273 protein-coding genes, 1 tRNA gene, 5 pseudogenes, 1 riboswitch and 1 other annotated feature are annotated in these 326,653 nt (G+C 47.4%); of the genes and pseudogenes, 93 read left to right on the top strand and 186 right to left on the bottom strand.

What is annotated here, in order from left to right; all coding sequences use genetic code 11:
* The 6 genes from OXH00_12315 to OXH00_12290 form a co-directional block, all read left to right on the top strand.
* Nucleotides 1-259, top strand: a 259-nt coding sequence (locus OXH00_12315) for a hypothetical protein (GenBank protein MCY3741796.1), incomplete at its 5' end; no start/stop codon positions are given.
* A gap of 646 nt (nt 260-905) precedes the next feature.
* Nucleotides 906-4,064, top strand: a complete 3,159-nt coding sequence (locus OXH00_12310; protein ID MCY3741795.1) for a T9SS type A sorting domain-containing protein — start codon at nt 906-908, stop codon at nt 4,062-4,064.
* 456 nt (nt 4,065-4,520) lie between these two features.
* Nucleotides 4,521-4,934: a (2Fe-2S) ferredoxin domain-containing protein gene (locus OXH00_12305; protein MCY3741794.1), complete on the top strand. Its 414-nt coding sequence runs from the start codon at nt 4,521-4,523 to the stop codon at nt 4,932-4,934.
* Between the two features lie 123 nt (nt 4,935-5,057).
* On the top strand, nt 5,058-5,315 hold the full coding sequence (locus OXH00_12300) for a hypothetical protein (protein MCY3741793.1): 258 nt from the start codon (nt 5,058-5,060) through the stop codon (nt 5,313-5,315).
* Nucleotides 5,316-5,346: 31 nt separating this feature from the next.
* Nucleotides 5,347-6,687 carry a GTP-binding protein gene (locus OXH00_12295; GenBank protein ID MCY3741792.1) on the top strand — a complete coding sequence of 447 codons (1,341 nt, stop codon included), beginning with the start codon at nt 5,347-5,349 and terminating at the stop codon, nt 6,685-6,687.
* Nucleotides 6,675-7,730 carry a WD40 repeat domain-containing protein gene (locus OXH00_12290; protein MCY3741791.1) on the top strand — a complete coding sequence of 352 codons (1,056 nt, stop codon included), beginning with the start codon at nt 6,675-6,677 and terminating at the stop codon, nt 7,728-7,730. Before OXH00_12295 ends, OXH00_12290 begins: the two co-directional genes overlap by 13 nt.
* 516 nt (nt 7,731-8,246) lie before the next feature.
* On the opposite strand, the gene OXH00_12285 is transcribed toward OXH00_12290, so the two are convergent.
* From OXH00_12285 to OXH00_12220, 14 genes are all read right to left on the bottom strand, one after another.
* Complete coding sequence (locus OXH00_12285) at nt 8,247-9,041, bottom strand: LamG domain-containing protein (GenBank protein ID MCY3741790.1); 795 nt, start codon at nt 9,039-9,041, stop codon at nt 8,247-8,249.
* A gap of 133 nt (nt 9,042-9,174) precedes the next feature.
* Nucleotides 9,175-10,632 carry an ABC transporter permease subunit gene (locus OXH00_12280; protein ID MCY3741789.1) on the bottom strand — a complete coding sequence of 486 codons (1,458 nt, stop codon included), beginning with the start codon at nt 10,630-10,632 and terminating at the stop codon, nt 9,175-9,177.
* Nucleotides 10,633-10,774: 142 nt separating this feature from the next.
* A complete protein-coding gene (locus tag OXH00_12275) occupies nt 10,775-12,280 on the bottom strand; it encodes an ABC transporter permease subunit (protein ID MCY3741788.1) in 1,506 nt (501 codons plus the stop codon).
* 107 nt (nt 12,281-12,387) lie between these two features.
* Entirely contained in the window at nt 12,388-12,657 is a 270-nt protein-coding gene (locus OXH00_12270) for a hypothetical protein (protein MCY3741787.1), read from the bottom strand.
* Between the two features lie 392 nt (nt 12,658-13,049).
* Nucleotides 13,050-14,504: an ABC transporter permease subunit gene (locus OXH00_12265; GenBank protein ID MCY3741786.1), complete on the bottom strand. Its 1,455-nt coding sequence runs from the start codon at nt 14,502-14,504 to the stop codon at nt 13,050-13,052.
* A gap of 151 nt (nt 14,505-14,655) precedes the next feature.
* Entirely contained in the window at nt 14,656-16,155 is a 1,500-nt protein-coding gene (locus OXH00_12260; GenBank protein MCY3741785.1) for an ABC transporter permease, read from the bottom strand.
* 32 nt (nt 16,156-16,187) lie between these two features.
* Nucleotides 16,188-17,009: a LamG domain-containing protein gene (locus tag OXH00_12255; protein MCY3741784.1), complete on the bottom strand. Its 822-nt coding sequence runs from the start codon at nt 17,007-17,009 to the stop codon at nt 16,188-16,190.
* 155 nt (nt 17,010-17,164) lie between these two features.
* Nucleotides 17,165-19,900, bottom strand: a complete 2,736-nt coding sequence (locus tag OXH00_12250) for a sigma-70 family RNA polymerase sigma factor (protein ID MCY3741783.1) — start codon at nt 19,898-19,900, stop codon at nt 17,165-17,167.
* Nucleotides 19,901-20,357: 457 nt separating this feature from the next.
* Nucleotides 20,358-21,767 carry an ABC transporter permease subunit gene (locus tag OXH00_12245; GenBank protein ID MCY3741782.1) on the bottom strand — a complete coding sequence of 470 codons (1,410 nt, stop codon included), beginning with the start codon at nt 21,765-21,767 and terminating at the stop codon, nt 20,358-20,360.
* Nucleotides 21,768-21,769: 2 nt separating this feature from the next.
* The gene (locus OXH00_12240; protein ID MCY3741781.1) at nt 21,770-23,269 is read right to left on the bottom strand and encodes an ABC transporter permease subunit; all 1,500 of its coding nucleotides are present in this window, start codon (nt 23,267-23,269) and stop codon (nt 21,770-21,772) included.
* Nucleotides 23,270-23,364: 95 nt separating this feature from the next.
* A complete protein-coding gene (locus tag OXH00_12235; GenBank protein ID MCY3741780.1) occupies nt 23,365-26,172 on the bottom strand; it encodes a sigma-70 family RNA polymerase sigma factor in 2,808 nt (935 codons plus the stop codon).
* 278 nt (nt 26,173-26,450) lie between these two features.
* Nucleotides 26,451-27,110 (bottom strand): molybdenum cofactor guanylyltransferase, encoded by a 660-nt coding sequence (locus OXH00_12230; GenBank protein MCY3741779.1) that lies wholly within the window; start codon nt 27,108-27,110, stop codon nt 26,451-26,453.
* Nucleotides 27,091-28,254, bottom strand: a complete 1,164-nt coding sequence (locus OXH00_12225) for a M28 family peptidase (GenBank protein ID MCY3741778.1) — start codon at nt 28,252-28,254, stop codon at nt 27,091-27,093. Before OXH00_12225 ends, OXH00_12230 begins: the two co-directional genes overlap by 20 nt.
* Before the next feature lie 243 nt (nt 28,255-28,497).
* Nucleotides 28,498-29,874 (bottom strand): sulfatase-like hydrolase/transferase, encoded by a 1,377-nt coding sequence (locus tag OXH00_12220; protein ID MCY3741777.1) that lies wholly within the window; start codon nt 29,872-29,874, stop codon nt 28,498-28,500.
* Nucleotides 29,875-30,068: 194 nt separating this feature from the next.
* On the opposite strand from OXH00_12220, the gene OXH00_12215 reads away from it, so the two are divergent.
* Entirely contained in the window at nt 30,069-30,491 is a 423-nt protein-coding gene (locus tag OXH00_12215) for a VOC family protein (GenBank protein MCY3741776.1), read from the top strand.
* Between the two features lie 49 nt (nt 30,492-30,540).
* On the opposite strand, the gene OXH00_12210 is transcribed toward OXH00_12215, so the two are convergent.
* Nucleotides 30,541-31,356, bottom strand: coding sequence for a M55 family metallopeptidase (locus tag OXH00_12210; protein MCY3741775.1), 816 nt, complete (start codon nt 31,354-31,356; stop codon nt 30,541-30,543).
* A 233-nt stretch (nt 31,357-31,589) separates the two neighbouring features.
* Here OXH00_12210 and argS point away from each other — a divergent pair, with 233 nt between their 5' ends.
* Nucleotides 31,590-33,299 carry an arginine--tRNA ligase gene (gene argS / locus OXH00_12205; protein MCY3741774.1) on the top strand — a complete coding sequence of 570 codons (1,710 nt, stop codon included), beginning with the start codon at nt 31,590-31,592 and terminating at the stop codon, nt 33,297-33,299.
* A gap of 190 nt (nt 33,300-33,489) precedes the next feature.
* Nucleotides 33,490-34,842: an aminotransferase gene (locus OXH00_12200; protein MCY3741773.1), complete on the top strand. Its 1,353-nt coding sequence runs from the start codon at nt 33,490-33,492 to the stop codon at nt 34,840-34,842.
* Here OXH00_12200 and mtnP read toward each other — a convergent pair.
* Entirely contained in the window at nt 34,810-35,667 is an 858-nt protein-coding gene (gene mtnP / locus OXH00_12195) for an S-methyl-5'-thioadenosine phosphorylase (GenBank protein MCY3741772.1), read from the bottom strand. The two genes, OXH00_12200 and mtnP, sit on opposite strands and share 33 nt — an antisense overlap.
* Before the next feature lie 187 nt (nt 35,668-35,854).
* Here mtnP and OXH00_12190 point away from each other — a divergent pair, with 187 nt between their 5' ends.
* Entirely contained in the window at nt 35,855-36,676 is an 822-nt protein-coding gene (locus OXH00_12190) for an MBL fold metallo-hydrolase (protein MCY3741771.1), read from the top strand.
* A 14-nt stretch (nt 36,677-36,690) separates the two neighbouring features.
* Here OXH00_12190 and OXH00_12185 read toward each other — a convergent pair whose 3' ends face one another.
* The 3 genes from OXH00_12185 to OXH00_12175 all read right to left on the bottom strand — a co-directional run bounded on the left by OXH00_12185 (nt 36,691) and on the right by OXH00_12175 (nt 41,101).
* Complete coding sequence (locus OXH00_12185; protein MCY3741770.1) at nt 36,691-37,716, bottom strand: hypothetical protein; 1,026 nt, start codon at nt 37,714-37,716, stop codon at nt 36,691-36,693.
* A 403-nt stretch (nt 37,717-38,119) separates the two neighbouring features.
* Nucleotides 38,120-39,520 carry a tetratricopeptide repeat protein gene (locus tag OXH00_12180; GenBank protein MCY3741769.1) on the bottom strand — a complete coding sequence of 467 codons (1,401 nt, stop codon included), beginning with the start codon at nt 39,518-39,520 and terminating at the stop codon, nt 38,120-38,122.
* Nucleotides 39,521-39,799: 279 nt separating this feature from the next.
* The gene (locus tag OXH00_12175) at nt 39,800-41,101 is read right to left on the bottom strand and encodes a tetratricopeptide repeat protein (GenBank protein MCY3741768.1); all 1,302 of its coding nucleotides are present in this window, start codon (nt 41,099-41,101) and stop codon (nt 39,800-39,802) included.
* Between the two features lie 325 nt (nt 41,102-41,426).
* Between OXH00_12175 and OXH00_12170 the strand changes: the two genes are divergently transcribed.
* The 8 genes from OXH00_12170 (at nt 41,427) to OXH00_12135 (ending at nt 49,087) form a co-directional block, all read left to right on the top strand.
* Complete coding sequence (locus OXH00_12170) at nt 41,427-42,329, top strand: NAD(P)-dependent oxidoreductase (protein MCY3741767.1); 903 nt, start codon at nt 41,427-41,429, stop codon at nt 42,327-42,329.
* 93 nt (nt 42,330-42,422) lie between these two features.
* The gene (locus OXH00_12165; protein MCY3741766.1) at nt 42,423-43,148 is read left to right on the top strand and encodes a sugar phosphate nucleotidyltransferase; all 726 of its coding nucleotides are present in this window, start codon (nt 42,423-42,425) and stop codon (nt 43,146-43,148) included.
* Nucleotides 43,149-43,273: 125 nt separating this feature from the next.
* Complete coding sequence (locus OXH00_12160; protein ID MCY3741765.1) at nt 43,274-44,554, top strand: glycosyltransferase family 2 protein; 1,281 nt, start codon at nt 43,274-43,276, stop codon at nt 44,552-44,554.
* Nucleotides 44,547-45,698 carry an aminotransferase class V-fold PLP-dependent enzyme gene (locus OXH00_12155; protein ID MCY3741764.1) on the top strand — a complete coding sequence of 384 codons (1,152 nt, stop codon included), beginning with the start codon at nt 44,547-44,549 and terminating at the stop codon, nt 45,696-45,698. Before OXH00_12160 ends, OXH00_12155 begins: the two co-directional genes overlap by 8 nt.
* Nucleotides 45,699-45,740: 42 nt before the next feature.
* Nucleotides 45,741-47,243, top strand: coding sequence for a DUF4861 family protein (locus OXH00_12150; GenBank protein MCY3741763.1), 1,503 nt, complete (start codon nt 45,741-45,743; stop codon nt 47,241-47,243).
* A gap of 22 nt (nt 47,244-47,265) precedes the next feature.
* Complete coding sequence (locus tag OXH00_12145; protein ID MCY3741762.1) at nt 47,266-47,865, top strand: thiamine pyrophosphate-dependent enzyme; 600 nt, start codon at nt 47,266-47,268, stop codon at nt 47,863-47,865.
* Between the two features lie 78 nt (nt 47,866-47,943).
* Nucleotides 47,944-48,846 (top strand): aldo/keto reductase, encoded by a 903-nt coding sequence (locus OXH00_12140; GenBank protein ID MCY3741761.1) that lies wholly within the window; start codon nt 47,944-47,946, stop codon nt 48,844-48,846.
* A 25-nt stretch (nt 48,847-48,871) separates the two neighbouring features.
* On the top strand, nt 48,872-49,087 hold the full coding sequence (locus OXH00_12135; GenBank protein MCY3741760.1) for a hypothetical protein: 216 nt from the start codon (nt 48,872-48,874) through the stop codon (nt 49,085-49,087).
* 15 nt (nt 49,088-49,102) lie between these two features.
* Here the strand turns inward: OXH00_12135 and trpA are convergent, their stop codons facing one another.
* Entirely contained in the window at nt 49,103-49,903 is an 801-nt protein-coding gene (gene trpA / locus OXH00_12130; GenBank protein ID MCY3741759.1) for a tryptophan synthase subunit alpha, read from the bottom strand.
* A 283-nt stretch (nt 49,904-50,186) separates the two neighbouring features.
* Here trpA and OXH00_12125 point away from each other — a divergent pair, with 283 nt between their 5' ends.
* Nucleotides 50,187-50,765, top strand: a complete 579-nt coding sequence (locus OXH00_12125; GenBank protein ID MCY3741758.1) for a Uma2 family endonuclease — start codon at nt 50,187-50,189, stop codon at nt 50,763-50,765.
* 4 nt (nt 50,766-50,769) lie between these two features.
* Here the strand turns inward: OXH00_12125 and OXH00_12120 are convergent.
* The 19 genes and pseudogenes from OXH00_12120 to OXH00_12030 all read right to left on the bottom strand — a co-directional run bounded on the left by OXH00_12120 (nt 50,770) and on the right by OXH00_12030 (nt 67,700).
* Nucleotides 50,770-51,144: pseudogene (locus tag OXH00_12120) on the bottom strand (type II toxin-antitoxin system PemK/MazF family toxin).
* Between the two features lie 9 nt (nt 51,145-51,153).
* On the bottom strand, nt 51,154-51,405 hold the full coding sequence (locus tag OXH00_12115) for a hypothetical protein (GenBank protein MCY3741757.1): 252 nt from the start codon (nt 51,403-51,405) through the stop codon (nt 51,154-51,156).
* 166 nt (nt 51,406-51,571) lie between these two features.
* Nucleotides 51,572-54,154 (bottom strand): ATP-dependent chaperone ClpB, encoded by a 2,583-nt coding sequence (clpB, locus tag OXH00_12110; GenBank protein ID MCY3741756.1) that lies wholly within the window; start codon nt 54,152-54,154, stop codon nt 51,572-51,574.
* A 276-nt stretch (nt 54,155-54,430) separates the two neighbouring features.
* Nucleotides 54,431-56,170 (bottom strand): CRTAC1 family protein, encoded by a 1,740-nt coding sequence (locus OXH00_12105; GenBank protein ID MCY3741755.1) that lies wholly within the window; start codon nt 56,168-56,170, stop codon nt 54,431-54,433.
* Between the two features lie 12 nt (nt 56,171-56,182).
* The gene (locus OXH00_12100; protein ID MCY3741754.1) at nt 56,183-56,983 is read right to left on the bottom strand and encodes an ADP-ribosylglycohydrolase family protein; all 801 of its coding nucleotides are present in this window, start codon (nt 56,981-56,983) and stop codon (nt 56,183-56,185) included.
* Between the two features lie 78 nt (nt 56,984-57,061).
* A complete protein-coding gene (locus OXH00_12095; GenBank protein MCY3741753.1) occupies nt 57,062-57,898 on the bottom strand; it encodes a hypothetical protein in 837 nt (278 codons plus the stop codon).
* 57 nt (nt 57,899-57,955) lie between these two features.
* Nucleotides 57,956-58,792, bottom strand: a complete 837-nt coding sequence (locus tag OXH00_12090; protein MCY3741752.1) for a hypothetical protein — start codon at nt 58,790-58,792, stop codon at nt 57,956-57,958.
* Nucleotides 58,793-58,962: 170 nt separating this feature from the next.
* Complete coding sequence (locus OXH00_12085; GenBank protein ID MCY3741751.1) at nt 58,963-59,328, bottom strand: hypothetical protein; 366 nt, start codon at nt 59,326-59,328, stop codon at nt 58,963-58,965.
* Nucleotides 59,321-60,244, bottom strand: coding sequence for a TIM barrel protein (locus OXH00_12080; protein ID MCY3741750.1), 924 nt, complete (start codon nt 60,242-60,244; stop codon nt 59,321-59,323). The genes OXH00_12085 and OXH00_12080 overlap by 8 nt, the downstream gene beginning before the upstream one ends.
* A gap of 147 nt (nt 60,245-60,391) precedes the next feature.
* Nucleotides 60,392-60,994 (bottom strand): phosphoribosylglycinamide formyltransferase, encoded by a 603-nt coding sequence (gene purN / locus OXH00_12075; protein ID MCY3741749.1) that lies wholly within the window; start codon nt 60,992-60,994, stop codon nt 60,392-60,394.
* 110 nt (nt 60,995-61,104) lie between these two features.
* A complete protein-coding gene (locus OXH00_12070) occupies nt 61,105-62,916 on the bottom strand; it encodes a VWA domain-containing protein (GenBank protein ID MCY3741748.1) in 1,812 nt (603 codons plus the stop codon).
* 75 nt (nt 62,917-62,991) lie between these two features.
* The gene (locus OXH00_12065; GenBank protein MCY3741747.1) at nt 62,992-63,582 is read right to left on the bottom strand and encodes a zf-HC2 domain-containing protein; all 591 of its coding nucleotides are present in this window, start codon (nt 63,580-63,582) and stop codon (nt 62,992-62,994) included.
* The gene (locus OXH00_12060) at nt 63,569-64,171 is read right to left on the bottom strand and encodes a sigma-70 family RNA polymerase sigma factor (protein MCY3741746.1); all 603 of its coding nucleotides are present in this window, start codon (nt 64,169-64,171) and stop codon (nt 63,569-63,571) included. Before OXH00_12060 ends, OXH00_12065 begins: the two co-directional genes overlap by 14 nt.
* Nucleotides 64,172-64,219: 48 nt before the next feature.
* Nucleotides 64,220-64,768 (bottom strand): tetratricopeptide repeat protein, encoded by a 549-nt coding sequence (locus OXH00_12055; GenBank protein MCY3741745.1) that lies wholly within the window; start codon nt 64,766-64,768, stop codon nt 64,220-64,222.
* 16 nt (nt 64,769-64,784) lie between these two features.
* Nucleotides 64,785-65,687 carry an SUMF1/EgtB/PvdO family nonheme iron enzyme gene (locus tag OXH00_12050; protein ID MCY3741744.1) on the bottom strand — a complete coding sequence of 301 codons (903 nt, stop codon included), beginning with the start codon at nt 65,685-65,687 and terminating at the stop codon, nt 64,785-64,787.
* Nucleotides 65,688-65,737: 50 nt separating this feature from the next.
* Complete coding sequence (locus tag OXH00_12045; GenBank protein ID MCY3741743.1) at nt 65,738-66,472, bottom strand: HAD family hydrolase; 735 nt, start codon at nt 66,470-66,472, stop codon at nt 65,738-65,740.
* Nucleotides 66,450-66,731: a hypothetical protein gene (locus OXH00_12040; protein MCY3741742.1), complete on the bottom strand. Its 282-nt coding sequence runs from the start codon at nt 66,729-66,731 to the stop codon at nt 66,450-66,452. The genes OXH00_12045 and OXH00_12040 overlap by 23 nt, the downstream gene beginning before the upstream one ends.
* Nucleotides 66,728-67,147: a nuclear transport factor 2 family protein gene (locus tag OXH00_12035; protein ID MCY3741741.1), complete on the bottom strand. Its 420-nt coding sequence runs from the start codon at nt 67,145-67,147 to the stop codon at nt 66,728-66,730. Before OXH00_12035 ends, OXH00_12040 begins: the two co-directional genes overlap by 4 nt.
* Nucleotides 67,110-67,700, bottom strand: a complete 591-nt coding sequence (locus tag OXH00_12030) for an iron-containing redox enzyme family protein (protein ID MCY3741740.1) — start codon at nt 67,698-67,700, stop codon at nt 67,110-67,112. The genes OXH00_12035 and OXH00_12030 overlap by 38 nt, the downstream gene beginning before the upstream one ends.
* Nucleotides 67,701-67,959: 259 nt before the next feature.
* On the opposite strand from OXH00_12030, the gene OXH00_12025 reads away from it, so the two are divergent.
* From OXH00_12025 to OXH00_11990, 8 genes are all read left to right on the top strand, one after another.
* Entirely contained in the window at nt 67,960-68,703 is a 744-nt protein-coding gene (locus OXH00_12025; GenBank protein MCY3741739.1) for a phytanoyl-CoA dioxygenase family protein, read from the top strand.
* Between the two features lie 64 nt (nt 68,704-68,767).
* Nucleotides 68,768-69,097, top strand: a complete 330-nt coding sequence (locus OXH00_12020) for a hypothetical protein (GenBank protein ID MCY3741738.1) — start codon at nt 68,768-68,770, stop codon at nt 69,095-69,097.
* Between the two features lie 18 nt (nt 69,098-69,115).
* Complete coding sequence (locus OXH00_12015) at nt 69,116-69,466, top strand: DUF202 domain-containing protein (protein MCY3741737.1); 351 nt, start codon at nt 69,116-69,118, stop codon at nt 69,464-69,466.
* A complete protein-coding gene (locus OXH00_12010; GenBank protein ID MCY3741736.1) occupies nt 69,463-70,488 on the top strand; it encodes a zinc-binding alcohol dehydrogenase in 1,026 nt (341 codons plus the stop codon). The genes OXH00_12015 and OXH00_12010 overlap by 4 nt, the downstream gene beginning before the upstream one ends.
* A gap of 18 nt (nt 70,489-70,506) precedes the next feature.
* The gene (locus tag OXH00_12005; GenBank protein MCY3741735.1) at nt 70,507-71,397 is read left to right on the top strand and encodes a WD40 repeat domain-containing protein; all 891 of its coding nucleotides are present in this window, start codon (nt 70,507-70,509) and stop codon (nt 71,395-71,397) included.
* Nucleotides 71,398-71,736: 339 nt separating this feature from the next.
* On the top strand, nt 71,737-72,765 hold the full coding sequence (locus tag OXH00_12000) for an RRXRR domain-containing protein (protein MCY3741734.1): 1,029 nt from the start codon (nt 71,737-71,739) through the stop codon (nt 72,763-72,765).
* Nucleotides 72,766-72,794: 29 nt separating this feature from the next.
* Nucleotides 72,795-74,084, top strand: a complete 1,290-nt coding sequence (locus OXH00_11995; GenBank protein MCY3741733.1) for a WD40 repeat domain-containing protein — start codon at nt 72,795-72,797, stop codon at nt 74,082-74,084.
* A gap of 21 nt (nt 74,085-74,105) precedes the next feature.
* The gene (locus tag OXH00_11990; GenBank protein MCY3741732.1) at nt 74,106-74,927 is read left to right on the top strand and encodes a sugar phosphate isomerase/epimerase; all 822 of its coding nucleotides are present in this window, start codon (nt 74,106-74,108) and stop codon (nt 74,925-74,927) included.
* A gap of 203 nt (nt 74,928-75,130) precedes the next feature.
* On the opposite strand, the gene OXH00_11985 is transcribed toward OXH00_11990, so the two are convergent.
* The 5 genes from OXH00_11985 to OXH00_11965 all read right to left on the bottom strand — a co-directional run bounded on the left by OXH00_11985 (nt 75,131) and on the right by OXH00_11965 (nt 81,287).
* A complete protein-coding gene (locus tag OXH00_11985) occupies nt 75,131-75,928 on the bottom strand; it encodes a phytanoyl-CoA dioxygenase family protein (protein MCY3741731.1) in 798 nt (265 codons plus the stop codon).
* Between the two features lie 307 nt (nt 75,929-76,235).
* Nucleotides 76,236-77,921: a putative glycoside hydrolase gene (locus OXH00_11980; GenBank protein MCY3741730.1), complete on the bottom strand. Its 1,686-nt coding sequence runs from the start codon at nt 77,919-77,921 to the stop codon at nt 76,236-76,238.
* A 16-nt stretch (nt 77,922-77,937) separates the two neighbouring features.
* Complete coding sequence (locus tag OXH00_11975) at nt 77,938-78,981, bottom strand: hypothetical protein (GenBank protein ID MCY3741729.1); 1,044 nt, start codon at nt 78,979-78,981, stop codon at nt 77,938-77,940.
* Between the two features lie 112 nt (nt 78,982-79,093).
* Nucleotides 79,094-80,590 carry a dockerin type I domain-containing protein gene (locus tag OXH00_11970; protein MCY3741728.1) on the bottom strand — a complete coding sequence of 499 codons (1,497 nt, stop codon included), beginning with the start codon at nt 80,588-80,590 and terminating at the stop codon, nt 79,094-79,096.
* The gene (locus OXH00_11965) at nt 80,583-81,287 is read right to left on the bottom strand and encodes a hypothetical protein (GenBank protein MCY3741727.1); all 705 of its coding nucleotides are present in this window, start codon (nt 81,285-81,287) and stop codon (nt 80,583-80,585) included. The genes OXH00_11970 and OXH00_11965 overlap by 8 nt, the downstream gene beginning before the upstream one ends.
* 803 nt (nt 81,288-82,090) lie before the next feature.
* Between OXH00_11965 and OXH00_11960 the strand changes: the two genes are divergently transcribed.
* The 4 genes from OXH00_11960 to OXH00_11945 all read left to right on the top strand — a co-directional run bounded on the left by OXH00_11960 (nt 82,091) and on the right by OXH00_11945 (nt 87,019).
* Complete coding sequence (locus OXH00_11960; protein MCY3741726.1) at nt 82,091-84,325, top strand: DUF5916 domain-containing protein; 2,235 nt, start codon at nt 82,091-82,093, stop codon at nt 84,323-84,325.
* Nucleotides 84,326-84,982: 657 nt separating this feature from the next.
* Nucleotides 84,983-85,525, top strand: a complete 543-nt coding sequence (locus OXH00_11955) for a hypothetical protein (GenBank protein ID MCY3741725.1) — start codon at nt 84,983-84,985, stop codon at nt 85,523-85,525.
* A gap of 58 nt (nt 85,526-85,583) precedes the next feature.
* Nucleotides 85,584-86,444 carry a hypothetical protein gene (locus OXH00_11950; protein ID MCY3741724.1) on the top strand — a complete coding sequence of 287 codons (861 nt, stop codon included), beginning with the start codon at nt 85,584-85,586 and terminating at the stop codon, nt 86,442-86,444.
* Nucleotides 86,441-87,019, top strand: a complete 579-nt coding sequence (locus tag OXH00_11945) for a hypothetical protein (GenBank protein ID MCY3741723.1) — start codon at nt 86,441-86,443, stop codon at nt 87,017-87,019. Before OXH00_11950 ends, OXH00_11945 begins: the two co-directional genes overlap by 4 nt.
* 190 nt (nt 87,020-87,209) lie before the next feature.
* Here the strand turns inward: OXH00_11945 and OXH00_11940 are convergent, their stop codons facing one another.
* The gene (locus OXH00_11940; protein MCY3741722.1) at nt 87,210-87,473 is read right to left on the bottom strand and encodes a hypothetical protein; all 264 of its coding nucleotides are present in this window, start codon (nt 87,471-87,473) and stop codon (nt 87,210-87,212) included.
* A 205-nt stretch (nt 87,474-87,678) separates the two neighbouring features.
* On the opposite strand from OXH00_11940, the gene OXH00_11935 reads away from it, so the two are divergent.
* The 9 genes from OXH00_11935 to OXH00_11895 all read left to right on the top strand — a co-directional run bounded on the left by OXH00_11935 (nt 87,679) and on the right by OXH00_11895 (nt 99,855).
* A complete protein-coding gene (locus OXH00_11935) occupies nt 87,679-88,047 on the top strand; it encodes an EamA family transporter (GenBank protein MCY3741721.1) in 369 nt (122 codons plus the stop codon).
* 3 nt (nt 88,048-88,050) lie between these two features.
* Nucleotides 88,051-88,509, top strand: coding sequence for a DUF5683 domain-containing protein (locus tag OXH00_11930; protein ID MCY3741720.1), 459 nt, complete (start codon nt 88,051-88,053; stop codon nt 88,507-88,509).
* Between the two features lie 12 nt (nt 88,510-88,521).
* Nucleotides 88,522-89,886 (top strand): hypothetical protein, encoded by a 1,365-nt coding sequence (locus tag OXH00_11925; protein ID MCY3741719.1) that lies wholly within the window; start codon nt 88,522-88,524, stop codon nt 89,884-89,886.
* Nucleotides 89,887-89,928: 42 nt separating this feature from the next.
* Nucleotides 89,929-90,891 carry a zinc-binding dehydrogenase gene (locus OXH00_11920; protein ID MCY3741718.1) on the top strand — a complete coding sequence of 321 codons (963 nt, stop codon included), beginning with the start codon at nt 89,929-89,931 and terminating at the stop codon, nt 90,889-90,891.
* Nucleotides 90,882-91,457 (top strand): methyltransferase, encoded by a 576-nt coding sequence (locus OXH00_11915; protein MCY3741717.1) that lies wholly within the window; start codon nt 90,882-90,884, stop codon nt 91,455-91,457. Before OXH00_11920 ends, OXH00_11915 begins: the two co-directional genes overlap by 10 nt.
* A 176-nt stretch (nt 91,458-91,633) precedes the next feature.
* Complete coding sequence (locus OXH00_11910; GenBank protein MCY3741716.1) at nt 91,634-93,424, top strand: carboxypeptidase regulatory-like domain-containing protein; 1,791 nt, start codon at nt 91,634-91,636, stop codon at nt 93,422-93,424.
* A gap of 185 nt (nt 93,425-93,609) precedes the next feature.
* Entirely contained in the window at nt 93,610-95,910 is a 2,301-nt protein-coding gene (locus OXH00_11905; GenBank protein MCY3741715.1) for a BatA domain-containing protein, read from the top strand.
* On the top strand, nt 95,910-97,901 hold the full coding sequence (locus OXH00_11900; protein ID MCY3741714.1) for a hypothetical protein: 1,992 nt from the start codon (nt 95,910-95,912) through the stop codon (nt 97,899-97,901). Before OXH00_11905 ends, OXH00_11900 begins: the two co-directional genes overlap by 1 nt.
* A 46-nt stretch (nt 97,902-97,947) precedes the next feature.
* A complete protein-coding gene (locus OXH00_11895) occupies nt 97,948-99,855 on the top strand; it encodes a hypothetical protein (GenBank protein ID MCY3741713.1) in 1,908 nt (635 codons plus the stop codon).
* Between the two features lie 51 nt (nt 99,856-99,906).
* Here OXH00_11895 and OXH00_11890 read toward each other — a convergent pair whose 3' ends face one another.
* From OXH00_11890 to OXH00_11835, 12 genes are all read right to left on the bottom strand, one after another.
* Nucleotides 99,907-100,833: a DUF4097 family beta strand repeat-containing protein gene (locus tag OXH00_11890; protein MCY3741712.1), complete on the bottom strand. Its 927-nt coding sequence runs from the start codon at nt 100,831-100,833 to the stop codon at nt 99,907-99,909.
* Nucleotides 100,834-100,887: 54 nt separating this feature from the next.
* Nucleotides 100,888-102,012, bottom strand: coding sequence for a DUF4097 family beta strand repeat-containing protein (locus OXH00_11885; GenBank protein ID MCY3741711.1), 1,125 nt, complete (start codon nt 102,010-102,012; stop codon nt 100,888-100,890).
* A 101-nt stretch (nt 102,013-102,113) separates the two neighbouring features.
* Nucleotides 102,114-102,671, bottom strand: coding sequence for a hypothetical protein (locus OXH00_11880; GenBank protein ID MCY3741710.1), 558 nt, complete (start codon nt 102,669-102,671; stop codon nt 102,114-102,116).
* A gap of 222 nt (nt 102,672-102,893) precedes the next feature.
* Nucleotides 102,894-104,108 (bottom strand): DegT/DnrJ/EryC1/StrS family aminotransferase, encoded by a 1,215-nt coding sequence (locus OXH00_11875; GenBank protein ID MCY3741709.1) that lies wholly within the window; start codon nt 104,106-104,108, stop codon nt 102,894-102,896.
* Nucleotides 104,109-104,129: 21 nt separating this feature from the next.
* Nucleotides 104,130-104,684: a DUF402 domain-containing protein gene (locus tag OXH00_11870; GenBank protein ID MCY3741708.1), complete on the bottom strand. Its 555-nt coding sequence runs from the start codon at nt 104,682-104,684 to the stop codon at nt 104,130-104,132.
* A gap of 101 nt (nt 104,685-104,785) precedes the next feature.
* Nucleotides 104,786-105,805 carry a homocysteine S-methyltransferase family protein gene (locus tag OXH00_11865; protein ID MCY3741707.1) on the bottom strand — a complete coding sequence of 340 codons (1,020 nt, stop codon included), beginning with the start codon at nt 105,803-105,805 and terminating at the stop codon, nt 104,786-104,788.
* 185 nt (nt 105,806-105,990) lie between these two features.
* Entirely contained in the window at nt 105,991-107,871 is a 1,881-nt protein-coding gene (locus OXH00_11860) for an ASKHA domain-containing protein (protein ID MCY3741706.1), read from the bottom strand.
* Between the two features lie 106 nt (nt 107,872-107,977).
* Entirely contained in the window at nt 107,978-108,736 is a 759-nt protein-coding gene (locus OXH00_11855; GenBank protein ID MCY3741705.1) for a corrinoid protein, read from the bottom strand.
* 196 nt (nt 108,737-108,932) lie between these two features.
* Nucleotides 108,933-109,979 carry a TRAP transporter substrate-binding protein DctP gene (gene dctP, locus OXH00_11850; GenBank protein ID MCY3741704.1) on the bottom strand — a complete coding sequence of 349 codons (1,047 nt, stop codon included), beginning with the start codon at nt 109,977-109,979 and terminating at the stop codon, nt 108,933-108,935.
* Nucleotides 109,976-110,884 (bottom strand): TRAP transporter TatT component family protein, encoded by a 909-nt coding sequence (locus OXH00_11845; GenBank protein ID MCY3741703.1) that lies wholly within the window; start codon nt 110,882-110,884, stop codon nt 109,976-109,978. The genes dctP and OXH00_11845 overlap by 4 nt, the downstream gene beginning before the upstream one ends.
* 211 nt (nt 110,885-111,095) lie before the next feature.
* A complete protein-coding gene (locus OXH00_11840) occupies nt 111,096-112,208 on the bottom strand; it encodes an aminomethyltransferase family protein (protein MCY3741702.1) in 1,113 nt (370 codons plus the stop codon).
* A 146-nt stretch (nt 112,209-112,354) separates the two neighbouring features.
* A complete protein-coding gene (locus OXH00_11835; GenBank protein MCY3741701.1) occupies nt 112,355-116,032 on the bottom strand; it encodes a BamA/TamA family outer membrane protein in 3,678 nt (1,225 codons plus the stop codon).
* A 231-nt stretch (nt 116,033-116,263) separates the two neighbouring features.
* Between OXH00_11835 and OXH00_11830 the strand changes: the two genes are divergently transcribed.
* Complete coding sequence (locus OXH00_11830; protein MCY3741700.1) at nt 116,264-117,316, top strand: TIM barrel protein; 1,053 nt, start codon at nt 116,264-116,266, stop codon at nt 117,314-117,316.
* A gap of 86 nt (nt 117,317-117,402) precedes the next feature.
* The gene (locus OXH00_11825; protein ID MCY3741699.1) at nt 117,403-118,053 is read left to right on the top strand and encodes a nucleoside monophosphate kinase; all 651 of its coding nucleotides are present in this window, start codon (nt 117,403-117,405) and stop codon (nt 118,051-118,053) included.
* A gap of 47 nt (nt 118,054-118,100) precedes the next feature.
* Here the strand turns inward: OXH00_11825 and OXH00_11820 are convergent, their stop codons facing one another.
* The 3 genes from OXH00_11820 to OXH00_11810 are packed head-to-tail and all read right to left on the bottom strand — an operon-like array spanning nt 118,101 to nt 120,914.
* Nucleotides 118,101-119,780: a glycosyltransferase family 39 protein gene (locus OXH00_11820; protein MCY3741698.1), complete on the bottom strand. Its 1,680-nt coding sequence runs from the start codon at nt 119,778-119,780 to the stop codon at nt 118,101-118,103.
* Nucleotides 119,777-120,310 (bottom strand): GNAT family N-acetyltransferase, encoded by a 534-nt coding sequence (locus tag OXH00_11815; GenBank protein MCY3741697.1) that lies wholly within the window; start codon nt 120,308-120,310, stop codon nt 119,777-119,779. The genes OXH00_11820 and OXH00_11815 overlap by 4 nt, the downstream gene beginning before the upstream one ends.
* A gap of 7 nt (nt 120,311-120,317) precedes the next feature.
* Nucleotides 120,318-120,914 (bottom strand): GNAT family N-acetyltransferase, encoded by a 597-nt coding sequence (locus OXH00_11810; GenBank protein ID MCY3741696.1) that lies wholly within the window; start codon nt 120,912-120,914, stop codon nt 120,318-120,320.
* Between the two features lie 210 nt (nt 120,915-121,124).
* Here OXH00_11810 and OXH00_11805 point away from each other — a divergent pair, with 210 nt between their 5' ends.
* The 8 genes from OXH00_11805 (at nt 121,125) to OXH00_11770 (ending at nt 128,761) form a co-directional block, all read left to right on the top strand.
* Entirely contained in the window at nt 121,125-121,667 is a 543-nt protein-coding gene (locus tag OXH00_11805) for a shikimate kinase (protein MCY3741695.1), read from the top strand.
* A complete protein-coding gene (aroB, locus tag OXH00_11800; GenBank protein ID MCY3741694.1) occupies nt 121,664-122,752 on the top strand; it encodes a 3-dehydroquinate synthase in 1,089 nt (362 codons plus the stop codon). Before OXH00_11805 ends, aroB begins: the two co-directional genes overlap by 4 nt.
* 150 nt (nt 122,753-122,902) lie before the next feature.
* Complete coding sequence (locus OXH00_11795; GenBank protein MCY3741693.1) at nt 122,903-124,051, top strand: hypothetical protein; 1,149 nt, start codon at nt 122,903-122,905, stop codon at nt 124,049-124,051.
* A 67-nt stretch (nt 124,052-124,118) separates the two neighbouring features.
* Nucleotides 124,119-124,769, top strand: a complete 651-nt coding sequence (locus OXH00_11790; protein ID MCY3741692.1) for a hypothetical protein — start codon at nt 124,119-124,121, stop codon at nt 124,767-124,769.
* Between the two features lie 4 nt (nt 124,770-124,773).
* Complete coding sequence (locus OXH00_11785; protein ID MCY3741691.1) at nt 124,774-125,589, top strand: hypothetical protein; 816 nt, start codon at nt 124,774-124,776, stop codon at nt 125,587-125,589.
* A gap of 4 nt (nt 125,590-125,593) precedes the next feature.
* Entirely contained in the window at nt 125,594-126,268 is a 675-nt protein-coding gene (locus OXH00_11780; protein ID MCY3741690.1) for a hypothetical protein, read from the top strand.
* 265 nt (nt 126,269-126,533) lie between these two features.
* On the top strand, nt 126,534-127,376 hold the full coding sequence (locus tag OXH00_11775) for a sugar phosphate isomerase/epimerase (protein ID MCY3741689.1): 843 nt from the start codon (nt 126,534-126,536) through the stop codon (nt 127,374-127,376).
* A 2-nt stretch (nt 127,377-127,378) separates the two neighbouring features.
* Nucleotides 127,379-128,761, top strand: a complete 1,383-nt coding sequence (locus OXH00_11770) for a sulfatase-like hydrolase/transferase (protein ID MCY3741688.1) — start codon at nt 127,379-127,381, stop codon at nt 128,759-128,761.
* A 21-nt stretch (nt 128,762-128,782) separates the two neighbouring features.
* On the opposite strand, the gene OXH00_11765 is transcribed toward OXH00_11770, so the two are convergent.
* From OXH00_11765 to OXH00_11690, 16 genes and pseudogenes are all read right to left on the bottom strand, one after another.
* The gene (locus OXH00_11765; protein ID MCY3741687.1) at nt 128,783-129,274 is read right to left on the bottom strand and encodes a DUF3520 domain-containing protein; all 492 of its coding nucleotides are present in this window, start codon (nt 129,272-129,274) and stop codon (nt 128,783-128,785) included.
* Nucleotides 129,256-131,028 (bottom strand): von Willebrand factor type A domain-containing protein, encoded by a 1,773-nt coding sequence (locus tag OXH00_11760; GenBank protein ID MCY3741686.1) that lies wholly within the window; start codon nt 131,026-131,028, stop codon nt 129,256-129,258. The genes OXH00_11765 and OXH00_11760 overlap by 19 nt, the downstream gene beginning before the upstream one ends.
* Nucleotides 131,029-131,348: 320 nt before the next feature.
* Complete coding sequence (locus OXH00_11755) at nt 131,349-132,062, bottom strand: SDR family NAD(P)-dependent oxidoreductase (GenBank protein MCY3741685.1); 714 nt, start codon at nt 132,060-132,062, stop codon at nt 131,349-131,351.
* A gap of 425 nt (nt 132,063-132,487) precedes the next feature.
* The gene (locus OXH00_11750; GenBank protein MCY3741684.1) at nt 132,488-133,483 is read right to left on the bottom strand and encodes a dipeptide epimerase; all 996 of its coding nucleotides are present in this window, start codon (nt 133,481-133,483) and stop codon (nt 132,488-132,490) included.
* Nucleotides 133,484-133,543: 60 nt separating this feature from the next.
* The gene (locus OXH00_11745; protein ID MCY3741683.1) at nt 133,544-135,685 is read right to left on the bottom strand and encodes an N-acetylmuramoyl-L-alanine amidase; all 2,142 of its coding nucleotides are present in this window, start codon (nt 135,683-135,685) and stop codon (nt 133,544-133,546) included.
* A 109-nt stretch (nt 135,686-135,794) separates the two neighbouring features.
* Nucleotides 135,795-136,259 (bottom strand): hypothetical protein, encoded by a 465-nt coding sequence (locus OXH00_11740; protein ID MCY3741682.1) that lies wholly within the window; start codon nt 136,257-136,259, stop codon nt 135,795-135,797.
* 47 nt (nt 136,260-136,306) lie between these two features.
* Entirely contained in the window at nt 136,307-137,341 is a 1,035-nt protein-coding gene (gene floA, locus OXH00_11735; protein ID MCY3741681.1) for a flotillin-like protein FloA, read from the bottom strand.
* A gap of 127 nt (nt 137,342-137,468) precedes the next feature.
* A pseudogene (gene floA / locus OXH00_11730) lies at nt 137,469-138,347 on the bottom strand (flotillin-like protein FloA).
* Nucleotides 138,348-138,480: 133 nt separating this feature from the next.
* Entirely contained in the window at nt 138,481-138,963 is a 483-nt protein-coding gene (locus tag OXH00_11725) for a hypothetical protein (GenBank protein ID MCY3741680.1), read from the bottom strand.
* A gap of 38 nt (nt 138,964-139,001) precedes the next feature.
* Complete coding sequence (locus OXH00_11720; GenBank protein MCY3741679.1) at nt 139,002-140,513, bottom strand: hypothetical protein; 1,512 nt, start codon at nt 140,511-140,513, stop codon at nt 139,002-139,004.
* 231 nt (nt 140,514-140,744) lie between these two features.
* A complete protein-coding gene (locus OXH00_11715; protein MCY3741678.1) occupies nt 140,745-141,308 on the bottom strand; it encodes an SIS domain-containing protein in 564 nt (187 codons plus the stop codon).
* 324 nt (nt 141,309-141,632) lie between these two features.
* Nucleotides 141,633-142,604 carry an ROK family protein gene (locus OXH00_11710; protein ID MCY3741677.1) on the bottom strand — a complete coding sequence of 324 codons (972 nt, stop codon included), beginning with the start codon at nt 142,602-142,604 and terminating at the stop codon, nt 141,633-141,635.
* A 38-nt stretch (nt 142,605-142,642) separates the two neighbouring features.
* A complete protein-coding gene (locus OXH00_11705; protein MCY3741676.1) occupies nt 142,643-144,148 on the bottom strand; it encodes an FGGY family carbohydrate kinase in 1,506 nt (501 codons plus the stop codon).
* A gap of 1,073 nt (nt 144,149-145,221) precedes the next feature.
* The gene (locus tag OXH00_11700; protein ID MCY3741675.1) at nt 145,222-145,674 is read right to left on the bottom strand and encodes a hypothetical protein; all 453 of its coding nucleotides are present in this window, start codon (nt 145,672-145,674) and stop codon (nt 145,222-145,224) included.
* Nucleotides 145,675-145,972: 298 nt separating this feature from the next.
* Complete coding sequence (locus tag OXH00_11695) at nt 145,973-146,383, bottom strand: transposase (protein MCY3741674.1); 411 nt, start codon at nt 146,381-146,383, stop codon at nt 145,973-145,975.
* Nucleotides 146,380-146,520 (bottom strand): hypothetical protein, encoded by a 141-nt coding sequence (locus tag OXH00_11690; protein MCY3741673.1) that lies wholly within the window; start codon nt 146,518-146,520, stop codon nt 146,380-146,382. The genes OXH00_11695 and OXH00_11690 overlap by 4 nt, the downstream gene beginning before the upstream one ends.
* Nucleotides 146,521-146,641: 121 nt before the next feature.
* Here OXH00_11690 and OXH00_11685 point away from each other — a divergent pair, with 121 nt between their 5' ends.
* The 4 genes from OXH00_11685 to OXH00_11670 all read left to right on the top strand — a co-directional run bounded on the left by OXH00_11685 (nt 146,642) and on the right by OXH00_11670 (nt 150,605).
* Nucleotides 146,642-147,469 carry a hypothetical protein gene (locus OXH00_11685; GenBank protein ID MCY3741672.1) on the top strand — a complete coding sequence of 276 codons (828 nt, stop codon included), beginning with the start codon at nt 146,642-146,644 and terminating at the stop codon, nt 147,467-147,469.
* Nucleotides 147,470-147,706: 237 nt separating this feature from the next.
* Complete coding sequence (locus tag OXH00_11680) at nt 147,707-148,156, top strand: RNA polymerase sigma factor (protein MCY3741671.1); 450 nt, start codon at nt 147,707-147,709, stop codon at nt 148,154-148,156.
* A 268-nt stretch (nt 148,157-148,424) separates the two neighbouring features.
* On the top strand, nt 148,425-149,207 hold the full coding sequence (locus tag OXH00_11675; GenBank protein ID MCY3741670.1) for a phytanoyl-CoA dioxygenase family protein: 783 nt from the start codon (nt 148,425-148,427) through the stop codon (nt 149,205-149,207).
* 156 nt (nt 149,208-149,363) lie between these two features.
* On the top strand, nt 149,364-150,605 hold the full coding sequence (locus OXH00_11670; GenBank protein MCY3741669.1) for a cohesin domain-containing protein: 1,242 nt from the start codon (nt 149,364-149,366) through the stop codon (nt 150,603-150,605).
* Between the two features lie 142 nt (nt 150,606-150,747).
* On the opposite strand, the gene OXH00_11665 is transcribed toward OXH00_11670, so the two are convergent.
* The 4 genes from OXH00_11665 to OXH00_11650 all read right to left on the bottom strand — a co-directional run bounded on the left by OXH00_11665 (nt 150,748) and on the right by OXH00_11650 (nt 155,259).
* The gene (locus OXH00_11665) at nt 150,748-151,575 is read right to left on the bottom strand and encodes a hypothetical protein (protein MCY3741668.1); all 828 of its coding nucleotides are present in this window, start codon (nt 151,573-151,575) and stop codon (nt 150,748-150,750) included.
* A 26-nt stretch (nt 151,576-151,601) separates the two neighbouring features.
* Complete coding sequence (locus OXH00_11660; GenBank protein MCY3741667.1) at nt 151,602-152,432, bottom strand: hypothetical protein; 831 nt, start codon at nt 152,430-152,432, stop codon at nt 151,602-151,604.
* Between the two features lie 362 nt (nt 152,433-152,794).
* Complete coding sequence (locus OXH00_11655) at nt 152,795-153,598, bottom strand: tetratricopeptide repeat protein (protein ID MCY3741666.1); 804 nt, start codon at nt 153,596-153,598, stop codon at nt 152,795-152,797.
* Nucleotides 153,595-155,259, bottom strand: coding sequence for a CRTAC1 family protein (locus OXH00_11650; GenBank protein ID MCY3741665.1), 1,665 nt, complete (start codon nt 155,257-155,259; stop codon nt 153,595-153,597). Before OXH00_11650 ends, OXH00_11655 begins: the two co-directional genes overlap by 4 nt.
* Before the next feature lie 609 nt (nt 155,260-155,868).
* Here OXH00_11650 and OXH00_11645 point away from each other — a divergent pair.
* A complete protein-coding gene (locus OXH00_11645) occupies nt 155,869-156,669 on the top strand; it encodes a LamG domain-containing protein (protein MCY3741664.1) in 801 nt (266 codons plus the stop codon).
* Nucleotides 156,670-156,869: 200 nt separating this feature from the next.
* On the opposite strand, the gene OXH00_11640 is transcribed toward OXH00_11645, so the two are convergent.
* Complete coding sequence (locus tag OXH00_11640) at nt 156,870-157,862, bottom strand: aldo/keto reductase (protein ID MCY3741663.1); 993 nt, start codon at nt 157,860-157,862, stop codon at nt 156,870-156,872.
* Between the two features lie 399 nt (nt 157,863-158,261).
* Here OXH00_11640 and OXH00_11635 point away from each other — a divergent pair, with 399 nt between their 5' ends.
* Together OXH00_11635 and OXH00_11630 are read left to right on the top strand one after the other, a co-directional pair.
* Nucleotides 158,262-158,999 carry a polysaccharide deacetylase family protein gene (locus OXH00_11635; protein ID MCY3741662.1) on the top strand — a complete coding sequence of 246 codons (738 nt, stop codon included), beginning with the start codon at nt 158,262-158,264 and terminating at the stop codon, nt 158,997-158,999.
* A 261-nt stretch (nt 159,000-159,260) separates the two neighbouring features.
* Entirely contained in the window at nt 159,261-159,797 is a 537-nt protein-coding gene (locus OXH00_11630) for a phosphatase PAP2 family protein (protein MCY3741661.1), read from the top strand.
* Between the two features lie 26 nt (nt 159,798-159,823).
* On the opposite strand, the gene OXH00_11625 is transcribed toward OXH00_11630, so the two are convergent.
* Nucleotides 159,824-160,123, bottom strand: a complete 300-nt coding sequence (locus OXH00_11625) for a hypothetical protein (protein MCY3741660.1) — start codon at nt 160,121-160,123, stop codon at nt 159,824-159,826.
* A gap of 449 nt (nt 160,124-160,572) precedes the next feature.
* Between OXH00_11625 and OXH00_11620 the strand changes: the two genes are divergently transcribed.
* Complete coding sequence (locus OXH00_11620; GenBank protein MCY3741659.1) at nt 160,573-162,483, top strand: ATP-binding protein; 1,911 nt, start codon at nt 160,573-160,575, stop codon at nt 162,481-162,483.
* A gap of 142 nt (nt 162,484-162,625) precedes the next feature.
* Here OXH00_11620 and OXH00_11615 read toward each other — a convergent pair whose 3' ends face one another.
* The 13 genes and pseudogenes from OXH00_11615 to OXH00_11555 form a co-directional block, all read right to left on the bottom strand.
* Nucleotides 162,626-164,032, bottom strand: a complete 1,407-nt coding sequence (locus tag OXH00_11615; protein ID MCY3741658.1) for a HEAT repeat domain-containing protein — start codon at nt 164,030-164,032, stop codon at nt 162,626-162,628.
* A 68-nt stretch (nt 164,033-164,100) separates the two neighbouring features.
* A complete protein-coding gene (locus tag OXH00_11610; GenBank protein MCY3741657.1) occupies nt 164,101-165,498 on the bottom strand; it encodes a HEAT repeat domain-containing protein in 1,398 nt (465 codons plus the stop codon).
* Nucleotides 165,499-165,672: 174 nt separating this feature from the next.
* Nucleotides 165,673-166,302, bottom strand: a pseudogene (locus OXH00_11605) (carbohydrate ABC transporter permease).
* 578 nt (nt 166,303-166,880) lie between these two features.
* Nucleotides 166,881-167,792, bottom strand: a complete 912-nt coding sequence (locus OXH00_11600; protein ID MCY3741656.1) for a sugar ABC transporter permease — start codon at nt 167,790-167,792, stop codon at nt 166,881-166,883.
* 91 nt (nt 167,793-167,883) lie between these two features.
* Entirely contained in the window at nt 167,884-168,618 is a 735-nt protein-coding gene (locus OXH00_11595) for a Uma2 family endonuclease (protein MCY3741655.1), read from the bottom strand.
* A gap of 151 nt (nt 168,619-168,769) precedes the next feature.
* Nucleotides 168,770-170,095, bottom strand: a complete 1,326-nt coding sequence (locus tag OXH00_11590) for a sugar ABC transporter substrate-binding protein (protein MCY3741654.1) — start codon at nt 170,093-170,095, stop codon at nt 168,770-168,772.
* 184 nt (nt 170,096-170,279) lie between these two features.
* Nucleotides 170,280-171,002 (bottom strand): hypothetical protein, encoded by a 723-nt coding sequence (locus tag OXH00_11585; GenBank protein ID MCY3741653.1) that lies wholly within the window; start codon nt 171,000-171,002, stop codon nt 170,280-170,282.
* A 48-nt stretch (nt 171,003-171,050) separates the two neighbouring features.
* Nucleotides 171,051-171,785 (bottom strand): SprT family zinc-dependent metalloprotease, encoded by a 735-nt coding sequence (locus tag OXH00_11580; GenBank protein MCY3741652.1) that lies wholly within the window; start codon nt 171,783-171,785, stop codon nt 171,051-171,053.
* Nucleotides 171,775-174,900, bottom strand: coding sequence for a type I restriction endonuclease subunit R (locus tag OXH00_11575; GenBank protein MCY3741651.1), 3,126 nt, complete (start codon nt 174,898-174,900; stop codon nt 171,775-171,777). Before OXH00_11575 ends, OXH00_11580 begins: the two co-directional genes overlap by 11 nt.
* Nucleotides 174,901-175,033: 133 nt before the next feature.
* Nucleotides 175,034-175,843, bottom strand: a complete 810-nt coding sequence (locus OXH00_11570; GenBank protein MCY3741650.1) for a TIR domain-containing protein — start codon at nt 175,841-175,843, stop codon at nt 175,034-175,036.
* A gap of 65 nt (nt 175,844-175,908) precedes the next feature.
* Entirely contained in the window at nt 175,909-176,556 is a 648-nt protein-coding gene (locus tag OXH00_11565; protein ID MCY3741649.1) for a hypothetical protein, read from the bottom strand.
* Between the two features lie 150 nt (nt 176,557-176,706).
* Complete coding sequence (locus OXH00_11560) at nt 176,707-177,975, bottom strand: restriction endonuclease subunit S (protein MCY3741648.1); 1,269 nt, start codon at nt 177,973-177,975, stop codon at nt 176,707-176,709.
* Nucleotides 177,972-180,424: pseudogene (locus OXH00_11555) on the bottom strand (class I SAM-dependent DNA methyltransferase). The gene OXH00_11560 and the pseudogene OXH00_11555 overlap by 4 nt, the downstream one beginning before the upstream one ends.
* 251 nt (nt 180,425-180,675) lie before the next feature.
* Between OXH00_11555 and OXH00_11550 the strand changes: the two are divergent.
* Complete coding sequence (locus OXH00_11550; GenBank protein MCY3741647.1) at nt 180,676-181,455, top strand: LamG domain-containing protein; 780 nt, start codon at nt 180,676-180,678, stop codon at nt 181,453-181,455.
* 89 nt (nt 181,456-181,544) lie between these two features.
* Here the strand turns inward: OXH00_11550 and OXH00_11545 are convergent, their stop codons facing one another.
* The 6 genes from OXH00_11545 to OXH00_11520 form a co-directional block, all read right to left on the bottom strand.
* Complete coding sequence (locus OXH00_11545) at nt 181,545-181,796, bottom strand: hypothetical protein (GenBank protein ID MCY3741646.1); 252 nt, start codon at nt 181,794-181,796, stop codon at nt 181,545-181,547.
* A 14-nt stretch (nt 181,797-181,810) separates the two neighbouring features.
* Nucleotides 181,811-182,179 (bottom strand): DUF2752 domain-containing protein, encoded by a 369-nt coding sequence (locus tag OXH00_11540; protein ID MCY3741645.1) that lies wholly within the window; start codon nt 182,177-182,179, stop codon nt 181,811-181,813.
* A gap of 2 nt (nt 182,180-182,181) precedes the next feature.
* Entirely contained in the window at nt 182,182-183,600 is a 1,419-nt protein-coding gene (locus OXH00_11535; GenBank protein ID MCY3741644.1) for a DUF4097 family beta strand repeat-containing protein, read from the bottom strand.
* A gap of 44 nt (nt 183,601-183,644) precedes the next feature.
* Nucleotides 183,645-184,229: an RNA polymerase sigma factor gene (locus OXH00_11530; GenBank protein MCY3741643.1), complete on the bottom strand. Its 585-nt coding sequence runs from the start codon at nt 184,227-184,229 to the stop codon at nt 183,645-183,647.
* A gap of 194 nt (nt 184,230-184,423) precedes the next feature.
* Nucleotides 184,424-184,900: a hypothetical protein gene (locus OXH00_11525; protein ID MCY3741642.1), complete on the bottom strand. Its 477-nt coding sequence runs from the start codon at nt 184,898-184,900 to the stop codon at nt 184,424-184,426.
* Nucleotides 184,901-185,210: 310 nt separating this feature from the next.
* Nucleotides 185,211-186,539 (bottom strand): glycosyltransferase family 4 protein, encoded by a 1,329-nt coding sequence (locus OXH00_11520; protein MCY3741641.1) that lies wholly within the window; start codon nt 186,537-186,539, stop codon nt 185,211-185,213.
* A 568-nt stretch (nt 186,540-187,107) separates the two neighbouring features.
* Here OXH00_11520 and rpmB point away from each other — a divergent pair.
* Nucleotides 187,108-187,320 carry a 50S ribosomal protein L28 gene (gene rpmB / locus OXH00_11515; protein ID MCY3741640.1) on the top strand — a complete coding sequence of 71 codons (213 nt, stop codon included), beginning with the start codon at nt 187,108-187,110 and terminating at the stop codon, nt 187,318-187,320.
* 61 nt (nt 187,321-187,381) lie between these two features.
* On the opposite strand, the gene OXH00_11510 is transcribed toward rpmB, so the two are convergent.
* A complete protein-coding gene (locus OXH00_11510) occupies nt 187,382-189,589 on the bottom strand; it encodes a bifunctional (p)ppGpp synthetase/guanosine-3',5'-bis(diphosphate) 3'-pyrophosphohydrolase (GenBank protein MCY3741639.1) in 2,208 nt (735 codons plus the stop codon).
* Nucleotides 189,549-192,128 carry a single-stranded-DNA-specific exonuclease RecJ gene (recJ, locus tag OXH00_11505; GenBank protein MCY3741638.1) on the bottom strand — a complete coding sequence of 860 codons (2,580 nt, stop codon included), beginning with the start codon at nt 192,126-192,128 and terminating at the stop codon, nt 189,549-189,551. Before recJ ends, OXH00_11510 begins: the two co-directional genes overlap by 41 nt.
* 440 nt (nt 192,129-192,568) lie before the next feature.
* Between recJ and OXH00_11500 the strand changes: the two genes are divergently transcribed.
* Nucleotides 192,569-192,826 (top strand): ferredoxin family protein, encoded by a 258-nt coding sequence (locus OXH00_11500; protein MCY3741637.1) that lies wholly within the window; start codon nt 192,569-192,571, stop codon nt 192,824-192,826.
* Between the two features lie 107 nt (nt 192,827-192,933).
* The gene (locus OXH00_11495) at nt 192,934-193,245 is read left to right on the top strand and encodes a DUF971 domain-containing protein (protein MCY3741636.1); all 312 of its coding nucleotides are present in this window, start codon (nt 192,934-192,936) and stop codon (nt 193,243-193,245) included.
* Nucleotides 193,246-193,320: 75 nt separating this feature from the next.
* Here the strand turns inward: OXH00_11495 and OXH00_11490 are convergent, their stop codons facing one another.
* The 4 genes and pseudogenes from OXH00_11490 to OXH00_11475 form a co-directional block, all read right to left on the bottom strand.
* Nucleotides 193,321-194,916, bottom strand: a complete 1,596-nt coding sequence (locus OXH00_11490) for an AAA-like domain-containing protein (protein ID MCY3741635.1) — start codon at nt 194,914-194,916, stop codon at nt 193,321-193,323.
* Nucleotides 194,917-195,909, bottom strand: coding sequence for a hypothetical protein (locus OXH00_11485; protein ID MCY3741634.1), 993 nt, complete (start codon nt 195,907-195,909; stop codon nt 194,917-194,919). It lies immediately after the preceding gene.
* Nucleotides 195,910-195,938: 29 nt separating this feature from the next.
* Nucleotides 195,939-196,517, bottom strand: coding sequence for a YkgJ family cysteine cluster protein (locus tag OXH00_11480; GenBank protein MCY3741633.1), 579 nt, complete (start codon nt 196,515-196,517; stop codon nt 195,939-195,941).
* Between the two features lie 764 nt (nt 196,518-197,281).
* Nucleotides 197,282-197,482: pseudogene (locus tag OXH00_11475) on the bottom strand (cold-shock protein).
* 431 nt (nt 197,483-197,913) lie between these two features.
* On the opposite strand from OXH00_11475, the gene OXH00_11470 reads away from it, so the two are divergent.
* Entirely contained in the window at nt 197,914-199,203 is a 1,290-nt protein-coding gene (locus OXH00_11470) for an amidohydrolase family protein (protein ID MCY3741632.1), read from the top strand.
* 1 nt (nt 199,204) lies between these two features.
* On the opposite strand, the gene mtnA is transcribed toward OXH00_11470, so the two are convergent.
* Together mtnA and OXH00_11460 are read right to left on the bottom strand one after the other, a co-directional pair.
* Nucleotides 199,205-200,245: an S-methyl-5-thioribose-1-phosphate isomerase gene (mtnA, locus tag OXH00_11465; protein ID MCY3741631.1), complete on the bottom strand. Its 1,041-nt coding sequence runs from the start codon at nt 200,243-200,245 to the stop codon at nt 199,205-199,207.
* Nucleotides 200,246-200,322: 77 nt separating this feature from the next.
* Nucleotides 200,323-201,960, bottom strand: coding sequence for an acetolactate synthase large subunit (locus OXH00_11460; GenBank protein ID MCY3741630.1), 1,638 nt, complete (start codon nt 201,958-201,960; stop codon nt 200,323-200,325).
* A gap of 182 nt (nt 201,961-202,142) precedes the next feature.
* Here OXH00_11460 and OXH00_11455 point away from each other — a divergent pair, with 182 nt between their 5' ends.
* Nucleotides 202,143-205,772: a S8 family serine peptidase gene (locus OXH00_11455; protein ID MCY3741629.1), complete on the top strand. Its 3,630-nt coding sequence runs from the start codon at nt 202,143-202,145 to the stop codon at nt 205,770-205,772.
* A 15-nt stretch (nt 205,773-205,787) separates the two neighbouring features.
* Here OXH00_11455 and OXH00_11450 read toward each other — a convergent pair whose 3' ends face one another.
* Entirely contained in the window at nt 205,788-207,899 is a 2,112-nt protein-coding gene (locus tag OXH00_11450; protein MCY3741628.1) for a tetratricopeptide repeat protein, read from the bottom strand.
* Nucleotides 207,900-208,276: 377 nt separating this feature from the next.
* Between OXH00_11450 and OXH00_11445 the strand changes: the two genes are divergently transcribed.
* From OXH00_11445 to OXH00_11410, 8 genes are all read left to right on the top strand, one after another.
* The gene (locus OXH00_11445; GenBank protein MCY3741627.1) at nt 208,277-209,869 is read left to right on the top strand and encodes an ABC transporter substrate-binding protein; all 1,593 of its coding nucleotides are present in this window, start codon (nt 208,277-208,279) and stop codon (nt 209,867-209,869) included.
* A 1-nt stretch (nt 209,870) separates the two neighbouring features.
* The gene (locus OXH00_11440; protein MCY3741626.1) at nt 209,871-209,996 is read left to right on the top strand and encodes a hypothetical protein; all 126 of its coding nucleotides are present in this window, start codon (nt 209,871-209,873) and stop codon (nt 209,994-209,996) included.
* 29 nt (nt 209,997-210,025) lie between these two features.
* Nucleotides 210,026-211,063, top strand: coding sequence for a dehydrogenase (locus OXH00_11435; GenBank protein ID MCY3741625.1), 1,038 nt, complete (start codon nt 210,026-210,028; stop codon nt 211,061-211,063).
* A gap of 37 nt (nt 211,064-211,100) precedes the next feature.
* Nucleotides 211,101-211,895, top strand: a complete 795-nt coding sequence (locus OXH00_11430; protein MCY3741624.1) for a phytanoyl-CoA dioxygenase family protein — start codon at nt 211,101-211,103, stop codon at nt 211,893-211,895.
* A 263-nt stretch (nt 211,896-212,158) separates the two neighbouring features.
* Nucleotides 212,159-213,418 carry an RNA polymerase sigma factor gene (locus OXH00_11425; protein MCY3741623.1) on the top strand — a complete coding sequence of 420 codons (1,260 nt, stop codon included), beginning with the start codon at nt 212,159-212,161 and terminating at the stop codon, nt 213,416-213,418.
* 78 nt (nt 213,419-213,496) lie between these two features.
* Nucleotides 213,497-214,984 (top strand): ABC transporter permease subunit, encoded by a 1,488-nt coding sequence (locus tag OXH00_11420; GenBank protein MCY3741622.1) that lies wholly within the window; start codon nt 213,497-213,499, stop codon nt 214,982-214,984.
* 147 nt (nt 214,985-215,131) lie between these two features.
* Nucleotides 215,132-216,601, top strand: coding sequence for an ABC transporter permease subunit (locus OXH00_11415; GenBank protein ID MCY3741621.1), 1,470 nt, complete (start codon nt 215,132-215,134; stop codon nt 216,599-216,601).
* A gap of 442 nt (nt 216,602-217,043) precedes the next feature.
* Nucleotides 217,044-217,820 (top strand): LamG domain-containing protein, encoded by a 777-nt coding sequence (locus OXH00_11410; GenBank protein MCY3741620.1) that lies wholly within the window; start codon nt 217,044-217,046, stop codon nt 217,818-217,820.
* 190 nt (nt 217,821-218,010) lie between these two features.
* Here OXH00_11410 and OXH00_11405 read toward each other — a convergent pair whose 3' ends face one another.
* Nucleotides 218,011-218,859 carry a phytanoyl-CoA dioxygenase family protein gene (locus tag OXH00_11405; protein ID MCY3741619.1) on the bottom strand — a complete coding sequence of 283 codons (849 nt, stop codon included), beginning with the start codon at nt 218,857-218,859 and terminating at the stop codon, nt 218,011-218,013.
* Nucleotides 218,860-219,244: 385 nt separating this feature from the next.
* Between OXH00_11405 and OXH00_11400 the strand changes: the two genes are divergently transcribed.
* The 3 genes from OXH00_11400 (at nt 219,245) to OXH00_11390 (ending at nt 221,042) form a co-directional block, all read left to right on the top strand.
* Nucleotides 219,245-220,381 (top strand): hypothetical protein, encoded by a 1,137-nt coding sequence (locus tag OXH00_11400; protein ID MCY3741618.1) that lies wholly within the window; start codon nt 219,245-219,247, stop codon nt 220,379-220,381.
* Between the two features lie 65 nt (nt 220,382-220,446).
* A complete protein-coding gene (locus tag OXH00_11395; GenBank protein MCY3741617.1) occupies nt 220,447-220,701 on the top strand; it encodes a type II toxin-antitoxin system HicA family toxin in 255 nt (84 codons plus the stop codon).
* The gene (locus tag OXH00_11390) at nt 220,698-221,042 is read left to right on the top strand and encodes a type II toxin-antitoxin system HicB family antitoxin (GenBank protein ID MCY3741616.1); all 345 of its coding nucleotides are present in this window, start codon (nt 220,698-220,700) and stop codon (nt 221,040-221,042) included. Before OXH00_11395 ends, OXH00_11390 begins: the two co-directional genes overlap by 4 nt.
* Before the next feature lie 40 nt (nt 221,043-221,082).
* Here OXH00_11390 and OXH00_11385 read toward each other — a convergent pair whose 3' ends face one another.
* The 20 genes from OXH00_11385 to OXH00_11290 form a co-directional block, all read right to left on the bottom strand.
* Nucleotides 221,083-222,201, bottom strand: a complete 1,119-nt coding sequence (locus OXH00_11385; GenBank protein ID MCY3741615.1) for a VCBS repeat-containing protein — start codon at nt 222,199-222,201, stop codon at nt 221,083-221,085.
* 29 nt (nt 222,202-222,230) lie between these two features.
* Nucleotides 222,231-222,677, bottom strand: coding sequence for a GNAT family N-acetyltransferase (locus tag OXH00_11380; GenBank protein ID MCY3741614.1), 447 nt, complete (start codon nt 222,675-222,677; stop codon nt 222,231-222,233).
* Between the two features lie 75 nt (nt 222,678-222,752).
* A complete protein-coding gene (locus OXH00_11375; protein ID MCY3741613.1) occupies nt 222,753-223,040 on the bottom strand; it encodes a hypothetical protein in 288 nt (95 codons plus the stop codon).
* A gap of 127 nt (nt 223,041-223,167) precedes the next feature.
* Nucleotides 223,168-224,160, bottom strand: a complete 993-nt coding sequence (ilvC, locus tag OXH00_11370; GenBank protein MCY3741612.1) for a ketol-acid reductoisomerase — start codon at nt 224,158-224,160, stop codon at nt 223,168-223,170.
* Between the two features lie 149 nt (nt 224,161-224,309).
* Nucleotides 224,310-224,810 carry an acetolactate synthase small subunit gene (ilvN, locus tag OXH00_11365; GenBank protein ID MCY3741611.1) on the bottom strand — a complete coding sequence of 167 codons (501 nt, stop codon included), beginning with the start codon at nt 224,808-224,810 and terminating at the stop codon, nt 224,310-224,312.
* A gap of 176 nt (nt 224,811-224,986) precedes the next feature.
* A complete protein-coding gene (gene ilvB / locus OXH00_11360) occupies nt 224,987-226,663 on the bottom strand; it encodes a biosynthetic-type acetolactate synthase large subunit (protein MCY3741610.1) in 1,677 nt (558 codons plus the stop codon).
* Nucleotides 226,664-226,737: 74 nt separating this feature from the next.
* Nucleotides 226,738-226,984: a binding site (T-box leader), on the bottom strand.
* Nucleotides 226,985-227,210: 226 nt separating this feature from the next.
* Nucleotides 227,211-227,816, bottom strand: coding sequence for a superoxide dismutase (locus tag OXH00_11355; GenBank protein MCY3741609.1), 606 nt, complete (start codon nt 227,814-227,816; stop codon nt 227,211-227,213).
* 177 nt (nt 227,817-227,993) lie between these two features.
* Nucleotides 227,994-231,032 carry a PD-(D/E)XK nuclease family protein gene (locus OXH00_11350; protein ID MCY3741608.1) on the bottom strand — a complete coding sequence of 1,013 codons (3,039 nt, stop codon included), beginning with the start codon at nt 231,030-231,032 and terminating at the stop codon, nt 227,994-227,996.
* Nucleotides 231,033-231,206: 174 nt separating this feature from the next.
* Nucleotides 231,207-233,144, bottom strand: a complete 1,938-nt coding sequence (gene metG, locus OXH00_11345; protein MCY3741607.1) for a methionine--tRNA ligase — start codon at nt 233,142-233,144, stop codon at nt 231,207-231,209.
* Nucleotides 233,145-233,254: 110 nt separating this feature from the next.
* Nucleotides 233,255-234,211, bottom strand: coding sequence for a DNA polymerase III subunit delta' (gene holB / locus OXH00_11340; protein ID MCY3741606.1), 957 nt, complete (start codon nt 234,209-234,211; stop codon nt 233,255-233,257).
* Between the two features lie 19 nt (nt 234,212-234,230).
* Nucleotides 234,231-234,848 carry a dTMP kinase gene (gene tmk / locus OXH00_11335; protein ID MCY3741605.1) on the bottom strand — a complete coding sequence of 206 codons (618 nt, stop codon included), beginning with the start codon at nt 234,846-234,848 and terminating at the stop codon, nt 234,231-234,233.
* Nucleotides 234,849-234,857: 9 nt separating this feature from the next.
* The gene (locus tag OXH00_11330; GenBank protein MCY3741604.1) at nt 234,858-235,874 is read right to left on the bottom strand and encodes a lactonase family protein; all 1,017 of its coding nucleotides are present in this window, start codon (nt 235,872-235,874) and stop codon (nt 234,858-234,860) included.
* A 177-nt stretch (nt 235,875-236,051) separates the two neighbouring features.
* Nucleotides 236,052-237,239 carry a thiolase family protein gene (locus OXH00_11325; GenBank protein ID MCY3741603.1) on the bottom strand — a complete coding sequence of 396 codons (1,188 nt, stop codon included), beginning with the start codon at nt 237,237-237,239 and terminating at the stop codon, nt 236,052-236,054.
* Nucleotides 237,239-238,228: an enoyl-CoA hydratase/isomerase family protein gene (locus OXH00_11320; protein MCY3741602.1), complete on the bottom strand. Its 990-nt coding sequence runs from the start codon at nt 238,226-238,228 to the stop codon at nt 237,239-237,241. Before OXH00_11320 ends, OXH00_11325 begins: the two co-directional genes overlap by 1 nt.
* 48 nt (nt 238,229-238,276) lie before the next feature.
* On the bottom strand, nt 238,277-238,675 hold the full coding sequence (locus OXH00_11315; GenBank protein ID MCY3741601.1) for a dimethylsulfonioproprionate lyase family protein: 399 nt from the start codon (nt 238,673-238,675) through the stop codon (nt 238,277-238,279).
* 161 nt (nt 238,676-238,836) lie between these two features.
* Entirely contained in the window at nt 238,837-240,516 is a 1,680-nt protein-coding gene (gene ilvD / locus OXH00_11310; GenBank protein ID MCY3741600.1) for a dihydroxy-acid dehydratase, read from the bottom strand.
* Nucleotides 240,517-240,604: 88 nt separating this feature from the next.
* Nucleotides 240,605-241,120, bottom strand: coding sequence for a hypothetical protein (locus OXH00_11305; GenBank protein ID MCY3741599.1), 516 nt, complete (start codon nt 241,118-241,120; stop codon nt 240,605-240,607).
* 44 nt (nt 241,121-241,164) lie between these two features.
* A complete protein-coding gene (locus OXH00_11300; GenBank protein ID MCY3741598.1) occupies nt 241,165-243,522 on the bottom strand; it encodes a sodium-translocating pyrophosphatase in 2,358 nt (785 codons plus the stop codon).
* 168 nt (nt 243,523-243,690) lie between these two features.
* A complete protein-coding gene (locus tag OXH00_11295) occupies nt 243,691-245,061 on the bottom strand; it encodes a bifunctional folylpolyglutamate synthase/dihydrofolate synthase (GenBank protein MCY3741597.1) in 1,371 nt (456 codons plus the stop codon).
* Nucleotides 245,062-245,221: 160 nt separating this feature from the next.
* Nucleotides 245,222-246,475: a serine hydroxymethyltransferase gene (locus OXH00_11290; GenBank protein ID MCY3741596.1), complete on the bottom strand. Its 1,254-nt coding sequence runs from the start codon at nt 246,473-246,475 to the stop codon at nt 245,222-245,224.
* A 394-nt stretch (nt 246,476-246,869) separates the two neighbouring features.
* On the opposite strand from OXH00_11290, the gene OXH00_11285 reads away from it, so the two are divergent.
* The gene (locus tag OXH00_11285; protein ID MCY3741595.1) at nt 246,870-249,062 is read left to right on the top strand and encodes a PQQ-binding-like beta-propeller repeat protein; all 2,193 of its coding nucleotides are present in this window, start codon (nt 246,870-246,872) and stop codon (nt 249,060-249,062) included.
* Here the strand turns inward: OXH00_11285 and OXH00_11280 are convergent.
* From OXH00_11280 to OXH00_11195, 18 genes are all read right to left on the bottom strand, one after another.
* Nucleotides 249,059-250,228 (bottom strand): iron-containing alcohol dehydrogenase, encoded by a 1,170-nt coding sequence (locus OXH00_11280; GenBank protein ID MCY3741594.1) that lies wholly within the window; start codon nt 250,226-250,228, stop codon nt 249,059-249,061. The two genes, OXH00_11285 and OXH00_11280, sit on opposite strands and share 4 nt — an antisense overlap.
* 73 nt (nt 250,229-250,301) lie before the next feature.
* Nucleotides 250,302-251,021 carry a DUF1080 domain-containing protein gene (locus tag OXH00_11275; GenBank protein MCY3741593.1) on the bottom strand — a complete coding sequence of 240 codons (720 nt, stop codon included), beginning with the start codon at nt 251,019-251,021 and terminating at the stop codon, nt 250,302-250,304.
* Between the two features lie 17 nt (nt 251,022-251,038).
* Nucleotides 251,039-251,761, bottom strand: coding sequence for a hypothetical protein (locus OXH00_11270; GenBank protein ID MCY3741592.1), 723 nt, complete (start codon nt 251,759-251,761; stop codon nt 251,039-251,041).
* 103 nt (nt 251,762-251,864) lie between these two features.
* Entirely contained in the window at nt 251,865-253,517 is a 1,653-nt protein-coding gene (locus OXH00_11265; protein MCY3741591.1) for a DUF1549 and DUF1553 domain-containing protein, read from the bottom strand.
* A gap of 101 nt (nt 253,518-253,618) precedes the next feature.
* On the bottom strand, nt 253,619-254,671 hold the full coding sequence (locus OXH00_11260) for an NAD(P)-dependent oxidoreductase (protein MCY3741590.1): 1,053 nt from the start codon (nt 254,669-254,671) through the stop codon (nt 253,619-253,621).
* Nucleotides 254,672-254,806: 135 nt separating this feature from the next.
* The gene (locus tag OXH00_11255; protein ID MCY3741589.1) at nt 254,807-255,655 is read right to left on the bottom strand and encodes a hypothetical protein; all 849 of its coding nucleotides are present in this window, start codon (nt 255,653-255,655) and stop codon (nt 254,807-254,809) included.
* A 229-nt stretch (nt 255,656-255,884) separates the two neighbouring features.
* A complete protein-coding gene (ggt, locus tag OXH00_11250) occupies nt 255,885-257,513 on the bottom strand; it encodes a gamma-glutamyltransferase (GenBank protein MCY3741588.1) in 1,629 nt (542 codons plus the stop codon).
* 118 nt (nt 257,514-257,631) lie between these two features.
* A complete protein-coding gene (locus OXH00_11245) occupies nt 257,632-258,699 on the bottom strand; it encodes a Gfo/Idh/MocA family oxidoreductase (GenBank protein ID MCY3741587.1) in 1,068 nt (355 codons plus the stop codon).
* Nucleotides 258,700-258,799: 100 nt separating this feature from the next.
* A complete protein-coding gene (locus tag OXH00_11240; protein ID MCY3741586.1) occupies nt 258,800-259,966 on the bottom strand; it encodes a PmoA family protein in 1,167 nt (388 codons plus the stop codon).
* Nucleotides 259,967-260,100: 134 nt separating this feature from the next.
* Complete coding sequence (locus OXH00_11235) at nt 260,101-260,454, bottom strand: STAS domain-containing protein (GenBank protein ID MCY3741585.1); 354 nt, start codon at nt 260,452-260,454, stop codon at nt 260,101-260,103.
* 128 nt (nt 260,455-260,582) lie between these two features.
* A complete protein-coding gene (locus OXH00_11230; GenBank protein MCY3741584.1) occupies nt 260,583-262,040 on the bottom strand; it encodes a sulfatase-like hydrolase/transferase in 1,458 nt (485 codons plus the stop codon).
* 11 nt (nt 262,041-262,051) lie between these two features.
* Nucleotides 262,052-262,780, bottom strand: coding sequence for a cupin domain-containing protein (locus OXH00_11225; GenBank protein MCY3741583.1), 729 nt, complete (start codon nt 262,778-262,780; stop codon nt 262,052-262,054).
* Nucleotides 262,781-262,943: 163 nt separating this feature from the next.
* Nucleotides 262,944-264,074, bottom strand: coding sequence for a DUF711 family protein (locus OXH00_11220; protein ID MCY3741582.1), 1,131 nt, complete (start codon nt 264,072-264,074; stop codon nt 262,944-262,946).
* A 15-nt stretch (nt 264,075-264,089) separates the two neighbouring features.
* Nucleotides 264,090-265,064 (bottom strand): acetyl-CoA carboxylase carboxyltransferase subunit alpha, encoded by a 975-nt coding sequence (locus tag OXH00_11215; protein ID MCY3741581.1) that lies wholly within the window; start codon nt 265,062-265,064, stop codon nt 264,090-264,092.
* A gap of 127 nt (nt 265,065-265,191) precedes the next feature.
* Nucleotides 265,192-266,814, bottom strand: a complete 1,623-nt coding sequence (locus tag OXH00_11210; GenBank protein ID MCY3741580.1) for a BCCT family transporter — start codon at nt 266,812-266,814, stop codon at nt 265,192-265,194.
* A 117-nt stretch (nt 266,815-266,931) separates the two neighbouring features.
* Complete coding sequence (locus OXH00_11205; protein ID MCY3741579.1) at nt 266,932-268,239, bottom strand: hypothetical protein; 1,308 nt, start codon at nt 268,237-268,239, stop codon at nt 266,932-266,934.
* A gap of 588 nt (nt 268,240-268,827) precedes the next feature.
* Complete coding sequence (locus OXH00_11200; GenBank protein MCY3741578.1) at nt 268,828-270,921, bottom strand: DUF3352 domain-containing protein; 2,094 nt, start codon at nt 270,919-270,921, stop codon at nt 268,828-268,830.
* A 59-nt stretch (nt 270,922-270,980) separates the two neighbouring features.
* Nucleotides 270,981-272,066 (bottom strand): aldose 1-epimerase family protein, encoded by a 1,086-nt coding sequence (locus OXH00_11195; GenBank protein MCY3741577.1) that lies wholly within the window; start codon nt 272,064-272,066, stop codon nt 270,981-270,983.
* 312 nt (nt 272,067-272,378) lie between these two features.
* Here OXH00_11195 and OXH00_11190 point away from each other — a divergent pair, with 312 nt between their 5' ends.
* From OXH00_11190 to OXH00_11170, 5 genes are read left to right on the top strand one after another with little or no spacing between them, the layout of a single operon-like run.
* A complete protein-coding gene (locus OXH00_11190; protein ID MCY3741576.1) occupies nt 272,379-272,942 on the top strand; it encodes an HD domain-containing protein in 564 nt (187 codons plus the stop codon).
* Between the two features lie 47 nt (nt 272,943-272,989).
* The gene (locus OXH00_11185; protein MCY3741575.1) at nt 272,990-273,466 is read left to right on the top strand and encodes a GIY-YIG nuclease family protein; all 477 of its coding nucleotides are present in this window, start codon (nt 272,990-272,992) and stop codon (nt 273,464-273,466) included.
* Nucleotides 273,467-273,483: 17 nt separating this feature from the next.
* Nucleotides 273,484-274,038 carry a hypothetical protein gene (locus OXH00_11180; protein ID MCY3741574.1) on the top strand — a complete coding sequence of 185 codons (555 nt, stop codon included), beginning with the start codon at nt 273,484-273,486 and terminating at the stop codon, nt 274,036-274,038.
* The gene (locus tag OXH00_11175; GenBank protein ID MCY3741573.1) at nt 274,035-274,421 is read left to right on the top strand and encodes a tautomerase family protein; all 387 of its coding nucleotides are present in this window, start codon (nt 274,035-274,037) and stop codon (nt 274,419-274,421) included. Before OXH00_11180 ends, OXH00_11175 begins: the two co-directional genes overlap by 4 nt.
* A gap of 29 nt (nt 274,422-274,450) precedes the next feature.
* Nucleotides 274,451-275,026 (top strand): hypothetical protein, encoded by a 576-nt coding sequence (locus OXH00_11170; GenBank protein ID MCY3741572.1) that lies wholly within the window; start codon nt 274,451-274,453, stop codon nt 275,024-275,026.
* A gap of 287 nt (nt 275,027-275,313) precedes the next feature.
* On the opposite strand, the gene OXH00_11165 is transcribed toward OXH00_11170, so the two are convergent.
* The 6 genes from OXH00_11165 to OXH00_11140 all read right to left on the bottom strand — a co-directional run bounded on the left by OXH00_11165 (nt 275,314) and on the right by OXH00_11140 (nt 281,419).
* The gene (locus OXH00_11165; protein MCY3741571.1) at nt 275,314-275,955 is read right to left on the bottom strand and encodes a hypothetical protein; all 642 of its coding nucleotides are present in this window, start codon (nt 275,953-275,955) and stop codon (nt 275,314-275,316) included.
* Nucleotides 275,956-276,077: 122 nt separating this feature from the next.
* Nucleotides 276,078-277,466 carry a selenium-binding protein gene (locus OXH00_11160; GenBank protein ID MCY3741570.1) on the bottom strand — a complete coding sequence of 463 codons (1,389 nt, stop codon included), beginning with the start codon at nt 277,464-277,466 and terminating at the stop codon, nt 276,078-276,080.
* 173 nt (nt 277,467-277,639) lie between these two features.
* Entirely contained in the window at nt 277,640-278,521 is an 882-nt protein-coding gene (locus OXH00_11155; protein MCY3741569.1) for a hypothetical protein, read from the bottom strand.
* A 13-nt stretch (nt 278,522-278,534) separates the two neighbouring features.
* Nucleotides 278,535-279,485, bottom strand: coding sequence for a DUF362 domain-containing protein (locus OXH00_11150; protein MCY3741568.1), 951 nt, complete (start codon nt 279,483-279,485; stop codon nt 278,535-278,537).
* Between the two features lie 115 nt (nt 279,486-279,600).
* A complete protein-coding gene (gene murQ, locus OXH00_11145) occupies nt 279,601-280,485 on the bottom strand; it encodes an N-acetylmuramic acid 6-phosphate etherase (GenBank protein MCY3741567.1) in 885 nt (294 codons plus the stop codon).
* Nucleotides 280,486-280,513: 28 nt separating this feature from the next.
* Nucleotides 280,514-281,419, bottom strand: a complete 906-nt coding sequence (locus OXH00_11140; protein ID MCY3741566.1) for a hypothetical protein — start codon at nt 281,417-281,419, stop codon at nt 280,514-280,516.
* 415 nt (nt 281,420-281,834) lie between these two features.
* Here OXH00_11140 and OXH00_11135 point away from each other — a divergent pair, with 415 nt between their 5' ends.
* On the top strand, nt 281,835-282,776 hold the full coding sequence (locus tag OXH00_11135) for a YCF48-related protein (protein MCY3741565.1): 942 nt from the start codon (nt 281,835-281,837) through the stop codon (nt 282,774-282,776).
* Nucleotides 282,777-282,791: 15 nt separating this feature from the next.
* On the opposite strand, the gene OXH00_11130 is transcribed toward OXH00_11135, so the two are convergent.
* From OXH00_11130 to OXH00_11110, 5 genes are all read right to left on the bottom strand, one after another.
* Nucleotides 282,792-284,720: a WD40 repeat domain-containing protein gene (locus tag OXH00_11130; protein ID MCY3741564.1), complete on the bottom strand. Its 1,929-nt coding sequence runs from the start codon at nt 284,718-284,720 to the stop codon at nt 282,792-282,794.
* Nucleotides 284,721-285,092: 372 nt separating this feature from the next.
* A complete protein-coding gene (locus tag OXH00_11125) occupies nt 285,093-286,142 on the bottom strand; it encodes a BMP family ABC transporter substrate-binding protein (protein MCY3741563.1) in 1,050 nt (349 codons plus the stop codon).
* Nucleotides 286,143-286,395: 253 nt separating this feature from the next.
* Nucleotides 286,396-286,845 carry an NUDIX hydrolase gene (locus OXH00_11120; protein ID MCY3741562.1) on the bottom strand — a complete coding sequence of 150 codons (450 nt, stop codon included), beginning with the start codon at nt 286,843-286,845 and terminating at the stop codon, nt 286,396-286,398.
* An 82-nt stretch (nt 286,846-286,927) separates the two neighbouring features.
* Entirely contained in the window at nt 286,928-288,547 is a 1,620-nt protein-coding gene (ggt, locus tag OXH00_11115; protein ID MCY3741561.1) for a gamma-glutamyltransferase, read from the bottom strand.
* Between the two features lie 33 nt (nt 288,548-288,580).
* On the bottom strand, nt 288,581-288,871 hold the full coding sequence (locus OXH00_11110) for a glutaredoxin family protein (GenBank protein ID MCY3741560.1): 291 nt from the start codon (nt 288,869-288,871) through the stop codon (nt 288,581-288,583).
* Between the two features lie 257 nt (nt 288,872-289,128).
* Between OXH00_11110 and OXH00_11105 the strand changes: the two genes are divergently transcribed.
* Both OXH00_11105 and OXH00_11100 read left to right on the top strand, forming a co-directional pair.
* On the top strand, nt 289,129-289,395 hold the full coding sequence (locus OXH00_11105) for a hypothetical protein (protein MCY3741559.1): 267 nt from the start codon (nt 289,129-289,131) through the stop codon (nt 289,393-289,395).
* 20 nt (nt 289,396-289,415) lie between these two features.
* Nucleotides 289,416-289,622 carry a hypothetical protein gene (locus OXH00_11100; GenBank protein ID MCY3741558.1) on the top strand — a complete coding sequence of 69 codons (207 nt, stop codon included), beginning with the start codon at nt 289,416-289,418 and terminating at the stop codon, nt 289,620-289,622.
* Nucleotides 289,623-289,727: 105 nt separating this feature from the next.
* Here OXH00_11100 and OXH00_11095 read toward each other — a convergent pair whose 3' ends face one another.
* From OXH00_11095 to OXH00_11080, 4 genes are all read right to left on the bottom strand, one after another.
* Nucleotides 289,728-290,933: a putative DNA binding domain-containing protein gene (locus OXH00_11095; GenBank protein MCY3741557.1), complete on the bottom strand. Its 1,206-nt coding sequence runs from the start codon at nt 290,931-290,933 to the stop codon at nt 289,728-289,730.
* A 105-nt stretch (nt 290,934-291,038) separates the two neighbouring features.
* A complete protein-coding gene (locus OXH00_11090) occupies nt 291,039-292,739 on the bottom strand; it encodes a PQQ-binding-like beta-propeller repeat protein (protein MCY3741556.1) in 1,701 nt (566 codons plus the stop codon).
* A 96-nt stretch (nt 292,740-292,835) separates the two neighbouring features.
* Nucleotides 292,836-294,725: a hypothetical protein gene (locus tag OXH00_11085; protein MCY3741555.1), complete on the bottom strand. Its 1,890-nt coding sequence runs from the start codon at nt 294,723-294,725 to the stop codon at nt 292,836-292,838.
* 242 nt (nt 294,726-294,967) lie between these two features.
* Nucleotides 294,968-296,311, bottom strand: a complete 1,344-nt coding sequence (locus tag OXH00_11080) for a dockerin type I domain-containing protein (protein ID MCY3741554.1) — start codon at nt 296,309-296,311, stop codon at nt 294,968-294,970.
* Nucleotides 296,312-296,494: 183 nt separating this feature from the next.
* Nucleotides 296,495-296,719: riboswitch (cobalamin riboswitch) on the bottom strand.
* 371 nt (nt 296,720-297,090) lie between these two features.
* On the opposite strand from OXH00_11080, the gene hisI reads away from it, so the two are divergent.
* The 5 genes from hisI (at nt 297,091) to OXH00_11055 (ending at nt 301,384) form a co-directional block, all read left to right on the top strand.
* Nucleotides 297,091-297,471, top strand: coding sequence for a phosphoribosyl-AMP cyclohydrolase (hisI, locus tag OXH00_11075; GenBank protein MCY3741553.1), 381 nt, complete (start codon nt 297,091-297,093; stop codon nt 297,469-297,471).
* 232 nt (nt 297,472-297,703) lie between these two features.
* Nucleotides 297,704-299,206 carry an anthranilate synthase component I gene (gene trpE / locus OXH00_11070; protein ID MCY3741552.1) on the top strand — a complete coding sequence of 501 codons (1,503 nt, stop codon included), beginning with the start codon at nt 297,704-297,706 and terminating at the stop codon, nt 299,204-299,206.
* Between the two features lie 32 nt (nt 299,207-299,238).
* Complete coding sequence (locus OXH00_11065) at nt 299,239-299,802, top strand: aminodeoxychorismate/anthranilate synthase component II (GenBank protein ID MCY3741551.1); 564 nt, start codon at nt 299,239-299,241, stop codon at nt 299,800-299,802.
* Between the two features lie 171 nt (nt 299,803-299,973).
* Nucleotides 299,974-300,741, top strand: a complete 768-nt coding sequence (locus OXH00_11060) for an adenine nucleotide alpha hydrolase (GenBank protein ID MCY3741550.1) — start codon at nt 299,974-299,976, stop codon at nt 300,739-300,741.
* A gap of 4 nt (nt 300,742-300,745) precedes the next feature.
* Nucleotides 300,746-301,384: a hypothetical protein gene (locus OXH00_11055; GenBank protein ID MCY3741549.1), complete on the top strand. Its 639-nt coding sequence runs from the start codon at nt 300,746-300,748 to the stop codon at nt 301,382-301,384.
* Here the strand turns inward: OXH00_11055 and panB are convergent.
* The 19 genes from panB to OXH00_10960 form a co-directional block, all read right to left on the bottom strand.
* Entirely contained in the window at nt 301,381-302,211 is an 831-nt protein-coding gene (gene panB / locus OXH00_11050; GenBank protein MCY3741548.1) for a 3-methyl-2-oxobutanoate hydroxymethyltransferase, read from the bottom strand. The genes OXH00_11055 and panB overlap by 4 nt on opposite strands.
* 200 nt (nt 302,212-302,411) lie before the next feature.
* A complete protein-coding gene (gene sucD / locus OXH00_11045) occupies nt 302,412-303,320 on the bottom strand; it encodes a succinate--CoA ligase subunit alpha (GenBank protein MCY3741547.1) in 909 nt (302 codons plus the stop codon).
* Nucleotides 303,321-303,443: 123 nt separating this feature from the next.
* A complete protein-coding gene (proS, locus tag OXH00_11040; GenBank protein ID MCY3741546.1) occupies nt 303,444-304,880 on the bottom strand; it encodes a proline--tRNA ligase in 1,437 nt (478 codons plus the stop codon).
* 22 nt (nt 304,881-304,902) lie between these two features.
* Entirely contained in the window at nt 304,903-306,093 is a 1,191-nt protein-coding gene (locus OXH00_11035; GenBank protein MCY3741545.1) for a phosphoglycerate kinase, read from the bottom strand.
* Between the two features lie 233 nt (nt 306,094-306,326).
* On the bottom strand, nt 306,327-307,511 hold the full coding sequence (sucC, locus tag OXH00_11030; protein MCY3741544.1) for an ADP-forming succinate--CoA ligase subunit beta: 1,185 nt from the start codon (nt 307,509-307,511) through the stop codon (nt 306,327-306,329).
* A gap of 126 nt (nt 307,512-307,637) precedes the next feature.
* Nucleotides 307,638-309,227: an AAA-like domain-containing protein gene (locus OXH00_11025; GenBank protein MCY3741543.1), complete on the bottom strand. Its 1,590-nt coding sequence runs from the start codon at nt 309,225-309,227 to the stop codon at nt 307,638-307,640.
* A 56-nt stretch (nt 309,228-309,283) separates the two neighbouring features.
* Nucleotides 309,284-309,868 (bottom strand): 2-amino-4-hydroxy-6-hydroxymethyldihydropteridine diphosphokinase, encoded by a 585-nt coding sequence (folK, locus tag OXH00_11020; protein MCY3741542.1) that lies wholly within the window; start codon nt 309,866-309,868, stop codon nt 309,284-309,286.
* Between the two features lie 50 nt (nt 309,869-309,918).
* Nucleotides 309,919-310,095: a pilus assembly protein HicB gene (locus OXH00_11015; GenBank protein MCY3741541.1), complete on the bottom strand. Its 177-nt coding sequence runs from the start codon at nt 310,093-310,095 to the stop codon at nt 309,919-309,921.
* Between the two features lie 4 nt (nt 310,096-310,099).
* Entirely contained in the window at nt 310,100-311,338 is a 1,239-nt protein-coding gene (gene fabF, locus OXH00_11010; protein MCY3741540.1) for a beta-ketoacyl-ACP synthase II, read from the bottom strand.
* 134 nt (nt 311,339-311,472) lie between these two features.
* Nucleotides 311,473-311,706, bottom strand: coding sequence for an acyl carrier protein (gene acpP / locus OXH00_11005; protein ID MCY3741539.1), 234 nt, complete (start codon nt 311,704-311,706; stop codon nt 311,473-311,475).
* A gap of 110 nt (nt 311,707-311,816) precedes the next feature.
* Nucleotides 311,817-312,050, bottom strand: a complete 234-nt coding sequence (acpP, locus tag OXH00_11000) for an acyl carrier protein (GenBank protein MCY3741538.1) — start codon at nt 312,048-312,050, stop codon at nt 311,817-311,819.
* A 290-nt stretch (nt 312,051-312,340) separates the two neighbouring features.
* The gene (gene fabG / locus OXH00_10995) at nt 312,341-313,117 is read right to left on the bottom strand and encodes a 3-oxoacyl-ACP reductase FabG (protein MCY3741537.1); all 777 of its coding nucleotides are present in this window, start codon (nt 313,115-313,117) and stop codon (nt 312,341-312,343) included.
* Between the two features lies 1 nt (nt 313,118).
* Nucleotides 313,119-314,057 carry an ACP S-malonyltransferase gene (fabD, locus tag OXH00_10990; protein MCY3741536.1) on the bottom strand — a complete coding sequence of 313 codons (939 nt, stop codon included), beginning with the start codon at nt 314,055-314,057 and terminating at the stop codon, nt 313,119-313,121.
* 134 nt (nt 314,058-314,191) lie between these two features.
* Nucleotides 314,192-315,187, bottom strand: a complete 996-nt coding sequence (locus tag OXH00_10985) for a ketoacyl-ACP synthase III (protein ID MCY3741535.1) — start codon at nt 315,185-315,187, stop codon at nt 314,192-314,194.
* A gap of 98 nt (nt 315,188-315,285) precedes the next feature.
* On the bottom strand, nt 315,286-315,471 hold the full coding sequence (gene rpmF / locus OXH00_10980; GenBank protein ID MCY3741534.1) for a 50S ribosomal protein L32: 186 nt from the start codon (nt 315,469-315,471) through the stop codon (nt 315,286-315,288).
* Between the two features lie 190 nt (nt 315,472-315,661).
* Nucleotides 315,662-316,207 carry a DUF177 domain-containing protein gene (locus OXH00_10975; protein ID MCY3741533.1) on the bottom strand — a complete coding sequence of 182 codons (546 nt, stop codon included), beginning with the start codon at nt 316,205-316,207 and terminating at the stop codon, nt 315,662-315,664.
* A gap of 90 nt (nt 316,208-316,297) precedes the next feature.
* On the bottom strand, nt 316,298-317,620 hold the full coding sequence (locus OXH00_10970; GenBank protein MCY3741532.1) for a homoserine dehydrogenase: 1,323 nt from the start codon (nt 317,618-317,620) through the stop codon (nt 316,298-316,300).
* Nucleotides 317,621-317,700: 80 nt separating this feature from the next.
* Nucleotides 317,701-317,774, bottom strand: a tRNA-Pro gene (locus tag OXH00_10965).
* Between the two features lie 105 nt (nt 317,775-317,879).
* Nucleotides 317,880-318,665, bottom strand: a complete 786-nt coding sequence (locus OXH00_10960) for a sugar phosphate isomerase/epimerase (GenBank protein ID MCY3741531.1) — start codon at nt 318,663-318,665, stop codon at nt 317,880-317,882.
* Between the two features lie 545 nt (nt 318,666-319,210).
* Between OXH00_10960 and OXH00_10955 the strand changes: the two genes are divergently transcribed.
* The 4 genes from OXH00_10955 to fusA all read left to right on the top strand — a co-directional run bounded on the left by OXH00_10955 (nt 319,211) and on the right by fusA (nt 324,627).
* Nucleotides 319,211-319,561: a DUF1232 domain-containing protein gene (locus tag OXH00_10955; GenBank protein MCY3741530.1), complete on the top strand. Its 351-nt coding sequence runs from the start codon at nt 319,211-319,213 to the stop codon at nt 319,559-319,561.
* Between the two features lie 140 nt (nt 319,562-319,701).
* Nucleotides 319,702-321,315, top strand: a complete 1,614-nt coding sequence (locus OXH00_10950) for a Do family serine endopeptidase (GenBank protein MCY3741529.1) — start codon at nt 319,702-319,704, stop codon at nt 321,313-321,315.
* 123 nt (nt 321,316-321,438) lie between these two features.
* Nucleotides 321,439-322,440 carry a zinc-binding dehydrogenase gene (locus OXH00_10945; protein MCY3741528.1) on the top strand — a complete coding sequence of 334 codons (1,002 nt, stop codon included), beginning with the start codon at nt 321,439-321,441 and terminating at the stop codon, nt 322,438-322,440.
* Nucleotides 322,441-322,461: 21 nt separating this feature from the next.
* Nucleotides 322,462-324,627, top strand: coding sequence for an elongation factor G (gene fusA, locus OXH00_10940; GenBank protein MCY3741527.1), 2,166 nt, complete (start codon nt 322,462-322,464; stop codon nt 324,625-324,627).
* A gap of 7 nt (nt 324,628-324,634) precedes the next feature.
* Here the strand turns inward: fusA and OXH00_10935 are convergent, their stop codons facing one another.
* From OXH00_10935 to OXH00_10925, 3 genes are all read right to left on the bottom strand, one after another.
* A complete protein-coding gene (locus tag OXH00_10935; GenBank protein ID MCY3741526.1) occupies nt 324,635-325,816 on the bottom strand; it encodes a P1 family peptidase in 1,182 nt (393 codons plus the stop codon).
* Entirely contained in the window at nt 325,782-326,348 is a 567-nt protein-coding gene (locus tag OXH00_10930; protein ID MCY3741525.1) for a DUF4416 family protein, read from the bottom strand. Before OXH00_10930 ends, OXH00_10935 begins: the two co-directional genes overlap by 35 nt.
* Nucleotides 326,349-326,452: 104 nt before the next feature.
* The coding region (locus tag OXH00_10925; protein MCY3741524.1) for a hypothetical protein at nt 326,453-326,653 on the bottom strand (201 nt) is incomplete at its 5' end.

Below are 326,653 nucleotides of genomic sequence, written 5' to 3'. Positions count from 1 at the left end.
ACATGATCATGACGAACATTCGCATTGCCATAATTGCCATACCGAACATTCGCAGCGCGAGCATACCTGCGCAGCCTGTTTCTTTTGCAGCCAGCACGTCAGTTTCGAGGTTGAATCCTTTAGCCTCGACTCACCGCTCTTTTTCCATACCGGACTCCGACTTTACGAAGAAACTTTTCTCTCTCTAAAGCTGGTCATCCACACGCGAAGTCGTGCCCCACCTGTATTCTCCACTGAACTCGCAAATTATGCCTTTTAAATTAAAGGCAGATTTTGTTTTTCCCTTATATCTCTTATTGTAACCCAAGTTGCTACTAACAAATTTTGGATATTTTATGGGGATTTTCGGACATTTTTCCACCCCGTAGGGGTGATATGTCTATAGAAAACAGTATATTCAGGGCCACCGCACTCCGTATGAAGATTAAGAATTTAATCGGGTAATGCTAAGACGTGTGATAACAAGTGAGCCGGTTCGTAGTAGTGCGATTCATCGCACGTCGCGTAGATACAATTACCCAATTTATTTGTTAAACCTCATTAGGAGTGCTATGTCAAATAGGTGGCAGCTTGCGTTATTGTACAAAGATCGCGGGGTTACCGATGACGCTCCCCGCGCTTAGTACACCGCTGCTTTGCAACGTGTCGTAGCGTTTCTGTAGTAGACGCTATCTGATTGTGGACCAATGCGTGGTCGGTTTTCAGGATGTCTGTATGCATATCTATTACGCGAACAAAGCATGCGTTCCTCGCGACATGTCAACACGCGTTTTATACGTTTCGCGTGGCATGTTCGCCGTTAAGTGTAATTCTATATTAGATAAAAAAAATTGGAGAATACATTGTTTACGTATTTTTTTCAGCGCGACTTTTCTGTCGCTATTTCACGATTTATGGTTACTTGCATGAGAGCCACACTAGCTCTGCTTATGTTTTTGATGTCTTGTTCGATCATCTCAATGCAAGCCATTGCACAAGAGTATGATGAGCATGATGAGCCGCTGGGTCGGTTACTTGTCGCAGATGGCGAAACCGGTTTACTCCAACTTATTGAACTTGACAATGGAGAAGTGATAGAAACCTTCATGGTAGAAGGGTCTGCGCGTGTTTACACGACCGAAAGCGGTCGCATCGCAGTCGCTATTCAAACTGGTGCCAATAGCGTTAATTTCATCGACTCCGGTCTGTACCTCGAAGAACACGGTGATCATTTCGATAAGGAGAAAGGCGTACCGAGCTTGCTGCCGTTCAACCTTACCGGCGAACTCGTAAACTCGCAAAGACCCATTCACTTTGTTTCACACGAAGGGCGCATTAACATCCACTTTGATGGCAACTTTGGTGAGGGTGTGGATTCAAAAAACGTCACCGTGCGCGAGGAAGACCTGTTCTTACCCAACCCGGACACACTCATATTGACCTCGGCGCAGCAGCACGGTGCCGGAGCCCCGGTGCACGGTGGAAAGACAATTTTCTCGCTCCCCGATCCGGACCGTGAGTTCGGCTCACTTCCGAGCGGCTTTGCGGTCGTTGATGAACAGGGAAATATCCTTCAAACGTTCAACGACAAGGAAGATTTCCAAGCATCCTGCCTCGGTATGCACGGTGAAACGATAGTCGGCGAACATTTCATTGCCGGCTGTAATGAGAAACGTGAGGACGGCACAGGGGATGGTGGCGTTTTAGTGATGACCCACGACCCAGTGACCGGCCTGTTCTCCGCACACAAGATCGCTTATCCTGACGGCTTGCGAACGAGCATCATCAGTTCTCATCACGCCCAGCCGTTTGTCATCGGTAATTACGGTAGCCGCCCGGACCCGGGCTACAGAGCCCTCGTCCGTATCTATCCTGCTTCGACCGAAATTGATCCGAACGACATTCAGCAACTGCCAGCAGCCTATAGAGGTTTCGGTTTTGAGAAGGAACATGGCGATAAGTTAGCAGTGCTGACCGTTGACGGTCTGTTGCAGGTGTTCAACCCAAGCGATTGGACGTTGCTCGGATCGACACAAGTGGTTGCAGATTTCAGTGATGCGGAAGGTCTCCGTCCCGCGCTGACTGTCGGTAGTGGGTTCGCCTATGTCAGCGATCCCAATACCGGTGAGATTCTTGAGGTTGACCTTGACACAGTATCCGTCAGCAGGACATTTTCTGTCGAGGGGCAGCCAGTGAATATGGCAGCCTTAAATTGGGTTGCACCACTGGGACCCGCGCCAGCACATGACGCGGACCACAGCCATGAGCATGTCGCCGACCTCCCCACAGATGGCATACACTTGACAATAGGTGTACCGTATCATATTGAGGTCGTCGATGTACCGTTCGCAGGTGCGTCGGAGACAGAGCTTTTCGGTATCAACAACGCCGGAGACATCGTCGGGAGCTATGTGGATGCAAACGCTGTTCGGAAAGGATTCTGGCTCAAAAACGGTGTCTTTGAGACGATTGCCCCAGAAGGTGCAACAGACACACGGGCATTCGGGATCAATGCATCCGGCCAAATCACGGGTCGGTATAAAGACGCGGATGGCGTGCAGCACGGATTTCTGAGAGAACCGGACGGTATGTTTATCACAGTCAATCCGGGTGCAGCCGATAACTTCGCGTGGGGCATCAACGACCTCGGTCAGCTCACTTCGTATCATTTCGATTTCCCAACAGAAAACGACATCGTCATCACCAGTCTTCTTCGCGAACCGGACGGGACTTTCGTGCAAGTTCCCTCTTCGAGCGGTGTTGGCGGCAATGTTTTTCGGGGTATCAATAACGCCGGTGTGATGGCAGGTTGGAATCTACCTGAATCAGGATTTACACCAACAGAGTTTATTGATGGGCTAATTTACGAGGATGGCGAGTTCACAACTTTGTCCATTGACGCAGAGCGGCATACGCTCCCCGATGACATCGACAACCATGGCAGGATTGTTGGTCACACTGCGCCGCTTGATTTCTCTGAAATACAGGGATTTCTACGTACTCCAGAGGGCGAGTTTCACCTATTCGGGATTCCCGGCGCAGAATGGACCATTGCACAAGCCATTAACGATGATGGTGTCATTGTCGGCTGGTTTGAAATTCACTCCGAAAACGGCGAAGAGCAGACTCACGGCTTCATTGCCACTCCAATGCCTACAGACGGAGAGGACTTCAGCCAGGTCTACTACGCTTCTCTCTCCAAAGGCTTGAACATGATCTCCTCACCGCTGAAACCTCGCACGCCGATGGACGCTCGGTCACTGGCGGAGATGGTTGGCGCAACGGCGGTAATTAAGCTTGATGATGTCAACCAAAAGTTCGTTGGCTGGACACCGGATGCACCACACAACGGGTTCCTGATTGAAGGGGCAAAGGGATACATCGTCAACGTGCCGCACGCCCGACAGGTTGCCTTTGTCGGGGCACCGTGGACCAATCAACCGCAAGTTTCTGCAGCACCGATCGCAAGATCAATTGACACGCCAAGTAGCACTTGGGCATTCGTTGTCAGTGGGCAATTGGAAGGTGTGCAGGACCTTGAAGGCTATCTGGTCACTGTACGAAACCTGCGGACGAACGCTATTATGACGAATCGTGTGCGAGACGGCTACTTTGCCGCAGCGACCGCTGATCTCTCCCGCCAGAGCGTCGTCCAAGTTGGCGACACTCTGGAAGTCACTGTTGCGGATGCAACCGGAGAGATTGCTTCGGAGAAGCTAAGTTTCGTCGTGACGCCAGAGGCACTTGCAAACGCTGTTCTCCCTATTACACTTGAGGGGATTGGTATACCCAACCAGAGCCTACTGTTGCAGAATTATCCCAACCCGTTCAATCCCGAAACGTGGATACCTTATCACCTTTCGGAGTCAGCCCCTGTGACGCTATCAATTTACGATACGACAGGGCGATTGGTGCGAACGCTTTCGCTTGGCTTCAAGTCAGCGGGTTTCTATCAAGGCCGGGCACGTGCTGCCTATTGGGATGGTCGAAATGATGTGGGTGAACCGGTTTCAAGTGGTGTTTATTTCTACCGGTTGTCCACGCCGTCTTTCTATCAAATGAAGCGGATGGTTATTTTGAAATAAGTGCCGAGAAAATTCATCACTACCCTTGAATGTCATTGGGTAGTGATGAATCTGTATATTCGCAGGAGTGTAACACACTGGAAAAAGGGGTCAGTGACCCCGCCCTAAAGGGCGAGGCTTGTCCCATACGCCGGTTTCCAAGGCTATAGGTAGGGTGAGGGAGACCCCTCATTGACTACCGTAATATATCGCAGTATCTTGGTGTGGCAACCAGCACGATGTTTCGGATGCTCCCCAAGTCTGATTCCTCTCGGATACTGTGATCCGGATGGGGAAACATATACCCTCGAAAGAGGCGTTTGGCAGGGTAACCTGCTTTTATCATACGTTGTGTGTATAGGAAACTCAATCATATCCTTTACTATTCATACGAGTTTCCATACACACATTCATAATATAAAAGGAGCGGTGTTCCTCCCCAACCTGAAGGTAGGGGTTTCCACACCGAAGATTTAAATGAGAGCAGATGGAATCGAATCGCCGCCCAAACTGGCATCAAGGCGGCGTGTCTTAGTGCATATACTCGTCTGTAAGGGTTGTTGTTGTGGCGTGACAGAGAAACGGAAACCATCTGTACCGGTCGAGTGGCTCAAACAGGAGTGGCGGAACAGGCGGCTGTCGGCTTCAATAACATTGACAATCAGCGAAGGCTGTCTCGGTCCGTGCGATCTCGCAAATGTCATCTGTATCACATCACCGCACGGTGTTGTGTGGTTAGGACAGATAAAACTCCATCGACACTATGCGCGACTCGTGGATTGGGCGGAAGCCATGGCGCGAACAGATGCACTACTTCCGTTGCCTGCAGCCTTTGATAGTCACCGTTTTGATCGGTTTCGATCTCCCTCGTTCGGGGTTGAAAAAAAATAAGCGAACCGTGAGTTACAAGGCTTCACAGTGGCAAGTGTTCGTTGGGCAGGCTCCTGTCGTACAGCGTTGCTACATTGATACGAGCTTGATGACAGACGGTTTAAAGGAGGCTATACAACAGTGCTGAATTTTTTAAATTCGCAAAAAGAGAGTGACCCACAGCAACTCGTCCAAGTCAAATCGTGGGTCTCCGAAGTCTTTGACCTATCAGAAGACATCTCCGTGATGATTACTCAGTTGCAATGCACCGAAGAGGGCTGCCCGCCTATTGAAACGGTCATTGCAATCCTGGAGACGCCGGGAAAGCCCCGGCAATACAAGATTCACAAACCGCTGGCGGATGTGGATCAGACGGACATCGTTAGCTTGACCGCTGACTAAATTCTACAAGGAGAGAAAGATGAACACAGCCATGCTAAACAATCAAGTCCCCGTCACCGTGTTGACGGGCTTTTTGGGGTCTGGTAAAACCACGCTTCTCAACCGCATTCTCACCGAAAACCATGGCAAACGTATCGCCGTCATCGAAAACGAGTTCGGCGAGATCGGTGTCGATAATGATTTGGTCATCGGTGCCGAAGAAGAGATCTTTGAGATGAACAACGGTTGCATCTGCTGCACGGTGCGCGGTGATCTCATCCGTATTTTGGGGAATCTGATGAAGCGTCGCGATAAGTTCGACTACATCATGGTCGAAACCACAGGGCTTGCGGACCCCGGGCCCGTTGCTCAGACGTTCTTTATGGACACCGAAATGCAGGAGAAACTGCAACTGGATTCCGTCACGACGCTGGTTGATGCCAAACACATCTGGCAGCACATCGATGACAGCGATGAGGCGCGTGAACAGATTGCCTTTGCCGATGTCATTTTGTTGAACAAGATTGACCTTGTAACCGAGGAAGAGTTAGAGCAACTGGAAGCCAGAATTCGCAGCATGAACGCTGCAGCGAAGATTTATCGAACGAAAGACGCCGTGGTTGAAATGGACAAGATTCTCAATGTTGGTGGATTCGATCTTGACCGGGCGATGGAGGTTGACCCACAGTTTATGGAACCGGAGTATCCGTTTGAATGGGCTGGTGTTTATGACCTTTCGGCAGGCACGCATGAACTGGTTCTCCAAGAAGGTCCTGACCCGGCGATGAAAGTCGCGTTGGTGCCCGTAAATGCGTCAACCGATGAAGCTTTGGAGGACGCTGTTGAGCCAGTCGTTATGGTTTTCTCCGATGATGAGTATGAACTTTCGGCGGGTGGCACCCTTCAACCGAGTGGGCAACTCATTGCGTTAAATCTCACAGCGGACGAATTACGTTTCGACGTGCAGATCGAACGCCCGGGGGCTTACGCGCTGTTTACCGAGCATCACCCCGATGAATTTCAAGCACAACTCTTTGGCAGCGGCACCCTTGTCAAGCCAGCTGTCGAACGCGAATTTAAGCCAGACCATGAACATGATGACGAAGTCACATCGGTCGGCATCACAACCCCCGGTGACCTCGACCCCGACCGGCTGAACGATTGGATTAGCGATCTGCTTCGGACAAAAGGTATCGACATTTTCCGCATGAAAGGTATTCTGAGCATCAAGGGGCAGCCAAACCGATTCGTCTTCCAAGGTGTTCATATGCTCTTCGATGGCCGCCCCGACCGCCCGTGGGGTGGTGAACCGCGCTACAATAGCCTCATCTTCATCGGGCGCAACCTCGACCGGGCCGAATTGACTGAGGGGTTTGAAGCATGTCTCGCTTGAGCAACCTGAGCAACCGCTTGTTTCAGCCCTCTCAACTGCGCGAAAATTGGAACGCAACCCTCAGCGACCACGTCATTGATCTGGCGTGGTCCCCTGATGGGAGATACATCGCTGCCGCGTCGGTTCTCGGTCCGGTGACAATTTTTGAAGGGCATCGTCAAGCAGTTATCCATGCCTTCAAAGGGCATGAATTCGGCACAATGTCAATCGCATGGCGGCCAGACAGCAAGGTGCTTGCCAGCGCAGGACAGGATGGGAAAATTCGGTTGTGGGATATGACAAGTGGCGAAGTGACCCATTCGCTTGACGGGGGTGCCGCCTGGGTTGAGTGCCTATCTTGGAGTGGCGGCAAAGAACCGATACTCGCCTCTGCCGCCGGGCGTAAGCTGAAACTCTGGAACGCTATCGGCGATCTTGTTCGCGAATATCCCGACCATCAGAGCACGATTTCTGATCTCCAGTGGAAACCGCGTGTAAGACAACTTGCCTCGATTGCCTACGGGGGTGTCACGCTGTGGGACCCGCAACAGTCGGAAGCCGTCCGTCGATTGGAATGGATAGGCTCATCACTCGTGATTGCGTGGAGCCCTGACGGTAAACACATCGCCACCGGAGATCAAGATTCGACTGTACATTTCTGGATTATGTCTACCGGTGAAGACTTGCAAATGTCTGGCTATCCGACGAAAGTGCGAGAACTCTCGTGGGATGCCACGAGTCGATACTTGGCTACCGGAGGCGGCCAGGAAGTTATCGTGTGGGATTGTTCCGGTCGCGGCCCGGCCGATACCAAACCCATTACGCTTTCCGGGCATCAGGATTTTCTCAGCGTTCTGCGTTTTCAACATCGCGGAAAACTGCTGGCATCAGGCGGTGCCGACGGTCTGGTCTATGTCTGGCAATTGCGAGGCAGAATCAGTTCTGTGGTGGTTTATGAAGCCGCTCTGGCAGCGGGGGTCACAAGCCTCGTTTGGTCACCAAGTGACCAGCATATTGCTGTTGGTGACGAGTCGGGTGGGGTGAGCGTTTTTTCGATAACTTGAAGTTCAACATCCAAACGGAGTCAGCTGCCTGAGCTCTTACTTTGCTTATTTAACGTGAGTTTGAAAATAAAGATTGAAACTCCCGTAGGTTGGGTTGAGCGGTAAAAGACCAAGAACCCATCCGTTGATACAGAAGTAGCCGATTTTCAACGACCCGTTTTTGTAGATACAAATAGCGAAACCCAACACCCGAAACGCTGTGGATGTGAGAATACGTTGGGTTTCACTCGGTTTTTGGTGATTTCAGGTTTCTTGATGAACTCAAAAGTCATCTGCTCTATGTAATTTTTAGTAGATCTCCATTCAACCCAACCTACAAAATTCAAAATCTTTTATCAAACTCAGGTTATTTAAGCAAGTTAAGAGCTTAGGCAACAGTTATAGTAAAGTCAATTGTGCGATAAATCACGCAACAACACGGGACCCCGTTCGTAGTAGGGTGATTTATCACCCGTCCCAGTTCAAGGACGGGCAATGAATGGTTTCCCTACTACAAACGGAATCCCTGACAAAGCACTACCGGTGCGCTGTTTTGAGCGCGCCCCATAGCGTTGCCAACTTCCGTGAAGCATCAACATCAGACGGTTGCAGTTCTGACTGTTTCAGTTCCTCGGCGGTCAACGGACGATTCCACACCTTCACTTCATCAATCAATCCCTTGTAAAACCGATTCAGATGCTCTCCTACCCAAATTGACTGTCCACTGTTGATGTCCTTTGTGTTGTCGTCAACTTCATCAATCAACTTGCCATCCACATAGAATCGGATCTTTTTTGCTTTCTGGTCTCGGACCCCCGCCAGGACATGCCATTTGTCATCGTTCAGGAAATCCGGAGACCTTATCCCAGCACTATTCGCACGTCCCTTATCCCGGACGCTAAACCCCATCTTACCACGTGCCGCTGGGTCGTCACCGCTGACGGAGAGTATCCAAACCGCATCAGTACCCGGACGATAGTTCCCAACAATTCCGTCGTTCTTGGGTGGCTCATCATCTGTTTTTACCCACACTTGGACTGTGAGTGAATCGCCAGTGGAAAAGGTAATCGAATCTTCCAATGGCACTTCAACAAAGGCACTCTTGCCATCAAACTCCAACGCGCCGCCGTGCTTTCCGGCGACCATCTTTGCATCACCGTTAATCGTTCCATCGTTGCCTTCTTCAGACAAATCCTTTGCCGTATCACCTTGAATGGCACTTTCATCAAAACTCAGATGCAGCACTAATCCTTCCGGCGGATTGGCTTTACTACACGGCACAAAACTGATGAGTATACCCATCACTGCGAAAACTACAAAAACGCTTTTCATGATAAACTCCTTTTGAGAGGTTGGCCAAATATAAAAAGGTTTCGGAACCAGTGAAAATACTCTTAACCGCGTGCGATCACATCAATTGCGAAGATAATAACAGATTTAACAAAAACTGTCAAAAAAAGAGGTCTTATTTCAGATCGCATTTGAGAAAGGACAGTTGTGCTGCAGTAAAAAACAGGATATTAAAAAGGATCAGCAGTCCGAGTGGAAAAATCGCGTTTTGATGCAAGATGCGTTCTTTAAATACGGGTACGGTCTCTGGATCCACAGGTTTCTGAGATAAGCCCTCTCTCACGGGGTAGATATGGAGACTATGGGGATCACTCTTATCCTCCGTTTTGATGAAATCTATGAATGTATTTCTATAGCGGCGTACTTGCTTAACAAAACTGATATAACTGACTATTCCGGTATTCGCGAGTCTTTCCATCGCGTATTGGAAACACGCCGTCGGAGAGATTTGGGCGAGTTCGCGGGTGAGTTGCACCTGTCTCAATTGCTGATCTACACGCGCATCTGCTATGCGGGTTTGCACTTCAGACCTTTCCCTGAAGTAGGTTGCCCATAGGCGCGTTGCTGATGGATTGTCAACCGAAGGGGCTTCACTGAGTTTTGCTGCTTTCACCAATTCTGCTGGGCGAAATTCATCATCTATGTTCGCTAATTGCAAGCGTTTTTTCGCGGATATTCTTTCTATTGATGGGATTGGATCGAGGGTGCCGACGAATAGTCCGAGTAGACTCGGGAAAATAAATGCTAAACAGACCCAAGTTAGCAATAACCACACTAAACTGGTGATAGCATTTGAGACGCGACTTGAGAAAAACAGCCCCAAAAAAATGAAAATAGAAATATGCAACGCGAAGAGTCCTACCATTCCTAAAATCCGAAGCCAACTGCCTGAATCAAAGGGGATGTTCCCTGACAGGTAGATGATGAGAAGGTTCATGAGGACTCCAATCAGGAGAGGGATGGTGAGCGTGAAAAATGTTCCTAAGTATTTCGCGAATAATACCTGTCCACGAGGGATTGAGTTGGACATCATGAGACTGAGTGTTCCGCGAACGCGTTCCCCGGCGATGGCGTCGAAAGTAAATAAAATAACAAAAAAACTCATGAAGACACCGATGAATACCCAGTCAATTTTGATGAGTGTAGTTGCGTCCCCGCCATGATTTGAAGGTAGATATTCTAAGGACCACAACTCCCGCCAACTGTAGCTTTCAACCAAGTCCTCGTATTCAGGCCGTTCCCAATTTACGCGATATGCGATCGTGATAGAATGGGGTATGCGGGCATCAGCACCATCGGCACAGAATTTCAACTGTGGCGGACGCTTGGGTATCTCTGCTGGACCAACCATCGCCAACTCTCCTAAACCCTGGGCAGCATATTTTTCAATATGAGAGCGTCCTTGGTCTACTTTACGGTTATACTCTCGTATTTCCGCTGTGTACCCATTATCCCCAAAGCCATATATGAGAGCATTGGCGATCATCAAGATGGGCAGAAGGATTATCATCAAGACGAACCGCAGCGTTGTGAGATTGTGATATATCTCTTTTTTCGCAATATGCCAGATCATTTTTTTTAATGGTTGTCAGTAGTCAGTTAACAGTTATCAGTCACAAGAGGTTTCTGGTAACAATTCACCTCGCCCTAAAATATTGCAAAGTGGAAGGATTGTTACAAAACGCCTCTTAACTGACAACTGATAACCCTCCTTCTCAACTCATATCATATCGAAGGAACGACACATACACCCCTATAAACAGGACGACATTCCACGCCAACAGGATCAGGATATCGCTTGATGCACGAAAAAAACTCTGAAATAGAGAAGTGTGTGGGTTCTGAAAAACAGGGAGATCTTTAAACGCTGCTGCCCCTTGATCGCTGGAAAACCACGCTCTCGCGGAAAAAGCGTTTTTACCAGTGAGATAGTCGACAACTTGACGTTTATAGCTCCTTGCCTGTCTAATAAAATCTTGGTAACTTTCTGTGTCTGTATCGGTTATCGCGCCAACGGCAAATCGGTATGCGTCTGCGAAAGAAAATCGGGAAATATCTTTCGCGAACTGTTTGTTTCTTTCTTCAATCTGTTCTCTCTGTCTGAGGAGTGCCTCTGCTTGATTTGCGTAGTCGATACGTAGGGGTTCTTGGTAGCCCAATACTTCCTGAAATTTGGAGACATCCACGATGTGGATCTGTTGGATATAATAGAACTCACTATACCCGATTTCCTCTGGTGAACTCGTGTACATCGCTACTAAAAAATTCCCATCGCTTATCGGAGAAACCGCGCTAGCTGGATGTTCGTATCCCCACTTCTTGAGGATGTAAGCATCCCGTTCTTCCCTGAAATCTTCCCATCTCTGCTGAATATGCTGCAGCATCTCCTTTTCAGCTTGTGGTTGATAGGGCGGGAATTTCATGACTGCGAAGGTTGATATATTGGAATGTAGGATTGTTAGGATTCCCCAAATGAACATTGAAAGGATGAGCGTGGTGGTTGCTTCCTTTGTCCATACGGATAGAAGCATTCCTAAAAGGTAACACGTTGACACGTACAATAGGGAAAGGATGAGCACGGCAACGAGCCGAAACAGATCAGCACTATCGAAATTAGTCGCAGGAGAAGCGTAAGCGATAAGGATTCCGATGATAAAGCTGATAACCACCATTGGAAACAGAGATAACATGCCGCCGAGGTATTTTCCAACCACGAGTGTATCTCTGGGAATCGGATTGGATAACACTAACTTTAGGGTGCCATCCTCGTGTTCCCCTGAAATCGTATTGTAAGCGAAAAGGATCGCCAAGGCACTGAGGATGATTTTGAAGACAAAGATAGCATCAATTGCAAGGAGAATGGAGAGAAACGGGTTATCAGATCCCTGTTTCTGTGCCTCTTTCTCCCAGATAGGTGTTGCGAGTTGAATACTCACCATATCGGCACCCGATTTTTCCATGCCGACGTTGAAGATACTCAGCGGATTGGGTTTTCTGTGTGCCTTGGGATTAATTTGGCTGTAGAGGTCCCATGTCTGGGCTGTTTCTTGATGTTCCTGAACGGCGGTGTGATATGCTGCTAAGCGTTTCTCATAATCTTCAACCTGAACGAAAACTGCGGCAGCGGTTGATATGAGGCAGATGAGAAAACCGATTATGAATCGGGAAGTCAATACATTTGAAATGAATTCTCGTTGAATAACAAGCCAAAGTGTTGTCATAAGTATATACCGAGTATTCAAGATGAAGTGCTTTTCGCCGTTCTGTTTGAAAGCTGATTTTCACTCAATCCTTTATTATTAAACAGATTTTTCTCTAATTTATTCAATTAAACTTCGGAATTAGTCGTTTTGGACTTGAAAAAAAATAAATTTGACAAAAAACACGAAAAATTATATAATACTTGGAATGCCATTTGGTAGCGAATTTCATCTGTCTCGTTTGAGACAGTCGCTATATCTGCCGAGTGGAATCGGAATGGCATTTTCAAGAGCGCCATTTGGTAGCGAATTCCACCTGTCTCATTGAGGCAGTCGCTATATCTGCCGAGTGGAATCGGAATGGCGTTTTCAGCACGCCATTTGGTAGCGAATTCCATCTGTCTCGTTTGAGGCAGCCGCTATATCTGCCGAGTGGAATCGGAATGGCGTTTTCATTCCAAACCTGAAGGATTGGGCTTTCACACCGAAGATAGCGACCACAAGAGTAACCCAACGAATAACCTCGCTCTTATACATCATAAAAGAAAGCCGTTGACTACACCAGTTGACGGCTTTTTTCTTCTCTCTGGACGAAAAGCAGCATCGGATATTTCCATCATGGCATGGCTGTGGGGAGCGCGAGTGGAGGTTTTTGAGATGTTTCTGTGCGAAAGATAAGAGGATTTTGGTCAAATCATGTTTTGGAACTAACGAAAATATCCTTAACCACGTACCACTACATCAGTTGCAAAATGATAACGGATTTGACGGAAACAGTGAAAAAAAGTTCTCACTTGAGATCACATTTCAGGAAGGACAGCTGCGCTGCAGTAAAGAACAAGATATTAAAAAGGATTAACAGGCCGACAGGAAAAATCACGTTTTGATACGAGATCCGCTCTTCAAACCTTGGTACAGCATTCGAGTCTACCGGTTTCTGAGACAAACCTTCCCGCACAGGATAGATATGGAGACTGTCCGGATCACTTTCATCCTCTGTTTTGATGAAATCTATAAAGGTTTGTCTGTAACGGCGAACCTGTTTAACAAAATCCATATAACTAACAATCCCAGTGTTTGCAAGCCCTTCCATTGCATATTGGAAGCAGACTATTGGAGAGATTTGGGTGAGTTCGCGGGCAAGTTTTACCTGCCTCAATTGCTGGTCTACATGTTCATCGGTGATGTGTGTTTTTGTTTCGTACCTTCTCCTGAAATACGTTGCCCATCGGCGCGTCGCTGATGGATTGTCAGGTGAGGGTGCTTCGCTTAACTTCGTTGTCTCCAATAATTCCATTGGGCGAAATTCGTCCTCAATGTTCACCAATTGCGCACGTTTTCGTGAGGAGACTATTTCTATTGATGGAATCGGGTCAAGCGTACCAACGAAGAGTCCAATCAGGCTCGGAAAGATGAACGCTAAGCATACCCAAGTTAATAGCAACCACACTAAACTGGTGATGGCGTTTGATACTCGACTTGAGAAGAACAGTCCCAAAAAAAGAAAAATAGAGATGTGCAACGCGAAAAGCCCGACCATCCCCAAAATTCTAAACCAATCATCTAAGTCGAATGGGATATTCCCCGAAAGATAGATAATCGATAGGTTCATCAGGATACCGATTGCAAGCGGCAGCATGAGGGTAAAAAACGCGCCCAGATATTTCGCCAATAACATCTGTCCTCGGGAGATTTGGTTTGACATCATGAGACTCAGTGTTCCATGCAAGCGTTCCCCAGCAATGGCATCAAAAGTGAACAGAATCACAAAAAAACTCATAAATATACCGATGAATACCCAGTCAATTTTGATGAGCGCGGTTGCATCACTACCATGATTTGAAGGGAGATATTCAAGGGTCCACACTTCTCTCCACCTGTAGGCTTCTACTATATCATTTCCTCCACGACTGCCTCCTGAGCGTTCTGCTAACGGAATAGCGTTCGGGATGAGTTCATCAGCCCCATCAGCACAGAATTTGAAACGACTCGGACGCTTGTAAATCTCACCGGGACCGCGCATTGCGAGTTGCCCTAAACTCTTTTCGGTATCGTCCTTGACACGAGATAATCTTCTTTCCATGGCATTGTTATACGCATCGACTTCTTCTCTATAGCCGCTATCACCGAAGCCGTATATGAGCGCGTTCGCTACCATCAGTACAGGTAGAAGGATTATCATCAAGACGAACCGCAGCGTCATGAGGTTGTGATGTATCTCTTTCTTCGCAATATGCCAAATCATTTTAATAGTTATCGGTTAATAGTTGTCAGTTTTCAGTTAAGATGCGTTTCTAACAATCTTTCCACCTTGGAATATTTCAGAAGGAGGGGAATTGTTACCAGAAACCTCTTGTGACTGATAACTGTTAACTGGCCACTGACAACTCTCCTTTTCAACTCATATCGTATCGTAGGAAAGACAGGTATCCGCCCATGAATAAGATGATATTCCACGCTAACAAGATAAAAATATCCGCTAACGCACGCGAGAGACACTCCGAAAGCGCGTTATGTTGGTGCTGAAAAACGGGTAGATCGGTGAATTCTGCTGTTCCCTTATCGCTCGAAAACCAGGCGCGTGCAGAAAATACGTCTTTACCGATGAGGTAGTCAACAACTTGACGTTTATAACGCCTTGTTTGATTTATAAAGTCGTTATAGTTCTCCCTATCCGTGCCACTTATTGCACCGACAGCAAAACGGTACGCATCCGCGAAAGATACCCGAGAAACATCTCTGGCAAATTGCCTATTTCTTTCGCCAACCTCTTCTCGCCGTTTGAGGATCTCTTCGGCTTTATTGGCATAGCGCACGCGAAGCGGCTCTTGATAACCTAATACCTCCTGAAATTTGGTGGTGTCCATCTTGTGAATCGGTTTAAGCGCGTAGAACTCTTCAAATCCGAGTTCCCCCGGAGAACTTGAGTTTAACCCGACTGAGATTTCTCCTTCATAGGAAATCGCACTAATTGGGTGGGCATGTCCGATCATTTTGAGGACATGGGCAGCCCGTTCTTTCTTGAAATCTTCCCATATTTTTTCAATTTGTTGCCGAGCCTCTTTTTCAGGTTGAGATTTATACAGCGGGAACTTCGCGACCGCAAACGCTGCCACGTTTGAATGAACGATTGTCAAAATGCCCCAGATAAACATTGAAAGTATCAACGTAGTTGCTGCCTCCTTTGTCCATACGGATAAGAGCATGCCTAAAAGATAACAGATTGACACATACAACAGCGAAACAATAAGGACCATAACAAGGCGTAGCAGATCCCCAACATCAAAATCAGTAGCGGGAGAGGCATAAGCAATAATGATGCCGACAGTGAAACTTATCACCACAATGGGAAATAGAGACAACATGCCGCCAAGGTATTTCCCAAGCACAAGCGCATCCCGCGGAACCGGATTGGATAACACCAGTTTTAGCGTGCCGTCCTCCCGCTCCCCCGAAATCGTATTGTAGGCGAACAAGATCGCCAAAGCACTCAGCACAATTTTGAAGACGAAGATAACATCAACAGAAAGGAAAATTGAGAGAAAAGGATTATCTGACCCCTGTTTTTGTGCTTCTCTTTCCCAAATAGGTGTTGCGAGTTCAATACTTACCATATCCGCACCGGACTTTTCCGTTCCGACGTTAAAGATGCTAAGCGGATTCGGCTTTCTGTGTGCTTTAGGATTAATTTGGCTGTAGAGATCCCATGTTCGCGTCTCGTCCTGATATTCCTGAACGGCAGTGTAGTATGCCGATAACCGCTTTTCGTAATCCGCAACCTGAACAAAAACGGCAGCAGTGGTCGAGATCAAGCAGACAATAAAACCGATCATGAATCGGGAGGTCAATACATTTGAGACAAATTCTCGCTGGATAATTAGCCAAAGTGTTGTCATAAATTTATACCAAGTCCCCGCGATTCAGACATCTAAAACCCCTTTCGCTTAATATCGCCCCACGTCGTAGTGACTTTACCTTTCGGTGAGACTGCAAGCAAGGGACCCCGCATTACGGTTCTGACTTCATCTTCACTGAGCGCACGACTCCATATCGCGACTTCATCGATGGAACCGCCTTCAAATGCGTACTGCGGTTTATTTTTCGCACAGCCAATCCGCAAATCCTCCTCGTTGGTGCTGGAGAAGTCATCAGCTGCTGAAGGTAAATTAGCAATCATTTCTCCATCAAGATAGATATTCAAAGTTTTATCACCATAGATTCCAACCACATGATGCCATGTCCTATGCTTCATTTCGTTCAGAGTCGTAATGCTTTGCTGCAAGTCTGCACCCCCAACAAGCATCGAAATCACTGAGCCCCTCTCAAAGGCTTCGAGTTCCGGAAAATCCTTTTTACCCCAGGCTACCATACCGTAAGATTCATTGGGTTTAGAATAGCACCCCTTATCAAACCATTGGAAAGAACGCCGCGTCCAATCTTCGTGATACACCCATGCCATCATCGTAATTTCATCACTGATTTCTAAGGCATCCGAGGACGGGATATTCACGCAATCTTCAGTTTCACCAGTAATACGAATTGCTTTTCCGTATTTGCCCTTGACAAATTGAGTGTTTTTGATAACTTCGGCATCCAGACCGTTGCCGGACTCGTCAAGAATTCGCTTGCCTTTGACGGAATCGAACGTAAAGTGAACCACAAGGCCATCAGCGATATCTGCCGCAGCGTAATCTGCTGCGATAAGCATCAACGCACTAAATAGCACAGTGTAATCAAATAGTTTTTCCATTCTATTTTCCTTTCGTTAGGGCATTTAGTTTCAAGTTTTTTCGATCAGTTATGTTTTTATGTATGCATGTATGACGTCAGTTTTCACCCCATACATGCTATGCTTTACTATTTTGTGTCTCAAATATCTGGAAAAGCTCCTTCGGAAGGATATGCTTATCTGCTGGTCCGTTCAAAACGCAGCACGCCGCGTTGTTCTGTCCCAACGTAGAAGGTGTTTTCATCAACAACGAGAGATGTCACAATCCCCGAAAGCTCTGGCGCGACCTGTTCCCACGTGTTGGTCTCGCTTTGCAGGTGATAGATACCATTATCGTTAGCCCCATAGATGGAGTTACCCACTGTAGCCGACGATTTGATGATAATAGGTTCCCCCGTTTTATCAATAAGCACACGCCAGTCAATACCGTTTTTTGAATTGAAAACCCCTTTGTCAGTTGCGACGTAAACCGTTGAACCTGCAAAGACTATCTCTTCAAAGTACTCAACAGACAGCAGTAGGTTCGATGTGACATCGTTCCAACTGTCTCCACCATTAACGGATTGCCAGAGATGTCCATCCCGTTTACCGACATATACAGTCTCACCCGACGCAGCGATTTTAAAACCTCTCCGGACGTTGTCACGCGAGAGTTCAATCGTCTCTTCCACACCTGTGTAGCACCATTCAGTTTCACCCGGTTTCCATCGGTAGAGTTTATAGTTGTATTCCATGTAGAAGGTTTTACCGCTCACGGCGAAGTTCCCCCACATCCCTTCCCATATCAGTTCATACGCCAATGGGGAGTCTGCTTGGACTTGTATCAACTGTTTTAAGAATCGTTCTGCCCCAAAATCCGGGTTTTCTTGTATCAACTCGCTTGATAAAGGATCAGTTGTAGAGGAAATGGTGACTATGAGGCCTTGCCCCACTTGTCGTTCGTCTTTGAAATCGAAGCTCCTGCCGCCTAACACGTGGCCCATCAGTTTCGCTGAATTAAAAGAGGGAGGTATCTCAGTAGGAAGGCTTAAGACATTGCCATCGTTAGATAATCGGAAAATAGCAGTGGAATTGCCCCGAATGCCTTTTGCATAAAGCACACTGTCGGCTTCTACGACTTGAACAATCAATGGCGGATTTTCCTTGTACGAAGGTCTATGCGTCTCTAATGCTACATTGACAGCATCCCATGAGCGTCCCTCATCAATTGATTTGACAAGGTTTGGACCTACCCTCGCGTAAAGTGCAGGTGACTTGTTTGATGAGGACCTCGCTGTGAAACTGACTAAACCGTCTACACGGCTTTCAAACCTTGTATTAAACCGGTGCCATGTTTGACCGTCATCCGTTGAGCGATGGATGCCAGTGCTCCCAGCGGTATAAAAGGTATTTTCGTCCAACGCCAAGGTGCTGCCCACACTGAACTGCATAGGCGTGATACCCGAGGACTCGATATATGTCCAAGTGTCGCCGCCATCCGTTGAGCGGACCACCATGCCATTATCTTTTCCAATTACCAATAGCACTTTTTCTGAAGTAAGCAGTGTTATCTGCGGGAGGACACGCATGAGGTCTCGCGCTTCCACAGGTGTTATATCTGTCCAAGAATCGCCACCATCGGCGGATCTGAATACCCACCACGAAAACTTCTCACCTCTCCATAGTGGCATGAAATTTTCTTGAGGCGTTCCATCGCCTTCCAGAATATTCACCGATGCTGCCACATAGATATGGTCCTCAGATACGACGACAGGATCAACACTAACAATATCATCCACCGGCAATGGTAGATGTTCCCAAGTTCCGGCGTTAAGTCGATATATCCCGCGATTCGTACCAGCAAACAGTGTGCTTTGATGCATCCGTAACGAACGAATTCCAGCGTGTTCTATCAAGCGACTGTGGAACCCATCAGTCATTGCCGTCCATGAATTGCCGGCATTGTCGGACCGGAAAATACCGTTATCAAGACAAAGGTAAAAGGTCTCTTCCGTTATTATCAGTTCTCGTGTATAGCCTTTTGGACAAGGACCGATTGAATGCCATGTGGCACCAGCGTCAGTTGAGGCGAATAATTCATGCGATGGAATAATATAGAGCGTGCCATCGTGTTCCGCTATAGGTATACTGCCGTGCGTGTCTTGACGCAGGAAATCGCTATTAACCAATCGCCATGTTTCTTCACCAGCGGGTAATTGGTAGATACTTTCATCGCCTATAACGGCATAGAGGGTCTTATCCGAAGTTAAAGATAGTGTGTTTACGACGTGTCGTGTGCCCGGTTCATTCATTTGAATCCAATTCATAATATTCTCCATGAGATCACCTAAGTGCTGATTACCGCCCAAAATTTCATGAACAATAGGTGCTTCCTTCTTTAACCGCTTTCGGGCGCGGTGAAGTTGACTCTTGACCGTATTCGGGGGCACTCCCAAAAAATCTCCAATTTCTTCACACGTCATCTCACTCAGGTAGTGAAGGACGACTGCTGTCCGCTCACGCGCCGGTAATTTTTCAAGGAGATACGCAACGACTTCGCGTTGCTTATCTGTCGCCAATTTTTCAATCTGTTCCGCCATGTATTGGACATAGAACAGTGCCTCTACTTCTGCTTTACTCATTGCGTCTAAGGACTGCATCGGAACTGTTTTCTCATCAAACCATGTGAGAAAGCGGCGGGTAGCAATCATATAAAGCCACCCCGAAAACCTGTTTGGGTCTCTCAACGTACCGAGTTTTTCGTAAGCCCTGAGAAAAGTATCTTGCGTAATTTCTTCAGCGACGTGATAATCCCTCACCCTCCCCCATACGAAGGTGTGTATCTGTTTTTCGTACTTTTTCACGAGAGTCGTGAAGGCATCTGCGTCGCCTCCTAAGATCCGTTCAACATATTTAGCATCGTCGTTTTTCATGCGTATTCTCCAATCAACAATATTGGCTTGTGACGTGTGACAGGTATTATAGACGAGAGGGTTGCAAATTCGTACTTTTTTGTTTCAAATGTTTTGAAAAGTTCGTTCAGTTCAATAATATAGTGAATCCGAAAAATAAAGAGACACTTTTCTCCCCCCGGTAGGTTCGGAATGTAATACAAGGAATGGATTTATTCTATTCCCAGACTAAATCCCCTAACCGAACCGGTCTGGAGTGTCCTATTATAGTGAAGCCCATAAGTAAGTGGTCATCTTTGTAGCATAAACTGTTAGTTTGTGCCAGTCTGAATGCCTGTTATAGGTATTCAGACTGTTTGAAAGTGCCCAATTAATATAGGTTTTACTATAGAACGAAGTAGAGGTAGGGAATTAACGCCGAATGCGCGTGTTGCCTTGCAGTGAGAGTCGTCGGCGGTGAGTGGCAATATCGCGTCAGCTAAATCTCAACACGGACAAATGCGAGATAAGCACCTGATAAGAGGACTATGACGAACAGTGTTAACAACAGCATCTCCATTGCTGAGTCGTTAAAATCCTTGCTGAGGCTCAGTGTATCTTCAAATCTTGGTACTGCCGCTGGCGAGACCTTTTTCTTCGTCATACCTTCACGAACACCAATAATATGGAGACTCTCCGAATCCGATCTATCAATATCAACGGCAAATTCACGGTATTGTCGAGCGTAACGTTCCACATTATCCACAAATTGCAAATGCCGTTCAAAACCCGTTCCAGCAAAAGATTCAAGGAGATATTGAAGGAGGGTAGCAGGCGAAGTGCGAGTGATAGACCGCGCATGTTGAACCTGCGCGATTTTGCTGGTGAGGAATTCTCGGTTTAAATTTTCTCTCATTTCTACATCTTTGGTATAGAACTCGCTCTTCGCTGTCAGCGTTTTTTTGTCCACTTCATCTGAATAAAGGTGATAGCTGTACTTATCCCGGAGTTCATTATGCCTTTGGTAATAACGCATCCATTCTTCCTCAGAGGGCATTGACGGTGAAAATTCGCTTGCGATGGAAGCAAGCGTACTCGGCATAAAAACAACAAAGGTAACCCAAATCAATAGGAGTATCACCAGACTCACTGCGCTCCGTTGTACACGCGCAGATACTAACAGTCCGAATGCAAGAAAGAAACACGTGTATAGGAGCGCAATAAAGAAGATAATACCTAAACGTCCCCACGCTTCTGTGTTGAGGTGAACTACACTTGATGTGGAAATTATCAAAAGGTTCATCAACGCCGCAAGCGTAAATGGGATGCTAACGCTTATCAACGCGCCTAAAAACTTACCGATCAATACAGTGTGGCGTGGCACTGCATTCGATAACATTAACCGAAGGGTGCCGTGCTCACGTTCACCGGAGATGCTATCAAAAGTGAATAAGAGCGCAATTAAACTCAAGACATAAGCGATGATAAATGCCCAATCCACTTTAGTAACATCTGGTCCAACGCGCTTTCGGTTTATGCTGGCATCCGGATAACTCAGTTGCCAGACTCCTATTATACCGGTGGAGTATACATAAGGACTGTCGCCTTTAATGATGTTTGGCAATAAGCGTTCTCCACCCTCTGCACAAAAATGCAGTGGTGATGGCTTTTTGTAGAGTTTTCCGGGTCCCTGTTGTGTGAGTTTATACAAACTGTCGTCGGCATGAGACGACAAAAGATCCAGTGATTCGGTGACAGCAGCGTTATACGTCCGTATCCGCTTTGGATGCTCGTGGAGATGTCCGATGGCATTGGTTAACATCAGTGCTAACAGCAAGATAGTAGTCAGTGCGAATCGGAGGCTATTGAGATTGTCGTAGAGTTCACGTTTTGTGATATGTAATATCATTCCTACACCTCACTCCGAACGAAAATCAGGAATATTATTGCGAACAGGACCAGATTAATCATCAACAGCAGGCATAAGTCCGGTAATGCTCGCTTAGCGTTGATGCCAATATCACTTCTTTTAAATGAAAACTGCGGCATCAGGTTCCAGTCGATGTCCCCCTCGGCACCAACAAACCATAGGCGGGACTCAAATATCTTATTGTCGAGATAATAGTCAATGACCGCCTGATGATACCGTTGAACTGCTCTGAAAAAGTCTTGTAGGGCATTTAAGTCGGTGCCTGTCCACGCTTCGGTTGCTGCGTCATACAGACCGACAGGTGAGAACTTCAATAACATCTGCTCGATTTTTGCGGGGCGCGTGTAAAACGCATCCAGTGCAGGTTTTCGGACAAGCCATATCCGTTCTGCGGTGTTGGTAACTTGTGTGCCAAAAAAGCGAAAATAATCCTGAACGTGTGGTACCAGTGGTTCAGATTCCGCTTTAAGTGCTTTATAATTGAATCCAGTAAGGTGGTAATAGAGTAAACTTGATGGATAGTCCCGGAGCCCCCGAAAAGGGTAACCTTCACCCCGCAAACCAAAATCGTATTTTTCGCCTGGCACAGGGTCATTAGCAAGATACTGCAACCGATCTCTATCAAATTCTTCCCATATCTGTTTGATTCGGTTGTAAGCAGAGAGTGTCGTATCGGGGTGCGGCTCAGTTTTAATCGCTGTCAGAATCATATTTGGATACACCAACACCAAAAAACCCCAGACAAACATCGCAAGCATGAGGGCAGTGCCTGTTCGGCGAGTCGCTGCAGAAATCAGCATGCCGATCAGATAGAACAGCGATAGATAGATAAACGACGTAAAAACGACCCCACCGATGCGTAGAAAATCATCGGTACTCAGAAAAACAGATGCGGATGTTGTTAGCATAATTAGCACGAGGAGAACGCACATTAGTAAGGGGATCAGCAGACATATCATACCGCTAATGTATTTGGCAAATAGGATTTGACCGTGCCGAATCGGGTGTGTCAGCACAAGTCGTAAGGTACCGCGCTCGCGCTCCCCCGCAAGCGTATCGTAGGCAAAGACGAGTGCTAATAGGCTCAAAATTCCTTGAAAGATAAAGACAAGATCTATCGAAGAGAAGAGATTGAGAAACGGGTTATCCGCTCCATGTTTGTCAGCATCCCACAGTGTTGGCACGAAGAAGTAATTAACGCCAAGTACGTTCCCTAATCGTTTGTCTAAACCGACATTAAAAATGCTCAACGGGTTGGGTGGACGATCAATCGTCAGGCGTGCTGCGGAATAGGTTGTCCTGTCCAACATCTCCTGCCGATGCTTTTTGACAGCGGTATTGTAACTTGTCAACCGTTTTTCGTAATCTCTGATAAGCACAGCAGTCGTAGCAACAACAAGCAACAGCATAATGAAGACCGCTGCCGCAAATCGGAACGTCATAAGGTTGTCGAGGAGTTCTCGACGGATGAGTGTGATCATAATCTCTCCGTTATGAATCAACGAATTTGTAATAACATGAGTTTGATAACAGTATGGCAGACTGGAAAATAGGATTGTTAATTTCGGCTTAGACGCTATGGCTCAGAACGTTCAAAACGGAGTACACCACGATGTTCCGTGCCAACGTAAAAGGCATCTCCATCAACAACCAGAGACGTTATAACATCAGGAATTTCAGGCACAATTTGTTCCCACGTCCCTGCTTCCTTTTCTAAATGATAGATGCCGTCATCATTCGCGCCATAAACAGCACCCTCTGCTGTTGCTAACGACTTAATGATGGTGCTTTCTCCCGCTTTATCGGTGATTGCATGCCAAACGACGCCATCTATTGAATTGAAAACGCCTTTGTCGGTTGCGACGTGAACCGTTGAATCGGCAAAAACAATTTGATTGAAGTGCACAACAGGTAGCGGCAGATGTGATGTAAGGTCGTTCCAACTATCACCACCATCAAGCGATTGTACGAGCTGCCCATCCCGTTTACCGACATAGACGGTCTCCCCTGAAGTAGCAATTTTAAAACCTTGCGCCATGTTTTCTCGTGTGAGTTCACACGTTTCTTCTACGCCTGTATCCGACCACCTTGTATCACCCGGTTTCCATCGGAAAAGTTTGTAGTTGTACTCCATGTAGTACGTTTCTCCACTCACCACGAAGCTGCCGAACAGACCTTCCCACATTAAATCATAAGTGAGTTGACGATCGCCTTGTTTTTGACCCAACAGTTTCAGAAAGCATTCTGCACCAAATTTCGGATCCTCGCGTATGATCTGCGTTGATAAAGGCTCAACATCAGCGTCTGGGTCTGTAGAGCGGGTAAAAGTAATTTGTCCCTCCTGTTTCGGTAACCGATAAGAATCAAAGGGAAGTGTTATGTCATTGAACACGTGCCACATGAGCCTTCCTGAATCTCGCGAGGGCGGTGTCTTTCCCTCTTCAAAAATATAACCCTCTACAGGAAATAAGCAATTAATGTCCGGATCTAAACGATAGTAAGCCGTCTCGCTATTACGTCGAATTCCTTTTGCACACAGAACACTGTTGACTTCGGAAATCTTCACAATGAGCGGCGTGTCTTCCCTATCTTTGAGTTTCGCATTGAACTTTGGTACCTCAAGGGTATACCTTGGTCGTAAGATGTCAACAGCAGTCCATGAACTACCTGCGTCTGTTGATGTGACCACACCGCCAGCAACCGTCGCGTACAGCACCTTAGATGCTTCTGAATTTGGACTTGCCTCTAAACTAATTAAGTTATCCACACGGCACGCAAACCTTGTATTGAACCGGTGCCAAGTTTTACCACCATCCCGTGATCGATGGATGCCAGTGATGCCACCGGTATAAAAGGCGTTTTGGTCTAAAGCGACAGCAGAACTCACACTAAACTGCATGGGTGTAATACCGGAAGATTCTGTGGAACGCCAAGTGTTTCCACAGTCCGTTGAGCGCGCCACAACGCCTTCCTCTCCACCTATCAGTAAGACGGTGTTTCCAGATGCGACCAGTTTAATCCGTGGCAATGTTTTCATCATCAGATCCCGGGCAGCCGTAGGCGTTATATCTGTCCAAGAGTCGCCACCATCGGTTGATCGGAATACCCACCATGAATCCTTACTGAGGTCACAGAAATTATGGTAATTTTCTTCTGGTGTTCCGGCACCTTCCATTATATTTACTTCTACGGCGACATAGATATTGTCTTCAGACACCGCCAAAGAACACACGACCACAGTATTATCCACCGGCAACTGTAGGTGTTCCCAAGTTCCTGTCTTGAAGCGGTAGATTCCGAGAGAGGTTCCGGCAAACAGCGTGTCCTCGCTCAACTGTAATGTATAAATTCCCGATTTCTGTGTGAAGCGGCTGTCTAAACCCTCATTCATATTTTTCCATGAATTTCCACCGTCATCAGATCGGAAAATACCGTTATTAAGGACAACGTAAAAAGCATCTTCCGTAATCAGCAATTCCCTCACGTCTCCATTTGGACAAGTCCCGATAGCATTCCAAGTTTTGCCTCCATCCGTTGAAGCAAACAACGTTCCAGATGGAATGATATAAAGCGTGCCATTGTGTTCCGCAATCGGAATATCGCTTGTGGTCTCTTGACGCAAAAAATCCGAGTTAACAAGTTGCCATTCGCTTTTACCCGCAGGTAATTTGTAAATGCTCTCATAACCCGTCACTGCATAGAGCGACCCATCCGAGGTTTTCGTTAATGTCCCTACTGGTGCCGCCACCCCGGGTTCATTCATCTGAATCCACTCTATGATATTCTCCGTCAGATTTTCTGGAAGTTCAAAACCACCTAATGTTTCGCGAACCATCAATTCTTCCTCCCTTAACCGTTTTCTTGCCCGATGCAATCTGCTCTTAATCGTATTCAAGGGTACATCCAAAAACTTACCAATCTCTTCACAACGCATATCACCAAGATAGTGAAGGGTTATCACAGTCTGTTCATTCTCAGACAGTTTGTTGAGCAGGTGTTTTACAACTTTATCCCGTGTTTCATTCGCAATACCCTCGCGCTGTTCCTCAAGATATTGGTTATAAGAAACCCTTTCCATCTCCGCTTCAGGCATAGTATCAAGAGATTCAATCGGTTGCTGCGTTTTTCGTAAATACGCTAAACAGCAATTTCTGACAATCGCATGTAGCCATGCACCGAAGCGATTTGGGTCTCTGAGCGTCCAAAGTTGTTGATAAACCTTAAGAAAGGTGTCCTGCGTAATCTCTTCGGCGAGATGGAAGTCACCCAACTTCCGCCATGCAAAGGCGTGTATCTGCTTTTGATACCTTTTTACCAACACTGTAAACGCGTTTTGATCGCCATTGAGAATCTGTTGAATTAATGTAACATCGTTACTTTGCATAAGTGCCTCCTAATGGTATTCCCTTATGATATAAGGATACATGCAAGGCGCAAAAGGTTGCATAACGGCAAATTTTTTTCCAAAAAAGCAGTTGGCATAGAGAATTTTCTTTGAAATAGGTCTTACACGGGAGGTGATTTTGATTTATATAGGACTTAGGCATGCTGCTCTTTTGTAGCATAGGAAACCGTTAGTCTCCTGTGCCAAGAGACCGTCTGCGTTTTTTCCAAGCACCCTACTTAACAGTGTGTGCTAAAATCAAAATTGCGTAAGTCCTATTATAGTAGAGTTTGTGCTTTTTCAAAATCTTCTGGTGTGTTAACGTTGAAAAATGAATGACCTCTGGAATCGTAGGTTTTCCAAATTTCTGGTGCAACGGTCAGGATATTCGCGCGTTCCTGCAGCGCATAGACGCGCAAGTCGGGTTCATTCAGCATCTGTTCAATAACAGGCAAGCAACGTTTAGAATATACCGCACACAATGTTTGAAGGATCATCTGATCAGTGCTGTGGGAGCGGTTTGTAACCCCGATGTCTTTGTTACGACTGTACGTATAAGGCATCACAGCATCATATTCACCTAAAATAGAGATGAGATAGGAGAGCAATTTCGGTTGTAAAAACGGGCTATCACATGCGACACAGACCCCTACATCATGCGAAGCGTACGTCAAACCGGTATAGATACCTCCCAACGCGCCAGTGTCTGGAATTATATCACTGTGCATCGGTAAACCGAGGTGCGTATATTCAGCAGGTGTATTGGTAATAAGCAGAAGTTCGTCAACAATGAGGCGCATGCGGTGGATAACATGTTCGATGAGCGGACTGTCGCCGAGTTGTATCAACGCTTTATTCTGTCCCATCCGCCGACTCTTACCACCAGCGAGAATAACACCTGTGACTGGAAGTCTTTTTTTAAGTACGTTCAATGACATCGACAATTAACTCACCTACCTGTTGCAGACTTTCCGTATTGAGCAGTTCGCTCCGATCCCGTTTTGAGTGTACCTTTAAAGCGACACTGCCCACACCTCTTGCCGTTAATGTAACCGTTTCAAATCCACGGCTCGCAATCGGAATGCTATCCAATCCGACACCAATAGGTAAATAACGATCCGAAACCTGTATACCGAGTGCTTCACCTGATGTACGAAACAGGTCTGATAGTGACCGCGTCGTGCGAGTTGGTGGAATTCCGTAGCGCGTAACGAGATTAACACCGTCTCCAACGCCGAGTCCGTCTAAATTGATAACGTAAGTATTTTCTCGGTCATATTCATCGGCATGCGTTTGGATATAGCGCAGTGCGCCGCACATGCCGTACTCTTCTGCGCCAGTAGCGAGGAACGTTATGGGTATTTTTGTTGCGCGCGCCATCACTACGCGTGCCACCTCAAGCATAACACCAACACCCGAAGCGTTATCAAACCCGCCAGGAGAGCGGTTCTGTGTCACATTAATTTGCAAAAGCAACAGGCAAAAACTCGTAATTCCCGCAACCCCCCAGACGATGTAATTAGGCAACCAAACGGCGGCAAAGAGCTTAATGAGCATTAAAGTTGTCAATACGAGAAGCCCGGTAATCGCGATACCATAAGATATTGCGCGCATAGCAATCGGCAATACCTGTGATTTGGAGTCGTAGTGCGCGACGAACAAAAAAGCAGGGGTATTAGCGTCTTGTTCCACTCCATTTTTTGCGATGATGTTCTCCGTACGACACCTCTTACCGACATTATACAACCCCTCAAGCCGCTTTTGCCATTGGGTAAAAAACAACGCGATAGCAAGGCTCAGTAAGCAAGCGAGGCATAGAAGTACTGGAAATCGTTCACCGAACCACGGTACAAATAAAACGACCGGCACGAAGAGAATCGAGAGAATACGCGGCAATACCTCGGCGGGGAATTTTGTAAACGAGAACGGTTCCCATGAAACATCGAGTCCTAACGCCGTGAATTGCTCGACGATATAGTCTTGTGCCTCTGCCTCACCGACGCTGTCCACCAATCTCGGAAAAGCGAGTTGTGTGATGTGGTAATATGCAAGTTTTGCATCATAAGTGTGGCTTGTATGCATAGGGGAACTTCTTCTATTTTTAGGTTGCCGCGAAAACTTAGCCCGTAATGAAATAGAGGGGTGTTTTTGCTTGGGTGTTTCTTCAGATTTATAGTAAATCCCATAATTATTTGCACACACGGTAACTCGTAGGGGCTGGGTCACCCAGCCCCTACGAAGGGGAAAAGTGTAAACATATTTTCCGATTTTACTATAAGACAGGCACTTGATTAATAATCCTGCTGAGTTACTCCGCAAGGTAAATTAAAAAACTAACTCAGACCGGAACCGTCTGCCCAAACGTCCTTTGAGTGTTCCAGCAATTTTGCGTTCTGATTGTGCGATGTTGTGTAACTCTACGGGATCGTTTTCCAGATCGTATAATTCGGTCACATCGTTATAGTTTTCGATAAGTTTATGGGTCGCCGTTCGGATACATCGAAAGTTTCGGAGCGCACTCACCATTTCGGAGCGGTGCGTTTCCGTTTCACCCCGAAGCAGAGGGGCAATAGAGCGTGCGTCAATCCGAGGCAGCACCGGTACACCCGCGAAGTCGCATATCGTAGGGTTCAGATCAATCAACTCAACCAAACTGTCTGAAATCTGATTTTTTGGAATACCAGGTCCAGCAACAAGAAGTGGTACGCGCAACGACGCTTCATAAGCGACACTTTTGGTGTAAAGCCCGTGGTCACCGAGCATTTCACCGTGGTCGCTTGAATAAATGATATAGGTATTGTCAAGCATCCCGCGCTGTTCAAGCGCGCGCAGCATTTCGCCGATCTGGTCATCAATGAGTTCCGTCGCGGCGCAGTACTGTTGGCGTGTCACAGTAATATCTTCTGGACTGACATTAACGACGCGTTGTTTCACCCATTCAGGCTTTCCGTCCATATTATCAACGATAGCAGGCGGCATCTCCTCATTCCGATACTTATCACCGTATTCTGTAGGCGGGTCGAATGGATCATGCGGTCCAACGAAGCTGACGAACATGTGCCACGGGAAATCGTCGGGAATGGTCTCAATAAATTCGGTTGCGCGTCTGCCGATGTAGGTATCAGCAAAATCTTCCGTAGAGAGGACAGAATCGTGGGAACCGTTTTTGATCCAACCGCCGCTACTGCGTTTCCGATAGTCTTCGTGGAATGCCTTAAGCATCCCTTTCTCTTCAAGGTAATGGGTATAGGGACCGATAGGTGTTGGCGAACTACCAGCGTGCATCTTGCCTTCACATTCCTCTGGATGTGTGAATCCCCAACTGTAGGTGCGCGGACGGTCACCGTAGCGTCCGTTATAGCCGTCGGGTTTGGCAAGATCAAGTTTGCCGACACATCCGACACGATAGCCGTGGTCGCGGAGCTGTTGGTAATAGGTCGGCACGGTGGCGGGCAGAAAACTTCCATTGTCCACCGCTCCGAGTCGAGACGGTTGCAGTCCGGAGGCGAGCGCAATGCGTGATGGCGCACAGACGGGGGCGTTCACTGTGCAATTCGGAAAACTCACTCCCGCTTCCGCTAACCTTCGCAAGTTCGGGGTATTGAGGGCAGCAGGGGCATCTTCAGCAGTTTCGAGATAATCATATCGGTGTTGGTCCGACATGATAAAGAGAACATTAGGTCTATCGGTTTTTCGAGTCATTTATGAGTACCTTACTTATAGGAACGCTTTGTTGGCATGTTGTATGAGATTTCTTGCCTTTTAATTTAGCATCATTATAGACGGTAATCCTCTCATTTTCAACTAAAAAATCGCACGGACACACGCGCAAATTTCTTGCCAAAACCTACCGAGTATGTTATTATGTGTCCATAATTCTCAAAAAGGAGCCTGACATGGCAATTTTTTTACATACACGGGTTCGCGTCAGCGATCTTGACGGTTCTATCGACTGGTACTGTGATCACTTAGGATTTAAAGTCCTCAGTCGGAGCGATAAATCTCCGGCAGGCAACCAGATCGTACATCTTGAACTTCCGGGAAATGCACACACATTGGAACTAACCTATTCACCGGATTTTGAACTTCAGGTCCAAGAAGACTTGATGCACTTTGCTATCGGTGTCCCTGATATTGTCGAATTTTGTGACGGGTTAGAGAAAGCGGGATTGGAAATTTGGCCCGATGAATGGCGCGAGCAATTCACATCCGGCGGCATGAAAATGGCGTTCATCACCGATCCGGATGGCTACGAAGTCGAAATTCTGGAACGGGCAGACGCTTCCGGCGATCCGCTTGATGTCCTTGACGAATCTTAAATTGTAACTTGTAGGTTGGGTTGAACGAAGATAAACCCAACAAAACCGGTTAGACGTAGGGCCAGAATTGGTTCCACGCCGTCAACCAATCTTTTGCTCGGCTTTCAACGCTGACAGGTCCCGTTATTTCAACGCCTGACCGTCCCTTGAATTCTGCGAGTTTATCTACGCTTCCGAGTTCGATTTTGATTGTCGTTGGGGCATCAGGGACGTAAGGCTTAACCCGCGTTAAATCTGTGAGGGCATCTCTCGCTGCGTTCTCAATCAATTGACGGGCACGGACGGGTGGAAGTTGTCGTGCGCTAAATCGACTTAACCCTTGTTTAACAGCGACCGTGGGCAGATCATCGCCGAGGAGTTCTTTCGCTTCTCGGCAGACTGCCGCATCGCCTGTAACAAGCGCGATCGGAACACCATAGGCACCGTTGAGCGCAGCGTTCACCCCCGTTTCACCCACCAAATCGTCGTTGAACCAGAGGTTCCGGTATTGCACACTGGAGATGGTATGGCAGAGCACACCATCAGGCGTGCCGTTACGGGCATGCATACCGATGAGTAAGCACGCATCACAACCGTCTTTCCACATATCCTCGTAGCGTCCCCATCCATGATGTGCCACCCATTCACAATCTGGATGAATCTTGTCAGGGATAAGCGAATTAAAGGTCCAACCTTTCCCCGCCCCGTGGCAATCCACAACGACAACTTCCGTCGCGCCAGCGGCTTTCGCGCCCCGCACTGCTGCGTTGATCTCTTCCGTGTAAAGGTGCCGACCTTCTTCAAACATCGCCGCGCCACCGCTCACCTGATCCCACACGACGATACCGCTGACACCTTCCATATCCGACATGATGAGTACTCGCACTGTTTTATTCCTTTCTGTTCGCTTTTCCATCAGTATAGAGGTGTAGTCCTTAAAATACAAGTGGAAAATTAGGCTTGCCCTTACACATAGCATACGCGTCTTTAAGTATACCGAAAACCTCTCCTCCGAAAAATGAATTTTGACATGTTCTCCTTATTGTGATATAATTTTGATTGTTAAAAATGTTGAACCTCATACGAAACACTATCTGATATACATCTTAATTTGCTGATATGGATACAATTAAAACAGAAGTCTACAATATTATAGAAGGGGCAATCCACGCCGCAGTCGATGCTGGCGAACTCGCTATATCCGAAGCACCCACTATTCCGTTTTCACCCACCAAAACGCCTGAACACGGCGATATCGCCACCCCGATTGCATTAGGACTCGCAAAACAGGCGCGGATGGCACCGCGCAACATAGCCGAGATAATTGTTTCACACATAGATCCTGATGCACATCCGATCATCCGCCAAATCGACATCGCTGGTGCAGGCTTCATCAATATCCACCTCTCCGACAATTGGCTCTACGACACACTTCACACAATCGCAGCAAGGCAGTCGGCATACGGCACTTGCGAGAAAGGTGCCGGAAAGCAAGTCCAAATAGAGTTCGTTAGTGCCAACCCGACGGGTCCCCTTAACATTGTCAGCGGACGCGCCGCAGCGGTTGGCGACACGCTTGTTAATCTCCTGAATGCAATAGGTTATAACGCAATCCGTGAATTTTATGTCAACGATGCGGGGGGTCAGGTCCAACGACTCGGTGAATCCATTGATGTCCGCTACCGGCAGGCACTCGGTGAAGAAGGGTTAGAAATTCCAGAAGGTGGGTATCAAGGGGAATACCTACAAGCGTTCGCGCAAACTATTGTTGAAACCGAGGGGAATGCGTGCCTTCAACTTGAAACAGACGAACGCGTGGCACTCTTTCGAGATAAAGGGATTGCACACATCTTAGGACAACAAAGGACTTCTTTAGAACGTTTCGGGGTCAATTTTGATGTCTGGTCAAGCGAGAAAGCGATCCGAGACAGCAGGAAGCCAGAAGAAATTATTCAAGTGTTTCGCGAAAACGGATACCTTTACGAAGCAGAAGGGGCAACATGGTTTCGGATGACAGATTTTGGGGACGACAAGGATTGCGTTGTTATTAAGAGCGACGGTGAATACACTTATTTTGTACCCGACGCTGCCTATCACCGCGATAAATTTGACAGGGGATTTACGACAGTTATTGATCTGCTTGGACCCGACCATCAAGGACATATTACACACCTCAAAAATTTCGTCAAGGGACTCGGTATGCCCGATGACTGGCTCGAAATCTTCATCATTCAGCAAGTCAATCTCGTCAATGCAGAAGGCAACCGGTTAGATATGTCAAAACGGCGCGGACAGTTTTATACACTTGATACACTCATTGACGAACTGGCAGAGACGGTCGGTGAGCAATTCGCAGTGGATGTCGCCCGCTACTTTTTTCTCATGCGCGCCAACAGCAGCCACCTCGATTTCAATATGGAATTGGCAATCACACACGCCAGCGAAAACCCTGTTTTCTATATCCAATACGCCCATGCCCGATGCTGTAGCATTTTTGAACAAGGAGTTGAACACGGAATTACATCGAAACCTATTGAAGAAGTCTCCCTAAAACGGCTGAGTGAACCGATGGAACATGAACTGATCCGTAAATTAGCAGAATTCCCATCAATTGTGCTGCTGAGTGCGGAGGCGCGCGAGGCACATCGCATCCCGCATTATCTACATGAACTGTCGGGAATTTTTCATCCCTACTACAATCAACATCGGGTCCTGGATTCAGCAGACATGGAAAAAACGCACGCACGGCTTATCTTGATACAGAGCGTACAAACGGTGTTGAAAAATGGACTGACGCTTTTAGGCATTTCCGCACCTACCTCTATGTAACTCTCACAGCGAGGCAAACCGATAACGGGTAAAGTCGTCGTCAGCAGTCAGTTCGGATTTTTTCCTTAGAAAAAATCCTTTCAGTTGTCAGTCCTAAGAGATATTGGTTTTCTCAGAGTCCTCTTTAAACTGACAACTGATAACCGATAACTGACAACTAATTACACTGATAACTACTACAGGAAAAAATATGGCAAAAGATTATAGACAAGTCGATAAGGCACACGTATGGCATCCGTTGTTTCAACATCAACGCCTTGAAGAAACAGCGTTAGCCGTTCTTGAATCAGCACATGGGACAACGGTTGTGGACGTAGAAGGACGTGAGTACTTAGACGCTTACTCAGCACTCTGGAATGTCAATGTCGGTTATGGCAGGCAGGAGATCGCAGATGCAGTCTATGAACAGATACAGAAGTTACCTTACTATCCACACTCACAGATTAATGTCCCCGCAACGATTTTAGCGGAGCAGCTTGCTGCTTGCCTTCCGGGTGATTTGAATCACGTCTACTTTTGTAACAGTGGTTCGGAGGCGAACGAAACCGCGATTAAAATTGCGCGGCAATATGGCAGACAGACCTATCCGGGTGAGAATCGCTACAAAATTATCAGTCGGTATCGTGGATACCATGGGTTTACGTATGGAGCGATGTCGGCAACAGGACAAGCCCGAAGACGAAAAGCTTTTGAACCGCTTGTTCCGGGGTTTCCGCACGCGCATCCGCCCTACTGCTACCGATGTCCAATCGGTTTAGACGCTTCCACCTGTGGTATTGCCTGCGCCGATGACATTGAACGGATCATTCAAGGGGAAGGTCCCGAAACGGTGATTGCAATCATCGCCGAGCCAATCATCGGTGGCGGCGGTGCGATTGTGCCCCCTGACGAGTACCTCCCAAAACTCCGACAAATCTGTGACGATTACGGTTTACTCCTCATACTTGATGAAGTGATCACCGGATTCGGACGAACTGGCAAGATGTTCGCGTGCGAGCATTGGGACGTACAACCCGATCTCATCACGTTAGCAAAAGGGTTGACAAGTGGGTATTTACCACTCGGAGCCTGTGTGGCTTCAACAAAAGTTTTCAACGCGTTCCTCGGAGATACCGATGAGAATCGGGAATTTGCGCAAGTCTGTACTTATGGCGGACATCCGGTCGCGTGTGCTGCAGGGATCGCGAACCTGAAGATTCTCCAAGAAGAACGCCTCTGGGAAAATGCGGAAAAAGTCGGTACCCATCTGCTCTCAAAGTTAGAGACATTGTGCGAATTGCCTATTGTTGGTCATGTGCGGGGTAAAGGATTGATGATCGGTGTGGAACTCATCGAAACCGACGGTTCACATCTCGCAACAGCGAAGACAAACCTGATTGTCGGACAACTCCGTGAAAAAGGCGTTATCGTTGGAAAAATCGGTCACGCTGTCGAAGAACCGGAAAATATTATTTATATTGCACCGCCGCTTATTCTAACTGAGGTCGAGGCAGATAGGATCTTCAAGACACTACGCCAAGTACTTATCCAAGAGGAATTTTAACTGGTGTCGCTTCGCAGCCGATATTTTATCTGGATGCGTCGCGAGCGCGTATTGGAGTGCGTTTGAATAGGCACAGGTCCCTTCTTCCTCTGGGATTTTGGCGACAGCGGCTCGGACGATTTTTTTGGAAGTTTCAACGTTGAAACGGACATTATCAAGGATCATCTCGGTTGTCACGTTATCGTGCTCGGGGTGCCAACAATCGTAATCGGTAGAACATGCGAGGACAGCGTAACAGATTTCAGCCTCGCGAGCGAGTTTGGCTTCAGGCGCGGCGGTCATACCAATGATGTCAAATCCGAAGTGCCGATAAAGTTCAGACTCCGCCTGTGTTGAAAACGCTGGTCCTTCCATACAAATGTAAGTGCCACCGTTATGAACAATGGTACCGACTTCTGTAGCTGCTGTAGACAGAAGGGCACTCAGTTGTGGGCAAAAAGGATGGGCAAGACTGACATGTGCAGCGATACCGTCACCGAAAAAGGTAGACTTTCGGTCCTTGGTGTGGTCGTAGAGTTGATCGGGTACAACAAAATGGCGAGGTTCAATATCTTGTCGTAGACTCCCGACTGCACTGACGGAAATAAGCCACTCAACACCTAACGTTTTTAGAGCATAGATATTGGCACGGACATTAATATCAGAGGGCAGTAATCGGTGCCCAACACCGTGCCGCGGTAGGAAAACAACGGGCTTACCATCAAGGTTGCCCAGAATCAGAGCATCGCTGGGTTTACCGAACGGGGTTTCGACCTCGATTTCTTCGATATCCGTTAAGCCTTCCATCTGATAAAAACCGCTGCCGCCAATAATTCCGATACGCATTTTTTGTCCTTTCACAAGACATGAACAGTTAGTTATCGGTTATCAGTCGTCAGTTGCCAGTGCTTGGCAAGAACAGAGGAACTGATGAATCGATATCTGTTCTTCGCTAAGTCACTGAAAATCGATAACTAATGACTAATGTCTATTCTTCTGACAACTGATAACTGACGACTGACAACTATTCAATATGGCATTGTTGCACTGTGGTAATTTAACACTTGAAGGAAAATCGAGTTCCGCCGTTGCTACTTACGTTCGCGTAAAGGAGCTAGACCTCGTCTTCGATTTAGGCAGATGCCCGATGAATTTCATCGGGATCGGCAACGTCTTCATTTCGCACTTCCATCTGGATCACTATTTTGGATTGCCTATCTATATAAGTCAACGTTGGCTTTCTGGTATACCGCCGGGGAATATCTATGTTCCGTGGAAAGGTTCTAAACAACTGATGCACATCCTCGATAGGATCTCCGCTTTGGATACAGGCAGAGGTTGGGCGTATCAAATCACGCCGGTTCGGATAGGTGAAGCAATCCCATTTCGGCAGAATTTAGTGGCACACATCTTGCCCGGCAACCATAGTGTCCCCGCTGTCTCTTATCTGATTTGTGAGGTTCGGAAAAAGTTGAAGCCGGAATTTCAACATTTGTCAGGACCGGACATCGTGGAATTGAAACGATCCGGTGTCGAGGTCACGACGGAGGTGCAATTGCCGTTAGTCGCGTATCTTGGAGATACACGGAGTATCCCGATTGATGCGCATCCGTTGCTGAAGCAGTGCAAAGTGCTAATTTGTGAATGCACGTTCATCCTACCGGAACATCGGACCCGTGCCAAGAAGACGATGCATTTACACCTTGAGATGTTACCTTCGATGTTAGCCGATATTGAGAGCGAACATATCGTTCTAACTCATTTCTCCCGTCGCTATACGCCAGAACTGATCCGTCAAAGAATTTATAACTATTTACCACCAGAAGAGCGTTCCCGCGTTCAGTTGTTTCTCTAATCCCAAGCATCAGACTATGCTGAGACTTGCTGCGCATGTTCGTCTGCTCGTTCCATATAAAGCTGCGTTGTCAGACTTGCCCAAACAGGCGCGAGTGCAGCGCATATCAGCGTGTACACACCAAAGATCACCCCAACTGTCCAGAAAGGAGGAGCATTCTCTAAAGTTATTTTTGCATAGCCAAAGAAAAGGAGACTGATAAACCTTCCGGGCAGCAAGGCTTCACGCATCGGGATAAATTCGGGAGCAGCAAAAGAGAGAAGTGCCATCGTTAAACCGAGCAGTAAGGATGTCAACGCCGTAAATGCCAAAGTCAACAGCAGATATATTCCGAGAAACTTCCACCAAGTGCTACGGCGTACCAATTCACTGCTTCGCCGAAGCGCAGCAATTGCCGACAGGTTCTCAATCATAATCCCTTGGTTGTAAAGACTCCATTTCACAATGAAATATGCAGAGAGAACGAACCAAGCAGCAAAAATACACGCAAACACAAAAACTAAGGTGGGCGCATTAGACTGAACGAGCTCTTGAAAAAAGAATTCAAAAATAAGGAAACCGAAGATTATCGGAACGCCAAAGAAAAGCATCCCGATGAAAAAAGCGGCACCTAAAATCGGAACTGTCTTACGGAATGTCTGTTGCCAAACTCCTTTGAAAGTTGTATCTATGCCGTTACGGCGTTGCACTATGACAAAGATAAGAGGACACATCGCTAACCAAAGGAAACTGATGTGGGTAGATGAAACGCCAAGATGCGTTCCCCATACGACACCTACGGGTTGTACGGATTCAGAAGAGGATGTGTAAGCAGTAAGTCCGCTATCTGTACTTATCGTCCATTGTCCTTCCGGAGACATTAACTTCGCAAATGGAAATGTCCCCAGATAGAACAAGAAGTTGATGATAATTACGGGTACCATCACTTTCCAAAACAGACCGCGGTTATTTCGATAATCTCTGAATATCTTTGACACAAGCCTGGGGGGCCGTTGCGGCATAGTAACAGCGTCACCCGTGCCTTCCAATATGTTTTGCATGCTTCTACCTATTACGTTGTTTAACGAGAACGCTTGATTTTGCCCCAGGTCGTTGTTAGTTTATTTACAGCATCAACGGTGAGTCCTTGCGTCTAACGAGACAAATCGACAAGAATATACAAAGAAGACTCCATCCCATACAACAATCGGATGGAGTCTTGGGCTCAAACATTTCAGTAAACATAGTTACCTTCTCACCTTTAAGGTAGGTTTCAAACAAGTCCTTAAAGAAAAGACGCGATATAGGATAAGGTTGTGTTTGTAGGGACGAGTCCGTATACCGCTCATCTATGAACGACAGCAAAGTCCGGAGACCTCGCCCTACAGTACACGACCACCGTTGTTCTGCTAAAACGACGCAGAGAAACCGAGAGATAGAGATGTGGTTTCCCTGAATTTCAAATTAGCTGCCCATACCCGGATGGGAATTTGCGTCTTGGTCGGAGGTTCCAGCTTCCTGTTCTTCGTAGAACTTGTATCCATCCTGATCTTGGTCAAGTTCATACTGGCGGACAATTTGTTCGGCTTCGCGAAGGTACGGTGTATCTCCCTTCGTAATGCTCATATAGGCTTTGAAACCTTGGTAAGCAGCTCCGAATTCACGGATGGAACGATAGCAGACCGCCTGCTGGTAGACAGCTTCGTTTCGCCATACAGACTCAGGGGCGTTTTCAAACAGTGCTTCATACGCCTCAATTGCGCGTTCGTAGTCACCATTCTGCTGAAAGAGCTCTCCGGTCCGGAACAGGGCGTCCGCGGCGGCAAATTTCTTATGTGAAAGGTCACGTGCCAACGTTTTATAGGCATTAATAGCACGCGGGTAGTTGCGAAGTTTCTGCCAGTTGCTCGCAATCTGTTGAAAATTCTGAACGACTTGGTCGCTATATCCCATTACCCACATATCAGCAGGTGTAATTTTCCGTCCAGTTTTTCGGTATTCAACGGCTTTTTTATTCCGAAACTTATCAATCTCATCCTTCAAGAAGTTAATTTCTGTCAGAATCTCTGCTGTCTGCTTTAGGAGCGTCCCGGCTTGCGATGCTTCGTAAGAATCAGGGAATTTCTCAGTAACACCAACGTACGCGGGCCAACCGCCTTGATAGTCGTAAAGCGTATAAAAATAGACGTTACCAACCTGGAATTGCGCCTGCGCTGCTTTCGAGTGTTCAGGGAATTCTTCGACCAGACGCTCGTAATTGCGGATGGATTCGGTGTAATTCTCTAAACTTTCATAGGCACGTGCGACCTCGTAGAGTGCTTCTGCAGCGATATTAAAGGTCTCGTCCGTTGGTTCATTATCGTAAATAGCCTTATAGTTTTGGTATTCAGCACGCTTCGTCTTGATGACTTCGCGATTTTTGCGAATATTCGCCGTGCCAGCTTTTGCTTCATTAGCGTAGTAGCCGGTGGGATCCAGGGCGACAATTTCTTGGTAATGCTCAGTCGCTTTATCCCAATCGTAGCGGCGCTTATAGATTCTGGCGATCTGGTAATGTGCGCGTTGTGCGTACTTCCCCTTCGTATCGCGTTCAATAACCTCTAAATAGAGTGCCATCGCTTTATCGTAATGTTCCTGCTGCTTCTGGCGATTCTTCTCCATCTTTTCCGGGTCATCGTCGCGCACTTCGGTCGTTTCTGCCGCGTCAAACGCAGTATCAGCATTCTGAAGTTTGGCACCGAGCGGAATAATACTAATACCACCTGGTGTGCACCCAACAATCGTCACTGCAAGAAAAGCGAAAGCAACGACGAGAAGATAGGCTCGGTCTATTCGGAGACCGAAGGCGTATGTAAAACGGTTCATGGTGAGTCCTCCTTAGGTAAATAGAAATATGCCGGTGTATTTTTAGCCAGAGAAACCTAACCGGCCGGCATTCCGTTCATCGTTCCCAACATTATACTAAATTCACAAAAAATGTCAACGCTTTATTATTTTTTTATAAATAGGACTTACGCATTTCTTTTTTAAAGTCCCCCTGATAAGGGGGATTTAGGGGGTTAAATACATCGAAATTACTGCTTTTTACGTCCAAATGTCCTACATTTACTCAATTTGCGTATGTCCTAATAAAAATAGAAACACTCAGTTTTCAGGGAGCATCTCCTCCATTTTTTGATACGCCCAGGGGGCATCGCCTTTTGTAATGCTCGTATAGAGTTTAAATCCTTCAGAAGCGGCTTCCAATTCACCGATAGCGCGATAGCAGACCGCCTGTTGGTAAATGGCTTCGTTTCGCCATACAGACTCAGGTGCGAATTCAAACAGATTGTCATACGCCTCAATTGCACGTTCGTAGTCACCATTCTGCTGAAAGAGTTCTCCAGTTCGGTACAATGCGTCCGCGGCGGCGAATTTCTTATGTGATAGGTCTCTTGCCAACGTTTTGTAGGCATTAATAGCACGCGGGTAGTTGCGAAGTTTCTGCCAGTTGCTCGCAATCTGTTGAAAATTCTGAACGACTTGGTCGCTATACTCCTCTACCCACATATCAGCAGGCGCAATCTTCCGACCTTTTTTTTTCTCTTCGACCGCTTTCTTATTCCGAAACTTATCAATTTCATCCTTCAAGAAGTTAATTTCTGTCAGAGTGTCTGCTGTCTGCTTCAGGAGTGTTCCAACTTGGGATGCTTCATAAGAATCAGGAAACTTCTCAGTGACACCAACATATGCGGACCAACCGCCTTGATAGTCGTAAAGCGTGTAAAAATAGACGTTGCCAACTTGGAATTGTGCCTGCGCTGCTTTCGAGTGTTCAGGGAATTCTTCGACCAGTCGCTCGTAATTACGGATAGCTTCGGTGTAATTCTCTAAACTTTCACAAGCACGCGCGACTTCATAGAGTGCTTTAGCAGCCATATTAAAGGTCTCATCTGTCGGGGTACTATCATAAATAGTTTTATAGTTTTGGTATTCAACCCGCTTCGTTTTAATAACTTCGCGGTTCTTCCGAATATTCGCGGTACCCGCTTTTGCTTCTTTCGCGTAATATCCGGTAGGATCTAAAGCGACAATTGCTTGGTAATGCTCGATTGCCTTATCCCAGTTATACTGGCGTTTATAGATTTTGGCGACCTGATAATGCGCACGCTGTGTATATTTCCCTTCTGTATCGCGTTCAATAACCTCCAAATAGAATGCTATCGCTTTATCGTAAAGTTCCTGCTGCTTCTGGCGATTCTTCTCCATTTCTTTAGCGTTATCGGCACGCACTTCGGTAGTTTCTGCTTTGTCAAACGCGGTATCAGCATTCTGAAGTTTCGCATCGAGCAGAATAATACTACCCGGTGTGCACCCAATAATCCCCACTGCAAGAAACGCGAGCACAAGGACGAGAAAATGGGCTTGATCTATTCGGAGACCGAAGGCGTATATGAAACGGTTCATGGTGAGTCCTCCTCAGGGAAATAGAAGCATGCCGATATATTTCAGTCAGAGAAACCTAACTGGCAGGTGTTCCGTTCATTGTCCGTGACATTATACTAAATTCAGAAAAAATGTTAACATTTTTTTATTTTTACAGAGGTATTCAGTTTTCAACAGAGCAGTTATCAGTCGCCAGTTGTCAAGAGAAAAGGAAACGAAAAACTTGACAAACATCTATAAATATGTAAAAATTGAATCTATCTAAAGCGATTGGCATCATAATCGCAGGATGATTTATTTAATATAGATTTGCAGCGTGAAGGTTGATAATAGCACGGAGGTAAACATGCCGAATTCTGATTACAAAATTGGTGTTGTAGGAGTAGGTAGAATGGGGGCGAATATCGCCCGACATCTCAATGACGAAGGGTTTGAAGTGACTGTTGTGTACGATGTCGCAAGCGAACGCGCGCAAGAACTTGCAACAGAAATTGGGGCAACAGCGGCGGAAGAACTCTCAAAGGTCACAGCACTCGCTGATTATATCATTACCGTAGTTACAGACGACGCGGCGATGCGACAAATCTTCGCCGAAGATGCAGATGATAGCCTGATTCAAGGCGCATCAGGCAAAGTTTTTATTAATTGTGCAACGATTAGTCCACAAGTCCATGTAGACATTGAACAACTCGCGGCAAAGCACGGCGCGGGTAGCCTCGAAGGGTGCATGGCGAGTAGTATTACACAAGCGAGAGAAGGCACGTTATACCTCATGTGCGGCGGCAAAAAAGCGACATTCGATAAAGCACTTCCAATCCTGGAATCAATGAGTGTCTCACTCCGTTACATCGGCGAAGCTGGACAAGCAGCACAAGTCAAAGCACTCGTCAACATGGTGATGAACATCAATACTGCAGGACTTGCCGAAGGACTCGGCTTGGGTGCCGCACTCGGATTAGACCTTGCGATGTTGCAAGAGGTCTTTGCACAAACTGGAGCGAATTCGCGAGTCTTGGAAACCGATGGAGAGGACATGGAAGCGCGGGACCATGAGTGCTATTTTTCGTCAGCACATGCGTCTAAAGATTCAGGTATTGCGCTCGACTTGGCGGATGCCGAGGGTATTTCTCTACCACTCGCCCAAGCAACGAAGGCGCAGTATGATCGTATGATTGAACTCGGATTGGGTGATTTGGATAAGTCCGGTGTTGCTGAACTTACTTTCCCCGGACGAGGTACAAAAAATTAAAAAGGGACAAGTCCTGAATTAGAGTCCCGAATTAATCAGAAACCTGCTTGAAATGCAATGGAGAGCAGAGCGGAGGTTCATAGCTAAAAAACCATGTTCAGAGGTGTAATCCTTGCAGGCGGACTCGGAACCCGTTTGCATCCACTCACCAAAGTTACCAGTAAGCATCTCCTGCCAGTCGGCAACGAACCGATGATTTTTCATAGTGTTAAACAACTCGCGATGGCAGGAATTACAGATATTCTTATCGTAACGAATCCACAATATGTTGGAGATTTCGCGAACACACTTGGGAGCGGTAAAGACTTCGGGTGTGAATTCACATATCGCGTTCAGCAAGAAGCAAAAGGGATCGCGCATGCGCTTGCGTTGGCGGAAGGGTTTGCCGCCGGTGGTAAAATCGTCGTCTTGCTCGGCGATAATATCTTTGAAGCACCTATCCATCACGCCGTTTCCGATTTCCATGCGCAACAAGCCGGTGCGCGCGTGATGCTCAAGGAGGTGGAGAACCCAGAGCATTACGGTGTCGCGACTCTGGACGGAAATCGTATTGTCGCGATCGAGGAAAAGCCGAGGCACCCGAAAAGTAATTACGCGGTAGTAGGGGTCTATTTTTACGACGCGTCTGTATTTGACATCATTCGCACCGTTGAACCTTCAGCCCGCGGGGAATATGAGATAACTGATGTCAACAACGCCTATATGTATCGTGGAGATCTCGAGTATAGTTTCGTGCGCGGAAAGTGGGTTGATGCGGGAACTACCTTTGACTCGCTCACTGAAGCACACCAGATTTTGTTGAATTCCCCAGATTGGTAGTAAGAGGGGTTATCAGTTTGCAGTAACTCCTTTTCAGGGACTTCTCTTGATTCCCTTATCACGGGATAGAGGTTTTCTTTTAACAAAACCCTCTTTAACTGACAACCGATAACCGAAAGATTTTTTTGAAAAAAATCGTACCGACAACTATTAAAATGGACGAAAAACCGATTCTATCCATCGTGGTCCCGGTTTACAACGAAGAAGACAACGTCCGTCCACTGTTTGAAAAGATTAAAACGGTATGCAAGGCAATCGGCGATACTTACGAAGTGTTATTCGTGGACGACGGCAGCAAGGACAAAACTTTCACCGTACTTTCAGAACTAAGTAAACAAGAACCCCAATTGGCAGTCATCCGATTCCAAAAGAATGCCGGACAGACAGCAGCGATGGCGGCTGGCTTTGAATTCGCCCAAGGACAACGGATTATCAGTATGGACGGGGATCTGCAAAATGATCCGAGCGATATTCCCCAGCTGCTTGAAAAGCTCGACGCAGGCTACGACTTGGTATGCGGGTGGCGAAAAGAGCGGCAGGATAAATTTTTGACACGCCGCGTCCCTTCTATCGTTGCCAATTGGATCATCGCTCAAGTGACAGGTGTCCCGATCCATGACAACGGATGCTCGCTTAAAGCGTATCGGGCGTCGGTTATTAAACAGGTGCCGCTCTATGGCGAGATGCACCGATTTATTCCTGCAATGGCTACAGTGGTGGGCGCGCGTATCGCCGAGATTGTTGTGTCACATCACCCGCGACGTTTTGGAAAAAGCAAGTACGGACTCGGAAGAGTCTGGCGCGTTATGTTAGATATTATTGCTTTCAAGTTCATAATTTCCGTCTTCACATCGCGCCCGAAATCGCAAAAACTGAAAAGACTGTGGCAACGACTATCCGATGTCCTTTTTAACCCGAAGCAGAGAGCATTTCGTGTTGCTGCGATTCTAAGTCTCCCTTTTTTCATTTCAGGACGCATTTTGTTTGGTAGTGCCAACATAGTAGTGATCAGCTGCTTCAGTTTAGCAGTCGCCTTACTCGGACTTGGGTGGCTGACGGAGCACCAAATTCAACAGGCTAAACAGAAATTACCTGAGTTGGGGAAACTCGCTCGCTTTTTCATTTTTACATGTAAGCGGAGACCCGTTCGGCTTTTTGGTCCAACCAGTGTGATGTTGCTGATACTCGGTGGAATTCTACTAATTCCGCAGGCGGGTTCACTGTCGTCGAAAGTGTTGAAGATTGCCGCACTAAACCTGAGTTCTATTTCTATCACAACCGGAATTTTGGTGTTCTGCTTTGGACTCTTCGGTGAACTCATCGCGTTTGCGAATGCGAAACGGGTAAAAGACTACACCGTCGAAACATTTTTGAATGCTAACAACGAAGGGATCTGTAGTGAATAGCCTTCCTAAGCGCGAAATCTGGCAAAATTGGCGCAATGAATTCCCGGTAACCGAAACTTACATTTATATGAACCACGCCGGTGTTGCGCCGCTATCGCGTCGGGTACAAGACGCAATGGCAGGGTTCATAGAAGATGCCACGCTTTATGGTGCAGTGCATGCTGACGGTTGGGCAGAAGCAGCAGAGGCATGCCGTGTGACAGCGGCACGACTCATCAACGCCGATGCTACCGAAATCGCATTTATGAAGAACACAACGCAAGGAATTCTCATCGCTGCGAACGGTATCAATTGGCAGACGGGCGACAATGTCGTCACAACAGCAGTAGAGTTCCCAGCGAATGTCTATCCGTGGTGGTGTTTGAAGGAACGTTACGGTGTTAGCACACGCATGGTACCGGAACGAGATGGTCGTATCTATATTGAAGATATTGCTGCTGCGATTGATGAACGGACGCGTGTTTTAACGATCAGCCATGTGGAATTCGCCTCCGGTTTCCGAAACGACATTAAAGCACTCGGCGACCTGTGCCGAGAACGCGATATTTGGTTGGTCGTGGACGCTATTCAGAGTCTCGGGGTCGTTGAAGTGGATGTGAAATCCTGTAACATTGATATCCTCGCCGCTGATGGACATAAGTGGTTATTAGCACCGGAGGGCGCAGCGATATTTTATTGTGCCGATGAAAAACGGGAACAATTGATTAACACCAATGTCGGTTGGGCGAGTGTCGTAAATCCGCGCGATTTTCTCAACTACGACTTAACCCAGAAACCGGACGCAACTCGCTTTGAAGAAGGCTCTTACAACAGCGTCGGATTATACGGACTCAAAGCCGCAATCGACTTACTGCATGATATTGGTATCCCGGCAATTAAAGCACGGGTTTTGGAACTCACGGCACGCTTAATAGCAGGATTGGGGGCGAAAGGCTATCGTGTCATCACTCCAAAAACAGACACAGATCGAGCAGGGATTGTCATCTTTGAAAGTGAAAGGCACACGCCTGCTGAAATCTACGAAATGCTTTACACTGAAAACATAATTGCAGCAGAGCGTGGGAGCGGTGTCAGAATTTCACCCCATTTTTATAACACAGCATCCGAAATTGAATATCTGCTTGAAGTGCTGCCGGAGGTTTAACGCATAGAAAAGTACTCAAGCATCTAAAATAAGGGAAAAAAATTGGAAACCATACATTCACAAGATAACATTCAGACGTATATAGCAAGGCATGTCTTAACGATCTGCCTATCACTTATTCTCGGATCCCTGCTGATGCTCAGTGCTTGTACAATGCCGGGTGGCAATCAGAAGATTAGCAAGATCCGTCTCTCCATTCAAAATACGTTACCCATCCCCCGAAAAAACGTTCCGATTGTGTTAACTGGGGCTCAACTCCGAAAGGTGAACTCTGACTTCTCTTTTAAAGCCTATTCGGTCGTTACTGGAAAAGCCCCACGGGAAGTGATGGTCCCAGCACAAGCAGATGACTTGGATTACGATGGAGAACGCGATCAACTCTGCTTCCTGCTAAACTTAGGAGCCGAAGAGACAAAAGAAGTCTCAATCCTTTACGATCCGACTGTCAAAGCGACATTAACACTCGATATCAATAAACAGACGCGAGCAGCGATCTTTCCTGAACTGAACGTAGTGGCAGCAATGGAATCAAATTTAATCGCGTATCTACTGAAACCGAATGGGGCATTTATCGCCTACGGCAAAAAACGGGTGGCACGCTTCAGTATGGATGCGATGTTCCAAACTGAATTAGACCAAGCTGAATTAGACAGAAGACCGCTTTCACCCGAACTCATACAGCACTTTGAGACGAATGGTATAACCCTCTCCCAACAAGTTCAGATAGAGACGCAGAAACCGGAACAACAATGGCTGTTACGAGACCTTGAGAACCAAGAGACCTACTTTATCCGCAAATCCTACGACAGCGATATTTCTGATCTCGGTCAGGAAACTCCAACAGCAGGACAGTTGAATGTTGTTGAATCAATCGGTTTATCGCTGAACGCGCTTCTCGATCTTGAAACCACTGAAATGATAGCACTAACCCCGCGTGAAGGTTTAATAGGCTGCGGCGGGATCACACTATGGGATAAAGAAAAAGCGGAGATGGTTCCACTACCTGCTGAAGGCGACTACGTCCGGATTCTCGCCGATGGTTCGATTCGCTCTGTTGTTCAAAGGATTATCCCCGAGTGGAATGTTAAGGGTGAGATCCGTCGATTCACATCAACTACCTTCATCTATGGAGAAAACCCGTGGATTGAGCATCACATCCATATTGATGGAGGCTTACCAGCAGATTACGCTATCGCCACAGGTATTCCGGATCTGAAAGGTGGTTATAAAGAGGACAGAGAACAAGGTTGGATATGGAGTTGGGGAACAGATCTAAGTGGCATAGACACGCTCGGCATAGCCCTCATTACCTCCGCCCGTCGCGACACGTATAGCACAAACATATCTGAGAAAGCCGACCTTTTGCCAGTTGTTTTAACACCTGATGCGGATGGTAGACTCAACTATCGGACGTTCGCCATCTGGGGTGGTGGTATCGACGGTATTGAGACGGAAACGGAATTCGCGCAGCATGTTCAAGATACGGCAACAGCACTGAAAATTCCGCCACGCATTACGTTCTTACCACCAGAAGAAGAGAAATAATCTCAAGTTGTTGGAGAAAATCATGCTCATCAAGGAAGAATGTCTACAATTAATCGCAAATCAACGGACGGATGAAATCGTTGTCACGACGATGGGAACTACAGTGCCGTGGGGCAAAATATCGACACATCCGTTAGACTACGCCTCCGTCGGAAGCGCGATGGGACATGCCGCCGATTTCGCCCTTGGCATCGCACTCGCAAAACCGGACAAAAAGGTAGTTGTGCTCAACGGCGATGGTAGCATGTTGATGTGTTTAGGTACATTAGCAACAATTACCGCCTTGAACACGCCACCACCGAACTATCTACTTTTTGTCTGTGACAACGGCACCTATGAGGTAACGGGTAATCAACCTGTGCCTGATGGTAATGCTGGGTTCAGTTGGTCTATGATTGCAAAAGGTACCGGTTTTGAACGGGTTTATGAATTTGATGATTCGGACACGCTTGCAGCCGACCTGCCGAAAATCTGGAATGAAACCGGACCCACTTTCGTGAGTCTGAAGATCGCGCAAGCATACGAACCACCCCCGGATCGGTGGGGCGGTTTTCCTTATCCATATCTACAAGAGTCGCTCGCGGAATCTACACATAAACTCAGACAAGCACTCGCAAGGTAGTAGGCACGCGCCGTCGTGCCGTAATCCACTCGCAAGGTAGTAGGCACGCGCCGTCGTGCCGTAACCTATAGGACAATTATGGAAACCACCACAAAATTAGAGACACGACGGATGGGGCGTACGGAGATGCACCCGAGATCTCTGGCACTCGGTGCAGCGTGGATCTGGCAGAAACCGGATGCTGAAGTCATCGGCGCGATCCGGCGCGGTATCGAACTCGGTATTAATTACATCGACACTTATCCCGGGCACGCGGAACACCTCTGGGGAGAAGCCCTCTCCGATGGATTGCGAGAAAAGGTCTACCTACAAGCCAAAGTAGGCACGCACCCAGAACGGCGGAAAGATTTCTCCGCAGATGGCACTCGTTGGAGTGTCACCAACAGTCTCAAAGACCTCCGCACAGATTACCTCGATGCCGTACTTATTCACGATCCGATTGATATGGAGAGCGTATTGGCACCGGGTTGCGCGTTAGATACGTTGTTAGAGATGAAGGTGGAGGGTGCTATTCGACACATCGGTGCTGGCGTGCGTTCTCATGAATTCCACAAGGAACTGATCGAAACGGGGCATATTGACATTATCCTGACCTTCTTAGACTATACGCTGTTATCGCAATCTGTGGCAGAGACAACCTTGCCGTTGGCACGCGAACACGATGTCGGCATTATCCTCGCGAGTCCATTGGGCATGGGGAGTTTGACAGGGGCGGAACCCAAGGTTGAAGACGAACGTCGCCGGAATCCTGATGCGGAACCGAAGGCTTATGCGATGTGGAGGTGGTGTCAGGAACGTGATGTCAATATCCGACACTTGGCGATGCAGTTTTGTCTCGCTGCCCCGATAGAAGGTGTTGTTATGTTTGGTCCGGCTGACACAGCGCAAGTGGAAGACGGATATGAAGCGGCAACGGCTGAGATCTCAGAAGATATTTGGGAGGCATTTGAAGCGGAATTCGGCATCAAGCGCGGGATGTAAGTGCAAAATTTAAGGAGAGTCAATTGTGAATGCGCCAAATCTTTCCGACAAGAAAATCTGTAAACTCCATTCCAAACAAAAGAAGGCAGCGGCTTGGAATGAACTCCGACGCGTCATGGAAAGTGTTCAGAGAAAAAATAGAGGAACAAGTGAAGCGGAGGTATGTGCAGACATCCAACGTGCGGTTACCGAACTTTGCAAGGAAGAATATACCAGGCAAACCGCGCGTTGTTCTGAATAATGTTTACGGTCAACTCTACGGCTTTACCCCTGCTGCTAAATCCGACGCGAATTGCTTCACTGCGGTGAGTAATTTCGCTTCGTCGTTGATATGCTTTTCGTAAACATTGATAATAGCACTTGCCACAATCGCCCCATCAGCGAGTTCAGTGACTTGTTTTGCCTGCTCGGGCGTTGATATACCAAAGCCGACACTAATCGGTTTATCTGTGTGTTTACGGAGTTCTGTGATCATCGGCGCGACTTCGTCTGATAACTTTGTCCGCGCACCTGTTACACCCGTTACTGAAACACAATAGATAAATCCTGTGCTGACGGATGCAATTAATTTCATCCGTTCTGGTGGGCTTGTCGGCGCGACCAGGAAAATCGTGGCGAGGTTATATTGTGGGGCAACTTCAAGCAGTGGCTGTCCCTGTTCTGGTGGCAGGTCTGGCACGATAAGACCGTCAACGCCTGCTTCTTGTGCTGCTTCGCAAAATGCCTTCTCTCCCATCCGAAAGATCGGGTTATAGTAACTCATGAGAGCAATCGGGAGGTCTGTCTCTTTACGGAGGGATGCCACGATCTCCAGAATCTCTTGGAGTGAGATGTTATGTGCGAGTGCACGCTCGCTTGCGCGCTGGATGGTCGGTCCGTCTGCGATTGGATCGGAAAAAGGGACACCGAGTTCAATAAGGTCTGCACCCGCTTCCTCAAGCGTGAGAAAGAGTTTGGGGGTAAGTTCGGGGTTCGGATCTCCCGCGCAGACGTAGGGCATAAATGCGCTCGCCCCTCGGTCTCGGAGTTCTTGAAATTTTGCGTCAATTCGATTCATGGGTATACGTGAGTCTCAGCTTCCTGTTGCGTTTTTTTAATTATACCCTGCACACATCGAATTGTCAAGGAGGGTTTGTTAGAGAAATATAATCATGCAGTTTTTAGGTTTCCATCTGTTTTAGGTAAACATCGCGACTGGAAGTAGGTACTAAAGCCAAGAGTACTTGAAAGGCAGATTCAAAATACGGAAAAACTAATTGAAGACCGTTGCAATCCTTCTCATGATATGCTATAATTCAACTACAGAATGCTTAAGATTCATCATATTCATGGAAACGGACATGTCATCTCTCGCAGCAGAAACCTACATCACGCCAGAGGAGTATCTCGCTTTGGAACGTAAGGCTACGGTCAAAAGTGAATATCTCAACGGAGAAATACGCGTAATGCCCAGGGCGAATTTCGCTCATAATCTTATCACGGTGGATATAGGAACTGAACTTAACATCCAATTGCGTGGGCAGGATTGGGATGTCTGTATAAGCAATATGCGTGTGAGAACGGGACCAAAAGGTGCCTATTTTTATCCTGATGTCGTCATTTTCTGCGGCGAACCCGAATTTGAGGATAATGTGTTTGACACACTCCTCAACCCTACTCTTGTGATAGAAGTACTTTCACCTTCAACTGAAGTGTATGACAAAGGCGAAAAATTTAGGCACTATCAAGAACTCGCCTCTTTGCAGGAATACATCCTCGTTTCACAAGACAGGGTTCGCGTTGAACACTATCGCCTTGCTAAGACACAGTGGGTTCAGACCGAGCTGCACGCCCTTGAAGGTGTGTTAAGCCTCGCTTCTATTGGATGCGAACTACCATTGCAGGATATCTACAGACGCGTCCCAGAAGTCATCTCATAATTCCTTACCAGATTTTCACGAGCTTCCCAAGTATTTGCAAAACTTGAATGACCGTTGCATCTGGCATATCACCTGCGTATCTGGCACGTCTTTCCCACCAGTCCAGGCTCTTAATGTGATCGGCCTGTATAACTCCGGTGAGTTCAAAAACCTCAGTATTATTCCTATTGCGGATCGTTACCCCAACAGAAATAGGCACATCAAGGTCTACGCGATAAGGTTTTCGACTTGTCGTAATTGGACACATAATTGCTAATCACAGTCTGCGATTGTAGAGTTCTTCGGATAGAACAAGGGCTGGACGTTCTTTTGCCTGTTCGTGACCTATTTGTGGATTGAAGTCGATCCACACTATATCACCGTGTCTTGGAACATACATAAGCTAATCTCACCATACTTCTTTGCCCACTGGTGGCCCCGTGTCAACTTCACCCGAAAAATTGGGTTCTGGTCCTCTGGTTGTGGGTTCTGGCACTTTAGCTAAGAGTTCCTCCAGGGTATAGTTCGGGGGCGGTACGGGTTCCTGTCGCTCTTTCTTAGGTGGAATGTCCGTGTTCACAATTTCAACATCACCTTTCCGCAAGCCGGATTTTGGCACTTTGGCTGGAATTTTCGCTGGTGCACAATTTGGTTTTTTCACGAGATAACTCCTTGTATTTTCGCGGATCTATGCGTTGTAATATAACATAGAATCACACGGATGTCAAATTTTCACGCATTTTACCAAGAAAGCGTTTGTGTCAAGACTGTCTTTGACAAAAGGGTGGACGAGGTGCCAAGACCTCGCCCTACAGTCATTCATTAAATTACGCCCGCTTAAAAACAAATGCCTCATTCTCAAAATCAACAGCAATTGCGTCACCGTTGTGGAAAGTGCCTTCCAGAATTTGGATTGCCAAGGGATTAAGAATATCCCGTTGGATCGTTCGGCGAAGCGGACGCGCACCGTACACCATATCAAATCCGCGTTCCACCAATGCCTCGTTTGCGGGTTCAGAGAGGGTCAAGGTCATCTCCTTCTCAGCGAAGCGATGGCTCAACTGCGTAAGTTCCAGTGCGACAATCTGTTTCAGTTCTTCAATACCGAGCCGGTCAAAGATAATCAAGTCGTCAATACGGTTCAGGAATTCGGGTGGGAAATGCGCTTGTACCGCTTCCATCACCTTTCGTCGAATTTCTTTTCCATCCAAAAGTGCATCGCTAATCCACTGGCTACCAATATTGGAGGTCATGATGACAACCGTATTCTTGAAATCAACCGTACGTCCTTGCCCGTCCGTCATTCGACCATCGTCAAGCATCTGGAGCAAAACGTTGAACACCTCTGGATGTGCCTTCTCTACTTCGTCGAGCAGGATGACGCAATACGGGTGCCGTCTGACAGCTTCGGTTAGCTGCCCACCTTCATCGTAGCCGACGTATCCGGGTGGTGCGCCGATTAAGCGGGAGACGGTGTGCTTTTCCATGTACTCGCTCATATCAATACGCGCCATAGCGTTCGCATCGTCAAACAAGAACTCAGCGAGCGATTTGGCGAGATGCGTTTTACCGACACCCGTGGGCCCCATAAAGAGGAAAGAACCGAGGGGGCGATCCGGATCACCGAGACCGACGCGGGCACGACGAATTGCATTCGAGACAGCACTTACTGCTTCATCCTGTCCGATCACCTGTTCACGCAAACGCGCTTCCATGTGGATCAGTTTCTGGGTCTCGCCCTCCATGAGCCGATAAACAGGGATACCGGTCCACTTCGCAACAATTTCGGCAATGTCCTCTGCACCGACCTGCTCTTTGAGCATCTGTGTACCTTGTGTGTTCGTTTCTATAGCCTCTTGAACATTTTTGAGTTGCGATTCTAATTCCGGTATCCTACCGTATTCCAGTTCCGAGGCTCTGGCGAGGTTTCCAGAACGTTTGGCTTGCTCGGATTCAATGCGGAGTGCCTCAATCTGCTCCATCAACTCGCCAATCTGCGTCAAACTTGCTTTTTCGTTCTGCCATGCGGCTTTGAGTGCGTCCGCTTGCGCTTTGAGTTCCGCAAGTTCTGCGATCAGTTTTTCAAGCCGTTGTTGTGATGCGCTGTCCTCCTCTTTCTCCAATGCCTGCTGCTCTATCTGGAGTTGGATGATGCGACGTTCCACCTCGTCAATCTCCTCAGGCACACTGTCAATCTCAATCCGTAGGCGCGACGCGGCTTCGTCCACCAAATCCACGGCTTTATCGGGTAGGAACCGTTCCGAGATATAACGTTTTGAGAGTGTAGCAGCAGCGACAATAGCGTTGTCCTGAATTTGCACGCCGTGATGCGTTTCATAACGCTCCTTCAAGCCACGTAGAATCGCGATCGTGTCTTCAACCGAAGGCTCTTCAACTTGGACGGGTTGGAACCGGCGTTCCAAGGCAGCGTCCTTCTCAATGTGTTTGCGATACTCGTCAAGCGTCGTCGCACCGATACACCGCAATTCGCCGCGTGCCAATGCCGGTTTGAGCATGTTGGATGCATCGACAGCACCTTCAGCAGCCCCTGCGCCGACGATGGTATGGAGTTCGTCAATAAAGAGAACGACTTGTCCCTCTGCTTGCTCCACATCGGCAAGGACGGCTTTCAACCGATCTTCAAATTCACCGCGGTATTTACTGCCTGCGATGAGCGCGCCTAAATCGAGAGCGATGAGCCGCTTCTCACGAAGACTCTCTGGCACATCACCGTCAGCGATCCGTTGTGCCAACCCTTCCACAATCGCTGTTTTTCCGACACCGGGTTCACCGATTAGCACCGGATTATTTTTCCGTCTTCGGGAGAGTACCTGCATCACGCGTCGGATTTCATCATCACGCCCGATAACCGGGTCGAGTTTGCCTGAAATTGCTTCCTGTGTGAGTTCCCGACCGAATCGGGTCAGTGCTTGGTATTTGTCCTCTGGATTTTGATCAGTGATGCGTTGGTTGCCACGGATATCAACGAGTGCCTTGAGGATTTTGTCTTTCGTTACACCGGCTTCCCGAAGGATTTTACCCACTTCCGTCTGCTTCGCTTCGGTGCACGCTATCAAAAGATGTTCTGTACTGACGTACGCGTCCTTAAGTGCTGTCGCCTCTTTGAATCCGGTATCCAGAACGGATTGTAGGGCCTGGCTGATGCGCATTTCAGAAGCTGCGCCCTGCACTTTAGGTGCTTTTTCAACGGCAGCCTCGATTGCTGACGTAACGCCGGCAATATCGACACCTAATTTCTGAAAAATCGGTGTGACAATCCCGTCACTTTGTTTGATAAGTGCCAACATTAAATGTTCAACGCTAAGTTCAGGGTTTTGCGCATCTGTTGCTAAATTTTGTGCTGTTTCGAGTGCTTCTTGTGTTTTAATTGTTAATCTATCAAATCTCATGATGAACCTCCTCGTCGTTCGTATTTCATATAAATTACAACGATATTTATATTGGAGCAAGATTCATGCCATTTTCTTTTTCTCCTTGGCGGTCGAAAACGGGTCATTGCACACCAAAGCCTGTGCCACTTTGGCATCCAACTTGCTAATCTGGCAGGAAAAACAGATCAATCAGGACAATTTATCACTTTTTTATTTATCGTCCTTGGTCTTCCCTCCACTTCGTTTCGGTCAGGTTTCTGGTTAATTCTTGACCAGGTTTGAGGATTTACACGGTTATCTTACTTGTACTTCTGAAAGAGGTTCGGTTACAACGAGTTCTTGATTGACTGTGAGGTTCTCCAATATCTGTACAGCACCGCTTTGCCAGCGGATTTTAAGTTTATCAACAACATCGCCCGCCTCTATTCCAAAAAGCACCCTCGGATCGTTGCTACTGAGATAACTTGACCCCATACGTACTTCGCGCGTCTGAGATTCAGAACCGATGGTCAATGTTACGCGTGTCCCGATGCCGTCGCGATTGCTGCGGGTGCCGATGAGTTTGAGTCGGAGCCAGTTGTTGGCGGTTTGACTCTCATTTCGGAGAAGGGTCACCGCGCCGTTCAACTGTGTGACAAGTAAGTCTGTGTCACCGTCGTTATCGTAATCTCCGAAGAAGGTGCTGCGGCTGACAGCAGGACGATCCTCAAACCCGACCTCAGCAAAAGTGCCATCGCCTTGATTCCAGAAGAGTTGATTCGATTGCTTATACGAAAGTACATCTGTGGTTCGCTCAACGGTCGGAAAGATATGTCCATTAGCGACGAAAATATCGAGATGCCCATCGTTATCGGCATCGAAAAATCCGGTGCCGAACCCCAAAGAGAGATAACTCTCCTCACCGAGTTGTGCTTTATAACTCACATCAGTGAAAGTGCCGTCCCCGTTATTCCGATAGAGGGTATTCGTCTCATAAGAAAAATTGGTGACAAAGAGATCAAGAAAGCCGTCGCCGTTGTAATCACCGGCATCAACCCCCATACCGGCTTGAGCGATGCCATCAGCACTGTATGCACAACCTGTGAGGATGGCTATCTCGGCAAAAGTGCCATCGCCGTTGTTATAGAAGAGATAGTTTGGTGTGTCGTCGTTGGCAACGTAGAGATCAGGATTACCATCGGCATCAAAGTCCGCGGCAACAACGCCTAATCCTTTGCCGAGAAACATGCCACCCGGATCTCGAATGTTGGCAGCCTCCGTTACATCGGTAAAGGTGCCGTCACCGTTGTTTCGATAGAGCCTGTCAGGCGCGCCTTCAAAGTGTTTCGGATGGCAGTAACCGCGTACCCTCTCGGTTGCGCCGAACGCGGGAGTCTCGAAACACGGAGGATAGGAGGCATCTAACTTATAATTCAGGTAGTTAACAACATAGAGATCCAGGTAGCCATCCGAGTTGTAATCAAAAAAGGTCGCGCTACTGCTCCAGCGCGTGTCGCCTGTACCTGATTTCGTTGTGACATCGGTGAACGTACCGTCGCCGTTGTTATGATAGAGTCGGTTCGCACCGAAATTAGTTACGTAAATATCCACGTAACTGTCATTGTCGTAATCTCCGCAGGCAACCCCGTGTCCATAACTTCCTTGATTGCTGACACCAGCAGACGGTGTGATATCGGTGAAAGTGCCATTGCCGTTATTTCGGTAAAGCATACTTGGTGCAGCACTATTGACGAGATAGAGATCAAGGTCGCCATCGTTGTCATAATCAAGGAATGCACCGCCTGCGCCGAGCGTCTCAGGAAGATGAAATTCGCCAGCTGCACCGTCTGTGTGTTTAAAGTGGATACCAGCAACATCGGTAACATCTGTGAAATGGATAGGAGATTCTATTGATAGTGCGGGAAGTGGTATCAGCGTAAGAAGTAGGGCAGAAATTGCGGTAATTAAAACCAGCCAATCGGATTTAAAAGTACAATAAAAGCAACTATAAGAACTGTCTCGCTTTGAAAGGGTGTTAGACGCGAGTGCATCCATAATGTCTGCGTTTCACTGAATTTGATCGCTGACCCTGTTATACATCTTCGTGATCATTTCAAGGATGTCGGGTGCTTTAGCGAGGTAACGGACCTTTGCTTGTTCTTTAATATCTGGCGGGATTTCGTGTAGTGCTTCAGCGATAGCACCGGCAATTGCACCGAGCGTGTCAGAATCACCTCCGAGAGAGATAGCATTACGCACAGCATCCTCATAATTTTCGGATTCCAAAGCACACGTGACCGCCTGTGGCACGGCACCTTGACACGTCATATCGAAAGCGTAGTCCGGACGGATGTCGTCAACCGTCTGCGTCAAGTCATAGCCGTATTCAGTGGCGATAGCCTCACGGATCGCTGGCGCATTTTCACCTTGATAAGCGAGCCAGATAGCGTGTGTAGTTGCGCGTGCACCTTTTATGCCTTCTGGATGATCGTGGCTGATAACGGTCACTTTGTCGGCTGCGAGAAGAGCTGCGTCAAGATCATGGCGATTCAGGAACGCTGCCGGTGAGACGCGCATCGCTGCGCCGTTACGAAACGTACAGTTAGGTGCGTCTTCCTCAGATTCAGCATAAATCCATGTTTTAAATATCTGGCTGAAGCCGCAGTTGGGGTATCGTTTTCCCCACTTGCGCATTGTCTCCGCCGGTGAGAGCTCATGCAGGAGAGCATCCGCGACAGCGGTTGTGCAGACCGAATCATCCGTGAAACGGCAGTTTTCACCAAAGAAAGGGAAATCTTTGGTTTTGATACGGTGATCTTTGGGTTCGTAGATCGAACCGACAATATCGCCGATAATTGCACCCAACATGTTGTCGTCCTTTAAAGCAGTGTAGGGCTGAGGTACGGGAACCTCGCCCTACCATACAAACATAAATAGAAATAAGTTCTATTGACGTGTTCGTTGTGCTTTGATGCTTGCCCACGTCGTGGTAAATTTGTCCTGCGGTTCAACGCTTACGACGGGTGCTGCATAAGCGGCAAAATCGGCTGCATCAAAAGCGGAACCGTAGACGATGACTTCGTCAATGATACCACCGAAATAGTGAATATTGTTCCCCGCGCCATCTTCATCATGAAAAACGGCGTTTGAATTAACATGCGCGACACCGATATCATCGCCGTGCCCGAAAAGTGCACCGCCATCTTCACTTGCGATGAGTTCACCATTCAGCCACATCTCGAATTTATTCGGTTCAACTGCGTTTGTAGCATCCCGAATAACCAAAGCAACGTGATACCATTTTCCGGACTCTACAGGCGCAGAAGGCCACGCACCAGCCCATTGGTATTCGGCACGGTTCCATCCAGCGACATAAACCTGACCATCAAAGACATTAAGGACAAGACCTCGGGTGCGTCCACCTTCTTCAAAAATCGTCTGCTTTTGCTCGGTGATATCGACATCTGTGCAGTTAAAATAAGCAGCGATAGTCCGATCTGTGTAGAAATTGGGTTGTGCGAGCGTATTAATACCGACAGAATCAGGGAGTTTAACGCCATCATCCACACCATCAAAAAGTAGTGCTTTGCCAACAATGCCATCAACAACTTCTGGGTCTCCGACGATATTTCCATCCAAACCTTTCCCAGAGGTGTCAGCAGCATCGCCATTGTCAAAGTTCCAAACGCCTTCTACAGTTGCTTCATCTTTCGCAGCGTAAGTCGTTAGAGCTACCAACATGATTAAAACGCTGAAAAGAAAAATAAAACGATATTTTGCCATTTTGGCATATCTCCTTTATAGATTATCATTGTTAAAAACGCAATTTTGATGTTGAGGTTACTTTTCCGTTCGTTGGGCTTTCAGACCTGCCCAGGTTGTTGTGAATTTGCCTTGCGGTTCAACGCTGAGTGGCTGCGCGAGTTTTGCGAAATCGCCCTCGTCAAAAGCGGAGCCGTAGACGACGACTTCGTCGATCAAACCACCAAACCAGTCAACATTGGTTGCGCCGCCACCACTACCATCATGGTAGACAGTGTTCTGGTTGAGATGACCGATGCCGATATCGTCGCCATGTGCATGGAGTTGTCCGCCCTTTTCTTGGGCAATGCGTTTGCCATCAACCCACATCTCAAACTTTTTGCTCTCTACCTTACCGGCTGCGTCTCGTATGACGATGCCGACGTGATACCAACGTTTTGACTTAACATCGGCAGAGGGCCAAGCCCCGTTCCAGTTATATTCCGCGCGATTCCAACCAGCGCCGTAAAGCTTGCCGTCGTGTACATAGATGACTAAACCCCGTGTCGCTCCGCCTTCTTCATAAATGACCTGCTTCCGATCATTAATCTTCACATTATCGCAGTTGAAGAGCGCAGCGACCGTTCGGTTAGTATAGGGACCGCCTGTGTTTATGTCCACTGAATCTGGAATTTTTATGCCGTCATCTTTGCCGTCGAACTTCAACGCTTTTCCAGCGATACCGTCAACAGCCTTGGCACCCCCAACAACATTACCGTTAAGTTTTTTCTTTGAAGTATCATCAGCACTACCATCGTTAAAAGTCCAGTTTGCGGCAACTGTCGCTTCATCTCGTTGCGCGTCCACTGATATGATTGGTAACAACGCGCAGAGTAGCAGGGCAATACTCCATGTGCAAATCATTCGTCGAATCACTTCTATTTATACCTCCTTACGACTTTTTACATCTCATAGGTACTGAAACTCAAATTTCAAATACATAATCTGTCTTTAATTTTCAATTGTTGCAAATTACCAAAATTTTGTCAACTTAAAAGCTGCTTTTCTGCAATTTCCGTAAAAGATTCAATTTTCGTCTATATTCCTTAGCGGGAACTATAGTAGCCGAGAAACGCGATGTCCCGTAAACCCCGAAAAAGTTTTCGCCTGACCCCGAGACGACTTTTCGCCCAACCGTCTATATATTTCACCGCATCATTCGGGTCAAGCTGTGTAAAACGACACGGTTTCCTGATAAAGAGTAACGGTCCCCACTGGAATAGGAGGAGCGCAAAACGGAGTTGCGTCCGTAACACCTTGGGCAGCTGCTTAATGAACGTGTCAATAGTAATGACCGGTATATCCAACGCTGCATCGCACGGGACTCCCACCATATACGCACATACGGACTTGAGAACTTCGTGTTCCACTTGCGTGAAAAAGTAGGTGGCACTTGGCGGTGTTTTAGGCATCGGATTGTTCACGCGATTGTGCTAAGGATTCGCACAATTCCCGCGCCTCTATAACCAGTTCCGTTTCGCAAGGACGAATTTCTAACACTTTTAATATCTCGGCAGGCAGCATCTTGAAGATTTCGTCCCATTCAAGGTTTCCGGTACCTGGTGGGTGATACGCCTCAAGGTCTTGGAGATCATGTAGGTTTACACCCACAAGATGCTCGGCATAATGCTCAAGCCATTCATCTGCCCAACACACACCGAGTTTTTCCTGTCGTGCTGCATGCCCGACATCATGCCAATAACGCATTGGACTCCCGTAAAACTTCTCAAAGAACAATCCGACCTCATCGAAATTCGGGATTTGATAGTAATGTGGACGGTTTTCAATAGCGATACAGAGCTCCATCCGTAAGGCACTTTCGTTTAATTCGTCAAGGCTCCGTAAGACAGCATCTTGATGCTTAGTTTCTTTTCGCTTCCGCCATTCTGTGGCTTCCGTCACTTTTTCACCGAAGGCTTCAAACTCGCGCTCGCCATAAGTGTAAAGATCCGTCATTAGGTATGATCGGTCGTAGGTATCCACTTTACCGAGATGGAGAACCACCGTTGGGACTTCTAATTCAAGGGCAAGCTCCATCGTTTGGAGCGTGCGCCGAACTGCCTCCTTCCGTTCATCTGCGTTGAGGCTTGAAAGTAAAATCTTGTCCTTCTCTGCATCTACCTGAGATGTACCGGGGAGGATAGGGCAAAAATTGTGGATAGAGCAGGGCGGATTTTCACGGAAATACGGCTTAAGCTGCTCGACTTGATCCGGTGTCAGATGTCTGCTGAGTTCAAGTGCTTCAAAGCCAAGGTTTTTGAGTTCGTCAAATAAGGCGGCACCGTCTTGCTGTTTCAAGGCGTTCCACATTGTTGAAATTGCTAACATTGTATTGGTTATCAGTTTTATTGGTTATCAGTTATCGGTTGTCAGTTTGCCTCGCAGTGAGAGTTAAGAGCAGTGTAGGGCAGTTACTGATTCTGTTATCACTACCAGAAATCTCGTAACTGAAAACCGATAACCAAAGACTGACAGCTATTGCACAATCACTTTGCGGCCTTCAACTTTCAGTCGCCCCTGTGCATACCACTTAATCACCTCAGGATAGAGTTTGTGTTCTTCCACCTGAATCCGGTTGTGTAAACTCTCCGCGTCATCCGTATCTAAAACCGGAACGGCTGCCTGAGCGATGATGGGACCGGAATCTATACCCTCGTCAACGAAGTGAACGGTGACGCCGGCGATTTTCACGCCATACGCTAATGTATCAGCAACAGGATGCGCCCCCGGGAAGGCAGGTAAAAGTGCGGGATGGACATTGATAATACGATTTTGGTATTTTCGGACGAAGGGGGGTTGGAACAGCTTCATAAATCCCGCGAGGACAACGAGTTCCACGGCATAATATTCAATGAGATTTGAAATTTCTGTATCAAAATCGACACGATTCTTAAAATCTTGGGTTTTAACAACGTGTGTCGGTATATTTACACGTTTCGCACGTGTGAGTGCATAAGCTTTTCGTCTGTCGCTAATGACCACTGCGATCTCAATACCACTTGTTTCGTCTTGATGTAGCTGCTCAATCAGGGTTTGGAGATTCGTTCCACTCCCTGAGACAAGTACTGCGATTTTCATATTTTTAATGGTTGGGTTCCCGCTCCGATTTTTCAGGGTTTTTGATGAATTTCGAGGGTGTTCGTTACTGATAACTGTTCATCCCTTCAGGTTTTAGGTGATTTGAGCCTCTACCAGTACGAATTGTTTGTCCGCTGTCCCTCTGGGATAGGCACCCAAACGCCATGGGTTTTGATCGCCACCGCTTGTTGAAAATCGTCATAGGTGCCGACGACGCTGACGAGAACCTGTTTTTGTTCTAACATTTGGATAATCGCGAGTGGCGAGTATTCACCTTTCGCTAGCTCATCTGTAACGAGAATGAAATACGGTTTTGCATTCGATCGGAGTTTTAGTCGTCGGAGTCCGTCCGCTATGGCGTCCAATAACATTTCATCGTCTTGACACGGCAATTCAACGATTTTTCGGACCTTTTCAAGCGTTTGCGGTGGATTGTAGACGTTGATCATGTTCACAGACGCGCGCGACCGGAAACGGACAACCCCTATCTGATAGTCTATTAAAGCGTTATCCCAATCCCGAACGAGTATCTCAAGTTGCTGTAAAAAATTTGGGAGTTTATCGTCCATACTTTCGCTACTATCAATGAATAGGATAATATCGACGGACGCGTAACTGCCATGTTTGAGTACATCGCTGCCGATTTTTGTATAAACGTCGGTCCATTGTGCGTTGCGTAGCGATACAGCTTTTGTTCTCGGATTCATCGATATATTCGGTCTCTGTGCCAGATTCTGTACCGCTGGCGATCGTGGATCTTCAGGAATGAGATGCCATTTACCGCCCGTCTCAGCAGCAAGCATTTGATGTTCATCAAGCGGGAGCCCAAGAACATTGACATAGATACCAAACTCTCGGCAATGCGCGATGGTAGCTGCTACACTCAATCCGATTCGGCTTGTGAAAGGTTCATCGGTCACAAGGATAAAATGCTTTTTAGATGTAGGACGGAACCGGAGTTCTTTGACAGTTTGCACGACAGCATCCAAGGCATTTTCATCCTGATGGGTTATGATTTCTTGGAGCGTGCGCTTGTATTCTGTGAAACTTTTTGTTAACTGAACGACTGTAATTTTGTTCCCACTTTTACCTGCCCAGAATTTTGTTAAACCGAGTTCATAATCTACTTTGGAGGCTTTGTAGATGTCTACCATCTCTTTGAGATGTTCGGTGACAGCTCTGATATTATCCCCCATGCTGCCGCTGGCATCAATGACGAAAACCACGTCAATTGGACCGCCCTCACTTGTTTCGACGATTTCCTGTGCAAGTTTTTTCATAACCTGTGGAAACGACGCCTTGGGCAACACTTTCCGTTTCTCTCGAATCTCCTGCACGAGTGCGGCTGGTATCTCCTCTTCCACTATTTTGAGGGTCGAAACTTTGGGGGCGCGTTGAATTCTTGGGGGGCCTGAGCGTTTCGCCCCAAAGGTCGTGTTCCCTGCGGGACTCGCTGCTTCTGTTTTTGATAAATTCCCTTCAATGTCGCGAAGCGTCTGGGCAGCGGTGCTGACATCGTTCCAGTTATCTTTCGATAGGTCAAGTGCTGCCGAGGGTTTCTCTGTTTCAGTATCGGGTTGCAAGCTGCGTCCTAAGGCGGGTCGCGAATTTTCAGTCGGCACGGCGGTAGGAGATACCAGAGTTGGCGGGGATTCCGTAGTCGTAACATCCGCAAGGTCCCGTAAAGGCGTGTGAAGACGCGGCATGAGCTTTTTCACTGGAGGTTTCGGGCGGGCAGTATTTTCGACTGAGATAAGTTCCGCTGCGAGATTTGCCTTATCTGGCGCTATCGGTTGATTCTGCACCACGACATAAAAGGTTGTGACGAGAAAAAACAGATGGAATACCAGAGAAACGGATAATGCTTTACGCGTTGCTGATTTTGTTTTCCAAGTCTTATATAAACGAATTTCTGATTTCATTTTTCAAGCCCAATATAAGGTTGTTACGGAAAAACTTCGTCAAGCAGATAGGAACGCATGCCTTGAAGGGGCAACTTACTCTCCTTGAAGGTAGGTTGTAAGTAAACGCTTAGGTGGTTCGGGCTGAATAACCTCAAAGGAAATTAACTTTTCGGCATTCAGTTCAAGTTCATGCGATTTCTCTAATAATTTATCACCAGAAGGCGGGTAAAGCGTTACGCCTACCATTGTAAAAACGGCAAAAGTCAGTATGAAGATATAAACTGGACTCCGCGTCCGGATATTGTAACGTAGGCTACCCATCAATGGAGAGAGGTGCCGCGTCCATCCAAGCGATGTTTCAACGAACCGTGCGACGTGAGAGCGCAGCGAATCGTGTTGTCGCTGATGCAGTGCAGCTTCAGACGCGCGCGCCATCACTCCGCTTAAGAAATCATCAGAGACTTCTACTTCTCCGGCGTGACGGAGGAAACTATCGGTCTGTTGTAAACGTTGCACACGATCAGCACAAATTTCGCACTTTTTGAGGTGCCGTCGGATGAGATGGCGTTTCCATACGGGTAACTCTTTATCGATGTAAGCGGAGAGTTCGTCTGGACTCGCAAGTAGTGCCTCACATTCCGAGCTGTATATGTCTGAGGATTCGGTCTGTCTATATTTTTTCATTGACCCTCTCCTCCCCTATTCCGGCTTTGATAAGAAGTTTTTTCATCTTTTGCCGAGCGCGATGAATCAACGCTTTAACAGCCCCTACCGAGCATCCGAGAATTTCCGCAACCTCTTCATATCGTAAATCTTGATATGTAACGAGCGTCAATGCGACACGTTGATTTTCTGGTAACTGTGCAAGCGCTTTGCGGATCATCTGTCGCTGTTCCTTTTTTTCGAGGAGTATATCCGGCAGATAGCGGGTATCCCGCATGATCTCAGTGTGATGCACATCCTCGCCTTCTTCAACCAGACCCTCAAGGGAACAGGTATTTCGACGTGAACGGTTCCGAATCTCGTTCCGACACAAATTCGTGGCGATTGTGTAGAGCCAGCTTCTGAACGATGCGGTCGGTTCATAACGGTTCGCGCTCTTGAGGACCCGAAGGAACGTTTCCTGAGAAAGGTCTTCGGAGCGGTGATAGTCGTCAATAGAACGGTGGATATAGTTAATCAGCGGGTTTTGATACCGTCGCACGAGCAACTCGAACGCCCCTATATCCCCTTTACCACATTTCATCATCAAATCTTCATCGGAAACAAACATGACATTCTCCGTGATGGCATTCAGTAAACTGCATGCCGTCTGTCCGTCTTATGAAGTATCTCCAATAAGTTTCAATTTAATTCGCATCGCTGCTTTGTATGCGTTGATTGCCTCACGCCGCTTGCCTTGAAATGTATAGACTGCCCCCAGCTCAGAATGCAACTCAGCGTGATTTGGAATAAAACGGATGGCACGCGTGTAAACCTCAACCGCCTCGTCGTAGCGTTTCAACAAGCGATAAGTTGCAGCAAGATTAATGTGCGCTGTCGCTTCGCTCGGTTCACAAGCGACCGCCATTTTATACGCATCTATCGCCTTTTCATATTCACCGAGCATAAAATGCGCCAAACCGAGATGGAAATGCGCCTCCGCCGATTCACGGTTATACTGAATGACCTGCTGAAATTCTTCAATCGCTTTCGCAAAATTTCGAGCGTTTAAAGCATCCGCGCCATCTTTTAAGTGTTTCGCGGCGGTCTGATGCGTATGAATATCGACCTGTCCACGCTGGATAAGTTCCTTTTGTGCCTGGCTTGAGGACACTCCGGAATCATCAGGTACTAAGGCGTTTTCTGCGTCGGTTTTGTTGTCTTTCATCTGTTTTTTCCATGACCTAACACGCAATACGGAACCCAATCACAAATTCCGCGTATCCGTTGCTAAAGAAATCGTAACTCGTGCAGGTACTATAGTCATGATTGTAATACCATGCCCCGCCACATGCTACACGGAAACCCCCATCATCGTCATAAGGGGTAGCCGTCCATTCCCAAACATTACCGACCATATCGTAGCAACCGAAAGGACTGATGCCGTCCCTGAAACTAACGACGGGTGTCGTTGTGCCTGCGCCGAGTTCTGCGGTGTTGCATCGCGGCTTGTCAATCTCATATCCCCACGGGAAAAGTCTGTCATCGGCAACTCCGCGTGCAGCGTATTGCCACTCAGAAAACGTCGGTAGTCTGCCGCCGATATAACCGGCATATGCCTCAGCATCTTCACAAGTAACCCAGATGACCGGGTGATCCCCCCTGTTTGCTGGATAGATGCCGTCTGTCCAATCCTGCGGTGGCGTGTGTCCTGTATCCTGAACAAATCGTTGGTATTGTGCGTTGGTTACAGGGTAGACTCCAATCCCAAACCCATCCATCTCAAGCGGGGCATTCTCTTCGCCGATGTATGCTGTCCCTGCGGGAATGTGAACAGTTGCATCTAATACGTGTAATGCGGCATCATAGACTTTTTTATCTTCGTGTGCAAGCGCGTAACCGAGTGGTGAGATAACTTCACCGACCGGTGGTGTTGTGAGCTGTGGCATCGTTTCCCAACCGAGTTCTGTGCTTAACAGCAACTGAACAGCATCAGATAGCGATTCGTCAAAGTGCCAAGTCCAATAATCACGGCAGAGTTTTCGGAGTGCCTCTGGTGTATTGCTCTCTACCAGTGCAAGTCGAGACGCGCTTGACTTTTTTATATTTAGAGTGTTTTTTGTTGTAACGCTGTTCGTGCGCTCCATGTTTACTATAGTAGCATAAAGAGATAGTTTTTTGCAAAGGATTTTGGATGCTACAGATTATCCAACCCAACAATCGCAGGGATTTCAGCCAATGATGTTACTTCGTAGTCGGGTTGAATATCTGTGTCGTTGGATACACCTTCACGGTTGAGCCAGACAGAAGGCGCGCCAACGTTTTTTGCTCCCGCAACATCGTTCTTAAGAGAATCCCCTACATGCAGCATTTGTGTTAGTTCGCAACCTGCTCTTTCTGCTGTGATCTGAAAGATTTTTGGATCCGGTTTCTCAACTTGTACATCTTGGGAAAAGACAACAAAGGCGAAACGTCCGTCGAGCCCACAATTTTCGGGGTAAGTATTTCCATTCGAGAGCAATCCCAACTTGAAGTGTGGTGCTAAAGTATCAAAGGTCGGGACAACATCTGGATACAGTTCTATATCCCCGTAGCGATGTTTACGGTATATTGCATTGAGGTGCGCAGCGAGGTCTTTATCTGGGTGTCCGATGTGTTCAAGTGTCCGTTCAAAGGCGCGCTGTCTAATTTCCAACAGACTCCAGATTTCGCCTTTTACCTCTTCAGCCAATTGGTCGCGGATTGCAATCATTTCGTCAACGGTAAGTTTCGAGGCACGCAGCGTTGGTATCTGTTTTTGCAGCTCAGCTAATGTTTGTTTGAGCGAATGCCGCATCACCTTCCGAAAATCCCATAAGGTCATATCACCGTCAAAAGAGATCGTTGAAATTTGCAAGGGTTTCTCTATTTCACCGCGTTGAACTTTCATCATCCCTCCGAGGAACCATGTCGTTGTAAACGTCCATCTCTGGATCATCCCAACCAATACTGAGTCCCATTTCAACGAGTAAGGCAGTTTGTTCCTCTTCTGTTATTGGACCGTCGTCGTAGTATACACCTTTTCGCATCCGTTCAAATGTTTCAACAGGTAACACAACATATTCCGCTTTTGTTTCTGGATCCACTAACCGTACAGGATCCTCCTGAGCGTCCTTGATCGCTTTTTGAATTTCTTTAGAAAGAGTTATCACAATGCGTCCTCCGTTGTTGATGCCCCGATTGAGGCGTGGATCTGCGCGAACTTCCACGCGTCATCTACTTTTTCCAAAACACCTGTCATCCGCATCACGAATTCCTCTGGTGTGCCTTGCCATTTGAGCTTCCAGACTTGTCGTGTGTAGAACCACGCGACATTGTCGCGTTCCTGTACGTCAAAATTAATAAACTTGATGCTGAAATCCTCAGTGCTTGCGACGTGGTTTCGATAATACGCCACGATTTCTGTGCTGCCTTCAACAACTTCGTCTGCATCGGTGCCGATCTTGACGTAGTGTGTAGCAGGAAGCATCATTTCAATGAGGGTTTCAGCATCTCTGGCAACGAGGGCATCAAAATATGATGTCACTGTATCATGCGCATTCGGCATCATGAATTCCTGTGAGCGCATTCCACAAGGCGACACTCATCTGTTCACATGCCTGCACGACAGTGGTGTGAGATTCCGATGGTAACGCGCCGATGCATTCAAGCAGTTTCTCCGCTTCATGCTCATTGTGCGAATGCGTTTCAAAATACGGCTCAACCGTTTCAGGGAGTTGGTAGAATTCCTTCAAACCGGCGAGTTTTGATTGCGCTGTTGCCGGTTGCTGTGCCTCAAACGCATAGAGCGCACCGAGTGCGGTTGCGGGTTCGGAGAAAAGTTCATCTGCTGTTTCAAGCAATACCTTCACCTGTGGGATCTGTGCTTCAGAGACCACTGTGTCGAGTCCATCGGCAAAATCGGCCCACATATCAATGTGCTCCGTCTCCTCCGCTGCGGTTTCGGCATCGTCAAGTGTCTCCCATCCCTTAGGGACCGTAGAGATAAAGGCACCGTATTCACGCGCATAAGCGCGTAATGCATCGACTGGCAACTCGCCAGCACTCCACGCTTGGTAAAATGGGTGGTTAAGCAAGTTATAATCTGCGATTTTGTTGTCTAACGCTTGTTTGTAATCCATCAAACTGGTTACTCCGTTTCTTTTTGATAAATAAAGTTCAATTCCGCGGCGTTGCTTCAACTGAAAAACGCCATTTGTGGTATGTCTTTAAATATAGCATATAGTAGGCATCAGTGTCAAGAAAAGGTTATCAATTTTTCGAGAAGTTGTCAGTGCGTGTCGCTCCTACAAAAAAGAAAAATCGTTTGAATTAAAGGAAAAATTTGCTATAATAGTGTTAGAGGATCAACAGCGTTGTTTGCTTGAAAGGATTGTTGTTATGACTGAAGAACAGAAATTTATCTTTGATCTCAAGGGTTATCTGCTAATCCCTGAAGTCTTGACAACTTCGGAGATTACAGCACTGAAAGTGCAGATTGAGACGATTCGTACTGACCCGGAATCTTTACCGGCACACGAACGGCGGTTTCCGGGTGGGACTGCCTCATTTTTAATTGACCACCCTGTCGTGATTGGTATTCTTCGTGAGATTCTTGGAGAGATCCGGATGGAGTCGAGTTGGTTCACCTATCGGACAGTAGGAGATGGTGGACCGCCACCACACGGTGGTGTACGAAATGTAAATCCGAACTTCAACTACCAGTGCCACGATGGGAAGATATACGCTGCATTAACGCGCGTTGTCTTTGAACTGAACGAAGTCAAAGCGGGTGAAGGTGGGACGCTATTCTTGCCGGGGAGCCATAAAGCGAATTTCCGAATTCCTGAAACGCACCGGCAGACAGATTCGCCGCTCTTTGAGACCTACAGTTGTCCGCCAGGTTCTGTGATTATCTTCACAGAAAACCTTTGTCATTCGGGAGTTGCATGGCAAAATCCGGATCGCCCGCGGATCGCTATCTTCAATTGCTACAATTTCGTTGGGTGCCAATTTCACAAGCCGTCAGTACCAAAGCACATTATTGAAGGGTTACCCCCTGAAAAACAGGCATACTTCCGTAATGTCTGGGTTTGGGGACAAGGCGGGCCCGACAACGGCAAGAATCTAAGGTACGAGGGTTAATGCGTGTTAGCGTCAGCATGCGTTTTAGGGTAAGGGCGGCTCGGTGACAATACGGACATCACGCATGGCTTCTATAACGCAAACGCCTTCTGTATCGCTGATTCATGCGGCAAGATTAGACGCATCGCGAAGCGTTGCAAAATGGCGATGGACACTATTCGGAGTGATTCTCAGTATCGTGCCTACAGTCAATATTGTCCTGCTCGGCATAAGCACTATTGTCCTGAGTGTCTTAACACCGACAATTGACTTGTCTGTGCCTCAACGACAATCACTTTACTTTCAAAACCCGGCGCGTTATACGGTGGAATATCGGCGCACAGCAAAGCGGTTACGGTGCATGCAGACTTTTTATGGATGGCTTACCGGGGTCATTATTTTAAATCTCTTTTAAAGCAAGGATAAGGAGCAGATGCAAGATAAACCAACGCCCTATACAGGATTAGAAGACCAACTTATCTTGCGCGATCACCTCGCGGCAGACCGGACTATTCTTGCCAATGAGCGTACTTTCCTCGCCTATATTCGTACAGCACTAACACTATTTGTCGCAGGTTTATCCTTTGTGCACTTCAAAGACATCTTTAGCTCGCAGGTCGCCATCTTTAGCTCACATGTCATTGAGGTAATCGGCATCATCTTTATTTTATTGGGTATTGCTACCTTTTTTGTTGGGCTTGTAAGATACAAACGGATGCAGAGATTAATTCAAAAAATTAAACAAGAAGAATTAAACGAGTTAGGAGAGGAAGATTCGTCATGAGAATAAGAGAAGTCGTTGTAACTGGTCAAAACCAAGTTGAACTGCAGACTGCCGACATAGATGCGCCGGTGCTCGCTGCCAACGAATTACTGATAGACACAGAATACACCTTTATTAGTAGTGGGACGGAACTCGCAAACTATACGGCGAAAGAGCCGAAAGTTTTTCAAAAAGGTGCTTGGTGCGAATATCCGTGGCGTTCTGGCTATGCGAATGTTGGGGTTGTCCGTGAAGTCGGTTCAGATGTGACCCGCGCGGCTCCGGGTGACCGAGTCTTCACTTATGGACGACACGCCTCAACGATTCGTTACTCAGAAGACCGACTGGTCGCACCTGTCAGAGAAGCGGTAGATCCGGCTGTCGTTGCGGCATCCCGAATGGCAGGCGTTGCGATGACGGCGATAGTTGTCGGAGAAATTGGCACGAACCCGTGGGTTGTTGTTTTCGGGTTAGGGCTTGTCGGGAATCTGGCATCGCAAATGTTTCAAATTCACGGGTGTCGCGTTATCGGTGTGGACCCGGTAGCAGCGCGACGGAAACTCGCGGAGCGGTGCGGGATTCAACACACCGTCGGTGGCAGTGCGGATGAAGCACAAGCAGCGGTTCAAGAAATTACCGGCGGCGGACTCGGCAACATTACCGTCGATGCAGTCGGACACAGTGGTGTCGTCATGCAGGCACTCCGTGTCACCGCTAATCATGGGCAGCTCATCATTCTCGGTTCGCCACGCGTCTCAGTTCATGGCGATCTAACGGATCTGCTGTCTGAAACGCATCTACGATGGATTACCATCCGTGGGGCATTAGAATGGTGTGTACCGATGTATCCGGACATCGGCAACCGAACTTCTCAGTGGAGTAAACAACAAACTATCTTTGACTGGATGGCGCGCGGGCAGCTGCACGTTGAACCCTTAATCTCGCATCGTCTCAACCCGGAGCAGATTAAGCAGGCGTATGATGGCCTCCTCAATGAACCGAATGTGTATACTGGGGTTGTTTTGGATTGGACTGCTGCCTAATTTGATGAGAGAAACATTATGGAAAAAATAGACTTGTTCCAGAACAGCATTGAATCTGAGTTGCCACCGGGACTCAAATTGAGGCTGAGTAAAGGTGAAGTGACGGACATCGCATTCTCACCAGACGGCACCCGACTCGCCGCAGGCGGTGATGGTCGTATCTGGATATATGATACGGATAGTGGTGCGCAATTTGCGATGCTCTCAGGTTATACGGAACGGGTGCGCGCATTGGCATTCGCGCCAGATAATACCGTACTCGCGAGTGGCAGTGAAGACAATACACTTCGCCTATGGGATACCGCGACTGCTCGTGAGACATTGACGCTCGCCGGAGATTCCAATTTAGTACAAGCATTAGCCTCCTCATCGCCGGATGGCGTTCCGCTTCCGGGATGGGATCCGCGCACTGAACGGTTGCTTGCCAGTGCAACTGAAGCTCCAGGACGTATTAGGAGTTTGGCATTTTCACCGGATGGCACAACGCTTGCAAGTGGTAGCGGAGACGGTAAGATTCGATTATGGGAAGTTGAGACGGGTAGGTTTTTGTCAACCTTCACGGCACATGATGGACTTGTTTTGACGCTCGCGTTTTCGCCACGAGGTAAAGTGCTGGCGAGTGGTGGTTCGGACACACTTGTTCGATTGTGGGATGTGGATAGCGAACGTGTGCTATCTATCTTAAGGGGACATACTGACTCGGTCGATACTGTCGCATTTTCTCGCGATGGCGAACTGCTTGCAAGTGGCGGCAGGGATCGGCACATTCAACTATGGAATGTCGGCACTGATGCCCTTATGTCCGCGTTTCCCATCACAGAAGGTGCTATCCGTGAGTTGATCTTTTCGACAGATAGCCAAAAACTTCTATGCGTGACACAGGAAGGAACGCTCCTTATAAGGGAATGATACAGACCTACGAAACATAAAAGATACATTCATTCACTTCAGATCAGAACAGTGCTAATCTCTAATTTGTTTGTCGTTACAGTGTGTTTGTGGCCATGCTGATAAGATTACCCAAACTGAAGTGATCAAAGTCAATAACCCCCGACTGAAGTCGGGGGCTTGTGCGAAGCGTATACCAAACGTCCACTCCACAAGGTAAACCGTTGACTACAGTAACATATCGCAGTATCTTAGCGTGGTAGTTAGAACGACGTTTCGGATGCTCCCCAAGTCTGATTCTTCTTCGATACTGTGATCTGGAAGGGGAAACATATACCCCGTAAGGGAGAATACAAACTTATGTTTGTGCCTGTTAGAACCAAAGACGGACAACAACTCATGCCACTACACGCCGCACGCGCCAGAAAACTCGTCAAGCGTGGCGAAGCAACACCCTACGTAAATAATGGCATATATTGTATCCGTCTCAACAAAGAACCGTCTGATAGGAATACACAAGAGATTGCTGTCGGTGTTGATCCCGGTAGCAAGAAAGAAGGCTTTAGCACCAAATCGGCAGCACACACCTACTTGAATGTGCAAGCAGACGCCCATAATCAAGTGGGTAAGAAAGTCGCAAAGCGTCGCGAGTTGCGTAGAAGTAGACGTTCACGGAAGTGTCCGAACCGCAAGCAGAGAACCAACCGTCTCGCGAACAAGCAGCGTATACCTGCTGGCACCCGCGCACGCTGGGACTGGAAACTTCGCATCCTTGATTGGTTATCAAAACTGTTTCCTGTGACGCATGTCTGTGTTGAGGATATCAAAGCAAGAACGATAGCACATGCCAAGAAGTGGAATACCTCTTTTAGTCCACTTGAAGTTGGCAAACAGTGGTTCTATAGCGAAATCGAAAAACGGTGGGAGTTGCTGCTGCTTCAGGGCTACGAAACGCAAGAGCTTCGTGATAAACTCGGACTCAAGAAGTCATCGAAGAAGTCATCTGAAGACTTTGATGCACATTGTGTCGATAGTTGGTGCTTGGCACATTATACTGTCGGTGGCACCAGCAGTGTAGACAACAAAGCAGTGATGTGTATATCACCGATCCCTATAGCAAGGCGCAATCTGCATAGAGAACAATACAAAAAGGGCGGCATTCGTTCAAGATATGGGGGCACTGTGCTGTGTAAGGGTTTAGTAAAGAATACCCTTGTTAAGCATATCAAATACGGATTAACAAGGTTAGCAGGGCTCAACGCCAAAGGTTTGTTTTCTCTCTACAGTTTGGATGGAAAACGACTCACAACGGGTGCAAAACGAATGGACTTCAAAGTCCTAAGAAAACTAAACTTTAATTATAGGATCGGGCATTTCTCCCCCAGCTAAAGCAAGGGGTATCCTGCCCGAATATTTTGATGAGAGAGACACAACCGTTCGGAATTCTTTTACTCTTCACCTGTGCAGTATTTGATGTGATTTTACTCCTTGTTGCGGAGAGCGTCATATTTCCGCTATTATTACGAGATGCTCCATATTTACCCAAAGCGTATGCCCAAACTTACACACATCTTGCCACGTTCAAAGAGCCGTCCAATCATGGAAGATGGCAAGGCGTAAATGCAATTGCTTTTTCACCCGATGGACAAACGCTCGCGACCGGTATAGCACAAGAAGCGCATCTGTGGAATGTTGATACTGGTAAGCATCTGTCCACCTTTAAAGGACATACCGGGCCGGTTCATGCCATAGCGTTCTCACCGGATGGCAAAACATTGGCGAGTGTGAGTCGGGATAGAGAACGGAGCAGTACCCATCCAACGATCTTATGGGATCCTTCCGTACCCATACAGAAGATAGCGCATTATCAGATGGCACCTTATACGATTCGGTTGTGGGATATCAAAACCGTTACTTCACGATTGACTTTTACAGAGTTCATTTCACCGCTTACTGCGTTAGAATTTTCTCCAGATAGTGCCAAACTCCTGATCGCCAGTCAAAATGGTGTTATTGATGTATGTGACAGTGCCACTGGTCGCCGTGAGTTGTATAGTTTTGGCCTGTTCGCGCACGACAGGATTCTTAACAGTATTGGAACGATTGCGTATGCTGCCGCATTGAGTGATAAAATCATTACGCGTTGGATTTGGAAAGTTAATAGTTTCATGCCGCGTCGGATCCCGGAAAAAGAGGTATATCGCCGCTTTTCGATAGAACAGTGGTTTACTCACTTCCGATTTGTAGGTGAACCTGCTATTGGATTGAATACTGGTAAGGAAGGTTCTCTATTCTTCCTTATACCAGATACCTATCGGGTCAGTGCCCTGGCATTTTCACCAGACGGTAAAATTCTCGCCAGTGGCGGTCAAGACAGAGAAGTTCGGTTATACGATGTTGCTACTGCGAAAATCCAACTGTGGGATACTGACACCGGACAGTTGCTTCATATATTCAATAGCCCGGGGGGATGGGTCAATCTGTTAACTTTTTCGCCAGATGGCAATACGCTTGCCAGTGTCGGTAAGCGTTGGTGGAACAAGATTTTCATCTGGGACATGGAGAATTATCGTTTGCTCTCTATCATCACGACTGGTAATAGAGAAATAAAAGCGTTGCAGTTTGCCCCTGATAGTATCACACTTGCCAGTGCGCACAACGACGGGGCCGTACACCTATGGGATATAACAGGAAGAACGAAAGAGTGAACAAGCAAAGGAGAAATAACAGTGATTGGTATCTCTTATCATGCGGGTGGGATGAAGGACATTCCGCTAAACGAAGTCATCACAATTCTCGCCGATGCTGGCTATGATGCGATTGAGATGATGTGCGGTCCAGAAGCACATATTCCTTCTGGAGAAGTCACAGACGACTTGCTCAAAGAGGTCAAAACGATGGTAGCCGACAGTGGATTAAAGGTTTCTGTTATCAATCCGTTTACCGGAGGGGCGCTATACCAACTGGCAGCGGAAGATCAACAGAAAGCAGTTGACCACTACGCGCTTCTGCAAGATGTAGCAGTCGCACTTGGTGCAGGTGGTGTTAACTTTCTCACTGGCTACGGTGGTGATAACGGCGACGCATTCGCATGGCGGCTCCTTGTCGATGTGTTGAAACCGATCTGTCGTCGCGCGGAAGAACTCGGCATCACAATGAACATCCACAACCACGAGGCAACAACCATTGATGCGTCTGCAAAAGTAACGCTTCTGATTGAGCATGTCGGATCAGATGCGCTGAAGTCGCTTAACGACATCACGAATTTCTATCATCTCGGTGAGGACATCGCTGAGGTTACCGAAAAATTGGGACCGCTGACGGCGCATTGTCATGTGAAAGGCGTGACAGGCATGTATCCCTACAGCACCTTTCTGATTCCCGGTGAAGAAGGAGATGAATTGGATTTTCGGACCTTCGCAGCGAGTTTAGGGAAAGTGGGATACGATAAGTATATCTCGGTGGAGACGTTTCCGCACATGCGGATGGAGAAAGCGCAAATCGCGCATGATATGATGGCAGGAACATTGAAGGAATTGGGCTTGAGATAACTACAGAAGGCGCGGTTAAATGAAGTTTAAGAAAATAATTCGGTAATCCTAATTTCCCCCAGGCCCGGTAGGTGCGGTTTCCTAACCGCACCGGGCTTCACCAAGGAATTACCGAATTAAAAAATTAATCTTCATAAAACCGCGCCTACAAACCTGTTAGACTGAAGCATAGGAACGTGGCTACAAACCACACCTACGTAATGCTATGATGAACCATTTTCTAACGCCTTGATGCCGGGCCAATCCCGCCACATGTCCTCATTAGGCGGCTCCTCTTGCGTCCGTTCCAATTCTGTCTTTCGGAAATCGTATAGCACCGCCTGCCGGATCTGCCGTGAATAGTTATGTCCAGCAGCATGTCCGATGCGATGGTGCCAGAAAACGATATCTCCAGCGTTGCCGTGGCATTCAATCCCTGGACCTCTGCTGATACGTTCGCGGTCAACATCATACTGTGGTGTCGGTTCGTTCTTGTATTGGGAATGGTAATCGTAATAGAAGACTTGATGGCTCCCGGGCCAGACAGTAAACCCACCGCCCTCTGGGGGTACATCGTCAATATAACCGACCGCTCCGAGATGAAACGGGTGCGCGTCCACATGACACCCGATTGATTTTTTAGGGACATCTCCATAAGGCAGCGTGCAGTAAATACCTCGAACGCGTTCTGGTTGTACGAGGTTCCCTTCGCCTAAAAGCTGCTCCGCCATTCCCCAGACGTTTGGATCGGTGGCAAGGAGTTGAACCATCCAACCCTCTCCACCCGGCTCACGGAAGTTCCAGCGGAAACCTCGGCGATTATTGCTTTTGTCAACGTTTTCCTCTTCAGGCGTGAAGGGACCTATCCAAGTTTCAGGATCCTCACGTTTACGTCCTTCGGGCGCACCGTCCCAGAGTCTTGTCCGTGCGCGTTCCATTAATTCTGGATCAAGGACGTTCCGTTTGACCAAGTATCCTTCAGTTTTGAAAAATTCGATGTCTTTCCGTGTAAGTTCAACCATTGTCTTGTATCCTTCTTCGTTGAAGTCGCACGAGGCGTGCTGGCGGAAATTTTTGGGATATATGCGATATAACGCTAAAAAAAAGGTTGAAAGTTATCTCTTTAACGAGAGTTAAACGAGAGTTAAAGAATTTTAAGAGAATTTAACGATTATTTCAAGGAAAAGTGACAAATTTTTGGCAAATAAGAATATCATAAGATTGAAAAGTTCCGAAATGATAGTAACACTTAAAGAACCTTGGGTAATCGTAACCACCACCGAGGTAGTAAAATTTGGGGTACGTTGTGTGTCCGTCCACCCTTTTCCTTCAAAAATTATCTGCAACAATCACTAAATCTTGTATATTCACAACGCCATCACCATTCAGATCCGGCTCCGCTTTACCAAGGGCATTCGCGACTATCACTAAATCTTGTATATTCACAACACCATCGCCATTGACATCCGTAGATGGTTCGGTTTCCTGTTTCAGATAGATCTCGCCATCCAAATCGGGAAGAGTATGTGTTATGCTTGTGATACCGCTTTCTACGCCGGTACCTTGCATGGGTAGTTGGATATCTTGTGCTTTCCCACTACGGTTATAGACCACCCAGCCGTTAGTGAACTCTCGAATAAAAAGTCCATCAATCCCTTCGTAGAGTTGCCCCCTTTCACCGATAGGTTGACCGAGATCAGCACTCCAGAAATCATTCCAATAGCTTTCATGGTGATGAATATGCAGCAAAGTGTCATGTGATTCACTGTGAATCTCCCAATAGTTTTCTATATGTGGATGAGGTTCACCCCACTGTACTCCAAGCGTGTAGGTCATATAGCCTTCGGAATGCGTTAAGCTTAGGGTTGTCATTTTTCTCAACTCGCGTCGATTATTCAGACTTGTGGGCAGTTCAGCACCAATACCTTCCGCTTCCAAACAAATTATTTGTGGTTCCCGAAGGTTATCCTCCGCCCAAAGTAAAATATTTTCAAGATACTTAAGTCCGTCGTGTGTGTAGTTTTTTAGATCTTCACGGAAGGTTTCCATGAAGATACCATTTACATAAGGCGTGGCGCGTTTGAGTTTACCGGTATTATTGACGATTATCAAAAAATCATCTGACACGGTTTCACGGATGCCCTGTAAAATATCAGTACGTGCCTGTTGTTCAGCCTCATAAGTGCGGTATCCTTCAAGGACGATCCCTTTCTCATTCCAGAAATCGAAAAAAACACCGTTCCATAACCCGCTTTCAGCAACAGCGATGACCTGACCAATAATAATTTCTTGTGCTTTTGGATGTGTAAAATCTATGAGAAAGTCAACATAATGCTCCGGCGGTGAATCTAACACTTGACTCCCATCACCGGTTGTGATCCACGGAAAGCCTTCTGTATAAAGCCCCTTTAGGTGCCATGAGTATGGATCCGCGCCTCTCATATTAATTTGTAAAATGAAAACCATATTCGGATTTATTCGGAGAAGTTCATCCTGTTGTCTGCTCGCTTCTTGAAAATCTCCAAGAAGTTCAACCTTCCCATCTATTATCTCGAAATAGAGCTCAAATTCGGGTGACCAAAATAGATCGTGATATGCTATCATCTGTGCATCAGTAAGTTCAGGGCGATCCACAAAAACCCCACCCCACGGAATAAAAATAGAGGGCATACTTCGATTATCAAGTTTTTCTCTAACCGAAAACTCACCTAATACAGGTGAAATCACTACAAAAAGTACTATCAAACTGAAAAAGTATTTAAAGATGTTGCTTGCCCCAGAGGAGTGTTTTTCAATCTCAATAAGGTTTTGGTGGGTATAACCATGTGAAGGAGAATTTATAGTTTCCATGTACATCCCATTGACGTAGGATGCCGAACGCGGTATCTTGGTGCGATTTGAGTTAACGAAAATCATCCCTGACTTCATCAACCCCCTCACGGATACGCCAAAGCATTGTAATCGCTGCTGCATGGACATCATAAGTATAGTAGGCAGCACCCTTCTATGTGGCATTTTTGTTTCCTTTCAATTATTCATCATCGACCAATTTCCAAGAAATGGAGTCATAAACGGCTTCTGTGATTCCGGACTCTGTAATTATTAAATCCCAATCCATAGAGCACTCGACCCTCGGAAACCATTCTGCAAGAAGTTCCGCCAGCATCGGATGTTCTTCAATAAGTTTCTCAGACCACGATAAATTCCGAAACCACCACTCAACCCCTACCGCAAAGTATTCATGCGGTGCTACTGCCATGTGGTATTTTGATTTTGCTTCCTCTCCGAACTCTGCTATCATCTGATCATAAGCCTCTTTGATTCGATCCCGAATACCAGGCTTTAAATACTCCATCTCCCACTCTAATGCATGCGCAAACTCATGTATAAATATGTTTAGCGGCGGGCAGGCGGATCTTTCATGGACATGCGCAAAACAGTAGCCTCTTACATAATCGGCGATTTCACCCTCCACTTCAAATCCGGTATTTTTACTGCATGCACCAGAGTAACGATATTCTGTATCATTGATAACTGAGTTATTCAACTGCATCTCAGGTATGTCCCGCAAATCTTTAGGGTCCTTAACAAGTATCATATAAAACCTGCCGTGTTTGGCGAGCAGTCGCTCCCGAAGTTCAGGAAACTTGGAGGTCATGACGAGAATAGCGTCTCTGGCAGCAAGTAAAAACACATCTTTGACCTTATCAGGTGACACAATCGCAATGCCACCGGCATCAATATACTTGGTATAGAACGCCTTTTGGAGTGCGTGGAAATCTATATCTGGTAACCCTTTTTTAAGAACCTGTTGCTTCTTCTGTTTCCAGTGCTCCACTATCTCGGGATTTTCTATGTGGCGATCAGCTATGGTCAGTATGTTTTTTAGCTGTTTATCCATCTTATCCGCTTGGAACTTCATCGCTTCAAGTACCTCTGGTGGCAGTGTTGTTTGAACAGTGGACTGCTCCGTTTGAGCCTGAAGTTGCTCCACAACGAGTCCGATGTCAACGTTGTCGCTACACCCAACAACAGAAGAACAAGCGATCAACAAAAGGAAAAGTAATCTTCTCATCAAAACTCTCCTTTCCATACGATCTTCAATAAATCCCGTTTCAAAATCAGCGCACCATTTCAGGGAGTCGTCCATTCCGGGTTGCTTCTCTGCGTCCTACATATCATCAGAATCAATTGTCAGTGAAATTATTTGCGACAATAACGAGGTCAAGGATATTCACCACGCCATCGCCGTTGAGATCGGGTGTCGCTTCCCCGAAAGCATTGGCGACCAATACCAAATCCAGTATGTTGACAACCCCATCGCTGTTGAGGTCAGCAACCTCGCCAGTACTTTTCAAGTAGATCTCGCCATCTAAATCAGGGATTGTATGTTCGATAGCCGTAATCCGACTCTCCACGCCACTTGATTTGACGGGAAGTTTGACAATCTGCTCTTCTCCACTCCGATTATAGACTGCCCAGCCGTTAGTGAACTCACGGATAAATAGCCCCTCTCTATCCTCATAAAGTTGAAATTTCTCTCCGATCGGACGACCCAAATCGGCATACCAAAAATCGTAACAGTAATGCTCGTGATGGTGCTCATGAACAATGCTTCTTGCGTGTAGGTCATCATGGTCAGGCCCACCAACCCAATGACTATCATGTACGTGATTCTGTCTATCACGTAAATTAACGCCCATCGTGTAAGTAAAAAATCCGTCCGAATGCGTCAAATACAATGCTGTCAAGCACCGCATATCCTGTAGGTTTTCAGGACTCATCGGAGATTGAACCCCAATCCCTTCTGCCTCAAAACACGGTATCTGTGGGACGCGACACTCTGATTCAACCCAGCGGAAACCCTCCTCAAACCACATCATAGAAAGATGTTCAAAGTCATCAGGCATTGCATGACGAAACGTCTCCCTCAGCACACCATTGATATAAGGGGCAGCATGCTTTGCAGTTTCATGATTCCCATTGACAACAATCAGAAAATCATCGCTCACTATATCCCGAATAGATTGCAGGATATGTATACGTGCTTCAAATTCTTCCTCAAGTGTTCTGTAACCATCTAATGTCAAACCTGTTTCATCCCACCAATCAATAAAGATGCCGTCAAAGAATTCACTATCATCTACGGCTTTCGCCATCCCGACAATCACTTTTTGTGCCTCTATATGTGTGAAATCTATGAGTCGTGACTGTGGGTTTACGTGATCACCTGTAAACCCTAAAACTTCCTCACCTGTTTCGTGGATTATCATGAAAGGCCAATCATCTGGAAAAATTTCTCCAAATAATGTGTTTTTGCTACCCTCGAGTGGGGCAACGGAGAAAGGAATATCCATGAGGAATATCATATTCGGGTTATACCGACGGTGTTCTGACCACCTTTCTCTTGCAGCCTCAACATCCCCAGTGAGGACAATCTTGCCATCAATTTTTTCAAACCGTCCTTCTGGGATACGGTGCCCCCACACCAAATCGTGTCGCCTTTCAGTCCAATTTGCGTCCGGTGGTATATAGTGACACCCAGCCCACGCCGCGAAAAGTGAGGGGAAATTTCTCGCATTCAGGCGTTCTATTACCGACAGTTTTGCTTCTTCAGCAGGCGTTGAAAAAAGGGCAAAAAACCCAAGCATCACAAATAGTAAAATAGACCTTATTTTATTCATCGTTAATCCTTTTTAATTTATTACTAACACCATCGCCGTTGACATCGGTTGGTGATGAAACCAACTTCAAATAAATCTCACCGTCTAAATCTGGGACGGTGTGTGATGTACCAGTGATACCACTGGCAACACCAGTCGCAGATTCTGGTAGTTGGATCTTCTGTACTTTCCCACTGCGGTTGTAAACTGCCCATCCCTTGGTGAACTCGCGGATGAATAAACCCTCTCGGTTCAGATACAACCGCCCCTGCTTCCCAATGGAATGTCCAAGATCGGCATCCCAGAAGTCATACCAATAATGGGCACCTCCATGCGCGTGCAGAAAAGTATCGTGTGAATTTGTATGCCGGTTCCAATAATCCCAATTCGTATGTTTATGAGGATAATTCCAATAAAAATCATCGTGCGGATGCGGTTCTCTCCAGTCAACACCCATCGTATAAAGAAAATATCCATCGGAATGCGTCAGAGAAAGGGTCGTAAAACAACGCATTGCTCGCTTGTTCGTTGGACTCAATGGCAATTCGCTTCCAATACCCTTGGCTTGCAAATAATTGATTTTCGGTTGACGTAGATTTTTTTCTGCCCAGAGCAGGTTACTTTCGAGTTCAATAAATCGTGTATATTGATCGTTACTGAAATCTTGGCGGTCGCTGTACAGGATAATACCGTTGACATAAGGTGTCCCAAAACTCAACTTACCTGTACTGCCAACAATTATCAGAAAATCGTCTTCAACAGCATCACGAATACGTTGGAGTATGATTTCTCGAGCGTTCTGTTCTGCCTCATAAAAACGATAATCTTTAAGTACAACTCTTTTTTCATTCCAGTAACTGAAAAGGATACCATCCCATAACCCACTTTTAGCAACAGCGATAGCTTGCGCAACAATAATATCTTGGGCGATCGGGTGTGTAAAATCTATGAGTAAATCTCTATCTTTTAACGTTCCGCGGGACGATACGGTTCATACCCTCTATTATTAAAGACGAAACTTTGGGCTGAAAATTCGCATAATTTGAAAAATTTACGAAAAAATCTGGAATTTATGGTCAGTCTGTTTTTCAAAACGTGGGAGGGATTTGCGTAAGTCCTGTTATTAATGAGACAATTTATCAGCGAAAAAGGTGCATAATTTTAGAGAAATCATAAGTCCCGTAGGTGCGGTTTTGCGGTGTACTCACCTGCCCCTGCCCCGCTGATAAGGGGGATATGGGGGGTGTTTTTGCTGGGGTGTTTCTTCTAGGGGGATAAAGGGGGGTTGCGACCTGCATTCCTAACCGAACCGAGCGTAACCAAAGACAGTAAATTCTTTTAAGAGGAATCACAATCAGAATTGGTATTAGGTAGAAAGAAGGAGAATGAATTAAAAACTTTTGATTAAGAAGATGTCAGGGACATACTTTTTCTGTTAAAGAGACAACTTTGGAGCAGAAAAGATGCATAATATAATGATAGAATTTGACAAGACGGTATATCTCCTCTATAATTATGTGTATGCCAAGACTCATAATTGTCCTACTGCTAACCATTTCATATCCAATGTTTCTCTTTGCACACCCGGAAGGGACAGGTAAACACGTCGTTGAGGCTTACCGCATCGAAGGTGAACCGCCACAGATTGACGGCGTGCTGGATGATGCTGTATGGCAGCAAGCATCACCACGTAGCGGTTTCATTCAACTTGAGCCTACACGCGGTACCGCCGCAACGGATGACACAGAATTCCGTATCGCTTACGATGCCCATAATATCTATGTCGCATTCCGATGTTATGATGCCGAACCCGATAAAATTGTCAATCGGATGACACGGCGCGGCGATGTCTATGCCTCAGATGTTATCTCTTTCTTCATCGACCCACATCACGACCATCGCACTGGCTATAAATTTGCCACAAACCCAGCCGGTGTTCAGAGCGATAATTATCGGTATGAGGATACGCAGCGCGACTCTAATTGGAAAGGAATTTGGTGGGTTGAAAGCAGTATTGATGAATTCGGATGGAGTGCCGAGTTTAAAATCCCGTTTTCTAACTTCCGATTCACCGATAAACCGACACAAATCTGGGGTTTTGACGTAGAGCGAGTAAATCGGCGAAAAAGCGAGGTAACGGTTTGGAAACAGTTAACGCAAGCGGGTGTTGTTACGCGGATGTCCGATTTAGGGCATATCGTAGGGATTCAGGGGATTGAGACAGGGAAAAACTTTGAAATCACGCCGTATGCCTTAGGGGGTGCCGCTGGTGCTGCTAATGTGGATATTGAGCGTCAACTCGGCACAGGTTTGGATGTCCAATACAGTCTCACGAGCGCGTTGAAGGCGAACGTTACTGTGAACCCTGATTTCGCACAGGTTGAGGCAGATCAGTTGGAAATTAATTTGACCAGGTTTCCGACGCGTTTTCCAGAAAAACGACCGTTTTTCGTTGAAGGAAATAGTTTTTTTGAAACGCCTTATGACTTAATGTTCAGCCGTCGTATCGGGAGTCGTGGGAATATCCTTTGGGGTGGCAAACTCACAGGGAAGGTAGGGAACTATTCCATTGGCGTTTTAGGAAACCAAACGGGTGAATTCGGTTTCTCTGAGAACACTTCATCCGGAAAAGAAACGGCATGGTTTTCTGCCATCCGAATTAAACGCGATATTCTCAAACGCTCAAATGTTGGGATTCTATTTGTAAACAAGGAACAACCTGAAGGCGATAATTGGGCACACAGCAGAGTCGGCGGCATTGATATGAATCTCGCGCTTGGCAAAACGTATCATCTCACAGGTCAGTACGCTGGTAGTTTCCATCCGGGAGAGGATAAAGATAATTTCGCATACACGGTTGATTTCGCGCAGCGGAACTATCTCTGGAGCAGTAGTATCGGATTTGAACGCGTCGCGCCGCACTTTGAGATTAACCAAACAGGATTTTTACGAAAAGAACGCAACCGGGGCTGGCAACGTGCCTATATGCGTACCTCTTATTCTCCATACTGGGGCAACCGCCAGTTTTTCTCTGGCATCACCACCCGCCTCTCGCAAAGTCTTTATACGCCTGAATATTTCAGCGAATGGAGAGAACGGAACCCAGGACTCTCCCTCTCACCCGAATTTGACGAGGATCTATTCAGGTGGCACGTCAACGCTTACGTCGGAATGGACTTCAGGGAAACCCTTTTAGACGACATTACCGCATACTATTACCGGAGCCGAGCAGCAGAACTGACTGAGATATTTATAGCAGACGGATACGGGTTTTCGATTGATACCGACTCCACAAATCCGATAGCGATCGGTATTGAAATAGACTTCTCTGACTATTTTAACTTTGGACGACAACAGGCGGGCAAACAGCGGAGCCTCACCCTTGAATCTACCTTACGTCCACTGAGTAATTTCTCGATAGAGTTAGATAGCAGCTACGCGCAGAGTCTTGATTTAGAAGGTGCTATTGACGGCAGATTTTTCGTCAGTTCGTTGCGCGGAACTTATCTGTTCACCCGTGAATCGTTTTTGCGGATGTTCGCGCAAGCGGGTAGAGAGCGTCCACTATCGGCGCAAATTCATGAGCACTATCTGCTCAGTCTCCTATTCGGATGGGAATATAGCCCGAAAAGCCATCTGTTCGTTGCCTATAACGAGACCTGGGGGGACGCGCCTATTGGAACAGGTTTGACTCGTGAGTTGCAGCTGGAAAACCGGGTTGTTGTGGTTAAAGTAACGTATCTCTACAATCTATAGCATATTTGTTTTTCGCACTCAGCAGTCGGTGGGAGTTCCGACCGAAAGATCCTCCATAGGTGTCAATTTTAGAAAAAATAACTATCTCGGTACCAGGTCCGGTAGGTTCGGTTTCCCAACCGAACCGGCTACTACGCGAAAATCTTGTAGACTTCAAATTGCGTGTGGAGTTCGGGCTTAAGTGGGTAGATGCCCCATCTAATAAAAATGAAGATGAAGAGAATGATGGCTAAATTGTGCAACGTTATTCTGTTATTGTATTATCACACCAAATTGGTTAACACCTCGATTTTGCTGGCGCGGACGATTTCATCGCGCAATCTTCTGGAGCTGTGGGAGCGCGTATCGGTTGTGGTATAATTGCATTAGCAGAATAGCCGCTGTAAGTCTATTTACACAGGCGAGATTAGAAACCTTGCCTGTGTTCCTATCATGCGCGCTAACTCTGCAACACACCAATTGGTGATAAACCCATAAAGCACGTGGGCAGGTGATTGTCCATCTCCGCTCAGTCCCGTGCCTACCTATCTGTCGGATAAGGACGTTAAAGTCTCGCCCGTGGAGGAGTCTGAAAATATCCGCCCAAAAAAAGTTTCACGTCCTGCAGGGAGACACAAAACCCGACACTAAAACAAAGGAAACTAAAGGAGATTTTATATGTGGAAAACAAAAGTGGCTTATATGGCACTTGGTGCTTTGATCGCGTCTGTCGGATATTTTATCGGAACATTCAATTTGCAGACAACGCAAGCCCAACGAAACACCAAAGAGGTTATAGATGAAATCGTTGCGCGGAAAATCATCGTTGTCAATGACGCCGGCAACCCGTTTGTGATTATGGATGCAGCGGCGGATAGCGATCGTGGCGGTGTGAGTCTCATCAACGCTGCTGGTGAAAAGGTTGTTGCTATGGAAGTTTTTCGTAACGGTGCTGGGGGGTTCGTATTAAATACCAAAGAAGGTAAGCGTGCTTTTTGGGTGTCCAGCAGCGGGGGAGGTAGTGGATTGTCAATGTTCAACGAAGAAGATACTATAACCGTATCTATTACTGGCAACGATCTTGAAGGCGGTCGTATCCGCACCTATAATGACGCTGGCAAAATCTTAACTGCCATAGGTGCTGGTGAAGATGGTAACGGTGTTGTGAAAACCTATAACAAAGTTGGTTTCCAAAAAGTCACAGGTAGACTTCCGCGTTAGTTCGCACGTATCTCTCTTGCTGTTGCAGGCACAGAAAACGATAAGGAGAATTTAAAAAATGAATAGGCTTACGATGACCGATTTAATCAAACGCTATCAACACGCCTTGAATAACGATTTTCCTGACCGTGTAAAACTCTATGGTGATCGTCTAAAAAATTGCCACGCAAGTGCAAAGGCAGAAGCTGTCTTATTTTCATTCTTTGACACTAAAGTTGACGATGTGTGCCTAGAAGAATCCACTGAAAAAGGTGGAGTGGATTTCCGCTGTAAAATAGACGAAACTGAATTTGTGGCTGAAGTTACCCATCTTGAATCAGAAAACGTAGCCTGTGCATCAGGTCTGAAAAATGAGATAGAAAGTCGAGTTAGTTCTTACAAGTCGATTACTCACTTGTTACGGTCAAAAGTATCCAGCAAAACGAAACAAATGTCAGGATATGATTGTCCGCGTATTCTTGTAATAACATCAGACCATCAGGCTGCTACGATTCTGATGAGTCATAAAATAGCTGCTGAACGTTTACTAACAAGCGACACCAAAATCTCAATACCAAATCCAACATCCAATCTGAAGTCATCTCATGGATTTGAAACAAGTTTGGAAGAATCTGTGTTTTTCCGATTTAAGAAGGGCACGGATGAAATAGAGTCCTGCCGCCAGAGTATTTCGGCAATTTTATTATGTGCTATTTGTAAATTTGATATGAGGATTGTTGGGCTTTTACATCCAGCCCCTATGCGTAAGTTTCCTATTCAGTATCTCCCCTCTATCCCATTTGTTAGACTCAAAGAGTGGCCTCTTGAAAACAAAGTAATTCACACGGAATGGGTAACTTACGAGCGCAGGGGGCAAGACGGCATTGTTTTAGCACTCCGACGCTCAAAGCGTTATTCGCTGATGAAAGGCAGATCATGACCGAAACAACGACCGCCATCAAAGATGGACACTACACGCTCGGCAGAGCCTATGGTAGAATGAATACAACGCAACTCATACTCATTTCTCTGCTTTTACTCTCTGGATGCAGCACCCATGAAATGTATTCACCCATCGATCGAAAACCGTCGATCATCGGCAAGAATTATGCGCAGATCCGAAAACACTTCGGCGCGCCTCATATCATAGAAGGCACAGATTGGTATTATTTTGATTCTACCGAGGGTGTTGTATGTCGGCTTCACTTCAAATCACTATATCCAGAGTATTTCCCGCCGGATGTTGCGACATACAGCGAGCAAAGATTTGATGAAACCACATATTACCTCTGGATCCCAAAACTTATTGAGCAGCTCGCACAGCCGGATCCAGAAGTTGCCGCGCGGGCTTACAGATTTCTTGAGTTCATCATACACCAAGATGTTTATGGCACCGAGACACCTCAACCCGAAGTCTGGGATAAAATCCCGTTTGAAAGCCGAAACTACGGCAAATGGAAAATATGGTGGAGAAACCACGGGACCGACATTTACCGACCCCCCGTTGACGAATAACTCGTGCTATTCAGCCGACGGCACCTCAACCGAGAGGATATAATACTAATGCTACCTACAAACAACATTTACCAACGCACTTTTTATATAAAAATTGGCAAAGATACCGGAACATGTTTTACAATTGATGTTGATAACCATCAATATGTTGTGAAACTAAATTTAATCAAGCCCGTATCTATTTATTGCGTTAATTTTTTCTGCCACTACCGTTTACACCATTTTCCATAGAAACAACCTCCACATCCTGTACAGATGTCTCGTGTCCTTCACCAAGTGCCTTCTGACCAGAAGTCTTCAGCGCAAGTGTCAACTGCTCCAAAACCGAGACAATCGCATCCGTGTCACCGCTAAGGGCAAGTTGTTCAGGCGCATCCAACGCAAGCGTCAATCGCTCCAGAACAGCCACAAGCTGTGGTGCCGACAAATTCGCTGGTGCCTGCTCCTCAACCACTGATACTTCCGTAAACTCTCATCTGAATACTCTGAAACTTTTGAATATATTCCTAATAAATATTCTGCATTTCCCACCCAGATTGGAACAGAAATTAGATAGGACTATGTTAAGTATACCATTAACAACCAGAGATTTCAATATTCCAATCACACAAATAAAATAAAAATTGTAAAAAGAACAGTGAGGTGATATAATAAAAGGCATGAAAGATTTTATACTGCTATTTTTCAATGTGCTATTGACGGTAATAGGACAAATCCTGTTCAAACACGGTATGAATATAGTGGGTCGTATCAACAGTGTTCGGGACGCGCTGAGCAAACTGCCACAAGCATTTCTGAATCCTTACGTCCTCAGCGGGATAGCGATATACGGCTTTACGACGCTCGTCTGGTTGATCATCCTGTCGCGCATTAAACTGAGCATTGCGTACCCGATGTTAAGCTCTGGCTATGTGCTGTCCATCCTGTTCTCCTGGCTGCTGTTCAAAGAATCTATCCCTAAGGTTCGGATAATTGGTGCTCTGATTATCTGTATCGGTGTCTACCTTGTCGCACAAGGGGAGTCTTAATTCATGGCAGAACCGACAACTGCTTATACTGAATCCAGTCATCTCAGGAACCCTCAAGGTGAGCCTCCTCCTAACCGTTCTTATGTTGCGATGATACTGTCCGTTATTCTGCCGGGGCTCGGTCAGTTATACTTGGGACAATTCCTGAAGGGATTTATTATCTTCTTAATATTTGCTTCAGCAGTCGGTATTTTCTATCTCAATTCCATGCCAGTAAATGAATGGCGCGATTTAGTTCGGTTTAAACCTATCCCGAAAACGGAAACCGCAACGGACAATACAGAAGACTCAGAAAAGTCCCCCGGATACGCTATTCATATCTGGACATTTGACGATGGAGAGAAGTTGATGTACCGACCGTCTTGGAAACTGAAGATCAGCGGTTCAATCCAAGGAATTTTATGTTGGCTCTATGCGATTGGCGATGGTTGGCGCGGCAGACGTAGAAGGCACCAACGTTAATGACAGGTTTTTATGATAGTAAATTTAAGTTTGGCGACTTCGTTAAAAGTTCTCAGATTTCTGCTCTGTAGTACGCTCCTCATTGCTTTGGTGATCGGATGTCAAGATAACAAGGCTATCTTGAAAGAGAGCGAAAAACACTTGGAGGCTGGGACCCCGCAAGCGGCAGTTGAGGGGTTAGAGGCTTTTATTGAAACGGCACCGGAGGAACCGAAGGCACGCCTCTTACTGGGGAAAGTCTACAACGAATTAGGACGGCATAACGACGCAGTCGAGCAGTTACGAAAAGCCTCACAACTCTATGCAGCGCAACCTGAAGAACGCATCGCAGCGCGTCTGGAATTGGCACGTACCTATCTTAAATTCGGGGACAGAACTTCAGCGTTTCGTGTGCTCAAACTCGTTCAACGGAGTACTTCGGACCCCGAAACACTCCGCAAAATCATTGGACTTGTCGGAGATAGCTACCAGACGAAGCAACTCACGGCCGGCGATTCGGATAACTATTCACCGACCTTTTCACCAGATGGCATACAGATCGCCTTTGCGTCTTTCCGAACTGACAACGGTGAAATCTATTTAATGGATCTCAATGGACGGATCCGACGCCGCGTAACTTTCACAACCGATTTCAATGACAGTTCACCCACATTTCTTACGACTCCGAATTACCTTTTTTATAGTAGTGAACCAAAATCCTCCCGCGAAGTTAAAGTCGTTATCCAAAGTAGTGGTTCAACACCGATCTACGCCGGGTTCAACCTGACGCACATCCACAGCAAAATTACGCGTGCCGTCCTACCGGTGAGTTTCGGTGCGCGTGTGCCACGCACGTCGCCTGCAAGCGATCAGGTTGTCTATGAATCCAACGCAGACGGCAACCTGGAATTATACCGCCTTGATTTAGAAGGTGTCAATCTGGCACAACTGACCCCAGAAAGTATCAAACACAAACGTATCACTTTCAACGAAACCGACGATGGCAGTCCCACATTTTTCCCGGATGGCAAACGCATCTTGTTTGTCTCCTCACGCAATGAGGTGAATCAACTCTATACGATAGATATTGATGGACAAAATGAGACACATTTCAACCCGAATCGCTACGATTGTTACAACCCGACTGTATCGCCTGATGGAAAAACGATTGCGTATGTCTCTGCGAGAGATGGCGACTGGGAAATTTACCTCATTGATGCAGACGGCAAAAATGAACGGCGAATCACCAACGACATCGGTAGATCCATCCAACCGGCTTTCTCACCTGATGGGCGACACCTCGTGTTTGTTTCCGACAGAAGCGATACTTTCCATATCTATCTGATGGCTTTTGACGAACCTGTTACGCGTGAGGATTTAGTTCAACGTTTGCAGTAGGGGCGAGGCTACCTCGCCCTTACGCTTGGAGGTAAAACAGACATGCTTCAGGTAACCAAACCAGAAGGTTTCGGCAATATCCAACTCGAAGAGGTGCCGATGCCGGAGATAAATGCTCGACAGATTCGAGTGGAGACAGATACGACGTTAATTAGCCGTGGCTCCGAACTATTTCGACGCTATATCATGGAAGACGCAGTCCCTCCGTCAATTATGGGTTACTCTCTTACAGGCGTTGTGGATGCCGTTGGTGCAGAGGTAACAGATTATCGGATTGGACAACGCGTCATGGTCGTCGCACCGCACGCGCAATATGTTGTCGCTGAGCCTAACGCATCGGATGGACGCATTGTACGGCTTTTTGACGATGTTAGTTTTGAAGCGGGAACTTTCCTTCCGCTTGCAACGAGTGCTGTCGCTTGGTCAGACTCATCCGGTGTGAAAGCAGGAGATACAGTCGTTGTCTTGGGACAAGGATTGGTGGGAAGTCTGATGATGCAGGTGCTACGTGGCTATAACCCTGCGCGGATTATCACTGTGGACGCGCTGCCGCTTCGCTGTGAATTATCAACGCAGCTTGGGGCGGATGTTTCTATCAACGCTAATGAGATAGATCCGGTTGACGAAGTACGTCGTCTTGCCGATGGAAAAGGCGCGGACTTGGTCATAGATTGCGTCGGTGGGTACGCTGGCGTAAAATCTTTTGAGCAGGCACAGGATATGACCCGTCAGTTCGGCATTATTCAACTCATCGCGCTCTATCAGCAGGCACCGCTCCCGCTACACTCTTCAAAGATGATGAGCAAGCGTCTCGTCGCTGGTATCTTGACAGATGAACCCCGTTCACAGATTGCTGCACGCGCCCTAAAAAAGATACAGAACGGCGAGATTCGCACCGCTGACATGATTACGCACCGCTTTCACTACACCGAGGCGAAAGCCGCATTTGACCTCCTCTGGAATTCCCCGGGTGATACGCTTGGAGTGCTGATAAAATGGCAGTAGATGTTCCGTCCCGAGAAATTGTGTTTCGGGCAGAATTGCGCGGCGCATCCCTCGATTTTTCTACAACATGGGGGCTCTTCTCACCAAAGGGCATTGATGCCGGGACACGTCTACTGCTTGAACATCTGGATATCCAAGAGGGGAACATCTGCCTTGATCTTGGATGCGGATACGGTGCCATCGGTGTCACGCTTGCGAAATGCGTCCAAACATCAACCGTCTATATGGTCGACAAGGACTTTGTAGCGGTTGATTACACCCGCAAAAATGTGGAACAGAACCAACTCAAGAATTGCCATGTCCGCCTGAGCAACGGATTCAGCCACCTGCCTGACATCGAATTCGATCTTATCGTCTCTAACCTACCTGCCAATGTTGGTAAAGAGCTTCTACAGATTTTTCTGGCGGATGCCAAACACTATCTCAAACCGAACGGACGACTCTACGTCGTCACAATTTCGGGGCTCCGAGAATTTATTAAGCGCAATTTTAAGGCGGTTTTTGGAAATTATCGGAAGGTAAAACAGCGTAACACGCATACAGTTGCGATGGCGACGCGAGTGTAGCGTTTTTTTACCTTTGCTTGAAGAATTGTGTGCTTACAAAGCTGGTACGGACTGGAACGCTTTGAGAATGATTTGACATAGGCACAGCGGTTAGGTATAATATAATATTATAGATACAACAAACAATCAAAACACTTTTCCCCAGCTAAAAAAGACCGCAAAGGAGAACATAACAGATGACTCGTTTAAGTTTCATGTTAATGTTAATGGCTTGTGCTGGAATGTCCGTTAGTATTGTCTTCGCGCAAGAGGAGGTTGTAAATGGTGGAACCGTTCGCGGTAAAATTACGGATACAAGCAACGCACAGAATCCGATTGAAGGCGTTGAAGTCAAAATTGTCGATGTAAACGGCGCACAATTCGCAGCAACAACTAAGGCTAACGGCGAGTACACACGAACAGGTCTGCCCGCGGGGCGTTACCTCATCAGCATCTATAAAGAAGGATATGGCGATCGGCTCGGAAAACCGGTTACAGTTGTTGATGGGGGCGACCATTATGTCCCACTTAAAATGACCAAGAAATCGAACATTGCCACCTTCCTCGAAAAATTCCAAAAACAGCGTACCCCCGAGAACATGTCACAAAATCCGCAAGAACACTGGTACAATCTCACCTTGTCGAATATCAAGATCGGTTATATGCATATGTCAACAGACAAAACCGAGTATCAAGAGGAGGAGGTGGATCGACACAAAATTGATATGCTTATGAATTTTAAGGCACTCGGGACCGATGTAACATTAGAAATCACTCGCGTTGAGTATACAGGGTCTGATTTAATGCCGCGCCACTTTCTCTCGACTTCTAATGAATCCGGTTTAAAACAGGTGGAGGGACGGATTGTAGACGGTGTCGCTTACATTAAGACAACGCTTAACGGTGAAACCACTGAATCAGAAGTTCCGGTACCACCGGATACAATCTCCGAACATGTGGGTGTAGAATCGCTGTTCAGACAGGGTCTTAAAATAGGTGAGAAACGGAACTTTCACATATTCAGTTTCGATCTGTTGAAGCCGGTGAAAACAGATCTCGAGGTTGAAAGGCAAGATACTTTAACCTACCAGTCAGAGGAAAAGCAGGTTTATGTTTTACGCCAGACCTTGGATATGATGAATGGGATCACTGCGAAAGTATGGCTTGACTCTGATGGGGTGAACTATCGAACAGAAATACCCATGATGGGGCTTTCCATGGTAACTACGAAGACGGATAAGGAGACTGCGCTTGGCGACACTCAAGAAGTTGATGTCGTCTTAAAAACGCGTATCCTTCCCTCCGGTAAACGTCCCACACCGAGAGCAAAAAACTTTGAAGCAGAGGTGAAACTTCCAACAGGCAACATTGCTGATGCAATCATGTCTAATTCCCACCAAAAACTGGAAGTAAACAGTGAAAACGCAGGTAAACTTTCGATTCAGGTGCCAACGGTTGCAGCGGAAGACTGCCCTAATTTACCGATTCGGGACGCAGAAGGTGAGTTCCTGGGGGCGAGTGCGTATATTCAAACCGACGCGCCAGCGATTCGTGCGAAAACCGAGGAGATATTAGATGGGGAAGTCAATTCATGGCGTGCGGCAGAAAAATTATGCGAATGGGTCCATACAGCCATTGCCGAGAAAAAAATGAGTGGTGGTTTCGGTTCATCATTAACTGCCTTGGAATCGCTCTCGGGGGATTGTACGGAACACACTGTGCTTTTCATTGCTTTGGCACGTGCCGCTGGCATTCCTGCAAGAATCTGTTCCGGTATCACATTTGCAAAGGATGCCTTTTACTACCACTTCTGGCCTGAAGTCTACGTCGGCAGATGGGTCCAGATGGATCCGACATTGGGACAGACCATCGCCGATGCGAATCATATTCAGCTTGGCGGAAGCACTGTGGAATCCGATAACCTCATGGAATTCGCCGAAGGTGTTTTCCGAACACTCAATCAACTTGAAATTGCCATCGTTGAATAGTCATCAGTCATCAGTTAAAGAGGTTCCTAATAAACCCAAATCATCTCTGAAACCATTAGCATTTCAGAGATGATAACATGTTAAAAGAAGGTGTACATTTATCAAAACCAAAACTGATGACCGAAAACTATTCCTCTGACGACTCTCTTAACTGTTCTCACTGCGAGGCAAACTGATAACTACTGATGGCATTTCTCAACCCACTATTTCTTTTTGGACTCCTCGCCGCTGGTATCCCACTGATTATCCATCTTTGGAACCGTCGTCGTGTCGTGACGGTCGATTTTAGCAGCCTGATGTTTCTGATGGCGGCGCATCGTGAAAATGCCCGGCGATTTCAACTCAGGCAGCTGCTGATTTTGCTTTTGCGGATGGCAATCGTCGCACTGATCGCGCTTGCTTTGGCACGTCCGTTCCTGACGCTTGGACTGCCGGTCGCGTCCGTCCGCGCGAAAACCGATGTCGTTATCGTTTTGGATAATTCCTACAGCATGGCGTACCAAGATGTTGATGGCATCAGGTTTGAAAAAGCGAAAGTTTTGGCGATTGATATTCTGGATACGCTGCGGCACGGAGACAGTGCCGCACTTATTTTGATGTCGGATGTTCCGAATCCTATTTTTCGGCAACTCACGCCTGACCTTCGGAACGTTACAGCGGCGATTAACGATGCTGCAGTCTCTTATCGCGCCACGAACGTTCAGACGAGCCTTGAACTTGCGCACGAAATCCTTGCCGAATCAGAACAATTGAACAAAGAACTCTATCTCATTTCAGACTTCACCCGGAACGGATGGGAGAACGTAGGGGCGAGGTTACCTCGCCCCTACAATCGTTCTGGTGCGCGTGTTTCTCTGATTCCGGTTGCCGAAGGAGAAGCACATAACACAAATATTGAAGAAGTCCGTCCCTCCAATCAACTAATAGGTGTAAATCTACCGCTCCAATTGAATGTGACGACCGCGAACCATTCGGTAGCACCGTTGGCGCGAAATATGCTAACGCTGTCTATTGACGGCGAGAAACAAAAAACTGTGAGTTTTTCTGCAGCAGCTAACGAATCGCTGAATACGACTTTAACATACAACTTTTCTACACCCGGCACGCATATCGGTTCCCTTACACTCACAGAGGATCGCCTCAACGTTGACAACCAGCACTATTTCACTCTGGATGTCGTTGGTGAAGTGCGGGTCCTTTGTGTCGGAGAAGATACGGAATACCTTACATTGGCACTTAACCCAGATAAAAATAGCCGTCAGCAATCGGTTTCCGTCAGCAATCAGCAAAGAGATTTTCTTAACGCCCCACCGACAGCCGACAACCGACTGCTAACAACCGATACAATGATTTTACCGACGCAATGTACGCCTACTGCATTTGAAACCTTTCCGCTTGAAGATTACGACGTTATCATCCTGGCAGATGTGCCGCAGATCACCCGACAGATCAATGCGCAGCTGCAAGAGTTCATCCGGCACGGTAAAAGTGTTATAGCCTTTGTGAGCAGTTCCAGCGATGCAGATAGTTACAACGCACTTAGCGATGCTTGGTTGCCTGCGCAACTCGGTAGTCGGCTCACGTGGACACCACCGCAGCAGGTGCGTGCGTATCAAGCGGCACATCCTATTTTTGATATCTTTCCGAACGAAGGTTTTTCTGCGCAATACGCCCCACAATTTCACAGCGGTGTGGTACTACGTCCTACCTCTGAATCGGAGGTAATCGCACATTTCGATGATGAAACGCCGTTTCTTGTTGAGCGAAATCAGGGAACAAGCACCGTATTGCTCTATAACTGTGGACTCCTCAGACAACAGCGGAACACATCCACGGCAAATGCCGGACCCTCTCGCGCTACAGCCGTTACAAACGATCTGCTCGTTAACCCGTATTTCCTCCCGATGCTCCAACAGAGTGTGCTTTACACTGCCATAGCGAATCGTAATCTTTTAACATGGGGCGGTCATGTCGGAGACACCTATACGGCGCGTTATCCGCGCAGTGCTGGCGGAAAAGCGTCTATTCGCTTGAAAACGACTGTCAATACGCCAGATAACGATGGCTCCGGTACTGATAATAGTACCGTGGTCCCGATTGCTGAAGATGGCACGCTGCAATTTCAGGGGACAGAACGTCCCGGCATCTATCAGGTTGAGGTACGAACACAAGGTAGACTCCAACGAGATTTTTTCGCGGTGAATGTTGACGCGACTGAAGCTGACTTAGCACGGATTCCGCTTCAACAAGCAGCTGCGCGCCTCGGCGCGCAAACGGTAGCAGGTGTGGAAATTGATGGGACAGCGGGGGCAGCTGATGCTTACAACGTTAAAAGACACGGCAGGGAAATATGGGGTGAGTTGCTTCTTTTGGCTGTCTGCTTTATACTCCTTGAAAGTTTCCTCTCAAATCGCGGAACCCACTCGTTCCAGGGAAGAGGCGACAATCCGGGGCACGATGGGGCCTTGATCGTCGGTGAAACATAATGGTAGATTTTAGCTTCGCTACGCGCCCACTTGGAACTCTGTGCTTGATTGCGCTGCTCAGCATCAGTATACACGTTGAAGTTTCATCAGAAACAGCACCTGCTTCGCAGAACGGAACAACGGGTTTAGGAAATGAATCAAATACTGTACGGAGCCTTGTTATCAAAGGCAATGATTCATTTCCCGAACAGCAAATTCGTGCCCTGATGCGGACAGATGTCTGGAGTGTATATGATGAAACTGCTTTGGCATCAGATTTTGAAGCGATCATAAGTTTTTATAAGGAGAATGGTTATCACTTCGCGCGCATGGACAAAGAACATACCTCTGTGAAGAAATTCACTGATGGCGTTTATCTCGGTATTGAGATTGACGAAGGCGTTATCGGGGAAATCAATTTATCTGGTAACGAGAAGACCAAGAAAGACGTTATTCTCCGTGAGCTCTTGTTTGAAGTTGGTGATGTTTACATAGAAGCAGACAAGGAAGAAAGTGAGCAAATACTCCGTGATAAGACTTATATCGGAGCAGCAAAAATTGTTCCGTTGTGGGATGCGAGTTCCAATGCGGTAGCGATTCAGGTGAATGTCACAGAACTCTGGTCGCCTCCGCTTCCTTCAATTGACCCGGCATTGAACAGCCAAGGGGGTACGTTTCTTTTAGGGTTGCGGGAATCCAACGTATTTGGTTCCGGCCACGACACTGAGGTCCGTTATCAACGGATCAGTGAGATCGGTGAAAAAACAAAGAGTCTTTTGACATGGAAGTATAAAATGCCCCGTGTTGTCAGCTCACATTGGAACTTTGATGGTGCTTACATTCAGAAACGTCAAGGAGATTCATGGGCGATCATATTAGAACGTCCACAATACACATTGAAGAGCCGCTGGAGTGCAAGGTTTACCTTGTCAGAATCAATAGGTGATTTTTCATGGTTTGAAATGGATCCGTTTTCGCAGAAATTAAAGCGAACAGATAGATTTGAGGTCAATTTACAAGGCGTGTCTGGTAGGATCCGGCGATATTTTGGGAACCGAGAGCGTCAAAACTATATTGGGCTTTGGGCGGCTTCACGCCGTTCAAAGTATGTGCCAATGGAAAAAGAATTTCCTTCCACGGCGGATCTATCAAATCGCGACATCAAACTGGTTGGTATTACTGTCGGACGAAAACGTGTCACTTATCACAAGACGCAGTTTATCAGAAGAATGGGGCGCGAGGAAGTTTTTTTAGTAGGATCTGAATACGCTTTCTCAGTAGGACACGCTTCCCCTTTATACGGTTCAGATAGATCAGAGGGCTACGCAAACCTTATAGGGAGATCAGGGTGGACGCGCGGGAATCGGGTATTAGGCACAACCCTTATAGATATCAGTTCATACTTCACAACACACATTGAGAATTCCACGTTTCAGGCGCGAACTTCGTGGTACTACACCGACGTATTTAATACAGGCGATATTTATACAGTTGATAAGGGATTTCGTAAGAACGGTTTCTTTGATTTTTATCAAACGTTTGTAGCAGAATTCAAAACGAGATTGGAGTTTGGTTGGCATGGTGAAAGCCAGGTCCTCCTTGGGGCTTTCAACGGATTGCGGGGTTACGATTATCGGCAATTTAGCGGTGAAAAAATGATGGTGCTGCGCCTTGAAAGCCGAACTGTTTGTGGTGGGACGCTCTTCAGGAAACTTGATGAAGGAATTGAAGCCGTTGCCACTTTCATCGCGAAGCCATTTATCAAACGTTCCGTCAACCTTGGGCTCATCTTAAGTGCGACTGGCTTTACCGATATCGGTTATATCTGGAATGGGAAACGGACATTTAACCTAATGGACCCAAAACGAAGCATTGGGTTCGGGCTACGGGGTGGGTTTGCCAAGGTTAGCAATGCAGGGATATTTCGGTTTGAATTTGCGTTTCCGCTTGATGCTCCATCTTCTCCATCGATCAAACAGATGCTTTTTTGGGGTATTGAGTCCACATTCTAATCTACCAAATGTATTAGGATTCCGTTAAGCGTTCACAGACATAAATATGGACACACCGCCACGCACTTCACTTGAAAGCATCACATGGCGAGCGATCCTGATAGGACTCCTGTCGCTACCGCTCAATATCTACCTTGTCGTTCAGACAGAAACAGTATGGACAACACAATATCCCACCACAATGGCGATTCTCTTCAACGCCGTTTTTACGCTTTTCCTTGTCACAATCATCAACCTACCCCTAACACGCTACCTCCCAAAATGGCAACTCACGCAAGCAGAAATGTTGACGATATACCTCATGGTAACCCTGGCATGCGTCGTGTGCGGACACGATCTTTTACAGGCGACGATGTGCGTCTTGGGGCACGCAGCATGGTTTGCAACACCAGAAAACGAGTGGCAGTCCCTCTTTTTCCGATATATCCCGGACTGGATCGCTGTTCTGAATCGGCGTGCCTTAACCGGCTATTATGAAGGCACCTCAAACCTCTTTGAAATCGAGCATATCCGCGCATGGGCTACCCCTGTAATGGCATGGCTGGTTTTCTTCTCCGCGCTCGCGTTTTCCATGATAATGCTCAGTGTCATCCTCCGTAAACAGTGGATTGAACACGAAAAACTGAGTTATCCGATTATCCTACTCCCTTTTGAAATGACGAAAGGGGCGAGTTTCTATCGAAATCGGCTCCTCTGGATAGGCTTCGCGGTCGGATGTGGACTCGACCTACTCAACGGTATCAGTTTCCTCTATCCATTTGTACCGAGCATCCCTATCCGCTACGACATCGGGTTGATGTTCACTGAAAAACCGCTGAGTGCCATCGGATCAACACCTATTCACCTAAACCCTTACGCTATCGGTATCGGTTTCTTGATGCCGTTAGACCTATCACTCTCCTGCTGGCTGTTCTATCTTTTCTGGAAGGCACAACTGGTTTTCGGGGCAATGACTGGAATGAACCAGACACCCGGATACCCGCATATTGACATGCAATCGCTGGGTGCGTATTTTGGACTCTGTTTTTTCGCGCTCTGGATTACACACAAACATTTATGGCAGGTTATTCGTAATATCTTAGGTTTGAAAACAAATCTTGAAACGGTAAACGAACCGATTGGGTATCGCGGCGCAGTTGTTGGACTACTGCTGAGTATTGCAGTCGTTTTTGGGTTTTGTCTGAAGGCGGGGATGTCGTGGTGGGGGGTGCTTGGGTTCTTCAGTATCCATTTCATACTCGTTTTAGCGTTCACGCGGATGCGCGCTGAACTTGGCACACCGACGATGGATTTCTACCGTGCCGGTCCTGGGCTTTTCCTCACTTCAATTTTGGGATCCAGAAAAATTGGAGCACCGACATTGACAGGGTTCGCCTTCCTCTATGGGTTCACCCGTAACTACCGCTCGCAACCGATGCCGAATCAATTGGAGGGGTTTAAACTTGCGGATAAAGGGCGTATTAATACACGTCAACTCCTTTGGGTCATGTGGGGCGCGACGGTTATCGGACTCCTTATCGGGTTTATCGCGTTTCTACATGCGGGTTACCTGCATGGAAGTTTGGGAACATGGCGCGGACAAGAGGCTTTCAGCGACTTGCAACGTTGGTTGACGCTCCCTAACGATACAGACTGGAGCCGCCTCGGATTCTTCGGGTTCGGTATCTCGCTGACGCTTACGACGCTCTTTATGCGTTTGCGATTTATCTGGTGGCAGCTGCATCCACTCGCCTATCCGCTTGCGGGGAATTGGAACTTCGGCAGGCTCTGGTTTCCAGTCTTTTTGGCATGGTTGATAAAGTCTATACTGATTCGGCACGGTGGGATTGGCGCGTATCGCCGAACGCTGCCCCTCTTTTTCGGGACAATGCTCGGCGAATTTGTGATGGGAAGTATTTGGGCGATTTTAGGACTATTTCTCGGACAGCGGATGTATTCGTTCAAACACTGGTAAAATGGTTATCAGTTTGCCTCGCAGTGAGAGTTGTCAGTTTGAAAAAAGTGTTTAATTCGATGCCTTCTGTAAATGAATGTTTCCACCAGAGGTGCGCAGTTTCAGCAAGGGACCGCCGCCATTTATACTACCTTCCAACCTATTTTTCGGAGCCTTCCCTTGAATAACCGATTCCATTGCAAAATCCGTTGAGACGCGTCCACCGCTGGTTTTTGCTTCTAAGTCAACTGCAACATCTGGCATAAGTGTGCAGGTTATCGCACCGCCCGATGTGCGCAAACTACATTCACTCTGCGGTTGTGTTGCCAGAGCGGCTTGGATAGAGCCGCCTGAAGTTCGCGCTGTCACATTCCTGCCGATGCCTCCTAACCAGATACCACCTCCGGAAGTTCGGACATCTGTTCCGCCCTTACAGTCCACGACCTTGATGCTGCCCCCTGAAGTCCTACCTGAAATAAAACCCTGAATTGCACCAAAGCGGAGGCTGCCGCCTGAAGTTCGCACCTGAACATCGCCTGTGACATCAACTGCCTCAATACTACCACCGGATGTATGCCCCGACACTGTACCTGTAATGCTCTGAAAGTGCAAACTACCCCCCGAGGTCTTTACACGGACAGCACCAGTAAGATTGACCACGGAAATGTCACTGTTTAGGGTATTCAAATCAACATTATACTGTTGTGGGACCGTTATCAGAAAATGAATTTTCGCAAGATTAAACTGTTTCCGCCAATGCTCCCGATCGTGTTTGAAATCACCTCGAATATGGACATCGGAACCCTCTTGTTCAAACGCCAGTTCAAAATCTGCGAGCATTTTTTCAACAGCCTCAACCGATTTGGATTTTGATTCTTTCGTGATTACGACTTCAACGTTCTCGTGTTCAGCGGTTTGGATTTCAATTGCCCCGAACTCCGATAAAACAGTTAAACTCCCGCCGCTCTTGACACCATACGTTTTTTCAATCTTTTCCAAAATAGGTTCCTCCACTGCTATAGCGTAAGTGTTACTTTTAATGCTCAAAAGGACTTAGTTTGCTGCCTTTTCTGCCTTTTGCAAACGGATGCTTCCGGCAGAAGTGCGCAATTTTAGCAAGGGACCACCGCCGTTTATACTACCCTTTAACCTATTTTTAGGCACTTTTCCGTGTATGACCGAAGTCACTGGAAATTGTGTTGAAACGCGTCCTGCACTGGTTTCTGCATCTAAGTTAATAGCGATATCCGGTATGAGGGTAACAGTGATACTGCCCGCCGATGTGCGTAAATTACATTCACGCTTAGGTTGGTCTGTTAGAGAAGCTCGGATAGAACCGCTTGAGGTTCTCGCGTTTACAGTTCCGGCGAGGCTTTCCAACTTGATGCTGCCCGACGAAGTTTGTGCTTGAACATCACCGGCAACATCACCAATTTCAATACTGCCAGACGACGTTTTCACATCAACAGTGCTATCACAGGAGGTCAGCTTGACACTTCCAGCCGAGGTGCGTCCCCACACAGGACCTTTGATCCTACCAAGCCGCAAACTCCCAGCCGAGGTCTTTGCACGGACATCACCATCAAGGTCTGCTACCGAAATACTACCGTTTGAGGTATCCAAGTCGATGTTGTACTGCTGAGGCACTGTCACCTGAAAAAGAATTGTCAACTGACGCAGTTCTTTCCGCCAATGTTTACGTCCTTTTTTAAATTTCCCGTCAATACGAACATCGGAACCCTTGTGTTCAAAAGTTACTTCAAAATCCTCAACAGCCTCTTTTACCCGCGGATCCAACTTGAATTTTGATCCGTTTTGAACCTTACCGTTTATTATGACAACATTGCCTCTATTACTGTTACTCTGGATGACGACATTATTATTGACGACATTATTACCGACAATATTAACCACACCTGAACCAGCGGGACTGAAGATGATAGCAGCCTCAACCTTCTCCTGTTCAGCGGTTTGAATGTCAATTGCACCGAATTCCGATGCAACTGTTAGATTTCCGCCAGCCTTGACATTATATGTTTTCTCAATTTTTTTCAGGATATTGCCATCCGGGGTTAATGTGACGTCGGACGCAACTTGCGCGTTGGCATTAAAAGCCCAAGCACTGCTACAAAAAATTATCAGCACCGCGAGGGACTTTAATTTCATGAACCTCGCCATTGAATTCCTCCTACAACTTCTCGGATTTTGTTATGGCGTTAAAGGGAAGGCGCGACCTGCCTGGAAGTTCTAAACGCTATCCCAGACAGGCACACCTTAATTTATGTCCCATTATTTTGCTGTTGTGTTCGGATTTCTTGGAGTATCTCGACAACAGTCTCCATTTGTCCTTCAAGTTTGCCAATACGCTGTTCGACAGATGCCGCGTCCGCATCTTCGTCCGAGGTAACCTCAACGGTCTCGGCGGTATCAACATTATCTGCTTCTGTTTGCCCACTCCACATATCTTTGAGAAAGGAGGGCATGGATTGCCGGACAACCTCGCTGACATCTTTTAGTTCGTCACCAATGGTTTTTTTCATGTGATCGAAGTCAAAATCGTCAACGCATCCTTCTTTAACGTACGCTGCGACTTGGTGGCATGCGAAACAGATGTCGCCAAAAGTGGCATCTGTTTTGAGGGGTTCAAAGAGCCCATCGGGTACAGCTTCAAGATCCATTAGAAGGGTCAGAGCGTTGTTGAATTGTCGTGCGCACCGCTCCTCACCGTCAAAAAGGTGCTCTGAAGAAATTACTGAAGTTTCAACAATACGTGCTGTGGTTTCCAACAGCCGTAGGATTCGGCGAATTTCTTTTTGGGATTCATGTTCGTTAGACATGATTGTCTCCTTTTTAGGTCGATTTGCTTATATAGAGACCCTCAAGGCTGAAAAGGATAGTTAAAAATTCAAACTGCCCTATTTTCGTTTCAAATACGCAGAGAATAAAAGTGAACAGAAACGCCCAGATTTGCCTATCGGGTTCGTCTATATAGAGTCATCTCCGACTGAAAGGATAGTAGAAAAAAATAATTAGGCTTGCTAACCGCTGGGACCGAGACATCAAGCCGTTTCCGACTTCAGTTCGGCGACGTTCCGGCGGATCTTGATAACTGCCTTAATAATGTCCTCCATAGCCTCTTCGCTCGCCATAAGGACGTTTTGGCTTAGAGAAAGACCTGTTTGACATATTTTTTCAGTCTCAGGACACTGCACATCATCAAAATTGAGATTCTGACCGAAAAGATTAGAGGCGAGGAAGTTGGCGCGATACATAGGGGTGGAATACCAATATCCCATAGGTATGCCCTCTGCACGCATCGCACGGAGGAAAGTCTCGCGTGAGATGCCTTCAAACTCTTCGGAATCAAAGATCGCCTTGTAGCCGTGGCATCCACCACGCGTCGCGCGCGGATCCAATGGCGTGACTTTAATACCCGGAACCTCGCCAAGCCAACCGTCTAACCAGCGCATGTTCTTGTGTCGGTGATTGGTTTCAGCCTCAAGTCGGGTTAAACGAGAGAGGAGGAGACCGGCTTGCCATTCTGTCATACGGAAGTTGCCACCGAAGGGTTCTGCGTCTCCGAATTCAGCATCAGGCAGCGTGCGACCACAGTTATGCAGTGCATAAGCCCGTTCATAGAGTTCCCGATCGTTCATCAAGACAATGCCACCCTCGCCAGCGCAAAGGTTTTTCGAGGACTGGAAACTGAAGCACCCGAAATGCCCCCAACTACCAACACCGCGTCCGCGCCACTCCGCACCGTGGGCCTGCGCGCAATCCTCCACAATCTTGAGATTATGGCGGTTCGCAAGGTCAACAAGTGCGTCTAAATCTGCGGGATATCCTGCGATATGGACCGGCAAAATGACTTTCGTCTTTTCAGTGATCGCGGCTTCTACCTTGGAAACATCCAATAGAAAACTATCCGGTGCAGTATCGACAAAGACAGGCACGGCATGCGTCATCAGAATCGCAACGACTGTTGCTTGAAAGGTATAGGAGGTCGTGATAACTTCGTCGCCGGGACAAACGCCCGCCGCTTTCAGGGCGATATAGAGTGCCGAGGTGCCGCTATTGACGCAAACGCCGTAGTTCGCACCTTGGAATTCAGCGAACTGTTGCGCAAATCCTGGAACTTTCGGTCCACCAACACCCCATTGCTTACTGTTATAGATAGTTTCAAATGCTTCAAGATCCGCCGCGTCGAGTGTGGGCCACGCCGGAAAACCGTCAGTTCGGACAGGTTCGCCGCCGTTTATTGCCAAAGTTGCCATCTTCTCATCCCCCTTTGACTTCTAAGGTAATTTCTCTACATAATCCCGTAAATCTGTGAACTTCGCCCTATTAATTACATCTTGTACCTGACGCGCTAAAGCCCCTGATTCTACTTTAGCGATTAATGTGTTCAGGACCTCTCGCGCTTTTCTTTCTAATTCAGTGTCAATTGCGCCATTTTGAATGGCTTCCGCAAATTCGTCCTCATCCTGAATTTCATAAGTGCCGTCTGGATTTACCCAGAGATCCAAAAACAGATCGGTTATTTCAAAACACTCAAGTTTTCCTGCCGCATTTACGCGCCGCTTGACGGGTTTCAGAACATCACAATAATAGCCTGTCCACTCATTATCCAGATTATAAACTTTGCCGACATCATACCAAAGCCCTGTAAACACAAACCAGATTGCAGCAAAGTCATCCCCTAAAACTGTCTCGCCGTTTTGAATTATCGGTGAGGACGGTTTAACCCGTTGAGACGTGACAACCACATCGTCGTCGAGATAAAGCAATTCCTGTTGGAAGTGATTCACCCGGTCCGGGGGTCTTTTATAGGTGAGTGTTACAGTTTCCATTTCTCTAACTTTCCTTGCGGTTCGATCAGGTGGATTGGAGTTTGAAACTTTCTCTCCGTATACCCGCTTTCCATTTCATTCCAAGCTGCGCGCTTTTTAATTTAGGACTGATGTGCCACAATTGCTTCACGGAAGGCTTTAATATGCTTCGGTGTTGTGCCACAACAGCCACCTATCAGGTACGCTCCGGCTTCAATGAGTGCGGGAACGTGGCTTGCCATCTCCGCTGGTGTTTGTGTATAGACAGTGTTATGATTTTCGTCGAGCTTCGGCATGCCGGCATTTGGATATGCCATCATCCATTTCCCGTTGACTCCCGTTTCAGCGAGTGCCGTATTGATTTGCTGGATACCCGCAATCGCATAAGGCATCCCTGTATGTTCATCGCGTCTGGATTCAGCACCACAGTTTACACCAATGATACTCACAGCATCTAACAGTGAACCGCCGTCTGAAAGTCCGTTGTTTATGAGAATCTCAAGCAGATCCGCAGGGGAATTTCCCCAATCTGTCCGATAAATAACATTACCTGTCCGCCGTTCCTTCGTCCATTTGTACGTCAAATTCACCGCAACAGGGATTCCTGTCTCACGTGCGACATCTACAGCCATTGCTGCCTCTTTTGCGGAAAACATCGTCTCAAGACAGAGAAAATCCACACCCTCTTCTACGAGTGTATGGATCACCAATTTATGTGCCTCTCTCGCGTCATCATTTGGAATCCCGAAAGTTGTATCCCCGCTATCGGCTTCAATCGCACCGGGAGAGGGGCCGACGGAACCTGCGATATATACATTTTTTCCGCTCTGCTCTACAGCCATTTTTGCGTGTTGGACAGCAAGGCGTGTCAGACGTTGCGCACCCGCTGTGTCTTGCCCCGCCATTTCTAAGTGAAGTGGTGATGCGACAAACGTATTTGTTCCAATCGCCTCAGCACCTGCGTTGATGTAATCTGAATGGATGTCAACAACCGTAGCAGGATGCAATTCATTGGCGAGTGCGCTGTTCGCGAGTTCTATACCGCGAGCAAACATCTGCGAACCGAACCCGCCATCGTATAAAATCGGTTCATCAACTTTTAAGCGTTCTTGAAAATTTTTAACTATTGGGTTTTCGCGCATTTTTTTCCTTCGTCTCAATGGTTGCCAGTTGTCAGTTCGCTTCGCTTTCAGTTGTCAGATTTAGAGTCGTCAGTTATCAGTTCGGAAACCTGTTGTATCGGGTACAAACCTTGTTACTGCCACAAGACAGTAACTGACAACTGACCACTGAAAGGATTTTCGTAGAAAATCCGAACCGATAACCACTATACCATCGGTTTAAATTGACAACCTTCCACGAATATATCAAAGAAATCGGGTGTGGTTTCCAATTCAATGTGTTCAATATTGCTGACAAATGCTTCAACACTTACGCGTTTTTTTTCGGAGAGGAGGACAGCCGTCGCGCCTGCTACTGCTGCGTTGCCGATTTTGACTACATTTTCTTCTGGAACAGGTGCGAGGAATCCGATTTCAATTGCATCCTGTAAGTTAACATAATTGGCAAAACCGCCTGCCAAAAAGAGTTTTGTGATGTTTTCAGGCGCGCAACCGAAATGTCGCAGGACAATATACTGTCCGCAGTAATTGGCTGCCTTTGCTTGCGCAAGATTACTTGCATCCTCGCGTGAGAAGGTAATACCGTGTTCCGGCAAAAGCGGTATAATACGTTGCTTCCTTTCTGCAAAAACGCCTTTCGGACTCATCTGGTCGTTCCGTCGCAACTCCGCAAGGAGTGAAATCAGTCCAGAACCGCATAAGCCTTGCGGTGTCTCTGCATCAATCGTCTTATAACTGAATTCGCTGCCATTCCATCTCACAGACTCAATCGCCCCTGGGTAAGCAGGCATCCCGTATTCAATACCGCCGCCTTCAAATGCGGGGCCAGCAGGACACGATGCAGCTACCATCCGATTTGCATTTCCGACGACCACCTCTGTATTAGTCCCGACATCAACCAACATGATGACTTCATCCTGTGAGGCGATGTCAACTGCGATTAAATCCGCGGCGACATCTGCACCGACATGGCTGGCAATCAACGGTAGGCTGTACACCATCGCTTTCGGATTCGCACGAATGCCTAAGCGGCGCGTCTTTTCCGTAAGCGAAGTGGTTGAACGGATGCCGTCCCGATATTCATGCTCAATCAGGGATTTATACGGTTTTTGTCCGATGCTCTGGACATCCTGCTTGAAGAAAATATCGCGCATTGTTGTGTTCCCGACAACGACGATTTCATAAATTTCCTGTCGGACGAAGTTGTGTCGCTCACACATCTCCATGATCTCACTGTTTAGTGCGGCGATAAGCGAGCGGCGCAGTTCACCCTGAAATTCGCCGTCATAACTGATGCGGTTCATGATATCGCTGCCCCCGAAACGCTGTGGGTTTTCAAAGGAACTGACAGAAACCGTCTCTCCGTTCTCTAAATCCACCAAATTCGCTACTACCGTTGTTGTCCCGATGTCTATGGCTAACCCGTAGAGATGTCCTCGGTAACGATCAACAGGTTCCTTGTTATAGTAAACAGTTCCGTCTTGATGCGTAACTCGCGGGCTGAGTTCCAGTGCTGCATCGTCATTTGTAACCGTATGTGTTAGGATCTTCGGTGTGCGCCGGAGCGGCGTAAACTCAATGTCTTCATCAACATCAAGAACGACCGCTTGGCAGGCGAGGCGGTAGTTGTCTCGAAGGAAGGCTTCGGCTTCATTAGGGGGTTGGAGACTGTCCATTCCGCGTTTAATCTCAACGATGCATTCGTGGCACTGCCCGGTTCGGAAGCAAGAGGTCGGTACTTGGACGGTTAAATCATCAGCATAGTCAAAAACGGTTTTTCCGGGAGTGAGTTGATAAACCTTTCCGTCGCATGTGATCGTGCCTTGTGATTCCGATGTCCCATCAGGGGCGTCAGTTTCCCAAGCACTGCGATAATCTAATTTATCATCTCCGACACAGAGAAGACCTGTCCCTTCATCAATTTTCCGCTGGTTTCGGCAGCCGAACTTCGCCGTGCAGTGGTCAAATCGGTTTTTGTACGGGCACCGATAAGTTGCCTGTTCATCGGCGTGAACAACCAACCCTTCAAAGATCTGTGTAATTTTATTGAGGCGTTTCTCATACTCCGCTTTATCTATTTTTTTCATGTTTATTGGTTATCAGTTATCAGTTTTCGGTCTTCAGTTAAAGAAAGGTACGGTTTAACCAAAACCTTTTTAATTCGACAACCCTTAAAACCGATAACCGTTCCCCTTACCACTCCTCAGGTTCTTCAAGAAGAAACTGTTTGGCTAAGGCGACACAGGCGAGGGCATCTTTCCCGTATCCATCAGCCCCCATGTCGTCTGCGAATGTCTGCGTGACTGGCGCGCCACCTACCATAATTTTTACCTCTTCCCGCAGGTCCTCGTCAATGAAGGCATCAATTGTTTTTCCCATGTTCGGCATTGTTGTCGTCAGGAGTGCTGACATCCCCAAAATTGGTGCCTCATATTCCTCAACGGCTTCAATGAATTCATCTTCAGAAGTATCGACACCCAAATCATGTACCACGAAACCTGCGCCGCGTAACATCATAATGCAAAGATTCTTGCCGATGTCGTGCAGGTCGCCTTTGACGGTTCCCATAATCACTGTGCCGATCGGTTCAATGCCTGATTCGGAGAGGATCGGTTCAATATATGCCATCCCTGCTTTCATTGCGCGCGCGCATGCAAGGACTTCTGGCACAAAGATGAAGTTCTCTCTGAATTTGATGCCGACGATGCCCATCCCAGCGATGAGTCCATCATCCATAATTTCTAACGCTTCTGTGCCATCTTCCAGAGCTGCTTCGGTCAATTCATCGACAGTGTGATGGTCGCCGTCAATCAGTGCAGCAGCGATGTTTTGCATAGCAGGGGTCGCTTGCGCGAACGTGTCAATGGCAAGGGCTATTTCATCTGGTTCTTCCAAGAATTCTTCAATTTCTTCTCGGATAAATTCATTTGCGATGTCATTAATAGATGCCACGAATTTTGAATCCCTCCTCAATCTTCAAAGGGATATAATACCACACACTCGGAAAAAAGACAAATGAATTTCACGTCCAACCAGAGGCATTCCGTTGTCAGTTATCGAATTATCACAGGACTTAGACAAATTTGGTAGGCGCGCTTTGGGAGCGCGCCATCTGAGAAAGGTTGCTAACGCATTGCGTCAGTGCTATCTATTTGCTTTTTCGGTACGCTTCCAAGAGGGCGTTAATCTTATCAAGGAATTCCTGGGAGTAAATCTCACCAACGAGGGCGTTGTGGGTTTCCGCTGCGATGGTGTCCCACGCTTCTCGCGAGTCTCCCTCAAATTCAACCACCTGAATGCCCGCCTTCTTTTGGAGTGCCTCAAGTGCCCTGTCATTGTCTTTGCGAATATTCTGAATGAGATCACTCTGATACGCGTCGGCGGTTTCACGTAAAACCTGCTGCTGTTCCGCGGTCAGCTGATCAAATTTCTCCTTCGTTATAACTGTTGCCCCAACCCCAACATTGACAGGAAGGTCCGTCATGTATTTGAACTTATCATACCATTGGAGTGCGACAGTGACATAAGGAGACGCCGCTAAGGTGTTGAGCTGCCCCGAGTAGAGCGAAGATAAGACCTGTGTTACTTCTCTCGGTACAGTTGCGATCTCGGCGTTTTTGTAGAATGTGAGGGCAATTTTGTCCGTCGGACGCGCCCACATCTTGACGCTTGGGGACTGAAGATCGGCGATAGTGCGGATGGGTTGATTGCTGAATAGATAATAGTATCCGATGTCCCCCATACCGAGCAGGATATACCCGGCATCCATAAAAGCCTTGTCAAGATCTTCTCGGAGGTAGTCCCGAACGTAATCAAGCTCCTCGTAGGTTTTGAACAGCCGAGGCAGTTGAAAGATTAAGACCTCTTCTTGTATCTCACCGAGTCCAGTGGCAGTCATAGCACCTGCGTGAAGCAGCCCGGCTCGCATCTTACGGATAACATCAAGTTCGTCTCCTTGGACACCGTTTGGATAGATACGGAGTTGGAGTTCACCACCTGTTTTGGAGCGAATTTCTTTTCCCATCGCCTCAAAATTATTCATCCATGTTGAACCTTTCGGTGCGAGCGTCGCGAACTTAACGGATTCCGCTGCAAGATGCGTTATTGGTAAACATAACATTCCTAAAATCAATAGAAACACGCATGCGAATTTAGCAGTGTTTGCTTTATAAGTGGACTTCATTTTTATCATCATTCAGAGTCTCCTTCCTCTATGTCTGGATCGAAAAGCATATCAGCTTGATCAAGCCAGCGTTTGGCGCGCGATTTTGCGAGCGATGTGGCAGCCTCTTCCCCCGGATAAATATCTTGCGGGGCATCAATGACCTCTTGTAACGCTTGCTTGTAGAGTTTCACGTCCTGTTTAGGATAGGCATAGTATCGTGCGAGATAGAATTTGCTCATCAGGAACTTGCCGTCATTAAGTTTATCGACATGCTCAATGTGTTCCTTCGCTTTCTCTGGATCACCGCCGATTGATGGTGATCGGTCACCGTAATAGACAGCATAGAAAAGGTGGGCACTCCCGAAGTAGAAGGTTTCGTCCAATTCAAGCACACGACGCATCATTAACTCGACGCGAACAAGGTCAATAACTTGCATCGGGTCATCTTTCTGTAGGCTGATCCCACGTCCCATAGCGTAAGCAGCCCAAAAGAGGGGTTCAACCTGTTTTTCCTTCAGTTTCTGGAGTGCCTTTTCAAATACGGGGATTTCAACAGTTCTGGGTTGCTCAAAGGTTTTATCGGATTTCGAGAGTGCCTTAAAGGCGTATTCTTCAGCCCGGACATAGTGTGCAATTGCTTGTGAACGCATTTCAGCTGCTGTTTCGGAATCTCCAGCGATTTCTGCTTCTTCCATCTTATCTTCCAAAAAACCGCTGTAAGATGAATGTGCGCGTGCGGTCTTGACAATGAGTCCGGTATTCCCAGTCTTAGCCAAACGCTCAAGGGTTCCGAGATTTTTGGCGAGAGTGGATTCTACGACAACTAAATTGCCCTCTTTTTGAATCCTGGATAGCTTGGCAAGACCACAGCCACCTAAAAATATGGGTAAGAGCAGCAACAACAACGTTTGGATTCTAAAATATTTATGTATCATGATGAATATCCCTTATGGTTGAGTTGTGAGTGGCATTTATCCACAACTTTTGGTTTAATGGTAAAGGAAAAGTGGAATGTTCCATTATAAAATTCCTCCTCCACAGTTTTGCCTGCGCGCTTATAGAGCAAAACCTGAAAATTGACATTATACAGCGCGCTGATAGAACTTTATTGTGATACGTTACACAATAATTTTTTCGGCTTGCGTGTTATGCCGAGAAGGGCAGTTGTACGACTGTAGCATCAACTTGCCCATTTGATGTCTCAATCTGAACACGACTGCCTGCTTCCGTAACCGCGATCCGAACGTACCCCAAGGCGATTTGTTTTCCGAGTGTTGGCGCGAAAGTCGTACTCGTAATCCAACCGACCTCTTTTTCGCTGTTGAAGACCCGCGCCCCTGGGCGAAGTTCGCAGCCATCTTCGGCTATTGGGTTGTCGTCGATTTCAATACCACGTAGCAGGCGATTCGGATGTCCCCGATATTTCATCCGTGCGACAATCTCTTGTCCGATATAACATCCCTTCTCAAAGTCGATGGCGTGTTCTAATTCCGCTTCGAGAGGGATAACAGCATCGGTTAATTCTGTTCCATATCTGGGGATACCCGCCTCAATTCGCAGTGACTCAAGCGCATTCCAGCCGATAGGTTGCACGTTAAATTGTGATCCTTCAGTCATCAACGCTTCCCAAAGTGATGCCAACGCCTCGGCAGTGGTATGAAGCATGTAGCCGACTTCGCCAGTAGTATCTGTCCTTACACTGATGATCGGGTGTTTAAAACGTTCATCTACTTCACGAACACAGTTGTGGCGTTCTGGCAAAGCAGCGACATCGCTCACGCCCAGGACAGATTGCACAAGTTCGGACGATTTAGGACCGTGGACAGCAATCGCGCCAGTTTCAGCGGTTAAATCAGAGAGTTCAACATCATCAGCGATGATGTACTTGTCTAATTCACCGAAGAGATTTTCTGCGGTCTCAGGGGCGGTGTCAATAATGATTGCGTCTTCAAGGACATAGATATTTAAATCGGCGATGATTTTGCCGCGGTGGGTTAAGAGCGTGGCGTATGTGCCTTGTCCTGCTGAAAGCCCTTCAATATCATTGGAGATGATGCGGTGTAGAAATTTAGCGCGATCATCACCAGTTAATTGATGCCTGTTTCGGTAAGATAGATCAACAATACCGACACTATTTCGTACGGCGTGATGTTCGGAAACAGCATCGGTGAACTGGACAGCAATATTCCAACCTTGATGCTTTTCTGCAAAAGTCGCGCCGAGCTGCTCATGAATGTAATAAAGTGATGTTGTTTTCATAGATATCAGTTTGCCTCGCAGTGAGAGTACGGTTTTCAGTGGTTACCAGTTACCAGTTGCCAGTTACCAGATGTGTCCTTTCTGGCAACTGGTAACTGGACACTGGCAACTTCTTTACTGATAACCGGTAACCGACAACTATTCTCCTAAAAGATACGGTCCAAGCGTAAAATAACTCCCGGATTTCTTAACGAAAAAGACGAATCGAGTGGTTCTGCAACTTCAATAGCGACGCTCCACGGTGCCATGGTGCCAAACGGGTCTATGAAAACGGAACATCCAACACCAATTGCGGTTTTAATCCGTTCTGTGAAAGTCTCAAAATTGGAAAAAGGTGCGTCATTGTGCCACCAAATGCTGCCTGCGTCCAAGAAGCAGCTGAGTGTCCATCCAAGTGTGACATCAGGATCTCTACGGATTGTCTCTTTGATGAATCTATACTCAAGATTCAGCAGAAGGCGATTATCTCCAGCGTACCTGTTGAAATGATAACCACGCAGGGTGGAACCGCCTCCAAGGTGAAGAAGGCGTTGCCTGGGCAAGGGGTCATCGGAAAAATCACCCGCAATCCGAACGTTCAGGTTATGTGGACCGATCAGCGGTGTATAGCGTGCTATTTCAAATCGGTAGAAATTGAAGTTGTAATCACCGCCGAAACGTTGCCCTGTCATTTCGACCGCGAACTGTGCACGCCACCCGCGCCGAGTTCGTTCATTGGCAAAAAACAGCGTGTGGAAATCTCGTGTGACTGCTGATCTATGGTCCCGGGTATCAAATGCAAAAACGAGAGAGAGGTTTCTCAATTGTCCACGATCAATCCGAGAATTACCACGCTTGATTTGGTTCCGGTTTAAGTAGCTCCAATCCGTTGATTTGGAGAGGTTATCGTGTTTTTCTCCTGTGAATTCCAGCCTAAGAAAACTCCATTCAGTGGGCGCGTAGATTATCCATCCTTGGGTTCCCCAACGTTCATAATAATCTTGAAAGGCGAGACCGTAATAGGCGGCGCCCAAGGTAGCATCACCCTGATTTAAGTAGGTATTAGAACTGACATCAGTGAGTTTATAGAAACTCGCGCCAAATTTAAGGGGTTGTCTCTTGAAGAACCCTTTTTCGATACCGGCGTGATAGTTCCATATTTTGCTTGAAAATCCATAACTGACTGACCCGAAGACCTGCTCTTTGCCTGTCAGGCGAGTTGCGAGTGTTCCACCTGCTCCGAGCATCAGCCCGTGAACACGATTGAATTGAAGAATTGGAAAGCCTCCGGGTTGAGCGAAGGGTTGTTCTTCAATCTCAATAATCATGATATTTTTGCCACCCTCGCGTTGGACACGCCAATCTCGGACAGATTTAAAGTGCTCACTGTTTTCGCGGAGTTCCTTGACCATGCGGTTAATCTTTGACTGGGCAAGGGTATGGCGGTAAATATCGGGTGTTTGTGAACTTTGTTTTTCACCAATGTCTTCAGTCTTTAGGTTAAGAGCCGACAGCAGTTCTGCCCGCGAGATACGAGCGTTTCCGGTGAAACGAATTTCGTGTAACGTGCCTTCGTTAATAGTGAATTCAAGGGCATCGTTAGCTAATTGATGTGTAACGGTTGCGAATTCATATCCACGGTTTGAATAGAAATCGGCGATTAGCTGCTGTTTGCGTCTCGCGGCTTCGACAGCAACGTAGCCGGGTTTCAACTGAAACCATTCCTGGATGAAATGGGTCGGAAAACTTCTATTTCCGTCAATCCTAACCAATCGGGCAAGTCCTACAGGGGCTTCTGTAACTTGGATATGCACACTGACAGCTGGAAAAACCCCGGGTTCTCCAGGTGTGAGATGCGCTTGTCTTGTCTCCAAACGTGCGTCCTGAAACCAGTCATGATCTCGCAATTCCGCTATTAGCCATGAAAGCTGCGAACCTGTGATAATATCCTCAGGCTGAATAGGAAGATGATGCTGGATAATCGCAGTTGGAATTGAAGTATTACCTTCAATTTCGATTGCTGTAATCCGAAATTTCTCCTCGGATGCGAAGGTTTCTAAGGAAGTCAGTGGTGCCTTTACAAAGTCCAATACACCCATCGCTGGTGCAGAGCGTTCAGAAAGTATGCCCATATACTGATGCGGTGCGTGGGACCACCAGGGATGTTCGCTATCATAAGTTGGTAGCCAATAGCTATATTCTCTCTGTGTGGTAGGTACAAGGTCTTCCATATTTCCGGCGTTGCTGTATGCTTTACGGTGGATGTTAAAAAACCATCTGTTTTCAAAGGCAGGTTTGTTTTTCAAGTCTGATTTAGAAGGTTTTTCCAATATTTCACGCGGGAGCGCAACTTCAATGCTCCAAAAGGTGGTGTTAATTTGGGTGGCGACTTTTGCATCTGAATTCCATTTGCTATCGGCATCAAACGCTGTCTGCAAAGTCTTCCGATCCAAAGTAAGTTGGACATCGTGGGGGGCAAATTGGAAATTAGGGGCACCTGGGACGTTAACTTTCTGATCAAAGAACGCGCCAATCGGGTTGATAACAAAGTGGTAGTAAATGTCGGTTTGAAGGTTGGAATCAATCAAGATTTCAATACACTCGTCTTCCCAAATAGGCGAATCAAGCTGTGTCTGTGAGATATGCGGAAGCTGCGATTCAGCGACGTAGGCTTTTACGCCGATATATAGATTCTCAGCGTCCCACATCAGAAGCGTTTCAGTAGGATTCTGTGGTTCACCAGCACCATCTGCGTTCTGAAACGGTGAAAGTGCCGCTGCCTTCTGCCACACTGTCTCAAATAAATTGCCATCAACGACGGGGGGTTGTGCTATCTCCGGTACAGGTTGGGTAGAGTCTTCAAACGGATCCGACACAGTATCCACGGGTGTATCTTCGTCATTCGGTGAACTTGATAGCAGCGAAATTGCATGGGTCGCTTTTAAACGAAATAGGGGCCCCCCACCGTTGATAAGCGTTAGCGATGTCTCATCATCAATTTGGGCAGGAAGGTTGATAACAATCTGCTGCTTTTCGCTCTCAAGTTCAACATCAACAGCATAATTTTTAGGTAAATCTAATCGGATATTGCCCCCTTGGGCAGTCACATCCATCGGTGCCGCAACAGGGTCAAGTATAGTCAAAACGATTGAGCCGTCTTGTGTCTCCAGTTTATTCTGCCCTTGCGTTAGCAAAATTTTCCCATCAATGCGTCCCTTTTTTAGCGTGACATTGTAGGTACCCAAGGTCTCATCTAACTGGACGTTCCCTGTTTCTGCCGCAATTTTTATCTTGCCTCGGATATGTTTGAGGTGTATATCTCCTGTCTTTGCTTGGACTTTAACAGAAACATCTGCAGGCGTTTTAATCGTACATTTCAACTGGAGTTGTCCTTGGAGCGTGGTGTGCAGATCCCTGATACTGGGAAACGGGTTAGGTTTTTCGTCAGTCGTATCCATTTCTGGCAACTTTATCTGCAACTGCAGTATACCGCTGTTCTGTGTTCCTATTAAGGAGATGTTCTCCAAATAGTTCCGAATTAGCACATCATGTGCTGTTTTTGTGGCTTGTGTCTGTTTTTCAAGGGTGACGCTGATGCCTTCGCCCTCCGCGGCAATCATTTCAATGTCCGCTGGTATGTCTAAATTGAGTTCTATTTGGTAAATATCTTCAAAACTGAAGTTTTCTACAGACGTTGCCGCTAATATTGAAGTTTGTTCTTGCGTCGGAATAGATTCATCGGATGCCTTTTCGGGATCCCCCGCGCCTGCGGGTAAGACAAATAAGTTCAGGACGCACATAAAACAAAAAAATAGATATAAAGGCGATAGGATTGTACGATACATGGGTAATATTTTCAGGAAAATTCGTTTTAATTCGGAATGCGTGGCATTGCAACATCGGATTGAAGACTATATCTACGGAATTGCTTGACATATTTTAAATAATACTTTATACTTATTAGAAAAGTCAAGCAGTTTTTTCGTACCCTTTACCCTTATAGGAGCGTTTTATTATTCAAAGTGATTACCATAAAATGAAAAGGTAGAGCGAATGCTGCGTATAGGAGAAAGTAGATGCGCGAATCATTTGAAGGAGTGACAGAATACTGTTTCTCTTTCGGTCCATGGAACATACACGAGGGAACAGACCCTTTTGGTCCCCCTGTTCGGGAATCGTTTAGTTTTGATGAGAAGGTTAGTTTCTATCGCGATCTCGGTTTCGTTGGCATTCAATTTCATGATGATGACATTGTACCTGATATTGATGAAAAGACCCATGCCCAATTAATAGCACAGACAAAAACCGTTAAAAAACAATTGGACGATCACGGTTTAACACCGGAAGTGGTTGCCCCGCGTCTGTGGGAATCGCCCCAGACAATTGACGGGGCTTACACGTCGAATTCTGCCAAAGAGCGAAAGTACGCGCTGGAACGTTCAAAACGGTGTGTGGATATTGCCAATGAAATTGGGTGTAAAAACCTTGTGTTGTGGCTTGCCCGCGAAGGCACCTATATCCGAGAAACAAAATCGTCTGCGGACGCGGTTGGCCAGATTCTGGATGCCATCAACGCGTTACTTGAATACGACGCGGAAATCCGCATTCTGATTGAACCGAAACCGAATGAACCGATGGACATTGCCTATATTCCGACGATTGGACACGCCATCGGGTTGGCGTATGCGAGCGATGTGCCGGAACGGGTTGGTGGATTAATTGAAAGCGCACATGCTATTCTGGCAGGGTTAGAACCATCTGACGAAATGGGATACGCGCTGCATCATAAGAAACTTTGGAGCGTACACCTTAACGACCAGAACGGACTTAAATTCGACCAGGATAAGGCGTTCGGGTCTGTCAATTTGCGACGGGCATTTAATCAAGTCCGGGTCCTTGAAGAGAACGGATACGGCAGAAACGGTGAATTCATTGGATTGGATGTGAAAGTCATGCGAACACAACCGCGCGACATCTCAACCAAACATCTATTGAGCAGCCGAAGAACCTTCCTTAACCTACTTGAGAAAGTACGGACGTATGATAAAAAAGTTGAACAGGAGTTTATCGCAGCGCGAGACTATGAAGGCTTGGATTTCTATATTCTTGAACACCTGATCGGTGTGTAGTATCTATTGTAGACGCGCCGTTGCGACGTATGCACAGCGCGTCAACTCAACGGAGAGTCATAAGGCGGCAGAGGACAAAAACAGACATGACAACGGATAAGAGCCCTCTACACGAGGCGGATGGACTTCGCTATCAAGCAGTGATGCTTGTCGGTCCCCCCGGTGTTGGTAAGGGAACACAAGGCAAGATGCTGGCACAAATTCCGGGTATCTTCCATGTTTCCAGCGGGGATATGTTCCGAGAACTTGATACCAATTCCAAATGTGGGCAGATTTTCCAGCAATGCGCTGGCATCGGTAAGTTAGTCCCAGACGACATTACAATCAAAATTTGGCAGGACTACATGGAGACGAAGGTGCGTGATGGACTTTACACGCCAGAACGCGATCTGCTCATCCTCGACGGCATTCCACGGAACATCACACAAGCTGCATTAATAAAACCGTATACCACGATCTTTAAAGTCATCTTTATGGTCTGCGAAGACCGAGAGGTGATGTTTAAGCGGATTCGCGGGCGCTCACTGAAGGAAAACCGGATTGACGATTCCGAGGAAGTCGTCGTTCGATACCGCTGGGATCTATACAAATGGGAAACTGAACCACTGATTGACCACTATCCGCAAGAACTCATTCGGATTATTGATGCTGATAACGTCGCAGCGGATGTGCTTCATCAGATTCTATCAACAATCGTACCTATTCAGAAGAAATATTTCAAACCACCGTTGATGTAAATGTCGCACAGATTACATCAAAGTTTTCGGACTGGAAATCTTACACTTTAGTGGCGACGGCGATAAAGCAAGATTTCAGGATGCGCGAGGGCACGCATCGGGAACGGGGCACCGGTATCGGATATTCGGATGCCAAGGAATTCTGGTGTACACCGGAAGGTTTTGCGCAATTCATACGGGCTGTCTTCCGCCAAGATTCGCGTATAGAACGCCACTGTCTCTTCCAATTCAATCTCGCCAATCGGGTACCAATCTTCATCTTGATAGCCTTGAGGATGCAGTTGATATTTTTGGAACACCTCAAGGTCCGGCATGACGATAAGTACCCATTCTGCTTCTTGATCTACCACCTCTAAATCTAAATCGGGTAAAAGCCAGTTGAATATGGTTACTGGTGCACTCACAATAACTTCCTCCGGTGGAATATGCGCGGATATCCATTCGGATGCTGCAATTCGGGTCGGTTGTGCAAGCATCACAGCGGCAAAAGCGGCAGTATAAACGAACGAATAAGCCACAACGATACCAACCACGACACCATATCCCCATTTTCCAAATATATTGTGCCTCCTGGGTCTTTCTTCTACAAGATGCGGCGAACCGCTGTATGCGAACTTGGAAAGACGCTCTACAACACTCGGGACGCGTGCGACTGCGATAGCAGCAAGGACCATGAGTGCAGGATAAAGTATCAGTAGATGACGAATGAACTTGACCTTGTGTATCCCAATAAATAGTAGATACGGAATAACAAAAGCAAGTAGAAGTGTTTCCAATATAGGAGCACCGCCAGTTTTGCCCTTAAGCGAAATAATTGCACGCAGTGTCCCAAAAGCGACGAGGAGTGCGAGTGGCAACCCCATCCCCCATTTCAAAAGTACCCATAGATAGACAAACCGTTGTAACAACCCCGCTTCTGCTGTGGAAATGAGACCGAAGTGCCCTCGGTGGTAGTGCGTAGTTTCATACCAGAAATCCTCAAAGAAGAGATTCCACGTTGGCGAAATCAGATCGATGAGCCAATAAGGACAGAGGAACGTAAAGGTTAAGATTGAAATACCAATGACTGTTGCGAGTCTTCTGTAAAAATGCTCACTCCGGATAAAAATAAACAGGGAAAGACAGGCGAAAATGGTCGTAAATTTGACTGCGCAACCGACTCCAGCAATGATACCGAGCCACACTGCCGTCGGGAATGTGAATATCGCTGAAGAAACGCGCGCACGCACGACACGCCAGAGAAAAAGCGTCACGCAGAAGGTTGCGGGAATGTCAACAAGTGCGAAACGCAATTCGTTAGTGGCATGCAACATAGAGACTGCAAGCAGCCCTGCGGCAATTTGTCCCACGCGTCTGTTCTCCGCGTGTTTTCCAATAGAATAGGTGAACCAGAGTGTGGCAGCGGATAAGAGGGTATTGATACAGCGCGCCAATAGGATGACGCGGGCTTCCGTTAGATGCCAACCGCCGATTGAGAGCAATTTGCCTACCGCAGCAACGATATAAAACCACGCCGTTCCGGGCCAGTTGTAGGTTTGTGGTGGTGCTGTGAAGTGAATGAGGTTCAGCACATCTTGTGCAATAATCACCTCACGTGGATCGGGTGTATCGGGTAATCCAACGTTTAGACCGACGATCCGCAAACCGAAACCGCTGATGAGGATCGCGGCTATAACAAAGTTGTCGGGTGAACTAAAACAGTTTTTTACCGCGAGAAGCCATCTCATGCTTGGAGAAACTCCAGTTTTTCAAAGACATTCCGCCAACGCAGTACATGGTTTTCACGGACATAAACTGGAACAAAACCGAGATTGAGATAATTTTTGATTGCGGGTAGGCGAAAATCGTCGGTGTCCAACATCACGGACGACACGTGCTGCGCTTTAAAATAGTGAAGGAGAAACACTGTTAGCCACTTTCCGAGCTTATGTCCAGTGTGTTCTGGCAGCACAGCGAGCATATCAATGTAACCGATCGGTTTACCACGGAGGTGCCTATTCCAAGCGCATGCTGTGCCGATAGGTGTGTCCTTGTGGATAACAAAGCAGAGACCGTTCGGATCAAAGTTAGGTTGGTTGATAACATTAGCATACGTATCTTCGGTAGTTCTGCCTTGGTCTACAAACGACCTGTCCATTATGTGTGCCCAATATGCTTCGTCCCCTTTTTTATAGGTTCGGATGTAATAGCCATCAGGACACTGGAGTCTCGGTAGTTTTTCTAAACTGTGCAGGACCATTCTGAGTTGATCTTCCACTGTATTTTTACCGTGAGACCTTCGTCCATAGTTCTGTAGGGAGTGTTTCTTTGGCGTTTAGGATCTGTGCTGACATTGACGGAAGTCCCAATTTCTCAAAGATATCCGACCATCGCTCTGGTTGCCCTTTTTCAACATAAACGGGTATGAACCCTAAATTCAGATAGGTTTTAATGGCAGGGATACGAAAATCGTCGGTGTCAAGCATAGAACATTTGAACCCGTTGTCCCGAAAGTAGGAGAGAACAGCAAGTGAAACCCATTTTCCGAGTTTGTGTCCGGTGTGTTCACCGACAACGCCTACCATGTGTACGTATCCGACATCTTTTTCATCTACAGATTGCCGCCAGGCACAAGCAGTTCCGACAGGAACCCCTCGATGGGTTGCGAAGTAGAAACCTTCGGGGATAAAAACATCTCTGCCCGTAATCTCGTTCTCCGTGTCCTGTGCAGTACGCTCCCTGCCACCAAACGAATCACTGATAATACGTGCCCAGTGTGCCTCATCGCCTTTCTGATAAGTGCGCATACCGTAGTCTGTCGGAAGTTCTAACGCCGGTAAATCTTCCAAATTGGGACGTACCATCCTAAGTTGTCGTGGCATCTGCTTTCTCCTTTTAGATGTGATCGGCTTCCCAGTTAGCCGTAATTATACCATACCTCAAAAATTCATGCAAAACCCTTTACAATATTTTTTAAAAGCGGTATAATAGTTTTCAGTTGTCAGTAAATCCTTTCCCAGTAACGGATGGGACCCGATTTTAAATCGCCCCAACAGAGTTACGGTAACAGTCGCAATAAAGGTGGAGAACCGGTGAAACGTCAGGAAAAAAGGAAACCCAACATTGTGCTTGTCGGTTTTATGGGGACCGGGAAAACCTCTATAGGTAGACGGCTTTCCATGCAACTCCGGATGCGCTATGTGGATACTGACGATGTCATTGAACGCGATAGTGGGCGACGTATCAGTGACATCTTCGCGGAAGATGGCGAACCGGCTTTTCGAGAATTGGAAAGCGAAGCCGTCCGTAAAGTGTCAAATCTGTATAGTTACGTCATCTCTACGGGCGGCGGTGTGGTTCTAAAAGAAGCGAATATGGTAGCACTTAAACGTAACGGTATCGTCTTCTGTCTAAATGCGACAGCAGAGGAAATCTATCAACGGGTTCGACATCAGTCACACCGGCCGCTGCTTCAAACTCCCGATGCGCTCACGAAGATTAGAACTATGCTCGAAGAACGGCACCCCTATTATGCAACAGCCGATTATATGGTGGAAACAACAGGCCGCTCCTTCGGAGAAATTATGGGATATATCAAACGGGTATTTGCACAAAGTGTCAGGACCTCAAAATGACGAAAACTTTACGCGTAGAACTCGGGGATAATAGCTATCCGATCATTATCGGAGGCGCGCTTCTTAATCGGGTTGGCGAACTGCTTACGTCACATACCAAATCCCAAAAGGTGCTTATCGTTTCGGATTCATTTGTTAAATCACAATATATGCCTGCTGTTCACCAAAGCCTTAAAAATGCGGGATTTGATGTAAGCACAATAGAGGCACCTGCTGGTGAAGAAAGCAAATCGTTGGCACAGTTCTCTCGGATACAGGATAGTTTGATTGCACACCAACTCGACCGTGGTTCAACACTTATTGCGCTCGGTGGCGGTGTCATCGGTGATTTGGGCGGTTTTGCAGCGGCGGTATATATGCGTGGTATCTCTTACGTTCAGATCCCAACAACGCTACAGGCACAAGTTGATGCGAGTGTTGGTGGCAAGACAGCGATTAATCATCCGAAGGGCAAGAACCTCATCGGCGCGTTTCATCAACCGAAATTGGTACTCATTGACGTAGATACGCTCAGAACCTTACCACAACGCGATATTCGTTCAGGACTTATTGAAGTTATCAAAATGGGGGTCATCCGCGATGAACCGTTGTTTGAAATGGTTGAGGAAAAACTCGACGCTATCCTAAATTTAGAAGACACAACGCTTATTGAGATGATCGCAAGCGCGTGCGTCAACAAAGCGGAAGTCGTCGCGAAAGATGAGAAAGAGAGCGGGTTGCGGATGGTGCTTAACTATGGACATACGTTTGGCCACGCGCTTGAAACACTGACGCACTACAACAGATACCGTCACGGCGAAGCCGTCTCTATCGGTATGAATTGTGCTGCGCAATTGGCGGTTAATTTGCGGATGTTCTCTGAAACCGATTTTCAACGGCAACGCACGCTCTTAAACCGTGCGAAATTGCCGCTTACGTTCCCGCCCGACCTGACCCCAGAAGCAATATGTGATGCTATGTATTTAGACAAAAAGACGCTCGGTGGTAAACTCCGCCTCATTCTACCGACGCGTATTGGGGAGGTAGTCATCCGAAACGATGTAGACGATCAGCACGTTTTAGAAGCCATATCACAATGTTTTTAATAGTTGTCAGTTTTCAGTACGATTTTTCTGCGAAAAATCTTTCAGTACTCAGTTAGCACATTGCGAGGCATTCTTTAACTGATAACTGAAAGCGCAGCGTATTCTCACCGCGAAGTAAACTGATAACCACTCTCGAGGAATATAACATTTATGATAAAAACAATTCAATGGATAGCCATCTGCTTGGTTTTATGCCTAAGCATCGAGACTGCGTTCAGCCAAGGGGAACCTATCGTACCGTCAAATGTCACGGCGGTGGATACGCCGAACGACGATGGCTCCAGCATTACTATTAAGTGGGATGCAGCAGCTGAGGATACCGGCATCAGCGGCTATCAAATCCTACGGCAGATAGCAGATGGCGAGCTTGAAGAAATCGGTGAACTGTTGCCTGCTGGAACAACGACTTATGTCGATTCCGCTATTGAAAAAGGAAACATTTACACCTACATTGTGCGTGTTATTTCCGAAACAGAGGCGACTGTAGATTCTGAACAGACTGCCCCGGTTAAAGGGACAGGGGAATGGTTTCATACCGAAAAGACCCCGCTGTTTATCGCCATGCTTCTTTTTTCTGCAGCGATTGTTTGGAATATCTATAATGCGCGAAGCGGCAAAGAGGTATTTGTCCGTCGCATTCCTGGACTTGAGGCAGTAGATGAAGCCATCGGGAGAGCCACGGAGATGGGGCGTTCAATTCTGTATGTATTGGGATTAGGTGGTGTCAGTGGCGTGGCGACTGTTGCCAGTATGACGATTTTAGCGCAAGTCGCGCGGCGAACTGCTGACTATGAGACCCCGCTACGTGTGCCATGCAATGACCCGATTGTGATGAACGTTGTGCGAGAGATGGTGAAAACTGCGTACCTTGAGGAAGGCCATCCAGATGCTTACAACGAGGAGAATATCTTTTTTCTCACGGAAGACCAGTTCGCTTATGCTGCGGGTGTTGATGGTATCATGGTTCGTGAGAAACCAGCGACAGTATTTTTACAAGGCTCTTTCGCTGCCGAATCGCTTATCCTCGCCGAAACTGGAAATTCTATCGGTGCTATACAGATTGCGGGAACAGACTCTGAGCACCAACTTCCTTTCTTCATTGCTGCCTGTGATTACACCCTAATTGGTGAAGAACTCTACGCAGCAAGTGCTTACCTCTCGAAAGAACCGATGCTCCTTGGAAGTCTTCGAGGACAAGATTGGGGAAAGGTACTCATCTTCGGTGCTATCGCCCTCGGCGTAATCCTTGAACTATCCGGTATTACTTGGATAACAACGCTCTTACAGCGAGTCAATTAGGAGGTACCATGAAGGCTCAACATCATCTATATGCAATCTTCAAGCCTGTAACACTGAGGAGATGTTTATGAAACGACAAGTCCCCTTAGTGCTCTGTTTTCTTTTCGGCGTTGTGATGTGTTTTACGCAGTTCAGCCCACATTCGTTCTCTCAATCGATTTACGATGAGGTCGTTTATTGGGCACTAATTATGTCGCCTTTTGCGCTTGCCGTAGGAACAATAACGCTCGTCCAAACCCATGTGATACGTATTCGCCGCCGCACAGAGCATTGGCAATACAGTTTTGTTGTCTTTGCGGGACTTCTGACAATGGTAGTTATAGGGCTTCCATTTGGACCGCAGCATCCAGCATTTGCGTGGTTATTCAACAACGTTCAAGTCCCTCTGGATGCGACAATGTTCTCGCTCCTTGCCTTTTTAATTGCTTCTGCAGCATTCCGTGCCTTCCGCGCCCGGACGTTTGAAGCCTCATTACTCTTAATTTCTGCAATGATTGTGTTAATCGGAAATGTCCCTGTTGGTGATCTGATTTGGAATACAGTTCTATCCTGGTTGCCATGGGACAACGGTGCTTCAGAAGCTCGGCAATGGATTTTGGGAAACCCGAATCTTTCTGCCAGGCGAGGGATTATCCTCGGTGTCAGTTTAGGGGTGATTTCACAAGCTATTCGGCTTATACTCGGGATCGAACGCTCTTACATAGGCGGGGGAGATTAAGAGAATGCTCAGTAAATTGATGAATCTCGACCGACGACTTATTTTTATTTTTGTTGCACTGGCGGTTATCATTCCAACGCTTTTACCACTCAATTTGCCAATCAACGTTTCCGAACCGACACAGAAAATCTACGATTACATTGACGCGCTTCCCGCTGGGTCGACTATCATGATTGCTTTCGATTATGGTCCCTCCTCTTTACCGGAACTCAATCCTATGGCAAAAGCTGTTCTAAGACATTGCTTTGATAAAAATGTCCGTGTCATTGGGATGACCCTTTATCCGTTTGCGCCAACCCTCGCCGATACATTGATAACGGAGGTTGCAGAAGAGACAGGTGCAGTCAACGGCGACGATTATGTCTTCCTCGGATTTCGCCCTGGAGGCGAACAGGTTATGCTTCGGATGGGAATCAGCATTGGAAGTGTCTTTGAGAAAGATTATACAAACACACCCCTTACAGAGATCTCAATGATGAAAGATATCACCAATTATGACCAAATTGACCTCATCTTGGACCTCGCGTCTGGTAGTACGACTGATCTCTGGATCACTTATGTCAATGTGAAATATAATCAACAGATTGCCGCTGGGGTTACTGGCGTTATTGTTTCCAATATGTACCCTTACCTTCAAACCAATCAGTTAGTCGGATTAATGCCTGGCTATTTGGGAGCCTCCGAATATGAGAAACTTATCGGTGTACCAGAAAAGGGAACACAAGGGATAAACAATGCTTCTCCAGTGCATGTATTAATTCTGGGATTAGTCATTATCGGCAACATTGTATTCTTCATTCAACGCCGACGGGAGGGATAAATTAATGGAAATTTTTGGTATCTGGATCGCAGCGTTACTGACGCTTTGTATCTACAGTTTCCTATATAAGGATAACCCGTTTTATCGTTTTGCAGAACACCTCTTTGTAGGTATGTCTGTTGGTTACGGTATCGTTCTATCCGTTCACCAAGGGTTTATTCCTTTCGCTTGGGAGCCGTTCTGGGCAGCAGTGAAACCGTTTTGGCCAGGCGTGCCTCGAGAAGCAGGCTGGAGTGGATTGTGGAAACTGATTCCGATTGGAGTCGGTTTGCTATTCTTCAGTGGGGTGTCTCCCCGCCACACTTGGTTGATTCGATACCCAACTGCTATCTTGATCGGGTTTGGAGCAGGTCTTTCAATACCGAATGTGTTGAGAGCTAGTATTTTCGAGCAGACGCGCGGAACAGTTGAACCATTTGCAGCAGTTCATGCGGGTACTCTCTCTGGCTGGGGCATTTTTGAGGCAGTTCTTATGGTTATTGGTGTCATTTGTACTCTCACTTATTTCTTCTTTTCCGTAGAACACAGAGGTCCCCTCAAATGGATTTCAAAGGTCGGCATCGCCTTCCTCATGATAGGGTTCGGTTCAGCGTTCGGTAACACGGTTATGGGACGTGTCGCTTTGCTCATTCAACGGGTCGATTTCCTAATAAACGATTGGATCGGTTCAATCTTTTGACATCCTCTAACTATTAAGTTTCTGCACTGTGCTCCAAATGTAAAGCAAAGACAAATTATGCCATTTAAGGCATAATTTCATTTCGCACAGATTTTTGGTGGATCGGACGTACCACTTAGCGTCGGACGTGAATTTCACCAGAAACCATCATGAAACCCTCTTCATCGTACAAAACCTGTAGCCCGTAACGTAGTGGAGGGCGGACTTAAGAAAAGGGTGCTAAAGTTCAAATCCACACTATTTAACCGCAAGGAAAAATTAAAAAATGAAACTTGGATATAGTACATGGGGAATGCCTACTGTCCCTATTGATACCGCCATCTCCCATTTATCGAACCTTGGATACGATGGCGTTGAACTTACCATCATTCCTCGGTTTACGACTGAACTCAGCACGCTTGATGCTGCGGAACGGAAACGAATTGCGTCTCTGTTAAAGCAGCATAACTTAGCATTGCCAGCAATCGCAGCACATTCCAGTTTACTCGAAACAGACCCTGATGCACATGCGAAGAATATGTGGCGGCTGAAAGGTGGCGTTGATCTTGCTGTCGAACTCGCACAAGGGGATGAACTGCCTGCAGTTAACACGACCCCCGGCGGGAAACCGGACGATTGGGACAGAAACAAAGATTTCCTCGCGGAACGGATAGGAGCACTTGTCGATTACGGGGCATTGCGCGGCGTTACGATCGCTATGGAACCGCACATCGGGGCAATCATTGACACACCAGCGAAAGTGCTTGAACTCTTGGAAATCGTCAATTCGCCATATCTCAAGGTTAACTTCGACATCAGCCATTTTGATATTGTCGGTATGCCGACAGAAGAAACGGTGTCGGCACTGGCAGCGGTTTCAGCGCACACGCATGTCAAGGATCAGCGCGGTATTGCCCCGGACTTTGAGTTCCTCATCCCCGGCGAAGGCACTTTTGATTATGTTGACTACCTCAAGAAGATGCAAGCACACGGTTATGAGGGGTTCATCACCGCTGAGGTGAGTTTCATGGTGCAAGCACGCGAAGACTACGATCCGCTCGCTGCTGCGACACTCTCTTACGAGACATTATCAAACGCCTTTACGGAAGCAGGAATCGAACGAGGTTAAAGATGGGAAGTCCGAATATTCTTTTAGTCATGACAGACCAGCAGCGGTGGGACGCGATGGGTTGCAGTGGTGATTGGGTGCAGACTCCGAATTTGGATCGTATTGCAAGCGAAGGTGTTCAATTTACGAATTGTGTTACAACCTCGCCGGTTTGCATTCCGACACGGTTGAGCTTAGCGACAGGTTTATATCCGCATAACACCGGCGTTTGGAACAATATGCAGCATCAGATGCCTGCTGAAACGCCGACATGGATGCAAGCGGTGCGAGACGCGGGTTACCGGACGAGTCTTTTCGGCAAAACGCATCTACATCCACACGGTGGGGACTTGCGTGAGCGCGAGGGGTTAATGAATGCCTATGGGTTAGATGATGTGAATGAAATCGGTGGGCCGCGGGCAAGCGCGAACGTCCTGTCACACATGACAGCGGAATGGGAGGCGAAAGGACTTTGGGATGGCTACCGCGCTGACTATCGTGAACGGTTTAGCACGAAACCGTATCTCGTGCGCCCATCAACGTTAGGACTTGAAGACTACGCCGATGTCTACGTCGGACAACAGGCGAAGCAATACCTCCAGAACTACAATCGAGAGGAACCTTGGTGCTGTTGGGTGAGCTTCGGCGGACCACATGAGCCTTGGGATACACCAGAACCTTACGCCAGCATGTATGATCCGAAGGAGATGCCGCCAGCGGTCCCGCGTCCACCTGCCGGAGAACGTCCGCAAGGACATTTGGATAGGGTTATGCAGCGGATGAATCCAGCGTTTGAACCCGGTGAAATCGGTAGGCTCCGTGCGAATTATGCAGGCAATGTCACACTTATTGATGCACAAATTGGTGAAATCCTTGATACAATTGCAGCACGCGGCGAACTTGAAAACACAGTCATTGTCCATACCTCCGATCACGGTGAGATGAACGGAGACTATGGACTCATTTATAAAAGCAACTTCCTCAACGGCGCAGTTCGAATCCCGCTACTCGTTCGTACCCCCGATAGCACAAACACTGGTAGTATTTGTGATAGTCCTGTGGAATGGATTGATATCGGTCCAACGCTTGTTGAAATGGCAGGTGGTGAACTGGAGCATCGTCAGTTCGGGCAATCGTTGTGTCCAGTGCTAACGAACTCCGAAGTGACGCACCGTGATTTCGCAATTGCTGAGATAGAGGGCGAGATTATGCTGCTAAATCAGGAATGGAAGGCTGCGCTCAACAAAGATGGCGAAGTTTATCTGTTGTTTGATGTGAAAAACGATCCGAATGAGACAAATAATCTCGCTGGAAAACCTGAAGTTGCAGCTGTTGAAACGGCGTTGCGCCTGCAAATTTTAGAGCGACTTATGCAGACGCAACTGAGAAAACCGTTTCGTCAATGATAGGAACATGCACCGGATGCCCTAACTTGCTTGTTCCTGTTCTTTAATGCACCTTGCGTTCCGCACGAGTGCTAACAATTCATCCCCGCGTTTCTCGGCTTGCGTTTCATCTTTTGCGGCAACCTTTGGATGCTGTTGCAAGATGCCTTTAAGCGTCTGATGGACGGTCTTCAAACAACCATTTTTCGCCCAGACGCTCTCTCGTAGAATTTCAGCAAATTGCGCGACAGTGGCGGCAAACTGAAATCCGAGTGAAGTGCCCTCAAACTGGTTTTTAAGGTCTTCAACACGGAATTTCTCGCTGACTTCCGTTACTTTCTGTGTATCGGGGTCTTCATACCGTATAGAGACTTTAGCGAGTCTACCTGTATCAACACCTTTATTGCGTTTAACTTCATAGAGTGCAGTGACGCTGTGTCCGGATCCGATCTCTCCAGCATCCGCCGCATCGTTTCGGAAATCCTCATGTTTCATCTGGCGATTTTCATAACCAATCAGCCGGAAGGATCGCACGGTGTCTGGATTGAACTTGACCTGTACCTTTGCGTCTTTCGCGATAATCTGCAAGGTACCGGTGAGATTCTCGACGAAGATACGACGCGCCTCGCTAAGGGTATCCACATAGGCGTAATTTCCGTTGCCTTTCTTCGCGAGTTTTCCATCAGGACATCGTTGTAATTCTCCATGCCGAAGCCGACTGTGGTTAAGAAGATGCCATCTTCATCAACATAGTTACGGATTTGCTTGAGTAGTGCTTCTGCGGATGTTACACCCTCGTTCGCAACGCCGTCTGAACAGAGAATCACGCGGTTGATGCAATCGCTGTCTGAATTCCTGCGAGCGAGTTCATACCCTTTGTGAATTCCGTCCTCGACATTTGTCACACCTTCTGGACACAGAGAATCAATGCTTTTCAAGATGTGTTCACGATTCACAACGCTGGTATGCGGTAGGATGACCCGAGCGTTTGTTCCGTAAACGACAATGCCAATCTTGTCGGCGGGACGGAGTTGTTTGACCAAAAGTCGCAATGCCTTTTTCACCAACCCCAACCGATTTTCATAGCTCATTGAACCAGAGACATCAATCACAAAGGTGAGTATAGCATCCTTGCGATCAACATCAGGAACAACACGTCCTTGGATGCCAATGCGTAGCAACTGGAGTCGCTTGCCTTCACCAAATTTTGAAGGTGCGCCCTCAAGATGCAGTGCGAAAGTGTCGTCTGTTGGCGGTGTATAGTCATAGTCAAAAGCGTTGACGAACTCCTCGACCCGTACGGCTTCTATCGGTGGCAGATAGCCATCTCGGAGATAACGGCGCACTACGGAATAGGACGCGCTATCGGCATCCATACCAAAAGTTGATTGGTTGTCGTCTTCAGGATCAATAAAGGGGTTCGTGCCGTGTCCTTTGAAGAAGACATCGCGATAAGCAGTCCCGTTGGGCGGGTTTAATTGTGCTGATGTCGGAACAATTGCACTGTACGCAAGGGATTCCATGACTCGCGCGGGCTGCTTCCGCTTGAAAGTAGGGCTGTGAAGCGTTAATGGCGGTGCGTTATCCATAGACACGTCATGGAAAACCAGCCTTTCTTCATTGAAAAAGTCATCGGTAAGCGCATATCGACAGACGAAATCCGAATCTAATGCGACATTGGAAGCGTAGTAAGCCATGTTCGCGCTGGCATAGTTTTGCGTAACCGTAACGTCGTGCGATGGGGACTCAATGCCGCCAAGTGCGTCCTCACCTTCAATGTCTATCGACATCAAGAAACTTTCGACAAGCTGATTGGTTCGCAAGTGATGCGTGTACACTAAACTTTCGTCGGTTTTCTTAACAAGTTCAGAATATCTAATCTGAACGCGACATTCACTATTATCAGGAATCGGTGGGATCTCTACTTGCAACGCGGAAGTGCCGATTGTCTGTAGCATTTGCAAGTCTTGCGCTTGAAGAATGCGTTTGTAGAACTCGGTTAATTTCTGTTGTCTCAGCAACTGTGGTTCCGTGAGATTGCCACTAATGCGAATCTCGGTATTTTTTTGTTTCGCGCCAGCCGGTAGTGGAAAAAGAAAAAGACCACCGATAGGAACGTTATTTGGATTGCTGAAAACGAGATCTACTTCTGTTGTTGCTAACCGATTATCATCAATGGAGACGTTCACGTGATAACGCTCAACCATCAGTTTTTGAAAGTGAGATGCCTGGGTCTCTGAAGGGACAAAAAGACTTCTCGCGAGTGTGTAGAATTCCAAGTGGTTCATGGAATATCTCCTTTTTTATTATTTTCAATTTTGGGTTTACTTGATTGGTAGAGTGAAAGGTAAAGTCGTTCAGGCAAGTCTATTTATACTTGTGCCTGTAACGCGAACGCGTGAAGGCTAATGAAAAGGCGCGTTTTTTAACGTCTATACATTTAATAAGACGTTGGATTTTATGGCAGGTTTAAAGTGATGCTTTTTATTTTAGCAATTTTCTGTTTCTATAGGAAATTGAAAACAGGTAAGGCAGAAAATGTATTCTCTTTTATCGTTTTACGAAGTGGGCGGACATTACAGTCCGCCCGGGCAAAGAGGTCAGTAGATTAGGCTCTGCCGTAAACGGGGATCGCAGCACCGTTGATGATAGTAGCATCGTCGGAAGTGAGGAAGCAGATCACTTTGGCGACATCGGCGGGGGCTACCCACCGATCGTGTTCTTCGTCGGGCATGGATTCCCGGTTAGCAGGGGTGTCCATAACGCTCGGCATAATGGCATTAACGTTCACACCCGAATCCATTACCTCAGCAGCCAGCGACTCGGTCAAGGTGCGGACACCGCCCTTGGAAACACAATAGGCACTCAAACCCGCCTCGCCTTTTAAGCCTGCGCGTGCGGAGACGTTGATGATCTTCCCATAACTTTGTGCTGTCATGTGCGGAATAACGGTCTTGCAGCAGAGGAAAACCGATTTGAGGTTGAGATTCATCATGAAATCCCATCTGTCCTCTTCAAGTTCTGCCGTTGGTATCCCCCCGACAAATCCACCTACGATATTTACCAAGACATCCAATGATCCAAACTTGGATACGAATGCTTCAATGGTCTTCTGAACTTCGGTTTCCTCGGTAACGTTCGCAAAGAGGAAGGTGACATCTTCGTTGAGGTCAGGGTTATATTGTTTGAAGCGTTCGACCTCTTCTTCAAACAGATAGGTCACTGCGACAGTATCGCCTTGGGCAAGGTAGGCTTTAGTAACAGCACTCCCTAATATACCGGTGCCGCCGGTGATGAGGACGTTTCGGTTCTGTTTTGTCATTTTTAAATTTCTCCATTTGGTTTAGCGGTTGTATATATCCTGAAAGTAAATTTTTTAGCAACAACCAACTTTAGAGTTTGTGTGGAAAAAAGAACGCAATAAGTCGTTTTGGACTTAAAATGGAATAATATCCATAATTCAGAATGGAAGAGTTTTTACACTTGGTTAGTCTATGTTCAGCCTATGTAATTTAGGATTATTAATAATGTCGTTAGAATGATCATTAAATAAACATATTCTAAGTATTCTTTATCGTCTTTGTTTTTTCCTATTGTTTTCGCCAAGTTATGTATGAGAATAACAAGAGCAGTTATTGGAGCGAAAATAAGAATGGCAACTATTATTTCTAATCCTATTTCCATGATTAACCTATCCAATCACTACACCTAATCACCACATATATTCTAATATTTTGCGAATATTCTTCACATAACCCCGATGCCGGGGTGTTTTGGTAGTATTAGTTTACCGTTATCAAGAGTTACACCCGTATATGGGTCGTTTGTGATGAGCAGATTGCCATCGAGATCGGCGTAGTCTACGAGCGGTGTCAAGTGTGCAGCGGCGGTGATGCCGAGCGAACTCTCTATCATACAACCGATCATAATAAGCAAGCCGTGTGCGCGAGCGATGTGTATCATCCGATGCGCTTCAAGTAGTCCTCCACACTTGACGAGTTTGATATTAATGCCGTCAACGCACTCAGCAAGTGCCGGAATATCACTCGCGCGTTTGACGCTTTCATCGGCAATGATCGGTAATTCTGAGTTTTCGCGAACAAATTTGAGTCCTGCCAGATCATCAGGTTTCGTCGGTTGTTCAATTAGCTCAACACCATATTGGGCAAGTTCACGAATCTTGCGGACTGCCTCTTTCGGTGTCCACGCCGTATTCGCATCGACGTAGATGGGTTTATCTGTTACACCGCGGAGCGTCTCAATTATCTCAATATCATGAGGTGTACCGAGTTTGACTTTTAGGATCGGATACGCTTCAGCATTTCGAGTTTTCTCTGCCATCACTTCAGGTTCATCAAGTCCGATAGTAAACGACGTGCAAGGCGTTTTCTGCGGGTTAAGACCCCAGAATCGGTAGAGCGGAACGCCGAGTTTTTTACCGAGTCGGTCATGTAGTGCCATATCAATGGCAGATTTCGCGGCGTAATTGCTACCAAACGTCGTTTCGACAGTCGCCATTACATCATGGATCGCATCGAGATTGTCAGGAAGTGCGGGGGCAATAGCTTCTAATGCGATACTCACTGTCTCGACGGTTTCACCATAAAACCGGGCGGGTGCTGTTTCACCGATGCCACCATCAATCTCTACCGAAATTACCTGTCGGTATGCATCTGTTGCACGGCGGGCAATTTTGAACGGATGCTTGAGTTGTAGCTTTGTGATTCGAGAAATTATATTCATGCGATTTCTGCTCAGTGACGGCACAGGGACTGGGCCTACTACTTTTCTTTTCAGTGACGGCTACTTTCGTATCTCTTTTAAGTATGCTATAAAACGTTTTTGCTCTTCTGCATCAATCTTGCCATCTGATTTTAGGAAAGCCCATGCCCCAAAAAAAATGGCGTGTGCTTCCTCCACGGCAGAAGTATTTTGCTGATTTAAGGATCGGATTTCAAGTGTCATTGCCATTTTGTTTGTCTGCTGGATTTCAGGAGTCGTCCGATCTTGAACCGTGACAATGGGTGTCTGAAAAAGTGTTTTGTTGAACTGTTCGAGTATCCGTTTTAGAAATGTTTCTGTCCCTTGATTGCCGCGGTAGTGTGCTGCGGTCAAAGGCGGTTCATCTTTGCGCCACTGTGTATGGTTAATTTGCAAATAATACCCTCTCCCTTCAATAGCGTTAATCTGGCGTATCCGTTCTGCTATGGTCAACCTTTGTCCGGGGGTATGAATATTATAAACCTTTGCGCCAGCAAGTTCGAGTAATTCGCTCAAGGTTTCGATCAATTTTTCCGTAGGAGGTGTATCACTTCGTGAGTCGAGAATGATGACTGTTGATGCAAACGCTCCGCCAGCAATAGGATGAAGTTTAGTAGGCACAACCGTTGCCTGATTTGGGATAAGGTCAATTTTGCGTTTGTGGGAATAGTAACCCATTTTGGAAATGTGTAGCGTTGTTTTGATTGGAGCCTTCGACGTGGGATCGGTTGTGATGAAGAAGTGCCCGTCAGTATTTGTGGTTGCGGTTAACCCCGGATGAGCCTGTAATTGTACATCTCGCAGCGGTTCTCCAGAGTCCGCGTCAGAAACTTGCCCTTGCACAATAGCAATATCCGTGTCTGTAAAGTTAACCGTTAACGATGCCCGCTTTTCACCATAAGCGGCTTCTACAGTTGCCGTACCGGGTGAATCAGGGGCGTAGAGATAGAAGTTCGATAAACCGCGCTTTGATAATTGATGGATCTCTGCCAATGTCCCGTTTGATGTTTGCATGTAGATCGGTTCACCATCAGCAATGGGTGTTCCCTCAGCGTCAAGCGCGGTTACAGAAATACTGACGTAACCTTTACCCGCAACCGGAAGCGTATCCGTCCAAGCATTAAGGCGAAGTTCTACCGCCGCGGGTGCGACTTTAAACCACTGCCGCGAAGGTAGGCTGTGATTACCATAATAGTTCACCAATTCAGTCTCGACAGAATGGACACCGTTTGCGAGCGGTTTTTCAATAGCAACCGTGATTATATCCGTATCGCGATCGTAGTGATATGGCACACTTACGTCATCAAGTTTGACTCGGATAGAGTTCGTGAAGACCTGCTGGCGTTTGAGCATCCACGCGCCGCGTTCGTGGAGTCCATCCATGACTCGAATCTGAAGTTGTGGCGTTCTGGTCTGGATAATAGTCTCAGGTTGTGGTGCTATCAAAACCCCCTTCGGAAACCCTGCGGCAACGTAACGGGCGACACCGAGAAAGTAGCCGTAAGCCTCGTTTCTGAGGTAGTCGTCCTTTTTCAACCGCGCCTCTTCATCTGGGTTTGAGAGGAAAGATGCTTCACATAAGACCGCTGGACATTTCGTTAGCCGCAAAACGCCAAAGCCAGAAGCAGCCATCAACTTATCCGAAAAGAGACCTGTTGCTGGCGAACTCGGTAATCGCAGCGCGTCCGAAACCCCTTGTTGGACATATCGAGCAAGGTCGAGGCTCTGGCGCGAGTCGTCCGCATCGCCGTGATACCATGTAGAGGTATAGTTAGTTTCAGGGTTATCAATGCCGTTATGGTGAAGAGAAATAAAAAAATCAGCCCCACTTTCGTTGGCGATTTGACTTCGCGCCGCCAAACTCACGTAAGCATCATCAACACGCGTCATGACGACAGTAGCCCCGACTTCCTGTAGCATGTTACGTAAATGAAGAGCGACTTGTAGGTTGACATCCGCCTCACGAACGCCTGTCGGACCGCGTTTGTAATCAGAGATGTGTGCTTGCCCGCCGTGTCCTGGGTCCAGACAGATTTTGAATCCCTTGAGATGCCGGGTATAAGAGGGGATCTCAGTATAGAAAGGGGGCTGCGGCTCGGTAATTTTTTGGCGGCGCGAACACCCTATGAACAGTAGAAAAACTGGGATAATAACGGCAATTTTGTAAAAGAGGCGGGTTTTCATTTAAAATCCGATATTTCCTGTTCAGGGCTTAGGGAAATAGATGTACTTGAACAGAGAACGCACCTCGGCATAGGTGTACAGCAATTGCGTCAGTACCGTGTAAATGCACCTATCTGTTCTGCCTCGTTCGTCGCGATCGGGGCCGCTCCAAGATTTCTTTGAGAATGATACCTTGACGGAATGTTTGAGGCGACAAATTCAGCAGTGACGTAGCAGGGATAGATCGAATCCCGGCTGGGGATTCCACAGGTACTCGCGGCGGTTGTGGCTGTGGCTTCTCAACGGGCTGAGTTGGCTCTTGTGGTGCAGGCGGTTCCGGTTCTTCAGAAGCCGCTGGCACCGCTTCCGTTTCGTCTTCGTCCTCTTGCGTCATCATCTGCTCTAACTCTGTTGCAAATGGAAAATCCTCCATGAAAGGTGGTGGTGATGCGTCGCCGTCCCTCTCAGAGAGCGTGTTCTCCTCGATTCTTCTCTCAGCGTTCTGTTGTTGTGCCTTCCGCCGCCGCGAATTGCTTACAACGAGTGAAAGAATCACAATAGCGAGGGGTATTATCAACTGAATGAGATTCTCCATCAATTTCTCCTTTAGGGACCCGTGTTATAGTTTCCCTTCAGTGACTGCTATGAAAGTCCGAGTGAGTGCGAAGAACGCGTTGTGTCTATCTCTTGTCCTTCAGTAACAGGCGAGGCGATGGACTGTCGCATCTCCGTATCCGCGAGGATATTCCTGAGTTCGTAATAATCCATGACGCTCATTCTTTCGGAGGTAAGCGTGTCAGCGATCGCGAGCGGCACTTCAGCGTCAGCCTCAATGAGTTTAATTGTCATTTCTTCAACGAGTGCCTTATTCTCTTCCTCTTCCGCTTGTGCGCGAGCGCGTTGCTCTTCAGCCTTTGCACGTGCAATTTTGAGTTCCGCTTCCGCTTGATCGGTCTGTAATTTTGCACCCACGTTCTCGCCGACATTTATATCTGCAATATCAATAGACAGAATCTCAAATGCGGTTCCGGCGGCTAAGCCTTTATCAAGAACTGTTTCTGAAATACGGACTGGGTTTTCTAAAACTTCCTTGTGGCTTCCGGATGAGCCGATCGTAGTGATAATGCCTTCACCGACCCTTGCCCGGATGGTATCTTCGGTAGCACCGCCGACGAGCCGGTCGATATCTGCTCGGACTGTAACGCGTGCCTTCACAATTAACTGGATACCGTCCCGGGCAACAGCAGTGATGCCGGTACTGGCATCGTCTTGACTGGGAATATCAATAATCTCTGGTGTAACACTGACCTGGACGGCTTGCAAGACATCCCTACCTGCGAGGTCAATTGCGGCGGCTTGTGCGAAGCCGAGTTCAATGTTCGCTTTGTCTGCTGCGATAAGTGCGGCGACAACACTTGCGACACGCCCCCCGGCGAGAAAATGTGCTTCAAGATCATCAAGAGACAGGCTTAACCCTGCCTTCGTTGCGTTAATCTGTGGTTCCACAATCGCAGCGGGTGGGACACGCCGCAAACGCATCGCAACGAGATCGAAAATTCCGACCTTAACACCCGCCGCAATAGCAGTAATCCACAACCCGATTGGGACGAGCCAGCTAAGCGTAATTAGAAATAGGAGTATCACAACAGCGATAATCGCAACAATTGTTGGTGTCATATTTATTTTTCTCCATTGACGTGATATTTCCGTAGGCGCGGTTTGAAACCGCGTCTACAAAAGGTAGATAGAGTCGCGCGATAATTTGCCCGCGCCTATAGTATCAGGATTACTGCTCTGTAACATTTAAGTTGCCTTCACGGAACGCACTCGCGAGGGAGCGGGGGACCTCCGCTTCAGCTTCAACCACCTTTGCACGCATCTCTTGAACGTTCGCGGTCATTTGTTGTTTCCGAGCGACCGCCATGGCGCGCCGTTCTTCCGCCTTCGCTTGTGCGACGACAAGATCCGCTTCGGCTTGCTCCGCTTGAAGTTCAGCACCGATATTTTTGCCAACATTGACATCAGCAATATCAATAGAAAGGATTTCAAAAGCGGTTCCGGCATCAAGGCCTCGATCTAATACTGTCTTAGAGATGATGTCCGGGTTTTCAAGGACATCTTCGTAGGTTTCAGAGGCACCAATTGCACTGATAATACCTTCGCCGACACGCGCGATGATCGTCTCCTCACCTGCCCCCCCGACAAGACGATTGATATTCGTCCGGACAGTGATCCGTACAGTCGTTATCAATTCAACACCATCTAAAGCGAGAGCACTGATCCTCGCCGTGGTAATCACCCGCGGATTAACGCTGATCTGAACCGCCTCAAACACATCACGTCCAGCCAAGTCTATAGCGGCGGAGCGTTGAAAATTAAGTTCAATTCTCGCTTTATCTGCTGCGATGAGTGCGCTGACAACGTTGAGGACGTTTCCGCCAGCGAGGTAATGTGCCTCTAACTCGGAAGTTATTACCTTCAAACCTGCTTTGTGTGCACTGATTAACCCCTTTACAATAATATTTGGATTCACTCGTCTGAGGCGCATTCCGATCAGGTCAAAAATTCGGAGCGGAACTCCGGCTGCGATAGCGGCGATCCAAAGTCCAACAGGAACGAACCAAAAGAACGTGATGATAACAATTAGGACAACAAGGGCGATTCCCCCTGTAAATAGATCCATTATCTGCCTCCTACGAATAGTTGTCAGTTTCAGTTATCAGTTTTCAGTAACTTTGCTGTGGTGTTCAGTTTTGTTGTAGACCCCATAGGAAACTTTGACACCACAAACCCCTAACTGACAAGTGATAACTCTTCTATTGTAAGCTACGAACGACGACGCGGGTTCCTTCCACAAAAATTACTTCGATATCTGTTTCGGGAGCGACAAATTCGCCTTGTGTGACAATATCAACGCGATGTCCATTGATTAATGCCGCACCTGCGGGGCGCAAAGGCGTGAGTGCCTTCCCAGATTTCCCGACGAGGTTTGTCAATTCCGAAGGTGGTGCTTGGAACCCAGCTTCCTTATTTTCAGTTGTATTCAAGATGAATGTTTGAATGACGGGTGTTCTGCGCAGGAGCGATAACCCGATTATCGCCAACGGAATGACCAGCACCAATGTTATCCCGGTAGAAGTTAGTGCGGTCTGCCAACCAAATTTCCACCACGCCATGCTGACACCTATCAGTATAAGTAGACACCCGGGTATGCCTGCCGCCCCAAATCCTGGAAGAATCAAGAGTTCAATAAATACCAATAGAATTCCAAAACTGATGAGGAAAATTAGAAACCACATAACTGTCCCTCCAAACCTATCAAGCAATCACAACAAAATTATGCATCCTCAACTGCCTCTACGAAAACTTTAGGACCTTCAACCTCGACAACTCTGACACTACTATCTTGTGCGATGAAATCGCCAACGGTAACAACATCCACTCTTTTATTACCGATTCGTGCTGTCCCAGAGGGCCGCAGCGGCGTTAAGGCGGTGCCCGATTGTCCGAGATATGCCTGAAAATCTTCGGCACTCGAGGAGTGGTATCCCATCTCAGTATCCATGACTGTTGACAGCGCGAACCGCTGGAAAAGCCGTGTTTCGGGTAAGAAAAACGCGGCGAAAAGAACCAATGCAGAAGTCAAAATCACAGAGATTGAGAGCCATAGGACTGCGGTGCTAAAATCGTGTGCTTCGTCGAAAACAAAAAATATACTCCCCAACATCAATACAATACCCAAGATTCCAGCAACACCAAAGCCGGGGATCACAAAGACCTCCAAAGCGATTAACCCAAGTCCGACCAAGAAAAGCAGGAATGCCCATCCAGCACCGATCTGCGTCAGCATGTGCCCCCCGAAGAAGAGACCCACACAGAGCAGACCAAGAAAACCGGGAACGCCGAAACCGGGTGAACGAATCTCTATAAAGATACCGAGAAGCCCCAACGAAAGTAGGAGCGAACTGATAAACGGGTTGGTGATGAAAAATACGATCTTATCGGCGAGTGTGGCTTTAACTTTTGTAACACGGGCATCCGCCAATGTTTTCAGACGGTTGACTTGCGAAACACCGTATTCACGCTGCCGTTGCATGATCGCTTCCTCTGTGAGAGGCATCTTAGTTCCAGCAACTTCAACAATCTCGTACTGTGTCAATAATTCAGTGAGGGTTTCTGCTTGCGCGTCGACGAACCTATATTCAAGTGCCTGCCGGGTGGACAAGGTGAGCAATTTTCCTTGTGCGCAGAGGATTTCCATCTCCTCACCTTCTTCTTCTCGCACCGCGTATTCTTCGGGAAGGAGTTTGATAATTTGCCCATCTCGGAGCTTAACGAGAACAAGTTCTTTGTCGACCATGGCTTCGGCAATATCAGGATTCCGGTTTTCGCGTTCGGCGGTTGCGCGAATCGTCCCTTGGATATAGGAGACTGCTTTTTCACCGACCTCGTCTCCTTGAATATTAACAGGTGCGGAGTCACCGATGGTGCCCCCGGAAGTCATTACAATCTGATTACAAGCGATAGAGATCATTGCTCCCGCTGAGATCGCCTGCCGATTGACAAAAGCGATCGTCGGGATCTGTGTGTTTTGAATTGAACGAATAATATTCACAGCGGAGTCCACTCTGCCACCGGGTGTATCGACATCAAAAACAATCGCATCCGCCCCGGCTTCCTCGGCTAACTGAATCCCGTCACTGATATAAGTACCGAGACCACTTCCGATCTCGTTCCGTATGTCAATCACGTAAACGAGCGCGGTATCCTGCGCGAGCAGGTCACCACTCACGAAGAAACATCCGATTAAAAGGAGCACGTACCCCAGAAGATGTGTTTTGAGCCTCATGGAATTATCCTCATCCGTTGTTCGGATTGCAAGTTCCGTCCTTTTCAGTCCCGAAGTGTTTTTTGTGCAACAATTTAACGATTGATCACTAATTGAATTATATCTTAAGGCAATCTCATGCGTCAAGGTCTATTTGTATTTTTGGCTATCGGAGACCTTCGGCATTCAGTTATCAGTAAAGAGAAATCTTGCTGGGGACTGACCGCTGACCGCTGATTGCCTCTGTTACTTTTAGGTTGATGTCAACTCTTCTCGGACCCAGACGTGAAGGACGTGATTCAGAATTAAATGGACATCCTCGACGGGACCATAGTGATTGCTATCTACAATAACATTCACATCACAAATTGTCGCTAAGGTACCGCCGCCGAATCCACTCCATCCGATCGTTTTGCACCCAATCTCGCTGGCATGCTGCATTGCACGGATTACGTTCTCAGAGTTCCCACTTGCACTGATACCGATAACGACATCTCCGGGGTTCACAAGATTTTTCAGTTGTTCGACAAAGACATCTTCATAGGATACATCGTTAGACCACGCGCTCATTGTTGCGACGTTGTCTGTCAGGCTGATGACTCGGAAGCGAGGTTTCCCGGGGACGCTCGTGCCTTTTCCGAGATCACAAGCGAGGTGCGACGCTGTTGAGGCACTTCCGCCATTGCCAATCACAAAAATTTGTTTTTCGGCGTGATATGCGTCCATAATAACATCTATGGAACGTTGGACATCTTCCAAGGAAAGTCGTTCCAAAACACCCTGAAGATGCGAAATGTAGTTCTGAATTCTCTCCATGTTGATTTCTTAGTTTCCTTTCTTTAACGTGAGTTTGATAAAAAATCTTGAATCTCGTAGGTTGGGTTGAACGGAGATCTACTAAAAATCGTATAGAGCAGATGACTTTTGAGTTCATCAAGAAACCTGAAATCACCGAGATACGAGAGAAACCCAACGCATTCTCACACCATCAGCGTTTGGGGTGTTGGGGTTTCGCTATGGTTATTTCCATGAACGTGTCATTGAAAATCAGGATTTTTCTCATAGACTGGAGATTTTTGGTCATTCACCACTCTACCCAACCTACGGAAACACTTCAATTTTTATAGACAGTTGTAATTTTCAGACGACCAATGCGATAGCGGCGAGGTCGCCTAATGCGTCCCCTAACTGTGCTGGCGCAATTTTAACAGTTTCTGCGGGACGTGCCATAGCAAATTCTGAAACCGTCTTCCGAATCGGAGTAAGTAAAAGGTTACCCGCAGCGATTGCAATAGTTCCTAATAAAACGATGTCAGGATTCAAAATGTTTACCAAATTCGCGATACCCCATCCCATATAATATGCGGTCTCGTCAACGAGTTGCAAAGCCAGAACATCCCCCATCCGCGCCGCTTGGAGTACATGCTCAGACTTAACATTTTCGATACTGTTGTTGGCAAGATTTAAGAGGGTTGTCGCTGATGCCTTTCCATTTGCGAGTTGTTCTCGTATCGCATCTTGGGCACGACGTGCGATTGCAGGACCCGAACAGAGTGCTTCAAGACAGCCACGTTTACCACACCCACAAAGTGGTCCGTCGGGTAGCAATATCTGATGTCCAACCTCGCCTGCACTATCGTTGGCTCCGTGATAAATCTGTCCATCAATAACAATACCGCCGCCGATTCCCGTACTCATCGTCATATAGAGTACGGCATTGTAACCGCGCCCACCACCGAACCTGAATTCTGCGAGTGCACTTGCATTCGCATCGTTTTCGATCGTCACTGGAATGTGGAATTCGGATTCAAGCTGCGCTTTAAGGGGCAGCGCGTCCCAGCCAGGCAAATTCGGTGGTGAATAAACGACCCCGGTTTTCGTATCCAAAGGACCGCCACAACTCACACCTATTGCTGAAACCGATTCCTGCGTCAAACCTGCCAAGTCAACTGTTTCACGCACCATATGAAATAGTAATTGAAGGGCGTATTCCGGTCCCTTTTCTGCGAGCGTCGGTTTGCGGACTTTGCTAAGGATGTGCCCAGTGCTATCCGCGACAACAGTGGCAAGTTTAGTACCGCCGATGTCAATTCCGACAACGTGTGTTTCCATCGGTTTCTCTTTCCGATCCAATGTATGTCAAACTGAGTTTACAATTCATAATTCAGGCTGCGAAGTGCGGGATAAATCTGTGCGTATGCCTTCAACTTTTCATCGTACTGTTGCGCGAGTGCCTCGCGCGGATAGTATACATCACGGGGTGTGACTAACTGTTCGACGGCTGTTTCAACGGAATCGTACTTGCCTATCGCTGTGCCTGAGAGGATAGCAGTGCCGAGACAGACACCTTCTGATATATCCAGAGCGATGACCTTTTTGCCAAACATATCGGCTTTGAGTTGCAGCCACCTCTCAGATTTCGCACCACCACCGATAGCACGCACCTCGTTTATGACAACGCCTGCGTCTTGTAACATAGCCAGATTTTGTTTAATCTCGTAACTGATGCCTTCCAATACCGCTTTGACGAGTTCACCTTTGGTTGTCGAAAGTGTTAATCCGACAATCGCGCCTTTCGATTCTAAGTCAAGATAAGGTGTCCCTGACCCGGTAAAGTGGGGTAGTACCATTACTGTCCCCGGGGAATCGGGAATATCTTCCAACAGTATGTCATAGACATCGCGTCCTTCTGCGGCTGCTTGGGCGAGTTCTGCTTGCGCGAGGGTATCTCTATACCATCGTAGCACAACGCCGCCGCTTGATACGAAACCGAGTGTGACATACAATCCATCAACAACATGCGGATAACAGGCAAAGTTCCCGTCTATCATCTGTTGATTAATGACAGGTTCTGTGAAGGCGGGTGCGATACATTCAACGGTGCCGGTTGCGTCCATGACCTCACCACTCCGAATGATCCCTGCGCCCAATGCACCACAGGGTTGGTCGTGTCCACCTGTAACACAGACGACACCTTGCGGAAGACCGAGTTCGTCAGCAACCTTGGCACTCACCTCACCGATGACGGTCCCTGACGGTGCGGTCTCAGGGAAAAGCGTCGCGTCTACATCCGCCAAGCCGAGCATTTTTTCTGACCAGCATTTGTCGATAATGTCAAAAGCCATCGTGCGTGCCGCGAGGGAATAGTCCACCATAGGCGGAATACCGAGTTTGAAGTAGACAAAATCTTCAAAACCGAGGAACTTTGATACCTGCCGATAGATGTCAGGTTGATTCCGTTGTATCCAGATCAGTTTCGGGAGGGTATGGATATCGCTTATCGGCATCCCGGTGATTTGCATCACCTCAAGAGGCGTTATGTGTTGCTTTAGTTCGTCGCAGATGCCTGCTGTGCGCGCATCGAAAGTCGTAATCGCGTTCGCTAAAATCTGTCCGTCTGCAGACACTGGTGTTACGGCTTCACCCTGTGAGGCGACGCTGATTGCCTCAATAGGATCGGATTTCGTTTCTGTTGCAACCTGCTGAATGCCGGTCGCGATGTTTTCCCAGACGACATTCGCGTCGAGTTCCGACCAACCGGGTTGCGGATGGGTCAACGGATATTCCCCATACGCTTGTGCAAGCAGCGTCCCGTCCTCACGAAATGCGATGACTTTACACCCTGTCGTGCCAACATCAATCCCCAAAAGACTCATTTCTGTGTTCTCTCCTTGATACAAGATGCGATTATCATACAACAGGTCGCAAATTAATTCAAGATTTGGTTTTTTCGTTATTGATTGTCGGTGGTCTGGTTCGGATTCACAAGGTAAATAATTTTAGGATGAGACCTCTAAATATTTAGCAAAATTCCGATGCGCTTCCGTCTGAAAAAAGATACCAATCCGAGGAAAAAGATACCAAATGGTATCTTTTTTCGTTTTTTTGGTGTTTTTTTAATTTGGTCGTAAACCCAATCGTTGTAAGGATTGAGAGGCATTTTTTGTGCGATCCTTCGTTGAAAAAAAATATTACCACGGAAAATGTAACATCCTATTTGTCTTAAGCCATATTAAGAAACAAATTTCATGTTTTGAGGAAGGGTGGAAAACTGGAAGACTGGAAGAAACGCTACGTTCACTATCTTCTCAACTTCCATACTTCCAACTGACCAGAAGATCAAAAACGTAAATTTAATATTGAAACTTGCTTAAGCAATATTAAATAATAAAGTATTAATTTTCGATTTTTCCGCAGGACCCGAACCCGTAGGGTGTTTTTGCTTGGGTGTTTCCCCCAGGGTTTCCCCGCCCGATATTGATGGGAAATGTGCAAATTTAATATTCAAACTTGCTTAACCACCCCGGGTTCTATCCACAAACTGTGTATATCCCAAAACCCTCTTGAATCCCGTAGGGTTTATTTGCTTGGGTATTTCTTCAGCATCTGTGTAGAAACAAGCATTAACCCAAAACCTTAGCCCCAGAGGGGCGGCATCTATAGAGATGCTATTACGAAATACAGCGAAAATCACTAAAAGGATAGCTTTGCTGTTTCCGAGACCCTGACAGTGTAAAGTTGGGTTTCACTCGGTCTTCGGTGAACGTGGCGTATCTGGAGAAGGTTGTGTTTTCTCTGATTTTCACGGTTTTGGTGGCATCCGTTCAACCTAACGGAAATCCGCAGAAATACCGGATTTAGTCTGGGAATAGACTAAATCCATTCCTTGTATTACATTGCAAAAACACACCAAGCAAAAACACCTACGGGACTTTTGACTTCTATAAGTTCATCGCTTTTCGATTTTCAATGTTATATCGCCTTTCGAGAATCCTGCGTTCTCTAAATGTGTTTCTAACTGGGTAACATAGGCCGCAGTTACGCGTTCCACTGCCTGATTCAAGGTCTCAGCTATCCAGACAGCAAAGTCTTTGAGCGTCTCATATTGATCTGTCTTGAAATGATACGTTTCGCCATTAATGACGAGTTCCAGCGGTTCGCCACTTTCGGCATTTTCTAAAGATATCTCTTCAGCAGGTGGAACAACTGCTGCCTCCGCGTGCGTTAATCCAAGTCCTGCCACTGCCTCGCGTATGTATGCCTCAATCTGATGGGCATCCCAACTATTGTTGGCAGCTCGAACGATTGCCTCTGTGACAGTGTTCATCGGCATGTGTAGGTCGCCTACCAACCAATCTTGCGTTACCAGATACTCTTCTCCGCGCCATGTATAAATCAACATTTTCTTACTTCCTTTTCTAAAATTTTCGTGCCATGTTGTATTTCGTTGAGAATCCAAAACGGATACCCAAAGACCGAGATAACCAATTGCCTAATTTGTGTCTCTGTTCGACTGATTCTATTTAAATTTATTTATATTTACATATCTAAGTTTACATTATCTATGATAACATATATAATTTAGAAATGCAAATTTATTTCATTTTTAACATGAGTTTGACATAAACGTATAGTTTGGAAACCCGACATATTCTCACGTATTATTTATTTTATACTAAAGTTTGGACACTATTGTAAACTTATGCTGCCTTGTCAAAAGGCAGGGGTGTATCGTCTTGAAAACTCATCTTAATATTCTGCGAGTTTGTTTTTTCTTTGAACTTGGCAGAAAATGAAGCCACCGCCATTTGTGAGCGTAGATAAGCCACCCGTAAGCCTTGTGTAAGTTTCTTTGGACGATACCAATGAATGCCGAGACGTTGACAGACTTTCTCAACACTTATCGCTTTCTGCGTAGCGTTGGGTGTTGTGAATAACAACTTTGTGAGACTCGCTGCGACAAAACTGAGTTGGACGAACCGATTGATGCTTTTCCGAGATTTGGTGCGATAGGCATCAAATCCGAAATGCTGCTTGGCATCTCGAAAGGCAGTTTCGAGATGCCACCTTTGGCGATAGTATTCAACGATCTGGGGTATCTCAAGCGTCAAATCTGTTGTAAAGACGCAGAAATACCGATATTGGCGATGAATCCGAAGATAAACGCTTTGAAAAGTGCGAAGTTTTGTTGATTGAATAAATGTCGAAAATCCGATAGAATATCTCCTAAGCAGAAAAGGAGGTCCATTTTTTACGTTCCTTTCAAAACAGTTGTGTGTTTATGAAAGGATACCTCTTTTTCTGCTTTTTCGCACTATAATTCCTAAAATTGTCCAAACTATAGGAAAATAATAAGGAAGGAAATTTCAATGAAAAAGTTTTACCGGTTCGCGTTCGTTATAGGGATTATGTTCGCGCTGGTTGTGAACGTTTCCCATCTTGCATTCACGCAAGGGGAGGTTAACATAAAGGGGGGGCCTTTAAAAGAGGCGGATTGGTTCAAAAGCCCAGCCGAAGACGCGTTGAACGAAGACCACTCAAAGAACAAAAACTGGATCAGGAAGTATTACGGACCTAACGGGAACTACGAGAATAGTGGATTCTTTGGCTCCGCCCGGAAAGACTTTATTGAGGAAGGCACCAAGGGTAAACTGACGCAGCCCAAACTTTCGACTATTGAAGGTTTAAAACTGACGCAAAATGTTCTGGTCCGATGGGATAGGGAGCATGGTGGAACCAGACGTTGGGAAGTCTTTGAAATTAATCCTGCGGACCCTCACCACATGAACAGGGATGGCCCCATAAATCACATTGATACCTACGGTATTATTGTTATTAAGGCTCCGGAGGACATGAAAGCCGTGATGTCTCCTGCCCATGACGACCACGCACAGATTTGGATTAACGGCGAAAAGTGGTACAATAATTCTCACTGGACAGGGGGCGCGCGGGAAGTTGACTATAACATCGAAATTGAATTGCAAAAAGGTGGGAATGTCCTCCTTTACCGATGTAGTGAAAAATCTGGTACTGCATATATGAACCTGCATTTCGACGATAAAACGCATGCCACCGTTGACATCTATCCGGACAAAGCAATAGATCAGAGAAGTTTCTTTGAGGAAATTGCTGGTGCCCTTGCTATTGATCCTATTGGAAAATTAGCAACAACTTGGGGCGATATTAAACGCAAATAGAACATGGAAAAATAGCAGACTTTCTTGATGATGTGCTATACGATACTTTTAAGTTGATTATAGTAAAGTTTAGAATTAATAGAACACTCTGTGTAGGTTCGGTTAGGAAACCGAACCTACCCGCGGATGAAAGTATCTCTTTATTTTTAGGTTTCACTATAAATTATTTATGAGATAACTTATGATGGGAACGCGGGTAGAAATAAATCTGTTCGTGTATCATGGAGGATTGTGACGGTGGAAAACGATGCTCAACTGATTCGCAGAATTCTGTCAGGCGACGATGATGCTTTCGATACTTTAGTCCGAAGGCACCAAAGGGGTGTTCACGCGCTCGCATGGCGGAAGGTTAGCGATTTTCACTATGCCGAAGAAATTACACAAGATACCTTTCTTCAAGCATACAAAAAACTCTCGACACTCAAAAATCCGAATCAATTTGCGGGGTGGCTCTACGTCATCGCAAATCGACTTTGCATTAATTGGATCCAAAGACACAAACCTGCGATGCAGTCGCTGGAGGACACGCCTATGGCAGAAATAGAAGAATCTTCTTATACCCATTACGCCGCGGAACAGCGCGACGCAGAAGGCACCGAGCATCGTTATGCAATCGCCGAAAAACTTTTGTCCAAACTGCCATATTTTATAGTAAAATCCGAAAATAATTTTACACTTGTAGCCTAAACTTTTAGTTTGGGTTTCCTTGTAGCATAGGAAACTGTTCCTGTAGCATATAACTTCAAAGTTCACACGACGATACGAGTGTATAAGTAATTACGAAATCTACTATAATTGGGGAACTCCGGGATGTCACTTCCACAAGAGAATAGCAGGTGTCTGAGTGTTTACACAAAGAAAGTTGACAAAATATGAGGTTTTAAAGTAGAATTTAGAATAACCGACATTTTCTGGCACTTAGGCGCAGACATTCAATAGCAATAAGGAGATTGACATGCTAACGCAAGAACAGGTTGACTTTTACAATGAGAACGGCTATCTCAAGGTTGACCAACTTTTCGCACCAGAGGAGACGAAAGAACTGGCATCCGAAATGGTGCAGATTATTAATAACTGGGGACAGGAGACAATCGGTTGGCCGGGTCCTTGGCGGACACGCTATCTCAAAGAAGAGGATCAGCAGACGACGAAGGCTGTCTTTATGCACAACCCACACTTCTACTCGGCTACATGGGGTAGAGTGATCTTTCACGAAAGACTGACAGGTGCTGTGCGCTCACTTATCGGTGATACGATCCAGTGGCATCATACGGTACTCCATGCGAAGCCGCCGGAAAAAGGCACACCGTTCCCGATGCATCAGGATTATCCGTTCTATCCACACGATGGTCTCGACTTCGTTGATTGCCTCGTCCATCTCGATGATGCCCCGTTTGAAAGTGGCGCGCTGCGGGTTGTTCCCGGTAGTCATAAAGAGGGACCTCGCGAACACATTACAGGTGAAGGTACTGCCCCGCATCTGCCGACTGATAAATTTCATCCAGATTTCATTGATTCAATCCCGATACCTGCAAAAGCGGGTGATGTGATTTTCTTCAGTTACTGCCTCATCCACTGGTCGGAAGTCAATAGAACAGATCAGTGGCGGAAAGCGGTTCGATTCGGGTATCACACCCCAGAGATGCGTCCCGTTGGACGTGCGCCAGAAGAGCCCTACAACAATATTATGGCAGGCGGGTTCAAATTGAATCCAACATCTGGCGAGGTAATGGCTTAGGCGCAACAAGTTCACAACTCTATGGATTAAAAAGGTGCTGGCGAGGCTGAAATCCTTCTCTTTATTTTACACGGTTGGAATCCGCTTCGCCAGTGGAACATAATGTCTCATATTTTCTTTAAACGGTTCACTACCCTCTTCATACTAAGCATGTGCTTGGTTTACACAACTCAGGTTTCCGGTCAAGAGGTTTCGACTTCGCTCGCTGAACAGGTATTTCAAGAATACCAAGAACTTCTACAACGAGAAGATGTTCAAGAAGTCTTGCCAACAGTTCTTATTGAGCTCAAGAAATCGGAGAACCAATCGCTTTTAACGCCTGCGACTATAAACGCAGTACTGGATGATCCGGACATCCTCAAGACCCTTATACCGGATATCAGTGATGAATTTATAACGTTGTTAAAAGAGGATACTGACATCCAAATGATGCTTAGGGATCCTGATGTTCAAACGTTACTCCAAGATAGTGAAGCGATCGATGAACTTGCCAGTCTACTTGAAATAGAAGCATTCACACTTGCACCACTGATTTTTGACAGGTATCAAATGCTTTTTGAACGCGAGGATATTCGGGAGCTGCTGCCGGACGTTCTCACAATACTCAAGCATCCAGATACACAAGCACTATTGCAACCTGCTACGATCAAACTGGTAGCAGAGGATCCAGACCTACTGAAAACAATCGCTCCAGAGATCGAGGATAGATTCATAATGCTCCTCAAGGACGACGTGGAGGTTAAGGCGTTCATCAATGATCCGGAAGTTCATACGTTACTCCAGAACCCTGCGGAAATTGATGAACTTGCGAGACTCCTCAGCGTCGAACCACCCTTAATTGTTGTCAGTATAGTACCTGCTTCGATTGAATCGCCTGGTATTGGTGAACAGTTCAGTATCACTGTTGATATTGCTAACGCCCAAAATGTAGCAGGTTATCAGCTATCACTTCAATTCGACTCGGCGGCACTTCAATATATCTCATGGGAACAGGGAACGTACCTTCCGGGTGCCCTCTTTTCCCTCCCTGCGACTGTTGGCACAGACGAGATAACTCTTGCATCGACAGCCCGCACGGCAGCAGATGCCACGCAAGGCACCTTATTGACGATAACGTTTGAAGTAGTCGCTGTAAAAGCCTCGACGCTTTCATTAAGCGAGGCCATCCTTTCGAGTCGTATCGGAACAGAGCTTCTTGTAACGACCGAAGATGGTGAAATCGTTGAGCCACCAACACTGCCGTGGGATGTTAACAAAGATGGTGTAATCAATATTCTGGATTTGACTTTGGTAGCAGCGAATTTTGGGCAGACGGGACCTACACCCGCTGATGTCAATGGAGATAACGTTGTGAATATCTTAGATTTAACACTGGTTGCGAGCCATTTTGGTGAATAGAAGTCATCTCATGAACAAATTAGGGCGAGGCAGAGAGGCCTCGCCCAACATAATAGGGAAACTTTTAGCCTTACTTTGAGGTCCGGTGCGGTTAGGAATGCAGATTGCATGTGAACCGCACCTATCTTGATTAAGACTACGGTCAGCGACGTTTCACATTGCCCCAAGTGGTTGTGAGTTTACCTCCCGGCTGCACCGCCAACCCACCAATTGTTTTCATGGCAAGATTCATCTCATCAATATCAATCACGCGGTCCCACATATAGACCTCAGCGATGATGGCATTTAGCCACTGTCCATCTTCACGGTGTGCGATGAACACAGGACGATTACCCTCTTCGCAAGGCCCATTACCGCCATCAGCGGCTTCCGCCACAGGAGCTTTGTCCCCATCCACGTAAACTTTCACACCTTCCTTCAACTTAAACGTGCCGCATTGGTGGATCCATTTGCCTTGTGGGGCGGTGCCAGCAGTGCTTGGTTCTGAGACCCCGGAACCGGGACACGTCCAAACCGACATCCCTGCACCGAAATTGTCGTAAATATAGAGCGCGAACTCCCACTGATTAGCGGCACCTTTCATGACGATGGGCTGACGGGTTTGTCCGTGGGCATCGGTGCCAACCTTTAGCGGTTTTACCCACGCGCAAATAGTCATTCCCTGCTTCTCGTTGAAATGCGAATCGATGTCTTTCTTCTGACCCGCCATATCAATCATGACATAGTTTGACTTACCATCAAATTGCATCGCTTTTCGGATGTCATCGTGTTTGGCATCGACCCATTTCGGGGCAGTTTTACTGAGTTCTGTGTCAAAACTGTGGGGTCCATGATCACTAACCTTATTCCCTGCTCCCTCATTCAGAGGCAGATACATCCAAAGCCCATCCTCAATATCCGCAGCATTCACGAGCAATGTTGATACGGAGAACACTGTTATTAACCCGATACAAAACATAATCTGACGCATTTTTTCCTCCTTTGACGTTAATTGGGTTAGCGGCGTTTGATGTTGCCCCAGGTGGTTGTGAGTTTACCGCCTGGTTGAACCGGTGTTAATCCGCCAATTGTGTTCATGGCAAGATTCATTTCATCAATATCAATGACGCGTTCCCAGATATAAACTTCAGCGATGACGGCATTTAGAAACTGCCCATCCTCACGGTGTGCGATGAATACAGGACGATCGCCTTCTTCGCAGGGGCCGTTGCCGTTATCATCTGCCTGTGCGACGGGATCTTCGTTCCCATCCACGTAGACCCGTACGCCCTCTTTTAACTTAAACGTGCCGCATTGGTGAATCCATTTGTCTTGCGGCGCAGCGTCAGCGGTGCTCGGCTCCGAGACCCCTGAACCCGGACACGTCCAAACCGACATCCCTGCTCCGAAGTTGTCGTAGACATAGAGCGCGAACTCCCACTGATTGGCGCCACCTTTCATGACAACGGGCTGACGGGTCTGTCCATGCGTATCGGTTGCAACGTCTAACACTTTCACCCAGGCGCAAATAGTCATCCCCTTTCCCTCGTCGAAATGCGAATCGATGTCCTTCCCCTGCCCCGCCATGTCAATCATGACATAGTTTGACTTACCATCAAATTCCATCGCTGTTGCGATGTCGTTATGTTCGGCAGCCACCGATTTCGGAGGAACTTCACTGAGTTCGGTATCAAAATTGTTGGGACCGTGGTCGATGACCTGTTCGCCTGCCCCTTCGTTGAGTGGTAAATACATCCAAAGTCCATCTTCAATATCCGCAGCGTTCACGAGAACGGTTGGTACAGAGAACACTGCTATCCATAAAATACAAAACACAACCTGACGCATTTTTTTCTCCTTTGGCGTTAATTATGGACTTCCACAAACCGCTTTACGCCCAATTCTATTGAAAAGCCACTCTTTTCAAAGGTGGATGCTGAAAATTGTGCCCGTGAGTCCTGGATTAAATTAAACAGTTTGTTAATAAACAGGTTCGGATTTTCTGTTGGAAGTTTTGGAAACCTACAATTTGCATGCTACAACGTCAAAATATAGCATGTTGATCTGGTTTCTGAACGACGTTTGAAAAGTGAAATGGAAGTCGCGAGCGAGAAAAACACCCAATCAAAAACACTCGCGCCTACAAATACAGATTTGAAAAGTGAAACAGAGGTTGCAGGGGCAGCTCACTCCTACAAATACAGATACGATTAATTTTGACGCGCGGCGCGTGCCTGAGCTACCCGCAGTAAGTTCTGCGTCTCAACTGCTTCGGGATTTAGTTGTAAAGCTCTTTCAAAAGCCTTGACGGCTTCGGGGTATGCGTCCTGTTTTGTATGGCATACACCGAGTTCGTGATACGCTTTCGCGTTTTTCGGATAGATTTGCGTTATTGTCGTGAAGGCTTCTATTGCTTCGGCGAACTGTTCTGTGTCTCGGTAGATGTAGCCAAGCTGCATCAACGCATCGGTGAAGTTTGGTTGCAGGACCATCGCCTGCTTGAGTGCGACTGTGGCTGCTGGTAACATGCCTTTATGCCTGTAAGCGAGACCAATCCCATAATGCGCGTAGACGAGCGTTGGATCACGCGTGAGTGCCTTCTGGTATTCGGCGATAGCCTCATCAAGCCGTCCCGCTAATCCATAGACTCTGCCTAAGTCCACATAAGCCTCCGCCATGTCAGGGCGTAATTGGATAACACGCTTATACGCAACAGTCGCTTCGGTAAGCTTCCCCTGCATGACATACACTGTGCCTAAATTATGATGTGCCTCAATCAACGTCGGCTTTATCTTAATAGCTTGCTGGTAAGCCGATGCCGCGTCTTGGAGTCTACCGGCACGTTGGTAAGCGGTTCCTCGGTTATTGTAGTCCTGTGCAGAGGGTGAAACCGCTGATTTCGTCGGTGTTGCGGACGTAGACTGTTCTTTTGCTGGCGTTTTTTCGTTACTTTGGCATCCGCTAATTAGCCCTAAAATTGTCAGAAAGAGACATCCATATACTCGCAGTTTCATTTTTCGGATGCTCCTTCGGTTGCCTCTATAAGTTGGTTCGCTTTGAGTTCTACATACCGGTCTATCTCGCCGGAGGGCCATAGGATTTCAAGGTTTGCAACTATATCACTGTTCCCCAACCCGAAAGTCAATACCACTTCACTTTGAGAACAGTAACTGCTGCCTGTACGGATCATCTGCTGCTGGACAGTGTTGCCTGATGTCAATCGGATTTTAGCCCCGATTCCATCACGGTTGCTACGGGTACCTATTGTTCTGACGCGGAGGTAATTATACGATGGCGTACTGTCGTTACGGAGGAGCCACACTTTGCCATGCGTTTGCGTCGCGCCGTTGTTGCTTACAAGCAGGTCAAGATCACCGTCATTATCGTAATCGCCATAAGCGCATCCGCGTCCAACACTTGCGCGTGTAAGTCCAGCATGTTTAGCGATATCTTGAAATGTTCCATCACCACGATTTCGGAACAGCGAGGGCATCTGCGCATACGGGGTATGCTGCTGATAGCGCGACACCTCTGGTTCAATATGTCCATTAACGCAAAACAGGTCAAGTGCGCCGTCTAAATCACAATCGAAAAACAGCAGTCCAAACGTTAGTAGACGGTGGCTTGCAGCACCAATTTTTACGTTATCTGCTCTATCCGTAAAATAGGAATCATTGGGTTCAGCATAAAAGAATGCGGTCTTCTCATTGCTAAAATTGCCAATAGTGATTGCGAGACCACCACTATTATAAATATCCGCGGCATCAATCCCCATACTGCCGCGCGCCTTCCCTGTCTCGCTGAAGGCGATTCCCATGACAAGGGCTTCATCGGTAAATGTGCCGTCCCCGTTATTCCGGTATAGAAGATTAGGTTCGGTATCGTTGGCGACAGCGAGATCAATCCAACCATCGCGATTGAAATCCAGAAGCGTAACACCGAGCGATTTACCTATCGGGTTGGAAAGTCCGGCTTCTGATGTCCTGTCGGTAAACGTGCCGTCCCCTCGGTTACGATAGAATCGACAGGATTGCCCGGTATAAACATTCGGCGTGCAATAGGTGCGCGGTGGCGGCATCTCACCTGCGATATTCACGACACACGGAATATCAGTTTCAGGTGTCCAATCAACGTAGTTGCAAACAAAGAGATCTAACCAACCATCGTTGTCGGCATCGAAGAAGGCAGCACTTGTCGACCAACTTGTATCGCCCACATTTGTAAATTCGGTAACATCCGTGAAAGTCTGGTCGCCGTTGTTTCGGAAGAGTCGGTTTTCACCTACATTGGTAAAGTAGATGTCGGGGTCAGTATCATTATCGTAATCGGCAACGGTTATACCCATGCCGTACATGGGGACATCCAGTGCTGCTGCTTTGGTAACATCAATAAACTTTCCGTTTCCGATGTTTCGGTAGAGCCGAGGGGTATGGGTCGGGTCTACGAGCGTCAAATTTGTGCCGTTCGCGAGTAGAATGTCCAAGTTCCCGTCGGCATCGTAATCCAAAAAGGCGCAGCCAGCTCCCATTGTTTCCGGCATATAACGTTTGCCGGTTGCCCCGGTGAAGTGCTGAAATTCGATACCCGCTGCGTCAGTGACATCCGTAAATCTTACGTCTGCTTTCGTAGGAATGCATAGCCAGATAAGAACAAACGCGAAAACAAAAGTCCGCATATTGTGTTTTATGAATACGACTTACGGAAACAAGTTTCCATGATTAAATCAACGAACCTTTTTTGAAGCTGCGCAACGCTTTTACTATTGATTCCGATTTTATCATAGACGAGAAAAAATTACAAGTAAATTATTATCAAAATTCAGGATCATTTAGTTTTAAGAAATTATCCGATTTCGTATTTTCTTTTAAAGATCCGGTGCGGTTAGAAACACGCACCTACCGGGCCTGGAGGTCCAAAATCAGAATAAAAAAAGGAAAACTGAATAGCCCTGTATCAAAATTAGGGATATTTAGTTTTAGGTGTTTTATACCTACGGGACTAAAATGTAGAAATCTTTTCTTGACTATTTTTGATAAACCTGTTATGATTCTGTTATCATTTCCAATTAATATGCTGTAACGCGGTTAAGAGAGGATTTCCGCCAGTTCCAGCACTATTATTTAGACAAAACCCTCTTCCGAGATACGAGATAATTAAAATGCTGAAGTTCACTCAGGCTCAACCTAAACTATGGACTTTGCCTGAGCAGAAACCCTATCTATAAGAGCGCATAACTTTTGAATTTTAGTGTTATGAAGTATGTCAACATAAGGAGGAGTAAACAATGAAAGCCAGATGGGTATGGACTGGGATAGTCGTTCTATTTATTGCGGGTATGTTCACCGCTTCAAGTTATGCCGTGTTAGACCCTGATACTATCGTAGGTATATGGAAATTTGATGAAGGTAAAGGGGATACTGCAAAAGACGCTTCTGAAAATGGGAACGACGGGACACTCATGAGTAAACCGAAGTGGGTGGATGGCAAATTTGGCAAGGCTCTTGAGTTTGATGGTACAAACTTTGTGGATATGGGAAATGATGAATCACTGCAGTTCCACGGAGATGTGACAATTGTTGTTTGGGTGAGACCTGAAAGCGTAGCGGGTGGTCGCCAAAACATAGTTTGCAAATCTTATGGTGGTGAAGGCTGCTTGACACAGGAGCCAGATGGTCGGTTGAGTTTTTATTGGGGCGATTGTGGCGGAAATTGTCAGCCGTATGTGGAGGTCGCAAGACCAGCCCCTGGTACTTTCGTAGATGACGAATGGATTCACGTCGCTGAGACGCGTAATGTCAAAAAACGCGAGTATAAGATGTACAAAAACGGTGAGGTTACGGGCCAAGATAAATGGCTGAAATGTGGTGCTCACCCGTGTGGAGACTCCAGCCCCAGCAATCTCAATTTGCTCATTGGTTCTGGTTATGCTGGTAAATACAGAGGCATCATTGACGATGTGGCTATCTTTAATGTGGTTCTGAGTGAGGATGAGATTCAGAGTATCATGGATGATGGGTTGGACGCGGCTTTCGACGTTTCGCCCAGCGGCAAACTCACCACCACATGGGCAACCCTAAAGAAATAAGGGACCAACACCAACACAAAAAGGCAAGAACACATCGTTCTTGCCTTTTTTATTTAACAGTAGGACTTACGCAAATTGAACAGAAAATCGGAAACCTATTTGCTGAAAATACCTTGCAGTGAGCGTATTGGATTGTGTTTAACCCCTAAATCCCGCTTATCAGGGGTACTTTAAAAGGAAATGCGTAAATCCTAAAGAGTTTAGGCTTTGTAGAACTCAACTGTTGTTCCAGCCATATCCTCAACCTTTTCTATCAATTTCTGGCGTTCGTCGTCTTCCATACCCGTGAATTCACGGGCGATATCAATTTTCTCTTGCATCTGCTTGGCGTTGTCGGGACCGGTAACGAGCGTGCTGACGGGCAGTGCCCAGACGAACCGAACCGCTTCGGAGACGCTGACGCGATCCGGGACGACTTTCGGATTCGTACCGTGCCGCCCGTGCTGCGAACCGCCGAAGAACCCGCCGTTTGCCAAGGCTTTCATGCCAATCACACCGATGTTTCGCTCCACGAGGGTTGGTACGACTTTTTCAATGAAACTTTCGTAACTAACGTCAGCAAGGTTCATTGATAATTGACAAGCGTCAAAAATATCCGTCTTTTCAAGGACGCGTTGATGGGCAGCGGGACTTGAATGCCCTGTGAACCCGATATAACGTGTTTTTCCAGTCTCCTTAGCCTCAAGCATAACATCCAAAACACCGTTTTCAATTCTCTCATCCACGTCTGCCGGGTTTCGTACAGCATGTACCTGCCAGAGGTCAAGTCTGTCTGTATTGAGGCGTGAGAGCGACCCTTCAAGGTGTTCCCATGCTTCATTGGCGTCCCGTGCTCTTGTCTTTGTCATAAGGAAGACATCATCTCGATATTTTGGAACAAGGAGTTTTCCTAAGCGACTCTCGCTGCCGCCTGTCTGATAACCTTCTGCGGTATCAAAGAAGCGTACACCGCCTTCAAGCGCGGTTTCGATTGTTTTCTGAGCCTCAGCTTCCGTCATATCGCCGATATGCCATCCACCAACGCCGAGCATTGTCACAGCCTCGCCTGTGCGACCGAATCGTCGTGTCGGCAAGAGCGCACCAAGGCGGTCACTGGGACTATTTTCTTCATCACCTTCGGCACAAGCTGATGACAAAAGAATACCCGTTGTCAAACCGGCCAGCGATTTTAGAAATGCGCGTCGATCAATCATAATTACACCTCCATTATTTTCCTTTGAACATTTTAAAGTATTTTGGAATTTTTGTCAAGCATTTCAAGCATTTTCTCTGGCAGTCGCAGGGTTATTCAATTTTAAGAAATTATTGGATTGGATGTCTTTTTTTCCAGGATCCGGTGCGAAATGCTGCGAAAATTTCTGCGGTTTTTCAAAAAACATAACATATATAAAGTATTAACACCTGTGCAAAATACAACACCAAAAACGGAGAATTGAATGACCCTGATGGCAATCGAAGAGGTCGCGATTCGGAGAGTGCTTCTACAGAAAAAGGTTGTTGATGTAATTTTCACTTGATTTAAACAGCGGTTTGTGGTTATAATTATCTGGCAATGCAATGTAGCATTATTTTTTGGACACAACTCCAACAGTATGAAAAACAATTCACGCAAAACAATCCCTGATAAACTCGTCGTGTTGACCTTTGATGACGGCTGTAAATCGCAGGCGACTTTTGTCGGTCCGCTCCTGAAATCTTATGGCTTTGGAGCGACCTTCTACATTACCGAAGGGCTGAACTTCCTGACGAATAAAGATGCCTACATGACGTGGGAGGAGGTACGTGGGTTACACGATGCGGGTTTCGAGATCGGCAATCATACCCAGTACCATCGAAACGTCACGCAGCAGTCCGCGGCGGAGCTGCGCGCGGATCTTGAACATATTGATGCGCGATGTGAGGCTTACGGCATTCCGCAACCCACAACGTTCTGTTACCCCGGTTATAGCCACGGTGAAGCAGCTGTTGAGGTGCTTGCGTCACACGGTTTTGATTTTGCGAGGCGTGGTGTCGCGCCTGAATTTCCTTACGACAACGAAGGCGGGCGCGGCCCGGCTTATAACCCCACACAACACCATCCGCTCCTAATCCCGACAACCGGAGCCGCGGGCCCCCATTGGAACTTTGATGATTTCACATGGGCACTTGCCCAAGCAACAGATGGGAATATTGCGATTCTTACGTTCCACGGGGTGCCAGACCTTGAGCATCCATGGGTTCACATAGAACCGGAACAATTTGAGGCGTATATGGCGTACCTTGCTGAAAACGATTACAGCGTCATCGCGCTCAGAGATCTCGCTGATTATGTGGATCCAAAGGCTTCGTGAGAAGTTATGATGTCCGCGGCGTGAAGGTTTCCCACTTCTTTAGATGTTAGGTGAAACGCTGCTATCATATATAAGGCTGAGGCGTAATAAAAAGAAAAAAGATTTGACCTTTGTTTGTATGTGTGGTATAATATCTACTGTATTGCTGGTAGAGGAAACCCCTCGCTGCTCCCTGCTTTTCAGTGGGCGGAGTCGGTCAAAGAGAACAAAAGGAAATAGAGTGGGTCGGTTTCATACCTCTGCCTGCTTACCTTACAAACTATGCTAAGAGAATTTACAAACAGTCTGACGCGATGGGATAGGTTGCTGTTCGAGCACATTTTTAGTTGGGGCGACGAACGCGTTATCCTCAATCGTTCATTTCGTTTGATCTCATGGAGTGCTAACGGATGGATTTACCCATTTTTAGGACTCTATGTATATCTAACATATAATTCCACGATTAGCAAACCCTTTCTTTTGTCAGCGGCAATTGCCTTCCCGCTTGAGAGACTCCTCTATCATCTCATTAAACAGTCAATGAAACGAGATCGCCCTTGTAAACACATTGTGGATGTCGAGTTTCGAGTCCGTCCACCGGATCAATTCAGTTTTCCATCAGGGCACACCGCCTCCGCTTTTCTGATGATGACACTCTTGGCAAGTTTCTTTCCAGTTTTACGCATCCCAATATTTTTCTGGGCAACCACAGTTGGTATCGCACGTGTCTATCTTGGTGTCCACTATCCGACAGATGTGCTTGCAGGTGCAATTCTTGGCATTGTCACAGCGCGGATCGGTATATGGTTCATCATGTAATTAAAATACCGGTCGCGCATAATCATTTAGCGTAGCATCACAAGTCGTCTCGCCATTGATTGTTTATAGTAGCTTCTGTAATTATTTATACACTCAACATCGGTGTGATTAGGAAACCGCACCATAGGTGTCAATTTTAGAAAAATAGCCATCTCGGCACCCAAAAACAACCTCGGCACCCAGACCGGGACGGGTGGTTTCCTCACGCTTTCCAATTTTGCGTTCTGAACTGTGATTTTTCTGATGGCTATGATTTCCATGATAAGAGCACCTATCACAAGCAACTGAATACTGAAAACCCAGCCCTGACGACTCAGCAGTTCCACGGGAACGCCACCTCTGTAGAAACTTCAACGCCACAATCAGAACCTGATTTGCCATCAGAAATCTTATCACAAAAATCACAGAAATCGCAGAAATCACAGTTCAGACTTACTATGCCGAGAATGCCGCCCCTACGGGCTTAGTTCTGTGAGGTCACGTTTTTCTACACAGATACTTAAAGAAACACCCAAGGAAATAAACCCTACGGGATTCAAGAGGTTTTTGAAGTTTTCAAGGTTTCTGTGTAAAACCCGGTTCGGTTGGGGGATTTAGTCTGGGAATAGACTAAATCCATTCCTTGTATTACATTCCGAACCTACCGGGCCTGGGAACCACAACAGTTATTTTTTCTTAAATTGACACCTATGGTGTGATTAGGAAACCGCACCTACCAGGGAAAACTGAAAGTGTGTATTTATTTTTGGAATTTACTATAAATTGCGGAGGCAAAATGTTCTGGGATGAAATTAAAAAACACTATGATGCGGGTTCTGCTCACCAATTTCTGCTCCATTTTAATATAAATGATCTGCTATACGATGATGTTTACGGCTACTTGCGTACTACGGACTATCTCATGGCGCAGCTCAATTTATTAGGCTGCCAACTCGTTCTCGGATATAATACATCAGAAGGGATTCATTTCCCTAAAGTTGGTCAGTGGCGAAATATGCAGAGAACACTTGAGATCTTCCCACAGTACAACAAAATAGGGACTTTCCATTTTCAGAGTGTCGCGACATGGCTTCAGACTTTGGGTCGCTTTAGAGAAGTTGAAGACGTTAATCTCGCCGAACAGGAAGTAGATCCGCAGCTTGTACGCCGAAGAATTAATGCCGATTTAGCGTTTAATAAAGAACATGAAGATCCATTAGTGACCTTGGATCCTTCGCCTTCTGGAGAGTTGCGGAGCAAATTAAACCGTCTCTTGCGGCAAGGCAGAACAAGCATTGGGTTGGTAATCAATTTTCTCGAGCTGCTCACGCCGAACGATCCGTCGCTGAATGAAGTTGGTGGAGATGAAGCACAACTCTTGTTTAACCAAATCCTCTATTGGGCATCTGACCTTGACATCCGAAGGCATAAGCACGTCGTCCTGCTCGTTACGCACAATATATCCGACGTACACCCGAATTTCACCGTGAATCCTGAGATTCCTATGATAGAAATTCCGTTTCCGAACTATAATGAACGCCTAAGGTTTATTGAACATCTATATGACATCTCGGATGGTTCGTCACAGATGCGTAAAACCTTGGGGAATAATCGCGAGAAAGCAACCTTGGCACGGGAAACAATAGGGCTAAACCTCCTCGGTGTTCACGATGTTGTGCAACAGGCAGAATCTGCACAACGGAAAATAGACGGTGAAGCGTTGTTCAGACATCGGCGTGAGAGTCTCAAGACCTTCAGCCACGGCGTTCTTGAACTCGGTGAAACTCGCAAAGGCCCTTCTGACGACGGTTGGTATGTCATGCGAATCATCCGGGATATTGCAGCGGGTATGAAAAATCGAGATCTGAGACGTGTGCCGCGAGGCATGCTCTTCCTCGGCCCACATGGAACCAGCAAGGTGTATGCCGCAAGGGTACTCGCGGGTGAGGCGAACATGGCTTTTGTCCGACTCCGCTACGCCAATCAGGTCAGTGAAGTAACAATAAACATCAATGAAAACGGAAACACTTATGAACGGAACCTGAATGCGGGACTCAATTTTATCCGCGGCATTGCCCCGACGGTTGTTTTTATCGATGAAATTGAGCAGGCATCCCCGTATACGACAATGAATCCAGAAGAACACGCGCAAACATTTCCGCAAGCCCTCGTGAATGCCATGAACGATGTATCGTTGCACGGTAGAGTGATATGGGTGGCGGGATCACAACGCCCGGATTTAATGCCATCCATCTTTCGACGGTACGGTATTTTTGACACCAAATTGATCATGCTACCGCCTACAGGTGGTGGTAGAGTAGAAGTTTTAAAAATTTGCTGTCAAGGACAGACCTCCGGTAACATTAATTTCCAGGCACTCGTCGGAGGCGCAGAAACAGACGGATTGACTTGGCGAGATCTGCTCTTGATTGTTCAACGTGCAAATAACATCGCCAGACGCAATGGTCGTGATACCTTCACGGAAGGTGAGCTCCGTCAAGCATTCAACGACTTCATACCCGACTATTCACGGGAGATGCAAATCTTTATGGGGTTGTTAGCATTGCGTGAAGCGAATTCACGCCTGATGGTCCCAGATGGGTTGTTGCCAGAATATCAAGAATTTGTGGATGGCAACCGGATTGATAAAACAGGCATAAATAAACGTCTAATGGAGTTAAGTCATCAACTCGGTTTGCGCAATTGAAGTTGCGAGTGGAAGCGATGATTGCACGGTTATTCTGTGGAACGTACCGGGTAAAAAATCCTCGATAACAAATGGACTTTCTGAAACGCGCTCGTTACGTTTTGAAGCTTGGCAACGAGCGCGCTTGGCATAACGATATTTCCTAAAACGGTGTTCCGCGCGTTGTTAGGGCACACCAGCGCGAAGTAAATAGATGATTGAAAAGCACGTCCTGCGCCTCTGGCGTTTGAACCTGCTTTAACGCTAACGCGGCATGGAAACGGACATATCGGTCCTCATCCTCAAGTTGCGCGACAAGCGCAGGCATCGCCGGTTCAGCAAGCGTTCCGAATTTCGCTAAGGCACGGGCAGCGTTATCGCGAACAGGAAAATAGGCATCGCTCAACTGAGTTGCCAAGACCTGCACAGTCTCGGACACATCTATTTCGTCAGACACCAGTTGTCCGATGAGTCCCAACCCCTCTGTTGCGTGTCGTCGGACCGATTCGGAGGGGTCTTGTGCAGCGCGGACCAACGCAGGTAGTGCCTCTTGCGCGGTTTTTCCCATATCTGCCAAGGCGAATGCTGCGCTTGCCCGAACGGAATCGTCTGTTGCTTGCAAGGCATCAATAAGCGTCGGAACAGCGGATGCACCGGTGAGACTCAAAGCGTATCCTGCATACTCGCGGATAGCATTAGATTCGCTGTGTAACATTTGCTTCAAGGCAGGCACGGCAGCTGCACCGACCCGCCCCAACCGATAAGCGGCATTTAACCTGTCTTTTTCATTCTTACTATTCAAGGTTTCAACGAGGGTATCCACTTCATTTTCGGGAACACCGTTGACAGCACCGTTCTGTTTCCCGTAATACCAGTCCCATACCGACTCCCATAATTCCGGATGCTCGGATTCTTCTCCGTTGCTGAATGTGTGCCAGTCGGCAGTATGACTCTGCCACAAAGGTGCTTGTGGTTCATCAAGTCGGATAAAGAGAAACTTTAACATATATCGCTTTTTGTCGCTCCGATTTGGCATTGCGCGGTGCCATAAATCGTAGTGGACAATCGTCACAGTCCCTGCTTCGCCACAGAGTGCAACTTCTGGCTGTTCATGCGCACTTTCACCCGTCTCGTAATACTGAGAACCCGGCAGCACAGCCGTTGGTCCCATATCTTCTGTGACATCCTGCGGGTAGTAGAACGCCATCGTCCAACGACACCGGTGCCGACGAATCTGTTCGTCTCCTGCATAACTGTCTTTATGAAAATTCTGACCCTCGCTGCCCTGTTGATTGAAATGGCAGTATCGGTGTGGATGCATGACGTAGTCCGAACCGAGCACACCTTGCATCGCGCCATGAACCACAGGATGGTCAAAAACTTCTTGAATTTCAGGGATAGCTGGCAGGAGATTGTTCCCCAAATTCCCGGTTTCCTCAAACATTGTGTCCAATTGCTGACGAATATTCTCATGAAAACTCGACGGGAAATCGGTTTTCACCTTGACGTACCCGTTGATGATGAAATCCCGCATCTGTTCATCGGTGAGTGGCAGTGTCGGTCTATTCATCTTGCGCGCCCTCCTCTATTTTTTCTGACAGGGAGTCAAATTCTATTAGGGCATTTAAGAGATGTTCTCTAATATGGTGTTCCGCGTGTCGTTAGCGTACACCAACGCGAAGCAAATAGGTGATTGAAAAGCGCGTCCTGCGCCTCTGGTGTCTTAATTTGCTTTAAGGCCAATGCGGCATGGAAGCGGACATATCGATTCTCATCTTCGAGCTGCTCAATAAGGGTAGGGATTGCCGGTTCAGCGAGTGTGCCTAATTTTGCTAAGGAACGGGCAGCGTTATCGCGAATCCAGTAATAGTCATCATGCAATCCGTTTGTTAAGACCTGTACAGTCTCGGACAGGTCCATCTCTTCAGAAACCTGTTGTCCGATGAGTCCCAATGCCTCTGTGGCGTGTCGTCGTACCCATTCGGAGGAATCTTGTGCAGCGCGAGTTAACGCAGGCATCGCCTCTTGTGCGGTTTTGCCCATATCCGCTAAGGCATACGCCGCGGTGCCACGGACGGAATCATTTGCCGCTTGCAGTGCGTCAATGAGTGTCAGAACAGCGGGTGCACCAGTGAGACTCAGGGCATACCCGGCGTAGTTGCGGATAGCATCAGATTTACCGTGCAACGCCTGCTTCAAGGAAGGCACAGCAGCAGCACCAACGCGTCCTAAACGATACGCGGCATTTAGCCTTTCTCTCTCGTTATCGTTATCCAAAGTTCCGATAAGAGCGTCTACCTCAGCACGCGAAACACCATTGGCAGGGTTTCCGTTCTGCTTCCCATAATACCAGTCCCATAAAGATTCCCACATTTCCGGATGTTCAGGTTCTTCGCCGTTGTACCAGTTAGCCGTATCGCTGTTCCACGCCGGTGTTTGCGGCTCGCCCAATCGGGAAAAGAGGAATTTCACCATGTACCGTTTCTTATCGCTCCGATTCGGAGTTGCGCGGTGCCATAAATCGTAATGGACGATTGTCACAGTTCCGGCTTCACCACAGAGCGAGAGGTCCGGCTGCTCGTGTGCGCTTTCACCAGTCTCATAATACTGCGAACCGGGTAAAACGGCGGTAGCCCCCATATCTTCCGTGACATCCTGCGGATAATAGAACGCCATCGTCCAACGGCATCGGTGCCGACGAATCTGTTCATCGCCTTCATAAGTATCCTTATGGAAACCTTGCCCGTCACTCCCTTCAGGGTTGTAGTGGCAGTATCGGTGTGGATGCATAACGTAGTCCGCGCCGAGTACGCCTTGCATTGCGCCGTGGACAACGGGATGGTCAAAAACCTCCTGCATCTCAGGGATGAGCGGCAGGACGTTGTTCCCCAGATTGCCCGTTTCAAACATTGTTTCCAGTTGTTCGTAAACATTTTCATGAAAACTCGGCGGGAAGTCGGTCTTTACCTTGACGTACCCGTTGATGATGAAATCCCGCATCTCTTGATCGGTGAGTGGCAGTGCTGGTCTGTTCATCTTAGGAACCTCCGTTCATCGTTTTTTCGGACTTGCCGGTATTACCCCAAACTGTCATCTAAAGGTTACACGTATTTTAGCACTATTTCTATTTGGAAATCCACAGAAGTTTTCAGTTTCTATAAACACGTCTACGGCACGCGGCGCGTGCCTACTACTTTTAAGGATGTATTCTCACTTTTTCACTGCGCCAAAAGTAACGCCTCTGAGTAAGTGTCCCCGCATTAGGAAAGTAAAAACAGCGACGGGGAGCAGGAAAACAAACGTCGCTGCAGCGATTTTTCCCCAATCCATGCCTGCAGAACCGGTCGCACTGGTAATTGAGGGCGGCGCGGTTACGGCTTTGCCACCGACTTCTGTGAGCACCAAGGCGAAGGCGAATTCGTTCCATGCTGTAATGAGACAAAACACTGCAGTTGCGGCGATACCCGTAACGGATTGTGGTAAAATCACCTTCACAAAGGTTTGAAATCGAGAGTAACCATCAACGAGTGCAGCATCTTCATACTCCTTCGGAATTTCATCAATGAATCCTTTCATGAGCCACACCGCAAACGAGACATTAAAGGTGGTATAGAGCAGGATCAACCCAAAGTGTGTGTCTCGCAAACCGAGTTCACTATACATCAGATAGATCGGAATGACGACAACGACAGGGGGTAACATCCGTGTGCTGAGGATGAAGAAGAGTAGGTCGTCTTTACCGGCTACGTCGAATCGGGAAAAGGCGTAAGCTGCAAGCGTTCCGAGTCCGACTGCGAGAATTGTGCTACCACCACCAATGATAATACTATTGAGCAATTGATAGAAATACTTGGACCCACCGTTCGCCAATGCGACACAAACAGCGATTGTTCCAAAGACGCTCGGTAAGACGACCGTCAGTCGCAGTTTCTTCTCAGTTTGTGAGGCTATGCTGCCTGTTTTCCTTAATGGGTCAATCAACAGATAGGCGATAATTGTGCAGACGATCAGTAGCAGGAAATTGAATCGGGCATCCGTTTGAAGACGACTCTGCATCGGCGGCAGACTCAGAAAACTATAGAGACAGGTTAAAACGAAAATAATATTCCAGACCAAACCGAGATAGCGGGGTAACTTCGCCTTAAACAGAGAAAAAACGCCGAACAGGAGTAGTCCTATGAACACCTCTGCGAGAAAAATGTATGTTACGCCCGGGACCCCTTCTGAAGGCATTAATTTCTGATAGTTTTCCAGCGATATTTTAAAGACGAACTTGGGAAGTTTCGTGGTAATATCTGCGAAACCTTTCAGAGACGTTGCCAAAATCCAATAAATCGGCGTGATATAGATAATCACAGCCACGGCAATGAATGCAATTATGAGGTAGTGCCAAAAATTTTTCCGATTCCGCATTTTCCTTATGTTTCCCCTTTAACGCGGTTGAGGTATTTCACGTAGATATTGCTCAGTGCAACGATAATGATGAGCAGAATGTATGCCATTGCACACGCCTTGCCGGTGTTATAGTTCCGAAAAGCGAGTTTATAGAGGTTCATTGATACAGTTTCTGTAGCGGTGCCGGGGCCCCCCTCACGGGTTAGGACATAGACGATGTCGAACATTTTGAAGGCATCCATTGTTCGGAACAGGAGTGCAATGAGTAGAAGGGGTGATACCAATGGCAGCGTAATCCATCGGAACTTGAACCAAGCGGAGGCTCTATCGACATCAGCGGCTTCATAGAGATATTTCGGAACAGCGCTTAATCCGGCTAAAGCGATCAACATCATGAAGGGTGACCACATCCATGTATCGACAATAACAACAGATAACATTGCCACTTTCGGATGGGTCGTCCAGCCGATCGGAGATTTCAGAATAGGGCTCAGGAAAAAATTCAGCAATCCGGAATTATCTGAGTAAAGAATAAAACGCCAAAAGAGTCCGACAACTACGGGGGATAGCATCATCGGGAGCAGGAGAAGTGTTGTAATGAAGCCTTTATATCGGAATTCACGATTCAGGAGCAGTGCTAACCCGAACCCGATCAAGAATTGTGCCGCGACTGCTAACAGGACGAAATATGCAGTGGTTTGAAAGTAACCCCATATCTCTGGGTCTTGAAGGAGGCGTGCATAATTACGAACACCAATAAACCTTGGAGCTGCGGGCATTGAGGCCTTGTAGCGATGGAAACTTAGGTACAACGACCAGAGGAGCGGAAAGATGTTCATCAAGATGAGCAAAACCATGGTGGGCATGATGAATGCCATCTTTATTTGGTAGTCGCTCATCCCGCGCGATGTCTTGTACGGGTGGTTGGTTTGCATATTATTTACGAAAGCCGTCAGCCATCAGAAAAGAGGCTTTCGGGAAACCAGGCACCTCTTGCTGTTAGCAGATACACCGACAGCCGATTTGTCAGTCCTGTGTTTTTTCTTTAAGCTGTTCAATAACCACTAAAGCCTTAGCAAGTTCTGTTTCGGCGTGTTCCCGTGCTTCTGCCTCTCTTTGCCGTGCTTCTGCCTCTTGTGCAACGCGCGCCTCCGCATTTTCAACACGTGCTTCCGCCTCTAAAACCCGTGCCTTCGGCGGTGGAACCCACGCAGAATGATTCGCATCGTACAAACTCAGAATACCGTCTCGCTCCCCTAACTCCAAACCGAGTACGACTGACGGTAAACGTTCATCCACAAACGCGATCTCTTGATATACCCCGTCTACCAGTCGATACCCTTGAAAATGTGGATGTACTTCTCCATAGGGGTCGTAAATGTAATACTCTTGAACACTTAACACAGACGCATAGAGCGATTTCTTATCTGTTATATCGTTGGTGTATGTGCTTGGACTCTCGACCTCCAACACAAAATCAGGAGTGCGCGCCTCTTCCCACGTCCGATACGTCCGCCGCTCTTTCTTACTGACACCGAAAACAACGAACACATCGGGAGCTACAGATTTGTAAATGTTGCCTTCCTCATAATACATCAGTAGGTTTCCTGAGACGTATACATCGTTGACATCCTCAAAATGTTCCTTAAGCATAAAAATAAAATCCATCATGAGATTTCGATGTCGATCGGTTTCAGCCATAGGTTCCCCATCTGATTCGGGATAAATGATTGTCGGTGCTGCCTGAATCTGCTTCTGCATTGTGCCACCTCGTGTGTTATAGGGGAATGTCCTCTTGCTATCACGCGCAACGATACTTGTCGGCAGGATTTAAGATGAATCAAAAAATGGCAACTGTAATGGCGGATGGCGGGTGAAGGACTGCATTTGCAATCTTTCACCCTTTCAATCCTTACTCGTCGTAGTAGCCTGCGTCCTCAAAGATTTCCTCATGCTCTCGTGCGATAGCGTCGAGTGCCTCTTTAGGGGACTTGATTTTGGAGATGGCTGCGTTCCAATGCGTCTGGCAAGCCGCTAAGAGTTCTGCGTATTCCGGCACTGCCCAGAAATCGCGAAGGTATGGGAAACTCGCAGCGAAGGCTTCGTTAAAGGGCGTTGCCATCTTAAAGGTATCCGACTGCAACACCTCTTTGTGCGGTGTGAAGCCACCGAGTGCGGCCCATTTCTCCTGCACAGGTTTCTGCATAAACCATTTCATGTATTGCTTGGCAATATCTTTGTTCTTAGAATAGGAAGAAATCGACATGCCTTGTCCACCGATGCTGATATAGTGTCCTTTCGGGCCGGCGGGTGCGATAAAGAAACCGCTCTTATCGTGCGAGATCTTATTCACCTCTGGGTTAATCACCCCAGGGAAAAAGGCGAAATAATTCATTGCCATCGCGACCTTACCAGAATTGTAAGCGTTCAGCGTTTCCGCCCAATAATAGTTTGGGGCATCCGGGGGTGAAAATTGGAGCAGGTCGGTGTAGAATTCGAGTGCTTTGGCAGCGTCTTCAGAGTTAAGGAGTCCAGCGACTTTATAGGTCTCTGCGTCGCCATAGGAACCACCGAAACTCCACATCACCTGTTGAAATCCCATCGTAATACCGTCATATTCTTTGCTATACCACGTTGCGATACCGTAGAGGTCATCATCTGGGCGCGTAAAAAATTCGGCAATATCCCGGAGTTGATCGTAAGTTTTCGGGGGTGCGAGTGCGTAGCCATATTTCTTTTCAAACGCCGCCATTTCCTTCGGGGCTTCAAAAAGGTCTTTCCGGTAGACGTATCCAGCGGCATCTACCTCTGCGGGCAATGCCCAATATGTTCCACTGCCTTTCGGGTATTCAGCAAACGCAGTCATCGCGGGGCCGTAGATAGCATCTACATCGATATTTTCATTGATCCAATCGGTTAGATTGATGTAGTTTTTGCCTTGAGAGTTCCTGCCGAGCCACTGACTATCGCCAATGACGATGTCGTAAAGGTCGCTTTTCCCGACAAACGCTGTAAAGACTTTATCTTGGAAATTGGGCCACGGAATCTGGATGACATCAACGGTTATTCCGGTTTCAGCGGTAAAGTCTTTTGAGAGTTCCTGCAAGTAATTAGCGGGATCCCATTCTGCCCAGACAATGGTTAGCGATTGGGATTGGTGGTTATCAGCTTTCGGCGCACTAACAAATGCAAGTGCAAGTATTAGTGCTAAAACAAGACTTATGTGAACACTTTTCATACTTCTGTCCTCCGTATAAAGTATCATGCGAGTTGTTATTAGCACCTATTAAAATCTGACATACGGTTCGGTGCTTTACCAAGCATTATAAGGAAACAGAAAAATTTTTGCAAGGAAATTTGTTTACAGTGCAGGTGCAGGCATCGAACCGACCTAACTACATTTATCTGAATGGGAATGTCTGTTAAAGTTCACCGATGCAGAACACGGTATTTTTTGCTTCTAAACTCCGAATTTCGGAATAGTGGTAAACTTGGGTGACTTCTACGCCATTTTCAACGATGGCAGTGGGGCGTTCGATAACGAAGTCAGCGAAGTGCGGTGCGTTGAAAGCAACGTAAGCGAGGCTGAACGCCTCAATCTGCCGATCATATCGCTTTGACAGATCTGGAAATAGCACAATTCCAGTATCAACTTGGTAGATGCCAGCGTTTTCATCTATGTTCATCGTTTTAACCGGACACTCAATAATTGCCCGCTGCTGTGTATGGGTATCCCATATTTCTGTCTGCGTTACGATGGGTAGACATTTTTGTGTCGCCTCAAGAATGGCTGCGTTGCTATCAAGGACCCGGACCGGCGATGCCTCTTGAACATCAAACAAGGGACCTCCCCAATAGTCCCGCGCCGGTCTATATTCGGCGTAGTTATCGTTGCAGTAAGCATGCCTTCTGAATACGGCTATGTGTTCTTTGCCAAAAACAGGGAGGAAGTCATAGTTTGGATTTATGAAGAGATTTTTCTCCGCAAAGGTGTGTTCACTCTTACACGAACCGCATTGGTAATAATCGCTGAAACTTCCATCTGTGTTATCTATGATGCGGCATCGCGATTCGACCCAAAAGCGCGGAGCATTCCCGTTGCCAACAGTGTTAATAAAAGAGAGTCCATAATCAAGGCAATTCATCGATTTTCCTTTCAGTAATGTTCATATATTTTCGCGCTTTGCTATAAATCAGTACCGCCAATCTTCGTGTGCCAAGGGGGCTTGGTTGAGGATGTCTCTATATGTTCGCCATTGCGGTAGGAACTTGTCCATCAACTCACGGAACCGATCGTTATGATGACGTTCCAGTAAATGCACCATCTCATGCACCAATACATACACCAGACACGATTTCGGTTTCTTCGCCAGTTCCAGATTAAGCCATATACGTTTGGCTCCGATGTTGCAAGACCCCCAGAGTGTTTTCATTTTCTTAATGCGCACCTCGTTAACAGACAAACCCATCTTCTGTTCCCATTTGGCAATGAGTAGTGGTAATTGTGCGCGAAGATGTTCACGATACCATTCATAAAGTACTGACTCGCGTTTGTCCCGGTCTGTCCCTGGACGTACGACTAATCCGATCCTCGTATTGTTAAGCAGGCGAACCATTGGTGGACTGTCCTGCTCTGTTACTTTCAGTCTGTAACGTTTCCCCGCAAAATAATGGCTTTCACCGGACACATACTCCCGTTGTGATTGACGTTCCTGCTTTGCAAACGATGCTTGTTTCCGTCTAATCCATCCCAGACGTGAAATAATAGCCATCCGCACGGCATCATCGTCAAGTCGCAATGGTGCAGACACACGCACCTGTCCATGGGGTGGATGAACACCAATATAAAAATGCTTAATGTCTTTACGGACAACCTCTATGGAGAGACCACGGACTTCAATATGATAATCTTCGGTTTTAGTATTCATCTTGATTTTTTGCGATATTGAAAATTTTGTCAATGTCAATAGTATCGTCATCAAAATCATCCAAGATAACTATTTCAATGGCGTTACGTATTTCAAGTTCTTTGAATCTATTTCCTCTCCATTCATCACTTCTTTCATCAATAATAGCCTCATCTATTGCTTTCGCCATTTCGGTTTTATGATCAACCGGCATATCGTCTGGTAAGTTATCAAAAAAAGCCTGCCGTGGTTTTGTATCAATGCCCTGTGGATAGTCCGAGTTTGCAGTAGGATCGGTAATCTGCTTGCTCAACCTCGTAGCCTCTGATAGGTATTGCCGATAATTAATTTTATCCTGTCTCCGCTGACGAATGAGTTCATCAAGCAGTCGTGACATCTCTTCATAATATTTGGGATTGATCTCTGATTTGTCAACAATGACACGCCGAATGTTGTTTTCTATTGTTGCCGCGATCGCCTCTTCACTTGTGCGGATGCCTTCAGGCAATTTCTCAATCGCCGCATCGGCACCCTTATTCACGATCAGTTGGACAAGTGGCATATTGTCAAATGTTGAGAGCGTCTCACTCTCCTCGGCTTGGATATAAGTATCCAACAGATGGCGCATATCAGGCTCGAACATCTTCAGGTCAATGTAGTCGCCACTTGTTAGTTTTACTTGTTGACGTACATATTCGTAATCGCCCACTTCTTTTTTGATTTTCTCTGCTTCCGCGTCACTATATCCTGCCGCCTCCATCTCATTTGCAAGGTTAGCGTATGCACGGACTAAGGCTGCAGTCAACTTATAGAGTTTTATGCGTTTCTGCTCATTGGCTTTTATCTGTTCGTTGTTTCCACTTTCCGCACTACAGAAATAACGGATATAATCCGCAATCTGTTTCGGCGGATCAACCGGTTCGCATAACGCTTTAATCGCTTCGCGTGCGTCTTCTAATCGTTCTCTGCCTTTTTCAAGCCTATCCTTCAATAATCCTTCCACATCTTCGGTATCGTAGTTTTCAAACGCCTCACCCGTATAGTCTGTCATTGCCTGCCTCAGGGATCCAAATAGGTCTTTATAATCCACGATGTAGCCGAATTCCTTGTCATCAGTATGAATGCGATTGACGCGACAGATTGCTTGAAACAACCCATGATCCTGCATACTTTTGTCTATGTAAAGATAGGTGGCAGGTGGTGCATCAAAACCTGTGAGTAGTTTGTCCACGACGATGAGGAGTTTCATCTGTGCAGGTTCTTCAATGAAACGTTTCTTTACCTCTTGTTCAAACTGATCAACCTTGGCGTTCGTCAACTTAAAAGGCTTTCCAAAATATGCTGAAAGCATATCTCTATATGTATTGTATTCCAGCTGCTTATCGGTAAGTCCTTCGCCTGTTTCTTCGAGTTTGATGGATTCTATATTGGGTCTATAGGATGTCACCACGGCACATTTCCCTCTCAAAGGTGTATCTTGAAATAGATTGTAGAGCCTACAAGCAGAGAGGATACTGTTCGCCACAAGCATTGCGTTCCCTTTCCCACTTTTCAACCGATCGCGCGTGCCCATATCCAAAACAATGTCTGCGACGATTTTCCGTAAGCGATTCATTGAACTTTCGACATTTAGCATCGTTCCCCAACGTTCCTTGAGCTGTGCTTTCGCCACATCGTTTAACCCGCGGGTTTTGCTATCAAAAAATTGGTCTATACGGTCTTGTGAAGTGAGATTCTGGTCAATATCGCGTGCCTCATACTGCAGGTCAAGCACGACTTCATCATGGACTGCCTCATCATATTTATAGGTGTCAATAAATTTACCGAATATCTCAATGCTCCGTTGTTTGTCGCTCTTTAGCAGCGGTGTGCCTGTGAAGCCAATGAGCATGGCGTTGGGAAGAAGTTCCTTCATTGCCTTGTGGAGTATGCCCGACTGTGTGCGGTGGCATTCGTCTACAAATACAAAAAATTCGTCCTTTACACGTAAACCATCAGCGAGATTCTGCTTTAGATCAATTACATAGAGGTCAACATCTGTATCTTCTATCTCTCCCGACTTGCCAAACTTGTGAATGAGAGAACAGGCTAACCGGTTTGTGGCATCGCTAAGTACTTGCTTCAGATCCTCACCGTTCTTTGTTCGCTTAATATTCTCTTTGACACCCTGAAAAACACCTTCGATTTGTTCATCCAATTCTATGCGGTCAGTGATGATGAGTACCCGTGCGTTAGGATTATTTGCCAGAATCCATTTTGCTAACCAGACCATCACCAAACTTTTCCCGCTGCCTTGTGTGTGCCAGATAATCCCGCCCTCTCTACTCTTGACGCGTTCCTGGGCTGCCTTCACACCGAAGTATTGATTATGACGGCAGATTTTCTTTCTTCCAGCATCAAATACGATGAAGTCGTGTAAGATTTCAAGCATCCGTTCTTTGTTGCAAAATTGCCCGAGTTCTCTAAGTAACGGATTGGTCGCAGTCTCTGGCTGTGCAGGCTTTACTTTCCATCGTAACCAGTATTTTTCAGGGGTCTTAATAACGCCGTAACGTAATCCTTCAGTTTCATTCCCCGCCATCACCAGCTGCACTGTGCTAAAAAACCACTCGATGAACGTCTCTGTTTGATTGACAAGGTTTTGACGGATACCTTCAGAGACAGAGGTTATGGCACTTTTCAACTCTAACACACCGATAGCGATACCGTTGATATATAGCACGAGATCGGGACGTTTGTTGTGTTTTCCTCTGAGCGCGACCTCCTCTGCGATACCGAAATCGTTGTTTTCTGGATTTTTCCAATCTATTAGCCAGACTGTTTTATGTTGTTCACTGACATCTGGTTGCACCTTCACGCCGTAGCGTAAGAGTTCATAGACTTCAAAGTTCGCGTCATAAAGCGTTCTACTTCCACCAATTTTCGCTGCTTGTTGTAGTTGATACACTGCTTTGGTGATAATATTGGGGGCGTGGTTCTGTTTCCGCAGCCAGTCAGCAAGGTCTTCAGGGATGATATTGCTGTTTTCGTCAACGCTATCTGCCCAGCTACCGAGGTAGGTATAGTTCAAGGCATCTTGGAAGAATTCTATGACGCGTTTTTGTGTGTCTTTTTCTGTTTCACGAATTATGTGCATGTTGGTGTATCCTATTCTCTATAGAAGGGAAGAAACTCCCAAGCAAAACACTCCGATTCCCGATTATAAATGTAATAGTCGCGATTCGGGTTGCATCTTATACTGCATCTTATACTGCATCTTATACTGCATCTTATACTGCATCTCTTGATTTCAACTTTGAGAGTTCGGTCCTTCCTTTGTCAGTCAATTGGTACTGCTGCCTTCGACTTCTGGGTTTATCTGGTAGTGTGTATTCAATCATCTGATCATCCAGAAGGCCTCGAATAACGTTGTGGAGATGACCGGTAGGCTTCTTCTGTCCTAATTTCTTGGACAATTCGGATCTTGACATCGCACCAGCGGTGAGTAAGTTTATGACTTTCGATTTGATATCTGAAGGGAGGGACTCTGGCAGTCCTGTCTCTGCTTGTCCCTGTATAGTATCATTTATAAGCTGCTGCTTCCAAGGTAACACCTTAATATTGTTCTCAACGATTGCCTTCGGGAGGTGTTTAGGTCGAGTGTCACCTTTGTGCATGGCAAGAACACCTTTTCCCTGTGCGAGGCTTTCTCGTATTTCCCAGTCTACCCATTCGCTATTTGCAGTTTTATCCGATACATACACGACAGTAACCGAACTTTGGCGAATACGTTCTCGGATGTCAGGTTTGATGTGATCCGATTTTTCGCTATTGAACGGTGCTCTCGGAGAGAGATCGCTAAACACAATATTGCTATTTTCATTTTTGAGCAGCGTACTGAGGAGGTTGATGGCATCGGAATCATCCGCGCAAAAACTAATAAACACGTCGTATTTTTCACTTCTATCCTCTTTCGGTGTTGAAGTTATTGTCTCTTGCGCGCGCCTCTTTTGAATGACCTTATCTACTGCCTGTTCAATTTGGCAGATTGTGAGTTTCCCACGTTTGGGTGGGAATTTGATAGTTCTTTGTCTTGCCATGGGTATTCTCCCGCGATTTTAAATGGCTCGCGACACCTATAAAATTTTTTATCTTGTACTGCTGATTATCTCCTTGAATGCTGATCGGACAAAGAACTTGTCTCTGCGACCAGCCATTTCCCGAGTACCCAAACATAATCATTAAAAATCAGGTCATTTACTTCCAACTGAAAATCTTGCGCCATTTGCGGCAAATCTTTCACAAAATTTTGGTAACGTTCCCAGATAACATTTCCACTTGGAAGTGTTTGACGCCTTGAGGTAGTGCGGAGCCAGTTCCGGACGGCTTTTATAACTGCTTCAGGACTGTTGTTATGAAACTGAATGTCTTGGCCAGCAATATCCGAGATAAATTGTTGGTACCGATACGGTTCGCTATCCAGTACGAGGCAGTTTTTTCTTTTTTGCTCTTTTACACCAAATCTCTTTGCGCCGAGGAAAATTCCCAATTCCAGAGGCATATTAAATCGAGGTAAACCTGAAATCTCGTCTAATTCTGTTCGCGATATATCATGAATTCCATAACGGCAGTCCGCGATAATGGTATAAATCTTATCAATACGCACTTGGCTTGTGTCTTCTTCTTCAAGCGCACAACGTGCCATAAAACCGCAATCATGTACTGCAAACACTATCGCATCAAACAAGGGCTTGTAAGCCGAATCAAATGGGCAATTGATAAAAACGTTATCGGTATAGTGGTTTAATTTCATATAAACTGGCACGCTACTATTATTCAGAGTGGGCTCTATAAAAATTGTCTAAACGCTGGTACGGAATTTACCCTATTTTCCAAAGAAAATCAACGAAAAAGTCAAATTTAAATAACGCTATTTCGTCCTGACATGTGTTTGTTTTCTACCTTATTCCGATTTCAACAACCGCACGCGCCCCGTGAGAAGCTGCTGCATCATGCTTTGTTTGATAGCGTGAGTTTTGTCTCGGCGTTTCTCAAGAGCTGCAATCTCAATCTCCACATCATTGAGGACTGCAGCGATAGCAACTTGCTCGTCGATGGGTGGGAGAGTAACATGAATTTTTGAGAATACAGGCCATCTTAAACTTCCCCGGCGATTAATGGAAGACGTAGTAGCATTGGCAAACTCTTGGCGGTAGGATTCAAGCTTCAGTAATCTGTGGAGGAAGAAACTATTGATGTCCTTCTTCGGTGAGCACACGACATAAATTGGACTAACAAGAGCTACATCATAGAGGTCCTGAAGTCCGATTGATCCTTCTTCAACATGATTTATTGGATAACCTATCTGGCCGCGTCTGATGATTTTGTAGCTACTCAGGTCTTTGCTAAAGACTTGGTTCTTGAAGTAACTAAGCGAATCAACGAATCCCAGGTGCTTAGAACAGGTCAAAACCGGGATATCCGCGCCTAAATTATTCTTCTCGCTACATAGACTTGCCACATCGCCGATTTGCTTTGTTTCCCATGCACCGCTGAAGCCGGGCAGGCGTGTCCTACCGGTGAGCAGTTGCTGCATGGTGGCTTGTTTGATTGCACGCTTTTTGGCGATGAGTGCGTCCAATGCGTTGATTAACCCGTCCACATCTGACAACGCCTCGGCGATGGCGCGTTGTTCTGGAGTTGGTGGGACGGCAATCCATACAGTAGACAGTGTGCGACCGTTGGTCAGGGCACGCGTTGTGTATGTTGCATTTGATATGATTTGGGATCTGACAACTCTATTTGCAAAACAGTACTGCTTGTAGTGATCGTCGAGTCGCCCATCACGGGACCTAGCACGAAGAACAAAGCCACTAAATACGGTATCGTGAGGTTCATAGAGCATAACGGATGCCACCCCAATATCTTCAACCGTTTCCGATGTGCGGGTAAAGAACACGTCGCCCTTTTGGACTTTGAAATTCCTGATTTCCTCCGGTGTTAAGTTTACCCGTCCCAACAGATCACCTGGTCTAAGGCCTGGGTGTTCAAAAACATCCATATAGTTGACGATAGGTGTTCCACTACCGAAAAATCCCTTGGCCTTATTTAGACCGTTTTTGAATACAAAGAGATCTCCAAGAAGTACTGCTTTCCAAGTATTAGGAAGAGGTCCGAGATTTGTCTGTTTGTAGCCTGTTGAAAACCTATGGTGAATAGTGGTTTTACTCATTCCCAATCCGCCCCCATCTTCTGCAAATGTGCTGCTACCTTCGCGCTAAATGTTTCCACTTCCTGCGACAGGGCGGGCAACGGTTGTGCGTAGCGTTCCTCTAATTCCTTCACGCGTTCTGTGAGATTCTGTGTCAACCGCTGTACTTCACTTGTAATTTCGGCTTGGATTGTGGTGAACCATTTATCGTCAATCACGAGCTGCTTAATTTCCGTTTCGGTGAGCGTTTTGTAGCGTGCTAACACCTGTTCATCCAATGCGAGTTGTGCGTCTTTCACCTTTTTGTCCGCTTTTGCCTTCGCATTAATGAGCGATAGACAGTGTTCAAGTGCTTCGCTTTCGTCGTCCTGTGCATCGTTGTGCGTCATCAGATTGGGTGTGAGTGCTTTGCGTCTTGCGTTTACAGTGGTCTTTGTAACGTTGCCACTGTCGTTGACTGCATCCGTGAGCAACCCCTCGTCGCCGGTATGTTCTTCAATGTATGCCTCAAGTTTTTGCTCAGCAGTCTCCAGCGCGCTTTGGTGTCTGTCAATTTCTGCTTGTTTGTCGGTAAAATAGCGTGCGACAATCAGTGCCGGTGGAATCAGATCCGTCTTATATTTCTTTTTCTTAAGAGTAAGGTCGGGGGTTTCCTTGAGGTCTTTGTCTTGGATAAGGTCGCGCGGTTGTGATGCCTTCACCCATCCATCTGTGGTGATGAGATACACATCGTCCTGCATCACTTCATCCCAATAGTCCATCAATTTCTGGTAAACATCGTAAGGGTCAAGGAGTGGTAAATTGTCGAATTGCATCAGCAGGTCTTCCGAGAGTGCATCAATAACATCTCTTGGCTTGGTATTCGCATCAATACCCCCCAACAGCGGTTCGTGTGTGTTACGCCACCTCTCAAAGACAGCGATTACCTGCTGCTGGTAGTCAGTGAACTCGTTATGTGAGAGGATGGTCGTTTTTACCTGTTGTGTTTCCACTTGTGGGTCGCTATAACTGGGTCTGCCGTTTGCTTTGAACAACTCTTGGCGTAATGTAGGAAACACTTCCCAATAGTCGTCAAGTGCGTCAATATCGGTGTTTGGGATACCACCGTTGAGGTGCGCGTCAAGGTCGTGTAGGTCTTCGGGTTCGCTGTTGTCAATATAGCGCGGGATATTGAGGTTATAGTCGTTGGCAGGGTTAACAATTTCAGATGTCGGCACTATTCGGGAATATCCGTCTATTTCGGTCTGTTTATTAAATACGGACACGATTTTATGGATGTCCTGTGCGCGGAGTCGGTTTTTGTTGCCATCTTTGAGGTAACCTTTGCTTGCGTCTATCATAAAGATGCCAGTACGATGTGCAGCACTTTCCTTGTCTATCACGATGATACAAGCGGGGATGCCCGTACCGTAAAACAGATTGGCGGGTAAACCAATAATGCCTTTGATGTATCCACGTTCGATGAGGTTTCTGCGTATATCTGCCTCTTTGTTGCCGCGAAATAGCACGCCGTGTGGTAGGATGATTGCACCTTTACCTGTGCTTTTGAGGGATGCGATGAAGTGTAGTAGGAACGCATAATCGCCATTTTTGGCGGGCGGGATGCCGTATTCAAAACGTGCATATTCGTCTTTAGCAGGATTGAACCCGGTCATCCACTCTTTGTCAGAAAAAGGTGGATTTGCTACAGCAAAGTCAAAAAGTTTGAGACTCGTGGCTGAATCTTACAATCAGGTGCAGAAAGTGTGTTACCGGGACTTATCTCTGCGCCTGCATAACCGTGAAGTATCATATTCATCCGCGCGAGTCCGTAGGTTGCATTGTCCTTCTCCTGTCCATAGATACTAAGTCCGCGCGGTGCTTCGTCGGCTGCCTTCAGCAGTAGCGAACCGGAACCGCAAGTCGGGTCGTATATCGTATTTATCCTTTGGGTATCAGGACCAATGCCGATAACCTTCGCCATAATGCGCGAAACTTCGGCAGGCGTATAGAACTGCCCTTTGCTTTTGCCAGACTCTGTAGCGAAATGCCGCATCAGATATTCATAAGCGTCGCCTAACAGGTCATCACCTTCAGCGCGGTTGGAACTGAGATCGAGGTCGTTGAAGATTTCCACCAGTCCGGTAAGGCGATCCACCATCTCTTTGCCTTTGCCGAGTTTAGTGTCGTCATTGAAATCAGCTTGATTAAAGTCGCTTATCCGTTTGTTTGCCTCAGCGAATTTAGCGATAATCTTGTTGATCTTATCACCGATCTCCTTGTCGCCCTTCAATTCCACCATATCGGCGAAACTTCCACCTTCTGGTACTTTTACTACCTCGCGGGGATTTCTTTCTGCCTTATCGGAGACATATTTCATGAACAGCAGCGTCAGAATATAGTCTTTGTATTGGGAGGCATCCATACCGCCTCGCAGTTTGTTGCAGCTTTGCCAGAGGGAAGCGTAGAGTTGGGATTTTTTGATTGCCATACCTGAATCCTTTCTTGTGATGTTGGGAGAATTATATCATCAACCGGGGGACAAGTCAATAGATTTAAGGCTCTCACCAGAGCCATTCAGTTTTGCGTCATCCACCCCATCCTTTAGCTTTTTTTGACATCTCATGTCAAAGGTGTTATACTTTTTGCATACCGGTTGGCAGATATGTCAAACGTAGTCTCTCTACTACGTGTCTGCCTGCCCGCTCTTAACGGGTTAAGTATTTTAATAGGAGCCGAAAAATGAAAGTTGTAACTGTTACATCTGCTTTACTATTACTCATTGGACTCACCGCGCAACCTGTGCTATCCCAAAATGTTAGTGATGGGATCGTCGCGTATTGGGCATTCAATGAAAAAGATGGCGATACTGCAACCGACTCAAGTGGCAACGGACATGATGGCAAACTGATGGGAGACCCACAATGGACTGATGATGGCTACTTCGGCGGCGCGCTTGAATTTGATCAAGATGCCGATGAGGTGAACGTTCCTTATCATGAGGATCTTAATCAAGAAGTCTTTACGATATGTGCGTGGGCAAACGTGGAACCGGGGAGCGCAAACCATCGGGCTGTTGTCTCTTCTCGTGCGGACTTTCCGCAACGCGGGTTTATCTTCTATGCTGAGCCCGGCAATACGTGGGAATTTTGGATTGGTGCCGGAGCGAATCATTGGAAACCCGTTCGGGGACCAGATGTGAATCTCGGTGAATGGGATCACCTCGCTGGCACTTATGCCGATGGTAACCATAAATTCTACGTAAATGGTGAATTTATAGGAGAAGAGAACTTTGATATTGATGTTAATCCGAGCGAGGAATTCCTCATAGGGGCAGGCGGGAATGAACGTCCTACGCATACCTACCTTTTCAAAGGTATGATTGATGAAGTACGCCTTTATGATCGTGTGCTGGACGAAGACGAAATTGCAGCCGTAATGGAAAGTGATTCATTGGCTGTTGAAGCCGTTGGTAAGCTTGCGGTGACGTGGGGAAAACTCAAAACTGACTTTTTAGAGTAATGTAAGATTCGGCGCGGTTGAAAACCGCGCCTGCCCTATTCAAGATAACCTGATACGGTCGGGAAACTTTATCTGAAGCCAATCGGCAATTAGAAAATACCGAAACCTAAAACGAGTCGGATGGCACCTATGAGAATAGCTACGGCACAAAGGGTACATCCAGCAAAAGCGAGTTCTTTTTTTGATGATAAGACGATAGCTAAGATGCTGAAAAGCAAGCCGAGTACTGCGAATGGAATGTTAAGGTAATTAAGGGAGCCAAAGCATGGAATGATACCAACTGCCATGCCAATAACAGCCAATATGCCCCAAACCAAACTCAAGATTGATAGTAGACCCATGATTATTCTCCAAATTATGACAATACATTATCGTTATGCGGCATTGCCCCTATATTTTTTAGAAAACGTGTGTTTCGCTTTAAAGTGATCACTGCGCAGAGTGTGTTTAGCAGAAAGGTGAAGTAGATATAAAGGCTTAGTGGATTCAAGTGATGTGCCTGAGCGAAATCGCCGCGCGAGATCGCGTAGAATGCGGTACTCATCCCACAAAAAGCACACGGTTTCTGAAATTGTGATTGCCAAGTGCATTCGGGGATAAATTGCGCTAACTGGTGTTGTGGCACAACAAACGGCAGCAGAAGTATTATAAAAACACCTACGCTCAAGATGTACCACACAAACAACCCAACTAACGTCAATTCCCTTCGTCTGCTCTGTAACACCTTTACACCTCTGTCGAATTTTCTTCTTCTGTTTTCCTTAGGACGATATTTCCACCAACGGAACGGAGTTTTAGCAGTGGGCCGCCGCCATTAATAACTCCCCGCAACTGATCAGGTTTTACAGTCCCTGATGCTTCTACGGTTACCGGGAATTCTGTCGTTACTGAGCCACTAAGTACTTTAGCCTCGACAGTCGCAGCGATATCTGGAACGAGTGAGACATTAATACTGCCACCCGTTGTCTCCAAATCTAACAGTAAGTTCTGATTGGTGGCTACCTTTTGAAGTTGGCAACGGATGGAACCACCACTCGCTTTCGCAAGGACAGGTCCGTCGTTTTCGACCTCTATACTTCCACCAGCCGTTTTGAGTTCTGCACCACCTTGGCAGCCGCGTAGGATAACATTGCCGCCGGAGGTTTGCCCATTAACCGCACCTATGACCTGAACAGCTTGTACGTTTCCGCCTGAAGTTTCGGCTTTAACATCACCGCTCCCAGCTGCAATCGCAATATTCCCGCCCGTCGTTTGAAGCACCACATCTCCATTAAATGCCTTAAGATCAATGTTCCCGATGGATGTGACCGCATCAATACGCCCCGTAATATCTTGCAAACGGAGCCCTGCGCGGAATGTCTCTACGTTCACGTCGCCTGTAACATTCACGGCAGAAATGTCGTCACATGCGGTTTGCAAATCGAGGTTATAGTGCTGTGGCACGAGGATATCAAACTGAACATCAAGATCGTTTTTCCGCTTCTGCCAGCGTTTTGCGTTCCCTGTGAACTTCGCCTCAATTTTAACATCGGAGCCCTCGTGTGTTATCTGAACATCAAGATTCTTGAGGATTTCCGCCGCCCGCCGATTCGTTTTTATCTGCGCGGCGCGTTGAATGCGGACCGAGACGGTATCATCCGCTGTGCTTTGTACGTCAATCCCACCGCAGTCGGCATCAATCGTTAGTTTTCCACCCGCTGCAACGGGGAAAGTTTCGACGATGTCCTCCAATGTTGTCTCGGTCAAAAAATCTGGAACCGCCTTTCGGATCATATCTCCAAGCGGTTTATCTATGGCTTCTTCCGCCAGATTTTCCATGAATCGTTCTCCGAAAACGCTGGCGAACCATCCCTTAGCATCCGTGGTTGTATCTAACCCGTCATTAAGGTAAGCTGCGAGTTGATGGCAGGCAATCCCGATTTGACCAAAAGACGCTTCAGCGTCAAGTTCGTCGAAAAGTCCGTCAGGTACAGCGTTGAGTTCTTTCAAGCGGGCAAGAACATTATTGAATTGGGTAATGCATCGTGTTTCGCCACCACTAAAGGCACCTGTTAACGCTGCATCCTCTGCGATCTTTGCGGTGTGATCCAACATCTGGAAAAGACCTCTGAGCTCCTGTTGTTGCTCCTGTCTCTGTTCTTCCATGGCATCCACCTCCTATGATAAATACAAAAGTTTCCTAAAGATTGTCACATATCCTCGCCGTAACCGTATTTTTCTAAATTTTCTTTTAGCATCTCTTTCGCCTTACGGAGCCGCCACTTCACAGTTGTCAGTGGTAGCGATAGAAACTCAGCCATCCGTTGCTGAGGCATCTCTGCCCAATAATAGAGTTCAATTACCGACTGATAGTCGGCTGGTAGGTTCTGAATAGCGTCTCGAACTGCCTGCTGCGTCAATTCGTTTTCTACAATATGCGCCGGATCCGCCGCCGATGTATCAGATACCCTATTTAAGTGTGGTTCCATATCCTCCTGCGGTTGATAGCGACTGCTATTTCTGTAGTAACGCAAGGCACGGTTCCGCGTAATTGAATGCAGCCACGCCCCAAACCGATTCAAATCAGTAAGTTGTGGCAGTGATTCAAAAGCCCGTAAAAACGCGTCCTGCACGACATCTTCTGCATCCGCGGCGTTTCGGACAATTTGTTGTGCAACTGCCAACATTGCGCGTCGGTAGCGATTTACTAACACATCAAATGCTTGTGTATTACCCGCAAGTGCGACAACAACCAACTCGGCATCACTCGCGTCAATCAATTCTTCGGAATGCATGACAACTCTCCCTCTTCTTGTTTATTAGAGACGTGTCACGTAAAAAGGATAGTGGAAAATGCGTTTTGTGGCAAAATAATTGAGCGAGTGGAGTCAGGAAAGGGTATAGTGTATTTAGCCGCCTCCTCGCGATAAATGCTGGGAAAATCTACAATTATTGCGAAGAAGCGGATTTACGATGATTTTTTCGAGGGCTACGAAGTCGGTCTATACAGCATTACTAAACAGCCACCCAATGCAGCGAGCAGGATACCGGCAACGAACTGCCATCGGACTGCGCCCCAACCGCCAGCAGGTGGGTGGGAGAGTGTCGCAACAATAGCGTTCACAATTGGCGCGCCTGCAAAAACAATGGACATCACAACAGCGGGTCTACCGCCTGCGCCAAAGGCGAGTAGAACGCCAAACGCGCCAATCGCGCCGACAAGTCCAGCAACAAACGACCAAGAGACGCCGCTTCCTGTAAATTGCCAGTTGGAGCCATTAATGACGAGCATCAGCGCGGAACCGATGACTGCTGCGAGAAGATAGGCAAGTCCGACAAAGAGAAATGCTTTATAGCGTCCATGCACGGGATCCGCCATCGCGACCTGCCCTTGATGTAGAAATACCCCATAAAGCCCCCATGATGAAACGGTCATGAAAACAAAAATCAGCCATGTTTTAGACATAATTCATTTCCTTGGAATTGGTTGTCAGTTGTCAGAGGAAATAGTTATCAGTTATCAGTTGTCAGTTGTCAGTTATAAGAGGTTTTTGATGATCCGAAAGCCTCTTTTTCTCCCTGTGAGTCAGACTGATAACTCTTAAAACTGACTGCCTATTGCTGATTGCTGACGGCTATTCTTTCTGACAACTGACAGATTTTTCGCAGAAAAATCGTACTGACCACTGACAACTGTTAAAACTGAAAGGTTTTTCATGCCTTGCAGTGAGAGAAAGCCGAACTGAAAACTATTCCTCTGATAACCGATAACTACGTTAGATATACTTTTCAAACACTTTCAAGAGTTGCTCTGCTACTGTCGCATCGTTAAACTTTTGGTGGACATTCATTTTTCCCGTTTCCGCGAGACGTTCCCGCTGTTCAGTATCGTTAAGGAGTTCTATGATACCCGCCGCGACTGCCTCAGCAGATTCGGGTTCCACGAGAATTCCGCCTTCAGTTGCACGAATCATCTCAGGAAATGTACCGTGCTGAGGTTGGACGACCGGTACACCGTTGGCGAGCGACTCTATAATCGATAACCCTTTGGATTCACGGTAAACAGTGGGAACGGAGAAGACATGTAGACGGTTGAGAAAATCAATTTTCTGCGTACGCGTTACCTCGCCGTGATGTACAAAGCTGCCTGCTAAACCAGCTGCCTGAATCTGGTTTACGAGTTCCTCAAGATACGGTTCATCTTTCTTCCCGAGGTAGCCAGCGACATGCAGTTGAACGTTATTAACACCGAATGTTTCGGCTACTAAATGGAAAGCATCTACTAAGATATGTAGTCCTTTCTCTGGACAGATCCGCGCTAAGTAACCGATAATGAAGGGGGGCGGGTCGGGTTTTTCGACAAGCAAGCCGTGTCCTTCCATATTTAACCCAAGCGGCACTATATCAATTTTATTAACAGGTACGTCAAGATATGCGTCTGCCATAAATTGTGCATAGTAGTCACAGGGTGCGACGAAGCCGTCAGCATCCGCTGCCCGTTCTTGGAGGAGTGCTAACGCTTCTGTCTTGTAAGGTTCAATTATATCTTGGAGAAAGATGTCCTCACCTTGAAGGGCACAGATAACTGGCACATCCAACGCCTTCTTTATTTCTCTTGTGAAACCTACGAGCATGGAATTGGTGAGATAGACGATATCGGGTTTATTCTCCTCAGCGAGCCATTTGACTAACTTCGCTAATTCCTTCTTTTGATACCCTTGCTCGGCACGGAGCATAGACACAGTGAGTTGCCCAAGATCGCGAGCGTCCGTTGAATTGCTGAATCGTGCCAATCCGTTTAGCAGTGTCGGGCTGTCGAGTAGTTTGTCGAATGTCCACGGGGTGTGCCTAAAAATAGAGAGTTTCTGCTGAAGATAGACGTTAACGCCGCCAAAAAAGACGCGATTCATGCTGACGTTTGCTTCATCCGTTCGGGTAGGCGTATAGGTAGGAATTAGTGAAACGTTATGCCCCTGCTTCTTCAAGACAGTAGCAACCATATTGTCGTGGATACAAGTGCCGCAGTACATGCCAGCAGCACCTGCGGTAATATAAGCAACTTTGACACTCCCACGTCTAAAGTCGTGGGATTCTTTATTAGGCATTTAGAAATCCCTTTTAGTTGTGGTGTTTTTGCTTCAACGCCCACAGCCTCCGAGCGAGGTCTTAAAATCCCTTCATTTTTTACGTGATAGAAATTTAAGGATAAAATCGTTCTCCCTATTTTGGGGTGCGGTTGTAATAGTGCTGTCTGTGTTTGAGAGCACATTAGCAGGACCATGAAGCATGTAAGTCTCAGTGAGATAGTATATCAGATGCTGAAAAAAAAGTCATGTCTATTTTCGGTTATCAGCAGAGCCATTCAGTTTTAAGAAATTATAGAGTTTCTCGTACTTTTTTCAGGATCCGGTGCGGTTCCAAACCGCACCTACCGGGCCTGGAGGGTCTGAAATTAAACGAAAAAACCGAAAACTGAATGGTTCTGCGGTTATCAGTTGTCAGAAAGATAGCCGTCGGCTGTTGGAAACTATCGGCTGTCAGTTTCTCGTTGTCAGTTATCAGTATATTAGCGATCTGCAGTGAAAAGAAAATTTGCTTTTCTGCCCTAATTGTGGTATCATTAATGATTAGGTTTAACCGACATTTTAGAGGAAAGAAAAAGGAGAGATCAAGATGTCACGCGTCTGTAGTATTTGTAGTAAACGCCCGATGACGGGTAACCAGATTAGTAAATCATTTAAACACACAAAGCGGCGTTGGCTTCCAAATCTTCAACGGGTTCGGGTTCAAACGGAGTCAGGTCCGAGGCGGATCCGTGTATGTACGAAATGTCTGAAGAGTGGAAAAGTGAGCAAAGTTATATCGAGAATGCCTGCCGCTGTATAGCATATTCCATCCGGAGCGTATTCCCACACTATCAGGCGATTAAGACTGCCGTAGATTGGATTTAGGACATACGGGTGACGCGTTGTACGCCTTTTAGTTGGCGAATCGCTTCCATGACTTTATCCAGCTGCTCAGCACCTGTTACATCTATTGTGAGGTTGTCAGCAGCCGTAGCGTCAAGATGGACAGTCGAGGGTTGGAAGGTGCCACAGCGGATGTTCACTTTGTATTGTGCGATAGCAGTTGTGATTGCACCGAGCATTCCGGGACGATCGCTGCATTCGACGAGGATTTTGACAGGATAGACATCAGGCGGGTGGTCTCCGTTTTCGGACATCGACTTTTCAAACCACTTGACTACCAAGAGTCGTTCCGGTTCTTCAAGGATGCGGATGCATCCGGCTCTATGTACAGAAACGCCGCGTCCGCGAGTCAGGTAGCCGACGACTTCATCACCAGGGATCGGGTTACAACATTTCATGATCCGCATCATCCCTAAGTCAATATCATTTTCGAGTTGGATAGCCGGTGATGATTCTGGTTTCCGTTTCGGTTTAACCGCTTCTGCCGTTTCGGTTTCAGGTTTCGGCACCTCAGGTTTCAAGAGATTGACGACCTGGATAGCCGACTCATCCCCGTTGCCAATGCGTACGAAGAGTTCTTCAAGATTTTTGAGTTTGAGTTGTTTGGCAATATTGAGGAGTTCCGGGGAGTTGAGATACTCGCGTGCGTTAAGATAGAAGGTACGTAATTCCGCCGCGAGAAATTTCTTACCTAATTCCAGAGCGTCCGCCCTATCCTTTTCGCGGAACCAATGCCTTATTTTACCGCGTGCCGTAGCCGTTTTCACATGCGGCAACCAACTTCGACTCGGTTTTCCATTGGATTGTGTCCGAATATTGACTTGGTCTCCATTCTCAAGTACCCGTCGGATTGGGGCAACAGATCCATTCACTTCCGCCCCGACACATGTATGTCCGATATCCGTATGGATTTTATAGGCGAAATCGATAACCGTCGCGCCCGCCGGTAGTTTAAAAAGGTCGCCTTTCGGTGAAAAAATGTACACTTCATCTTGGAAGAGTTCCAACTTCATCGATTCCACGAACTGATGCGGACTATCCTGTGTCTCTTGTATCTCTTCAAGTATCTGCTTATAACTCGCGAGGATGGAGCGTCCCTGTTTACTTGTCGGTACGCCCTCCTTATAGCTCCAATGCGCAGCAATGCCATCCTCAGCCACTTTATGCATCTGATAACTCCGGATCTGTATCTCAACGGGTTTACCGTCATCTAAAATCGTGGTATGGAGTGACTGATACCCGTTTTTCTTAGGTTGTCCGATCCAGTCTCGAAGTCGGTCGGGATGGTAATTCCATTTGTGGTGGAGTGCCCCGAGTGCCATGTAGCAGTCAGGTTCAGTCTTAACAAGGACGCGGAGCCCAACGAGATCTCGGATCTCGCTGAAAGGAGTCCCTTTCTGTTGCATCTTCTGGTAGATACTATAGATATGCTTTGTCCTGCCGTGGACATCGGCATAGACCCCGCGTTTTTCAAGGACTTGGCAAATCTGTTTCACCATTGTATCACAGTACGCCTCGCGCTCGGTGAGTTTCTGGTTCAGGAGATCGGCAATTTTGCGATATTCGCTGGGGTAGAGGTGTTTGAATGCCAAGTCCTCAAGACGGCTCATGATACGCCATATGCCCAGTCGGTGGGCGATCGGTGCGTAAATCTCCAATGTCTCTTTTGCAATGCGTTGACATTTCTCGCTGGTCAGGAACTTCAACGTCTCCATGTTATGAAGTCGGTCAGCGAGTTTAATAAGGATGACCCGCATATCTTCTGCTGTTGCTAAGAGGAGTTTCCGGTAGGTTTCTGCTTGGCGTTTGCGGTGGACGCGATCTTCAACGGTGATCGGTGTATTGGCATTCGGGGCACTGACGCTCGGTCTATATTTCCCAATTTTCGTGACACCTTCAACCAGATTCGCAATGTTCGCCCCGAAGCGGACCTGCAGTTCCTGGCGCGTGATGCCTGTATCTTCGAGGACATCGTGCATGAGTCCGGCACAGATCGTGTGGGTATCAAGGTGGAGTTCTGCGAGGATCTCAGCGGTTTTAAAGCAATGCGTAAAATAAGGTTCGCCAGACTTTCGCTGTTGTCCGTCATGTGCTTCTTGCGCGAAGCGGTAGCAACGCTCAAGAAGTTCAACTTCTGTGTCCGGATTATATGCCTGAATCTGGCTTATTAGCGATTTGATACTCATGTTCTATGCGCTCCCACATAGATTCGATGTTCTCTTTCAACTGAAACTCAACGAAAGAGGGACTCGTCTGCTTAATCCATTGCCCTCTCAAGTAAGTTGGCGAACGAGATAAATCACTTTTCTGAGCAGGGCGGAGTTTCACAAGTCTGTGTCCTGATTCCGCATACCGCTCAATAAACTCCAATTCTTCAAAGATCGTCAGTCCGGTTTCAACTGTCGCGGGTGCTCCGAACGTGCCATTTAGCATTGCTGCCTCAGCGTATCCCTCCGCTCCGTTGGACTGTATGACTTTACGTATTCCGCCGTACAATTGCTGTAATTCGGCTTTTTCGGGATACTGTTTAGCGATCCAATTCTGCATCTCTGCTCCATCTGCATCGCCGTAGATAAGATGCAGGTAGGAGGTCTCTTCCGTTGCAAAGATGGGCGCGCATCGCATGAAAAAGAGATCTGGACTCGGTGTGAGATGGCAAAAGACAATGTGCTTCACGAAAGGGTATGCTTCGCGACTTAATAAACGACTACTTGAGGCGATAGTTCGGAGTTCGCCAACCTCCAATTGCTTCAATAAGGCTGCTTCCTCTTCACGGGATGTTGCCTTATCGTGCCTCGCGATGCCCTCAATGCTTTCTGGTAAGAGCCTTGTGAGCAGCGCGTCCAGCATTTCTTCATCTTGTACATAAATTATACAAGATTCTTCTCTTTCAAGCAACTTTAAAAGATAGTCCTTTTTCTTCGTGTTGCGCCGATCAACAAGTTTTAAGGAAGATGCGTCGTTAAGTCTGGGAAAAACGTCCCAGTTCATGTCCCTGCCTTCGGCGTGTACCTCCCAATCTTTAAGGATAAGTTGTACGGATCGGGTGCCCTGCCACTCATTGATCTGAGGCGAAAAAGCGACATCAAGTGAGACATTGGGACGATTGAAAGTGACGATCTGATCGCCAGCCCCCCAAGCGATCGCACAATGTCTGACACCGCCGTCGTTGACAAACATTTTCAGGTGGCTGCCATCCTGTCCCATTGTTCTGGGGGTGCCATCAGCAACTTTGACGCCCCGTTTGCCAAAAAGCGGCGTTGGATTCTCCTGCCCGAAGGGTTCAAACTGCTCAAGTTCCTTTAGGGTGTCTAACGTTAGGAGTGAGAGGTGCGTTTCAAATTCGAGGTCCAGCTTCGGTTGGAGTGCCTCCGCTGTCAGATGTTTAGAAGCGAATTCGTTGAAAGCATCCTTGAATTTGGGGATATTTCTGGTTTTGATCGTTAACCCAGCGGCGGCTGCGTGTCCGCCGTGTTTCACGAGTAACGCTGTGCAGGCGACAAGGCTATCAGCGAGGTTCATGCCTGCAATACAGCGTCCCGATCCAGTCGCTTCATCACCGTTAATTGCAAGGACAATGGCAGGCTTATAGTAAGTTTGCATCAAACGTGCGGCGACGATGCCGACGACACCTTGTGCCTTTTCGTCCCACTTATCACTGGCAACAACAATGCCTACGGTGTCATCATCAACCTCTTTTTCAATTAGCGCCGCTGCTTGATCTTGGATGTGTTTTTCCAAATCTTGTCGCTTCTGATTTGCCTGATTGAGTTCAGAAGCGATCCGGGTTGCAACATCCTCAGCGTCGGTCGTAAGTAGTTCAACCACTTTGTGGGCGGTATCCATTCTTCCCGCTGCGTTGATACGGGGCCCCAATTTAAAAGAGAGTGCGTATCCATCAAGTGGCGTATCAATTTTATGACCCGCTGCTTCGCATAAAGCATGAATGCCAGGACGTTCCCGTTTATCAAGTTCCGCCAATCCTAAACGACTCAAAATGCGATTCTCTCCAGTGAGCGATGCCATGTCTACGACAGTGCCCAATGCGACCAGATCCAAGAGTGATTCAAGAAACCTTCTATCGTCTATCAACCCCTGCGCCAATTTGAAGGCTAAACCGACACCCGCGAGTTCTTTGTAGGGGTATTCATTGCCCGGAATCTTAGGTGAAATGAGCGCGTGTGCTGGTGGTTGTTCCTGCTCTGGTTGGTGGTGGTCGGTGACAATAACATCCATACCGAGTTGATTGGCTAACGCGACCTCCTTAACCGACGTGATACCACAGTCTACAGTGATTATCAACTTTGCATCGTTTTTCTCGTGAATTTTTTTTATCGCGTCTTCGCTGAGACCGTAGCCTTCATCAAACCGGCTCGGGATATAGTAGTTGGCGGGAACATCCATCTGACGGAACGTATTAAGCAATAGCGCAGTAGCGGTGGTGCCGTCGGTATCATAATCGCCATAGACACAGATTTTCTCACCGCGTGAGATCGCCGTGTGTATCCGTTCCACGGCTTTGTCCATATCGGCTAATTGAAAAGGAGAGTGGAGTTCATCAAAAGTCGGATAGAGATAGGCTCGCGCTTCGGCAGCGGTTTTTATCCCTCGATTGATCAGCAGCTGTGCAGCGAACGGCGAGACACCCGCTTCGGATGCCAACGCCAAACTGCTGTCAAGATCTGAATTGCTAAACCGCCACTTTTTGCGGGTGGGCTTTTTCATGATATTCCTACAGTTGTTGAGACGGGGAGCCTACATCTTGCAATATAGCGGGATTTGCAAGCGACAATTAACGACTATTGACATATTACCACAAAAATTTGGGTTTGTCAAATATTTTGCGATGTCGTCCAATTTTCGTTTATAGTCTTGTAGGTTGGGTTGAACGGTGTTAAGAAAGCAGATGTCGGGGTGCCAAAAACCGTATGAGGGAAAGAATATCCATGTTTCGTTAGAAATATAATTTGACAAAATAGACTGCATGTGATATTATTTATAGTGTCCTGATCGCAACTCAGCAGACACAGCAAAAAAATCCGCCATATATGACGATGTTTTTATCCCTTCTTCATCAGAATGGTTAACTTCACGTATTGAGTGGGTTGCCCTTATGGTTGTATGGAGGTTTTTACTATAAATCAAGCGGAAAGGAGTTTTCCAACATGACGTATGTGATTTGCGAACCGTGCGTTGACGTTAAGGATAGTTCGTGCGTTGATGTGTGTCCAGTGGACTGCATTCACCCCCTACCGGATGCTGAGGAGTTCGAGGAATTCAATCAGCTCTATATCGATCCAGAAGAGTGTATAGACTGTGGTGTATGCGAACCCGAATGTCCTGTTGAAGCTATCTTCATGGAAGAAGACGTTCCTGAAGAATGGGAAGAGTTCATTGATATCAACGCGGAGTACTTCGAATAACAGATAGCAGAGGTAATCCTTAGATCCGCAACTCCCTGAACGGTTGTTGATTTGCGAGACTGCTTGCGGTCAGACAAATTGGCAACCGTTTTTTTTCAAGAGTTATCATGGAAAAATTTCAACCGACGCGCATTGAAAGAGGCAACACAAGTTTGGCAGTTCAATGGAAAGATGCGTACAGTGGCGAACTCTCCTACCGCCTCCTGCGCGAAAAATGTCCATGTGCCCATTGTGATGCGGTACGTTTGGGAAAAGACCCCTTCCATATTTTACCTTCCGATGATTTTTTTGAAAACTTACGGCTTGTGGATATTCAGCGAGTCGGACGCTATGCGGTGCGTTTGGTGTGGAGCGATGGACACCGTACTGGGATTTATACCTTCCAATTCTTACGCGAATTAAGTGAGGGTGTTTCATAAGACCCAAAACGCTTCCTTGCCCCTACCTGCAAAAAAATATTCCTAAGATTATTCTCGCGCTATAGTGGTGGTTCGTTAATCTGAAGGGCGTTCTTGTATCACGGGAATCACGTAACTCCGAATCGTAAAGCCGTCTAATGTCTCTGTCTCTACGCGAGGTTCTGAATCTTTACGGTGATCAAACACGACGTAGTAACCTGCCGCAGCTGCTTCGAGTTTAACATACGTTGCGAGTTGCGCCTTGCCTGCCGCATAGCGCATAGCCCCGCCCCATATCTTGGTTTCTACGATATATTTTCTCTGATTATGGAGAATGAGGATGTCCATCCTGCCGCGTCCGGTTTGTACTTCCAGATACATCATCCCACCCACGATCTGGACAAACTGCTGAAGATAGGCAAAAAGGAGATGTTGACCGACGTATTCTTGCGGTGTTTCTGGCACTTGTAGTATCCTGAAACCTGCGCGTGCGATAAAATCCCGGAAGTTATCAAGGAGTGCTTCCATCTGAATCTCTCCATCGGGTGTGAGATAATCCTTAAACCCGGCACGGGTGTCTTCAGGTAAATAGTCTTGCTCTAAACCATTGACAACAGGTTTAAATGTCTGCATGACACGGTACTGATAAATCGGATTGACGATTTCACACAGTCCATCAGCACCTTCACCGATAACGCCGTAAGTCGCGAGTTCATTAATGATTTCATTGTCCAGGTTGAATTCTACACCATCATCATAAGAAGCGATTTTCATCAGGAGTGCCTCAAATCGCCGATCCCGGCGGATATTGGTTACCAAATGCTCAGTATGTGTGTTCCGTTCGCGAAGGAGCTGCACGTGTGCTTTTGAAAAGTGTTCCATTGTGATCCGCTCAGTTTTCGGGATGTCCATCTCCTCCGTAAGAATCTGGGCGAACCGGTTGACAAGCACAGGCTGCCCGGCCGTCTGTTTGTGGATAGATTCAATGACCGCCGGATCAAAAGGCTGCCCAACTTCGTCGGTGTACTGTGAAAGCAGTTCACGTACCTGTTCAAGCGCGAAATTCGGTAATTTGAACTCGTCTTGGATATTAAAAGGCGAAATAGAGCGGTCGTAATTGAGTTGCGTAATGCTCTTCACCCCAACGATACCCACGCTGTGCGGACAGCGATCTCGACCCGAGAGGTAGATGTGACGGAGTGAATACAGAAAATCGCTGAGAACGGCTCGTGGGATACCGTCAAATTCGTCAATGATAAGCACAACTTTTTGTCTATTATGATGGTGTTCAAGAAAATTTGAGAACCGTCGAAAGAATCTTCTCATGGAGAGATGATTCGTAATTTGGGTGTTATCCAGAAATTCTGTGAGAGCCGGAGAGGATGCGCTGCCACGTTTTTGGAATACTGTCTCTATTTCCTCACAAATATCTTCGTAGAGACCTTGGTAAAATACGGCGGGTTCAAGGTTGTTGGATGCTTGGAAATCGATCCGGATTGGGAAATATACGTCGGTGGCGAGTGTCTCTAAAGCGCGATGGAAGAACGTGGTTTTGCCGGTCTGTCGCGGTGCGAATAGGGCGACGTACCTGCCCTTTTCGAGTCGATTGATGAAATCCGAAAGTTCATCTGTCCGGGCAACGACGTAGTTATCTTCAGGATAAACAGGACCGCGGGTCTCAAAACTTCGCATTTACTCATTGTTCCAATCTATATCATAGAATGAGATCCCTTTTGCTCTTGCCTCTCGATATTTCTCGAGTCTACGTGATGGAGGATCCTCAACAAAAGCTCTAATCTGATGTGATGCTTCAAGCATAGCATAGAATTCATAAGTTGAAGCGGTATTAGAATCATCATAGAGAACATCGTATGCCTCAAAATAATAGGTGCGGCATTCCGCGTCTGTTCTTGGTAAATTTAGTTCCAATTTCTGTAAAAAGTTAACAATAATGTTAACTTCGGGAATGTCGCCATGTTTGTCAATGAGGAAAGCACGCATACCTGTTATCCAAGCCTCGGGATCTTCTATTCTGAGATGATCCAAAAGACGGCATTTTTCTTGTGCTACTATAGATTTTAACTGCTCTATTTGATCTTCAAGCAGACGCCTATGGGCTTCAGTTGGAACAAGAAAATAGGTTGCCGCGGCATCCCCAACGAGGTGTTTAGCAAACTCAGGTGTTACAGTTATAAACCCACCTTTCGCCTCCCGTTTCCGTTTTCGCCTAAACTCTACATCATAGCGAACCTGTGGGATGTCTCCAAATTTTTGAAAGAAAGCTGCGATGCCAAATTTTTCGCGTAACGCCTCGTCTTTCGTCTCAACGACCCAGCGTTTCGGAATCTCAAGGTTCATGAATTCTCTAATTTCCCTGTTCGTTAACCTAATCCAATCTTTGCCTTTCAACTTTTCCCAATCTCTCTCTTTTAAATTTATCCAGTCTTCGACTGTCAGGCGTAGCCATTGTTCAGCGTCTTTCAATTTTTTCCAGTCTGCGTCTGTCAACCATCGTTGTTGTTCAGCGAGTTGTAGCGATTGTTCATTAGGTTCGTCAAGGAGCGTATTGTTGGTAGGGGGCGGTGCCTCTTGGTCGTCCTCGGTGTCTCCACAACCGAAGCAGAGCAGGAGACTTAGGATAGATGAAAAATAAAAAAAATGGGAAAGGATCAATCTCTTTTTCATGGTGCTTCCACGGGTCCAAAAATGGTGTGTCAGGCTTTTGACTCCGATAGTAGTTGAGAAACAAGATAACAGTTCGGCGTTTTTTGCGTGGCACCCAATTCGGTACTAAGGGTTTGACAGGTCTTCCAATAGTGGTTATAATTGAGGGGACGGTAGCGATCGCGCTTGCCGAGAAAAGTTTTGTGGCAGCAGGCTAAATCATTGCCGTTATGAATTGGGTATCCCCAGACGCGGCAGATGACGGGACGATGTTCGTAAACAGAACAGACGCCACCGATGAGCATAGGACACTCACCTTCGGGCTTACCGCGTACCACGCTAACAGCTTCCATACCGGTATCGGGCATGATGGTTTCAACGTTGTAGCCGTGTGCCTCCAATTTTTTGATGCTGCGTTCTGCTTTTGCGCGGATATGCGCACGGAGTTGCTCTGGAAGCGCATCCAATCCTAACTTTAAATCTCGCGCTTCAACCTCACTGATCGCCATTGTCGCCGTGTTATGGCAGCAGGCGAAACAGGTAGATGGACACGGCACACCTCCCGATGCTTCGCGTAAGCGTTTCACATCACGCTCAATCTCACCGAGCAGTTCATAATACGCCTTCATAGTAACCCTTAATCTACGGAAAGATTGTAGACCGCATGCCGGAAGATGACGACCTTCGCGCCATTCTCCAAAATGAGTTTAATTTCATAAGGGCTCACCCAGTCTACAGTACCACGAAAGATCTCGCCTTCTCGAAGCGTAATCGCAATTGGGGATCCATTTTTTCGGGAATGTCGGACGGCTTCCGTATCGACCTCACAGAGCTGCGCCTCGGGTGGTAATTGCGTCAACTGTTGTGCTTTGACATCTTCCGCAATCTGAACAGCTGCTTGAACTTTCTCTGCGTCAAAGTCTTTGTAGCAATATTTAACATCTGTTTTAGCGATCTGCTGTTCCTTGCCATTACTATTGAGTGTCAAACTCGAAAGGGTCATCTCAAGGACAGTCGCTGGAAGTTGTATAGCGTTATACAACGCGAAAAACATTGACGTTTCAAAGTTAATCTGCTTGAGGATATAGAGGTCACCGAAGCTGAGTTGTTTTGAAGATTGTTCTTGCCCGTCTTGTGCGGGTTCATCAGCATCCTTAAAATCTTTTGTTGCGGCGGATTGATGGCGTGGTTTCGATGTGGGTTTTGAGGGTGCCACGGCGGTATCACGGTTTCGGCGGTCTCGAACCGGTTCTGATTTGCCTATGTCGTGATTAGAGGCAGGGGCCGCCTCATCAGTGATAAATTGTCCCTGGTTTTGCCCCGGAAATCCGGCGTAACCACGCGGGATAATTGCTTTTCCTTGCCGCAGCCAGCGGCGTTCTGTCGGGGTCAATAAGACTTCAACGTTTTGGGCAACGAGTCCCTTCTCACCTTCAACGACACTATATTTTACGCGCTGCCCGACGCGGAGTTCTTCATATTCGGGCTGCTTAATGGCAGAACTGTGCAAGAAAACATCCGCGTCACTGCTATCTTGCGCAATAAATCCGAAGCCTTTATCGAAATTATAGTACTTTATCCGTCCTGTAGGCATTGTATGCTCCTGTGGTCTGGTCCCTCATCAAGAAGGCAACAATAACCACTCGCGTGCCTGCGCGAGCATTTCTCATTTATTTTATAGGGAGTCTACATCTAAGCCTCCCCGAATTTGTCAGAGCCATTCGACTTTACTATAAGCACGCCGAGTGGTATACGAGCAATCGTTAGATCGCAACCTTCCATTTTAAAAGCGGCGTAAAATTGAAAACTAAATGACTCTGTCGAATGTACGGTTTTCCTTGACACAAACCTCTGACTCTCTTATAATAGAGCGAATTTTGTCTTCCTTGTTCAAGGTTCCGCCCAACAACACTGCTAAAAGAGGCAAATTGCCAAGACATTACATATTTATTAAATCATAACTTAACACATTTGTCAAGTACGAGACGCTAAAGACTTAGTTTCAACTTTTATAGGAGACTATGTATGACAACCACCGATTTAACACATCACATCCAATCTATCCGTCTTGTGGATACACACGAACACATGAAGCGCGAAACTGAATGGGTTGAAAATGGTCCCGATATCCTCCAAGACCTGTTCGGGAACTATGTGCCTGCCGATTTGGTAACCGCCGGTGCCTCTTCAAAAGCGATGGGTAACCTGATGGACGCTTCTCAAGACATCGCATCTCGATTTGAAGGTATCCGGGACGCATGGGAAGCGACACAATTTACTGGGTATGGCGAGGCGGTTAGCCTCATTGCGAAACATATCTATGGACTCGACGAACTCACAGGTGATGGTCTCGCGAGTGCCGATAACCTAAAGACGCTTCGCACGCCAGGCAAACGTTATCACATTTTACACGATCTCGCGAATCTTGACCACATTCAAACAGACGATTTTAGTTGGCAGTGCACGCCAGACACTTCTGGTCCCGATTTTTTTCTCTACGATCTCTCGTGGGCAACGTTCTGTGGCGGACAAGTGGATCCGAGTGCGATCCACGCCGAAACGGGTGTTGAAGTCAAGGACCTCGCTTCTCTTAAACACAGCATGGATGCACTTTTCGCGAAACATGCCCCGTGTGCGATCGCCGTAAAATCGCAACACGCCTATAACCGTACACTCGACTGGATCGAAAGAAGCGAGGCAGAGGCTTCTGCTGCGCTGAATGCCGTTCTCACAAAACCCGCCGGAGACATTGATGAGGCAACGCGCCTCTGTCTCGGTGATTGGTGCTGGGCACGTGGCGTTGAACTCACGATTGAACACAACCTCCCTTTCAAAATTCACACCGGCTATTATGCAGGGAACGATCGGATGCCGGTGCGTCGCATCCCTGCCGGTAATATGTGCGCGCTCTTCGCTCGCTATCTTGATGCGAAGTTTGTCCTGATGCACATCGCCTACCCTTATAACGATGAACTGGTTGCACTCGCCAAGCATTACCGCAATATTTGGGTAGACTTCTGTTGGGCGTGGAGCATTGATCCGTACAGTTCCCGTGATTTTCTCCGTCGGTGCATCCACGCCGTCCCGTCAAATAAATTGTTCGCTTTCGGCGGCGATACGGGGTGGCCAACGAGCGCGATGGCTTATGCGATTCAAGCAAGAAACGAAATCCGACGCGCCCTTGAATCCGAAATTGCAGACGGGTACCTCACGGAAAAACAGGCGATGGCGTTCGCGACACGGATTATGAATACGAACCAGTACGACTGCTTTGACATAAGCGGCACCCGCTCGAATATTGCCAAAGCTGCGTAGGTTACGAGTCCCGTAAAGCCTTCAGATTTTCTGTATAAGGGGCGCGTGCGACCCCTTTTTCCGTGATAATCGCTGTGACTAACGCCGCGGGCGTAACGTCAAATGCGGGACTATAAACCTTCACACCTTCAGGCGCAGTCAGTTTGCCGAAGCCTTCTGTTACTTCCGCTGCTGCCCGCTGCTCAATCGGAATCTCTGCGCCTGTTTCAAGAGCGAAGTCTAATGTTGAAGTCGGGGCGGCGACATAAAAAGGGATGCCGTGTGCCTCTGCGAGGATAGCAACATTATAAGTGCCGATCTTGTTAGCGGTGTCACCGTTTGCTGCAATTCGGTCGGCTCCGACAATAACGCATTGGATTTTACCCTCTTTCATGACTTGTGCTGCCATGTTGTCACAGATAAGGGTTACATCAATGCCTGCCTGCATGAGTTCCCAAGTCGTGAGGCGTGCGCCTTGTAATAACGGGCGCGTCTCATCGGCGTAAACTTGGATCTGCTTACCGGCTTCGTGTGCGCTAAACATGACAGCCAACGCCGTGCCGTAGTCGGATGTGGCTAATCCGCCAGCGTTGCAATGCGTCAGAATGGTATCTTTTTCGTTCAGCAATGCCATACCGTGTTGACCAATAGCCCGACACATCGCTTTATCCTCATCGATAATCTCCAAAGCCTCAGCGAGCAGCACTTCTTTGAGTTCAGGAATTGGAAGATGGCTATTCTCTTCCGCAGTGCAGGAGATCCGATCAAGTGCCCAAAAGAGATTAACGGCTGTCGGTCGAGATGTCGCGAGATAATCGGTAGCGGACTTGAGTTCAGCAGCGAATGTGTCGTAGGTTTCCGCAGTGGAATTCCAAATGCCGAGTACAGCACCCAAGGCACCAGCGATGCCGATAGCAGGCGCGCCTCGGACACGCAGGGATTTAATTGCCTCCCAAGTTGAGGGGAGGTCGTCGCAATAAATTTGCTTAAATTCGTTGGGCAACAGCGTCTGGTCGATCATCCGAATTCTGCCGTCTGCCCACTCAATTGTTGAAACTGCCATTTTGGGGTACGGGATCCTCCTTTAGAAAAAACGAAGTATATCCGAAATCAAATAGACTTAAGACCATGATGCATCTATTAGATGGGACATGTTAGCTGCCCAAGTTCATTTGTCAAGCGTAGATTTTCTGCATAGTTGACAGGGCAATCAATGACCGAGGGGACTTTTTGGTTAAACGCATCATTGAGTATAGGGACCAGTTCGTCACTCGCTTCAACTCTATAACCTTTGGCACCAAAGGCTTCAGCGTATTTGACGAAATCAGGGTTCGTAAAATCGATATGTGCGGGTCTACCAAAGCCGTTCATCTGCTTCCACTCAATAAGCCCGTAAGCCTCATCATTGAAGATGAGGGTCACAAAAGGCACACCGGTTCGGACAGCGGTTTCGAGTTCCTGTGAGTTCATCATGAACCCGCCATCGCCACAGATTGCTAAACATTTACGCTCTGGATAGATCAGTTTAGCGACGAAAGCCCCCGGGAGCGCGATGCCCATGGCAGCGAACCCATTGGAGATGATGCATGTATTGGGTTGATAGCACGGATACATGCGCGCAATCCACATTTTGTGTGCGCCTACATCAGAAATGACGATGTCATCCGCAGCGAGTACGGAACGGACATCGCTCAAAATTTTTTGGGGTTTCATCGGAAACTCCGCGTCGTCTCGATGTTCGCTAAGTTGGTCGAGTATGATTTTCCGCAACGTGTTTGAGGCATATTCTGCATCTTTTGGGTAGATTTCTTCTGCCATGAGGTGCCTGATGCTCTGTCGAATATTGCCGACCATCTCAACATCAGTAATGTACGAGGCATCGGTTTCGCTGGGTTGTGTATCAATATGGATGAGTTTTTTATCTCGGTTCGGGTTCCAGAGGCGTGGATGGTATTCAACGATATCGTAACCAACAGCGATAACGAGGTCTGATCGGTCAAACCCGCAGGAGACGAAATCGTTCGCTTGTAACCCAACGCTTAGGAGCGAGAGTCGATGGGTCCACGGGATGCTGCCTTTACCCATAAAGGTATGCGCGACAGGGATATTCGTCATCTCTGCGAATTGCGTTAGCATTCGAGAGGCGTTTTGACGGATGACTCCGTTGCCTGCAAGAATAATGGGTTGTTTCGCATCGTTAATGAGTTGTGCGGCGCGTTGCAAACAGGAGACGACAGGTTCCGCCTCGCTTTGGAAATCGTGTGAGATAGGTTCGGCATCGATTTGCATACTCGCAACATCTTCTGGAAAATCGATGTGGGTCGCCCCGGGTTTTTCGCCTGTCGCTATTTTGAAGGCTTTGCTTATGGATTCCGGGATGATTTCCGGCAGATGGACAAGCGTATTCCATTTCGTCATCGGTTTGAAGACAGAGACAACATCCATATATTGATGCGATTCTTTGTGCATCCTGTCTAAACTGGCTTGCCCGGTGATTGCGATGAGCGGTGCCCTATCCATATTGGCATCAGCGACTCCGGTGACAAGGTTCATGGCACCAGGACCAAGGGTCGCGAGACACACCCCCGCGCGTCCGGTGAGGCGACCGTAGACATCCGCCATGAAGGCGGCACCCCGTTCATCGCGCGTCTGAATAAATTGAATATCGGATTCCAATAAGGCATCCATGAGATCCAGGTTTTCTTCGCCCGGTATCCCGAACATATAATCAACGTTTTCGTTTTCCAAACATTTTACGGTGAGTTCTGACGCTTTCATGAGTGTATTCCTTATCTTTATTTATGAGAACATAGAAAAAAATTGTTTTTTCCCTCTGAATTCCATACCATTAATATATCAGATTGGATGCAGAATTGCAATCTTAAATGCAAAGTGGTAGGCATACACAGTGTAGTAGCGACAAAACGGAGGTCTCCGAATTAGTAAACAAACAAAAAATTATGACGGAAAAATCTATCTATATCTACATTCTCGTGTTGTTTATAAATGCCCAGTTCGTCTTTGCGCAGAGCAACTCAGACAACTTTTCTCAAATCGCGCACACGCCGGGTGAACTAATTGTACGCTTACATCCAGACGCTTCTCGTAAGCAACTTGACGCATTGAGTAAAAAACTCGGTGCGATATCCGTTTCGCCTATTTTCTCACCAACTACACCCGCCGGACAACATCCACGCCTGCGTCTCAGTTATCTTATTCGGTTTCCAGCAGCATGGGCATTGGAACCGTTGCAGCGACGGTATGCCAGACACCCAGCAATTGAAGCGGTTGAAATGAACCGTCTCAATCGACCCTGCGCTGAAACCGTACCGAACGATCCTAACTATCGTGAACAGTGGAATTTAGCTGTAATGAATATGCCACAGGCGTGGCATATTGAACAGGGAAACCCAGAAGTAACGGTGGCTGTTGTAGATGGCGGTGTAGATATGCAACACCCAGAATTTCGTTCGCAACTTTGGCGAAACGTTGGTGAAATTCCGGGGAACGACATTGATGATGATGGCAACGGCTATGTTGACGACATTAACGGTTGGGATTTCAGCGATGCGCCGACGTTACCGGGCAACGGCGATTGGAGAGTGCGAGATAACGAACCAGAAGACGAAATAGGACACGGCACACGTGTTTCTGGCATTATCGCTGCGGAAGCGAACAACCGGATTGGCATTGCTGGCATTGCCTGGCGGTGTCGTCTCATGCCGTTGAGAGCGGACTTCAAATATGGAGGCGGCGGGTATCTCCAGAATGACGATGTCGCCGCGGCTATCGTTTATGCTGCTGATAACGGTGCGCAGGTGGTTAACATGAGCTGGGGAGATACTGTAAATGCTTTCATTGTAGCAGACGCTGTAGCATACGCTTACGCTCGTGGATGTGTGATGGTTGCGGCGGCAGGAAACGCTGGAGCCGTCGGATCATGGTACCCTGCCGGACTTAAAACCGTCATCTCGGTTGCTTGGCTTACCAAGGAGCGGCAGTTAGACAGCGATTCCAACTTCGGTGCGACAATTGATATTGCCGCGCCCGGTGAGGAAATCCTCAGCACAGATCTGAACGGTGGGTATCAAAATTCATCTGGCACATCCATCGCGGCTGCGCATGTCTCTGGTGTTGCGGCATTGGTCGTGTCCGTGAATCCAGATTATACCAACGCAGAAGTTCAGGAAACCTTGATTCGGACAGCAGCCCCACTTTTTATTAGTGGTCTTGTTGGTGCCGGTTCGCTTGATGCCTACACTGCACTCATCGCTCCAACAGAACTTATTGTGCAGATTGACACCTCCCGAATGTTCTCACAAGATGCCGAATCCGGTAATATTGAAAAAATCGAGATTTTTGGGAGTGCTGGAGGAGCCGGATTCACTGAATACTGGTTAGAATATGGCATCGGCGAAGTGCCGGATTTATGGCTTCCCTTAGCAGCTGTGAAAACGAAACCGAAATTTAATGTCTGCCTGTACAAGTGGGACACTTCTGCCTTAGCGGAAGGCAGATATACGGTGCGGCTCAGTGTCAAATCGAAAAGCGGTGAAATTAAAAGAGACAGAACTGTAGTTGAAGTCGACCGGACGGCACCGCTCATTTCCAAGCATGAATCGCAGGCATGGTTTTCGGGGAATAGCGTCGAGTCAGTAGTTCTGTGGGAGACAGACGAAGTATCTGTCAGCAAAATAGAGATTTTTCAGGCAAACGGGAATATCGTCAGATCTGTCCGATCAGATTCAGAGAATCGTCTCCATATCGTGAACTTGTCAGATTTAGGTATATCCCCCGATGCTTACATGTATCGCTTGTTAGTGGAAAATCGCGCCGAGGGACTGCGAATTGATGACAACAACGGCAGCTTGTATGAGATTGAGACACAGGACGCGCCGATTTATCCACTGCATCTCTCGCAAGGCACATCAGCCGAACTCGCACTGCACGCTGTCGGTACACCGGTAGATATAAACAAAAACGGAAGATTAGAACTTATCACTGCGGAAATAGGTACAAACTTGGCACAAATTTTTGAGATTGCGGACAACGGCGGCTTTAGGCAAATTTTCTCATTTACCGAACGGTTCTTACCAAGGACAATCGCGGACACGGATACCGATGGTCTCATAGAAATATTGTGCAGCGCACCAGATGTGACGTTCTTGCTCGAACAACCCGCACAAGGCGAATTTCCAACGGAACGCATCTGGGAAGCACCGGGGAAATGGGGTATAACAACTGTGGATACGGATACAGATGGCACACCGGAAATTTTCACCCGCGATGACACCACCAATTCTATCTTAATATACGAGGCAGATGGAGATAATAACTATCACGATACCGCTACACTCGAAAACCCGACGTTCGGCGAGAACAGAATTAGCGCGAATTTCGCTATCGATGATTTTGATGGCGATGGACAGATGGATATTTTAATTGGGGATAACGATGGGGATATATTTACATACGAGGCAATTGGAAACAACCAGTATAGACATACATGGACAACTACGCTGCCGGAAGGCAGTCCAGAGCTCTTTGCCGCTGGAGACATAGACGGTGATGGTAAACCAGAATTTGCTGTCTGTGGGAAAGCAGGTACCAAAGTCGGTCCCATAGCACTCGACATTCGCTACCATCACTGGCTTTTAACTGTTTTCAGCTCCGATGGAAACGATACCTATCGACCCACATGGACGCAACGCATTCGTGATGTACGCGATGGCGGGAATGGAATGACCATCGCTGACGCGAACAACGATGGACGCAATGAATTGTGTATCGCTGTTGCGCCGAATTTCTACCTTGTGCAATATGATGGTGTAGATTATCGGCCAATCTGGCACCATCCGGCGACTAACACTTTCAATCCGATTGTGGTGGATCTCAATGGAGATGGCGAGAACGCACTGCTGTTTAATACGGACAATGTCTTAACCGGCTTCGCGACATCCACAACCCCGAATTTACAATCGGAAAAGCAACAATCCACGCCAATATTCGTTGCAGCGACCCGACAACCCCGGTTGCGTGATGCGATCTATTCACCGCCGAACCAACTTTCATTGGTATTTGACAAACCGATGGGAGTTTCCGCGACACACGCTGGACGCTACCGTTTGCACAAGTACGGAAGTGTGGACAGAGAACCAGAGATTCATACACCGCGTTCAGCGATTCTTGATAAGACGCAGCAGCGGGTACTCCTTACATTTCCATCTGAAGTCTTCCAGACAGGCAACCGCTATCAGATTGAGGCATTACAACTTTCGGATATGGACGGTGCTAACCTCGCAGATGACGCGAGAACGCTGACGATAACACTACCAGCACCGAAATTAGCAGAAACAATCGTTTACCCGAACCCAGCAGTATATGATCAGGTTACGTTTGATAATCTACCAGCGGGGACGCACATCTATATCTATGATGTCAGTGGTAACTGTATTGCATCGTTCGCTAAGACGGAACGCGAGCGCGAGAAAAAAGTTTGGGATCTCTCTGGCATCAGCAGCGGCATTTATATTTATGTCCTTTCGTCTGAAATGGATCGGCGCGTTGGCAAACTTTCTGTCATCCGCTAAGTGCTGATATAGTTTCTATTTCACCGTGTTGAGTGGGACAAAGGAAGGCTTGAGTTTGAACACGTTACGGATTGCCTTTACTGCTTTTTCCCGTTCATTGGCTGCCAGTGCGACTTGTGCGAGATGGTAGTGCGGCTCAATGGCATCTTTCTGGAGGTTGATAGCACGTTCTAAAATTTTCATCGCCTTATTCACCTGTCCGCGCTTCGACAAAATCCAACCCAAGGTATCGTGATAAGCGGCTACATCTGGATTCAGCGTAACAGCTGCATACGCCAACGCCTCGGCAAGTCTTAGTTTTGAGGAAATTTCTGGGTTTCCGAGGCTTGCTGCTAATGGCTGCTGATAGTTGTTTGCATAGAGGCGTGCGAGGTTGTTATATGCTTCGCCATACTTGGGTGCGAGCCGGATCGCTTGCTCATAAGCGCGTTGTGCGTCTAACACACGTCCAAGCTTCGCATACGCCGTGCCGAGGATATTGTAGGTTTCATAGTCGCGCGCGGCTCCCTGCCGGACCGAAGTGAGTGGGTATACCCCCACAAGCGACGCTTCAGCAGCAAACACATCAGGGGTCTCGTCATCTCGTGCCTCTAAAAACAGTTCATACGCTTCTACAGCAAGGGCATACTGGCCTTCCTTGAAGTATGCGAACCCGAGTTTTCTGTAGAAGTCAATAGGGAGTGCACCGAATCCTCGACTCAGTTCATAAGCACTAATGGCTTTTCGATAATACCCCTCTTGAATGTAGAAATCACCTTCTGCTAAGGAACGTTTTACCAATTCCGGCAGTTCATCAGTGGAGAGTCCAATGCGCGGTAGTGCGTCTAATTCTGCTCTGAAGTGCTTCTGATGTTGCGTGAATCCGATTACACCGGCAATGAGAACAGCCCACAATATTAGATAGGCGCGCGTCCTGGACATCCACTGTTTAGAAAAATACCGGTTTGGGTACAACAGCGTGAGGAAAAAATTGGCACGCATCGGTTCAAGTGCTGTTTCTTGCGGATGGTACGGCACAGTGGCAGCATTCGGTACTAATACGGGGAGGTTAACGGATGATCCCGCAAGTCGGGGCGATTGCGCGATTGCCTCCGATAAATCCTTTATATCTGTATCATCTTCTCGTTGTGGCGACTCCAGATCAGGCGGAACTGATTCCGGGTCTTCCAATTCATCTGTAGTTTCGACCGATCCATCAGCAAATTGCGTATCGCCCGTCGTCTCATCTACATCTCCCGAATCCGTTACAGTGTCTTCATCAAGGTCATTAGGTAGGCGTGCGGACGTTTCCGCTGCTTCTGTCGGTTCGGTTTCATCTATAATTTCAGCAGATTCGCCGCCCGGTTGTGCGTCATCTACCGTGTCAGTTCTCTCATCAGGTTCTGTTAAAGTCGGTTCAGTTGGATCAACAGGCGGATTTGTGGCGGTCAACTCTATGGAGATACTTGACTGTTCGTCAGCGGATGCCTCATCCGTTACCATTTCTTCCGGTTTTTCTATAGATGTATCGTCGGATGCCTCGGTTTCAGTAGGCGGTTTGACATCAGGCGGCGAACTTTGTGTCGATGCCTGACTCGATTCTTTCTCTTCTTCATTAGGGATATTTTCATCTTCCGCAGGAGTGGGCGGGGACTCCGAGTTTCCAAAACGAACTGTCGGTGGCGGTTCTTCCACTTCTATCCGTTCATTACGCGGTTCAGGTTTGGATACTTCTGGAGCTGTGTCGGCATAGCGCTCCCCGATACGAGAGATACTTTTTTTAACCTCCAACCGCGTGAGCATAGAGTCAATATTGAGCAGTGCTTCGAGTGTAGGGAGTACACTGGGGGTTCCCAATTCGCTGATAGATTCAAGCATTGCCCAGAGTGTTAAATCATTTGACTCTGTTGGCAACGCGCGGAGCAGTGGCTCGGTCGCGCTTGTGGCATCCAAGTCCTGAAGTGCTTTTGCCGCTTCGCGTCGTATCATTGCGTCTGAGTCAGCAAGTGTTTCAGTTAGGAGTTTCACACTCTGTGGGCTGCTCTGCGCGACAAGGCCCGCGATAGCACTGCTACGCACAATGCTCGGCTGCGTTGTATCCCTTAGATTCTGGATGAGTTGCTCGAAAGATAGCATATTTTTCGACACGATCAGTTTGCACCATATATTATTAACAAGGTCATAGAACACCCGTACGGATTGTATTAGGTACTTCGGAGCTTCGTCATTATCAGTTAAGACATTATCCCCTTTAATAAAACGACTTTTATAGAAATGAGGTTTCAAATCTCCGCAACATAGAAATCGCAGAGATAACGTGGATCTGTCAATTGCGAGAACAGAGCCATTCAGTTTTCGGTTTTTTCAGGCATTTTCCTCGCTCTTACTGGGAAGAGAGGTGTCCGAAAAATCGGAGTTATGTGACAATTGGATCGCTCTGATTGCGAGAAAAAGACCACTTGACATTTCCGAACAAAGCCTGTATCATAGAACATATATCTTTTTAATACACATCGGAGAAATTTATGCAAAACAACTTTTTCACACGGATACGCTTACTTACTATCCTGATCCTACCGATTGCTATGTTTTCGTCTGCGTTCGCCGATTCGCATCTGAAGCAGGGCGGCACCTTAATTTTCGGGCGTGGTGGTGACTCTGTCGGACTTGATCCAGCACTTGAAGAAGATGGAGAATCTTTCAAAGTTTGCGATAACATCTACGATACACTCATTGAATACAAAGATGGAAGTGCTGAAATTGAACCGGGACTCGCTGCAAGTTGGGAGAGTTCAGAAGATGGTTTGATATGGACCTTTCACCTTCGGAGAGGTGTAACCTTCCATGACGGCACCCCTTTCAATGCAGAAGCCGTTCTTTTTTCTCTTAACCGACAGCACGATGAAACGCACCCGTTTCATAAAGTCGGTGGCAGCTACATTTACTGGATAGCCACTGGTTTGGCAGAGATAGTAGATACAATTACTGCCGTAGATGAATTCACTGTCCAGATTCGCCTTAAAACGGCTTATGCCCCGTTTATCTATACGATCGCAATCACGCCTTTCTCCATTGTCAGCCCAACAGCCGTTCAAAAATGGGGCGACGAGTTTTCAAATAATCCTGTTGGTACGGGGCCTTTCAAGTTTGTGCAATGGGACAGACAGGATAAAATCGTGCTTGTTGCAAACGACACTTATTGGGGTGGTCGTCCCATGTTAGATAGGGTTATTTTCCGCTCTATCCCTGATAACTCCGTACGACTCATTGAACTCCAGCAAGGCAGCCTCCACGCGATGGAATTCCCAAATCCAGACGATTTGCAACAGATTCGAGATGATGCGACGCTTGAGTTGCTATCGCAACCTGGGATGAGTATCGGTTATTTGGCGATGAACATGGAGAAACCGCCATTTGACAATCTCAAAGTCCGGCTTGCTATCAACCACGCCATTAACAAACCCGTGATTATTGAACATCTGTATCAAGGTTTAGGGATCCCAGCTACGAACCCAATTCCGCCGACACTCTGGAGTTATGATGATACAATTGAGGGCTATGCCTACGATCCTGAACTGTCAAAGCAACTTCTCACTGAAGCTGGATATCCTAATGGGTTCGAGACAACTCTTTGGGCATTACCGGTGCCACGTCCCTATATTCCTGATGGACGCGCCCTTGCTGAAGTATTGCAGTCCGAACTCCGCAACATCGGCGTTGAGACAAAAATCGTGACCTTTGACTGGGGCACCTATCTGGAGAAGACAAAAAATGGTGAGCACGATATGGCGATGTTAGGGTGGAGTGCCGATCTCGGCGATCCAGATAATTTCCTCTATTTTCTTTTAAGTAAATCGTCAGCGGAGAAACCTGCCGGAAACATCGCATTCTATCGAAGCGACGCAATGCAAAACGTCTTAGAGCAGGCGAGGGCAACTACGGATCGAGAAAAACGGATTTCTCTTTATCAAGAAGCGCAGCAGATTTTCCACAAAGATGTACCGTGGGTACCCTTGGCGCACGCAAAACAGATTTTAGTCATTAACAAGGAAGTCAAGAATCTCAAACTCCATCCATTGAAATGGAGGTACTTCCGCCACATCTGGTTAGAAGAATAACATGAAAAAACTAATTTTTTCAGCAATCATACTCAGTTTACCATTTATTAACAATTGGGTGAAAAATCTCAAACTTCCACCAATTGGGTGGAAATACATCCGTAGCGCATCGCTTGAATCCGAGTAAACATCAATAAAATTGAACAGGAATAGCAAATGAACAAATCCGTATTTCGCGTAGGTGTTACGCGTGACTTTTTGGGACCCGATGGCACCTGCGATTTAGACGACATCGCCGGTCCACTTTTTGACGGAGCCGGTCTACAATGGGAATATATCGCAGAGAATACACCCGTGTTACAAGCGACACAGGTACAGGATTATGATGCGCTTTTAGTATTGGGCGCAGGCATCACAGCAGAGACGTTCGCTGAGGCTGATAGATTGGCAGTCATCGCTCGTTTCGGTGTCGGCTATGATAAGGTGGACGTGGAAGCCTGTACTGAAAATGGTGTGCTGCTGACGATCGCGCCCGATGGTGTTCGCCGCCCAGTTGCCACCTCCATCTTGACTTTCGTCTTATCGTTGAGTCATCAGTTGTTAATAAAAGATAATCTTACCCGTTCTGGTGGATGGAGAAATACCCAAAACTATAGAGGGATGGGGTTAGTTGGCAGAACACTCGGACTTGTCGGTATGGGTAACATTGGAAAAGAGGCGTTCAAACTGGCGAAACCTTTCGGGATGCGCCATATCACGTCTGATCCGTACGTCACACCTGCTGAGGCAGAGGAGGTTGGCGTAGAACTCGTTGACTTGGACACCTTGATGCAAACTGCTGATTTTGTGTGTGTCTGCTGCCCACTGAACGAAGAAACACATGGACTTGTCGATGAGAGACGTATCGGACTGATGAAGCCGACGGCTTATCTGATTAACACCGCTCGCGGTCCAATCGTCGACCAAAAAGCACTCACAGAAGCCCTTCAGCATCGACGGATTCAAGGGGCGGGACTTGATGTTTTTGAGCAGGAACCGATCAGCGATGATGATCCACTCTTAAGCCTGGACAACGTCATCGTCACGCCACACAGCATTTGCTGGACGGATGAGTGTTTTGACGGCAACGCCAAGAGTGCCTGCGGGAGTATCATCAACGTGGCTTCTGGGCAAATTCCGTCGTGGATTGTGAATCGGGAGGTCGTAGATAGCCCAAAACTGCAACAGAAGTTGGCACAACGGAAAAAACAATAATCTTGACCTGTAACGCCGTAGCGTTCGGAGGAACATTATGCTCACAGAACAGCAAATCAAGCATTTTCACACCTTGGGATTCCTCATTTTTCGGCAATTACTCGACACAGACGAACTGAACACGATACACAAGGAGTTTGAAGCGGCGATGGCGGCGGCGTATCATCACGCACCATTTGATGGCACGCGCCGACATTGGCTGCCAATGATGGGTCCCGAAACACCATTTTTCGCGAACTTGCCGGAAGACCCACGGTTCTCCGAAGTGGCAGAACAACTTTACGGCGATGATGTATTTTTCGTCGTTTCGGACGCAAATCGTTACGTCGGCAATACAGGTTGGCATCCCGACCATAATGCCGATCCAACCCAAGACTGCTACGGCGTGAAATTCGCATATTATCTTGAACCCGTTGATGCCGAAAGCGGGGCGTTACGGTTGATCCCAGGTTCTCATAAGAAGTCGCTGCACGATGATCTACGTGAGAATTTGAATGAACTGGGGCTGGAGATTTGTGACGTGCCGGGTTACGTTTGTAAATCGGAACCGGGGGATGTGGTTGCTTTTGACATGCGCTGCTGGCACGCCAGTTGGGGCGGTAGTGAAGACCGTCGGATGTGCACAATAGTTTACTATAACAAGCCTAAGACCCCTGAAGAGGTTGCCGCTACACGTAATCGTGCGCGAAGCAATGCGAAGAGCCCTGAACACTTTAACCGACCGGGCACCTCACTCTACGATCCACATTGGATCGAAAATCCAACGGGCAGTGAAAGACGACAACGTTGGATCAATCAGTTGCGTGAGTTCGGATTCTTGGATACAGTTTAAATTCACAGTGATCTAATTTTCCTTTGTCTTCGGTGTTTGGGGTTGTTCGGTTAACCTATAGTTGTAGTAGATTTCTCTGTCTTCCATCCACAATGTCACCTTGTTTTTTTAAAGCAGTTGACGCTGCTCTCCGTAAAACACGCCTATCCGTCAACTTGCAGAATTATGCAACCTTTCCTGCTCAGTTCGCGTCACGTAGGTTAAAAATCGGATGAACGCCGAGATTTGAGATTCAATCGCAACCGTAATAGCAGGAGTTCCTGATGCAAAACAATGATGTCGCTTTGGTTCACCGTGTCCTCGCAGGTGACGACACAGCCTTCACAACATTAATGGAAAAGTACCAAAAACAGGTTCATGCGACTGTGTGGCGAACAATTAAAGATTTCCACATTGCTGAAGACATCGTTCAAGAGACCTTCCTGAAAGCCCACCAAAAACTTGGTACCCTGAATGATCCGCATCGATTTTCTGCGTGGCTCAATGCCATTGCTACACGCCGTTGCCTTGCGTGGTTTCGTGAGAAACGGTTGAACACCCAACTTTCCGAAAATATAAACATCACCATGAGACACAACGATCCGTATTCTGGGTATCTGGCAGGAGAGCAAGCTAAAGAAGCGGGGCAAGAACTGCGCGAAATCGTTAAAAAGTGGCTTGCGAAATTGCCAGAAAGTGAACGCACTGTTGTTACCCTCCACTATTTCGATGGCATGTCTTGTGAAGAGATCGCTGCTTTTTTGGATGTAACCAAAAATACGATAAAAAGTCGGCTCAATCGTGCGCGGAATCGACTGAAGAAGAACGAACCTCTGATTCAATCAACGCTCGACGATTTCCAATTTTTCGCGACGTTTAAGGAGATGACTAAAATGGAACGTAAAATTAGAGTGTGCATTAACGCCACCACCGAGAATGGCAAGCAATTTAGAGAAGGGGGTGCCTCTCTCATAAAAACCGATGGATTTTTGAGACTTTCCAGTTTTGGTTGTCAAGAATGTGATAAGGGAGAACCCGTCACAATGCCTTTTTTGGGAACTGCTATTACACCTTCCCTTCTTAGGTTTCCCTTGGTTATAGGTGATACTTGGATCCAAGAAGGATTCTGGGACTCACTGGTGAAGACAACCTTAGACGGATACGAACGGGTGAAAGTTTCTGCTGGAACTTTCTCGGCATGCCTCAAGCACAAAAGTGCACTCATTGACACCCCAACACACTTTCAGAATAATCTACTTGCGGCTACTAATGATAAACCTTACGAGCGAGGTTCAAAAAAGGAGAGTCCATTTGTTAACGGCACACGCTATTTGTGGTTTGCCAAAGGAATTGGACTCGTGAAAACGCGCTATGAACACGCCAATGGGTTCACAACGGAGGCAGAATTAATGGAATACAGTGTCCCGGGCAAGACAGGAGAATATCATCCTTTACAGATTGGGTCTACGTATACATACAGATACCACAGTGTTTTTCTCGACGAAACGGTCTTTGAGAAATGGCGCGTCACTGAAAACTCTTGAATCCGAGTGGTATCTATTTGGAGAGAACAGACGTAGAAACGAAAATTTTTGACACTGGCGGTAACTGGAGGCAATGTGATGCTTTGGACAATTGTTAGAAGAGAAATCACAGCAAATATCTTAAGTTTCAGATTCCTCATGGGATTGCTCATCTATTTTTCCCTGATTGTGACAAATCTCTTCGTTTTGACCAGAGGTTACGAGGACAGACTGCAAAGCTACCGAACTGCTATTCGAGAAAATGAAGATAAGATAAGTCAGGTAACAAGATACTCTGAATTCGGACTCACTCACATGCTGAAGTGTGATAGAAATCCGAAACTACTTAGCATTTTCAACGAAGGCGTGGATAAAAGAAAGGGAAATACAGTAACGGTGGCACACGGATATGTTCCCGCCGTTGCTGAACAGCACGGTTCTGATAACCCGTATCTGAACATCTTCTCCTCTATCGACTTCACGGTTATCTGTCAAGTGGTGATGAGTCTGCTGGCACTACTTTTCGCTTACGACGCAATATCGCGAGAGAAGGAAGCGGGAACCTTGAGATTGGCACTCTCAGGCGTAGTTTCGAGACCGACACTGCTTTTGGGAAAATATATTGCCGGGATGGGGTCTATTTCTCTTCCGCTTATTACGAGTTTTGTTGCAGGCTTATTGGTGATACAATTCTCTCCTTACGTCTCTTTCAACAGTTCAGATTGGGGACGGATATTGCTAATCTTCCTTGTATCGATGCTCTATGTATCTCTCTTTTTTCTCATCGGACTCTTTCTGTCTACTCGAACGGACCGACCCTCTATCACTCTGATGTTTTCAATGTGTGTCTGGGTACTTTTCGTACTTATCGTTCCGAATCTAACAGTTTTATTGGTGGAACATGCAAGTCCGATACAATCAGAGGAGTCGTATAAAGGGCAGGCAGGCGACTTGTGGAAGCAATATGAAGCCGAAGTCAAAGATTATTTACAGAAACGAGGCGTTGAGAATTCTCTTAATCTCGCCAATCCCAGTGGTATGGGTTCCCGATCAGGTGTCAATGATTACGACAGTGGAGAGACAGTCAGTGCGAGCGGTTTTCGGAATGAAAAAGGCTTGCCTCTTGCCCAAGAGTGTTACGAATTCAAGGAAAACCTCCGTGCACAATACGCCGATCGGATATGGCAAGTACGCAAAGCATATCTCGACAAAAATCCAAACCGACAGTCTCTATTAGCACTAAACATATCCCGTATATCTCCGGCAGCGGTTTATTATAATGCTGCTGCAATTCTGGCAGAAACAGATCTCAGAAGTTTCTGGCGATTTATGGAACAGACGCGACAATATCGTCGTGAATGGGTCGACTATCTAAGAGACGAAAAAATATTTTCTTCACGTAGATGGTTTACAACTGAATTCGAGGAACCTTTTGATTTGAGCAAAATCCCAAGGTTTAAGGAACGGAGCGAAGGCATTGGTAATAGTCTGCAACGCGCAACATTGGACATTATGATACTCGTGGTATTAAACGTCCTATTCTTCATGGGAGCATTTATCTCATTCCTGCGCTACGACGTTATATAGTGGATAACTCTGAATTGTTTGTAGTAGGGCAATTCTGCGGCGTACTCGCCTACCCCCTGCCCCCCTGATAAGGGGGGATATGGGGGGTTGGGGGTTGCGACGTGCATTATTGCCCGTCTTTCAAATGATAGCAGAAAAAAGGACAACATGATCTGGCACATAGCAAAACGGGAAATCCTTGATAATTTGACGCGTTTTCGGTTTGCACTCACGCTGATTCTGGTGATGGTGCTGATGGTGCTGAATGCCGTGGTATTTGTGAGCAGTCAATATCCGCGAAGGATCGCGGAATATTCCGAAGATACGCACAAAGCCGCTGAGTCGCTGAAGAAGAAAAGTCGTAATTTAGGTGAACTTGCAGTAAAGGGGCCAGGCGATCTATACAAATCCGTGAGTCCATTAACCTTCATCGCTACCGGTGAAGATGCGAACCTACCAAAGCGAGTTGAAGGTGCCTATAGTGGTGGCTATGGTATCGGTATGACAACGCCTGATTTTAACTTCAACTACTCTTGGTCAGCGAACTGGTGGCTTCAGTATCCACAGGACATATCCCGCAAAAACGATTCGCTACCCAATTTCACGGAATTAGATTGGACGTTCATTATCGGATTGGTTATGAGTTTTATGGCGATTCTGTTCACTTACGACGCTGTCTCTGGCGAGCGTGAAACAGGAACGTTAAGCTTGCTCATGGCTAATTCTGTACCCCGTGCAACCGTGCTTCTGGCAAAGTTTATCGGTGCGTTTCTTAGCATCATGGTCCCGCTAATTATAGGAATATTGTTAAATTTACTGATTGTCAACGCCTCAGACTTGGTGTCACTTGATGGAGGCGAGTGGGGAAGAGTTGGAATTATCGTTGGTATTTCGGCTCTCTACCTCTCAATATTTTTATGGCTTGGATTGTTTATCTCAAGTCAATTTTCTAATTCGTCAAGCAGCTTGCTGACGTTGTTGTTAATTTGGATCGTCTTTGTGGTGCTTATTCCAAACACAATGGGAGTTTTGGCAAGCGGTTTCAAGCAGGTTCCCTCCAAAAGCGAAATATCTCGAACAAAGAAAGCAACAGCAGAAGAAATTGATACTCGGCATAAAGAGGGTGACAAACTTTACCGAACAGGTTCGCCTTCCGATCAACCTCCTAAAATTGAGGTGTTAAAGCTGTGGGCTGACTATCTAAACGAACACGCTGATGCAAAGAACAGGATTGAGGATGAACATCTAAATAAACAGTTCGCACAGGTTGCGTTCACGCAACAAATTACGCGACTCTCCCCAGCGGCTATCTACAAATATGCCGTAGAATCTCTCTCTGGCACAGGGTTCGCCAGACATAAAAGATTTATCCAACACGCGCGCCGCTACAGACAACAGTTCGTTAATTTTATCAAATCTGAGGACAATGGGGATAAAGAAAGTTATCACGTCTATCTTGTCAAGGAAGGATTGTCCCAAAAACCTGTCGCCTTTAGTAGCATCCCCAAATTTTCAGAAAAGCTAACCTTGGGCATCACTTTCAAATCGGCACTGTTGGATCTGACGTTGTTAATTTTACTCTCGCTGCTCCTGTTTATGGCGGCTGTCTTAGCGTTTTTGCGGAGCGATGTGAAATAACCGATTCTGTAGGTTGATTAGCGTGTAGCAAAACCTAACAATTCAACACATACAATTTATCGTAGGTTGGGTAGAGCGTAAGCGAAACCCAACACTGTTAGTAGTGCCGTTTGTAGTCGCGCAATGCGTTGCGTGGCTTTAAATTTTTTGCGTGGATTTAAACGGTGAACAGTGATACAATTTTATACGTGGGTTAGTATCTTTTCTAAGTTATAGTTTGGTTTTCCATAACTTTAGGAGATTTGCCCTATTTGGGCGAAGGTATTGGATTTTAAGTACGTACTTTAACGTGAGTTTGATAAGCATGTTGTAGCGCGATGCACGTCGCATCTGGGCGAATACGCCGCAAAACTTTCCAGTTTGCGCCCATAGCACACAAACTGGGAAGTTTGTGCTACATTAACTTGTCTAAAAGGCATCAGAATCTAAGGAGGGATGATTCATGAAAACGAAATTATCTGTCTCTGTTCTGCTTTTCGTCGGTTTCGTAATTTCTATCACAGTGATTCAACCTGCAGAAGCCGAGGATCCAAGGGTCAAAATGGGGCTTGCGGCACTTTGGACCTTTGACAAAGGCACCGTTCAAGGGAAAGATGTTGAGGATGTTTTCGGGAAGAACACCGGAACCATTACCGGCAAACCCAACCCAATCGATGGATTTCGCAGTGAAGCCCTTGATTTTGACGGTGCTGTTGATTTGGTCCGAATGGGTGAAGACATCTTCTTCCCTTCTGTGACGATGGCGGCGATTATTAAGCCGACCCTTGGCACACGAAATCCGATCTATGACAAATACAACTACGGTATTCAACTGCTTGATAACAATAATGTTGGCATCTGGATTCGAGCGGACACAGCGAACGCGGCAAAGCATTGGCCCTCCGCTTATGTGCCGTTCCCAGCTGATGGCGAGTGGCATCATGTCGTTGGGGTTGTTGAGAACAAAAAGTCCGTCCGAATTTATCTGGACGGTGAGTTGAAAAAAACGACCGAGGCACCTGACCCGATCAGCATCGCTTACGGTGCGGCGCAAAAGCCGACAATCGCCTACACACAGCACTTGGGCGGTATCTGGTACGCCGGTGCCATTGACGAAGTTGCCATTTTTGAAGGGGCGTTAAGTGATGCCGACGTAAGGAGATTGCATACACTGGCGTTGGCGGTTGAACCTACTGAAAAACTGGCGGTAACTTGGGGCGCACTCAAGATCCAGGATTGATGTTGGCAATTAAAATATTACGATTTCGTCTACCTCGTAGTCTGTCTATCTTTGAATTGTAGGTGGATTAGTTCGTAGTAGTGCGATTTATCGCACGTCCGATGCTTAGGAACGGGCAATGAATTGCCCTACTACGAGCGGGATTATTCCCAATTTTAGACTGGACAGACTACTCGTCTGTTATCTTGGATTAATCGACAGCAGGACGTGGTGGGTTGCTCCAATACCGGTTTCTATCTTTGCCGCTCACCACAACACCTTCCCGATCCCAGCGAAAAGATGCCCGGACATCGGAGGTACAGTAGCGGAGTGTGAGACCACACCGCCGTTTCGGTGAAGGATTGGCGTTCGAGCCGTGCAACAGCAGGTCGGTGTGGATAGAAATTTCGCCTGCTTTGAGTTCAACATCTACCGATTCGCCGAGCTCTTCTGCGTTTTCAACGATTTGACCCAGGACACTGTTTTCGTCGGGTTCGCTGTGCCGAGCGGTTAAATGTCCGAGGTGATGCGAACCAGCGATGAACCGCATCGCCCCGTTTTCAACCGATGCATCGTCAATTGCGAGCCAGACGGTAACGGTTTTGGAGGGTGTGAGGGGCCAGTAACCGGCATCCTGATGCCAACCGACGGTCTTCGAGTCGTGCGGCATTTTGCAGAAGTAGTGCGCGCCCCAACCGATAACATCTTCGCCAATCAAATCTTTTACAGAGGCAACGATCTTTGGGTGCGTGAGCAGATCATAGACCTTTCCATACTTCATGTGCGCAGAGATAATCGAATAACTACTTCCGCCTTCTGAAAGGACGTTCGCCAATAGCGTGTCAAAGTATTGGCGGTGTTCACCGATTTCGGTTGCATCGAAAATTGGAATGCCTTTGATATAGCCGACGTTGTTGAAATCAGTCACCTGTTCCTGAGTCAGCACCTTCGGCTGCTCGGTGATGCTTGGGTGAAATTGGAGATCGCGCCCCATCTCAGCGAGTTGTTCCCACGTCGGCATGATTTTATCAGTCTTGTAAGTTACACTTTGGGTTGCCATTGTTAGTTGCCTCTTATCAAAATTCTGATTTCATTCTACCACAAACTCAACTAAAATGGTATAATATATTAGGCATTCAGCAGAGCCATTCAATTTTAAGAAATTATGGGGTTTCACGTCTTTTTTCCAAGATCCGGTGCGGTTCGGAAACCGCACCTACCGGGCCTGGCGGTGAAGATTCGCTCGGAAAATGGAGAATTGAATGGCTCTGGGCATTCAGTTAGAGAAGTTATCAGTCATCAGTTTGCATCGCAGTGAGATTTATCAGTTAAGAGCGTGTTCATTTACGGGTAACCGTTTGTAACTGAAGACCGAAGACTGGAAACTGAAAACTTATAACCTAAAAATCATATTACGGATTATATTTTGAAATTGGGGCTAATTAATGGCGCATGCATATACCCCCGGTCTTAAGGTGACCGAGGGGGTGACAATTCAAAAAGAACGCCGGCTCCCGCTTGAAGGCGAGGTCCTCGTGCAAGCCGGTACAACAGTTAAGGCAGAGGATGTCGTCGCAAAGGCAGACCTGCCGGGCAACGTTCAACTATTGAATATTGCTAACTTACTCAGTATTCCACCGGAAGAGATTGCGGAATACATGCTCAAATCTGTAGGCGAAGCCGTCTCAGAAGACGAGATTATCGCTACAACCAAAGGGCTTTTCGGACTTTTCAAATCGCAAGCGCGTTCACCGATTGGCGGTACGATTGAAGCGGTTTCGGATGTTACCGGACAGGTTATCCTTCGCGAACCACCTATCCCTGTGGAGGTCAAAGCCTATACAGATGGCACGGTAACGGAGACCGTTCCGAACGAAGGTGTCACAGTCGAAACTTACGGCACCTATATCCAAGGCATCTTTGGGATCGGTGGTGAAACGGTGGGGAACTTAGTCGTTGTCTCTCAATCGCCGAGCGATGCATTGACCGCTGAACAGATACTGCCAGAACATAAAGATAACATTTTAGTTGGTGGTTCGCTGGTTACAACGGAGACAATTCAGCAAGCGGTTCAACAGCGTGTAAAGGGCATTATTGCTGGTGGTATTGATGACGCGGACCTGCGAGAACTTCTCGGCTATGAACTCGGTGTAGCGATTACCGGTTCTGAGGAGATCGGGATTACGCTCGTTATTACGGAAGGGTTCGGAGGCATCGCTATGGCGGAGCAGACGTTTACGCTCCTGAAAGCGCGGGAAGGTATGAAAACGTCTATCAACGGTGCGACGCAGATTCGTGCTGGGGTTGTCCGCCCGGAGATTGTGATTCCGTTCGCACCAGAGACTGCAGATGCAGCCGCCAATACGGACGATGGTGCGACTGAAGGGATTCTGGAAGTTGGCAGCTCGGTGCGGATCATCCGGGAACCGTATTTCGGCAAACTCGGACGCGTCACGGAGCTGCCGGTAGAACTCCAGAATTTGGAGACAGAGGCGCAGGTACGGGTACTGCGCGTTGAACTCGAAAACGGCGAACAAACAACGCTGCCCCGCGCGAACGTTGAAGCGATTGAGGATAGGTAATTGTGCCGGTAGAACTGATCTCCGGATGTATCGAGGACGGAGATGGAAAATTATTTCTTACAAAAATGAATAAACGACATCAGAACACTTTGAACGCTATTTTCAGGAGGCCGGTCCCGGCTACATTGAGGTGGCGACGTATTGAATCCCTTTTTGTGGCCCTTGGTGCCAAATTTACTGAAGGACGGGGATCGCGAGTACGGTTTGAATTGAATAATGTTGCCGTTACGTTTCATCGACCGCATGGCCAGAAGGAGGCAAAAGTTTACCAAGTGCAAAACGCACGACGTTTTCTTGAGGAGGTAGGAATAACACCGTGAATACAATGGTATACAAAGGCTATATAGCCGAAATTAGATATAGTGCTGAGGACAGTTGTCTTGTTGGCGAAATCGCTGGAATTAGGGATATTGTCGGGTTTCACGGCGATTCCGTTGCCGAATTACGAACTGCTTTTGAAGAAGCAGTGGAGGATTACCTTGAAATGTGCGAAGAATCAGGGAGGCCACCGCAGAAACCCTATTCTGGGAACGTGACTTTGTCCATTCCGCCCGAAGTTCATATAGGCATCGCTATGGCGGCCGAAGCAAGTGGTAAGAATCTTGATCAATGGGTTACAGATACTCTTTCTGCTGTGTTGCAGCCCGATTCAGAATCATAAAATCCCAGAAAACTCACTACCCTTTGGGACAGAGAATTTCTTAACTGAATAGGTTTTCATACCACTTGACGTTGCCGGTGCTGAGCCCGCTCGCTACGATGTCTAATCTGCCGTTTTGGTTCATGTCCAAGACGTGCATCTGTCCGACACCTAAACCGCCATCGTCAATGGTCTCTTTACGCCAGTGGTTATGCGCCAGATTCTCTGGGCGGTAGAGGTGCAGGCTCGTGCCTTCGCCGTTGTAGCCACAGATAATTTCAAGCACACCGTCGTCATCAACGTCAACAGCGGCGAGGGAGTGCCCGCGGTTGAGTGTGTCGTCAATGAGGTGACGCTCCCACGGATCGGTCCGTAGGTCGCCAGTGGCTTTATACCAGACGAGATTGTTCCCGTGCCACGGCTCAATCGCTAAAATCTCGTTGACACCGTCGCCATCAATGTCTGCAGCATAGGTATCACTACACTCACGGTCACTGATAATCCATTTGCCCCAGTCATCCGTCATCGGATCAATAGGCGGTTCATACCAGATTAAGCCTTCTGTGCAGCTAATCAGCACGTCATCGCGTCCGTCTTGGTCAACATCGTTGATGCTCAAACCGTGATTGATATGGAGGGAATCGTCAAGGAGGTGGGCGTGCCAAGAGGCTGCATCTCGCGGGGTATCAGAGAGTTCATAGCACCAGAGAGAGCCGGGACTGTGCCATTCGCCGGGTTTGCCGTCTTCACCGCGGATTGAGGCGACAATCAGAAAAGGCGTTACCTTCGCCGCGTCTCCTGATAAATTTGCGAGTGCGATGCGGTGGATGAAAGGGACATCGGCAATGTGGTGACTACTCCAGTTCTGTCCGTCTTGTGTCGGTGCTTCAAGCCAATGGAGATAACCACCCGCAGCGTTTACACCACGAAAAAAACCGCTCCCAACGATGAGGTCAGGGGTGCTATTGCCTGTGAGATCATAAGGCGCAATAGTGATGTGTCCGCTGCCCTGATCGGTTACGAGGTGTCTTTTCCAGTGCGGTGCCTCGTACCAAGCGATGATGGGTTCGCCTGTGGAGCCAGCGATGATGTCGAGTTGACCGTCGCCGTTTATATCAGCGACTGCGAGTCCATAAACGCTTTTGACGGTATCGTCTAACAGATATCCTCTGAATTTCACGGTTGATCTCCTCGTATGCTTATCCTCATCTAAGGATTGCGGAAAAACCTCACGATTCCAGGTTCTATCTCATACCCGACACTTGACCAGAACGCGACAGCCCACGGATACTTCTCTTCCACGAGTGCTGTGATGCGTTTGACACCGAGTTTTGCTAAACGTTTTTCGCCTTCCGCAACCAATGCTCGCCCAATACCACGCCGTCGATAGTCAGGATGAACCGCTATGCGATACATGTTCCCTCTCCACCCATCAAAAGTGGCGATTAAGGAACCGACAAGTCGTTTATTGACCTCTGCTACTAACACCGATGCGGGACCTTCTATCACACTTTGGATATCTGTAGTGGTATCTGTGACGCTCGGAGATGTTCCAGCAGCCTGCCATAATGCAAGAAGTGCTTCTGCTTCTTCAAGGTGGCACTCCCGAATTAAAAAAGGGTCTGAGTGGACGTTTGCGTTGCCGGATGAATCCATTTACTATTGCGGTGCGGTTGGATGAGGATTAATTTATTAATTCGGTAATGTCGGAACGTGCGATGAATCGCACTACTACGAACCTGACCGTTTGTAGTAGGGCAATTCTGCGGTGTACGCGAAGAAATCCGCAGAAATACCCAAGTATCGTCCCGTAGGTTGGGTTGAACGGATGCCACTAAAAACCCGAAAATCATAGAAAACACAACTTGTTCCAGATACACCACACCCATCAGAGACCGAGTGAAACCCAACGCTTTTGATTTGAAGGTTCCGCGGGGCTGACAGCGTAAAGTTGGGTTTCACTACGTTCACGAATAGATGTGGTCGGATATTGACTTTCAGGGGTGTTTGACCTGTCAACAGTCCACTTCTCAACGCCGTTCAACCCAACCTACGGGACTTCAAGAGAAAACCACTGAAAATCTACTAAATTGACACCTATGGTACACCGCAAAACCGCACCTACCACAATTACCGAAAGGAGCGGCTATTCATCAAGCCAACTCATCATGCTACGGAGATTTTTTCCGACTTCTTCGATCTCAAGTTCCGCCTCTTGTCGGCGGAGCGCGCCTAACACGGGTTGGTTCGCCTCATTTTCCAAAACCCATTCACGTGCAAAGACACCGCCTTGAACGTCTTTCAAGATTTGGCGCATCTTGTCCCGGACACTATCGTCAATGAGTTGAGGACCGCGTGTTAGATCACCGTATTCGGCGGTGTTGCTGACATCGTTCCGCATCTTGCTCAACCCACCCGTATAGATCAGGTCAACAATCAATTTCAACTCGTGGAGGCATTCAAAATAAGCCATTTCCGGTTGATAACCGGCTTCAACGAGTGTATCAAAGGCGGCTTTGATGAGGGCAGCGGTTCCGCCACACAACACGGCTTGCTCACCGAAGAGATCGGTTTCGGTCTCCTCGCGGAACGTCGTTTCAATGACCCCAGCACGTGTGCCGCCGATACCTCTTGCATAAGCGAGTGCGACATCGCGCGCGAGACCTGTGGTGTCTTGATGGATGGCGATAAGGCACGGCACACCACCACCGCCTTCAAACACTTCACGAACGAGGGAACCGGGGCCCTTAGGCGCAATCATTGCGACATCAATGTCGCTGGCAGGTACAATCTGCCCAAAGTGGACGCTAAACCCGTGTGAGACGAGGAGCATATTGCCTGCTTCCATGTTAGGGGCAATCTGGTCGCGATAGACAGCGGCGTGGCGTTCGTCAGGTATGAGAACTTGGACGATGTCTGCCATTGCTGCGGCTTCTTCAACGTTCTTGACAGTCAGACCTTCCGCTTCTGCACGGGCTTTTGAACGGCTGCCTTCGTATAATGCGACGATCACGTTTGCACCGCTGTCTTTGAGATTTAGCGACTGTGCACGTCCTTGCGCACCATAGCCAACAACAGCGACGGTACGCTCTTTCAGTAAGTCAAAATTAGCATCACTATCGTAATAAATCGTTGCCATAAAGTCTATTCCTTTTTAAGTTATCAGTTGTCAGTTGCCAGTTGTCAGTAACTCGTTTGTAGCAGGTTAAACCTTTTCACCCGCCACACATTCAACTGATAACCTATAGCTGAAAGTGGAGCGCAGCGGAACGTACCGACAACCATATCCTATTTCTCGGAGCCGCGTAACATCGCTATTTTGCCGGTGCGTGTCAGCTCAAGGATACCGTACGTATTGAAAATATCAATTGCCGCTTTCAATTTACCTTCATCACCGGTAATTTCAAGCACAAGGGAGGCAGGCTTCATATCTATGACCCGCCCACGAAAAACCTCCGCGACTTGTAGAATCTCGGTGCGTTTTTGAGGATCATCGGTAGCAATTTTAATAAGAACAAGTTCTCGCTCAACATGCGTTCCAGCAGCGGAAAGGTCGGTCACCTCAATAACGTCGATGAGTCTGTTTAGATGCTGGTAGATCTGTTCCATAATTTGCGCGTCACCGTGTGTGACAAGAGTTATATGCGAGATGCTTTTGTCATGTGTCTCAGCGACGTTGAGACTGTCGATATTAAAGCCGCGCCCGCTAAAGAGCCCCGCAACGCGTGCAAGGACTCCGAATCGGTTTTCGACTAAAACGGAAAAGATATGTCGTTCTTCTGAATTCATTTTTTTATAGTTTTCAGTGCGGGTTGCTACGCAACCCTTTCAGTCGTCAGTTATCAGAGGGAATAGTTATCAGTCGTCAGTTAAAGAGGTATCTTGTGACAGCGACAGAAAATGTTCTCGACACAGGGTCTTAACTGAAAACTGATAACTCTTAAAACTGACAACCCTTAAAATCGTTAAGATAACCCGCGAATAACATCTCCAAGCCCTTTACCGGCTGGCACCATCGGGAACACGTTCTCTTCTTCATCAACAATAAAGTCAATGACCACAGGACCGTCGGTAATCCCTTTTGCCTTCTGTAATGCGGGTTCGACATCTTCAGGGTGTTCGACCCGCAAGCCCGTGGCACCGAACGCTTGTGCGAGCAAGGCGAAATCAGGGTTGTCGTGGTAATCAACAGCGGAATAACGTTTGCCGTGGAACAATTCCTGCCACTGGCGTACCATTCCGAGGTACATATTGTTAATGATGAAGACCTTAAGCGGCAGCTTCATGGTAACCGCTGGGACCAGTTCTTGGATCGTCATGATATAGGACCCGTCCCCGTTGATATTGACGACGGTTTTGTCTGGACATCCGAGCTGCGCACCGATTGCGGCGGGTAGGCTAAAGCCCATCGTGCCAAGCCCTCCAGAATTAAGCCACTGTCGAGGTTCAGTGAATTTGAAGTACTGCGCTGCCCACATCTGGTGTTGTCCGACATCCGCAACAACGATGGCATCACTGTAATGCTCATATATTTTTTCAATAACAAATTGCGGCATGACTATATCCGATTTTTGATCGTATTCAAATGGGTATTTCTGCTTCCACTCCTGAATCTGGGCGCGCCACGGGTCGATATCCGCTGTACCGACCTGTTTGTTGAGTTCCGTCAGGACGCTTTTCGCATCGCCAACGATCGGGACATCAACAGGGACGTTTTTCCCAATACAAGACGCGTCTATATCAATGTGGATCTTCTTGGCGTTAGGTGCGAATTTACTGAGATCCCCGGTAACGCGGTCGTCAAATCTCGCACCAATAGCGATAACCAAGTCTGAATCGGTGAAGGCATAATTTGCGCAACAGGAGCCGTGCATGCCGGGCATCTCCATTGCTAACGGATGCGTCTCAGGGAACGCGCCAAGTCCCATCAAGGTAACGGTAATCGGGATCTGTGTATTCAAGGTCAGCTGCCGTAGTTCTTCGCTGGCATTCGCAAGGACTACACCGCCGCCGGCATAAAGCATAGGGCGTTTGGCTTCTTTTATCAGTGCCGCCGCCTTGGCAATTTGTACCGGATCGCCATGAACTTGAGGTTTGTAGCTACGGATGTCAACCGTTTCTGGATACTGAAACAGGGCTTCATGTATCTGCGCATCTTTGGCGATGTCAATAATAACAGGACCCGGTTTCCCTGTTTTCGCGATGTGAAACGCTTCAGCGACAACATCTGCGATTTCGTCACTGCTTGTAATGAGGTAACTGTGCTTACAGATCGGGCGTGTCACGCCGATAACATCGCATTCTTGGAAAGCATCACTGCCGATATAGTGCGTGAAAACCTGACCAGTAATCGCGACCATCGGAATGGAGTCCATATAGGCAGTAGCGATACCGGTGACGAGATTGGTAGCGCCGGGACCGGAGGTTGCGAGTGCAACACCGACCTTCCCGGTGGCGCGTGCGTAGCCATCAGCGGCGTGGGAAGCCCCTTGTTCATGCCGCATCGGAATCAATTTGATTTCGGTCTCGCCGTACAAGGCATCAAAAATCGGCATCGCTGCGCCACCGTTGACACCGAAGATATATTCGACACCTTCCCGCTTGAGACCATCAACCAGGATTTGTGCTCCTGAAAGTTCCATGCCAATTTTCCTTATAAGTAGTAGGGATTGTCCCTACGGGAGTCGTTAAAATTAAAAAACCTTCTCGTTCCAAACATGGAGACGAGAAGGACATAATACTGACCTTACCGTGGTACCACTCCAATTCCCTTTCTCTTATGAGAAAGAGCACTCTTTGGGATACGATAACGGGCATCGGACCGACTAATCCTACTGATATGTGTTCAGATTAGCAGCTCCAGGGCGACCTTCAGTCGTGGTAACTTGAGGAGACCTTTCAGCCGATGAGTCTCCATCTCTTGCAAGCCCGGGCGACTTACTCCTCCCCTTCAACGCTTTTTGGGTAACTATTTAGATGTTAATTACGCACACCATTTTATGAAGTTTCACGGGTATGCTAAAAAGAATTATCTTTTGTATTTTAAGTATAACACATTTCAAGAGAGATGTCAAGAAAAATTGATCTGGTAGACCATTCCGACAGATAGCAGGTCCTTTGGGAAGTAGAGGGTAGGTTTGAACGCTGCTCGCGCCTACCCCTACGACACCCAAAAGTTGTTATGGCAAGTTAGGCATTCGCCACGTAGAGTTCGTTAACCCGTGTCCAATTGATGACGTTTGTCCACGCTTCAACGTAAGCTGGACGCAGATTCTGATATTTCAGATAGTATGCGTGTTCCCAGACATCAATGCCGAGGAGCGGGGTATGTCCGTCCATAATTGGGCTGTCCTGATTTGCGGTGGAGTAGATTTCCAAGCCGCTATCACCAAGCACAAGCCATGCCCAACCGGAGCCAAAACGTGTAGTCGCGGCAGTCACAAACTGCTCTTTCGCCGCTTCAAGCGACCCGAAAGCACCACTTATCGCTGCTGCGATTTCGCCGCCGGGTTCGCCACCGTTGGGGCTCATAATGGACCAGAAAAGTGAATGATTGGCGTGTCCACCGCCGTTGTTGATGACAGCCTGACGCTTGTCTTCTGGAACCTGGTCAATATTACTGAGTAATTCGTGAATATCCATATCGGCGAGATCACCGAGTCCTTCTAAGGCAGCGTTAAGGTTGTTGACGTAGCCTTGATGGTGTTTGCCGTGATGGATTTCCATGGTTTGTGCGTCAATATGAGGTTCCAAAGCATCGTGCGCATACGGGAGCGCTGGTAATGTGTGTGCCATTTAAAAATAGCCTCCTGTTTTATTTTTTTTACATGCGTTTGCAAGTTGCGCGCTAAGAGGCGTGCAAACAATGTACTTAAAAAATCACAAAGAGTATAGCAGATTTGTTAGAAGTGTGCAAGTTTTTTCTGAAGGGTGGAGTTTCAATTCCGGCAGCGAAGCGTAGAAACAAGAAGGTTACTCTTCTGATTCGCTTGATTCAGCGAACGCGCCGACACGGCAGATACGCTTATAGGCACAATAACTACAGGGTGCCGTTTTGTTGCGAGGGGTAAGAGGTTTGTTACCATCTGCTTCAGTCTCTACAAAACCGTATTCCTCAGTCTCTATAAGGCGATCTTCCTCAACTTCTTTTTTCGTCCTTACAAACGTTTTGACGCGTGTAATGAGCGGAAAATTGCCATTGCTCATTCCACTAATGTACTGCTCAAGATAACCACTTACACGTGCGATCATGCTATCAAAGGTCTCATCTGACAGCATTTGCTGCGTTTTTCGCGCCAGAATGTACGTCTCACCTCTACAAGATTCTTTCCCAATACCAAGTTCTATTTTGCAATCGTTCAATTTGACTTTATGATATAAACCTGCTGCCGTTTCGTATCCGTCTCCGAGCAGTCGCCTCGCAATTTCAAGATAGATGGGCAATTGGAGAGCCCGCCCCTCAAGAATATCCTTTGCTCCAAATGTTCTTCCAGTTTTATAGTCAATAACATTAAAAACACCGTTGCCTATATCAATGCGATCAATTTTTGCATTGAGACTTACATTGCTGATACAGATAGGTTTGGGACGACTGAGGACTGAATCGATTATCCCTTTCCTACGACCAACGCTGACTTCAAAGTAGCGCGGGATGGTAGTTACATCATATCCCCGCTCTACTGTAAGCCATTGATTCAGCATAACTTTTAAATGTGTTTTATCTACTCTCCGAAAGAGATCTTCCGAGTCAGTATCACTTATCATCTCATCTATGATGTTAGATAATTGTTGTTTTGCCGCTTCAAAACTTGTTTCATCACATTGGCTAACAGCGGGTTGTTCTCGGCGATCGTCATAGAATCTTACAAGAATATCGTGAACCAACTCACCTTTTTCACGGCTGGATAAGCCTTCAGTGTCTTCCTCATCTGGACTACCGAGTTCTAAGATTTCAGCTGCAAAATACTGAAATGGACACTTGGCGTAAGTTTCTAATTCTGTAACAGAATAGGTCCGTTGCCGCCGTTCTTCTAAACCAGCACGGCTTTCAGGAGAAAGGGTTTCAGGAGTTAATACGCCTTCATAGACAAGATGTTTGTGCGTTTTTTCACGGCTCTTTTCAACCTTAACAACATGCTTTATTAAAGAACGCATGTTCATAAGGTTGGCGGGAAATTTTCCATCGGAAAGTGTCTCTGTTGTCCATACATGGTTGCCGTATGTACTGAGAAAACCTGGGATGCTGCCTCGTTCAGGATTGTCGACTTTAATAGTTTCAACATCGGCGATTGCTTTTAATTGTCCAAGAAAAGGAGAAGGAATCAGTTCTGCTTCGCGCTCACGTTGTGGTATAAGGATATAGAGTCGTTCGCGAAAAGACTTGAGTACCCGATAAAACAAGAGCCGATTATCGTGGAGTTGCTCCTCTTCGTTGCGATAAGGTGTTTCTGGTAACAACGGGTCTGGACGATAATTTTCTGGAAACCGACCCTCTACAAAATCACCTAAAAAGACGGTGTCAAATTCTAAACTTCTGAGTTCATTATTATATGCTAAACTTGTGAGTTCACTAAGTGGGAAAATCTTAACGGTTTCTTGGCTTGCCGGTGCTCCATTTTGATAGTGTGTATGCTTCGCAATATATCTGAGTTTATTAATATAATCTTCAAATTTGTATAACCTATCTTCCTCAGATTTTAACACGTCACAAAACCCCTTAATTATTTTTTTAAACTGCTGTAATGCGTTCACCTCACCTCCAACAATTTTTCCATCTTTCAGCAGCATCGGGTTTAAAATCTTGGAAATGACTTCCGTAGATTCGAGAAAGTTGTCAATGTAATTCTTAAATTCGTCGGGATGAAAAGCTTCTATATATAATTTAGATTTAACCTCAGAGACATAGGTGTTGCCGAGAGGAACTTGCCGCGGTGAAATATGAGAAAAGATTTCTTTGACAACCTCTGACCTCATCAACGGAACACTTTCAACGAATGAATAGGGGATGCCATAAGTGGGAAAAACTTCCGCAATTCGGTGTTGGTAATTACCTATATTGTAGCATACAACACAAATCTCACTCAGTTTACAGTCAGCACTTAAGACCTGTTTCTGAATTAGATGAGCAATCTGTTCCACCTCTTCGGATCGATCAGTTGGTTCTAAAACCTTAATCTTATCTGTTAAATCAATTTTCTGGTCCAAGGTAACATCCGTTTTGAACAGATTCTCAGCGAAATGTTGATGTTGGTCGGGATCCCGTTCATAGTCGGTATCAATGTAAGCATCCGTGTCTTTAAATTGTGAAACGAGGTCGATAATGCTTTTATAAAGGGCTTTATTGTCTTCAACACAGTCGGTGCGAAACCACATCTTTGTATCAGATATTTCGGCGATGTGTCTCAAGAGTTTAATATCGGCTTTTGAAATCAAAGTGAAACCTTCAACAACAACAAGGTTAGCACCAGGGAATGCCCTCTTGATGAACTCTTCTTTGAAATTGTTCGCCAGGTAGTAGTGTTTTCCCTTCTCATCTATCCATCGGTTTCCAAGTTTCGCCTCATGATCGCTATAAATGCGAGCGAGGTCTACCTTGGTTAGATCATTTTCTACAAAGTTCGGTTCAGTCTCTCCTTGATCCCTAAGGTGATTTATCGTGTCCAAGATGAGAGAGAGTGTACTATCGGGAATGGCAGTATTTTGGATTGGACGAAAGGCATCATATTGGTAGGTATCGGTATTGTCAGCGTCAGGATCTACTATTTCGTGAAGCCAAAGGTGTTGGATCCCTGATAAGATATGTTGTTTTGGTGACCCAGCTTGATTGTATAATCTTTGGATGAAATCCACACTGGTATGCACGCGTAAATTGGCAACTGCGCGGTTTGGGTGATAACTGACCAATTCGCGTTGGCGATGCAAACGTGCGGAATCGGTCGGCACAATGACGACAAAGGTATGTGCCTTATCATTTTCAATGCGGGTTTTAAGGGTGTTTTCTATATTTTCCATCTGTCACGGCACAGGGCGCGTGCCTACTGCTATAAACATGCCGCCCCAACGGGGCTAAAGAGGTTTGTTTTCGCGACAATTTTAGGACGGATTCCATCAGGATTATATTCGGATAAATCCTGATTCAGACGGCGTTCACACACCGATAGTCATCACGGTATACGGCGTGTGTTATTACCTTACTTGCGTACCGAGCGGCATTTCTGTTTCAAGAGTTGCGAGAACTACAGCGTCCCCGCTGCCTGCGAGAATCATGCCGTGTGATTCGACGTTACGGATAGTGGCGGGCTCCAGATTTGCGACGATTATTACCTGTTTGCCTACGAGGGTTTCAGGCGTATAGTGTTCGGCAATTCCCGCAACGACTTGCCGTTTTTCAGTACCGAGGTCTACTTGCAATTTGAGAAGTCGGTCGGCACCTTCAATGGGTTCAGCAGTGAGAATACGCGCGACCCGCAGATCCAACTTTTGGAAATCGGCAAAGGAGACTAAGTCGGTTGTTTTCTTTTCTTTTTTCTGCTTCGGTTTCGCTGCTTTTTCAGGCTGTGCCTGTTTCTGCTGTTTCGTATCGACGCGCGGGAAGATAGGCTCACCTCTACTGACAGTGATATCTACCGGTAAATGTCCCCATTCTGCGGTGGTATCGAATTCTGACAAACCGATCTGTTTCTGGATCTTTTCAGCGGTTTCAGGAATAAAAGGAGAAATTAGCACAGAGATAAACCGTAGTGCTTCCAAACTATTGTAAAGGATGGTGCCCATTCTCGGTTTCGTCTCCGGTTTCGCGAGCGTCCAAACCTGCGTCTGTTGGACATAGCGGTTGATGCGCCTGACAAATTCCCAGACAGTTTCCAAGGCAGCGTCAAACGCGAACGCGTTTATATGTGTATCTAATTTATCTACCGTCGTTTGTGCCATCTCTCTGACTTCGTCGTCAAATTCGCCCGGTGTTGTCGGTGCGGGAATTCCCTCAAAGTTCTTGTTGACTAAACCGAGAACGCGATTGAGGAGATTGCCGAGATCATTTGCGAGATCGGCGTTGTAGCGTGCATGCAAACGGGCAGGACGATAGTCGCCATCGTTTCCGAAACTAAATTCGCGCAGGAGGTAATAACGGAACGCATCAACGCCATAAGTTTCGATATCGCCATCCATATCAATGAAGATACCCCGTGTTTTGCTCAGTGCCTCGCCGTCCTTTGTCAGCCAGCCGTGCCCGACGATATGTTTGGGAAGTGGCAAGTTCGCAGCCATTAGCATTGCGGGCCAGAGTAGGGCGTGAAAACGGGTGATGTCTTTTCCCATCATGTGAACATCGGCGGGCCAAAAAGTGCGGTACTGCTCATTATCGGTTTCGTAGCCGAGTGCGGTAATGTAATTACTCAAAGCCTCTATCCAAATGTAGATAATATGTTCCGGATCGAACGGGAACGGAATCCCCCAAGATAGGGAAGCCCGGGAGATACTCACATCTTGTAATCCAGATTCCAGAAAGTTTAATAACTCGTTACGACGCGCCGCGGGATAGACGAAATCCGGATGCTCATGGATATGTGCCAGTAAACGATCTTGATATTTGGAGAGTCGAAAAAAATAATTCTCCTCTTCTAACCATTGCAGTGGCAGTTTATGAACAGGACAGATTTTTTCGTCTGTGAGTTCTTTCTCTGAAAAGAACTCTTCGCATGAGAGACAGTAATACCCTTCGTATTTTCCCTTATAAACATCACCGTTGTCATAGAGCACATTAAGGAATTTTTGCGCGCCACGCTTGTGCAAATCGCTGGTTGTACGAAAAAAGATGTCATGCGAGATGTTCAGGCGTTCCCACAGTTTAACGAACGTTGGCGCGATCTTATCGCAATAGGCTTGTGGCGAGAGCCCTTCCTTTTTCGCAGCGTTATACACATTCGCAGCATGTTCATCAACGCCAGTAAGAAAGCAAACTTCATTGCCTTTGAGACGGTGATAGCGTGCTAAAACATCGGCAGCGATAGTGGTATAGGCGTTTCCCGCATGTGGTTCGCTGTTAGGATAGTAGATTGGGGTGGTGACGTAAAATGTGCTCATCGTATTCCTTTTCAGATTCCAGTTCAGGTAGCATTGACTCATTGCTAAAAATTATACCACCAAGAAACCCATTTGTCAATCTCAGTTTCTTGGCTATCGGTTCCTATCGGCAGTCAGCAGTCGGTGGTTCGTCATCAAAGGAAAGGTAACACTTATCTGAGTAACTTCAAACACATTACCTCTAAAGCCAAGGTAGCATTTGTGTTTGTGTTTTCGATGAGGGACTTGGTGTCAAAGACCGTTTGGATGGCTTGTTGTATGCGTAAGCGGGAATATCGCGGGACAATGCGTTGGAGTTCCTCAAGGGAGTGGATGTGTGTTATGAGGTCGCTGGGCGCGCCTTGTTGTAAAAAGAGCAGGTCGCGATACCATGTGACTAACTCGCCTAAAGTTTCAGGATTATCTTTGAAGTGCTCGGCGAGTCTGAAAGCCGCTAATCGATCTGTTGTCTTGAGGATTTCGGGGACTTCTTCTGTGAATACGTCGCCTTTTTCAAGTCGCGTGAGTGCCTTTCCAATCGCACCATCCGCAGTAATAGCGAGTGTTGTTGCTTGCTCGGGTGCTACTGAAAATCTTTCCACCAAGATCGCGGCTAATTCCTGTGTCGGCATTGGGTGGAATTGTAGAATCTGGCATCGGGAACGTGTGGTTGGCAGTAACGCTCGTATATTTGATGTGAGTAGGATTAAAACGGAGGATGCGGGGGGTGCCTCAAGCGTCTTGAGTAAACAGTTCTCTGCCTCCGCGTTCATCCGCTCGACATCCGTCAAGATGTAGACCTTCCGACTCGCTTCAAGAGGCTCGTAGATAATTTGTTTTTGCAACTCCCGAATTTGTCCAATTTTCAGTAGACTGCCGTCAGGTCGAATAAACTGTAGATCCGGATGATTTCCAGAATCCACCTTCCGACAAGCGAGACACGCGCCACATATTGTGGGAGGCTGTGTGTCTTGCTGACAGAAGATCATCTGCGCGAAATAACGTGCGACCATCTCTTTTCCGACACCTGTCGGTCCGACGAAAAGATATGCCCCAGCAATACGATCCGATGCCACAGTATGCTGGAGTTGTTCGGTAATCTGTTGATGTCCAATGATCGGATTTGGCATTTTCCTTCTAAGTGTCGTTTTACTTTGATAGGAACTTTTGATATTCAGTTAAGATTTGGGCATGGACAGCATCAGGAGACTGTGTCGCATCTATCAATTTGACACGATGCGGCTCCGATTTTGCGGTGGCCAGATACCCTTCTCGGACTCTACGATGGAATTCTAACGGTTCTTTATCTAAACGGTCGCGGTACGTCTCATCTTGTTGCTGACGTTGCAAACCGATCTCCGGCGATAGGTCAAGCATAAAGGTAATATCTGGGATCAAGCCACCCGTAGCAACATGATTTAACTGATGGATAATCTCAAGATCGATACCGCCACGATACCCTTGATACGCTACGGTAGCATCAATAAATCTGTCACAGATAACAATTTGATTTGAAGCCAATGCAGGACGTATGCGTTCATCTACGTGTTGTGCGCGTGCGGCAGCGATCAACAACAACTCTGTCATCGTTGTTATTCTATCAGATGTCAGAAAGACATCTCGGATCCGCTCTGAGACAGGCGTGCCGCCGGGTTCACGGGTGACAACAACGTCTGGACCGAGGGCGGTCGCCAACCGTCGTACTTGTGTGGTCTTGCCTGCGCCTTCTACGCCTTCAAAAGTAATGAAAATCCCGCGCTGTGCCATTTTTTTCCTTTAGATAAAAAGCACCCACATTGGGCTTTCACCAACCTCATAGGTAGCCAGCGGCGATAATTCACCACTCTGCCGATTGATACGATAGGTCGCAAGTCTGCCAGAGCCTTGCCCCCCGGCAAAAAGGAAATTGCCGGTCCCATCAATGTTGAAGACACGGGGTATCGGTTCAGTTAACTGCTGTCCAATAGCAGTGAGCTTCCCATTCTCTTCGTTAACACTAAACCCAGCGATGCTATCATGTCCGCGATTGGAGACATAGAGAAATCGCCCTTGTGGATCAATGTGAATTTGCGCGCAGGTGTTGTCCGCCTCAAAATCTGCTGGAAGCGTAGAGAGGTCTTCTTGGAGGTCTACTAAGATTCCGGGGTGGTCTCCGCCTTCTTGAAGTGTGTACGCCGAAACACTCGACCCATTTTCGTTTGAGAAATAGAGGATCGGTTTACTCGGATGGAAACAGAAGTGACGGGGGCCGATCGGTGCACCCGGATTGAGATTCCCTACAATATTCTGTGTGAGCGTGCCTGTCTTTTCATCGAAATGAAACTGATAAATAGCGTTCCGCGGGACAGTGTGCGGTACGAAAGCGTATCGGTTCGAGGCATCGGTCTCGACGCAGTGGGCGTGTATATCGGTTTCGACCGTCTGAAGTGTTTCACCTTGGACGGTTTTGTCCTCACCGATGGCATGCACGGTAACCTTGCCAGCACCGTAATAGGCGGAGAGCAAGAAACTCCCAGTTTTATCTGTTGCGATATAACACGTGTCCGCGTCGAGTTGGATTGTCCGCAAATGTGAGAGGTGTTTCGTCTCTTCATCAATGCGGAAACTGGCGATTTCACGACTCGACCGCAGCCCGGCATATAGGTAATGACCGCACGGTGAAAGTGCTAAGGGACCTGGAGAACCCGTGACGTTGATATTTTCCTGAAGTTCGATGTCACCATTAGATACGTCGAATGTATAAATGGCGATTCTGTTTTCTCCAGCTATGGAGAGATAGACGTGCGTTTGCATATTTTTAATTTTCCTTGCGGTTCGTTGAAGTGGGTTTGACCTTTGACGTTCTTCTCCCTCTATCCGCCCTCCATTTTGCGGCGTACTCGCCCATAAGCGATCTGCTTCATTACGGGCTATGCGCGCATTAAAACTTCGTAGGTGTGGCGGAAGCGGAGGGACGCCGCCTCCTTTTTCCTACGTCGGGTTTAAAAAAATACCGGCGGCACCCATGCCCCCACCAACACACATCGTTACCATACCGTATTCGTGATTTTGCCTACGCATCTCATTAAGCAGGCTCACAGTGAGTTTTGTGCCTGTACAACCGAGCGGATGTCCGAGGGCAACTGCACCACCGTTGACGTTCACCTTGTTGGTTGGTAACTGCGCCTCTTGAAGGACAGCAAGGGCTTGCACGGCAAACGCTTCGTTGAGTTCTATGACATCTATATCGGCTAAAGTTAACCCTGCGGACGCGAGTGCTTTAGGAATTGCAGGCACCGGTCCGATGCCCATAATTTCAGGTGGCACACCGGCTGTGGCGTAACTGACAAAATGTGCCAATGGGTCGTAACCCTCTGCTTTTGCTCGCGTTTCGGACATCAGGACGACAGCGGCGGCAGCGTCGCTCATTTGCGAAGCGTTGCCAGCCGTCACTGTCCCGTCTACGTGAAAAACAGGTTTGAGAGATCCCAGTGCCTCTGGTGAAGTATCACGGCGCGGTCCTTCATCTGTATCAAAGACAGTGCTAACGGTTTCAGGCGCGTCTTCTGAATTGAAGTGCATCTCTTCTATCGTCAACGGCACGATTTCTTTGCGAAATTTACCTGCATCAATTGCTGCGATTGCCTTGCGATGGCTCTGATATGCATAGGCATCTTGCGCGGCGCGAGATATACCATATTTCCGCGTCAAGTTTTCGGCAGTCAATCCCATGCTGAGATAGGTATCGGGTGCGTGTGCTATGAGCACTGGGTTCGGGGAGAGGTCGACACCGAACGGGACTCGACTCATGCTCTCGACACCGCCAGCAATGACTACCTCCGCCCGTCCAGATAGAATCTGCTCGGCACCCATCGCTATCGTTTCTAAACCGGAGGCGCAGAAACGGTTGATCGTAATGGCAGGGACGGAGACCGGAAATCCTGCTCGTAAACTGGCAATACGCGCAACATTGTAACTCTGGGGGCCCTCATGTGTAGCGCAACCGATGATAACATCGTCTACGGTATCAAGTGCAAGCTGCGGAAGTCTTTCCACCGCACCACGGAGCGCCGCAGCGGCGAGTTCGTCTGGACGCGTGTTTTTCAGTCTGCCCCTTCCGGCCCTTCCTACGGCTGTGCGCACAGCGGATACGATAACTACGCTCGGTGTCGTTTGCATTACTTCTTACCTCTCTGGAGCGTTGCTTCTATCCTTGCGTGCGTTTCTTGTTCTCCACAAAGACTGAGGAACACCTCATGCTCCAAATCGAGCAGATATTGTTCGGAGACAAACTGAGGGGTTGACAGTTCACCTCCACAGAGTACATAAGCCAATTGATTGGCGAGGTGCTGCGTATAATCGTCGATAGTGTCCGCTTGTCGAAGTAGGTGTGTTTGCAGGTTGAGCCGAGCAATCCCTTCTTCACCAAGGACAAATATTTGTTGCGGCTCAGGGGGAGAATACCCGGCTTCGTGCATTGAGAGAACGAGTAGCTTAGCATCGTCAAGGTGTGTCTCTTGGTTTGATGAGATAGCATCCCTGTGACGGAGATAACCGAGTTCGACCGCATCTGCAGCGTTTTGTGAAACGGTAGATTCGCGGATTATATCAAAAGCCTTATTAACGGACGGGAACAGGTCCTGAATCGGGGCGGGCAGCGTTTGCCCCTCTAAGCATCGAAGTGCCATCTCCTTAGTGCCACCGCCAGCCGGAATAAGTCCGACACGGAGTTCAACGAGACCAAGCGAACTTTCAGTGAAAGCTTGTACGGCATCCGCACCGAAAGCGATCTCACAGCCACCACCGAGTGCCATACCCGCTGTTGCGGCTACAACCGGCTTTGATGCCGTCCGGAGTCTGGTGCAGACGGTTTGCAGTTTGCGGAGTGTTCCCGAAATCGCGTCCCAGTCTTGGTTCTTCGCACGCTCCAGCAGGAGAATTAGGTTGAGTCCGACCGAAAAATGCTTCGCCTCTGTGGCGATAATCATGCCTGCGTAATTGGTTTCCACCTCGTCCAACGCGGCATCGAACATCTCCAGCATTCCATCCGTTATGATGTTCAGTTTTCCATGCAGTTCAAGTTGAACAACACCATCGCCGATGTCTATTAGACTGGCATCCGCATTGGAAGTGATAGGTGTAGCGTCTGTTGTTTTTAACGTTGACATTTCAATAATTTACCTTAGTGGCGTTTCCAAACCGCCGGCAAGTGAGCACTACGCATCGAAATGGTAGACGATTTCATCGAACCGGTCCGCTGCGAAGGTGAACAAGAAAACTAAATTCTCAGTCCCGGTACAACGGAGTGAGTGCTTTGCATTAGCGGGTATAAAGACTGATGCCCCGGGCCCAAGTGATGCCTCACGATCGTCCACCGTGACATACCCGTGACCGCTGATGACATAGTATGTCTCTGCAGGAGCATGGTGATGGAGCGGCAGCAGGGTCCCCGGTGTCATCTCTGCTATGCCAGTAGAGAGTTGACTGCTGGGCCCGCGTTCACCCGATATAAGGATTTTCCATCGGACTGGACTTCTGGCAGCGAGTTCCGGATCGTCCCAAGTTTCCCAGTCGAGTTCTGCTTCGTTGAGGATGATTGGTTTTTGTTTATTCATGGGATATAGTCTAACAAATTAGGAGGGGTTTTACAAGGTTTTTTCCAATTCGATCAGAAGCATTCAATTGTCAGAGAAGACAAGGTTAACTGTACATACCTGACTAAAAGAAAAGAGGCAGGCACTCGGGCCTGCCCTACAAGTAGAAATGGAAAAGGGCTTTATCCAGTCACAGCACCTTCGGAGGCAGAAGATACAGAGTTCGCATATTTCGCCATGACCCCACGGGCATAACGCGGTTCAGGGGGTGTCCATTCCTCAAAGCGTGCTTGGATTTCAGCGTCGGAGAGTTGAACGTCGAGTCGTCTTTCCTTTGCGTCAATGACGATTTCGTCGCTTTCTTGGAGGATGGCAATGGGACCGCCTTTCGCTGCTTCAGGAGCGACATGGCAGATCATGAAACCGTGCGTCGCGCCGGAGAATCTACCGTCGGTTAAAAGTGCGACATCTTCACTCAAACCGGCACCAACGAGTGCTGCAGTTACGCCTAACATCTCACGCATGCCAGGACCACCGGTGGGTCCTTCATAACGGATAACGACAACATCACCGGGTTTGATCTCTCCGCCTTTAATGGCAGCGAAGGTATCCTCTTCACGTTCAAAGATACGTGCGGGACCACGGTGAAGGGTTTTGTCTTGTCCGGCTAACTTGATAACACACCCATCTGGTGCGAGATTACCTCTCAAAATGGCAAAGCCACCGGTCGGTTTGAGCGGGGCATCCACGGATCTGACGACCTGTTGTCCGTCGGTTTCAGTGGCTGCGCCTGCCTCCTGACCGATGGTTTGACCTGTGACAGTGAGTTCGTCGGTATGGAGTAGACCTGCCTCTGCCATGCGTTTTGCTAAGAACGGGATGCCCCCGGCTTCATAGAGATCGTTGGCGACAAACTGCCCGCCCGGTTTAAGGTCTGCTAATACGGGCGTTCTTTGACTAATGGTGTGGAAATCTTCAATTGTTATCGGGACCTGCGCTTCGTGTGCGATAGCAAGGAGATGTAGAACGCCGTTGGTAGAACCACCGGTCGCGGCGACAGAAGTAATTGCATTCTCAAGCGACTTACGGGTAATAATTTGACTCGGTCGTCGGTCAGCGGCGAGCATGTCCATGACGAGTTGTCCGGCTTTGTATGCCTCGTTGTCCTTTTCTTCTACGACAGCGGGGACACTCCCACTTCCCATCGGCGCGATGCCTAACATTTCAACGGCTGTTGCCATGGTATTGGCAGTAAACTGTCCGCCGCATGCCCCGGGACCGGGACACCCTTTGCTAATCAGGTCGTCAAGTTCTTCAACGGTTATTGTGCCTTCAGCGTGCTGTCCGACCGCTTCAAATACATCTTGGATCGTGACATCGCGTCCTTGAAAGTTGCCCGGCATAATCGAACCGCCGTAAAGCGTAAGAGATGGGATGTCTAACCGCGCCAGTGCCATGACGGTACCCGGAACGGTCTTATCGCAGCCACAGAGTGCGACGACAGCATCAAACATGTTGCCGATGGAGACCAACTCGATCGAATCAGCGATGATCTCTCGGCTAATCAGCGAGGTTTTCATACCTTCGGTGCCCATGGTGATGCCATCAGAGATGCTAACGGTATTGAATTCAAGCGGTGTGCCACCTGCGGCGCGGATGCCTTCTTTAACTTTAGCGGCAAGTCTTCTTAGGTGGAAGTTACAAGGACCGATCTCGATCCACGTATTGGCAACCCCGATAATCGGTTTGTCAAGGTCTTCAGGTGAAAGCCCGCCATCGCCGAACATGAGCATTGTCCGAGCGGCGGCGCGGTCAGGTCCATCGGTAATCGCATAACTTCGGGGTTTCAATTTATTGGACATTTCTTTTATTCTCCTACAAATTAGCAACAAGCGGAAGGTGGCGACAAGGGAATCCGTTTCCCTACAACGCCGAAAATAAAAATAGCAACTACATGGTAAATTCGTAAATAAGTTCTCCGTCTGGCGCGTCTTTGAGGCGTAAAACGATCGTGCCTGCTTCCTGTTGGTAAGCTTCCTGATACATGGTTTTGATAGGCGTAAGATCGAAGTGATAGTTATCAGTTAGCCATGCTTCGCATGCATCCTCGTTAGCATTGTGTGCAAGGGAAACATGGAGTTGAACCGGGAACGATTCAAGGAATGCATCCGAAACAACAAGTGTCAATTGATGTTCTTGGCACCCACCACTGTAGGATACACTGATATTTAGCGTATCACCTGTGATAGTAGCAGAATTTAAGGTATATGCGTCGGTTCCGAACCTATCTCCTGCATCACCAACGAAAACAGTCCCTGTATAGAATATTTCGTCTGGATTAACGTCATCTACAGAAACAGATACGGCATCATCGGAGCCCGTCTTCATCTGGTCATTTAACTGCTGACACCCTATGCAGAAGACAAATATACTCAAGGTATATACAATGACGTTTTTTGGTTTCATGTTTACGTCCATTTTGATGCACCAAGTCCTTAATAGTTGCGCGGCTATATACCGAGCCAACTGCTAAGCACACCACCGTATTTCGCTATGAGTCCGGCAAACACGACAGACACCATAGACATCAACTTAATTAGGATGTTAAGCGAGGGCCCGGAAGTATCTTTGAAGGGGTCTCCGACGGTATCACCGACAATAGTCGCTTTGTGCTCGTCGGAGCCTTTTTCACCATATTCGTCCTTGTGTCTACCCTCTTCAATAAACTTTTTGGCGTTGTCCCACGCGCCTCCGGCATTTGCCATCATAATTGCGAGGACGAAACCGGTTGCTAAGCCGCCCGCCAGCAATCCTAACACGCCACCGACATCAAAAATCAAGCCGACAAGCACAGGCACAACGATAGCGATAAGCGACGGGAAAATCATCTCCCGTTGCGCGCCAACGGTAGAGATTTCAACACACCGTGCGTAATCCGGTTTCTCTTCGCCTTTCATAATGCCCGGTTTTTCACGAAACTGGCGACGGACTTCTGCCACCATAGCACCGGCGGCACGTCCGACGGCTTTCATCGTCAATGCACAAAAATAAAACGCCATCACTGCCCCGATGAACAATCCGATGAGCACTTGCGGGTTCATCAGCGTGACATCGTAGTAATCCATAAATTGGCTGACGCTAACCTTCAACGTCTCAACCGTGCCCTCGCCTTCGATATCCAGGGTGTCCTTACCTGCCAGGTGAATCAAACCGTACCGGATTTCTTCCAAATAGGCGGCAAGGAGTGCGAGTGCTGTTAGCGCGGCTGAACCGATTGCAAACCCCTTACCGGTTGCGGCGGTCGTATTCCCGAGCGCGTCTAATTGATCCGTGCGTTCTCGGACACTTTCATCGAGTTTTGCCATTTCAGCGTTCCCACCGGCGTTGTCTGCGATGGGTCCGTAAGCATCTGTGGCAAGGGTTATACCGAGCGTCGCCAGCATACCGACAGCAGCGATACCGACACCGTAAAGTCCCATCAGCGGTTCGGTTGCGCCACCCGGAAGATAGTAGCTGACAGCGACCGCAGCAACAATCGTTATGACTGGAATCGCCGTTGATTCCATACCGACAGCAATACCTTCAATAATTACAGTTGCGGGGCCGGTTTGCGCCTGCTTAGCGATTGCACGTGTCGGTTTGTAATCGTGAGAGGTAAAGATTTCGGTGACTTTGCCGATAATCAAGCCTGCTACAAGCCCAGCGATGATTGCGCCCCACACCTGCCACTTGTTCGGGAGATCGAGGTAGATAAGCACAGGGAGCGACAAGATGGCGATGCCGAAAGCACTACCGTTAATCCCGAAGTTAAGGGAACCCATCAACTGTTTCATGGTCGCACCCTCTTTTGTTCGGACCATGTAGATACCCAAAATAGAGAGGATCACGCCGATGCCAGCGATAATCATCGGTGCTGAGAGATATTTAAGCTGGTCCACAAGGTTATCGTGATCTTTCGCAGCAACCGCAGCGACACCGAGGGCAGCGGTCGCGAGAATTGAACCCGCATAAGATTCGTAGAGATCCGCCCCCATGCCTGCAACATCACCGACGTTGTCCCCAACATTATCTGCGATAACAGCCGGATTGCGCGGGTCATCCTCTGGAATTCCGGCTTCAACTTTTCCGACGAGGTCTGCCCCGACATCCGCTGCTTTTGTATAGATACCGCCACCAACGCGGGCGAAGAGGGCTTGTGTTGAAGCACCCATACCGAAACTGAGCATAATCACAGTAATCTGGGGCAGCGGGTTCACTTCTAAGAATCCGGGTAATATCTTGGGGAAGAGGTAGTAGAGAATGAGGAACCATCCGGTAATATCAAGCAGTGCGAATCCGACGACTATCAATCCCATGACCGCCCCGGCACGGAACGAGACCTTCAAACCGGCGTTGAGTCCTTGCATAGCCGCGCTTGTGGTGCGGGCAGAGGCGTTGGTCGCGGTTTTCATGCCGAGGAAACCGCAGAGGCCTGAGAAAAAACCCCCTGTGAGGAAAGCGAAGGGAATAACTTCATTTTGGGCTTTGAGGACGAAAGCCATGAAGATGAAGATCAGACAAAGGACAACAAAGACGATACCTACCACTTTGTATTGTTGCCTGAGATATGCCATCGCGCCCTCGCGCACGGATTGCGCTATGTCTCGCATTGTTTCATTGCCCTCGTCTTGCTTCATCACGGCACGGTAAAAGTGGTAAGCAAATCCCAAAGCGATGAGGGCACCAATAGGGGCAATCCACCATGCTGGCGGTACATCTGGACGAGGAGTTGTTTGGGCAAAAGCTTCGGTGGCTAAATTTAGAAGCGGTAGGACTATTAGAAATGACTTCCAATTTAGCCACCATCTTTTGCAAGTGATATCACGCATTTAAAACCTCTCTTTTTCTTTTTTAATTTTCCTTGCGGTTCAATAAAGTGGGTTTGAGCATTGGAGTTCCTTTCCGTAGAGCCGCCCTCCATTTTGCGGCGTACTTGAAGAAGCCCCAAGCAAAAACCCCATAAGCGATCTGCTTCATTACGGACTTACGATCTTTCGCTAAGAAAGAGGAATTCCAATACGATCTTTCGCTGAAAAATTTGATTTAAATATTTTAAGTGCCTGACCGACAAGGTAGAGTGAACCCGTAATGCAGATCAGGTCCGTCGGCGATGCGGATGCTAACGCCCTGGCGATTGCTTTTTCTGGCTTTGGGCATATTGTAATTTTCTGACACGTACCAGACCATACAGCCTGTATTGCTTCAGCCGCCATCACACGCGGATTCTCAGAAACTTGCGTCGCAATCACGGTGTCTGCGGTTTTAGAGACAATATCCCCAATTGCTTTAAGGTTTTTATCTTTCATTAAACTAACGATAAAAATCGCCCGAGTGTAACGAAAACTCTCACGGAGCGTCAAGCAGAGTGCCTCCATTGAGACAGCGGAATGCGCACCATCCAATACGACAAGTGGGGCAGACATAATCCGTTGGATGCGTCCGTGCCATTGCACATTCTTGAATCCGGCATAAATACTATTTTTCGGAATTGTATATCCTTTCTGTTTCAGGCATTCAATCGCTGCGATAGCAGTTGTTGCATTCACAAACTGATGGTGCCCAAGTAGCGGTATTGTGAGTTGTGAATAACTTTCAAAATCTGTTTCCACATCAAATCGTTGTGCGACAGGTAAACCATCGACATTCTCGACGAGTTGGGAAGCTGCGTCATGGATTTTAGTTTCAACAATCAATGCGTTCCGTTCATTTGCAACTTTTTCAAACACCGCCCGCGCTTCCGGATGTTGTGGCGCGAGTGCGAGCGGACATCCGTCTTTGATGATCTCCGCTTTCTCAGCTGCTATCTCGCTGTATGTTTCCCCTAATATTGCCGTATGCTCTAAACCAATCGGCGTGATAACAGTCGCGACGGGTTTAACAACGTTAGTTGCATCAAGTCTCCCACCTAAGCCGACTTCAATAACAGCGAAATCAGTCGCTTTGTCGGCAAAATAGGTAAAAGCGAGCGCGGTGTATATTTCAAAAAACGAGACACGTCCGAATTCGGAAGCGGAAACGGTTTCGATCGTAGGTTTCATCCTATCAATATAGAAACCAACGTCTGCCTCTGAAATTGGCTCCCCATCAATACGGCATCGTTCTCGGGGCGTAATGAGATGCGGCGATGTAAACAAACCGGTTTTATAGCCAGCGTGTGTAAGAGCAGAGGCAACGAGTGCGGCGGTAGAACCTTTCCCTTTGCTACCCGCAATGTGGATAACCCGCAATTTATCGTGTGGATTGCCGAGTCGTTTCAGCAACAGAGAAATTCGGTTAAGATTGTAGAGCCGCGCCTGTCGTGAAAAATCAGGGCTTCTTTCATAGTCAATAAACGCTTCAATATAGGCGAGTGCCGCTTCGTAATTCATAGTTGTTAGTTTTCAGTTTGCCTCGCAGTGAGAGTCGTCAGTTAATCACCTATGGCAGTCCAGTTCATTGTAGCTGCTACGCGGACCCTCTTGACTGAAAACTGAAAGCGAAGCGGTCTGATGACTGACAACTATTCCTCTGAAAACTGACAACCGATAACTACTCTAAATATTCATAAATCGGGAATTGTGTGCAGAGTTCCTTGACTTTCGCCCGCACCTGGCGTTTGATGGCGGCTTTCTGCCTGTTCTCAAGCGTCTCTGTAATAAAATCGGCGACTTGAACCATATCATCCTCTTTCATGCCGCGCGTTGTAATCATCGGAGTACCGATACGTAAACCGCTTGTCGTTCTCGGTTTCCTTTTGTCGAACGGAATTGTATTTTTGTTTACAATAATCCCAGCATCTTCTAAGTGATCGGCGGCTTGTCGTCCACTCAATTTCTCATATTTCGTGGTGAGATCCATCAGCATGAGATGATTGTCAGTTCCGCCGCTCACCAGTCGGAACCCGTTTTCGATTAACCGCGCGGCAAGTGCCTTGGCATTTTTAACAATCTGCGCTTGATATATTTTAAAGTCGGGTTCGCTTGCCTCTTTGAATGCAACGGCTCTGGCAGCAATCGTATGGAGGAAGGGACCGCCTTGTAAACCGGGAAATACAGCACGGTCAATCTTGTCTGCATACTCGGCTTTACACATAATCATTGCCCCGCGAGGCCCGCGTAAGGTTTTGTGTGTTGTTGTCGTAATCACATCGGCATAAGGAACGGGATCTGGATGAACGCCGCCTGCGATGAGTCCTGCAATATGTGCTATATCTGCAAGGAGATACGCGCCTACGGCATCGGCAACCTGTCGCCACGCCGCAAAGTCAAAGTGCCGGGGATAGGCTGTCGCGCCAACAACGATGAGTTTGGGACGATGCTGTTCTGCGAGCCGCGCGATTTCTTCCATGTCAATACGCTCGGTCTCAGCATCTACACCATAAGCAGCTATATTGTAAAGATTTCCTGAAAAGTTGACGTTAGCACCGTGCGTGAGATGCCCACCTTGACTGAGCGACATGCCGAGAATCGTATCACCGGGTTCAAGCAGCGCATGGTAGGCTGCCATATTCGCTTGGCTACCGGCGTGCGGTTGGACGTTGACGTGCTCAACCCCGAAAAGAGCCTTCGCGCGTTCAATCGCGAGGGATTCAACATCGTCCATATACCGGCATCCGTTATAGTAACGCTCACCCGGATAGCCCTCAGCATATTTGTTAGCGAGAATGCTGCTTTGAGCTTCCATAACGGCACGGCTGGCATAGTTCTCCGAGGGGATTAACATGAGGGAATCTTGTTGGCGTGTTAGGTCTTTGGCGGCGATCTCAACGATCTGTGGGTCAACTTCACCTAATAATTTATTCATTTTGGGTACCGCTTGCGATTAAATTGGTGTTGTATTGTAAAGGTTTAGAACATAAATTTTAACACAGATTTGCCACAAATTCAAATTTTTCGTAAATTGGGCAGATTTCCGAAGGTTGTCCTCGTAAAATCAGTGCCGTTCTGCTTAATACTATTGTGTTTGTTGCCTCTTATTTTAATTCCTTCAAAAAACGAACACCATAAACGCCATCAAACCCCGCCGAGCTATCGCGACCGAGAGTGCTTTGCAGTGAGAATCCCACAAGAAAGTATTTCAGTTGCATGCTACTCAATAATATGGTAATCTAATAAATAATAAAATGTTTTAACAGTCTCGAACTACGATTCTCCTATAGCCTCAATTTTCCGACCAAACTCTTAACGAAAGGGTCAATGTGCGTTTCTGGAATACAAAACAAGTCTTAGTCCTACTCCTACTCGTGCTTGTATGGGGATGTGATTCACAGGAAAATAAGCAGTCACAACAACCCGCGGGGCAGCAACCGATGTCCTCTGAAGTGACGGAACCCGTCACGCCGCCGCGTGCTGAAGATTGGCATACATTCATGTACGATTTAGGCTTCTCTGGGATTAGCCCTGATAAAAGCCTCGCACCGCCACTGAAATTGCTGTGGAAATTCAAGACGGGGGGTCCCCTCTATGCCTCCCCAGTGATTGCAAATGGAATTCTATATATCGGCTCGACCGATGGCAAGTTGTATGCACTGGATGCGAAGCAGTGGGGTATTAAATGGGTGTTCGATGCGGGAGATGCTATCCGCTATTCTGCCGCGGTGCTCGGAGATCGGGTCTACTTCAGTGCGCGGAATAACAAAGTCTATGCCTTGGATGCAAAAACAGGTAAAAAACTATGGGAATTCAAATCGAAAAATTGGATGGATGCGCCCCCGATTGTGACGGATAACAGGGTTTATGTTGGCGCGTTCCGGTCAACAATCTATGTGCTGAATGCCAGGACAGGGACGCTTGAAGCAAGGCGTGATAAGACAATCCAGATCGGTGGTATTGAATACGGATGTGCAAATGGCGTGTTCCGTCCGGTCTCCCCGGAACACAATGCGAAGTTATGGCGAGGTGAGACAGCAGGAAGTGAAAGTTATCCCGTAACAGCAAATGGTACCGTCTATATTGGCGCACGCGACGGGCAACTTCACGCCTTTGACATGGCATCAAAGACACAGACTTGGACGTATCAGCTCGGAGGTTTTGTGGAAGCTGCACCTGCTATCTCTGACGGTATCCTCTATGCTGCATCCGGTGATGGTAGCGTCTATGCGTTTACCAACGCAAGTGAGGTTGCAAACCTCGCCAACAGGAATCGTGAGATGGGGGTTGTGGTGCATGACACGGCACCGGTTTACGCGAATAAAGAAGGCACCTCTGTGTTGTTAAACCTCAACGACGGGGTGCGTTTGCCGATCGTGCAAACTTCGGAGGGTTGGTATGAGGTTGAACTTCCGAACGGTGTCCGGGGCTGGATGGATAAGTTTGCTTTTGGAGAATTTGAAGAGACTGACGGTATCATGTTCAACACAACTTTTAGTCGTAAGCGGGGTCTACCAACTGCCCCGCCGCGTAGGATGGAATTGGTTGAAGGTGCGGAGTTTCCTCGCTGGAGCCCGGATGGAGAACTTATTGCATTCCTAAGAAGGAATGATGTCGGCAGTAGATATTGGCATGCGAACGAATTGTGGATTATGGATCGGAAAGGGGAACAGGCACGAAAACTTCTGACTGGGCAATTCTATAATCCGCATGTCTCTTGGTCATTGGACAACAGACTCTTGGCATTTGAGGTTGACGAAGAGGGGGAACGCCGTATCTATACAATGGATTGGCAGTTCGGACGGATTAAACAGTTAGTTCGTGGCGAAGGTCCCGCTTGGGCGCCGACCTCAAATCGTCTGGTCTTTAGAAGACGCGAAAAGGAGATGGATGTTATCTACCGTATCAATAGCGATGGCAGCGGTTTACGTGCGATTGCGCGTGTGCCGATTGAACGCCGACAACGCACCTACACCTATCTTCCCGCTCCATCTTGGGCACCTGATGGCACACGTGTCGCTTTTGGTGTGAACAACTCAAAATATGTGGGTATCCGTATCCAAGATATAGAGGGTGAACGCTTAAAAGAGATTCAAACACAGCATCAACAGGTGCATCGCCTGAATTGGTCGGCAGATGGGACACAGTTGGCTTATGTTCTATCCGGCAGCAATCGTCCCGGTCAGCGAATTGATAAGCAGTTGCACATATCAGCGTCGGCACCGGCATTGACGCAGACCCAGATATTGAAACACACGTCGCCTGCTTGGTCACCGACAGGCAAACAGTTAGCATATCTGGAACGAGAAGACTGCGAAGGCATCCGCTGGAAAGTTTGGGTTTATGACCTTGAAAGCCGTAAGAAGGCTGCTATTGCCCGAACGGAAATGAAATTGACATCCGTCGTCTGGACACCAGATGGCGAGCATCTCTGCTTGTGGCAAACGTCAGATTATCTGCGCGATAATGCGTATAAACCGGCACTAACACAGGCGTGGATTGTGCCGATTGATTTTCCTTAAAACGCTGCCTCAAATAACGCAACCATATCTTCTTCTGTACAGACTCGCGGGTTGAATTTGTGACAGTGATCGAGCATTGCATCTGCGCCGAGTTTTGGAATTTTCTCTTTATCTAAACCAGCAGCTCCGAGACCCACCGGCATCTTTAATTCTATATTGAATGCCCGAATCTTATCAATAGCAGCATTCCCCGCTTCACTGCTATCCATGCCGCTGGTATCTATGCCCAAAGCACGCGCGATCTCGGCGTATTTCTCCGTTGCGTGGGAAAAGTTAAATTCCATAACAGGTGGGAGAAGTATCGCGTTCGCTACACCGTGTGGGATTGGGGCATCCGTGGAGAGTTGGTGCGCCAGAGAATGGACAGCACCGAGACCTTTCTGGAATGAAAACGCCGCCATGCATGACCCCAAGAGCATTTCGCCTCGCGCCGTTACATCTCCACCATCGTGATAGACTTTTTGGATATTTGCACTCAACATTTTGAGTGCTTGCAATGCGACCCCTTCAGCAATCGGGTGGTACTTCGTCGCAACATACGCCTCAATACCATGTGTAATAGCGTCCATACCCGTGGCAGCAGTGAGTGCCGGTGGCATGCCGAGTGTTATCCCCGGATCCAGGAGTGCTATGTTCGACATATTGAACGGCGTAACAATTGCCCGCTTGCGCCAGCGATCGGTTGTATTGAACGATGTATCCGTAATGATCGCGCCTTGTGAAACTTCACTACCGGTCCCAGCCGTTGTCGGGACACATATCAGTGGCGGCATATCACCGCGAATCCGTTCAAGTCCGCCAACATCAGCGTAGTACGGTTCTAAAGGCGGTTCATGGGTCGTCAAGAGGCGGACGGCTTTGGCAGCATCCATGACACTACCACCACCGACAGCGATGACGACATCACAGGCTTCGGCTTTGTAGACTTCCACACCGTGTGTGATGCTGATATCTGTGGGATTCGGTTCAATATCTGAATAAATGGCATGCGTCAAACCGGTTGCGTCCAGTGCCTCTATCGCTTTCTCAAGAATACCAGCGTTAATAATACCGGCATCGGTTACTACAAGAGGTTTTTTGCCATTAAACGCCTTGACATGTTCGCCTAAATTTTGAATGGCACCGTCGCCAAATTCAATGCGTGGGGGAGAAAAATAATTTTGCATTTGAAATTTTTTGCATAAAGGTAGCGCGAGGCAGCGAGACCTCGCGCTATAGGTTATGAGTAGTATTTAAAATCTACTTCACGGATTTCAGATGTGCCCAAGCCGTTGCGAGCTTACTTTTTGGATCAACCGGCGTGAGCCCATCCGGTCCATAAACCAAAACCTCGTCATACTTCACAACGGTGCTCCACGTTGCAAGCCCGATTCTACCCACACCATCTTCGGTGTTATCGTCCATTTTCGCGACTTCTTCGTCGTTGATGATGAGCGTGTAACTATCGGGTGTATTGATAATCTTGATATCATACCATTCATCGTCTTCGATGGTGTGATTGCTATTGGCACCGCCTTTGCCACCCCAAGATTCAACCTGTGAGCGTGAGTTGCCCCAACCCCCAAGATTCCACCAATACTGCAGTGAAGGTTCGAGTTTCGCCATGCGTGGCGGATGGTCTTCGAGCGTTCGGCCGCGGTCTTGCATCAAGCCTTGACACCGGAACATAATCAGGAAGCCTTCGGCACCACTGATTTTACTCCCTCTCACTTCAAAAGTGTAATCATTCCATTTGTCATCCCAAAATTCGTCGGCGACGACGCTCATGGAGTTGGGTTCGTTTTGAAGTTGATGGTATTCATCATCCTTGAATTCCCATTCTCCGAAGAGAGCGACCCATTTCTTTTCAGATTCCTTTGGATCATCAAAATTATCCTCAAAATAGGTTTGGGACATCGCAAGCGCGGCGATACTGAGCGTAATTGTACAAATAGCAATGAACAAGTTGCGTCTGTTCATAATAGCATCCTCCTTCTCTATTTTGCGGATTTCAGATGTGCCCAAGTTGTTGCAAGTTTGCTTTTCGCGTCAACTGGTAACGAGGGACCATCCGGTCCATAAACCAAAACATCGTCATACTTCGCAACGGTGCTCCAGGTTGCAAGCCCGACTCTCCCGACACCATTCTCGGTGTCATCGTCCACCTTCGCGACTTCTTCGTCGTTGAGGAAGAGCGTGTAACTACCCGGTTCATTGACGATCTTGATGCTATACCACTCTTTTTCGTCGATAGTGTGATTGCTATTGGCACCGCCTTTGCCACCCCAAGATTCAACCTGTGAGCGTGTGTTTCCCCAGCCGCCGAGGTTCCACCAGTACTCTAATGAAGGTTTGAGTTTCTCCATGCGCGGCGGATGATCTTCGAGTGCTTGACCACGAGGCTGCATCAAGCCTTGGCACCGGAACATAATCAGGAAGCCTTCAGCACCACTGATTTTACTCCCTCTCACCTCAAAAGTGTAATCATTCCACTCGTCGTCCCAGAATTCGTCAGCGACGACACTCATGCAGTTGGGTGAATTTTGGAGTTGATGGTATTCATCAGCCTTGAATTCCCAATCGCCAAAGAGAGCGACCCATTTCTTCTCAGATTCCTTTGGGTCATCAAAATTATCTTCAAAATAGGTTTGCGACATCGCAATCGCGGCGATGCCGAGGGTAATACCGCAGATAGCGATGAACAGATTACGTCTGTTCATAATAAAATCCTCCTTTTACTTCTGTTTGGAGTAGCATAGCCTGTTAGGCTGTGCAGATATTGTATCTTCTTCCGTAGGATAGGAAACCGTTAGGTTGTGCGAACTAATGATTAAGCGAAAATTCAGCTGAATTTAACAAGACCCAATAAAGGTCTTCGTAAGCCAAGTCTTTATTTCGATAGAGGCTGCGTTCCATATAACGTTGAAAAAAGGTTTTCTCTTTAGCAGTTGGTAACCGAGAGAGAATGTTAAGATAGATATATTCCAGTCGATCGGCGGGTTGGCGCCATTTTTCCATGACATAATTGACAAAGCTGCCGCGTTCTCCGTGAGTCGCGCTATCATTCACCATGTTTCCATTGATCATCATAAGTGCCTGTGGCACGGTTCCATTGAACGCTTCGATCTCTTCCATTTCGCCGTTATCAAGTAGGAACAGGAACCTTTCGAGATGATCGCGTTTCCTCCGTTCAAGCTCGCGTAGCATCCCCCTGCGGTCCTCACCTCCCTGCCTGTTCGCGCCTTTCATTTTCACCTCCTGAAGCCTTTCATAGCCAGTCGCCTGCAGGAGCGAATAGAAAAACTGCTCAGCACTTAGCGGTTTCAAGTACGCGTGTGAATAATAAAGTTCGTCATCTTTATTACTCTTATTCGTTTGTGATGTACGCTGGTAAGCTTCTGAATTAAGGATTGTCCGCATCAAGTGTCGCAGGTCGTAATCGTAAATGACAAGGTCCTCTGCGAGCCAATTCAACAATTCCGGGTTGGTGGGTAGATTCTCTTCGCCGAATCCATCAATAGGTTCAACAAAGGCGCGTCCCATGAAGTGTTTCCAGATGCGGTTTACGATTGCCCGGCTGAAATAGGGGTTTGATTTATCGGTCATCCATTGTGCGAGTGCCGCACGCCTTTTAGTGAGTGAACCTGTGTATTCTGTGCCGCCAAGGAAGCGCGGTGAGACTTCTGCGTCCATTCTCTCCACCCACATAGACTTCCTCGGTTTGTTGGTAATCAGAAAATTTTCCATCCGCCTCTCATTACCCGCCATATCCATTGTCTGGATGTATCCTTTCTGTTCACTCTCAATACCAGTAAAAAAGGCGGCAATACCGTAGTAATCCGCTTGGCTCCAAGCTTCTGTCTTATGATCGTGGCATTCAGCACACTGCATAGGTAGCCCTAAAAAGAGTCGCGAACTATGCGAAGTTAGCACAACCGGGGATCGCTCATAACGCATGATATAGTTTCCGGCACCGTTGTCCTTTAACTCGCCGTCCGCAGCGATGAGCTCTTGAACGAACTGATTGTAGGGCATATTTTTCGTCAAAGCGTCCTGTACCCAAGCTGTTAATCCGATGCGCTGATCATCTCCATCACCGCGCCTGCCGATTAACCAGTTTACCCACAACCGAGTCCAATAATCAATATAAGGCTCGCTGCCTAACAATTGATCAATCTTTTTTTGGCGTTTGTTAGGAGAGCCGTCCTTGAGAAAATTCAAGACTTCTTCGGGGGTGGGAATTTTACCTGTTAGGTCGAGATGAACACGACGCAAAAACTCCGTGTCCGCTGACATTTCTGAGGGTTGAATATCTTTTCTTTTAAGCACAGTGTTGATGTGCCGGTCGAGGTGTTTTGTGCTTGATGAGACTTGCCGTGTCGGGGCAACCGTAACTTTGGTGCAATTCAATGTCAAGAAAGCAAAAGCGACCAGAACGATTGCGTAACGCGCAGTAATTCCAAAGGATTTTTTCACGGTAGATAACCTCCAAGGACACAATTTGGGACAAATGTGTTTCTTAAGAGTCTAACCCATTTTTGGCGGTATTGTCAAGAAAAAGCGAAGAAAGATTGATATTAACTCCACCGGACACCTGTCGGAATAATACCGACATCTTCACCGCGGCGCATCGCTTCTGCGGCATCAAGGATACTTGCCAAGTCGTGCTGGGGTTTGAAGTCCAACAGCGTTTTGATTTTGCTTAAATCAAATTCAAAATAGAGGGATTGTGCGAGTTTCACATCAACAAAATCCATCTGGTAGCGTTCAGATAGGTATGGCATAACCTCTTCGTGTTTGAAAACGCCGTTTCCACCGAGCGTGAATTCTTCACCGACAGCAGCATCTTTCTCAATTCCTAAGACCAACCCTTGCACGATATCGCGGACATCGGTGAAATGTTCCTTGAAGGGGTGTCCATCACGGTTGCGTTTGAGTATGAACTTCTCTTGTCCATCCCAGAGACGTTTGACGGTCTCTGCGGTCTCTAATTCAGTTGGATCATCGCCTTTATAATTCTTATATCTATTATAGATCGGACTAAAAACGAATTGCTTTGGTAACCCGTCCTCATTGAGGAATTCGCTCGGTTCAATGACGGTTGTGAAGCGGAAAACCGTGGAAGGCACACCGTATTGGTGGTGATAAGTCATGCACAATTCCTCGCCGATCCATTTGGTAAGGAAATAGGGCATGTGATGGTACTTCGCAACCATGTCCTCTGTGATGGGTTCATTGAAAAATCTGCCTTTTTCGGTGAGTTCCCAATAAATCGCTTCGGTACACGCATAAACGAGACGGTGAATGTTCGGATTGAATTCGCGGATACACTCTAAAATGTTGAGTGTCCCCATGCCGTTGATTGCCAAGTATTCACGGTTATTGAAGGGGCCACCGAAGGCAGCAGCGATATGATAGATGGCATCTACACCTTCAACGGCTTTTTTCACATCCTCATATTCGCGCAGATCGCCAAGGACAGTCTCAACGCGTTCCGCGCCGTCCCATCTTCCGACACGATTGACATCACCCGGATAAACAAAGCTGCGGATATCGTGTCCTTTTTCCAGTAATTTTTTCACAAGATTGGACCCAATACGACCTGTACCGCCTGTGACTAAAATTTTCATTAATTTTTCTCCTAAAAGCCAACAAGATAGAAAAAAGGGCTACACTTTAGGTGAGTACAGCCCTTCTTTACGGCTATCCTCGCCGAACAGTAAACGATGTCGAGTCGCTCACAACGCGACGAAGGTGGTGTGTTGTTAGGATTTTAGTTCTGCCCACCTAACTGCTAATTTATGTTTTGGCTCAACAGAAAATGCTGTGCTGATGAGTTTTATATTATCTATTGCCCACCACCAATCATTCTGTGCATCAATGACACCGAAACTAATGATCATCTCAGTGGCATTTGCCGGATTATCAATCGGGATTTCTAACGTTTCGTTTATCTGTTCTCCATCCTTTATATCTTCCTCATCCAGGTCGAGCGTAGGAATTGTAACAAGTGTATGCGCGCCTGCGTCAATACCGACACTCTTGAAGAATAAGATGCGTTCTTCCTTACCACCGTCAAAACTTACTGTTATTTCACCGTTTTGCGTATCTTCAGGTCGCCAACTCGAATCCAACGTTAAAACGAGCGACTTTGCTGCTGCGCCCTTGATTTTAATCGGTGGCGTAATTAAGTGGCCATTCCAACGACTCAACGCGTCAGGGTCGCCATTTCCTTCCCAATCATCCCATTCATCAGGATCAGAAACGGCTCCGTTACCGATGCCTTTGCCGTCATTGTGTACCCCTGTGAACTCGCTACGCCGCTGGTCTTCCGCCGTTGCTGTCCACCACTCAAGGTCAACAATCGCCCAGGTCCTCCACTCAGGCATTCCGAGGTCTTTGGGGTTTTCGTTTGTAATTTCCCAACCCTCAGGCGGTGTCCCTGACCAAACTTTTTTATCTTTGACCTGTTCCATTATACTTGCTTCGAGGGTTACATCTTCAAAATCTTCTTCAAAGAGAACAGTATCAGCTGCCCACACCAGTGATGTTACGAGACAAAAGGTTGTTAAAAGGATCGCACGTACAACGATCCCTATAATGCTGCTATTCACGATAATCCTCCTATTAGGTATCGATTAAGTTAGCGATGTCCGTTTCGTTTAACATCCCGAACCCAGATCGTCACTCTAAAGGTTTTTGCTCTTAATGTTTAAATCTAAACAGTCTAAATTGCCGTGTAGGAAACTGTAGAACATAGCAACTTAGGGTAAGAAAATGATAACAGCAAAATGTGAGAGCGAGTTGGCATTCTTTTCACTTTTCTGGTATAAAAATTAGAGACTAAAAAGTAACGGCGTACCCATCAGTTCTTGGGTCAGAGCCTCCAATAAGCGCGCCAGATTCGGGATGAACTATTATCATCTGTGCACTTCCGGGACCGCCCCAATCCCCAACGATTTGGAGTTCGTGTCCCCTCTCTGTTAATCCATCCTTGGTATCTGAAGAGAACCGGGTTTCTAACTGAAGGTCATTAGAACAAGTGTGCGGAATAGTGGATTCCATCGGGTTTTGTAAACTGCGCCAACGCGGCGCAGAGACCGCCTCTTGCGGAGTCATTCCGAAATCGAGGACATGGGTAACGAGTTGTAAGTTTGTCTGGACCTGTGTATCCGCGCCTGGTGTCCCGCACGCTAAGAACGGCTGACCGTCTTTAGTAACAATGACAGGGTTCATCGTATGACGGACGCGTTTACCCGGTATCAAGCAGTTCGGGTGCCCTTCTTCCAAATGCCAATAGGTCATGCGATTGTTCAAAAGAACGCCTGTGTCCCCAGCAACCAGACCGGAACCGAAACCTGATTGGATGCTTTGCAAAATACAGACGAGGTTTCCTGCGCGATCAGCGGTGCAGAAACAGGTCGTATCCTCATGTGCCTCTGGCCCACCGGCTGGCACATCGAAAGCGGCTTTCTCCAAGTCAATGCGTTCGGCTTGTTCGGCAGCGTAGGCTTTCGATAACATGCCTTCTATCGGAACATCCACCCATTCTGGGTCCGCCATATATTTTTCGCGATCAGCAAAAGCGAGTTTTTTCGCTTCAACCATCAAATGCACGCTTTCAGCGGTATTGCATCCCAAATTTTGCAAATCAAATAGTTCAACCATGTTCAATTCTTGGAGCAAGATATGCCCACTCGAATTTGGAGGCATCTCATAGACTTCGTATCCACGGTAGTTGACATGTATCGGTTCAGCCCAGTGTGCGTGGTAATCAGCGAGGTCTTCAGCCGTTAAGAGTCCATCGTAGGCACGGCTGAATTCGCCGATAGTTTTGGCGATTTCACCCTTGTAGAATATATCTCTGCCATGTTTTGCAATCTTTCGGAGTGTAGCACCGAGATTAGGGTTGGCGATGAACTGGCCGGCGGGGATGGGTTCACCATCGTTTGTAAAAATAGCGCGACTGTCAGGTTCGGCGGCGAAACGAGCGTTCTCGCCTTTAAGTCCGCCCGCAAGTCTGTGACTGACGGGAAATCCATCTTCGCAGAGTGAGATTGCTGGCGCGAAAACATCTTCTAATTTGAGTGTGCCGTAGCGTTCGTGTGCGAGGAGCCATGCGTCAACGATTCCCGGCACCGAAACACTTCGTATGCCTTTCATCGGGATTCCACCATCTTTGAGATAGGTTTCCCGTGTCGCGGCACGCGGTGCAGGTCCAGTTCCATTTACCGCTTCGACCTTCCCGGTATCCGCCCAATAGATGAGGATAAACCCATCGCCTCCGAGTCCAGAGCCAGCAGGTTCAACCATACCGAGAGCTACAGCGGTTGCGATGGCAGCATCAACGGCGTTGCCGCCTGCCATCATTGTCTGAATACCTGCCTGCGAAGCAAGTACATGTCCAGAAGTAACCATTCCGTTCCTACCCATCACAGATGGACGAAACGCTGAACCGTGTGGAGATTGCATAAAAAGCCTCCATTTTCAAAATGGCGATCGGTAGTCGGTTAAGAGGTGGTTGGATAAGGTAAAACCTTTTCACTAATAGTTCCGAATAACCAACCGACAACTGACAACTGATAACTAATCAAGCAAGCATCTTCTTAGCGAACGCTTCAACATCAACGCGTTCATGCGTTCGCGCCGACTCATTGAATGCTTCCATCAGTATCCATGTGCCGAGGGTTGTCTCCTGCATCCAGTCTCGATCCGTGCCGTTGACAATCGCCTGCGCAAAAGCATCAAATTGAAGCCGATCATCTTCTATCAAACCGGCGTGTAAATCTTGGAGCGTTAAATCTTCGACGTTTTTGCCGAGTTGGAAAAGTTGCAGATGCCCTCCGTCTCGTCGGAGGTCACCTTCTTCGCCGTGAAAGCTCCAGCTGCCGCTCCAACCGAAGGGACCGGCATGCCCTGCACGTGTGCCAGCATAAGAGAAAGGCGCGCCGTTTGCGTATTCCATGAGTGCGTTTCCACCTGCTGTTCCCCAAGCCTCAATTTGCCCAAGTTCAGGATCACGGCGGTTGTGGACATGTGCGGTGACATATTTCGGTAGACCTTTTGCGGCAACAAGTTGGTCAAGTTGATGGCTGCAGCCTGCATGAAAAAAGAGTCCGTCTACATAAGCGTCAGGTTGCCGGGAATCAGGGCCAGTGTACAGATTTTGTCGGATCCAGAATCGGCACTCACCGGCTAACATTTCACCGATACCACCATCTTCGCGGAGCCATTCACGCATCTTCGCGGCGGCGGGGTTCCAACGTTTGTTCTGCCCTTGAACGAGCATTAAACCTGGATTCGCTTTATGTGCCTGAATAATGTCGTAGAATTCTGCCTGTGTTGTTGCGATGGGTTTGACACAGAGCGTATGCATACCGAGGTTCAGGCTTTCGACGATTAACTTGGCGTGAACAGTTGTTGAGGCATAGATAAGGCAAGCCTGTGCATCGTGCTTCTCTTTTGCTTCGGTGATGGTGGTGTAGATACGTTCTGTTAAGCCTTCAGGGGCATCGTTTATTGATGATACGCCATCGCGTGCGGCTTCAAGGTTGATGTCCACACACGCGACGGGCTCTAACCCGTGTGAATTGACTTGTGCTTGTAAACGACCGTGCGCGAAATGGGTACATCCCACATGAATCGTTGGGATCGGCATATATGAATCTCCGTGTATTGGCTATCAGTGGACTGGTTATCGAAAACCGCCGGAGTTTTCTTTCGGACCGCCGACAGCCATCTTGGTATAAATTTCGCGGTCAGGAAACCTCAACAGCGGGTGGGTTGATGAAATCGTGATATTTCTGTCCAGCCTTTCCAACAGTTGCATCACCTGCATGAATCAGGACGCGGAACCGGAAGTGCATCTCTTCACTCTGTTTGAGCGTGTAGGAGCCATCTTTAGCAGGGTCTCCTTCAAAGGTGCCGCCACCGAAGATATTGCTTCCCATTAACCCGTAGTTACGCACATGCCAATATGTCGGATAACGCGGGTTGACAATATGATCAAACACAGCAATCCCGACAGGTGTTCCGTCAACAACGCCAGAATAATCACACCAGTTCGCCCGTTTTCCCCAAGTTTCCGCCTCATTAATCCCGCCAAAAGCGTTCTCAATCTTTCCGCCATCAGAAGCGTTCATCGACGGATGCACTCGAATCGACATAATACCGCCTTCTTTGGTATCTCCGAAATGAACGTCTCCCGCCGAAGCGATGAAACTGAGATCCAAGTCAATAAGCGCAGCATCCTCAGGAAGGTTATAGATTCGGAAGTTCTGCTTATCCGTCATCAAGACATCACCGGACTGTGTCTCCCAATTGTTATGTGTATAAATCCTGCCGACGACAGCACCGCCTTGCTTTTGTGTAAAGCCTTGATGCACGACTCTTCCAGAATTGCTTCCTTCACCCCACAAATCAACGTCATTAACTTCGCCATAGGCGACGTAGAGTGAACGGTGATGCACGTGATCTTTCGATATCTCGCTTGTTTCACCGCGCGTTACCTCGCGTCCATCGGGGCCGAAGACAGGGAAGAAGTAGGGGCGGAATTGCCCCTTGTTGTTAGAAGTCGCATAACGGAACGTTGTAAAGGGGCGGTCATTGAGTGTGACGGCAATAGTTGCGGCTTCTTCATTTAGTTGGACACCCGATTCGCCAGCAACGCTTCCCTCTGAAAGGGTATAGGTCCGCGATTCACCAGCGGCGAGTCCATTGAGTATCCAGTTTAAGGTTGTAATACCGTCCTCGTCGGCGTAGCATTGCGCTGAGATAGTGCCACCGGATTCGACATCTGTCAAGGTGACAGAATGATCGTGAAGTTGGCTCACACCGGGATGGTCAACGTTAACACTGACCGGGCATCCATCTCGATCATGGAAACCGGCGTTGACAGTAAACGTTGGAAGATTCTGATTTGCCATAAATTTCCTTTTCCGTATCTTGGTTTCTCTGAAAAATTCGCGTAGGTGTGCAAGATATGGCTCCGTATTATCGGAGCCATTCAGTCTTAACTACAGTCGCGTAAATAGGGAACTAAATGGCTCTGTCGCGCCCATTAACTCTCTTCAGAAGTTAGCGCGAGGATTCCCTCTTCTTCGCTGTTGTAAGTTTCAAAGACAGTCATTAAGCGGCCGAGGATAAGAAGGTTGCGGATATGTGCACCGGCGTTGACAAGTGCTGTCCGTCCGCCTTTACGGGAGACAGTCACATTCACAGAGACGAGCGTGCCAAGCCCACTACTGTCCATACGGGTGACATTCTCAAGATTAAAGATAACCTTCGGAGAATCAAAATGCTCCTCCAGTTCCTCATTAATCTGCTCTCGAATTTCAGCATTTGCTGCACCGATCATGCGTCCGGTGGGTCGAATAACGATGACCCCTTCTCTTTGACGTATTTCTGCTAACATCTATTTTCCTTTCATGCTTAATCGCATAATTAACAAATATGGGCTTGCGAGTTATGCCCTAACGAAGAGATTCCACTAAATAATATAATTGATTCCTGAAATTTTGTCAAGACTTTCATAAGTTTTACCTAACGCCCTACAGATGGCTGTGGGGGCCAGTGAAGTCCGCGTTGGCCCGATAAGGCTCGGTTCGCAGAAGGACGATATTCACGGTCAGGCAGACCGACAAGTTTGCCATCTTCAATCCATTTTTCATCGCTACCGTAGAGTTCACCGATCAAGATATCCGTTAATCGCTCAAGGATTTCGGCGTGTACTGGTGAATTAGCGAGGTCGTTTAACTCTCGTGGATCCTCTTCCAGATCGAAGAGTTGTCGGTAGTTGCCGGTAGCGTAGTAGATGAGCTTGAAGCGTCCGTCATGAATCATTCGAGTCGCACTTCCACCTTCGCCACATTCGCCGTACAACCACTCCCGTTTTTCGTCACCGACCATTGGTATCCCATCTACTGTATCTGGAATCTCGATTCCAGCGAGGTGAAGGAGCGTCGGCATCACATCTTGCCATCCGACGAGTCGGTCATCAACTCTGTGATGCCCTACGCGTTCATCGCCTGCGGTGCCGACAAGGAGCATCGGGACGTTGGCAGAGTCTTCATAATAGAGCCGTTTTGCCCACATCCCATGATTTCCGAGCATATCACCGTGATCGGATGTGAACAGCAGAATCGTGTTGTTCAACAAGCCTTCTTCCCGTAGTGTGCCGATAACGACCCGTAACTGATGGTCAATGTGCGTACAAAGCGCGTAAAAGGCTTGACGTGCCGAACGGACCAAGTCTTCATTAAAGTGTTCGTCCTGTTTCTGCCGTCCTTTTATCGGTAAGGGGAGTTCCTCGCTCTGCTTTGACCATTCGCCATAATAGGGCATATCCACGTCGATATCGCGATACATATCCATATAACACTGGAGCGGTGCCAAAGGCGGGTGCGGGTGGCAATAGGAGAGGTACCAGAATCCGGGTCGCGTTGGATCCCGGCGTTTAATCATCCGGACCATCTGCTGCGTGCTCCAGTTTGTAACGTGGCAATCTTCCGGGAGATGCCAAGGTCTGTTGAGGTAATCGTTGTTGCACATCCCATGTGCGAACTGCTGACCGGCATACCCTCTGTCGCCGAGGAAGAGTTCATAGTCGTCAATCGCGCCGTATTGTAATCTACCTTCCTCACCCAACAGTACATCATCAAATCCGATGCGGTCTCGTTGCGGATAGACGTGCAGCTTACCAACAGCATAAGCCTGATATCCTGCGTTGCGAAACGTCTGCGCGATTGTCGGAAGTCCGTCTATTCCCTTTTGATCGTTGAAAACGCGGTCTTTGTGGGTCCTTGTTGTGGCACCGGTCATCAACGTTTTTCGTGCGGGGACGCAAACCGGGCATTCGCTGTATCCGCGCGTGAAGCGGATACCGGCTCGTGCGATCGAATCAAGCGTCGGTGTTTGGATAGCGGGATGTCCGCTGACCCCTAAAAGTGAGTTGGGCCAATGATCGGTTGAGATGAGCAGAACGTGTGGTTTGTCAGCCATAGTTATTCCCTTTAGCGGTCGTAGCGTGCGAAATAGAACGTCTTGAGCGGTTCATCTGTGTCGTTGATTAGGCTATGCCCTGGGTTAGACGAAGCCACAGAGACAGCATCGCCCGGCATCTGCCGGTATACATTTCTGCTGACAACATGGATGCCGTTGCCTTCGAGCATATACCACACCTCGTCCATATCAGGACCGTGTCCGTGCGTATCAGGCGTTTGCATCGCTTCAATCCGTACCATCAGTACTGAATGTAGCGTCACCAAGCCGTCGTCCGGCCCGAAAATTGGATGTACGAGATGCGTCCAATGTCCTTGTCCCAAAGGACGTTCCCTGTAGTTGCGGATCAGTGCATCCTTGCGCGGTGCCGCCACGCCCTCCGAGAGTACCTCCTCCAACATCAAAAACTCTAACGGCGTGCGCTCCGAATTTTCTAAGACATGGTTGAGTCCGGGTGGGACTAAGATTGCATCTCCCTCTGTAACTTGCTGTTTCAAGTCTCCCGCCTCAAATGTACCCGAGCCGTCAACGATGTAAAAGATCAGCTGCCTGTCATCAAGTGCCGTAGGCACAGAAGCGATCCTCGGTTCAAGGTAGCACCGAGAGAAACTGTCAACATATCTGAGGATCGCGCCCTCTTTGTCTGCAGCGTCCTCTGTACGTTTGCTAAAAATCTCACGTTTAATGATGTTGCCGTGTGTTAGGCTTGAAGGACTCTGTAACCAATGTCGCATATACATTGTGAGTTTCCTCCGATGTGCATATCAATTAGATAGACAATACTCTCAAAATTTCGTTCGCATCATCTTACCAAAAGATTTGACAATTGGCAAGGGAAAAAGTTTTAGGAGTTGTCAGTTTTCAGTCATCAGTTGTCAGTAGTGGAGTCTGTGGCGGGGCCGTTCAAATCTGCATGACTGTGGTGTTTGTTAGATAGGGAGAATCAAATTCTGTCATGCAGTCTGCGTTGCATCCCGGAACCGGAAAAAGGCGTACAGATAACGGTTTGCTTAACTGTATGGAGAGCGTGGCGACATCCCTTAGGATCGCGGCAATCTGAGATGTCGAAGCATCGCCGGGTATAGGAATGGTATCCAATCCAGTGCCACAGACAGTAGAATAGAGGAGGAGACTGTCAAGGTTAAAATAGCCTGCTTCACTTCGCTCGCCCAAGCCGACATCTTCAAGGACAGGGAGCATTAATCCCGAATATCCACAAAGGGGTAGTTCGAGGGATTGGAGTGTACGGGTCAGACCGGCGGCGACTGTTAATGTACCACGCTCGCCAAAATAACCGGGGAGTTGTTGTTCCATGGCGTAAGCGATGCTTTCATCGCCCATCGGTGCGAGCGATGCATCTATACCAACAAACTTTATGCCCCACTCCTGTGCTAACGTCTGTGCGAGTGCGACAATTTTCTGTCCTTCTGCCTCCATGACCGTTTTCAGGTTCTGCAAACCAACTTCTAAATTCGGGGCATCTGTGAAAGCCTTTTGTACAAGATCTATCGCCTGCCATCCGATGCTGAAGTTCGTCCGAGTGTCGTGCCAGTACGCCGCTGGAAAGAAGGGTGTATTTGGTGGGCAGTTCATCAACGCTGCGAAGCGGAGATTTCCGTAGCCAGCATCGGTTTGACGCGCGATCTGCCGAATGATGTCTGCGGTGTTTTCAGCGATGTCCGATGCCATACCTCCAGATTGTGTCGTAAGAGTGACGGTGGCGAAAAGCATCTCACTTTCGACAATTACATCAGAAACACACGCGAGATGCGTTTCCGTGTGGCGTTTCTCAGGTAGGATTGTCCCCAAGTTTAGGAATTCAATTCCCAATGCTTGTGCATCGGACTCTAACCTAAGGATTGTATCAATATCTCTTTTTTCATTCCAGATTTGACAACTCACACGCGTTGTTTGGACTTCATAGCCGTTCGCCTCAAAGTAGGTTTGACAGGCGGTGTTAAATTTTGCCGCACGTTGAAGCTGGTAAGGAGAAAAAGGCAATGGAATGCCCGTAGTAATCGTTCTTATTTTCATGTGGTGCGTATTAACCTATGCAGCAGAATTTTCGCCGTAAAGCCCGATGTGCCGATACCGTTCATATCTTTGTTGGACGAGTTGCTGAGGGGTCATCTGCATCAATTCTGTGAAATGCTTGCGTATGGCGCGTTTGACACTGCGTGCTGCGGCTTCTGGATCCCTGTGTGCACCGCCGAGCGGTTCACGGATGACCTGGTCGATGACATCTAATTTGAGCAGATCGGGGGCAGTAGGTTTATAGCCTTCGGTTGCCTCTGGGGCATGCTCGCCTTTGTCTTTCCATACGATACCGCTACAGGCTTCAGGGGGTGCGACGCAATAGACGGCATACTCCATCATCAATACGCGGTTTCCGACAGCAATTGCTAACGCCCCGCCGCTCCCGCCTTCACCGATAATAACGACGAGGATTGGCACGCGCAGCTGCATCATCTCAGCGAGATTTTCAGCGATTGCCATGGCTTGTCCGTATTCTTCGGAACGGAGATCGAAATGCGCGCCCGGTGTATCAACGAAACAGATAATGGGTCGGTTGAACTTATTTGCCAACTGCATCAACCGCCTCGCTTTGCGATAACCTTCTGGATGCGTGTATCCAAAATTCATCTCTTGACGCTCTTCAAGGTTTGTGCCTTTCTGCTGCGCGAGATAGACGAGGGGATGTCCATCAAACCATGCGAAACCACCTATGAGTGCGCGGTCGTCGCCGTACAACTTATCGCCGTGAATCTCGGTAGGTTCATCAAGGAGTGCGTTGATGTAGAAGGAGGCTTGTGGACGTTGCGCATGGCGCGCCAACCTCACTTTATCCCAGCGGCTTAGTTTTTGGAAGGTCTGCTTTGTAAGCACATCTGCATTTTGCTTTAGGGCATCAATCCCTGCTGTAAGGTCTAACTCAGGATGGTCTTCCGCGAAGGCTTCCAATTGCGTGAGATGGTTTTCTAATTCAATGAGCGATTTTTCAAATTCAAGTTCTGTTGCGTTCATATTTATTGGCTTTCAGCTTTCGGCTTTCGACGGTTGGTTAAGAGATGCTTGACGCAAGCAAACCTCTTAACCGCGCGCCGAGAACCGACAACTATTCTTCCGACTGCCGATTGCTGACAGCCGATTGCTATTCAGATTGACGGGCCTCTTTACTAAGCCCGATCCAGACACAGATACCCATACCTAAAATCACAATCGCGAACGGAAAGCCCGTCGCGAGCGAAGCGGCTTGTAATGCTTTCAGCCCTCCGCCAAGTAAGAGTGCGATAGCGACTAAACCTTCCACAGTACACCAGAACACACGTTGCGGTACCGGCGCGTCAACCTTGCCACCCGCCGCGATGATGTCAATAATCAGAGAACCGGAGTCCGACGACGTAACGAAAAAAATGATTGTTAACGTCATAGCGACGCAGGAGAGCAGCGTTGTCCACGGAAGTCCTTCAAACATTTTGAATAGGGCAAGTTCGTAAGTATATGTCTCAACATTTTCGGTTACACCCGTGTAACCTTCAGCGAGGAACTGGTGGATAGCAGTGCCACCAAAAGCACTAAACCAGATTAAGCATAACAGCGTCGGTAGCAGAAGAACGAAGATGACAAACTCACGAACTGTGCGTCCCTTTGAAATCCGAGCAATGAAGGTGCCGATGAACGGTGCCCACGCGATCCACCATGCCCAGTAGAACGTCGTCCAATCGTGGAAGAATCCAGTATCTTCACGCCCAATCCAGTTGCTGAGCGGAATAATCTTCATAACATAGGTGCCAAGTCCGGTAAAAAGCGTCCGAAGAATGTAGAGCGTTGGCCCGAGAAGGATAATAGCCGCCAGTAATAAAAAGGCGAGAATTATATTAAATTGACTGAGACGTTTGATACCGACATTAATACCTGTCATCACTGAGATCAGCGCGATGGAGGTGATCACGACAATTAGGAGAACCATGGTGACAGGGGCCACTGGTATTCCAAACAGATGGTTAAGACCGGAGGTCACCTGCTGGACCCCTAAACCGAGCGAGGTCGCTAGTCCAAAGATACCAGCGAATATAGCGAACGTGTCAATGATGTGTCCAGGCCACCCCCATATCCGGTCACCGAATATCGGATAAAAAGCAGATCGGATCAGGAGCGGTAAACCCCGGTTATAGGCGAAAAATGCGAGGGCAAGTCCAACAACACCGTAGATCGCCCACCCTTGCAGTCCCCAGTGGAAAACCGTCGTCGCTATACCCAAGGAAGCCGCCGCTTGAACCTTGGGATCCCCCGCATCGGGGACATTTCCGGCATTGTATTCCGTCCCTGGGTCATAAACCGTTTCTGTCCCCAGCGGCGAATAACTACCACCCTGAAAATACGTAACCGGCTCCGAAACGCCAAAGAAGAGGAGCCCAATGCCCACGCCTGCTGCAAAGATCATAGCAAGCCAAGTTAGGTAAGAGTATTCGGGTTTTGCGTCTGTGCCTCCGAGACGCACTTTTCCGAGTGGAGAAAACGCCACGACCAGACAGAAAAGAAAAACAAGGTTGGTAGAGATCATGAACAGCCAATCAAGGTTCGTGGTGAGCCAAACCCGAAGACCCCCAAAGAGTTTGGTCGCACCTTCTTGGAAAATAAGAGACCCGATAATAAAGACAACAATAGCGATACTGGAAATCACGAATACAGGCGTTAAGTAAATCTCTAAACCGAATAATTTCCTATATTCCCTTTCCCTCATATGTTGCGGTTGTTTTCCTTCTTCGTGCATTTTCAAAGTTCTCCTTTTTCAAAGAGTTGTCAGTTTGCCTCGCAGTGAGAGTTAAGGGGATTATCAGGAACAATCTGCCGCTTAACTGAAAACTGAAAACTGACGACTGACAACTACTTAGAAATAATAACCGAAGTTGAAATTAAGTCGCAAATTCCAAGCATTATTTCCGTTAGCACCAAAGTCCCCGGCACCATCGTAGATATTACCATAGCCTTCTTTCTTACCATCGGCTGTCTTGTTACCGACAAAAGAGTTGCCATCGGAAAGTCCTACATCGCTATACACATACAGTCCCCCAAAGATTGTCCAACTTGCGCCGATTGTCACGAGAGTACTGGCATTGTAGTTTTCCACCGTTTTCAGGATAGTGCTCCATTCTACATAAGGCGTGACGCTGTCAATCCATGAGATGCTTGAGGTATCTATCCCACCATAACGTAGCGAGAGCGCGGGTATTAATCCCTCGGACGCGATGGGCCACGCGAAGTCATAAGCCCCCATCGGAATTAAATCCCCGGTGCCCCAAGGCGTGTCATCAGTGATATTATGTGCGTAATAGGAGAATTGCGAAAAGAGCGTGAAATCCGCAACAGTATTCTTCATGTGAGCAGAGACAGCATAGTGGTTACCGCTATCATCATCCCCGACATTTGTCCCTTTCAGCATCCCGAATTGCAGCGATGCCCCCACGTCAGCGATACCCTCAAGGGCATAGATTGCTCGGAGGTTCAATTGATGTTGCTCATCAAATCCATTTTCACCAGCACCCCATTCAACGTTTCCCTTCGCATCGGCTTTTTCTTCCCATTTGACGATGTCATAGGCGTATCGCGAACTCGCCAGACTACCATACTTTAGCGGCTGAGGTTCGCTCATGAGGAAGTAGCCCACATCAAGCGTCAACTTATCAAGGGTGTCAGTCCATAGGATCCCCAAATCTGGATCGTCAGCAAGTCCAACATAGAAATGTTGGTCAAAAAACCAACTCGTAGAAACGCCATAGGCACCCGGTCCAAAGGGTACCCGAACAATCCCGGCTTTAAGCGTACCCAAATCACCCAAATTATACCCCAACCAGGCGGTATGTATCATGCTGTAACCGTGGGTTCCCCCATAATATCTGGGATACCACCGGTATTCAAGTCTACCAATGATATTTTGATAGTCCAAATCAGCATTGAGACGGAATATCTCCAGATCAACATCACCGATTTTTTCGCCCCGCCCTTGATCAACGTAAGTGCCATAGATGTAGTTCATCCGGAGTGCCCCGCCGATTTTAACCGGACTTTTCTTCGGTTCTACGGTCTCAACTGCCGCTGCAGTCCCTTCGGTTGTATCGGTTTCCGCCATCGTGAATGAAGAAACGATAATCAAAAATGCGATGCCGAAACTGAATATGAAACTTATCTGTTTATGCACCAGTTCTTCCCCCTTAAGTCGGTAATTAAGTTAGGGCTTACGCAATTCCCTGGTAGGTGCGGTTTTGCGGTGTACGCACCCACATTTGGTTTTCTACACACGGAGACCAAATTTTGCTTCGCAGTCAGAATGCTTTACATTTGCGATTTGCATTCCTAACCCCACCTACCGCGGCGCCATAGGCATAATTCTCTGATTTTGCGTAAGTCCTATTATAGCGTGAGTTCAATATAAGATGCCAGATGCGAATAGGTTCTAAAAAATTCTGTGGCAAATTCGCGCTGGAAAATATCCGTTGTGAAACGTTCACAAACTTCATATTTTCACAAAAGTTATAAATATATATTATCAAAATCTCATTTTTTGTCAAATTTTAAATTGATATAAAGTCAATAGTCATCAGGGTTTAAACATCAGTTATGTTAGGTCATATTTTTTCACAATAAAATAAAAATATATAAATGTCGTAATAAAACTCTTTGTGATTCGCCGCTATTTTCGGAAGACTTAATAGAAAAGAAAACACAAGTTGACACCCTGATAAAAAAATTCGCCCACAATCGAGTTGTGGGCGAGTTAGAAATCCATCTATTGCATCTGTTGCATATTCTGCATCATCAGAATCATTTGGATGGCCTGCTTGAAGTCGCCGAGGGTGAGAAGCAGGTTTGCGCCGATTCCGCCATCCTCTTGGACTTTAGCAGAAAAACCGATGCTGTAAGTCTCAGGCACATTCATAAACATGCCTGCGAACATTTGCATGGCTGCGCCAGCATTCGGGTCGGCTTTCGCAACAATAGGCATGAGACCTTTAACCATAGTCATCGGGGAAAGAGCCAAAAGCAGGTTATTGTCTGTCCCCAACGTACCCGTCAGTTTCTGGTAACTTGCATTTTCAGAAAGGCTTTCACCCATTCCAGCTTTCCTATCCAATGCGGCTTTAAGCAGATCAGAACCACCGATAGCAAAAAACAGTTGATCTTCGTGAAAGGCATAGTACCAGTGCCATTCCTGAGGTATCATTACAGCAGCTTCAGGTGGCATCTCACCAAAAACCGAACCGAAGTTGGGGAAGATATAACTTTTTATTTCAACGTCGTTGTGCATCAGCGGTTGACCAGCATGTGCCCCATCGTACATGCCTAATTGTGGCATATTTCCAATCATTTCCTGCATGATCTGCATTGTGTTGCGGAGTTGTTCAAGAAACATGTCATTCATGTAAGTTTCCGCCAGTTGTTTATCCTTCATCTCATAGACGATCAGATAATCCGGGATAATGCTATCGCCAAAATTGACAGTGAACCCCCACTCATCGGCGAGAGATTTATAGAAAGTTGTCATCTGCTCGGTGAGTGCCTCCAATTTCGCTTGCTGCTCTGGAGCACTTGCTGAAAACATTTTTAGCCATAACATGTTCATGTCAAGCAGTAATTGTGTATTCCCTTGAAAGGCGCCATTTACAAAAGCGAGATTTGGAAGATCGCTGAGAACTGCCAATTCGTCAGGCATCATCTCTGCCAAGGATCGCTGAATTTCGCTATCGTTCTTGAATTTTAAGGTCGGGGCAAGTTGTACATCGGTCCCCTTCACTTCAAGCGTCGCGCTTAGAGATTCCAACTGCTCAATTACATTTACGACTGAATCAAACATAGACGTAAGGAACGGAGCAAACGCCATAGCGGCAGGGTCGCTTTCAAGACCGTCGCGCATTGATTCTGATTCTTCCTTAATCGGAGCAGTCAGCAGCGGAGCAATGGATTCAAGGTTGAAATGTGCTGCGATCTGCGCGTCGCCCTCCATAATATCGGTGAAAAATGAAGTGTAGCTTGGGTTGGCTGCGACAGATTGTTCGGCTCCCTTATAGGTATCAATAGCACTTTCGCACACTTCAGCGGATTGAGAAAAGACAAGCGTATTGTCCAAGATAGCGAAACTACCGCCGCCACCGCTTGCGTTCCAATAAGTTACACCGTTATATTCAACCGGGGCACTTCCTGCACTTTCAGCATCAATGACCTGTTTCATGGCTGCAGGATCTGTTAGATGAACAGTCGCAGAAAGTTGCGGCGGATTCAAAGAGGTCGTGAAGATCGCAAAGTCTTGGTTCAAATCAAGTCCAATTTCCTCTAACTCAGCGAGACTTTCAAACCCAGCTCCAAAGGCATCTGCTAAGATTTCGGCAAGAATTTCTGGGGTTTCATCTGTTGGGACCAAGTCTGTCACCAGTGTGTTAATCCGATAATCCAACTCCAGCAAACTCGGACAATAGATAAGCCCTATTGTTTGTTTTGGAATCAGATGTAACACACTACCGTTCGGAATCTCCACCATTTCAGGTTCAGTTTCATGCGATGTTTCCGCGTCAGTCTCATGTTCTGCCGTTTTCTCTTCGGATTCATGTTCTGATGCTTCTTCGGCAGGCTCATGTTCCGCGTCAGTTTCGTGTTCTGACGTTTCTTCTTCGGATTCATGTTCTGATGCTTCTTCGGCAGACTCATGTTCTGATGCCTCTTCCGCAGATTGAGGCAGCTCGTCCATTTCTTGCGATTCCTGTACCGGTGCCGATTCGGCAGCTGCTGAAGTCGTAGCTGGAGGTACTTCTTTCGCGCCACAGCCGACGCATATACACATTGTGAGAAGTGCTAACGCGATAAGAGGTAAAGACAAACATTTTTTCATTTTAATTTCTCCTCAGTCGTAGGGCAGCCTAACGCTATATTCCTACGAGAATAGTATCATCAATTTTGCGTTTGTGCGATTTTTTCTTGGAGGGCATCAATCTCTGCATTGGAAGTCAGCACACCGATTTCGACTTCATAGTGCCTACGACCACCGGGTTCAATATACTGTAACGTGCCGCGTTCACGCTCCTTTGCCCTGCCTTCTACACCGCAGTTTGAAGGTTCCAAACCGAAGACATAAGTGCCTTCACCACACATTTTCCACTGAACAAAATTTGGAAACTGCGTCTTGTGATAGCGCACCGATACACCGATGCCTTGTCCATTATTGAACCCACGGTTTACTAATGCGACATAGATGTGGTTATCAACATCTGGTTCCATTTCATGGTAGAAAGCCTGCTCTTGAAAATCGACGGTTGGCGGTTCGCAGAGGTTATAGTTATTTAAGTTTGTGGCAGCTTGTTCATCTCGCGGTGTGACTTGTGAGGAGGGCGCAAGTAGTTCACTGTCTTGGGTAAGGATCGGAAATCCGACATTAATATGGAAAAGGTACATGTGTGGTGAATCTTGGTATCCCAAATTTTCAACAATATCTTCAATGTGCAACGTACGCGATCCGAGTTCTGTCCAGATCCTGCGAGTGCGCGAGAGGTTTTCGCCCAAAGCGGCGGTTTCTTTAACCTTGCCCTGCGCCCATAGCATATAGCGTTGTCCTTCCCACCGGCTGTCAACCCAAACGTTTTTTGCAGGGATGTGCGATACCCGTCCGTGAAGTCCGAGTGCCTCGTCGTCATCTTCATTGGGTACACCGACTTGTCGCATCCCACAAGTCGTCAGTAAACCGCCGTAGAAGCTGCGCAACCAGCCGAGTCCATCAGGTTCGTAATGTGCCGGATTGACATCGCCTGTACTCGAACGCCAACAGAGTGGAATCCCCTGATATTCGGCGTAAGCGACATCTAACCCACGGCTCGGTAGCACGGTGAAATTTAAGCCGCTACCGGTTCGGAAATCAATTGCGTCAACACCTTTTTCATTGCCATCCGTCAATTGATATACCTTTGCATGGGCGATTTGCGATATATCTCCGACATGGCGAAGCAGTTGTATTCTGTCATACGTTGCTCCATATAGGTTCATTAAATAAGGTTCTCCTTCTGGGTGCAGCTTGATAATTTTAATGGATGGGCGTTACTTTCAAGCCCGTATATTGAGAAAACGGATTAAAGTTTTAGGTAAAGCAAAGAAATTATAGCATAGACAGCAAAAAAAAGCAAGTTTTCGTTTCGGGATGGTTAGAAGCAAGCGCGCGATCTTTATCGGACACAACTTTCAGTTGTCCCGGCTTCAGTTTTATGGTATGCTTAATATTGTTGGAAACAAGCTGTGCGAACTGCGTAATTTCGCATTAAGAAATGAGTTGTAAACTCATGTCAAGAAAGGAAACGCTCTGTGATTGAAACCATAAGAAATAGAATTGAGGAGATTGTTGAGCAGGCTTGTGCTGCTGATACCAACATCTTCGGTTACGATATTTGGACGCATCACATCTTACCAGTCATTCAAAACGCAAAACAGCTCGCCCCACGCTTTGATGCTGACCCAGAAATCGTCGAATTCGCTGCATTACTACACGATTACGCCAGCATCAAGGACAAAGCGCTTTACGCTGATCATCACATTCATGGTCCAATTGAAGCGGAGAAACTCCTCAAGCGTTTCGACTATCCAGAAGAAAAAACGGAAGCTGTCAAGGATGCTATCGCAACACATCGAGCAAGCGTAACAGTTGAACATCGGAGACCAGAGGGAGCATGTCTTGCCAATGCCGATGCCATGTCCCATATTGAACACGTTCCTTCGCTTTTATACTTGGCGTACATTCACCACGGAATGGGAATTGATGAAGGTAAAACATGGGTTAAAACAAAACTCCAACGGAGCTGGCAGAAGTTACGAGAGGATATCCAAGACCTCGTTAGAGATAAGTATGAAGCCGCGTTGAAGGTCCTTTAACAAAAAATTGAAAAAACAAACTTAAAAATCTGGAGGATCCCAAAGTTATGATAGACTTTTCTCCAAGTTCAATACCGAAAAAACCTGGCATATATGCAATTTACGATCAGAGCAAAAAACTAGTATACGTAGGGCATGGTAAAGACCTACGAAATCGTATCACGAATCACATAATCCGCCAAGATAGCAGCGTTACAACAGGGGCTTCCGCTACTGTACTGAATCCAGAGAAAATTTCTCACATTCGTTGGTGGCTTCACGAAGAGTTTGCAGATGAGGATCGTCGAAAAGCTGCTGAATTCATAGCTTCCAAGGTGTTGAACCCTGTCCTTCGTAGTCGTAGTAATGTTGAAAAGAAGGCCAAAACTATTCTTAAAGATCGAAGCTTTTGCGAGAAAATGGAACTTCTGTTTGATAAAGAACCACCAGAAGCTTTCTACCCCAAGACATTCGATAACTTGGCAAATTTGGTGTTGGAACTTCATGAACGTGTGTCTAAATTGGAGAAACAACTGAAGACCTAGTTAAGGACGATATGAAAATGAGCAACGCACTCACTGATAGCGAATACGTCTCCCCTATGACCTCTGACAGAGTTCACTGGTTTCTTGATCTGTTTAATGAGCTCGATATCAAAGTCTGGATTGACGGTGGCTGGGGTGTTGATGCGCTCTTAGGTGAATGCACTCGGGAGCACCAAGATTTGGATATTATCATCTCATGGAAAAATTCAGCAATACTCACCGAGGCACTCTCCGCGCGCTGCTTTGTTGACATCCATACCGATGACCGTTCGGACCGAAACTTTGTGATGGGGCATCAATTACACGGAAAAATTGACTTTCATGTGGTTGAACTGATGGAAAATGGGGGCGCAGTCTACGGTCCAGGAGAAATTGATTGGATTATTACTGAACCGGAACTGAATGCTATAGGTTCTATTGGTGGACGGCAAGTTCGATGTCTATCAGTGGATTACCAAGTGCGTTCACATTTCGGATATATGTTGCAAGACACCGACTTTTCGGACTTGCGCGCATTGCAAGAAAAATACGGCGTTGCGTTGCTCCCTACGCAGATTAAGGAAAAATCATGATCATCGTATACGGCATCAAAGAAAAGTTGAATCCGATAAAGGCACAATTATCAGACGTAATCCACGACTGTATGCAATCTGTACTTGGGATGCCAGAGGACAAGCGAGCACACCGCTTTGTGCCTATGGCGAAAGAAGATTTCTACTATCCCGGCGGTCGGACTGATGCGTATACTGTCATTGAAATCAATATGATGGCAGGTCGTCAAGTGGAAACCCAAAAATCCCTTATCAAAACGCTTTTCAAAGAGATAGAAAGTCAACTGTCCATTTCCCCGATAGATGTTGAAATCACGATAAAAGAGCAACCACCGCATTGCTGGGGTTTTCGCGGTATAACAGGCGATGAAGCCAATGATCTAAAGTATAAAATCAAGGTTTAACAAGACAGTTATACCACATGGAAGAATGTATGTCTGCAATAAACCAGTGTTGTTTTATTATCGGTGGTGTACCCCAATCTGGAAAGTCAAGCCTTTCAAAAAAGTTGCGAGACAAACTTGGAGCGTCAATTTTCCCTTTGGACGCAATCGTCTCTTCAATGCACGACGCGTTCCCGCAACTTGATATCACGCATTTTACGTCAAACCCGCGAATCGTTTGTGAAAAACTTTCAACATTTACCCAAGCATTGGCACGACATACAAAATATGAAGGTTTGAATTTTGTCATAGAAGGGTATCATATATCCCCCAAAACCGCCTCTGTTCTTCATAAAGAAGGCTTTAAGTGCGTGTTTTTGGGTTACGTGGATGTCAATGTTGAGGCAAAAATCACTGAAATACGGACATATACCCGAATAGATCATTGGACAACATCTCTCTCAGACTATGAATTAGGGAATCTAATTATCCGGTATCAGAAGGAAAGTCGTGAGATCCAAGCGGAATGTTTTAAGTTAGGAATTCCGTTTGTGGAAACTAACCATGTCCAAGCAGCGATTAATCAGGCATGGACAGAACTTGTGGTGAATCAAGAAGGCATATAACGGTTAACAAAACAAGAAAGCGAGGCATTGAATGGTTAAATACGAATACAAAACCCTAACCCTCAAACAGAAAGGGTTAGGGTTTGTTTCCCGATCAATTCCGGCCCTTGAAATGACGCTTAATCGCGAAGGAAGCGAAGGTTGGCGACTCTGCGAGATTGTTATACCATCTGCAGCTTTTGGAGATTCAACCAGCGCAATTGTGATTTTTGAGAAAAAAAATAAAGCAAAATGAAGAGTGAGCCTCTCTAAATATAACGTCCCAAACGAAAAACACGCAGTTTCTTCTAATGCTTCAAGAAAAGGGTAACAATACCAGCAATCATCAAAGCGATAGACCACAGCAGATCCAGATTAAACCACGCCTTGCGGAGCAACGCGAGTCCTACCACCTCATAGACGATAACCGCCACAACCCCCATCACGAGAAAAAAACTGAGGGTATGTACCCCAACGGCAGACAGTAACATCACTGTGTTATCCGTCATGCTTGCGGGTGCGTGGTGCATGTGCCCTGAAGCCTCAGCAGCAGGCATCCGTAACAAAAGCGGTGCCAGCATCAAACCTGCACCGTGCGCGGAAGCCATCAGAAAGGACCAGATCGTTAAGTCCTTGAAGTTAACACGCATACCGACCCATTTCGGATGTCGAGCACTAAAAAATTTGTACACGCCAAAACCAAACAACACAGTTGCACAAGCAATGCGAAGCACACCCTCCGGCAGCTGTCGCTGTGCTAAGGCGATAACGAATACGACAACGGCAATGGATAGCGCGTGTCCAAGTGCCATCGGAAAGAGCGCACCGATAACGGCGCTTCTCCGTTTTTCCTGCATGCCTAAAGCAACAGCAAAAAGCCAACCCATCCCTGGATTAATACCGTGAAATGCGCCGAGACCAAGCATGCCCCACCATGAAATGGTATCCATAAAAATGCCTTTCTGGATATAAAAACGTCAAATATTTTTTATAGTAATAGGGGTTGGGGGATTTAGTCTGGGAATAGACTAAATCCGTTCCTTGTATTACATTCCCAACCCCTACGAAATGCCTACGGATAACAAAAAGTATCCGAAGAACTATCGCCACCTTGCAACCGAATCTGATGCGCGCGGCTATCACCGAAGTCGACGAAGAAGTCAGGATCCAATTCAAAACCACCATCGGGGTTGACATCCGCCTTCACCATCCATCCATTTGCGCCATCCGGATAGAACTGATTATCCCATGCAACGTAGAGAGAATTAGTGAAGTAGAGACGCTTGCCATCCCGACTCAATTCAACCATCTGCGGACCGCCACTGACAGGTCCAGCAGCCGGGTGCGGATGCGATTTGGTAATACCGCCTATCTTGAGGGTGCCTGTGTGCTTCGGATTAAGCGGGTCAGATACATCGTATTGCAGCATCTCTCCGGTCCCCCAACAAGAGACATATAGGAATCGGTCATCTAACGAGAGGATATGGTCAGTGACAAGCGGAGGAATCATCCCGATATCCTTCAAAGCCGGTGGCAAATCATCTGGATTTTCAGGAACTTGTGCCGGAATATCAATAATCTTTTTGATGTCCCAATTGTCTCCATCTTTATACCATGTCCAGATAGAACTGGAGAGGTCAGTCATATTCAACACGGCATTGACGAACCCATGCGCCTTCGTTGGGTCGTGCGCGGGACGTAATTCCAGAATCATTTGATAGTCATCGCCCAAATCTAAGGTCTGGATATTCTTGCGATGTCGGATATCCCAGATATGGATTTTATGTCCGAATTTGCGGGCACCCAAATCTTCAAGGCTTACACCGTTTTCAATCATTGCTGGCGTGCCCCACTCACTGGTGACAGCGACATCATAACCCAAGTGCCACCAGAAATCGTAAGACAGGGATTGAGAGCCGCGTTCTACTTCCCACTGCCCCAAGATATTGAAGTTATAGTGATCCATAAGGAATATCCCGCCAGGACCTTCTTCTGAACCGGCTGAAGCCAAAGCACTAATGTAGATGCCTTCAGGACCGCAGTGTACTGTATGCGGACGGGTATATCCTGATCGTGATTCAACTTCATTGGCATCTAAAGTTTTAATGAGTTTCGGTGCCTTCGGGTCCTCTTTCACGTCAAGGATATAGATATGGGAACCGCGCAGTGCTGGCACAACGAGGTAACGCCGTTCTATATAAGGGTGTGGTGCGTAGGGGCAGAGTGCTGCACTACAAGCGTTCCAACCGAAGTGGTGGATTTCGTCGCGAACACCGAGCTCCAGTTTATGAACAATCTCGCCATAAGTATCGGACGCTGGATTGAGGTCAACCACACACATAGCGTCGGGCTTGTCATCATCTCTCGGCGCAGCGACATAAGCAACATCTTCAATAGGTGCCTCAATCGCCATCTTAGGGGATGGATAAAAAGTTGGATCAGGTTTCCACTGTTGTAACAAGTTTATTTCTCCTTTTTAATAGTTGTAGTTGTCGGTTATCAGCTACCAGTCGTCAGTTGTCAGTTAAGAAGGTCTTGGGGTGTTAAAGTTTCTGGAGAAGTCTATCGATTGACGGAATACCAGAGCAAACCTCTTTAACTGATAACCGATAACTGAAAACTGATAACTGACTACTATTCCTCATCGTTTTTTGCGCGGTCGAGCCAACCAGGTAACCTGATGCTTTCAGATAATTGCCACGCTGTCAAATAGAGCGAAGCTGTCCAACGGACCGCTTCCCGCGCTCGGTCATTTGTAAAATCAACCAGAGCAGGTGTCGGGTTTTTCAAATTTTTCCAGTCTTCGGCGAGTTCGTAAACGTCGTCTACGAAACTGTGTTCAGCTTTGATCTGCTTTATTATCGCTGGCATCAAATCGTCAACAGCTTCAATCTGTTGTCCCTTCGCGAGATTCATCGGCTTGAGTGCCAAACGCTCAATTGCTGAATCAACCTTCTCATGGATACCCTGATGTAGGCGTGTACCGTCCGGTTGCTTAATCCCATCAAAATGAATGGTTAAGTGTAAGGGTTGACACATATCCTGCGCGTAGTGTGAGAGAAAGCCGGCATAGACGAAACACTTACTCTGGATCATCGGATTGTCGGGCCATTTACGATACTCAGCAAACGCGAGTGCGAGTCGTTCCGTCCATTCTGCTAACGCATACGGGAGGGTGCCGACCTCGCGCGGTTTAAATCCGAGCTCAGCACAGAGTTGGATATGTGCCTCACGTCCTTCTGGAATCGGATGCTCTCCGAAGAGTTCTACATCAATGTAGTGTTCACCGTATTCCGCTTGCCGTGCGTGTGGCGTGACTCGCTCCTTAGATAGATCAGGGTCGTAAGAGCAGTGGGCGATCATTTTTCCGGCGTTACGGAAAAATTCAGGCATATCTTCAGGGAGTGATTTGACGGCTGCCTGTGTCATGATGTCGTGTCCGCCGCCCCACCATGCCCACGCCGGTGTTGTAAAAATGAACGAAAACAGGATCAATATATGAAAGAAACGTTTCATGATGCTCCTCTTATCAATCAGCGGCGAGATAATCCTCAGCGTGCGCATCCTGCCACTGAAACTGTTGTTCGGTTGTTTCATGCGGTTTAAAAGCTGTCGCGACCGTCTCGACAGCGGGTCCAAGGATTTCAATGTTGTTTAGGTCCGCGGTGCCGTATCCCATTTCGTTGGCATATTGGAATAGCCCGATCTCCAGTGGCTCAAATCCCATCGCTTTTGTCGTGACGGCATCTGCAGCAAACACATCACCGCTTACAACTGCGATACCGAGTGGGACAGAATCCGTCCCGCCGGGACCATTGCCTTGTAGTCCAACGGTACCGTCAACGATAGCAATGTCAGGCTTAAGGTGACGTGAGAGCCGGAGCAAGTTGATATTGAGCGTCTGTGCCTCGCGTGGTAGTACTCGGTCTGCATGGCTATGGTAGCCGTGCATTTTAATCCGATCCTCCTTATGCAAGGTTCCCATAATCATATTCTTCATAGCAAGCGTCACAACTCCAGCATCGTGCGTTTTAGCGATAGCGACGGAGATGGTGCAAGGACAATCAAGGACTATCTTCGGCATCCGGACAGTATCTTCCTCACGTCCAGCAAGAAAAACTCTGGTTTCTACCCATTCGGTCTCTTGATGCAAATCGACAAGTCGGATGGGAACATCGTGTTCGGCTTGAAGCGCGTCATAACCGAAAATCTGGAATGCTTCACCAGAAAATTTCTCATTCGCCCCTTCAGCGATAATTACCTCTTTCGGAGGTTGTGGTGTGCTTAACAGAAAATCCAACGCACCACGCATCGCGTCCACGTGCGACGAGGCGAGCTGGTTCGTGCTGGAGAGAAAATTCGGTTTCAACAGTACCTGTTCACGGACTTTCGGCGTGAGATCCTGACGTATGTTGTCTAACGCTTGAAAGACGTTAGAACGCCGCCTGCCGGTTTTGGCAAGTCCAACTTTGGTATCCATCGGTTTCTCCTTAATATTTTTTTTGTGCCCTAATCCCTCTCGATGTTGACAGGAGTCCGCCCATTACTCGGAAGGAGGGAAAAATCGGAGCAGAAACCCAATCGTTAAAAATTTTTCAGTCAAGAATATGTCTCAGAAAGCCGGAATGCTTTTCTAATAGTGCTTTGGCAGCCGTCGGGTCCAACCCTCTTGCGAGCATTACAATAGCGAGTTTCGCTTGACCACCCGCCTGTGCTAAAGCTGCCTCGGCTGTCGCAGCGTCTACATCAGTAACAGCTTGAACAATCCGAATGCTCCGAGCGACAAGTTTCGTATTAGAGGCGTTCACATCTACCATCAGATTGTTATACACCTTGCCGAGTTTTATCATAGAGACGGTTGTGAGCATGTTCAGCACCAGTTTTGTGGCGGTTCCCGCTTTCAATCGGGTTGAGCCAGTGATAATTTCCGGTCCGACAATCGGTGTGATGAAATGCGTCACCCATCCCTTTAATTGATCAGGCGGCGGAACACAGCAGAGAAACATCGTTGTTGCGCCGATGGCGTGTGCTGCCTTCAAAGCCCCGATGACATACGGTGTCCGCCCACTACTTGCAATCCCGACAAGCACATCTTGCGGTGTAAGTTGCCGTTCTCGAATAGCGTCTGCGCCGCGTTCAGGTTTGTCCTCCTCACCCTCCACGGAACGGCGCAAGGCGACATCGCCTCCGGCAATAATTCCCTGTACCATTTCAGGAGGCGTGCTAAAGGTTGGCGGGCATTCGGAGGCATCTAACACGCCAAGCCGACCGCTTGTGCCTGCACCTACATAAAATAACCTGCCGCCGTCGCGAAACGCAGCGACGCACAGGTCAATAGCATGCGCGATTGCCTCGGATTCCGCTTCTACCGCTGCAACCGCTTTTTGATCTTCTTCGTGAAAAACCTGAACGATTTCTGCAGTTGATTTCAGATCAATATCGGTAGAATTCAGATTTCGCTGCTCCGTTGTGGATTGCATGCGTTCCTTCACTGGTAACAATTTTCTGTCACAATTTCGCCTGTGCTACTAACATGGCACCATACGCCGGGGCATGTTTTGGAAGTAGCACTGATGCCTCTGGGGCAATTTTCGCGAACTCTCGGCGGAGTTTGTCAGCAAATATTGCCTGATGGATAAGATTACCACCGCTGAGAACAATATCAAATGCCTCTACGAATTCCAACTGTTTAACTACACTATTTGCAGCACAAACGAGTTCCTCAGCAGCCGCATTAACAATCTGTTCTGCTATCTCATCCGTTGTTCGGGCAGCGTCAAATACGATTTTAGATAGTTGCGCGATGGTATCCCTACTTGCAGCATGCACCCAGCGAATAAGGTCACCCGGTGCGTGCAGTTCAAGAGCACTAAGAATTCGGTTCGTCAATTCGGTCGGTCTGCCTCTGCCATCAGCGGCACGAGCAACAGCGCGGAGGCCTTTGATGGCGATGTCGTAACCGCTCCCTTCATCACCGAGTAGATACCCCCATCCACTTGCGCGTGCTTCTTTGCCGTCAGCGTTGATGCCATAGACGATAGCACCTGTCCCTGAAATGACAATTACACCCTGCTGTTTCTCAGTGCCACCGACGAGCGCAATGTGTGCATCATGCGTCAGGATGCGATTTTCGCTGATACCGAGTTCATCACAAATCCTGCCAATTATTTTTCTATCCTCGGCACGTCCCAAGCCTGCCATTCCCAGACAGAAGTGGATAGAACTTGTTGATCGGATGCCTGCTTTCTCACAAAGTTCTTCGACAACGCTTTTCAAAACCGTTTGTGTTTTCGCCGCACCAACGACGTGGTAATTGGATGGCCCCGACTGCACTTGTGCGAGACATTGCCCTGTTTCCGTCGTCAAGATACCAACTGTTCCTGTCCCGCCGCCATCGATACCAATGATGTACATGATATTCCAATGTTAAGTGGTGCCTTCAGCGTCATTCAGTTCTCCATTAATCGCGTCTTTCATCTGTAGAGAATAGACACTCCATAACATTGCCCTATTTTGTGCAACTCAGAACGAAAGTATGCCCCATTTTGTGCAAAACTTTATGGCTATTCTGTAGAGTGCCCTATTAGCGCAGTATTATCCAAATCGGCACAAAACTTGCTATATATCGTATACAGTTGTCAGTGATCGGAAACCGTTCTCCGGTAATTCCAATTTTTCGCTCAAAATTCTTCGCTGGCGAGGTTTGAAACCGCGTCTACCGATTACTGACCGCTGGTAAGCACTTGACAATCCACAGTAAATTCCATACAATATAGTTTATCACGATTCAGAAATGGATGCAATAAAAATTTATTTAGAGAGGCTCAAAATGCAGAAGAAAAACTACCTCGCGCTCTTTATCCTATGTGGAAGTCTTGTCTACCTCGGTTGTACCCAAGATTCGGTGCAATTTGAGTGGCGACAAATTGAAAGCGGTACGGGCGAACATCTTTATGGAGTCCATTTCGTAGATGCGAAACACGGATGGGCAGTTGGGACTGCTGGTATAATACTATCTACTACCAACGGTGGAATGACTTGGACTGCCGCATCAGTGTTGAAAGACACGCTGACACAAGTTAATTTTACGACACCGAACAACGGTTGGTTTGCCAGCATCGGGAAGGTACATTATACCGGCAGCGGTGGTGCCTCTTGGAGCATGCAACATCAAGTCCGCGGTGCAGGTAAAAGACCGCCGGGGATATTGGATCTGTATTTTGTGAGTACGACCGAAGGTTGGGCAGTCGGTGGATCAGGTACTATTCTTCATACAACAGATGGTGGGAGTCGTTGGGAAAACCACAGAGATCTTTCAGATAAACATTTATGGGGAGTCCATTTTGTTGACCCAGAACACGGCTGGATCGTTGGCGAGGAAGGTGAAGTACTCCATACCCAAGACGGCGGAAAACGGTGGGTTCGCCAGAGAAGCAGCGTCGAGCAACCGCTATTTGCTGTCCACTTCGCAAACCTAACGCATGGGTGGATTGTTGGTACAAACGGGTTGATCCTCCACACCGCTGATGGTGGGAAGGCATGGCATCGACAGCAGACACCCGTGAATCAAAGTTTGCGGGATGTGGCGTTCCGCGACGAGAACCGCGGGTGGGCAGTGGGTGAAAAGGGATTAATCCTCCATACAACAGATGGGGGTGATATGTGGAGCCGTTATCCGACACCTGCGCGACATAATCTGCAGGACATCCATTTCCACAAAAACGCCGGTTGGATCGTCGGCGCGAAGGGGACTATCCTGAGAGGTCATTAGGATTTATGCCTTAACTTATTTGTATCGCCACAAGACTGTGTCGACATCCCAGAGAAAAATCCCGCCGGATTCACCACTCGCAAGCGTTCTACTATCTGAAGAAAATGCGACTACTGAAACAGAACTTCTATTCGCTGTTAAGGTAACCAATGCGCGGCCTGTGGTTGGATTCCACAAACGGATACCATCTATTCCGCTGCTCGCGAGCAACGTTCCATCCGGAGAAAAGGCTACGGAATAGATATCGCTGGTGTGGGCAGTCGTTGGGTTTTTCTTATGTCCTGTCAGCGTTAACCTTTTCTCACCCGTAGGAACATACCACAAACGGATCGTAGGATCCTTAAAGCCACCACCACTTGCCAGGAACCGACCCCCTGGAGAGAACGCGAGGGTCTCAACACCGTATTTTTCTCCAAGGGTTTTTAGCAAACGACCTGTCTCAACATTCCATAAATGAATTGCTGATAGCCATCCGCCGCTCGCAAGGAGCTGCCCATCTGGAGAAAACACCACCGTTTTGAATTCTCTGCCGTTGCCTGTGAAAGTCTTTAACAAGCTGCCTGTCTCTGCATCCCACAGTTGAACGGTCGCGTCTCTACCCGCACTCGCAAGCGTTTGACTATCTGGAGAAAAGGCGCATGCATTAACGCCTTTATGGTCTGAAATAGTTTTCAACAGTTCACCGGTTTCAGGATTCCAGAAACGGAGCGTGTTGTCAGGAAAACGCGCGATGCTCGCAAGGTACCGTCCATCCGAAGAAACGTCCACGGCAGTAACTGCCCCTGTGTGCCCGGTGAGCGTACGCAGCAAGCCTCCTGTCTTTCTATCCCACAAATGAATTTTATCATCCCCACTTACACTTGCAATCCACTCCCCGTCTGGCGAAAACGCTGCATCTCTACCCCAGTCTATATGCTCCATGAGGACTTTCTTTTCCTGACCGGTTTCTGGACTCCACAACCGCAGTGTGCTGTCAGAACTTGCACTGGCAAGGGTGTCGCCGTTTGCAGAAAAAGCAAGCGTGCGAACCGTGTCTGTATGTCCTTTGAAGGTTTTCAGTAAATCTCCGGTGCGCGTATCCCACATCCGCAACGTCGTATCACCTTTCTGCCCTCCAGCTACCACACGACCCTTTGAAGAAAAGGCTAAGGTGTAAATTGAACCCGTGTGTCCTATAAGTTTATGAAGTCGTTTTTCGGTGTGTGCATCCCATATGTACAGTTCCGTATCATCGAAACCTGCAACAGCTGCGAGTGTCCGACTATCCGGAGAAAACACCATGGAAACAACTTGAGAGGTGGGGCCCAAAACCTCTTGCTCACCAGTTTCAGCATCCCACAAATTAATTAAGCCGAACCTCGAATTCCCAGCACCAAGCGCGAGGATTTGTCCATCTGGAGAAAACGCTGCGGAATTGGCTGGGACTGCGCGATCCCTAAACGTTTTCAACAAATTGCCAGTCCGCACATCCCATACCCGAAGGGTGTCTTCATAACGCGCAAAACTCATGAGTCTACGACCGTCTGGAGAAAATGCTACGGAAACCACCTCCACTGGGCCCCCTACAACTTCACCAAAAGTTTTCAGTAGATTCCCAGAACGTGCATCCCACACAGATAGCCTACAGTTCCCCCTCCCACCAGCAAGTCTACGTGAGTCGGCAGAAAAGGCGATCGCAGTGATGCCACCCTTATTTGCTGCAATTAGGTTATGTGGCGCATAAGTCTCTGTATCATAGAGCCAAATTCCGACTGAAGTCGCCACTGCAAACCGCTGACCATCAGGTGAGAACTTTATATCCTTCACCCTACCCCTACCAATGCGCAATTTAGCACCTTCAGGTAACCCCCATTGTGTATAATCCCTGTCTTGCGTACACCCACTTAACAGAACGGAAATACACGCGAACAGATGAATAGCAGTTAAGAAACGCAACCGTTTCATTTTCTTCCTTTTCTATCTTTAACCCAAGTTGCTACTAACAAGTTTTGAAGGTTCAAGGAGATTTTTCACACACTTTCCTCACCCCGTAGGGGTGCTATTGCTTCGCAGTGAGAATAGAAACGGCGTATTTAAACAACCACACTCCGTATGAGGTTTAACAAATAAATTGGGTAATTTACTCCAGGCCCGGTAGGTGCGGTTTCCTAACCGCACCGGGTCCGACAAGAAAACTGAAAATTACCCGATTAAATTTTTAATCTTCATTAGGAGTGTTATTGCTTCGCAGTAAGGATAAACCAGTAGCTTGCGTTATCTTTAGAGGATTTAAGAACAAAGGAAGTCATCTGTTCCACGGTGTAACTATCGCCAACATTACTCGCGCGGGAGAGAAACAGTGTCCGGAACGACAATCTCGCCAGCAATGATTTTCGCCTTCAGTGATTCAACTGTCGCTACGATGTCATCCGAAAGCAGCGGTTGGTTGTGTTCATCAACGGCATAACTGACCCCGCCGTCTGCAATACCAAAGTATCGGATACCTGCCATAAAATTCCCCTCAGCGGTTTCTCTGATGATGCGCTCCACAGAAGCCGGAATCTCTTTGGTCATACTCGTCAAGACAATGCCTGGTGCAAGATGGTTACCATTGGCGTCAACCCAGATGATAAACTTTTGTGCTGCTTGTGCTGCTTCAAGCACCCCTTGACCGGATCCGCCAGCAGCGACGTAAATCACATCTATCCCGTTTGCATATTGTGCTAAAGCCAGTTCCTTCGCTTTTTCCGGTTGACCGAAACCTGTCGCATCTTTGCTAATGTATTCTACAGTGACTTCTGCCTCTGGATTGACCGCGTGAATCCCGGCAACGTAACCTGCTTCAAATTCTTGTAACAGCGGGACATCTGCCCCTCCGATGTAGCCGATCTTGTTACTTTCCGATTTTAAAGCCGCAATCGCCCCGACCAGAAATGACCCTTCATTGGATTTATAGTTCACTGAAGCCACGTTTGGAATATCAAGCACAACATCAAAGATCGCAAAATTGACATCAGGAAATTCCGGTGCGACACGAGCAAGCACGTCTCCCATCTGATAACCCGCAGTCAAGACAAGTTCTGAATTTTGCGCTGCATCTCTTAGGAGCAGCTCTGTGGCTACAGGATCGTTTTCATTACCGTTAACTTCGGTTAGCGTAATTCCAAGTGCTTCCTCTGCTGTCCTTACACCGATATGGAAAGCATCACAGTAAGCCGCGGAGCCAACGCAATCGCTTGGATATATCATCGTTACACGAAGCAGGGCAATATCTGTTTCACTTGACGGTTCAGCAAGAATTACGTCCTGAATCGTGCCACAACCACAAATTAAAAATAGTCCGAATGCCAAGAAAAGGTATTTGCTCAAAACACTTAAACTTTTCATGTTTCCTCCTCAAAATTTTATGATAAATACGAAATTTGAGAACTGTATGATTAATGAATTCAAGTACTTCTCAATCCAACTTGCTACTAACAAATTCTATGCGTTTGAAGAATCTTTTCCGGTACGTTTCTTCACCCCAGAGGGGTGGTATGTCTATAGAAAATGGGGTATTCAAGCTTGCACTCCAGCGGAGTGCTATTACTTCGCAGTGAGAATAAATAAGTGGCAACTTAGTAGTCAAATTGTCTTGATCTTATAGAAAACATTGCTCACAAATTTGATACGGTTCGGTGGTGTAAACCCGATAAATGACACGTCCCGAAAAATCGAGCATATCTTTCATTCTGTCATAAATAACTGGATGTGATACACGCTGCAAAGCTGAACCACGTGCAACCCACTCAGTTTCTATACTCTCATCGCTCGTCTCTAATTCACCACATATATAATCTCCCAAGAAACCAAGATTCAATATGGTAGGGGACTTGACATTTGAGTAAATACCAACCAGCGACCCGATTGATGTGTTGACCCCAGCCTCTTCTTGAATTTCACGTCGCAACGCTTCGATAAGGTTTTCACCTTCTTCTACTTGACCACCCGGAAACTCCCACCCACGCCGCGGACCCCGTATAAGCAAAATTTTACTATTAGGATGACTTATCAACCCAGAGACAGAAACAATGTGTTTCGGATGAATCACTTAAACCCTCACCTTTAGGGACATCCATAGTAGACATCCATAGCAATTGATACTTTTAAAATAAAAGAAGGACGACTATAGGTTACACACCTATTGCATACCCATCGCGCCGCGGATCAGCACCACCCATAAAACTTCCTTCTTCGGGATCAAAGGCAATACCGTGCCCTCCGCCGACAGTTGCTGTCCAATCGGGTAACACCTCTACCTCATGTCCGCGTGCTTCTAACGCTGCACGAACGGCAGCAGGGATGCGTCCCTCCATACTCACATGCGTACCGGGGTTTACCAACCGAATGCGTGGTGCCTCAATCGCCGCCTGAACGTTCATCCCGTGTTCAATTAGATTCAACACCATCTGCAAGGTTGTCTGTAGGATGCCATGGCTTCCGGGGGTACCGATTGCCGCGAACGGGTTCCCGCCTTTCCAAACTTGGCACGGCGACATACACATCTCTATCCGTTTATGCGGTCCAACAGCGTTCGGACTCTCTGGGATTCTGTCAAACCAGTTCATGAAATTGTTGAGGAACATCCCCGTTGAACCGAGAATCACGCCTGAGCCGAAGGGTTGTCCGAGACTCTGTGTCACAGCGACGATATTGCCCTCTGCATCAGCGGTGTCGAAATGGGTTGTGCATTCGGTTGTCCAATCGTCAGCGACGATTTCACCGGGGAGTTTATCCTTTGACCAGCGTTCGCCACCGCTAACTGCTGCTTGTTCACCAATGCGTTCGCGCTGTGCCTGGGCATAGTCCTTAGATAGCAACCGTTCGATCGGCGGATTCGGGCGCGGTGCATACTCGGCTCTATCCGCACTCGCTAACTTAATCGCTTCAATCAGTAGATGCAGGTATTCTGGCGTATTGTGTCCGAGTTCACCAAGTCCATCGTTCTCTAAAATATTCAGCGTCTCCAAGTACTGAAAGCCGGAACACGGCGGCGGTGGGCAGTAGACTTCGTAATCTTTGTAGGTAACAGAGAGAGGCTCCTGCCACTCCACCTCAAAATCAGCCAAATCCTTTTCAGTAATCAGTCCATCAGTTTCTTCGGAAAAACGGACAATCTCTTTAGCAATATCGCCACGGTAGAACGCTTCTGCGCCGCCTTCTGCAACCGTGCGAAACGTTTGCGCGAGATCTTTCTGCACCAAAACTTCGCCCGGATGTGGGGTTCTCCCACGCGAGGCAATAACTTCTGCAGCCCTTTCCGAAAAATAGTGATACGCACCTGCCATGAATTCCGCATTCTTGACGGTGACGGCGTACCCATTTTCTGCTAATTCAATTGCCGGCGCGAAGACATCTGCGTGATCCATACTTCCGTAATGTTCCAGCAATGCCAACCATCCGCCACAGCCACCGGGCACCATACCTGCACGAATGCCAATCTGCTGACTTTCGAGTGTCGGATAGACATCCAGTGTCGCTGCGTAAGGCGCAGTGCCCAGATAATCTAACACGCGGTGCCGTTTTTCCTTCGCACTATAGATCAGCATATACCCATTGCCAGCAATACCCGACATATAGGGTTCAACAACGTTAAGCGTTGAAGCGACGGCGACTGCCGCATCAAACGCATTACCCCCAGCAAGTAACATCCGCGCGCCAGCGAGACTTGCGAGCGGATGCGCGCTTGTCGCCATTCCGCGTGTACCCGTTACTGTCGAGCGATGCGTTGTGCCATGAGATGGAAATGCCATGGTGATCTCCTCAGGTTCTAACCCGTTTCGGGATTACAAATCCCTCCTACCAATGAAATGTCTCCGAGCCCGGTGCCATCGTAGCTGCCACATCAACTTCCAATGCGTAACGTGATGCGTAAAAAGCGGCTGCCCATCCAACTCAAGCACAGGAATCCGATATTTATATTTCGTGAAGAGTCTTAGATCTTTCGTAATGTCGATTTCTTCCACCGTAATAAATGATGCCTTCGCACTGATGTTCTGGAGAACTGCTTTTGCCTCGTCACAAAGCGGACAGTCAGGTTTGGTGTAGAACTGAAGTTGCATCGGTTTGGCTTTCAACGGCATCATCCAGAATCAGTGTGAGGCATATCTTCTTGTTTTGACCAGCATCAGAAATTGTAAAATAAGTATACTATATTTCGGCGTAATAGTCAGTAAAAAAGAAGCCAGACTTTCTGCATCTGAATCTGTAACCGATCTGCAAACCCAACGTTTATACTCTCACACATGTCTACATGTCTACATGTCTACATGTGCGGAGGTCTAAATGAAGATTCTGGTAATTCTATCAAGTAGGCGTAAAGCGAGGAGGTCTAATGCCAAATAAACCCACACTCGCAGAAACATTTAGCGGTACCGAGCAAATTCAGCAAGAGGCGGTTGATGTGCAAATGACACCGAAACCGACAGCAATGGTGCCGCCATCTCGTCAAGGGAAAAAGATGATTTCGGGACATTTCGATAAAGATGTGCATCGGCAGTTGAAAATGCTCGCATTGGAGAAGGAGACGAGTATTCAAGCGCTGCTGAGCCAAGCGTTGAATGCGCTGTTTGAGCGGAACGATATGCCGCCGATAGCGTGAACCCATTTCCGGAGGATACAATGATTTCAAACGCGAATTGGAGAGTCTTAGAGAAAACCAATCGGATGCTCGCGTTGAACTGGGAAGCACTCAAACGCGCACGCGCAACCGAGGATAAACATACCATCAAGATGGCTGAGATGAATTACTTTCAGGCGTTGCAAAGCGTGATTGTATCAACGCAAAACGCCGTCGCTCAACAGACTATCTCGACTATCTCAAAGTAAATTCGCTCTTTTCAACGCCTTTTGTGTCTGCTATAAAGTTGCGACAAGGGAACAATAGATTTGTTGTTCCCTTTACGCTGCTGGAAAACCGACGGCATTTGTCCATTACTTTGCGTGTATTATCGCCGAGGCGTGTGTGCTATTAATTTCAAATTTCGGTTCTGGATGCCCCGCTTCTGCCAGTAACCTTCTCGCTATTCGTATGCCCACACCAAAACGTTGCACGAGTTCAAAAGTCCGCATCGCTTCCGCCAAATTAGGGTTTCGATAGTCAACAAACCCGGGTTTCCCAAAATTTTCAGCCGTTATACTACCAAATACACCGCCGGGGCTTAAAATCTCGATCCGGTCGTTGTACCAATACACATGAACCGGGGCATTCGTGCCTTCGTAAGTCCGGTGCATAATAGCATTTCGGGTGATCTGTTGCACCGCTTCTATTGGATAAAGTGCTGTCCGTTTTTCAATGGGACCGGATATAATATCAACTGCAATGCGGTTATGTGCTATCAGTTTATCGTCTAAACGGCGGATCTGGTCAGAAATCGCCCCGCGTACTGCAAGACTGTCAACAATATCATCCGTGAGTTCGTTCCCATCAACTCTGAGGAATTGCACGTAAGCCCCAGGTAGGAAATCCTGTGGGTTCTTTCCAAGCGTGAGGATGCCGAGTACAGTTGCTGTCGGGTCATCTGCAGCGGCGATCATCTTTGTGGCTGCGAGCTGTTCATTCAAACTCCGATCATTGGTATCCAATATTTCCGCAGAAAACGCTTTCGGTAGGTATTCATAACTAAACAAAGCCAAGTTGAGGTCGGAAATCTGACTTGACAGGACAGGATAGAGGTCAAACGGACGCTCTAAATATCGCCGTTTTTCATTGAGTATCCGCTCATCTTGTGCTGTGGCGGTATCTCGACGCGGCCCTGTTCGGATATGAATCGCCCCTTTGCATCGGACGGGCGGTGAGTCGCTCGGTTCCACTTTAACAACTGCTACTTCCTTACCTTGTAGCCTCCGCTTTTCTACCGTCAAGGACGGTGGAGGCACAATGTTTCCGTCTGTTTTCATATCGGCTAACTGACGCAACAATTCATCCGTAATTGGTGTGGTTCCGAGAGTTACGTCGTCTTTCACACCTATAAGAATAAGGCCCGGTTTTCTATGGTCTGGTAGATCATTAGCAAAGGCGCAGATCGCCTCTCTAATTCTTTCTCGGGCACTGCCAGACAAAGACTCCTTAAATTCGACAGCATCAGATTCCCCAGTTTTAATGATTTGCAGTAGTTCTTCGTCTGTGAAATTCGACATCAGGATACCCACCTAATTTGTTAAAATCGAAAAGTCTATAATAAGTATACAGACGGACTTTGGGTTTGTCAAGGTGTCATCTTTGATTCGGTTGTTCTTGGGCAATCAATACAACACATGCACCCGATTTTTTCCGCGCACCGTCTCATCTGGCATTGCCATCGGCACTTCAACGATAACAATGAGCCTGCCATCTGCACTCATCGCAAGCGTATCATAAGGCAGTTGTCCCTCTGTACGATAGGTGTACAGATATTTCGATAAGCCGCTGCCGTCTGCTGTCAAATCGAACACTGACACACCGTGAAGGCTCTCGTTCGGATCTTGTGTACGCTTGGAAACAGATAACACAGCATAACGGTCTTTCGCATCAATGCGCAAGCCTTGCGGCATATTCTCAAGTTGCCACTGCCAGATTTTTTCGCCAGACCACGAATAGGCAAACAGCGTCATCCCGTTGGGGTGTCCCGCCGAAGGTTTTTGTGCGCCCTTCCGAAGATGATAGGGAATGTAAGTGTCCCCAGTAACAAAAAGTGCTGCCACGTCCGTTGCACCGATCGTGCCGGAAGTTGCCACAATAGGAATACCACTGACCTCTAATGGTGTCGTCAAATTCTCCTGCCATATCGGTTCCGACTTGTTCACGTCGAAAATGAAGGCGCGTCCGTCATCGGTTGTCAGGTTGATGAACTTACCACTGGGAGATATGCTGACACCTCTCCAGAACGTGACCTGTGCAAAATACTCGCGCAGCGGTTCAATATCCGCGTGCCACTTTTCCGTTCCTTCTGCTGTGTTAAGAACAACGAGTTTTCCATTACCGGCACCGTTTTCATCGGTCGGACTCCCTTGTAGGTTATGTCCACTGTCTGTTACAAGCCCAAGAGTCTTCCCATCGGCACTTACGTCAAACCAGCGTATTATCTTTGAAGTCGCCTTGTCATCGGGCCATTTCCAAATGACATTCCCCGTTTCGCTGTCAAACCTATAGAGTTGGGACATCTTACGGGGTATATCGTTTTCTGTCCAGGAGTGCACGCTTGCCACCAAAAGATCTCCATTAGCCAGCGTTCGCATACACGCTGGACCGGGGTAGTTGACCCACGCGTAGACACTGTCCGGATTGCTCGGCGTAGAAGTTTCGATGTCGTCAGCTGTGCGATATTTCCAGCGAAGTGTCGGTTTTGCGGCGGTCAGATCGTAGCAATAGATAAATCCATCTGCCGCCTGTTCCCCAATGTAGAGCAAAGAACCATCAGAACTAAACGCCATCCGTCTTACGTACCCTTCCGAAATACGGGTTTTCCAGAGCGTCTCACCCGTGATCGGATGGAGAACAGCGAGGTGTCCACTGTCTGTCGCAACCGCCAACTTCTCTGTGTTGGGCGCGCCCCCGTGTCCTAAGGCAATCGCTGTCGGTTTCGCAGGTTGACGAAGGTTTTCCATCAGCGATAAAAGCGTATCTAATTCAACAGTGCGAATGAGGTACGACACCGGCTTTAGCGGCGCAGTCGCTGTTATCAGGTTATCGTTCAGGCGAAATTGGTAATTTTGATTCGGTTGCCATGTGAATTGCAGTAGAACGCGGTCGGTATCAAGTCGTTGGATTGTGAGGACTTCGGTTAACGCTTGTGCTGTGCCGTTGAATACCGTCGCGACGCTGATTTGGTCTGAGATACCATCTTTGTGTTCAGTTTCAACGACTACGCCTGTCCGAACCCAGGTGACACGCATATCGGCTGTTGAAATGCTAATGGGTAAAATAACAAACAGACAGAGAAAAATAAAAAATGGAATTCGCTTCATTGTTGTATTCCTTATGTTTGTGTTGCAATTCTTGGGCGAGGTTAATACTTCGCCAGCGGAAGAGAAATAACTGTCGGCAAAATTAGAGCAGTGGGATTAATCCGCTACACGCCATAAACCTCTACCCAATCTCGCGCCGAGAAGCACACCGATAAATGTATAGGCGAACCCCTCTATTAGAATCCGAAGGACAATGTACCAATCGGCATAGAAAAGCCGATAAAACAATATAGAGAGTTGGAGATCGACATAAACGGCAATCGCATCGCAGAGTCCCAGCACGACTGCCCACGCTAATGTATTCCGTCCTCGTACGAATAGAAATCCTGTTTCCAATAGAAGGACACTTGTGCCAGTGTAGACAATCGCCATCGGTGTGAAAAGACCGAACGTAACACCACTGAGAAGTAGACGCACCGCCGAGACAAGCAAGATTACGCCGCTGCCTTTACTGTCGTGCCGTGTTGCGTTCTCCGGGACTCCGCTAATATAAATTAACAGTGCAGTGAGCAACGCATAGTAAAGCGTCTCGTTGATTAAACCGGTCAGCAATACAGAAAAGGGACCGAGGACGGCACGGATTAGATTGAGAAACAGTGTTGACGGCACCATGACACCTACGAAAATTGTCGTGCCGAATAGGGCGATAACAATGATCTGTTTTGTGGTGAACCTCGCGAAAATTCGCTCATGAAACCGTAGTACGACTGCGAAACCAATGCTGCTGCAGATGATTGCCAGTAGACTGATAAGCAGTGCCTGTTGGTTTGGAACGATCAGGTGTAATGGACGTTTTTCGCGAAGGATCGTCGCATCGCTGCCCCAAACCTTTACTGTAATGTCCCGCGTGTACTCTCCAGGAATTGCATGTTCCGGTTGCCCTTGTTTTATATATATCGGGTGGAAATAGATAGGCAGCGGGATTTCTGTAACCACGCCTCCGGGTAAACTCGCGAACGCCACACTCCGATTTGATCCTCCGTTCGCTGTTTCCAGTGGCGCGAGAAACGGGATCGTTTCACCGCTCTGCGTATCTGTGTTGATTGATGATACCACTATATGGATCGTCTCTTCACCCGCATTGCGGAGCTGCACTGTCTGGTAAGTTATCGGTTCATACGCATTGGTCTGTGGTGCTCCGAGCCATCTGAATAGCGGACGTGCATAGTAGATGGTATCTTCGCGTTGTCTGGAGTCTGCCGCACCCATTGCATCCGTAGGCATCTCGATTGATTCTATAGAGAGGCGTTCGGCGATCTCTGGAATAGTTGCCATCTGAAGCTGTACCCTCGCCTGCTGCTCCCATGTCTGTCCACTATCTGCTGTGAAACGGACAGTCCCAGAAATTTCTTGACTCTCTATTCGGTCTACCTCGGATGTTCTCAGCACTAACTCGCGGTACCAGACTTCCGACGCGATACCAAGTCTGCCAGTGGTAAAGAGACAGATTTCCTGATCGATTGCCTCACTTTTCCAATCTGTCGGCAGACGCACGAGGGTTAGCGTAGGAGGCAGGCAAAGTTTGAGGTCAAAGGTCGTTGGTACATTCCCGTTTCTAACGAGGACTATGGCTGTCATTTCGCTTCCGTGTAGAACGAGTGCTTTCTGCTCGCTTTCTGACGCATTTTTCAGATCCGACTGTTGCGCAGCACCATACGGAATAGCAATCTCTAAATTTCCCTGTGTGTATACGTGTGGTGCGGTTACCTTTTCAGTATCAACACTTCCTGTGGACAAAGTCGCCTCAAATCTGTAGGTTTCCCCCTCACGCCATTGAAAATAGAGCGACTCTGTCTGCCGAGGTGGTACCGGAAAATCGAGTTGTGCAACCCTCACGCCATTTGCATTAAAAGCACTCAGACGCTGTACCGGTGCCTCTGTACTGAATTGCACCTTTGCCCCCAAAGAGAAGAACGTCACCTTCCATGAGAACGGTTCTTCTTTCGGAGTTGCGGCACAACCGATTAGGAAAACGAACAAGGGCATGCACAAGGCTGCTTTTTTTCTTGCTGTCATTCGATTCAGAGAATGCGTCATACCGCTGTCCGTTCCTAAGGTGAAAGATTGGAATTTCAACAGTGAATACGGGGCGCGGTTCCACGAAGTTTAATTATTTAAATCGGTAGTGCCTCAGTAGCCTCTTGGTAGGAGCGAGCTGTGCTCGCGATCCGTAACAATTACCGAAATATTTATTTAATCTTCAACAAACCGCGCCCGCGAACGCTAAGTTAAAGTGCTTGCCCTATCAGCACAAGGTCAAGAATATTGACCACTTCGTCACCATTAACATCGGCGATGATACCAGGTCCCTGATCTCCTAAGAACCGGCTCGCGATTGTCAAATCCTCGGCGTTGATAAACCCATCGTTGTTTAGGTCTTCTCGGCGCGAGATAACTTGTGCGAACGCAAGGATAGAAGCACCGGGACCAACATGATACGTTTGCAAAAGAGATGCATCCATGACATCCATGACGCGAACGTAATCCTGTCCACCGCCTCCCCAGTCGGGTTTGGTGATATAAAGATTGCCGTCTGGGCTAAAGGTCAAACCACCACCGATAGGGGCATCCGCATCGTTACTGAAGTTAGCAATCGTATCGTCTTCATCGCGAATCCAGTCTTGGGCAGCGACATCGTAGATGAGCAAACCGGGGTTCTGCCAGCTGCCTTGCATAAACAGCTGCTTTTCAGAATTAAGAGCGGCGGATCCAGGTGTGAACCCGAGTTTAACTGTTTCGGTAATCTCATCGGTGGTCGCGTCAATCAGAACGAGGTACCCGGTAATGTCATTGTAATTGCCTGTCGACTTGACGATAACAGTCGATTCGCCGTCGTTAAGGATTTGGCCCGCGTTTGTCGGCACCGGTATTGACTCCAGAATGATGTCTGTCTCCGTATCAATCACTGTGACAGTGCTCTGGTAATAGGTGGTTTTCCTTGCTTCTGGATCCCATTCCCATGCCGGATTCGAGACGTAGGCTTTGCCGTTGAGTAACGTGATACCCGTCGGTTTATTGAAGGCACCGGTGAGAACTTTCGTTACATTACGATTCGGAATGTCAACGACATGCACCTCATGCGCCGCTGCACAGGTAACGTACAACTTCTGATCGTTGATAAAAACAATCTGCTGAGGAGTCGCACCTGCTTGGATCGGAATTTCGCCAACAATTTCTCGGGCTTCCAAGTTGATAATAAAGATATTATCGCCGTTACTTGGAGCACCCGTAACGGGTAAATTAAAAGTCGGAATATACGCGAGATGTCCTCGGATGGCGAGACCAACTGCCCGCCGCCGCTGAAGCACTTCGTTGCTAAAATGGAGTATTTCGTTGTCAACGGCTCGTCTTTCATTCGGTTCCATTAAATCGATGAGTGAAAGCGATGCCGTAATACCCAAATCCGGATGCGTCAGGGCATTTATGACAACCGCAAGGTCTTGAACCTCTGTTTGTCCAAAGGTTGGATTAATGAGGAGCGTGAGGAATAGCACGACTATTAGTACGGATGCGTGCCGTTTGAAACGCGGTGTGGATGAGAAAGGTCGCCGAGAGAAAAAAAATCTGTTCATTAAAACCTCCGTAATGAAACAAGAAACCCCTGCTTCCAACGGAAAGACAGGGGATGCGGCGACACTCCATATACGCTGATCCTGCAATGGGGTCCAAAAATTTCATACCTGAATCCGGACTTCTATATTTAATCTAACAGGATACTACTGTGCGCTGTTCCACCGCTTTCCCGCGAAAGCAGATGCGTGAAACACGATCCAGGCAGGTCTCCTGACTTCCGATCTTTTGGCGTAGCTTGCAAGCCAAAACTTGCGCTACAAAAGTCCGCTGAACCTTCCCATCAGTAAATTGACAGTGGTTTTTTCAGCGGATATTTGCGATCGTTCACAGTGGCGGGGCCGTGGCGGATTCTCACCGCGCTTCCCTATTCTCCGGCTTTCTCCGGCACCTGAACCGTTAATTTATTCAAATGTAATGTCTATATTATATCACATTGCGGCATTTTTTGCAAATTTTTTGTGGAATGTCGGCAGGGAACTAACAAAAAATTTGACAACACAGATTGGATGTGGTATCATTAATGAAATCAATGTTTAGAATCAAATATTTTCCTGAAAAGTGAGAAAAATGATACTTGTACGTTCACACTCCAACTTGCATAGCATGGTCAATCATTGGCATTGGTGGCATTCCAACTGCTTGCGGAGGAGTGTGCGCCTAAACGGATAACTGAAATACATATTGAAAATCGTCGTTTTTCATTTCTAAGTCCAGTTGAAGCCTTATGCACACAAATCCGAGCTGCATAAGGTTTTTTGTTTTAAAAAGGAGAATTCGTATGAAGATTCTATCAGAACTCAAGTACGACCGTGACGGCTTAGTCGCCGCAGTCATTCAAGATCGCACAAACAACGAAATCCTGATGGTAGGTTACATGAATGCTGAGGCAATCAAACAAACCCTATCAACCGGACGCGTCTGCTTCTGGAGCCGTTCCCGCCAAAAACTGTGGATCAAGGGGGAGACTTCAGGGCATACACAGACGGTGGAATCTGTCGCAGTGGATTGCGACGGCGATGCCCTGCTCATAAAGGTTGAGCAAAAAGTCGCAGCGTGCCATGTCGGCTATCGTTCCTGCTTTTTTAGGGAAGTCTCCCCCGATGGCGAATCAACGCGTGTCATAGGTGAAAAGGTTTTCGAGGAAGATGCCGTCTATTAGTCTTTGATATTTCTCAGTTTTCAGACCTTGGTATCCACTCGAAAATCTTGATCTGCGTTATAATTATGAGTTATCGGAAACTATTGGTTAAGACGGTTTTCATCGTTGACCATCCCCACGCCAACTAATGGACATCAAGATGAACCCTTTGTAACAAGAAACCTCATTAACTGGTAACTGACAACCGATAACTGACAACCGTAATACTAAAGGTTTGAAAAAGGAGTTACTGATGTATTATCCGACGTTGGAGGAATTCCGAGAAAAAGCGAAATTAGGAAACACGGTCCCAGTATATCGACCGATTTTGGCTGATATGGAGACACCGGTATCCGCTTTCTACAAGTTGATGCCGGATAATTATGCGTTCTTATTGGAGAGCGTTGAAGGCGGTGAAAACATTGCGCGTTACTCCTTCTTGGGAAGTCAGCCTTCAATGCTTTTTCATAGCAAGGGACATCAGGTTACGATTGAGTATTTAGAAAAAGGCGAAACAGTGTCGCAGGAATACGAAGATCCACTAAAGGCACTTGAAGAAGTGATGCAGGGCTATCAACCTGTTGATGTCGAAGGCTTACCGCAATTCCACGGGGGTGCGGTCGGTTATATGAGTTACGACATGGTACGTTTCGTCGAGGAATTGCCCGACAATACCGAAGATGAGCTGCAGCTTCCAGATTGTTTTTTCATGATTGCCGAAACGATTCTTGTGTTTGACCATGTCAACCATCAGATTAAGATTGTCGCAAACGCGCATATTGATGGAGATGTAGATGCCGCCTATACCGATGCCGTTGCGAAAATTGGGGCATTGGTCGAAAAACTCACAGCGGCTTCCGACACACATTTGAGGCGCAATAGGGAGGATCGTTTCAGTAACCCTCCGGAAACTGTCCCGGATCCGGATTCAAATTTCACACAGCCTGCTTATGAAGAAGCGGTCCTGCGTGCTAAGGAATATATCGCAGCAGGCGATATAATACAAGTTGTGCCTTCACAGCGGTTCAATCGTCCGGTGTCTGTGGACCCGTTTGATATCTATCGGGCGTTACGCGTGGTGAATCCGTCCCCATATATGTATTACCTGAAACTTAATAGTTTCGACATTGTCGGGGCATCGCCAGAGATGATGGTGCGTGTAGAAGATGGGATTGTCCAGACCGTTCCAATCGCTGGAACGCGCCCGCGGGGTAAGACTCCCGAGGAGGACCGTGAGTTGGGAGAAGCACTTATCGCCGATCCGAAGGAGCGGGCAGAGCATGTAATGCTCGTCGATTTAGGGCGAAACGACCTTGGACGTGTATGTGAATATCATACGGTTGAGGTAACCGAGTTGATGATAGTGGAACGCTTTTCGCACGTAATGCATATCGTTTCACACGTCGTAGGACGGTTGCGTGAAAATCTCACCGCTTTTGATGTGATCCGCGCATGCCTCCCCGCAGGAACACTTTCTGGCGCACCGAAGATACGTGCGATGGAGATCATTGACGAACTCGAACCGACACGTCGTGGAACCTACGGTGGGACAGTCGGCTATTTCAGTTTCTCTGGAAGTGCAGACACCGCGATTACCATCCGAACCGCGGTTATCAAAGATGGCACCGCTTATGTGCAGGCAGGCGGCGGTGTTGTTGCAGATTCTGTACCTGAAACTGAGTATTACGAAACCATGAGTAAGGCGTGGGCACTGCTGAGTGCTATTGAGATGGCAGAGCAAGGGCTTTTGTTGTAGGATTGATTTTTCCGTGCAATAGGAGAAAAAAAATGGTTTTAATGATTGATAACTACGACTCCTTTACCTATAACTTGGTTCAGTATTTGGGTGAACTCGGTGCTGAACTGGAGGTACATCGGAGTCGCAAGATAGGGTTGGATGCGTTAGACGCGCTGCAACCGGAACGAATTGTCATTTCACCCGGACCTTGTACGCCGAAAGAGGCAGGCATCTCCAACGATACCATACAACACTTCGCCGGAAAAGTCCCGATTTTAGGGGTCTGTCTCGGACATCAGTGCATCGGAGACGTATTTGGTGGTGATGTTGTTCGTGCGGATCGGTTGATGCACGGCAAAACCTCTATGATACACCACAACGGTGCTGAACTTTTCGAGGGGTTAGACAACCCGTTTGAAGCGACGCGTTACCATTCGCTTATCGTGAAAAGAGAGACGCTCCCAGACTGCTTTGAGATTACCGCTTGGACAGACCAAGACGAGATCATGGGACTTCGGCATAAGACCTTACCTATCTGGGGTGTCCAGTTCCATCCAGAGTCAATCTTGACAACCGCAGGGAAAGACTTATTGGCAAACTTCTTAGCGCTTTAAATTACAATAGCCTGTGCATCCTCTGTGGCATAGGCTGTTGGTCTCCTGTGCATCTTCAGTAGCATAGGGGCCCGTTGCTTTCCTGTGTATCTTTAGTAGCATAGGCTGTTAGCCTGTGCATCTTACGAATTGTCCAAACTATACTATAAGTCAACAAAAAGGTAAAATAAAATGACTAAACAGACAAGCGAAATGGCACCAGTGCCTGTCTTAGTTTCTTGGTCCTCAGGCAAAGATTCTGCGTGGGCACTACACACACTCCGCCAAAAACCCGAACGTTACGATGTCCGCGGTATTTTTACAACTGTCACAAAAACATTTGACCGAGTTTCGATTCATTCTACACCGGCGTGGGTGTTGAAACAGCAGTCTGAGAAACTCGGTGTGCCGTTATACGAGATACCGATCCCGTACCCTTGTTCCAATGCGATTTACGAAGAAGCGATGCGAAAGTTCCTCGCTGAGGTGGAAGCGTTGCCCGCACATTTGACCGCATCGCATTTCGCATTCGGGGACCTCTTCTTGGAAGACATCCGTGAATACCGAGAGGATAAACTCAAAGACACCGGTTTCACACCAATTTTCCCAGTATGGGGAGAGGACACACCGCTGCTTGCGGAAAAGATGATCGCTTCCGGCTTGCGGGCTATTATCACTGCGCTCAACCCAACCAAAGTTCCCGCCGACTTTGCAGGACGATGGTTTGACGCGAACCTCCTCGCAGAGTTGCCAGAGGGTGTGGATCCGCTCGGTGAAAACGGGGAGTTCCATACATGTGTTGTTGATGGACCGATGTTCAGTTCACCTGTCGCCGCAAAACCGGGAGAAGTCGTTCAACGGGACATCGTTTCAGCCAAGGATAAAGATGACAAAATTCACACAAGCAGCAATACGTCACCGACTTACGTCTATGCTGATGTAGTGCCGCTGGACGGGTAATTGGATGAAAGCAGCCGTGTTGTGGACAGGCGGAAAAGATTCCGCACTCGCATTTCAAGTCTCCTTAAATCTTTACGATATAGGGAGACTTGTCTGTTTTGTCCCAGCGGACAACCGACAATTCTATGCACACCCAACGGAACTCATGGAACTACAAGCGCAAAAGGTCGGGATTCCAATTGAATTCGTGCCGATTTCCGAACCCTATAAACAGAGTTACCGCCAACAAATTGAGGCGATTAGAGACACCGGAATTGAGGTGCTAATTACAGGCGATATTTCTACGGTGAATGGGATGCCGAATTGGATAGAAGAAGTCGCTGCAGGTTTGGTGGAGGTCCATAAACCGTTGTGGGAATCGGATCGGCATACAATATTGGATACGCTAATCTCCAACAAATTTAAAATAATCTGTTCCCTCGCTTACAAAAAGCACTTTCAACCGACGATCGCCGGTAGGTATTTGAATGCCGATCTCATTTCAGAACTCAAGCAGCTACCGATTGATGCATGTGGTGAACAGGGTGAATACCACACATGGGTGTTAGATACACCGTTCTTCAAAGAGCCTGTGCAATTAGAAGACACACACGTCGTTGATGCAGATGAGTATTGTTATCTCACCTATGAACGCGCAATTTAGCACCTTAATTTTAACCACTTCTGCACTCGCTCAAGCTTGTCTGGGGGAATGTGGGAGGTGTTCGCATCACTCGGAAACGTACCGTTCGTTACCTCCTCGCGATACCGACTGATTGCCTCAAAAGTTAATTGATTGTAATCCTGATAGCGTTTGGCGTGTTTGAAGGGTGGACCGATACCTAATATATCGTTGATGACAAGTACCTGCCCGTCACAGAACCGTCCGGCACCGATGCCGATGGTCGGAATATCAACGGTCTCCGTGATGATTTGGCTGACTTCTTCGGTGATTTTCTCAAGCACGATGAGTTTCGCACCCGCGTCAGTAAGTGCTGATGCTGCTTCAATGAGCCGTTTCGCTTTAGCAAAAGTCTTTCCGTGTGTCGCTGCTTTACTACCGTGGATTTGTGGGTTGTGACCGATGTGCGTGCAAGTCTCTATGCCTTGTTCAGCCAACGCGGTAACAATCGGAACCTTTTCTATACCGCCTTCCAATTTAACACCATCTGCCCCATCTGCTAAGAAAAGTTTCGCATTGGCAACAGCATGCTTGGCATCGCGGTCGGCGGCGTAAGGCATATCAACAAGGAGGTAGGCATCTGTCACACCGCGACGTACCGCTTTGAGATGATGACGCATATCTGCCATCGTCACTTCCGTCTCGCTTTTATAGCCGAGGATGTTCGTGCCAACGCTATCCCCAACGAAAACAATGTCAATTCCCGCCTCGTCTTGCAAGCAAGCGGTCGGGTAATCGTAACAGGTCAGCACAGTGATCGGTTGCTGCTGCTGTTTTTTGGTGTGAAGGTAAGCGATGTCTTTTTTCATGTTTTTGACTATTATACTGAACTTTGGGCAATTTTAAAATAGATAAGGCTTCTGATCGGACACCCTCTTTTGTACCATAGGCTGTTAGCCTGTGATTCTTCGTACCATAGGCTGTTAGCCTGTGGCACTGTAGCGTAGAACTTTCAACCGAGTTTCCGAGCATCAGAGATATTCCGTTATAGGAGAACGATGCTAAGACCTTAACAGTTTAAAATTTCTGCCACAGTTTCCCCAATAGTAGCGAGGCTATCTGCCACGGTAATTCCAGCAGCCTTGAGTGCCTGAATCTTGTCTGCAGCGGTGCCTTGTCCGCCGGAAATAATCGCACCGGCGTGTCCCATCCGTTTGCCCGGTGGCGCAGTCTGTCCAGCGATAAAACCTACGACAGGTTTTGTCATTTCGTTTTTCACGAACGCTGCCGCCGTTTCCTCTGCTGTCCCACCGATTTCACCGATTAAAACAACGGCGTGCGTGTCGTCGTCCGCCTCAAAAAGTTTCAGGACATCAACAAAGTTTGTCCCAATCACAGGGTCGCCACCGATACCGACACACGTGGACTGCCCGATGCCAAGTCGTTTCAGTTGATAGGCAGCTTCATAAGTTAACGTCCCACTTCGAGAGACGATGCCGACGTTGCCCGGCATGTAGGCAAACTCAGGCATCACACCGATTTTGCATTCGCCGGGGGTAATGATACCCGGACAGTTCGGACCGATGAGCCTCGGGGGACCGTTCGGGATGATAAACGGATTGTCAAAATTACCTGTCTTCAAGTAGGCTTTCGCCCTAACCATATCCAGGACCGGGATATGTTCGGATATACAGACGATAAGCGACACCCCAGCCGCCGCTGCTTCCATGACTGAATCCGCCGCGTTGAAACGCGCGGGAACGAAAATCAGTGAGGTATCTGCACCTGTCGCTGCGACTCCGTCTGCCACAGTGTCATATACGGGGATGCCGTTTACATCAGACCCGCCTCTACCGGGGACTGCACCGGCAACAATTTGGGTGCCGTAAGCTGCGCACTGTTCCGTATGAAAGCGTCCAGAACGGCCTGTAATACCTTGAACGATCACTTTTGTATTTTTATTAACAAGTATACTCATATTGTTTTGTGGTTGTCAGTTAGTTTGTTGTGGCGTTCAGATATGCTATGGATTCCACAGGAAAACTATCTACGACAAGATATTAACTCTCACTGCGAGGCAAACTGATAACTGATGACTAATTTAGTATGCACGAGAAAAGACTGCGATCTCCGCTGCAAATTGACCGCAGACAATACATTCACCATCACCATCGGGTTGTTCCATTGGGATACATCGGATAGTTGCTTGCGTCTCCTCGCTAACCTGATCTTCACATGCTGCGTCACCACACCAGCGTGCGCGCGCGAATCCATTTTCAATGACTTCTTTGAATGTGTCGTAAGTGTCGGGTTCAAAGGTGTTTGCATCCCGAAACTCTGTCGCTCGTTTCAGCATATCTGCTTGAATTGTGTCGAGCATCTGTGTTACTGTCTCCGCAGCGTTGTCAATCGGAACAAACGTTTTGCCTTCTTTGCCCGGTATATCACGACGTGCGAGAACGACCTGCTGGTTGCTCAAGTCACGGGGACCTATCTCAATACGCAGCGGCACACCTTTGAGTTCCCATTCGTTAAATCGCCATCCGGGTGAATAGTCGAACCTATCGTCAACGTGATAACGGACACCGTCCAAGGTCTCACAAATACCGTCAACGGCTTGCATGACTGCTTGCTTATCATCCTCTCTGTTTTTCGGAACAATTGGTACAATGACGAGTTGTGTGGGCGCGAGTCTCGGCGGTAGGACTAACCCTTGATCGTCCCCATGCGCCATGATAATCGCACCGATCATCCGCGTGCTGACTCCCCAACTCGTTGTCCAGCAGTGCTGCTGTTTCTGATTGGCATCAAGGTATTGAATCTCAAAAGCTTTTGCGAAGTTCTGTCCGAGATCGTGCGATGTACCGGCTTGGAGGGCGCGTTTATCACCCATCATCGCCTCGATGGTATAAGAGGTAAGCGCACCGGGGAACTTTTCGCTTTCGCTCTTGCGACCCGGGATAACAGGGATCGCGGCTTCGTTGACTGCGAAATCGGCGTAGATATCCAGAATGCGGAGCGTTTCTTCTTCTGCTTCCGCGTGGGTCGCGTGTGCGGTATGCCCTTCCTGCCAGTAGAATTCCGTCGTTCTCAGGAAAAGACGGGTACGCGGCTCCCAACGGACTACGTTTGCCCACTGATTGATAAGCACAGGTAGGTCACGGTAAGACTGGATCCACTGGCTATACATATAGCCGATGATGGTTTCAGATGTCGGACGCACCACAAGCGGTTCTTCCAACTTTTTTCCGCCACCATGGGTGACAATAGCAAGTTCAGGTTTGAAACCTTCGACGTGTTCCGCCTCTTTCTCAATAAAGCTCATCGGAATAAAGAGCGGAAAAGCGGCGTTTTGGTGTCCTGTCTCCTTGAAACGGGTATCCAGTTGTTCCTTGACGTTCTCCCAGAGTGCGTAACCGTAGGGACGCACGACCATGCAGCCGCGCACAGGCGTGTAATCTGCCATCTCTGCTTGACGGATGACTTGGGTATACCATTTTGCGTAGTCTTCACTACGCGGAACGATTTTATCAAACATCTCTTTTCCTCTGTGGTCTGAATTAATTATCTGTTAAAGCGACGATACCGGGGAGTGGCTTGCCTTCTAAAAACTCTAATGAGGCACCGCCGCCCGTTGAGATATGCGTCATCCGATCTGCGACCCCAGCTTGTTGTATTGCTGCGACACAATCACCACCACCGATGATGCTCACCGATTCCGAATCGGCAATCTGTTTCGCCACCGCGATCGTGCCTTGTGCAAAATTCTTGAATTCATAGACACCTAAGGGACCATTCCATACCACTGTTTTTGCGAGCGCGATCTGCTCACCAAAAGCGGATACGGTTTCAGGTCCAATATCTAACCCTTGCCATCCCTCGGGAATAGACCTTTTGCCAATAATCTGAGATTCGGTTTCCGGGTCAAAATTTCGTCCGACAACGTGGTCTACTGGTAATAAAACGGTGTCTGAGAAATCTTCTCTTTCAACCAAGGATTTTGCAACGTCAAGTTTTTCAGTTTCGACAAGCGAGTTGCCGATACTAAGCCCCATCGCTGACAGAAAGGTGTACGCCATACCACCCCCGATGAGGAGTTTATCCACCTGTTCAAGGAGCGTTTCAATCAACGTAATTTTGTCGGATATCTTCGCACCACCGAGAATAGCGACATAAGGACGTGCAGGGTTTTCGAGACTCGTGCTGAGATAATAGATTTCGCGTGCCATCAGGAGCCCCGCGACACACGGATTGAGAGAGTGCGTTACCCCCTCGGTTGAAGCGTGTGCACGGTGTGCTGTGCCGAAGGCATCGTTGACATAGACTTCCGCGACAGAAGCGAGTTGCCGAGCAAATGCGGCATCATTCTCGGTCTCTTCAGCGTAAAATCGGACGTTCTCAAGGAGCAGGACCTCACCGTTACGCAAAGCGTCTACTGCACTTTGCACCGATTCGCCGATGCAATCGTTGACATGTGCAACGCGTGTGCCGAGTTTTCGACTCAAAGCCACGGCGATCGGTTCGGTAGAAAGCGTTTCCCTGTCGGCTGTCGAACCGACCTCCGGCCTGCCCAAATGTGTCACCAAGATGATTTTGGCATCAGCGTTGATGAGTGATAAAAGTGTCGGCAGCGCGGCTGTAATGCGGGTCTCGTCTGTAATCTTCGCTTCCTGCATCGGAACGTTGAAGTCCACCCGTACGAGAACACGTTTTCCAGTAACGTCTATATCCTTTAATTCAAGTTTTTCCATGTTTTTTATAAGTTTTGACCGAGAACGCGATTTCCGATATCTAAAAATGTGCGCGCGTTCTCGGTCAAAGTTATCAGTTAACAGTTGTCAGGAACTGTCAATAACAGATAGTGCGCTCGCAAGGACGTAAACCGTTGATACCACCTACTGATAATTGAAAACTGAAGACGCTTTACCCGTCCGAAACCGATTTCCTGTCCATTTGAACGGTTCGGTCGCCAGTTGCGTTATTTTTATCCAGAGTTCGCTGCCGTTACCGCGAGTTGTGCTGCTTCAGATAGCCCTTCTGCTTGTTGAACATTCAGGTCCGACTCGGCGATAATCTGTTTACCGAGTTCCACATTTGTGCCTTCCAATCTGACTACAAGGGGGACGTTGAGTTCGACCTGTTTCGCTGCTTCAACGATGCCGTTCGCGATGGTGTCGCATTTCATGATACCGCCAAAGATATTGACGAGAACAGCCTTCACATTTTCATCTGCGAGGATAAGACGGAAGGCGTGCGCGACTGCCTCCACGGTTGCGCCACCGCCAACATCAAGGAAATTTGCCGGTTCGCCGCCATTCTGCTTAATAATGTCCATCGTTGCCATCGCTAATCCCGCACCGTTCACCATACAACCGATGTCGCCGTCAAGACGGATATAGCTCAAACTGGATTCGCTCGCCTCCAATTCACTCGGATCTTCCTCGTGTGGATCACGCATCTCAGCTATGTCGGGATGTCGCCAGAGCGAATTGTCGTCGAGATTTACCTTAGAATCAAGGGCAACGATGTCTAATTCATTATCTGTTGTTACGATTGCCAACGGGTTAATCTCTACGAGTGAACAGTCGCATCCGGTAAAGGCATTGTAAAGCGATAAAATGAGTTTTGTGGCATTTGGAATAATCGAATGGTAACTTGTATCGGTAATCAGTTTGTATGCGAACGCCCGCGCTTGAAATTCTGTTAACCCGAAAGCGGGGTCAATTTGTGTTCTAATGATCTTTTCGGGGGTTTGCGCTGCGACCTCTTCAATGTTGACACCGCCTTCCTCACTGCCGATTAAGGTGAGCTGTGAGGTCTCCCGATCAAGCAATATAGCGAGGTAGTACTCTTTCTCTATTTCTACGGCTGTAGCGATAAGCACTTTTCGGACCTGTTTCCCTTCGGGACCGGTCTGTGGGGTCACGAGTTGCATGCCGAGGAGAGTTTCAGCCTGCTGTTTAACTTCTGCGGGTGAGTTTGCGAGTTTGATGCCGCCGCCTTTCCCGCGGCCGCCCGCATGGATTTGTGCCTTGACAATGTATCTACTACAATTGAGAGAACGCGCAACGGTTTCCGCTTCCGCCGACGTTTCGGCAACTTGACCGGGTAACGTATTGACACCATGGGACTCTAAGATTTGTTTGGCTTGGTATTCGTGGATGTTCATATCTTTGGTGTGGTTCTTCGGTAAGACCCCTTTGGCATTTATGTGTTCTGGATTAATATCTCAAAAATTATACCATACCTGAGCGGAAATTGCAAGTTTTTCAAAGGGGCTGGAACCGAAACCGAATCAATCTGATGGACGTTCCTGCATCACTGGAATCACATAACTCCGAATTGCCAACCCATCTATTGTCTCTGTCTCCACGCGCGGTTCCGGCGTGTTGCGATGGTCAAACACAACATAATACCCCTCCTCAGCCTGCTCCAATTTAACGTACGCGGCGAGTTGTGCTTTGCCTGCCTGATAACGGCGATCTCCACCCCAGATTTTTGTTTCAACGATGTATTTTCGGTTTCTGTGGAGAATTAGAATATCCGTTCTACCGCGCCCTGTTTGCACCTCAAGATACATAGTTCCACCCACACTTTGAACAAACTGCTCAAGGTAAGCAAAGAGCATATGCTGTCCGACATATTCTCGTGGCGTATCCGGAACTTGTAGAATTCTGAAACCTACGCGTGCGATAAAGTCACGGAAGTTATCAAGGAGTGCTGCCATCTGAATCTGTCCGTCCGGTGTGAGATAATCCTGAAATTCTGTGCGATCGTCTTCTGGTAAATATTCCTGCTCCAATCCATTGACTATCGGTTTGAATGCATCCATGATGCAATAGTGATAAATTGGGTTGATAATTTCACACATACCGTCAGCACCTTCAGCAATAACACCGTAAGTGGCAAGTTCATTGATGTGTTCATTATAAGGGCTAAATCTTACACCTTCATCGTAGGAGGCGATTTTCATAAGGAGTGCCTCAAACCGCCGATCCTTATGGATATTGGTTATCAGATGATCAATGTTAGTATGTCCCTCGCGCAGGAGTTGGATATGTGCTTCTGAAAAGTGTTTCCTTGTAATCGGTTCGCTTTTCGGGATGTCTAATTCCTCGGTAAGAATTTGCGCAAAGCGATTGACAAGCACAGGCTGACCGGTAGTCTGTTTATGAATGGCTGCAATGGTTTCAGGTGTGAAGGGTTGTCCGACTTCAGCGGTGTATTGTGAAAAGAGTTCTTGCACCTGTTCAAGCGTGAAATTGGGCAATTTGAACTCGTCTTGTATATTAAACGGGGAGATGGAGCGATCGTAGTTGAGTTGTGTAATGCTTTTGACCCCAACAATACCGATACTGTGTGGGCATCGCTCCCTTCCAGAGAGGTAAATATGGCGAAGCGAATGCAAAAACCCCCGGATCGCTTCTTCTGGGATACCATCGAACTCGTCAATAATCATAACAAACCGCTGCGTTTCCAGAAGACTTCCAAGGTCTTCAAAAAATCTGCGCATTGAAATGTGTTCGGTGATCTCTGAACTTTCTAAAAAACGGCTGAGTCTATCAGGTAGATCCTTTTGGCGGTTTTGGAAGACATCCTTAATTTGCTTACGTATTTCTTCGCAGAGAGAAGTGTAAAAGGTAGTAGCGTCACTGTCTACATATCCCTCAAAATTAAGTTGTATTGGGAAATAGGCACTTTCTCGGTTTTCAAGGACATCAATCGCGTTCCGGAAGAAGGAAGTTTTGCCAGTCTGGCGCGGGGCGAAAAGGACAATGTATCTGCCTCTTTCTATCCGCTTGACAAAATCCGCAAGCTCATTTGTGCGAGCGACGACATAGTTATCCTCAGGATAGACGGGACCGCGAGTTTCAAACCATCTCATTTTTCTACGCTCCTTTAGGTGATTGGAAAAATTATATCAGATTGCGGCGTAAACGTCTATAAGAAACAGGTTTCAAATAACCCTATGGATCCTAATTCAGACACGGACTTATCATCCTCAAGACGTTCAAGCAAGGTTTGGATGGTTTCTTGGAAAATTGGATGCACGACATCCGGGGCAATCTCAGCTAATGGAACCAGCACAAAACGGCGATGATGCATCTCTGGGTGAGGAATGACGAGTTTCTCCGTCTGGAGACGCAAATCTCCATAGATTAATATGTCCAAGTCAATTTCTCTTGGACCCCAGCGGATGCGGTGTTGTCTACCAATAGCCATTTCGATGTTTTTCAAGGTGTGTAGTAAGGATAGCGGAGGGAGGTTGGTTTGAATGGCAGCGACACCGTTCAGAAATTGAGCTTGTGCTTCATATCCTACGGGGTCGGTTTTATAAACGGAGGAAATCTTTTGTAAAGTGATTCCCTCCGTTTTCGATAAGGCGTGAATAGCGTTCTGGATATGCGCCAGTCGGTCGCCGATATTGCTTCCGAAGCCAATGTAGACTGAGTACATAGCGTTTGCAGTTGGTAGCAACATGGCTGCACCCCGGCGATTCGTGAATGCCACAAACTGATTAGGCACTCAATAAAAGTTCCTCAAGATTCCTACCGACAGTCGGCTGTGGAAGAGGTTTATTTTTTTTCGGCGTGTGCTAACAACTCGTCAACGATCTCACATAATTGTCCGAAAACTTCTATTTCGTTATCGCCGTGGCAACACGGCCCGATAATTCCCGGACAATATCCGATGAAACATTCATCCTCATCTGACCATTCGACAATTTTGATATATTTTGCGCTTTCGCTCATTTTTTTAAGCTGTGAACTTACGGATGGCAATAGAAGTGTTGTGTCCACCGAAGCCGAACGCGTTGGAGAGTGCAACCTCAATCTTCGCATCACGACTCTCATTCGGGACGTAGTCCAGGTCGCAAGCCTCGTCTGGCATATCGTAGTTGATCGTCGGTGGCAAATAACCTTTCTCCATCGCAGCTAAACAGGCGATGAGTTCCACAGCACCCGCAGCACCGAGCAGATGACCCACCATCGATTTGGTAGAACTAATAGGGATTTTATACGCCTGTTCGCCGAACACGGTTTTAATTGCACTCGTTTCAGCAATATCACCGATCGGTGTAGAGGTGCCGTGTGCATTGATATAATCAATAGCATCTAACGGCAATTCAGCATCCTGAAGTGCGAATGCCATTGCTTTCGCTGCACCTTCGCCGTTTTCAGGTGGGCTTACCATATCATGGGCATCTGACGTTACGCCATAGCCAATTATTTCCGCATAGATATGGGCACCTCGCTTTTTGGCGTGCGATAGCGATTCAAAGATGAGTACGCCGCCGCCGTCGCCCATAACAAAACCGTCCCTGTCTTTCGTAAAGGGGCGCGAGGCGCGTTCAGGCGCATCGTTTCTTGCTGACATCGCGCGCATTGAACAGAACCCAGCAAAAGCTAACGGTGTAATCGCCGATTCCGTGCCACCGGTGAACATTACATCCGCTTCACCGCGCTGAATGATACGAAACGAATCTCCCATAGAGTGGTTCGCACTCGCACAAGCGGTGACGGACGTAGAATTGGGACCTTTGAGGTTAAATTGAATAGAAATTTGCCCTGCCGCCATATTAGGAATCATGTACGGCACAAGAAATGGGCTTACGCGTTTGGCGCCCTTTTCAGCAAGCGTTTTTGCGTTATCTTCAAGGACACCGATGCCACCGATCCCAGAGCCGATATGAACCCCGGCACGGTAAGGATCAACTTTATCGAGTTCCAAACCGGCATCTTTATGCGCCATGATTGAAGCCGCAAGCGCGTATTGAATAAAAAGGGGCAGCCTGGATGCCGCTCGGCGATCCATGTACTGTTCCGCCTGAAAATTCTTTACCTCTCCGGCGATTTGGGTGCGGTGCTCAGAGGCATCAAAATACGTTAAAGGTCCGATTCCGTTTTTACCGCTGGCAAGCGCATCCCAATATTCTTCTTTCGTGTTGCCAATCGCATTGACAACGCCGATTCCTGTAATAACTACACGCTCCACGAGACCGATCCTTTTTTATTAAATAGTTATAGGTTCGCCTGCTACGCAGGCTGTCAGTCATCGGTTATCAGTTAAAAGAGAGCGTTATTAAACGAGCACCTCTTAACTGACAACTGATAACTGATAACTAAAATCTATACATGTTCGTCAAGGTAACTCACGGCATCTTGAACGGTCTGAATCTTTTCCGCATCACTGTCAGGAATTTCGATATCGAATTCCTCTTCAAGTACCATGACCAATTCAACAATATCGAGTGAGTCAGCCCCCAAGTCATCCGTGAAGGAAGCATCTGGGGTGACGTTATCTTCGCCAACGTCAAGTTGTTCAGCGATAATTTCGATGAGGCGTTCTTGATTTGTTGCCATAAGGATTTCTCTGATTTTCTTTTTGCGTTGCAGGCGCGCTTGGTAACGCGTCTAAGCGCGCACCAAAAGGGCTAATAGTTTACCACTACGCGCCCTCAATAGGGCTTAACCTACACGTGTTCGTCAAGGTAACTCAAAGCATCTTGAACGGTCTGAATCTTCTCCGCATCACTGTCCGGAATTTCGATGTCGAATTCCTCTTCAAGTGCCATGACCAATTCAACGGTATCAAGTGAGTCAGCACCCAAGTCTTCCATGAAGGAGGCATCTGGAGTGACGTTATCTTCATCAACACCGAGTTGTTTCGCGATAATTTCAATAAGGCGTGCTTGGTTTGTTGCCATAAGCGTTTCTCTGATCTCCTTTTTAAAGTTTACAGTTGTCAGTTGTCAGTTTTATAGTAAAATCTGCAAATAAGTTTACACTTGTAGCATAGGAGACCGTTGGTTCCCTGTGCCTCCACAACATACACATTCACATAACGAGGCAAGTGTCCAAGTAATTACGGGATCTACTATAATAGTCGTCAGGCATCGGTTTTCGGTTAAGACATTGTGTCAGAGACGTTCTCTCGCACCGCCACAAGAAACCTCTTTAACTGGAGACTGTTAACTGTTAACTGACAACTTCTGAATTACATCACCATGCCACCGTCAACCTGAAGGGTTTGACCGGTGATATAGCGCGCAGCATCCGATGCTAAAAAACAGACAGCGTCTGCCACATCTCCTGGATGCCCAAACTCCCGTAGCGGGATGAGTTCAAGTAGTTGTTTCTGATGCGCTTCCGATATTTCTGCTGTCATATCTGTTGTGATAAAACCAGGGGCGATAGCGTTCACAGTGATACCGCGGGTGCTGACCTCTTTTGCTGTAGCTTTTGTGAAACCTATGATGCCTGCTTTCGCGGCAGCATAATTCGCTTGTCCTGGGTTTCCTACAAGTCCAACAACCGATGAAATGTTGATGATGCGTCCGCTTCTCTGACGGATCATCGGACGCAGGACCGCACGAGTACAGTACATCGTACCTGTCAAATTCGTCTGTAGAACAGCGTCCCAGTCCTCATCTTTGAGACGCATGAGCAACATGTCGCGGGTAATCCCTGCGTTGTTCACAAGAATGTCGATTCGCGAAAACTGATCCATCGTTTTTTCAATAAGTGCTTCAACATCAGCCTTTTCAGAGATGTCAGCAGCCATTGAATGCGTACGGTAGCCTTTGTCCCGCAGTGTTTCAGCGATCTGTGCGACTGACTCGGCAGAACGCGAACAGAGAACGACGTTCGCACCGGCTTCGCAGAGTCTCTCCGCAATTGCCGCACCAATGCCACGTGACGCACCTGTAACAATAGCCGTTTTGCCACTCAGTAGATCTTCCCTAAAAACATTCTGTTCTGTTGTTACATCCATTTTATCCACTATTTCCATGTTCATCTGTTACGACGGAGAGCGTCTTAGGGTCTTCAACATTCAAGGCATTGCTGTCCGAAAGTGTTCGTTTCACTAAGCCGGACAATATCTTCCCTGGACCAACCTCTATAAACCCTGTGATACCTGTATTTCTTATAGTGTGTACTGTCTTTTCCCACTGTACGGGTTGTATTATCTGTTCAAAGAGAAGGTCTCTAATATTCTCCGCATCTGTTGCAAACTCACCGGTTACGTTCATTACAATGTCAACCTGTGGCGGATGCAACGTTATTGTATCAAGCACGGATTTGAATTTTTGTTGTGCCGGTACCATCAATGGCGAGTGAAACGCGCCACTCACTGGCAAAGGGCGACACCGTCGCTCACCAATCTCAACTTTGGCAAGCGAGATGACATGATTGATAGCATCTACTTCGCCAGAAATTACCAATTGACCCGGACAGTTGTAATTGGCAATATTTACAGTTCCTTCAGCGGTGGCACAGAGTTGTTGCAATTGCTCATTTTCCATTCCAAGGATTGCCGCCATAGTGCCTTGTTGTGTCTCCCCGGCTTCCGCCATGAGACGCGCGCGTGCGTCTACCAAGCGCAAGGCATCGGCGAATTCGAGAACGCCTGCCGCTACGAGTGCAGAATACTCACCTAAACTATGCCCAGCGACAGCGGTCGGTGTGATACCGAATTCCTTTAGGATTTGCAACGTCGCAACACTACAAGTTAGAATCGCCAGTTGTGTATTTTCGGTCTGTTTTAAGGCATCTTCCGGTCCCTCAAAACAGAGTTGACTCAAGCCACGTCCAAGGGCTGCGTCAGCTTCCTGAAAAATAGCGTTGGCAATTGGATAGGCTCGCGCCAATGCCGCCCCCATGCCTACCTGTTGTGAACCTTGTCCTGGAAAAATGAATGCCAATTGTGTCATTGTCTTTTGATGAATGGCTATCGGCTTTCGGTAAATTGGCTTTCAGCAATCGGAAACCATCGGCTATCGGCAAGAAGAGGGATTATTAAACAAAAACCTCTTGAAACTGATCGCTGATGGCTAATTGCTGATGGCTATAACCGTAAGAGTGTGCTTCCCCATGTTAAACCCGCGCCAAAAGTCACAAACAGAAGTAGATCACCTGGCTTTGCACGCCCTTCGCGAATTGCCTCATCCAAAGCGATAATCACCGTTGCTGCGGAGGTATTACCATATTTATCAACGTTAACATAGACCTTCTCTCTCGGCACACCGAGCCTATCGCCGACTGCCTCAATAATGCGCAAGTTCGCTTGATGCGGAATCAACAGGTCAATTTCATCAATACTGACATTTGCTTCACGTAGAACGCACTGCGCGGCTTCGGGCATAAGTCGCACCCCGAGTTTAAAGACTTCTCGACCGTTCATCTGAAGTTTGTCCCGCTTTTGGGCGATCGCTTCCGCTGTGATCGGCATTCTGGAGCCGCCTGCCGGGATGCCGAGGAGATCGATATCAGCATAGTCTCCATCGGACCCGATATAAGATGCAAGGATCCCTTTCGGTTCATCTGTAGCTTGAACTATCGCAGCACCCGCACCATCTCCAAAGAGGACACATGTGCTTCTATCATTCCAGTCGACGATTTTGTTAAAAATTTCACCACCGATGACCAGAATGGTATTATAGCGTCCAGATTTAATCATGCCATCGGCTAAATCCAGTCCATAAAGGAACCCCGCACACGCAGCAGATAAATCCATCGCGGCGGCGTTCTTCGCGCCGATGCCTTTCTGGACATAGCACGCTGTTGACGGGAAAAACGTGTCAGGTGTCACGGTAGCAACGAGAATCATCTCGATGTCAAGTGGATCAATATTCGCATTTTTAATCGCCCAGCGTGCGGCATGGACACAGAGATCTGATGTAGCGACTTCGTCTTCAGCGATGCGGCGTTCGGCAATGCCTGTGCGTTGACGAATCCATTCGTCAGTCGTATCCACCATTTTCTCAAGATCAAAGTTGGTGACAATCTGTTCAGGGAGGTAAGAACCTGTTCCTGTGATAGTTGCATGTCGAAGTTGCGTCATTATGTCTCTCTTGGCGTTTTTGGCGTTGTAAATCCTTATTTGCAAGCCGAGACTTGCTGCTGTGGAAATCCCATCGGTTTTTCTCACCGACCCTTTATCTACGCCTCGTCAGTGGATTTTAGCACAGGGCGTCCGTTATAATGTCCACACCCGGAGCAGACACGATGAGATACGATCATGTCTCCGCAATATGAACAGACGCTTATGGTTTTATCGTAGAGCGCGTTATGGCTCCGCCGCATTCTTTTTTTCGATTTTGACGTTTTCCGTTTTGGATGCGCCATCAGTTATCTCCTTACAATTCTTTGTGGTCCTGGTCGTCGCAAGCTGAAGTTCATTCCCACAATTCTATGTACTTTAGAACCTACGCATTTCCTCTTAAAGTCCCCCTGATAAGGGGGATTTAGGGGGTTTAAAACTAAAAAATCTACCATCGCGTACTAAATTTGCGTAAGTCCTGTATCTGTTACGGTCTCAACTTTTTTCGAGCATTTTTGATAGCACTGCAAACGGATTAGAGGTAGATGCTGGTGCCTCATCCGTTGGTTCGCAGGAACACGCGCTAATATTGAGTTCCGCACCACATTGTGGGCACAACCCTTCGCATGTTTCGGAACAGAGCGGCCATGCCGGTATTTCAAGAACAAGTGCTTGCCGGACGTCTTCTGAAATATCTAAAGTTTCACCGTCATAATATCGTTCATCTGCCTCACTCTCTTCTAACGATTCGCTACCGATAGAGAATAGCAGCTCAAACGCTGTTGCTATGTCCACCTCAAACGGCGTGATACAGCGTCCGCATTCTACCAAAATTTTCGTTTCAATATCCGCTGTCACATAAACATTGTCGTCGCCTTGACGAAACAAACGGACTGCACAGGACAAGCGGTTAAGAAATTCTACCTCCTCATAATTCAAACCGAGCGGAGCAGGCGGCACAAGTGCTTCGTATGCCTTGAAGTCCTCGTGTCGAAGGTCTTTCATGTCGAACACTAACGTGTCTCTTACGCCGTCCTTCATGTTGAATTTTACCTCAAGCATCTATCGGGCAGTCTTCAGGTTTCCCTTGTTATACAAGGGTGGCGAACACGCGGGCTGTCGTTAGTAAAATTAAAAATCGACTTCTTCTTCGATTCTAATAAGTTGGGTGTCACCTTTCACAGCTTCAAGCGTCCGAATCTCGGCAAGTGCGGTTTTCATATTCTTTTCCCGCGCGCTGTGTGTCAGCATAACGAGCGACACAGTCTCCATACCGTGCGGATCCTTTTGAATGACAGAGGCAATGCTAATCTGCCAGTTCCCCAGGATGGTACCGATTTTCGCGAGCACCCCAGGCCGATCCGCAACTACAAAACGGAGGTAGTAGCGCGTCTCTATATCGTCAATCGGAGACACATCAACTTCTGCTTGTGCCCCAGCAAGCCACGCTCGCGAAATGGGGGTGCTTATACCTTGTTGCACGGATTTTCCCGCGTCAATAATGTCTGCAACGACGGCACTCGCCGTCGGCATCTCACCCGCGCCCTGTCCATAAAAAAGCGTGGGACCGACCGCGTCACCAATGACGCAGACTGCATTGAATGCGCCGCCGACGTTCGCCAGCAGACTCCGTTCCGGCACGAGGGTCGGGTGCACGCGCGCCTCTACACGGTTGCCACCGCTTAACTTCGCGATGGCGAGCAGTTTAATAACGTAACCGAGTTCGCGCGCATATTGGATCTCTTTTTGCGTGATGTTGGTAATGCCCTCGACGTGAAATTGCGACAGCGAGATATTGCTCCGATAGGCAAGGGCAATCAGAAGAATGAGTTTCTGTGCAGCATCAATACCTTCAACGTCAAAGGTTGGATCGGCTTCGGCATATCCTTTATCCTGCGCAGCTTTAAGGATGTCTGAGAAATCAACACTCCGTTCATGCATCTCAGTTAGAATATAATTACAAGTTCCATTTACAATGCCGTAGAGGGAGTGGATTTGGTTGCCTGCGAAGCTTTCTTGGAGCGTTTTGATAATTGGGATGCCACCAGCAGTGCTCGCTTCAAAATTGAGACTCACTTGATGCTCTGAAGCGAGTTGGAACAATTCGCCGCCATGTTCTGCGAGAAGGGCTTTATTTGCTGTGACGACATGTTTGCCGTTTTGGATCGCGCGTTTAATGAGCGTGTGTGCTTCCGGGACACCGCCAATCAACTCGACGACGATATCAATATCTGGATTATCAACGACTTCTGTTGGATTGGTTGTCAGGCAGTCCGCGGGAAGCTCAACGCCCGCTCGCGTTGCGGGGAGTGTCCGTTTGACTATTTTTTTTAGGCGTAATTCAATGCCACTATTTTTGGCAATGAGAGTATTCTGATTTAATAGGATCTTGGAAACACCGGTGCCGACGGTACCCCAGCCTAAGATGCCAACATTAATGTACGACTTGTCCACTACTACAACTCCCCCTTTCTTTGCTGTTTGCTGCGCGGCGTGTGATCGGAACGCCGACAAATCAAATTATATATCAGAGATCGGGGCGACTGGATTCGAACCAGCGACCTCTTGAACCCCATTCAAGCGCGCTTCCGGGCTGCGCCACGCCCCGTTATTAACAAAATTAATCCATTTAATTGTATCATAAGCCACTTTGAAAGTCAAATAAAAATGTATTTTCTTTTGTAGGGGGCGGGTTTCCCGCCCCTCCTCTAATCTACACAAAACCCATCTCTTTCAGGTTTCTCAGGCTAATACCTAAACTTTCAAACGGGTCGCGTTCGTAGCAGCTATCTTGTTCGATGATATACCACTCAACCCCTGCATAGATACAAGCATTTAAGATGGCAGACCAATTAAGGTTCCCCTCACCGATTTCCGCAAAACGTTGTGAGGAACCTTCCATCGCCATGTCCTTAAGATGGATGATGTCGGCGCGTCCTTTTAATTGACGCACCCATTCTGCTGGGTCGCCACCACCGTGCTGAATCCAGTACGTATCAAGTTCACTTTTAAAATAGTTCGGATCGCTTTCGGCATACAAAATCTCTAAACCGGTACGCCCATTATAGCGTTCCAACTCGAAACTATGATTGTGATAGGAAAAGGTCAAACCGCCTTCGGCGAGTCGTGCGGCGACTTCGGATGCCTCTTTCGCAAATGTGGCGTATCCTTCAGCACTACGGTATTCACCCGGAAGTCCGCCAATTGCAGCATGCTTGCATCCCCACAGTTGATGTTCATCAATGACAGCTTGCGGTTCATCACACATCCTGTCGTAACTTGTATGGGTCGCGATGATGCTAATACCTTCCCCATCAACGATGTTTTTCAAAGCTGCAGGTTCAATGGGACCGAGTGCAGAGCATTGCACCGCCTCATATCCGAGTTGCCGAACCTTTTTGACCGTCTCAGCGATATCCGCCTCAGTTTTGGTAAATTCTCTGACAGTATAAAGTTGTGCTGCGATCTGTTTCGCAGAAAGCGCGTTTTGTGTTGCCATAATGACTCCTTATTTTTCGCTTATGCTATTTTCGGCGAATAGTATACCCGAAAAGAATGTACAGGTCAAGTTAATCTCAGAATCAAGCAGAGCCATTCAGTTCTCGGTTTTTTCGTCCAATTTTGGACCCCCCAGGCCCGGTAGGTGCGGTTTCCTAACTGCACTATAGTCCTGTAGTCCTGTAGGTTGGGTTGAACGGATACTCCCAAAACCCTGAAAAGTAACACAAGACGCAGCTTGCACCAGAGATGGCACGGTAAACAGAAAACCGAGAGAAACCCAACGCCTTGGCGGTTTCCGGGCCCCTGACGGTGTGAAGTTGGGTTTCACTGTATTCTTGATTATGGACGACACCCCACTGGATTTGAGAGGTATTCGGAAAATACATCTGCCTTCTGAGTTCCGTTCAACCCAACCTACAGGACTAAATTGACACCTATGGTGTCAATTTTAGAAAACACCTACGGGACTGAAAACTGATAACTGATAACTTCTAAAAAAAATTGGTTTGCATATAAAAAACAGTTTTGGTAAACTTTAAAATTATGTTGAATTCATTTTTCTTCGGCGGTAAAAGGCAGGGTTCCTTTCGCCTCTTTCGCCTCCTGCTCCATCTCCCAAATTTCGTCAAGTTGGCGTGGCGACTGTTTGTCGATGAACGTGTGCCCGTCTACCGGAAGGCGATCCTCATCCTTGCCGAATTATTAGCAGTTGCCTTTGCTATCGCCTATTTGGTGAATCCACTGGATTTTGATTTTCTCCCGATTATTGGGCGATTTGACGATATCCTCGTGGGTGCTTTTCTGATTCTGGTTCCCGGTGCTTGGTTCTTTATTAAATTATGTCCCGAACACATTGTCCGTGAACATGTAGATCGAATTTCACGGAAAGAATGATTTTTTTTCAACTTTTTTGCAACTTTTCTTTCCAATAGGTGTGTGTTTAAAACGTAAACACAAAAACCTAAAAATATAGTTCCGGTTGTCTCCAACAAAATCGGAGTTTCCGCTAATAAATTATACTGGAGGTTTATACCATGAAATCCAAAAACACACTTCGGAACCCTATAAGGGTCATGTTGATTCTGACAGCGTTTGTTGTCGTCGCAGGAATTGTCATCAGTTGGGATACCGATGAGTTCACGCTACAAACTGCAGTCGGGCAGACGAACGACACACCTGAAACATCAGAAGATTTCCTGCACTTGGAGCGCGCAAATCGGGCGTTTATTGATTTAGTCAAACGGACGCGCCCTGCGGTTGTGCAAATTACAACACAAACAAGACGAAATAGAATCGTGACATCACAAAGAAATCAACTGACACCTGAACAAGAAGAGGAATTTAGACGCTTTTTCGGCGATGAGTTCCCATTCAGACGCTTTTTTGAAGAACCCGAACAAGTCCCTATCCCGAATCCAAGACCTTCCAGAGGTGTTGGCTCCGGCGTAATTGTCAGTGACGACGGTTATATCCTTACCAACAACCATGTTATTGAGGGCACCGATGCCATTAAGGTGACCCTATCAAACGGCAAAGAGTATGATGCCGAGTTAGTCGGGCGTGATGATGGGCAGAGTGAAGTCGGCGGTAGCGATTTAGCCGTTATTAAAATTGATGCTGAAGCACTTCCTGTCCTACCGTTCGGCGATTCAGACGCACTTGAAGTCGGTGAGTGGGTCATCGCAATCGGAACACCGCTGAACTATTCCCAGAGCGTGACGCGCGGCATTGTGAGCGCGAAGGGCAGGACTGGTTTCACTGCCTATGGACAGTTCATACAAACCGATGCCCCGATCAATCAAGGGAACAGCGGCGGTGCCCTGATTAACATTCGTGGCGAATTAGTCGGTATTAATACCCTTATTGCCACCAATAGCATTGTTAGGGGCAATATCGGCATCGGTTTCTCTATTCCAAGCAATCTCGCACAACAGATCTTGCCGCAACTTATAGAAAACGGGAAGGTGGAACGCGGGTGGCTCGGTATTAGTATGGACGCAGTGAGTGCTGAGTTCGCAGAGAAACTGAATCTTGATATGCCACGCGGCGTGCTTGTTAAAGTTGTTGGTCCGAAAAGCCCTGCGCAAAAAGCAGGCATCCAGGTCGGAGATGTTATTCTTACCTTTAATGAGCAACAAGTCCAAGACCTGCATCACTTGCGGCATATTGTCGGAGCAACAAAGGTTGGTAAATCTGTTGAAGTGACAGTCATCCGGGAGAACGGCAAAGAAGAACGGTTGACTGTTAAATTGGGGAGACGCACACAAGAAACCCTTGCCTCACTCTCACCCGATGAGGAACCGCCAATAGTCGTGCAAGCAGATGAAGAAGAAGGAACGCTTGCAGGGCTTCAGGTCGAAGAGCTAACCCCTGAGATGGCTGAACGGTACGGCTATGCTTCAGGCGAAAAAGGCGTTATTGTCACACAGGTTGAACGCGGCAGCAATGCAGAAAAAAAAGGTATCAAACCCGGATACCTCATCCAAGAATTGGAATGGATGCCGGTTGATGACCTTGAGTCGTATGCCCGTATCGCTGAGCAACTGAAAGCGCAGCATAAGAGACGTGTGCTCCTCTATGTCAGATTGCCAGATAATCGCGGTGGCGACTACGTCACCTTGGGCCCGCGTCGCACATCAGACCGGTAACTAACGCAGCAGGCATCCGCGCTATTGGACGGTTCGCGGATTAACACTTGACGGATAGTTGTTTTTCTGGTAGACTGCCGGAAAACAACTATCCTTCTGTTATTAAAGAGGCTCAGATTTTTGATGAAAGCACAACGCGTTGTTTGGCCGAGTCGCGCCAAAGTTGAGGTTGAGACGTTTGAGTTACCGCCTATCGGAGACGATGAAGTCCTCGTCGCCACAGCGTGTACGCTCATCAGTCCCGGCACGGAGCGTGCCTTCTTACTCGGACTCCCAAATGCACAGGGACGTTACCCATCTCATCCCGGTTACAGCAATATCGGTACGGTGATAGAGATCGGTAAATCAGTTACAAACTATAAAGTAGGTGAACGCGTCGCCTCAACACAGGGACACACCAGCCATTTTATTGCCTCGCCGAATCGTTTACTCAAAGTAGCATCCACGGGTGTTCCCGCCGAAGAGGCGGTTTTCTTTAATCTCGGTGCGATTGCATTACAGGGTGTCCGAAAGGCACGGATTGAATTGGGAGAGGCAGCACTGGTTTTAGGACAAGGGCTCATCGGTTTACTGGCACTGCAACTTTCGAGACTCAGTGGGGCAACACCACTCATTGCGGCAGATCTCACCGATAGCCGTCTCGAAATTTCCAGAAGTATGGGCGCAGACTGTGCACTCAACCCGGAAGATGCTAATTTCTCTGAGCAGTTAGGTGATGTTACAGAAGGTAATGGACCGGCTGTTGTTATTGAAGCAACCGGGCATCCAGACGCAATCAGTACCGCCTTAGATGTAGCGGGACGGGATGCTCGCGTAGTGCTGTTAGCAAGCACACGCGGAGAAACACCGAAGGTGAACTTTTACCGCGATGTCCATAAGAAAGGACTTATCCTTTACGGCGCGCATAACTCTATCCGTCCGCGCCAAGAATCCTCACCCAACTTCTGGACGCTTGAAGATGATAGTCTTTTGCTGTTGACACTCATCGCACAGAAACGGTTCAATGTTACTCCCTTGATTAGTCACTGTATCCTTGGAGAAGAGGCACCGAAGGCATATCAATTGCTTATGGAATGGAATCCTGGCTTACTCGGTGTTGTTCTTCAGTGGAACAACGATATGTAGACGCTGATCTGAAGGAAAAAAATGGCACGCGAATACCCTATTGAAAATGTACGCAACATCGGCATTGCAGCACACATTGATGCCGGTAAAACGACTACGACTGAACGGATTCTTTTCTACACCGGCAAAAAACATAAGATCGGGGCGGTAGATGATGGCACCGCTGAGATGGATTGGATGGTGCAGGAACGAGAACGCGGCGTGACTATCACCGCCGCCGCGACGACCTGTTTCTGGCGCGAACACGCCATTCATCTCATTGATACACCCGGACATGTCGATTTCACGGTGGAGGTGGAGCGTTCGCTGCGGGTCTTAGATGGAGCAATAGCACTTTTCTGTGCTGTCGGTGGTGTCGAGCCCCAATCAGAAACCGTCTGGCATCAGGCGGAACGCTACGGTGTACCGCGCATCGTTTTTGTCAATAAGATGGACAGGGTTGGTGCGAATTACGCTCGCGTCCTGGAGATGATGGCAGCACAATTGGGCGCGAATCCACTCCCGCTCCAATTGCCGATCGGTGAAGGCACAGACTTTGATGGCGTTATTGATCTGGTAACACAAAAGGCGATGCGTTGGGACGCAGCAGATCAGGGACAGACCTATTCAGAGATGGAGATTCCATCTGAATTTCAGGATGATGTTGATCAGGCACGAGAGACGCTTTTTGAAAGTGTTGCCGTTGAAAACGAGATGTTGCTTGAGAAATACTTGAACGGCGAAGAAATTACGCGTGATGAATTATTGGCAACTGTTCGCACAGCGACTTTAAGCGGCGCATTAGTACCGGTGCTGTGTGGGAGTTCTTTGAAGAATCAAGGTGTTCAACCACTACTTGATGCAGTCATTGATTTTTTGCCCTCTCCTGTTGATGTGCCGTCTATTGAAGGGACTGCACCACAACCGACTTCTGCCGGTGCGCGTGCCAAACGTAAAAGAGACGCAACTTCCGAGGGCGGCGAGGAAGATAAAATAACGCGTCCCGCAGACGATACTGCCCCGTTTTCAGCCTTAGCCTTTAAAGTTGCGAGTCACCCAACGGTCGACAAACTCGTTTACTGTCGCGTCTATTCTGGCACGCTTCGGCGCGGGGAGGCGATCTACAACGTCCGTTCCGAGAAAAGAGAGCGAGTCAATCGCATTTTACAAATGCACGCCAATAAAGAGGCAGTGTCTGATGCGGCTTACGCCGGTGATATTGTCGCACTTGTCGGACTTAAGGATACCAAAACCGGGGATACTGTGACCGATGCAAAAGAACCGATCCTCTTAGAATCCATCACTTTCCCCGATCCAGTTATCTCTATTGCGATAGAGCCTGAGCGCGCGAGTGATGCGGACGCTTTAGAAGAAACGCTCGAAAAATTGATGGATGAAGACCCGACCTTTACTGTCGGGATTGATAAGGAGACCGGGCAGCGAATTATCTCTGGGATGGGCGAACTACATCTGGAGATTTTGACCGATAGGATGGTTCGTGAATTCGGAGTTAACGCTCGAGTGAGCAAACTCCAAGTGGCATATCGCGAAACGATAAGTACCGTTGCGGAGGCGCGTGGGACACACATTCATAAAACCGATGAAGAAGGCATTTATGGTGATGTGCTGCTCACGGTTGAACCCTTAGAACGCGACGAAGGATTTCAGTTTGAGGACAACACCGACGAAACACAGATCCCGCGGCAATATATCCCTTTCATTGCGACGGCGTTGGAAGGAGCAATGGGGACAGGTCCCCGCATCGGGTACCCGATGCAAGACGTGAAGGTAACGCTCACGGGCGGTTCCTATCATCCAACGGATTCCTCGGAGGTGGCATTTGAAGCGGCAGCAGCCCTCGCTTTTGAAAACGCGGTGAGAAAGGCGAACCCTTTACTCTTAGAGCCAATTATGCAGATACACATCACTGTCCCTGATGAACACGTCGGCAAGGTCATCGGCGACCTGAATGCACGCCGCGCCCACATTAGCGAAAGCTTGGCACAAGACGAATCCGAGACAGGACGTGCATCCCTATTGACGCAGGACATCATCAACGCCTTTATCCCGTTATCAGAGACATTTCAATACACGACCCGACTCCGCTCAATGACACAAGGACGTGGCGCGTTTACATTGGAATTTTCACATTACGAAGTTGTGCCTGAGTCACTTGCCCCCGGTGCGAAGCCTGTTGGCTCGGCTTAGACGCAGCTTAACGCCCGTATGCCCGCATCACTTTTTCTAATTCAGTCAACGGAATCGCGTACATCGTCCTGTCGTTGCGTCCGGTGGTCGTTGTTGCCATTGTCATTGAGTTGACAATAGCCTCCTCTGTTGCTTCAATGACTGCTTGGAACAGCGAACTTAAGCGCCCATTGGCGAGCATCTTGATTTGAAAGGTGCCGGTTTCCGTCCTGCTCGGAAAGATATTCGCCGTGGAAAACGCGATGACGAATTCACCGCTACCATCCGTGCTTGGTGTGCCTGTGCGGGCGAGTCCATGTGTTGCACGGATCGCCAACTGCTTCAATTGACGGTGTGTTAACGGCGCATCTGTCGCGATAACAATAATAAAGGATCCATCTCTGGTCGGTTTCGGTGGGGACCCCGTAATTTCTTTTCCAACTGGAACACCATCAATTCGCAATTGATGCCGCCGACCGCCATTGGAGTTAACGAGGACACCTATTGTCCAGCCGCCCCGTTCTTCAGGTAGAACGCGAGAGGATGTACCGATACCCGCTTTGAACCCGTAGCAGCGCATACCGGTGCCACCGCCAACGCAGCCTTCGATGACGGGACCATTGGTGGCATTTTCAATGGCTTCAATCGCGTGCACTGCTGTGACATGGAGTCCACTAATGTCGTTCAAACCGCCATCATAACACTCTGCTACAATCGGGAGCACAATGTTGTTGTCCGGATACCTTTTCACAATGTAACGAACAACGCCATCGTGCACTGCGCCGACACTCAGCGTATTTGTAAGTAAAATAGGGGATTCAATCCATCCGGCTTGGTTAATACGCGCGATGCCAGTTGCTTCACCGTTGCCGTGGATGGTATAGGCAGCGCCGAACAGGCGTGCCGTCCAAATATCATCACTTGGAATGACAGCGGTGACACCCGTCCGAATGGAATCGCCTTCATTCAAGGTGACATGTCCGACCTTTACACCAGCGACATCGGTGATGGCATTGTGAGTACCTGTTGGAAGCGTCCCAATTTGGATACCGATGTCGCGTGCCCGCGCGCGGGTATCCAAATCTGTAGATTCAACGTTTACACTGTATATAGAACATGCTAAAAAAACACCCGTGAAAACGACAAGAATCAACAATTTCATGTCGCACGCGGTTTTAATATCTGCTATTTTTTCTACAAATATCTTCATCTTCCAATTGATTCCTATAAATTGCGCGGATTTTGTTAAAGATAGCAATATATGTTGGCAGCCGGTAGTCGGGGTAACTCCACTCCCACGGTTGGAACGTTTTACGATAAAAGCGGAGTGTAATTTCGGCATAAATGCCATCACAGAGATAGATACGGTGGGCGTGATCTTTCGTTGATGCAAGCACTAACTTTGCCAAACAGAGGTAACCTGCGTCTAAATTGACGCGTCGCGCATCTCCTTCCGGCTTCTTTATTGTGAAATTTTGTTCCACCTTATTTGTAAACAGTTTTATCTCTGCCAATGTACCCGCGTCAATGAGTCTTTCAAAACTGATAAATTGCCTGTGGATGTCCGGTCCCATCTCAGCTTCATAATAGTTTGTGCTTGCAAAAGGTAGCAGCTCGCTTGTGAAGTCAATGGGGCCGAGACGTTGTGTAAGTTCCGGGTAAACGGTTGACAGAAGTCCCGGTTCAGCGGTCAGCACACCGATGACGGCTTTAACAGGTTGTGGTCTTGTAACGATACCCATGTTATTCTCCAGAATCAAACCGTGCGACGAGGTTCCTGTGTTTCGCCACCCTAAACTTTAGGCATTGAGTATAACAGACAATATTTCAAGTGTCAATGTTTCATTTATCGCGTCAACTCCCAGGTCCGGTAGGTAAGGAAAATGTTGTTTTCTGGCAGCACCCATTTCTTACGAAAGGCAATGTAGAAGTTAGAGTAGCCTTTTCCGCGTTCTCCGCGCCTTCCGCGATTCAGATTTGTAGCATAAACTGTTAGTTTCCTTGTTTTCGTCCAATGAAGGCGTAATGTCATTCTTGTTTGAAAGGT

It is taken from the genome of Candidatus Poribacteria bacterium (genome assembly GCA_026706025.1).
Lineage (GTDB): Bacteria > Poribacteria > WGA-4E > WGA-4E > WGA-3G > WGA-3G.
Note: the sequence above shows the minus strand (reverse complement) of the source record. Positions and strands in the feature narration are given on the sequence as shown.

Bases quoted from the DNA above. Each gene is read 5' to 3' on its own strand.
- OXH00_11035 (MCY3741545.1), bottom strand. From the start codon at position 306,093: ATGGAAAAACTTGAATTAAAGGATATAGACGTTACTGGAAAACGTGTT.
- OXH00_11665 (MCY3741668.1), bottom strand. From the start codon at position 151,575: ATGCGTCAGATTATGTTTTGTATCGGGTTAATAACAGTGTTCTCCGTA.
- OXH00_11095 (MCY3741557.1), bottom strand. From the start codon at position 290,933: ATGTCGAATTTCACAGACGAAGAACTACTGCAAATCATTAAAACTGGG.
- OXH00_12060 (MCY3741746.1), bottom strand. From the start codon at position 64,171: ATGTTTGTTTCCGATGAAGATTTGATGATGAAATGTGGTAAAGGGGAT.
- OXH00_11700 (MCY3741675.1), bottom strand. From the start codon at position 145,674: ATGTTGATTTATACATGGCGCGGAGAAGAGTATCTGGTAACGCAAGAT.
- OXH00_12265 (MCY3741786.1), bottom strand. From the start codon at position 14,504: ATGATTTGGCATATTGCGAAGAAAGAGATACATCACAACCTCATGACG.
- OXH00_11655 (MCY3741666.1), bottom strand. From the start codon at position 153,598: ATGAAACTGCGAGTATATGGATGTCTCTTTCTGACAATTTTAGGGCTA.
- OXH00_11150 (MCY3741568.1), bottom strand. From the start codon at position 279,485: ATGGATACCAAAGTTGGACTTGCCAAAACCGGCAGGCGGCGTTCTAAC.
- OXH00_11920 (MCY3741718.1), top strand. From the start codon at position 89,929: ATGCTTCAGGTAACCAAACCAGAAGGTTTCGGCAATATCCAACTCGAA.
- OXH00_11235 (MCY3741585.1), bottom strand. From the start codon at position 260,454: ATGTTAGCAGAAATACGTCAAAGAGAAGGGGTCATCGTTATTCGACCC.
- OXH00_11435 (MCY3741625.1), top strand. From the start codon at position 210,026: ATGAACAAATCCGTATTTCGCGTAGGTGTTACGCGTGACTTTTTGGGA.
- OXH00_11330 (MCY3741604.1), bottom strand. From the start codon at position 235,874: ATGCAAACGCACGTCTATCTCTCCATAGCTGGAGAAAACAGAATCGCC.
- OXH00_11535 (MCY3741644.1), bottom strand. From the start codon at position 183,600: ATGGAAGAACAGAGACAGGAGCAACAACAGGAGCTCAGAGGTCTTTTC.
- OXH00_10935 (MCY3741526.1), bottom strand. From the start codon at position 325,816: ATGAAGATATTTGTAGAAAAAATAGCAGATATTAAAACCGCGTGCGAC.
- fabG (MCY3741537.1), bottom strand. From the start codon at position 313,117: ATGGATGTAACAACAGAACAGAATGTTTTTAGGGAAGATCTACTGAGT.
- OXH00_11105 (MCY3741559.1), top strand. From the start codon at position 289,129: ATGCCAAATAAACCCACACTCGCAGAAACATTTAGCGGTACCGAGCAA.
- OXH00_11690 (MCY3741673.1), bottom strand. From the start codon at position 146,520: ATGGACCTCCTTTTCTGCTTAGGAGATATTCTATCGGATTTTCGACAT.
- fabD (MCY3741536.1), bottom strand. From the start codon at position 314,057: ATGACACAATTGGCATTCATTTTTCCAGGACAAGGTTCACAACAGGTA.
- OXH00_12065 (MCY3741747.1), bottom strand. From the start codon at position 63,582: ATGAAAAAATATAGACAGACCGAATCCTCAGACATATACAGCTCGGAA.
- OXH00_12105 (MCY3741755.1), bottom strand. From the start codon at position 56,170: ATGGATGCACTCGCGTCTAACACCCTTTCAAAGCGAGACAGTTCTTAT.
- OXH00_12295 (MCY3741792.1), top strand. From the start codon at position 5,347: ATGCTAAACAATCAAGTCCCCGTCACCGTGTTGACGGGCTTTTTGGGG.
- OXH00_12005 (MCY3741735.1), top strand. From the start codon at position 70,507: ATGGAAAAAATAGACTTGTTCCAGAACAGCATTGAATCTGAGTTGCCA.
- ilvC (MCY3741612.1), bottom strand. From the start codon at position 224,160: ATGGCAACGATTTATTACGATAGTGATGCTAATTTTGACTTACTGAAA.
- aroB (MCY3741694.1), top strand. From the start codon at position 121,664: ATGACGAAAACTTTACGCGTAGAACTCGGGGATAATAGCTATCCGATC.
- OXH00_11085 (MCY3741555.1), bottom strand. From the start codon at position 294,725: ATGCCCTTGTTCGTTTTCCTAATCGGTTGTGCCGCAACTCCGAAAGAA.
- OXH00_12010 (MCY3741736.1), top strand. From the start codon at position 69,463: ATGAGAATAAGAGAAGTCGTTGTAACTGGTCAAAACCAAGTTGAACTG.
- OXH00_11600 (MCY3741656.1), bottom strand. From the start codon at position 167,792: ATGCAAACCAACCACCCGTACAAGACATCGCGCGGGATGAGCGACTAC.
- OXH00_11410 (MCY3741620.1), top strand. From the start codon at position 217,044: ATGAAAACGAAATTATCTGTCTCTGTTCTGCTTTTCGTCGGTTTCGTA.
- OXH00_11210 (MCY3741580.1), bottom strand. From the start codon at position 266,814: ATGCACGAAGAAGGAAAACAACCGCAACATATGAGGGAAAGGGAATAT.
- OXH00_11955 (MCY3741725.1), top strand. From the start codon at position 84,983: ATGTGGAAAACAAAAGTGGCTTATATGGCACTTGGTGCTTTGATCGCG.
- OXH00_11900 (MCY3741714.1), top strand. From the start codon at position 95,910: ATGGTAGATTTTAGCTTCGCTACGCGCCCACTTGGAACTCTGTGCTTG.
- OXH00_11100 (MCY3741558.1), top strand. From the start codon at position 289,416: ATGATTTCAAACGCGAATTGGAGAGTCTTAGAGAAAACCAATCGGATG.
- OXH00_11550 (MCY3741647.1), top strand. From the start codon at position 180,676: ATGAAAGTTGTAACTGTTACATCTGCTTTACTATTACTCATTGGACTC.
- OXH00_11575 (MCY3741651.1), bottom strand. From the start codon at position 174,900: ATGCACATAATTCGTGAAACAGAAAAAGACACACAAAAACGCGTCATA.
- OXH00_11425 (MCY3741623.1), top strand. From the start codon at position 212,159: ATGCAAAACAATGATGTCGCTTTGGTTCACCGTGTCCTCGCAGGTGAC.
- OXH00_11645 (MCY3741664.1), top strand. From the start codon at position 155,869: ATGAAAGCCAGATGGGTATGGACTGGGATAGTCGTTCTATTTATTGCG.
- mtnP (MCY3741772.1), bottom strand. From the start codon at position 35,667: ATGCGTATCGGAATTATTGGCGGCAGCGGTTTTTATCAGATGGAAGGC.
- OXH00_12085 (MCY3741751.1), bottom strand. From the start codon at position 59,328: ATGCCTAAAACACCGCCAAGTGCCACCTACTTTTTCACGCAAGTGGAA.
- OXH00_11635 (MCY3741662.1), top strand. From the start codon at position 158,262: ATGAAAAACAATTCACGCAAAACAATCCCTGATAAACTCGTCGTGTTG.
- OXH00_11155 (MCY3741569.1), bottom strand. From the start codon at position 278,521: ATGAAACGTTTCTTTCATATATTGATCCTGTTTTCGTTCATTTTTACA.
- OXH00_11245 (MCY3741587.1), bottom strand. From the start codon at position 258,699: ATGCCGATCCCAACGATTCATGTGGGATGTACCCATTTCGCGCACGGT.
- OXH00_11295 (MCY3741597.1), bottom strand. From the start codon at position 245,061: ATGAATTACGAAGCGGCACTCGCCTATATTGAAGCGTTTATTGACTAT.
- OXH00_12000 (MCY3741734.1), top strand. From the start codon at position 71,737: ATGTTTGTGCCTGTTAGAACCAAAGACGGACAACAACTCATGCCACTA.
- OXH00_12030 (MCY3741740.1), bottom strand. From the start codon at position 67,700: ATGGATTACAAACAAGCGTTAGACAACAAAATCGCAGATTATAACTTG.
- holB (MCY3741606.1), bottom strand. From the start codon at position 234,211: ATGCCAAATCCGATCATTGGACATCAACAGATTACCGAACAACTCCAG.
- OXH00_12280 (MCY3741789.1), bottom strand. From the start codon at position 10,632: ATGATCTGGCATATTGCGAAAAAAGAGATATATCACAATCTCACAACG.
- OXH00_11500 (MCY3741637.1), top strand. From the start codon at position 192,569: ATGACGTATGTGATTTGCGAACCGTGCGTTGACGTTAAGGATAGTTCG.
- OXH00_11495 (MCY3741636.1), top strand. From the start codon at position 192,934: ATGGAAAAATTTCAACCGACGCGCATTGAAAGAGGCAACACAAGTTTG.
- OXH00_11270 (MCY3741592.1), bottom strand. From the start codon at position 251,761: ATGAACAGACGTAATCTGTTCATCGCTATCTGCGGTATTACCCTCGGC.
- OXH00_11995 (MCY3741733.1), top strand. From the start codon at position 72,795: ATGAGAGAGACACAACCGTTCGGAATTCTTTTACTCTTCACCTGTGCA.
- acpP (MCY3741538.1), bottom strand. From the start codon at position 312,050: ATGGCAACAAACCAAGCACGCCTTATTGAAATTATCGCGAAACAACTC.
- rpmB (MCY3741640.1), top strand. From the start codon at position 187,108: ATGTCACGCGTCTGTAGTATTTGTAGTAAACGCCCGATGACGGGTAAC.
- OXH00_11565 (MCY3741649.1), bottom strand. From the start codon at position 176,556: ATGAAATTAAACCACTATACCGATAACGTTTTTATCAATTGCCCATTT.
- OXH00_11130 (MCY3741564.1), bottom strand. From the start codon at position 284,720: ATGAAACGGTTGCGTTTCTTAACTGCTATTCATCTGTTCGCGTGTATT.
- OXH00_11530 (MCY3741643.1), bottom strand. From the start codon at position 184,229: ATGCATTCCGAAGAATTGATTGACGCGAGTGATGCCGAGTTGGTTGTT.
- OXH00_11985 (MCY3741731.1), bottom strand. From the start codon at position 75,928: ATGGTTGAACTTACACGGAAAGACATCGAATTTTTCAAAACTGAAGGA.
- hisI (MCY3741553.1), top strand. From the start codon at position 297,091: ATGAAGATTCTATCAGAACTCAAGTACGACCGTGACGGCTTAGTCGCC.
- OXH00_11195 (MCY3741577.1), bottom strand. From the start codon at position 272,066: ATGAACCTATATGGAGCAACGTATGACAGAATACAACTGCTTCGCCAT.
- OXH00_11135 (MCY3741565.1), top strand. From the start codon at position 281,835: ATGCAGAAGAAAAACTACCTCGCGCTCTTTATCCTATGTGGAAGTCTT.
- OXH00_12180 (MCY3741769.1), bottom strand. From the start codon at position 39,520: ATGAACCGTTTTACATACGCCTTCGGTCTCCGAATAGACCGAGCCTAT.
- OXH00_12145 (MCY3741762.1), top strand. From the start codon at position 47,266: ATGCTCATCAAGGAAGAATGTCTACAATTAATCGCAAATCAACGGACG.
- OXH00_11960 (MCY3741726.1), top strand. From the start codon at position 82,091: ATGCCAAGACTCATAATTGTCCTACTGCTAACCATTTCATATCCAATG.
- OXH00_10930 (MCY3741525.1), bottom strand. From the start codon at position 326,348: ATGGGTATCGTTACAAGACCACAACCTGTTAAAGCCGTCATCGGTGTG.
- OXH00_12025 (MCY3741739.1), top strand. From the start codon at position 67,960: ATGACTGAAGAACAGAAATTTATCTTTGATCTCAAGGGTTATCTGCTA.
- OXH00_11225 (MCY3741583.1), bottom strand. From the start codon at position 262,780: ATGTATATGCGACATTGGTTACAGAGTCCTTCAAGCCTAACACACGGC.
- OXH00_11525 (MCY3741642.1), bottom strand. From the start codon at position 184,900: ATGTCTAAAACATGGCTGATTTTTGTTTTCATGACCGTTTCATCATGG.
- OXH00_12250 (MCY3741783.1), bottom strand. From the start codon at position 19,900: ATGAAAAACGACGATGCTAAATATGTTGAACGGATCTTAGGAGGCGAC.
- OXH00_11620 (MCY3741659.1), top strand. From the start codon at position 160,573: ATGTTCTGGGATGAAATTAAAAAACACTATGATGCGGGTTCTGCTCAC.
- OXH00_11835 (MCY3741701.1), bottom strand. From the start codon at position 116,032: ATGTATCGTACAATCCTATCGCCTTTATATCTATTTTTTTGTTTTATG.
- OXH00_12045 (MCY3741743.1), bottom strand. From the start codon at position 66,472: ATGATGAAAGTTCAACGCGGTGAAATAGAGAAACCCTTGCAAATTTCA.
- sucC (MCY3741544.1), bottom strand. From the start codon at position 307,511: ATGAACATCCACGAATACCAAGCCAAACAAATCTTAGAGTCCCATGGT.
- OXH00_12240 (MCY3741781.1), bottom strand. From the start codon at position 23,269: ATGATCACACTCATCCGTCGAGAACTCCTCGACAACCTTATGACGTTC.
- OXH00_11845 (MCY3741703.1), bottom strand. From the start codon at position 110,884: ATGATACATAAATATTTTAGAATCCAAACGTTGTTGTTGCTGCTCTTA.
- OXH00_11170 (MCY3741572.1), top strand. From the start codon at position 274,451: ATGTCTGCAATAAACCAGTGTTGTTTTATTATCGGTGGTGTACCCCAA.
- fusA (MCY3741527.1), top strand. From the start codon at position 322,462: ATGGCACGCGAATACCCTATTGAAAATGTACGCAACATCGGCATTGCA.
- OXH00_11175 (MCY3741573.1), top strand. From the start codon at position 274,035: ATGATCATCGTATACGGCATCAAAGAAAAGTTGAATCCGATAAAGGCA.
- OXH00_11810 (MCY3741696.1), bottom strand. From the start codon at position 120,914: ATGCCACGACAACTTAGGATGGTACGTCCCAATTTGGAAGATTTACCG.
- OXH00_10960 (MCY3741531.1), bottom strand. From the start codon at position 318,665: ATGGCAACACAAAACGCGCTTTCTGCGAAACAGATCGCAGCACAACTT.
- OXH00_12100 (MCY3741754.1), bottom strand. From the start codon at position 56,983: ATGTTGGGTGCAATTATCGGCGATATTGTCGGTTCGATCTACGAACCC.
- OXH00_12190 (MCY3741771.1), top strand. From the start codon at position 35,855: ATGGCATTGTTGCACTGTGGTAATTTAACACTTGAAGGAAAATCGAGT.
- OXH00_11770 (MCY3741688.1), top strand. From the start codon at position 127,379: ATGGGAAGTCCGAATATTCTTTTAGTCATGACAGACCAGCAGCGGTGG.
- OXH00_11755 (MCY3741685.1), bottom strand. From the start codon at position 132,062: ATGACAAAACAGAACCGAAACGTCCTCATCACCGGCGGCACCGGTATA.
- OXH00_11945 (MCY3741723.1), top strand. From the start codon at position 86,441: ATGACCGAAACAACGACCGCCATCAAAGATGGACACTACACGCTCGGC.
- OXH00_11350 (MCY3741608.1), bottom strand. From the start codon at position 231,032: ATGGAAAATATAGAAAACACCCTTAAAACCCGCATTGAAAATGATAAG.
- OXH00_11430 (MCY3741624.1), top strand. From the start codon at position 211,101: ATGCTCACAGAACAGCAAATCAAGCATTTTCACACCTTGGGATTCCTC.
- OXH00_12070 (MCY3741748.1), bottom strand. From the start codon at position 62,916: ATGAAATCAGAAATTCGTTTATATAAGACTTGGAAAACAAAATCAGCA.
- OXH00_11650 (MCY3741665.1), bottom strand. From the start codon at position 155,259: ATGCGGACTTTTGTTTTCGCGTTTGTTCTTATCTGGCTATGCATTCCT.
- OXH00_11460 (MCY3741630.1), bottom strand. From the start codon at position 201,960: ATGAAAGCGTCAGAACTCACCGTAAAATGTTTGGAAAACGAAAACGTT.
- OXH00_11240 (MCY3741586.1), bottom strand. From the start codon at position 259,966: ATGGCAAATCAGAATCTTCCAACGTTTACTGTCAACGCCGGTTTCCAT.
- OXH00_11710 (MCY3741677.1), bottom strand. From the start codon at position 142,604: ATGGAAACACACGTTGTCGGAATTGACATCGGCGGTACTAAACTTGCC.
- acpP (MCY3741539.1), bottom strand. From the start codon at position 311,706: ATGGCAACAAATCAAGAACGCCTCATCGAAATTATCGCTGAACAACTT.
- OXH00_12020 (MCY3741738.1), top strand. From the start codon at position 68,768: ATGGCTTCTATAACGCAAACGCCTTCTGTATCGCTGATTCATGCGGCA.
- OXH00_11445 (MCY3741627.1), top strand. From the start codon at position 208,277: ATGCAAAACAACTTTTTCACACGGATACGCTTACTTACTATCCTGATC.
- OXH00_11780 (MCY3741690.1), top strand. From the start codon at position 125,594: ATGGAAATTTTTGGTATCTGGATCGCAGCGTTACTGACGCTTTGTATC.
- OXH00_12200 (MCY3741773.1), top strand. From the start codon at position 33,490: ATGGCAAAAGATTATAGACAAGTCGATAAGGCACACGTATGGCATCCG.
- OXH00_12255 (MCY3741784.1), bottom strand. From the start codon at position 17,009: ATGGAAAAACTATTTGATTACACTGTGCTATTTAGTGCGTTGATGCTT.
- OXH00_11355 (MCY3741609.1), bottom strand. From the start codon at position 227,816: ATGGCACACACATTACCAGCGCTCCCGTATGCGCACGATGCTTTGGAA.
- OXH00_11510 (MCY3741639.1), bottom strand. From the start codon at position 189,589: ATGAGTATCAAATCGCTAATAAGCCAGATTCAGGCATATAATCCGGAC.
- OXH00_11315 (MCY3741601.1), bottom strand. From the start codon at position 238,675: ATGAATAAACAAAAACCAATCATCCTCAACGAAGCAGAACTCGACTGG.
- OXH00_11165 (MCY3741571.1), bottom strand. From the start codon at position 275,955: ATGGATACCATTTCATGGTGGGGCATGCTTGGTCTCGGCGCATTTCAC.
- OXH00_11455 (MCY3741629.1), top strand. From the start codon at position 202,143: ATGACGGAAAAATCTATCTATATCTACATTCTCGTGTTGTTTATAAAT.
- mtnA (MCY3741631.1), bottom strand. From the start codon at position 200,245: ATGGCAGTTTCAACAATTGAGTGGGCAGACGGCAGAATTCGGATGATC.
- OXH00_10985 (MCY3741535.1), bottom strand. From the start codon at position 315,187: ATGACGCAACTTCGACATGCAACTATCACAGGAACAGGTTCTTACCTC.
- OXH00_11895 (MCY3741713.1), top strand. From the start codon at position 97,948: ATGGACACACCGCCACGCACTTCACTTGAAAGCATCACATGGCGAGCG.
- OXH00_11440 (MCY3741626.1), top strand. From the start codon at position 209,871: ATGAAAAAACTAATTTTTTCAGCAATCATACTCAGTTTACCATTTATT.
- OXH00_12270 (MCY3741787.1), bottom strand. From the start codon at position 12,657: ATGGAATTCGCTACCAAATGGCGTGCTGAAAACGCCATTCCGATTCCA.
- OXH00_11220 (MCY3741582.1), bottom strand. From the start codon at position 264,074: ATGAAAATAAGAACGATTACTACGGGCATTCCATTGCCTTTTTCTCCT.
- OXH00_11490 (MCY3741635.1), bottom strand. From the start codon at position 194,916: ATGCGAAGTTTTGAGACCCGCGGTCCTGTTTATCCTGAAGATAACTAC.
- dctP (MCY3741704.1), bottom strand. From the start codon at position 109,979: ATGATGATAAAAATGAAGTCCACTTATAAAGCAAACACTGCTAAATTC.
- OXH00_10945 (MCY3741528.1), top strand. From the start codon at position 321,439: ATGAAAGCACAACGCGTTGTTTGGCCGAGTCGCGCCAAAGTTGAGGTT.
- OXH00_11915 (MCY3741717.1), top strand. From the start codon at position 90,882: ATGGCAGTAGATGTTCCGTCCCGAGAAATTGTGTTTCGGGCAGAATTG.
- OXH00_11905 (MCY3741715.1), top strand. From the start codon at position 93,610: ATGGCATTTCTCAACCCACTATTTCTTTTTGGACTCCTCGCCGCTGGT.
- OXH00_11750 (MCY3741684.1), bottom strand. From the start codon at position 133,483: ATGAATATAATTTCTCGAATCACAAAGCTACAACTCAAGCATCCGTTC.
- OXH00_11470 (MCY3741632.1), top strand. From the start codon at position 197,914: ATGACAACCACCGATTTAACACATCACATCCAATCTATCCGTCTTGTG.
- ilvN (MCY3741611.1), bottom strand. From the start codon at position 224,810: ATGAATTCAGAAGAACGACATATCTTTTCCGTTTTAGTCGAAAACCGA.
- OXH00_11925 (MCY3741719.1), top strand. From the start codon at position 88,522: ATGATAGTAAATTTAAGTTTGGCGACTTCGTTAAAAGTTCTCAGATTT.
- OXH00_12170 (MCY3741767.1), top strand. From the start codon at position 41,427: ATGCCGAATTCTGATTACAAAATTGGTGTTGTAGGAGTAGGTAGAATG.
- OXH00_11080 (MCY3741554.1), bottom strand. From the start codon at position 296,311: ATGAACAGATTTTTTTTCTCTCGGCGACCTTTCTCATCCACACCGCGT.
- OXH00_11975 (MCY3741729.1), bottom strand. From the start codon at position 78,981: ATGAGAAGATTACTTTTCCTTTTGTTGATCGCTTGTTCTTCTGTTGTT.
- OXH00_11615 (MCY3741658.1), bottom strand. From the start codon at position 164,032: ATGAATAGACCGACACTGCCACTCACCGATGAACAGATGCGGGATTTC.
- OXH00_11290 (MCY3741596.1), bottom strand. From the start codon at position 246,475: ATGAATAAATTATTAGGTGAAGTTGACCCACAGATCGTTGAGATCGCC.
- OXH00_12215 (MCY3741776.1), top strand. From the start codon at position 30,069: ATGGCAATTTTTTTACATACACGGGTTCGCGTCAGCGATCTTGACGGT.
- OXH00_12080 (MCY3741750.1), bottom strand. From the start codon at position 60,244: ATGTTAGCAATTTCAACAATGTGGAACGCCTTGAAACAGCAAGACGGT.
- OXH00_11910 (MCY3741716.1), top strand. From the start codon at position 91,634: ATGACTCGTTTAAGTTTCATGTTAATGTTAATGGCTTGTGCTGGAATG.
- OXH00_12305 (MCY3741794.1), top strand. From the start codon at position 4,521: ATGAGAGCAGATGGAATCGAATCGCCGCCCAAACTGGCATCAAGGCGG.
- OXH00_11840 (MCY3741702.1), bottom strand. From the start codon at position 112,208: ATGAAAACAACATCACTTTATTACATTCATGAGCAGCTCGGCGCGACT.
- OXH00_11950 (MCY3741724.1), top strand. From the start codon at position 85,584: ATGAATAGGCTTACGATGACCGATTTAATCAAACGCTATCAACACGCC.
- OXH00_11275 (MCY3741593.1), bottom strand. From the start codon at position 251,021: ATGAACAGACGCAACTTGTTCATTGCTATTTGTACAATTACGCTCAGT.
- murQ (MCY3741567.1), bottom strand. From the start codon at position 280,485: ATGCAATCCACAACGGAGCAGCGAAATCTGAATTCTACCGATATTGAT.
- OXH00_11715 (MCY3741678.1), bottom strand. From the start codon at position 141,308: ATGGAGAGAATTCAGAACTACATTTCGCATCTTCAGGGTGTTTTGGAA.
- OXH00_11785 (MCY3741691.1), top strand. From the start codon at position 124,774: ATGCTCAGTAAATTGATGAATCTCGACCGACGACTTATTTTTATTTTT.
- sucD (MCY3741547.1), bottom strand. From the start codon at position 303,320: ATGAGTATACTTGTTAATAAAAATACAAAAGTGATCGTTCAAGGTATT.
- OXH00_11090 (MCY3741556.1), bottom strand. From the start codon at position 292,739: ATGAAGCGAATTCCATTTTTTATTTTTCTCTGTCTGTTTGTTATTTTA.
- OXH00_11610 (MCY3741657.1), bottom strand. From the start codon at position 165,498: ATGAACAGACCAGCACTGCCACTCACCGATCAAGAGATGCGGGATTTC.
- OXH00_11745 (MCY3741683.1), bottom strand. From the start codon at position 135,685: ATGAAAACCCGCCTCTTTTACAAAATTGCCGTTATTATCCCAGTTTTT.
- trpA (MCY3741759.1), bottom strand. From the start codon at position 49,903: ATGAATCGAATTGACGCAAAATTTCAAGAACTCCGAGACCGAGGGGCG.
- panB (MCY3741548.1), bottom strand. From the start codon at position 302,211: ATGAAAAAAGACATCGCTTACCTTCACACCAAAAAACAGCAGCAGCAA.
- OXH00_11885 (MCY3741711.1), bottom strand. From the start codon at position 102,012: ATGGCGAGGTTCATGAAATTAAAGTCCCTCGCGGTGCTGATAATTTTT.
- OXH00_11055 (MCY3741549.1), top strand. From the start codon at position 300,746: ATGAAAGCAGCCGTGTTGTGGACAGGCGGAAAAGATTCCGCACTCGCA.
- OXH00_12230 (MCY3741779.1), bottom strand. From the start codon at position 27,110: ATGTCATTGAACGTACTTAAAAAAAGACTTCCAGTCACAGGTGTTATT.
- ggt (MCY3741561.1), bottom strand. From the start codon at position 288,547: ATGGCATTTCCATCTCATGGCACAACGCATCGCTCGACAGTAACGGGT.
- purN (MCY3741749.1), bottom strand. From the start codon at position 60,994: ATGAAAATCGCAGTACTTGTCTCAGGGAGTGGAACGAATCTCCAAACC.
- proS (MCY3741546.1), bottom strand. From the start codon at position 304,880: ATGTTTGATAAAATCGTTCCGCGTAGTGAAGACTACGCAAAATGGTAT.
- OXH00_11880 (MCY3741710.1), bottom strand. From the start codon at position 102,671: ATGTCTAACGAACATGAATCCCAAAAAGAAATTCGCCGAATCCTACGG.
- OXH00_12185 (MCY3741770.1), bottom strand. From the start codon at position 37,716: ATGCAAAACATATTGGAAGGCACGGGTGACGCTGTTACTATGCCGCAA.
- OXH00_11405 (MCY3741619.1), bottom strand. From the start codon at position 218,859: ATGGCAACCCAAAGTGTAACTTACAAGACTGATAAAATCATGCCGACG.
- OXH00_12260 (MCY3741785.1), bottom strand. From the start codon at position 16,155: ATGACAACACTTTGGCTAATTATCCAGCGAGAATTTGTCTCAAATGTA.
- OXH00_12275 (MCY3741788.1), bottom strand. From the start codon at position 12,280: ATGACAACACTTTGGCTTGTTATTCAACGAGAATTCATTTCAAATGTA.
- OXH00_11280 (MCY3741594.1), bottom strand. From the start codon at position 250,228: ATGCAAAATTATTTTTCTCCCCCACGCATTGAATTTGGCGACGGTGCC.
- metG (MCY3741607.1), bottom strand. From the start codon at position 233,144: ATGAGTCAATGCTACCTGAACTGGAATCTGAAAAGGAATACGATGAGC.
- OXH00_11305 (MCY3741599.1), bottom strand. From the start codon at position 241,120: ATGAAACCAAAAAACGTCATTGTATATACCTTGAGTATATTTGTCTTC.
- OXH00_10975 (MCY3741533.1), bottom strand. From the start codon at position 316,207: ATGAAGGACGGCGTAAGAGACACGTTAGTGTTCGACATGAAAGACCTT.
- OXH00_11860 (MCY3741706.1), bottom strand. From the start codon at position 107,871: ATGAAAAAAATAGATAAAGCGGAGTATGAGAAACGCCTCAATAAAATT.
- OXH00_11485 (MCY3741634.1), bottom strand. From the start codon at position 195,909: ATGAAAAAGAGATTGATCCTTTCCCATTTTTTTTATTTTTCATCTATC.
- OXH00_12050 (MCY3741744.1), bottom strand. From the start codon at position 65,687: ATGGAGCGCACGAACAGCGTTACAACAAAAAACACTCTAAATATAAAA.
- OXH00_11720 (MCY3741679.1), bottom strand. From the start codon at position 140,513: ATGAGGCTCAAAACACATCTTCTGGGGTACGTGCTCCTTTTAATCGGA.
- ggt (MCY3741588.1), bottom strand. From the start codon at position 257,513: ATGCAATCTCCACACGGTTCAGCGTTTCGTCCATCTGTGATGGGTAGG.
- OXH00_11970 (MCY3741728.1), bottom strand. From the start codon at position 80,590: ATGAATAAAATAAGGTCTATTTTACTATTTGTGATGCTTGGGTTTTTT.
- OXH00_11820 (MCY3741698.1), bottom strand. From the start codon at position 119,780: ATGAGATGGCTTCTCGCGGTAAAAAACTGTTTTAGTTCACCCGACAAC.
- OXH00_12285 (MCY3741790.1), bottom strand. From the start codon at position 9,041: ATGAAAAGCGTTTTTGTAGTTTTCGCAGTGATGGGTATACTCATCAGT.
- OXH00_11300 (MCY3741598.1), bottom strand. From the start codon at position 243,522: ATGCGTGATATCACTTGCAAAAGATGGTGGCTAAATTGGAAGTCATTT.
- OXH00_11590 (MCY3741654.1), bottom strand. From the start codon at position 170,095: ATGAAAAGTGTTCACATAAGTCTTGTTTTAGCACTAATACTTGCACTT.
- OXH00_12125 (MCY3741758.1), top strand. From the start codon at position 50,187: ATGTCATCTCTCGCAGCAGAAACCTACATCACGCCAGAGGAGTATCTC.
- OXH00_11545 (MCY3741646.1), bottom strand. From the start codon at position 181,796: ATGGGTCTACTATCAATCTTGAGTTTGGTTTGGGGCATATTGGCTGTT.
- OXH00_11400 (MCY3741618.1), top strand. From the start codon at position 219,245: ATGGCGCATGCATATACCCCCGGTCTTAAGGTGACCGAGGGGGTGACA.
- rpmF (MCY3741534.1), bottom strand. From the start codon at position 315,471: ATGGCGCATCCAAAACGGAAAACGTCAAAATCGAAAAAAAGAATGCGG.
- OXH00_11865 (MCY3741707.1), bottom strand. From the start codon at position 105,805: ATGCGCGAAAACCCAATAGTTAAAAATTTTCAAGAACGCTTAAAAGTT.
- OXH00_11325 (MCY3741603.1), bottom strand. From the start codon at position 237,239: ATGCAAACGACACCGAGCGTAGTTATCGTATCCGCTGTGCGCACAGCC.
- OXH00_11180 (MCY3741574.1), top strand. From the start codon at position 273,484: ATGAGCAACGCACTCACTGATAGCGAATACGTCTCCCCTATGACCTCT.
- OXH00_11560 (MCY3741648.1), bottom strand. From the start codon at position 177,975: ATGAGTAAAACCACTATTCACCATAGGTTTTCAACAGGCTACAAACAG.
- OXH00_11825 (MCY3741699.1), top strand. From the start codon at position 117,403: ATGACAACGGATAAGAGCCCTCTACACGAGGCGGATGGACTTCGCTAT.
- OXH00_11795 (MCY3741693.1), top strand. From the start codon at position 122,903: ATGATAAAAACAATTCAATGGATAGCCATCTGCTTGGTTTTATGCCTA.
- OXH00_11230 (MCY3741584.1), bottom strand. From the start codon at position 262,040: ATGGCTGACAAACCACACGTTCTGCTCATCTCAACCGATCATTGGCCC.
- OXH00_11420 (MCY3741622.1), top strand. From the start codon at position 213,497: ATGCTTTGGACAATTGTTAGAAGAGAAATCACAGCAAATATCTTAAGT.
- OXH00_11395 (MCY3741617.1), top strand. From the start codon at position 220,447: ATGAATAAACGACATCAGAACACTTTGAACGCTATTTTCAGGAGGCCG.
- OXH00_11380 (MCY3741614.1), bottom strand. From the start codon at position 222,677: ATGGATTCATCCGGCAACGCAAACGTCCACTCAGACCCTTTTTTAATT.
- OXH00_11870 (MCY3741708.1), bottom strand. From the start codon at position 104,684: ATGGAAACTGTAACACTCACCTATAAAAGACCCCCGGACCGGGTGAAT.
- OXH00_11930 (MCY3741720.1), top strand. From the start codon at position 88,051: ATGGCAGAACCGACAACTGCTTATACTGAATCCAGTCATCTCAGGAAC.
- OXH00_11640 (MCY3741663.1), bottom strand. From the start codon at position 157,862: ATGATTGATCGACGCGCATTTCTAAAATCGCTGGCCGGTTTGACAACG.
- recJ (MCY3741638.1), bottom strand. From the start codon at position 192,128: ATGAAAAAGCCCACCCGCAAAAAGTGGCGGTTTAGCAATTCAGATCTT.
- OXH00_11980 (MCY3741730.1), bottom strand. From the start codon at position 77,921: ATGCCACATAGAAGGGTGCTGCCTACTATACTTATGATGTCCATGCAG.
- OXH00_11140 (MCY3741566.1), bottom strand. From the start codon at position 281,419: ATGTACATCATTGGTATCGATGGCGGCGGGACAGGAACAGTTGGTATC.
- OXH00_12235 (MCY3741780.1), bottom strand. From the start codon at position 26,172: ATGCAAAGTAACGATGTTACATTAATTCAACAGATTCTCAATGGCGAT.
- OXH00_11775 (MCY3741689.1), top strand. From the start codon at position 126,534: ATGAAACTTGGATATAGTACATGGGGAATGCCTACTGTCCCTATTGAT.
- OXH00_11215 (MCY3741581.1), bottom strand. From the start codon at position 265,064: ATGAACGCAACAGAACTTGAATTTGAAAAATCGCTCATTGAATTAGAA.
- OXH00_11580 (MCY3741652.1), bottom strand. From the start codon at position 171,785: ATGAATACTAAAACCGAAGATTATCATATTGAAGTCCGTGGTCTCTCC.
- OXH00_11520 (MCY3741641.1), bottom strand. From the start codon at position 186,539: ATGCCTAATAAAGAATCCCACGACTTTAGACGTGGGAGTGTCAAAGTT.
- floA (MCY3741681.1), bottom strand. From the start codon at position 137,341: ATGACACCAACAATTGTTGCGATTATCGCTGTTGTGATACTCCTATTT.
- OXH00_12220 (MCY3741777.1), bottom strand. From the start codon at position 29,874: ATGACTCGAAAAACCGATAGACCTAATGTTCTCTTTATCATGTCGGAC.
- OXH00_11185 (MCY3741575.1), top strand. From the start codon at position 272,990: ATGATAGACTTTTCTCCAAGTTCAATACCGAAAAAACCTGGCATATAT.
- OXH00_11660 (MCY3741667.1), bottom strand. From the start codon at position 152,432: ATGCGTCAGGTTGTGTTTTGTATTTTATGGATAGCAGTGTTCTCTGTA.
- OXH00_11570 (MCY3741650.1), bottom strand. From the start codon at position 175,843: ATGGCAAGACAAAGAACTATCAAATTCCCACCCAAACGTGGGAAACTC.
- OXH00_10955 (MCY3741530.1), top strand. From the start codon at position 319,211: ATGTTGAATTCATTTTTCTTCGGCGGTAAAAGGCAGGGTTCCTTTCGC.
- OXH00_11585 (MCY3741653.1), bottom strand. From the start codon at position 171,002: ATGAATTGCCTTGATTATGGACTCTCTTTTATTAACACTGTTGGCAAC.
- trpE (MCY3741552.1), top strand. From the start codon at position 297,704: ATGTATTATCCGACGTTGGAGGAATTCCGAGAAAAAGCGAAATTAGGA.
- OXH00_11125 (MCY3741563.1), bottom strand. From the start codon at position 286,142: ATGAAAAGTTTAAGTGTTTTGAGCAAATACCTTTTCTTGGCATTCGGA.
- OXH00_11830 (MCY3741700.1), top strand. From the start codon at position 116,264: ATGCGCGAATCATTTGAAGGAGTGACAGAATACTGTTTCTCTTTCGGT.
- OXH00_11630 (MCY3741661.1), top strand. From the start codon at position 159,261: ATGCTAAGAGAATTTACAAACAGTCTGACGCGATGGGATAGGTTGCTG.
- OXH00_12290 (MCY3741791.1), top strand. From the start codon at position 6,675: ATGTCTCGCTTGAGCAACCTGAGCAACCGCTTGTTTCAGCCCTCTCAA.
- OXH00_12310 (MCY3741795.1), top strand. From the start codon at position 906: ATGAGAGCCACACTAGCTCTGCTTATGTTTTTGATGTCTTGTTCGATC.
- OXH00_11875 (MCY3741709.1), bottom strand. From the start codon at position 104,108: ATGGCAACTTTGGCAATAAACGGCGGCGAACCTGTCCGAACTGACGGT.
- OXH00_11015 (MCY3741541.1), bottom strand. From the start codon at position 310,095: ATGAGCGAAAGCGCAAAATATATCAAAATTGTCGAATGGTCAGATGAG.
- OXH00_11480 (MCY3741633.1), bottom strand. From the start codon at position 196,517: ATGAAGGCGTATTATGAACTGCTCGGTGAGATTGAGCGTGATGTGAAA.
- OXH00_11060 (MCY3741550.1), top strand. From the start codon at position 299,974: ATGACTAAACAGACAAGCGAAATGGCACCAGTGCCTGTCTTAGTTTCT.
- OXH00_11790 (MCY3741692.1), top strand. From the start codon at position 124,119: ATGAAACGACAAGTCCCCTTAGTGCTCTGTTTTCTTTTCGGCGTTGTG.
- OXH00_10950 (MCY3741529.1), top strand. From the start codon at position 319,702: ATGAAATCCAAAAACACACTTCGGAACCCTATAAGGGTCATGTTGATT.
- tmk (MCY3741605.1), bottom strand. From the start codon at position 234,848: ATGGCACAGCGCGGGATTTTCATTACTTTTGAAGGCGTAGAAGGCGCA.
- OXH00_11685 (MCY3741672.1), top strand. From the start codon at position 146,642: ATGAAAAAGTTTTACCGGTTCGCGTTCGTTATAGGGATTATGTTCGCG.
- OXH00_11065 (MCY3741551.1), top strand. From the start codon at position 299,239: ATGGTTTTAATGATTGATAACTACGACTCCTTTACCTATAACTTGGTT.
- OXH00_11725 (MCY3741680.1), bottom strand. From the start codon at position 138,963: ATGTGGTTTCTAATTTTCCTCATCAGTTTTGGAATTCTATTGGTATTT.
- OXH00_11595 (MCY3741655.1), bottom strand. From the start codon at position 168,618: ATGCAGAAGCAGATTCAGGCAGCACCGACAATCATTTATCCCGAATCA.
- OXH00_12035 (MCY3741741.1), bottom strand. From the start codon at position 67,147: ATGCGCTCACAGGAATTCATGATGCCGAATGCGCATGATACAGTGACA.
- OXH00_11675 (MCY3741670.1), top strand. From the start codon at position 148,425: ATGCTAACGCAAGAACAGGTTGACTTTTACAATGAGAACGGCTATCTC.
- OXH00_11260 (MCY3741590.1), bottom strand. From the start codon at position 254,671: ATGAAAATTTTAGTCACAGGCGGTACAGGTCGTATTGGGTCCAATCTT.
- OXH00_12165 (MCY3741766.1), top strand. From the start codon at position 42,423: ATGTTCAGAGGTGTAATCCTTGCAGGCGGACTCGGAACCCGTTTGCAT.
- argS (MCY3741774.1), top strand. From the start codon at position 31,590: ATGGATACAATTAAAACAGAAGTCTACAATATTATAGAAGGGGCAATC.
- OXH00_12175 (MCY3741768.1), bottom strand. From the start codon at position 41,101: ATGAACCGTTTCATATACGCCTTCGGTCTCCGAATAGATCAAGCCCAT.
- clpB (MCY3741756.1), bottom strand. From the start codon at position 54,154: ATGAGATTTGATAGATTAACAATTAAAACACAAGAAGCACTCGAAACA.
- OXH00_11200 (MCY3741578.1), bottom strand. From the start codon at position 270,921: ATGAAAAAATGTTTGTCTTTACCTCTTATCGCGTTAGCACTTCTCACA.
- OXH00_12055 (MCY3741745.1), bottom strand. From the start codon at position 64,768: ATGAAAGACAACAAAACCGACGCAGAAAACGCCTTAGTACCTGATGAT.
- OXH00_11705 (MCY3741676.1), bottom strand. From the start codon at position 144,148: ATGAGTCTTTTGGGGATTGATGTTGGCACGACAGGGTGTAAAGTCATC.
- OXH00_12245 (MCY3741782.1), bottom strand. From the start codon at position 21,767: ATGATATTACATATCACAAAACGTGAACTCTACGACAATCTCAATAGC.
- OXH00_11415 (MCY3741621.1), top strand. From the start codon at position 215,132: ATGATCTGGCACATAGCAAAACGGGAAATCCTTGATAATTTGACGCGT.
- OXH00_11320 (MCY3741602.1), bottom strand. From the start codon at position 238,228: ATGTCAACGTTAAAAACAACAGACGCTACACCTATCACTTCCAATGCG.
- OXH00_12140 (MCY3741761.1), top strand. From the start codon at position 47,944: ATGGAAACCACCACAAAATTAGAGACACGACGGATGGGGCGTACGGAG.
- OXH00_12015 (MCY3741737.1), top strand. From the start codon at position 69,116: ATGCAAGATAAACCAACGCCCTATACAGGATTAGAAGACCAACTTATC.
- OXH00_11760 (MCY3741686.1), bottom strand. From the start codon at position 131,028: ATGAACCACTTGGAATTCTACACACTCGCGAGAAGTCTTTTTGTCCCT.
- ilvD (MCY3741600.1), bottom strand. From the start codon at position 240,516: ATGTCCAATAAATTGAAACCCCGAAGTTATGCGATTACCGATGGACCT.
- ilvB (MCY3741610.1), bottom strand. From the start codon at position 226,663: ATGGAACTTTCAGGAGCACAAATCCTGGTTGATGGTCTCAAGCGGGAA.
- OXH00_12095 (MCY3741753.1), bottom strand. From the start codon at position 57,898: ATGGCAAAATATCGTTTTATTTTTCTTTTCAGCGTTTTAATCATGTTG.
- OXH00_11935 (MCY3741721.1), top strand. From the start codon at position 87,679: ATGAAAGATTTTATACTGCTATTTTTCAATGTGCTATTGACGGTAATA.
- OXH00_11740 (MCY3741682.1), bottom strand. From the start codon at position 136,259: ATGGAGAATCTCATTCAGTTGATAATACCCCTCGCTATTGTGATTCTT.
- OXH00_11025 (MCY3741543.1), bottom strand. From the start codon at position 309,227: ATGAGATGGTTTGAAACTCGCGGTCCCGTCTATCCTGAGGATAACTAT.
- OXH00_12225 (MCY3741778.1), bottom strand. From the start codon at position 28,254: ATGCATACAAGCCACACTTATGATGCAAAACTTGCATATTACCACATC.